General features: G+C 61.8%; 412 protein-coding genes, 9 pseudogenes and 2 riboswitches (1 of these 423 cut by a window edge). Of the genes and pseudogenes, 223 read left to right on the top strand and 198 right to left on the bottom strand.

Annotation, left to right across the window (positions count from 1 at the left end; all coding sequences use genetic code 11):
• On the top strand, positions 1-261 hold the 3' portion of the coding sequence (locus NL154_RS27530) for a helix-turn-helix transcriptional regulator (protein WP_210632417.1). 594 nt of this gene lie to the left of the window's left edge; 261 of the gene's 855 nt are visible here — the last part of the coding sequence; its start codon lies off the left edge, out of view; it ends in the stop codon at positions 259-261.
• A 70-nt stretch (positions 262-331) separates the two neighbouring features.
• Here the strand turns inward: NL154_RS27530 and NL154_RS27525 are convergent, their stop codons facing one another.
• Both NL154_RS27525 and NL154_RS27520 read right to left on the bottom strand, forming a co-directional pair.
• Positions 332-1,363 (bottom strand): aldo/keto reductase, encoded by a 1,032-nt coding sequence (locus tag NL154_RS27525; protein WP_210632416.1) that lies wholly within the window; start codon positions 1,361-1,363, stop codon positions 332-334.
• A gap of 218 nt (positions 1,364-1,581) precedes the next feature.
• On the bottom strand, positions 1,582-2,850 hold the full coding sequence (locus NL154_RS27520) for a flavin monoamine oxidase family protein (RefSeq protein ID WP_210632415.1): 1,269 nt from the start codon (positions 2,848-2,850) through the stop codon (positions 1,582-1,584).
• 117 nt (positions 2,851-2,967) lie between these two features.
• Here NL154_RS27520 and NL154_RS27515 point away from each other — a divergent pair, with 117 nt between their 5' ends.
• The 5 genes from NL154_RS27515 (at position 2,968) to NL154_RS27495 (ending at position 7,268) form a co-directional block, all read left to right on the top strand.
• Complete coding sequence (locus tag NL154_RS27515; RefSeq protein WP_210632414.1) at positions 2,968-3,948, top strand: 3'-5' exonuclease; 981 nt, start codon at positions 2,968-2,970, stop codon at positions 3,946-3,948.
• 163 nt (positions 3,949-4,111) lie between these two features.
• On the top strand, positions 4,112-4,258 hold the full coding sequence (locus NL154_RS27510; RefSeq protein ID WP_064695679.1) for a DUF1127 domain-containing protein: 147 nt from the start codon (positions 4,112-4,114) through the stop codon (positions 4,256-4,258).
• Positions 4,259-4,799: 541 nt separating this feature from the next.
• Positions 4,800-5,636 carry a 5-dehydro-4-deoxy-D-glucuronate isomerase gene (gene kduI, locus NL154_RS27505; RefSeq protein ID WP_210632413.1) on the top strand — a complete coding sequence of 279 codons (837 nt, stop codon included), beginning with the start codon at positions 4,800-4,802 and terminating at the stop codon, positions 5,634-5,636.
• Positions 5,633-6,397 carry a 2-dehydro-3-deoxy-D-gluconate 5-dehydrogenase KduD gene (kduD, locus tag NL154_RS27500; RefSeq protein WP_282615087.1) on the top strand — a complete coding sequence of 255 codons (765 nt, stop codon included), beginning with the start codon at positions 5,633-5,635 and terminating at the stop codon, positions 6,395-6,397. Before kduI ends, kduD begins: the two co-directional genes overlap by 4 nt.
• Before the next feature lie 124 nt (positions 6,398-6,521).
• Entirely contained in the window at positions 6,522-7,268 is a 747-nt protein-coding gene (locus NL154_RS27495; protein WP_210632411.1) for a FadR/GntR family transcriptional regulator, read from the top strand.
• Positions 7,269-7,329: 61 nt separating this feature from the next.
• Here the strand turns inward: NL154_RS27495 and NL154_RS27490 are convergent, their stop codons facing one another.
• The 3 genes from NL154_RS27490 to NL154_RS27480 all read right to left on the bottom strand — a co-directional run bounded on the left by NL154_RS27490 (position 7,330) and on the right by NL154_RS27480 (position 12,209).
• Positions 7,330-8,103 carry a hypothetical protein gene (locus NL154_RS27490; RefSeq protein ID WP_221145180.1) on the bottom strand — a complete coding sequence of 258 codons (774 nt, stop codon included), beginning with the start codon at positions 8,101-8,103 and terminating at the stop codon, positions 7,330-7,332.
• 135 nt (positions 8,104-8,238) lie between these two features.
• Entirely contained in the window at positions 8,239-11,541 is a 3,303-nt protein-coding gene (locus NL154_RS27485) for a GH36-type glycosyl hydrolase domain-containing protein (protein WP_434734435.1), read from the bottom strand.
• Between the two features lie 179 nt (positions 11,542-11,720).
• The gene (locus NL154_RS27480) at positions 11,721-12,209 is read right to left on the bottom strand and encodes a cupin (protein ID WP_434734434.1); all 489 of its coding nucleotides are present in this window, start codon (positions 12,207-12,209) and stop codon (positions 11,721-11,723) included.
• Between the two features lie 243 nt (positions 12,210-12,452).
• Between NL154_RS27480 and NL154_RS27475 the strand changes: the two genes are divergently transcribed.
• Positions 12,453-12,863: a hypothetical protein gene (locus NL154_RS27475; RefSeq protein WP_210632408.1), complete on the top strand. Its 411-nt coding sequence runs from the start codon at positions 12,453-12,455 to the stop codon at positions 12,861-12,863.
• Positions 12,864-12,906: 43 nt separating this feature from the next.
• On the opposite strand, the gene NL154_RS27470 is transcribed toward NL154_RS27475, so the two are convergent.
• Positions 12,907-14,448 (bottom strand): DHA2 family efflux MFS transporter permease subunit, encoded by a 1,542-nt coding sequence (locus NL154_RS27470; protein ID WP_434734433.1) that lies wholly within the window; start codon positions 14,446-14,448, stop codon positions 12,907-12,909.
• Between the two features lie 409 nt (positions 14,449-14,857).
• Between NL154_RS27470 and NL154_RS27465 the strand changes: the two genes are divergently transcribed.
• Positions 14,858-16,879: a beta-N-acetylhexosaminidase gene (locus NL154_RS27465; RefSeq protein WP_434734432.1), complete on the top strand. Its 2,022-nt coding sequence runs from the start codon at positions 14,858-14,860 to the stop codon at positions 16,877-16,879.
• A 17-nt stretch (positions 16,880-16,896) separates the two neighbouring features.
• Here NL154_RS27465 and NL154_RS27460 read toward each other — a convergent pair whose 3' ends face one another.
• Positions 16,897-17,637 carry a helix-turn-helix domain-containing protein gene (locus NL154_RS27460; protein ID WP_434734534.1) on the bottom strand — a complete coding sequence of 247 codons (741 nt, stop codon included), beginning with the start codon at positions 17,635-17,637 and terminating at the stop codon, positions 16,897-16,899.
• Between the two features lie 275 nt (positions 17,638-17,912).
• On the opposite strand from NL154_RS27460, the gene NL154_RS27455 reads away from it, so the two are divergent.
• On the top strand, positions 17,913-18,827 hold the full coding sequence (locus NL154_RS27455) for a DMT family transporter (protein WP_434734431.1): 915 nt from the start codon (positions 17,913-17,915) through the stop codon (positions 18,825-18,827).
• A gap of 5 nt (positions 18,828-18,832) precedes the next feature.
• Here NL154_RS27455 and NL154_RS27450 read toward each other — a convergent pair whose 3' ends face one another.
• The 5 genes from NL154_RS27450 to NL154_RS27430 form a co-directional block, all read right to left on the bottom strand.
• On the bottom strand, positions 18,833-20,035 hold the full coding sequence (locus tag NL154_RS27450; RefSeq protein ID WP_210632403.1) for an ROK family transcriptional regulator: 1,203 nt from the start codon (positions 20,033-20,035) through the stop codon (positions 18,833-18,835).
• A gap of 75 nt (positions 20,036-20,110) precedes the next feature.
• Entirely contained in the window at positions 20,111-21,334 is a 1,224-nt protein-coding gene (locus tag NL154_RS27445) for an MFS transporter (protein WP_221145170.1), read from the bottom strand.
• Positions 21,335-21,343: 9 nt separating this feature from the next.
• Complete coding sequence (locus tag NL154_RS27440; RefSeq protein ID WP_434734430.1) at positions 21,344-22,120, bottom strand: SDR family oxidoreductase; 777 nt, start codon at positions 22,118-22,120, stop codon at positions 21,344-21,346.
• 25 nt (positions 22,121-22,145) lie between these two features.
• Positions 22,146-23,009: a MurR/RpiR family transcriptional regulator gene (locus NL154_RS27435; RefSeq protein ID WP_221145168.1), complete on the bottom strand. Its 864-nt coding sequence runs from the start codon at positions 23,007-23,009 to the stop codon at positions 22,146-22,148.
• A 22-nt stretch (positions 23,010-23,031) separates the two neighbouring features.
• Positions 23,032-23,421 carry a RidA family protein gene (locus NL154_RS27430; protein WP_071091593.1) on the bottom strand — a complete coding sequence of 130 codons (390 nt, stop codon included), beginning with the start codon at positions 23,419-23,421 and terminating at the stop codon, positions 23,032-23,034.
• Positions 23,422-23,531: 110 nt separating this feature from the next.
• On the opposite strand from NL154_RS27430, the gene NL154_RS27425 reads away from it, so the two are divergent.
• Genes NL154_RS27425 through NL154_RS27415 form a run of 3 tightly spaced genes read left to right on the top strand, consistent with a single transcriptional unit; the run spans position 23,532 to position 26,621 of the window.
• Positions 23,532-24,014 (top strand): hypothetical protein, encoded by a 483-nt coding sequence (locus tag NL154_RS27425; protein ID WP_210632399.1) that lies wholly within the window; start codon positions 23,532-23,534, stop codon positions 24,012-24,014.
• A 30-nt stretch (positions 24,015-24,044) separates the two neighbouring features.
• Positions 24,045-25,520: a M81 family metallopeptidase gene (locus NL154_RS27420; protein ID WP_434734429.1), complete on the top strand. Its 1,476-nt coding sequence runs from the start codon at positions 24,045-24,047 to the stop codon at positions 25,518-25,520.
• Positions 25,521-26,621 carry a D-TA family PLP-dependent enzyme gene (locus NL154_RS27415; RefSeq protein ID WP_434734428.1) on the top strand — a complete coding sequence of 367 codons (1,101 nt, stop codon included), beginning with the start codon at positions 25,521-25,523 and terminating at the stop codon, positions 26,619-26,621.
• A gap of 56 nt (positions 26,622-26,677) precedes the next feature.
• Here the strand turns inward: NL154_RS27415 and NL154_RS27410 are convergent.
• The 5 genes and pseudogenes from NL154_RS27410 to NL154_RS27390 all read right to left on the bottom strand — a co-directional run.
• A pseudogene (locus NL154_RS27410) lies at positions 26,678-27,254 on the bottom strand (TOBE domain-containing protein); the annotation flags it as partial.
• Positions 27,255-27,267: 13 nt separating this feature from the next.
• Positions 27,268-27,777 (bottom strand): hypothetical protein, encoded by a 510-nt coding sequence (locus tag NL154_RS27405; RefSeq protein ID WP_210632396.1) that lies wholly within the window; start codon positions 27,775-27,777, stop codon positions 27,268-27,270.
• On the bottom strand, positions 27,774-28,262 hold the full coding sequence (locus NL154_RS27400; RefSeq protein WP_434734427.1) for a TspO/MBR family protein: 489 nt from the start codon (positions 28,260-28,262) through the stop codon (positions 27,774-27,776). Before NL154_RS27400 ends, NL154_RS27405 begins: the two co-directional genes overlap by 4 nt.
• 60 nt (positions 28,263-28,322) lie before the next feature.
• Positions 28,323-28,547 carry a DUF378 domain-containing protein gene (locus NL154_RS27395; protein ID WP_210632394.1) on the bottom strand — a complete coding sequence of 75 codons (225 nt, stop codon included), beginning with the start codon at positions 28,545-28,547 and terminating at the stop codon, positions 28,323-28,325.
• A 28-nt stretch (positions 28,548-28,575) separates the two neighbouring features.
• A complete protein-coding gene (locus tag NL154_RS27390) occupies positions 28,576-29,061 on the bottom strand; it encodes a fasciclin domain-containing protein (protein WP_434734426.1) in 486 nt (161 codons plus the stop codon).
• Positions 29,062-29,221: 160 nt separating this feature from the next.
• On the opposite strand from NL154_RS27390, the gene NL154_RS27385 reads away from it, so the two are divergent.
• Entirely contained in the window at positions 29,222-29,806 is a 585-nt protein-coding gene (locus tag NL154_RS27385; protein WP_221153387.1) for a helix-turn-helix domain-containing protein, read from the top strand.
• 9 nt (positions 29,807-29,815) lie between these two features.
• Here NL154_RS27385 and NL154_RS27380 read toward each other — a convergent pair.
• From NL154_RS27380 to NL154_RS27355, 6 genes and pseudogenes are all read right to left on the bottom strand, one after another.
• A pseudogene (locus NL154_RS27380) lies at positions 29,816-29,999 on the bottom strand (aminoglycoside phosphotransferase); the annotation flags it as partial.
• Positions 29,998-31,131: an ABC transporter ATP-binding protein gene (locus tag NL154_RS27375; protein WP_210632391.1), complete on the bottom strand. Its 1,134-nt coding sequence runs from the start codon at positions 31,129-31,131 to the stop codon at positions 29,998-30,000. The pseudogene NL154_RS27380 and the gene NL154_RS27375, both read right to left, overlap by 2 nt.
• 153 nt (positions 31,132-31,284) lie before the next feature.
• Positions 31,285-32,490, bottom strand: coding sequence for an ABC transporter substrate-binding protein (locus NL154_RS27370; RefSeq protein WP_221145228.1), 1,206 nt, complete (start codon positions 32,488-32,490; stop codon positions 31,285-31,287).
• Between the two features lie 73 nt (positions 32,491-32,563).
• On the bottom strand, positions 32,564-33,421 hold the full coding sequence (locus NL154_RS27365; RefSeq protein WP_434734425.1) for a carbohydrate ABC transporter permease: 858 nt from the start codon (positions 33,419-33,421) through the stop codon (positions 32,564-32,566).
• A complete protein-coding gene (locus NL154_RS27360) occupies positions 33,418-34,302 on the bottom strand; it encodes a carbohydrate ABC transporter permease (RefSeq protein ID WP_097601388.1) in 885 nt (294 codons plus the stop codon). Before NL154_RS27360 ends, NL154_RS27365 begins: the two co-directional genes overlap by 4 nt.
• A 13-nt stretch (positions 34,303-34,315) precedes the next feature.
• The gene (locus tag NL154_RS27355) at positions 34,316-35,473 is read right to left on the bottom strand and encodes a Gfo/Idh/MocA family protein (protein WP_434734424.1); all 1,158 of its coding nucleotides are present in this window, start codon (positions 35,471-35,473) and stop codon (positions 34,316-34,318) included.
• A gap of 286 nt (positions 35,474-35,759) precedes the next feature.
• Between NL154_RS27355 and yghX the strand changes: the two genes are divergently transcribed.
• Entirely contained in the window at positions 35,760-36,647 is an 888-nt protein-coding gene (gene yghX, locus NL154_RS27350) for a YghX family hydrolase (RefSeq protein ID WP_210632389.1), read from the top strand.
• Positions 36,648-36,699: 52 nt separating this feature from the next.
• Here the strand turns inward: yghX and NL154_RS27345 are convergent, their stop codons facing one another.
• Both NL154_RS27345 and NL154_RS27340 read right to left on the bottom strand, forming a co-directional pair.
• Positions 36,700-37,140 (bottom strand): DMT family transporter, encoded by a 441-nt coding sequence (locus NL154_RS27345; RefSeq protein ID WP_210632388.1) that lies wholly within the window; start codon positions 37,138-37,140, stop codon positions 36,700-36,702.
• Positions 37,137-37,622, bottom strand: coding sequence for a DMT family transporter (locus tag NL154_RS27340; RefSeq protein ID WP_210632387.1), 486 nt, complete (start codon positions 37,620-37,622; stop codon positions 37,137-37,139). The genes NL154_RS27345 and NL154_RS27340 overlap by 4 nt, the downstream gene beginning before the upstream one ends.
• 116 nt (positions 37,623-37,738) lie before the next feature.
• Between NL154_RS27340 and NL154_RS27335 the strand changes: the two genes are divergently transcribed.
• Both NL154_RS27335 and NL154_RS27330 read left to right on the top strand, forming a co-directional pair.
• Positions 37,739-38,575: a pirin family protein gene (locus NL154_RS27335; RefSeq protein WP_434734423.1), complete on the top strand. Its 837-nt coding sequence runs from the start codon at positions 37,739-37,741 to the stop codon at positions 38,573-38,575.
• Between the two features lie 173 nt (positions 38,576-38,748).
• A complete protein-coding gene (locus NL154_RS27330; protein ID WP_064695708.1) occupies positions 38,749-38,973 on the top strand; it encodes a hypothetical protein in 225 nt (74 codons plus the stop codon).
• Between the two features lie 36 nt (positions 38,974-39,009).
• Here the strand turns inward: NL154_RS27330 and NL154_RS27325 are convergent, their stop codons facing one another.
• The 3 genes from NL154_RS27325 to NL154_RS27315 all read right to left on the bottom strand — a co-directional run bounded on the left by NL154_RS27325 (position 39,010) and on the right by NL154_RS27315 (position 42,818).
• A complete protein-coding gene (locus NL154_RS27325) occupies positions 39,010-41,004 on the bottom strand; it encodes a glycosyltransferase (protein WP_434734422.1) in 1,995 nt (664 codons plus the stop codon).
• Positions 40,986-42,218, bottom strand: a complete 1,233-nt coding sequence (locus NL154_RS27320; RefSeq protein ID WP_434734421.1) for an HlyD family secretion protein — start codon at positions 42,216-42,218, stop codon at positions 40,986-40,988. The genes NL154_RS27325 and NL154_RS27320 overlap by 19 nt, the downstream gene beginning before the upstream one ends.
• A gap of 399 nt (positions 42,219-42,617) precedes the next feature.
• Entirely contained in the window at positions 42,618-42,818 is a 201-nt protein-coding gene (locus NL154_RS27315; RefSeq protein ID WP_184458619.1) for a hypothetical protein, read from the bottom strand.
• 636 nt (positions 42,819-43,454) lie between these two features.
• Between NL154_RS27315 and NL154_RS27310 the strand changes: the two genes are divergently transcribed.
• Together NL154_RS27310 and NL154_RS27305 are read left to right on the top strand one after the other, a co-directional pair.
• On the top strand, positions 43,455-44,591 hold the full coding sequence (locus tag NL154_RS27310; protein WP_210632383.1) for a helix-turn-helix transcriptional regulator: 1,137 nt from the start codon (positions 43,455-43,457) through the stop codon (positions 44,589-44,591).
• Positions 44,592-44,759: 168 nt separating this feature from the next.
• Positions 44,760-44,908: pseudogene (locus NL154_RS27305) on the top strand (helix-turn-helix domain-containing protein); the annotation flags it as partial.
• Positions 44,909-45,310: 402 nt separating this feature from the next.
• Here the strand turns inward: NL154_RS27305 and NL154_RS27300 are convergent.
• Together NL154_RS27300 and NL154_RS27295 are read right to left on the bottom strand one after the other, a co-directional pair.
• Entirely contained in the window at positions 45,311-45,643 is a 333-nt protein-coding gene (locus NL154_RS27300; protein ID WP_210632382.1) for a GYD domain-containing protein, read from the bottom strand.
• Positions 45,644-45,819: 176 nt separating this feature from the next.
• A complete protein-coding gene (locus NL154_RS27295; RefSeq protein WP_221145143.1) occupies positions 45,820-46,845 on the bottom strand; it encodes a LacI family DNA-binding transcriptional regulator in 1,026 nt (341 codons plus the stop codon).
• A gap of 171 nt (positions 46,846-47,016) precedes the next feature.
• Between NL154_RS27295 and NL154_RS27290 the strand changes: the two genes are divergently transcribed.
• The 6 genes from NL154_RS27290 to NL154_RS27265 all read left to right on the top strand — a co-directional run bounded on the left by NL154_RS27290 (position 47,017) and on the right by NL154_RS27265 (position 54,391).
• On the top strand, positions 47,017-48,276 hold the full coding sequence (locus NL154_RS27290) for an ABC transporter substrate-binding protein (protein WP_434734420.1): 1,260 nt from the start codon (positions 47,017-47,019) through the stop codon (positions 48,274-48,276).
• Positions 48,277-48,336: 60 nt separating this feature from the next.
• Positions 48,337-49,218, top strand: a complete 882-nt coding sequence (locus tag NL154_RS27285; protein ID WP_210632379.1) for a carbohydrate ABC transporter permease — start codon at positions 48,337-48,339, stop codon at positions 49,216-49,218.
• Positions 49,211-50,047 carry a carbohydrate ABC transporter permease gene (locus NL154_RS27280; protein WP_210632378.1) on the top strand — a complete coding sequence of 279 codons (837 nt, stop codon included), beginning with the start codon at positions 49,211-49,213 and terminating at the stop codon, positions 50,045-50,047. The genes NL154_RS27285 and NL154_RS27280 overlap by 8 nt, the downstream gene beginning before the upstream one ends.
• A gap of 13 nt (positions 50,048-50,060) precedes the next feature.
• Positions 50,061-51,203, top strand: coding sequence for an ABC transporter ATP-binding protein (locus tag NL154_RS27275; RefSeq protein ID WP_434734419.1), 1,143 nt, complete (start codon positions 50,061-50,063; stop codon positions 51,201-51,203).
• A gap of 54 nt (positions 51,204-51,257) precedes the next feature.
• Positions 51,258-52,619, top strand: coding sequence for a NosD domain-containing protein (locus NL154_RS27270; RefSeq protein ID WP_210632376.1), 1,362 nt, complete (start codon positions 51,258-51,260; stop codon positions 52,617-52,619).
• A 110-nt stretch (positions 52,620-52,729) separates the two neighbouring features.
• Positions 52,730-54,391, top strand: coding sequence for a GH32 C-terminal domain-containing protein (locus NL154_RS27265; protein WP_434734418.1), 1,662 nt, complete (start codon positions 52,730-52,732; stop codon positions 54,389-54,391).
• Positions 54,392-54,469: 78 nt separating this feature from the next.
• On the opposite strand, the gene NL154_RS27260 is transcribed toward NL154_RS27265, so the two are convergent.
• Positions 54,470-54,877 carry a carboxymuconolactone decarboxylase family protein gene (locus tag NL154_RS27260; RefSeq protein WP_210632374.1) on the bottom strand — a complete coding sequence of 136 codons (408 nt, stop codon included), beginning with the start codon at positions 54,875-54,877 and terminating at the stop codon, positions 54,470-54,472.
• Between NL154_RS27260 and NL154_RS27255 the strand changes: the two genes are divergently transcribed.
• Positions 54,871-55,119, top strand: a complete 249-nt coding sequence (locus NL154_RS27255) for a hypothetical protein (protein ID WP_221145137.1) — start codon at positions 54,871-54,873, stop codon at positions 55,117-55,119. The genes NL154_RS27260 and NL154_RS27255 overlap by 7 nt on opposite strands.
• 57 nt (positions 55,120-55,176) lie before the next feature.
• Positions 55,177-56,106, top strand: coding sequence for a TauD/TfdA dioxygenase family protein (locus NL154_RS27250; RefSeq protein ID WP_434734417.1), 930 nt, complete (start codon positions 55,177-55,179; stop codon positions 56,104-56,106).
• A 125-nt stretch (positions 56,107-56,231) separates the two neighbouring features.
• Here NL154_RS27250 and aspA read toward each other — a convergent pair whose 3' ends face one another.
• The 12 genes from aspA to NL154_RS27190 all read right to left on the bottom strand — a co-directional run bounded on the left by aspA (position 56,232) and on the right by NL154_RS27190 (position 70,268).
• Positions 56,232-57,659 (bottom strand): aspartate ammonia-lyase, encoded by a 1,428-nt coding sequence (aspA, locus tag NL154_RS27245; protein WP_434734416.1) that lies wholly within the window; start codon positions 57,657-57,659, stop codon positions 56,232-56,234.
• A 101-nt stretch (positions 57,660-57,760) separates the two neighbouring features.
• Positions 57,761-58,855 (bottom strand): asparaginase, encoded by a 1,095-nt coding sequence (locus NL154_RS27240; protein ID WP_434734415.1) that lies wholly within the window; start codon positions 58,853-58,855, stop codon positions 57,761-57,763.
• A 61-nt stretch (positions 58,856-58,916) separates the two neighbouring features.
• A complete protein-coding gene (locus tag NL154_RS27235) occupies positions 58,917-60,389 on the bottom strand; it encodes an amino acid permease (RefSeq protein ID WP_434734414.1) in 1,473 nt (490 codons plus the stop codon).
• Between the two features lie 226 nt (positions 60,390-60,615).
• A complete protein-coding gene (locus NL154_RS27230; protein ID WP_210632368.1) occupies positions 60,616-61,323 on the bottom strand; it encodes a FadR/GntR family transcriptional regulator in 708 nt (235 codons plus the stop codon).
• A 48-nt stretch (positions 61,324-61,371) separates the two neighbouring features.
• Positions 61,372-62,091 (bottom strand): FadR/GntR family transcriptional regulator, encoded by a 720-nt coding sequence (locus tag NL154_RS27225; RefSeq protein WP_434734413.1) that lies wholly within the window; start codon positions 62,089-62,091, stop codon positions 61,372-61,374.
• Between the two features lie 93 nt (positions 62,092-62,184).
• A complete protein-coding gene (locus tag NL154_RS27220) occupies positions 62,185-63,006 on the bottom strand; it encodes a bifunctional allantoicase/(S)-ureidoglycine aminohydrolase (protein WP_221163745.1) in 822 nt (273 codons plus the stop codon).
• Between the two features lie 64 nt (positions 63,007-63,070).
• Complete coding sequence (locus tag NL154_RS27215) at positions 63,071-64,918, bottom strand: ABC transporter ATP-binding protein (RefSeq protein ID WP_210632365.1); 1,848 nt, start codon at positions 64,916-64,918, stop codon at positions 63,071-63,073.
• A gap of 34 nt (positions 64,919-64,952) precedes the next feature.
• The gene (locus NL154_RS27210) at positions 64,953-66,149 is read right to left on the bottom strand and encodes an aminotransferase class V-fold PLP-dependent enzyme (RefSeq protein WP_221145126.1); all 1,197 of its coding nucleotides are present in this window, start codon (positions 66,147-66,149) and stop codon (positions 64,953-64,955) included.
• Between the two features lie 137 nt (positions 66,150-66,286).
• Positions 66,287-66,799, bottom strand: coding sequence for a RidA family protein (locus NL154_RS27205; protein ID WP_210632363.1), 513 nt, complete (start codon positions 66,797-66,799; stop codon positions 66,287-66,289).
• Between the two features lie 48 nt (positions 66,800-66,847).
• A complete protein-coding gene (locus NL154_RS27200; RefSeq protein ID WP_221145124.1) occupies positions 66,848-67,717 on the bottom strand; it encodes an ABC transporter permease in 870 nt (289 codons plus the stop codon).
• Positions 67,717-68,658, bottom strand: coding sequence for an ABC transporter permease (locus NL154_RS27195; protein ID WP_210632361.1), 942 nt, complete (start codon positions 68,656-68,658; stop codon positions 67,717-67,719). Before NL154_RS27195 ends, NL154_RS27200 begins: the two co-directional genes overlap by 1 nt.
• Before the next feature lie 83 nt (positions 68,659-68,741).
• Complete coding sequence (locus NL154_RS27190) at positions 68,742-70,268, bottom strand: ABC transporter substrate-binding protein (protein WP_210632360.1); 1,527 nt, start codon at positions 70,266-70,268, stop codon at positions 68,742-68,744.
• A gap of 228 nt (positions 70,269-70,496) precedes the next feature.
• On the opposite strand from NL154_RS27190, the gene NL154_RS27185 reads away from it, so the two are divergent.
• The 12 genes from NL154_RS27185 to NL154_RS27130 all read left to right on the top strand — a co-directional run bounded on the left by NL154_RS27185 (position 70,497) and on the right by NL154_RS27130 (position 81,379).
• Positions 70,497-71,081 carry a DUF1349 domain-containing protein gene (locus NL154_RS27185; protein ID WP_210632359.1) on the top strand — a complete coding sequence of 195 codons (585 nt, stop codon included), beginning with the start codon at positions 70,497-70,499 and terminating at the stop codon, positions 71,079-71,081.
• Between the two features lie 128 nt (positions 71,082-71,209).
• Positions 71,210-71,306: riboswitch (TPP riboswitch) on the top strand.
• A 50-nt stretch (positions 71,307-71,356) separates the two neighbouring features.
• On the top strand, positions 71,357-72,160 hold the full coding sequence (gene thiM, locus NL154_RS27180) for a hydroxyethylthiazole kinase (RefSeq protein ID WP_210632358.1): 804 nt from the start codon (positions 71,357-71,359) through the stop codon (positions 72,158-72,160).
• The gene (gene thiE, locus NL154_RS27175; protein ID WP_434734412.1) at positions 72,157-72,792 is read left to right on the top strand and encodes a thiamine phosphate synthase; all 636 of its coding nucleotides are present in this window, start codon (positions 72,157-72,159) and stop codon (positions 72,790-72,792) included. Before thiM ends, thiE begins: the two co-directional genes overlap by 4 nt.
• On the top strand, positions 72,789-73,598 hold the full coding sequence (gene thiD, locus NL154_RS27170; RefSeq protein WP_434734411.1) for a bifunctional hydroxymethylpyrimidine kinase/phosphomethylpyrimidine kinase: 810 nt from the start codon (positions 72,789-72,791) through the stop codon (positions 73,596-73,598). The genes thiE and thiD overlap by 4 nt, the downstream gene beginning before the upstream one ends.
• Positions 73,599-73,805: 207 nt before the next feature.
• Positions 73,806-74,285 (top strand): GNAT family N-acetyltransferase, encoded by a 480-nt coding sequence (locus NL154_RS27165; RefSeq protein WP_434734410.1) that lies wholly within the window; start codon positions 73,806-73,808, stop codon positions 74,283-74,285.
• A gap of 24 nt (positions 74,286-74,309) precedes the next feature.
• On the top strand, positions 74,310-75,332 hold the full coding sequence (locus tag NL154_RS27160) for a glycoside hydrolase family 3 N-terminal domain-containing protein (protein WP_434734409.1): 1,023 nt from the start codon (positions 74,310-74,312) through the stop codon (positions 75,330-75,332).
• A 43-nt stretch (positions 75,333-75,375) separates the two neighbouring features.
• On the top strand, positions 75,376-77,022 hold the full coding sequence (locus NL154_RS27155) for an ABC transporter substrate-binding protein (protein WP_434734408.1): 1,647 nt from the start codon (positions 75,376-75,378) through the stop codon (positions 77,020-77,022).
• Positions 77,023-77,077: 55 nt separating this feature from the next.
• Positions 77,078-78,055 carry an ABC transporter permease gene (locus NL154_RS27150; protein ID WP_434734407.1) on the top strand — a complete coding sequence of 326 codons (978 nt, stop codon included), beginning with the start codon at positions 77,078-77,080 and terminating at the stop codon, positions 78,053-78,055.
• 1 nt (position 78,056) lies between these two features.
• The gene (locus tag NL154_RS27145) at positions 78,057-78,935 is read left to right on the top strand and encodes an ABC transporter permease (RefSeq protein WP_210632351.1); all 879 of its coding nucleotides are present in this window, start codon (positions 78,057-78,059) and stop codon (positions 78,933-78,935) included.
• Positions 78,932-79,735 carry an ABC transporter ATP-binding protein gene (locus tag NL154_RS27140; protein WP_434734406.1) on the top strand — a complete coding sequence of 268 codons (804 nt, stop codon included), beginning with the start codon at positions 78,932-78,934 and terminating at the stop codon, positions 79,733-79,735. Before NL154_RS27145 ends, NL154_RS27140 begins: the two co-directional genes overlap by 4 nt.
• Positions 79,732-80,631, top strand: a complete 900-nt coding sequence (locus tag NL154_RS27135; RefSeq protein ID WP_434734405.1) for an ABC transporter ATP-binding protein — start codon at positions 79,732-79,734, stop codon at positions 80,629-80,631. The genes NL154_RS27140 and NL154_RS27135 overlap by 4 nt, the downstream gene beginning before the upstream one ends.
• Before the next feature lie 70 nt (positions 80,632-80,701).
• A complete protein-coding gene (locus NL154_RS27130) occupies positions 80,702-81,379 on the top strand; it encodes a spermidine synthase (protein WP_210632348.1) in 678 nt (225 codons plus the stop codon).
• A 7-nt stretch (positions 81,380-81,386) separates the two neighbouring features.
• Here NL154_RS27130 and NL154_RS27125 read toward each other — a convergent pair whose 3' ends face one another.
• The 3 genes from NL154_RS27125 to NL154_RS27115 all read right to left on the bottom strand — a co-directional run bounded on the left by NL154_RS27125 (position 81,387) and on the right by NL154_RS27115 (position 83,438).
• A complete protein-coding gene (locus NL154_RS27125) occupies positions 81,387-82,181 on the bottom strand; it encodes an HpcH/HpaI aldolase family protein (protein ID WP_434734404.1) in 795 nt (264 codons plus the stop codon).
• 62 nt (positions 82,182-82,243) lie between these two features.
• Positions 82,244-82,441, bottom strand: a complete 198-nt coding sequence (locus NL154_RS27120) for a hypothetical protein (protein WP_434734403.1) — start codon at positions 82,439-82,441, stop codon at positions 82,244-82,246.
• Between the two features lie 88 nt (positions 82,442-82,529).
• Positions 82,530-83,438: a choline sulfate utilization transcriptional regulator gene (locus tag NL154_RS27115; protein WP_434734402.1), complete on the bottom strand. Its 909-nt coding sequence runs from the start codon at positions 83,436-83,438 to the stop codon at positions 82,530-82,532.
• 95 nt (positions 83,439-83,533) lie between these two features.
• Here NL154_RS27115 and betC point away from each other — a divergent pair, with 95 nt between their 5' ends.
• The gene (betC, locus tag NL154_RS27110; RefSeq protein WP_434734401.1) at positions 83,534-85,048 is read left to right on the top strand and encodes a choline-sulfatase; all 1,515 of its coding nucleotides are present in this window, start codon (positions 83,534-83,536) and stop codon (positions 85,046-85,048) included.
• Positions 85,049-85,053: 5 nt separating this feature from the next.
• Here betC and NL154_RS27105 read toward each other — a convergent pair whose 3' ends face one another.
• Both NL154_RS27105 and NL154_RS27100 read right to left on the bottom strand, forming a co-directional pair.
• Positions 85,054-85,914 carry a sugar phosphate isomerase/epimerase family protein gene (locus NL154_RS27105; RefSeq protein WP_434734400.1) on the bottom strand — a complete coding sequence of 287 codons (861 nt, stop codon included), beginning with the start codon at positions 85,912-85,914 and terminating at the stop codon, positions 85,054-85,056.
• A gap of 66 nt (positions 85,915-85,980) precedes the next feature.
• Positions 85,981-87,351, bottom strand: a complete 1,371-nt coding sequence (locus NL154_RS27100; protein ID WP_221145072.1) for an amidase — start codon at positions 87,349-87,351, stop codon at positions 85,981-85,983.
• A gap of 270 nt (positions 87,352-87,621) precedes the next feature.
• Here NL154_RS27100 and NL154_RS27095 point away from each other — a divergent pair, with 270 nt between their 5' ends.
• From NL154_RS27095 to NL154_RS27085, 3 genes are all read left to right on the top strand, one after another.
• Positions 87,622-87,897 (top strand): hypothetical protein, encoded by a 276-nt coding sequence (locus tag NL154_RS27095; protein WP_434734533.1) that lies wholly within the window; start codon positions 87,622-87,624, stop codon positions 87,895-87,897.
• A 111-nt stretch (positions 87,898-88,008) separates the two neighbouring features.
• Entirely contained in the window at positions 88,009-88,446 is a 438-nt protein-coding gene (locus NL154_RS27090; RefSeq protein ID WP_210632341.1) for a DUF1810 domain-containing protein, read from the top strand.
• A gap of 307 nt (positions 88,447-88,753) precedes the next feature.
• A complete protein-coding gene (locus tag NL154_RS27085) occupies positions 88,754-89,275 on the top strand; it encodes a tetratricopeptide repeat protein (RefSeq protein WP_434734399.1) in 522 nt (173 codons plus the stop codon).
• Positions 89,276-89,393: 118 nt separating this feature from the next.
• Here NL154_RS27085 and NL154_RS27080 read toward each other — a convergent pair whose 3' ends face one another.
• The 14 genes from NL154_RS27080 to NL154_RS27015 all read right to left on the bottom strand — a co-directional run bounded on the left by NL154_RS27080 (position 89,394) and on the right by NL154_RS27015 (position 102,298).
• Positions 89,394-89,969 (bottom strand): hypothetical protein, encoded by a 576-nt coding sequence (locus NL154_RS27080; RefSeq protein ID WP_210632340.1) that lies wholly within the window; start codon positions 89,967-89,969, stop codon positions 89,394-89,396.
• A 74-nt stretch (positions 89,970-90,043) separates the two neighbouring features.
• On the bottom strand, positions 90,044-91,348 hold the full coding sequence (locus tag NL154_RS27075; protein ID WP_221145066.1) for an AAA family ATPase: 1,305 nt from the start codon (positions 91,346-91,348) through the stop codon (positions 90,044-90,046).
• Between the two features lie 15 nt (positions 91,349-91,363).
• Entirely contained in the window at positions 91,364-92,308 is a 945-nt protein-coding gene (locus NL154_RS27070) for a type II secretion system F family protein (protein WP_210632338.1), read from the bottom strand.
• Between the two features lie 7 nt (positions 92,309-92,315).
• Positions 92,316-93,272, bottom strand: a complete 957-nt coding sequence (locus NL154_RS27065) for a type II secretion system F family protein (protein WP_434734398.1) — start codon at positions 93,270-93,272, stop codon at positions 92,316-92,318.
• Entirely contained in the window at positions 93,269-94,717 is a 1,449-nt protein-coding gene (locus NL154_RS27060) for a CpaF family protein (protein ID WP_210632336.1), read from the bottom strand. The genes NL154_RS27065 and NL154_RS27060 overlap by 4 nt, the downstream gene beginning before the upstream one ends.
• Before the next feature lie 16 nt (positions 94,718-94,733).
• Positions 94,734-95,297: a L,D-transpeptidase gene (locus NL154_RS27055; protein WP_210632335.1), complete on the bottom strand. Its 564-nt coding sequence runs from the start codon at positions 95,295-95,297 to the stop codon at positions 94,734-94,736.
• Positions 95,294-96,436 carry a pilus assembly protein gene (locus tag NL154_RS27050; RefSeq protein ID WP_221145064.1) on the bottom strand — a complete coding sequence of 381 codons (1,143 nt, stop codon included), beginning with the start codon at positions 96,434-96,436 and terminating at the stop codon, positions 95,294-95,296. Before NL154_RS27050 ends, NL154_RS27055 begins: the two co-directional genes overlap by 4 nt.
• A 27-nt stretch (positions 96,437-96,463) precedes the next feature.
• Entirely contained in the window at positions 96,464-97,090 is a 627-nt protein-coding gene (locus NL154_RS27045) for a TadE/TadG family type IV pilus assembly protein (protein WP_210632333.1), read from the bottom strand.
• Positions 97,084-97,563, bottom strand: coding sequence for a TadE/TadG family type IV pilus assembly protein (locus tag NL154_RS27040; RefSeq protein WP_434734397.1), 480 nt, complete (start codon positions 97,561-97,563; stop codon positions 97,084-97,086). The genes NL154_RS27045 and NL154_RS27040 overlap by 7 nt, the downstream gene beginning before the upstream one ends.
• Positions 97,560-99,164, bottom strand: a complete 1,605-nt coding sequence (locus NL154_RS27035) for a TadE/TadG family type IV pilus assembly protein (RefSeq protein WP_434734396.1) — start codon at positions 99,162-99,164, stop codon at positions 97,560-97,562. The genes NL154_RS27040 and NL154_RS27035 overlap by 4 nt, the downstream gene beginning before the upstream one ends.
• Positions 99,165-99,257: 93 nt before the next feature.
• Positions 99,258-99,563 (bottom strand): hypothetical protein, encoded by a 306-nt coding sequence (locus NL154_RS27030; protein ID WP_210632330.1) that lies wholly within the window; start codon positions 99,561-99,563, stop codon positions 99,258-99,260.
• A complete protein-coding gene (locus NL154_RS27025) occupies positions 99,547-101,034 on the bottom strand; it encodes a type II and III secretion system protein family protein (RefSeq protein ID WP_210632329.1) in 1,488 nt (495 codons plus the stop codon). The genes NL154_RS27030 and NL154_RS27025 overlap by 17 nt, the downstream gene beginning before the upstream one ends.
• A gap of 55 nt (positions 101,035-101,089) precedes the next feature.
• The gene (gene cpaB / locus NL154_RS27020; RefSeq protein ID WP_210632328.1) at positions 101,090-102,004 is read right to left on the bottom strand and encodes a Flp pilus assembly protein CpaB; all 915 of its coding nucleotides are present in this window, start codon (positions 102,002-102,004) and stop codon (positions 101,090-101,092) included.
• Positions 102,005-102,103: 99 nt separating this feature from the next.
• Positions 102,104-102,298, bottom strand: coding sequence for a Flp family type IVb pilin (locus NL154_RS27015; protein ID WP_210632327.1), 195 nt, complete (start codon positions 102,296-102,298; stop codon positions 102,104-102,106).
• A gap of 255 nt (positions 102,299-102,553) precedes the next feature.
• Here NL154_RS27015 and NL154_RS27010 point away from each other — a divergent pair, with 255 nt between their 5' ends.
• Positions 102,554-103,090 carry an A24 family peptidase gene (locus NL154_RS27010; RefSeq protein WP_210632326.1) on the top strand — a complete coding sequence of 179 codons (537 nt, stop codon included), beginning with the start codon at positions 102,554-102,556 and terminating at the stop codon, positions 103,088-103,090.
• 1 nt (position 103,091) lies between these two features.
• Here the strand turns inward: NL154_RS27010 and NL154_RS27005 are convergent, their stop codons facing one another.
• The gene (locus tag NL154_RS27005) at positions 103,092-103,292 is read right to left on the bottom strand and encodes a hypothetical protein (protein ID WP_210632325.1); all 201 of its coding nucleotides are present in this window, start codon (positions 103,290-103,292) and stop codon (positions 103,092-103,094) included.
• 63 nt (positions 103,293-103,355) lie between these two features.
• On the bottom strand, positions 103,356-103,979 hold the full coding sequence (locus tag NL154_RS27000; protein WP_221124036.1) for a TetR/AcrR family transcriptional regulator: 624 nt from the start codon (positions 103,977-103,979) through the stop codon (positions 103,356-103,358).
• 126 nt (positions 103,980-104,105) lie between these two features.
• On the opposite strand from NL154_RS27000, the gene NL154_RS26995 reads away from it, so the two are divergent.
• Positions 104,106-104,321 (top strand): hypothetical protein, encoded by a 216-nt coding sequence (locus NL154_RS26995; protein ID WP_210632323.1) that lies wholly within the window; start codon positions 104,106-104,108, stop codon positions 104,319-104,321.
• 51 nt (positions 104,322-104,372) lie between these two features.
• Here NL154_RS26995 and NL154_RS26990 read toward each other — a convergent pair whose 3' ends face one another.
• Entirely contained in the window at positions 104,373-104,900 is a 528-nt protein-coding gene (locus tag NL154_RS26990) for a winged helix DNA-binding protein (RefSeq protein ID WP_210632322.1), read from the bottom strand.
• Positions 104,901-104,985: 85 nt separating this feature from the next.
• Here NL154_RS26990 and NL154_RS26985 point away from each other — a divergent pair, with 85 nt between their 5' ends.
• A complete protein-coding gene (locus NL154_RS26985; RefSeq protein WP_434734395.1) occupies positions 104,986-108,597 on the top strand; it encodes a hydantoinase B/oxoprolinase family protein in 3,612 nt (1,203 codons plus the stop codon).
• On the opposite strand, the gene NL154_RS26980 is transcribed toward NL154_RS26985, so the two are convergent.
• The gene (locus tag NL154_RS26980; protein ID WP_210632320.1) at positions 108,594-109,451 is read right to left on the bottom strand and encodes an SDR family oxidoreductase; all 858 of its coding nucleotides are present in this window, start codon (positions 109,449-109,451) and stop codon (positions 108,594-108,596) included. The two genes, NL154_RS26985 and NL154_RS26980, sit on opposite strands and share 4 nt — an antisense overlap.
• A 73-nt stretch (positions 109,452-109,524) precedes the next feature.
• Between NL154_RS26980 and NL154_RS26975 the strand changes: the two are divergent.
• Together NL154_RS26975 and NL154_RS26970 are read left to right on the top strand one after the other, a co-directional pair.
• Positions 109,525-109,641: pseudogene (locus tag NL154_RS26975) on the top strand (PIN domain-containing protein); the annotation flags it as partial.
• A gap of 167 nt (positions 109,642-109,808) precedes the next feature.
• On the top strand, positions 109,809-110,648 hold the full coding sequence (locus tag NL154_RS26970; RefSeq protein ID WP_434734394.1) for an IclR family transcriptional regulator: 840 nt from the start codon (positions 109,809-109,811) through the stop codon (positions 110,646-110,648).
• Positions 110,649-110,668: 20 nt separating this feature from the next.
• Here the strand turns inward: NL154_RS26970 and NL154_RS26965 are convergent, their stop codons facing one another.
• Positions 110,669-111,883 (bottom strand): amidohydrolase/deacetylase family metallohydrolase, encoded by a 1,215-nt coding sequence (locus NL154_RS26965; protein WP_221124033.1) that lies wholly within the window; start codon positions 111,881-111,883, stop codon positions 110,669-110,671.
• A gap of 164 nt (positions 111,884-112,047) precedes the next feature.
• Complete coding sequence (locus tag NL154_RS26960) at positions 112,048-112,917, bottom strand: sigma-70 family RNA polymerase sigma factor (protein WP_434734393.1); 870 nt, start codon at positions 112,915-112,917, stop codon at positions 112,048-112,050.
• Positions 112,918-113,025: 108 nt separating this feature from the next.
• On the opposite strand from NL154_RS26960, the gene NL154_RS26955 reads away from it, so the two are divergent.
• Positions 113,026-113,484 (top strand): carboxymuconolactone decarboxylase family protein, encoded by a 459-nt coding sequence (locus tag NL154_RS26955; protein WP_434734392.1) that lies wholly within the window; start codon positions 113,026-113,028, stop codon positions 113,482-113,484.
• A gap of 66 nt (positions 113,485-113,550) precedes the next feature.
• On the opposite strand, the gene rhaI is transcribed toward NL154_RS26955, so the two are convergent.
• Together rhaI and NL154_RS26945 are read right to left on the bottom strand one after the other, a co-directional pair.
• Complete coding sequence (rhaI, locus tag NL154_RS26950; RefSeq protein WP_210632315.1) at positions 113,551-114,843, bottom strand: L-rhamnose catabolism isomerase; 1,293 nt, start codon at positions 114,841-114,843, stop codon at positions 113,551-113,553.
• Between the two features lie 212 nt (positions 114,844-115,055).
• Complete coding sequence (locus tag NL154_RS26945) at positions 115,056-117,152, bottom strand: bifunctional rhamnulose-1-phosphate aldolase/short-chain dehydrogenase (protein ID WP_210632314.1); 2,097 nt, start codon at positions 117,150-117,152, stop codon at positions 115,056-115,058.
• A gap of 196 nt (positions 117,153-117,348) precedes the next feature.
• Here NL154_RS26945 and NL154_RS26940 point away from each other — a divergent pair, with 196 nt between their 5' ends.
• From NL154_RS26940 to NL154_RS26900, 9 genes are all read left to right on the top strand, one after another.
• Positions 117,349-118,161 carry a DeoR/GlpR family DNA-binding transcription regulator gene (locus NL154_RS26940; protein WP_210632313.1) on the top strand — a complete coding sequence of 271 codons (813 nt, stop codon included), beginning with the start codon at positions 117,349-117,351 and terminating at the stop codon, positions 118,159-118,161.
• Between the two features lie 48 nt (positions 118,162-118,209).
• Positions 118,210-119,205, top strand: a complete 996-nt coding sequence (gene rhaS / locus NL154_RS26935) for a rhamnose ABC transporter substrate-binding protein (RefSeq protein WP_064808509.1) — start codon at positions 118,210-118,212, stop codon at positions 119,203-119,205.
• Positions 119,206-119,279: 74 nt separating this feature from the next.
• Entirely contained in the window at positions 119,280-120,815 is a 1,536-nt protein-coding gene (locus NL154_RS26930; RefSeq protein WP_434734391.1) for a sugar ABC transporter ATP-binding protein, read from the top strand.
• Positions 120,816-120,825: 10 nt separating this feature from the next.
• Positions 120,826-121,815 (top strand): ABC transporter permease, encoded by a 990-nt coding sequence (locus NL154_RS26925; RefSeq protein ID WP_434734390.1) that lies wholly within the window; start codon positions 120,826-120,828, stop codon positions 121,813-121,815.
• Positions 121,812-122,822, top strand: coding sequence for an ABC transporter permease (locus tag NL154_RS26920; RefSeq protein ID WP_434734389.1), 1,011 nt, complete (start codon positions 121,812-121,814; stop codon positions 122,820-122,822). The genes NL154_RS26925 and NL154_RS26920 overlap by 4 nt, the downstream gene beginning before the upstream one ends.
• Positions 122,819-123,139 (top strand): L-rhamnose mutarotase, encoded by a 321-nt coding sequence (gene rhaM / locus NL154_RS26915; protein ID WP_210632309.1) that lies wholly within the window; start codon positions 122,819-122,821, stop codon positions 123,137-123,139. The genes NL154_RS26920 and rhaM overlap by 4 nt, the downstream gene beginning before the upstream one ends.
• Positions 123,136-124,509, top strand: a complete 1,374-nt coding sequence (locus tag NL154_RS26910; RefSeq protein WP_434734388.1) for an FGGY-family carbohydrate kinase — start codon at positions 123,136-123,138, stop codon at positions 124,507-124,509. The genes rhaM and NL154_RS26910 overlap by 4 nt, the downstream gene beginning before the upstream one ends.
• An 84-nt stretch (positions 124,510-124,593) precedes the next feature.
• Entirely contained in the window at positions 124,594-125,352 is a 759-nt protein-coding gene (locus NL154_RS26905) for a fumarylacetoacetate hydrolase family protein (RefSeq protein ID WP_210632307.1), read from the top strand.
• A gap of 159 nt (positions 125,353-125,511) precedes the next feature.
• On the top strand, positions 125,512-126,291 hold the full coding sequence (locus tag NL154_RS26900; protein ID WP_221153362.1) for an ABC transporter ATP-binding protein: 780 nt from the start codon (positions 125,512-125,514) through the stop codon (positions 126,289-126,291).
• Between the two features lie 8 nt (positions 126,292-126,299).
• Here NL154_RS26900 and mmsB read toward each other — a convergent pair whose 3' ends face one another.
• The 8 genes from mmsB to NL154_RS26860 form a co-directional block, all read right to left on the bottom strand.
• On the bottom strand, positions 126,300-127,181 hold the full coding sequence (mmsB, locus tag NL154_RS26895; RefSeq protein ID WP_221124027.1) for a 3-hydroxyisobutyrate dehydrogenase: 882 nt from the start codon (positions 127,179-127,181) through the stop codon (positions 126,300-126,302).
• Between the two features lie 9 nt (positions 127,182-127,190).
• A complete protein-coding gene (locus tag NL154_RS26890; protein ID WP_221124026.1) occupies positions 127,191-128,786 on the bottom strand; it encodes a GMC family oxidoreductase in 1,596 nt (531 codons plus the stop codon).
• 76 nt (positions 128,787-128,862) lie between these two features.
• Positions 128,863-129,852: a branched-chain amino acid ABC transporter permease gene (locus NL154_RS26885; RefSeq protein ID WP_210632303.1), complete on the bottom strand. Its 990-nt coding sequence runs from the start codon at positions 129,850-129,852 to the stop codon at positions 128,863-128,865.
• 1 nt (position 129,853) lies between these two features.
• Positions 129,854-130,741, bottom strand: coding sequence for a branched-chain amino acid ABC transporter permease (locus tag NL154_RS26880; protein WP_085739908.1), 888 nt, complete (start codon positions 130,739-130,741; stop codon positions 129,854-129,856).
• A 4-nt stretch (positions 130,742-130,745) separates the two neighbouring features.
• Positions 130,746-131,447: an ABC transporter ATP-binding protein gene (locus tag NL154_RS26875; protein ID WP_221124025.1), complete on the bottom strand. Its 702-nt coding sequence runs from the start codon at positions 131,445-131,447 to the stop codon at positions 130,746-130,748.
• The gene (locus NL154_RS26870) at positions 131,447-132,229 is read right to left on the bottom strand and encodes an ABC transporter ATP-binding protein (protein ID WP_430961509.1); all 783 of its coding nucleotides are present in this window, start codon (positions 132,227-132,229) and stop codon (positions 131,447-131,449) included. The genes NL154_RS26875 and NL154_RS26870 overlap by 1 nt, the downstream gene beginning before the upstream one ends.
• Positions 132,230-132,234: 5 nt before the next feature.
• Positions 132,235-133,440 (bottom strand): ABC transporter substrate-binding protein, encoded by a 1,206-nt coding sequence (locus NL154_RS26865; RefSeq protein WP_221145042.1) that lies wholly within the window; start codon positions 133,438-133,440, stop codon positions 132,235-132,237.
• 334 nt (positions 133,441-133,774) lie between these two features.
• Positions 133,775-134,014 (bottom strand): hypothetical protein, encoded by a 240-nt coding sequence (locus NL154_RS26860; RefSeq protein WP_434734387.1) that lies wholly within the window; start codon positions 134,012-134,014, stop codon positions 133,775-133,777.
• A gap of 248 nt (positions 134,015-134,262) precedes the next feature.
• Between NL154_RS26860 and NL154_RS26855 the strand changes: the two genes are divergently transcribed.
• On the top strand, positions 134,263-135,216 hold the full coding sequence (locus NL154_RS26855; RefSeq protein ID WP_210632298.1) for a LysR family transcriptional regulator: 954 nt from the start codon (positions 134,263-134,265) through the stop codon (positions 135,214-135,216).
• Here the strand turns inward: NL154_RS26855 and NL154_RS26850 are convergent, their stop codons facing one another.
• The gene (locus tag NL154_RS26850; protein WP_210632297.1) at positions 135,217-135,555 is read right to left on the bottom strand and encodes a cupin domain-containing protein; all 339 of its coding nucleotides are present in this window, start codon (positions 135,553-135,555) and stop codon (positions 135,217-135,219) included.
• 168 nt (positions 135,556-135,723) lie between these two features.
• Between NL154_RS26850 and NL154_RS26845 the strand changes: the two genes are divergently transcribed.
• The 4 genes from NL154_RS26845 to NL154_RS26830 all read left to right on the top strand — a co-directional run bounded on the left by NL154_RS26845 (position 135,724) and on the right by NL154_RS26830 (position 139,433).
• Positions 135,724-136,911, top strand: coding sequence for an acyl-CoA dehydrogenase (locus NL154_RS26845; RefSeq protein ID WP_210632296.1), 1,188 nt, complete (start codon positions 135,724-135,726; stop codon positions 136,909-136,911).
• A 97-nt stretch (positions 136,912-137,008) separates the two neighbouring features.
• On the top strand, positions 137,009-137,470 hold the full coding sequence (locus tag NL154_RS26840) for a DUF4126 family protein (protein WP_434734386.1): 462 nt from the start codon (positions 137,009-137,011) through the stop codon (positions 137,468-137,470).
• On the top strand, positions 137,467-138,828 hold the full coding sequence (locus tag NL154_RS26835; RefSeq protein ID WP_210632294.1) for an FAD-containing oxidoreductase: 1,362 nt from the start codon (positions 137,467-137,469) through the stop codon (positions 138,826-138,828). The genes NL154_RS26840 and NL154_RS26835 overlap by 4 nt, the downstream gene beginning before the upstream one ends.
• A 35-nt stretch (positions 138,829-138,863) precedes the next feature.
• On the top strand, positions 138,864-139,433 hold the full coding sequence (locus tag NL154_RS26830) for a DedA family protein (protein WP_221102528.1): 570 nt from the start codon (positions 138,864-138,866) through the stop codon (positions 139,431-139,433).
• A gap of 14 nt (positions 139,434-139,447) precedes the next feature.
• On the opposite strand, the gene NL154_RS26825 is transcribed toward NL154_RS26830, so the two are convergent.
• Positions 139,448-140,491: an NAD(P)-dependent alcohol dehydrogenase gene (locus NL154_RS26825; protein ID WP_210632293.1), complete on the bottom strand. Its 1,044-nt coding sequence runs from the start codon at positions 140,489-140,491 to the stop codon at positions 139,448-139,450.
• A 498-nt stretch (positions 140,492-140,989) separates the two neighbouring features.
• Here NL154_RS26825 and NL154_RS26820 point away from each other — a divergent pair, with 498 nt between their 5' ends.
• From NL154_RS26820 to NL154_RS26785, 8 genes are all read left to right on the top strand, one after another.
• A complete protein-coding gene (locus NL154_RS26820) occupies positions 140,990-141,352 on the top strand; it encodes a copper resistance CopC family protein (protein ID WP_210632292.1) in 363 nt (120 codons plus the stop codon).
• Positions 141,353-141,676: 324 nt separating this feature from the next.
• Positions 141,677-141,766, top strand: a complete 90-nt coding sequence (locus NL154_RS26815) for a K(+)-transporting ATPase subunit F (RefSeq protein ID WP_003594574.1) — start codon at positions 141,677-141,679, stop codon at positions 141,764-141,766.
• A gap of 68 nt (positions 141,767-141,834) precedes the next feature.
• Entirely contained in the window at positions 141,835-143,538 is a 1,704-nt protein-coding gene (gene kdpA / locus NL154_RS26810; protein ID WP_434734385.1) for a potassium-transporting ATPase subunit KdpA, read from the top strand.
• A gap of 64 nt (positions 143,539-143,602) precedes the next feature.
• Positions 143,603-145,663 (top strand): potassium-transporting ATPase subunit KdpB, encoded by a 2,061-nt coding sequence (gene kdpB, locus NL154_RS26805; protein ID WP_221145032.1) that lies wholly within the window; start codon positions 143,603-143,605, stop codon positions 145,661-145,663.
• Between the two features lie 61 nt (positions 145,664-145,724).
• A complete protein-coding gene (kdpC, locus tag NL154_RS26800; protein ID WP_221145030.1) occupies positions 145,725-146,294 on the top strand; it encodes a potassium-transporting ATPase subunit KdpC in 570 nt (189 codons plus the stop codon).
• 294 nt (positions 146,295-146,588) lie between these two features.
• Complete coding sequence (locus NL154_RS26795) at positions 146,589-149,297, top strand: DUF4118 domain-containing protein (RefSeq protein ID WP_434734384.1); 2,709 nt, start codon at positions 146,589-146,591, stop codon at positions 149,295-149,297.
• Complete coding sequence (locus NL154_RS26790) at positions 149,294-149,986, top strand: response regulator transcription factor (protein ID WP_210632287.1); 693 nt, start codon at positions 149,294-149,296, stop codon at positions 149,984-149,986. The genes NL154_RS26795 and NL154_RS26790 overlap by 4 nt, the downstream gene beginning before the upstream one ends.
• A gap of 41 nt (positions 149,987-150,027) precedes the next feature.
• On the top strand, positions 150,028-150,483 hold the full coding sequence (locus tag NL154_RS26785; protein WP_434734383.1) for a PTS sugar transporter subunit IIA: 456 nt from the start codon (positions 150,028-150,030) through the stop codon (positions 150,481-150,483).
• 48 nt (positions 150,484-150,531) lie between these two features.
• Here NL154_RS26785 and NL154_RS26780 read toward each other — a convergent pair whose 3' ends face one another.
• Positions 150,532-151,548, bottom strand: coding sequence for a porin (locus tag NL154_RS26780; RefSeq protein WP_210632285.1), 1,017 nt, complete (start codon positions 151,546-151,548; stop codon positions 150,532-150,534).
• A gap of 355 nt (positions 151,549-151,903) precedes the next feature.
• Between NL154_RS26780 and NL154_RS26775 the strand changes: the two genes are divergently transcribed.
• From NL154_RS26775 to NL154_RS26755, 5 genes are all read left to right on the top strand, one after another.
• Complete coding sequence (locus NL154_RS26775) at positions 151,904-152,929, top strand: sulfate ABC transporter substrate-binding protein (RefSeq protein WP_210632284.1); 1,026 nt, start codon at positions 151,904-151,906, stop codon at positions 152,927-152,929.
• 8 nt (positions 152,930-152,937) lie between these two features.
• On the top strand, positions 152,938-153,795 hold the full coding sequence (gene cysT / locus NL154_RS26770) for a sulfate ABC transporter permease subunit CysT (protein WP_210632283.1): 858 nt from the start codon (positions 152,938-152,940) through the stop codon (positions 153,793-153,795).
• Positions 153,785-154,657: a sulfate ABC transporter permease subunit CysW gene (cysW, locus tag NL154_RS26765; RefSeq protein ID WP_434734382.1), complete on the top strand. Its 873-nt coding sequence runs from the start codon at positions 153,785-153,787 to the stop codon at positions 154,655-154,657. The genes cysT and cysW overlap by 11 nt, the downstream gene beginning before the upstream one ends.
• Before the next feature lie 10 nt (positions 154,658-154,667).
• Positions 154,668-155,708, top strand: a complete 1,041-nt coding sequence (locus tag NL154_RS26760; RefSeq protein ID WP_221153355.1) for a sulfate/molybdate ABC transporter ATP-binding protein — start codon at positions 154,668-154,670, stop codon at positions 155,706-155,708.
• A gap of 231 nt (positions 155,709-155,939) precedes the next feature.
• Positions 155,940-156,761, top strand: a complete 822-nt coding sequence (locus tag NL154_RS26755; RefSeq protein ID WP_221145024.1) for a cell wall hydrolase — start codon at positions 155,940-155,942, stop codon at positions 156,759-156,761.
• Positions 156,762-156,791: 30 nt separating this feature from the next.
• On the opposite strand, the gene pepT is transcribed toward NL154_RS26755, so the two are convergent.
• Complete coding sequence (gene pepT / locus NL154_RS26750; RefSeq protein WP_434734381.1) at positions 156,792-158,024, bottom strand: peptidase T; 1,233 nt, start codon at positions 158,022-158,024, stop codon at positions 156,792-156,794.
• 227 nt (positions 158,025-158,251) lie between these two features.
• On the opposite strand from pepT, the gene NL154_RS26745 reads away from it, so the two are divergent.
• Together NL154_RS26745 and ligD (NL154_RS26740) are read left to right on the top strand one after the other, a co-directional pair.
• Complete coding sequence (locus NL154_RS26745) at positions 158,252-158,566, top strand: DUF982 domain-containing protein (protein WP_210632278.1); 315 nt, start codon at positions 158,252-158,254, stop codon at positions 158,564-158,566.
• 329 nt (positions 158,567-158,895) lie between these two features.
• Positions 158,896-161,541, top strand: a complete 2,646-nt coding sequence (ligD, locus tag NL154_RS26740; RefSeq protein ID WP_434734380.1) for a DNA ligase D — start codon at positions 158,896-158,898, stop codon at positions 161,539-161,541.
• 23 nt (positions 161,542-161,564) lie between these two features.
• On the opposite strand, the gene ligD (NL154_RS26735) is transcribed toward ligD (NL154_RS26740), so the two are convergent.
• The 9 genes from ligD (NL154_RS26735) to NL154_RS26695 form a co-directional block, all read right to left on the bottom strand.
• Positions 161,565-162,626 carry a non-homologous end-joining DNA ligase gene (ligD, locus tag NL154_RS26735; protein WP_210632276.1) on the bottom strand — a complete coding sequence of 354 codons (1,062 nt, stop codon included), beginning with the start codon at positions 162,624-162,626 and terminating at the stop codon, positions 161,565-161,567.
• A 3-nt stretch (positions 162,627-162,629) separates the two neighbouring features.
• A complete protein-coding gene (locus NL154_RS26730) occupies positions 162,630-163,448 on the bottom strand; it encodes a Ku protein (RefSeq protein ID WP_434734379.1) in 819 nt (272 codons plus the stop codon).
• Positions 163,449-163,459: 11 nt separating this feature from the next.
• Positions 163,460-164,359, bottom strand: a complete 900-nt coding sequence (locus tag NL154_RS26725) for a Ku protein (protein ID WP_210632274.1) — start codon at positions 164,357-164,359, stop codon at positions 163,460-163,462.
• A 217-nt stretch (positions 164,360-164,576) separates the two neighbouring features.
• Complete coding sequence (locus NL154_RS26720) at positions 164,577-165,635, bottom strand: ABC transporter ATP-binding protein (protein ID WP_210632273.1); 1,059 nt, start codon at positions 165,633-165,635, stop codon at positions 164,577-164,579.
• 5 nt (positions 165,636-165,640) lie between these two features.
• Positions 165,641-166,471, bottom strand: a complete 831-nt coding sequence (locus NL154_RS26715) for a carbohydrate ABC transporter permease (protein ID WP_221145018.1) — start codon at positions 166,469-166,471, stop codon at positions 165,641-165,643.
• A gap of 4 nt (positions 166,472-166,475) precedes the next feature.
• The gene (locus tag NL154_RS26710; RefSeq protein ID WP_085781048.1) at positions 166,476-167,411 is read right to left on the bottom strand and encodes a carbohydrate ABC transporter permease; all 936 of its coding nucleotides are present in this window, start codon (positions 167,409-167,411) and stop codon (positions 166,476-166,478) included.
• A gap of 248 nt (positions 167,412-167,659) precedes the next feature.
• Positions 167,660-168,919 carry an ABC transporter substrate-binding protein gene (locus NL154_RS26705; RefSeq protein WP_434734378.1) on the bottom strand — a complete coding sequence of 420 codons (1,260 nt, stop codon included), beginning with the start codon at positions 168,917-168,919 and terminating at the stop codon, positions 167,660-167,662.
• A gap of 35 nt (positions 168,920-168,954) precedes the next feature.
• Positions 168,955-170,127, bottom strand: a complete 1,173-nt coding sequence (locus NL154_RS26700) for a PLP-dependent transferase (RefSeq protein WP_434734377.1) — start codon at positions 170,125-170,127, stop codon at positions 168,955-168,957.
• Positions 170,124-170,846, bottom strand: coding sequence for a FadR/GntR family transcriptional regulator (locus NL154_RS26695; protein WP_434734376.1), 723 nt, complete (start codon positions 170,844-170,846; stop codon positions 170,124-170,126). Before NL154_RS26695 ends, NL154_RS26700 begins: the two co-directional genes overlap by 4 nt.
• A 759-nt stretch (positions 170,847-171,605) precedes the next feature.
• Here NL154_RS26695 and NL154_RS26690 point away from each other — a divergent pair.
• Complete coding sequence (locus tag NL154_RS26690) at positions 171,606-174,134, top strand: methyl-accepting chemotaxis protein (RefSeq protein WP_434734375.1); 2,529 nt, start codon at positions 171,606-171,608, stop codon at positions 174,132-174,134.
• Between the two features lie 519 nt (positions 174,135-174,653).
• Here NL154_RS26690 and NL154_RS26685 read toward each other — a convergent pair.
• Positions 174,654-175,469 carry an endonuclease/exonuclease/phosphatase family protein gene (locus NL154_RS26685; protein WP_210632266.1) on the bottom strand — a complete coding sequence of 272 codons (816 nt, stop codon included), beginning with the start codon at positions 175,467-175,469 and terminating at the stop codon, positions 174,654-174,656.
• Between the two features lie 95 nt (positions 175,470-175,564).
• A complete protein-coding gene (locus NL154_RS26680; RefSeq protein WP_210632661.1) occupies positions 175,565-177,028 on the bottom strand; it encodes a phospholipase D-like domain-containing protein in 1,464 nt (487 codons plus the stop codon).
• A gap of 161 nt (positions 177,029-177,189) precedes the next feature.
• On the opposite strand from NL154_RS26680, the gene NL154_RS26675 reads away from it, so the two are divergent.
• The 4 genes from NL154_RS26675 (at position 177,190) to NL154_RS26660 (ending at position 180,039) form a co-directional block, all read left to right on the top strand.
• On the top strand, positions 177,190-177,831 hold the full coding sequence (locus NL154_RS26675; RefSeq protein ID WP_221153403.1) for a UdgX family uracil-DNA binding protein: 642 nt from the start codon (positions 177,190-177,192) through the stop codon (positions 177,829-177,831).
• 142 nt (positions 177,832-177,973) lie between these two features.
• The gene (locus tag NL154_RS26670) at positions 177,974-178,240 is read left to right on the top strand and encodes a DUF2934 domain-containing protein (protein ID WP_210632265.1); all 267 of its coding nucleotides are present in this window, start codon (positions 177,974-177,976) and stop codon (positions 178,238-178,240) included.
• Between the two features lie 308 nt (positions 178,241-178,548).
• Positions 178,549-178,728 carry a hypothetical protein gene (locus NL154_RS26665; RefSeq protein WP_210632263.1) on the top strand — a complete coding sequence of 60 codons (180 nt, stop codon included), beginning with the start codon at positions 178,549-178,551 and terminating at the stop codon, positions 178,726-178,728.
• A 105-nt stretch (positions 178,729-178,833) separates the two neighbouring features.
• Positions 178,834-180,039, top strand: a complete 1,206-nt coding sequence (locus tag NL154_RS26660) for an MFS transporter (protein ID WP_434734374.1) — start codon at positions 178,834-178,836, stop codon at positions 180,037-180,039.
• A 109-nt stretch (positions 180,040-180,148) separates the two neighbouring features.
• Here the strand turns inward: NL154_RS26660 and NL154_RS26655 are convergent, their stop codons facing one another.
• The 6 genes from NL154_RS26655 to NL154_RS26630 are packed head-to-tail and all read right to left on the bottom strand — an operon-like array spanning position 180,149 to position 185,668.
• On the bottom strand, positions 180,149-180,841 hold the full coding sequence (locus NL154_RS26655; protein ID WP_210632658.1) for an amino acid ABC transporter permease: 693 nt from the start codon (positions 180,839-180,841) through the stop codon (positions 180,149-180,151).
• 18 nt (positions 180,842-180,859) lie between these two features.
• The gene (locus NL154_RS26650; RefSeq protein WP_210632262.1) at positions 180,860-181,567 is read right to left on the bottom strand and encodes an amino acid ABC transporter permease; all 708 of its coding nucleotides are present in this window, start codon (positions 181,565-181,567) and stop codon (positions 180,860-180,862) included.
• Between the two features lie 56 nt (positions 181,568-181,623).
• Positions 181,624-182,442, bottom strand: coding sequence for an amino acid ABC transporter substrate-binding protein (locus NL154_RS26645; protein ID WP_434734373.1), 819 nt, complete (start codon positions 182,440-182,442; stop codon positions 181,624-181,626).
• 15 nt (positions 182,443-182,457) lie between these two features.
• Positions 182,458-183,198, bottom strand: a complete 741-nt coding sequence (locus NL154_RS26640) for an amino acid ABC transporter ATP-binding protein (protein WP_221145007.1) — start codon at positions 183,196-183,198, stop codon at positions 182,458-182,460.
• 8 nt (positions 183,199-183,206) lie between these two features.
• Positions 183,207-184,682: an NAD(P)-binding domain-containing protein gene (locus tag NL154_RS26635; protein WP_434734372.1), complete on the bottom strand. Its 1,476-nt coding sequence runs from the start codon at positions 184,680-184,682 to the stop codon at positions 183,207-183,209.
• The gene (locus NL154_RS26630) at positions 184,679-185,668 is read right to left on the bottom strand and encodes a LysR family transcriptional regulator (protein WP_434734532.1); all 990 of its coding nucleotides are present in this window, start codon (positions 185,666-185,668) and stop codon (positions 184,679-184,681) included. Before NL154_RS26630 ends, NL154_RS26635 begins: the two co-directional genes overlap by 4 nt.
• A gap of 163 nt (positions 185,669-185,831) precedes the next feature.
• Between NL154_RS26630 and NL154_RS26625 the strand changes: the two genes are divergently transcribed.
• On the top strand, positions 185,832-186,314 hold the full coding sequence (locus tag NL154_RS26625; RefSeq protein ID WP_434734371.1) for a CMD domain-containing protein: 483 nt from the start codon (positions 185,832-185,834) through the stop codon (positions 186,312-186,314).
• On the top strand, positions 186,311-186,886 hold the full coding sequence (locus tag NL154_RS26620) for a peroxidase-related enzyme (protein ID WP_210632256.1): 576 nt from the start codon (positions 186,311-186,313) through the stop codon (positions 186,884-186,886). Before NL154_RS26625 ends, NL154_RS26620 begins: the two co-directional genes overlap by 4 nt.
• Positions 186,887-187,158: 272 nt before the next feature.
• On the opposite strand, the gene NL154_RS26615 is transcribed toward NL154_RS26620, so the two are convergent.
• Positions 187,159-187,641, bottom strand: coding sequence for an Lrp/AsnC family transcriptional regulator (locus NL154_RS26615; protein ID WP_434734531.1), 483 nt, complete (start codon positions 187,639-187,641; stop codon positions 187,159-187,161).
• Between the two features lie 96 nt (positions 187,642-187,737).
• On the opposite strand from NL154_RS26615, the gene NL154_RS26610 reads away from it, so the two are divergent.
• The 9 genes from NL154_RS26610 (at position 187,738) to NL154_RS26570 (ending at position 197,528) form a co-directional block, all read left to right on the top strand.
• Positions 187,738-189,237: an aminotransferase class V-fold PLP-dependent enzyme gene (locus NL154_RS26610; RefSeq protein ID WP_221145000.1), complete on the top strand. Its 1,500-nt coding sequence runs from the start codon at positions 187,738-187,740 to the stop codon at positions 189,235-189,237.
• Entirely contained in the window at positions 189,230-190,108 is an 879-nt protein-coding gene (locus NL154_RS26605) for an MBL fold metallo-hydrolase (protein ID WP_221144998.1), read from the top strand. Before NL154_RS26610 ends, NL154_RS26605 begins: the two co-directional genes overlap by 8 nt.
• Positions 190,109-190,186: 78 nt before the next feature.
• Positions 190,187-190,966, top strand: a complete 780-nt coding sequence (locus NL154_RS26600) for a sulfite exporter TauE/SafE family protein (RefSeq protein WP_210632252.1) — start codon at positions 190,187-190,189, stop codon at positions 190,964-190,966.
• Between the two features lie 172 nt (positions 190,967-191,138).
• A complete protein-coding gene (locus NL154_RS26595) occupies positions 191,139-192,512 on the top strand; it encodes a cation diffusion facilitator family transporter (protein WP_210632657.1) in 1,374 nt (457 codons plus the stop codon).
• A gap of 63 nt (positions 192,513-192,575) precedes the next feature.
• A complete protein-coding gene (locus NL154_RS26590; RefSeq protein ID WP_405047652.1) occupies positions 192,576-192,863 on the top strand; it encodes a metal-sensing transcriptional repressor in 288 nt (95 codons plus the stop codon).
• 4 nt (positions 192,864-192,867) lie between these two features.
• Positions 192,868-193,305, top strand: coding sequence for a YqaA family protein (locus NL154_RS26585; RefSeq protein ID WP_210632251.1), 438 nt, complete (start codon positions 192,868-192,870; stop codon positions 193,303-193,305).
• Entirely contained in the window at positions 193,305-194,036 is a 732-nt protein-coding gene (locus NL154_RS26580) for an ABC transporter permease (RefSeq protein ID WP_221144995.1), read from the top strand. Before NL154_RS26585 ends, NL154_RS26580 begins: the two co-directional genes overlap by 1 nt.
• 11 nt (positions 194,037-194,047) lie before the next feature.
• Entirely contained in the window at positions 194,048-194,596 is a 549-nt protein-coding gene (locus NL154_RS26575) for a hypothetical protein (protein WP_221144993.1), read from the top strand.
• 196 nt (positions 194,597-194,792) lie between these two features.
• Positions 194,793-197,528, top strand: a complete 2,736-nt coding sequence (locus tag NL154_RS26570; protein WP_434734370.1) for a response regulator — start codon at positions 194,793-194,795, stop codon at positions 197,526-197,528.
• Here NL154_RS26570 and NL154_RS26565 read toward each other — a convergent pair.
• Entirely contained in the window at positions 197,525-197,914 is a 390-nt protein-coding gene (locus NL154_RS26565; RefSeq protein WP_221144989.1) for a hypothetical protein, read from the bottom strand. The genes NL154_RS26570 and NL154_RS26565 overlap by 4 nt on opposite strands.
• A 178-nt stretch (positions 197,915-198,092) precedes the next feature.
• On the opposite strand from NL154_RS26565, the gene NL154_RS26560 reads away from it, so the two are divergent.
• From NL154_RS26560 to NL154_RS26550, 3 genes are all read left to right on the top strand, one after another.
• The gene (locus NL154_RS26560) at positions 198,093-198,407 is read left to right on the top strand and encodes a plasmid stabilization protein (protein ID WP_210632246.1); all 315 of its coding nucleotides are present in this window, start codon (positions 198,093-198,095) and stop codon (positions 198,405-198,407) included.
• 117 nt (positions 198,408-198,524) lie between these two features.
• Positions 198,525-198,815 carry a DUF3175 domain-containing protein gene (locus tag NL154_RS26555; RefSeq protein WP_221144987.1) on the top strand — a complete coding sequence of 97 codons (291 nt, stop codon included), beginning with the start codon at positions 198,525-198,527 and terminating at the stop codon, positions 198,813-198,815.
• Between the two features lie 2 nt (positions 198,816-198,817).
• On the top strand, positions 198,818-199,543 hold the full coding sequence (locus tag NL154_RS26550; RefSeq protein ID WP_221144985.1) for a glutathione S-transferase: 726 nt from the start codon (positions 198,818-198,820) through the stop codon (positions 199,541-199,543).
• On the opposite strand, the gene NL154_RS26545 is transcribed toward NL154_RS26550, so the two are convergent.
• From NL154_RS26545 to NL154_RS26525, 5 genes are all read right to left on the bottom strand, one after another.
• Positions 199,526-200,554, bottom strand: a complete 1,029-nt coding sequence (locus tag NL154_RS26545; protein WP_210632243.1) for a DNA topoisomerase IB — start codon at positions 200,552-200,554, stop codon at positions 199,526-199,528. The two genes, NL154_RS26550 and NL154_RS26545, sit on opposite strands and share 18 nt — an antisense overlap.
• Before the next feature lie 15 nt (positions 200,555-200,569).
• The gene (glgX, locus tag NL154_RS26540; RefSeq protein ID WP_221144983.1) at positions 200,570-202,726 is read right to left on the bottom strand and encodes a glycogen debranching protein GlgX; all 2,157 of its coding nucleotides are present in this window, start codon (positions 202,724-202,726) and stop codon (positions 200,570-200,572) included.
• 103 nt (positions 202,727-202,829) lie between these two features.
• Positions 202,830-203,624, bottom strand: a complete 795-nt coding sequence (locus NL154_RS26535) for an SDR family NAD(P)-dependent oxidoreductase (protein WP_210632241.1) — start codon at positions 203,622-203,624, stop codon at positions 202,830-202,832.
• A gap of 329 nt (positions 203,625-203,953) precedes the next feature.
• Entirely contained in the window at positions 203,954-205,168 is a 1,215-nt protein-coding gene (locus NL154_RS26530) for an MFS transporter (RefSeq protein ID WP_221163716.1), read from the bottom strand.
• 133 nt (positions 205,169-205,301) lie between these two features.
• Positions 205,302-205,784: a GNAT family N-acetyltransferase gene (locus NL154_RS26525; protein WP_210632239.1), complete on the bottom strand. Its 483-nt coding sequence runs from the start codon at positions 205,782-205,784 to the stop codon at positions 205,302-205,304.
• 229 nt (positions 205,785-206,013) lie between these two features.
• Here NL154_RS26525 and NL154_RS26520 point away from each other — a divergent pair, with 229 nt between their 5' ends.
• On the top strand, positions 206,014-206,952 hold the full coding sequence (locus NL154_RS26520) for a transglutaminase domain-containing protein (RefSeq protein WP_434734528.1): 939 nt from the start codon (positions 206,014-206,016) through the stop codon (positions 206,950-206,952).
• 185 nt (positions 206,953-207,137) lie between these two features.
• On the opposite strand, the gene pcaF is transcribed toward NL154_RS26520, so the two are convergent.
• Genes pcaF through NL154_RS26505 form a run of 3 tightly spaced genes read right to left on the bottom strand, consistent with a single transcriptional unit; the run spans position 207,138 to position 209,747 of the window.
• Positions 207,138-208,343, bottom strand: coding sequence for a 3-oxoadipyl-CoA thiolase (gene pcaF / locus NL154_RS26515; RefSeq protein WP_210632237.1), 1,206 nt, complete (start codon positions 208,341-208,343; stop codon positions 207,138-207,140).
• Between the two features lie 10 nt (positions 208,344-208,353).
• Complete coding sequence (locus NL154_RS26510; protein WP_430961522.1) at positions 208,354-209,043, bottom strand: CoA transferase subunit B; 690 nt, start codon at positions 209,041-209,043, stop codon at positions 208,354-208,356.
• Positions 209,040-209,747, bottom strand: coding sequence for a 3-oxoacid CoA-transferase subunit A (locus NL154_RS26505; RefSeq protein WP_434734527.1), 708 nt, complete (start codon positions 209,745-209,747; stop codon positions 209,040-209,042). Before NL154_RS26505 ends, NL154_RS26510 begins: the two co-directional genes overlap by 4 nt.
• Positions 209,748-209,879: 132 nt before the next feature.
• Here NL154_RS26505 and NL154_RS26500 point away from each other — a divergent pair, with 132 nt between their 5' ends.
• Entirely contained in the window at positions 209,880-210,638 is a 759-nt protein-coding gene (locus tag NL154_RS26500) for an IclR family transcriptional regulator (RefSeq protein ID WP_210632234.1), read from the top strand.
• A gap of 55 nt (positions 210,639-210,693) precedes the next feature.
• Here NL154_RS26500 and acpA read toward each other — a convergent pair.
• Positions 210,694-211,399, bottom strand: a pseudogene (gene acpA / locus NL154_RS26495) (acid phosphatase); the annotation flags it as partial.
• A 6-nt stretch (positions 211,400-211,405) separates the two neighbouring features.
• On the opposite strand from acpA, the pseudogene NL154_RS26490 reads away from it, so the two are divergent.
• The 12 genes and pseudogenes from NL154_RS26490 to NL154_RS26435 form a co-directional block, all read left to right on the top strand.
• Positions 211,406-211,750 (top strand): annotated as a pseudogene (locus tag NL154_RS26490) (cytochrome c peroxidase); the annotation flags it as partial.
• A 239-nt stretch (positions 211,751-211,989) separates the two neighbouring features.
• Positions 211,990-212,190, top strand: coding sequence for a type II toxin-antitoxin system VapB family antitoxin (locus NL154_RS26485; RefSeq protein ID WP_210632655.1), 201 nt, complete (start codon positions 211,990-211,992; stop codon positions 212,188-212,190).
• Entirely contained in the window at positions 212,187-212,570 is a 384-nt protein-coding gene (locus NL154_RS26480; protein ID WP_221123299.1) for a type II toxin-antitoxin system VapC family toxin, read from the top strand. The genes NL154_RS26485 and NL154_RS26480 overlap by 4 nt, the downstream gene beginning before the upstream one ends.
• Positions 212,571-213,130: 560 nt before the next feature.
• Positions 213,131-213,378, top strand: a pseudogene (locus tag NL154_RS26475) (FitA-like ribbon-helix-helix domain-containing protein).
• Positions 213,375-213,797, top strand: coding sequence for a type II toxin-antitoxin system VapC family toxin (locus tag NL154_RS26470; protein WP_434734526.1), 423 nt, complete (start codon positions 213,375-213,377; stop codon positions 213,795-213,797). Before NL154_RS26475 ends, NL154_RS26470 begins: the two are co-directional and overlap by 4 nt.
• Positions 213,798-213,902: 105 nt before the next feature.
• Positions 213,903-214,829 (top strand): ArsR/SmtB family transcription factor, encoded by a 927-nt coding sequence (locus NL154_RS26465; protein WP_210632230.1) that lies wholly within the window; start codon positions 213,903-213,905, stop codon positions 214,827-214,829.
• A gap of 211 nt (positions 214,830-215,040) precedes the next feature.
• Positions 215,041-216,549: an alpha-N-arabinofuranosidase gene (locus NL154_RS26460; protein WP_434734525.1), complete on the top strand. Its 1,509-nt coding sequence runs from the start codon at positions 215,041-215,043 to the stop codon at positions 216,547-216,549.
• A gap of 180 nt (positions 216,550-216,729) precedes the next feature.
• Positions 216,730-218,634 (top strand): ABC transporter substrate-binding protein, encoded by a 1,905-nt coding sequence (locus tag NL154_RS26455; RefSeq protein ID WP_434734524.1) that lies wholly within the window; start codon positions 216,730-216,732, stop codon positions 218,632-218,634.
• A 117-nt stretch (positions 218,635-218,751) separates the two neighbouring features.
• The gene (locus NL154_RS26450) at positions 218,752-219,756 is read left to right on the top strand and encodes an ABC transporter permease (RefSeq protein ID WP_221097308.1); all 1,005 of its coding nucleotides are present in this window, start codon (positions 218,752-218,754) and stop codon (positions 219,754-219,756) included.
• A gap of 3 nt (positions 219,757-219,759) precedes the next feature.
• Positions 219,760-220,617, top strand: a complete 858-nt coding sequence (locus NL154_RS26445) for an ABC transporter permease (RefSeq protein WP_207245678.1) — start codon at positions 219,760-219,762, stop codon at positions 220,615-220,617.
• Between the two features lies 1 nt (position 220,618).
• On the top strand, positions 220,619-221,608 hold the full coding sequence (locus NL154_RS26440) for an ABC transporter ATP-binding protein (protein ID WP_434734523.1): 990 nt from the start codon (positions 220,619-220,621) through the stop codon (positions 221,606-221,608).
• Between the two features lie 47 nt (positions 221,609-221,655).
• On the top strand, positions 221,656-222,414 hold the full coding sequence (locus tag NL154_RS26435) for an ABC transporter ATP-binding protein (RefSeq protein ID WP_434734530.1): 759 nt from the start codon (positions 221,656-221,658) through the stop codon (positions 222,412-222,414).
• A 154-nt stretch (positions 222,415-222,568) separates the two neighbouring features.
• On the opposite strand, the gene NL154_RS26430 is transcribed toward NL154_RS26435, so the two are convergent.
• The 12 genes and pseudogenes from NL154_RS26430 to NL154_RS26375 form a co-directional block, all read right to left on the bottom strand.
• Positions 222,569-226,207, bottom strand: a complete 3,639-nt coding sequence (locus NL154_RS26430; RefSeq protein WP_434734522.1) for an ATP-binding protein — start codon at positions 226,205-226,207, stop codon at positions 222,569-222,571.
• A gap of 136 nt (positions 226,208-226,343) precedes the next feature.
• Positions 226,344-226,466: pseudogene (locus tag NL154_RS26425) on the bottom strand (helix-turn-helix domain-containing protein); the annotation flags it as partial.
• Positions 226,467-226,606: 140 nt separating this feature from the next.
• Positions 226,607-226,897, bottom strand: a pseudogene (locus tag NL154_RS26420) (GGDEF domain-containing protein); the annotation flags it as partial.
• Between the two features lie 99 nt (positions 226,898-226,996).
• The gene (locus tag NL154_RS26415; RefSeq protein WP_434734529.1) at positions 226,997-228,406 is read right to left on the bottom strand and encodes an NAD(P)/FAD-dependent oxidoreductase; all 1,410 of its coding nucleotides are present in this window, start codon (positions 228,404-228,406) and stop codon (positions 226,997-226,999) included.
• 1 nt (position 228,407) lies between these two features.
• A complete protein-coding gene (locus NL154_RS26410; RefSeq protein ID WP_434734521.1) occupies positions 228,408-229,262 on the bottom strand; it encodes a PfkB family carbohydrate kinase in 855 nt (284 codons plus the stop codon).
• The gene (locus tag NL154_RS26405) at positions 229,262-229,420 is read right to left on the bottom strand and encodes a hypothetical protein (protein ID WP_434734520.1); all 159 of its coding nucleotides are present in this window, start codon (positions 229,418-229,420) and stop codon (positions 229,262-229,264) included. The genes NL154_RS26410 and NL154_RS26405 overlap by 1 nt, the downstream gene beginning before the upstream one ends.
• Positions 229,421-229,439: 19 nt before the next feature.
• Positions 229,440-230,300, bottom strand: a complete 861-nt coding sequence (locus NL154_RS26400; RefSeq protein ID WP_434734519.1) for a carbohydrate ABC transporter permease — start codon at positions 230,298-230,300, stop codon at positions 229,440-229,442.
• Positions 230,297-231,268, bottom strand: coding sequence for a carbohydrate ABC transporter permease (locus NL154_RS26395; RefSeq protein WP_434734518.1), 972 nt, complete (start codon positions 231,266-231,268; stop codon positions 230,297-230,299). Before NL154_RS26395 ends, NL154_RS26400 begins: the two co-directional genes overlap by 4 nt.
• A complete protein-coding gene (locus NL154_RS26390; RefSeq protein WP_434734517.1) occupies positions 231,265-232,605 on the bottom strand; it encodes an ABC transporter substrate-binding protein in 1,341 nt (446 codons plus the stop codon). The genes NL154_RS26395 and NL154_RS26390 overlap by 4 nt, the downstream gene beginning before the upstream one ends.
• A gap of 99 nt (positions 232,606-232,704) precedes the next feature.
• Positions 232,705-233,718, bottom strand: coding sequence for an SIS domain-containing protein (locus tag NL154_RS26385; RefSeq protein WP_434734516.1), 1,014 nt, complete (start codon positions 233,716-233,718; stop codon positions 232,705-232,707).
• Positions 233,719-233,994: 276 nt separating this feature from the next.
• Positions 233,995-235,026 carry a LacI family DNA-binding transcriptional regulator gene (locus tag NL154_RS26380; RefSeq protein WP_210632211.1) on the bottom strand — a complete coding sequence of 344 codons (1,032 nt, stop codon included), beginning with the start codon at positions 235,024-235,026 and terminating at the stop codon, positions 233,995-233,997.
• A gap of 137 nt (positions 235,027-235,163) precedes the next feature.
• A complete protein-coding gene (locus tag NL154_RS26375; protein ID WP_221157961.1) occupies positions 235,164-236,066 on the bottom strand; it encodes a hypothetical protein in 903 nt (300 codons plus the stop codon).
• Between the two features lie 75 nt (positions 236,067-236,141).
• Between NL154_RS26375 and NL154_RS26370 the strand changes: the two genes are divergently transcribed.
• Complete coding sequence (locus NL154_RS26370; protein WP_221157960.1) at positions 236,142-236,903, top strand: endonuclease/exonuclease/phosphatase family protein; 762 nt, start codon at positions 236,142-236,144, stop codon at positions 236,901-236,903.
• Positions 236,904-236,994: 91 nt separating this feature from the next.
• On the opposite strand, the gene NL154_RS26365 is transcribed toward NL154_RS26370, so the two are convergent.
• From NL154_RS26365 to NL154_RS26355, 3 genes are all read right to left on the bottom strand, one after another.
• Entirely contained in the window at positions 236,995-237,888 is an 894-nt protein-coding gene (locus NL154_RS26365; RefSeq protein WP_221153327.1) for a hypothetical protein, read from the bottom strand.
• 164 nt (positions 237,889-238,052) lie between these two features.
• A complete protein-coding gene (locus NL154_RS26360; protein WP_434734515.1) occupies positions 238,053-238,949 on the bottom strand; it encodes a diguanylate cyclase in 897 nt (298 codons plus the stop codon).
• Positions 238,950-239,217: 268 nt separating this feature from the next.
• Positions 239,218-240,054: a helix-turn-helix transcriptional regulator gene (locus NL154_RS26355; protein WP_221097299.1), complete on the bottom strand. Its 837-nt coding sequence runs from the start codon at positions 240,052-240,054 to the stop codon at positions 239,218-239,220.
• 95 nt (positions 240,055-240,149) lie between these two features.
• Here NL154_RS26355 and NL154_RS26350 point away from each other — a divergent pair, with 95 nt between their 5' ends.
• A complete protein-coding gene (locus NL154_RS26350) occupies positions 240,150-240,449 on the top strand; it encodes a DUF1127 domain-containing protein (protein WP_221124015.1) in 300 nt (99 codons plus the stop codon).
• Positions 240,442-241,176 carry a class I SAM-dependent DNA methyltransferase gene (locus tag NL154_RS26345; RefSeq protein WP_434734514.1) on the top strand — a complete coding sequence of 245 codons (735 nt, stop codon included), beginning with the start codon at positions 240,442-240,444 and terminating at the stop codon, positions 241,174-241,176. Before NL154_RS26350 ends, NL154_RS26345 begins: the two co-directional genes overlap by 8 nt.
• Positions 241,177-241,241: 65 nt before the next feature.
• Here NL154_RS26345 and NL154_RS26340 read toward each other — a convergent pair whose 3' ends face one another.
• Positions 241,242-242,396 (bottom strand): CpaF family protein, encoded by a 1,155-nt coding sequence (locus NL154_RS26340; protein ID WP_246717755.1) that lies wholly within the window; start codon positions 242,394-242,396, stop codon positions 241,242-241,244.
• A complete protein-coding gene (locus NL154_RS26335; protein ID WP_257784635.1) occupies positions 242,396-242,527 on the bottom strand; it encodes a hypothetical protein in 132 nt (43 codons plus the stop codon). The genes NL154_RS26340 and NL154_RS26335 overlap by 1 nt, the downstream gene beginning before the upstream one ends.
• Before the next feature lie 509 nt (positions 242,528-243,036).
• Here NL154_RS26335 and NL154_RS26330 point away from each other — a divergent pair.
• The 14 genes from NL154_RS26330 to NL154_RS26265 all read left to right on the top strand — a co-directional run bounded on the left by NL154_RS26330 (position 243,037) and on the right by NL154_RS26265 (position 256,672).
• A complete protein-coding gene (locus tag NL154_RS26330) occupies positions 243,037-243,240 on the top strand; it encodes a hypothetical protein (protein ID WP_064808298.1) in 204 nt (67 codons plus the stop codon).
• A 14-nt stretch (positions 243,241-243,254) separates the two neighbouring features.
• Complete coding sequence (locus tag NL154_RS26325; protein ID WP_210632639.1) at positions 243,255-243,818, top strand: prepilin peptidase; 564 nt, start codon at positions 243,255-243,257, stop codon at positions 243,816-243,818.
• Positions 243,819-243,823: 5 nt separating this feature from the next.
• Positions 243,824-244,621, top strand: a complete 798-nt coding sequence (locus NL154_RS26320; protein WP_210632638.1) for a TadE/TadG family type IV pilus assembly protein — start codon at positions 243,824-243,826, stop codon at positions 244,619-244,621.
• Positions 244,618-246,258, top strand: a complete 1,641-nt coding sequence (locus NL154_RS26315) for a Tad domain-containing protein (RefSeq protein ID WP_434734513.1) — start codon at positions 244,618-244,620, stop codon at positions 246,256-246,258. Before NL154_RS26320 ends, NL154_RS26315 begins: the two co-directional genes overlap by 4 nt.
• Positions 246,230-246,910, top strand: coding sequence for a TadE/TadG family type IV pilus assembly protein (locus tag NL154_RS26310; RefSeq protein WP_434734512.1), 681 nt, complete (start codon positions 246,230-246,232; stop codon positions 246,908-246,910). The genes NL154_RS26315 and NL154_RS26310 overlap by 29 nt, the downstream gene beginning before the upstream one ends.
• A gap of 1 nt (position 246,911) precedes the next feature.
• Positions 246,912-247,823 (top strand): hypothetical protein, encoded by a 912-nt coding sequence (locus NL154_RS26305; protein WP_434734511.1) that lies wholly within the window; start codon positions 246,912-246,914, stop codon positions 247,821-247,823.
• On the top strand, positions 247,820-248,740 hold the full coding sequence (gene cpaB / locus NL154_RS26300) for a Flp pilus assembly protein CpaB (protein WP_210632634.1): 921 nt from the start codon (positions 247,820-247,822) through the stop codon (positions 248,738-248,740). Before NL154_RS26305 ends, cpaB (NL154_RS26300) begins: the two co-directional genes overlap by 4 nt.
• Before the next feature lie 19 nt (positions 248,741-248,759).
• Positions 248,760-250,658 carry an ATPase, T2SS/T4P/T4SS family gene (locus tag NL154_RS26295; protein ID WP_210632633.1) on the top strand — a complete coding sequence of 633 codons (1,899 nt, stop codon included), beginning with the start codon at positions 248,760-248,762 and terminating at the stop codon, positions 250,656-250,658.
• Between the two features lie 10 nt (positions 250,659-250,668).
• The gene (locus NL154_RS26290; RefSeq protein ID WP_210632632.1) at positions 250,669-251,532 is read left to right on the top strand and encodes a type II secretion system F family protein; all 864 of its coding nucleotides are present in this window, start codon (positions 250,669-250,671) and stop codon (positions 251,530-251,532) included.
• Positions 251,529-252,434: a type II secretion system F family protein gene (locus tag NL154_RS26285; protein WP_221123129.1), complete on the top strand. Its 906-nt coding sequence runs from the start codon at positions 251,529-251,531 to the stop codon at positions 252,432-252,434. Before NL154_RS26290 ends, NL154_RS26285 begins: the two co-directional genes overlap by 4 nt.
• Before the next feature lie 2 nt (positions 252,435-252,436).
• Entirely contained in the window at positions 252,437-253,315 is an 879-nt protein-coding gene (locus NL154_RS26280) for an FHA domain-containing protein (protein ID WP_097598914.1), read from the top strand.
• A 255-nt stretch (positions 253,316-253,570) separates the two neighbouring features.
• Positions 253,571-253,771 carry a hypothetical protein gene (locus tag NL154_RS26275; RefSeq protein ID WP_097598913.1) on the top strand — a complete coding sequence of 67 codons (201 nt, stop codon included), beginning with the start codon at positions 253,571-253,573 and terminating at the stop codon, positions 253,769-253,771.
• A gap of 127 nt (positions 253,772-253,898) precedes the next feature.
• Positions 253,899-255,656 carry an adenylate/guanylate cyclase domain-containing protein gene (locus NL154_RS26270; RefSeq protein WP_097598912.1) on the top strand — a complete coding sequence of 586 codons (1,758 nt, stop codon included), beginning with the start codon at positions 253,899-253,901 and terminating at the stop codon, positions 255,654-255,656.
• Positions 255,657-255,901: 245 nt separating this feature from the next.
• A complete protein-coding gene (locus NL154_RS26265) occupies positions 255,902-256,672 on the top strand; it encodes an SDR family NAD(P)-dependent oxidoreductase (protein ID WP_097598957.1) in 771 nt (256 codons plus the stop codon).
• Positions 256,673-256,774: 102 nt separating this feature from the next.
• Here NL154_RS26265 and NL154_RS26260 read toward each other — a convergent pair whose 3' ends face one another.
• Positions 256,775-257,674, bottom strand: coding sequence for a LysR family transcriptional regulator (locus NL154_RS26260; RefSeq protein WP_097598956.1), 900 nt, complete (start codon positions 257,672-257,674; stop codon positions 256,775-256,777).
• Positions 257,675-257,792: 118 nt separating this feature from the next.
• Between NL154_RS26260 and NL154_RS26255 the strand changes: the two genes are divergently transcribed.
• On the top strand, positions 257,793-258,656 hold the full coding sequence (locus NL154_RS26255; protein WP_210632626.1) for an NmrA family NAD(P)-binding protein: 864 nt from the start codon (positions 257,793-257,795) through the stop codon (positions 258,654-258,656).
• Between the two features lie 91 nt (positions 258,657-258,747).
• On the opposite strand, the gene NL154_RS26250 is transcribed toward NL154_RS26255, so the two are convergent.
• From NL154_RS26250 to NL154_RS26215, 8 genes are all read right to left on the bottom strand, one after another.
• Complete coding sequence (locus tag NL154_RS26250) at positions 258,748-259,608, bottom strand: NmrA family NAD(P)-binding protein (protein ID WP_210632625.1); 861 nt, start codon at positions 259,606-259,608, stop codon at positions 258,748-258,750.
• A 98-nt stretch (positions 259,609-259,706) separates the two neighbouring features.
• On the bottom strand, positions 259,707-260,072 hold the full coding sequence (locus tag NL154_RS26245) for a VOC family protein (RefSeq protein ID WP_097598955.1): 366 nt from the start codon (positions 260,070-260,072) through the stop codon (positions 259,707-259,709).
• Between the two features lie 102 nt (positions 260,073-260,174).
• Positions 260,175-260,678 (bottom strand): SRPBCC family protein, encoded by a 504-nt coding sequence (locus NL154_RS26240; protein WP_097598909.1) that lies wholly within the window; start codon positions 260,676-260,678, stop codon positions 260,175-260,177.
• A complete protein-coding gene (locus NL154_RS26235) occupies positions 260,671-261,018 on the bottom strand; it encodes an ArsR/SmtB family transcription factor (protein WP_221123148.1) in 348 nt (115 codons plus the stop codon). The genes NL154_RS26240 and NL154_RS26235 overlap by 8 nt, the downstream gene beginning before the upstream one ends.
• A gap of 239 nt (positions 261,019-261,257) precedes the next feature.
• The gene (locus NL154_RS26230; protein ID WP_434734510.1) at positions 261,258-261,767 is read right to left on the bottom strand and encodes a nucleoside kinase; all 510 of its coding nucleotides are present in this window, start codon (positions 261,765-261,767) and stop codon (positions 261,258-261,260) included.
• A 94-nt stretch (positions 261,768-261,861) separates the two neighbouring features.
• Positions 261,862-262,695: a LysR substrate-binding domain-containing protein gene (locus tag NL154_RS26225; RefSeq protein ID WP_434734509.1), complete on the bottom strand. Its 834-nt coding sequence runs from the start codon at positions 262,693-262,695 to the stop codon at positions 261,862-261,864.
• Positions 262,696-262,825: 130 nt separating this feature from the next.
• Complete coding sequence (locus NL154_RS26220) at positions 262,826-263,542, bottom strand: PP2C family protein-serine/threonine phosphatase (protein WP_434734508.1); 717 nt, start codon at positions 263,540-263,542, stop codon at positions 262,826-262,828.
• Entirely contained in the window at positions 263,539-264,855 is a 1,317-nt protein-coding gene (locus NL154_RS26215; protein ID WP_434734507.1) for a serine/threonine protein kinase, read from the bottom strand. Before NL154_RS26215 ends, NL154_RS26220 begins: the two co-directional genes overlap by 4 nt.
• Before the next feature lie 223 nt (positions 264,856-265,078).
• Here NL154_RS26215 and NL154_RS26210 point away from each other — a divergent pair, with 223 nt between their 5' ends.
• A complete protein-coding gene (locus tag NL154_RS26210; RefSeq protein ID WP_434734506.1) occupies positions 265,079-269,434 on the top strand; it encodes a hypothetical protein in 4,356 nt (1,451 codons plus the stop codon).
• A gap of 237 nt (positions 269,435-269,671) precedes the next feature.
• Here NL154_RS26210 and NL154_RS26205 read toward each other — a convergent pair whose 3' ends face one another.
• The 9 genes from NL154_RS26205 to NL154_RS26165 form a co-directional block, all read right to left on the bottom strand.
• Entirely contained in the window at positions 269,672-269,983 is a 312-nt protein-coding gene (locus NL154_RS26205) for a DUF982 domain-containing protein (protein WP_434734505.1), read from the bottom strand.
• Between the two features lie 291 nt (positions 269,984-270,274).
• Entirely contained in the window at positions 270,275-271,027 is a 753-nt protein-coding gene (locus NL154_RS26200) for an NYN domain-containing protein (RefSeq protein ID WP_434734504.1), read from the bottom strand.
• 335 nt (positions 271,028-271,362) lie between these two features.
• Positions 271,363-273,768, bottom strand: a complete 2,406-nt coding sequence (locus NL154_RS26195) for a protein kinase domain-containing protein (RefSeq protein ID WP_434734503.1) — start codon at positions 273,766-273,768, stop codon at positions 271,363-271,365.
• 41 nt (positions 273,769-273,809) lie between these two features.
• On the bottom strand, positions 273,810-274,991 hold the full coding sequence (locus tag NL154_RS26190; protein WP_210632614.1) for a serpin family protein: 1,182 nt from the start codon (positions 274,989-274,991) through the stop codon (positions 273,810-273,812).
• 14 nt (positions 274,992-275,005) lie between these two features.
• On the bottom strand, positions 275,006-277,552 hold the full coding sequence (locus NL154_RS26185) for a trypsin-like serine protease (RefSeq protein ID WP_434734502.1): 2,547 nt from the start codon (positions 277,550-277,552) through the stop codon (positions 275,006-275,008).
• Positions 277,549-279,165 carry a caspase family protein gene (locus tag NL154_RS26180; RefSeq protein WP_210632612.1) on the bottom strand — a complete coding sequence of 539 codons (1,617 nt, stop codon included), beginning with the start codon at positions 279,163-279,165 and terminating at the stop codon, positions 277,549-277,551. Before NL154_RS26180 ends, NL154_RS26185 begins: the two co-directional genes overlap by 4 nt.
• Positions 279,166-279,186: 21 nt before the next feature.
• A complete protein-coding gene (locus NL154_RS26175) occupies positions 279,187-281,136 on the bottom strand; it encodes a DUF4384 domain-containing protein (RefSeq protein WP_434734501.1) in 1,950 nt (649 codons plus the stop codon).
• A 212-nt stretch (positions 281,137-281,348) separates the two neighbouring features.
• A complete protein-coding gene (locus tag NL154_RS26170) occupies positions 281,349-281,726 on the bottom strand; it encodes a hypothetical protein (RefSeq protein WP_210632610.1) in 378 nt (125 codons plus the stop codon).
• 150 nt (positions 281,727-281,876) lie between these two features.
• Positions 281,877-282,467 (bottom strand): hypothetical protein, encoded by a 591-nt coding sequence (locus NL154_RS26165; RefSeq protein WP_210632609.1) that lies wholly within the window; start codon positions 282,465-282,467, stop codon positions 281,877-281,879.
• Positions 282,468-282,715: 248 nt separating this feature from the next.
• Between NL154_RS26165 and NL154_RS26160 the strand changes: the two genes are divergently transcribed.
• Positions 282,716-284,320, top strand: a complete 1,605-nt coding sequence (locus tag NL154_RS26160; RefSeq protein WP_434734500.1) for a hypothetical protein — start codon at positions 282,716-282,718, stop codon at positions 284,318-284,320.
• A gap of 244 nt (positions 284,321-284,564) precedes the next feature.
• Here the strand turns inward: NL154_RS26160 and NL154_RS26155 are convergent, their stop codons facing one another.
• The 3 genes from NL154_RS26155 to NL154_RS26145 are packed head-to-tail and all read right to left on the bottom strand — an operon-like array spanning position 284,565 to position 289,105.
• On the bottom strand, positions 284,565-285,827 hold the full coding sequence (locus NL154_RS26155; RefSeq protein WP_221124009.1) for a methyltransferase family protein: 1,263 nt from the start codon (positions 285,825-285,827) through the stop codon (positions 284,565-284,567).
• A gap of 17 nt (positions 285,828-285,844) precedes the next feature.
• The gene (locus NL154_RS26150; protein WP_221123111.1) at positions 285,845-286,495 is read right to left on the bottom strand and encodes a tail fiber domain-containing protein; all 651 of its coding nucleotides are present in this window, start codon (positions 286,493-286,495) and stop codon (positions 285,845-285,847) included.
• 24 nt (positions 286,496-286,519) lie between these two features.
• Complete coding sequence (locus tag NL154_RS26145) at positions 286,520-289,105, bottom strand: caspase family protein (protein WP_434734499.1); 2,586 nt, start codon at positions 289,103-289,105, stop codon at positions 286,520-286,522.
• A gap of 324 nt (positions 289,106-289,429) precedes the next feature.
• A riboswitch (guanidine-I (ykkC/yxkD leader) is annotated at positions 289,430-289,541 on the top strand.
• A 74-nt stretch (positions 289,542-289,615) separates the two neighbouring features.
• Between NL154_RS26145 and NL154_RS26140 the strand changes: the two genes are divergently transcribed.
• The 7 genes from NL154_RS26140 to atzF are packed head-to-tail and all read left to right on the top strand — an operon-like array spanning position 289,616 to position 299,222.
• Positions 289,616-290,689, top strand: a complete 1,074-nt coding sequence (locus NL154_RS26140; protein WP_434734498.1) for a putative urea ABC transporter substrate-binding protein — start codon at positions 289,616-289,618, stop codon at positions 290,687-290,689.
• A 57-nt stretch (positions 290,690-290,746) separates the two neighbouring features.
• Complete coding sequence (locus NL154_RS26135; protein ID WP_221153305.1) at positions 290,747-291,565, top strand: ABC transporter permease; 819 nt, start codon at positions 290,747-290,749, stop codon at positions 291,563-291,565.
• Positions 291,562-292,386 carry an ABC transporter ATP-binding protein gene (locus NL154_RS26130; RefSeq protein WP_434734497.1) on the top strand — a complete coding sequence of 275 codons (825 nt, stop codon included), beginning with the start codon at positions 291,562-291,564 and terminating at the stop codon, positions 292,384-292,386. Before NL154_RS26135 ends, NL154_RS26130 begins: the two co-directional genes overlap by 4 nt.
• Positions 292,383-293,204, top strand: coding sequence for an urea amidolyase associated protein UAAP1 (locus NL154_RS26125; protein ID WP_221153303.1), 822 nt, complete (start codon positions 292,383-292,385; stop codon positions 293,202-293,204). The genes NL154_RS26130 and NL154_RS26125 overlap by 4 nt, the downstream gene beginning before the upstream one ends.
• 10 nt (positions 293,205-293,214) lie before the next feature.
• Positions 293,215-293,865, top strand: a complete 651-nt coding sequence (locus NL154_RS26120) for an urea amidolyase associated protein UAAP2 (protein ID WP_210632601.1) — start codon at positions 293,215-293,217, stop codon at positions 293,863-293,865.
• Between the two features lie 2 nt (positions 293,866-293,867).
• A complete protein-coding gene (gene uca / locus NL154_RS26115; protein WP_434734496.1) occupies positions 293,868-297,407 on the top strand; it encodes an urea carboxylase in 3,540 nt (1,179 codons plus the stop codon).
• Between the two features lie 3 nt (positions 297,408-297,410).
• A complete protein-coding gene (gene atzF, locus NL154_RS26110) occupies positions 297,411-299,222 on the top strand; it encodes an allophanate hydrolase (protein ID WP_434734495.1) in 1,812 nt (603 codons plus the stop codon).
• A gap of 247 nt (positions 299,223-299,469) precedes the next feature.
• Here the strand turns inward: atzF and NL154_RS26105 are convergent, their stop codons facing one another.
• On the bottom strand, positions 299,470-300,162 hold the full coding sequence (locus NL154_RS26105; protein WP_210632598.1) for a GntR family transcriptional regulator: 693 nt from the start codon (positions 300,160-300,162) through the stop codon (positions 299,470-299,472).
• 340 nt (positions 300,163-300,502) lie between these two features.
• Here NL154_RS26105 and NL154_RS26100 point away from each other — a divergent pair, with 340 nt between their 5' ends.
• The 7 genes from NL154_RS26100 (at position 300,503) to NL154_RS26070 (ending at position 307,030) form a co-directional block, all read left to right on the top strand.
• Entirely contained in the window at positions 300,503-301,630 is a 1,128-nt protein-coding gene (locus NL154_RS26100; protein ID WP_210632597.1) for a BMP family ABC transporter substrate-binding protein, read from the top strand.
• 21 nt (positions 301,631-301,651) lie between these two features.
• Positions 301,652-302,782 carry an ABC transporter permease gene (locus tag NL154_RS26095; protein WP_210632596.1) on the top strand — a complete coding sequence of 377 codons (1,131 nt, stop codon included), beginning with the start codon at positions 301,652-301,654 and terminating at the stop codon, positions 302,780-302,782.
• Positions 302,782-303,708 (top strand): ABC transporter permease, encoded by a 927-nt coding sequence (locus NL154_RS26090; RefSeq protein WP_210632595.1) that lies wholly within the window; start codon positions 302,782-302,784, stop codon positions 303,706-303,708. Before NL154_RS26095 ends, NL154_RS26090 begins: the two co-directional genes overlap by 1 nt.
• A 71-nt stretch (positions 303,709-303,779) precedes the next feature.
• Positions 303,780-304,481: a biuret amidohydrolase gene (gene biuH, locus NL154_RS26085; protein WP_210632594.1), complete on the top strand. Its 702-nt coding sequence runs from the start codon at positions 303,780-303,782 to the stop codon at positions 304,479-304,481.
• A complete protein-coding gene (locus NL154_RS26080) occupies positions 304,478-306,028 on the top strand; it encodes an ABC transporter ATP-binding protein (RefSeq protein ID WP_221123108.1) in 1,551 nt (516 codons plus the stop codon). Before biuH ends, NL154_RS26080 begins: the two co-directional genes overlap by 4 nt.
• On the top strand, positions 306,028-306,696 hold the full coding sequence (locus NL154_RS26075; RefSeq protein WP_210632592.1) for a cysteine hydrolase family protein: 669 nt from the start codon (positions 306,028-306,030) through the stop codon (positions 306,694-306,696). Before NL154_RS26080 ends, NL154_RS26075 begins: the two co-directional genes overlap by 1 nt.
• Entirely contained in the window at positions 306,689-307,030 is a 342-nt protein-coding gene (locus NL154_RS26070) for a cupin domain-containing protein (RefSeq protein ID WP_210632591.1), read from the top strand. The genes NL154_RS26075 and NL154_RS26070 overlap by 8 nt, the downstream gene beginning before the upstream one ends.
• A 131-nt stretch (positions 307,031-307,161) precedes the next feature.
• On the opposite strand, the gene NL154_RS26065 is transcribed toward NL154_RS26070, so the two are convergent.
• A complete protein-coding gene (locus NL154_RS26065; protein WP_221153298.1) occupies positions 307,162-309,279 on the bottom strand; it encodes a carboxy terminal-processing peptidase in 2,118 nt (705 codons plus the stop codon).
• Between the two features lie 786 nt (positions 309,280-310,065).
• Here NL154_RS26065 and NL154_RS26060 point away from each other — a divergent pair.
• The 7 genes from NL154_RS26060 (at position 310,066) to NL154_RS26030 (ending at position 316,556) form a co-directional block, all read left to right on the top strand.
• A complete protein-coding gene (locus NL154_RS26060) occupies positions 310,066-310,677 on the top strand; it encodes a glutathione S-transferase family protein (RefSeq protein WP_434734494.1) in 612 nt (203 codons plus the stop codon).
• 60 nt (positions 310,678-310,737) lie between these two features.
• Positions 310,738-312,804: a 2Fe-2S iron-sulfur cluster-binding protein gene (locus tag NL154_RS26055; protein ID WP_434734493.1), complete on the top strand. Its 2,067-nt coding sequence runs from the start codon at positions 310,738-310,740 to the stop codon at positions 312,802-312,804.
• A 141-nt stretch (positions 312,805-312,945) separates the two neighbouring features.
• Positions 312,946-313,410 carry a DUF1348 family protein gene (locus tag NL154_RS26050; RefSeq protein WP_221157944.1) on the top strand — a complete coding sequence of 155 codons (465 nt, stop codon included), beginning with the start codon at positions 312,946-312,948 and terminating at the stop codon, positions 313,408-313,410.
• Positions 313,411-313,440: 30 nt separating this feature from the next.
• The gene (locus tag NL154_RS26045) at positions 313,441-313,758 is read left to right on the top strand and encodes a hypothetical protein (protein WP_434734492.1); all 318 of its coding nucleotides are present in this window, start codon (positions 313,441-313,443) and stop codon (positions 313,756-313,758) included.
• A gap of 139 nt (positions 313,759-313,897) precedes the next feature.
• Entirely contained in the window at positions 313,898-314,788 is an 891-nt protein-coding gene (locus NL154_RS26040; RefSeq protein WP_210632650.1) for a LysR family transcriptional regulator, read from the top strand.
• A 221-nt stretch (positions 314,789-315,009) separates the two neighbouring features.
• Positions 315,010-315,987, top strand: coding sequence for an alpha/beta fold hydrolase (locus NL154_RS26035; RefSeq protein ID WP_434734491.1), 978 nt, complete (start codon positions 315,010-315,012; stop codon positions 315,985-315,987).
• A 269-nt stretch (positions 315,988-316,256) separates the two neighbouring features.
• Positions 316,257-316,556 (top strand): hypothetical protein, encoded by a 300-nt coding sequence (locus NL154_RS26030; protein WP_210632584.1) that lies wholly within the window; start codon positions 316,257-316,259, stop codon positions 316,554-316,556.
• Between the two features lie 60 nt (positions 316,557-316,616).
• On the opposite strand, the gene NL154_RS26025 is transcribed toward NL154_RS26030, so the two are convergent.
• The 4 genes from NL154_RS26025 to NL154_RS26010 all read right to left on the bottom strand — a co-directional run bounded on the left by NL154_RS26025 (position 316,617) and on the right by NL154_RS26010 (position 321,168).
• Positions 316,617-317,816: a mandelate racemase/muconate lactonizing enzyme family protein gene (locus NL154_RS26025; RefSeq protein ID WP_210632583.1), complete on the bottom strand. Its 1,200-nt coding sequence runs from the start codon at positions 317,814-317,816 to the stop codon at positions 316,617-316,619.
• Positions 317,817-317,828: 12 nt separating this feature from the next.
• A complete protein-coding gene (locus tag NL154_RS26020; protein ID WP_434734490.1) occupies positions 317,829-319,190 on the bottom strand; it encodes a mandelate racemase/muconate lactonizing enzyme family protein in 1,362 nt (453 codons plus the stop codon).
• Positions 319,191-319,251: 61 nt separating this feature from the next.
• Positions 319,252-320,418, bottom strand: a complete 1,167-nt coding sequence (locus tag NL154_RS26015) for a mandelate racemase/muconate lactonizing enzyme family protein (RefSeq protein WP_210632581.1) — start codon at positions 320,416-320,418, stop codon at positions 319,252-319,254.
• Between the two features lie 39 nt (positions 320,419-320,457).
• Positions 320,458-321,168: a GntR family transcriptional regulator gene (locus NL154_RS26010; protein WP_210632580.1), complete on the bottom strand. Its 711-nt coding sequence runs from the start codon at positions 321,166-321,168 to the stop codon at positions 320,458-320,460.
• 209 nt (positions 321,169-321,377) lie between these two features.
• Between NL154_RS26010 and NL154_RS26005 the strand changes: the two genes are divergently transcribed.
• The 8 genes from NL154_RS26005 to NL154_RS25970 all read left to right on the top strand — a co-directional run bounded on the left by NL154_RS26005 (position 321,378) and on the right by NL154_RS25970 (position 329,653).
• On the top strand, positions 321,378-322,856 hold the full coding sequence (locus NL154_RS26005; RefSeq protein WP_210632579.1) for an ABC transporter substrate-binding protein: 1,479 nt from the start codon (positions 321,378-321,380) through the stop codon (positions 322,854-322,856).
• A gap of 72 nt (positions 322,857-322,928) precedes the next feature.
• Complete coding sequence (locus NL154_RS26000; protein ID WP_210632578.1) at positions 322,929-323,888, top strand: carbohydrate ABC transporter permease; 960 nt, start codon at positions 322,929-322,931, stop codon at positions 323,886-323,888.
• The gene (locus tag NL154_RS25995) at positions 323,885-324,775 is read left to right on the top strand and encodes a carbohydrate ABC transporter permease (RefSeq protein WP_210632577.1); all 891 of its coding nucleotides are present in this window, start codon (positions 323,885-323,887) and stop codon (positions 324,773-324,775) included. The genes NL154_RS26000 and NL154_RS25995 overlap by 4 nt, the downstream gene beginning before the upstream one ends.
• Before the next feature lie 10 nt (positions 324,776-324,785).
• The gene (locus NL154_RS25990; protein ID WP_210632576.1) at positions 324,786-325,883 is read left to right on the top strand and encodes an ABC transporter ATP-binding protein; all 1,098 of its coding nucleotides are present in this window, start codon (positions 324,786-324,788) and stop codon (positions 325,881-325,883) included.
• A 33-nt stretch (positions 325,884-325,916) separates the two neighbouring features.
• Positions 325,917-327,077 (top strand): mandelate racemase/muconate lactonizing enzyme family protein, encoded by a 1,161-nt coding sequence (locus tag NL154_RS25985; protein ID WP_434734489.1) that lies wholly within the window; start codon positions 325,917-325,919, stop codon positions 327,075-327,077.
• A gap of 21 nt (positions 327,078-327,098) precedes the next feature.
• Positions 327,099-327,845 carry a ribonuclease activity regulator RraA gene (locus NL154_RS25980; RefSeq protein WP_210632574.1) on the top strand — a complete coding sequence of 249 codons (747 nt, stop codon included), beginning with the start codon at positions 327,099-327,101 and terminating at the stop codon, positions 327,843-327,845.
• Positions 327,846-328,123: 278 nt separating this feature from the next.
• Positions 328,124-329,137, top strand: a complete 1,014-nt coding sequence (locus tag NL154_RS25975; RefSeq protein WP_210632573.1) for a methyltransferase — start codon at positions 328,124-328,126, stop codon at positions 329,135-329,137.
• 159 nt (positions 329,138-329,296) lie between these two features.
• Complete coding sequence (locus tag NL154_RS25970) at positions 329,297-329,653, top strand: RT0821/Lpp0805 family surface protein (RefSeq protein WP_434734488.1); 357 nt, start codon at positions 329,297-329,299, stop codon at positions 329,651-329,653.
• Between the two features lie 271 nt (positions 329,654-329,924).
• Here the strand turns inward: NL154_RS25970 and NL154_RS25965 are convergent, their stop codons facing one another.
• From NL154_RS25965 to NL154_RS25935, 7 genes are all read right to left on the bottom strand, one after another.
• The gene (locus tag NL154_RS25965) at positions 329,925-331,157 is read right to left on the bottom strand and encodes a serine hydrolase domain-containing protein (RefSeq protein ID WP_434734487.1); all 1,233 of its coding nucleotides are present in this window, start codon (positions 331,155-331,157) and stop codon (positions 329,925-329,927) included.
• Positions 331,158-332,545: 1,388 nt separating this feature from the next.
• Positions 332,546-333,916: an alpha-glucosidase/alpha-galactosidase gene (locus NL154_RS25960; protein ID WP_221153293.1), complete on the bottom strand. Its 1,371-nt coding sequence runs from the start codon at positions 333,914-333,916 to the stop codon at positions 332,546-332,548.
• Between the two features lie 22 nt (positions 333,917-333,938).
• Entirely contained in the window at positions 333,939-335,606 is a 1,668-nt protein-coding gene (locus NL154_RS25955) for an ABC transporter ATP-binding protein (RefSeq protein WP_221144901.1), read from the bottom strand.
• A 10-nt stretch (positions 335,607-335,616) separates the two neighbouring features.
• The gene (locus NL154_RS25950; protein ID WP_221124005.1) at positions 335,617-336,753 is read right to left on the bottom strand and encodes an ABC transporter permease; all 1,137 of its coding nucleotides are present in this window, start codon (positions 336,751-336,753) and stop codon (positions 335,617-335,619) included.
• A gap of 1 nt (position 336,754) precedes the next feature.
• Positions 336,755-337,762, bottom strand: a complete 1,008-nt coding sequence (locus NL154_RS25945) for an ABC transporter permease (protein ID WP_168296502.1) — start codon at positions 337,760-337,762, stop codon at positions 336,755-336,757.
• 177 nt (positions 337,763-337,939) lie between these two features.
• Positions 337,940-340,027, bottom strand: coding sequence for an ABC transporter substrate-binding protein (locus tag NL154_RS25940; RefSeq protein WP_210632566.1), 2,088 nt, complete (start codon positions 340,025-340,027; stop codon positions 337,940-337,942).
• Between the two features lie 124 nt (positions 340,028-340,151).
• A complete protein-coding gene (locus NL154_RS25935) occupies positions 340,152-341,618 on the bottom strand; it encodes an alpha-glucosidase/alpha-galactosidase (protein WP_210632565.1) in 1,467 nt (488 codons plus the stop codon).
• A 244-nt stretch (positions 341,619-341,862) separates the two neighbouring features.
• Here NL154_RS25935 and NL154_RS25930 point away from each other — a divergent pair, with 244 nt between their 5' ends.
• From NL154_RS25930 to NL154_RS25905, 6 genes are all read left to right on the top strand, one after another.
• Positions 341,863-342,705, top strand: coding sequence for an AraC family transcriptional regulator (locus tag NL154_RS25930; RefSeq protein WP_210632648.1), 843 nt, complete (start codon positions 341,863-341,865; stop codon positions 342,703-342,705).
• A gap of 232 nt (positions 342,706-342,937) precedes the next feature.
• Entirely contained in the window at positions 342,938-344,458 is a 1,521-nt protein-coding gene (locus tag NL154_RS25925) for a mechanosensitive ion channel family protein (RefSeq protein WP_434734486.1), read from the top strand.
• A gap of 187 nt (positions 344,459-344,645) precedes the next feature.
• Positions 344,646-344,966 carry an XRE family transcriptional regulator gene (locus NL154_RS25920; protein ID WP_434734536.1) on the top strand — a complete coding sequence of 107 codons (321 nt, stop codon included), beginning with the start codon at positions 344,646-344,648 and terminating at the stop codon, positions 344,964-344,966.
• Positions 344,967-345,227: a hypothetical protein gene (locus tag NL154_RS25915; RefSeq protein ID WP_210632563.1), complete on the top strand. Its 261-nt coding sequence runs from the start codon at positions 344,967-344,969 to the stop codon at positions 345,225-345,227.
• An 11-nt stretch (positions 345,228-345,238) separates the two neighbouring features.
• On the top strand, positions 345,239-345,478 hold the full coding sequence (locus tag NL154_RS25910; RefSeq protein ID WP_210632561.1) for a hypothetical protein: 240 nt from the start codon (positions 345,239-345,241) through the stop codon (positions 345,476-345,478).
• 268 nt (positions 345,479-345,746) lie between these two features.
• Positions 345,747-348,308 carry a GcvT family protein gene (locus NL154_RS25905; protein WP_434734485.1) on the top strand — a complete coding sequence of 854 codons (2,562 nt, stop codon included), beginning with the start codon at positions 345,747-345,749 and terminating at the stop codon, positions 348,306-348,308.
• A gap of 99 nt (positions 348,309-348,407) precedes the next feature.
• Here the strand turns inward: NL154_RS25905 and NL154_RS25900 are convergent, their stop codons facing one another.
• Complete coding sequence (locus NL154_RS25900; RefSeq protein ID WP_210632558.1) at positions 348,408-349,145, bottom strand: phosphatase PAP2 family protein; 738 nt, start codon at positions 349,143-349,145, stop codon at positions 348,408-348,410.
• Between the two features lie 180 nt (positions 349,146-349,325).
• Between NL154_RS25900 and NL154_RS25895 the strand changes: the two genes are divergently transcribed.
• Positions 349,326-349,868, top strand: coding sequence for a hypothetical protein (locus NL154_RS25895; protein ID WP_221144893.1), 543 nt, complete (start codon positions 349,326-349,328; stop codon positions 349,866-349,868).
• A gap of 13 nt (positions 349,869-349,881) precedes the next feature.
• On the opposite strand, the gene NL154_RS25890 is transcribed toward NL154_RS25895, so the two are convergent.
• The 5 genes from NL154_RS25890 to NL154_RS25870 form a co-directional block, all read right to left on the bottom strand.
• Positions 349,882-351,375: an HAL/PAL/TAL family ammonia-lyase gene (locus NL154_RS25890; protein WP_221124001.1), complete on the bottom strand. Its 1,494-nt coding sequence runs from the start codon at positions 351,373-351,375 to the stop codon at positions 349,882-349,884.
• A complete protein-coding gene (locus NL154_RS25885; protein WP_040111353.1) occupies positions 351,372-352,148 on the bottom strand; it encodes an ABC transporter ATP-binding protein in 777 nt (258 codons plus the stop codon). The genes NL154_RS25890 and NL154_RS25885 overlap by 4 nt, the downstream gene beginning before the upstream one ends.
• 27 nt (positions 352,149-352,175) lie before the next feature.
• On the bottom strand, positions 352,176-352,880 hold the full coding sequence (locus tag NL154_RS25880) for an ABC transporter permease (protein ID WP_168296488.1): 705 nt from the start codon (positions 352,878-352,880) through the stop codon (positions 352,176-352,178).
• A 10-nt stretch (positions 352,881-352,890) separates the two neighbouring features.
• Positions 352,891-353,616: an ABC transporter permease gene (locus NL154_RS25875; RefSeq protein ID WP_168296487.1), complete on the bottom strand. Its 726-nt coding sequence runs from the start codon at positions 353,614-353,616 to the stop codon at positions 352,891-352,893.
• A gap of 105 nt (positions 353,617-353,721) precedes the next feature.
• Complete coding sequence (locus NL154_RS25870) at positions 353,722-354,564, bottom strand: transporter substrate-binding domain-containing protein (protein WP_221144891.1); 843 nt, start codon at positions 354,562-354,564, stop codon at positions 353,722-353,724.
• A 194-nt stretch (positions 354,565-354,758) separates the two neighbouring features.
• Here NL154_RS25870 and hutC (NL154_RS25865) point away from each other — a divergent pair, with 194 nt between their 5' ends.
• A complete protein-coding gene (hutC, locus tag NL154_RS25865; protein WP_168296485.1) occupies positions 354,759-355,514 on the top strand; it encodes a histidine utilization repressor in 756 nt (251 codons plus the stop codon).
• 32 nt (positions 355,515-355,546) lie between these two features.
• Here hutC (NL154_RS25865) and hutC (NL154_RS25860) read toward each other — a convergent pair whose 3' ends face one another.
• Together hutC (NL154_RS25860) and NL154_RS25855 are read right to left on the bottom strand one after the other, a co-directional pair.
• The gene (gene hutC, locus NL154_RS25860) at positions 355,547-356,269 is read right to left on the bottom strand and encodes a histidine utilization repressor (RefSeq protein ID WP_221144889.1); all 723 of its coding nucleotides are present in this window, start codon (positions 356,267-356,269) and stop codon (positions 355,547-355,549) included.
• A 61-nt stretch (positions 356,270-356,330) separates the two neighbouring features.
• On the bottom strand, positions 356,331-357,677 hold the full coding sequence (locus NL154_RS25855) for a formimidoylglutamate deiminase (protein WP_434734484.1): 1,347 nt from the start codon (positions 357,675-357,677) through the stop codon (positions 356,331-356,333).
• Between the two features lie 122 nt (positions 357,678-357,799).
• Between NL154_RS25855 and hutI the strand changes: the two genes are divergently transcribed.
• From hutI to NL154_RS25825, 6 genes are all read left to right on the top strand, one after another.
• Positions 357,800-359,062, top strand: coding sequence for an imidazolonepropionase (gene hutI / locus NL154_RS25850; RefSeq protein WP_210632551.1), 1,263 nt, complete (start codon positions 357,800-357,802; stop codon positions 359,060-359,062).
• Positions 359,059-360,594, top strand: a complete 1,536-nt coding sequence (gene hutH, locus NL154_RS25845) for a histidine ammonia-lyase (protein ID WP_221153287.1) — start codon at positions 359,059-359,061, stop codon at positions 360,592-360,594. Before hutI ends, hutH begins: the two co-directional genes overlap by 4 nt.
• A gap of 49 nt (positions 360,595-360,643) precedes the next feature.
• Positions 360,644-361,447, top strand: coding sequence for an N-formylglutamate deformylase (gene hutG, locus NL154_RS25840; RefSeq protein ID WP_210632548.1), 804 nt, complete (start codon positions 360,644-360,646; stop codon positions 361,445-361,447).
• A 24-nt stretch (positions 361,448-361,471) separates the two neighbouring features.
• Complete coding sequence (gene hutU, locus NL154_RS25835) at positions 361,472-363,145, top strand: urocanate hydratase (RefSeq protein ID WP_434734483.1); 1,674 nt, start codon at positions 361,472-361,474, stop codon at positions 363,143-363,145.
• 5 nt (positions 363,146-363,150) lie between these two features.
• The gene (locus NL154_RS25830) at positions 363,151-363,726 is read left to right on the top strand and encodes a HutD/Ves family protein (protein ID WP_434734482.1); all 576 of its coding nucleotides are present in this window, start codon (positions 363,151-363,153) and stop codon (positions 363,724-363,726) included.
• Between the two features lie 175 nt (positions 363,727-363,901).
• Entirely contained in the window at positions 363,902-364,531 is a 630-nt protein-coding gene (locus tag NL154_RS25825) for a J domain-containing protein (RefSeq protein WP_434734481.1), read from the top strand.
• 20 nt (positions 364,532-364,551) lie between these two features.
• On the opposite strand, the gene NL154_RS25820 is transcribed toward NL154_RS25825, so the two are convergent.
• From NL154_RS25820 to NL154_RS25805, 4 genes are all read right to left on the bottom strand, one after another.
• Positions 364,552-365,253, bottom strand: a complete 702-nt coding sequence (locus NL154_RS25820; protein ID WP_210632544.1) for a DUF899 family protein — start codon at positions 365,251-365,253, stop codon at positions 364,552-364,554.
• Between the two features lie 243 nt (positions 365,254-365,496).
• Complete coding sequence (locus NL154_RS25815; RefSeq protein WP_434734480.1) at positions 365,497-366,399, bottom strand: NADP-dependent oxidoreductase; 903 nt, start codon at positions 366,397-366,399, stop codon at positions 365,497-365,499.
• Between the two features lie 79 nt (positions 366,400-366,478).
• Positions 366,479-366,877 (bottom strand): DoxX family protein, encoded by a 399-nt coding sequence (locus NL154_RS25810; RefSeq protein ID WP_086083302.1) that lies wholly within the window; start codon positions 366,875-366,877, stop codon positions 366,479-366,481.
• A 115-nt stretch (positions 366,878-366,992) separates the two neighbouring features.
• Positions 366,993-367,841, bottom strand: a complete 849-nt coding sequence (locus NL154_RS25805; RefSeq protein ID WP_434734479.1) for a DODA-type extradiol aromatic ring-opening family dioxygenase — start codon at positions 367,839-367,841, stop codon at positions 366,993-366,995.
• Between the two features lie 128 nt (positions 367,842-367,969).
• Here NL154_RS25805 and NL154_RS25800 point away from each other — a divergent pair, with 128 nt between their 5' ends.
• Positions 367,970-368,869: a LysR family transcriptional regulator gene (locus NL154_RS25800; RefSeq protein WP_210632540.1), complete on the top strand. Its 900-nt coding sequence runs from the start codon at positions 367,970-367,972 to the stop codon at positions 368,867-368,869.
• Between the two features lie 405 nt (positions 368,870-369,274).
• Here NL154_RS25800 and NL154_RS25795 read toward each other — a convergent pair whose 3' ends face one another.
• Positions 369,275-369,457, bottom strand: coding sequence for a hypothetical protein (locus NL154_RS25795; RefSeq protein WP_085780917.1), 183 nt, complete (start codon positions 369,455-369,457; stop codon positions 369,275-369,277).
• A 70-nt stretch (positions 369,458-369,527) separates the two neighbouring features.
• Here NL154_RS25795 and NL154_RS25790 point away from each other — a divergent pair, with 70 nt between their 5' ends.
• Positions 369,528-370,169, top strand: coding sequence for an alpha/beta hydrolase family protein (locus NL154_RS25790; protein ID WP_210632539.1), 642 nt, complete (start codon positions 369,528-369,530; stop codon positions 370,167-370,169).
• Positions 370,170-370,172: 3 nt separating this feature from the next.
• Here the strand turns inward: NL154_RS25790 and NL154_RS25785 are convergent, their stop codons facing one another.
• From NL154_RS25785 to pcaQ, 3 genes are all read right to left on the bottom strand, one after another.
• On the bottom strand, positions 370,173-370,868 hold the full coding sequence (locus NL154_RS25785) for an RES family NAD+ phosphorylase (RefSeq protein WP_434734478.1): 696 nt from the start codon (positions 370,866-370,868) through the stop codon (positions 370,173-370,175).
• Positions 370,865-371,377, bottom strand: a complete 513-nt coding sequence (locus NL154_RS25780) for an MbcA/ParS/Xre antitoxin family protein (protein ID WP_434734477.1) — start codon at positions 371,375-371,377, stop codon at positions 370,865-370,867. Before NL154_RS25780 ends, NL154_RS25785 begins: the two co-directional genes overlap by 4 nt.
• A 66-nt stretch (positions 371,378-371,443) precedes the next feature.
• On the bottom strand, positions 371,444-372,361 hold the full coding sequence (gene pcaQ, locus NL154_RS25775; protein WP_434734476.1) for a pca operon transcription factor PcaQ: 918 nt from the start codon (positions 372,359-372,361) through the stop codon (positions 371,444-371,446).
• 191 nt (positions 372,362-372,552) lie between these two features.
• Here pcaQ and pcaD point away from each other — a divergent pair, with 191 nt between their 5' ends.
• The 8 genes from pcaD to NL154_RS25735 all read left to right on the top strand — a co-directional run bounded on the left by pcaD (position 372,553) and on the right by NL154_RS25735 (position 378,850).
• The gene (pcaD, locus tag NL154_RS25770; protein ID WP_434734475.1) at positions 372,553-373,374 is read left to right on the top strand and encodes a 3-oxoadipate enol-lactonase; all 822 of its coding nucleotides are present in this window, start codon (positions 372,553-372,555) and stop codon (positions 373,372-373,374) included.
• Positions 373,371-373,772 carry a 4-carboxymuconolactone decarboxylase gene (gene pcaC / locus NL154_RS25765; protein WP_434734474.1) on the top strand — a complete coding sequence of 134 codons (402 nt, stop codon included), beginning with the start codon at positions 373,371-373,373 and terminating at the stop codon, positions 373,770-373,772. The genes pcaD and pcaC overlap by 4 nt, the downstream gene beginning before the upstream one ends.
• Positions 373,773-373,781: 9 nt before the next feature.
• Positions 373,782-374,531 (top strand): protocatechuate 3,4-dioxygenase subunit beta, encoded by a 750-nt coding sequence (pcaH, locus tag NL154_RS25760; protein WP_210632526.1) that lies wholly within the window; start codon positions 373,782-373,784, stop codon positions 374,529-374,531.
• A gap of 2 nt (positions 374,532-374,533) precedes the next feature.
• The gene (gene pcaG, locus NL154_RS25755; RefSeq protein WP_434734473.1) at positions 374,534-375,145 is read left to right on the top strand and encodes a protocatechuate 3,4-dioxygenase subunit alpha; all 612 of its coding nucleotides are present in this window, start codon (positions 374,534-374,536) and stop codon (positions 375,143-375,145) included.
• A 136-nt stretch (positions 375,146-375,281) separates the two neighbouring features.
• Complete coding sequence (locus tag NL154_RS25750) at positions 375,282-376,328, top strand: 3-carboxy-cis,cis-muconate cycloisomerase (protein ID WP_434734472.1); 1,047 nt, start codon at positions 375,282-375,284, stop codon at positions 376,326-376,328.
• A 326-nt stretch (positions 376,329-376,654) separates the two neighbouring features.
• Entirely contained in the window at positions 376,655-377,485 is an 831-nt protein-coding gene (locus NL154_RS25745) for an MBL fold metallo-hydrolase (protein ID WP_210632521.1), read from the top strand.
• Positions 377,486-377,603: 118 nt separating this feature from the next.
• On the top strand, positions 377,604-377,978 hold the full coding sequence (locus NL154_RS25740; RefSeq protein WP_210632520.1) for a GFA family protein: 375 nt from the start codon (positions 377,604-377,606) through the stop codon (positions 377,976-377,978).
• Positions 377,975-378,850: an alpha/beta fold hydrolase gene (locus NL154_RS25735; RefSeq protein WP_210632519.1), complete on the top strand. Its 876-nt coding sequence runs from the start codon at positions 377,975-377,977 to the stop codon at positions 378,848-378,850. The genes NL154_RS25740 and NL154_RS25735 overlap by 4 nt, the downstream gene beginning before the upstream one ends.
• On the opposite strand, the gene NL154_RS25730 is transcribed toward NL154_RS25735, so the two are convergent.
• Both NL154_RS25730 and NL154_RS25725 read right to left on the bottom strand, forming a co-directional pair.
• Positions 378,838-379,614, bottom strand: a complete 777-nt coding sequence (locus NL154_RS25730; RefSeq protein WP_210632518.1) for a polysaccharide deacetylase family protein — start codon at positions 379,612-379,614, stop codon at positions 378,838-378,840. The genes NL154_RS25735 and NL154_RS25730 overlap by 13 nt on opposite strands.
• A gap of 4 nt (positions 379,615-379,618) precedes the next feature.
• On the bottom strand, positions 379,619-380,701 hold the full coding sequence (locus tag NL154_RS25725) for a glycosyltransferase family 4 protein (RefSeq protein WP_434734471.1): 1,083 nt from the start codon (positions 380,699-380,701) through the stop codon (positions 379,619-379,621).
• A 271-nt stretch (positions 380,702-380,972) separates the two neighbouring features.
• Between NL154_RS25725 and NL154_RS25720 the strand changes: the two genes are divergently transcribed.
• The 3 genes from NL154_RS25720 to NL154_RS25710 all read left to right on the top strand — a co-directional run bounded on the left by NL154_RS25720 (position 380,973) and on the right by NL154_RS25710 (position 385,646).
• Positions 380,973-382,688 carry an adenylate/guanylate cyclase domain-containing protein gene (locus NL154_RS25720; protein ID WP_210632516.1) on the top strand — a complete coding sequence of 572 codons (1,716 nt, stop codon included), beginning with the start codon at positions 380,973-380,975 and terminating at the stop codon, positions 382,686-382,688.
• Entirely contained in the window at positions 382,688-383,566 is an 879-nt protein-coding gene (locus tag NL154_RS25715; RefSeq protein ID WP_210632515.1) for an FkbM family methyltransferase, read from the top strand. The genes NL154_RS25720 and NL154_RS25715 overlap by 1 nt, the downstream gene beginning before the upstream one ends.
• Positions 383,567-383,735: 169 nt before the next feature.
• Complete coding sequence (locus NL154_RS25710; protein ID WP_221123100.1) at positions 383,736-385,646, top strand: adenylate/guanylate cyclase domain-containing protein; 1,911 nt, start codon at positions 383,736-383,738, stop codon at positions 385,644-385,646.
• A 129-nt stretch (positions 385,647-385,775) separates the two neighbouring features.
• Here the strand turns inward: NL154_RS25710 and NL154_RS25705 are convergent, their stop codons facing one another.
• Entirely contained in the window at positions 385,776-386,681 is a 906-nt protein-coding gene (locus NL154_RS25705; RefSeq protein WP_221123099.1) for an NAD(P)/FAD-dependent oxidoreductase, read from the bottom strand.
• 130 nt (positions 386,682-386,811) lie between these two features.
• Here NL154_RS25705 and NL154_RS25700 point away from each other — a divergent pair, with 130 nt between their 5' ends.
• Complete coding sequence (locus NL154_RS25700; protein ID WP_210632512.1) at positions 386,812-387,267, top strand: Rrf2 family transcriptional regulator; 456 nt, start codon at positions 386,812-386,814, stop codon at positions 387,265-387,267.
• A gap of 17 nt (positions 387,268-387,284) precedes the next feature.
• Here NL154_RS25700 and NL154_RS25695 read toward each other — a convergent pair whose 3' ends face one another.
• Together NL154_RS25695 and NL154_RS25690 are read right to left on the bottom strand one after the other, a co-directional pair.
• Positions 387,285-387,785 carry a GFA family protein gene (locus NL154_RS25695; RefSeq protein WP_221153280.1) on the bottom strand — a complete coding sequence of 167 codons (501 nt, stop codon included), beginning with the start codon at positions 387,783-387,785 and terminating at the stop codon, positions 387,285-387,287.
• 47 nt (positions 387,786-387,832) lie between these two features.
• Positions 387,833-388,312, bottom strand: a complete 480-nt coding sequence (locus tag NL154_RS25690) for a class I SAM-dependent methyltransferase (RefSeq protein WP_221153279.1) — start codon at positions 388,310-388,312, stop codon at positions 387,833-387,835.
• A gap of 124 nt (positions 388,313-388,436) precedes the next feature.
• Between NL154_RS25690 and NL154_RS25685 the strand changes: the two genes are divergently transcribed.
• Positions 388,437-389,612, top strand: coding sequence for a DUF3095 domain-containing protein (locus NL154_RS25685; RefSeq protein ID WP_247241785.1), 1,176 nt, complete (start codon positions 388,437-388,439; stop codon positions 389,610-389,612).
• On the opposite strand, the gene NL154_RS25680 is transcribed toward NL154_RS25685, so the two are convergent.
• Positions 389,602-390,939: a nucleotide sugar dehydrogenase gene (locus NL154_RS25680; RefSeq protein WP_434734470.1), complete on the bottom strand. Its 1,338-nt coding sequence runs from the start codon at positions 390,937-390,939 to the stop codon at positions 389,602-389,604. The two genes, NL154_RS25685 and NL154_RS25680, sit on opposite strands and share 11 nt — an antisense overlap.
• Positions 390,940-391,441: 502 nt before the next feature.
• Between NL154_RS25680 and NL154_RS25675 the strand changes: the two genes are divergently transcribed.
• From NL154_RS25675 to NL154_RS25630, 10 genes are all read left to right on the top strand, one after another.
• Entirely contained in the window at positions 391,442-392,785 is a 1,344-nt protein-coding gene (locus tag NL154_RS25675; protein WP_272784213.1) for an adenylate/guanylate cyclase domain-containing protein, read from the top strand.
• Between the two features lie 154 nt (positions 392,786-392,939).
• Positions 392,940-394,829, top strand: a complete 1,890-nt coding sequence (locus NL154_RS25670; protein ID WP_183608879.1) for an ABC transporter ATP-binding protein — start codon at positions 392,940-392,942, stop codon at positions 394,827-394,829.
• On the top strand, positions 394,829-396,736 hold the full coding sequence (locus NL154_RS25665; RefSeq protein WP_434734469.1) for an ABC transporter substrate-binding protein: 1,908 nt from the start codon (positions 394,829-394,831) through the stop codon (positions 396,734-396,736). Before NL154_RS25670 ends, NL154_RS25665 begins: the two co-directional genes overlap by 1 nt.
• Before the next feature lie 3 nt (positions 396,737-396,739).
• The gene (locus NL154_RS25660; protein WP_210632504.1) at positions 396,740-397,738 is read left to right on the top strand and encodes an ABC transporter permease; all 999 of its coding nucleotides are present in this window, start codon (positions 396,740-396,742) and stop codon (positions 397,736-397,738) included.
• Positions 397,738-398,910, top strand: a complete 1,173-nt coding sequence (locus tag NL154_RS25655; protein WP_210632503.1) for an ABC transporter permease — start codon at positions 397,738-397,740, stop codon at positions 398,908-398,910. Before NL154_RS25660 ends, NL154_RS25655 begins: the two co-directional genes overlap by 1 nt.
• Positions 398,911-399,006: 96 nt before the next feature.
• Positions 399,007-400,215 (top strand): glycosyltransferase family protein, encoded by a 1,209-nt coding sequence (locus NL154_RS25650; protein WP_210632502.1) that lies wholly within the window; start codon positions 399,007-399,009, stop codon positions 400,213-400,215.
• 9 nt (positions 400,216-400,224) lie between these two features.
• Entirely contained in the window at positions 400,225-401,472 is a 1,248-nt protein-coding gene (locus NL154_RS25645) for a glycosyltransferase (RefSeq protein WP_434734468.1), read from the top strand.
• Entirely contained in the window at positions 401,469-402,614 is a 1,146-nt protein-coding gene (locus NL154_RS25640) for a glycosyltransferase family protein (RefSeq protein ID WP_434734467.1), read from the top strand. Before NL154_RS25645 ends, NL154_RS25640 begins: the two co-directional genes overlap by 4 nt.
• 182 nt (positions 402,615-402,796) lie before the next feature.
• A complete protein-coding gene (locus NL154_RS25635; protein WP_221123089.1) occupies positions 402,797-405,511 on the top strand; it encodes an ABC transporter ATP-binding protein in 2,715 nt (904 codons plus the stop codon).
• A 97-nt stretch (positions 405,512-405,608) separates the two neighbouring features.
• Positions 405,609-406,076, top strand: a complete 468-nt coding sequence (locus tag NL154_RS25630; RefSeq protein WP_004679746.1) for a cyclic nucleotide-binding domain-containing protein — start codon at positions 405,609-405,611, stop codon at positions 406,074-406,076.
• 6 nt (positions 406,077-406,082) lie between these two features.
• Here NL154_RS25630 and NL154_RS25625 read toward each other — a convergent pair whose 3' ends face one another.
• The 4 genes from NL154_RS25625 to NL154_RS25610 form a co-directional block, all read right to left on the bottom strand.
• Entirely contained in the window at positions 406,083-406,373 is a 291-nt protein-coding gene (locus NL154_RS25625; RefSeq protein WP_221144848.1) for a type II toxin-antitoxin system RelE/ParE family toxin, read from the bottom strand.
• Positions 406,370-406,828 (bottom strand): hypothetical protein, encoded by a 459-nt coding sequence (locus NL154_RS25620; protein WP_210632497.1) that lies wholly within the window; start codon positions 406,826-406,828, stop codon positions 406,370-406,372. Before NL154_RS25620 ends, NL154_RS25625 begins: the two co-directional genes overlap by 4 nt.
• 364 nt (positions 406,829-407,192) lie before the next feature.
• Positions 407,193-407,723: an alpha/beta hydrolase gene (locus NL154_RS25615; RefSeq protein WP_434734466.1), complete on the bottom strand. Its 531-nt coding sequence runs from the start codon at positions 407,721-407,723 to the stop codon at positions 407,193-407,195.
• A 69-nt stretch (positions 407,724-407,792) separates the two neighbouring features.
• The gene (locus NL154_RS25610) at positions 407,793-409,124 is read right to left on the bottom strand and encodes an MFS transporter (protein ID WP_210632495.1); all 1,332 of its coding nucleotides are present in this window, start codon (positions 409,122-409,124) and stop codon (positions 407,793-407,795) included.
• Positions 409,125-409,499: 375 nt separating this feature from the next.
• On the opposite strand from NL154_RS25610, the gene cyoA reads away from it, so the two are divergent.
• The 6 genes from cyoA to NL154_RS25580 all read left to right on the top strand — a co-directional run bounded on the left by cyoA (position 409,500) and on the right by NL154_RS25580 (position 415,883).
• A complete protein-coding gene (gene cyoA / locus NL154_RS25605) occupies positions 409,500-410,684 on the top strand; it encodes a ubiquinol oxidase subunit II (RefSeq protein ID WP_221123086.1) in 1,185 nt (394 codons plus the stop codon).
• Between the two features lie 42 nt (positions 410,685-410,726).
• Positions 410,727-412,730 carry a cytochrome o ubiquinol oxidase subunit I gene (gene cyoB, locus NL154_RS25600; protein ID WP_210632493.1) on the top strand — a complete coding sequence of 668 codons (2,004 nt, stop codon included), beginning with the start codon at positions 410,727-410,729 and terminating at the stop codon, positions 412,728-412,730.
• Between the two features lie 5 nt (positions 412,731-412,735).
• Positions 412,736-413,356 (top strand): cytochrome o ubiquinol oxidase subunit III, encoded by a 621-nt coding sequence (gene cyoC, locus NL154_RS25595; protein ID WP_430961561.1) that lies wholly within the window; start codon positions 412,736-412,738, stop codon positions 413,354-413,356.
• Positions 413,353-413,754: a cytochrome o ubiquinol oxidase subunit IV gene (gene cyoD / locus NL154_RS25590; protein WP_210632492.1), complete on the top strand. Its 402-nt coding sequence runs from the start codon at positions 413,353-413,355 to the stop codon at positions 413,752-413,754. Before cyoC ends, cyoD begins: the two co-directional genes overlap by 4 nt.
• A gap of 37 nt (positions 413,755-413,791) precedes the next feature.
• On the top strand, positions 413,792-414,547 hold the full coding sequence (locus tag NL154_RS25585) for an SURF1 family protein (protein WP_210632491.1): 756 nt from the start codon (positions 413,792-413,794) through the stop codon (positions 414,545-414,547).
• Between the two features lie 142 nt (positions 414,548-414,689).
• On the top strand, positions 414,690-415,883 hold the full coding sequence (locus NL154_RS25580) for an acyltransferase family protein (RefSeq protein ID WP_210632490.1): 1,194 nt from the start codon (positions 414,690-414,692) through the stop codon (positions 415,881-415,883).
• A gap of 5 nt (positions 415,884-415,888) precedes the next feature.
• Here NL154_RS25580 and NL154_RS25575 read toward each other — a convergent pair whose 3' ends face one another.
• The 3 genes from NL154_RS25575 to NL154_RS25565 all read right to left on the bottom strand — a co-directional run bounded on the left by NL154_RS25575 (position 415,889) and on the right by NL154_RS25565 (position 420,540).
• Entirely contained in the window at positions 415,889-417,817 is a 1,929-nt protein-coding gene (locus NL154_RS25575) for a hybrid sensor histidine kinase/response regulator (protein ID WP_210632489.1), read from the bottom strand.
• A 68-nt stretch (positions 417,818-417,885) separates the two neighbouring features.
• Positions 417,886-419,292, bottom strand: a complete 1,407-nt coding sequence (locus tag NL154_RS25570; protein ID WP_221153273.1) for an FAD/NAD(P)-binding protein — start codon at positions 419,290-419,292, stop codon at positions 417,886-417,888.
• A gap of 351 nt (positions 419,293-419,643) precedes the next feature.
• Complete coding sequence (locus tag NL154_RS25565) at positions 419,644-420,540, bottom strand: LysR family transcriptional regulator (protein ID WP_064707350.1); 897 nt, start codon at positions 420,538-420,540, stop codon at positions 419,644-419,646.
• A 114-nt stretch (positions 420,541-420,654) separates the two neighbouring features.
• On the opposite strand from NL154_RS25565, the gene NL154_RS25560 reads away from it, so the two are divergent.
• Genes NL154_RS25560 through NL154_RS25545 form a run of 4 tightly spaced genes read left to right on the top strand, consistent with a single transcriptional unit; the run spans position 420,655 to position 424,387 of the window.
• A complete protein-coding gene (locus NL154_RS25560) occupies positions 420,655-421,737 on the top strand; it encodes a 4-oxalomesaconate tautomerase (RefSeq protein ID WP_210632487.1) in 1,083 nt (360 codons plus the stop codon).
• A gap of 48 nt (positions 421,738-421,785) precedes the next feature.
• Positions 421,786-422,787 carry an ABC transporter substrate-binding protein gene (locus tag NL154_RS25555; RefSeq protein ID WP_210632486.1) on the top strand — a complete coding sequence of 334 codons (1,002 nt, stop codon included), beginning with the start codon at positions 421,786-421,788 and terminating at the stop codon, positions 422,785-422,787.
• A gap of 12 nt (positions 422,788-422,799) precedes the next feature.
• On the top strand, positions 422,800-423,630 hold the full coding sequence (locus NL154_RS25550) for an ABC transporter ATP-binding protein (protein WP_210632485.1): 831 nt from the start codon (positions 422,800-422,802) through the stop codon (positions 423,628-423,630).
• Entirely contained in the window at positions 423,614-424,387 is a 774-nt protein-coding gene (locus NL154_RS25545; RefSeq protein WP_210632645.1) for an ABC transporter permease, read from the top strand. The genes NL154_RS25550 and NL154_RS25545 overlap by 17 nt, the downstream gene beginning before the upstream one ends.
• Positions 424,388-424,743: 356 nt before the next feature.
• On the opposite strand, the gene NL154_RS25540 is transcribed toward NL154_RS25545, so the two are convergent.
• A complete protein-coding gene (locus NL154_RS25540; protein ID WP_210632484.1) occupies positions 424,744-425,361 on the bottom strand; it encodes a flavodoxin family protein in 618 nt (205 codons plus the stop codon).
• Between the two features lie 274 nt (positions 425,362-425,635).
• Here NL154_RS25540 and NL154_RS25535 point away from each other — a divergent pair, with 274 nt between their 5' ends.
• The 5 genes from NL154_RS25535 (at position 425,636) to NL154_RS25515 (ending at position 432,493) form a co-directional block, all read left to right on the top strand.
• Complete coding sequence (locus tag NL154_RS25535) at positions 425,636-427,444, top strand: ABC transporter ATP-binding protein (RefSeq protein ID WP_210632644.1); 1,809 nt, start codon at positions 425,636-425,638, stop codon at positions 427,442-427,444.
• A 230-nt stretch (positions 427,445-427,674) separates the two neighbouring features.
• Positions 427,675-429,573 carry an ABC transporter ATP-binding protein gene (locus NL154_RS25530; protein ID WP_210632483.1) on the top strand — a complete coding sequence of 633 codons (1,899 nt, stop codon included), beginning with the start codon at positions 427,675-427,677 and terminating at the stop codon, positions 429,571-429,573.
• 103 nt (positions 429,574-429,676) lie between these two features.
• Positions 429,677-429,976: a hypothetical protein gene (locus NL154_RS25525; protein ID WP_210632482.1), complete on the top strand. Its 300-nt coding sequence runs from the start codon at positions 429,677-429,679 to the stop codon at positions 429,974-429,976.
• 319 nt (positions 429,977-430,295) lie between these two features.
• Positions 430,296-431,336 (top strand): LacI family DNA-binding transcriptional regulator, encoded by a 1,041-nt coding sequence (locus tag NL154_RS25520; RefSeq protein ID WP_221144812.1) that lies wholly within the window; start codon positions 430,296-430,298, stop codon positions 431,334-431,336.
• Positions 431,337-431,455: 119 nt separating this feature from the next.
• Positions 431,456-432,493 carry a LacI family DNA-binding transcriptional regulator gene (locus tag NL154_RS25515; RefSeq protein WP_210632480.1) on the top strand — a complete coding sequence of 346 codons (1,038 nt, stop codon included), beginning with the start codon at positions 431,456-431,458 and terminating at the stop codon, positions 432,491-432,493.
• A gap of 131 nt (positions 432,494-432,624) precedes the next feature.
• Here the strand turns inward: NL154_RS25515 and NL154_RS25510 are convergent, their stop codons facing one another.
• Entirely contained in the window at positions 432,625-433,827 is a 1,203-nt protein-coding gene (locus NL154_RS25510; protein ID WP_210632479.1) for a multidrug effflux MFS transporter, read from the bottom strand.
• 256 nt (positions 433,828-434,083) lie between these two features.
• On the opposite strand from NL154_RS25510, the gene NL154_RS25505 reads away from it, so the two are divergent.
• Positions 434,084-434,788, top strand: a complete 705-nt coding sequence (locus tag NL154_RS25505; RefSeq protein ID WP_210632478.1) for a TetR/AcrR family transcriptional regulator — start codon at positions 434,084-434,086, stop codon at positions 434,786-434,788.
• 13 nt (positions 434,789-434,801) lie between these two features.
• Here the strand turns inward: NL154_RS25505 and NL154_RS25500 are convergent, their stop codons facing one another.
• The gene (locus NL154_RS25500; protein ID WP_221153271.1) at positions 434,802-435,242 is read right to left on the bottom strand and encodes a response regulator; all 441 of its coding nucleotides are present in this window, start codon (positions 435,240-435,242) and stop codon (positions 434,802-434,804) included.
• Positions 435,243-435,523: 281 nt separating this feature from the next.
• On the opposite strand from NL154_RS25500, the gene NL154_RS25495 reads away from it, so the two are divergent.
• On the top strand, positions 435,524-436,063 hold the full coding sequence (locus NL154_RS25495; RefSeq protein WP_434734535.1) for a L,D-transpeptidase family protein: 540 nt from the start codon (positions 435,524-435,526) through the stop codon (positions 436,061-436,063).
• A 50-nt stretch (positions 436,064-436,113) separates the two neighbouring features.
• Here the strand turns inward: NL154_RS25495 and msrA are convergent, their stop codons facing one another.
• Entirely contained in the window at positions 436,114-436,818 is a 705-nt protein-coding gene (gene msrA / locus NL154_RS25490) for a peptide-methionine (S)-S-oxide reductase MsrA (RefSeq protein ID WP_434734465.1), read from the bottom strand.
• A 199-nt stretch (positions 436,819-437,017) separates the two neighbouring features.
• Here msrA and NL154_RS25485 point away from each other — a divergent pair, with 199 nt between their 5' ends.
• From NL154_RS25485 to NL154_RS25450, 8 genes are all read left to right on the top strand, one after another.
• On the top strand, positions 437,018-442,486 hold the full coding sequence (locus tag NL154_RS25485) for an MG2 domain-containing protein (RefSeq protein WP_434734464.1): 5,469 nt from the start codon (positions 437,018-437,020) through the stop codon (positions 442,484-442,486).
• Positions 442,486-444,567 (top strand): penicillin-binding protein 1C, encoded by a 2,082-nt coding sequence (gene pbpC / locus NL154_RS25480; protein WP_434734463.1) that lies wholly within the window; start codon positions 442,486-442,488, stop codon positions 444,565-444,567. The genes NL154_RS25485 and pbpC overlap by 1 nt, the downstream gene beginning before the upstream one ends.
• A 60-nt stretch (positions 444,568-444,627) precedes the next feature.
• Positions 444,628-447,237 (top strand): malto-oligosyltrehalose synthase, encoded by a 2,610-nt coding sequence (treY, locus tag NL154_RS25475; protein ID WP_434734462.1) that lies wholly within the window; start codon positions 444,628-444,630, stop codon positions 447,235-447,237.
• A gap of 157 nt (positions 447,238-447,394) precedes the next feature.
• On the top strand, positions 447,395-449,923 hold the full coding sequence (locus NL154_RS25470; protein WP_434734461.1) for a heavy metal translocating P-type ATPase: 2,529 nt from the start codon (positions 447,395-447,397) through the stop codon (positions 449,921-449,923).
• A 9-nt stretch (positions 449,924-449,932) separates the two neighbouring features.
• Positions 449,933-450,322 (top strand): Cu(I)-responsive transcriptional regulator, encoded by a 390-nt coding sequence (gene cueR, locus NL154_RS25465; RefSeq protein WP_221144792.1) that lies wholly within the window; start codon positions 449,933-449,935, stop codon positions 450,320-450,322.
• Between the two features lie 357 nt (positions 450,323-450,679).
• Positions 450,680-451,219 carry a sigma-70 family RNA polymerase sigma factor gene (locus NL154_RS25460; RefSeq protein ID WP_210632469.1) on the top strand — a complete coding sequence of 180 codons (540 nt, stop codon included), beginning with the start codon at positions 450,680-450,682 and terminating at the stop codon, positions 451,217-451,219.
• A complete protein-coding gene (locus NL154_RS25455; RefSeq protein WP_434734460.1) occupies positions 451,206-451,973 on the top strand; it encodes an anti-sigma factor family protein in 768 nt (255 codons plus the stop codon). Before NL154_RS25460 ends, NL154_RS25455 begins: the two co-directional genes overlap by 14 nt.
• A 20-nt stretch (positions 451,974-451,993) precedes the next feature.
• Complete coding sequence (locus NL154_RS25450; RefSeq protein WP_184473408.1) at positions 451,994-452,704, top strand: Bax inhibitor-1/YccA family protein; 711 nt, start codon at positions 451,994-451,996, stop codon at positions 452,702-452,704.
• 124 nt (positions 452,705-452,828) lie between these two features.
• On the opposite strand, the gene NL154_RS25445 is transcribed toward NL154_RS25450, so the two are convergent.
• From NL154_RS25445 to repA, 4 genes are all read right to left on the bottom strand, one after another.
• A complete protein-coding gene (locus tag NL154_RS25445) occupies positions 452,829-453,962 on the bottom strand; it encodes an RHE_PE00001 family protein (RefSeq protein ID WP_434734459.1) in 1,134 nt (377 codons plus the stop codon).
• Between the two features lie 176 nt (positions 453,963-454,138).
• Complete coding sequence (repC, locus tag NL154_RS25440; protein ID WP_221144786.1) at positions 454,139-455,353, bottom strand: plasmid replication protein RepC; 1,215 nt, start codon at positions 455,351-455,353, stop codon at positions 454,139-454,141.
• Positions 455,354-455,507: 154 nt separating this feature from the next.
• Positions 455,508-456,503: a plasmid partitioning protein RepB gene (gene repB, locus NL154_RS25435; RefSeq protein WP_434734458.1), complete on the bottom strand. Its 996-nt coding sequence runs from the start codon at positions 456,501-456,503 to the stop codon at positions 455,508-455,510.
• Positions 456,500-457,696, bottom strand: a complete 1,197-nt coding sequence (gene repA / locus NL154_RS25430) for a plasmid partitioning protein RepA (protein WP_210632464.1) — start codon at positions 457,694-457,696, stop codon at positions 456,500-456,502. Before repA ends, repB begins: the two co-directional genes overlap by 4 nt.

The following is a 457,696-nucleotide window of genomic DNA, read 5'->3' as shown; positions in this document are numbered from 1 at the left end:
GCGCTGCAGCCGGCCGACACTGTCTGGCGTGACCTCAAGTTGACGAGCCGCGAAACCGCGATCGTCGATCTGGTATTGCAAGGACATTCCTCGGAATCGATCGGCCTCAGGCTCAACATCTCGACGGGCACGGTGAAGGTCCATCGCCGCAACGTCTATCGCAAGCTGGGCATCTCCTCGCAGACGCAGCTTTTGTCAATCTACCTGAAGACATTCGGCAGCGCCGGCGACCGACCAGCAGCCCAAAGAACGAGTCAATAGGCCTCGGACCGGACAGCCTGTCCGCTTCGGCATGAAGCAGACAGGCTTCGTTCAGTTGCGGCCGGAGGGCTCAGCGGCCGCCTTCGATCTTGCGGTGGCGCTGGTTGATGCCGCCCTTGCCGTAGGGATAGTCCATCGGTTGAGGAGCGCTGACCTCGTTGAGCTTCGTCATTTCCTCCTTGGATAGCTCGACCTTCATGGCGCCGAGATTGTCGGCGAGCTGCTCGGGCGTGCGGGCGCCGAGGATGACCGAGGTTACAGCCGGCTGCGCCGCCGTCCAGGCGAGCGCCACCTGCGCCATGCTGACGCCGCGGGCCTTGGCGATCTCTTCGACCGCACCGATGATCGCCCAGGTGCGTTCCTGCGCGTTGCGCGGCGCATAGGATTCGCTGCCGCGATTGGGGTTCTCGCCGAGGCGGGTGGCGCCGGTCGGCATCTGGTCGCGCTTGTACTTGCCGGTCAGCCAGCCGCCGCCGAGCGGCGACCACGGCAACAGGCCCATGCCGGCATCCTGGCAGGCGGCGACGATTTCGAGCTCGATGTCGCGCGCCAGCAGGCTGTATTGCGGCTGCAGCGTCACCGGACGCGTATAACCACGCGCCTTGGCGATCTCCGAAGCCTTGGCGATGTGCCAGCCGACATAGTTGGAAAAGCCGTAATAGCCGATCTTGCCTGATGAAACCGCGTCGTCGAGGAAACGCAGCGTCTCTTCGATCGGCGTCAGCGCGTCCCAGGCATGCATCTGGTAGAGGTCAATCTGCTCGAGGCCGAGCCGGCGCAGCGAATCGTCGAGTGCCTGACCGAGATGGCGGCGCGACAGGCCAATATCGTTGGGCCCGTTGCCCATCGGAAACCTGCCCTTGGTCGCGACGATCGCCTGGCGGGCCTCGGTCGGGCGCGCCTTCAGCCAGCGACCGATGATCTCTTCCGACTTGCCGGCGCTGTAGACGTCGGCGGTATCGATGAAATTGCCGCCCCAGGCGAAATAATCGTCGAGCAGCTTGTGCGAGGCCGCTTCGTCGGCCTCCGCCCCGAAGGTCATGGTGCCCAGGCAATAGGCGGTAACGACGGTCCCGCTGGGACCGAGCTTGCGATAATCCATTTCTTCCTCCTCATGCGGGCGCCCGCAGCCGACGCGCAAAATCGCCGGGGTAGAAGCCGGGGCTTCCGCAATCCAATGACAATATCGAGCTTGAGGCGGCCGCTTGCCGCCGGATGACGTATGGCGCCCTGGGCTCATCCAGCGCAGGGGCGAGGGCAGCATAACCAATCCCGCCCGTGCCACAAGTGGGAAAACATATTCCCGCGGGCGGGCGCCGGTTACGGATTTTTCGAAAACGAGGCGGCGAGCAGCTCGGCTGCGGCGACGCCGGTCTCGTAGGCGCCGTGCGCCGTCGAATAACGCGCATGCGAACAGGCTTCGCCGGCAAAGAAGATCCGTTCGTCATGCGGTGCGGCGAGGATCGCGCGCAAATCGGAGGCGCCGGGCTCGGCATAGGAATAGGAGCCGCCGATATGGGGTGTAGCGGCCCAGGCCGAGATCGCCGCCAGCGACAACTGCTTGCGGATGTCCGCGCCGAATTGCCCCGCCATCTCATCGGCGGCGAAGGCAAAGGCGGCTTCTTTCCCTGCCCGCTCCAGATCATGCGCGAGATCGCCGGCAAAATAGGCCTCGACGACGGCAGCGCCGAACGGCCGCAGCTGATAGGTGCCGGTCGCACCGCGACTGGTCGATCCGAGCATATGCGTATCTGCCGGCAACGCGTCCGGATCGGCGAGGCTGAGGAAAATCTTGTCGGCGAGCCCCAGCGGCAAACGAGCTGCCGCTTCAATCTTGTCGGGCAGGGGAGGATCGAACGCGATCCTGCCGGCGGCAAGCATATTCGTCGAAACGGTGACGAGCACCGTCCCGGCGGTGATCATCCCCTTGTTCGTGTCGATACTGATACGGCCGGCATGGCGGTGATCCACGCGCCTTGCTTCGACTCCAAGCCTTGTCCGGACCGGCGCGCCATAGAGCGAGATCAATGTTCCATAGCCTTCCCGCACCCGCCAGTCGGGACCGGCGCCGGGATCATATCTGTTGTAGTCGACGATCGACGAACGCTCCAGTTCGGCGCCGGTGATATAGGTGCCGATTGCCCGGATCTGGCCGTTCCAGCGACTACCGGGCTGTAGCTTTGCTGCCATGTCGCGATCGTTGCCTTCGTGGCTTTCTAGGCGTTCGAAGTAAGCGCCAATCGCCTGCTGCGCGGCTTGGCTCTCCGCATCGTCCCGCTGAAGCCGCCGCCCCCCGTTCCAGGGCGCCGGCGAGCGGTCGACCGTCAATCCGACCTCACCGGCAATCGCCGTCCAGGCATTGGTCCGCGCCCCGTGCAGCCAGCCGCAACCGAGATCGAAACCAAGATCGCCGGTTCCGGGCAGCCCGACCGTCCAGGCCCGGCCACCGAGACGGTCGCCGGCTTCGAGCAGGAGGACGGAAAGACCGGGACGGATTGCCAGCAGGCGGCGGGCAGCGGCAATACCGGCAGCACCGGCGCCGATGATGACGACGTCTTCGTCCGCGTCCTTGAAGTCGTCACGAGGCATGGTTTCTCCTTCCGCCGCTGACACTCAGCTAAACTTTCCTGTCCATGAAAGGCAAGGGCTGGGCATAGCGCGCCGCGGGCGATGGATTCGCCCGCGCCTCCGTGACATACAAGTTCGATGAGCGTGCACAGAGATTCGCAACTCGACATGTTTGCCAAGCCATCGCCCGCAATGGCCGAGGCACGCGGCCCGGCGCGCCGGCGGCCGTCACCGCCGGCGGCCCGCTGCGATGAAGACATGGCGCGCGCGCTCGAGGAGAGCGGCAATTATCGCATCCTGAGGAAACTTGCCGCCCGGCCGGTCGCGGCAGCGAGACAGCCGCAGTTTTCGCGGCTCGGCGTCATCCTCGATACCGAGACGACGGGCCTCAACTACCGCAGCGATGAAATCATCGAAATCGGCGCCGTCGCCTTCACCTTCAACGATGACGGCGCGGTCGGCGATGTGGTCGGCATCTATGGCGGTCTGCAGCAGCCGTCCAGGCCGATCCCGCCCGACATCACCCGGCTGACCGGCATTACCGATGCCATGGTCGAAGGACAGATGATCGACATGCCGTCGCTGAGTGCACTGATCGAACCGGCGGACCTCATCATTGCCCATAATGCCGGGTTCGACCGGCCGTTCTGCGAGGCCTTCTCACCCATCTTCACCGGCAAGGCCTGGGCGTGCTCGGTTTCGGAGATCGACTGGAGCGCCCGCGGCTTCGAGGGCACCAAGCTCGGTTACCTCGTCGGCCAGGCCGGCTATTTCCATGAAGGCCACCGCGCGGTGGACGACTGCCACGCACTCCTGGAGATCCTGGATCGACAGCAGGGCGACGGTGAAAGCCCCTTCGCCGAGCTGTACCGCGCCAGCCAACGCTGCCGCGTCCGCATCTTTGCCGAACACAGCCCGTTCGAGATGAAGGACCACCTGAAGGCAAGGGGCTACCGCTGGTCTGATGGAAGCGATGGCCGCCTGAAATCCTGGTGGATCGAAGTCGGCGAGGACGATCTCGGCGACGAGCTTTCCTATCTGCGTTCGGAAATCTATCGGTGGAAGGAGGCCGATCCGCCGCTCGTCCGGCTGACGGCCTTCGATCGCTTCAAAGCCTGAGATCGGCCGCGGCCCATCAGAACCCATGCAGTTATCGCATAGGTGCAGTGATGCATTGGCGCTGCAACAACCGGGGGTCCCGTATTATATAGAACTCATCGAAGCAACCGAAGCGCCAAGGACTGGCAGCTAGGCTTCGAAAGCCCACGGAAAGGGGATCATCATGAACGTAGCACGCTCTTTCAACAACTGGCGCAAGTACCGTCAGACGGTCGCTGAACTGGGCCGTATGTCGACGCGCGAACTGGACGACCTCGGCATCGGCCGCGGCGAAATCCGCACCATCGCCCGTGCGGCCATCGCCCGCTAACGGCCAGACAGACCACCACCTTCGACATTTGGCCAGCGCCTGCTTCCTCCCGAGCGGGCGCTTTGCTTTTTGGGCTTGCCCGTCAGATGGCGAGCCGCCCGCTTTTCGCATAACGCATAGCTGCCCTGCAAAGAAATGCCTATCATCTGAGCAGAAAATAAGTATGATTATTTCATCGAAGCGGTGCACCTCCTCCCGCATCCTTCGACCATGCAGGCGCCCCATCCTCCTCCCAGGGTCGCTTGCGGGAACGGCAGCACTCCTCCTCCCAGCTGTCGTTCGGTTTTTATCGAAAGCCTGCCGCACCTCCTCCCGCGGCAGGCTTTTTTCGTTTTGGCCGAGGAATGTGCGGCCGCGCCGAAAGCGGCCCCTTACGATCCCTTCACGTCTGCTCAGCCAAGTCCCGGACAAACGTGTTGACACCAAACTTGTCGTACAACTATGTAACCAGACGGATACCGCCGCAGCGGAGGACGCCTGATGGATCGGCTTGCGCAATAGCGACGATGCGTGACGACAACGAAGCTGAAGGAAAATTGACATGCAGATCGACGTGAGGCACGCCTCCCATCCCGAGGCCGTGCGCGAATACGACACCGAAGCGCTGCGGCGTCACTTTCTGGTCGAGACCGTTTTCGCAGGCGGCGAGATCCGGCTGACATATTCCCATTACGACCGGATGGTCATCGGCGGCGCCACGCCGCTCGGTGTCGCGCTGACGCTGACGGCGCCGACGGCGATCGGACAGGAAACCTTCCTCGCCGAGCGTGAACTCGGAACCTTGAACATCGGCGGCGCCGGCCGCATCATCGTCGACGGCACGAGCTACGACCTTGCCAAATATGATTGCCTCTATGCCGGCAAGGGCGCCAAGGACATCCGGTTCGAAAGCCTGGATGCCGCCAATCCGGCGAAATTCTATCTGGTCTCGACCCCGGCCCATCAAACGCACCCGACCGTGCTGCTCACCCGCGAAAAGGCTCGTCACCTGACGCCCGGCGAAGCCGCGACGGCCAACAAGCGCTCGATTTACCAGTTCATCCACCCGGAAGTCTGCCAGTCGTGCCAGCTCACCCTGGGCTTCACCATGATCGAGCCGGGCAGCGTCTGGAACACCATGCCGGCCCATACGCATGACCGGCGCATGGAAGCCTATCTCTATTTCGATCTCGAATCCGACCAGCGTGTCTTCCACTTCATGGGCGAGCCGCAACAGACCCGGCATATGCTGGTCGCCAACGAGCAGGCGGTCATCTCGCCGCCCTGGTCGATCCATTCGGGCGCCGGCACCAAGAATTACAGCTTCATCTGGGCGATGGCCGGCGACAACAAGAGCTTTACCGACATGGATCATATCGCCATCGCGGATCTGAGGTGAGCACCGTGGCAAATCCCTTCGACCTCTCCGGCCGGACCGCCGTCGTCACCGGCGCCAATACCGGGATCGGCCAGGCGATCGCTGCGGCGTTGGCCGAGGCCGGTGCGGCGATCGTCGCCGTTGGGCGCTCCTCGATGGAGGAAACCGAGGCGCTGGTGAAGCAGGCCGGAAGCCGCTTCCATGTCATCAAGGCCGATCTTGGCACCATCGAACCGGTCAAGGGGATCGTCGCCGAGACGATCCAGACCTTCGGCGGCCTCGACATCCTCGTCAACAATGCCGGCATCATCCGCCGTGCCGATGCGCTCGACTTCACCGAGGAAGATTGGGACGCGGTGATCGACGTCAATCTGAAGACGGCCTTCTTCCTGTCGCAGGCGGCTGGCCGCCATATGGTCGGGAAGGGCAGGGGCAAGATCATCAACATCGCGTCGCTGCTCTCCTTCCAGGGCGGCATTCGCATCCCGTCCTATACCGCCTCGAAAAGCGGGCTTGCCGGACTGACGAAGCTGCTCGCTTGCGAATGGGCCGGCAAGGGCGTCAACGTCAACGCCATCGCCCCCGGTTACTTCGTCACCAACAACACGACGGCGCTGCGTGAGGATCCCGATCGCAACGCCGCCATCGTGGCCCGTATTCCGGCGGGACGCTGGGGAACGCCGTCCGAACTTGGAGGTGCCGCCGTGTTCCTGGCATCGCCTGCATCCGATTACGTGCACGGGACGGTGCTGCCCGTCGACGGCGGCTGGCTGGCGCGGTAATCGCTTTCGTCGACCGGCGAAACACAGCGTCTCGGCCCGCGTCGTTTTGCCTTTCCGGCCGGCATGCGCTAGCAAAAGCTTACCGGCCGGCGCAGCCGCCCCGACAGGCAGGATATGACAAGGAATGACGGACAAGGACAACGCGCTCTTCACCACCATTCGCCAGCCGTCGAACCTGCGCAGCAACCTTGCCGATACGCTGACGGCGCAGATCGAGTCCGGTGACCTCAAGCCGGGCCAGCGCCTGCCGACCGAACAGGCGATCATGGCGGCGACCGGCGTCAGCCGCACGATCGTGCGCGAGGCGCTCGCGACCCTGCGCGCCAAAGGACTGATCACCACGCACCAGGGGCTCGGGGCTTTCGTCTCGGACGATCCGACACCGAGATCCTTCTCTATCATTCCCAATGACCTGCAGTCGATCGATGAGGTTCTGCGGGTGCTGGAGCTGCGCATGGGGGTCGAATATGAGGCGGCCGGTCTTGCCGCGCTGCGGCGCACGCCGGAAGACATAGACCGTATGCAGGACCGGCTCGATGCGCTCGACAGGGCGCTCGAAGAGGGTGGATATGGCGCAGAGGAAGATTACGCCTTCCACCGGTCGATCCTGGTGGCGACGCAGAATTCCTACTACGGCCGCCTCTTCGATACGTTCGGCAACATCATGGTGCCGCGGCAATGGGCACGCTTGGACAAGATGACCGCGGCGGAGCGCAAGCGCCATGCCGCTCGTATGCGTAGGGAACACCACGCCATATTCACGGCGATCCGCGACGGCAACGAAGCGGCCGCGCGCCGTGCCATCCGCAGCCATCTGTCGAAGAGTGCTGCCCGGTTCGAGGAACTGCGCGACGCGACCGGCCTGTCCTGAACGTTCGCATCTTGAGGGCGTTGCGTGATTTCCCGCTGAACAACGCAAATTAAGAAAAGCGTTACATGCCGCCTTCATCAGAGAGCCAAATGCGCAATTGGCCGACCGGCTTGAAACCCAGTTTTGTCATTTCGTCCAGTGCTGCACCACGCTCGTATCCGACAAGCGGCAGATCGGGTGAAAAGGCGACAGTGGCCAAGGAGACGGCATCCCGGAAGACCTGCGGCGTGCCAGCCAAGCTAAAGATGTTGGAGATCCCGACAGCCTCGGGTGATCGATTTACGATGCAGCCCGCGTCAAAGCCGTCGTCGGCCCATCGGCCATAGATGTGTATGTCCGGATCGGAAAGCAGACCCAGTGTGAAGACGTCGGCATCTGTGGGGCTACCCGACTCTTTCCACGAATGTTCCCAGCGTTGCAGGGCCGCCGCATCGCGAATGCGTACCCACTCCTGGGGCGCACGCGCTGAAATTTTGTGAGGTTCGGCCCAAATCCACGATGCGGAAAACAACAACTGGAACCCTTTGTCGACGAGATTGAACCGGGAAAACCCGTCTTTGAAACCGGGGCGCCGTCCCAGCCGATCTGTCAGCCAACCGATTTCAACCAGCTGTTCCTCCGTTGCATCCGGGTCAAGTGTTGTCATGTTGGAATAGTATGGCGGTGCAATCGCGTCGCTTGACCAAAATGCGTTGGTTCGTTGATCAGGCAGTCCATGGGCACGGAAAACCGCCTGATACAGATCTGCATTGTTAGCGGCACAAATACGCGCCTTTTCGGCATCGGACCGTGCCCTGTGTTTCAGGATTTTGCTTTGTGAGGAGTTGCCTGTCATAAGAAACCCTGTCGCTCGGATCTGCTGATAGCGGCCCCGGGGGCGGGCTGCGCAAGCTAAGGCGCGGAAACCCTCGTCCTGCCGAGGAACACGGGCCGCATAGGATGCTCTCCAGCCGTTCTCTCTTGCCGTTGTTTAGGGTTCTCTCAACGCCATTTTCATCTTCGGCTTCCTCAACCGCCGCCAGGCGCTATGATCCGTTTGCAGAGCGACGGCGGCGTGCGCCGCCGGCAGAAGCGGTTTGCGGCGGCGCCGGCCGAAGCGTCGTTTGAAACCCAGGATATTTTCGACGAAGCTCCTGGTGTAGAGGCCGGGTCCGCTTGAATAGATGCGCCACCCGCCGTCGACGGCGATCTTGCCCGCCTTGACGCGCGCCCAGTCATCCGCCGCCTGATAGCGGTCGTGGAAAGCCGCGTCGCTGCTGCTGAAATAGGTATTGCGCTGGCGCAGTGAAGCGTGCGGCAAGACCGTCGTGACGGCGATCGGATTGACGATGGCGACCGCCTTCCACAGCTCCTCTGCCGAAGCCTCCAGCGCGAGCGTTTCGCAATAGCGCAGATGCGCGTGCACATACATCAGTCCGATCTCGCGGCCGAAGAAGGACGAGGATTCGGCCCGGCGAAACAGCGTTTCGGGCCCGCCGGCGTAGCTCGCCGGCTTTTCCATCAGCCGCACGCCATCGGGGAAGAGCAGATGCTCCTCGATCAGCCGCATATGATGCCGCCTCTGCGCCGGCGTGAACAGCTTGCCGAGCATGGCCTGCGTCATCGAGATCAGCGAAAAGGAAAGGCCTGTGCGTTTGTCGCTCGGATGCAGCAGCAATTCGACGCCGTCATGGGCGGGATCGAAGATGCCGTAGCCGGCAACGACGCCGTCGCGCACGAGATGACGGTTGAAATCCCGGCGCATCGCGGTTGCAATCTGCCGCAGAGCCTTTGCCTTGCCGCTCTGGCCGCGCCGGCGCAGGATGGCGGAATAACGGACGAACTGCTCATAGAGCAGAGCAACGGTCCAACTGCTGACCATCCAGTCGCGCAGATGCGGATCGGCCGGCTGCAGGGAATCGTTCCAGTCTCCCTCGCCATAGCGGATCAGATGCGTTCCCGGGATGAACTGTGTGCGGACGGTATCGAGCAGCTTCTCGACGTGAGAGGCGATGGCGTCGGCCTCGGGCGCGTTCTGCATGGTCTTTTCATCGCGCCAGGAAACCTTCTCGTCGAGAATGGCGAGATCGCCGGTCGCTTCGATATAGTCGCAGAGCGCTTTCAACGGCCAGACGATGACGTCGCCGTGACTGTCGCCCGCCCGGATGTTGGCATAGGGCTCCAGCATGAACCATTGCGGCCAGTCGCCTCCTTCCAGATATTGTTCGCTGAAGACGGTCTTCACCACCTCCCTGGCTTCGCGGTCGTGCTCGTAAGCGAGCAGGAATTCGATCGGCCCCTGGCAGGCATCGCGCGTCCCCCAGGCCGCACCCGTATATTGTTCCAGGCCGTGTGGTACGCTGAGATGCACGATGGCGTCATGCGCAAGCCAGGGCAGAAGGGTCGTCTGGGCAGCGAGATCGGGCGAAGGATTGTCGATCCTCATGCCGCGCACGACGTTGCGCCAGAATGCCGATGCCGGCGCAAGCATGGCCTCATCGGTGACGCCGGCCTCATAACGGCGCGCCAGCCGTTCGGCTTCTTCGGCATCGGTCATCGAACCGACGACGGCAAAGGAGAGCGCCAGCGTCGGCCGGGACTTGAGCGCGATGAAGGCGCCGTTGCGTGCAGCGCCATCGGCATAGAGCAGCTCATCGCCGCCGATCTCCTCGATGGCGTCGGGCGTCGAACTCACCAGCCAGTAAACGGCATCGGGATAACGCTCGCCCCAGAGCCAGGCCGGGTCCGGCCGGAAAGAGATGCGTTTGCGGCCGGGATCGAATTCGATCTGCCCGCCGGCGTCATATTCGCGCTCCCCGAGCACGACATGGCCAAACACCAGGAAACGGCACGGCTTGCCCCCCACCGACACGCTCCACTGCATCGCCGCATCCTCGCCGGAAGCGATCGCCGTGACGATGATCCTGCGATCCCGGCACTGATAGATCCAGCGGCAATCGCTCAGTCCCATCTCGAAGGCCGATGGCACCGCCAGAAGCCGCCAGCCTGCGTCGAGATCGGCCATGATGCGCAATCCGCTGGCGTGCATCAGGTTGTAGGGATCACGGGAGACGGAAAAAAGCTTGTGGAAAGATGTATTGCCGATCGTCAGCTGCGCGGCGAAAATCCCTTGCATCCAGCAGGTGGCGGCAAGGGTTGAATCGTCGAGCAGCATGTTTTGACCGCTTCGCACGATGGCGCCATGGCGCCGCGCGACGATGAATTCCTTGTCGCGCAGGACGACGTGGCGGTTGAGAACGCCGTCCGGCACGAAAAATGAAAGAAGCCTTCCGTGCGCGCGCTCCTCCAAGGTCCGCTCCGGATAGAGCCTTCGGATCGCCTTCAGGTCCAGCGCCTCGGCCTCCAGCAGGGGCGCATCCTGGAGCAGGCTGCGAACGGCCGCGGCCGCCTCCGGATCGGCGGCTGCACTCTCCGGCGCCGCGAACCCGTCGAGCCGCGAGAGGTCGGCATCGCTCGAGGCCTCGGGGTGATCGGCGGCGAACAGAGCAAAGAAACTCGCAGTCGCACCGCTTGCCGGTACGGAGAAGGATTTCGACTGAATGGCCGGACAGGCCGTCTCCTGCTGCCGCCGTTCGCTCGGAAGGTTGGTGCCGAAGGAACCAACCAGAAGGTCGCCCTGCCGATGCTTCGCCTGCACCAGCTGGATCGCATCCGTGGCATAGGCGGCCGCGCCATCGAAGCACCCCTGGATGAGCCAGGGATTGCGGGCGCCCGACTGCTTGAGATTTTGCCGGTTCATGACGACGGGGCCATATGTCTCGTGATCGGCGATATGGTGATCGACATATTGCGAAGCATAGGCTTCGCTGTTCATCAGAAAACCGCGATCGCCGAGACCGACGTCCTGGACGAGCACCAGATCCACCGGCAGCGCTCCCTTCTTCGAATGCTTGAACGTGACGCGCCAGAACCAGGCCGTCTCGGAGGGATGCAGCTCGAGGCGGACGGTGTAGCTGATATCGCCGGCCTTGCCGCTCCAGGAAAAGCCAGTCGCATCGTGCCCGAAGCGGCCATCGGCGCGAGGGCCGACGATCTCGACGACATCAGGCTTGGCGCCTCCGATGCGCAGATAAAGGCGGCCGATGCCGCCGTAGAGCGGCGAGCCCTGGATCTGATTGATCTGCACCGCCCCTTTGTCGTCGGCATATTCGATGGCAAACAACGTGCCGTTCGGCAAAGCCGATATCGACAGGCCGGAACCGTTGCTGATCGCAACGAGACCCAGCTCTTCGCGTCGTGGCATTTGCAAACTGCGCTTGAGGTTCGGGGCCATAAAGATCTCGTCGATTGATGTCAGAGGGGAATCAAAGGATGGCGCAAAAAGATTGAGAGAAATCTTACCGATGATGGGAAGGTCGACAAGGTGCCGCAGCTGATGAACGCACATGAGGACGCTGCAAAAACCAGCTCAAAGCGGAACAGAAAGCGAAAGATATCAGGGTGCGCAAGTGGCTATCGCCACTTCTCGATGAGAAATCCCGATGGTCCCTGAACGGGATCGGTATCGGGCAGGGGCACTGACGAGATTTTCGCCAGCATTTCACTTGAAGCAGCCGAAGTCTGAATGTCGGCATGCTGCCCCTTGGGATAAGCCCCGATGACCTCGAACTCCGAAGTGCAGCCGAGGTTTTGGTGCCCGGTTCCGCCTGGAAGCACCAGACAGTCTCCCGCCGTGACTTCGAGCGCTCGACCGCCGGGACCGCCGATCAGCAGCGTGGCGCTGCCACGTGCAATGCCCAGCACTTCATGAGCACCGGAATGGTAGTGCTGATAATCGAAGACACCGTTCGTCCAGATGCCGGTCCAACCGTTTGCCGCGAAGCGATCTTTGAAATCGCGAGGTCCACCGTCGGCAAAGACATCCCGGTAAAGCAATACAGGAAGGCGCCGGTTGTTCGGAACCCAGTCGCTCTCATCGAAAATAATCGTCTCGGTGTTCATGCTGAATTCCCACGGTAGGCGATGATGGCCTCAACAGGATAATCTGCGAGCCATCGGTGCTGGTGAGCGAGTTCGGTGCGTCTGCCATTGAACTCATCTCCGCCAATGGCTTCAAAAGGCTAAACTTTGGCGGCCGCCGGCGGTTCCCTCACACGCTGGAGCCTCGCTATGCCAAAAAGACACTTTTTGGCTGGCGAATTGGCTTAACGCTCAGTAAGACCGCTCTTTTTGAAAGAAGGCAACATGCGGAAATTATTATCGATTCTATTCAGCACAGTCATCGTGGCGGGAACAGCGCACGCTCAAGCGAGAGTTCAGGCCACCCACAGCAATCGCCTGATCGAAAGCTATCGCGCGTATATCGGCGACGCTGATCTTTACAATTCAAATGGGGCTAGACTTACCCAGCCGTGGCAGATCATCCGACAAGACAGGGCGAATTTCCATCAGTACCATGTGCGCGATCATGACGATCAATCGGACTCATTCTTTGCCGATCCGGCAAATCGCCAAGCTCTGGAGCAGATGCTTCGGAACGGAACGATGACGCGAGGGGCCGCCAATATGATCCTGCGTGGCAATGTATGGATTGACGTTGATATCTACGGTGACCAAGGAACCGGTCGATGGATCGACGTTTCTGTGTCCGATTGATATTTGCCGCAGAAGATAGTCGAGTCGGATCGTTGCCCGGGTCTCATGCCGGCGCCGGCCGCCTGGCGAAAGGGACCGAGAACAGGGCGCAGCCGGTCAGGACGGCGACGACCATCCAGGCTTCGTTGATCGCCTGAACGCTGGCCGCGGTCTGGACCAGCGGATCGAGCGTCGCCATGGTATCCGCATCGAAGCTGCCGCTATGTCCCGATATGATCTCGGCAGGCGCGCCGACAAACGTGGCCGCCTCGATGTCGCCGGCCTCAAGATGTGCCCAGAGGTCTTGTCCCAGCGGCTCCGAGCGTGTGTAGATGATGGTGTCGATCAGCGCGATGCCGATGGCGCCGCCGAGATTGCGCATCAAATTGAAAAGCCCGCTCGCATCGGGAACGCGATCAGCCGGAAGCGTGCCGAGCGCCAGCCGGGTCGGCGGCAGCAGGCAGAACATGATGGCGACGCCGCGCACCACCTGGGGCCAGAACATCGCGTCGTAATCCGAGCGCGGATCCTGAAACGCGCTCATGCCGACGCCGATCGCAAACAGCGCGAAACCTGCGGCCGACAGCAGCCGCGCATCCATGCGTTTCTCCAGCGCGACAGCGACCGGCGCAGTGACCAGCTGTGCGATGCCCGTGACCAGCATGGTCACGCCGATCTCAAGGGCGTCGTGTCCCCTGATGAAAGCGAGAAAGACCGGCATGAGATAGACCGAGCCGAAAAGGCCGATGCCGAGGATGAAGCTCAGAACCGAGCCGACGAGAAAATTCCGATCGCCGAAATTGCCAAGATCGACGATCGGCCGGCGTCGGCGCAGCGTTCGCGTTATGAACGCGCCGCCCGAGAGAAGGCAGACGGCCAGCAGGCTGAGGACGTAGGCCGAGGTCCAGCCGCTGGTCGGCGCCTCTTTGAGGCTGAGTTCCAGCGCCGTCAGCGCTGCCGCCATCAAGAGGAGCGACAGGCCGTCGAGATGCCTGAGTTCGGACCGATCGGCCTCCTGCCTGGGAAGAAAGCGGGCCGCAAGGATTGCCGAGGCAAGCCCCGGAAGGATGTTGATCAGGAACAGCCAGTGCCAGGAATAGGTTTCGGTCAGCCATCCGCCGACGATCGGGCCGACGGTGGGCGCAAGCACCGCAAGCACGCCGGCAATCGTCGTCGCAAGCGCTTGCCGCTCGTTCAGAAACAGAATGAACACGGCTGAAAACACCGAAGGGATCAGCGTTCCGCCGGAAAAGCCCTGAAGCACCCGCCAGGCGACCAGCGCGCCGAAGCTGCCGCTCGCCGCACAGCCGGCCGACGCCGTCACGAACAGGCTGATGGCGACGACGAACAGCCAACGCATCGTCAAAAGCCGCGTCAGCAGACCGGTCAGCGGGATGGCGACCACTTCGGCGATCAGATAGGCCGTCTGTATCCAGCTCATCTGATCCGGATCGATGCCCAACGCCGACTGGATGGTCGGCAGCGATGTCGCCACCACCTGAACGTCGAGGATTGCCATGAACATGCCGACGCACATGGCCAGGAAGCCGAACCAGACCATGGCGGGCCTTCCATCAGGACGAGCAGCTTCAAGTCGTTCCGACATGCGAGTATCCCGCCAGCGCGGCATCGTCCGATCGGTGAGAAATCTAGGGCTTTCATGTTTGCGATCGAAACGATCGGCATGTCAACCGCCACGCTGCGGCGAAGAATTGATCCAGCGCGCGCAGACCGAGGAGATCGCCACCAGCCGGGCGTTGGTCGCTCACGGTACCTTAATATTAACGCAAATGGGCAAGCCGATATTATTTCCCACATTGCGACACCCCGGCGATGTCATCGGGGGGATTTGCTTAAGTGCCGGGCGGCAGAAATTCCGGGTGGCCGATTGACGGCCCGGCGGGAAACTGGCTATCACTATTAAATCAATTTGATTGACTTCAATCGCCGCTCCGATCCCGGTGGCCGTGCCGGAACGTCCAAAAGCCCCGTTTTCCTCAAAGGAAGAGTGACCAATGTCGACACCGCGACCGAACGCCCTGCGGCTTGAAACCATTTGGAATCCGCCTGCCGAGGGCAAGGAATTCTCCTATGTCCTGCGCCTCAAGAACCTAGGCGGCGAGCCGCTTTCGAGTTTTTCCCTCTGCGTCAGCGGTCCGGGCCGCGTCGACCCCGCCGGACGCGTGGAAGGCGCAACGGTGTCGCAACGGCTTTCTAATTTCACCGAATTCCAGCCGCCGGCCAACTTCGTTCTCGGCGCAGGCGAAACCTGGACGATCTCCGTCTATGCGCTCAGCTGGCAGTTCCGCCACTGGACGGACGGCGCGACGAGTGCCTATCTCGCATTGTCCGATGGCAGCACCATCGTGCTCGGCGTCGGGCCGACACGCTCTTCCGTCAGCAATGCGCCGCTGAAGCGCGGTGCCGAGATCTATCCCGTTCCCGTCAACGCGCCCGTTCCGGTGTCGATCATCCCCTGGCCGAACCGCGTCGCCGTCGCATCGCGCCGCCCGCTGCCGGCGGGTTTTGCGCCGCAGGCGCAGAGCCCTGAAGGGGAGGCGGCGGCAAAAAGCTTCGCGGCGCTGGCGGAGCATCTCTTCGCGGTCGAAGGCATCGTGCGAACCGAGGCCGAAGGCGCGGTTCGTGTCGGCCTGAAGGAGGCTGCCGGCTTCGGGCCGGAGGCCTATCGGCTGAGCTTCGAAGAAGAGGCGATCACGATCGAGGCAAGCAGCCGCACCGGCTTCCTCTACGGCCTCGTCACGCTCGGCCAGATCTGGCGCGGCGCCAGGCTGCACCCCCAAGTTTTCCAGTTTCCCGCATCCGGCGAGATCGTCGACGAGCCGTCGATGGGCTGGCGCGGTCTGCATCTCGATGTCGCACGCCAGTTCTATGGCGCGGCCGAGGTCAAGAAGCTGTTGGCGGTGCTGGCCTGGAACAAGCTCAACCGCTTCCACTGGCACCTATCCGACGACGAGGCCTGGCGCGTGGAGATCGATGCCTACCCGGCCCTGACAGAGATCGGCGCATGGCGCGGCCACGGTCTCGCCGTGCCGCCGCTTCTGGGTTCAAGCCCGGCGCGGACGGGCGGCTACTACACCAAGCCTGTCATCCGCGAGATCGTCGCCCTCGCAAAGAACTTCGGCATCGAAATCGTGCCGGAGATCGATATGCCCGGACATTGTTACGCCATGCAACAGGCGATACCGGAGCTGCGCGACCCGGCCGAAAAAGCCAGCTATTACTCGGTTCAGGGTTTTCCCGACAACTGCATCAATCCGGCGCGCGAACAGACCTACCAGATCGTCGAGACCATTCTCTCCGAACTCATCGAGCTCTTTCCGTTCAAGACGATCCATCTCGGCGCCGACGAGGTTCCCCTCGGCGCATGGTCCGGCTCGCCGGAAGCGCTGGCGCGCCTCAGCGCCATCGCCGGCGACGAGGTTGCCGATGCGCATGCCAAACGGTTGAACGTCGTCACCAACACCCATGGCGCCGATGACATTCACGGCTCGGGCGCCGCCATCCTGCAGGCGGAATTCCTTGAGCGTGTCCAGCGCTTCCTCGCGAGCAAGGGCTGCATCACCGGCGGCTGGGAGGAAGCCGCGCACGGCGACGTCATCGACAAGTCGAAGAGCTATCTCTGCAGCTGGCGCAATGTTGAGGTTTCGGCCGAACTCGCCGAACGCGGCTATCAGATGGTCGTCTGCCCGGGCCAGGTCTATTATCTCGACATGGCGCTGAGGGCGGACTGGGATGAGCCCGGCGCCAGCTGGGCGGGAAATTCCGACGCGGAAAAGCTCTACAATTTCGATCCCGTCGGCGGCTGGACAGCGAGCCAGAAACAGCAACTGCTCGGCATCCAGGCCTGCATCTGGTCCGAGCCGATGACGGATCGCGCCGTCTTCGACCGTCTCGTCTTCCCGCGCCTTTCGGCACTTGCCGAAACCGGCTGGACGAAACCCTCGTCCAAGTCATGGGAACGTTTCAAGGCGCTCGCGGGGCTGATGCCGCTGCTCTATGGATTGCAGGAGTCGTAGCGCTCGGAGAAGCCGCGTCACTGCCGCTGCCGGTAGGCAGAGGGTGTGACGCCTGTGGCCGACTTGAAAGCCCGCGTCATGTGGCTCTGGCTGCTGAAGCCGCAGGCCGAAGCGATCTGTGCGATCGGGTCCGGGCCGCGCAGCATCGATTTGGCGCGCTCGACACGCCGGTGAGCCACCCAGCCATGCGGGGACACACCATAGCTTGCCCGGAACATCCGCTGGAAATGAAAGGCGCTGAGCTGGCCGATCGTCGCCAGATCCTGCAAGCGGATGGTCTCGCCGAGATGGGCCTCGATATAGTCCAGGCTGCGGCGGCGCACATGGGGCGCGAGCCCGCCGCTGATCGCGCAAGGGCGCGTCCCTCCATAACGCGGATCAACCAAAAAATCACTGATCGTCTGCGTCATCGCTTCTTCAGCCAGCAGATGATCCCCCGCCAACATCGCTTCCGTCAACTGCCGAAGCGTATGCGCCAAGACGGGTGCATCGGCGAAGGTCGCTTCGGCAACAGCCATAAACCGCGCATCGCGGTCAAACGTCTCGGCAAACATCCGGCGCATCTGATCGTCGGGAACATAGAGATGGACGAAGTCGAAGGGATCGGTGATTTCCCATTCGGACGAGTGCCCCTGTGGCATGACACACAAGGCCCCGGGCCGTCCTCGCGCGGCGGGGCTGCCGTCCAGACGGCGCGTTCCGGCGCCTCCGTTGAGATAAAGGCTGAACGTATGTCCGTCCGGCCGCTCATAGCTCATCCTGTCGCTGCCATTGCTCCAGAGGGCCGCAGATCGCCCGAGCCCCAGATCGATCGACTGCGACATCCGCGCCGAGGGCGATGCGGACAAAAACCTGAAAACAGAGAGGCGGCTGTCTTTCACCAATTCTTCCCACACCCGTGACGTCTTGCGAACAATAGCGGTGGACGGCCGACGTGGCGAGCGGGAACTCCGGGGCTAAGAATTTCACAGCAAGAATCTGCAAGAGACCGGCTCACGGTTCGCCTATTCATGGAGAAAACGAGGATCACTCCATGGCAAATGCCGCTCTCTTCATCGCGACCGTCCTCATATGGGGCACGACCTGGATCGCCATTGCGATCCAGGTCGGTCCCGTGCCGGTCCTGGTCTCGGTCTTTTACAGATTTGCGCTCGCAGCCGTGATCCTCGTTGCCATCCTGGCTTTCATGCGGCGGCTGAAGTTGCCGGCCTTGCGTGACCAACCTTTCATCCTGGCGCAAGCGCTCTGCCTGTTCAGCCTCAATTTCATCTGTTTCTACAACGCCGCCGGCTTCATCCCGTCCGGGCTGATCTCCGTCATCTTCTCGCTCGCAACGATCTACAATGCCGTCAATGCGCGCCTGTTCTTCGGCGACCGCATTACAGGCCGCACGCTGCTCGCGGCAGCGCTCGGCGCCACCGGCCTGCTGCTGCTGTTCGCAGAGGAGGTTGTCGTCGATTTCAATATGGGCACGTTGAAAGGGATCGGGCTCGCGGCGCTCGGCACGCTGTTCTTCTCGCTCGGCAATATGGCCTCGCGTCGAAACAGCGCGGCGGGAATTTCACCGCTGACCGCCAATGGCTGGGGCATGACCTATGGCGCGGTCGTTCTCCTGTTGCTGATTGCCCTAACGCAAACGCCGATCGTGACGCCGCCTGACATCACCTATCTCGCCGCCTTGCTCTATCTCGCGGCAATCGGATCGGTGATCGGTTTCACCGCCTATCTCATGCTGGTCTCCCGCATCGGCTCCTCACGCGCCGCCTATGCCACCGTCCTGTTCCCGATCGTCGCCCTGTCATTGTCGACGATCTTCGAGGGCTACCACTGGACCAGCCTCGGCCTGATCGGCCTGGCGCTGACGCTTCTCGGCAACGTGGTCATCTTTGCACGACCTCTGGCCCGTCGCGCGCTCCAAGCAGATGCGAGGCTGCCGGCAGGCGGGTAAGGGCGTCAGCCGACCGGCTTTTGCAGGACGTCGAAGCGCGGATTGGTTTCGGAAAAGATCGGCAGGGCGGCTGCGCCGAGGATCGCCGTATCCTTGCCGGTCATGCCGATCATGATGCGGAGCAGCGTCCGCTTCCGGCCGGGATCGAGCGGATCATGCAGCGGCTCCAGCCGTTCGGCCAGCCGGCGCATCAGTGACGTCGGGATGCTGCCGCCAAGCACGATGGTCTGCGGATCGAAGGCGAGCTCCAGAAAATCGACGGTCTGGCGCAGCGGCTCGACGGCCTGATCGAGCCACGCATCCAGGCCTTCACGTCCCTCGGCGATCAGCGCATCGAGATCGTCGGGGGAAAGCTCCCCGGCATTGGCGATGCCCATGAATTCGTAGGCGACCGAGGGCGAGAGATAGCGATCCAGGCAGCCGCGCTTGCCGCAGCTGCAGAGCCTGCCATGCGGCTCGACGATGATATGACCGATCTCGCCGGCATTGTTGCGGCTGCCCTTGTAGAGGTGGCCGTCGAGAAACATTCCGGCGCCGATGCCGCCGCCGCCGGCCAGAAACAGATAGACGAAACTGCCGAGGCCGCGGGCGACACCGTGAAGACGCTCGCCGATTGCGGCCGCCGTCGCGTCGTTCTCGACGAGGACCGGCACTCCGACCCGTTGTTCCAGTGCATGCCCGACCGGGAAATCCTGCCAGCCCGGCAGGCTGTGCGGGCTGAGAGACGTGGTGCCGCCATCGGCGTAGCGGCCGGGCAGGGCGATGCCGACGCCGAGCAGCCTGTTTCGATCGAAGACGAAAGCCTCTTGAAGATCCTCGACGATTGTTTGCAGCGCCGGCATGGCCTGTTGCGGATCGGCCTGTTCGACCTGGTGCTCGATGCGGGCGCAGACGGCGCCCGAGAGGTCCGTCAGCACACCGCTGGCGCGTCGACGGCCAAGCTCCAGGCCGATCGAATAGGCACCATGCGGATTGATGCTGTAGGGAATGATCGGCTGGCCTCGCGCCAGCTTCTGAGCCTCGGCCGCAACGAGAAGCTGCGAGCTCTCCAGCTCCTCGACGATATTGGAGACGGTCTGCGGCGTCAGCGCCGTCATCCGGGCAATCGCCGCCCGCGACAGCGGACCGTGGGTGCGCACAGCCTCGATCACCACGCGCCGGTTGTGAGACTTGGCCTGCTCGAGATTCGTGCCGGAGATCGCCTTCATGTCGCCTTCGAAGCAAGTGAAGCATCACCCTTGTCACAAGACGGATGGCGATGAAAGCGGGATTCTTCGCCTGATTTATCGAAGCTCGGCGTCGACAGGCGCAACGGCATTTCGTCGCTGCAGCAGGCCGAGGATCGTAATCCCCGACAATCCGGTGACGGCGCTCAGCATGGCGGTCCCGGAGTATCCGGTCACATAGGTGCCGGCGGCAAAGACCAGCGCCCCGATGCCCGCACTCGCAAAGACGTTGACGGAGATTAGTGCACTGCCGAGCCCCGGCCGGTCGGCGATGAGATCCTGCAGATAGGTGATCGGGATGCTGATGATCGCCGCCGCGCCGATACCGGCGAGCAAGGTGAGCGCGTAGAGATGCCACGGCGCGGAGGCAAAGCCGAGAAGGCCGAGGAAGACGGCATAGACGATCGTGCCGGCGGCAAGCGCGGTCATCTGACCGGCCTGCCGCGCTATCCGCGACCAGACGATGATGAAGACGATCTCGAGCAAGGCGACGATCCCGACCAGAATGCCGACATCGCTGAGTGCACCATGCGCCGCGCCGGTAGCGATCAACGGCAGCAGCGCATCGTTGAGATGCAGCGTGCTGGTGATCAGCGCCACCCCGATGATGTGCGCCGAAATCCCCGGCGAAATCACCTGCCGCAGGGCGCCGAGATGGGAAAGATGGTCGATGGTGTCGATCTCCGTTGCCGCGCGCTTCGGCAGGGCGAAGAGGATGATGCCCTGGCATAAGAGACAGGAGAGGGCGGCAAAGAGATAGGCCGGCAGCATGCTCGATGCGCCCGAAAGCAGAAGGCCAGTCATGCCGGGGATCAGCACCCAGGATAGCGAGATCATGGCGCGCACGCCCGAGTTCGCCGTCACCATGTCCTCCCGGTTCATGCCCTGCATCGCCGCCCGCGCATTGGCGAAAAGCAGTGAATTCAGCGCGCCGTAGATCGGAAGTGGCAGCAGCGCGCTGCCGACGAAGACGGCCGCGCTCGGAAAGGCATAGACCACGCCGTAGCCGACGATGCCGAAAATGCAGGCGCCGATCATCGCCGAACGGTACTCGCCCAGCCGGTCGGCGAGATTGCCGAGCAGAACGCTGACGACCACGTTCACCGCCGCCGAAGCAAAGGCCAGGATGGAATAGAGACCGTCGCTCAGCCCCAACTCGCGGATGCCGACGATCGAGCGATAGGGCGCGGTCATCGCCCCCGCCATTCCGAAAGTGAATATGGCGATCATGCTGGCGCGGATTGCCGGATTGCGGAAGACGTCGGGAAAGAGGCGGCGCATCTATCTCGGTCAGTAATGTTCTGATTGCGAGAAGGTTCGCGCCAGCTCGGCCTGGCCGGCCGTCAGGCCGCAATCGACGGGCAGGCAGACGCCCGTAATGGCCGCGGCCAATGGGCTGGCAAGGAAGGCCACGGCATTGGCGACGTCCTTGGGATCGACGACGCGCTGCAGAGGGTACCAGCGGCGCGCCTCCTCGAACACGTTCGGGTTGGCGGCGGCGCGCGCTTCCCAGGCCTGCGTCTTCACCGTGCCGGGCGCCACCGCATTGGAGCGGATGCCGAACTTGCCATATTCGACGGCGACCAGCCGGGTGAAATGCAAGAGGCCTGCCTTGGCGGCGCTATAGGCCGGATGGCCGAAGACATGCAGGCCGTTGACCGAGGCGATGTTGACGACCGAACCCTTGGAGGTCTTCAGCATCGGTTCGAAGGCGCGGAAACATAAGAATGCCGCTTCGAGATTGAGCGCATTGTCGGCCCGCCAGATCTCGGGCGTCGTCTCGTGCAGGCTGGTGGCGCGGGCGGCCCCGGCATTGTTGACGAGGGTTCTGACGACGCCGCTGCCGGCAGCGCGTTCTGCCATTTCCGCAATGCTCGCCTCGCTGGTCACATCGCAGCAGACGGCGACGAAACGCTCCGCCGGCCCGAGTTTCGAAGCCGCGGCGGCGGCAGCAGCCGCATCGATATCGGCAAGCAGAACGACATCATGGTCCTCGGCGAGACGCGCGGCAATCGCCGCGCCGATGTCGCCTGCAGCGCCCGTCACGATGGCGATCGATTGAGTCATTGATTGTCGCTCCCGTTCATATGCTTCAGTCTCCAAGCAATTGCCGGTCGTCGCCGTCCCGGTGAAGGACGAGCTGCTGTTTGATGCGCCGCAGGGTCACCGTCGCTTTCGGCTGAACGGCGTAGGCAACCAGGCTCGCCAGAATATCGACCATGGCGATGTAGGCGATGCGCGTCGAAGTCGGGCGATAGATATTGTTGCCCTCGGGAAGATCGATCGGCACGACGATTTCGGCGGCCTTGGCAACCGGGCTCTCCGTCTGGGTCAAAGCGATCGTCTTCACCTTGGTGTCGCGGGCAAGCTCGAAGGCCCGCACCAGCTCCATATTGCGCCCGGAGAAGGACGAGCCGATCAGCACGTCGCCCGGTTTGGCCGCGGCCGCCATCATCAGCTGCATGCTGTGGTCGGAACTGGCGGTGATGCGAAGCCCGAGACGGAAGAGGCGGTTCTGCAGCTCGTCGGCGATCATCGACGAATTGCCGCCCGAGCCGAAGGCATAGATCATATCGGCCTTGGCGATGAACGAAACGGCCGCTTCGATTGCCGCGAGATCGAGCGAGCGGTGCAGGAGGAAGAGCGCGTTCTGCGCCTTGGTGATGATATCCTGGGCGACATCGGCCGGATCGGTGCTTTTCGATTCCGGCTTCAGATAGCGCACGCCGATATGGGCGGTGCGGGCGAGCTGCACCTTGAAATCGGAAAAGCTCTCGCAGCCGAGCCGCCGGCAGAAGCGGGTGACAGTCGGCGGCGAGACCTCCGCGCGTTCGGCGAGCTCGATGATCGAGGCATTCACCGCAAACTCGAAATCGTTGACGATGATCTCCGCGATGCGGTTTTCCGAAGGAGAAAGCCGGCTCTTATCTTCCTGCAATGTCGAAAAGATATCCAAACCGCCTCCCTCCGATTGTTCGCTACGCGCCCTTCTTCTTATAGGCCACGCAATCGATCTCAACCTTGCAATCGACCATCATCGACGATTGCACACAGGCGCGCGCCGGCGGATGCTCGCCGAAATATTCCTGGTAGATCTTGTTGAAGGTCCAGAAGTCGCGGGGATCATCGAGCCAGACGCCGACGCGCACGACATCCTCGACGCCGTAACCGGCTTCCTCGAGGATATCCAGAACATTGGCGATCGTCTTGTGGGTCTGGGCGATGATGTTGCCGTCGATGATCTCGCCATCTTCCATCGCAACCTGCCCGGAAACATAGAGCCATCCGTCAGCTTCGACGGCGCGCGCGAAAGGCAGCGCCTTGCCGCCGGCGCCGGTTTGAACAGTGCCATAGCGCTTGATTGGCATTCAAAGTCCTTGCAAATTATTTTCTTGATAAGTTGACAAGTGACCATAGAAAGCAGAATTTGACCAGTGAAAAACGCGTTTTATGAAAAGAATTTCAATCCGGGGCAGCCATGCGCGATCCATTCCAGAATCCTTTCCCATCCGATAGCGCCCGCCACGCGATCTGGGAGATGCTCGTTCCCCGCGATATCGATGCCTTTCTGGCCGCTGATTGGTCGATGGTGGAGCATGACTTCGTGGAAGATGGCTTCATCGGCATCGATGGCCGCAAGGAGACAAACCCCGACAAATGGCGGCTCGCTTTCCCGACGCTCAAAGCCTATCGCGACGAGTGGCTGAGGCAGGCGGAGGATTTCGCCAAACAGAGCTTCGCTGAAGATGCGCGCACAGCGATCTTCACCACGACGACGCTCGAAGATATCGAGATCGAAGGCGACACGGCGCTGGTTCGCAAGAAATTCGACGGCGGCATTACCAAGGCCGACGGCACCCGCGATGTCCTGCAATGGCAGACACTCTATTATTGCAGGCTGCACGAGGGACGCTGGAAGATCTCAGGTTTCACCGGCTACCTGCCGAACCCGATGGGTTGAAGCGGAGCCGATAAGAAGAAGGCCACTTTCTTGCGCATTTTCACGGCAGCACTGGCGACCGAGACCAACACCTTCTCCCCGATCTGCGTGGATCGCCGCGCCTTCGAAGCCTCACTCTATGCCCCGCCCGGCCAGCATCCCGAAACGCCGACGCTCTGCACCGCGCCGATCACCGTCGGCAGGCGCGTCGCCAAAGAGAAGGGATGGGAGCTGATCGAGGGAACCGCCACCTGGGCCGACCCCGCCGGCCTCGTCAACCGGGCCACCTATGAGGAACTGCGCGACGAAATCCTTGGCCAACTCCGGGCGGCAATGCCTGTCGATGCCGTCGTCATGGGCCTGCATGGCGCCATGGTGGCGGCGGGATATGAGGATTCCGAAGGCGATCTTCTCCAGCGCATGCGCGAGATCGTCGGACCTGACGTGCTCATCTCAGCCGAACTCGATCCACACAGCCATCTCACGGCAAAACGCGTCGCCGCACTCGATTTCGCCGTCTATTTCAAGGAATTTCCGCATACCGACTTCGTCGACCGCGCCGAGGACCTCTGGCGCATCACCGTCGACACATTGGAAGGCCGGGTGAAGCCGGTCATGTCGGTGTTCGACTGCCGGATGATCGATGTCTTCCCGACCTCGCGCGAACCCATGCGCTCCTTCGTCGACAAGATCATGCAGATCGAAAAGGACGACCCCGAGATCCTGTCGATTTCGGTGGTCCACGGCTTCATGGTCGGCGACGTTCCCGAAATGGGAACGAAGCTGCTTGTCGTGACCGACAACAGACCGGAAAAGGGCGCGGCGCTGGCGCGCGAACTCGGCCTCGAACTGTTTTCCAAGCGCGGCACCTTCATGGTGCCGCAAATCGACGAGAGGCAAGCCGTCGCGCGCGCAATCGCCGCAACCGCATGGCCCGTCGTCATCGCCGATGTCTGGGACAATCCGGGTGGCGGCACGGCAGGGGATGCGACTGTTATTCTCGCAGAACTGATGGCCCGCGGCGTCACGAGTGCGGCGGTCGGCACCATCTGGGATCCGATGGCCGTCCAGATTTGCTTTGCGGCAGGCGAGGGCGCGGAAATTCCGCTGCGCTTCGGCGCCAAGTCGGCGCCCGGCACCGGCAACCCGATCGACGGCACCGTCAAGATCGTCAAGCTGGTCAGGAATGCCGAGATGCGGTTCGGCGAGAGCCTGGTGCCCTTCGGCGATGCCGCCCATATCGTGCTTAACGGCATCGACATCATCCTGAATTCGACGCGCGCCCAGAGCTTCGATCCGAGCCTGTTTTCGGTGATGGGCATCGATCCGACGAAGCAGAAGATCCTGGTGATCAAATCCACCAACCACTTCTTCGCGTCCTTCTCGAGGATCGCCGCGGAAATCCTTTACTGCTCCGCCGGAACGCCTTATCCCAATAATCCTGCGACGACGCCGTACCGGCGAGCGCCGAAGACCATCTGGCCGATCGTGGCCGATCCACACGGGCTACAACGCGGAGCCGCCTAGATGCATGACAACAGCTTCGCCGTCGTCGCCAAGGCAGGGGAGAGGATCGCCGATCTCTCGACGCCGCGCCCTATTATCGACGAAGACCGGCTGGCTGCAAACATCGCCCGCGTTCAATCCTATATGGACGAGCACGGCCTGAACTTCCGCCCGCATATCAAGACGCACAAGATTCCGGCGCTCGCCGTCGCGCAGGTTGCCGCCGGCGCCAAGGGCATCAATTGCCAGAAGGTGACGGAAGCCGAGGTCTTTGCCGAAGCCGGCTTCGGCGACATCCTCATCACCTTCAACATCCTCGGCCAGCAGAAGCTCGAGCGCCTGGCCAGGCTGAACGAGCGCATTCCAGCCCTGAAAGTCGTCGCCGACAGCGAAGTGACGGTCGACGGGCTCGCCGCACATTTTTCCGGACATAAGCCGCTGACGGTGCTTGTAGAGTGCGACACCGGCGCCGGCCGCTGCGGCGTGCAGACGCCGGAGGAAGCAGCCTCGCTCGCCAAGCGCATAGCCGCAGCCGAGGGCCTCACCTTCGGCGGCATCGTCACCTATCCGAAGCCGCAATCGGCCGCCGCCGTGGAAGCCTTCATCGCCGAAACAGTGAGCCGCCTGCAATCCGAAGGCATAACCTGCCCGATCGTCAGCAATGGCGGAACGCCAAGCCTGTTCGAGGCGCATCTCGTCGCATCGGCCACCGAACACCGCGCCGGCACCTATATCTACAACGACCGCCAGATGGTGCGCATGGGCCATTGCACCGAGGACGATTGCGCCATGCATGTGCTGGCAACGGTCGTGTCACGCCCGAACGCCGACCGCGCCGTCATCGATGCCGGCTCAAAGGCGCTGACATCGGATCTTCAGGGCTTCAGCGATTACGGCCTGATCGTCGGTTATCCCCAGGCACGCATCACCAGCCTCTCGGAAGAACACGGCGTAATCGATCTGTCGAACTGCACCGGCCCCCGGCCGCAGATCGGCGAAAAGCTCTTCATCATCCCGAACCACACCTGCGTGGTGTCCAACCTGTTCGATACGATGGTGTTTCATCGGGCTGGCGTGGTGACCCGCGTCGAAGAGGTCGCGGCTCGCGGTCTTGTCTGGTAGGGGCGTTTCCGGTTGAGGGCGAATTGAGGAAGGCGATGACGAAAAATTCCTGCGGTTACACGCCGCTCGAAGGCAATGCCGGCCTCGTCGAAGAGATGGCAGTCAGCGGCATTGTGCCGGTCGAAACAGGTGCGTCGGGGCGGATGCCGACGCTGTCAGGCAGCATGGCGCAGAAATTCTCTCCCTCGCCATTGAGCGAGGCGTAAGCGGCCCTATTGGCGCCAAGGCGCTCGATGACCCTCGGGGTCACGGTGAACACGATATCGCCGCCGTTGAGCTGGATATGCTCCGGGCGGATGCCGATCGTCAGGGTCTTGCCGGCCATGCCGTCGCGCAGCGTCACCGGCAGAACGGCCGTCTGCCCCTTGTAATCCACTTCGACGCCGGCGGCGCTGACGCCATGCAGGTCGCGGGGAGGAAATTCATCTTCGGGTTGCCGATGAAGCCGGCGAGGAACTGGTTCGCCGGCTTGTGATAGAGCTCGAGCGGAGCGCCGGTCTGCGAGATATTGCCGGCGTCGAGCACGACGATGCGGTCAGCCATTGTCATGGCTTCGACCTGGTCGTGCGTCAGGTAGATCATCATCACCTTCAAAGCCCTGTGCAGCTTGGCAAGCTCGATGCGCACATCGGCGCAGCAGCGGCCGTTAGATCGATCGGCTGTCATATGCCCAATGCAGCAGAGCCTGGCGCTGGCGCGGCCGGCACCAACAATCTCCAGGCTCGCAGGCTCGGCGAAGCTGAGCGACATGGCGGCGAATGGCTTTCCAGCGGGCGATCTGTCGCTCGTCCTCGCCGGGCATGCGGCGACCTTGATAATAGCGGCAGTACCACTGGAACCAGCCACGCGGATCGTCGGGATATATCCATCCCTTGGCTCGCCAGACGCTAAGGGGTTGGCTGGCGTCGACACCGAAGCAATTCAGTGACGGATCCTTTCGCAGCGGCGATAGACGGGCCTCTGCAAACCAGCTTGCCGGGAATTCGTTACGACAATCGGTCATGTATTTGCCGCCGAACACGCCGAGCGCAAGCATCTCGGCGGGGGTCAGCTCTGGCCGGAAGTCGGGATGAAAGTTGCGGCCACTTGGTGCAGCGAGAGCGTATCGGTAGCCTTGCTGCATCCCATCATTCACGACGATCCACTGGGGTTTCATCGGGCGCCCTCCGACAGCGGTTTCGGGCGGTTAAGCCGCCAGATGGACACGTTGAGTGCCGCCGCGAAACTCACCCACGTGAGGTAAGGAACAAGGAGCAGGGCAGCAGCCGAATTCGCGGGATAGAACAGGATGATCGTCGCCAGGATCGCATTCCAAAGGAGCATGATCTCCACCGCGGCCAGCCCGGGTCGGTGAAGGGCAAAAAAGATCGGCGACCACGCAGCATTGAGCAGAAGCTGGACTGCATAGACACTGAGCGGGAATGCTGCACCGGCAATGCCTGCCTCCAGCCACAGGAGCCAGCCCGACAGTCCGATCGAGGCATAGAGTACCGTCCAGACCGGGGCGAACAGCCAATCGGGCGGGCGCCATCCTGGCTTGTCGAGCTGCTTGTACCAGTCGCCTGGCCGAAAAATCACGCCGGTGGCCGCCGCAGCAAAGCTCACGGCCTGAAAGGCGACCATCACAAGAAGGGAATGCATGTCCATCCGACAAAAGGTGGAGGGAGCCGCCGACGCGGCAAGCGGGTCCCTCCAAAGGCCCTATTGGTTTTGGCGAGCAGCGAACTCGCCGGAACCCATTGCAGAAAACAGCGGGATGACCTGCCAGGCGGCTGACAGCCCCACCAGGACGTAAACGATCCGGGCGATAACCGAGCCGGCCCCGAAAATGGCGGCCACGAGGTCAAAGCCGAATAGCCCGACCAGCCCCCAGTTCAGGCCGCCTACGATGACGAGGATGAGCGTTAGTATGTTGATGAACTTCATGGTTCTTCTCCAGTTGAGGGGACGAGGGTCAGCCTTCCGGCGGCACGATCACCTTGTCGATGACATGGATGACACCATTGGAGGCAGCAATGTCGGCGGCGGTGACGGCGGCGTCGTTGACCTTGACGGTGGAGCCCTCGACGTTGACGTCGATCATTTTGCCATTGACCGACTTCGCCTCATCGATACCCGCCACGTCCTTAGCCATCATCTTGCCCGCGACCACATGGTAGGTGAGGATCGCGGTGAGCTTTTGCTTGTTTTCTGGCTTCAGAAGGTTTTCGACGGTACCGGCCGGCAAATTGGCGAAGGCTTCATCGGTCGGAGCAAAGACCGTGAACGGACCCGTTCCCTTGAGAGTGGCGACCAGGCCTGCCGCTTCGAGCGCGGTCGCCAGCGTCTTGAATTTACCCGCCTCCGCGGCAGTTTCGACGACATCCTTCTCCGCGGCGACCCCGCTGAAACTGCTGCCGAGCGTGATTGCTGCAGCGACTAAAAGGCTTCTCAACTTCATGTCATTCTCCTCTCGATGACAGGTGCGCGTTGCACCTCGCATCTTTCATTTGGAGAACACAGATTTTATTGCCACTCAAATTTTCGTGAGCGGAAACAGAATTATATTGTAATGAAAATTACCGTTATGATAGTTTCCCGTAACGAAAAGGAGTTTACGAGTGCTCTCCGACACGCTGTCCAATGAGCTTCAGCGCTACGCGATCGGCCCGCGTATCAAGACACTGCGACTGAGAAAGAAGCTGGGGCTGGTGCAGCTGGCGGGGCATACAGGGCTCTCGCCTGCGATGCTTTCGAAGATCGAGCGCGGGCAGATGTTTCCGACGCTGCCCACGCTGCTTCGGATCGCGATGGTTTTCGGGGTCGGCCTCGATCACTTTTTCAAATCCGACAAGGAGGAGCCGCTCATCGCGGTCGTCCGAAAGCACGAGCGTCTCAAACTTCCAAGCCCGCCGGGCGAAAAGAACCCAGCCTTCCTCTTCGAAAGCCTCGATTATCCCGCTTCCGACCGCCGTATGGAGGCGTATTACGCCGAGTTCCCGCTCGATTCGCCGCCCTCGGAGCCGCATCAACATGGCAGCGCCGAGTTCATTTACGTGCTCAGCGGTCGGCTTTTCGTCATTGTGGACGGCAAGGAGACAGCGCTGGATGCGGGCGACGCTATGTATTTTGACTCAAGCGTTCCGCACAGTTACCGCCGGGAAGGCGAGGCAATCTCGACGGCTCTTGTTGTGATTTCTCCCTAGGCGGCCGCTGCCCTGTGTCAACCGATGCAGCTCGCGGAGCGTGCAGGCCATGCGACGCCAGTCGGACCCTGTCTCGGGCGGTCCGCCCTCCATGTATTTCATCACCCCAGACCGCTCGCGAACAGCTGGCCGTCGGTCGTCGGGATTGGCGCTGGAACGTGCATGCTTCACTGTCGAGGTATTGGATCAGCTCAAGCCGCCGTCGGATTAATCACGTTCATATCGATTTCCGTCAATTCCACCCGCCGCTCAAACGCAATCCCCGCCTCGTCGAAGAGATGGCAATCGGCGGCGTTGATGCCGGTCGAAACAGGTGCGTCGGGACGAATGCCGACGCTGCCGGGCAGCATGGCGCAGAAATTTTCCGCCTCGCCGTTGAGCGAGGCGTAAGCGACAGTATTGGCGCCGAGGCGTTCGATGACCGTCGGCGTCACGGTAAAGACGATGTCACCGCCGTTGAGCTGGATGTGCTCCGGCCGGATCCCGAGCGTCAGGGTCTTGCCGACCATGCCGTCGCGCGGCGTCACCGGCAGAACGGCCGTCTGCCCCTTGTAATCCACTTCGACGCCGTTGGCGCTGACACCCTTGCAGGACACCGGCAGGAAATTCATCTTCGGATTGCCGATGAAGCCGGCGACGAACTGGTTGGCGGGCTTGTGATAGAGCTCCAGCGGCGCGCCGGTCTGGGAGATGTTGCCGGCGTCGAGCACGACGATGCGGTCGGCCATGGTCATGGCCTCGACCTGGTCGTGCGTCACATAGATCATCGTCGCCTTCAACGCCCGGTGCAGCTTGGCAAGTTCGATGCGCATGTCGGCGCGCAGCGCCGCGTCGAGGTTGGACAGCGGCTCGTCGAACAGGAAGATCTTCGGTTCGCGCACGATGGCGCGGCCGATCGCCACGCGCTGGCGCTGGCCGCCGGACAGCATGCCGGGCTTTTGCTGCAGCCGCTGGTCGAGGTGCAGGATGCGGGCGGCGTTTTCGACCTTGGCCTTGAGTTTTGCCTCATCCATCTTCTCGACGCGCAGCGGGAAGGCGATGTTCTCGAAGACAGTCATATGCGGATAGAGCGCGTAGGACTGGAACACCATGGCGATGCCGCGCTTGACGGGCGGCAGGTCGTTGACCCTGACGCCGTCGATGATGATGTCGCCTGCCGTCGTCGCGTCGAGACCGGCGATCATCCGCAGCAGCGTGGACTTGCCGCAGCCGGAGGGGCCGACGAAGACGACGAACTCGCCATTCCTCACCTCGAGCTGCACGCCCTTCAGCACTTCATAATCGCCGTAGAACTTCTGAACTTTGTTGAGAAGAAGCTGTCCCAAAAATCTGTCTCCGCGGGCGGTCTTTGTCGCACGTTCGATCATCATTACTGCACAGGCAAGGTGCTGCAGCGTTACGCATCCGATAAGACGCGTGACGCTGCAGGGGAGGGATCGCGGATTGTTGCCTCCACGATCCCAAGGCGCGAAGCAAGCTTACTTGAAGGCTTCGATTTCGCCAGCCGCCTTCTTCAGCGCGGCCTCCGGTTCGGCCTTGCCTGTGACGACCGACTGGATCATCTCGATCATCGAGTTCTGGAAGCCCTTGTAGTCGGTGAAGAGCGGTTCCGGACCACCATAGTCGATGCCTTCGATCAAGGGCTTCCAATAGGGATCCTTGGCGACGAACTCGTCAACCTTCTTCGAGGGCCGCAGCGGGGTGAGGCCGGCGCCGCCCTGCAGCTCGTACTCCGATTGCACATCCGGCGAGGTGATGAACTTGGCGAATTCCGTCGCCTTGTCTTCGACGCCGGAGCCCTTGAAGATCGCCAGGCTGTCGGTGATCAGCAGCGTGCCGGGGCCCTTGGCGTCGGGACCGAGCGGCAGCGTCGTGATGCCCCAGTTGATCTTCGTTTCCTTCAGGCGGGAGGCAGCGCCGGATCCTGCCTGGATCATCGCAACCTTGCCGTCGAGGAAGATGGCGCGGACTTCGTTCTGCTCATAGGCCGTCGGGCCTTCCTCGGAGTAGGGGACGATATCCTTGTAGGCCTTCAGCGCGGCGAGAATCTGCGGGCTGTCGAGCGTGATCTTGCCTTCGGCATCCGTCACCGCGCCGTTGTTGGTGTAAACCCAATGCATGAACTGGTGCATGGTGTTGTCGAAGGTCTTGGCGGAGAGACCGAAGCCCGGAATGCCGGTCTTTTCCTTGATGGTCTTGGCCATCTCGATTTCTTCGGCCCAAGTCTTCGGCGGCTTCTCGGGATCGAGGCCGGCCTGCTTGAAGAGATCCTTGTTCCAGTAGAGCGCCTTGGTGGAGAAGGCGATCGGAACGCCCCACTGGTTGCCTTCGAAGGTCACCGTGTCGACGATGTGCGGATAATAAGCCTTCTTTTCGTCGTCGGTCATCGGCACCGGAACGATGAGGTCGTTCTGGGCGAATTCCTTCAGCGTACGCGAGCCGACATAGGCCATGGCAACAGGCGTGCCGGCGGCGGCGAGCGTCGTTGCCTTGTCCTGGCACTGCGCCCAGCCGACGACTTCAGGCGTGACCTTCCAGCCCGCGTTCTTTTCTTCCCACTGCTTGATGTATTTGGTGTGGACCGGATCGATCGTGTCGCCGCAATAGATCCAGCTGATTTCCTTATCGGCCGCATGGGCAGTGACCGCGGTCAATGCCGTCGAACCGAGCAGGGCGAGCGCCATAAGGCCTGTCTTGATTGCTATGCTCACGTTGTGACTCCCAATGTGGTTGTTAGCTGTTCACTGATTATTGCTCTTATTGTTTCACCGCACCGACGGTCAGACCGCCGACGAGGTAACGCTGAAGGAAGAAGATGACGACCATCGCCGGCGCGATGCCGACGAAGGAAGCCGCCATCAGTTCGTTCCAGATGACCTCCTGCTTGCCGAAGTAAGCAAAGAGCCCCACCGGCAAGGGCATGTATTCGCTCTTCGAGTTGAACGTCAGCGCGAAGATGAATTGCTGGGCGTAGGCGCCGATGAAGGTGGTGATGGCGACGACGATGATCCCCGGCATCGCGATGGGCAGGATGACGCGGCGCAGCGTGTAGAAGTGGGTGGCGCCATCCATGAAGGCAGCTTCGTTGAGTTCCTGGGGAATGCGGATCATATAGGTGCGTAGCAGCCAGATCGCCGAGGGGATCAGGAAGGCGACGCCAGGCACGATCATGGCGAGATAGGTGTTGAGCACGCCCATGCTGCGCATCAGCCGGAAGAGTGGGATGAGCAGCACGGCGCCGGAGAACATGTTCACCGTCAGGAAGGCGCCGAGCAGGATGCCCATGCCCTTGAATTCGAACTTGGCGAAGGCATAGGCCGCCGGAATGACGAGGCAGAGCACGATCAGCGTGACGATGATCGAAATGAAGAAGGAGTTGAAGATATAGCGCCCGAAACCCGGCACGCTGATCCACATCGTCCGGTAGGCTTCGAACGAGCCGTTCTCCGGCCAGAAGCGATAGGGCGAGGAGAAAAGCTGGGCAAGCGGCTTCAGCGATACGAGGAAGCCCTCGACGAAGGGCGCCAGCACGAAGAACAGGAACACCGCGATGCCGCAATAGATCAGGATGATTTCCCACCAGCGGTAACGGTCGATCATGGCGGCACTGCTCATGCGCGCTTCTCCGGGTTGAGTCGGCGGGTGACACGGAAATAGGCAAAGCAGAAGAGCGACAGGAAGATGCAGATCAGGACGGCGCGCGCCGCCCCTTCGCCGTATTTCTTCGAGCCGATCGCGGTCTGATAGGTGTCGATGATCATCGTCGTCGTCTCGCCGCTCGGACCGCCCTGCGTCAGGATCCAGATGATGTCGAACGAGTTGAAGGTGGCGATCAGCGACAGCATCGACATGGTGATAATCGCCGGCACCATCAGCGGCAGGGTGATGCGGCGAAAGCGGTACCAGCGGCCGGCGCCATCGGTCCAGGCGGCTTCATAGAGATCCTTCGGAATGGACTGGATCGCCGCCAGGAAATAGATCGTCACCAGCGGCACGCCGATCCACACGTCGGTGACGATCGTCGCCCAGAAGGCGGTGCTGCCATAGGCGAGGAAGGCGACCGGGCCGTCGACGAGGCCGAAGCGCTGCAACAGGCCCGAGATCATCCCGAACTGGCCATTATACATCCAGCCCCACATGAAGATGCCGATCGCCATCGGCACGATCCATGGCGGCATGGTCAAAAGCCGGAACAGCGAGCGGCCCGGCACGGCGGCATTCAGCATGCAGGCGCCGAATGTGCCAATCACCATTTTCAGCGCGACGGAGAAGAAGGTCCAGACGAAGGTTCGGAGAATGACCTCCGCAAATGTGGCGTTGAAGATCTTCTCGTAGTTGACCCAGCCGACCCAATTGGTGGTCTTCTTCAGCGACGCATCGGTGAAGGAGAGAATGAAGGTATCGACGAGGGGATAGGCGACGATGGCGAGGACATAAAGAACGGCCGGAAGAAGAAGGATCCAGGCGAAGATGAAGGCGCTTCTTTGAACACTCATCTTGCCGCCTTCCTCAAGCCGCTCTGGCGTGAAGGGCCTCGTCGAAGCGGTCCCACACGGGACGCAGGTCGACGACCGATTTCTTCATCCTCGCTTCGTCCATGGCAAGGGCCAGGATGCCGGCCTCGAGCGCGTTCAGCGTCGAAACCGGAAGCTCGAGGCCGGTGCGCACGCTTTCCAGGAGGTCGCTCGCCATCTGTTCGTCGGCGCCGTAATGCTGGGACAGTTCGGTTGCAGCATAAGTGTTTGCGACCACCTTGTTGCCGGTCAGCTGTTCGTGCACGTTGAGATAGCCGCGAACGAAATCGCCTTCGGCCATGCCGCGCGAGCCCATGATGGCGAAGCGGCGGAACTGGTCGGGTACGTTCAGATTGGTATGGAAGTTCATGCCGACGCCATTGGCATATTCGACGATCGCCACCTGATAGTCGATGATATCGGCATCGCTGTCGAACACCTTGTCCGACCCCATCCAGCCACTCGGCTTGCGATGGAAAAGCTCGAGGTCGTTGATGCCCTCGCGCGTCGGATCGTTGGCCGGAATGAAGCTCTTGCGGCCGCCGAAACTGGCGACGCGCTCCGGCCGCGCACCGACGACACCATTGTAAAGGTCGAGGTCGTGGCAGCATTTCTCCAGCATGAAGCTGCCGGAATAGCGCTCATAGCGGCGCCAGTCGCGCATGAAGAAGGCGCCGTGATAGGGCTCGATATGTTCGGAAGCCTCGATCGACACGATCTGGCCGAGCTTGCCCTCGGCCTGGATGGCGCGCAGATCCTTATAAAGAGGCGAATAACGCAGCACGAGACCGACCATCAGCCGCTCGTGGCCGAACTTCGCCAGGAGATGGGCAAGCTCGATGCTCTCGGCGATGGTCGTGACGATCGGCTTTTCGCAGAACACCTTGAGGCCGGACTGGAGCCCGAGCCGGATGTGGTCGAGATGCAGGTGATTGGGGGAACCGATCATCAGCAGATCGAGCTTTTCCGAGGCGAGCAGCTCTTCCGGCGTACCATAGGCCTTGCCGGCGGAAATACCCTTTTCCGTCAAGCCGGGAAGGCCGGCGGGATGCGGATCCACGTAGCCGACGATGTCGAAGCTGCTATCGATCGCCTTGAAGACGTAGCCGAGGTAGCCGAGCCGGAATCCGAGCCCGATGATGCCCACTTTCATGCCGATCAAGTTCCCAACTAAGTAATTTATTTTCTTTAAGTTGAGACAAAAATTGGAGGGCGTCAATAGAAAACGGGCCTCACGCCACGGCCATGAAATTAATTTTCATAAACCGGCAGGCGGCTTTCGATTTTCATGCGGTCGACGACCGGATGCGGAAGCGCCGAATGGTTGCAACTGACGCCAATTTCGCCGGCAAGCTCACGCAGAACTCGCGAAATGTTGAAAAGTCGAGCACGCTGGCCTGTGTAGGATGGATGGGAACCGGAGGCCAGGAGGAGCCATCATGACCCGCATGACAGCCAAGGATTTCCCACAGGAACTGCTCGAACTCTATGATTACTACGCGCATGGGAGGATCACCAAGCGCGAGTTTCTCGACCGCGCCGGCAAATTCGCCGTCGGCGGCGTGACTGCGGCCGCCATCCTGGCGTCGCTGAGCCCGAATTATGCGTTGGCGACCCAGGTCGAGGCCACCGATCCGGATATCGCCGCCGAATACATCACCTACCCCTCGCCGAAAGGAAATGGCGATGTGCGCGGCTATCTCGTCCGCCCCAAAAACGCCACCGGCAAGGTCGCCGCCGTGGTGGTCGTGCACGAGAACCGGGGCCTCAACCCCTATATCGAGGATGTGGCGCGGCGCGTGGCGAAGGCCGGCTTCATCGCGCTGGCGCCCGACGGCCTCACTTCGGTCGGCGGTTATCCCGGCAATGACGAAAAGGGGCGGGAGCTCCAGCAGAAAGTCGATCCGGAAAAGTTGATGAACGACTTCTTCGCGGCCGTCGAGTTCCTGATGAAGGGTGACCTCACCACCGGCAAGGTCGGCATAACAGGCTTCTGCTACGGCGGCGGCGTGGCCAATGCCGCGGCGGTCGCCTATCCCGAACTGGCCGCAGCCGTGCCGTTCTACGGCCGGCAGCCGCGCGCCGAAGACGTGCCGAAGATCAAGGCGCCGCTGCTGCTCCACTATGCCGGGCTGGACACGGGCGTCAACGAAGGCTGGCCGGCCTATGAAGCGGCGCTGAAAGCCGCGGGAAAAACCTATGAGGCCTATATCTACCCCGACGTCAATCACGGCTTCCACAATGATACCACGCCGCGCTACGACGAGGCGGCGGCCAAGCTGGCCTGGCAGCGGACGGTCGACTGGTTTACCAAATACCTCGCTTGAGAATGCAGCGGCTTGGTGATCCGGCGGCGGGGAGGCGTTCCCGCCGCCGGGGTTATTTCGGAGCGCCGGCCCTGCGCCGTCCCCGACTGACCATCATTCCGCCTATGATGAGAACAATCCCGCCGGCATTCGCCCAGAAGGAGGCCGGCACGGCGCTGAGATAATCAAACGCCACCCCCGTGACCATCTGCCCGCCGATGATCAGCAGAGCCGAGTTGACTGCGCCGATCCGCGCAATCGCCCAACTGCCGGCCGCCACGAAGACAACGCCGAGCGGACCGCCGAGATAGGCATACCAGGGCGCCTCGGCAGCCCCCGCAGGAAGCAGGCCGCCGACGACGACACCGAGGCAGGTGAGGACGGCAAAGCCTATCGCGTGATTCCAGAAGGATGCGATCAGCGGCGTCGTCGAGATGCTCAGCCGCCCATTAAGCTGACGGCTGAGGCCGACGAGCACGCCGCCGAGGCAAGCGAGGAGAATGAAGAGCGTCATGCCGCGCCTCGCCCGAACAGGATGATCAGCGCCGCTCCCGCAACGACCAGGCCGAGCGCAACGATGTCGCGGGTATCGGGATGCCGCTTTTGCAGGCCGAACAGCCCCCAGCTGTCGGCCGCGACGCTGAAGACGACCTGGCCTGCCAGGCCGAGAGCCAAGGTGCCGGAGAGCCCGAGCGGTGAGTTGACCGCGGTCGAGGTCAGCATGACCGTTGCCGCGCCGGAAATGCCGCCGAAATAGGCCCATAAGGGCGCCTTCAAGATCTTTTCCTGCCTTGGCATTCGCCGCCGGTGAACCAGCAGGAGAAGAATGACGGCGGCGATGATGCCGGTGCCGTGAGCGGTCCAGGAAGAAAAAAGCGGATTTCCGTACCGTGCCAGCTCGCCATTGAGATGCACCATGAACGTCAGGAGCCCACCCGTGGCAAAAGCGCCGGCAAAGTAGATCGGATGCGGATTTCGTGCGGCGTCGATGGTCATTGGAGATCCCGTATGCGAATCGATTGCGGCGGATGTTTTTCAAATTGCCACTAAGGCCATTCATCGGCATCCTCAGCAAGACGTGTCGTCATAGCCTGACAGGCATGGAGGACGCGATGCTGCTCAAAGGCGAACGGACATTCCTGGTGCGGGATGCTGGCGGTTTTGTCGCGCACATCAATATGCCGGGATGGTTGAAGCCGAAGCCGACGGACCACGGCCATGGCCCTCTCGCCATGGTCGTCGAATCCATTCTCGACCCTGGCCGGCTGATCGCGATGCACGAGCACAGAAACGACGAGATCGTCTCCTGGGTGCCTGATGGCGTGATGCGTCACCAGAACCGAGCCACAGGCTGGCTGCTGATCGACCGCCATCATCTGATGGTGATGAATGCCGGGAAAGGCTTCTGGCACTCCGAGGAGACGCTGGTGACCGATCCGCCGCTGCGAATGGTGCAGATCCTCATTCGTCCGCGTGCGGTCGATCTGCAGCCCAAAATTCAATACGGCCCGATCCCCACGGTCGCGGCGAATGTCTGGCGACACCTGGTCGGCCCGGAAGGGGAGGGCGCGCCGTTTTATGTCCGCAGCGCTGTCGACATCTTCGACATCCGGCTGGAAGCGGGTGCGCGGTCGGAATTCCCGCGCAAGCAGGGCAGGGATCTCTACTTCTATGTCTTCCATGGCTCGATCACCGTTGACGGTCAGACCTTCGTGGACGGCGAGCAGGGACTGCATCTGTCGGATGCCCGCCTCGACCTCGAGGCCAAGGATCCAGCCACGCTGATCGCGTTTCTCCTCTACGCAAACGCACCGGTCGCCAAGCAGGGGACCGTCGGCGACCACGAGAAGATACCGTCGGCCCTCGTCATCAGAGCGCTTCTGAAATGGAGGAAATTTCGGCAGATGTGGCGACGGTCCTCGTTAGGCGCGCTTCTGCGGCAACGGTGATTACCGCAAGTCGCTTCCGCTTTCGGCAATTGTGCGGTAGCCTGTCCGTTCGTTCACATCCAGCGGAGATTTTCGCTGGGAGCCCAGAGATGCCGAGGCTAAATGCGATTGTGAACGGAACAAGCATGCCTGCAATTGGGTTTCGAACCTTAGCGTTTAAAAGGAGGAGCATCATGCCTACGGTTGCCGCGACGCCCATCACTCCGCCCGATCAGCACGTTGTCACCGCACGCGAAGCCATCGAGCCGCTTTATGAGAAGCTCGAACTTCAAACGGAATCGCTGGTTCTTTCTGCAGCGCTCGAAGCAGGATGGTCTCCGGACGAGGCAACGGAAGCGCTGGCGGCGCTCAGACTGCAGGACGCGCTGTCCATCCTCGACGAACGATCCGGGCAATAAGTTGAAGAAGCGCGACAACCTCTCTCACGAGCCGGGCTACAACGTGCGCGTACGCCCGAATGACCGCAACAGCAGATTAAGAGAGACGGCAATCTTGTCGATGTCGCGAACGTCCCGCGAATATCGACCGGTGTAGAGTTTTACAATCATGCTGTCGCGAGCAGAGCCGCTGAGTTCAAAATACAAGTGCAGGTAATAGGCTTGCTTGTCGCCGCCGCGACTTACGCTCCTTCGTCGTTGGGTGATCTGTCCGAGCTCCGCTTTGATCGGGGCGAAGCCAGAGAGTTTCAGCATCGCCGATTTGGATTGAAATCGGACCATGTCCGGGACTGCAACGACCGCCTTGTCGAGTGCGAGACTGACGACTTGGCCGGGGACATCGTTGACGATGGCGGGTTCATCGAGCTTGAACGCATGAAACAGGCGCCGGGGTTTCTCAAAGCAGATGAGTGACGCAATCAGCAGGACGACAATATTGATCCCTGACCACCATGCCGCGACCGGCGAAAACTGGCCTTGTACATGCGACGTTTCCGGTACGATGTTGACCAGCAGACCAACCACGGTGATCGTGATCATGCTTGCGATCCAGGCGAAGCTGTAGCGGTCGAACTGGTTCGCCTCGTTGCCACTGCCCTTTGGCGTCACCCTGAAAGGCTTGCCAAATGGTCTCACCAGGCTGGAGACCACGGTCGGCAACATGCGGAATGTCGCAAAGGTACCGACGGCGCTGGAAACCACAGGCAGATAGCGCGTCGGCGTGATCCACAGCATGAGCAGAAAATACGCCGCCAGCAGCGGCACCTGATGAGATACATAATCGGCCATATCCGTGAAATAGAGCGGAAGCAGGCCGAACCAGAGATAGACGATGGGGACAAGCAATATAGTGAAGCGGACCAGATACTGCACCAGCCATGATGCCGGCAGGAACATGATCCGTTGAAAGAGCGTCAATCCCGGGCCGCGCAGCGGGCCATTATACAAGTACAGGGTTTGAATACCCCCCTGGCACCATCGTTCGCGCTGCACGAAATAACCGGTCAGGTTTTCGGCGGCCAGTCCCATCGATAGCCGCTCGTTCAGGTAGCGCGTCTTGTAGCCTTTGTTGAGCATCGAAAGAGTTGTCAGCAGGTCTTCTGTGATCGACTCCGTCGGAAAACCGCCGATTGCATCGACGGCCTGGCGGCGGGCAATCGAGCATGACCCGCAGCAGAAACTGACGTTCCAGGCATCTCGGCTGGGCGCGATCTCGTCAAAGAACAAACGCTGCTCGTCCGGCCAGATATTCTCCAGGCCCAGGTTTGATTGCACCGGATCGACATTGAAGAAATGTTGAGGTGTCTGGACGATACCGATGCTTTCGTCGGAAAAGAAGGGCAGGGTCCGGCGAAGGAAGTGTCGATAGGGAACAAAATCGGCATCGAAAATCGCAATAAACTCGCCCGAGCTGACCTTCAGCCCATTGTTCATATTGCCGGCTTTGGCATGGCTGTTGTCGCCGCGCGTGACGTGGATGACGTTCTTTTCTTCGCAATAGGCCTTCAGCCAATCCCGGCGTTGATCGTCAAGCACATACACATTCAATTTGTCCGCAGGATAATCCAGCGAGCGGGCGCCGATGATGGTTCGCTCGAGAACATCGAGCGGCTCGTTATAGGTGGGAATGAAAACATCGACTGTCGGCAGCTCACGCTTGTCGCGCGCAAAGAAAACACGACCCAACCTGTCGGTTTCCGCGCTCCGGTCGACATAGCGGCTCATCAATACCAGAAAAAGGATGACTTCGACGCAGGCGAGAACCTCGACGACAAAGAGGATCCAGACCCAGTAGAAACTCGCACCGTCGTTCGGATAGGGAAGCACCGTCTCGGTCAAGCGCCAGTACATGTATCGCAAGGCGAATGCTGCGACGAACGCGCAGGTTACCGCCCGTGTCCAGGTGTGATGCCGCGACCAATTGAACGGCCCCAGAAAGAAGAAGGCCATAACGAGAAAGGTCGGAACCAGCGCTAGAAGATACTGAACCACAGGCTTTTGACCCAGTTGGATACGTCGATGCCGTGCTTGGAAAACCGTACCTGCACTGTGCGCCCCACCTGGCAGGAGTTCGCAAAATCGTCGTTCATGAAAGATGGATCGAGGCGAACGCGAATGCGGGCATTACGCTCGGTCGACGGCGGTAAACTGGCGGCAAAGGAATCGGCCTCGACCGAAGCCGAACTGCCTCTGGCAGAAATGACGGTGCCTTGGAAGACATCGCTGCGGCCGAACAAGCGCACCTGCGCAACAAGCCCCGGATAGATCTCGTCATAATTGACCTCGGGAACAAGGATATCCACAAACAGCTCTCGACAGTCGAGGAGGCGCATCAACTCGTCGTTCAGCACCACGTTGGAACCGTCGACGATGCTCCTGGTCCAAACAACGCCGTCGAACGGCGCTATTGCGGTCGCGGATTCAAGGCTGCTGACGCGATCTGCCTCTTTGACCAGCTGCTTTTGAACTTCGGTGGCTCGTGTCTCATTTTCCGCGATGCGTGAGTTCAAGTCGTTGATGCGAACGACAACCTCGTCTTCACGCTGTCGCGAATAAGGCACGTCATTCTGTCCGTCGCCGAAGACAAAGATACCCTGGCGGACCGCATTGAGCCTTTGTTCCAATTGATCGACAGTCAAATTGCTGATTTCGACCTCGCCGCCAGTCGCAGCTCCGGCGGCCCGCGCGACCTCAACCAGCTTCTGCGTCAGAATGCCTTTTGACTCGAGCTCCATCCGGCGATTCAGGTCGACCTGCGCGACCAGATCCTGAGCTTGCGACACTTCGACTTTTTTCCGCAGGATTTCGACTTCGCGCTCGAGATTGGCAATGGTGGTCTGCCTGTAGATTTCCAATCTGGCAGACAATTCCTCGCGAAGTGCGGAGAGCTCCTCCCGCTCCTTTTTAAGTGCCGCGACGCGGTCGAGTGCCGTGTTGCGATCTGCCTCGAGCGAAGCGAGGATTGCACGATTGACGCGTGTATTTCGGATTTCTGCGAGGGGTTGCCCCGCCTTGACCGGGCTGCCGACCTTGAGGGGTTCTTCCGCAATCGTGCCGTCGATTGGGGCATTAACGACAGCAAACCGGGCATTGACTGTGCCATCAAGGCTCGTAAAGCCGGTAATCGTCGGCAATGACAGGACGGTCACGAGTGCCAGCAGCAACAGGCCGACGACGATGCGTGTGATGCGATGGTTCCAGATCATATTGTCATCCGAAGGTATCGCTCTGCAGCCATCCGTCGCTAGGGGACCCGGCACAAACGGATGCAACTCATTATTGCATAAATTAGCGCATTGAGAATTAGTAGACAAGTGATGGTCGTAACCTGCGACAGAAACAATTCGGCTTTGGAGCAAATGCCGCCGACGGAGGCGTGGGCATATCGATGCGGTGGTCAACCATCCCGGCGCAGCGAACTGACGTGGTGGGGTATGGGGTGATGAAAATCGCCGCGCCGCGCCTGTAATGCCGACATCTCATTAAGACAGAAACGGCCTAATTCCACGCGATCAAAGAGCGGTTCAGCTTTTCACGGAAGCACAGAACCGCTCTACTCTTTTGTGTTTACGCAATTCCGGACCCTGTCATTTCCTGGAACTGCTTTAATTCGGTCGAAGCTTTTTGGTCGCGATCAGCATGACAAGATCTTCCGAGGCGTCTGCGAGCGTCAATGCCAACTCCGCAGCCGACCATCCACGTTTCTGCAAACTGACGAGCATTTCCACCATTGCGACTTCGACTTCTCGTCTGCAGCTCGAAATCGGCTTCAATTGGATTACGTTCTCATCGCATGCGGTAGTCATCTTAGCCTCCTCTGCCACATGAAGGGCAGCGTCAAAGAAATTCGACAATGGGTGGATATGATAGGGGTTGCGTGCAAGCCTCGAGCCTTTACGCATCGACACAGATGGCCTCGGTTGCGCGCAACCCCTCGCGCGCCATTATTTGCCGATGTCCGGCCTCAGGAGCGTCTCGCATGAATCGGCACGATGGGCGGTAGAATCTCTCCTGGCGCACCCTCAGGATGATTGCTGTTGCAAGCCAAGGCTTGCGCAAATCGCACACGACTATTTCCCCGATAGTTCACGACCTATCCTCCCATGTTCGCATCTTTTGTTTTGAATAAGTGTCTTTTTACGTTGACGGCGCTTCGACACTACATTGCACCGGCAGTTGAGTATTTTGGAAATTTCCGAACGTCCCTCGGAATTAACCATTGCTTATTTAGATATATGAACGGGACGCAATTGTCGTTATCGCCGCATCCAGAAAATTATCGGTCCGTCCATTTCTGCTCGCGGATGAATATGATAAGTAGCTTATGCACGTAGAGCTTTAGTCAATTCGGTTCTGTCGGATGGCTGCGCGGTTCAGCCGCGAAAACGATTGTTTGCTTCAGTTTGAACAGCCCGGATTGGCTCTTGCGCTGGAGGAATTGGATGGTTACGGAATCTGGAGATGACCCGGCTGCGGGACAGGAATGGCCGGCGCACCTGGAGCGGCGGCGCTGGCCGCGCGAACCGTCTTCCCAGAAAGAACATCGGGTGGACGTTCCACCGGCGCTGGCGCCCCTGCGATTTTCAACGCACGAACTGCCACCGAAAGAACAGTTCCAGGCTTGGCGATCACATGTGGCGCCCCTTATGAATGTTCATCTGCCGGACGAAAAATCGGAGGGCGACGGTTTCCTTGCGGAACAGACCGGCTGGCATCTCGGCGACATCCTCATCGTTCAGCAGCGCGCGCAGGCGTGCAGCTATATTCGCGATCAGGCGATGCTGCGATCGAGCCCAATCGATCACTGGAACCTCGGCGTGCTGCGCAGCGGCCGGGCCTGGACCGAGGCCGATCGGCATGTAACCGAGACCGGCCCGGGTGAGATATTTTTCAGGTCTCTTGGTTATCCGTACCGCGGGCGGATGACCGATTCAGTCGCTGTGCTCGTCTTCCTGCCCTATGAACTGTTGACCCGTGATGCCAGCCTTCTGCAGAACGCCAACAACACCGCCTTCTCCGGTAGCCTGGCTGAATTGCTGGTCAGCTATATCAACGGCCTGGAAGCCAATCTGAGCAGCTTGACGGTGGAGGAGGTGCCGCGGATCGTACGGACGATCGGCGATATGGTCGTTGCATGCGCCGCATCCTCCACCAGTTCGGACCGCGGTCACGAACAGACCAACATGGGGCTGATGGAGCGGGCGCATCGCTATATTCACCTCAATCTTCATTCAGATAGCTTGACGCCTGAGGTCATGTGCCGTGCGCTGGGGATCTCGCGGACGCGGCTCTACCAATTGTTCGAAACGAGCGGGGGCGTCTTCAACTACATTCGCAAACGTCGGTTGCTGCAGGCCTATGCGGAGCTTACCAACCCGACCGACACCAGGCCAATCTCGGAGATTGCCGAGACCGCCGGCTTCGACGTTGCAGCCAATTTCACCCGCGCGTTCAGCCATGAATTCGGGCTCAGCCCGCGTGAAGTCCGAAAGACCATAGCAACCGAGCACCCGGCCGTTCCAACAACACGCTCCATGCGACGTGTCGGGACAACGATCGGCGACTGGCTGACGCTCTGATGTGGGAAGGCACAAGAAGTAATTTTCTGGGTATTTCAACGAATTATGTGGCAGCGGTTGCCACACGTCTTCAAGTTCCATAACACAGATTACGCCGGATTCACCTGTAGCCGGGGTGGACTCAAGGATGAAGTGCGACTTGCGAGACGCACCTACTCCCAAATCGACATGGATGAACGTCGCAGGATCGTTCGCTGGCGAGCGGCCGGCGTGAGCGCCACCGTCATTGCCGAGAAGCTCGGCCGGCATCGCTCGACGATCTTCCGCGAGCTCAAGCGGAATACTTTTGAAGACCGCAGATGCCAGATCTGAGCGGCAACTAAAAGCTCGATGCGGCAGCGTGAGGCGTCGATCGCATAGTCTCAAAGCTAAAGCCAATGGTGCCACAACCCCGCCCCGATTCTGACCTTGCAACCCGGACCAGCCGCTCAGATCGGGGCTGGTCGTCGTGCCGCGTGGCAGCCGCGAGTGACATTTCTGCTTTGCGGCTCAGCGGACATTTCAACCTGAGCGCCACAGATTCTCCACCACCACCCCCACCATTCAGTGAGTGTCGCCAGATACTTTTGGACTTCGGTCACGCACTCTTGGACACCCACAATTTTGGATTTACCCACTCTCCTGCCCGAATGGCTGACCTCTCCGCCTGTGGCGATGCCGGAACGAACCGGCAGCGGATCGAACATCCGCTGCCGAAGATCGTTCGACGAGTGGTTTCCTTATTTTGCCGGGGCCTTGTAGGCAGATGCGATTTTGCCCGCCTTTTCTTGGGCGGCCTTGAATTCCGCACCCGTGTATGCTCGCACGGTTTTGATATTCGATACTGCTCCCGATGCGCCGACGACAAGAAGCGCGGGGATCAGGTCAACACCGTCGGGGAATTCTGCGATTACCATCCAGTCGGTTTCGCCGGTCGTGACGTAGAAAGAATGCTGTTTCCCGCCTGCTGCTTCCATGATGGTACGGGCCGCCGCTTCCCGGTCCGATGGATCGGCGATCATTCCCTTCGCTGCCGCGGCTGAATAGCACCCTGTGATTATGAACAGTGGCATAGGACATCCTCCTCAACAATCGGGCAGATCGGGCGATCTGCCGCATATTCAGTATCTCACATCCAGGCGTTCACCGCGATTAGGTAAACCGGAGTAAGCCCCGGCGTAGGGCGCCCGGTCGTGCAAGAAGCTCAATGCCGCCTCTCATTCAAGGTAGGCAGCAGAGATTCTCCCGCCTAATGAGGGTTAAAGGCGACAGAGCTACGCTCAACCAGCTTGCAAGAGACAACCCGACTGCCCGGATAAATCTTCTCGCCCGCTATCAAATCGTTCAGCCACTTCGCACCCTCTCTGCCGAGATCGTAGTATGGTAACGCTGCTGTGGTCAGCTCTGGCTTCAGCGCCGTCGTGACTGTTCGAAAATCGTCAAAGCCGACGATGCTGACGTCTTGTGGAATCCGCAATCCCAGCGCCATGGCGGCAATGTAGATCTGAATTGCCATTTCGTCGTTGCCGCTCATGATCGCGGTCGGACGGTCGTCTTGTTTGAGCATTTCGGTCGCTGCCGCAAAGACGTAGTTGTTTTCTGCCCCGACAGGCCCATCCATGCCGAGGCTGATAGAAAGGTCGTTCTCTGTGAGACCGAATTCGCTTGTCGTTCGGCGAAATGCCTCCAGGCGCAGTTCGGCTCCCAATAGGATCGGATTGAGCCGGATGTAACCGATTCTGCGATGACCCCGTTCAAGGAGATACCGGGTAAGATCTCGCGCCCCCTGATAATCATCGGGCTCGATAGACGGCAGGAGCTCCCTTGTTTGCGGCCGACAATTGATCATCACCGTCGGAATGCTGACATCGCCGGTCTCCGGATCCACAATGCGGCGGTACATGGTTACATACAGGACTCCATCAATGCGATGGGACTGGAACATTTTCCAGATTTCCACCTCTCTCTCGGAAGAACCACCGGTGTTGGCTATCAGGATGGTTTTCCCGTTCGCATTGGCCCAATCTTGAATTCCGCGGACAATATCGACCGAATAAGGCGTCGTGGAAACATAATCGGTGATAATCCCAAAGGTGTTGGAACGGCTGGATCGTATGAGGCGCGCCGCCATATTCGGGATGTAGCCGAGGTCGCGAATAGCCTTTTCCACCCTCTCCCGGGTTTCCTCAGTCACGTAGGGCTCGCCATTGATGACGCGAGAGACTGTTTTATTCGAAACCCCGGCCGCTTTCGCGACGCTGACGATGCTAACCATGTCCGCCAATTCTCCTGATGCGGGTCTGTTGTAAACTACACGCATGACAACGTCGACATATTTTTCTGACAACGTCGACAATTCCAATTGACAACGTCGTCATAGCGCGCCTATGGTCCAACAATGGAACAGCCTGAGGCAAGTGCTTCCGGCGGAACAAGGGAGGAATTCATGAAAAAACTGCTTGGCGCCAGCGCGCTCGCGCTCGTTTGCATAGCGGCCTCCGCCAAGGCCGAAACCATCAATATCCTCGTGGAAGGCGGCGGCGAAATGCTGCAGAAGGCAGCCGCAGAGAAGTTTACCGCCGAGACCGGTATCAAGGTGGACTTCACCGTCGTTCCCTATCAGGGCGTCTTCGACAAGTTTTCGGCCGAAATCGCCTCCGGCTCATCGGCGTTCGATGTGGTAACGATCGACGTCGTGTGGAACGCGAAATTTGCAAGCCATGTCGAAGACCTCGCGCCGCTCTTCACCGACGCGGTTCGCAAGGACCTGCCGCCTGCCTTGCTTGCCGACGCGAAGATCGGCGACAAACTGATCGGCATGCCTGCTTGGGCCAATGCCGAAATTGTTTTTTTTCGCAAGGACCTTTTCGACAAGCCGGAAGAACAGAAAGCGTTCCAGGCAAAATATGGTTATCCCCTCGCCCCGCCGAAGACTTGGCAGCAATGGCGCGACATCGCAACATTCTTCACCCGAGACACCGATGGTGACGGCAAGACTGACTTTTGGGGCACCGACACCATCGGCAGCTTCTCCGAAGAGTGGATGGCGCATGTGCTTCAGGCGGGCTCGCCAGGTGTGATCCTCGACAAGGATGGGAAGGTGATCATCGACAACGAAGCGCATAGGAAGGCGCTCGAATTCTACATCGCGCCTCACTGCATCGATCATTCCGTGCCCGAAAACGTCAACGAGACTGGCTGGGGCGAAGCTCAGAACCTGTTCTATCAAGGCAAGACGGCGATGATGAAATTCTGGGCGCACGCCTACAAGATGACGCCCGCCGATTCCAAGGTCAGCGGAAAGGTCGGCGTCGCCCCAATGCTGGCCGGCGATGCAGGAATCGCGGCAATTCCGGGTCCTTGGTACAATGTCGTTCCGTCGACCTCCCAGCACAAGGACGCGGCCAAGAAGTTCATAGCCTTCGCCATCGCCAACAATGCGCTCGGTATCGAAGCGCCGCTTGGATTGGCTGCGACGAATTCGGCCTATAACGGCTATGCCAGCAAGCCCGGTTATGAGCATTTCACGCCGCTGCTTGAGACGTTGGGCGCTCCTGCGACGCAAGGCCGTCCGATGAATGAAAAATATCAGGAATTTGTCGACGAAGCGGTTCTGCCAGCCGTGCAGCAGGCCCTGACATGCAAAGCGGACGTCGGCAAGGTCCTGACGGACGCCAAGGAAACGATCGAAGACATCCTCGACTAGTCCCTCGGCGGCGAGGAGGACGGGTGGTCCTCCTCGCATCATCAGCTTTCGGAGAGCGCCATGTCGGGTGAAGACCGATTCGTGCTGTGCATGCTTGCGCCAGCCCTCGCCATCCTTGGCTTGCTGGTCGCATACCCGGTAGGGCTTTTGGTGTTCGATTCCTTTTTTAAGGTCGACACCATTACTCCCCACATACGAGAATGGATCGGGCTCAAGAACTATATCGACGCGCTAACCTCGAAGCGTGTCGCGGAAAGCGCATTCAGAACAATCCAGTATTCGATCTTTGCGCTGTTCTTCGAATTTACCTTCGGTTTCTGCGCCGCGCTGCTGTTCACGGCGCTCCCCGGTAAATCGCGCTGGCACCGCACGATCTTCACGCTGCCATTGATGGTGCCGCCAATCGTCGCCGGCCTCTTGTGGCGCTTTCTCCTGGTCGGGAACATCGGCATCTTGAACTACGGGCTCGTCCATCTGGGCGTCATCAGCGATCCCGATGCGATTGCCTGGTTGTCCGACGAAGATATCGTCATCTATTCCGTCTCTTTCGCCGATATCTGGCTGACGACATCCTTTGTCGCCCTCGTCTCCTATGCCGGATTGACAAACATTCCCAAAGACCTGCTCGAGGCGGCGCGGATCGACGGCGCGAACGCGTTCCAGCGCTTCTGGCATGTCACGCTGCCACTGATGCGCCCGGTGATCGCCGTCGTCGTCATCGTGCGTGGGGTGGATGCGGCCAAGACCTTCGACCTCATCTGGATTCAGACGCAGGGTGGCCCCAACCACGCTTCTGAAGTGTTTTCGATGAACATCTATCAGCGCATGATGCGCTTCGGCGATCTCGGCGAGGCCTCGGCCTCCGGCACGCTGTTTCTAATCGTCATGATGGTTCTGGCTGCTGCTGCCTATTGGAAGATATGGAGGCCGGTCCATGCGTAGTGCGCGCCGCTTCAATCTCAACGGCATGGTGATCAATGCCGCCGCGCTCGTCCTCGTCCTGTCCTATGCGCTGCCTTACGTATATCTGCTCATGACGTCGATCAAGCCGGCAGCGGATGTCCAGCAGATTCCGCCGAGCTTCTTTCCCGTGGTGATCTCTTTCGAGAATTTTCGCGATGTCCTGCAATCGTCGATCCTGCCGCGGGCCTTCGCAAGCTCGCTGATGGTGGCGGTGCTGACGACCATCCTTTCCCTCGCTGTGGCGGTTCCGGCCGCTTATGTCGCGACCCACTACCGGCGCCGGATCACCACCCTGTTCCTGCTTTTCGCGCTGGTCACGCGCATGGTGCCATCGGTGTCGCTCGGCGTGCCACTGTTCCAGCTTCTTAAGTCGCTCGGTCTGCTGGATACCGTTCCCGGTCTGGTGCTCGCCCACACATCAGCCGCGGTACCTCTTGCGCTTCTTCTCATGGCAGCCTTCTTCGAAGGCGTTCCGAAGGATCTGGAAGAAGCGGCGCGCATGGACGGCTGCACCCGTTTCCAGGCCTTTCTGAAGGTCATTCTTCCGATCATGACGGGCGGAATCGCCGTCACCGCGCTGTTTACCTTCATCACGAGTTGGAATGAGTTCCTCTACGCACTGCTGCTGACGTCAGAGGCGACCAAAACGGCACCGATCGTCATTGCTGAATACAACTCCGTCTATGGCCTTGCCTGGGGAGCGATGACGGCGGCGGCCGTGCTCTATTCACTGCCCGTCATCATCGTAACGCTCGCACTTCAAAAGCAGATCGTCGGCGGCCTGACTTTCGGCGCTGTAAAAGGATGAGGGAGGCTAAGACATGGCCGATATAGAACTGCGCAACGTCAACAAGATCTACGGCAACAGCTTTCATGCGCTACACGACTTGAGTTTCAACATCAGGGATGGTGAGTTCATGGTGTTTGTCGGTCCCTCGGGTTGTGGGAAATCGACGGCGCTTCGGATGATCGCCGGCCTTGAGAGCATTTCGAGCGGCGAACTCAGGATCGGGGACAGGGTCATCAACGATGTCGATCCCAAAGATCGCGACATCGCCATGGTCTTTCAATCTTACGCGCTGTACCCGCACAAGACCGTGCGCGAAAACATCGCCTTTCCCTTGCTAATGGCGGGGTTGCCGAAATCCGACATTGCCAGCCGCGTGGATGAGGCCGCGCGCATCCTCGAGCTGACGGCTCTGCTCGACCGCAAACCGGCGCTGCTCTCGGGCGGCCAGCGGCAGCGCGTCGCCATGGGTCGGGCGATCGTCCGCCAGCCGTCCGCCTTCCTGATGGATGAACCGTTGTCCAATCTCGATGCAAAACTGCGTGTGCAGATGCGCGCCGAGATTGCCAGCCTCCAGAGAAAACTCAACGTCACCACGATCTACGTCACTCACGATCAGGTCGAGGCAATGACGATGGGGGACCGTGTCGCTGTCATGAAGGGCGGCGTGCTGCAGCAAGTCGACACTCCGCAGAACCTGTACAGTCGCCCCGACAACGTCTTTGTTGCGGCCTTTATCGGATCGCCCTCGATGAACTTGTACGAGGCCGTTCTGAATGGAAGGACGGTGATCCTGGGCAGCAACAGTTTCGAAATTCCTGACCGGGTTTTCGAATGCCGTCCCTCGCTCAACGGTGCGTCTCACCGTCAAATCCTCCTCGGCATCCGGCCGGAGCACATGAATGACGCTTCAATCCGGCCTTCTTCGGCCGAGATCTCGGCCCCGGTCACTCTTGTTGAGGCGCTGGGTTCTGAATCCATGGTGCATCTGAATATCGATGCACCATGGGTGGACGCTGGCGACCCGGACGCCATCGTCGACATCGGCGACGAAAAAGCTGCGGTAGCCCGCTTTTCTCCAAAGAGCACAGTGCGAGCAGGTGACATCGCGCGCATCGCTGTCGATGCCGAAGAACTTCACTTCTTTGACCCGGGCACCCGCACCAGCATCTGGTGAAGGCACAGCCAAAAGAAAACAAGATTAACCCTCGCTGTCCGAGGAGACATGACAATGGTTAGCGAAAACTGTTACGACGTCACGAAGTATCCAACAGGCAATCCTCGGGAGGATATTGGCGCCGTCATCAATAACATCATTGCAGATATCAAGAACAGGCAAGCGGTTGTCGATGTAAATGACGGCGGAAAACCTGGATCGGTTATCTACATACCACCAGGCGATTATCGTCTCGTCACTCAAGTCGTTATAGACGTGAGCTATCTGAAAATCGTTGGCTCTGGTCATGGTTTTACGTCGTCAAGCATCCGCTTCAACACACCCGCAGGCGAGTTGGCCCACTGGCACGAGGTGTGGCCGGGCGGAAGTCGAATCCTTGTGGACATTTCTCCAGAGGCCGCAGACGGTGAGGCTGCTGGTGCCGCGTTTTATGTCAAGCGCAACGGAAATCCTCGTATAAGCTCTGTGGAGTTTGCCGACTTTTGCATCGATGGCTTGCACTTCATCGATGATGGTTTGGGGCAAGACGACGCAGAAAACACATACAGAAATGGCAAAACGGGAATCTATGTGGGCAGCGCCAATGACTCATTCCGAATAACCGGGATGGGCCTTATCTACCTGGAACATGGAGTTACTGTTCATGATGCAGATGCGCTCGCGATAGACAACAATTTCATCGCAGAGTGCGGCAACTGTATCGAACTGAAAGGTATGGGGCAGGCCTCGAGAATAGCAAATAATTTCGTCGGCGCGGGATATAGGGGACACTCGATTTACGCCGAGAATTACGCCGGCATTCTGGTGTCCTCAAACAACGTATTTCCTCGAGGAGCAAGCAGTGTCCATTTCTCCGGAGTGGTGCGTTCCTCGGTCACGGGAAACAGGTTCCATTCCTTTTATCCCGGAATGTTGGTTCTTGCTGCTAACTGCTGCGAGAATTTGGTCTCGTCAAATCATTTTCTGCGAGATCGCGAGCCATGGGCGCCGATGCAGAAGTACGACAATGGCTTGGATGATCTGTTTGGACTTCTGCAGATTGACGGCAGCAACAATTCGCTGATCGCGAACCATATTTCGCACACCGTTGACACTCAATATATCAAGCCTCCCGCAGCAAAACCTGTCATAATCAATGTAGTTTCCGGCAGTGGAAACTACATAGCCAACAACCACATTGTGGCCACCACCGAAATAGCTCAAAAAGACGGGAGCGACACGCCAAACAGCGCCTGTTTTTCAACACAAGTGAGCGCATTGCTTTCAATCGGGAATTCGACTTTGCTCGACGTAACGACTGTGCTGGTGCAAAAGGCCTCCGTGGGGAATACGGTCCTGGACTCCGGAAATGTCGAACAAGTGGTGATGGACCGAGCGGTCAATGCATTCAGGGGCACTCCGGTTCCTGGGCAATAGACCGCAGCCGCCAGGCCTCTCCCGCCGGTCGTGGGACCACAAGTCCTCTTCCCGAGAAAACTTGGGCCAGTCTTCGGACCGGCCGTTCTTCACTCAGATTGCGTCTCCAAATGGCTAAAGCGACTGTCTCTTTTGCTTCGGGCGAGCGTTTGGAATTCTGGGCAGTTGGTCCCGGGGCCGTCACCATTTCACAATATGGTGAGACCCTCTGGCGTGTGCCCGCTTTCGAAGCTCATCCATCATACTATTCCTATCACCACCGCGAGGCCGGCAGCGTTGTCGTTGAATGGGATCGGCCGGAAGCATTCCTTTGGGCCTACTCCTACGATCCGGCAACCGTTGCGGAGGCCGGCATAAAGCTATGGGAATTCAGCACGGATGAGATTCTAATTCGCGCAGGAAAGGAAATTGGCACATGGCTGCGAAGCGATCCTCAGCGGCCTCGAATTCATTTTTCTCCTTGTCGCAACTGGATGAACGATCCCGTGGGTCTCTGCAGGATGGGCGACTGCTGGCACCTGTTTTATCAATTTCATCCATGCGGCGGCGACTGGGGGCCAATGCACTGGGGACATGCTACCAGCCCTGACCTGTTCAACTGGACACACATGCCGGTTTTCCTCCATCCGGAGCAGAACCTCTGGCGTCTCGGTGCAACCGGAGGCGCATTCTCCGGCAATGCATTTGAGGATAGGGATGGCAGGCTGATGTTCTTCTATACGGAGCGCCTGCCCGCCTATGACCTTTTCAAAGGTTATCGAGAAATACAGAAGATCGCCCGGCCGGACCGGCGGATGATCAAGGCGGCGAGCATCTCGACCGTGCTCGAGCAGCGCCCCGAAGGAGTCGAGCACGACTTCCGCGATCCAAAGGTGTGGTGGGATGAAGCCGCCGGCGCTTATCGCATGGTGCTCGGCGCTTCTATTCATGGCGACCCGGCAGTCTTGCTTTACGGTTCGGAGGATCTGCGTGAGTGGAAATACCTGGGACCGCTGTTCCGTGCACCGCCCTTCTTCCGTGAGCAGGGCGCCAGAGCAGTTGAATGCCCCGACTTTTTCCCCATCGACGGCAAATGGGTGCTGATCATGGGACTTGTCGGACACTGTGATCCAGGCAGCGGCCGACACAACCTGCTTTATGGGCTCGTCGGAGATTTCGTCGATGACCGCTTCATTCCGGACTCCGATGCGCTGCAACTCCTCGACTTCGGTAGCGACTATTATGCGATGCAGAGCTTCGCGACGGATGGCAGGCAGATTGCCTTTGCGTGGTTGTTCAATTGGGAGTTCCGCAAGCCTGCCGGGTCGCCGTATTCCGGCGAGTTGTCCTTACCTCGCCAGCTGTCGCTGGATGCGCGCAACAGGATATGCATGAGACCCGCTGACGAAGTGGAGGAGGCCCTCACTCATGCGCCTCTGTCTTCCGCAGAGCCCGGCAGATACGTTCTGGACGACGCGTCGATCGATATCCGATTGAACGGGACGCTCGACGGAACAAGGATCACCGCAACCGAAGCCGGACAATTGTCATTTTCCATCGTCGTGGAAGATCAAAGTATCTCCGTGCAGTTGCCACAAGACGACGGATCGATCCGTTACGCCGCGGCGATTGCCGGTGCGACGGATCTGAGAGTCATCCACGACAAGGGCATCGTAGAGATTTTTGCTGACGGAGGAGCCGTCTGCGGCACGCGGCGCAACTATCTCAACGTCAGACCGGACGATCTTGTTATCCTGTCAAAGGCACATGTGAGCGTTTTCAGCGGGGGGTAATCGCATCGTGCTGAAGGCGCTCCAAGCGGCCGATTCTGTACGTCGATGCCGCAGCCGCGAAGTTATTCGGGTCGTTTCCTACCGCACCTCGAATTCCGGATCTGTGGGAACCTGCATGGCGAGAGCGAGATGATTTGTCTGCGCGGCAAGCCCGATGATCGTCAGGAGTTCGCCATGTTGGGCATCGGTCATGCCGCGCGCCCGGGCGGCCGCGGTGTGGGATTGAATGCAGTATTGGCAGGCATTGGCCGTCGACACGGCGATATAGATCATCTCCCGCGTCAACGGATCGATCGCGCCTTCGACCGTCATGACCGACTTAAGCGTCTCCCACACCCGGTTGAGATTTGCGGGATCATTTGCGAGAGCACGCCAGAAATTGTTGATGAAATCGGTCTTGCGTGTCGCCCTGATGTCATCGAACACGGCTTGCACGGTCGGAATGGCTGCGGCCTCTTCATCCGACAGGAGTTTGACTGTTGCCATCGCAAGTTCCTTTCCGGGCGCGGATCCAGGGCCTCAAGCATGATTTGCTCGGCGATCCCACGCTGACCGGCGGAACATACGAAGAAATGGCAACGGCCGCCAGCCTCCCCGCCGGTGAGGAAATCGAACATCGCATTTCAGGAAAACAGGCAAAATTAGAAATTATTGTCTATATATTTTATAGATTATGCCGTTCCATAGCCCTGTCGACATCCAGCGATGAGATTTCGAACGCCCGATGAATCCTTCATCGGGCGCAGTGACCTGCCGACTTCTTCCAATTTCAACAGGAGATTTCCATGAGCAATCCGGTTCTCGTCAATCAGATCATCCCCGAGTCCGATGTCGTCCCGCTGACCGGCCACGTCGGTGCCGAAATCAAGGGTATCCGCCTCGGCGGTGATCTTTCGGATGCAAAGGTGGCGGCCATCAACCAGCTTCTCTTGAAACACAAGGTCATCTTCTTCCGCGATCAAGGACATCTTGACGATTCCGAACAGGAAGCCTTCGCACGCCGCCTCGGCGACCTTGTGCCGCATCCAACCCAGGGACCGGTCGCCGGCACGGCTTCCATCCTCAATCTCGATTCCAGCCGCGGCGGCGGCAGGGCGGACCAGTGGCACACCGACGTCACCTTCGTCGATGCCTATCCCAAATTCTCCGTTCTTCGCGGCGTCGTCATTCCGGCGGCCGGCGGCGACACGATCTGGGCCAATACCCATGCCGCATATGAAAGCCTGCCGGCGCCGCTCAAATTGCTGGCGGATCACCTGTGGGCCATTCACAGCAATGCCTATGACTATGCTGCCGTTCGCCCTCGCGCCACCGCTGAAGAGAAGAAGCATTTCGAGGAGGTCTTCACCTCGACCATCTATGAGACCGAGCATCCGGTCGTGCGTGTCCATCCGGAAACCGGCGAAAGATCGCTACTGCTCGGCAACTTCGTTCAGCGCCTTGTCGGCCTGTCGAAGAGCGACTCCGTAAAACTCTACGAGGTGTTCCAGTCCTACGTCACCGCCCCGGAAAATACCGTGCGCTGGCGCTGGAGAGCGGGGGATGTGGCGATCTGGGACAATCGCGCCACCCAGCACTATGCCGTCAACGATTATGGCGACCAGCACCGCGTCGTGCGCCGCGCCACGGTTGACGGCGATATTCCCGTCGGCATCGACGGCCGCCGCAGCATAACCCATGTCAAGGCCGCCAAGCCGCAAGCAAAGGCGGCGTGATCACGCACAGATGAGTGTTGCCGGGCACATGAAGCGACCAGAGCTTCATGTGCCGCTGACATCCTTTTGGAGAGATTGCGGAAGCGGCCGGGCGCCCTTCGCAACAGCAAAAAGAGCCACATGCCTTACGAGAAGGATAGCTTCTCGCTCGGCCGGGTTAGGGTTTCCGGGCGCAGCACCGCATCGAGATGCTCCTTCTGCATCAGGCCGCGTTCGAGAAGGATTTCGTAAACCCCCCGTCCCGAATGATGTGCTTCCAGCGCAACCTCCGTGGCGTTGCGATAGCCGATATAGGGGTTCAGCGCCGTCACGATGCCGATCGACTGCTCGACCGTCTGCCGCAGCCGGTCACGATTGGCGGTAATGCCTCGAATGCAGTTCGCTTCGAGCGTCAGGCAGGCATTGGTCAAGTGGCTCAGGCTGCGGTAGAGGCTGTAGAAGATCACCGGCTCAAAAGCATTCAACTGAAGCTGGCCCGCCTCGGCGGCCATGGTGATCGTCACGTCATTGCCGATCACTTCGAAAGCGACCTGGTTGACGACCTCGGGGATGACCGGGTTGACCTTGCCCGGCATGATCGAGGAGCCGGCCTGCCGCGCCGGCAGGTTGATCTCGTTCAGTCCCGCGCGCGGTCCCGAGGACAGCAGTCGCAAGTCGTTGCAGGTTTTGGACAGCTTGACCGCCACGCGCTTGAGGACGCCCGAAAGCTGCACGAAGGATCCGCAATCCTGCGTCGCCTCGACCAGATCCGGCGACGTCACCAGATCGACGCCGACGATCTCGCACAGGCGCTCGCGCACCAGCGCTGCATAGTGGGGATGGGCGGTGATGCCGGTACCGATGGCGGTGGCGCCGAGATTGATCTCGCGGATCAGCGAGACGGCTTCGGCAAGGCGCGCCTCATCCTCCGCGAGCATCAGTGCATAGGTTCCGAATTCCTGTCCCAGCGTCATCGGGACGGCGTCCTGCAACTGGGTGCGACCCATCTTGAGGACGTCGGCAAATTCGACCGCCTTGGCCTCGAACGACCGGCGCAGGATTGCCATGGCGTCGACGAGACGGTGAACGCCGATCCAGGCGGCGAGCTTCAGCGCCGTCGGATAGACATCGTTGGTGGATTGCGAGAGATTGACGTGCTCGTTCGGATGCAGGTGCTGGTACTCGCCCCGCGAATATCCCAAGATTTCAAGCGCCCGGTTCGCAATCACCTCATTGGCATTCATGTTGGTCGAGGTGCCGGCGCCGCCCTGAATGAGATCGACGACGAAGTGGTCGTGCAGCGCGCCGTCGCGGATCTCGACACAGGCTGCGATGATGGCGTCGGCGCGCGCCCGATCGAGAAGGCCGAGGCTTGCATTGGCCTGAGCCGCCGCCTGCTTGATCGCGGCGAGCGAGGCAATCAGATCCGCCGATTCACGCAGGGTCTGACCGGTGATCGGAAAATTCTCGACCGCGCGCAGCGTATGCACGCCGTAATAGGCCGAGGCCGGAACGTCGCGGTCGCCGATCAGGTCATGCTCGACGCGGATTTTCGCAATATCGGAGATAGTCATGGCTGAACTTTCGAGAGGCGGCGCTGCGGCTGCGGCGGCAGGCCGGAAGAATGATGAATGGGAACGCGGCAGAAATTGCCGGATCCGGAAGTGTCATCCGGTCAAGCCGCGGGACGGGAATTCTCTCCGTCCGGCTTGGATCCGCGCAGCTTGAATGGAAAGGACACGCCGCCGGTCGTGATACCCATCGTGTTCACGCGCCTGGGGCGATGAAACTCCGCAAGCTGCCTGCGACGTTCCGACGAGCCGACGCCAAGCTGCTCGAGGATTTCCGTCACGACGGCGTAGAGGATTTCGATGTTGCCGTCCTCGATCTTGACCGAGATGCCGAGCGCCCCATCCGCTCCCAGTCGCCTGGTATCGTCCGAGGCGCGAACACCGATTGCATAGCTGGCATCGGCGCCGAGCTTGCCGATCATTGCGCCGTCGAATGCGCGCATCAAAACCGTGCAGTAACGCCCTTCGCCCGCGACCAGTTCAGGGTAGCACGCCATCGCCCGGAAAATGCGAGCCAGCGCTGCGTCTCGCGTCGACGAGCCCTCCCGCCCCTCGCCCCGGTCCGCGGCCGAAGCAAGCTTGGCATAGAGGCGCGCCAGGCGATCCAGGGGAAAAGCGGGCGTCGGCAGATTGCATCCGTCGATCCCCCATTCGACGTCCTGCGGGTCCAGGTCGCAGAGTTCGGCGACCGTCCGCTTCACGACCAGCTGCATCGGATGATCCGGCAGGTGATAGTCGTCGGCGCCCGCTCCGATGGCCCGGGCGCCGGCAATCATTCCGACGTGTTTTCCCGAACAATTGCTGCAGACAGCCGTCGGTGTATAGTCCTGCTTGATCCAGGCCCGGTTCACGTTTTCGGACAAGGAAGGATGGCCGCCGCAGCGAAGATCCGCCTCCTCGGCCTGGATCTTTGATAGCATGGTCCGCGTCCGCACGATATGGCGCTCTTCGCTGCTGTGGGAAGCGCACATCAGCGCGAGATCGGCATCATCGAAGCCGTAGCGCTCGAACCCATCCGTCTCGAGGATGGCAAGCGCCTGAGCCGGCTTGGCGGCAGACCGGGCAAGCGTCAGGCGCGTCGGGTTTCCCAGCGCGTAAAGCAGCCTCCCCGTTGCATCGACGACCGCCGCATGGACGCGGTGACGGTTCTCGACGATGCCGCCACGATCGGTGACGACGAAATCCTCACTCGGGATCATTTCTCTCTCCATTGATGCGGTGCCCGACGGCCTTCGGCGCGCCGGGGATAGCTATCGCGGGTCAGGCCAGATCGAAACCGCCGCGATCGTCGCCGTGTTCGGCTGCAATCAGGTGGATGCGCTCCCGCATCAGAAGCCAGCCGACCACCAGCGCCGGAATGATCAGCAGCAGAGACGCGACCGTGTAGGTGCCGACTGGATAATCGAGGGCCATCAGGATCACGACGATCGCCAGGAAGCCCAGCGTCAGCACGCCAGTGTAAGGCGCGCCGAACATCCGGAATTCCGGCCGCGCCAGCTTGCCCTGACGTGACAGGTACCACAGCTTGAGCTGGCAGAGGACGATGACGCCCCAGGCCGCGATGATGCCGAGGGCCGCGACATTCAAGCCGATCTCGAAAGCTGCTGCCGGAACGACGGCGTTCAGCACGACGCCGAAGGCGGTCACGACCGCGGTCACCGCAATCCCGCCATAGGGTACGCCGGATCTGTTCATTTTCGCCAGGGCGGCCGGCGCCGAGCCTGAGATCGCCATGGAATGCAAGATGCGGCCGGTCGAATAGAGGCCTGCATTGAGGGACGACAGGACCGCGGTCAGCACGACGAGGTTCATGACGACGTCGGCGCCCTGGACGCCGATCTTGCCGAAGAAGGTGACAAAGGGGCTCTCGCCGCCCTTATAGGCGGTATAGGGCAGCAGCAGCGACAGCAGCAGAACCGAGCCGACATAGAAGACCACCAGGCGCAGCACGACCGTCCGGATCGCCCGGGGCATGACCTTGCGCGCATTTTCGGTTTCGCCTGCGGCGGTGCCGATCAGCTCGATCGAGGCATAGGCAAAAACCACCCCCTGTATCACGACCAGCGCCGGCAGGATCCCGCTCGGAAACATGCCGCCGAAATCGGTGATCGTATTCGGCCCCGGAACGTGGCCGTCGATCGGCGTGCCGGAGATGACGAAGTAAACCCCGACGATCAGGAAGACAACCAGAGCGAGAACCTTGACGAGGCTAAACCAGAATTCCAGTTCGCCGAAGACCTTCACCGACAGAAGGTTCATGGCGAGAACAAGGACCAGTGCCGTCAGCGCAAATACCCACTGATCGATCATGGCGATCCATGGGACATAGGCCTTGAAGAAATTCATGTAGAGCGCCACCGCGGTGACATCGGCGACCGCCGTCATCGCCCAGGTCAGCCAGTACAGCCAACCGACCGCGAAGGCGAGCTTTTCGCCGTAAAATTCACGGGCATAGGAGACGAACGAGCCCGAGGTCGGGCGATGGACGATCAGTTCGCCGAGAGCCCTGAGAACGAGGAATGCGAAAAAGCCGCACAAGGCATAGACGAGTACGAGCGCCGGACCGGCAGCGGCAAGCCGCCCGCCCGCGCCGAGAAACAGGCCGGTGCCGATGGCGCCGCCGATGGCGATCATCTGGATCTGACGCGGCTTCAGCGCCTTTTTGTAACCGAGATCCTCCTCGGCGAAGATCTGGCCATCGGCCTCGGTTCTGGTGGATTCCATGACTGTCATTACTCCTCCCTATCCTGGATTCGGCAGCCTCCCCGGCCGCCCTTCCGCGCAGTCGCCCCATAGATGTTAATCTGCTATGCGGTCTGACAGGTTTGTGGAATAGCTGAGGATCCGCGCCACGGTCAAGGTCTTTCGTTCGAGAGGGTGCATATATGAACGCCGGTTCGCCCATCTGGCAGCTGCCGATGCCCGAGCGCACGGTGTTGGAGGAAGCGTTCGCGGCTGCTTAACGCAGTGCGGCGCCGAGGATGCGATTGACCGCCGTCTCGACCTTTTGGAGATGAACCTCCATCGCGGCCCGGGCTTCGATCTCCGAGCCTGCACGGATCGCGTCGACAATCGCGCGATGCTCGTCGTTCGACTCCTGGCGCCGCGGCCCTAAGACCGTCAGCAGCCCGGATTGCTGCGCCATCGCCTCCCGGACCTCGTCGACGATGTCGCGGAAGACGGCGTTCTTCGATGCAGCCGCGATCAGCCCATGAAATTCCGAATCCAACCGCACCCAGGCCTCGGTATTTTTCTCTTGCTCCATCTCGTCGCAAAGTCCGAGCAAGCGGGACAGCTCGTCATCGCTCCGACGCAGCGCCGCCCAGCCGGCGGCCGATACTTCGACGTGAGGCCGCGCCTCCATCAGATCACGCGCCGAATAATCGCCGTAACTGATATTTCCGTCGCCGGCAGCCGCGAGCACATAGGTGCCGCTGCCCGTTCGCGTCTCCGTCAGCCCCAAAATCTGCAGCGAGCGCAGCGCTTCCCGGACGATCGGGCGGCTGACGCCGTATTTTCCCGCCAGCTTAGCTTCCGACGGCAGCTTCGAACCGGCAGCAAAACGGCCGGAAAGGATGAGGCTGCGCAATTCATCGAACACAAGTTCCGAGGCGCTTTTGCGACTGAGGGTCGCGGGATCGGACAGCCAGTTTTCTAGATCGTTCATCGCTTGCATTCGATTGGCCGGGCGGAATGTCCGGGCGCAAAATTGAAATCAGGCCTTCCAGGCAGTTCGTCTGTTATCGGCAATCCCGATGATGGACCGCTCGACCTCCAGCAGGTGCTCCGCCATTGCCGCGCGCGCATCCTGCTCGCTGCCCGCGGCAACTGCCTCCAGAATTCGGCGATGTTCGGCGTTGGACGCTTTGCGCCGGCCGCGAACATGCTCGACGAGTTCGGATTGCGTCGAAAGCGCGCCGCGAACATCGGCGACGACTTTCCGGAAGATCGCATTGCTGGAAGCCTCCGCGATTTCTCCGTGAAAGACCGCATCCATCCGCACCCATTCCCGGACATCCTCTTCCTCGTCCATCCGGTCGCACAAGGATGCGAGCCGGGTCAGCTGCTCGTCCGAGCGCCGCAATGCCGCCCAACCGGCAGCCGGAATCTCGATGCAGGGGCGCGCCTCCATCAGATCCCGGGCGGAATAGGCGCCGCCGCCGAGTTGGCGCGCGGGGCTTTCCGAAACGACGAAGGTGCCCCGGCCGGTCCTGGTCTGCGTGAACCCCAGTGTCTGCAGCGAACGCAGCGCTTCACGCACGATCGCCCGGCTGATGCCGTAACGTTCGGCAAGTTGCACCTCCGAGGGCAGACGGATCCCGAGCGCCAGTTTCCGATCGACAATGGCCGTGCGGATATCTTCGAAGACCGCCTCGGCAGCGTTTCTTCGGCCTATTTCTTTCTTCTCCGAGAGCCATGAATCCATATTCCGCATCGAAGAACGATGCGGGCAATCCACAGAGCTGTCAAGCAACCGAACAGGCTGATCGGGAGCGTGCGGGCGTGCGGCACGCGTCGCGGAAAGCGACTACCAGAGCTTCATATGGCGGTTGACGTCCTTGTAGAGCAGGTAGCGGAACCGGCCGGGGCCGCCGGCGTAGCAGGCCTGCGGGCAGAAGGCGCGCAGCCACATGAAATCGCCAGCCTCGACCTCGACCCAATCCTGGTTCAGGCGATAGACCGCCTTGCCCTCCAGCACATAGAGACCATGCTCCATGACATGCGTTTCCATGAACGGGATCACCGCACCCGGCTCCAGCGTCACGATGTTGACGTGCATGTCGTAGCGCACATCGGCCGGATCGATGAAGCGGGTCGTGCCCCAGCGCCCGTCGGTGTCGGGCATGGCCCGGATCGGATGGTCGTCCTCATGGGTGACGATCCCCGGCGGCGGTTCCAGCCCCTCGACCTCCTGAAAGGCCTTTCTGACCCAGTGGAAGATTGCTGCGGCTGAGCCGTCATTCTTCAGACGCCAGGCCGAACCCGCTGGAATGTAAACAAAGGAACCGGCGCGCAGCGCATGGCTGACGCCCTCGAGCTCAACCGTCATGTCGCCTTCGACGACGAACAGCACCGCTTCAGCCCGCTTGTCGGGCTCCGGGCGGTCGCTACCGCCGCCCGGCTGAACTTCCATCACATATTGCGAGAAGGTCTCGGAGAAGCCCGACAGCGGCCGAGAGAGAACCCATGCGCGCGTCCCCGTCCAATGCGGGAGCAGGCTCGTGACAATATCGCTCATGACGCCGCGGGGGATGACCGCGTAAGCCGTGGTAAAAACGGCCCGGCCCGAGAGCAGCTGGCTCTGCGGCGGCAATCCGCCGAGCGTCGAAAAATAATCCGTCTTGTTCATCGGTGCGGCTTTCCAAGCATTTGTCTCTGCACCTGCTTTATGCGCCGCCGATCCGTTAGGCAACTCACAAGCCGGACGAGCGATCCGCCATCACCAGGTGGCCGGGCCCGACCTCGCGATAGAAAGCTTTCGGGGGGGCATAGTCGACCGGTCGCATCGGGCTTTTGATCTCGTCATTCGCCACCAGGCGCTTTTCGTGGCGACGGTCGGGATCGGGCACCGGCACGGCGGCGATGAGCTTCTTCGTATAGGGGTGCTGCGGATTTTCGAATATGGCGGCGCGCGGGCCGACCTCGACGATCTCGCCGAGATACATCACCGCCACGCGGTGGCTGACGCGCTCGACCACCGCCATATCATGCGATATGAACAGAAAGGCGAGGTTGAGGCTCTGCTGCAGGTCGAGCATCAGGTTGATGACCTGCGCCTTGATCGAGACGTCGAGCGCCGAAACGCTTTCGTCGGCAATGATGACCTTCGGCTGCAGGGCAAGCGCCCGGGCAATGCAGATTCGCTGGCGCTGTCCGCCGGAAAATTCATGCGGATAACGCCCGGCCATCTCCGCGGAAAGGCCGACCTTGACCAGCAGATCGGCAACGACGTCCTTGGACTGTTTCGCCGTGCCCATGCCGTGCTCGAGATAGGGCTCGGCGATCGCAGCACCCACCGTCATGCGCGGATTGAGGCTGGCGAAGGGATCCTGGAAGATCATCTGCACGGATTTGCGCATTTCGCGCAGTGCCCTCCTGTCGAGGCCGAGCACCTCCCTCCCCTCGACGAGCACCGAACCGGCCTGCGGCTCGATCAGGCGCATGATGGCCCGCCCTGTCGTCGATTTGCCGCAGCCGGATTCGCCGACGAGCGACAGCGTTTCGCCGGCATGGAGATCGAAAGAGACGTTTTCGACCGCGTGCACGCGGCTCGTCAGCCGGCCGAAGAGGCCGGAGTGGATATCGAAGCGCTTGGTGAGGTTCTTCACCTGCAGGACGGGCGTCACTGCCACCGTATCGGCTGCCTCGGCGGGAACGTCGGATTCGCCCGTTGCGGTATTGACCACGGGAAAACGCAGCGGCCTCTGCCGACCCTGCATCGAGCCGAGCACCGGCACGGCGGACAGCAGCGCCTTCGTATAAGGATGTCTGCCGCGGTGGAAGATATCGGCGGTGACGCCGCTTTCGACCTGCTCGCCGCGATACATCACCACCGTTCTGTCGGCGATCTCGGCGACAACGCCCATGTCATGCGTGATGAAGAGAACGGAGGTCCCCTCCTCCGCCTGCAGCATCTTGATGAGATCGAGGATCTGCCCCTGGATCGTCACGTCGAGCGCTGTCGTCGGCTCGTCGGCGATCAGCAGTTTCGGCCGGCTGGCGAGCGCCATGGCGATCATCACCCGCTGGCGCATGCCGCCGGAAAAACGGTGCGGATATTCGTCGAAGCGCGAGGCGGCCGAGGGGATGCGGACCTTCTCCAAGAGCCTGATCGTTTCGGCCCTGGCATCGGCCCGGCTCAAATCGGAATGGCAAAGCAGCGCTTCGGAGATCTGATCGCCGATGGTGAAAAGCGGATTGAGCGAGGTCATCGGCTCCTGGAAGATCATCGCCACCTCATTGCCGCGCACCTGCCGCATCGCGTGTTCCGGCAGCGCCAGCAGGTCGCGGCCGCCGAGCACGACGCAGCCTTCGGTGCGGCTCGTTTCCGGCTGCAACAGCCGCATGATCGACAGCGACGTCACGCTCTTGCCCGAGCCGGATTCACCGACGATCGCCACGGTTTCACCGGGCGCGACGGTGAAGGAGACATCGCGCACGACCGGTTTCCAGGCGCCGTCCACGAGGAAGGAGGTGGTCAGCCTGTCGACGGAAAGAACGGGGCTCAATGTCTCGATCGGCTGGGCTTGGGCGTTGGCCATTTTGGCTCCTCTTGCGGCGGATGAGAACGGCGGGTCAATCCGGCCAGCGCAGCAATCCGTCGAAGCGGTGCCGGCTGCGGTTTTCGATCGGGGTTGCGATGATCTCGTTGGAGGCGCGCGCCTTGTCGAGCTCCTCAGCAAGACGGTTTGCGACGATCACCTCCTGGCCCGGATGCAGGTTGCAGGGGTCGAGATAGAAATAGCGGTGCTCCACCTCGTGGTCGCGCACGATGATCGGCGGGTTGCCTCTCGCCAGCGCATCGGCCAGATCCCAGGCGGTGATATGGGCCTGTTCGGGATCGACGATGAGACGCAGACGGTCGAGCGGATTGTTGGTGGGGTCGGGCTCGATCAGCGCGGTGACGCCGGGACGACCCTGGAGGGTCTTCTTCCAGAGATTGAGATAGCCGGTCTCGCGTTCGCGGATGCCGGCATGGTCGCGCCTTTCCCAGGCTTCCAGCGCCGCCATGACGCCGAAAATGCTCTCCTTGCCTACCTTCATGCCGCGGCCGATGCCCATATTCTGCAGGAAGGCATGGCGCACCAAATCCTTCCTGCCGGCAACGATGCCGGAGGTCGGGCCGCCGAGAAACTTGTGGCCGGAATAAAGCGCGATATCAGCCCCCTGCTCCAGGAAAATCTTGAGGTCATATTCCGATGCCGCATCGACGATAACGGGCACCCCCTTGGCATGGGCGATCTCGACGAATTCCTTGAGGTTCAAGAGGCCGTAATCGACGACGTGGTGGGAAACGACATAGACGGCGGCTGCGGTTTTGTCGGTGATGGCGTTTTCCATATGGAAGCGATGGGTCGAAGTCGCCTGTCCCACAAGCACGACCTTGCCGCCGGCAAGCCGGATTGCCTGGTCGACGGGCGCACCGTAGCTGACCACATGGCCCATCTGCACCAGCACTTCGTTCTTCTCAGACACGGCATCCGGCAGCCTCTCGATAGCCAGCAGATTGTTGCCGGTGATCGCACCGGCGACGGTAAGCGAAATACCGGCCGAGCAGGAGGCGGTGACGAAGCCCGCCTCGCCGCCGGTCAGCCGGGCGATGACGCCGCTTGCCTTGCGCTGCAGGTCGTTGATCTCGGCGAAGTGCGGCAGGATGGACGCCATCGCCGCGATCGCCTCGGGAACGACGATCGAAGCGCCAAGGCTGGTCATCGTGCCGGACACATTGATGACGGGACGAAGGCCGAGCGAAGGTCTGATATCATCGGGCATGAAGATCTCCGGAAGTCTGGGGCGAAGGGCGAAACATGGGGCGGTCGTCCGGCAGTGTCGAACAGCCGGAGAACGGACGCGGGTTAAGATAGGAAAAGGTCATCCGAAGACCACTCCAAACATGAAAACACACCTCGTCATCCATGCAAAGCGACGATCGCCTCGATCTCGACGGTGATATTGCCGGGCAGCGAGCCGAAGCCGACGGCCGAGCGGGCATGTTCGCCTGCCGCTCCGAAGACCGCGATCAACAGGTCGGAACAGCCGTTGATGACGCTCGGATGGTCCTCGAACTCGGGTACGGCGTTGACCATGCCGAGCAGCTTGACCACCCGCCTGACGCGCGAGAGATCGCCGAGCGCCTCATGCATGACGGCAAGCAGGTTGATGCCGGTCAGCCGCGCATGCCGGTACGCCTCGTCGACACCGACGCCGCCGCCGACCTTGCCGGCATGCAGGAAGCCATCGGCTTCGCGCGGCCCCTGGCCGGATAGATAGAGCATGCTGCCTTCCACCACATGCGTCACGAAATTGGCAATCGGCGGTGGCGGCGGCGGCAGCGTTATGCCAAGAGCGGCTAACCGTTGGTAAGGCGAATTCTCGACCTTGCCGGCTGCGGCGGGGAACTGATTCACGCGAACTCCTGTCATGCGAATTTCGATTGGCGAATTTGGATTGGCCGACCGCTGGTCGACGGATCAAAGGTCCTTGCGAAGTCTCGGGTCGAGCATGTCCCTCAGGCCGTCGCCGACCATCTGCAGCGACAGCACCGAGAGAACGATCGCGACGCCGGGGAAAAGCGTCATCCAGTCGGCCTGGCCGATATATTGCCGGCCGGCGGCGATCATCGTTCCCCAGGTTGGGATCTCGGGGCTGACGCCGAGGCCGAGAAAGGACAGGCCGGCCTCGGCAAGCATGGCGCTGGCGAAGAGGAATGTGCCCTGCACCAGGATCGGCGACAGCAGATTGCGCAGCACATGCCGCGTCATGATGTGGAAGGTCGAAATCCCGAGCGCCCTCGCCGCCTCGACATAGGGCAGCTCGCGAATAACGAGCGTCGAGGCTCGCACGATGCGGGCAAGGCGCGGCGCATAGACGATCGACAACGCGATGATGACGGTCGTCAATGACGGGCCGAGGGCGGCGACCAGCGCGATCGCCAGCAGAATATCGGGGAAAGCCATCATCGCGTCGATCAGCCGGGCTATCGGCGTATCGAGCTTCTGGAAGAAGCCGGCGAGCAGGCCGAGCGTGACGCCAATTGCGGCCGAAAGCGCGACGACCGCAGCCCCGACGAACAGCGACAGGCGGCCCGCGAAGATCGTGCGCGAGAAGACGTCGCGACCGAACTCGTCAGTGCCGAAGAAGAAGGTGCCGCTCGGCGGCTTCAGTCGGTTGACGATGGAAAGCTTCGACGGCGAATAGGGCGCGACTACAGGCGCGAAGGCCGCCAGCAGCACGAAGATCGCCAGGATCAGCAGGCCGAAGGCCACCGTCCTGCGCTTCATCAGGCGGCGGACGAATTTGCCGCCTTCGCTTTCGGCTGGTTTGATTGCGATATCGGCCATCAGTAGCGCACCCTCGGATCGACCAGCAGGTAGAGCATGTCGATCGCAAAATTGATCAGCACATAGAGCGCGGCGATGACGAGCAGCGCCCCTTGGATGACGGGATAATCGCGGCGCAACACCGCCGAAACGACGAGATTGCCGACACCCGGCAGGCCGAAGACTGTTTCGGTGACAACAGCGCCCGAAATCAGCACCGCCGCCGTCAGGCCGAGCACCGTCAGGATCGGGATCAGCGCATTCCTCAACGCGTGCTTGAGGATGACCTTGCGCTCGATCAAGCCCTTGGCGCGGGCCGTGCGGATATAATCGTCGCCGAGCACATCGAGCATCGAGGCGCGGGTGAAGCGCAGGATCAACGCCGAGGAGACGATGCCAAGCGCAAAGGCCGGCAGGGTCAGGTGATACATCCGGTCGATGAAGGTCGAGCCCGGGCCGCCATATCCCGAGACCGGGAAGAGATTGAACCGCACGGCGAAGAACTGCATGAGAATGAGCCCGAGCCAGAAGCTCGGAATGCTGGCGGCGAACATGGCGAGCGTCGTTGCCGCCTGGTCAATGAAGGAACCGCGCCGATAGGCGGCATAGATGCCGATCGGCAGGGCGATGGCGCTGGCAATGGCAAGCGAAAACAGCGTCAGGAAGAAGGTCGGCTCGGCCCGGTCGATGAGGGCCGATGTGACGGGCATGTTCAGGAAGATCGACTGGCCGAGATCACCCTTCAGCAACTGGCCGATATAATAGACATATTGCAACCCGAGCGATTGATCGAGGCCGAGCCGGGTTCGGAGATCGGCAATATCCTGCGGCGTCGCATCCGGCCCGAGCATAACGGCGGCCGGATCTCCCGGCGTCACACGCACGATGACGAAGACGATCGTGACGACGAGAAACATCACGACGATCATGCCGAACAGGCGCTGGAGGATGTAGCGGATCATGAATGCCGGCCTTCAAGCCCTTGCAGATGCGGCAGAAAAGATGACCGGTACCGGTCCCGAAGGACCGGTGCCGGCGGTGATGCTCACTTCTTGATCGAAGCGTTCCAGAAATACGGCCAGGGAGCCGGATCGACTCCTTCGAGCTTGACCGACTTCGCCGAGACGGCGTTGAAATCGCCGATCTTCATGAAGGGCGCGTCGGTATAAACCGCCTTCTGAACATCCGCCCAGAGCGCCACGCGCTTCGTCGGGTCGACCTCGGAGGTGAAGGCATCGACGGCGGCCTTGCGGGCTGGCGTGTCCCACCAGCCCGGCGAACTGGTCGAGAGCGAGCCGATGAGGGCCGGCTCCGGCAGGAAGGGGCTGTGGGTGATATAGATATCCCAGAGCTTCGGATCGGTGCGGCGCTGCGTCAGCGTCGCCCAGTCCACCACCTGCATATCGACGGTGAAGCCGGCAAGCTTCAGATATTCGGCGGCGACCTGCGCCATCTTGTAATGGAACTCGTATTGACGGCTGGTCAGGATGCGGATCGGCTCGCCGTTGTAACCCGCTTTCTTGGCGGCAGCCGCCGCCCCTTCCGGATCGGCGACATTATAGGCGCCCTCGACGCCGGCATCCGTCGACCAGGCAAAGGTCTTGGGGTAGATGGCGCCGTCGAGCGCATAAAAATCCTTGCTGCCGAAGGCTGCCGCCAGCATGTCTTCCATGCTGAGCGCTTGGCGGATCGCCTTGCGGACCTCGACGTTGGCAGCCACACCTTCCTTCGTATTGAAGACGAAGACCGGATAACCGAAGGGCTTCAGCATGACCGGCTGCGAGGCAGTCGACGCCTTCAGCTTGTCGTAGGATTCGACCGCGATCGAGTCGACATAATCATATTGGCCCGAAATGGCGGCCTCGACGCGGGTGTTCGGATCCGGCACCGGCACGAAGCGGATTTCATCGAGATATTGATGGCGGGCGCCGCCGTAACCATTGCCGTCGCCCTCGCGTGACTTATAGCCGTCGAAGCGGACGAGCTGGATATATTGGTCGGCCTTGCGCTCCTTCAGCATATAGGGGCCGGTGCCAATGAATTCCTTCATCGGTTCGTCCTGCTTTTCGGAAGGGATGATGATCGCCGCCGAATTGTTGAAGGCGAGCAACGAGGTCAGCGGCGCATAGGGCTGCTTCAGGGTGATGGTGACGGTCGAAGGATCGGTCGCGGCGATCTTGCCGATGAAGCCCGCCACCTGCTTGCCGCGCGAGGCGATCTTCGTCCAGCGGCCAAGCGAGGCGACAACATCCTCGGACGTCATGTCTGTATTGTCGTGGAACTTGATGCCGGTCCTCAGCTTGATCGTATAGGTTTTGCCGTCGGCGCTGATCTCCGGCAGGCTTTCGGCCAGCAGCGGCGTGACGTTCCAACTCTTGTCGAAGGTGTAGAGCGTTTCGAAAATATGCTGGGTGACGATGCCGACAAGATCAGCCGTCGACGACATCGGATCGAGCGTCGGCGGCTCGCCGATCGTCGCGACATTGATGACGCCGCCCTTTTCCTGGGCAAGCAGGGCGGACGGCAGGGCGACGAGCGCGGTACCGAGCAGGAATGCGACCAGTGTTTTCATGTGATGGCTCCCGTTTAGTTCCATTATTATGCAATTCATCTTTTTGTAACAGAATAAGAACTGGATCGATCCTGTCAAGCGCGGGCGACGGATTATGCAGCCGCGGATAGCGCGACGCCGAAAAAGCACCATCTTCATCTGCGGCTGTCTGCGCTGCATGAAAGCGGCATGATATGCCAAAGTCAGGTGGTCGCCTGCGGTCAGGCTTCAACAGAACGGGAGAACGGGATGAGCATCGATTTCAACAAAGGAAAGTGGCTGAACGAGCCGGCCAGCTGGCGCGCAGACGAAACCAGCCTCACCCTGACGACCGACGAGAAAACCGATTTTTGGTGCGAAACCTATTACGGCTTCACCCGCGACAACGGCCATTTCCTCGCTTTTCCCACCGGTGACAGCTTCACCGCCGAGATCCGCATCCAGGGCGAATTCCGCACCCTCTACGATCAGGCCGGCCTGATGGTGCGCCTCGACGAAACACGCTGGGTGAAGTCAGGCGTCGAATTCACCGACGGCGAAGCCTTCCTCAGCGCCGTCGTCACCGACGGCAGATCCGACTGGTCGGTGTCCCAGCCCTTCAAGGAACTCGAAGATTTCCACATCCGCGTCACCGTTGCAGGCGGCGCCATGCGCATCCAGGCCTCCCGCGACGGCAGCCGCTGGCCGCTGCTGCGGCTAGCGCCCTTCCCGGCTGCCGACCGCTATGAAGTCGGGCCGGCGGCCTGCACGCCGGAGCGCAGCGGGTTGAGGGTGCGGTTTTCGGAGTTTTCGATCGGGCCGGCGATTACGACGGATCTTCACGATTTGAGTTAGCCGGATAGGATGCGATCGGGATTGCATTCCTGAGCAGCAACGTTCACGCCTAAAGCGCAGCCGCAAGGAGAGTACCGAACCCTCATTTTCGAGATGACATCCGCCCCGTTCTCTGCGAAAAAGAGCGCGATGAGAGACAGGGGCGCCCGTCGACAGACGGGCTGAGAAGCACCCTTCGAACCTGAACCGGATAATGCCGGCGGAGGGAGTCGCTCGGGGTCGCGGTTTCGCCCGCACGAATTGCCCCGTGCCCGCCCCCGCCTGAAAGGGGCGCCATGCAAAACAAGATCACGTCGGGAGCCATGCTGAAGGCGATGCGCGAAAAGCCGCCGCTCGTCCAGTGCATCACCAATTATGTCGCCATGAACATCGCGGCCAATGTTCTGCTTGCGTCGGGCGCCTCGCCCGCCATGGTGCACGCCGCTGAAGAAGCCGGCGAATTCGCCGGCATCGCGAATGCATTGACCATCAACATCGGCACGCTTTCGACGCAATGGATCGAAGGCATGCAGACGGCGGCGAGGGCCGCCAACGCAGCCGGCAAACCATGGGTCCTCGATCCGGTCGCGCATTACGCGACGGCCTTCCGCCGCGGAGCGGTCGCCGATCTCCTGGCGCTGAAGCCGACGATCATCCGCGGCAATGCTTCCGAGATCATCGCCCTTGCCGGCGGAGAGAGCCGCGGCCAGGGCGTCGACAGCCGCGACCCGGTCGAGCAGGCGGAAGGCTCGGCGCGGCGGCTCGCCGAGCGGCAGCGGGCGGTGGTCGCCGTCACCGGTGCGGCCGATTTCGTCACCGATGGTGAAAGAGCCGTGCGCATCAAAGGCGGATCGGTCCTGATGCCGCAGGTCACCGCACTCGGCTGCTCGCTCACCTGCCTGATCGGCGCCTTTGCCGCGACCGCCCCTGAGGATACGTTCGGGGCGACAGTTGCGGCCCTTGCGACCTTCTCCGTCGCGGGCGAGGATGCCGCCCTCGGGGCGGCCGGCCCCGGCTCCTTCGCTTGGCGTTTCCTCGATGCGCTGTCAGCCCTGGACGCCGAAACGCTCGATGCCCGGGCAAGGATTTCGGCCGTATGAAGGTTTTCGACCTTTCGCTCTATCTCGTCCTCGACCCCGAACTCTGCGCCGGGATCGGCATGGTCGAGACCGCGCGCCTTGCCGTTGCCGGCGGCGCCACGATGGTGCAACTGCGCGACAAACATGCGGGCACGACCAGAATGATCGAGACCGGCCGAGCCTTGAAACAAGCGCTTGCGGGAACCGGCGCCCTGCTCATCGTCAACGACGATGTCGAGGCGGCGATCGCCATAAGTGCCGACGGCCTGCATATCGGCCAGGAGGACATGGACGCGCGCACGGCACGGACGATGATCGGTCCCGGGATGATCCTCGGCCTCTCGGTCGAGACAGCGCCGCTTGCTAGCGCCGTCGATCCCGGTATCGTCGATTATGCCGGCGTCGGACCGGTCTTTGCGACACCGACCAAGGCCGACCACAAGCAGCCGATCGGCTTTGACGGTCTGGCAAGGCTGGTGAAGGCTTCGCCGGTGCCGTCAGTCGCCATCGGCGGCCTCAAGGCGAACCACGTGGCCGAGGTATTTGCCGCAGGCGCCAATGGGCTTGCCGTCGTCTCAGCCATCGCCGGCACGCCGGACCCCGAGGCGGCCACGCGCCGCATCGCCGCAGAAATCCGAAAGGTCCGCCCATGATCCGCAACGTTCTCTCCATCGCCGGCTCCGATCCCTCGGGCGGCGCCGGCATCCAGGCCGATCTCAAGGCCTTTTCCGCCCGCGGCGTCTACGGCATGGCGGTGCTGACCGCGCTGACGGCGCAGAACACGCAAGGGGTGAGCGGCGTGCATCTGGTGCCGCCGCAATTCGTCGCCGACCAGATCAATGCCGTCTTTGCCGATGTGCGCGTCGACGCCGTCAAGATCGGCATGATCGCCAATGCCGGCATCGCCGAGGCCGTTGCCGCAGCCCTCGCGCACCGGCGTGGCATCCCCGTCGTTCTCGACCCGGTGATGATCGCCAAGGGGGGCGCCGCCCTGCTCGCACCTGAAGCGGTCGACGTGCTGACCAGGCGGCTGCTGCCACTTGCCACGCTTCTCACCCCGAACCTGCCGGAAGCCGCCGCACTTCTGCACCAGCCGGTCGCGACAAACCGGGCCGAGATGGCCGCCCAGGCCGAGCGGCTGCGCGCCCTTGGTCCGGCCGCCGTGCTGGTCAAGGGCGGACACCTCGACGGTGACGAAAGCCCCGACGTGCTTGCCACTGCCGACGGCCTGCACTGGTTCGAGGCGCGACGCGTGCCGACCAAGAATACCCACGGCACCGGCTGCACGCTGTCCAGCGCGCTGGCCGCCGAACTCGCCAAAGGCGACTCGACGCCAGGGGCTGTTGCCATTGCCAAGGACTATCTCGCCGGCGCGGTCGCAGCCGCCGGAAAGCTCAGCGTCGGCTCCGGCCACGGTCCGGTGCAGCATTTCCACGCGCTCTGGCAAGAGGGCGAATAGGCGCTGGCATCGGCAAACAGATGCAAATGTAAAACGGCCCGGCTTGTTCCGGGCCGTTTTGCATTGGACCCATACCGCACGTCGAGGCCGCAACGAGAACAGTCGCGTCCAAGAAAATCCCTGTTGACAAGCCTTCTGAGATGGCCAAGTCTATGACATTAAAAGGGGATATATTCCGCAATAACGGAACATCCAGAGGAGAGACGGGTGCCGGACCTGCTTGTGAGCTTATATTCCACTAGGCTCGCCGAACTGAAAGAGCGGGCTGACGTCGTCGGCGCCTCCATCCGTCCGGCTCTTCCTGCGGAACTGCACCTCGTGGTCAACTGGGTTCGCGAACAATTCAGCGAGAATTGGGCGAGCGAGGTTTCGGTCGCTTTTTCCCGCCAGCCCGTCGCCTGCCTGATATCAGTCGAAGGCGGCAAGTTGCTTGGCTTTGCCTGCTACGACACCACGGCGCGTGGCTTCTTCGGCCCGACCGGCGTCGATTCCGGAGCACGCGGCAGGGGCATCGGCCTCGCGCTGTTTTCCGCCTGCCTTGAGACAATGAAGACGCTCGGCCATGCCTACGCCTTCATCGGCGATGCCGGCCCCGTCGACTTCTACGCCAGCACCGCGGGTGCAGTCGCCATCCCTGCCCCCGACAAGGGCATTTACGAAGGCATGCTGCGAAGCGCGCCGAAATGATCAGCTGATACCGGAGCACCAGAATTGTCCTCGACCCCGCTTGCCCTTTTTGTCGGGCTTCCGAATCCCATCATTTCGGATGATGAATTCGCGCTCTTTCGCGACACCAACCCGCTCGGCCTTTTCGTCGGGCGGCGCAATCAGCGCGAGCCGGAGCAGACGAGGCGGCTGATCGAGCGCTTTCGCGAAGCCGTCGGCCGCGACGATGCGCCTGTCTTCACCGACCAGGAAGGCGGCCGCGTCCAGCATCTCGACGCCGGCCCCTGGCCACTCTTCCGCAGCTTCGGTCAGTTCGCCGAACTGGCGCGCCGCGATTTCGATCTCGGAAAAAAAGCACTGCGCCTTTCCTCCCAGGCCATGGGTGCGATGATGACGGAACTCGGCCTTTCCAGCGGCTGCTCGCCCGTTCTCGACCTCGTCTTCGAGACGACGAGTGCGGTCATCGGCGCCCGCTCCTTCGGCCCCGATCCCGATTTCATCGCCGCCCTGGGTCGCGAGGTGGTCGACGGCCTGCTTGAGACCGGCAATATGCCCGTCATGAAGCACATTCCCGGCCATGGCCGGGCCACGCTCGACTCCCACAAAGAACGTCCGGTGGTCGATGCCAGCCGCGAAACGCTCATCGCCACCGATTTCAAACCCTTCGTCGCGCTGAAGGATACGCCCTGGGCCATGGTCGCCCATGTCGTCTATTCGGCCTACGACGCCGAGCTGCCAGCTTCGATCTCGCCTGTTATGCACGACCTGATCCGCAAGGAGATGGGCTATGAGGGCGTGCTGATATCCGATTGCATCTTCATGCAGTCGCTCTCCGGCACCCTGCCGGAACGCGTCGCCCAAGTGCTCGACGCGGGCTTCGATATCGCCCTCCACAGCCACGGTGACGTCAGGGAAAGCGAAGCCGCAGCCAAGGCCGCCCGCCCGCTGACCGACGCCGCTCTCAAGCGCATCGCCGCCGGCAAGGCCCGCCTCGGCAATCTCAAGATCGATTATCGCGCCGCTCACCGGCAAGTCGAAGACATGTTTGCCAGCGTGCCGGCCGCCTGACCGGCACATCATTTTTCACGTATAAGAAGAAGGGGAATGGAACATGAAAAAATATCTTCTTGGGGCCGCAGCACTCACGCTGATTTCGGGATCCGCCATGGCGCAGACGGTCCTGACGGCGAATATCGAGCCGGCGACCACCTGGGTTCGCAACTTCAACCCGTTCAACCAGACCTCGGCGCGCCAGTCGACGCTCGACTTCATCTACGAGCCGCTCGTTATTTTCAATCGCTTCGACAGCAACAAGCCGGTCTACCGCCTGGCCGAAAGCTTCAAGCTCTCCGACGACCTGAAGAGCATAGAGTTCAAGCTGCGCCCCGACCTGAAATGGTCGGATGGCGAGCCGCTGACCGCAGCCGACGTCAAGTTCACCTATGACTATCTGAAGAAATTCCCGGCGCTCGATTTCGTCAGCATCTGGACGTTCGTCACCGAGGTTCAGGCCGTCGACGGCCAGACGGTGCGCTTCACGCTCGCCAATCCGAGCTCGCTCGCCGCCGAGCAGATCTCGCAGCTGCCGATCGTTCCCGAACATGTCTGGAAGGATGTCGCAGATCCCGTCACCTTCGCCAACGAAAACCCGGTCGGCAGCGGTCCGCTGACCGAGGTGCCGCGCTTCACCGGCCAGACCTACGACCAGTGCCGCAACCCGAATTACTGGGACAACGCGCACCTGAAGGTCGATTGCATTCGCTTCCCGCAGCTTGCCGATAATAACCAGATCCTGACGGCAACCGCCGACGGCACGCTCGACTGGGGCGTCTCCTTCATTCCCGATATCGATAATGTCTATGTCTCCAAAGACCCGGAGCATTTTCACTACTGGTATTCACCGAGCAGCATGGTCGCCTTCCTGTTCAATTTGGAAACGGCGAACGAGAACAACAAGAAGGCCTTCAACGATGTGAAATTCCGCCGCGCCGTCGGCATGGCACTCGACCGCAAAACGATGATCGACGTCGCCGGCTACGGCTACCCGACGCTGAACGAAGACCCCGGCCTGATGGGTGAACTCTACAAGAGCTGGGCAGACCCTTCCATCAAGGCCGACTTCGGCAAATACGCGACCTATGACGCCGACGCGGCCAAGGCGCTGCTCGACGAGGCCGGCTACAAGGACAAGGATGGCGACGGCTTCCGCGACAATTCCGACGGCAGCAAGATCGCCTTCTCGATCATCGTCCCGAACTCCTGGACGGACTGGGTCGACACCGTCAACATCGCCGTCGAAGGCATGCAGGCGGTCGGCATCGATGCCAAGATCGAAACGCCTGAAGAAGCCGTCTGGACCGGCAACCTCATCAACGGCACCTTCGATGCGGCGATCAACAGCCTGCCGGCTTCGGCTTCGCCCTACTATCCCTACAAGCGCGCCTTCAGCGCTTCGGACAAAGGCAAGACCCGCTTCACCGCGCAGCGCTGGTTCAACCCGGATGTGGAGAAGCTCGTCACCGAGTTCACCCAGACCGCCGACCTCGCCAAACAGAAGGAAGCGATGAACAAGGCGCAGCGCATCGTCGCCGAAAACATGCCTGTCATTCCGGTCTTCAACAATCCGAACTGGTACCAGTACAACACCAAGCGTTTCACCGGCTGGTCGACCAAGGAAAATCCCTTCGTCAATCCGTCGATCTCGCGCACCAATCCGGCGCGCCTCTTGAACCTGCTCGCCTTGGAGCCGGTCAAGTAAGGCATTGATCTCGGGAGCGGCGCGTCAACGCCGCTCCGCTCACGACGGAGTCCCCATGGCTTTCCTGCTTCGCCGCCTCGTCTTCTACATGGCAGCCTTCATCGCGGCAGCGACGATCAATTTCTTCCTGCCCCGTCTGATGCCGGGCGATCCCGTGCAGATCATGTTTTCGAGCGCCGGCGCCGAATTGCCGCCGGAAAGCCTGCAGGCGCTGAAGCTGACCTTCGGCTTCGTCGACGGTCCGCTCTGGCAGCAATATCTCACCTATCTCGGCAGCATCTTCACCGGCGATCTCGGCCGCTCGATCAAGTATTTCCCGTTGCCGGTCACCTCGGTTCTCGGCCATGCCCTCGTCTGGACCGTCGGCCTGATGGGAACGGCGACGATCGTCAGCTTCGCGCTCGGCACCTTCCTCGGCATCCTCGCCGCCTGGCGGCGCGGCAGCAGGTTCGACGTCATCGTCTCCGTCGGCGCGATCTTCGCGACCTCGGTACCAGCCGTCGTCACCTCGCTGATCGTGCTCTTCATCTTCGGCTTCACGCTCGGCTGGTTCCCGAACGGCTATGCCGCCGACCCCTCGCTCGATCCGGCTTTCAGCCTGCAATATATCGGCAGCGTCGCCTATCACGGCATCCTGCCAATGGCGACCCTCTGCACCGTGCTGATCGGCGGCTTCACAGTCACCATGCGTAACAACATGATCAACCTGCTCGGCGAGGATTATATCGTCATGGCCCGCGCCAAGGGCCTTTCCGATCGGCATGTAATGCTCTGGTATGCGGCGCGCAACGCCCTGCTGCCGACCGTCTCCAGCCTTGCCATCGCGATCGGCACCATCCTCGGCGGCTCGCTGGTGACGGAGGTCGTCTACAACTATCCCGGCCTCGGCAACATTCTCTACCAGGCAATCCTCGCCCGCGATTATCCCGTCATCCAGGGCCAGCTCCTGATCATGACAGCAACCATGCTGATCGCCAATTTCATCGTCGACGTCAGCTATATCTCGCTCGACCCGCGGCTGAAGGGAGCGTGAGATGAAGAGCCTGCTGCGAAACCGCAAGGCGCTGATCGGCCTCGTCATCATCGCTCTCATCATCGCCGTCGCGATCGCGGCACCGCTGCTGACGCACTACGATCCGGCCGCCCGCACCGGCAGGCCGCACCAGCCGCCATCGCTCGACCATCTGCTCGGCACGACTCGCATCGGCCAGGACGTCTTCGCCCGCCTGCTCTACGGCGCCCGCACCTCGCTTGCCGTTGGCTTCGGCGCCGGGCTGCTGATCACGCTCGTTGGCACAGCGCTCGGCATCATCTCCGGTTATCGCGGCGGCAAGACGGACGAAATCATCAGCTTCTTCACCAACATGGTGCTCGTCGTTCCCAATCTGCCGCTGCTACTGGTGCTCGCAGCCTTCATCGGCCAAGCAAGCCCGCTCGTCATCGCCCTCATCCTCGGCGCCACTTCCTGGGCCTGGGGCGCACGCGTCACCCGCGCCGAAACGCTCTCGGTCAAACACAAGGATTTCGTCAAATCGGCCGAGATGATGGGCGAGCCGCAGTGGCGCATCATGACATTCGAGATCTTCCCCAACGTCATATCCATCGTCGGCATCAATTTCATCGGCAGCGTCATCTTCGCTATTATCACCGAAGCGACATTGGAATTCCTGGGGCTCGGCGATCCCAAAGCGATCTCCTGGGGCACGATGCTCTATAATGCGCAGAAGGCCTCCGCACTTTCGGTCGGCGCCTGGTGGGATATCCTCACCCCCTGCTTCGCGCTCGCCTTCCTCGGCATCGGCATGTCGCTCCTCAACTTCGCCGTCGACGAGATCGCCAATCCGCGTCTGCGCACTGGCAATCACCTGAAGCGCTGGTCGCTGCTCGTCCACTCCGGGGAGGGCCGCCTGTGACGCAGCCGCTGCTCTCGGTGAGGAACCTCACCATCGATTATATCGGCGAGGAGAAGGATTTCCGCGCCGTCGACGACGTCAGCTTCGACGTCACGCCGGGCCAAGTTTTCGGCCTCGCCGGCGAATCCGGCTGCGGCAAGAGCACCATCGCCTTCGCCATCAGCCGCCTGCACAGGCCGCCGGCGCTGATCCGCAAGGAGAGCCGCATCCTGCTCGACGGCTGCGACGTGCTCGGCCTCGACCGGCAGGCGCTTGCCGCCTTCCGCTGGCGCGAAGTCGCCATGGTCTTCCAGAGCGCCATGAATTCGCTGAACCCGGTGCTGCGCGTCGAGACGCAATTCTATGACGTGCTGCGCACGCATAAGAACATGAGCCGCGCGCAGGCCCGCGAGCGCACCGCCGAGATGCTGAAACTGGTCGACATCGCGCCGGACCGCATGCGTGACTACCCGCACCAGTTTTCCGGCGGCATGCGCCAGCGCATCGTCATCGCCATCTGCATGGCGCTCGATCCGAAACTGGTCGTCATGGACGAGCCGACGACGGCGCTCGACGTCGTCGTCCAGCGCGAGATCCTGCAGCGCATCAACGAGCTGCGCCGCAGCTTCGGCTTCTCGGTGCTTTTCATCACCCATGATCTCGGGTTGATGGTGCAGTTCTGCGACCGCATCGGCATCATGCTCGGCGGCAGGCTCGTCGAGCAGAACGATGCCGGCGCGATCTACAAGACACCGCAGCACGCCTATACGAAAAAGCTCTGGGCGTCCTTCCCCTCGCTTCATGGAGGCGTGCTGCTATGAGCGAAACCATCCTCGTCCTGGACCAAGTGAGCAAAACCTTCGGCCACGGCGCATCCGCCGTCCATGCCGCCCGCTCGATCTCCTTTTCGCTGCATGCTGGCCGGGCACTGGCGCTCGTCGGCGAATCCGGCAGCGGCAAGACCACTTGCGCCCGCATGGCGATGCGCGAATATCAGCCGACAGCAGGACAGATCCTCTATAAGGGCCGCCCGGTCGAAGGCGCCGGGGCGGACGAGATCGCGCGCTACCGCAGATCCGTGCAGATGATTTTCCAGGACCCGTTCGCCTCGCTGAACCCGGCGCATACGATCGCCCACCATCTACAGCGGCCGCTGAAGCTGCACAGGCCGGATATCCGCCGCAGCGAGATCGATGCGACGGTGCGGGAACTCTTGCAGCGCGTCAGGCTCGACCCGGATCTTGTCGCGCCGAAATATCCGCATGAACTCTCCGGCGGTCAACGCCAGCGCGTCAACATTGCACGCGCCCTCGCCGTCAAGCCGGAGGTGATCGTGGCGGACGAGCCGACTTCGATGCTCGACGTCTCGGTGCGCCTGGGCGTGTTGAACCTTCTGAACGAGATGAAGCAGGAGATGAATCTCGGTCTGCTCTACATCACCCATGACATCGCCACTGCCCGTTACGTCGCCGAGGACATCGCGGTGATGTATGCCGGCCAGATCGTCGAATGGGGCAGCACCGCTCGGGTGATCGACAATCCGCTGCATCCCTATACAAGGCTGCTGCTTTCGGCAGTGCCCGATCCCGATGTCCGCTTCGACGATCCGAAGGCGCGCTTGATGCCCGAGGAGGTGGAACATATCCGCCGTCGTTCGGCCGCACCGCAGGACGAGACCGTCGAAGCGGAGCAGAACCATTTCATGCGGATGATCTGAGGCCGGCTTGCTGGCCTCGCTCTTCGCCCTGTGCTAGGGGACGGTTCCTTTCATGTGAGGCGAAACCGTCATGCTGCCCTGGATTCAGCTCGATTCCGCGACCATTCCCGGCGAAGACGGCGAACTCAGGCTGAAGCAGCGCGGCAGCGAATTCTCGATCATGCTCGGTGCCAACGAGTTGATGAACAGCCGCCTCAGCGGCTCGGAGGAAGCGCTGGCAACGCTGTCCTGGGAACGGATCACGGCGCATCCGAAGCCCCGAATCTTGATCGGCGGGCTCGGCATGGGCTTTACCCTGCGTGCCGCCCTCGCCGTCCTTCCCGAAGATGCCAGCGTCACCGTCGCCGAACTCGTGCCCGCCGTCGTCGCCTGGGCGCGCGGGCCGATGGCCGAGGTCTTCAAGGGCTGTCTCGACGATCCCCGCGTCGGCATCCATCAAGGCGACGTCGGCGAGGCGATCCGTGCCGGCAAGGCAGGCTATGACGCGATTCTGCTCGATGTCGACAACGGCCCGGACGGGCTGACCCGCAAATCCAATGACCGGCTCTACGATTTTAACGGCCTTCGCGCCACCCGCGACGCACTTCGCCCCGGCGGCGTGCTCGCCGTCTGGTCGTCCGGCCCCGATCCGGATTTCACACGGCGTCTCAAGGACAGCGGCTTTTCTGTCGACGTCGTCAACACCCGCGCCAACCGCAAGCGCGGCGCCCGCCACGTCATCTGGCTGGCGGTCAAACCGGTCCGCTGAGACGAGCTCAGCCGCCGGAAGCGATCCTGCGCGCTGCGTTGATCGCACGGCGGGCGCCGGCGCGCAGTTGCACGGTCTCCGCACCGGCAATGACCAGGTCGAAGCCGAACTTCAGCAGTTCGCCAGCCCGCTCGCCATCGCCGGCATAGGCGCAGGCGAATTTGCCGTGGGCGCGGCAGCGAGCAACGGCATGCTGCATGGCGCTGTCGATTTCGGCGGCGTTCGGCGCCACCTGGTCGCCGTTCGACAGCGCAATCGAAAGATCGGCAGGACCGACGAAAATGCCGTCGATGCCGGTGACGCCGAGAATGCCGTCGATCGCGTCGAGAGCGGCGCGGGTTTCGATCATGGCGATGGCGACAGTGAGTTCGTTGGCGCTCTTGAGATACACTTCAGCCGACAGACCGGTATGGTTCAGCGCCAATGACGGCCCCCAGCTGCGCTCGCCGAGTGGCGGATATTTCGTGGTCCTGACCAGGGCTCGCGCGTCCTCGGCCGAATTGATCATCGGCGCGATGATACCGGAGGCGCCGGCATCGAGCAGCCGCGAAGCGGAGGCAAAATCGCCGACGGGAATGCGCGCGATGGCCGGCTTGCCGGCAAGACGCGTCTGAGCGACGGCGTTTGCCGCCGACTGCATGTCCCACATGCCATGCTGCATATCCAGCACGACGGCATCGAAAGCTTCGTGCGCCAGGTGGTTGACGAGCATGGCGTCGGGGATGCCGACCCAGGCGGAGATCATGCCGCCCTGGTGCTTCCTGATCCGGTCCGCAAAGCCATCGATTTCAGCTGCGCTCATGCCATTCTCCTCATTTCGACAGGCCGTCTCCGGCCGGATTGCCGCCAAGCGGCGGCAGCAGTTTATCCTCTGCGCCACCGCGAGATGATGACCATCACGACGATGCCCGCCGCCGCCAGAATTGCTCCCCAGAGCATCCAGATCTTTTGGGCGATCATGAAACTGGAGGCCGGATAAGGAAAATAGCCGCTTCCCTGCCCAATCCAGATCAGGCCGAGCAGGACCATAAGCAGTCCGATGACATATCCGATCGTTCGCATGCTTCAGCCACCTTCTTCATGAATTCGATCCCACAATGTCGATCGGCATCGCCGATGACAAGGCTTCTCCCGTGGAGAAATGCAACCGCTACTCAGCATTTCTCTCTACCTCATCCGACAGCCAGGTGCAGAGCTTCTCGCTGAGGACATTTGGAGATCGCGGCGGCACCAGCCAATAACCGCGGTCGGCCGCCTCCAACTGCGGGCCGGCTTGCAGCAGCATGTGCGCCGAAAGAAGCGTATCGACGAGGCCGATCCAGCCGAGCGCCACGCCCTGCTCGCTTAGTGCGGCCTGGATAACGAGCGAATAGGTATTGAAACTGATGTCGCCGCGGCCGGCATTGATGTCACGCTGGACGGAAAGTTCGGCAAAATAACCGCGCCAGTCGAACCAGGGCGATGGCAGCGGCGCGTCGAGATGGATCAGCCTCGCCTTGGCAACCTGCCTCGGATCGTCGAAAGGACCATTGCGATCGAGAAACCCGCGTGTGCAGACAGGCACGACCCTTTCCGGCAGCAGAAGCGTACCGACGGCGCCGAATTCCGCCCGCGTACCGAAAACCACCGCAACATCCGCCTCGTCGCGAAATCCGGCCGCAAGCCGCTGCGTCGCGACGATCTGCATATCCGTTTCCGGGTGCAGAAGGCGAAAGCCATCCATGCGCGGGATCAGCCAAAGTGCCGAGAAAGCATAATCGGTTCTCAGCCTGACCACCGGTCTTTGCGCCTCGACCCGGAAACTGCGGGCGAGCGCGTCGATGTCGCCGACCGCCTTGGCAGCCACCTCGAGAAGCCGCTCGCCTTCCGCGGTGAGTTCGACGCCACGATGCTGGCGGCGCAGCAGGCTGACGCCGAACTGCTCTTCCAGCCGGCGGATCTGATAGCTCACGGCCGGCTGGCTCAAACCGAGAAGCGCTGCCGCCGCGGAAAAGCTCCCGAGCCGCGCCACCTCGACGAAGAGGCGCATCCATCCGAGCTCAGGCGTCCGTTCTGACATAAAAATCCTTTTGGGCAGATATCGAAAAAAGCCGCCTTTACAGGCGCGATATTAGACGCTTCAATAAAATCTTCAAATAGCAAAAGGCAATTCAAATGGCGCGCCCGAATATCCTCATCCTGATGGTGGATCAGCTGAATGGAACCTTCTTTCCCGATGGCCCCGCCGATTTTCTTCACGCGCCGCATCTGAAATCGCTGGCAGAGCGCTCGATACGCTTCGCCAATACCTATACGGCAAGCCCGCTCTGCGCGCCGGCGCGCGCCTCCTTCATGTCCGGGCAATTGCCGAGCCGGACGCGCGTCTATGACAACGCGGCCGAATTTGCTTCCGACATCCCGACCTATGCCCACCATCTGCGCGCGGCCGGATACCAGACGGCGCTATCAGGCAAGATGCATTTCGTCGGCCCCGACCAGTTGCATGGCTTCGAAGAGCGCCTGACGACGGATATCTATCCGGCCGATTTCGGCTGGACGCCCGACTACACCAAGCCCGGCGAACGCATCGACTGGTGGTACCATAATCTCGGCTCGGTCACCGGCGCCGGCGTGGCCGAAATCACCAACCAGATGGAGTATGACGACGAGGTCGCCTATCACGCCACCCGCAAGCTCTTCGATCTCTCGCGCGGCCAGGATGAACGCCCCTGGTGCCTGACCGTCAGCTTTACCCATCCGCACGATCCCTATGTCGCACGCCGCAAATTCTGGGATCTCTATGAGGATTGCCCGGCCCTCGACCCGGCGGTCGCGCCGATCGCATATGGACAGCAGGACCCACATTCGCAGCGCCTGATGAGAGCCTGCGACCACGATGCTTTCGACATCAGTCAGGAGCAGATCAGGCGGGCAAGACGCGGCTATTTCGCCAACATTTCCTATGTCGACGAGAAGATCGGCGAGATTCTCGACGTGCTGGAACGCAGCCGCATGGCCGACAACACGATCATCCTCTTCGTGTCAGACCATGGCGACATGCTCGGCGATCGCGGTCTCTGGTTCAAGATGAACTTCTTCGAAGGTTCGGCTCGCGTTCCGCTGATGATTGCGGCACCGGGCTGGAAGCCGAAGCGCATCGACCAGCCCGTCTCCACCCTCGACGTGACGCCGACACTCGCCGGCCTCGTCGGGATCGATATCGCCTCACTGAGACCGTGGACCGAGGGTTGGGATCTCGCAGCGCTTGCCCAGGGCGGCGGCAGCCGAGGCCCCGTGCCGATGGAATATGCCGCGGAAGGTTCCGAAGCGCCGCTCGTCTGCCTTAGGGACGGGCGATACAAGCTCTCGCTCTGCGAAAAGGACCCGCCGATGCTGTTCGACCTTGAGGCCGACCCCCACGAGCTCGAGAACCTGGCGGAAAATCCGGCGCATGCCGACGCCTTGGCAAGCCTTGTCGAACAGGCCGGCCGGCGCTGGAACCTTTCCGATTTCGACGCAGCCGTGCGCGAAAGCCAGGCGCGCCGCTGGGTGGTCTACGCCGCGCTGCGCAATGGTGCCTATTATCCCTGGGATTATCAGCCGTTGCAGAAAGCCTCGGAGCGCTACATGCGCAACCACATGGACCTGAACGTGCTGGAGGAGAGCCAGAGGTTCCCGCGCCAGGAGTAAGCTTATTAAGCCGACCTGCGCGCCGGCGCCTCATGCAGGAAATCCTCGATGAACGCCTTTTGCAGCAGAATGCCGTCCCATTCGTTGGGGAAGAACGGCGAGTCGTAAATCACAGTGAAAGGACCGGCGTAACCGGCCGTCTCGCACATCTCCAGGCACTTGCGGTAATCCTCGGCATCGAGACCCGCAGCGTTATAGTCCGCCTTGGCGTGGCAGATTTCCGCCCGGCGCATGATATCGGCGAGGCCCTGATATTTGGCCGGCGCCGTCCAGTTGCCCAGATCGCCGTTGAGCCCGACCGTGCCGTCCAGCCGGTCAAGCAGCCAGTTCATCTCGACCGGTGACGGCAGCAGGTCGAACCAGTTCTCGACGACGACACGCACGCCGCTGCCTTCCGCCTGCTCTGCCAGCCAATCAAGATTGCGGGCGGCGCGGGCAAGGTTTTCCGGCGTCGGCTTCTGCTTGCCGGCGATGACGCGCATCCTTTGCGCCCCGAGCGCAGCCGCGATATCGATCCACTCTGCCATCCATCTGACATCGCGTTCGGCCGTTTCGGGATGGCTTGGATCGCCGTCCTCGACCAGTAGCGTCTGGAACAGCACGTTCGACGACGCCACCGCGTCGCTGAGTTCAGTTAGATAGGCGGCATCAAGGCTCGGCAGATGGAAGGAACAGACCTCCAGCCGGTGGATATCGCGCGCCGCGAGCGCCGCCGGCATGTCGATCAGCGCCGCGCCGCCGGGGCCGTAGGGCTCTTTCGGCGCCGCACTCTTATCAGGATCGGGGCTATAGGCATAAACAGCGCCAAGCAGCCGATGCAGCGACCAGGTCGAAACCGCGAAGCGTCCGTTCTGCAAAACTTGCACGTGCCTTCCTCCAGAATCTCCTCACCCATCAATGGCAATAAACACCGGGCGGTTCAATTGCCAATTTCAGACGAAATCGCCCCGGACCACCGCCTCGGCCACAAGTGCCGCCCCCAGCAGCGCCTCGTCGCGATTTGCGGTCGCCGAAAGCAGCAGACCGACCGGCATGACTGCTACGCCCGTGCCGCAGGGGATGGAAACGCCGCACCAGTCGAGGAAATTGCCGAGCGCGGTATTGCGCAGCGTCTTGTTATTCGTGGCGAAGAACAGTTCGTCATCCTTTTCCAGCGGCGCGATCGGCGGTGCGACATGGGCGACCGTGGGAAAAGCGATCAGGCGATTGCCAATGAGGCGGTTCGTATCGGCGATCAGGCGGCTGCGCGCCTGCAGCATCGCGATGTAATCGGACGCCGTTGTCCTGCTTCCCAAGCGGGTACGCATGACGACGCGATGGTCCATACGGTCTGCATCCGGCCCCGCCAAACGTTCCTGGTGAAGGGCGAAAGCCTCCGCCGTCACCAGTGGACCATATCTCGTCATCAGATCGAAGATTTCGCTGAAGGCGGGAATGACGGTGCGGGAAACAGAGGCACCGGCGCTTTGAAGACGTTCCAAAGCCATCTCGAAAGCAGCGACAACGCCCGGTTCCGCCGCATCGAAAACGATATTTTCGGGCACGACCAATTCCAGCCCCCGCAACGGACGCTCGACGACATCCGGCGCGGTCAGGCCGCGCATCGCCGCATCGATCCACACGCCATCCCTGACGCTGCGGCAGAGCGGCCCCAGCGAATCGAGGCTCTTTGCCAGCGGATAGACGCCGTCCATCGCATGACGGCCTGATGTTGCCTTATAGCCGACGATCCCGTTGAAGGCGGCGGGAATGCGCACCGACCCGCCGGTATCCGTGCCCATCGCGACCGGCACCAGCCCGGCTGCGACGGCAACACCGGCGCCGGAGGAGGAGCCGCCGGGGATGCGCGGGAGATCGGTGCCGCGCGGATTGACCGGCGTGCCGTAATGCGGATTGATGCCAAGGCCGGAAAAGGCGAACTCGCTCATATTGGTGCGGCCGATGGCAATCATGCCCGCCTGCCTGAGGAGACCGACGACCGCCGCATCGCGAGTGGCGGGCGGATCGGCGGCCAGGACGACGGACCCTGCCGTCGTTGGCAGGCCCTCAATGTCGAAAAGATCCTTCCAGGCGATCGGAACGCCGTCCAGCAAACCGAGCGAGCGGCCTTCCCGCAAACGTTTGGAGGAGGCGCGCGCCTCCTCCATCGCCCGGCCTTCGAGCAATGTGGTGAAGACCGCCTTGTCGGCAAAACCCGAGATGGATTCGAATACCGTCTCGGCCACATCGACCGGATCGGCGACACCGCCCTGGATGAGAACGGAAAGCTGGGCGACAGACATCGCACCGAAGGATTTGCTCATGGGACGGTCCTGATGAGAGATGCCGCCTAGGACTAAACCGGATCATTCGAGCGGGCCAGAGCCTCACGATCTTTTGCATTTATTGGTACGAATTTTTGAACACTGAGTTTGAATATCGCCCCTTCAATTGCCACGATTGAAGACACACATGCATGCACGCATGGCGAGCCGGTTCGGCACGAGGGTGAGAGTTTACTCTTCGACCGGCTCGCATGTGTTCCAGGAGTAATAAAAATGACAGATTGTGAAAATTTAAGCCGTCGCCAGGACATGGTGACCCTCCACGTGAAAGAGGACGAAACTGCCGGTCCAGGCGAGCGCGACTATGTGGAACATGTCAGCGCCCAGAAACTTTCCGGTTTCGAGCGCATCGTCGTGGTCGCAGCGCTGGTTGTCTTGAGCTTTGTCGGTTTTGCCGCATATTCTTCCAGCGAGACGGATCCGGTGACGACATCGGCCATTGCCGGCACCCCTGACGATACGCCGCACCATCAGCCTTACGGCCATTGCCGTGACAGTAGCCCTTATGCTGAAAGGGTCTGCTGATAGCAAAGTCGACTACCCCCGGGCGACATTGTTCGCCGGGGAGGCGTTCCTTCGCCGGGCATGGAGACCTCTGGCTCAAGGCTGCGTTGACAGCAAAAAGGGGAAAGAACCATGGCCGGCAAGATCGATTACAATCTCGAACGTTTCGTCGATGCCCAAAACGGCATCTACGAGCAGGCGCTTTCCGAGCTGAGGGCCGGACGGAAAACCTCCCATTGGATGTGGTTCATCTTCCCGCAGATAACTGGTCTCGGCACCTCGGCAATGGCGGAAAAATACGCCATACGCTCGGCCGGGGAAGCCGCTGCCTATCTCGCCGATCCCACGCTCTCAAGCCGGCTGCTGCGCTGCGTCGAGGCGATTTTATCGATCGACGGCCGATCGGCTCATGACATCCTCGGCTCGCCTGATGATATCAAGCTGCGCTCTTCGATGACCTTGTTTGCTGCGATCAGCGATCACGACTCACCCTTCCACCGGGTGATCGATCGTTTTTATCAAGGAAAATTCGACGAGCGGACGATCGAGATCCTCAGCGCCAGGGACTAAGGCCAGTGCTGGCCCCAGTCGCATCAGCGAAAAAATGGCGATCCGCATGCGGCGTTCCATCCTTTGACCTGGCAAGCAGGGGTAGGCGACGTTGATTGATTTTCTACTCTGAGAATCACTGGGCACATGATACCTACCCTGGATAGCTGGGGTTTATCACCCATGGCGCAATCCCGGCGAAGGCCGCCTCCGTCGCTTTTTTGTGAGTAATTGCTTAAATTCTTGAGTTGTTAGCTTTTTTTCATGATGATGCCGGTGAACGCATCCGAGTCTTGGGTAAGAATGTCTGGTGGGGATCAAATTTCCAATGTTGCAGATCAGAGCTGGGACGAAATGCATTGCCTTTTTGATAGCGACCGGAGCGATTTTGGCTGGTTGCCAGTCATCCGGCGTTGATGGTCTGGCTGCTTACGGCGACAGTGCCAAAACCCTCCAGGACGACTCGGCGGTCGCCTTCTACAAGAACGACGAGCTGATAACCAACGGCAAACTGCAGTTTCAGGAAAAAAACTACGGAAAATCCTACGCCATCTACAAGCGCGCCGTCGACGTTTTTCCGGAAGACCCGGCCGCCTGGCTAGGCCTGGCAGCCTCCGCCGACATGGTTGCCCGCTTTGACACGTCCGACCGCGCCTACCAGCAACTCTCGCGGATGATCGGCAACACCCCGATCTACTACAACAATATCGGATATTCTCACCTGTTACGTGGCGACCTGCGGACTGCCAGACGCTATTTCCTGAAAGCCTATGAGCTCGATCCCGGAAACGAAGTCACTGCCCGTAATCTCGAACTGATGAAGAACAGTGTGAAGTATGCTCAGAGGTAATCGATCCTTCAGCGATCGGCAATCTGCGTCGAGATGAGAACGCCCTAGATATGAGCAGCGGCACGGCGCCCCTGGCGGCGTCCACCGATTGCTTTGGGGATTTCGGCGAAGTCGGTATTTACCGTGCCTTCCGAAGGATGAGCTTGCCTTCCGGCGAGAGCGTGCGTTCGTAACGCGGCAGGTTATTGATTGGAATGCCGCCGGCTTCGATGGACGCAAGAGTGCTATCCGGCGTTAGAGTTTCCGCCGACAGGGCGCGGACCGAAGGTGCGAAAAATTGTGCTGGTTCCTTGCCGGGCGCGCTGAGGACCAAGGCTGAACCCATGCGTGCACCGCTTATGTCGTTGCGCATCCCTTCGTTCATCGACAAAATGGACTTTTGCAAGCTATCAATCTCCTGGCGGATCAGTGCGACTTCGTCGGCCTTGGCAGTATCCGCGATGTTGCCCGACTGCTTTTCCATTTGTCCTCTCAGGCCATCAATGGACCTTTTGAGCGCGGCGATGGTTTCGCGGCTCTCGCGAACATCGGCTGAGTTCTTGGCCGTATAAATGAGAACGCCGGCATTCACCGGCAGGAGCATGAGGATCAAACCGACGAGCAGCGGGTTTCTTGAGCCTCTCGGCTCTGGTGTTCGCATGTGGCTTGGTTTTGCGCGGTCGGCTTCGATGTCGATATTCGGGATGCCGGTCATTTTGTGTTACTCCCCCGTAAGTCATAAAGTTGGACACATTGTCCGGGAACAGGCGATCAGCACCAGGCCCGCAATCATTCCGACGTAAATACACCTTCCCACGCCCGTTCGAGCATATCGAGCGACGCGATTCCAGTTATGCCATTGAATTCGCAGTAAGAACCGACGAAATCGATAAGATATTTCGGATGATAACACGACGCTAGCACATCGCCATTGTACTTGCGATCGTAGAACAGGTTCAGGTCTGGATCGCAGACAACCACTCCGGCGCCGCTGGCATAGGATTTGAAAATTCTGATATATTCGTCTCGCGACGGCGTGTTGACATAGATCTTGTATTTGAGGCGCCGCAAGCCCGCCTCGTCGGAGAGGTCCTTCGGTGCGATATTGGTCGAAAACACGACCAACTCGTCAAAGGGAACCTTGAATTTCTTGCCGGTGTGCAGCGTCAGGAAGTCATATCCGCGCTCGAGCGGCACAATCCAGCGATTGATGAGCGCCTGCGGCGCCACTTGCTGACGCCCGAAGTCGTCGATGATGAAGACGCCGCCGGAGGCCTTCAAGTGTATGGGCGCTTCATAGACATTTGGCCCGGCGTTGAAGGTGAGATCGAGCTGATCGAGGGTCAATTCCCCGCCCGTCTTGATCACCGGGCGGCGGCATTCGATCCATCGGCGATCCGCTTTCGGATGAGAATCCGTATCAGCCTCGGATACAGGGTGGTGCACGGCTTCGTCATAGAAACTGATGACATGGCCGCCGACCTCGATGGCATAGGGCACCCAGATCGTTTGGCGAAACAGCTGCGACGTCCGCTCGGCGATGCTGGTCTTTCCGTTGCCGGGCGGTCCGTAAAGCAGAATAGAGCGGCCGGAGTTAATGGCCGGGCCGAGCTTTTCGACCAGGGTGTGCGAGAGCACCAGCCCCTCAAGGCTGTCGGTCAGCCGCTCGGGGGTCACGCGCTCGTCATGGATGGACTGCAAACCGAGTTGCCGGCAGAACGCGTCGAGCGATACCGGCGCCGGTCCGACATATTGGCATTGACGCGACGCCGTGTGGGCATATTCGAACCCCTTCATTGACAGCGCATATCGGACATCGGATTTGACATCCTCACCCGCCAAGCCACGGGCCTCGAGATAGGCGAGTTTTACCAGTTCCTTGATCAGGATGTTGACGATCACTTTCGGCAATTTCATGCGCTCAGCGAGATGAGATGCCGTGGTCGTATCCTGTTCGGCCGCACATTTTGCGGCCAGCCGGAGCAGGAACGACTGATCCAATCCCGCTTGTTCTAGGCTTGCCGGTGCCATTGGCATCCGCGGGTCGAGGGAAATGATCGCATCATTACGATTTTGTTCGAGCGAATACTGCATACGACCTCGCTTGGCTCAACCGCCGGGTTTCATGCTGACGAGAAGCATGACGACACGGATAACAATGGGGACGAGAACGATGATGAGGCTCACCGGAAAAAGGAAGGCGCCGAGCGGCAGCAGCATCTTGACCGGCAGGGCGTTGGCCTTTTCCTCCGCGCGGACAATACGCAGGTCGCGCATTTCCTTGCTGTAGACCCGCAGCGTCTGCGTAACGCTGGTCCCGAGTTCCTCCGATTGGCGGAACAGAACGGAAAGGGCCCGGGCCTCATCGATCCTCAGGCGGGTGGCAAGGTTGGCGAGCGCCTCGCGCAATCGCCGGCCGCCACGCACTTCCAGCATCATGATCGAGAGATGAAGGCCGAAGTCCTGCTTCTTGTCGACGAATTCACGAGCAACCCGGTTTGCCGCCGCCTCGATGCTCATGCCCGCATCGAGGCAGACGATCAGCATATCCATGAAATCGGGAAAGAGTCGGCGGTACTCCCTCTCCTTGGCGGCGCCGCGCCGGTCGATATAGATGTTGACCAGGATGAAGGTTACGCCCGCAGCAAACATCGCAATGATCAGGGCCGCCATCTGCGACATATTGGGTGCGATCCGGTTTACGGCCCAGACCGCCGCAACGAGAACGCTGATACAGACCACCGCGCGAACCACCTGGAAGGTGGTCACGGCGCCGGCAGCGAAATACCCCGCACGAATCAGCCGGTTCTGGGTGGAGTTCACATTCGTGTCGCGTCGCGTAATCTCGAAATAGCGACGGATCAGGCGGTTTTCAGCCTCGCCGAGATCGGCGATCGTCGTATCGCCGAGGTGGAACTCCTCGCGGGCTGCCGCCGAGCTCTTCGACACCCGAACCGCGACCTCGCGCTGTCGAAAAAACAGTTCCGAGGCTGCTGCTGTAAAGATCAGGACTGCAAAGAAGACGATGAGGTAAATTCCATACTCACTCGACATGACCGCCTCAGTACTCGAAGTTGACCATCTTGTAGAGAATGACATTCCCGATCGCCATGACGGTGAGCAGCACGCTCACAATGGCGGTTCCGTAGCCGCTATCCCAGACGGGATCGAAGTAGGTCGGCGACAATGCCTTGATCATCGCGTAGAGCAGAAAGGGATAAACCGACATGAAGATCGCCGTGATACGCCCTTCCGAGGAAATCGCTCTGACCTTCGCCTTCAGCATCGTCCGGTCTCGCAGCGTCTTCGAAAGGTTTTGCAAGATCTCCACGAGATTTCCGCCGGTTCCCGCCTGTACGCTCAACGATATCGCGAGCAGATTCAGATCCTCGACGCCGACCCGGCCCGCCAAGTTGAGAAGGGCATCATCCAGTGTAACGCCGTAGGTGAGTTCATCCGAGAGGAGGCCGAACTCGGTGCCGATCGGATCAGGCATCTCGCGGGCCACCAGAGCGATCGCCGCCGGCAGCGGGTGGCCAGCCGCGAGGCTGCGATTGGCGACATCCAGCGCTTCAGGAAGTTTCAGTTCGAATTTCTTCATGCGGCTGGCCCGGGCGCGCCAGACGACGAGTGCCGGGACGAGGAGGCAGATCAGGAGAAAGACGGGTATTCTGAACAGAGTGCTCGGCACGAGGAACTGGACGACCAGCCATGTCACAAGTGCGCCGGCGATCGCGAAGAGAGCAAAACGCCTGATATCGAACTTGATTCCCGACTGGGCGTAGAACCGCAGCAGTCGCTGCATTATGGGGGTTTGCCGCCAACTGTCGCCGGCACCGCGCTCCTTGAGCATATCGCCATAGGTTTTACGATGATCATCGCTGACCTCGAGCAAGCGCAACCGATGGTTCACCGCGCGGTGGCGTTCGGATGTCTTGAAATAGCCGCGCATGATCGCTTCGACAGCGACTAGGGCCGCGGTGAAAACGGCGGCGTAAAGCAGCGTGAGGGTCGTCATTGAACAGGTCCCGTTTGCAGCGGTTTACCGGGATCGAAAATCGCCACAGGGATCTCGATCCCGAGTTCGGCAAATTCCTCGACGAACCGCGGCCGGATGCCGGTGGCGCGGAATTCTCCATGGATCCGCCCACCTTCATCGGTGTTGATTTTCTTGAATTTCATAATCTCCTGCATCTGCACGACTTCGCCCTCCATGCCGGTGATCTCGGAGATCGAGACAACTTTGCGGCTGCCGTCGCTCAGGCGCTGTACCTGCACGATGACGGTGATGGCGGACGAGATCTGCGAGCGAATACTCAACTGCGACATCGGCATCCCGGCCATGCCGACCATCTGCTCAAGCCGGCCGACGGCGTCGCGGGGCGTGTTGGCGTGAATCGTCGTCATCGACCCCTCGTGACCGGTATTCATCGCCTGCAGCATGTCGAATGCCTCGTCGCCGCGGACTTCGCCGACGATGATGCGGTCGGGGCGCATGCGCAGGGCGTTTTTCAGAAGTTCGCGTTGGCGGATCTCGTTGCGTCCGTCGAGCGTCGGCGGTCGGGTTTCCAAGCGCCCGACATGGGGCTGCTGCAGTTGCAGTTCGGCCGCATCCTCGATGGTGATCAGGCGCTCCTTTGGAGAAATCTGGGACGAGAGAGCGTTGAGCAAGGTGGTCTTGCCGGAACCGGTGCCGCCTGAAATCACCATCGACACCTTGCCCTTGACCGCAGCGCTGAGAAGGATGCGCATCGCATCGGCCATGGCGCCATATTGCACCAGGCGCTCCAATGTCAGCGGCTTGCGGGTGAATTTGCGAATGGAAACGAGCGGTCCATCGACCGAGATCGGCCTGATGGCAACGTTGACACGCGAGCCATCCTTGAGGCGGGCGTCGACCATCGGCGTCGACTCGTCGACGCGGCGACCGACGGCCGAGACGATCTTGTTGATCACCCGAAGCAGATGGTCCTCGTCCTTGAACCGCACGGCGGTGCTCTCGAGCTTGCCGCTCCGCTCGACATAGACGCTGTTGTAGCCGTTGATGAGAATATCCGCGATCGTGTCGTCGGCCAGCAGCGGCTCGATCGGCCCCAGCCCGAGCATCTCGTCGGTGATATCGCGAATCAGATCATTGATTTCCTTGGCATTCAGCGGAAAGTTGTTATTGCGGATGTAATCCTTGACCAGCGGTCGGATCTCGGTGGCGATCTCCTCGTTGTCGAGCGTGTCGAGAATCCCGAGGTTGATGCGATCGAGCAGGTAGCGGTGCAGATTGACCCGCTCGGAAACCAGGTCCGGCCCAAGCGAAGCTTCTTCGCCACTCACCGTGCTGCTGACAGAGACCGGTTGGGCAGGCATGTTCTGCGCTGCGACGAGTGACAGTTCGGCCGCCTCCGGATGTTCGCGGATTTCAGGCTCCTGCTGATGCTTGTAGAAACGCCCCATGATGCCGTTCGCCATGTTTCCCACCCCTGAACTATTTTACAATGACCGTGGAACCGACTTTCACCCTCTCATAGAGATCGATGACGTCGGCATTGCTCATGCGAAAACAGCCCGATGACGCGAAATCGCCGACCGTCGACTGCTCGTTCGTTCCATGAATGCGGTAGAGCGTGTCGGTCCCGCCCTTGAAGAGATAGATCCCGCGAGCGCCCAAGGGATTGAGCGGCCCGGCGGGCACCAGGTCCGGAAGCCCGGCTGCGCGCGCCTTCATCTCGGCAGGCGGGCGCCAGTCGGGCCACTCCGCCTTGCGTCCAACCTTGACAGTCCCGCTCCAGCGAAATCCATCTCGTCCGACGCCGATCTTGTAACGGATCGCCCGTCCATCGGAGATGACGAGATCCAGCGTTCGGTTCGCGCTGACGATGACGATCGTTCCAGCCGCGTAGCCTTTTTCGATCGTCACCACCGTGCTTGTCGTCGGCCCAAGGCTTCGCGGCACTAGCCCGGCTGCCGCCGCATCCCCGGCGACGGCCAGAACGGCCAGAAACACAAGGCCGACGCAGGACCTTATGCACCCACTGTCAATCGCCTTCATCGCACCAATGCTCCAAGTTTACCGACCGCGCCGCAGAAGCGCGCACGGGAATTCACCTGAACCGGCAGCACTCCGCGGTTGACCGCCTCGCTCAAAGTCTCCCAGTCATCCGCAATGACGTGCGTCGGGATGTCCTTGAATATCTTCTCCGTTTGTTGTCGGCGCAGGCCGAGGCCAAAAAACTTGGCGCGGTATTTGTTGATGACGATGAATATCTGATCCGCACTTCCTCGCAGCCGCACCAGGTTTGAAAACAAATCCTTCGCATGAGAAAGCGCGGGGACCGTCATTTCTGTGACGATATAGATGCTGTTGACCGAAGTGAGCACCTCGTATTTCCACGGCGTGTCATAATAGGGGATGTCGACGATCGTGTGGTCGCTCTCAAAGGCGGCCACGTCGAGCATACGCAGCACGAGTTCACCGCCCTTCGGCGCCAGAAGGACTGACGGCTGCTTGAAGGACAGCAGTGAAAAGCCGCCCGGATGCCGCTTTCGGACAAGATCGATGAATTCGAGATCGACCCGGGAAGGATTGGCGATGACCGGTTTCAAGTCGTAGTCGTTGACAAGATTGAGATAATAGCCGAGCGCCCCAGAACAAAAATCCGTGTCGAACAAGTCGATCCTCGGCGTGGAATTCTTGGTCGGCTGGGCCAGCACATGCGCGAGCGACGAAGCGATCATGCTGGCGCCCGCGCCACCGACGGCTGAGACCACGGCATGCACCCGGCTGTCGCTGGCGCCCGTGCCTGGCGCATGGGTCGAAATCATGTCGATCAGGGCGCGGCGCTCGAGCGGCTTCTTCAGCCAGTCATTGCCGTTCAGGCGGAAGAGCAGCCGCAGCATGTCGTCCGGCAAGTCTTCGGAGACGACGACGAGCGGAACGTCCCGATAGCGGGTGCGAAACGCGAAGAGCTCCGGTTGCTGCAGCAATTCCCCGTTGTCGACGTCGAGAACGATCAGTCCGAACTGCGTCGGATCGAGTCGGCCCTTTTCTCCGAGCGCCTTCAGCGAGAGATGGCGGACATCGTAACGCGAAAGCGACCCGAATGTATCGAGCATGAAGCTCGCTGCGGCCGCGTCGTCGGAGAGAACCAGGATCTTGGTGGATGCGGCAATGTTCATGTGCGCTGTCATTTTCGCTTTCCTACGCGTAACAAGAAGTCAGCAGGTTGAGCAGGTCTTCAGGTCTTCCGTCGTGATCGTCACCGGATGGGCCGGGATGGTGACGTCGTTCAGTCCCAGCAACCCGCCGAGGATCGGCAGATCGAAGGTGATGTCGCGCACCTCCAGCCGCATCGTCAGCACCGGCCCGTCCGGGCGGCCCCAATAGCCGAGTCCCGATCGCTGATAGGTGACCATCAGCTTATCCGGCGTGATGCGCCAGTTTAGGTCGCAAATGCCCGGGTGGGGATCGGTTCCCGCGTTGCAAACGCCGTCGCTTCCGAGGACAATCCGGTTCAATGCCGCCGTGCTGCAGTTCGCAAGAGCCGGTCCGCAGGTCGAGGATATCGTGGCATCGTTCGGCGTCGCTTTGCCGTTGTTGAGCGGATCGGCAGCTTCGACCGGGAAAACGGCAGCGAAATTGGTTGTCAGCGGATCTGATACGGCCGCCAGTCGGGCACCATATTGCAGTGCCTTGACCGTCTGATTCCACTGCGACATGGCATAGCCGAACTCGATGAAGGCGGCGAAGACCAGCATGACGATCGGAAAGGTCAGCAATGCTTCGACAAGGCTGGCGCCACTGCTATCCTGCCAGAATGCCTTGATTGCCCTGGAGGTCACCATCCGATGTATCTCTCTTCATGGAAGGAACTGATCGTGATGGCGTCGAGTCCGAGAAAGGCGAATACCGGTGAACTCTGATAGAGATGCGCAGTGGAAATGGTGATGTTGCCGTCCGCATCGGGTGCACTGATTGTGATGTCGGAAGGGTCGTTCCAGCCGGGGACACGGGGCTCAGCATCTGCCGCGGGTGTTTGCGTTCCGTAAAAAGCAATGGTCTTGGCCGTCGCCTGATTGCATGTCGGCACATAGGTTCCCGAGGCCGGTCGGCAGCGCGAAAGGTAACGCCCCGCATCGCGCAAGCCTGCGTCGATCTGCATGCGCTGCCAGAAGATGCTGCCAAACTCCAGTATTCCAGCCGCAAAGAGCGTCACAAAGGGGATTGCGAGCAGCGCTTCGGCGAGCACTGCGCCTTCCTCCCGCCGCCAGAAACCGAGGCAAAGCCGATGCAGAATAAAATTGCGGAACGCCATCATCTGACCAGCTCCGATTCTTCCCGCAGGAATTCGTCCAGCGTACCGCGACCACCCTTGCCGGTGATGTCGATCATCTCCAGGGAAAGGTATCGTTCGCCGGCATCCTTTATCGCCGGCTTGGTCAGGAACATGCGCGCGAAGGCAACGGCGCGCGTGGCCTTGTGACCGTTCAGATGGCCGACCGAAGCCTCATAGCCACAATTGACAATGGCCGAGAAAATCTCGCGGCGGTCGCCATATTCGGCTGCCGTATAGTTCGAAAGGTCCGGGCCGGCATAGCACTGACCACCCGTTGCCGGCGTTCCGGTCTCACCATTCGCCGAGGCATGATTGATGAGAGCCGCGTTTGCAAGCTCGTAGCGATAGACGTCATAAGCGGAGGGCTGTGCTGGCGTTCCGGTCGCCTGCGGGGGATAACTGGAGTAGTTGCTGAGGACCGTGCTCACCGAGGGCGCTGCCGTGCCCTGCGCGACATTCCAATAGGTCGTGTAGTTCCAATTGTTGCCACTGCTGATCTTGCCGCCGGCAAGCGAGGTCATGCCCGCTCCATAGCCGAGCGGCAAGGCCTTGGTCGCATCGCCGACAACGGCTCCGACCATGACTGGATCATAGGTATCGCAGCCCTTCTTGCCCTTGCCGCTGATTGACTGCGCGGAGCGCACGTTCTGGGCAGGCCGGTAACGATAATCTCCGTTCGCCTTGTTGAACGACGAGGAGTAGAAGCCAAAGCGCGTATTGACCCCGTCCTCGACGGGCCCCGCCTTTGCGCCGGTCTCTGTATCGAGGTTGTCCTGTGTGTAGCATGTACCGGGATTGCCGGTGGCAAGAGCCTCCGCCAGCACGGACGCACCATTGCCCAAGGGGGTCCGCAGGAAGCCGAAATTGCCGGGACCGGGATTGGATGCCGCGGTGCTGTGAAGCTCGATCTGTCGTCCGTAGAGATTGCCGGCCGCAAAGTTGGTGTGCAGGGCCGTAGCTGCAGTTTCGCTGGCGCTTTCACTCGTGTTCCCCACCGGCTCGAACGGATTGCAGATGTAGATCGGCGTCACGTCGCAGGCACTGGCGTGATATACCGCCACGGCGTCGGCGGCGATGTTGATTGTATCGCGGTTGAAGCCGACGGGGATCGGAAAGATCGTCTGCATCGCTTGCGGCTTGGCGATGACCCAGGCATAGGACGCTTCGCTGGCCACTGTCGTTTCCATCGAAGCCGGGATTGATGTATCGTCGTTGGCCGGGATATCCTTCAGAAAAAGCACGGTAACAGTGCTTCCGGCATCGTTGCCGGCGTCATAGGTCACGCTTATATTCGAGCCAAGCGACATGCCGGTTCCGCCGCCGGAAAAGGCCGCGCTGTTGGCGATTTTCTCGATCGCCGTCTGCGCCCTCGTAATGGCATCATCGCGGCCATCGAGTTCGCGGGCCCCGGCCAGCGCCATCGCATCGACGGCGTTCTGGAGATCGGTATGCAGGTTGCTGCTGCGACCGACATCGATGATCAGCAGCGAAAAGCCGAGAAGCATTGGCATGGCGATGAGCGTCAAGGCGATGACATAGCCGCGATGATCGTTCCAGAACTGTCTGACAACCCTGCTGAGCATTGGCGTCCCCCCATCACGGCGCTATCGCCGTGATGACCCCGTTTCGTGCATTTTCCCTCCGGCGCACTGCCGCAGTTCATGCCTTTCGCCAGCCTATTGGCTGGCGGTCGCCCCGTTGGAGGCCCCATTCGCCCCCATGGCCGGCGACGGCTGAACAACGCCCAACCCGCCGTTCTGATATTGAGTGACCACCCTGCGGATCACCTTGCCGTCGCTTGCGATTTGCGTTCGCTGGGCTTCCGGCGGGAACGGGTCCTGAATGTGGATGGCCTTGTTTGCTTCCACGGCATTGCCGAGCCCGAAGGTGATCGTGTCGCGATGGTTCATGTAGTCGGCGCAGCCGGAAGCGAGGCCGGCGGCTGCAAGGACGAAAAGGACGCGCTTAGCGTTTTGTAGCAACGGCTTGGACTCCCTGGTTCAGGTCGAGACGATGGCCATAGGGCCCAGTCACACCTTCGCCATTGCGAAAGCGTCGGAGCATGTCCTTGTCGACTTCCATGACACCGAGCGCAAAAAGCTCGAGGTCGTTGGACGAACGCGTCTGGTCGAGCGGACTGTAGAGATCCTCGCCAGGGCGGGCCGGTCGAACGATGTGCGGCGTGACGACGATGACGAGGTCGGATTCCTTCTTCTGGAAACTCGTCGAACGGAATAGTGCGCCGAGCACTGGTATCTTTCCGAGGCCGGGCAATTGCTGGATGTCCTTGGCATTGATCGACTGCAGCAGGCCGGCCAAGGCAAAGCTCTGGCCGTCGCGAAGCGCGACCGTGGTGCTGGCCGCGCGCGAGATGAAGCCCGGATTGCCGTTGACGTTGATCGACGGATCGAGTTCGGAAACTTCAGGCTCGATCTCCAGATTGATCAGCCCATCATCAAGAACCACCGGCTTGAAGGTCAGCCGCACACCGAAGGGGCGATAGTCCGTCTCGGTGGCGACCGTCGTGCCGTTGTTCGTCGTCTTCAGGATCGGCACCTCACCGCCGGCATGGAAGCTGGCGGTCGAGCCGCTCATGGCGATGAGGTTCGGCTGCGCCAGGCGACGCACCAGTCCCTTCTGCTCGAGGGCGTTGATCACCACGTCGATGTGGCCGCCCGAGATTTCCAGCACCTTGGCGATCAACTGGCCGAAGGGCAGCGCCCCCGTTGCCGCACCCTTGGGATCGAGGAGGCTACGGACCAGGTTGCCGTCATCGTCCACGGTGATACCCTGGCTGGTCGTTGCCTTGCCGATTCCGTTGTTGCCGTGCCCGGACCAACCGATCCCGAGGTCACGACCCGTCTGGCGCGAGGCTTCGATGACCCGGACCTCCAGCATCACCTGCTGGCTGTCACTGACGCGCAACTGGTTCAGCACCGGTTGGTCGGAATAGGACTGGGCGATTTCCATCACCCGCTGCAGTTCGATGCCGTCGCGGACGAAGCCTGTCAGGCGAATGCGATCGTTGGAGTTGATGACCCTGACCCGAGCCGAGGGCGCGGCAGAGCGAATGGCGGAGGCGACTTCGCTGAAATCGCTGGCAACGCGGATGTCGATGACGCCGAGAAGCGACTTGTCTTCGCCATAGACCGAGATATTGGTGGCGCCGATCTTTTTGCCGCGAATGAACAGCGAGCGGTCGGAAAGCGGCACCACGTCGATCATATCGGCGCTGCCGATGACGAGATCCCCGAAGGGCTGCCCGGTATTGAGCGTCAGCGTCTCGTTCGGAGGCAGCGTCACGTGCTGGACCGATTCGCCTAAAGTGACGGACTTTTCCTGTGCGTTGGCGCAGCCGGCAAATCCAGGGGCCAAACACACACAGGCCGAAAACACTGCCGCTAATGCCGCAAGGCTTTTCGTCCCTGCGATTCTTCTCTTGCCGCTCGCCATGCCTGCTTTAGCCCCCTCATTCGGCTAGCCGCACCTGCGGCATGCCGTATAAACATCACTGGACCAGGCCGACTCGGTGCTCCTCGCGCTTCGTCGTGTTCCAGACCCCCACTGTCACCCACTTCGGCTCAACCGGCAACACCGGTTCGACCCTTTGCTCCACAATCTGCACTTGTTTCTCGGGTTCTGGCAACTTCTTTTCCAAATCCTTGCCCAGTTCTGTCGCCATCGCCCCGCCACCGAGGTCGGCGACGGTGATCGGCCGGGTCTGCTCGATAGAGGAAGAGGCAACATTGCGGAGCGCCAGTGAGAGCGTGCCGATACTGGAGCCGAGGGTAAGGCGCTGCGCCTCGTCGGTCGTGACCTCAAAGGTCACGGTCTTGACGACGGATGGCTCGTCCTTGCGCTCGTCGGCCGTCTGGTCCACCGCCAGCACCTTGACGCCTTGCAGCAGCACGTCGACGAAGGTCTGATCGTTGCCGGCCGGTCCGCGCACGACCCGCGTCAGAAGCACGTCGACGCGATCGGAAGGCCTTACGAACCCGGCAACGCCGAGCACGTCGTTGACCCGGATGGAGACCGCCTTCATGCCCTGGTCGAGCGCCGCCGACAGCGTGGCGCGTTCGCCGGTACCGGTGATTTTCGAGGATAGAACCGGCTCGCCCGGATCGATCGCCGCCATGGCATAACGCGGCTGGGCATCGTTGCCGACGACCAGATCGATGCTGACGAACGAGCCTGCGGGTGTTTCATTGGAGGGCCAGGGAATGGCCCTGAGGTTTTCGGATCGAATCCGGTCGCCGAAGCGCATTGGCGTGGCGGCGACCACAAGTGTCCTTTCCTCGGCCTTCACGCCGTTCATCGCCAGCAGTCGGGCCTTCTGATCGGAGAGATACGCGCGCATCCCGAAAACTGCGGCGGCGGCGAGTACAAATGCAATAACGAGACTTAAAATCGTTGAAGAACGCATCGCGGTTACTCGCTACACTGGACGGAGTGCATCCATTCATTATTTCTAATTTAGAAGAGAGGGGTTAACAAAAACCCCTCCCTTCGTCGAACGCCAATATCAGGCCGGGACAGCCAGCGCGGTCGTGAACCACCCTGCCCATGCCGTCCAGACCGCACTCAGATTGGTGCCGGCCAGTGTCACCGCCGTGATCACCCCGCCAACCAGCAAGGCAAGCAGAATGAGGTATTCGGTAAGTGCGACGCCATCTTCTTCCCGCGCGAAAGCGCGTACGCTATTTACAAATGCTTTCATCGAGAATTACCTCCCAGGTAAGTGGTGCGCCGTATTTCCCCGGCACTTTGTCGTCGAGACCGCCCCTTCGACTGGAAATATTAATAATCTGTTAATTCTAATTTAGTCAAATCTTTTGTAGGCGAACGGGCGATATCTATACTTTATGGTTAAAACTGGGATGAAAGAACCGGCCGTAAAAATCGACAATTTTGCCGTAATCGAGTGAACCTAGCCTACACAATAAGCTTAAAATAGCCGAAAAGGTCGAAGCCTATGCTGCAAATGGTCAATGTTACTAGTTCTCTTGCAGTATTTCTTTTTCTCTACGCGGCCTGGACCGATTTCCGTACATGGAAAATCCCCAATGCCGTCGTGCTGGCGCTCGTAACACTTTGTGCACTGCGGGCAGTGGCCTTGATACTTGGCTCGGATGATGTCGGCGCGGCGCTGTTTGCCTCGAGCGGAATCGGCGGCGACATCGCGGCCGGTCTGCTGATGTTCATGCTTGGGGTGGCTCTCTGGGCGTTCCGCCTGTTTGGCGCAGGAGACGCCAAGCTTTTCCTGCCGATCGGCCTTTTTATCGGCTGGCACGGAATGATGCCGTTCGCGGTGCTGCTGCTTGTCCTCGGCATCGTGACGCTGCTGGTCCTGCGGCTGCCGGTGCCGCTGGCAGTCGCGCATCTCGCCTTTTTCATACGTATCGAGGAAATTCGGGCGAGCCGGAAGATACCCTATGGCGTCATCATGGTTTTCGCGACGCTCCTGACCATGGCTTTGCCCATGATCCGACAGCAGTTGCAGCTTCGGTGACCTACCCCGAAAAGGCTCTGTCCGACCTGTTCTCCAGCGCGGCGATCTCCTCGGAGACCTCGCTCAATCGCTGACGCAGGTCGCTGTCGGTGCCGTCATCGACCTCTTCCTCGCCAAAACAATAGCGCGCCTCGTGAAGCTCGAGCTTGGCTTCGAGCTCGGCGCGTCTGGCATATAGCCGCTTGAGATAGACGTGGTTCATCTCCCGGTCTCCACATCGTCCGGTGATGGGAAAACGATGTGGAGGCGGTAAGGTTCCGGTCTATCAGGTGAAAGAAGCGATCGCTGCTCTGCAGGCCTTGGCGAAATGGCCGCAACAGCCGGCGGCGCCCATCGTTTGGCGACTGACGCGCGCGCCTTCGAGCAGCAGCGTCAGCGTATCGGCAAGAAGTTGAGGTTCGCGCGCACCGGCTGCCGAACAGAGCGCGGCGAGGCGATCGCGTTGTTCGGCCTTGTGCCGTTCGATCACTTCATGGGCGGGATGACCCTCCCCCTTGAGCTCGATGGCGGCGTTGGCGAGATCGCAGCCAGCGGGCTCGCCGTTCAGACACTGCGCCCGCATCTCCACCCAGGCGCCGAGCTGGGCGCGGGGATCGCCGGGATGGGCGGCCTCCAGATCGCGCCAGATGGCATTGGCCTTTTCGGAGGCGCGCCGCAACGTCTCGCAGACGAGTTCGTCCTTCGAGCCGAAATGCCGGTAGAGCGTCATCTTGTTGGTCAGGGCGGCGTCGGCGATGGCATCGACGCCAATGCCGCGGATGCCGCGCTCGCGGAAAAGCTCCACGGCCGTCGAGACGATGCGCTCCCGCGGCGGGATGCGATCTTCTGAAACGGTTGCGGAGATTTCATTCGAAGTTTCTGATTTTTTTGCGGACGAAGTCCTTGACATCAATGTGACCGATCGGTAACAACAGCATTGTTACTTACCGGTAACACCACAGGCCGCGAAAGTCAACGCAGAGGGTTGGCGGCGGATGTGGAACACGGGCGACCGCCCACGAAAGGAGGACAAGCCATGAGAAAGACCAGAGACGACCTGACGATATCCGAAGCCCTTCGCGACCCCCTGATCGCCATGGTGTTGCGCGCCGACGGCGTGAAGCTTGAGGACTTCAAGCAACTCCTGGAGACGGCCGCCGACAAAGGTCAACCGCGCCCGACGCCGGTGGGCAAGATGATCGGAGCGCTTGCGAGCCGCGCCAATCTGCCGGCCATCCCCTGCTTCGGCTGAAAAGCCGCTTGAACCCGGGGGATCTCTCCCTGCCCCCGACAAGGGCTGTCGTCATAAAGAGGCGGCGGCCCTTGCTGCTTGATCGTAGTGGCCGGAAAGTGCCCTCAGCATCGCTGCCACTGCCGATGTCGAGCCGGCATCGAGCCCGAGCCCCTTCATTGATTCCACCAGCAACGCTTCGCGCACCGCACGGTATCTCAGGCAGGTTTCAACGCCCTTGTCGGTAGCGATGATCAACTTCTCCTTGCCTGCCCGCGCGCTTTTCACGAGGCCGCGCTTTTCCAGCTTCTTGAGCGCATAAATCACCAGATGCGTATCCTCGACGCCGAGCACGCTGCAGAGATCGCCGAGCCGCTTCGGCCGCCGCCGGTGCGCCACCGAATGCAGCACCAGCACGTCGATCGCAGCGCAGCCGGGTTCGCCCGCCGCCGTCATGCAGCGCACCATCCAGCGGTCGAAGGCATTGCCGGCGAGGATGAGCCCAAATTCCAGTTCCGACAGAACGGGAAGCGCGCCGTCGGCGAGATGCGAGGAGGAGACGATCGGCCCGATTTCCGGTTGCCCGCATTCATCTGCCATTCCATCCCTCCACGATCAACAGCTCAACGTTGACATTTTATCGATAAATCGTCAATGATTTTTCAATTCAACGGGAGGCCGGACGATGAGCGGGCAGTGGGATTTCTGGATCGATCGCGGCGGCACCTTCACCGATATCGTCGCCCGCCGCCCCGACGGCTCGCTCGTCGCGAACAAGCTGCTTTCGGAAAATCCGGAAGCCTATCGCGACCCGGCGGTTCATGGCATCCGCGAATTGCTCGGCCTCAAGCCCGGCCAGACGATCCCTTCCGAGCTCATCGGCGCCGTGAAGATGGGAACGACGGTCGCCACCAATGCACTTCTCGAACGCAAGGGTGATCCGACCCTGTTGGTGACGACGAAGGGCTTTCGCGATGCGCTGGAGATCGGCTATCAGGCGCGCGCCGACATCTTCGCCAAGAAAATCGTCAAACCGGAACTGCTCTACGCCGATGTGATCGAGGCCGACGAGCGCGTACTGGCGGACGGCACGGTGGAACGCCCGCTCTTAGAAGATGATCTGCGGCACGCGCTTGAAGCCGCCTATGCGCGGGGACTGCGCGCCGTCGCAATCGTTTTCATGCATGCCTACCGCTATCCCGAGCACGAACAGCAGGCCGCCGCCATCGCGCGCGCCATCGGCTTCACGCAGATCTCGCCCTCGCATGTGGTTTCACCGCTGATCAAGCTTGTCGGCCGCGGCGACACGGCCGTCGTCGATGCCTATCTATCCCCGGTTCTCCGGCGCTATGTCGATCAGGTCGCCGTCGAGCTCGGCGCGGTCGAAGGAAAGGGCCCGAAGCTGATGTTCATGCAGTCCTCGGGCGGACTGACCGACGCGCATCTCTTCCAGGGAAAGGATGCAATCCTCTCCGGACCCGCGGGCGGGGTGGTCGGCGCGGTCGAGGTCTCGCGCATCGCCGGTTTCGACAGGATGATCGGCTTCGACATGGGCGGCACCTCGACGGACGTTTCGCACTATGACGGCGAGCTGGAACGCGCTTTCGAGACCGAGGTCGCCGGTGTGCGCATGCGCGCGCCGATGATGAAGATCCATACCGTCGCAGCCGGCGGCGGCTCGATCCTGAGCTATGACGGTTCACGCTTCCGCGTCGGCCCGGAGTCGGCGGGTGCCACGCCCGGCCCGAAATCCTATCGCCGCGGCGGGCCGCTTGCTGTTACTGATGCAAATATCATGACGGGCAAGCTGCTGCCGGAGTTCTTCCCCACAATCTTCGGGCCGGAGCAAGACCAGCCGCTCGACGCCGAGGCGGTGCGCGCCGCCTTTGCCGAGATGGCGCAGGATATCGGCGGCGGCCGGACGGCGGAAGAGGTGGCCGACGGCTTCCTCGCTATCGCTGTCGAGAATATGGCCAACGCCATCAAGAAGATCTCCGTCCAGCGCGGTTACGACGTTTCCGACTATGCGCTCACCTGTTTCGGCGGCGCCGGCGGCCAGCATGCCTGCCTGGTCGCCGACAGCCTCGGCATGAAAACGGTGCTGATCCACCCCTTCTCCGGCATTCTTTCGGCCTATGGCATGGGGCTCGCCGATATCCGCGCCACACGCCAGCGCGCGGTGCTGGCCGAACTAGCCGCCGCCCTGCCGGCGATCGGCGGTATCCGGGCCGAACTGGAGAAAGAGGTGCGCAGGGAACTGATGCTGCAGGGCGTCGAAGCCGGCGACATGGAGGTCGTCATCCGGCTGCACCTGCAATATAAGGGCACCGACACCGCCCTGCCCGTCGCCTTCGGGCCGCAGGAGGAGATGACGCAAGCCTTTGCCGCCGCCCACAAGAAGCAGTTCGGCTTCATCTTCGAAGACCGGCCTGTCGTCGTCGACTCCATCGAAGTCGAAGGCATCGGCGGCGGCGCCGATGTCGAGGAGATGAACGTGCAGGCGGGGAGCTTCGCACCGCAAGCGCTGCGCACGACCCGCTTCTATTCCGGCGGAAGCTGGCATGAGGCCGGCATTTTCAGGCGTGATGCGCTGAAGCCGGGTGCAGTCGTCAAGGGGCCGGCCCTCATCATCGAAGCGCATCAGACGATCGTCGTCGAGACCGGCTGGCAGGCGCGCCTGACCGGCCACGACCATATCGTTCTCACCCGCGAGATCGCGCTTTCCCGCAATTCGGCGATCGGCACCAGCGCCGACCCCGTCATGCTCGAAGTCTTCAACAATCTGTTCATGGCGATCGCCGAGCAGATGGGCGTGACGCTGCAGAACACTGCTCACTCGGTCAATATCAAGGAGCGGCTCGATTTCTCCTGCGCCGTCTTCGACCGCACCGGCGCACTCGTCGCCAATGCGCCGCATATGCCCGTGCATCTGGGATCGATGGATCGCTCGGTCGAAACGATCATCCGGCTCAACGAAGGCCGCATTCGACCGGGCGATGTCTTCGCGCTCAATGCGCCTTACAACGGCGGCACGCATCTGCCCGACATCACCGTCGTCACGCCGGTGTTCGACGACGCCGGCGAGACCATCCTGTTTTACGTCGCCTCGCGCGGCCATCATGCCGACATCGGCGGCAAGGCACCTGGTTCGATGACGCCGCGGGCGACCAAGGTCGATGAGGAAGGCGTGCTGATCGACAATTTCCTGCTGGTCGACAAAGGCCGTTTCCGTGAGAGCGAATTTGCGGCAATGCTGCGGGACCATCCCTACCCCGCCCGCAACCCGGCCCAGAATCTCGCCGACGTGAAGGCGCAGATCGCGGCCAACGAAAAGGGCGTTCAGGAACTGCGCAAGATGGTCGCCCATTTCGGGCTCGACGTCGTCGAAGCCTATATGGGCCATGTCCAGGACAATGCCGAGGAGAGCGTTCGCCGGGTGATCGCCCGCCTCAGCGACAGCGAATTCTCCTATCCCACCGATCAGGGCGCCGTCATCAAGGTGAAGATCACCGTCGACCGGAAGGCGCGCGAGGCAACGGTCGATTTCACCGGCACGAGCGCCCAGCAACCGACCAATTTCAATGCGCCGGAACCGGTGACGCGCGCCGCGGTGCTCTATGTCTTCCGCGTCATGGTCGAGCAGCCGATCCCGATGAATGCCGGCTGCCTGCGGCCGATCCGGATCGTCGTGCCGGACGGATCGATGCTGCGCCCGGCCTATCCGGCCGCCGTCGTCGCCGGCAATGTCGAGACCAGCCAGCATGTGACGAATGCGCTCTTCGGGGCGCTCGGAACGCTGGCAGCCGCCCAAGGGTCGATGAACAACCTGACCTTCGGCAACGTCACCTACCAATATTACGAGACAATCTGCTCCGGCGGCCCCGCCGGCCTGCTCAATGACGGCACCGGCTTCAGCGGCGCCGACGGCGTGCACACCCATATGACCAACTCACGGCTGACCGACCCCGAGGTGCTGGAATTCCGCTTTCCCGTCGTGCTGGAAGATTTTCACATCCGCCGCGGCTCCGGGGGCAAGGGCCAATATAGTTCCGGCGGCGGGACCGAGCGCACCATCCGCTTCCTGCAAGCGATGGATTGCAGCATTCTCTCCTCGCACCGAACGATCCGGCCTTTCGGCCTCTTCGGCGGGGAAGACGGGCAATTGGGAAAAACGGAGGTTCGTCGCAGCGACGGCACGGTCGAAAGGCTGGAAGGCTGCGACCAGGCAATGCTCGCCGCCGGCGACGCCGTGATCGTCACGACGCCGACCGGCGGCGGCTACGGCAAACCGGTTTAGAGGATCGGTTTGCCACCGGTGACCGCGATTGTCGTGCCCGAGACATAGCTCGACAAGGGATCGGCCAGCATGACATAGGCCGTGGCCAGTTCGGCCGGCTGGCCCGGCCGCTTCATCGGCACCTGCTTGCCGAAATTGCTGACGCTATCTTCGGGCAGCGTCGACGGGATGAGCGGCGTCCAGATCGGCCCGGGCGCCACGGCATTGGCGCGAATACCCTTCTCGGCCAGAAGCTGGGCCAGGCCGGCGGTGAAATTCTGGATCGCACCCTTCGTGGTGGCATAGGCAAGCAGCGTCGGGTTCGGATTGTCCGCATTGATCGAGGCCGTATTGATGATGGCGCTGCCGGGCTTCATATGGGCGACGGCCGCCTTTGTCAGGTAGAACATCGCGTGGATGTTGACCTTGAAGGTCAGCTCCCACTCCTCGTCGCTAATCTCGTCGATGCTCTTGAAGCTTGCCTGGTGCGCGGCATTGTTGACGAGAATGTCGATACCACCGAGCTCCTTGACCGCCGTCTCGACAATTTGCCGGCAATGGGCCGGATCCTGGATGTCGCCACTGACGAGCACGGCCTTGCGCCCCGCCTGTTCAACGAGCCGCTTCGTCTCGTCGGCATCCTCATCCTCGTCGAGATAGGAGATCACCAGATCTGCGCCTTCCCGGGCATAGGCGATCGCCACTGCCCGGCCGATGCCGCTGTCGCCACCGGTAATGATCGCCCGCTTGCCCTTGAGCCGTTCGGATCCGCGATAGGTTTTTTCACCATGGTCGGGAACCGGGTCCATCTGTGCCGTGAAACCCGGCATCGGCTGTTTCTGGGATGGGAAAGGGGGTGTTGGATATTGTGTCATTATAGCCTCCTGAGTTGAGGGACAAACTCAGGCTGCGGCTGGTTGTTCCAACGGCGTTGCGGCCAGATCGCTTTTCAATCTCGGTCTTCGTGCCGGTGACGCACTGCATCTCGCCGTCGCAATCGGTAGCGACGCCACGCTCGTCACGCTCGACAAGGGGCTGGCAAAAGCCTGGAGCATCATCGGAGCGCGTCTGCCTGTTATGAGGTCGGCGGTCGGCGGATGCGGATATCACGCAGTCTCCCGGTTCCACCGCCACCACATCCGCACAGACGATCAACCTACAAGATGTTGCGATTTGCCACAGCGACCATTGTGCCATAGTAATGTAATATGGCTGCAGTGTTCATGAGGTGCATGGAATTGGACGGAAAGACATCGCCCGCAGTTTACTCCGAAGATGAGAGCCTTGCCGGCGAAGCCGGCGGCAAGGGCACGCGCCGCGCCCGCGTCAGCGGCATCGACCGCGCTCTTCAGGTGATCGATCATCTCTATGAGACAGGATCGCCGGCCGGCGTCTATGCCATCGCCAAGGCGGTGAAGGCGCCGCTATCGACGGTCTACGTCATCGTCGACGACCTCGTCGAGAAGAACATGCTGACGCGCCAGGCGGACGGCTCGATCTGGCTCGGCGCCCGGCTTTATCACTATGGTCTCGCCTATGCGCGATCTCTGGATTTCATGAGCATTGCCACTCATGAAATGCACGATCTCTGTCGCCAGACCGGCGAAACCGTGCAGGTCTGCGGCCGTGACGGCGATTACATGCTGGTGCTTGCCATGGCCGACGGTCCGAGCCATTTCCAGGTGGCGTCGCGCGTCGGCACCCGGGTGCCGCTCAACTGGACGGCATCAGGCCGCCTGCTCGTCGGCCACCTCCCCGAAGAGGAACGCATCGAGCTTTTCAAACGCTGCGCCCGCTCATCACCGACCGGCCGCGCCGAGATCGATCCGAGCACCCTGTCGGAAGCGGCCGGCAAGGCCTTCGAGGCGCGCCTGTCGATCCAGGCCGGAGAATCCGACTATGCGGTCGCCTGCATCGCCTCGCCGATCTGCGATCGCGACGGCCAGTGCGTCGCCACCATTTCGATCGTGCTGCCGGAGCAGAAGGCCTTTTCCGATGAGAACCATTATACGGCGCATGTGCGCAATTCGGCGGAACGGATCGAAAAACTGATGGGTTGGCGCAACCGCTGACACCTGCCGCGCCACCGGATTTATCTGTAGGAATAGCCGTGGCTGTGACGCACGAGCCTGCGCGCCCGCGGCACGTACCGGCTGGCTGTGAACGCTTCGGCGCCCATCACCGCAAAGCGCGGCTCGAACAGCTTGCTGAGGACCGAGACATCGCCATTGGAATCCGTTGCTTCGAGCTCGGAATCGACGAGGTCGAAAATCGTGAATTCGGCTGGCGCGCCGACGGAAAGTCGGTTCTCCATCGGCAGCTTGATGACGGAGGCCGGCGCATGGGTGACGGCTTCCACGACCTTGTCGAAGGGCATGCCGACGCTGAGCAGCTTCGACATCGTCGTTGCCAGATCCCAGACCGGAAAGTTCATCGAATGGCCGTGCAGATCGGTCGAGATCGAGAACGGCAGAAGCCCGCGCGCGATCGCCGCTTCGGCGACCTTGAAGGAGAAGGAGGCGCCGCCATGGCCGATGTCGAGGCGGATGCCTTCGGAGGCGCAGCGCTCGGCGAGATTGAAAAGATCCTCGTCCTCCATGATGCTCGAACCGGCCTTGCCGTTGAAGCAGTGGGTGACGACGTCGCCGGGGCCGAGAATTTCGAGCACTTCGTCGTAAAGTGCCGGCGGTTCGCCGACATGGACCATCATCGGCACTTTCAGGATCTTGGCGATCTTCTTGCCGAGCTTGACAGGAGTGACGCCCCAGGAGCCGGTGATGACGTGGCTGGCGCGCACCTTGATGCCGACGATGTGCTCGCTGTTTTCGGCGTAGACTTCGAGAATCCGGTCGAGATCGATATCCCTGATATCCCTGAGCTCGGCGACGCGGTTGCAGGCGACGAGGCCGATCGAGCCGAGGTTCAGGAAGGCCTTGATGCGTTCGCGTGAGGGCTCGATGATATACTCGCGGAAGCCATGGAAATTTGCCTCGCCGGCCGAACCGGCGTCGACCAGGGTGGTGACGCCGCGCTCGAGACCGCATTCGGAGGGGCGGATGGAGATATCGGTGCCGCCATGCCAGATGTGTACGTGTAGATCGATCCAGCCCGGCGAAATGAAGGCACCCTTGCCGTCGACGCGTGTCACATCCTCAGAGGCCGGAAGCGACGGACCAATCCCGGCGATGCGGCCGTCAGCATTGACGAGAATGTCGATCACCCCCTCGGATGCGCCCGCACCGAACGCCATCGGTCTGACATTGGTGAGGAGAAGTGGCTTCTTCGTCCGGTCGCCCGATATGATCATATTTCCAAATTCCATAGTTATGCTATATAAATCCTTATAATAGAATAAAGCCGAAGAGACTGCTGTCAAGAGAAATGAAGCGTCGCTAGCCGCACGGCAGTGGCGGCAGCGCGCTCGTTCTCAACCGCGCTCCCGCCAAGGAGCGGCAAATTTTTCCAGCGATTTCAATCTTGCAGGATTGAGTGGTCAAGCCGTTCGAGGTGGTCGGGATCGGCGATGGCTTCGATGGCCGCAATCCTGTCTCCGGCGATGGTAAACGCTACTACGACGCGAATCTGACCCGCGATGCGCACGACGAAGCCAAGCTCGCCGTCGACGATGGCGATCTCTGCCGCCTGCGCCCGGCCCTTGAACAACTCTGCCACTTCGGATGCGCCGCGCGTTTCGCCGAAGGCCCCGAAACGCGCCGCCGTCGCGTCCAGCCGAAACACGACATCTGGGGCGAGCACGGCAATCAGCGCCTGCAGATCACCGCTGCGCGAAGCCGTTAGAAAGGCCTCCGCAATCGTTCGCTTGCGGCCGAGATCGACATCCGGCGTCTCGTCCACGCCCTGCACCCTGCGGCGGGCACGGCTCGCGAGCTGACGGGCGGCGGCGGATGATCGGCCGATAATCGGCGCGATTTCGTCGAAGGGAAGATCGAACATGTCGTGCAGCACGAAGGCAACCCGTTCGGCAGGCGCCAGCGTCTGCAACACGACGAGCAGCGCCACGCCCACCGAATCGGCGAATGCGGCGTCGCGCTCCGGATCCTTGGCAGGATCGGCGATCGCTGCATGGACTGGCATCTCCAGCGGCTCCTCGCGCCGGGTCTTGCGGGCACGCAGCATATCGAGGCAGATACGAGCCACCACCGTCGTCAGCCAGCCGCCGAGATTGCCGACGTCAGTCCTATCCGCACGGGTGAGCCGCAGCCAAGCCTCCTGAACGGCGTCTTCGGCCTCGCTGCGCGAGCCGAGCATGCGATAGGCGGCCGCTTTCAGATGCGCCCGGTTCGCCTCGAATTGATCGGCCAGCCAATTATTCTCGTTCATCCGTCACATTCCTTCGCTGCGTTCCGTCACATCAATGACGAATGAAACCGGGCCGGTGTGACAGCGCCGGCGGATCGTCGCACCCTGAACGCATCAAGGAGACATATCATGCAGGAGAGAATGGGAAATCCCGCCCTCGTGCTTCCACAAGCCATGCAGGCGCTCAATGCACTCGGCAAGGTGCCGACCGAAACGGGCCTTTCGCCAAAGCTGCTCGAACTCGTCAATCTGCGCGCCAGCCAGATCAACGGCTGCAGCGTCTGCATCGATGGTCATTGGCGCATTGCCCGCAAACACGGTGAGACGGATGAGCGGCTCTTTGCCGTCGCCGGCTGGCGCGACGCCCCCTATTATAGCGATGCCGAGCGAGCAGCCCTTGCGCTGACCGAGGCTGTGACCCGCACCAGCGACCGCGCCGACCCGGTGCCGGACGAGATCTGGGACGAGGCGGCCCGGCATTATGACGGCCGCAGCCTTGCGGCTCTCGTCATCGCCATCGCCAACATCAATGTCTGGAACCGGTTGAACATTGCAACCCGTCAGATCGCCGGCGCCTGGAAACCGTGATCGGCGATTGCCGGCAGCGTTTCACCCCGCGCTGCCGGCGACCACACTTCTATTCAGCCCGGCAGCTCAGATGATGCCGCCGCCGCCGGCAACCGATGCCGGACGCTCGGCCGCCACCTTTTTGCGGTAGCCACTGGCGCGGTAGGCGGCGATCGGGTCGATCGCCCCGCCGGCGCGACGGCGCGCCTCGGCAAGGATCGGTTCGACATCGGCGCGATAGGCGCGCTTCAGCGTTTCCGACGCCATCAGCGCGTCATTGTCCTGCTGATAGCCCTCGAGCGCCTTGCGATCGACGAGGAGCGCCTGCGCATAGGCGCGGCGGATTTCGTTGGCGCTGTTGATCAGGCTCTCGATCGGATCGGTGACATTGTGGGACTGGTCGATCATATGCGCCGGATTGAAATCGTTGACGCCGCGCTGCTCGGCATCGACCAGCTCGTTGAACACCAGGAACAGCCGATAGGGATCGATTACGCCGGCATCGAGATCGTCGTCGCCATATTTCGAATCGTTGAAGTGGAAGCCGCCGAGCTTCCCGAACTGGATCAGGCGGGCAACGATCATCTCGATATTGGTGTTCGGCGCATGGTGGCCGAGATCGACAAGGCAATGGGCCTTGGGGCCGAGCGTCTGGGCGATCAGATAGTTGGTGCCCCAGTCCTGTACGATCGTCGAATAGAAGGCCGGCTCATACATCTTGTGCTCGGAGAACAGCTTCCAGTCGTCGGGCAGCGCCTTGTAAATGTCGGCCATCGAGGCGAGGTAACGCTCGAATGCCTTGGTGAAATTGCTCTGGCCGGGGAAGTTCGATCCGTCGCCGATCCAGACCGTCAGCGCTTTGGAGCCGATCGCCTTGCCGATCTCGATGCATTCGAGATTGTGCTCCACCGCCTGCGCGCGCGTCGCCGCGTCGGTGTGGCTGAGAGAGCCGTATTTGTAGGAATGGGCCTGTCCCGGCGCGTCGGAGAAGGTGTTCGAATTCATCGCGTCGAAGCCGAGGCCGAGCGCATCGCCCTTGGCCTTCAATTCCTTGGCGTCCGCCTTGTCCCAGGGAATATGCAGCGAGACGGTCGGTGTCGCCTGCGTCAGCTGATTGATGACGGCGCAATCGTCGAGCTTGTCGAAGATGCCGCGTGGCTCGCCGGCGCCCGGGAAGCGGGCAAAGCGCGTGCCGCCGGTGCCGACACCCCAAGAAGGAACGGCGACGAAGAATTCCGCGACCCTGCGGGTGATGGCTTCGATATCGACGCCGCGGCGCGCAAGTATGGCGCCCAGCGCCTCATAATCGGCTTTCAGTGCGGCTGCCCGCTTGTCGTTCTCGCTCGCGACGAGATCCTGCGCGATCCTGAACTCGGCCATTTTGTCCTCCCGGTTCTGCAATTTCTACATTGGAACTGCCGTGGGGCCGCCCCTCATCCGCCTGCCGGCACCTTCTCCCCGTTGTGAGGGGCAGAAGGGAATATGCCGCGCCGTCTCTGTTCTACTCCAACATTTCGTTGGGCAAGTCCCCTCTCCCCGTCATGACGGGGAGAGGGTTAGGGTGAGGGGCAGACGCATCCGCCCGTCAAAAATCACCGCGTAAAGCTCTGCACGTTGCCGGCGTCGACATTGATGATATTGCCGGTTGATTTTGCCGAAAGGTCCGATGCGAGGAAGTAGATCGCCTCGGCGATATCCTCCGGAAACACGTTGAGCTTCAGCATCGAACGCTTGCGGTAATGTTCCTCGAGATCATCGACCTCGATCTTCGAGGAGGCGGCGCGCTGCTCGCGCCATTCGCCGCTCCAGATCTTCGAACCGCGCAGCACCGCATCCGGGTTGACAGTGTTGACGCGGATGCCGGCATCCGCGCCTTCCAGCGCCAGGCAGCGGGCGAGATGGATTTCGGCGGCCTTTGCCGTGCAATAGGCAGACGCGTTCGGCGAAGCGGCAAGGCCGTTCTTCGAGGCAACGAAGACAATGTTGCCGCCGAGCGCCTGGCGGCGGAACAGACGGAACGCCTCCCGCGAGACAAGGAAATAGCCAGTCGCCAGAATGTCGATATTGCGGTTCCAGGTCGAAAGCTCGGTGGCTTCGATCGGCGCGGAGGAGGCAATGCCGGCATTCGAGACGAGGATATCGACGCCGCCGAATTCGACCGAAGCTTCCGCGAAGGAGGCGATCACCGCATCTTCCTTGGTAACGTCGAGCCGGACGCTGCGCACGGCATCAGCACCGTATTTCTTGACGAAGTCGGCCTCTGTGCTTTCGAGTGCTGCCTGATCGATATCGGCAAGCACCACGCAGGCGCCCTCGCCGACAAGGCGGGCGGCCGTCGCCCGGCCGATGCCGCCGGCGCCGCCGGTGACGAACGCCACCCGGCCGGCAAGGCTCTTCGGCTTCGGCATGCGCTGGAGCTTCGCCTCTTCCAGCAGCCAGTATTCGATATCGAAGGCTTCCTGCTCCGGCAGGCCCCGATATTCCGAAACCGTCGAGGCACCGCGCATGACGTTGATGGCGTTGACGTAGAATTCGCTGGCGATGCGCGCCGTTGCCTTGTCGCGGGCAAAGGACAGCATGCCGACGCCGGGAACGAGGAAGATGACGGGATTGGCGTCGCGCATCGCGGGCGAATTGTCATGCTTGCAGTCGTTGTAATAGCGGGCGTAATCGGCGCGGTAATCCTCCAGCGCCTGGTCGAGGCCGGCGACGATCGCGTCGACATCCGGCTTGGCCGGGTCGAAATCGACGATCAGCGGGCGGATCTTGGTGCGCAGGAAATGGTCGGGGCAGCTGGTGCCGAGCGCGCCGAGCGGCCGCAGATCTCGGGAATTGACGAATTCGAGCACGGCGTCCTGATCATCGAAATGACCGAGCTTGCGCTCCTGCTTGCCGATCCGGCCGCGGATCTCCGGCATCAGCCGGGCGGCGATAGCGCGGCGCTCGGCGACGGGCAGGCTCTGGGTCAGTGCACCGCCGAAAATCGTCTTGCCTTCGGTCTTTTCGGCAAACCAGACGATCGCCTTGTTGATGATGTCGAGTGTCAGCTCGTAGCAGGCCTTGGCGTCATTCGCCCAGGTGAAGAGGCCGTGGCTTTCGAGCACGACGCCCTTGGCGTTCGGGTTCGCCTTGACGAAGGCTTCGAGATCGAGGCCGAGCTGGAAGCCCGGACGGCGCCAGGGCAGCCAGCCGATCTCGTCACCGAAGATCTGCTTGGTCAATTCCCTGGAGTTCTTCGAGGCGGCAATGGCGATGATCGCGTCGGGATGCATGTGGTCGACATGGGTGAACGGCACAAAGCCGTGCAGCGGCGTGTCGATCGAGGCGGCACGGCCATTCAGGTTGAAGGTGCAGTGCGGCAGGAAGCCGACCATGCGGTCTTCGTCCTCGACGCCCTTGTAGATTGATTTCAGCGATTCCAGCTTGTCCTGGTAGAGGGTCGCAAAACCATCGAGCTTGATAGTGCCGACGTCGCCGCCCGAGCCCTTGACCCAAAGGACCATGACCTTGCCGCCGGTTAGGGGATCGGTTTCCATCACCTTCGCCGAGGTATTGCCGCCGCCGTAATTGGTGATGCGCTTGTCGGCGCCGAGCAGATTGGAGCGATAGAGCAGCTTGCCGGGCTCATCGAGGCCCGCCGCATAACCATCATCCCACCGGTTTTCCAGAAGCCGGACGTTCGCCGCCATATCATCCTCCCATATAGGCTTGTCAGGCACCGCGATCAGCGAGCCCTTTCGCTCAAGGTATCGCGCATCATAAATGCGCTTGTCAATCGAAAACGATCAAAATCGCTTATGCTGCATCGCAATATGGAAATTTATGATCGTTTGTGATTGACAGGCTTTAACAGATACGAAATATATATGACAAGAGGAGGAGCCAATGCACGAACGCGAACGTCATCGCATCATCTTAAGCGCCGTTCAGGAAAAGTCCGTCGTGACGATCCAGGACATTTCCGAATTGACGGAAGCTTCTGAAGCGACAATCAGGCGTGACATTGCGGCTCTTCACGTGCAGGGCAAGATCCGCCGTGTCCGCGGCGGCGCGGAGGCGGTGCATCCGCCGCAGCTCGGCAATCTCGCCGGCCGGCCCTTCCGGGTTTCAGAATCAGTCAACATCGATAAAAAACGCGCAATTGCGCGCGCCGCCGTCGAACTTTGCGAGGCCGGCGACGCCATCATCATCAATGGCGGCACGACCACTTTCCAGATGGTGCATTACATGGCCGGCCACCGCCTGCAGGTGATGACCAACTCTTTTGCCATCGCCGAACATCTGGTCAAGCATTCCAAAAACACCGTGACGGTGCCGGGCGGCGCGATCTATCGCGAGCAGAGCCTGATCCTGTCGCCCTTCGACAACGACGCGATCCGCAATTTTTATGCGCGGCGCATGTTCATCGGCGCGCAGGGTGTCGGCCCGCTCGGCATCATGGAGGCCGACGCCCTCATCATCCAGAGCGAGCAGAAGCTGATGCACCAGGCCGACGAACTCGTCGTGATGGTCGATTCCAGCAAGTTCAATCGGCGGTCGAGCCTCATTCTCTGCGCGCTCGACCGTGTTTCTGCGATCATCACCGATGACGGGATTTCAGAAGAGGCAGCTCGCATGGTCGAGAATGCCGGCGTCCGGCTTATTGTCGCGACCCCGGTGGCACAGCTTGCGAAGGAGGATTCCTCGTCGGTCGCATGAGGCGCCGCCGAGGTGTGGAAGTCTAAATCTTAATGGGAGGAAAGTGACATGAAATTCGCAAAGACACTGGCGCTCGGCGCAGCGCTCGCCATCGCCATGATGGCCGGCACTGCCAGCGCCAAGGACATCAAGATCGGCCTCGTCGTGAAGTCGCTCGGCAACGGTTTCTTCGACGCCGCCAACAAGGGTGCCCAGGAAGCCGCCAAGGAGCTCGGCGGCGTGGAAGTGATCTACACCGGTCCGACATCGACGACGGCCGAAGGCCAGATCGAAGTGATCAACTCGCTGATCGCTCAAGGCGTCGATGCCATCGCCGTTTCGGCCAACGATCCCGACGCGCTCGTTCCGGCGCTGAAGAAGGCAACCCAGCGCGGCATCAAGGTGATCTCCTGGGATTCCGGCGTTGCACCCGAAGGCCGCATCCTGCAGCTCAACCCGTCGTCGAACGAGCTGATCGGCAAAATGTGCCTGACGCTCGCCAAGGATCATCTGGAAGGCGGCAAGGGGGACTTCGCCATCCTGTCGGCCACGACCACCTCGACCAACCAGAACATCTGGATCGACCAGATGAAGAAGCAGCTCAAAGATTTCCCGGGCCTCAACCTCGTCACCACGGTTTATGGCGACGACCTCTCGGACAAGTCCTATCGTGAAGCCGAAGGCCTGCTGAAGTCGAACCCGAACGTCAAGGTCATCGTCGCTCCCACGACGGTCGGCGTTCTCGCCGCTTCCAAGGTTGTCGAAGACAAGGGCCTTGTCGGTAAGGTCTACGTCACCGGCCTCGGCCTGCCTTCCGAAATGGCCGGCGCGATCAAGTCTGGCGCGACAAAGGAATTCGCCATCTGGAACCCGATCGACCTCGGCTACTCCGCCACCCAGATCGCCTACCGCCTCGTCAAGGGCGAGACCGACGGCAAGCCGGGCAGCGAAATCAATGCTGGCCGCATGGGCAAGATCAAGGTCGGCGACAACGGCGAAGCCGCCATGGCCGATCCCTTCGTCTACAATGCCTCGAACATCGACCAGTTCTCCAAGGTCTTCTGATCCGAAGCAGCTCTATAAAAGCCCGGCGGCCTGTTAGCCGCCGGGATTTCTCATTCGACACTGGTAGAAAGCCGATGAACGCCGCCTTTCAACAATCCGTCACGGACAGCAAAACCGGCGATGCCCCCGCCATTCTGGAAATGCGCGGCATCTCCCAGATCTTTCCCGGCGTGAAAGCGCTCGACAATGTCAGCATCGCGCTTCACCCCGGCACGGTCACCGCGCTGATCGGCGAAAACGGCGCCGGCAAGTCGACGCTCGTCAAGATCCTGACCGGCATCTACAGGCCGAACGAAGGCGAGATCCTGGTTGACGGCCGGACAGTGACCTTCGCCAGCGCCCAGGCGGCGATCGATGCCGGCGTCACCGCCATCCACCAGGAAACCGTGCTGTTCGACGAGCTGACGGTTGCCGAAAACATCTTCCTCGGTCATGCGCCGCGCACGCGCTTCCGCACCATCGACTGGCAGATGATGAACAGCCGCTCGAAGACGCTGCTGACGGCGCTTGAAAGCAATATCGATCCGACGATCCGGCTGAAGGACCTCTCGATCGCGCAACGTCACCTGGTGGCGATTGCCCGCGCTCTATCGATCGAGGCCCGCATCGTCATCATGGACGAGCCGACGGCCGCCCTTTCCCGCAAGGAGATCGACGATCTCTTCCGCATCATCAAGGGCCTGAAGGAACAGGGCAAGGCGATCCTCTTCATCAGCCACAAGTTCGACGAGCTTTACGAGATCGCCGACGATTTCGTCGTCTTCCGCGACGGCCGCGCTGTCGGCCGGGGTAAGCTCAAGGAAACACCGCAGGACGAAATCGTCCGCATGATGGTCGGCCGCGACGTCGAAAACGTCTTTCCGAAGATCGAGGTCGCGATCGGCGGCCCGGTGCTCGACGTGGAAAAATACAGCCACCGCACCGAATTCCGCGATATTTCGCTGACCCTGCGCAAGGGTGAGATTCTCGGCATTTACGGCCTGATCGGCGCCGGACGATCGGAACTCGCGCAATCGCTGTTCGGCATCACCAGGCCGCTCTCCGGCAGGTTGACGCTGGAAGGCCGGGAAATTTCGATCAGCTCGCCGCATGACGCCATCAAGGCCGGCATCGTCTATGTGCCGGAAGAGCGCGGCCGCCACGGCCTGGCGCTGCCGATGCCGATCTACCAGAACATGACGCTGCCGTCGCTGACGCGCACCTCGCGCAAGGGCTTCCTGCAGGCGGCGGAAGAATTCGCGCTCGCCCGAAAATATGCCGAGCGGCTGGATCTGCGCGCCGCCGCCCTCTCCGTGCCGGTCGGCACGCTGTCGGGCGGCAACCAGCAGAAGGTCGTCATCGGCAAGTGGCTCGCCACCATGCCCAAGGTCATCATCCTCGATGAGCCCACAAAGGGCATCGACATCGGCTCGAAAGCCGCCGTCCACGGCTTCATCAGCGAGCTTGCCGCAGAGGGCCTCTCGATCATCATGATCTCTTCCGAGCTGCCCGAGATCATCGGCATGTCGGACCGCGTTCTGGTGATGAAGGAAGGCCTGTCGGCCGGGCTCTTCGAGCGCGATCAGCTTTCGCCGGAGGCGCTGGTGCGCGCGGCGACCGGAAACGCATGAGGTGACGGGCATGGCCAAACTGATCAGAAAACGCGAAACCCTGCTCTTTGCCATCATCGTGCTGATGATTGGCATCTTCTCGACGCGGGCGGCCGATTTCGCCACACCGGATAATCTCGCCGGCATCTTCAACGACACGGCAATCCTCATCATTCTGGCGCTTGCCCAGATGACGGTTATCCTGACCAAATCGATCGATCTTTCGGTGGCCGCCAATCTCGCCTTTACCGGCATGGCAATCGCGATGATGAACGCCGCCTTTCCCGGCCTGCCGCTGATCGTGCTGATCCTTGCCGCGGTCGTGATCGGCGCGGCCCTCGGCACCATCAACGGCTTCCTCGTCTGGCGGCTGGAAATCCCGCCGATCGTCGTGACCCTCGGCACGCTCACCATCTATCGCGGCATGGCCTTCGTGCTCTCCGGCGGCGCCTGGGTGAACGCCCACCAGATGACGCCGACCTTCCTCGCCGTTCCCCGCACGCCGATCCTCGGCCTACCGGTGCTGAGCTGGGTTGCGATCATCATCGTCGCGCTGATGCACATGCTGCTGCGCTACAGCCCGTTCGGCCGCTCGGCCTATGCGACCGGCGGCAATCCGACAGCTGCCGTCTATGCCGGCATCGATACCGGCCGCACGAAATTCCTCGCCTTCGTGCTCTCGGGCGCGCTCGCCGGCCTTTCCAGCTATTTATGGGTTTCGCGTTATGCGGTCGCCTATGTCGATATCGCCAACGGCTTCGAGCTCGACAGCGTTGCGGCCTGCGTCATCGGCGGCATCTCGATTGCCGGCGGCGTCGGCTCGGTCGCCGGCACCGTGCTCGGCGCGCTGTTCCTCGGCGTCATCAAGAACGCCCTGCCGGTCATCGGCATTTCGCCCTTCACGCAGATGGCGATCTCCGGCACCGTTATCATTCTCGCCGTCGTCTTCAACGCAAGGCGCGAGCGCAATCGAGGCCGCATCATCCTGCGTGACCGCGCAGCAGCGGAGGTCGCAGCATGAGCACCGTTTCTCCAACGCCCGAAAAACGGATCATTCCCGATCGGCTCGGCACGCCGTTCAAACGCATCATGTCGAGTTGGGAAGTGCTGCTCTTCGGCGTCGCCATCCTGATCTTCATCTTCAATTCCGTGGCCTCACCCTATTTCCTCGATGCCTGGAACCTCTCGGACGCCACCTTCAACTTCACCGAAAAGGCGATGATCGCCTTCGCCATGGCGCTGCTCGTCATCTCGGGCGAAATCGACCTCTCGGTCGCCGCGATCATCGCCCTCGCCTCGACGGCGATGGGGGCGGCGGTCCAGCTCGGCGTCGGCACGCCGGGCCTTGTCGCGATCGGCATCGGCACCGGCCTTGCCTGCGGCATCTTCAACGGCGTGCTCGTTTCGGTGCTGAAACTGCCGTCGATTGTTGTCACCATCGGCACGATGAGCCTGTTCCGCGGCATTTCCTATATCGTGCTCGGCGACCAGGCCTACGGCAAGTACCCTTCCGATTTCGCCTATTTCGGCCAGGGCTACGTGTTCTGGGTGTTCTCCTTCGAATTCGTGCTGTTCTTCGTGCTGGCGATCCTCTTTGCCATCCTGCTGCATGCGACGAATTTCGGCCGGCAGGTCTATGCGATCGGCAACAATGATTTCGCCGCCCGCTTCTCCGGCATCCCGGTCGAGCGCGTCAAATTCATTCTCTTCCTGCTGACCGGCGTCATGAGCGGTGTTGCCGCCGTCTGCCTGACCTCGCGGCTCGGCTCGACCCGGCCGTCGATCGCCCAAGGCTGGGAGCTCGAGGTCGTCACCATGGTCGTGCTCGGCGGTATCTCAATCCTCGGCGGCTCGGGCACGATCGGCGGCGTCGTGATCGCCGCCTTCGTCATGGGCCTCGTCACCTTCGGCCTCGGCCTGTTGAACGTGCCCGGCATCGTCATGTCGATCTTCATCGGCCTTCTCCTCATCATCACCATCGCCATTCCGATTATCGCCCGCCGCATCAAGCTCATGAGCGCCCGATGACCCTGGAAAAACACGCCTTCAAGATGCAGCTCAATCCCGGCATGGAAACCGAATACCGCAAGCGGCATGACGAGATCTGGCCGGAGCTGGTCGATCTGCTGCACCAGTCGGGCGCCAGCGACTATTCGATCCATCTCGACCGCGAGACCAACACGCTGTTCGGCGTGCTGACGCGGTCGAAGGACCACACGATGACGAGCCTGCCGGACCATCCGGTCATGAAAAAATGGTGGGCTCATATGGCCGATATCATGGCGACCAATCCGGATAATTCGCCTGTTCAAAGCGACCTCGTCACCCTCTTCCACATGCCATGACCACCAGTTCCTATCGCCGCATCGCCGTCCTCGATATCGGCAAGACCAATGCCAAGGTCGTCGTGCTCGACAGTGGGACAGGCGCCGAGATCGCCGTCCTGAAACGGCCGAACATCATGATCAAGACCGGCCTCTACCCGCATTATGATATCGAGGCGCTCTGGTCCTTCGCCCTGGACGCACTGAAAGGCCTGGCGCGGGACCCCGGCTTCGATGCCATTTCGATCACCACCCATGGCGCCGCAGCCGCGCTGCTCGACCGGGACGGTGCTCTCGCCATGCCCGTGATCGACTACGAGCATGAATATCCGGAGGACATCCGGGATGCCTATACGCGGCTGCGTCCTTCCTTCGAGGAAACCTTCTCGCCGCGCCTAGCAATGGGCCTCAATGTCGGCGCGCAGCTGCACTACCAGAAGACCGCCTTTCCCGAGGAATTCGCCCAGGTCGCGACCATCGTAACCTACGCGCAATATTGGGCGGCGCGGCTGACCGGCGTCGCCACCAATGAGCTGACTTCGCTCGGCTGTCACACCGACCTCTGGAACCCGAAAACATCAAGCTATTCCTCGCTCGTCGACAGGCTCGGCATCCGCGGTCTAATGGCGCCGATCCGCTCCGCCTTCGATGCGCTCGGCCCTGTCCTGCCTGATATTGCCGATGATATCGGCATCTCCGTGCCCGTCTATTGCGGCATCCACGATTCCAACGCCTCGCTGCTGCCGCACCTCGTCCATCGGCAAGCCCCTTTCGCCGTCGTCTCGACAGGCACCTGGGTCATCAGTTTCGGCGTCGGCGGCGATCTCGACCACCTCGATCCGAAACGCGATGCGCTTGCCAATGTCGACGCCTATGGCCGCGCCGTTCCCTCCTCGCGTTTCATGGGCGGGCGGGAATTCGATATCCTTTCGGCCGAAATCGGCCCTGTCGACGAAAAGGCCGCGCAGGCAGCGATCGGCGCCGTCATCGACAAGGGCATCATGCTGCTGGCCAATATCGCCTCCGGTTCGGGACCGTTTCCGGGCAAGGCAAGCCGCTGGATCGGCGCCGAAGACGCGAGCCGCGAGGAGCGTTTTGCCGCCAGCTGCCTCTATCTCGCGCTGATGACCGATGCATGTCTCGGACTGATCAGCGCCAAGGGCCCTGTCATCGTCGAAGGGCCTTTTGCCCTGAACGGAACCTATCTCAAGCTGCTCGCCGCCCTCACCGGCCGCGATGTCATCGCCCTTCCCGGCTCGACCGGCACCAGCCAGGGGGCCGCCCTTCTGACCGGCATCCGGCCGGTCTCCGGGGCGCAGACACATGTTCCGCCGACCGATATCCCCAGGCTCAAGGCCTATCGCGATCGCTGGTTCGCGGCGATGAAATAGCAGCTTTTCCCAGGCGCGCCCCTTGTTCCTCGCCGGCTTGCGGTTAGTAGTGTGGCACCTCCAAAATCAGGTCGAGGAGACAGCATGACAGAAGCATTCGATTCGCGCGCCCTCGCAGCCAGGCTTTACAGTCTGCGCCAAGCCGGCATACAGGAGGCGACCAGCGCCTTTCTGCCGCCAGCTGACCTCCATCAGGCGATGGAAGCCCAGCATTTCCTCGCCGCGGCCGATGGCATTTCCAGCAATGCATGGAAGGTGACGGTCTCGCCGCAAGGCCAGGCCGTCAGCGGTCCGCTGCATCCCTATGCCGAATCGGTCTTCGGTGCTGATATCCCCTGGTATCCCGGCTTGAAATTCGAAACCGAAATTGCTGTTCGCCTCGGCAATGACCTGCCGATCCGCACGGGTAAGCCGTACAGCCGCGCCGAAGTGGTCAAGGCGATCTCCACTGTCCATCTCGGCGCCGAACTGCTGCTCAGCGCGGTCAGGGAAAGCGGCAGCGTTTCCTTCCTGCTCTTTGCCGCCGACCGCCTCGGCAACAGCGGCTATGTGCTCGGTCCGAAGCTCGACAACAGCCTTGTCGATACCGCCGGCGGCACGCCGCTCAAGGTCACCCATGCCGGCCGCACCATCTATGACGGTCCGGCCCAGCATCCGAAGGGCGACGTTCTCACCTGGCTGGTCGACTACGCCAATGACGACTTGCGTCCGGAAACATCGCTGAAGGCAGGCGCGCTGATCACGACGGGCACGTTGAGCGGCGCCATCGAACTGTCTGAACCCGGCGAGATCGACATCCTCTTCGGCGACGCCAGGCTGAGTTTTTCGGTGTCGAAGACCTGATTGACGTCATTTCTGCCTGCGGCCTCGACAATGCCCGCGCTCCCGCTTTCTTGCTCAGCGGAAAAAGGTAAGTTGACAATCATAGTTTAGTTTTGCAGGAACCGGGTGTGAAGGGAGGGCTTGCCTCCCGAACCTGCAGTGCCGAACCTGGAGCAGACCATGCCTTCGTCCTTCCTTGCCCTGTCCGGAATTACCTATGCCATCGGGCCGAAGTCGATCCTCTCGGGCGTCGACCTGACCCTCGAAAAGGGCCGCATCTACGGTCTGGTGGGGCCGAACGGGTCCGGCAAGAGCACGCTTTTGAAGATCCTCGCCCGCCAGATCGCGCCGCAATCCGGCGCCATCGCCTTCGACGACAAGCCGGCGGCTGACTGGGGTGCCCGCGAGTTTGCCCGGCACGTCGCCTATATGCCGCAATTCACCCCGGCGGCCGACGGGATGACCGTGCGCGAACTGGTGGCGCTCGGCCGTTTTCCCTGGCACGGTACGCTCGGGCGCTTCACCGCAACGGACCGCAGCAAGGTCGAGGAGGCGATCGCCCGCACCGGTCTTGAGGATTTTGCCGATCGCCTCGTTGCCAACATGTCCGGCGGCGAGCGCCAGCGCGCCTGGATCGCCATGATGCTCGTCCAGGATGCCAGCTGCCTGCTACTCGACGAACCGACATCGGCGCTTGACCTCGCCCATCAGGCGAGCGTTCTCTCCCTGGTACAGGATCTCAGCCACGAACGCGGGCTGACCGTCGTCATCGTGCTGCACGATATCAACCTCGCCGCCCGCTACTGCGACGCGATCGTCGCGCTCAGCCGCGGCCGGATCACGGCCGAAGGCACGCCCGCCGAGATCATGCAGGCCGACACGCTGCACTCGATTTTCGGCGTCGGCATGGGCGTCTTCCCGCACCCGGTTCGAAGGGAACCGGTCAGCTATCTCTTGTAGGCCGTCGCCTACACCTTCTCGCGGAACATCTCGATGATGGCGGAAAAATCCCTGCCGCCATTGCCCTGCTTTTCGAAGAGCGCATAAAGTTGCGCGGCCTCCGCGCCCATCGGCGTTGAAGCGCCGCTCGCGAGCGCCGCCTCCTGCGAGAGCTTGAGATCCTTCAGCATCAAGGCTGCGGCAAAACCTGGCTTGTAACCATTGTTGGCAGGCGAGGTCGGCACCGGCCCGGGAACCGGGCAATAGGTGTTGATCGACCAGCATTGGCCTGATGAGGTCGAGGCGACGTCGAACAGCGCCTGATGCGAGAGGCCGAGTTTCTCGGCCAGCACGAAGGCTTCGCAGACGCCGACCATCGAGATGCCGAGGATCATGTTGTTGCAGATCTTCGCCGCCTGACCAGCGCCCGCCTCGCCGCAATGGACGATCTTCTTGCCCATGGCTTCGAGGATCGGCTTCGCCCGGGCGAAGGCTTCCGGGGAGCCGCCGGCCATGAAGGTCAGCGTTCCCGCGCTCGCGCCGCCCGTGCCACCCGAGACGGGTGCATCAAGCGACAGGCAGCCTGCTGCGTTGGCCATCTCATGCGCCTTGCGGCTGCTCTCGACATCGATGGTCGAGCAATCGATGACAAGTGTTCCCTGCGCGGTAGTCTGCAGGATATCGGTCCACGCCGTCAGCACATGCCGGCCCTGCGGCAGCATCGTGATGACGATCTCCGCGTCCTTGACTGCCTGGCTGGCATGGCTCGCCGGTTTGACGCCGCTCGCCTCGGCCGCCTTCAGCACGGAGGCGGCGAGATCGAAGCCGAGAACCTCGTGACCCGATTTGACGAGATTGGCCGCCATCGGCCCGCCCATGTTGCCGAGCCCGATGAATGCGATCCTTGCCATGGTCTTCTCCTATCGATTGTCTTCGAGGATCATCGCCGCCGCCTTTTCGGCGATCATGATCGTCGGCGAATTGGTGTTGCCCGAGGTGATCGACGGCATCACCGAGGCGTCGGCGATCCTGAGCTTGCCGAGCGCCCTGAGTTTCAGCCTGGGATCGACGACGCTCTCCCTGTCGGCGCCCATACGGCAGGTGCCGACGGGATGAAAGATCGTCGTGCCGATATCGCCGGCCGCCCGCTCCAGATCGGCCTCGGTCTGATAGCTCGGCCCCGGCTTGAACTCTTCCGGCCGGAACCTCGCGAAGGATGGCTGCGCGACGATCCTGCGTGTCAACCGTATCGAACGGACAGCTATGTCACGATCGCGCTGCGTCGAGAGGTATTTCGGGCTGATCGTCGGCTGTGCGGCAAAATCCGGGCTCGACAGGTGCACCGAACCGCGGCTTTCCGGCCTCAGATTGCAGACGCTCGCGGTGATCGCCGGGAAAGGATGGACGGGGTCGCCGAATTTTTCGAGCGAGACCGGCTGCACGTGATATTGCAGGTCGGGCGTCTCCCGGTCCGGCCCCGAGCGGGTGAAGATGCCGAGCTGGCTCGGCGCCATCGCCATCGGCCCGGAGCGGCGGACGAGATATTCGAGCCCGATCGCCGCCTTGCCGATCAGCTTCGTCGCCTTTTCGTTCAGCGTCGGAACGCCGGTCACCTTATAGGCCAGACGCAGCTGCAGATGATCCTGCAGGTTCTCGCCGACACTCTTGATCTCGGTGACGACATCGATGCCCACCCGCTGCAGCACCTCGCCCCTGCCGATGCCGGAGAGTTCCAGAATATGCGGCGAGCCGATCGAACCGGCCGAAAGGATGGTTTCCTTGCCCGCATAGGCGCGCTTCGCCACGCCCTGGTGCTGGAATTCGACCCCGGCGACGGCCCCCTCCTCCACCAGCAGGCGCCGCACCTGCGCCTTGGTAAGCACCGTCAGGTTGGAGCGCTTGCGCGCCGGGCGCAGGAAGGCTTTCGACGTGTTCCAGCGTATGCCCGAGCGCTGGTTGACGTCGAAATAGCCGGAACCTTCATTGCTGCCGCGGTTGAAATCTTCCGTCTCGGGGATGCCGGCTTCTCTCGCCGCCTGCTGGAAGGCGTCAAGCACGGCCCAGCGCACCCGCGCCTTCTCGATGCGCCATTCGCCGCCGACCCCATGCATCTCGTCTTCGCCGCGATAAAAATCCTCGGACTTGCGGAAGAAGGGCAGAACATCGTCCCAGCCCCAGCCGCTGCAGCCCATCTGCCGCCAGAGGTCGTAATCGCGCGCCTGACCGCGCATATAGATCATGCCGTTGATCGAGGAGCAGCCGCCGAGTACCTTGCCGCGGGGATAGCTCAGCGCCCGGCCGTTCAGCCCCGCTTCCGGCGCCGTGGTGAAGCACCAGTCGGTACGCGGATTGTTGATGCAATAGAGATAGCCGACTGGGATATGGATCCAGTGGTAGTTGTCGCTGCCGCCGGCTTCCAATAGCAGCACGCGGCTCCTGCCGTCGGCGGATAGACGATTGGCGAGTACGCAGCCGGCACTGCCTGCCCCGATGATTATGTAGTCGTAACGATCCATGTGCGCCCTGCACGAAAATCCAGATGCTTGGCCGCCCGCCTCTGCCCACGCTGCGAAAGAGGGAGACGGCCGCCCGTTAGCGGCGATAGACGAAGCCCAGCTTCCGCCCGAGCCGCGAGGCATAGAATTCGCCGATGATGCCGCGGCGGAAGATCAGCACGCAGACCATGAAGACGACGCCGGTGATGATCGTCACCGGAAATTCCGAGGTCGCGAGGTAGTTTTCCAGCGCCACCACCAACCCCGCGCCGAAAAGCGGGCCGATCAGCGTGCCGATGCCGCCGAGCAGCGTCATCAGGATCACCTCGCCCGACATCTGCCAGGCGACGTCGGTGAGCGTCGCGAACTGGAAGACGATCGATTTGACCGCGCCGGCCAGCCCCGCAAGCGCTGCCGACATGACGAAGGCGCCGAGCTTGTAGCGCGTCACGGAATAACCGAGCGAGATCGCCCTTTGCTCGTTTTCGCGGATCGATTTCAGGATCATGCCGAAAGGCGAATTGATGAAACGCCAGATGATCAGGATGCCGACGAGGAAGACGGCCAGCACGAAATAATACATGTTGGTCGAGTTGTTCAGATCGATGAAGCCGAAGAGGTGGCCACGCGGCACCGACTGGATGCCATCCTCGCCTTCGGTAAACTTGGCCTGCAGGCAGAAGAAGAAGAACATCTGCGACAGCGCCAGCGTGATCATCGCGAAATAGATGCCCTGGCGGCGGATCGCGAAGAAACCCATGACCAAGCCGAGAAAGGCCGCCCCCGCCACGCCGATCAGGATGCCGAGTTCCGGCGGCAGGCCCCATGCCTTCACCGTATAGGCGGTGAAATAGGCGGCACCGCCGAAGAAGGTGGCATGGCCGAAGGAAAGCAGACCGGTATAGCCGAGCAGCAGGTTGAAGGCACAGGCAAACAGCGCGAAGCAGAGCAGCTTCATCAGGAAGATCGGATAGAAGAAGAACGGCGCGAGCAGCAGAAGCAGCAGTCCGACAAGCAGGAAGCCCGCCTGCACCGATAGAGCGGTTCGACTTTTTTCCGTTCGGATGGTTTCGGTGATGTCAGTCATGTCAGGCATCCCGGCCGAAGAGGCCCGCGGGCCTGATGAGAAGCACGATCGCCATGATGACGAAGATCACGATGTTGGAAGCCTCGGGATAGAAGACCTTGGTCAGGCCCTCGGCGATGCCGAGCACATAACCGGTGATGATCGCACCCATGATCGATCCCATGCCGCCGACGACGACCACGGCGAAGACGACGATGATCATGTTCGAGCCCATCAGCGGCGAGACCTGGTAGATCGGCGCCGCCAACACACCGGCAAAGGCGGCAAGGCCGGCGCCGAGCGCGTAGGTCAGCGTCAGCAGTACCGGCACGTTGACGCCGAAGACCTGGACCAGCACGGCGTTTTCGGTCGCAGCCCTGAGATAGGCCCCGAGCTTGGTCTTCTCGATCAGCAGCCATGTGCCGAGGCAGACGACGAGCGAGACGACGACCACCCAGCCGCGATAGATCGGCAGGAACATGAAGCCGAGATTGGCCCCGCCGGCAAGCGCTGCCGGCGTCGCATAGGGCTGGCCGGAAGAACCGTAGAGATAGCGGAAGGTGCCTTCGACGGCGAGCGCCAGGCCGAAGGTAAAGAGCAGGCCGTAGAGTGGATCGAGATCGTAGAGCCGGCGCAGGAACAGCCGCTCGATGACGGCACCGGCAAGCCCGACGATAACAGGCGCCAGGATCAGCGACGGCCAGTAGCCGATGCCGGCATAGGTGAGCAGCAGATAGGCGACAAAAGCGCCGAGCATATATTGGGCGCCATGGGCGAAGTTGATCACCCGGAGCAGGCCGAAAATGATGGCGAGGCCGAGGCTGAGCAGCGCATAGAACGAACCGTTGATCAGGCCGATCAAGAGCTGGCCGAGCAGCGCCTGCAGGGGAATGCCGAAGATCATCGTCATCTGGTCACACTCCCAGAACCTTGTGCAGCGTATCCATGCGCTGCGGCAGTTCGCCGACCGGGAATTCCGACACCATCTGCCCATGATCCATCAGATAGAAGCGATCGGCAATACGGCTGGCGAAGCGGAAATTCTGTTCGACGAGCAGGATCGTCATGCCGCGCTCCTTGAGCTTCTTCAGTACCTCGCCGATGCGCTGGACGATGACCGGAGCAAGCCCTTCCGTCGGTTCGTCGAGAATGAGCAGCCGCACACCGGTGCGCAGAACCCGGGCGATCGCCAGCATCTGCTGCTCGCCGCCTGAAAGTTTGGTACCCGGGCTGCCGCGGCGCTCGTAGAGATTGGGAAAGAGTTCGTAGATCTCGTCGAGCGTCATGCCGCCCGCCGCCACGACAGGCGGCAGCAGCAGGTTTTCCGAGACGGTGAGCGTCGAAAAGATGCCGCGCTCCTCCGGCACGAATCCGATGCCCCGGTGCGCCGTCTTGTGCAGCGGCACATGCATCATGTCGCTGCCGGCAAAGCTGATCCTGCCCTTGCGAGCGCGCACGATGCCGGTGATGGTGCGCAGCGTCGTCGTCTTGCCGACGCCGTTGCGGCCGAGAATGGTGATCGTCTCGCCCTCGCCGACATGCATGTCGACGCCGTGCAATATGTGGCTTTCGCCGTACCAGGCGTTGAGGCCCTGGACCTCGAGGAGAGCGGTCATCAGTGCTCCTCCGTGCCCATGTAGGCCTCGCGGACGCGCTCATCCTGGCTGACGGTGGCATAGTCGCCCTCGGCAAGGATCTCGCCGCGCTGCAGCACGGTGACGTGCTGGCAGATATTGGCGACGACGGAGAGGTTGTGCTCGACCATCAGCACCGCCCGGTCGCGGGCGACGTCACGGATGATCGCGGAGACGACGCCGACATCCTCATGCCCCATACCGGCCATCGGCTCGTCGAGCAGCAACACTTTCGGGTCGAGCGCCAGCGTCGTGGCGATCTCCAGCACGCGCTTGCGGCCATAGGAAAGATCGGCGGCGAAATGGTCGCGCTCCTTGGAAAGGCCGACGCTCGCAAGCAGTTGCTCGGCGCGTTCGTTCAGCCGGTCGAGCGCCGAGAGCGGCCGCCAGAATTGCGTCGACAGATGGTTCGGCCGCTGCAGCGCCACGCGCACATTGTCGAGCACGCTTAAGTGCGGAAAGACCGCCGAGATCTGGAAGGAGCGCACCAGCCCCATGCGCGCCACCCTGTCGGGCGGGGTCCCGGTGATGTCGGTGCCCATCAGCGTGATCGTGCCAGCCGTCGGCTGCAGGAACTTCGTCAGCAGGTTGAAGACCGTCGTCTTGCCGGCCCCGTTGGGGCCGATCAACGCATGCACGCTGGCGTCATGCACGTCGAGATCGACATTCTTGACGGCCGTGAAGCCGCCGAAATCGCGGCGCAGGCCGCGGGCGGACAATACCACCCGCGGCTTTACCTGAGTTTCACTCGCGGAAACCGCCATCGTGCCTACTTCACCAGATCGCAGCCGCTCTTGGCGGGATCGATATAGGCGTCCTTGCCCGGAATGGTGGCGAGAACGTTGAAGTAATCCCACGGCTCCTTGCTTTCGGAAGGTTTCTTGACCTGCAGCAGATACATGTCGTGGATCATGCGGCCGTTGGGGCCGACCGTGCCGCCGCGGCCGAAGACGTCGTCGACAGGCATTTCATGCAACTGCTTGGCGACGGCTTCCGTCTCGTCGGTGCCGGCTTTCTGCACCGCCTTCAGATATTGCGTCACCGCCGAATAGGTGCCGGTATGGATCATGTTCGGCATCTTGCCGGTGCGGTCGAAGAACTTCTTGGCGAAGGCGCGGCTTTCGTCGTCGCGGTTCCAATAGTAGCCCTCCGTCAGCGTCAGGCCCTGCGCTGCCTCGAGACCGAGACCATGGACTTCGGCGAGCGTGAAGAGCAGCGCCGCCAGATGCTGGCCGCCCTGGGTGATGCCGAATTCGGCCGCCTGCTTGATGGCGTTCGAGGTATCGAGGCCGGCGTTGGCGAGGCCGATCACCTTGGCGCCGGACGATTGCGCCTGTAGCAGGAAGGAGGAGAAGTCCTGGGTTGATAGCGGATGGCGGACGGCGCCGACGACGGTGCCGCCGCTTGCCTTGACATATTCGCTGGTCTGCTGCTCCAGCGAATAACCGAAAGCATAGTCGGCCGTCAGGAAGAACCAGCTGTCGCCGCCCTGCTTGACGAGGGCGCCGCCGGTGCCGACAGCGAGCGCGTGGGTGTCGTAGGCCCAATGGAAGCCGTAGGGCGAGCAGGCCTTGCCGGTGAGATCCGTCGTCGCCGCACCGGTGACGATGTCGATCTTCTTCTTTTCCTTGCCGATCGCCTGCACGGCAAGCGCCACCGAGGAGGTCGTCAGTTCCATGATCGCATCCACCTGCTCGGTGTCGTACCATTGCCGGGCAATGTTTGAGGCGATATCCGGCTTGTTCTGGTGATCGGCATCGACGATCTCGACCGGCACATCCAGCACCTTGCCGCCGAAATCCTCGACGGCCATCTTGGCGGCCTCGACGGAAGACTTGCCGCCGAAGTCGGCATAAACGCCCGACTGGTCGTTCAGGATGCCGATCTTGACCTTGCCGTCGGTCGCGCTCTGCGCGAGCACGGCAGTGCTGCTCGCAAGCAGAAATGCAACTGATGCAATGAGATTCTTACGCATATTCTCTCCTCCCAGAGATGAGCCAGATTGCGGGTCTGTTCAGATTTGGCCGGTCGCACTCCTCAGAACGACCGCCCCTCGTCCTACGATCATGGAAATTCTCGCCTGAAGCAACGGGTGGTTTACAACTAATTCCAAACAGTATCTGTTCATTTTTGCACAGACAGAAAGCTGCACAATTTCCATCCCAACCTCAGGGAGCGCCAGGAATCAGCGCTCAGCGCTAGAACTAGGGCAGTTTCTGCAGTTGTGCAGGCATGTGCCATCAGCCGAATGAACAATCCTACTTTGTCCCTTCATCCCACAGGCGCATTTCGGCACGTTCAGGCTGCTGTTACTTCCACTGCGTCCCGTTGTCGGCACCGCAGCCATAGGGAGGCAAGACGCCGCTAAAGGTTTCTTTCAGCTTGGCACAGCCCCAGGCATTGATCGGGCTTGGCATAGCCGAGTTGAGCGTCATGCCGACTTCGTCATAGGGACTTTCAGTGTTGGAGACGTAGCGATACCAACGAAAACCGATAACAACAACGAATGCGAGAGCGACCGTCAGCAGCAGGCGAGCCAATTTCTTCATCAATATTCCCTCAAAATTTCAAACGCGGCCGTGTAGCATTACTCAGAGAGACTGAAAGCGCCGCCGCCGAAGCATCAACGGATTTATCGCCGGCGCCTCCCCGGCCTCATCGAGCTCCAGGGCTTTCGCCGAACACGCAGCCTCCGATTGCCGATAGATTGGAAACAAAACTCAAACAAAACAATGAATTGTATCAATCTTTAAAGATCATGCTATTCGTTGCTGGTTGTTGAACGGAGGGAATGGCGATGACGAACTCACCGCAGTTTACCTGGGACGATCTGCAGTTTTTTCTAGCCGTCGCCCGTACCGGACAGCTCTCGACGGCGGCCCGGCAGTTGCGCTCCAGCCACGCCACCGTTTCTCGGCGTATCGACCGGCTGGAATTTGCCCTCAAGGTCAAGCTCTTCGAACGCAATCCGCGTGGCTACGTGTTGACCGCCATGGGCACGCGTTTCATCGAGACGGCCGAGCGGATGGAGCAGGAGACCGAGCGGCTGCGCACCGACCTTGCCGATGGCTCGATGGCGCAGCGCGGCCTCGTGCGCCTCAGCGCGCCTGAGGGTTTTGCCAATTTCTTCTTCGCCACCGTGTTGCCGCGCTTTGCAGCCCAGCATCCGCATCTTTCGCTCGAGCTGGTGACCATCCAGCAGATCATGTCGCTGTCGCGCAAGGAGGCCGATCTTTCAGTTGTGCTCGACGAGCCGAAAGGCGGGCCTTATTACGCTGAAAAGCTGACCGATTATCACTTGCAGATCTACGGCTCGCGCGACTATCTGGCAAAGGCGCCTGCCATCACCTGCCGCGAAGATCTGCTTCAGCATCCTTTCGTCAGCTATATCGAGGAAATGATTTTCGCGCCGGGGCTGGATTATCTCAGCGATGTGCATCCGCGCATCAAACCGCAGTTCCAGAGCTCCAGCATTTTCGCGCAGCTCACCGCCACCCGAAACGGCCTCGGCCTCTGCATCCTGCCCTATTTCTTCGCCAGCCGTTATCCCGAGCTCGTGCGCGTGCTGCCCGAGGAGATCGACCTCAAGCGCCATTACTGGATTACCTGCCATCGCGATCTGAAACAGGCGCCGCGTGTGCGGGCGGTCATCGACTTTCTGCGCGAGGCCGTGCGCGGCGAAGATGCGCGCTTCGTGCCGCCCTATATCGCCGCCGCCAGTTCCGCGCGCCGGTCGGAATCCGAAAGCTGATTACTTGAGAAACTCGGCCCGGTGCGGCGTGAAGGTATCGATCAGCCGGCCCTTTTCCAGTGCCTTGACGCCATGGACGAGATTGGGCGGCACGATGAAGCTGCCGCCCTGCCGCAGCACTTCGGTGCGGCCATCGATCGTCACCTCGAAGCTGCCTTCGGCGACATAGCTTGCCTGGATGTGCGGATGCGAATGGGCAGCACCCACGGCGCCGCTTTCGAACGCCACTTCTACCATCATCATCTCGGGCAGATAGGTCATGACGCGCCTGGTGACGCCAGGCTCCGGATTGATCCAATCGGCCCCCTCGCCCGATACGAACAGATCGCTTGACGACATTTCCGCCTCCTCATTCCAGAATCGACCGCGGGCAAAGTGGATCATGGCGTCGCGTTTGAAAAGATGGCCGCCCCTGTCTTTTCGATAGGGACGCCTTGTTGTTGACGCGCTCGGCTGGCGGGTCTATGCGACCTTGAGCGAGGCAAGGCTGAATGAGGAGACGCTGCCATGCAGCATACGCGCGAAGTTTTCGACTGGTCCGACCCATTCCGCCTGGTGGAGCAGCTGACCAACGAGGAGCGCATGGTGCAGGATTCCGCCCATGCCTATGCGCAGCAAAAGCTCGCTCCCCGTGTTCTCGACGCCTTTCGCAATGAAAAGACCGATCCCGCCATCTTCCGAGAAATGGGCGAACTCGGCCTGCTCGGCCCGACGATATCCCCCGACTATGGCGGCGCCGGCCTCGGTTACGTCTCCTACGGCCTGATTGCCCGCGAGGTCGAACGGGTCGACAGCGGCTATCGCTCGATGATGAGCGTGCAGTCCTCGCTTGTCATGGTGCCGATCGAAACCTTCGGGTCCGAGGCGCAGAAGCTGAAATACCTGCCCAAACTTGCGACCGGCGAATGGATTGGCTGCTTCGGCCTGACCGAGCCCGACCATGGCTCCGACCCAGGCTCGATGGCGACACGCGCCAGGAAGGTCGACGGCGGCTATAGCCTGACCGGCTCGAAGACCTGGATCTCGAATGCACCGATCGCCGATGTCTTCGTCGTCTGGGCAAAGACCGAGGATGGCCTCATCCGCGGCTTCATACTCGAAAAGGGTTGGAAGGGGCTTTCGGCCCCCGCCATCCACGGCAAAGTGGGCTTGCGCGCCTCGATCACTGGCGAAGTGGTGATGGACGGGGTCTTCGTGCCGGAAGAAAATCTTCTGCCCGGCGTCACCGGTCTCAAGGGACCGTTCACCTGCCTCAACTCGGCCCGCTTCGGCATTGCCTGGGGCGCACTTGGTGCCGCCGAGGATTGTTATGCCAGGGCACGGCAATATACGCTGGAGCGCAAGCAGTTCGGCCGGCCGCTCGCCGCCAACCAGCTGATCCAGAAGAAGCTCGCCGACATGGCGGCGGAGATCGCGCTCGGCCTTCAGGGCTGCCTGCGGCTCGGCCGAATGAAGGAGGAAGGCCATCCGCCGGTGGAGCTGACCTCGATCCTCAAGCGCAACAGTTGCGGCAAGGCGCTTGATATGGCGCGCGCGGCCCGCGACATGCTCGGCGGCAACGGCATCTCCGACGAATTCGGCATCGCCCGCCATCTCGTCAACCTCGAAGTGGTCAACACCTATGAGGGCACGCACGACATCCATGCGTTGATCATCGGCCGGGCGATCACCGGCATCGCCGCCTTTGCAAATTGAGTTGCAGAGCCCGGCCAGACCTGGCGAATTGCCACGCGCCTGACAATGTGAGACCTTCCCTGGCTGCGGCATAAGGCCGGCAATGAGGGGATCACGCATGTTTCTGCTTCTTGCATTGCTGATCGGTGTTATCTCGGGCCTTCGCGCCATGACTGCGCCCGCTGCCGTCGCCTGGGGTGCGGCGCTCGGCTGGTTCGACGTATCGCAGACGCCGCTTGCCTTCATGGGCTACCGGTGGACGCCGTGGATTTTCAGCGTTCTCGCCGTCGTTGAACTCGTCACCGACCAGCTGCCATCGACGCCGTCGCGCAAGGTGCCGATGCAGTTCGGCGCCCGCATCGTCACTGGAGCACTTGCCGGCGCCACGATCGGCGCAGCCAGTAGCCTGCTTTTCGGCGGGCTGATCGCCGGCGTGATCGGCGCCGTCATCGGCACCTATGGCGGCGCCGCGCTGCGCGCCAGGCTTGCCGCCGCCTTCGGCAAGGATCCGCCGGCCGCCCTCATCGAGGATGCCGTTGCCGTTGTCGCTGCCGTGTTGATCGTGGGAGCCGTGTCATGAAAAGCTTCGACGCCATCGTTATCGGCGCTGGCCAGGCCGGCCCGTTCCTCGCCGCCCGCATAGTCGAAAAGGGCATGAAGGTAGCGCTCGTCGAGCGCAAGTTCCTCGGCGGCACCTGCGTCAATGCCGGCTGCATGCCAACGAAGACTCTCGTCGCCAGCGCCCGCGCCGCCCATGTCGCAAGAAGCGGCGCCGCCTACGGCGTCAATATCCCCGGGGAAATCGCTATCGACATGAAAGTGGTGAGAGCCCGGGCGGAAACGGTGACGATGAACGCCCGCAACGGCCTGATCGGCTGGTTTGACAGCATGGATGGCATGAGCGTGATCTACGGTCATGCCCGCTTCGAGGATGCGAAGACCGTCCGCGTCAACGGCGAGACCCTGACGGCGCCGCGCATCTTCCTCAATGTCGGCGCGCGACCTGTCATCCCCGAGCTGCCCGGCATCGATGACATCGACTACCTCACCAGCACCTCGATCATTCATCTCGACACGCTGCCGCGGCATCTGGCGGTGATCGGCGGCAGCTATATCGGGCTGGAATTCGCCCAGATGTATCGCCGCTTCGGCGCCGAAGTCAGTGTCATCGAGCACGGCCCGAAGCTCGCTTCGCGCGAGGACGAAGATATATCGGACGCGATCGCCGATATACTGCGCTCCGAAGGCATCACAGTCCACACCGACGCCGGCAACATCGCTTTCGCGCGAAATGGCAGCGGAATTGGCGTTGCCGTCGGCGCGGCGAAGATCGATGCGAGCCATGTGCTGATCGCCACCGGCCGCAAACCGAATACCGACGACCTCGGCCTCGAGGCCGCCGGCGTGGCGACGGACAAGCGCGGCTATATCACCGTCGACGACAAGCTTGCCACCAATGTCGAGGGCATCTTTGCGCTCGGCGACTGCAATGGCCGCGGCGCCTTCACCCATACTTCCTACAATGATTTCGAAATCGCCGCCGCCAACCTGCTCGACGGCGACGACCGCAGGGTCTCGAGCCGCATCCCGGCCTATGCGCTCTACATCGACCCGCCGCTCGGTCGCGTCGGCATGACGGAGAAGCAGGCGCGTGCCTCCGGCCGCAGGATCATGGTCTCGACCCGGCCGATGAGCCGCGTCGGCCGGGCCAATGAACGCGGCGAGACCAAGGGCTTCATGAAGGTGATTGCCGATGCCGACACCAAAGAGATCCTCGGCGCGGCGATCCTCGGCATCGAAGGCGACGAGGTGATCCATGGCCTGATCGATGCAATGAATGCGGGAACCACCTATCCCGCGCTGAAATGGTCGGTGCCGATCCACCCGACGGTGTCGGAGCTGATTCCGACGCTGCTTGGGGATTTGAAGCCGGTTTAGCCGTGACCTGACCTCGGGAAGAGCTGGAGGCGCGCATGCCTATCGAAGCGCTGATCGAAAACTACGGCCTGCTGGCGATTTTCCTGGGTGCAGCCTTCGAAGGCGAGACGGCCGCCTTCCTCGGCGGCGTGATTGCCCATCGCGAACTGCTCACCTATTGGTCGGCGTCGCTGGCGGCCACCGCGGGCTCTTTCGCCGGTGACCAACTCTGGTTCTTCGCCGGCCGTTATGCCGCGCAATGGAGCGTCGTGCGCCGGCTGATGGAAAGACCCGCGCTCGCTCGCGCAACCGGGCTTCTGGAGAAATATCAGACCGGCTTCATCCTGGCGTTCCGTTTTCTCGTCGGATTGCGCACCATCAGCCCGATCGTCATCGGCACGACCCGGATCTCGACCGGCAAATTCATCGTCCTGAATGCGGTAGCCGCGTTAGTGTGGGGGCAGCTTTTCACAGCGCTCGGCTATCTGTTCGGCCACGGCATCCAGCAGACACTCGGCCGCCTGCCCCTTCACCGGCACCTGCTGATCGCCATCGCAGCCGCCGCTGTCGTGGCAGTGGCGGCTCTACTCTTTCGCAGGATGAAATCAAGCGGCAGCCATCCGTAAGAGCGCTGCGGCGCCTATTCCATAACGATCTGCAGCTTCACGTCGCTCGGCCGCGCTTCGACCGCGCGATCGAAGGCCTTGATCGAATCTTCGAACTTGAACGTCTCCGATATCAGTGGCTTCAGATCGACGCGGCCTGATGCCAAGAGTGCGATCGAACGCTCATACTGGTGGGCATAGCGGAACACCGTTTCGATGCGGATCTCCTTGGTGGTGGCCGTCGAGACGTCGAAGCCGACCGGATTGACCGGCAGGCCGACGGCGACGACGACACCGCCCGGGCGCGGCAGCGCCATGATCGTCTCCCAGGCCTTGGGTGACCCGGAGCATTCGAAGACAACATCCGCACCCCAGCCTTCGGTCAGCCGGCCGACCTCTTCGATCAGGTTCTTCTCGCGGATATTGACCGGGACGACGCCCTGATATTGCGCGGCGATGTCGAGCTTCGGCTGGGCGAGATCGGCGACGATCGCGCGGGCGCAGCCGCCGGCAAGGGCGGCGATCGCGACCATCGTGCCGATCGGCCCGGCGCCGAGAACGATAGCGGTATCGCCGGGCGCGATCGTCGCCTTGGCTGCCGCCTGCATGCCAACCGCGAAGGGCTCGACCATGGCGCCTTCGGCGAAGCTGACATTGTCGGGCAGTTTGAAAGTATAATTGGCCGGATGCACCACTTCGGGCGTCAGCACGCCATGGATCGGCGGCGTCGCCCAGAAGCTGACGGCAGGATCGATATTGTACATGCCGAGCCGGCTCGCCTTGGAGTTCGGATCGGGGATGCCCGGCTCCATGCAGACACGGTCGCCGACTTGCAGATGTGTGACACCGGCCCCCACCTCGACCACCGTGCCGGCCGCCTCATGGCCGAGCACCATCGGCGCGTTGACGACGAAGGGGCCGATCTTGCCGTGGGTGTAATAATGAACGTCTGAACCGCAGACGCCGACGGTATGAATCTTGATCTTCACCTGCCCCGGCCCTGTCTCCAGCGGCAGATCGATGTCGCGCAACGCAAGCTCATGCTGGCGCTCCAGCACCAGCGCACGGACTTTGGTCATTCTCGGTTTCCTTCCCTATGGCCCGGCGATTCAGAGGGTGCCGTTGAGCCGACTATAAGACCTCAAGGCGCTTCAATTCAACCGCCAACGTAAGCTTTTGCTCATCACGTGACGAAATGCTCATATGCGTAGCCCGAAAGATAACCGCTGATAAACCTCCGTATGATTCCGGAAGAGAGCACCGGAGAGTACAGTTACTTCATCATCAGCCATGACACAGTGGGAGGCGGCAAAAGAGATGAAGCATGATAACGACAATGTCGGCGGAAACTGGCTTTCCTCGAGGATCTTCAGACGGCTCCGAAAATTCTGGCGCAGATTGGTGGCCGATTGGAACGCCGCCCTTCAGAGGGACAACCCAGGGCTGCCAATGCGCGTCATTCTACGGACGCGGGATCGAAATCGCCCCCGACAGCGTTACTAGCATGCAGCCCGCATGGCGCGGCGGAAGCATGACGGCTCCCGGCGCCATTGGAACGGCAATATAGGAAGGCCATCATGAAGTCGGTCGTGTCATTCTGCCTGTTCGCATCGCTGCTCTTCGCCGCCAACCAGGCGGCCGCGGCGCTGGAACAAGCGTCTCTGCCCTCGCAGCAGCAGGAAGAAGAGCTCGTGCCGGCCAATGTCGAGCTTACCTTCAGCGGTCCCGTCGATCTGGCCCGCTCGACCGCCACCTTGCTCGATGCCCAAGGCAGGACGCTTCCCCTGGGCAAGCCGTTCCTCTCCGGTCCCGAAGGATCCATTTTCAAGATCCCGCTTGATCCCTCCATGGCGCCCGGCCTCTATACCCTCGACTGGCGCGTCCTCTCGATGGACGGCCGCAGCGCCGAAGGCCATTACCAGTTCCGGGTCGATCCTTGAATTTCAAGATCGCGCCCTGCTCTCGTTTCCGCTGCAGCCGCCTGAAAGCATTTATAAGATTTTTATATTGATGCCGTTTCGGCCGTCTCGAACCTTTATGCGCTCCGGATCCATATTGGTGCCCGAGAGATTCAAGGATCATCTCCACGCCAGAAAGTATGAAAGGCAGTCTCCAACGGCCGCCCTTTGTCTTGTCTGACTCCAACAAGAACAGCAGGAGTCACGATTATGATGGATATCATTCTGCTCGGCACCGCGATCTTATTTTTCGCGCTGTGCTTTGCCTATGTCGGAGCCTGCGACAGCCTCTAAGGAGAAACGACGATGACCCTCGATTATATCCTGAGCGGCGCCGTAACCGTGTTTCTCACCGTTTACCTCACCTACGCTCTCTTACGCCCAGAACGCTTCTGAAAAACCGACGCTTCCGGGGCCGCGCCTGCGCGACCGGGAACCAGCCGGGTATTGAAAGTTTTAGCCCCATGACCCTCAACGGATGGCTTCAGATCCTGCTCTATTGCGGGATCGTCCTCGCGCTCGTCAAACCGCTCGGCGGTTACATGACCCGAGTCTACAACGGCGAGCGCACATTCCTGTCACCCGTCCTCGTTCCGATCGAACGGGGGCTTTACCGCGTTGCCGGCACCAGCGAACGCGAGGAGCAGCATTGGACCTCCTATGCCTTTGCAATGCTGCTGTTCAACTTGCTCGGCGTCCTCTTGCTCTACGCGCTGATGCGCCTGCAAGGCGTTCTGCCCTACAATCCGGCTGGCATGGCTGCCGTCCCGCCGGAACTTTCCTTCAACACCGCCGTCAGCTTTACCACAAATACGAACTGGCAGAATTACGGCGGTGAAAGTACCATGTCGTATCTGGCCCAGATGGCCGGCTTCACGGTGCAGAACTATCTGTCCGCTGCGACCGGCATGGCGATCGCGGTCGCTTTCATCCGGGCCTTCGCACGGGCGTCCGGCAAGGCGATCGGCAATTTCTGGGTCGATATGATCCGCGGCACGCTTTATATCCTGCTGCCCACCTGCATCGTGCTGACGCTCGTCTATGTCTATCTCGGCGTGCCCCAGACACTCGGACCCTATGTCAATGCGACGACGCTCGAAGGCGCGCAGCAGACGATTGCGGTCGGCCCCGTCGCCTCGCAGCTCGCGATCAAGATGCTCGGCACCAATGGCGGCGGCTTCTTCAATGCCAATTCCGCCCATCCGTTCGAAAATCCCGATGCGATCTCCAACCTGATCCAGATGGTTTCGATCTTCGCGATCGGTGCGGGTCTCACCAACGTCTTCGGCCGCATGGTCGGCAACCAGCGCCAGGGCTGGGCGATTCTGGCCGCGATGGGCGTGCTGTTCATCGCCGGCGTCGGCGTCACCTATTGGGCGGAAGCGGCCGGCAATCCGCTGATGCATGCCTTTGGCCTCGTCGGCGGCAATATGGAGGGCAAGGAAGTCCGGTTCGGCGTCGCCTTGTCCTCGCTCTTCGCCGTCATCACCACCGCCGCCTCCTGCGGCGCGGTCAACGCGATGCATGGCAGCTTCACCGCACTCGGCGGCCTCATTCCGCTGATCAACATGCAGCTCGGCGAAATCATCGTCGGCGGTGTCGGCGCCGGTTTCTACGGCATCCTGCTCTTCATCATCGTCGCCGTCTTCGTCGCCGGCCTGATGGTCGGCCGCACGCCGGAATACCTCGGCAAGAAGATCGAGGCGAAGGAAATGAAGATGGCCGTTCTCGCCATCCTCTGCCTGCCGCTCGCCATGCTGGTCTTCACCGCAATCGCCTCGGTTCTGCCGATCGCCGTCGCCTCCGTCGGCACGGCCGGCCCGCACGGTTTCTCCGAGATCCTCTATGCCTATACCTCGGCTGCGGCCAATAACGGCTCGGCCTTCGGCGGCCTGACGGGCAATACGCCCTGGTACAACGTGACGCTCGGCATCGGCATGCTGGCCGGCCGCTTCCTGGTCATCATCCCGGCGCTCGCCATTGCCGGCTCGCTGATCGCCAAGAAGACGGTTCCAGCCTCGGCAGGCACCTTCCCGACCGACGGTCCGCTCTTTGTCGGCCTGCTGATCGGCACGATCCTGATCGTCGGCGGCCTGACCTTCTTCCCGGCTTTGGCCCTCGGCCCAGTCGTCGAGCACTTGGTCGCGATCGCCGGGCAAACCTTCTGAGGCGATGCCATAACCCGCATCCCAGGGTTCCTTCGCCGTCCTCGTTTCAAAGCTGGAGTCTTTTATGAGCCAGGCAAAATCCGCGAGCATCATCGATTCTCGCATCCTCGTTCCCGCCGCCGGCGCCGCCTTCACGAAGCTCGACCCGCGCGCCCTTGCCAGAAATCCGGTCATGTTTGTCGTGGCCACGGTTTCGGTGCTGACCACCGTCCTCTTCCTGCGCGACCTCGTGGCGGGCAACGGCAATCTCGGCTTCTCGTTCCAGATCAATCTCTGGCTCTGGTTCACCGTGCTCTTTGCCAATTTCGCCGAGGCCGTCGCCGAAGGCCGCGGCAAGGCGCAGGCGGATTCGCTGCGCAAGGCGCGCACCGAAACCCAGGCCAAGCTGCTGACCGCCAACAACGGCAGCGACTACTGCATGGTGCCGGGCACCAGCCTCAAGGTCGGCGATATCGTGCTGGTCGAAGCCGGCGACATCATCCCTTCGGACGGCGAAGTCATCGAAGGGATCGCCTCCGTCAACGAGGCGGCGATCACAGGTGAATCCGCCCCGGTCATCCGTGAATCCGGTGGCGATCGTTCGGCGGTGACCGGCGGCACGCAGGTGTTGTCCGACTGGATCCGCGTGCGCATCACCGCGGCGGCGGGCTCCACCTTCCTCGACCGGATGATCTCGCTGGTTGAAGGCGCCGAACGCCAGAAGACGCCGAACGAGATCGCGCTCAACATCCTGCTTGCCGGGATGACCCTGATCTTCGTGCTCGCCACCGCGACGATCCCGAGCTTTGCCATCTATGCCGGCGGCTCGATCCCGATCATCGTGCTCGTCGCCCTTTTCGTCACCCTGATCCCGACGACGATCGGCGCGCTCTTGTCGGCGATCGGCATTGCCGGCATGGACCGGCTCGTCCGCTTCAACGTGCTCGCCATGTCCGGCCGCGCCGTCGAAGCGGCCGGCGACGTCGACACGCTGCTGCTCGACAAAACCGGCACGATCACCCTCGGCAACCGCCAGGCGACGGCCTTCCACCCCGTCCGCGGCGTTTCCGAGCAGGAGCTCGCCGATGCCGCCCAGCTCGCCTCGCTTGCCGACGAAACGCCGGAAGGCCGTTCGATCGTCGTGCTCGCCAAGGAGAAATATGCGATCCGCGGCCGCGACATGGCGAGCCTCAAGGCCAGCTTCGTGCCTTTCACCGCCCAGACCCGCATGAGCGGCGTCGATCTCGAAGGCGCCTCGATCCGCAAAGGTGCGGTCGATACCGTGCTCGCCCATGTCAACGGCGAGGCCCCCTCGAAGAACGGCAACGAGGTCGTCCGCGAGCTGCAGTCGATATCAGACGAGGTCGCCAAATCAGGCGGCACGCCGCTGGCCGTCGCCCGCAATGGCAGATTGCTCGGCATCATCCAGCTGAAGGACATCGTCAAGGGCGGCATCCGCGAGCGTTTCACGGAACTCCGCCGCATGGGCATCCGCACGGTGATGATCACAGGCGACAACCCGCTGACGGCAGCGGCCATCGCCGCCGAGGCCGGCGTCGACGATTTCCTCGCCCAGGCGACGCCCGAGATGAAGCTGGCGCTGATGCGCGAGGAACAGGCCAAGGGCAAGCTCGTCGCCATGTGCGGCGACGGCACCAACGATGCCCCGGCGCTGGCCCAGGCCGATGTCGGCGTTGCCATGAACACCGGCACCGTCGCCGCCCGAGAGGCCGGCAACATGGTCGATCTCGACTCGGACCCGACAAAGCTGATCGAGATCGTCGAGATCGGCAAGCAGCTGCTGATGACACGCGGCGCGCTGACGACCTTCTCGATCGCCAACGACATCGCCAAGTATTTCGCCATTATCCCGGCGATGTTCCTGACCTTCTATCCGCAGCTCGGTGTGCTCAACATCATGGGACTGTCGACGCCGCAAAGCGCCATCCTCTCGGCGATCATCTTCAACGCCCTGATCATCATCGCGCTGATCCCGCTGTCGCTGAAGGGTGTGCGCTACCGGCCGATCGGCGCCGGAGCGCTTCTGTCACGCAACCTGCTGATCTACGGCCTCGGCGGCATCCTCGTGCCCTTCGTCGGCATCAAGGCGATCGACTTGGCCGTCGCCGCCCTCGGCCTCGCCTAGCGGAAGATCCGGTTCCTCACCGGAATCGGTCTCCGCGTGAACTCGTCAAGGAGTACGAACAATGTTGAAAGAACTTCGCCCGGCCCTCGTTATGATCGTTGCCACCACGGCCATCACGGGCCTGCTTTATCCGATCGCCATGACGGGTGCGGCCCAGGCGCTCTTCCCAACCCAGGCGAATGGCAGCCTGATCGAGAAGAACGGTCATGTGATCGGCTCGAGGCTGATCGGCCAGGCCTTCACCAGCGACAAGTATTTCCACGGCCGCCCCTCGGCCGCCGGCGATGGCTACAACGCCGCCGCCTCCAGCGGCTCGAACCTCGGGCCGACCAGCGAGAAACTGATCGACCGCGTGAAGGGCGACTACGAAACAGCCAAGGCGGCAAACCCGAACGCCGAGGTGCCGGCCGACCTCGTCACCGCGTCTGGCAGCGGCCTTGATCCCGATATCTCGCCCGAGGCCGCCTATTTCCAAGTGCCGCGCGTCGCCCAGGCACGCAACATCGACGAGGCGAAGATCAAGGCGCTGGTCGACGGCGCCGTCCAGGACCGCGAACTCGGCATTTTGGGAGAACCTACCGTCAATGTTCTGGCGTTGAACCAGAGCCTTGATGCTTCTATGACTGAGTGAGTTTGGCAGGTTAGATGCTGTGGTTTGGCGACAAGGCCAACCCCACTCTCCGTCATCCTCGGGCTTGACCCGAGGATCCATGTCGCGGCCAACTGGTGGGCGCCGTGTGGATGCTCGGCTCAAGCCCGAGCATGACGGAGGGTGGGGCGAGCATAGGGACTATTCGCGGCATAGAGCCCGGCTCCGGAATGCCTTTCGCCAACTCAAGCGATGCCGGCCGTCGGCTGAACTGACTTAAAGAGAGATCCCGAGGAGAACCCGTCCTCCGTCGCAGGCATTGGAAAGACCACACGCATGCCAGACGACAACCGCGACCAGGTCGGCAGGCCCTCGCCCGATGCGCTTCTTGAAAAAGCCCGGGCGGAGATGCGCGGCCGTCTGAAGATCTTTCTGGGCGCCGCCCCCGGCGTCGGCAAGACCTATGAGATGCTGATCTCCGGCCGCGCCAAGCTCGCCGATGGCCTCGATGTCGTCATTGGCGTCGTCGAGACCCACGGCCGCAAGGAAACCGAGGCGCTGCTCGCCGGCTTCGAGATCATTCCCCGCGTCGAAATCGACTATAAGGGCCGGGCGCTCGAGGAGATGGACCTTGACGGCATCCTCGCCCGCAGGCCGGATCTCGTGCTGGTCGACGAACTCGCACATACCAACGCCGAGGGTAGCCGCCATCCGAAGCGTTACCTCGACGTCAAGGAATTGCTCGATCGCGGCATCGACGTCTATACGACGCTGAACATCCAGCATGTCGAGAGCCTGAACGACGTCGTCTCGCAGATCACCCGCATCCGCGTGCGCGAGACGGTGCCGGACTCGATCATCGATCTCGCCGACGATGTCGAGATCATCGATCTGACCCCGGACGATCTGATCAAGCGCCTGCATGACGGCAAGGTCTACATGCCGCGCACCGCCGAGCGGGCACTGACCAATTACTTCACACCGGGCAATCTGACGGCGTTGCGGGAGCTGGCGCTGCGCAAGACCGCCCAGCGCGTCGACGACCAGCTGCTGACCCATATGCAGGCCCACGCCATCTCCGGCCCCTGGGCGGCGGGCGAACGCGTCCTCGTCTCGGTCGATCATCACCCGCGCTCGGCCTCGCTGGTGCGCTACGCCGCCCGCATGGCCTCGCGCCTGCGCGCACCCTGGGCCGCCGTCTATGTAGAGACCAACCGTTCGGTCAACCTCAGCGAAGCCGAGCGCGATACGATCGCCTCGACGCTGCGACTTGCCGAACAGCTCGGCGGCGAGGCGATCACCATTCCCGGCCGCGAGGTGGCGGAGGAACTCGTCCGCCATGCCACTGCCAACAACGTCACCCACATCGTCATCGGCGCTCCCAAGGCGGCGACATGGCGCGACTGGTGGAGCCGTTCGATCACCGACGAACTGATCCGCAAGACCGGCGAGATCAGCGTCCATGTCATTTCAGGCAATGAGAAGGACGGCACCACCGCACGCGGCGTCCGAGCGGCGGCCACGCCCCCCCAATTCGATTTCAGAGCCTATCTGCTGGCCACCGTCTATGTCGCCATCGCGCTCGCGGTCAGCATCGTGCTCGACCAGGTGCTCGACGTGCGCAACCTCGCCCTCGTCTTCCTGATGGCGGTGCTGACCTCCGCCGTCCTGCATGGATTACGGCCGGCACTCTACAGCTGCATTCTCGGCGCGCTGTCCTTCAACTTCTTTTTCCTGCCGCCGCGCTACACGCTGACGATCAGCGATCCGGAAAGCGTGCTTGCGCTGTTCTTCTTCCTCGGCGTCGCCATCATCGCCAGCAACCTCACCGCAACCGTGCAGCGCCAGGCCGCCGCAGCCCGGCAGCGGGCACGCACGACCGAGGATCTCTATCTCTTCTCGAAGAAACTCGCCGGCACCGGCACGCTCGACGACGTGCTCTGGGCGACCGCCTTTCAGCTTGCCTCGATGCTGAAGGTCCGCGTCGTGCTGCTGTTGCCCGAAGAAGGCAGCATCGCCGTCAAGGCCGGTTATCCCCCTGACGACACGCTCGACGAGGCCGATATCGCCGCCGCCCGCTGGGCCTGGGAGCACAATCACGCCGCCGGCCGCGGCGCCGATACCCTGCCCGGCGCCAAACGCCTATACGTGCCGCTGAGAACCGGTCGCACCGCCGTCGGCGTCATCGGCCTCGACAGCGACCGCCGCGACGGGCCGTTGCTGACGCCGGAACAGCAGCGCCTGCTCGATGCGCTGGCTGATCAGGCAGCCCTTGCGATCGAACGCGTTCAGCTCGTCGCCGATGTCGACCGGGCAAGGCTCGCGGCCGAAGCCGACAGGCTGCGTTCGGCCCTGCTCACCTCGATTTCGCATGATCTGAAAACGCCGCTTGCGGCTATCCTCGGCGCTGCCGGCACGCTGCGCGACTATTTCGCCTCCATGCCGGAGGAGGACCGCAACGACCTGCTCTCGACCGTCGTCGACGAATCCGAGCGCCTCAACCGTTTCATCGCCAACCTGCTCGACATGACCAAGATCGAATCCGGTGCGATGGAGCCGAATTCTGCGCCGCACTATGCCGGCGACATCGTCGGCACGGCGCTGGCCCGCGCCGCGAAGATCCTCGAACACCACAAGACCGAGATGAACATTCCCGCCGACCTGCCGATGGTGCGGGTCGATCCGGTGCTGTTCGAGCAGGTGATCTTCAACCTGCTCGACAATGCCGCCAAATATGCGCCCGAGGGATCGGTCATCCAAATCGAAGGCTGGGCCGATGCCGACAACGTCATCCTGCAGGTCTCGGACGAAGGTCCGGGCATTCCACCCGCCGACCTTACCCGCGTCTTCGACACCTTCTATCGCGTGCGCAAGGGCGATCAGGTGCGCGCCGGCACCGGCCTCGGCCTTTCCATCTGCCGCGGTTTCGTCGAGGCGATGGGCGGCACGATCACCGCCGCCAACCGAAAGGGCCGCCCGGGCGCCGTCTTCACCATCCGCCTGCCGAAACCCAACGACATACCGAAACTGGATGAACTCAGATGACCGGTTCAGCCGTCAAGATCCTCGTCGTCGACGACGAGCCTCCAATCCGCAAGCTGCTTCGCGTCGGCCTGACCGCGCAGGGCTACGAGGTGCAGGAGGCGCCGAATGCGGCAATCGCCCGCCAATCGGTTGCCGACGGCAGGCCCGATCTCATCCTGCTCGATCTCGGTCTGCCCGACACGGCTGGCCATGACCTCTTGCAGGAGTGGCGCGACGAAGGCCTGTCCATACCCGTCGTCATCCTCTCCAGCCGCACCGACGAGGCCGGCATCGTCAAGGCGCTGGAAAGCGGCGCCGACGATTACGTCACCAAGCCCTTCGGCATCAACGAACTTGGCGCCCGCATCCGCGTGGCGCTGCGTCACCGGCTGCAGCAGCAGGGCGAAAAGGCGATCTTCCAGACCGGCGGGCTGTCGATCGACCTTGTCAAGCGCATCGTCAAGGTCGATGGCGAGGAACTCAAACTGTCGCCGAAAGAATACGACATCCTGCGCGTGCTCGCCCAGCATGCGGGCAAGGTGCTGACACACCAGTTTCTTTTGAAGCAGGTATGGGGGCCGGCAGCCGACGTGCAATATCTGCGCGTCTATATCAGGCAGCTCAGACAGAAGATCGAGCAGAGCCCCGACCAGCCGCACTATATCACCACCGAGACCGGAGTCGGCTATCGGCTCAGGGAACCGGACTGACCTGCTCTCTCACCCGCCGCCTGAACAGTATCGAGAATGACATGTATCTTCCCAATATCATCCGGCCGGAACATACCTTCATCGGCGTGTCGGCACCGACAAAATGGCGCGCGCTGCATATCATAGCGGACAAGGCAGCCAAGGCCTTTTCCGTTGACAGCCGGGCCATTTTGAAGGCGCTCGAAGCGCGTGAGAAGCTCGGCTCCACCGGGATCGGCAATGGCATTGCCATTCCGCATGCCGCGATCGACGGCATGAGCAGCCCGCGCGGTCTGCTCCTCCGCTTTTCCCGGTCGCTGGATTTCGAGGCAATCGACGATATCCCCGCCGACATCGCCGTGGTGCTGCTTTTCGGGGAGAACAACCGCGGCGAATATCTGAATGTTCTGTCGGCCATCGCCCGGCGGCTGCAATCGAATGGCGTGCTTGCCGCCATGCGCAAGGCAAGGACAGCGGACGAATTCTATTCCGATTTCATCGCTGATTCCCGGGCATAAAAAAGCGCGGCCCGAAGGCCGCGCCCGCTTGTCTGCAATCAGACCAACTTAGAAGTCGCGCTGGAAGCGCAGGAAGCCGAACACTTCGTCGTCGCCTTCGTCCTCATCGTGATACTGCACGCTGAGCTTCGAACGCAGGTCGTCGACGATTCGGTAGTCGATCGTGACGCCTGTGGTGTAGGCGCTGCCGCCGGTGAAACCGTTGCCGTCAGCCTCGAGGGCGATGTTTTCGAAATATTGGAAGCCCGGGGTGACCGACCACTTGTCGTTGATCTTCAAGGCGTATTCTGCTGCGATCGTCCACTCGGACTCTTCGTAGTAGTAGTTGGCGCCGCTTGCCCAGACGCCGGCGATGCCGAGCGTGCCCGGGCCGATATCGGCGTAGACGATACCACGAACCGCGACTTCGCTGGTGTCGGTGTCATAACCGGCAAGCAGGTAGCCGCTGATGGCGCCGGCCTTGTAGGAGACCTGACCTGCGACACCGAAGTTGTTCGGGCCTTCGCCCGGCTTGGTGGCATAGTCGTCTTCCAACTCGTCGACCGAGAGACCGGCGGCGAAAGCGCCATTCTCGTACTGATAACGGATCGAGTTGTGGGTCGTCTCGTTGCTGGCGAGCGTATCGGTCTCGCCGCTCATGTCGTCGTCCCACCAGCTATAGAGCTTGCCGACGCGGAAACCGGCGATATCGATGTAGCCCTCGTCCAGCAGCGCTTCCTGATCGGAGGCGTTGTCGGCATTGTAACGCAGCGTCAGGACGCCGGTGAGCGTGCCGTACTCGGTGTCGTTCTTGGCCTGGAAGGTGACCTGACCGCGAGTCCAGAAGTTGACGTCGGAATCGCCGGCAATGTTGTCACCGAAGCGCACTTCGGTACGGATATAGCCGCCGATCGAAAGGCATGTTTCCGTTCCCGGAATATAAAAATAGCCGGTACCGTAGGCGTCGCAAACGCGAACATATTCCACGGGCTCGGGTTCCGCTGCCACGATGGCGTCGGCTGCGCGTGCTCCGGAGGCCGCGGCAAGGGCGGCAACGGAAGCAAAAAGGATCGTTCTGATATTCATTTCGAATGGCCCTAACAGGTTGGAATGTGAGGCGCATTTCAAGGGATGCCCCCACGTAGCGGCCGGCAAATACGACCGCACCGCCGCCATATAGGAATCCGCAAACGCCACCGCGGCAAAATGCGGGCAGAAATCAGCATCGCTCAGGTCCGATGTGGAGGAACTGTGGCCAAAAAAACACGGTTTTGCGGCATGGCGGCGGCCACGCGATTGGCCGCGGCCAACTCCGGGACGTCCATTTCAAAATAGCTCCTCAAATGGAATGACATTCTATCCGACCTGCCGGAACCGGAAGATGTTTCGTTTCATTATACGACTGACTTGATAGAGTTAAGCCAGAAACAGGAGGGTTCCCATGCAGACACAACGACTCACCCGGCTCCTCGCGGCCGCGGTCATGGCGGGCAGCTTCGCGATCGGCAGCATTGCGCCGGCCTTCGCGGATCAGACGCTTCTTAACGTTTCCTACGATCCGACCCGCGAATTGTACAAGGATTTCAACGCCGCCTTCGCCGCCAAGTGGCAGAAGGATACGGGTGAAAGCGTGACGATCCAGGCCTCGCATGGCGGCTCCGGCGCTCAAGCCCGCTCGGTCATCGACGGTCTCGAGGCCGATGTTGTCACGCTGGCCCTTGAAGGCGATATCGACGCCATCGCCAAGAAGACCGGCAAGATCCCGGCCGACTGGAAGAGCAAGTTCCCCAACAATTCGACGCCTTACACCTCGACGATCGTCTTCCTGGTCCGCAAGGGCAACCCGAAGGGCATCAAGGACTGGGGCGATCTGATCAAGGATGACGTGCAGGTCATCACGCCGAACCCCAAGACTTCGGGGGGCGCACGTTGGAACTTCCTGGCCGCCTGGGCATGGGCCAAGCAGGCAAATGGCGGTGACGACGCCAAGGCGCAGGAATACGTGACGAAACTGCTGCAGCACGTTCCTGTTCTCGACACCGGCGCCCGCGGCGCCACGACCACCTTCGTCCAGCGCGGCCTCGGCGACGTGCTGCTCGCCTGGGAAAACGAAGCCTATCTTTCGCTCGAAGAGCTTGGTCCTGACCAGTTCGAAATCGTGACGCCGAGCTTCTCCATCCGCGCAGACCCGCCGGTCGCCGTGGTCGACGGCAATGTTGACAAGAAGGGCACGCGCAAGGTCGCCGAAGCCTATCTCAACTACCTCTATTCGGATGAAGGTCAGAAGATCGCCGCCAAGCACTTCTACCGTCCGACGAAGCCGGAAGCTGCCGATCCGGCCGACATCGCCCGCTTCCCGAAGCTGACACTCGCCACCATCGATGACTTCGGCGGCTGGAAGACGGCACAGCCGAAATTCTTCGGCGACGGCGGCGTATTTGACCAAATCTACAAGCCGGCCCAATAATAGACTTCATGACAGCACACAGCCCCACGCGGTGGCGGTTCAAACGGCCGAGCGTCATTCCGGGTTTCGGAATGGCGCTCGGCCTTACCTTGACCTGGCTCACCCTTCTGATCCTCATCCCGCTCTCCGGCCTTGCCGTCCGGTCGAGCGCGCTTGGCTGGGAGAAATTCTGGTCGATCGCGCTCGATCCGCGCATCCTGAACGCGCTGCGCATCAGCTTCGGCAGCGCGTTCATCGCCGCAATCGTCAACGCCGTCTTCGGCATCATCCTTGCCTGGGTCCTGGTGCGCTACCGATTCCCCGGCAAGCGCGTCATCGACGCCATGGTTGATCTGCCCTTCGCACTGCCGACTGCCGTTGCCGGTATCGCGTTGGCGGCGCTCTACGCGCCGAACGGCTGGGTCGGCCAGTTCCTGGCGCCGCTCGGCATCAAGATTGCCTTCACCCCGGCCGGCATCGTCGTGGCCCTGATCTTCGTCGGTCTGCCCTTCGTGGTGCGCACCGTGCAGCCTGTGATGGAGGAAATCGACAAGGAGGTCGAAGAGGCTGCGGCAACGCTTGGCGCCAACCGCCTGCAGACGATTTTCCGCGTGCTGCTGCCCGGGCTGGCGCCGGCCGTGCTGACCGGATTCGCGCTCGCCTTTGCCCGCGGCGTCGGCGAATACGGCTCGGTCATCTTCATCGCCGGCAACCTGCCGTTCAAATCGGAAATCGCACCGCTGCTGATCATCATTAAACTCGAAGAATACAATTACGCGGCGGCCACCGGCATCGCAGCTATCATGCTGGTGATCTCGTTCGCCTTGTTGCTCGTCATCAACCTCATCCAGAGCTGGAGCAGGCGGAGGTACGGTTATGGCGCTTGATGCAACCCTTCAACCCGTGAAACTGCGTCCGGTGACCACCGAACACAGAATGGCGCGCTACACGCTGATCGCCGTTTCGCTGCTCTTCCTGCTGCTGATGCTGCTGCTGCCTCTCGCAGCCGTCTTCGTCGAGGCTTTCCGCAAAGGTGGCGGCCCGTTTCTTGAAGCCCTCGGCGATGCCGAAACCTTCTCGGCGATCCGCCTGACGCTGACCGTCGCCGGCATCAGCGTACCGCTGAACCTCGCCTTCGGGGTCGCCGCCGCCTGGGCCATCGCCAAGTTCGAATTCAAGGGCAAGGCGGTCCTGACCACGCTGATCGACCTGCCCTTTTCGGTCTCGCCTGTTATTTCGGGCCTGGTCTTCGTGCTTCTGTTCGGCGCCAACACCTGGCTTGGCCACTGGCTCAGCGCCAATGACATCAAGATCCTGTTCGCCGTGCCTGGACTGGTGCTTGCCACCATGTTCGTCACCTTCCCCTTTGTCGCCCGCGAACTGATCCCGCTGATGCAGGAACAGGGCACGGCCGACGAAGAGGCGGCCCTCTCGCTCGGCGCCAGCGGTTGGCAGACCTTCTGGCACGTGACGCTGCCGAACATCAAATGGGGTCTGCTTTATGGCGTGCTGCTCTGCAACGCCCGCGCCATGGGTGAATTCGGCGCCGTGTCGGTCGTCTCCGGCCATATCCGCGGCCAGACGAACACCATGCCGCTACAGGTGGAGATTCTCTACAACGAGTATAATTTCACCGGCGCTTTTGCCGTCGCCACGCTTTTGGCCTTGCTCGCGCTCGTGACTCTTGTTTTGAAGACGCTGCTGGAAATGCGCTATAGCGCTGAAATCTCCGCCAGCCGGCGGCACTGAAGGATCTGGAATGGAAGTACGCGTTCAAAACATCCGCAAGGAATTCGATCGTTTTCCGGCGCTCCACGATGTCTCGCTCGACATCCGCTCCGGCGAGCTGATCGCACTGCTCGGCCCTTCGGGCTCCGGCAAGACGACATTGCTGCGTCTGATCGCCGGTCTGGAAAGCCCGACCGAGGGACAGATCTTCTTCGGTGAAGAGGATGCCTCGAAGAAATCGGTGCAGCAGCGCAATATCGGCTTCGTGTTCCAGCATTATGCCCTTTTCCGCTACATGACGGTGCTCGACAATGTCTCCTTTGGCCTGAGGGTCAGAAAAGGTTCGCGGCGGCCGGCGAAGGCCGATATCCGCCGGCGGGCGCTGGAACTGCTCGAACTCGTCCAGCTTTCCGGTCTAGAAAAGCGCTATCCCGCCCAGCTTTCCGGCGGCCAGCGTCAGCGCGTGGCGCTCGCCCGCGCCATGGCCGTCGAGCCGAACGTGCTGCTGCTCGACGAACCCTTCGGAGCGCTCGACGCCCAGGTGCGCAAGGACCTGCGCAAATGGCTGCGCCAGATCCACGACCGTACCGGCCACACCACCGTCTTCGTCACCCACGACCAGGACGAGGCGCTGGAGCTTGCCGACCGCGTCGTTGTCATGAGCCAGGGCGCGATCGAGCAGGTCGGAACGCCCGACGAAGTCTACGATTATCCGAATTCGCCGTTCGTCTTCGGCTTCATCGGCCAATCCAACTGCCTGCAGGTCGAGATATCGGACGGCGACATCCGCTTCGAAGGCCGCTCGCTCGGCCTCAATGCCGAAGGCGAGCCGGATGGACCGGCGCAGCTCTACTTCCGCCCGCATGATGTCAGGCTGTGCGAAACAGCCGAAAACTGCATCGCCGGCCAGCCCGTCTCCAGCCGCCGTGTCGCCGGCACGCGCCATATCGAACTCGATATCGGCAATGACCGGCCAAATATCGAAATTGAGCTGCCGCCGAGCGAGGCCGACAGGCTCGACCGCAACCGCGTCGCGTTCAAGCCGACTCGCTGGAAGCTGTTTCGCAGCTGATCTCGATTGCGCGCGTCTTTCCTGGCGCGCGCACGGCGCTTGCTTAATAATTCGTTAACCCTCCGGATTTATGCACCAGTCGGTCGCAGGGATCAGCCGGAATCGCCCATGGCGAGAGTCCACCCGGCCTTTTGTGATCTCAGGTTGTTTGTAATTCAGTCATATGACGAGTAGAAGATTGTGCGCGTTAATCATAAAGGGCTGGACTAATCCCATAGGAGGCACCTGGCGTTGAGGGCGGAGATTTGCTTTGGAAAATCCCTGATCGGGATTTTACTCGCAGGACTGGCGGCTGCAGGCTGCACCACAACACCGAAGCCGGCGACGACGCCGGCAAAGACCAAACAGGCTCAAGCGGCGAAAGTCACTTTCAATTATACCGCCAAGGATCGCGACTGCCTGAAGCGTGCGATGTATTTCGAATCGCAGCATTCCGACGAGGATGGCTATCTGGCCGTCGGCACCGTCGTCATGAACAGGCTGACGTCAGGCGCCTACCCCCCATCGATCTGCGGTGTCGTCGCCCAGGCGAGGCAGTTTGCGCCCGGGGTCATGACTCGCGAGGTCAAGCCGCAGGCCGAACCGGAACTTGCCACCGCGGCCGATGCGATCCTGCTGAAGGGTGCGCGCCATCCCCAGGTGAAGGACGCGATGTTCTTTCACACCGACGGGCTGAAATTCCCCTACGACAACATGCACTATGTGACGGTCGCCGGCGGCAACGCCTTCTACGAGAAGCGCGATTCCAACGGCATGCTCGAAACGCCGCCGCCGCTGCCGTCTTATGAGGTAGCGATGAATTATGTGCCTGGCGAAAGCATACTGCCGCCGCAATTCGAGGCGCTGATACCTTCCGCCGTTCCCGTTCCTCTGCCGGCGCCCGATCCGATGGCGACGGCGAGCACGGCGCCGATGCAGATAATAACGGCTCCGGTGACCCAACCGGAAACCTCAACCGCGCCCGAGCCGGCAATGCGGATCGCGATCCCCACGCCCCGTCCCGCCTATGACAGCGTGATGCTGCGCGGCGAGATCCCGGTAAATGGCGGCTAAAACTAGATTTCGCACAGCAGGAAGAGCGCCTTAAGCGCGCTCTTCCCAGATCTTCGCAAGCTCCACGATCGTTGCGACCGCCTTTTCCATATCCTGACGGCTCACCCATTCGAGTGGTGAGTGGAAGGCATGGCCGCCGGCAAAAATGTTCGGGCACGGCAGCCCCATGAAGGAGAGGCGCGAGCCGTCCGTGCCGCCGCGAATGCTGCCGCGCACCGGCGCCATGCCGGCACGGCGCACGGCCTCAAGCGCGTTAGCGACAATCTCCGGATGGCGGTCGAGCACCGTCTTCATGTTGCGATATTGTTCCGTCACGTGGAAATGGTAGGTCGAGCCCGGATAGGCTGAGATCACCTGCTTGACGATGGTTTCGAGCATCGCCTCCTTTTGCAGGAGCCCTTCGTCAGTGAAGTCGCGAATGATAAAGCTCAGCGAAGCCTTCTCCATCGAGCCGGTCACACCGACCGGATGGATGAAGCCCTGCTTGCCTTCCGTCGTCTCCGGCGCCAGGTCCTTCGGCAGCCGGTCGATGATGGCGCCGGCGATCTTGATGGCGTTCTCCATACGGTCCTTGGCAAAACCGGGATGGATCGCCACGCCTGTTATGCTGATGTCGACGCCGTCGGCCGAAAAGGTTTCGTCCTCGACGTGGCCCACCGTCTCGCCATCCATCGTATAAGCGAAGTCGGCTCCGAGCTTTTCCAGGTCGACCTTGTTGACGCCGCGACCGACTTCCTCGTCGGGCGTGAACAGGATCTTGATCGTTCCGTGCCGCATATCGGGATTGTCGACCAGAATCTGGGCCGCGGTCATGATTTCTGCCAGTCCCGCCTTGTCATCGGCACCGAGCAATGTCCTGCCATCGGTCGTGACGATGTCGTTGCCGATCTGGTTGTTCAGCTCCGGATGCTCGGCGACACGAATCACCCGGCTCGAATCGCCAGCAAGCTGGATATCCCCGCCGGCATAATTCCTGACGATCTGCGGCTTGACATCCGTGCCGCTGAAATCGGGCGCCGTATCCATATGCGAGCAGAAACAGATGACCGGCACAGCCTTGTCGCTATTGGCCGGAATGGTGGCATAGACATAGCCGTGTTCATCGAGATGCGCGTCGGAAAGCCCGATCTCGAGCAGTTCGTCGACCAGAACCCGCCCGAGATCCTTCTGCTTCTCGGTGGTCGGCTGAGTCGTTGAGGACGGATCGGATTGGGTGTCGATTACGACATAACGGAGGAAACGGTCGAGAACGGTGTCGGTCATATCAATCCAGTCCAGTGAGATCATCCAAGGATATAGCCCGACCGGGTAATGCGGCAAAAGATTTTTCAACTCGGCGAATGGTGCTGTTACGACGGCAGCTTCATCAATGGAGCACGGTTGGTCCGGCTCGCCGTGTGAAGCGACCATTGATCGCTGCGGTCTTGAACACCCGACAGCTACTTCCAATATTTTTGCCGGAGCAAGCTGGCATCGAAAGGAGGAAGAAAATGCCGTTGAACGATGTGCTCTGGACGCGTCCAGTGACGGTCCGGCTGCAGTGCGGTCTGGAACGAACATTTACCGGCGTCTATGATGCCTTGGATTTCCTGGAAAACGAATGGCCACTGGCCCATGGTGAACGCTATCAGCGTGCGGTCAAGACCTGTCGCGGTGCCCTCAACCGAGTTATTGCGCCATTGATTGCACGGGAGGCCTTCATGGCCGCGTGCTTCGAAGCCGGCATGCCGGCAGTTGCCGCTCCCTGGCAGGTGCAAGCCACCAGCCGCCCGGCCCGACCTACGCGTGTCGCTGCCCTCCGCTAAAGGCGGCGTAACCGGGAGGTCACATCGGACCTCGCGATGCCTGCCGCGCGGCCCCATGCGAGCCGCGCTGGCACAGAAGCCAGGTTTAGCGAACGGATTTGAAATTCTTCCGCAAACAGCTGGGGCTGTTATAGTGGTCATGGGATAACCTCCTTCGCTTGGCGTTCTGCGACGCGAGCGGAGGGGTAGGTGGTCGAGGTGAAGAATGCCGCCGGCATCGATTGAATTTTTGGCCGTGCCCCTTCCCTTTCAGGAATCTGGCCGGTCGCGCGGCGTTGGAACAACGATGTGCGCAATTTCGTTTGTGGACCGAATGTCCGGGAACAGCCATGGCCAGCGACAGCCTATCGAACTACCGATCCAAACGCGATTTCCAGAAGACCGCGGAGCCCAGCGGCGAGCAACGCGTGAAAAAGAGCAATCGCCGCCGGTTTGTCATTCAGAAGCACGATGCGACACGGCTGCACTACGACCTGCGGCTCGAGCTCGACGGCGTGTTCAAGAGCTGGGCTGTCACCAAAGGTCCATCGCTCGATCCGCACGACAAGCGCCTTGCGGTCGAGGTCGAAGATCATCCGCTCGATTATGGCGACTTCGAAGGCACGATTCCGAAAGGCCAGTATGGCGGCGGTACCGTCATGCTGTGGGATCGCGGCTATTGGGAGCCGGAGGGGAGGAAGACTCCCGAGCAGGCGCTTTCCAAGGGCGATTTCAAGTTCACACTCGAAGGCGAGCGCCTGCACGGGAGCTTCGTGCTGGTGCGCATGCGCAACGATCGCGAGCGCAGCACGCGTACCAACTGGCTGTTGATCAAGCATCATGACGAGTTCTCCGTCGAGGAGAACGGTGCTTTCGTCCTGGAAGAGAACGTCACCTCGGTGGCCTCGGGCCGCAGCATGGAAATGATCGCAGCCGGCAAGGGGCGCAAACCGACACCCTTCATGGTGGAAGGCGCCAAGGTCGAGGCTGACGCCGTCTGGGACAGTAATCACGGACTGGCCGCCGAGGGGCGGCAGGAGGCGAGAGGCGGAAAGCGCGCCGGCACCGCAACGGCGGTTGATCTTCCGAATTTCATCGCGCCGCAGCTTTGCGAGAAGCTGGAGCGGCCACCCGGCGGGAACGGCTGGATCCACGAGATCAAGTTCGATGGATACCGCATTCAGATGCGCGTGCTCGACGGCGAAGCGACGCTGAAAACCAGGAAAGGTCTCGACTGGACGGCCAAGTACCCCGAAATCGCTGGAGCGGCGTCAGCGCTTCCAGACTGCATAATCGATGGCGAAATCTGCGCTCTCGATGAGCACGGTGTACCTGACTTCGCCGCGCTGCAGGCGGCGCTGTCGGAAGGCAAGACCGGCAGCCTCGTCTACTTCGCCTTCGACCTGCTCTATGACGGCGGCGAGGATCTCCGCTCCAAGCCCCTCATGGAGCGCAAGACGCGGTTACAGGAGCTGCTCACGCAGGCTGGCAACGATCCTCGCATCCGCTACGTCGAGCATTTTACAGGCGGCGGCGACGCCGTGCTCAGGTCGGCGTGCAAGCTATCGCTGGAAGGTATTGTGTCGAAAAAGGCTGATGCCCCCTATCAGTCCGGTCGAACGGAGAGCTGGGCGAAGTCGAAATGCCGGGCGGGGCACGAGGTAGTCATCGGCGCCTATGCCAAGACCAACGGCAAGTTTCGTTCCCTTCTCGTCGGCGTTTTCAGCGACGATCATTTTGTCTATGTCGGCCGTGTCGGGACCGGCTACGGCGCCAAGAAAGTCGAAACGCTGCTTGCGAAACTGAAGGCGCTGGAGACGGCGAAGTCGCCGTTCACAGGTGTCGGCGCTCCGAAGAAGCAGGCTGAAGTCGTATGGGTGAAGCCCGAGCTTGTCGCCGAGATTGAATTCGAGGGCTGGACCGCCGACGGTCTCGTCCGGCAGGCCGCCTTCAAGGGCTTGCGTGAAGACAAGCCGGCCAGGGAAGTCGAGGCGGAGCGACCGTTAAGATCCTCCAAGGCCGAGATTGCGGAGACGGCTCCGCGGGCCGCACCAAAATCGACGCGCCGCGGGGGTCAGAAGGCCAATGTCATGGGTGTGCTGATTTCAAGCCCGGACAAACCATTGTGGCCGGATGCCAATGATGGTGAGCCGGTGACAAAGGAGGAATTGGCCCGCTATTACGAGGCGGTCGGCGACTGGATGATCGGCCACCTCAAGGGCAGGCCCTGCTCCATCATCCGCGCCCCGGACGGGATTGGCGGCGAGCAGTTCTTCCAGCGTCATGCGATGCCGGGGCAATCCAACCTGCTCGAATTGGTGAAGGTATTCGGCGACAAGAAGCCTTACCTGCAGATCGATCGCATCGAAGGGCTTGCGGCGGTCGCCCAGATCGCGGCGCTCGAGCTCCATCCGTGGAACTGCGAACCCGGCCAACCGGAAGTGCCTGGTCGCCTGGTATTCGATCTCGATCCCGGGCCCGACGTTCCCTTTTCCACGGTTGTTGCCGCTGCCCGCGAAATGCGCGATCGGCTGGAAGACCTCGGATTGATCAGCTTCTGCAAGACGACCGGCGGCAAGGGCTTGCATGTCGTGACCCCGCTTGCAGTCAACAAACGAAAACCGTTGTCATGGCCGGAGGCAAAGGGCTTCGCGCACGACGTCTGCCAGCAGATGGCCCGGAACAACCCCGATCTCTACCTGATCAAGATGACCAAGAGCCTGCGGGGCGGTCGCATTTTCCTCGATTACCTGCGCAATGATCGCATGGCGACGGCCGTGGCACCGCTCTCCCCTCGGGCCCGCCCAGGGGCGACGGTGTCAATGCCTCTGACGTGGGCACAGGTGAAATCACACCTCGACCCCAAAAGGTTCACGATCCGAACCGTGCCTGCTTTGCTGTCGAAGTCGTCCGCCTGGAAGGATTATTGCGAGGGGCAGCGTCCCTTGGAGCAAGCGATCAAGAGGCTCGGCCGCACCGGCAAGCATGCCGCCTGACACCGGCTGATGGCCCGCGGCACTCATCTGATTGAAGTGGCATCAGTCAAATCGAAGACGGCGGCGTTATCCTGGATCTCGCGAAGGCCCTTGTATGAGGGGTGCCGTAGGCTGCCCTCACGCGTCCAGCCGCGAAACTCGATCTCGGCAATTAAGGTCGGTTGGGAAAAGACGAGGCGCTTTCCTTTCAGCGGCACGACGGGTTTTTTCGTCTGGAGTCGGTTCAACGTCTTGCGCAAATATTCCGCCTCGGTTCGGTTGAACCCCGTGCCGACGGATCCGACGTAAATCCAGTCGTTGCCCTTTCGGCCTGCAAGCAAAAGACTGCCGAGCCCGCCGCGCGTGCTGGCGGATTCCTCGTAACCGACGATCATGAAACTGTCGCTCTGAACGCACTTGATCTTCTGCCAGTCACCCAGCCGGCCACTCCGGTAAGGGCTGTCACTGCGCTTGGCAATGATGCCTTCGAGGCCCAGATGACATGCGTGTTCGAGCAGTTCCTCGCCACCCAGATCCAGTTCGTGCGAGAACCGAATGGCGCCGTCGTCGGTCTCAGGGACCAGATCCTCCAGAAGATGACGGCGCACCGACAGTTCCGTCCGCGTCAGGTCGTGACCGTCGAGATACAACAGATCGAAGGCGTAGAAGATGGATTCGGTCGAGATCCGCTTGCCGCCCCTGCCGCCGAGCGAGCGCTGCAAGGCTCCGAAGTCCGAGCGACCTTCTTCATCGAGGACGACGGCTTCTCCGTCGAGAATGCAGCTCGACACACCGAGCTCTTTTGCTGCTGCGGCGATGCTTGGAAAACGGTGGGTCCAGTCATGGCCGCCGCGGGTGAGAATACGAATAGCCTTTGGCTGGATGTGGACCGCCAATCGGTAGCCGTCCCACTTCACCTCGTAAAGCCAATCCGGCCCTTGCGGCACCGTCTGCTTCAGCAAGGCCAGGCACGGCTCCACTCTCAACGGCATTGCATCGAACGGCAGGTTTGGCTGGTCGGGATCACGCCGACGGACAGGTCGCGAGTGTATCGCGGAATTGGAATCGCGAAGCAGGGGGGCGGAGGGGCGCCGTGGTCTGGTCATCACTCAATGCCTGCCGGATCGGTTCTCGGCATCGACGGATTTGCGCAGCGCCTCCATGATGTTGATGACGTTGCTGGGAGCCGGTTCTGGCTTCTCCCTGCCCTTGGACTTGGCCTTGACAGGCTTTTTCATCTGTTTCTTCTTGGCTTCGATAAGCTCGAGCAATCTGTCCTGCACCGGGTCGGAGGCCATCTTCGGGTTCCAGTGCTGCGTCTGCTTCTTGATGAGCTGCTGGACCAGCGGCATCATCTGGCTGTCCGCCGGCTGATCGTCCACCCTATCGAAATAGTTTTCAGCGTCGCGCACCTCGTCGCCGTAACGGAGGGTCCAAAGGACGATGCCCTTGCCGCGAGGCTCCAGCATCACGGCCCGCTCGCGGCGCGCAATCACCAGCCGCGAGATGCCGACCATGTCCTCGGCGGCCATCGCGTCGCGGATCACCGAGAATGCCTCCTGGCCGACCGGATCGTCGGGTGAAAGAAAGTAGGGCGTGTCGAGCCAGATCCATTCGACGGTGTTGCGCGGCGTAAAGACTTCAATATCGATCGTCTTGGTGCTTTCAAGCGCAACGTTCTCCAACTCATCGTCCTCAAGCAAGACATATTCGTTCTCACCGCGCTGATAGGCTTTTACTTCGTCTTCATCTTTCACGTCCTTGCCGGTGACGGCGTCGACATAGTGGCTGACGACGCGGTTCTGGGTGGCGCGATTGAGCGTGTGAAAACGCACCTTCTCATTTTCAGAAGTGGCCGGCATCATCTGCACCGGGCAGGTGACGAGCGACAGTTTGAGATAACCTTTCCAGTAAGGCCGGATCGCCATGGATCCTCCGATCACCCGGCGCGGCGCTGGTGAGCGCCGGCCGGGCTGCGTGGTTTCGTCGTCGACGCGCGCGCGGCCTTCTGCCTGCTCTTTCCGGCATTGGCATTTGCAGCGGTGCGCTTCGCCTTGGCCGGCGTCGCCATGCCGGCGCTTTCGCGTAGCGCCTGTAGCAGGTCGCTCGGTTTGGGAGCCGGCGGCGCCTTTTTCTTCGGAAGGGTGCGGCCTTCGATCTTGGCCTTCACCAGCTCGCCGACGGCCGCTTCATATCGGTCGTCGAACTGCTTCGGGTCGAACTCGCCCTTCTTGGTGTTGATGATGTGCTTGGCAAGCTCCAGCATCTCGCCTTCGATCTTGAGATCCGGCATCTCCTCGAATGCCTTCTCCGAGGAGCGAACCTCATAATCGAAGTTCAAGGTTGAGCCGACCAGCCCTTTGCCATGGGGGCGGATGAGGAGAGTTCGCAGGCGGCGGAACAGCACCGTTCGGGCAATGGCCGCGACCTTGGCTTTTTCCATACCATCCCTCAGGAGTTTGAAAGCGTCGCTGCCCATCTTGTCGGGAGCCAGATAGTAAGGCTTGTCGAAATAGACGTCGTCGACCTCGTCAAAAGGAATGAACGCCTCCACCTTCAGCGTCTTGTCGCTTTCAGGAATGGCGGCCGAGACTTCCTCGGGCTCGAGCACGACGTAGCGGCCGTCCTCAATCTCAAAACCCTTGACCTGGTCCTCGCGCTCGACCGGGTCGCCGGTCTCGCCGTCCACGAATTCTCGGCGCACCCGGTTGCCGGTCTTCCTGTTCAGTGTGTGAAACGCGATCCGCTCGGATGTGGAGGCGGCGGTGTAAAGGGCCACGGGGAAGGCCACCTCCCCGAACTTGATGAAGCCTTTCCAATTCGCTCTCGGGGCAACCATTTCGCACGCGCTCCTGCCGCAACCAGTGCGAGTCAACCGAATCACTTTACGATTGGTTCCGAATCAAAACGAATCAAATTTCAATAGCTTAGCAAGAATCATCCACGCGTTTTCCGAGTCTCGCTCATCCCGTTGAATCTGATCGATCTTTTTCTCTCGGGGTGCTTTTTACAATGACGGCAACCAGCAGATAGGGACGCCTGAGGAGCTCGGCCGCTCAATCGATGCGTTGTCCCTCGCCGTCGAACACATGCAGATATTGGGGCGGGAAGGCGACATTGACCTTCGGCCCCGCCTTCAACGCTTCGCGGTCCAGAGTGAAGATCTTGAAGGGCAGGCCATGGAGGGTGAGGTGCAGGATAATGCCGAAGCCGGTGGGTTCGACGAGCTCCACATCGGTGCCAAGCCCCGTCCCGTCACTCGTCATCAGCACATGCTCGGGCCGGATGCCGAGCATCACCTTCGCGCCGTCTGCAAGCGGCAGCGGCCTTGCCAGCGGCACGATCGTCCCATCCTTCAGCTTGACGCCGCCTGCTTCATAGGTGGCGTCGAGGAAATTCATCCCCGGCGAACCGATGAAACCGGCGACGAAGAGGTTGGCGGGGCGATCGTAGAGTTCGAGCGGACTGCCGACCTGCTGCACCACGCCGCCGTGCATGGCGACGATCCGGTCGGCGAGCGTCATCGCCTCGATCTGGTCATGGGTGACATAAATCGAGGTTGCCTTCAACTCGCCATGCAGCTTCTTGATTTCGGCGCGCATCTGTTCGCGCAACCGCGCATCCAGATTGGACAGCGGTTCGTCGAACAGGAAGGCCTTCGGCTGGCGCACGATGGCGCGGCCCATCGCGACACGCTGGCGCTGACCGCCGGAGAGCGCCTTCGGCCGCCGTTCGAGCAGCGGATCGAGACCGAGCTTGGCGGCGGCCGCCGCCACCGCGCTGGTGATCTTCTCCTTGGCGGTCTTCCGCAGCCTGAGGCTGTAGCTCATATTGCCGGCGACGTTCATGTGCGGATAGAGCGCATAGGACTGGAACACCATGGCGATGTCGCGGTCCTTGGGATGCAGTTCGTTCACACGGGCGCCCGCAATACGGATCTCACCCGATGTGACGTCCTCCAGCCCGGCGATCATCCGCAACAGCGTGGACTTGCCGCAGCCGGAGGGACCGACGAGCACGACGAATTCGCCATCTCTGATCTCGAGGTCGACGCCGTGCAGCACCTGCACGTGGCCATAGGCTTTGCGGATATTCTGGATATCGATCGATGCCATTCTGTTTAACCCTTGACCGCGCCGGCCGTCAGGCCCTGGACGAGATATCGTTGGATGAGCAGGAAGAAGAGGCCGGCCGGAATGAGCGCCATGACGCCCGCCGCCATCATCTGCCCGAAATCCACCGAGAATTTCGAAACGAAGGTTAGAAGTCCCACAGGGAAGGTCGCCGCATCATTGCCGTTGATCAGCATCAGCGCAAACAGCAGTTCGCTCCAGGCGGCGGTGAAGACGAAGCCGAGCGTCGCGGCGATGCCTGGCAGCGTCAGGGGCAGGATGATCTGGCGGAAGGCCGTGAACTGCGTCGCCCCGTCGATCATCGCCGCCTCTTCGAGATCCTTGGGGATGCCGTCGAAGAAGGACTGCATCAGGAAGGTGGCGAAGGGCACGTTGAAGGCGGTGTAGACAATGACGAGCCCAGTCAGGCTGTTGGTCAGATGCAGGGGCGACAGGATCTTGAAGATCGGCGCGACCAGCATGACGAGCGGAAACATCTGGGTCAGCAGCATCAGCGCGACGATCCAGTATTTTGCGCGGAAATTGAAGCGCGACAGCGCGTAGCCCGAGAGCGAGGCGCAGATCGTCACCGTCACCGCCGTCGAGGCCGAGACGATCAGGCTGTTCTTGAAGAAGGTGGGAAAGGCACTGTGCTGCAGCACGAAGGCATAATGATCCCAGCTCGTGCGCGACGGCCACATGCGCACGCCTTCCGTATAGAGCAGATCGTTCGGCGTCACCGAGACCTTGAGCAGCCAGAACAGCGGGAAGAGCGCGAAGGCGATGTAGCAGAGGATCGCTAAGCGATGCGCGATGGTGGGAAGGATTGATCGTTTCATGGTCTCAATCCTTGTTCAACAGCGTCTGCCGCAGCAGGATGATCAGCATCGAATAGGCGAGCAGCAGCGCCAGCAGCACCAGTGCAATCGCCGAGGCATAACCGAAATCGAGCCGCTTGAAGGCCGTGGTGAAGATATAACTCGCGACGATCTGCGTCCGGTCGGCCGGGCCGCCATTGGTCATGACGACGATGAGATCGGCGAAGTTGGAAATCCAGACGGTGCGGAGCAGCACGGTGATGGCGATCGTCGGCGCCAGAAACGGCAGGGTGATCGAGCGGAACCGCTGAAACCAGCCGGCACCATCGATCGAGGCGGCCTCGTAGAGATCGCGCGGAATCGCCTGCAGCGCCGCAAGCAGGGTGATGGCAAAGAAGGGAATGCCCCACCAGACATTGGCGACGATCGGCCCCCACATCGCATGATCGGGATCGGAGAGAATGTTGCCCGGCTCATGCATCAGCCCGAGTGCGAAGAGCCAGTGCGGGATCGGCCCGATGACCGGATTGAACAGCCAGGCCCAGTTGAGACCGGCGAGAAAGGACGGCACCGCCCAGGGCAGGAAAACCAGCGCCTGTGCGATCGCCCGGCCCGGGAACGGCTTGTCGAGCAGCAACGCCAGAATGAGGCCGAAGATGAATTGCAAGACGACGGAGGCGCCGGTCCACCAGAGCGTATTCCTCAGCGCGCCGTAAAAGGCCGCGTCGCTCGACAACTCGCGGAAATGCTCGAGCCCGATGAAGCCGCCGGAAAAAGGATTGAGCAGCTGGATATCGCGGAAGGCATAGGACAGCCCGAGCGTCAGCGGCACCAGCATCACCGCGATGATCAGGATCAGCGACGGCGCGCTGTAGAGATAGGGCTCCGAAGCATCGGCAAGACGACGCAGCCACGGCCTGCGGTCGCGACGCATGTCGAGCATATCGGCGGAAATGGTCATCGGATTGCGGTTTCCATTGTCTTACCCGGTTGGGAATTTGTGACGCTTCTGAACGAAGAGACCGGAGCCCCCTCATCCGACCCTTCGGGCCACCTTCTCCCCGCTGGGGAGAAGGGGAATGAGGCGCCGCCACGAGTCTCTTCTCCCCAGCGGGGGTCCGAAGGACGGGTCGAGACCAGTGGCTCGACCCAGCCATAGGTGCCGGCAGGCGGATGAGGGGGCCCACAGCTCGAAGCCCCCTTTTTTCACTACTTCTTGCTCAAGAACTTCTGCTGCGCCTTGGTCAGATAATCCGCCCACTGATCCGCCAGATCCTTCGCCGAGATGTCGCCGAGCAAGGCCTGCTGCGAGGTCTTGATCGCCAGCGAATCCTTGAAGAAGGCGAACTCTTCCAGATAGGTCGGCATGACGGTCGGCACGGTGTTCGGATCCGCCAGTTCCTCGAACCAGCCCTTGAACTGGTCACCGGCATAGAAGGGATCCTTTTCGGCCGCGGTATAGGCCGGCAGGGCGCCGATGCGCTTGTTCCACTCGATATTGCCTTCCGGCCCTTCGAGTGTGGCGATCAGCTTCCAGGAGAGATCCTTGTTGGCGCTCGTCGAAAACATCGACCAACCGCCATAGCCAATGGTCGGGAAGGACTTGCCGTCAGGCCCCTTCGGCAGCGGCGCAACGCCGAAATTCTCCTTCTTCATGCGTTCGGCGATGGCGATCAGCGCGTCCGGATCCTGGTCGAGGAAGGCGCAGGTGCCGGAATAGAAACCGGCGACGACTTCGTTGAAGCCCCAGTTGACGCTGTCCTTCGGCGCATAGCCCTTCTTGTAGAGATCGACCATCCACTCGATGCCCTTTGCCCAGCCGGGGCTGTTCATCGTCGAAGTACCATCTTCCTTGAAGTACTTGTTGTCGCCGGCCATGGTGGCGGCGAAGATCATCCAGCCGTTCAGGCCGCCCGGTCCGCCGCGCATGCAGTAGCCGTATTTGCCGGGCAGCTTGGAGACCTTTTCGGCGGCGGCGGTAAACTCGTCCAGCGTCTTCGGCGGCGCGGCGACACCAGCCTCCGAAAGCAGCTTCTTGTTGTAGAACATTGCCCTCAAATAGAAGCCATAGGGCAGCATGTAGGCGGTGTCCTTGACGTCGCGGCCGAGCTCGAGCGCGCGCGGCGTCAGCTCCTTGGTGTGTTCCCACTTTGCGAGATAGGGCTCGAGACTTTCGAGCATACCGTTATTGGCATAGAGCGACAGCCAGGTGTCGGGCATCTCCATCACGTCGGGCACGTCGCCGGCCGAGACCATGGTCGCGAATTTCTGGAAGGCTTCGTTCCAGGGCAACGAAATGATATCGACTTTGGTGCCGGGATTGGCGGCCTCGAACTTGCCGACGATCGATTTCAGCGTTTCGGTGCGCTCCGGGCTGGTGATGACTTCGACAAGCTTGAGCGTCGTGTCGGCAAAGGCCGTGCCCGCCATCATCGAAGCAAAGAGCGTCGAGATTATTAGCTTTTTCATTGCTCAGTTCCCCCTTGTTAGGTTTCTCTCAGGTTTCAGCATTGCGAGGCGGCGGCGAGCGCCTCCTCGATGTCCCTCCACAGGGCCTCGGTTCCTTCGAGGCCGACATGGAGGCGTACGGATCGCGCATGAATTCCAAAAGTTTGCGCGGAATTCGGCTGTGCCTTCTGCTGAAGCACCACCTCGCCCGGTACGATCAGGCTTTCATGCCCACCCCAGCTCACTCCCAGTTTGAAGAGCTTGAGGCGATCGGCGAAGGCGCGGATATCGACGCCTTCTCGGAAAATGAACGAAAACAGGCCCGACGTGCCGTGGAGCCCGGCGGGCAGACGGTTGGCAAGCCCGGGGTGGCAGACCGTCTCCACCACATCGAGCTTCTGCAGCCGTCTGGCGATCTCCAGGGCGGAGGCTTCATGAGCCTTCATCCGCAGCGGCAGCGTGCGCAGGCCGCGGATCAACAGCCAGGCGTCGAAGGGCGAAAGCTTGCCGCCGAGATAAGGATAGGCCTCGGCCTTGACGCGCGCAATCATCGCCTTCGAGCCGGCGATGACGCCCGCCACCACGTCGCTGTGGCCGCCAAGATATTTGGAGGCGGAATGGATGACGAGATCGACGCCGAGCGTCAGAGGCCGCTGGAAGAACGGGCTCGCCCAGCTGTTGTCGATCATCGAGACGACGCCGTGTCGCTTGGCAAGGGCTGCGAGCGCCCCGACGTCATGCACCTCCATGACCCAGCTCGTCGGGCTTTCCAGGTAGAGGAGCTTGGCACCGGGCAGCGCCTTCGCCACCGCCTCCTCGTCGCGGCCGTCGACATAGGTCACCTCGATCTTCATCCGCGTCAGGATGGTGCCGAACAGGCGGAAGGCATCGGGATAGACATGCCGGACGGCGACGATGCGGTCGCCCGGCTCGACAAAGCTCAGCACCGCCGACGAGATCGCCGCCATGCCGCTCGCAAAACCCAGCGCATCCTCCGCACCTTCGAGCTTGGCCAGCATTTCCTCGAAGGCGCGCACCGTCGGGTTCAGCCCGCGCGTATAGGTCGGCCGCACCTTCTCGCCGCGATAGACGGTGATCATTTCGTCATAATCGGAAAAGGTGAAAAGCGAGGTCTGGAAGATCGGCGGCACGACGGCGTCGGCGAAGTTGCCGTCGTCGTGGGCGGTGATAAGGGAAGCAAGATCGAACGGGTCTGCGCCGTTGCTCATTTGGACATTTCCTTGATGTCTTCCTCGACGATATCGAGAATTTTCAATGTCTCCGCCCGCGCCGCCTCGGCATCCCGAGCGGCGATCGCGTTAAAAAGCGTGCGGTGAAAGGGAAAGGACCGGCGAGCGAAATCCTGCCGGTCGAACGGATGCTCCCAGAAGCGCTCGAATGTCTCGCGCATCTGCTCGAGAAGCTGGCGAAACAGCGGATTGTGGGTGGCGTCGTAGACGGCGAGATGGAAGGCCAGATCCTCCGGCCCGGATGTGCCCTTCTCCAGGTGCACCCGCTCCATTTCATTAAGCTTCTCCTCGATGACGACGAGGTCTCTTGCCGTGCGCCGCCGGGCCGCGACCATGCCCGCCTCGCATTCGATGCCGCGGCGAACCTCCAGCGTCTGCAAAAGGGCGTCGCGCAGATGCACAGCGTCGAAGGACAGCGGCATATGGATCGTCGCCCGGGAAACCGGCTTCAAGAGATAGGTGCCGCTGCCCTTGCGCGTCTCGATAACGCCGAGCGCCTGAAAATGCCGGATCGCCTCGCGAATGGTCGAACGGCCAACGGCAAGGGCCGCCATCAGCTCCCGCTCGGCCGGCAGCCGATCACCCGCCTGCAACCGCGCTTCCTCCACATAATCCGCCAGCGCATCGGTCACCTGACGCGCCCGGTCCATGACGGGAAGCGGCCGGATCACCGGCCTGTCGCTACGATTTGCCTTCATGGTTCCCCATTTTTTCTATCAGGCAGCCAGATCTGAATTGGTCTGACATCTTAGCATTTCGCAAACGGGGCAAGACGTCAAGCCGAGTTGTCTTTATAATAAGGCCGACCTTGCTGCGTCGCTCCCTGGGCAGAAGCGGTTCTACGGTTCGCCATTTTGCGTCGGTAGGTCACCACGTACCAGGGCAGCCTCCTGAAAGGCACCTTGAATTAAAACTCAGCTGAATTGGCCAAGCACATTATAACAGGACCTAGGCAAGGATTGCCCCGTCACCGGGAGCGCCTAAAGCGTCGGCGCCTGCGACCTGCCCGAACCGCGATTTTCACAATCTCGCGCTCCTGTTTCACGAAGTCGCAACGAACGCTGCGAAGTACGGAGCACTCTCCGTCGGCGACGGGCACGGACGGATGAATGCAGATCCGACCCAGCCCTCTTCGGCTTTGAAAGCATCCTGGAGCAAAGGATAGCGCAAAACCTTGACATCCATATCGAGCGATCATGGACGCCTGATGAATTGTCAATTCGGCTTTCGCTTTTCCGTCTCGTGATCACGTAAGCCTTCCGGCTCGCCTGGGGCTTACAAGGGAGATGCATGGCATGGCCATCGCCATACCGAATGACACCCGCAATTCGGCAGCCTCCGTTTCGCGATTTTGTCCGGTGTTGTTCTCCGCGGCGGCAACAGAGGCGACGCCTAGTCCCTTCATCGGTCCTTAAGAAAAGGATGGCAGCTTTACCTCAAATTTGGGGGGTGCATATATGGTACATGGGTTGATGTGGCGGGCTCGCATTCAGACGAAGGTGCTCGCGCTTTTGGCGCCATTCGTCATTAGCCTATGCGCAGTAGGGTTGACGGGGTACTACGCGTCGAGCCTTCTCGAAGGTCGGATGGAGATCTCCAACCATATTTTGCAGTCTCTGAACGGGTTCAAGCTTGTTTCTTCAAGCATGACCGGCTTTCTGATGAAGCCGTCGCAGGAAGCTCGTGACACCGCGCTTGCGGACGCCCGAGAGCAATTGGCAAACCTGAAGCAGACGATCGAGACTCTAAGGCCGACGACCGATGTGGGGCTTCTCGACCGCGCGCTCGATCAGTCGCAAATCATCCCGCAAAAGATCGAAGCGATCTGGCAAATCGAAACGGGACAGCAGAAAATTCTCAGCGACGTGGACGCTGCTTCCGCGGCGCTTCTTGACCTGCAAGGGCAGGTTGGCAAGCGCTCGTTCATGCTGATGGCGAGTGCGAAAAAGATGGAAAATGCCAACAAGAGCGGCCTCAGCAACGCCGTCTCCATCACCGCGGCCGCCAGTGTTGCGACAAAACTTAGCAATGATTATACGAACGCTACAACGTCGGCTGACAAGCTTAGCCTTCTAGCCAAATATGCGCCCGATTTGCAGAAGACAAGGGAGCAGCTTTCGCCTGCGATAGGGACCGACAGAGAAGCCCTCGCAACGCAGTATGCCGCTGCGGTAGATGCCATCCTTAACGCTTCGAAGGCGTCGCCAGACACTTTGGATGTCCCGATAATGGATACCGCCATCGCTAATCTTGCTGCTATTGGGGACAGTCTCAAGACAATTGGCGACGACCTGATGCGGACCTCAGTACTCGCGCTTGCCGCGTCGGACAGGGATATCTCTCAGGCGACGAATGTCGGCAACCAACTGCGTGCTATCGTTAACAGCAATAACGAGATCCGCGTCGGCTTCGCCGAACTTGCAGGCAAGCCAGACGACGCGCGAGTGAAGAAAGTCCAGCAATCAATCTACATGTATCAGACCGAGCTCGGCCGTCTCGCCGGCGTGGTGACCGACGATCCGGTTTTTGCCGAGATTCCGAAGAAGGCTCAACCCGTTCTCGATCTGCTTGCGGCGAACGCGGCAGCGCTCTCCGACGGTGCGCTCCGCAAGCTTGCTGAGTTCGACCGCGCCGCGGAGCAGATCGACAACACCTGGAACCTGCTTGCGCAGTTCGCCGAGACGCAGAAGGAAAATGCTGGGCAGGATCGTCAACAGGCCAATAGGATATCCGGCGGCGCGATTGTCATCGGCATCCTAATTGCCATGGCCGCAGGTGCCGCGCTGGTCTTCACACTGAAGGGACCTATCGCCCAGATTACCGCAGCGATGCGCAAGATCGCCGAGGGAAGGCTCGACACCACAATAACGGGCGAGACACGGGCCGACGAAATCGGGGAAATGGCCCGTGCGCTTTCGGTCTTCAAACAAAATGCGCTGTCGAAAGTCGAAATGGAACATCAGGCCGAGATCGCGCGTCGTGAGGCAGAATCTGAGCGCGCCCGCAACGAACTCGAGCGACGTAACGCACAGGTTCAGGTTGATGCCGCAATCGAGGCGCTGGCGGAAGGGCTCACGCGGCTGTCGCGCGGGCAGTTGAATTTTGCGATCGATACGCCCTTTGCCCCTGAGCTCGATCGGATCCGCACCGATTTCAACATGTCGGTGGCGGGTCTCAGAGAGACCCTCTGCGAGATCCGTGAGACGTCTTCCCTCATTAGCAATAATGGCCGCCAGATGGCGGAAGCCGTCGAAGACTTGGCCAGTCGGACTGAAAAGCAGGCGGCTGCTCTTGAAGAAACCGCAGCGGCTGTGGAGGAGATTTCTTCCGCCGTCAACACCTCTTCAGGACGGGCAGCAGCAGCGCTGGCGCTTGTCCAACGCGCCAAACAAGGCGCCGACGCCTCGGCTTCGGTGGTCCAAAACGCAGTATCGGCTATGGGACGGATCGAGGACGCGTCGGGCAAGATCGTACAGATTGTCAGCGCCATCGATTCCATCGCTTTCCAGACCAATCTCTTGGCCCTGAATGCGGGAGTCGAAGCGGCGAGAGCGGGCGAGGCCGGCAAGGGCTTTGCAGTCGTGGCGCAGGAAGTGCGGGAGCTGGCGCAGCGATCGGCTCGCGCAGCCAAGGAAATCGGCGAGCTCATCAACAATTCTGTCCGAGAGGTTGCGTCGGGCTCCGAGTTCGTCGGCCGCACTGGCGATGCGCTGATGGAGATTTCCACCGAGATCGTCCACATCGTCGGCCATATTGAACTGATCGCCGCGTCAAGCCGCGATCAAGCGACGACACTCAATTCGATCAATGCGTCGGTGAACGATATTGATCGTATGACGCAGCAAAATGCGGCGATGGTGGAAGAGACCAATGCCGCCACGCAACAGCTATCGTCAGAGGCGCTCGCACTTACCGAGATGATCGCACGCTTTCAGCTTGAAGGCCCTGAGAGCCCGGCTTCTAGAGGCTACGAGGCCGCCGCATGACGGCAGCGTGTATTCGCAGACCCTTTGACTTGCTTTCAAATGTGAATCATGAGCGCCTGCTGCACGTCGTCATCAGCGTGAGCTCGGTATCCACAAAGTCCGGCGATCACGATTTGTGGCCAACGGCTGTTGGTCAAAACTGAGCCGGTTAGGCGCATGAGGAGCATTGAGGGTTCTGAACGGCGTCGGCATCGCTGCGGACGTGATTGTAACAGACCCGTGGCCCAGTGACGCAGAAGAAGGCGAATTGGCGGCCTTATAGGTGTCGGCATCGCTCCTCGACCAAGGGCGCCGCAACACAATCTTTTTGCCTTGTCCACTAGTGGCGAGAGGCAGGAAGTGGCGCAGACGCGACATCAAATCCGACATGTCGTTTCCGCGAGGCAAAGGCTTTCCTGCTTCACGCCCAGAACGCATTGATGGAGTGGGCGACCTCTTAAGCGCAGTCGAGGCAGTTATCAAAGGAGTGTCAGACGCATCATACTCGTCGGGAGCTTTCGAAACATCAGCTTAGAGATGCTACCCACCCACCGGCGTCAGGTCAACGAGCGCCTTGATCGGCAGGTGATCCGAGGCGATGCGGGCGAGCGGTGTATCATGCGCCTCCACCTCGGAGATGATGCCCTTGCGGTTGGCGATGATGCGGTCGAGCGCCAGCAGCGGCAGGCCGGCGGGAAAACTCGGCACGGCTGGCGGCAGCTCGCCGAAGGCGGATTGGAAGGTGTTGAGCGACGAGCGGTCGCCGAGCCGCCATTCGTTGAGGTCGCCGAGCAGGATGGTCGGCATCTCGTGCCTGTCGTTGATCAGTTCGACGAGGGTCCGGGCCTGCTGGGCTCTGCTGTGGCGCAGCAGGCCGAAATGCGCGGCGATGATGCGCAGCACCCCGCCCTCCTCCAGCTCGATTTCGGCGACCAGCGCACCGCGCGGCTCCAGCCCCGGCAGCCTGACTTGGTGCACGTCATGCACCAGCCCCTTCTTGAACAGCACGACATTGCCGTGCCAGCCATGCGCCTTCGCCATTCCGGCGACCGGCACAGGGATTAGCCCCGTCTCCCGCTCCAGCCGGCCGAGGTCGAGAATGCCCGTGCGCTCGCCGAAGCGTGTGTCGGCTTCCTGCAGCGCGATCACGTCGGCACCGATTTCATGGATCACCCGGCTGGTGCGCTCCGGATCGAAGCGGCGATCAGTACCGACACACTTGTGGACATTGTAGGAGGCGATCAACGTTCCGGCGCTGCGCGGCCTTGCCTCCATATGCGCCGCGTCAAGCCGCTTTTTCCTGCTCCTGATCGAGGCGAGAATGCTGGCGGGAAGACTGTCTTTCCTGGCGTGCATCGGGAGGCGCACTTGTTCCGTTGATCAAAGAGGCTACTCACTCGGCAGTATAGGCGGCCGCGCGGAACTTGCCATGTCGGAATGCAAAAAATCCGTCAGAGATAGGGCGAACCCAGCCACAGGACCTTCTCGATCAGCCGCACCGGGAAGGGCCGCGCGCGTAAGCCTTCCAGCGTCACCAGCGTTGCCGATTTCAGGATTTCCTCGATATGCTCGTCGATCTCGGCGGCAAAGCCCTCATTCAGCACTTCGAGATCGACCTCGAAATTCAGCCTGAGCGAACGTGGATCGAGGTTGGAAGAGCCGACATAGGCCCAGGTGCCGTCGATCGTCAGAAGCTTCGAATGGCTGAAGCTGCCGGTCGAGCGCCAGATGCGGCAATAATTTTTGAGGATCTGATCGAATTGCGCCGTCATCGCCCGGTCGACCAGCATGAGATTGTTGAGAGCCGGCACGACGATATCGACTTCAACGCCGCGCCGCGCCGCCGTCACCAGGGCGCTGATCAGTTCGCGGTCCGGCAGGAAATAGGGCGACATGATGCGGATCGATTGACGCGCAACCGAAAAGGCGCCCATCAGCATCTTATGGTTGGTCTCGAGGCTGCGGTCCGGCCCTGAGGCGACGATGCGCATCAGGATGGGGTCGCCGGGGCTGCGCGGCGGCGGCTCGATGCGCCAGGCCTCGTCGTTCAACAGTTCGTCGGTGGTGAACCGCCAGTCTTCGGCGGCAAGATCGAAGAGATCGGTGACGACGGGGCCGGTGACGCTGAAATGCGTATCACGGGCAAAGGTCTCGCCCGTCGCCTCCTCGCTGAAACCCGCCCTGATATTCATGCCGCCGGTCAGCGCAATGCGTCCGTCGACGATCAGGATCTTGCGGTGGGTGCGCAGATTGGCATAGGGCAGCCGCAAGCCCATGATGACATTGCCGTTGAAGACGGCGACGGTGACGCCGCCCTCCTTGAGATGGCCGAGAATGCTCGGCACCGAATAACGCGCGCCGACGGCGTCGATCAGCACCCGGACCGTCACACCCCGCTTCACCGCGGCAATCAGCGCATCGGCGATCCGCAGACCAATGACATCACGGTCGAAGATGTAGGTTTCGAGCAGGATGCTGCGCCTCGCTTCATCGATGGCGGATTTCATCGCGGCATAGGCCTCGTCGCCGGTCTCCAGCATGTCGATCGTATTGCCCGAGGTCAGCGGGTTGCGGGTCACCCGGTCGCCCAGCGTCTGCAGCGCCGCAAAGCGGCGGCCGAACTGGCTGATCACGGTCTCGGCGTCGGCGTCGAACGTCTCCAGCTCGTCGGTCCCCGGCGCGAGCAGCAGGGCGTCGCGGCGAATGCTCAGCGATTTGCGGCGGATGCGATTGATGCCGGCGATCGCGTAAAGCAGCGCACCGACGATTGGCGAGAGGATGATGACGCCGACCCAGCCGATTGCCGCGCGCACCTCCTCCTTGGTCATGGCGGCATGAATCGCCGCCGCGGCTCCCATGGCGATCGAAACGACAAAGAGGATATGCGGCCAGTAGGTCGACAGGAGATAGAACATCGCTGGCCAATATAGCCGCGAAACGGCGGCGTTCAATTATGCAGCCGCTCCCCCATGGCGCGAAATTTTTCTTCGGGATTGTTTTGCCGGGAGTCCCCGTTCGATCGCGGGAACAATCCCGGTTGAGATCGATTCCTCCTCAGGAGATGAGGATTGCCATCGTGAACATCGCCGCAAACATTGGTCCTGCCCTGGCGCTCGAAGTCGCGGATGCAGAAAGCATTGCCGAACTCCGGCATCAGGCCGAGGACTGTACCCGCTGTGACCTTTATCGCAATGCGACGCAGATCGTCTTTGGTGAAGGCCCGGGAAAGGCCGAGATCGTCCTTGTCGGTGAGCAGCCGGGTGACCGCGAAGATATCACCGGCAGGCCCTTTGTCGGCCCGGCAGGCCATCTGCTCGACCTCTGTCTCGACGAGTCCGGTCTGGACCGTCAACGCTGCTACGTCACCAATGCCGTCAAGCACTTCAAGTTCACGCCCCGCGGCAAACGGCGCCTGCATGCGAAACCCAATGCCGGCGAGATAAGGCGTTGCGCCTGGTGGCTTGGCGCGGAGCTCAACATCCTGCAGCCGAAACTCGTGGTGGCGCTGGGCGCGAGCGCCCTCTATGCGCTGCTCGGGCCGAAGGCGAAATTGACGCCCGAGCGCGGTCATGTCCTGCAGCCTGCAAACCATCCCCCGGTTCTGGTGACAATCCACCCCTCTTATCTCCTGAGAATTCGCGATGAGGCCGAGCAGCAAAAGCAGCGCCAGGCATTCGTGTCAGATCTGCACAAGGCGGCGGAATTTCAACTTCGATGAATGCCGATTCTCAACCTTGATATGCTGCAATGCGAAATATTTGCGGTTGCGGTTCGATTTCGCTTGAAACCGGGCTCCTCCTCTGGAACCATCCTGCCAGTATCGCGTTCGAACGACGGCAAAATGTGACTGGAGATCAGCGATGGCAGAAACTCGGGAAGAGTGGATCAAGAAACGTGCATACGCCCTCTGGGAAGAAGAGGGCTATCCGACAGGGCGGGATTCCATCCATTGGGAACAGGCACGCCATGAGCGCGACGCGCTCGAAGGCTCCTCTTCCAACGGCAAAGAGGCCAAACCCAGGGTCAAGCGCGCCGCAACGACCACGAAGGCCGCCCCAGGCGCCAAGACGAACGGCGTCGTCACGCCGGCGCCCAAGCGGACTGCAAGCCGCAAGACGGCGACCTGAATATTGAAAACCGCTGACATCGTTGAAAGGGCGTCACCGTGGCGCCCTTCGGCCTCTCTTTGTCATATGTCTGAATCATCTGTGTTTTATGGAAGCTTGCAGGCGGGTTTTCCGCGCGGGGGGTGAACAAGGGCCGGATGACGCTGCAAGCTTTGAGGCCTCCGAAAAAATTGAGCCTTCGCCCGCAAGCCGGGGATCATACAAAAACTGTTTATGGCGAAACGAGGGAGGCAGCCATGAACGATCGTGTCGAAATGCTCGTCGTCGCGCCTCTTGCCGCCCGCAGCCACGCTTCCAACGTGTGAGCCATGGAAATATCGCTCCTGCTCATCGCCGCTCTGCTTTATCTCGGTCTGGCGCTCGGCTTCATCCTGGTCGTCGATAAGCTCGTCGGTCTGGTTTTCCGCGAGTCCCGTACGCCGCTGCAACTGCCCTCCTTCGACATCGGCCGCGCCTTCGCAGCGTCGCAGAAATTCCACCGGAAATAACGGTTCTCAGCTGGCGCCCGCGCGCGGTTAAAAAGTAGGGTGGATCTGGCGCATCGGCCCGAAAATCGGAATTGATTTTCGGAAAGCAGGATGAGATCGAGGACAATGGGACAGGCCCGAAGCGTTCAGCCGACGACATGGCTTTTTGCAGCGCGCTCCTTGCGCGACTTCGGCGACGGTTTCGTGGCCATCCTGTTGCCGGTCTATCTCCTTGCTCTTGGATTTTCGCCCCTGCAGGTCGGCGTCATTGCGACGACATCCCTCTTCGGATCCGCACTTTTGACGATCATCATCGGCTTTCTCGGCGCGCATCATGATCTCCGCCGCCTGCTTTTGGCCGCCGCCGGCCTGATGGTCGCCACCGGTCTCGCTATGCCGATGATCAGCGACTATGCGCTGCTGCTCGCCGTCGCCTTTGCCGGTACGATCAATCCGTCGGCAGGCAGCGTGAGCATCTTCGTGCCGCTTGAACATGCGGTCCTGGCCCGGGAGGTGACCAACGCCGATCGAACGAGAATGTTTGCGCGTTATAGCTTGGTCGGGGCGCTCGCAAGCGCCGGCGGCGCGCTTGCTGCGGCGCTGCCAGATGTCATGATGCGGCTCGGGATGACGCAACTGAGTTCGATCAGGCTGATGTTCGTTGTCTATGCGCTCGTCGGCATTCTCGGCGGCCTTCTTTATGCCCGCATACCGCCTCGCCCGGTGACGCACGAAGACCACAAGCCGGCGGCACTCGGGCCTTCGCGGGCCATTGTCATGAAGCTCGCAGCCCTCTTCAGTCTCGATGCCTTTGCCGGAGGTTTCGTGGTCCAGTCCTTGCTCGCGCTGTGGCTGTTCGAACGATTCGATCTTTCGCTACCCGAGGCTGGAGTGTTTTTCTTCTGGACGGGCGTGCTGTCGGCGTTTTCGTTTCCTGTCGCCGCCCGGCTATCGAAGCGGATTGGACTCGTGAACACCATGGTGTTCACCCACATCCCGTCCAGCCTTGCCCTCGGCCTTGCCGCATTCGCCCCCACCTTGCCACTGGTGCTTGCCTTGCTGCTGGTCCGGGCCGCGCTTTCGCAGATGGATGTGCCAACCCGTTCTTCCTACGTGATGGCTGTTGTCACTGAGGCGGAGCGAGCCGCTGCCGCAAGCTTCACATCGGTGCCGCGCAGCCTCGCATCGGCGGCCAGCCCTGCGCTGGCAGGTGCTCTTTTTGCCGCGTCTTATCGGGCCTGGCCGTTTGTCATCTGCGCCGGCCTGAAGATCATATACGACCTCTTGCTGTTGCTGCAGTTCCGCCATCTCAAGCCGCCCGAGGAATCCTGAAGTGCACTGCCTGCCTCGGGCGGAAGTTCATCGGCTACCGCCCGTAAAACGCAGCGCTGACGCTGCGCCGCGGGCGCGAGCAGCGTCAGCTGCAACGCGCCTATGCCCCTCAGGTTCGTATTCTGAGCGCTCGTTCCGTTCTGTCGGCGATTTGGGTCACGGCATAGGCGATCACCATGTAGATCACCACGGCAACCAGGAAGGCTTCGAGATAGTAGAAGTTCAGCGCCGCGGTCAACTGCGACTGTGCGAAGATGTCGACCACCTCGATGGCGAATCCTAGCGACAGCGCCTTCATGATCACCATGAAGGAGTTGGCGAGATCCGGGATGGCCGCGACGATAACCTGCGGCAGCATGACCCGGCGGAAGAGCTGGCTCTTCTTGTAGCCGAGCGAATAGGCGGCGTCCGCCTGCCCCGTGTCGAACGAGTTCAGCGCGCCCTTGACCACCTCCGCCTGGAAAGCCGCGACGCAGGCCGTCAGGGCGACGATGAGCGTCACCCAGTTCGGCGTCGAGTGACCATTGTACTCCACGCCGACGAGCGAGGTGAGGAACCGCAGCGTCGACGGAAGTCCATAATAGGCAAGGAAGATCACCACCACCATCGGGACGCCCTTGAACGCCACCTTGTAGGCGATCACGAGCTGGCGGAGCACCGGGATCCTCTGATACTCGACCATGGCGAACAAGCTGCCGACGACCGTCGACAGGACGAAGATGGCGAGCGCCATGACAAGCGTCAGCGGCACAGCGCCCAGGATCTCATAAAGGTCGGGGAGAAGAACTTCGCTGTCGAAAATCATGACTTCCTTCCTCGATCAGACGCTGGCCATCAATGGGGCACGGACTGTCTTTTCGCCTGGTACGTACCTGCCGGAGCGGCGCTCGAAGAGCCGAACGGTCGCCCAGGCGATGAGGCAAAGGACCGAGTACAGCACCGCCAGTACGAGGTAGGTCTCGAACTGATACTGGTTGTAGTCCCGCTCCATGACGAGGTGGGCGGTGGCCATGACGTCGGCCGCGCCGATGTACATGACAAGCGCCACGTTGTGGATCAGGTAGATGATCGAGTTTCCATACCCCGGCAGCGCAATATGGACGGCCTGCGGAGCGATGACGCGCAGCAGCTTATGGCGGAAGGTGTAGCCCAAGCTGTCCGCCGCATCGTGCTGGCCTCGCTCGACTGCGAGATAGGCCGGACGCATGACCTCCGAGAGATAGCCGCCATGGTAGAGGCTGAGGCCCAGCATGGCGGCGATCGTCGGCGAGACGAAGTCGCCGATACCGAATAGGCCGACGAGCACGGGGAGCCCGTAGAAGGCGACGAACAACTGAAGGACGACGGGAACGCTGCGCGCATAGGATACGTAGAGGTCGGCCAACTGGCTAATCACAAGGATCCTGCGCACCCGGAACGTCGTCGCGATCAATGCCAGCACGAAGCCGGCGGCCATGGCCGTGAATGTGATCGCAAGCGTCAGCGGCAATGCCGAAAGCAACTCGGGGATCATTATGGAAAGGTCCACTTGGGAACGCTCCTTCTTTCAGTCTTGGGCCTGGTCGCCGGCTTCGACGCCCGGCGTTACTTCATGTACGTGGTGATGTCCTCGCCGAACCATTTCTGCGAGAGCTTGGCGAGCGTGCCGTCGGCCTTGAGCTCCTTCAAAGCCTTGTCGATGCCGTCGGCGAGCGCCTTGTTCTCTTCCGAGCGGTGGATGAGCACGAAGGTATTATTGATCGCGACCGGCTCACTTGCCTGGACATTCAGCTTCTGCTGGTCGATCACGGTCTGCTCGCCGAGATTCGACGGCAGGACGAGCGCGTCATACTTGCCGTTCTCGACCTCCTTCAGGCGATCCGGATAGGGAATGCCGGCGCTCGAAGCCGTGATCTCGATCTTGTGGTCGGGGTTCTGCTCTTGCCATGCGGTCGCGAACTTGTAGATGCCGCCGCCCGCCGTCACCGGCACGATCTTCTTGCCGACGAGATCCTTCATCTCCTTGATGCCGCTGTCCTTGCGGCTGTAGATCTTGATCAGGCTGGCGCCGATCGGCGCTTCCGGAATGAGGAACTGCTTTTCGCGGGCGGGAGCACGGTAGTAGCCGCCGGTTGCGACATCGTACTTGCCGGTCGCGAGGCCCGTCTCCTGCGCGATGTCGGCAGCACCCTCCATCACGAACTGGTACTGCGGCAGCTTGGCGTTGATCGCCTTCAAGACGTCGGGCTCGTAGCCCTGCGGTTCGACGCCGATCGCGCCCCAGGAGAGCGGCTTCGATTCCGCCGCGGTGGCGATCTTGATCGTCCGAACGTCCTCGGCGAAGGACGCGGTTGCGAACGCGATCGCGACGCCTGCTACGGCGAGACCGAGACCACGGCGGGAGATTGAACTCATGGAAGTCATTTCAGGCATCCTTTCTTACTGGATCGCGCGTTCGGAATTGAGAAACTGAGCGAGGCGCGGGTTGGACGGCGTGTCGAAGATTTCGGACGGACTGCCGTCGGCTGCGACGACACCCCGGTCCATGAAGACGATGCGGTTCGAGATGTTTTTGGCGAACTGCATCTCGTGCGTGACGAGAAGCGAGGTGATGCCCGAGGACGTGACATCCTTGATCACCTTGAGAACCTCGTTCACGAGTTCGGGATCGAGCGACGAGGTCGGCTCGTCGAAGAGCATCACGTCCGGTTTGACCGCGAGCGCTCTGGCGATGCCCGTTCTCTGGAGCTGCCCGCCGGAAAGCTGCGACGGGTAGTTGTCGAGCTTGTCGGAAAGCCCCACCCGCTCAAGCTCCTGCAGCGCGATGGCGCGGGCTTCGTCCTTGGCCTTGCCCTGTACGACCATCAGCGGATCCATGACGTTCTGAATAACCGTCATGTTCTTGAAGACGTTGAACTGCTGGAACACCATCGCGGTGCGCAGACGGATCGCCCGAACGGCGGTCTTGTCCGGCCGCGCGAAGTCCATCCTGATATCGTCGAAGGCAATCGTTCCGGATGCCGGCTTCGCTAGATGGTTGATGCACTTCAACAGCGTCGTCTTGCCGGTTCCGCTGGGACCGATGATCGAAACCACGTCACCTCGTTTCACCGAGAGATCGACGCCATTCAGGATCTGCGTGCGACCGTAGGACAGCTTCAGGTTCTTGATCTCAAGCATTTCGGATCTCAGGTCCTTTCGGAAGATAGTTCGGAAAGCGCTTCGGTCTCGGCATCGAACCACTCGTCGCCGAGAAGTTCCGGCGTGTCGAAGGCCCGGAGGTTTGCAAAGTGCTTCTCGCGGTCTTCGACGAAGAGCGATCGGACGACGCCGCGCGCCAGGCGGTCGGCGCCCTCGCTGATTGCAGGGATGTCGCCGGTGAGCTTGCCGTGGCTGAGGGTCGCCGGGAAGTTGAAGCAATGAATCTTCGAGAGAACCGGGCAGGAACCCGGTTCCCTCTCAAGGAACTCGAAAGCCTCGCCAAGATCGGGCGATCCTTCAAGCTCCGCATTCGCCATCCCGGCCGGCGTCGGAAAGCGGTCGCGCCAAAGTCGGATGTGGGGTTCGAAGACGGCCAGTTCCGGCCGATTGGTCAGATCGATCTTGAAGCCGGTCCCGAAAATCAAGAAGTCGAGGGGGTAGCTGGCCTTCGACGTCGTCACGAGGAGCTGGTCGCCGTCCTGCTGCAGGCCGGTGATCGGGCTTTGGAGATGAAGGTGGGCCTGCTCGAAGGAGCTGACGCGCAGCACGCTCGGACGCGGCGGTGGTGTCTGCTGGCTCATGGCGTAGTCGAGGAAGCGCCACTTCCATTCGTCCGGCAGTCCGGCGAAGCCATGGACGACGCCCTGGCTGCCGATGCCGGTGAACTTGTTGATCCGCGGCAGTTCCTTGCGGCGGACGAACATGTCGAGGCGGGCGACACCGGCTTCGAGCGCCGTCGCGGCATTGTCCATCGCCGACGCACCCGCACCGATCACCCCTACTCGCTTGCCGCGCAGCGCTGCGAAGTCGATCGCATCGGCGGTGTGCGCCCAGAACCTGCGATCGATATTTTCGGCGATGTCGGGCACGAAGGGGCCGCCGAGACCGTCGCGGCCGGTTGCGAGAACCACATGGCGGGCGATGATCGTTTCCGTGCGGCCATTCTCGCTGCAGGCGAGGTCGAGCATGCCGTCGTCGCGCGGCAGGATCGCATCGACCGAGACGCCGTTGCGCACCGGCAGCTCGAGCACCTTCCGATACCAGATCAGGTAGTCCATCCACGTCTCGCGCGGCGCCCGGTCGAGTGCCACCCACGCCGCGCTTCCAAAGCGCGCTTCATAATAGGCCCGGAAGGTGAGCGCCGGCAGTCCCATCGCGGGGCCGGTGAGTTGTTTGGGAGATCGAAGGGTACGCATCCGGGCGAAAGTGACCCACGGCCCTTCCTCCCCGGCAGGTGCCTTGTCGAGGGTGACATGGTTGGCGACGCCAAGGCGCTTCAGCATTCCGGAAGCGACGAGGCCTGCCATGCCGCCGCCGATGATGACGACGTCGATGACAGGCTTGCCATCAACTTCACGCGCCGGAACCCAGGCCTTGGCAGGCAGTTCCAGCCAGGCGAGGTCCTGACGCAGACGCGCTTCGAGGGCGTGAAGATTGTCCGGATGTGTGGAGAGGTCGCTCATGCGGGCGCTCCTTCGGGAATTGCCGCCTGCCCGTAAACCGTGTCCGCCAAGGTTTCGATGCCATTCGCCTCCAGCAGGCGGCAGCCGGGCATCTTCAATGCTTCGAGTCGCGCGGCATCGATTACGGCGGCGACGGTCGGTGCGAGCGGCAACGCCGCCGCCGTAATCGCACCGAACAGGAACGGAATGGCCTGGTCGAGCACGCGCCTGACGATGCCATCGAGGGGCACGCCGCAGACGGTCGCGGGCTCGACGATGGCAATGCCAAGTCCTGCGCGCACCAGCGAGAGCGCAGTCAGCGAGGCGTTGACGTCGATGATGCGATCCGGCGCCACCCCTGCCCGTTCCAGCGCCTCGTCGACGCGATGACGAAGCCGATAGGGGTTCGCGAGCGTGATGATGCGACGCTCCGCCAGATCGGCCAGGCGAACGACATCGTTCGCAGCGAGAGGATCGTCGGCGCCGATGGCAATCACGCACGGTGCTTCCGCGATCCAGTGGATGTCAAGACCGGGATGTTCGAGCGGCAGGCTCGATATGCCGAGATCGGCCGACCGGGCGAGAACCGCCTGCACGACGTTTTCGGCGGCGAGCGCCTGGACGTGGAGATGACGCGGGATCAGGTCGGGCGAGACGGCCGCCAAAGCCTCCGGCAAGATTCCTGCAGCCAGGGATGGCGTTGCCGCGATGGTCAAGGTCGCGGGCTCGTCAAGACCGATTGCCTCGGCCCGTTCGCGGATGTGGGTCAGGCTGGCGAGATGACGTTCGACCTCGGCATGGAAGCGCCGTCCGCGCGACGTCGGCTGGATGCGCGGACCGCTTCGGTGGAGGAGCGCATAGCCCAGATCGGCTTCCAGATCCTGGATCTGCCGCGTCACGGCTGGCTGCGAACGGCCGAGCAGCCGGGCTGCGCCGGTGACGCTGCCAGCCGACATCACTGCCGCGAAGGCTTCGAGTTGCCGAATGTCGAACGGGTTTCTATTCATATTCAACATGAACTCCCGCCAGCCATGCTTTTGGAAGCATGGGCTTCCCATAATTTGAGCGGATAGTAGATAATTATTTCGCATGGATTGCAAGCCTTCATGCTATTTTGACATAATGAACAGACCGATCTAATGCTCTCCCGCGAGATGAAAGGAGCCTGCCTTGACGCTCATCCAAACTCTTGCCGCCGTCAGACCCGGTTCGGCCCTTGCCGAAGCCTTGGGAAAGCGGGCGGAGATCCTGCGCCTCAGCGAAGCCGCCCACGACGCAGTCCTTCTTCCGCGTGATCCCGGTGGCCTGTCGTATGGTCTCAGGGCGGCGCTTGCCGCCCGTATGGCCCGTCATAACCACAACGAAAAACTGGCGAAGCACTACGACGAACTGGTGAAACGTGCCGCCGAGGCATCGACAGCGCCGCTCGCTAAGCCGGGTACTAGCGCAACCGATGAACGCATCGCAGAGATCGTCCGCCATGCGGACCGACTGACGGTCGCGCCGCAGGAAGCGACCCGCGACCACATAGAAGGATTGCGCCGTGCGGGAACGACCGACGCCGACATCGTCCGGCTGTCGGAGCTTGCGGCCTTCGTAAATTATCAGGTTCGAGTCATCGCAGGGCTGGCGCTGATCGGAGGAAGACAATGAGCGAAGTCGTCCACACCTTCACCACCCAGGTTCCGCGCTGGCAGCCTTACGTCATTCCAGTCGATCTTGAAACTGCGACCGCCGAGCAGCGGGAGGCAATGCAGGTCACGCCCTCCAACAAGGGCATCTCCCCCTACGTCCTGACGCTTGCGCACGACCCGGAATCCCTCGCTGTCCGCTCACCCCTGTTCAACCTGATCATGTACGGGAAGGACGGGCTTTCACCGGGAGAACGCGAACTAGGCGCCACTGCTGCTTCCGTCGTCAATCGCTGCGTCTACTGCGCCGCCGTCCATGCCTCCCGGTTCATCAGCCATACCAAGCGGACTGACGTGATCGACGCCATTTTCGCCGATGGGCTCGACGCCGAACTCGATGAGCACCTTCAAACCATCTTCGATTTCTCCGCCCATCTGTCGATGACGCCGCCGAAAGCAACGCAAGCTGACGCGCAGGCGCTGACGGACGTCGGTCTTTCCGAGCTTGAGGCCCTGGACCTCGTGCTGTCGTCCGCCATATTCGGCTGGGCGAACCGCCTGATGCATACGCTCGGCGAACCAGTCAAGGACTAGGTGCTTTGGCAGGCAGAAGTTCCACATCGCGTCCCGGTCTGGAGTTGATCCGTCGCGCCCGGAGCTGATTCGCATAAGTTAGAAAACTGAGCTGTCTGACGGTTGAAGCTTCTTGAACCGCTGCCTATCGAATTGAGGTCGTCGCAGCCCACGACGACTTCGCGCCGGCGCGACGGAGCAGTGTGGCCGCCGGCATTCATACCTGGCCCCGGAATTAGGCGGAGGTTTGAATGCCACGCCGCTGGGGGTGCACCGCGGATTCGGCGTAGGCGTCACCGCATGCGCATCAGGTCCACAGCGCGATTGCTGATGATTGCTTCCATCGAAAAATAGCCGGTCACTGTCGCAAGATCGAAGTTTGTTATCAGCTTCTGGTAGAAAGCATCATAGCCCGACATTCCTTTGGTGATGACCTTGATCAGGTAGTCCCAGTCGCCGCCTATTCGGTAGAAATCGACGACTTCCGGCATCCGGTCGACGTGCTTGCGAAAATCTTCCGACCATTCCTTTGAGTGATGGCGAGTTCGGATCATGACGATCACCGTGAGATCAAAACCGAGCGCTTCGAAATCGATGGAGGCGCGCGATCCTTTGATGATGCCTGTCGCATAAAGGCGCTGAAGCCGGCGCCAGCAAGCATTCTGCGACAGTCCGACCTGCTCGGCCAAGTCACGTTGAGAAAGCGAAGAATCCCGCTGCGCGCACGTCAGAATCCTCAGATCAATTTCGTCGATTTTCAAATTACTATCGATCATACGACCCAATCTTATCCCATTCATCCAAAAAATTGGTGAAGTTTTCAACGGTGATGCAGATTAGAATCGTTGTCAAACCCTTCGCGGAGGATGACGATGCACGAGCTGGCGGCGCACTATCCATCAAAAGAACTCTCCACTGTTCTCGGCAAGTTCAAGAGTGATCTCAACCGAGATGACCCCATCGGCAGGTTCAGGGCGGGGCTGATAGGCTCAAAGGCGAAGGTCGACGGCCCGTTCGGCCCCAGGGATCTCGTCTATGCCGACTATGTGGCTTCGGGACGCGCCCTCAGACAGATCGAAGAATTCATCCTCGAAGACGTCCTTCCCTACTACGCGAACAGCCATACCGAGGCGTCCTATTGCGGAGGGATGATGACCCGGCTTCGACGGGAAGCCCGCTCAATCATTGGAGAGCTCTGCGGTGCCGATCGACAGCATGCCGTCATTTTTGCGGGATCCGGCGCGACGGCGGGCCTCAATCGCCTGGTGAACCTGCTGGGCGTCACCGATGCGATCGCGGCCGGCAAAAGCGTGCGCGTCATCCTCGGCCCATATGAACACCACTCGAACATCCTGCCTTGGCGCGAGAGCGGAGCGGAGGTCATCGAAATTGTCGAGGGCAACGACGGTGGCCCCGATCCGGTCATGTTGCAGAAGGGCCTTGAGAACACCCCAGCAGATTTGACCATTTGCTCGTTCTCTGCCGCATCGAACGTCACTGGCATCCTGACCGACGTCACGGCGCTCACGAAGATTGCAAAGGCTGCAGGCGCCAAAGTGGTCTGGGACTACGCGGGGGCCGGACCATACGTACCGATTGCGATGACTCCCGACCATGGTGCCGAAATCGACGCCATCGTCGTGTCACCCCACAAGTTCCTGGGCGGCCCAGGGGCTTCCGGCGTATTGGTCGTGCGGCACGACGCGGTGGTGGCGAGCAGGCCATCCTGGTCCGGTGGCGGCACGGTCAAATTCGTTTCACCCACGGGTCACGATTACAGCGACAGCCTGGAGTCTCGGGAGGAAGCGGGAACGCCCAACGTCATCGGCGACATCCGTGCGGCGCTCGCCTTCCTGGTCAAGGATGCGATCGGACTCGATGCAATCAAGCGGCTGAATGACGAATACACGCGGCGCGCCTTCACCGCGTGGAAGGACGTTTCGGAGATCGAACTGCTTGGCTCCACCTCTATTGCACGCTTGCCGATCTTTTCGTTTCGCGTGCGCGATGGCAAGGGCAGCTACATCCACCAGCAATTGGTCACCCGCATGCTCAGCGACCGGTTTGGCATTCAGGCCCGTGGCGGCTGCGCCTGCGCTGGTCCTTACGTGCATCGGCTGCTTTCGATAGACGCCCGGACGTCGCAGCGCATGCGGCAGGCGATCTTGGCTGGCAACGAAATCGAGAAGCCCGGATTCACGCGGCTCAACTTGAGCGTCCTGGCATCGGACGAAACGGTTGCCTTCATCCTGGATTCGGTCGCGCAACTCGCGCGGGATGCATCGGCCTATGTCGGGCAATACACCTTCGATCCGGCGCGCGCGATTTTCTCACCGGTCGCGTCCGGTCGACAGGAGGCGGCCTGTGCGTAGACCTGATGTCGCCGCCTTCTTCGACCCGCGTACCTTCTCGATTCAATACGTGGTCAGCGATCCGCAAACCAGGGCCTGTGCGATCATCGACCCGGTTCTCGACTTCGATGAGAAGTCAGGATCGACGACGACCCACAACGCCGAGATGCTGTTGGGTCACATTCGGGACCAGGACCTGCGCCTGCACTGGATCCTCGACACGCATCCGCATGCCGATCACCTTTCGGCCGCCGCCTATCTGAAGGAGGTGACCGGCGCGCCAACGGCGATCGGGAGCCGCATCACGGATGTTCAGAAAATCTGGTCGAAGATCTACAACCGGCCTGATCTTCCCGTCGACGGCAGCCAGTGGGATCGGCTCTTCTTCGATGGAGACACCTTCTCTGTTGGGAACATCGAGGTCGGCGTCATGTATTCGCCCGGCCACACCCTTGCCTCGATCACCTACACAGCGGGCGACGCCGTGTTCGTTCATGACACTGTCTTCATGCCGGACAGCGGCACTGCCCGCGCGGATTTTCCAGGCGGTAGCGCCAGGTCACTCTGGTTGAGCATTCAGAACATCCTGACATTACCCGGCGATACGCGCCTCTTTGTGGGACATGACTATCAGCCCGGCGGCCGGCAACCACTCTGGGAAAGCACAGTAGAACGTCAGAGGGCGGAAAACATCCATGTTGCGCGATGTGCTTGCGCCGATGCGTTCGTCAACCTTCGGGAGGCGCGTGATCGGACGCTGCCAATGCCGAAGCTCATACTTCACGCGCTGCAAGTCAACATCAACGGCGGCCGGCTACCGGAACCCGAAGGAAACGGCCTTCGCTACCTCAAGCTCCCGATGGGTGCCTTTCAAGGTTCCGTCTGGTCCTGAGCAACCCGATCGCTGTTCTCGGCGATACGGCACCTCGTCCGCTTACTGAACATTCTATGCTCGAGCAGGATCCTGAAAATGGCGCTAGATCTTTTTCAATATGGCATGGGGACCCTCAGCGGCGCCTTGGTTGGCTTCACCCTCGCCCTTTTGGGCGGCGGAGGCTCCATCCTTGCAGTTCCGCTTCTTGTGCATGCCGTAGGGCTGACCGACGCCCATACCGCCATTGCCACCAGCGCCGTTGCCGTTGCTTCGAATGCGTTGATCAGCCTGGTCATGCACGCGCGCCGAGGAACGGTGATATGGCGGTATGCGGGACTTTACTGCGCGACTGGGACCGTCGGGGCGCTGCTCGGAGCATCGATCGGAAAGATGCTCGATGGGAAGCATCTACTTTTGTATTTCTCGGGGCTGATGATCGCCATCGCCATCTTGATGCTGCGTCGAATAAGCGTCGCCAGCGAAGATACCTGTATCTTCGAACCTCGGAACACCACCAAGGTTCTTGCGATCGGTGGTGGAAGCGGCGTCGTCTCCGGTTTTTTCGGAATCGGCGGCGGCTTCCTGATCGTCCCCGGCCTGGTGTTTTCCACCGGAATGCCGACGATCAATGCGGTGTCGACCTCTTTGGTCGCGATCGTGGCGTTCGGTTCGACTACGGCTGCCACCTATTCCATCTCAGGTCTCGTCGACTGGCCGCTCGCCGCGGTCTTCATCGCGGGAGGCGCGTTTGGCGCCGTCCTCGGCTGCAAGCTTGTGCACCGCCTTAGGCCCTATCAATCTGCGCTCAACAGTGTTTTTGCGGGCGCCATTCTCACGTTCGGCATCGCCATGGCGTGGAGCACCCTCCTCGGATAGGTCGCCGTTAGCCCCGGTCAATGTGCTTGTGCTTCCACATTCCCTTCAGATTGCCGAGCAGCGGCTTGCCGGCACCTGCATGTAACGGTTTAACGAGTCGGCTCCCGGCGTTCGAGCTTGCCCTATCCTCTCCAGGGGGATAGGAATGGCGGTTTCGAACCTGGAGCAGGCAATGCTTTCGACTATCAAGGAATTGTTCGATTTCGGCCAGGCGGGCCAGGCGCATTCGCACGTCCACGGCGCGCATGGGCACTCGCACGGTGAGGGCGGACACGGCCACACGCACGGCGTCGTCGACCCGAGCATCGCCTCCTCCGAGCGCGGCATCTGGGCCATCAAATGGTCCTTCGTCATTCTGGCGATCACCGCAGCGCTGCAGCTGGTCGTCGTCTTCTATTCGGGCAGCGTTGCGCTCCTTGCGGACACCATCCACAATGTCGGCGACGCCGCGACGGCCATTCCGCTGTGGATCGCCTTTTCGCTCGTCCGTCGGGCGCCGACGAAGACTTTCAACTACGGTCTCGGCCGCGTCGAGGAGTACGCCGGCCTCGTTATCGTTCTCATCATTCTCTTCAGCGCGCTCGTCGCCGGCTACGAAGCGATCGACCGCCTCTTGAATCCGCAGCCGATTACACAGCTCGCCGCGGTCGCAATCGCGGGCGTCGTCGGCTTCGTCGGTAATGAGGCAGTCGCGGTGTTCCGCATCCGGGTGGGCCGCGAGATGAACAGCGCAGCGCTGATTGCCGACGGTTACCATGCGCGCACCGACGGCCTGACAAGTCTTGCGGTCGTGCTCGGCGCGATCGGCGTCTGGCTTGGCTTCCCGCTCGCCGACCCCATTGTCGGCCTCATGATTACGCTGGCGATCTTCGGCATCGTCTGGCAGTCCGCGAGGGCCATCGTCACCCGTAGCCTGGATGGCGTCGAACCGGGGATCACGGACGATATCCGCCATGCAGCCGAACGCATCAGAGGTATCGACGAGATCATCGACGTAAAGGCCCGCTGGCTTGGCCATAAGCTCTTCACCGACGTGGTCATCGCCGTCGATCGGTCGAAGACCGTTTCGGAGGCGAACGCCATCGCGACCGCCCTGCGCCGCGAGTTGCAGGGACATCTGCCCTCGCTTGGAAACGCCACAATCCAGTTCGACGACGGCGGCGCGACCCCGGCTTCGGCTTCCGCGGCGCACGAGCATCAGCCGGCACATGCCGCACCTGACCATCATCACGCGCCCGCTCCGTTCACGGTGAGTTCCCGATTGGCGACCGGACTGCTGGAGATCGTCGACACGCCGGACGGCGAGCGCCTACGCCTTTCGATCTCGAAGCACGTCAAGGGACTCGAGGCCGTGGTGGAGATCGCCCGCGATGGCAGTGTCGAACGGCTGCCGCTTCTTCCTTCGCCGACCGATCATCATGCTTTGGTAAGCGCCGTCGCCCCGGCCGAACCGCACGAGTTCGACGCCATGCTGAAGCTGATGGCGGGCGTCGAGATCGACGACCTTCCCTTCCGGATGGAAGAGCCGGAAGGCCATCATCACTGACTTGTCCCGGGGGCGGTCGCCGGCGTAAGGTCGAGCCGCCTTCCCCTCGGAAGGATCGAGAACATGGACACGATGAGCGAACCGCACACCCACGCCACCCATCCGGAGATCGTCAAACGCCTGAAGCGGGCCGAAGGCCACCTCCGAAGCGTCATCGCGATGATCGAGGGCGGCAAGCCGTGCCTCGACATCGCGCAACAGCTTTCCGCCGTCGAGAAGGCCATCGTCAACGCCAAGCGCACGCTGATCCAGGACCATCTCGACCATTGCCTCGAAGACACCGTCGGCGCCCTCCCCCGCGATAAGCGGCAGTCGATCGACGAGTTCAAGACGATCACGAAATATCTTTGACTGCATGGCCGACCTGCTGGCCTATCTGGGATTGTTCGCGACCGCCTTCGGGGCTGCGACGATCATGCCGATGCAGTCGGAAGCCGTTCTGGTCGGCCTCCTCCTGTCCGAGAAGTTCCCTGTCTTCTGGTTGCTCGTCGTTGCCAGTCTCGGCAATGTTCTCGGTGCACTGGCGAACTGGCTGCTCGGCCGCGGCATCGAACGCTTTCGGGAGAAACGGTGGTTTCCAGTGGGACCGACGGCCCTCGACCGGGCGCAGCTATGGTATCGTCGCTTCGGCAAATGGTCGCTGCTCGCAAGCTGGCTGCCAATCGTCGGCGACCCGATTACGGTCGTGGCCGGTCTCTTGCGGGAGCCCCTGCCGACCTTCCTGCTGTTGGTGACCGTCGCCAAAGTGGGGCGATATCTGGTGCTTGCAGCAGTGACAACGGGGCTGGCCTGATGTTTCAGCAGATCATCGACATCCAGCGGGAAATCTACCTGACCTTTGCCGGCCATATAAAGGACTTCGCCGCGGGCAGTGGCTGGGCATCGTTTCTGGCCTTCCTGCCGATGGGCGTCGTCTTCGGGGCCGTTCATGCGATGACCCCCGGCCACAGCAAATCGGTGCTCGCCACCTATCTGGCGGGCTCGTCCGCAAAAGCGCATCGGGCGCTCTTCGTGTCGCTCGCGCTGTCTTTCACCCATGTCACGATGGCCGTGGTGATCGCGCTGCTCGCCCTTCCCCTGATATCGCCCTCATTCGTCGACGCCGGGTCGTCGCCGGCACTCGAGGTCGTCAGTCGCGGGCTGCTGGGCGTCATCGGTCTCTGGATGGTGCTGACCGCGCTCCTCCGGCATAGCCACTCGCACGCTCAGGGTGAAGGCCTGCTGATGGGATTTGCCGCCGGCCTCGTGCCATGCCCGCTTACCTTGTTCGTGATGACTTTCGCGATGATCCACCAGGTCGTCGTCACCGGCCTGCTGTTCGCCGCCACGATGATGATGGGCGTCGCTCTGACCTTGTCCGCGGTCGCCCTGCTCGCAGTGGTCTTCCGGAACAGGATCTCCTATCTGATGAGAAGGCATCCGCAATTGCTTGCCTCCGTCTCGCGCGCGACGTCCGGTGTGGCTGGCCTCGTGCTCGTCGCCGTCGCCGCGGTCGAGATAGCGAACTGGCTGAACGCGCGATGAGGATCAGAGCGATGCGAAGACTTCAGACTATACTCGTCTCGGCGGCGATTGCATTCGGGCCTCTCGCCGACGCCCTGGCCGACGATGCTCTGTCTTCGTTCGACCGCTTTGCCGACCGCTGCCTGGACCGCGGGCCGCAGTATGATCGCGCGGCCGCTCTCGCGCACCGAAACAAGTGGCCGGCGCTTGCTGCCGACATGGTGTTGAGCATTCTGCCTCTTTCGGAGCCCGTGGCATTCGACGGCTGGATCACCGGGGCGGGCAGCGCCGCGCCCTTCGAGGCCCTGGTCGTTGGAAGGGCTACGGTCGGCGAGAAGGCTGTCGAGAGCTGCACGATGGCCTTCGCCGGTACCGATGCCGAGGGCTTCGAGCGCAGTCTGGTTTCGACGAGAGCGGCAAAACCGTCCGGCGAGCAGAACGGTGAAGGACGTATTCGGAAGTTCTTCACGATCGAGCGCGACGGGTTGAAAGAGGCGGTGACGCTCGATCTTCCCATCTACCCGAACGGTAGCGACGAGGTGCTCGCGAGCGTCGTCGCCGAGCAGCAAACCGAGCACTGAACCTGTCCCGATGACAAAGCACTGAACACCGATATTTCAACCGGACCCTTTCCCTGCCATTGCAAGCCTCTATGTTGACGGTTGGACGAGCTGAACCCCTACGGTGCGCACCTTTTCAGGCGCGCAAGAGATGCTGTAGAACGTTGAATTTCTGCCGTTCACACCGGCGCGGCGGGCGACAGGGAAGCGGTTTTGAATGGGAAGCGTCGGCAACGGCTGGCCGAGAGGCGGCGGCAAAATCGGCGAATTGTTGCGGCATCCGGCCTTTGACGCCGTCGGTCTCGGACCGGTCGAAAGCTGGCCTGCTTCTCTCAAGCATATCGCCGAAATGGTGTTGAATTCGCGCCAGCCGAAATTCGTCGCCTGGGGTCCGGATCTCGCCTTTCTTTACAATGATGCCTATGTGCCTGTTTTCCCCGACCGGCATCCTGCCGCACTCGGAAGACCCTTTCGCGAGGTTTGGGCGGATATCTGGGAACAGTTCTCGCCGATCGTCGCCAGCACGCTCGAAGGCAGGCCGCAGCTCTTCAAAGAGCTGCTCATCCCGATGCGCCGGGACGGCCGCACCGAGGATACCTGGTTCACCTTCTCCTATACGCCGCTGCGCGACGATGACGGCACCATCGCCGGCATCCTCTGCGCGACCCTCGACGTCACCGACCAGGTAGCCGCCAAGCGCGGCGAGAAGCTGGCGTTGGAAGAACTGCGCGCCAAATCGGAGGCGCTTGCAGTCGTCAACCAGGCAGGCGCCGCTATCACCATCGAGCCCGATGTCGAACGTCTCACCCAGATTGTTGTCGATGCCGGCGTGACGCTGACGGGCGCCGAATTCGGCGCCTTCTTCTACAATGTCGATGACGGCGAGGGCGGCAGCTACATGCTTTACGCGCTCTCCGGCGTCGACCGGAAGAACTTCGAGAAATTCCCGATGCCACGCAATACAAAAGTCTTCGAGCCGACCTTCAGCGGCGAAGGCATCATGCGCTCCGACGACATCCAGCTCGACCGGCGCTACGGCCAGAATCCGCCGCATTCCGGCATGCCGACGGGGCATCTGCCGGTCAGGAGCTATCTCGCCGTGCCGGTGAAATCGCGCGACGGCAGCGTCATCGGCGGCTTGTTCTTCGGCCACGGCGAACCCGGCCGCTTCTCTCAAGCGGCCGAGGCGAGCCTCGTCAGCCTCGCCGGCCAATCGGCCGTCGCGATCGACAATATCCGGCTGTTCCGCGCCGCCAAAATCGAAATCGACCAGCGTCGCCACATGGAAGATCAGCTGCGCAAACTCAACGAACTGCTCGAGGTCCGGGTCGCGGCCGAGATCGCCGATCGCCAACAGGCCGAAGCAGCGCTCCAGCAGTCGCAGAAGATGGAATCGATCGGCAAGCTCACCGGCGGCGTTGCCCATGACTTCAACAATCTGCTGCAGGTGATCTCGGGCAATCTGCAGCTTCTCGGCAAGGACGTGGCGGAGAACGGCCGGGCCAGGGAGCGCATCGCGAATGCGCTCGCTGCCGTCGAACGCGGGTCGCGGCTGGCAAGCCAGCTGCTCGCTTTCGGCCGCCGCCAGCCGCTGGAGCCGAAGGTCGTCAATATCGGCCGCCTGGTCACCGGCATGGACGACATGCTGCGTCGCGCGCTCGGCGAGGAAATCGAAGTCGAGACCATCGTTTCCGGCGGTCTCTGGAGCACCTTCGCCGATCCGGCCCAGATCGAAAACGCCCTGCTCAACCTCGCGATAAACTCGCGCGACGCGATGGATGGCGTCGGCAAGCTGACGATCGAGGTCGGCAACGCCTTCCTTGACGATTCCTACAGTCGCAGCCATCCTGAGGTGAAGGCCGGCCAGTATGTCGTGCTCGCCATCACCGATACCGGCTCCGGCATGACGCAAGAGGTGATGGAGCAGGCCTTCGAGCCGTTCTTCTCGACGAAACCGGAAGGCAAAGGCACCGGTCTCGGCCTGTCGATGGTCTACGGCTTCGTCAAACAATCCGGCGGCCATGTGAAGATCTACAGCGAGATCGGCGAAGGCACGACCGTCAAACTCTACCTCGCCCGCTCGTTCCGCAGCGAGGATCGCGCCCTGGCGGCCGACACCATGCCGGCGACCGGCGGAACCGAAACCATTCTTGTCGCCGAGGACGAGGAGGGCGTTCGCGCCACGGTCGTCGAGATGCTCTCGGACCTCGGCTATTACGTGCTGAAGGCGAAGGATGCGCACAGCGCCCTCACCGTCATCGAGAGCGGCGCCCATATCGACCTGCTCTTTACCGACGTCGTCATGCCCGGCCCCTTGCGGAGCCCGGAGCTTGCGCGCATGGCGCGACAGCGCCTGCCCGACATCGCCGTGCTCTACACCTCGGGCTATACCGAAAACTCGATCGTCCATGGCGGCAGGCTCGATCCGGGCCTGGAGCTGCTCTCCAAGCCCTATACGCGCGAGGAGCTCGCCCGCAAGATCCGCCAGGTGCTCGCCAACCGGCCGCAACGCCACCAGGTGGAGGCCAATGCGCCGGTGTCCAATGCAAAGCAACCTGATCCAAAGGTTTCCGGCACGGCCGGCAAGCTGAGGCTGCTGCTCGTGGAAGACGACGCATTCATTCGGATGGATACCGCAGCAATCCTGCAGGACCTCGGCTACGACGTCATCGAGGCCGACAGCGGCGAACAGGGCGTTGATATCCTCGGCCACACGCTCCTCGACGTCATCGTCGTCGACGTCGGCCTGCCCGGCATGTCGGGCTCGGCCTTCGCCGCCAAGGCGCGGGAGGCCTTTCCGTCCATCGGCCTGGTCTTCGCCACAGGCGACAGCGACCCGCCGGACGCCGATCGCTTCTTCGGCTCGGTGCTGCTGACGAAACCCTACACCAGCGCCGCACTCGATCGGGCGGTCAAGAGCGCCGCCCAGCTTTCCCAAGCTGAACCGCTCTAACCCGCACCGTCGAATTCGGGATATTTGCGCATCAGGTCGACCTCGCTGGTGCAGCTGTCGTCGCGGGCCGTCAATACGATCGAGATCGTGTCGCCAGGATCGAGGCGGCCGCCGTCATGATGATCGTCATCGTGATGGCTGCCGCCATCGTGATGATTGGCACCATCGTGATAGACGGGAATCCGGGCGCCGCTCTGGCTGACAAGCACGGCATCCCTGTTGAAACCCCTCTGCAGCAGCCAGTCGCGCGGCGCCATCAGGCGGATATCGACCTCGTAGGAATGCCCCTTCCCTTCCTTGACGCTGACGGTGTAGGTGACCGGCGATACCTGGCCGTTCACGTCGATCGCGCCGTTTCCATCGGCTTTGACGATGTGTTTTTCCATGTTCTCGGTTCCTTGCCGCATGCAGGCTTTAAGCAGGCTCACACATCGGAAACCTGAGAAAACCGGCTTTTGTTCCGAAATCTGGGACAATGACCCTAGAGGGAACTTTTACCCTCGGCACCGGTTGGTTTCTCTTACAAACCGCGTTCGAGCGCTTTGCAAACCACAGGAGGCGAAGATGCCGCGAGGAGACAAATCCGACTATACCGACAAGCAGAAACGCAAGGCCGAACACATCGAGGAGAGCTACGAGGAGCGCGGCGTCTCCGAAAAGGAGGCCGAACGGCGCGCCTGGGCGACCGTCAACAAGGAAAGCGGCGGCGGCAACAAATCGGGTTCCGGCCGCGGCAAGAAGGATACGCATGAATCCTCTGAAAAAGGCGGCCGGGCTGGCGGCGCTGCATCCGCGGCACGCTCGAAGGAGGAACGGTCCGCTTCCGCCAAGAAGGCGGCCGCGACACGCAAGCGCAACGAGCACCATAGCCACCACTAAGCATGTGCCGAAGGGTGTGAGCGGTTTCGGGCGCCGTCATGCTCCAACTCTGTAATCGATAAGGGAAACGGCAAGCGTCAGTCTATCGCCAGCCCGTCCGGCAAAGGGGTTTTCGTCATGGCCAAATCGAAGAAGAAATGGTCCCAGAACGTTACCGAGCACAGCAACGCTATGGACCTCAAGGAAGGCGCGTTCAAATCGGACGATCCGAAGAAGATTGCCCGGTCGATCAAGCATTCCGCCGAGGAGAGCGATCGCCGCAAGTCCAGCCCGTTTCGCGCTGCCATGTCGATGCTGACCTTCTACATCAACCGCGCCGGCGAGCAGCTGTCGAAAAAGCGGCGCGACACCCTTGAAAAGGCCAAGGACGAACTGCGAAAAGACTTCGGTCGTCAACCGAGGCATTGAGCATGGCATATGAGCTTTATTATTGGGACGGCATTCAAGGCCGCGGCGAATTCGTGCGGTTGGCACTGGAAGCAGCCGGCGCCGACTATGTCGACGTCACGCGTCAGCCCGGCCGGGGAACAGGCGCCATGCTTGAGATCATGAAGAGCGAAGGCGAGCCGCACATCCCCTTCGCTCCGCCCTTCCTGAAGGACGGCGACCTCCTCATCCCGCATGTCGCCAACATCCTGTTTTACCTCGGGCCGAAGCTCGGCCTTGCGCCGGAGGACGAAAGCCTTCGCTATGTCGCCAACGGCCTGCAGCTCACCATCACCGATTTCGTCGCCGAAGCGCACGATACGCACCACCCGATCGACCTGTCTCTTTATTACGAAGACCAGAAGCAGGAAGCCAAAACCCGTTCGGCCGCCTTCACCCGCGATCGCATTCCAAAATTCCTCGGTTATTTCGAGCGTGTCCTGAAGCGCAATCCAGAAGGCGCCGATCATATGATCGGCAACGCTCTCACCTATGTCGACCTCTCGGTCTTTCAGGTGATCGAGGGTCTCACCTATGCCTTTCCCAAAGCCATGGCGAAGCGCAATGCGGAGTACCCTGCTCTCCTTGCCCTGCACGATGCGGTGGCGAAGCGGCCGAACATCGCCCGTTATCTCGCCTCCCCTCGCCGCCTCGCCTTCAATGAGGATGGAATTTTCAGGCACTATCCCGAGCTAGACGCCGAAAGCTGAAGAGTTCAGTTCAGTCTCGCGTATGAGGAAATCAAGCAGCCTGTTTTCCTCGGCGCGCAAGCCCCGCAGCGGTTCGTTGCCGCCTTCGATCAAAGCATGGCCATTGCCGGCGAGGCCGATGATGGCCGGATGGATGTAGCTCGAGCGTGAGATCGCCGGTGTATTGTGCAACGCCTCGGCCGCAGCCTCCGACATTTCCTTCACCGTCGGCCGCCCGCCGCCGACGATCCTTTCGCGGGCGACCCCGAAGGCCGCCAGCGATCCGGCCCAGGTGCGGAACGTCTTGGCGGAGATCGGAATCCCCGATATTTCGGCCAGGTAGGCATTCAGCCGGCCAGAATCGACCGGTTTCAGCGCGCCGCTTTCATCCTTCCAGACGAAGAGCTGGCGGCCGGGAAGGTCGGAAATTTCTTCCAGGATTTTCTGTAGCCTCGGATGCTTGAGGCTGCGCTGCACGCGCTTGCCCCCCTTGGCCCGGAACTTGAGCTCGATCCGCCCGTCGACGATTTTCAGATGGCGCTTCAATAGGGTCGTCGCGCCATAAGTGCCGTTCTCCCTGACATAGGCCTGGTTGCCGACCCGCAGATGCGCCTCGTCGAGCAGTGTCGTCAGAGCCGCCAGTACGCCGTTGACATCCTCGGCACCGGTGTCGAGATGCCGCAGCACGGTGCGGCGGATCTTCGGCAATGCCTGACCGAATTCAATCAGCTGGTAGAACTTCCCGGCGCTGCGGAACGATTGCCAGTCCTTGTGATAGCGGTATTGTTTGCGCCCGCGCGCATCGATGCCGGTCGCCTGCAGATGACCGTTCTCGTAGAGACAGATCCAGACGTTCTCGTAGGCGGGCGGCAGGCCGAGCGCACCGATGCGCGCCCGCTGCGATTCATCGGAAAGCGTCGTACCGTCAGGCATCACATAGCTGAAGCCCTTGCCTTTCCTTCGCCTGCGGATGCCCGGTTCGGTATCGCTGACATAGATCAGGCCAAGTTCGGTAATGGTTTCGGCATTCATGCTGATGGCGACCCGCTATTTGTCACGGCGGCCGAACTGAAACCACCGGCGGCGCTGGGCCTTGGTCGCCCCTTCCGGCGGTTGCGTCTGGCCTGTCGGCGCAAAGACGGCCAAGCTCTGGGTGTAGACCATGACAGGATTGGCCTCGTCGTGTACCTCGAAGGCGCCGGTCTCCGCCCCGGTGTCGAGAACCCGTGACCACTGCGTCAGTCCGTTCACCTCAGGCAGATGAACTTCGCAATCACCGCCGGCATTGAAGACGAGGAAGAGGTCGTCCATCTTCTCGGTATCGAGTGCATGCGCGCTCTTCGAGAAGTAGACGCCGAGTACCTGCAGTCCGTCGTCGTTCCAGGCTCCGTCGTCCATGAAACTGCCGTCGGGTTTGTACCAGGCGATCTCGATACGCCCGTCTTCACTGGTCTCCCCCGTCAGGAACCGCTCCTGGCGCAGGACGGGATGAGCCTTGCGGAAGGCAACGGCCTGCCGACAAAAATCGAGGAAGGGGTCGTCCAGCCCGTCCCAGCTCGTCCAGCCGATCTCGTTGTCCTGGCAATAGGCGTTGTTGTTGCCGCCCTGGCTGTTGCCGAGCTCGTCGCCGGCCAAAATCATCGGCACGCCCTGTGACAGCATCAGCGTCGCCATCATGTTGCGCCGTCGGCGTGCGCGTGCCGCGTTTATCTCGAGATCATCGGTCGCACCCTCGACCCCCATATTGTCGGAATGATTGTCGGAATGCCCGTCGCGGTTATCCTCGCCGTTTGCCTCGTTGTGCTTGCCGTCGAAGGACACCGTATCCATCAGCGTGAAGCCATCATGGGCAGACAAAAGATTGATCGAGGAGGTCGCGCCCCGATCGGAATGATTGAATTGCGGCGCCGAACCGGTGATGCGCGCCGCCAGCTCCGACACCATGCCGCCGTCGCCCTTCCAGAAACGGCGCACGTCATCGCGGAACTTGTCGTTCCACTCGCGGAAGGGATGTGGGAAACCGCCGACCTGATAACCGCCCGCGCCAATATCCCAGGGTTCGGCGATCAGCTTGACGCCGGCAAGGATCGGATCCTGACGGATGGCGCCGAAGAACAGGCCCTGACGGTCGAATTCCAGATCCTGTCGGCCGAGCGTGCTGGCAAGATCGAAACGGAAGCCGTCGATATGCATGACGCCGACCCAATAGCGCAGGCTGTCGAGCACCATGCGCATCACCATCGGATTGGCGACATTCAGCGTGTTGCCGGTCCCCGTCGTATCGAAAGTGTGGCGGGGATCGTCGGGAGAGAGGATGTAATAGCTCGCATTGTCGAGCCCACGGAAGGAGAGCGTCGGCCCTTTCTCGCTGCCTTCGGCCGTATGGTTGTAGACCACGTCCATGATGACCTCGATGCCGGCCGCATGGAACCTCTTCACCATGGTCTTGATTTCGGTGATCTTGTCACTTGAGAGATAGCGCGCCTGCGGCGCGAAGAAGCCGAGCGTCTGATAACCCCAATAATTCCTCAGATTCTTTTCGAGGAGATAGCGGTCGTCGAGGAAATACTGGATCGGCAGCAGCTCGATCGCCGAGACGCCAAGTCCGACGAGATGATCGATGATCGGATCGCTGCACATGCCGAGAAAGGTGCCGCGCAGCCGGTCCGGCACTTTCGGATGCGTCATCGTCAGGCCGCGCACATGCGCCTCGTAGATGATCGTATCCGGCCACGGCCGCCGGATCGCCTCTTCGCCTGCCCAGTCGAAGTCGGGATCCTGGACGACGCCCTTGACCATGAAGGGCGCGCTGTCGCGGTCGTCGAAGGAAAGATCGTCCTCGCCGATCCGATAGCCGAAGAGTGCATCGTGCCATTGCAATTCGCCCGTCACCTGCTTGGCATAGGGGTCGAGCAGCAGCTTGTTCGGATTAAAGCGATGGCCGGCACCCGGATCATAGGGGCCATGGGCGCGATAGCCATAGACGGTGCCCGGTCCGATACCGGCTATATAGCCCGACCAGATGTCGCCCTCGCGTTTGGGCAAGGGCAGCCGGGCGATCTCATCTTTTCCGTCAGGGGAAAACAGGCAGAGCTCGATCTGTTGCGCATGCGCCGAGAAGACGGCGAAATGAGTACCGGAACCCGTATACTCCGCCCCCAGCTCCGGCTTGAGGAAGTCGAGTTCCGAAAAGGAAAAGCTCATGGCGCCCCGCTTGATGAAAAGACCAAGCGGGAAACGTGAAGGTGGTTCGAAAGTTCCGTAGCCCTAGGCAAAAGCGGACGCTGTCGTTTGCCGATCGAAGCGTTTACGGCATCAGTTGGCCGCCGTTGACCTCGATGACCTGGCCGGTGATGTAGCCCGAAAGTGTTGGCGAAGCGAGGAAGAGATAGGCCCCGACGCAATCCTCCGATGTGCCGACGAAGCCCATCGGAATCGATTTGCGTTGCAACTCCATCTGCTCGTCATTGGTATAGCGCTCGTGGAAGGGCGTGGCGATCACGCCCGGCGCCACCGCGTTGACGCGGATCCTGTCGGCGACGAACTCCTTGGCATGGCCGCGGGTGATGGTCGAGACGAAGCCCTTGGAGGCGGCGTAGAGGACCGCGCCATTGCCGCCGCCGTTGCGGGCTGCGATCGAGGTGGTGTTGATGATGAAGCCGCCCTGCTTTTTCAGCCAGGGATGGGCCGCGCGCGTCGCCGCCAGCACCGAGCGGGCGTTGAGGTCCATCACCGCGGCATAATGGGCGTCGGTATATTCGGAGGTTGGCTTGCGCCCCAGCATGCCGCCGGCATTGTTGATCAGCCCGTCGAGATGGCCGAAGGTCTTCGCCGTCTCCTCGACGACACGCTCGGTCTCGCCTTCCCTCGACACGTCGCCCTGGATCAGATGCACCGTACCGCCGGCGGCTCGGATTTCCTCGGCGAGCTTCTCGGCCGGTTCACGGCTGGCGTTGTAATGCACCCCGACCTTGCAGCCTTGAGCCGCAAAGGCGCGGGCGAGCGCCGCGCCGATCCCGGTCGAGGCGCCGGTGATCAGCACGGCCTTGCCGGCGAGATCCGGCAGATTGATGGATGCGAGCAATTGAGCAAGTTCTGTCATGGCCAAGAAGCCTCCCGAAAACCAAGGACATAGGTGATGAAACAGATGGGGGAAGTCTATCAGCCGAGATCGGGGAAGGGCAATGCACGAAAGCCGGAGATTTGCGTCCTGGAAGATGTCATGGCTGGCCGGTTCTGGCCAAAGACCCCTCCCCACAAGGGAAGGGACCAAAGTGCCGCAACCGCGTACCATTTCACCGTTTCATCTGCAGAAAAGTTTCGCTGTTTGGCCCCATACAGCGAGAGCTTAGCCCCTCCCCCTTATCGGGAGGGATTGGGGAGGGTTCTTTCTTGAGACTGGTCTTGCAGACTTCCTTGATTGGAGACTCCTCAAGACGACACACCGAAAACCGCCTCCTGCTCCCGCCGGACAAGCGGCGGAAATGCCAGCGCGATTGCCGCAGCCCCGAGCCCAACCATCGCAGAACCAATGAACAGCCAGGAATAATTAGCGAACGTATCGAAGATCCAGCCGCCGATCAGAGGGCCGAAGGCCATGCCGAGGCTGGAGAGCATGGTCGCCGCGCCCAGCACGGTGCCGATGATGCGCTGGCCGAAATATTCCCGCGCCAGCACCGCATAGAGCGGCATTACGCCGCCATAGGCACTGCCGAAGACGATGGCGAGCGCATAGAACTCCGTCAGCTCGCTGACCAGGAGATAGGTCGCGAGCGCGGCCGCCTGCACGAGGAGGCCGGCGACCAGGACCGGCTTCACTCCGAGCCTGTCGGCGAGGCTGCCATAGAGCAGCCGGCCGCCGAGGCCCGCCAGGCCTTCGACACTGTAGATGCTGACGGCCGCCATCGGCGCGACGCCGCAGATCGTCGCATAGTTGACCATGTGGAAGATCGGCCCGGAGTGGGCCGCACAGCAGGCAAAGAAGGTGAGGCCGAGCACGATGAATTGCGGCGACCGGAAGACTTTCGACAGCTGCGGCCGAGCGCCCGCCGCGGCAAACTCCGTGCCGGCATCGACGCTCTCGGCAGGCGGGCGCCTGACCAGCAGCGCGGCCGGCACCAGCAGCACCCAGGTGGCAATGCCGATGATCAACATGGCGGGGCGCCATTCATAGGCCGAGATCAGCCAGCGGGCGAAGGGCGAGATGGTCATCGGCGCCACCCCCATGCCGGCTGATACGAGTGACACGGCAAGACCGCGGTTGACGTCGAACCAGGCGGTGGTCGCAGCGATCATCGGCGCGAAAAAGGCGCTGGCGGCCAGTCCGACCAGGATGCCATAGGTCAGCTGGAATTCGATGAGCGTTGCGGTGCGGCTGGCGAGCACCAGCGCCAGGCCGAGCAACACCGAGCCGACCAGCACGACGAGGCGCGGCCCGAAACGGTCGCTTGCCGCCCCCCAGAGGAAACCGCCGAGACCCATGACGAGGAAATTCAGCGTCATGGCGCTGGCAATCCCGACATGCGACCAGCCGGTCGCGGTGGCGATCGGCTCCTGGAAAATCGCCAGCGAGAACATTGCGCCGATGGCGACGCACGACATCAGGGCGCCGACTGCGACGATGACCCAACGATAGGAAACACTCATGGCTTCATACCTCCATGCCGACAGAGTGATCGCGGCGCGTGCAGCCGGTCCGCCGGTTCCGCGCCTTGCGATTAAAGACGTTTGAACCGCTGCGATTTCGACAGCGCGCTTACATCTTTTTTCCACGTGCCGTTTAGAGAGTGCGGAACATCACCAAGGCGTCGACATAGCCCTCGGTCGGATGAAGGAAGACGCCGGGCAGCCGGCCGACGATGTCGAAGCCGAGCGATTGCCACAGCGCGACGGCGCGGCGATTGCTGCTGACGACGAAGTTGAACTGCATGGCCCGAAAACCCCGCAAGCGGGCATGCTGCAGCGAATGTTCATGCATGCGGCGGGCGACGCCGCGGCCTCTTGCGGCGGGATCGGTCATGTAGCCGCAATTGCAGACGTGGCGCCCGCCGCCCGCCTGATTGGCCTTGATGTAATAGGTGCCGAGGATAATGCCATCCTCTTCCGCGACGAAGGTCTCGCGGTCCGCTCCCATCCAGTAGGCGAGCGCATCGACTTCGGAAAGATCGCGATCGAGCGCATAGGTCTCGCCGGCGCGGATCGTCGGGCCGATGATCCGCCAGATCGCGCTTCGGTCGTCGTCGTTTGCGAGTCGGATCAGCATGCCGGGTTTTTATCGAAGGAGATCGCGGCACGCAACGTTCCGCGCGTTTCATAGCGCGGCCGGTTATATCGTGCCGGTTACGATGCGCCCTGCCGGGAGCGAACAGCGCGCTGTCTTCACAAAGCTCCAGGGGCGAATAAGGCGCAAACGTCAGCAACCAGGATCAAACACCCCTTCAGAGCCCATGGCAGAACAGGCGTACCGGCAGTCCATCCGCAGGAGGTTTATCATGAACGCCAAGGCCCTTTCCGCCCCTTGCGCGGGCAATGATGGCGCGCAGCATTGCAAGCATGAACATTATACAAGACATTCTGCCTTTAGCGCGCCCGGCCGCCATTCTGCGCTCCTCGACATACTGCCGTCCGATCCGGCCGGCGTTGCCCACACGGCGCAGGCTTTGCTGATCTACGAGCACGCCGCAGAACCATTCTACGGTTACAAGGTTCCCGAAGCGCGCCGCGGCGAAAGCCACGTCCGGCCGTTGGAGAAGATGCTCGATGCGTTGCTGGTGCTCGACGACCGTCCGCTCTCCGTCGCCCGGCCGCCCCAGAAGCGTCTGGTCGGAATCTGCCGCCATTACATGTTGCTGTCCGTCGCAATCCTTCGGCAGCACGGAATTCCCGCCCGTGGCCGCGGAGGCTTCGCCACTTACTTCAATCCGGGCAAGTTCGAGGATCATTGGGTATGTGAGTATTGGAAAGCGGCTGATGGGCGCTGGGCCCTGCTGGACAGCCAGCTCGACGGGGGTTTCATCCGCAATCTCGGAATTCGTTTCGACATCCATGACGTTCCGCGCGCCCAATTCCTGACCGCTTCCGAGGCCTGGCGCAGATGCCGCAGCGGAGAACTCGATCCAAATCTGTTCGGCATCGAGTTTGAGCAGCTTCGTGGTCTGTGGTTCATCGCCGGTAACCTGATCCGAGATCTCGCCACTCTCGACGGTCGCGAAATCCTGCCTTGGGACGTTTGGGGAGCGCAACCCGCGTTAAATGCGACGCTTTCGCATTCCGAACTGGATTTCTTTGACGAGGTCGCTTTGATTACGGCCGATCCAGATGCAGATTTCGATGCGTTGAGCCGGCGTTTTTCCGAGGATCCTAAACTACGGCTCCCGCACACGGTCTTCAACTCATTGCGACGGCGTCAGGAAAGCGTGCTCGAGGGCTGAAGCGCTGCAAGATTGCCCACGCTTTCAGACTGAAAGGACCTGCTTTCCCACTGCCCATGACCCATGCGCGCAACCGGAATCCATCTCCCGTGATAGGATTTCGCGTCTGAAATGATGTGCCGCGGCAACGGAGCACCTTCAGCTGGAGATGCGGCGCCTCTCGATATCAAGCGTCGGTTTTGCGCTCAAACCCTCTCGAGCGCGATCGCAATCCCCTGCCCGACACCGATGCACATGGTCGACAGTGAATACCGTCCGCCGGTTTCGGCAAGCTCCAGCGCCGCCGTGCCGGTGATCCGGGCGCCCGACATGCCGAGCGGATGGCCGAGCGCGATCGCGCCGCCATTGCGGTTCACCCGTTGATCGTCATCGACAATGCCGAGTTCGCGTAGCACCGCCAACCCCTGGCTAGCAAAGGCCTCGTTGAGTTCGATGACGTCGAACTGCTCCTGGATCAGGCCGAGCCGCGCCATCAGCTTGCGCGAGGCCGGGATCGGCCCTACGCCCATCACCCGTGGCGGAACGGCGGCAGATGCGCCGCCGAGGACGCGGGCAATCGGCGTCAGGCCGTATTTTCGCGCCGCCGCTCCCGAGGCGACGATCAGCGCCGCCGCTCCGTCATTGACACCGGAGGCATTGCCCGCCGTCACCGTGCCGCCTTCCTTCTTGAATGGCGTGCCAAGTTTCGCCAGAGCCTCGATCGTCGTCGCGCGCGGATGCTCGTCCTTGTCGACGATGACGGGCTCGCCCTTGCGCTGCGGGATGGTGACCGGGATGATCTCCTTCGCCAGCCGTCCGCTCGCCTGTGCTGCCGCCGCCTTCGTCTGGCTGCGTAGCGCGAAGGCATCCTGGTCCTCACGGCTGACATGGTAGTCCTCGGCGACATTCTCACCGGTCTCTGGCATGGAATCGACGCCGTACTGCTTCTTCATCATCGGGTTGACGAAACGCCAGCCGATCGTGGTGTCGTGGATTTCGGCGGCCCGGGAAAAGGCCGTCTCGGCCTTCGGCATAACGAAGGGCGCGCGCGACATGCTTTCGACGCCGCCCGCGATCATCAGCTCCGCCTCGCCAGCGCGGATGGCGCGCGCCGCAGTGATCACCGCATCCATGCCGGAGCCGCAAAGCCGGTTGATCGTCGTGCCCGGCACCGCGACCGGCAGGCCGGCGAGCAGCGCCGACATGCGCGCGACATTGCGGTTGTCCTCGCCCGCCTGGTTGGCGCAGCCGAAGATCACGTCGTCGACGGCTTCCCAGTCGACGCTGCCGTTGCGCGCCATCAGCGCTTTCAGCGGGATGGCGCCGAGATCGTCGGCCCGCACCCCAGAAAGCGCGCCGGCGAAGCGGCCGATCGGCGTCCTGATATAGTCGCAGATGAAGGCTTCGGTCATGGCGTTTCCTTTAGAGTTTCGGGACGACGAGATCGGCCACCGGCCCCTCGAGATGGAGGGCCGCGCCGGTCATCGCCTGCAATTCCTCCAGCGACATGGCGGCAAGCTTCTCGCGCAGGACGAAACGGCCGTCGACGATGTCGATGACGGCATGGCTGGTATAGACGCGGGTGATGCAGGCCACACCCGTCAGCGGAAAGCTGCATTTCTCCACCAGCTTCGGCTCGCCTGTCTTGGTGACGTGCTCGGTGATGACGCAGACCTGCTTGGCGCCATGCACCAGGTCCATGGCGCCGCCGACCGCCGGCACGCCCTTGCTGCCGACCCGCCAGTTGGCGAGATCGCCGTTCTCCGCCACCTGGTAGGCGCCGAGGATCGCGACATCGAGATGACCGCCGCGCACCATGGCGAAGCTGTCGGCATGGTGGAAGAAGGCGGCTCCCGGCTTCAGCGTCACCGCCTTCTTGCCGGCATTGATCAGATCCCAGTCCTCTTCGCCTTCGGCTGGCGGCTCGCCAAAATTGAGGATGCCGTTTTCGGTGTGGAAGATCGCCTGGCGGCCGGGCGGCTGGTAGCGGGCGACCATTTCGGGAAAGCCGATGCCGAGGTTGACATAGGCGCCGTCGGCAATGTCCTGGGCGGCGCGCCAGGCGATCTGCGCATTGGAAAGTTTGATGTCGTCCCTGATATCGACGGTCATGCGTAGGCCACTCCGGCTCGGATGAGCTCTTCTTCCTGCTGCGGATGGGGGACGGCGACGAGACGGTCGACGAAGATTCCGGGGGTCACCACATGCTCGGGATCGATGCCGCCGGCCGGCACGATCGAGGAGACCTGGGCAATCGTCCTGGCCGCCGCCATGCACATCAGCGGATTAAAATTGCGGCCGGCCTTGTTGTAGGTGAGGTTGCCGTGGACGTCGCCGACCTGAGCCTTGACGATCGCAAAATCGGCCTTCAGCCAGCGCTCCTGCACATAGTGGCGGCCGTCGAATTCGGCGATGACCTTGCCCTCGGCCAGTTCGGTGCCGTAGCCGGTCGGGGTGTAGAAGGCCGGAATGCCGGCGCCGCCGGCGCGGATGCGCTCGGCCAGCGTTCCCTGGGGCACCAGTTCGAGCTCAATCTCGCCGGCCAGATATTTGTCGGTGAAGGCGCGCGGATCCGAGGAGCGCGGGAAGGAGCAGATCATTTTCCGGACCAGGCCGGCATCGATCATTGCGGCGATGCCGATGCGGCCGTTGCCGGCATTGTTGTTGATCACAGTCAAGTTTTTCGGGCCCTTGTCGATCAGGGCATGGATCAGCTCGATCGGTGCGCCGGAGCCGCCGAAACCGCCGATCATGACGGTGGCGCCGTCGTCGATTTCGGAGACGGCCTGCGCCGTGCTCGCGATTGTCTTGTCCATGGGGAACTCTCCTCAGCCCTTCCTTGTCATTAGAATAGAAGGCAGCAGGAGCAGCGGCAAGATATTTTGTGCGTTATTTGACTTTTGTTCGTATATCGCACACAATAAGAAATAGAGTGGAGAAGCGAATTCATGCGCGAAACCGATTTCGTCAGCGGCTTTGCCCGCGGCCTGAAAGTCATCGAAGCCTTCGGCGAGACGCGCCCGCGGCTGTCGATCGCCGAAGCCGCTAAGCTGACCGGGCTCGACCGCGCCACCGTGCGCCGCTCGCTGCTGACGCTCGCCGAGCTCGGTTATGCCGATTACGATGGCAAGTTCTTCACGCTGACGCCGAAGATATTGCGGCTCGGCCATGCCTATCTGGCGGCGACACCGCTGCCGGCGCTGTTGCAGCCGCATCTCGATCATCTCTCGGAACAGGCCGGCCAGAGCGCCTCGGCCTCGGTGCTCGACGGCACCGAGATCGTCTATATCGCCCGGGCCGCGCAGCGCCGGGTCATGTCGATCAATCTCACCCCCGGCAGCCGCCTGCCCGCCTATTGCGCCTCGATGGGCCGGGTGCTGCTGGCAGCCCTTTCCGAAAACGAGGCGCGCGCCATCCTCGCCCGCAGCGAGCTCAAACAAAACACGCCAAAGACCAGGACCGACCCGGAAGAACTGATCGAAGAATTCCGCCGGGTGCGCGCCGAGGGCTACGCCATCATCGACCAGGAGCTGGAAATCGGCCTCTGCTCGATCGCCGTCCCAATCGAAAACGACCGCGGCGAAACGATCGCGGCGATCAATATCGGCGCGCCGGCCGCCCTCGTCCCGGCCGCCGAGATGAAAGCGCGCTATCTCGAACTGCTGAAGGAAACGCAGGCCGCCTTGCGGCCGCTGCTGCGCCGGTGAAGAAGAGCCTGAAGGCGGCGCGGCCCCAGTTAAAACCGGGGCCACGTGCAATCGGTCAATGCGTCAGCTCGAGCGCGGCTGTGAGGTCGCCCAGCGGCGGCTGGCCGTTGGCGCGCAGCGCCGTGTCGCGGGCGGCAGATCGTAGCGCGCGGTGATCAGACGGATGATCGAAGTCGTATCGTGCTGGGTGTGATCGACCATGCCAGCCCTGGCGAAGGGCGAGATGACGAAGGCCATGCGGTTGCCCGGGCCCCCAGCGGTCGGCTTTCGGCGGCGCGACGTGATCCCAGAAACCGCCATTCTCGTCATAGGTGACGATGACCAGCATATGGCCCCATTGCGGGCTCTTCTCGAGATGCGAGACGATATCGGCAAGATGCTGGTCGCCGCTCGAAACATCGGCATGGCCGCCATGTTCGTTGAGGTTGCCCTGCGGCTTGTAGAAGGAGACGGCCGGCAGCTTGCCGTCGTCGATATCTTTCAGGAAGGCCTCGCCGGCCAGGCCGCCATCCTTCAGATGTTCGGCACGCGCCGGGGTGCCCGGGGGCGAAATTGGCGAAATAGTTGAAGGGCTGGTGGTGGAACTGAAAGTTCGGCACCGGCGTGACGTTCTTGCCGTCAAGGGCCGCCTGCCAGGCGCCGCTTTACCAGGCCCAGCTGACGCCCTTCAGCGACAGGAGATCGCCGATGGTGGTTTCATGTTGCGGCGGCAGGGTCGTTGCCGCATTGGGATCGGCATAGGCTGGATCGCCGTCCTTGGCGGCGCCGAGGCCTTCGCCCGGGCCGAGACGCTGACCGCACTCGGCCGCAAACTTTTCTCGGATCCATCGCTGTCGGCCTCCGGGCTGCAGGCCTGCGCCTCCTGCCATGACCCGGCGCATGCTTTCGGCCCGGCATCGGCCGCGCCGGTCGAATTGGGCGGCGAGCATATGGACCGGCCGGGCCTGCGCGCCGTTCCGACGCTGCGCTACCTGCAGGCCGTGCCCGCCTTCACCGAGCATTATTACGATTCCGAGGACGAGGGTGACGAAAGCGTCGACAACGGCCCGACCGGCGGCCTGACCTGGGACGGCCGGGTCGATCGCGGCGCCGATCAGGCGAAGATCCCGCTGTCCGCCCTTCGGCCGGAAACCCGGTGATGCGCCCGCACTGACCGATCCCGAGATCGACGACATCGTCGCCTTCCTCGGGACGCTGACGGATGCCGATCTGCAGCCCGAGGCGAACGGGCACTGACGCAATCGCTGAATAGGCTGAAGGTTCTAACAATTTCCGACGTATCGGGGTCGAGCCAAGCATGGATTTCAGCACCAAATGGTGCTATTTAAGCGTCAGAATAAGGAACTGGACGATGCGATCGACTATTAACCTCGACGACGCTCTCATGCAAAAAGCCAAGGCCCTGACCGGCACAAAAGAAACTGCCGCTCTCGTCCGCCAAGCGTTGGAGACACTTGTCCGGGTGGAATCCGGAAAACGCCTCATCGCGCTCGGGGGAACCATGCCGGAGGCAGAGGCAGCCCCACGACGCCGGAGCGCCGTGGCCAAGTGATTCTGGCGGACACTTCGATTTGGATTGATCATTTCCGCCATGCCGATCCAGAGCTGCGCAAGATTATCGAGGATGATCGTCTCCTGTGCCATCCGGCTGTGATTGGCGAGTTGGCTCTTGGCAGCCTTCGCAATCGCGGCAGCGTTATCGCTTTCCTCGCGGCCCAACGCGAAGTCGCCGTCGCCACACACGACGAAGTCATGGTGATGATTGATCGCCACAACATTTTCAGCATGGGCATTGGCTATACGGATGCCCATGTGCTGGCCTCGGTCCTCCTTGATCGGCGAGCAGCCCTCTGGACCAGAGACAAGCGTCTGCAGGGAGCAGCCGGAAAGGCGGGCGTTTCACTATACACCCCGGTCGATAGGCGCAGCTAATTGCCGACACTTAGTTTCGTGCCCGCCTCTGCTTGCGTTTTGATTTTCACCGAGCGCAATCAAGGCAGCCTGCGCCTGCTGGCCAGGGATCGCGCGCGCCTAGCGCCCAAATGACTTTGACCGCGAGAGCTCGAGCTTCGTCAAATTCCAGATAAGCTGGAACCCACAAGCAAGCTTGAGACAACGCTTCTATAGCTTCCGGCGCTTTCAATTCAGCCAAAGCGGATACGACATCCTCATGTTTAAAATGAGTATCCTTGCGCAGCAATTGTTTAAGAAGATCCAGACTCTCCTTGGTAAAACCAAATTGAAGCCAACAATCAAAGCGCATTCCGTGTGAAGGATGCCGGACAGGCCCGCATTCTGGCGATTCTCCAGGGCGAGTTTGCTACAGCACAAACCAGACTGCCCTTGGAGCGGCTCTATTGTCTCGAAGACACGATAGCCCAACTGGCTGCGAGTCGTGGACTGATAGACTGAGAATTGAAACGCGTTTCGTGACCGTTGCTTGAGAACATGCATCAATGATTTATATGCTATCATTGATGAATGGAGGCAAAATGGCCAGCATGACGATCCGCAATCTGGATAAGGGATTGAAGCAGCGGCTGCGCGTTCGCGCCGCGACGCATGGCCGTTCCATGGAAGATGAAGCACGCGATATTCTGCGTACGGCACTTGCGACCCCGAGCCGGCAGCGCGCAACCTGGCCGAGATCATTCGCGCCCGCCTGCAGCCGGTCGGGGGAGTTGAACTCGAAATTCCACCCCGAGAGCCGATCCGCGACGCGCCGGACTTCGACGCGTGATCATTCTCGATACCAACGTCGTTTCCGAACTGCTCACGCCGGCGCCGACTGCGGCTGTCATCGACTGGCTGGGCGCACAACATCCCTCATCGGTATTTACGACAGCGGTCACCGAAGCGGAAATTCTATATAGCTTGCGCCTCCTCCCTCCCGGTCGGCGCCGAAGTGATCTCGAGGCGGCGGTCCTGCCGATATTCAATGAGGATTTCAGTAGCCGTGTCCTGCCATTCGATCGTGACGCGGCAGATGTCTACGCCATCATTGCCACCGACCGTCGCAAGGCCGGCAGGCCGATCAGCCAGTTTGACGCACAGGTCGCGGCGATCACCATCTCGCGCGGCGCTTCACTCGCTACCCGCAATGTGTCCGATTTCGAGGGAATTGGCTTGCAGATCATCAATCCGTGGAAGTATCGCTGAGCCAGCATCGAATGCAACTCGTATAATCCAGTCCTGGTCGGCCCAACTATCCCTTGATGCATCATAATTTCCGATATACATCATTACTTCGGAAATTATGGGGACATGATGGAACGTTCGTTTTTAACGATCGCCGCCGGCGAGAATAGTGAGGCCATTCGGGCGCTTTCGGCGCCGGCGCGGATCGAGATCTTGAAGCTGCTCTGCGCCAAGGGACCGCTCAACATCAACGATATCGCCCAGACGCTTTCCCTGCCGCAATCCACCGTCGCCACCGGCATCCAGATCCTCGAGGATGCCGGGCTGGTCGATTCCAGGCTCGCCAAGGCGCGCAAGGGCAACCAGAAGATCTGCTCGGCGGTCTATAGCGAGATCCTGATCAGCTTCGAGGAAAGTGCGGCGCAGCGGGCCAACAATATCATCGAGGTCGAGATGCCGGTCGGGCTCTATACGAGCTGCGACGTGCATGCGCCCTGCGGCCTCTGCTCGACCGAAAGCGTCATCGGCCCGCTCGATGTGCCCGACTATTTCCTCGATCCGCAGCGCATGCAGGCCGGGCTCGTCTGGTTCGGCAGGGGTTATGTCGAATATAAATTTCCAAACAATGCCAAGGTGTTGAACAAGGAAATCCGGGCGATCGAATTTTCGCTGGAGCTGTCGTCCGAGGTGCCGGGCACCAATCCGGACTGGCCGTCCGACATCACGCTCTGGGTCAACGGCATGGCGATCGGCACCTGGACCTCGCCCGGCGATTACGGCGACAAGCGCGGCGCCTTCACGCCGGCCTGGTGGAAGCTCGAGGGATCGCAATACGGGACGATGAAAACCTGGCGGATCTCGACGCGCGGCACCTTTATCGACGGTATCGCCGCATCCAATATCACGCTCAGCGATCTGGCGCTTGGCCAGCATTCCTCGATCCGGCTGCGCGTCGGCATCGCCGAGAACGCCGGCCATACCGGCGGCGTCAATATCTTCGGCCGCGGCTTCGGCAATCACGGCCGCGATATCATCATGCGGCTGCATGTGTGAATTTATAATATCGGATATCCTGATTTAAAAATTGCATTTATTTCCTATTTCAGTAGCCGCTAAATTTAGGCAAGTTATTGTATCTTAACATCTTTCATCCGGATAAGCATTAGTATGATTAAATCAGCCTCTCGGTTGACATCACCACATTCCTGATATCAAGTTAGAGGCACGAAAACAAAAATCCTGATACATAAACGGGGAGGATCCGTTGAAGACCAATGTCGTTGCCCACCGCGATTTTCGCATCGCGACCATTGACGCCAGGCTCTACAGCTCGTTTCTCGAGCATCTCGGCAGAGCGATCTACGGCGGCATCTACGAGCCCGGACATCCGACCGCGGACGAAGACGGCTTCCGCCGCGACGTGCTCGATCTGGTGCGTGAGCTCGACACGCCCTACTGCCGTTATCCCGGCGGCAATTTCGTCTCGGCCTATAATTGGGAAGACGGCGTCGGCCCGCGCTCGGAGCGGCCGGTGCGCCTCGACCTTGCCTGGCGCACCCGCGAAGCCAACCAGGTCGGCGTCAACGAATTCGTCGACTGGTGCAAGAAGGCCAATACCAAGCCGATGCTCGCCGTCAACCTCGGCTCCCGCGGCCTCGACGCCGCCCGCAATTTCCTAGAATATTGCAATCATCCCGGCGGCACCTACTGGTCGGACCTGCGCCGCAAGCACGGCTGGTCCAATCCGCATGATGTCAAACTCTGGTGCCTCGGCAACGAGATGGACGGCCCCTGGCAGGTCGGCCACAAATCGGCCTATGAATATGGCCGGCTGGCGGACGAGACGGCGAAAGCCATGCGCGGCTTCGACAAGTCGCTCGAGCTCGTCGTCTGCGGCTCGTCGAATTCCGACATGAAGACCTATCCGCAATGGGAGGCCGAGGTTCTCGACCAGTGCTATGACAGCGCCGACTACATCTCGCTGCACATGTATTTCGCCAACCGCGAGAAGAACACGCTGAACTATCTTGCCCGGGCGACCAAGCTCGACCGCTACATCACCACGATCGGCGGCGTCATCGACTATATCAAGGCGAAGAAGCGCTCGAAGAAGACGATCGGCATTTCCTTCGACGAATGGAACGTCTGGTATCATTCCAACCAGCAGGACAAGGAGATCCTGGCGCGCGACGAATGGCCGAATGCGCCGCATCTGCTGGAGGACGTCTATAATTTTGAGGACGTGCTGCAGGTCGGCGGCATCCTCAACACCTTCATCCGCCGCTCCGACCGGGTGCGCATCGCCTGCATCGCCCAGCTCGTCAACGTGATCGCCCCGATCATGACCGAGGATGGCGGTGCGGCCTGGCGCCAGACGATCTATTATCCGTTCTACTACGCCTCGCGCTATGGCCGCGGCACGGCGCTGCAGCTCGTCGTCGACGGCCCGACCTACGACAGCGACGAGGAGAACGAGGTTCCCTATCTCGACGTCTCGGCGGTGCATTCCGAGGATGGCCGGTCGCTGACCTTCTTTGCCGTCAACCGCCATCCCGATAGCGCGCTCGATCTCGACGTGCGGCTGGAAGGTTTCGGCGGCGCCCGGCTGATCGAGCAGGTGGAGATGACCCATGGCGATCTCGAAGCCGTCAACACGGCGCGGCGGCCGGAGACGGTCGTGCCCACGCAGGTCGAGAGCGCAAAGATAGAAGACGGACGGGTGCGGGCGGCGCTGAAGCCGCTGTCCTACAACGTCATCCGGCTGTCGGTGTGACAGCCGCCGCCGGTGCCGATCGGCCCGGCTGAGAAATCGGCCCCCTGCGAGGAGGCAGGCGGCCGGAGGATGGTTCGCCGAAGCGTCAGGCTCACAAGCCCGCTTCTGCGAACCGACAACCGCGACATGCCCCTGCGTGCCTCGAAGGCCGCCGCATCGTCGCTTACAAGGGAGGAGTTCATGCAAAAGTGGAAGAGGTTTGCATTCGGCTTCGTGCTGGCCACGCTCGGTCTGACCGGTCTGGCCATCGCCGAAGACTACACCTCCTTGCCGCGCAAGGAGACGCTCATCGTTGAAAATCCGGAAGGGACGATCAAGAATCCCGGCTGGTTCAACATCTGGGTCAATGGCGGCGGCGGGGTTTCCACCGGCCTGCAGCAGCTGACCATGGATACGCTCTGGTATATCGACCCCGAACAGGGGCTTGGCGGCGCGGCCTGGGACAATTCGCTCGCCGCCGACAAGCCGCAATATAATGCCGACTTCACCGAAATGACCGTGAAACTGCGCAAGGGGCTCTACTGGAGCGACGGCGTGGAATTCACCGCCGACGACGTCGTCTATACCGTCAAGACGCAGATGGACCATCCCGGCATGGTCTGGAGTGCGGCCTTCTCGGTGCAGGTGGCAAGCGTCGAGGCGACCGATCCGCAGACCGTGGTGTTCAAGCTGAAGAAGCCGAATTCGCGCTTCCATGCGATCTTCACCGTGCGCTGGAACGGCGCCTGGATCATGCCGAAGCATGTGTTCGAGAAGGTCGAAGATCCGCTGCGTTATGATTTCGCCAATCCCGTTTCGCTCGGCGCCTACAAGCTGAAGGCCTACGACCCGCAGGGCAAATGGTATACCTGGGAGAAGCGCGACGACTGGCAGCGCACCTCGCTTGCCCGCTTCGGCGAGCCGGCCCCGAAATACGTGACCTATACCGATCCCGGCCCGCCGGATAAGCGCACCATCGCCCAGCTCGAGCACAATCTCGATATCATCCACGACAATACGCCGGAGGGCATGTTCACCCTCAAGGAGAAGTCGAAGACGATCGACACCTGGTTCCCGGGCTTCCCCTTCGCCCATCCGGATCCGACGCTGCCGGCCGTGATCTTCAACACCCAGGAAGCGCCCTTCGACAAGGCCGATGTGCGCTGGGCACTGGCCCTCCTGATCGACATCAAGGCGGTCGACATGGCGAGCTACCGCGGCGCGGCGACGCTTTCCGCACTCGGCGTGCCGCCGACGGCGGCGACGATGAAAGACTATCAGGCGCCGATGCAGGACTGGCTGAAGGATTTCGAAATCGATACCGGCAAGAGCAAGATCAAGCCCTATGACCCGACGGTCGGGCAACAGATCGCCGATATCCTGCGCAAGCAGCCGAAGTTCAAGGACCAGATTCCGACCGATCCGGAAGCGATCAGCGGTGCCTTCGGTTACGGCTGGTGGAAACCGAACCCGAAAGCGGCCGGCGAACTGCTGGAGAAGGCCGGCTTCAAAAAGTCAGGCGGCAAATGGCTGACCCCTGACGGACAGCCCTTCAAGATCCGCATGACGGTCGAAGGCGACACACGCTCGGTCTTCACCCGCGCCGGCACGCTGATTGCGCAGCAATGGGCAGCCTTCGGCATCGACGCCAAAGCCGTGCCGGCCGCGAAACTGTGGCAGACGGCGCTGCAGCCCGGCGATTTCCAGGTGGCGATCGCCTGGAGCGTCGAAACCTGGGGCGGCGATCCCGACCTCTCCTTCTTCCTCGACAGCTGGCACTCCCAGTTCGTGGCCAAGAAGGGCGAGGTTCAGCCGCCGCGCAACTGGCAGCGCTGGTCCAATCCGGAGCTCGACAAGATCATCGAGAGCATCCGCGGCATCAGCGCCGATGATCCGAAGGGCATGGAGCTCGGGAAGGATTATCTGAAGCTGGTCGCCCGCGAAATGCCGACGATCCCGCTGATGTCCTATAACGTCTTCACTTCGATGGATACGACCTATTGGACCGGCTATCCCACCATCAAGGACCCCTATACGGATCCGGTGCCGAACTGGGCGAACTCCAGGCTGATGATGGTCAAGCTGAAACCGGCTCAGCCGAAATAACCCTCCCAACGCCGGCGCGCGAGCCATCGCGCCGGCCCCCTTATCGGCGGGCATGTGCCTCGGTTGCCATGCTCGTCGATCCTTTCAAGAAGGGAAGCAGAGAGGAACCACTGCCTTATGACGCCCTATCTGATCTTTGTGCTGAAGCGGTTTGGTCAGTTTCTGCTCGTCGTCTTTCTCGGCGTGACGATCACCTTCTTCGTCACCCACCTGACCCCGATCGACCCGGTCGAAGAAAGCATAGGCGCCATCACCCAGATGGGCCAGTCCGATCCCAATGCGATCGAGCTGATGCGCCAGTCGCTGCGCGAGCTCTACGGCATGCAGGGCTCGATCTGGGAGCAATATCTGCATTTCTGGCTGCGGCTTGCCACAGGCGATCTCGGCCCCTCGCTCTCGGCCTTTCCGACCCCCGTCTCCACCATCATCCTGCGCTCGCTCCCCTGGACGATCGGCCTGATGACGGTCTCGACGCTGATCACCTTCGTGCTCGGCAATGCGATCGGCGCGCTCGCCGGCTATTACCGCAAGGACATGGTGCTGAAGGCCGTCAGCCTCGTCTTCATCGCCATGCTGCCCATCCCCTATTACATCCTCGCCTTCGTGCTGCTCATCGTCTTCGGCTTCATCTGGCCGGTGCTGCCGATCAATGGCGGCTATGAGATGAACGCCAATCTGGACCTCTCCTTTGCCCTGGTCGTCGACATCCTCAAACACTCGATCCTGCCGGCCTTGTCGCTGATCCTGGTCGGCGCCGGCAGCTGGCTGATCGGCATGCGGGCGCTGGTTTCCAACATCATCACCGACGACTATGTCGTCTTTGCCGAACTCGGCGGCGTCCCGAAGGGCAAGATCCTGCGCTCCTACATCGCCCGCAACGCCATGGTGCCGCAATTCACCGGGCTTGCCATGTCGCTCGGCGCGATTTTCAACGGCACTGTCATCACAGAAATCGTCTTCGGCTATCCCGGCATCGGCAATCTCTTGATCGAAGCGGTGCATGCCGGCGACTACAGCCTGGTGCTCGGCCTCAGCGCGCTGTCGATCGTCGGCGTTGCCGCCGCCGTTTTCATCATCGACGTGCTGAGCCCGCTGATCGATCCGCGCATCAAGGTGGAATAGGCCATGTTTACCATCATCCGCGACCTCGCCCGCCAGAACATGGAATTCCTCTGCGGCCTGCTGCTCTTTGCCGTCATCGTCGGGCTGGTAATCCTGTCCTATTTCTCGCCCTATGGCGCGACCGACATCTATCTCCTGCCGCCCGATATGCCTCCGGACGGCGAATATTGGCTCGGCACGACATCGCGCGGCCAGGACGTTTTCTGGCAGCTGACGATCGGCCTTCGCAATACGCTCTATTTCGGTATCGGCGTCGCCTTTCTCTCGCGTATCATCTCGCTGGTTGTCGGCCTGGTCGCCGGTTATGCCGGCGGCGCGGTCGACCGGGTGCTGATGGCGATCAACGACAGCGTCATGGTCATCCCGCAATTTCCGCTGCTGATCCTTTTCTATTTCGTGCTGAAGGACAACATGACCTGGGTGGCGCTGATCGTCATCATGGCCTCGCTCGGCTGGTCCTACGATGCGCGGCTGATCCGCTCGGTGGCGCTCGGCCTGAAGAGCCGGCCCTTCACCACCCAGAGCGTCTATTCAGGCATGACGATGCGCAAGATCCTGGTCGAGGAGCACCTGCCCTATGTGCTGCCGATCGTCTTTGCCACGACGATGAACAACATGATCTGGTCGATCGGCATGGAGATCACCCTTTCGGTGCTCGGTTTCACCGATATCGAGACGCCGACCATGGGCATGATGATCTACTGGGCCAATGCGCATTCGGCGCTGATTTCGGGCATCTGGTGGTGGGTGGCCGCCCCCGTCGCCGTCATCGTCATTCTCTTCCTGGCGCTGTTCCTGCTCTCCATGTCGATGAACGAATACAATGATCCGCGCAGCCGGCTGAACCGGATGGGAAATTAGCATGGAGAATCTGGTCGAAATCGACAACCTGAAAGCCTATTACCGCGCCTTCCTCTATGGCGTCGATCGCGAGGTGCGCGCCGTCGACGACATCAGCCTGGCGATCCGCCGCGGTGAGGTTTATGGCGTCGCCGGTGAATCGAGCAGCGGCAAGACGACGCTGATCAAGACCATCGCCGGCGCCATCCGCCCGCCGCTCCGGGTCGTTTCCGGCAGCGTCAAATTCCATTTCGGCGGCGGCACCCAGGATCTCTATGCGATGACGCCGGAGCAGCGCGTGGCGCTGCGCTGGAAGCATCTCTCCTACATCATGCAGGGATCGATGAATGTGCTCAATCCGGTTCGCCGGATCCGCCATTCCTTCACCGATTTCGCCTTCCGCCACATGAAGGTGAGCAAATCAATCTTCTTCGAGAAGGTTGCCAACCACCTGCAGCGGCTGAAACTCGATCCGCAGTTGCTCGACGCCTATCCGCACGAACTCTCTGGCGGCATGCGCCAGCGCATGACCATTGCGCTTGCCACCATCCTGACGCCGGAGTTCATCATCGCCGACGAGCCGACGACGGCGCTCGACGTCATCGTGCAGCGCGACGTCTTGTCGATGATCCGCGACATCCAGCGCGAGATGGGCTCGTCCTTCCTGTTCGTCACCCATGATATGGGGGTGCATGCGACGGTCTCCGACCGCATCGGCATCGTCTATGCCGGACGGCTGGTCGAGGAAGCGCCGACGGCCAAGCTCTTCAGCACGCCGCTCCACCCCTATACGCAGCATCTCGTCGGCAGCCTGCCGAAAATCGGCGACCCCACCACCCGGCCCTCGCTGGAGGGGCGGCCGCCGAATCTCGCCATGCCGCCGGAGGGCTGCCGCTTTCACCCGCGCTGCCCGAAGCGCATGGAGATCTGCTCACAGAAGGTTCCGCCCTTGGTCACCGTCGCGCCGGAGCGGCGGGTGGCGTGTTTTGCGGTTACGGGGGATCAGGTTTGACTCTGCTTAGCCTCTCGCATGTGACGAAAATCTACCGCCAGGGCGGCATGCTCGGCCGGCGGCTGATCACCGCCGTCAAGGATGTCAGCTTCGAAATCGGCGACGAGCCGGAGATCCTCTCGATCGTCGGCGAATCCGGCTCGGGCAAATCGACCGTGGCGGCGATGATCCTCGGCCAGGCCGAACCGACGGAGGGCGAGCTGCAATTTGCCGGCAAGACGGTCGCGATCCACAGCCGGGCCGAACGCAAGGCCTTCATGAAGGAGGTGCAGCCGGTGCTGCAGAACCCCTTCGAAGCCTTCAACCCGCTGAAGCGCGTCGACCGCTATCTCTTCGAGACCGCCCGCAATTTCTCCGCCTCCGGCAAGCGACCGGACCGCCGGGAGGTGGAGAAGATGGCCGATACCGCCCTCCATCATGTCGGCCTGACGCTGGAAGAGGTGAAGGGCCGCTTCCCCCACGAACTCTCAGGCGGCCAGCTGCAACGCGTCGCCATCGCCCGCGCGCTGATCCCTGAGCCGCGCCTGCTGGTGGCCGACGAACCGGTCTCGATGGTCGACGCGTCGCTGCGCATGGCGATCGTCAACCTGTTCGGACGGCTGAAAAACGAACTCGGTCTTTCGATCATCTACATCACCCACGATCTTGCGACGGCTTATTACGTCAGCGACAATATTATCATCATGCGCAAGGGTGAGATCGTCGAGCGCGGCCGGGCGCGGGCGGTGTTGGATGATCCGCAGCATGCCTATTCGCGGGCGCTGAAGGATGCGGTGCTGGCGGCGGATTTTGGTGAGACGGTGTGAGTGGTGCGGTTAATGCGAGCGCGGCGACGAAAAGGGTGCTCGTTTGTCAAGTGATCCATCGACAGCACGAGAAATCGGAGCGCTTGCAAGCGGCGTCGGGTGACGATGACACGGCACGCGCCCGCTTTCAGCTCAAGCCGCATTAGTCACGGAGCTATTTCCTAAAATTGAAGATGCGAATTTCCTCCGTGAAGTAGGTGAACTTCGAAGAGGAAATGATTGAGCGCGACTCCAACCAGCGCACGAACTCCTCATTTTCTGGAGTCCTCGGTATTGTCGGCTGCCGCCATCCTGGCTCAATTTCAGAATATGGTTTTGGCAACTCCCGAATTGCCGCTTTTACCTGCTCGTCTGACATCAGTCTCTGGCATTTATTGAACAATGAGATTTGGACGACGCTTGGTGCCGCGTTTATGACCACTGCGTACGCAGCTTCCGGTGTCAGGTGGCTCACATCCGCATTGGAGCGATAGAATATCCGGCCGACGATCGAGGCACGGTGGGAAGATTTCGCCAGTGACGTCAGGTCCATCTTATCTATGATTTTGAGCTTCCGATCGTCGCCAAAGTTCGACGCTAGAAGCCTTTCACGAAAGTCGTCGTCCACCGAGAATTTGTCTTCGTTGGCGAGATAGTGGTCAATGTTCTTCGCTACAAACAGAACCTGCAGTTCATCGTTACCTGCTAAAAACGAGAATGCCTTTTCAGAAAAAGTGATCGCCTGCTCCTCAATAAGAATACACAATTTGTCTGCGCCCACATTCTCAGAAAACTGACCGATTTGCTTCGGCAAGGCTCCAAGATAAGCCCGATAGGTATCGGCATCGAAATCACTATTACCGATCAGGAACTGACGGAGGGGAAGGGTTTCCTTCTGATCGTCGATGATGACCGGCGAAAGTGCCGACCGAACTTCGGGATGTTGAAGATAGTTAGTGAGTGTTTGCGCATCAAAGTCGTCACTCGACATGTATGTAAGACAATTTTCCCACGATGCTTCAATCTTGCGTGTCCTAAACACTGGCGATCGAAGTCGACCTGGAACTTCCGCGAGCCTGAGTAGCTTCGTTCTTTGTTGGCCAAGGAACTGTTCCAGATATTCCGCTCCAATTTCATCGTGGTTGATGACGTCGATGATCGCAGAAACGTCCTCCTCGGTGTTGCTAGCTTGTAGCAGCACGTTTTTGAGGTAGCGATCAAAGTCGTTATGAACCTTCTCGACCAATGGGACGTAACCCGATCGCAACACGGTTGAGTAGTGCTTAGTTTGCAGATCCCCTGTGGCGCTCGAGCCCAACACCTCGCGAAATATGAAATCGAGGTTCTCGACGGTGATCTTGTACAGGCCGTGATCGCTAAGCAGTCGGGCTACAGCCGGGTAAGGTGCAATGCCTTTCAGGTCTCCCGTCTCGAACTGAAATTTAGTCAATCGACGAGGATCGAAATCGATCCGAAGAGCCAAAATCTGCTCAAGGTTCGCCGCCAAAAAATCAGGTAATCCTGTGGCCTTGCGAGATACCGATTCAAGCACCTTCTCGGGTAGATGCGTTATCATCCGCGCGACGTGAAGAACGCCGTCCGGAGCCGCGATTGCAGTTGCAACAAAGCCCGGCCACCGATGAACGAGACTTGTCAGGAGCTCCGTATTACATTTTCCGATTTGGTAATAGGTTGAAAAGAAGGCCGCGCATTCGGCAAAGTTCGACGAGATAAAATCAACAAGTTTTGCGATCTGGGTTCGATAATCGCCTTGATGGCTGAACATACAATCGACCAACGTTTTATTGAGGACGAATTGCTGGCGGAAATCATCTTCACGCATAGCAGCAATGACTTCCGTCGGGTTATCGATCTGGAAATCTGGTTCTGGATTGTTGAAGCTTCGGATCTGAATGAGAAATTTATTATCGGAGGGCGAAAGCCGGCCCCGGTGAAAGAGCGAAGTATACTGGTAGTATGTATCGTCCAGGAACCCTTCGATCACCAGAAACCTTACAAGGTTGCTGTTTTCTCCGAATGCAGCAAATAACTCTTCGATGTTTCCTGCATTCGTACGAATTAACTCGTTGAATTTTGCAGTACGAAGCGTGGATATTTTCGTCCTTAAGTCTCGAATAGTTTTCACCGCTGAATCCCTGTATTCAGCTGACTTAAACTCAACTTGAGCCTTTCGATCTTGGTACGTTGTTCGCTCGTTTACGGTTTTTTGGAACCCGCGGATATTGACATTTTGCCTGTTGTTGTAGGCTGGATGCCTTACTGTGATTTGATCCTGCTGAATGATTTGTTCGAAGTCTGGATGCGTGGTGAGCCCGGAAAGCGGGATGCTTTCATTGCCGTTTACCATGATGTAGGTGAAATCCTGCGGAAGTTTCGCGATCAGGGCCATAGCGTAAATTTTGCGAAGCTCTTCCAGGTCGGCTGGCACAAGCTTTTCAGCGTCGCTGATTTGCCGCTCCAATTCCGATATCTGTGCCTTGTACCCCGCTTCGGCGCTGACGACAAATGAATCATGCCGGCTGAGGATCTCTGCAAGTTTCCCCTTCTCGCGATGCAGGTCCTCGAAATCGCTCGGGAGCACGTTTTTATAGATCAGAATCGCGAGGAGCTTATTTGCATTGAGAATGTTCTCGCCGTCAGTTTCCAAGTTTGCGACGTATACGGTGTACTCATTGAAGATGTTATGGATCAGCCTCAAGTCGTCTAGATAACGTGACACCTCACGCAGGAACTGCCTGTCCAGCCTTTCGTCCAATGAAAGGCGCTGACCCTGTTCGATAACTTTGTCGATCGAATTCGAGCTGTTGATGATCGGTATAACGGGGATAATGAATTCGAAGAATTTAGTTCTATCTGTATTTACGAACATATTGTCGCGAAGGGCATATAGGAAACGTATCTGTCTCTTAACGCCAGCATTGGCGTTTACCAGGCTGTTGATTTCGCGAAGCGTTACAAAAATCTCAGGGTTATTGAAGCGATCTAGGTCTTCAATAATAACAAGGTCATACTTCGTGGCCTGAAAGAAATATATTATCTCGTCCAAATGCCTATTGAGGATCGATTCTTCCTTTGCCACTTCCGGCGTTATCTCGATATCTTTTAGAGATATACTTTTAAGCGACAGTCCGAGACTTTTGATATATATCTGGTGGAAGGCGAGCCAGACGAAAAAAAATCCGACCGTAATGGTGGCGAAATTAAACCAATTGGTGATGTCAAAAGGTTTGAAGAACTTACCGCTTAATAGGTCATCTCGCTTCCTGAATATGTGCCAGCAAGAAAATAGCCCGGCCATGATGAAAAGTGAGGTGAATTTAGACCACCATTTGGGCGTCTGAATCCGTTTGAAGCGCGAAAGCGGCAGGCTGTTAGCATCTGCGCCGTAAAGCATCTGCTGCAGGATGCTCCGCTCAATTTCCTGTTTGCTGACGTTACCCTTTTGGGGAGTTCGTCCATTGGTCTCGTTGGTCGTTACGGAGCCGTCGGCTTCAGGTAAAAAGGCTGCAAGCGATATTTGGAGGACCGGCTTCCTGTACTTCCGCCGGAAAGCCTTGATAATACTGCTTTTTCCTGATCCGTAGGGTCCCGTCAGCGCGATATTCGAGACATTGGCGCTGGTGGCGGCTTCCATCAGGGCGTCAGAGTAAATACCGTGTTCATCGGCTTGATCGGTTGGAGCGAGATCCACGTACTTCGAAGGTTTTTCGCTGACCGTGCGAGCAATCGCGAGTGACCAAGCGTGGAATACCGATATTATTGTCAAGTCACGTACCTGCAACAAGAAATACAATGTTCGAGTTTCGTACCAGCTCCCGTGTGCACAGCAAAGCTGAAGTTTTAAGTTGTACACAAAACCCGGTCTTGCGAAACTTACCCGAAGAGCAATCACCCCGTGTGATGATGTGTCCTCGTGCGAGCGCTCGACATTATCCCCACGCCCGAAACATCCCCCCTCTACGTCATCTCCCGGAGGCCCAGCTCCAAAACTCGCCGCGCTGCCTGCGCCTGACGTCGAGCCTCTCCGCCATCATGCCGGCGGAAACCAGCGGCCATCATTAGTATGTCGCCTGCAACGTTCGGAGAGGATGTCCGGTCCGGTTGCCTCCACAAGCCGGACTGGCGGATACGGCTGTCAATGCGGCACCTCGTCCATAGCCGACCCGCTTCCACCGAACATTTACGACCATCACTTGTCCTGCCGGACAGTGCGGCCATGCGCCCGCAGACCGGTGATGTCGCTGGCGATGCAGGGCATCCAGCCGTTCTTCTGCACCGCCTCGGTCAACCACAGTCAGCGACCGTCGGAAAGATCCGTCTCCAAGGCGCGGTAGCCGATCTTGCCGCTGCGCGACTGGGTCGAGCGCAGCCATTCCTCGAAATTCTCCGTGCGGATGACGGTGCCGCGGCCGAGCTCGAAATTGCGCCGCATCAGATCCGGCCAGAGCGGCGTTTCCTCCGGCTCGACGGAAAAGACCGACACTCATCTTGAAGGTCGCGCTGCGAGCTCAAGCCACGCCGGCGACGCGTCTTCCCGTGCTCGTTTTCCGCGGCGGCCTCATGGCAGTCGCAACACCACGCGTCAGCGGCCGGGCTTCAATTCGGAGATGTAGCGGACAATCGGATTGACCTTCCGGTTCTCGATTTCGGCATCGTTGCGAAGGCGGATCGCCTTGCGGACGAGCCTGGCGCCGAGATAGCGGATCGGCTCCGGCGGCAGCCTCTTGCGCTTGCCAAGTCCGACAAGACCGCTGCGGCTCCATTGATCATCCCGGCCGAGCACCAGACTCGCGAGGATGCGGCCGGCCACAGGCGTCTGGGCGATGCCGGTGCCGTTGAAGCCGATGCCGAAGAAGATATTGGGCTGGTCGGTGAGATGGCCGAAGATCGGCAGGTGATCTGCGGTGCAGTCGATCGGGCCCGACCAGTCGTGCTCGATCTTCACTGTTCCCAGTTCGGGATAGACCCGGTCCAGCTCGCGCCTGTTGTCAGCGCCCTTTTCCGTACCGCGATTGAAGGAGGGACCGATCCGATCGCCGTAGGCGATCTTGCCGCTGCCGCGGCCGAAGATGACCCGCCCCTCCGGCGTCCGCTGGTAATAGAGCACATGCGCCTGCGCGTCGCAGATCGATTCGCCGCCCGTCCACCCCAGGCGCTGAAGCAGATCCGGCACTGGTTGCGTGGCGACGATCTGGCTTTCGACCACATAGATGTAGCGCAGGAGCTCGGGAATGGATGCCAGCCAGGCATTCGCCGCCAGCACGACGCGGCCGGCGCGAAGGCGTCCCTGCGGCGTGTGCAGGGTGGCGACGGCCCCGGGCTCGATTGCGGTGACTGGCGTCTTTTCGTGGATGATCACATGGCGCGCGAGAGCGAGCCGGCGCAGGCCCGCGGCGAGCTTTGCCGGCTGCACCGTTCCTGCCCGCATCTCGGCAATGCCCATGTAGGAGGCGCGAGAGCCGGTGCGGCGGGCAATCTCGCCGGCATCGAGCCGGCTGAAGCGCGCTTCGCCCTGGGCCTCCACCATCTCAAGCGCCTTCTGCCATGCGCCTTCCTGTGCCCTGGCGCTTGCCGTCCACAGCCATCCGTCCAGCCTGAGATTCATGTCGATCGCGCCGCTTGCCTGCAGGGCCTCCAGCTCGGCGATCGCATCGGCGGTCGCCCGGCAGAGCGAAAGCGCCTCCGTCTCTCCCACCACCTCGGCGAGAAGATCAATTTCGGCAAACCAGGAGTGGACCTGGCCGCCATTGCGGCCGGATGCCCCTGCTCCGCAGCAATCCGCCTCGAGCAGGACGATCTTCAGCCCGGGATCCTGCTCCTTCAGGCGCAGCGCCGTCCACAGGCCGGTATAGCCGCCGCCGACGATCGCGACATCAGCGGCCTGATCGCCCTCGAGCGGCATGGTGACGGGGGCGGCACCGGCGTCCTGGAGCCAGAAGGAGCGGTCCGGGCCACGCGCCAGGACCGGCGGTCTCAAGGTGTAGCGCATGATGTCAGCCCTCCGCTGCAGAGATTTCGTCTGCATATTTCCGCAGGAGCCATGGCGGAATGGCAGCGAGCCTCTGCGGGAAGCCGCCTTCGTGCAGACAGGTCCGGGCGGCCGCATCGGTTGCGAGGCGCATGGCCGCCTCGGCATGCATGCCTTTCAGAAGATGCGCGACAACAAAGCTGGCGATGAAACTGTCGCCGGCGCCGCAGGTATCGATTACATCGACTGCTTGCGCCGGCACATGGACAAGCTCCGCACCGTCGTCAAAGAAGGCGCCGCGCCGGCCGCAGGTCAGGACGATCCTCGCGGCGCCACGATCCTTCAACGTTCCTATGACGGGCTCGACCGGCACATGCGGCTCATCCGGCCCGGATGCGAAGACCAGCGGCACGCCCTTGAGATCCAGTGACTGGTGCGCCGTCGAGACGTCTATGCTGAAGCGAATGCGATCCTCGATCAGCCGCTCGATGAGCTCGGCGCTGGAATTGGTGCCGAGGTGAACCCAATCGGCCCGCCTGAGTGCCGCATAGCGCTCCGGAGACGGAACGTAATTGCGCCCGACCCCGAGATCCTCAAGCAGGAACCTGCGGTCTCCATCCTGCTCCAGCAGCAGAGTGACGGCGGTGGCGCCGTCCCGCCGCTCGAGGTCCGCCCGAGGCAGACCGACGGCTTCGATCGCCCTGGCGATCACGTCGCCCTCGGCATCCTTGCCGACAACGCCGAAATAGCGGGCATCGCAGCCTTGCCGATGCCATTGCGCCGCCACATTCAGCGCATTGCCGCCGACAGCCATGCTGTTCTTGTTGAGGTAAACGTCCAGGCAGTTATCGCCAACCGCAATCAGCCGCATCGCCGCCATCACGCCACCTCCCCTGCCGGCTGGAGATAGGGCGCGATCCCCCAGGGTTCGATTTGGGCGACGCCGAAGCCGCGGATGATTTCCGCGACCTTTTCGAAGGGATAGTGCTGAAAGCTGAGATTGGCGCCGATCAGCTGCCTGGCCGAGAGTTTTGGCACTTCCGGTTTCCTCATGAAATCACTTGCCGATGCCTTCGGTGAGGCCGCGGATGAAATAACGCTGGGTGAAGAAGAAGATGACGACGATCGGCAGCGCCGAGATGGTCATGGCGGCGAAGACCTCGGCGAAATTGGTGCCATGCTTGGCCATCAGCGAGGTCAGGCCGACGGGCAGGGTCTGCACGTCGATCTGGTTGGTGAAGATCATCGCGAAGATATATTCGTTCCAGGCAAACAGGATGTGCAGGATGATGCAGGAGACGATGATCGACCGGCAGAGCGGCAGCATGATCTTGCGGAAGATCTGCCCTTCGCTGGCGCCATCGATCATGGCCGCCTCGTCGAGATCGCGCGGCAGGTCGAGCATATAGGCGCGGATCAGGAAGGTTGTGAAGGGCACGCGGAAGGCCGTGTAAAGAATGATCAGCGCCCAATGCGTATTGTAGAGGCCAAGGCTCTGCATCATCTGCACGAGCGGCACCAGCGCGACCGTCGGGCTGAGCATCATGCCGCCGAGCACGAAGCCGACGATCACAGGCTTGCCGAACATCTGCGTCCGGGTCAGGCCATAGGCGGTCCAGGCACTGATGAACACCGTGGTGATTGTGGAAACGACGGTCACCAGCAGGCTTGAGAACAGGAAATTGCGCACACCCTGGTTCCAGGCCGCGACGTAGTTGTCGAAGGACCAGCGGTCGGGAAGCGCGAAGGGATCGCTGAAGATCTGGCTGTTCGACTTGAAGCCGCCGAGCGCCATCCAGATCAGCGGGTAGACGACGAGAATGCCCGCCGCCACCAGCAGCGCCATCAGCACGCCCTTGCCGATGACCAGCCAGGGATTGCGCAGCGGCGCGCCCGCAGGAATGACCACCGCGCTCATGCCTCCACCCTCCGCCGCTTGGTGTACCAGAGCTGGAGCAGGCCTGTCGTCAGCGTGGCGAGGAAGATGACGACGCCGATTGCGGCCGCATAGCCCATGTCGTTTTGGTTGAAGCCCTGCTCGTAGAGCCATGTCCCGAGCACCTGGCTCGAATTGTTCGGCCCGCCGCCGGTCATCACCATGACTTCGTTGAAAACCTGGAAGGCGCCGGCAATGGTGACGATGATCATCATGCCGGTCATTTCGCGGGTGAGCGGAAAGGTGATGCAGAAGAGCTGGCGGAGCGGTCCGGCCCCATCGACCGTGGCGGCATCGTAGAGTTCGCGCGGGATCTTCTGGATGGCGATGGTGAAGAGCAGTGTGGAATAGCCGAAGCCCTGCCACTGGCTCATCGCGATGATCGCGTAGATCGCCGTGCGCTCGTCACCCAGCCAGGTGTAAGACAGGTTCTGCAGCCCGAGCAGATGCAGCAGGGCGTCGAGAAGGCCGATATCGGGCTGGTAGATGAAATAGAACAGCAGGCCGGTGACCGTGGTGGAGATTGCCGAGGGAATGAAATAGACGGCCCGCCAGAAATTCCGCCAGGCGCGGCTCCTCAGCCCCTCGATGATGGCGGCAAGCACGAAGGCGGCGAAGACCTGGAAGACGACGGAGAGCACGGCATAGAGGCCGTTGTTGGTCAGCGCCCGCCAGACGACCGGATCGTCCAGCAGCCGGCGATAATTGTCGAGCCCGACATAATCGACCTCGCCGGTGAAGATATCCTGGGTGGTCGTGCTGACAAAGAGGTTGTCGACGATCGGATAATAGACGAACCAGCCGACGATGATCAGCGCCACGATGCCCCAGCGCAACGCCGCCAGCTGCTGCAGCAGGCCGGGCCGCAGCCGTCTCCTGCGCTTGGAGACGGCGCCGCTGAGGGCGGCACCGTTCCTTGTCGGGGTTGCCGTCACGCTCGCCATCGTCATTGCCCGGCGGCAGCCGCGGCGGCTTTGCGAACGGAGGCGAGAAGATCTTCCGCCGACATTGAGCCGCCGGCGAAGGCTTGCAGGCCGGAAAGCCAGGCAGCGGCGACACGCGGATGGTTGACCGTATCGAGCCACGGCATGAGGTAACTTGCCTTGGCGATCTCCTCCATGCCTTCGGCGACATTGGGATTGATCCTGGTCTTATCCGCGCCGCCGATCACGGCGCTCGGCTGGCCATAGGGCGGCGCCGACAGCGTCCTGCCGTTTTCCTGGCTGGTGAGGAATTTCAGGAAGTCGATCGCCAGGGGAACGTTCTTCGCCTTGGCATTGACCATGTAACCCTCGGGCGCGCCTTCGAGCGCGGTGGCCGAGCCCTTGCCATCACTCGGAGCCGGCAGCTTGAAAAAGCCGAACTCCTCCGGCTTCAGGGCCGTTTCCTTGGTCGCCGCCTGATCGAACTCGATGATCTCCTGGTAGTACATGGCCGCCTTCCTGTCGCTCATCGACTGGAGTGCGGTCTGGTAGGAGAGGCCGTTGACCTGGGCGCCGCCGGCGCAGCGCTCCTGAAGCGAGCGGTACTGCCCGAGTGCTGCGATATAGCCGGGATCGTCGAAGGTCGCCGTCTTCGGGTTGAAATCGCGCTCCAGCGTCTCGGTCGGCACGTTATAGGCCAGCAACTGCCCGAGATAATGGACGAGCGGCCAGGATTCCTTGTTGCCGATCGCGATCGGAACGACGCCCGAACCCTTCAGCGCATCGCACGCCTTCAACAGCGCGTCGAAATCCTTCGGCGGCTCGATGCCAAGATCGGCGAACATCTTCTTGTTGTAGCCCATGAATTTCGCATCGAGATAAAGCGGCACACCGAAATACTTGCCGTTATACGAAAAGGCTTTCACGGCGGCCGGGCTCAGCGTCTTGCCCCATTCGGTCTCCGGCCCGATGACCTTGGACAGATCGACGGCGCGATTGCCGCGAATGAAGTTCTCGCCCCAGGTTCCCGTCCAGGAGAAATAAATGTCCGGCAGCGAGTTCGAGGCGACCAGCGTCTTGGTCTTGCCCTTGATGCTGTCGTCATTCTCCTGGATGAGCTCGATCTTCACGCCGGGATGCTGCGCCTCATAGGCCTTGGCGACATTGACGAAATAGGGGGAAAGCAGCTGCAGGCCGAACTTGGTCAGGATCGTCAGCTTGCCGCTGTAGTCGACCTTGGCGGCCGGATCGGCAACCGGCGCATCGCCGGCCGCAGAGGCCGTTGCCGGGAAGGCTCCCCAGGAAATCGAGATGACCGATACTGCCGCGATCATCGCAGCAGTGGAGTGGATGGACCGTTGCATGTTTCATTCCCCTTTTGCTTGTTGATCGTGCGGCAGATCGCGGCGTCCTTCCGACCGCCATCCGCCGGTGCGAAGCGGCGAAGAGGCTCGCCGCAAGGCTCAGTACTCGACCCGCTTGTAATAGCGGCGGGTGGTCAGCGGGTGCTGGCGCAGCACCTCGAGATGGGCGCTCAGCCGCTCCAGCAGGGTGGCGAGGACGACCGGCGAGATCAGGCCGCGGACCTGCGGCGAAATGCCGGGAAGCGCGACGGATGCGGAATCGAGGATCCAGACCTTGTCCGTATAGCGATGGACGAAGCGCTCGACCCGCTCGCCGAGCGGCCGCAGCGCATCCTCGCCCTTGAACAGGAAGACGCTGACGCCCGGCTCGACCAGTTCCAGCGTGCCGTGGAAGAAATCGGCGGCATGAACGGGGCGCGTGCGGATCCACTGCATTTCTTCCAGGATGCACATGCCGTAATAATGCGCCTCCGGCCAGACCGAGCCGGCGCCGGTGAAGATATGGTATGGCTCGTCCTTGATGGACTGGGCGAGCTTCGCCGCCTCGTCTTCATAGGCGGCCTTGGCCTCCGCCAGCAGCCCCGGCAGCCTCTTCAGCTCGGAAACGATCGCGTCGAAATTCGCGATCCTGCCTGTTTCGGCGAGCAGCGCCAGGACGATGATCATGGTCTGCAGGTAGAAGGACTCCGACGACGTGTCGTCTTCGGCGAAGTTGGTATAGGTGTGATCGGCCTGCTGAGCGAGCGGCGTGTCGGCATGGCCGGTGAGCGTCAACAGGCGCACGCCGCGTTCCTTGAGGAAGGGCAGAAGCGCGACGCTCTCCTTGGTCGTGCCCGACAATGACGGCATCACCACCAGCGCCTTTTCGTCGAGGCCGGCCGGCGGATCGAGGATCACCTGGGCCGGGAAGCAGGCCGATACCGGAAAGGTCGTATGGCGGGCGGCGAGCTCGATCGCGGGAAAGGTCAGGAGCTGCACGCCGCCGGTGCCCATGAAGTAAAGCCGCTCGATCCCGGCATCGAGCAGTTCGCGCATCAGCGGGCGGATCCAGTCTGCAATCGCAACGGCGCCCGTCTGGATCTTCAGGAAGCGGGCTTGGTCAAAGTTCAACATTCGAGTCCCTTGTCTGTCAGTAGTAAGCACGCACACGTCCCCCACTTCAGGCGGCAGACTGCGGCGCGCCGGCATGCAGTCGCCAGTTCGAAAATGTGATATCGATCTCACACGAAGATCAAAAGAAAGACCGGCCGCCCCTCGGGAGTGATGAGAGACCGATCTCACACGCGGATTAATGCATGGTCCGGCCGGCATGGCAAGCCTCTTCTTGCAGAAATTTCACCTGATGTTGGGAGAGCCTGTCCCGGACAGACCAGGAGAGGCGCGAGCGGATCAGCGCCCCGGCGTACGGGACGGCCGGGAGACGGAGCCGCGCACGACCAGGCGCGTCGGGAACTGCTCCCTGTGCGGCGGCTCGCGACTGCCGTTGATCCGCTGCATCAGCAGCTTCACCGCGAGCGGGCCGATCTGCGCGATCGGCTGCGCCACGACGGTGATCTGCGGGTCGGTGAAAGTGGCGAGGTTGAAGTCGTCGAAGCCGACCAGGGAAACGGCATGCGGCACGGCAAGGCCCATCGAGCGCAGCCCGAGAAGCGCTCCCTGGGTCATGAGGCTGTCGACGGTGAAGACCGCTGTCGGGCGCGACGGCCGGCTGAACAGCCGGATGGTGGCATCGATCGCATATTCCACCGTCGATCGCGATACGATGATCAGCGATTCGTCCACCTCGATGCCATGGCTCTGCAGCGCCTGGATATAGCCGGCGAGACGGCCGCGGGCGGTCGTGATGCGGGAATCGTCCTGGATGAGACCGATGCGGCGATGGCCGTTGGCGATCAGATAGCTCACGGCCTCGCGGGCTCCGCCTTCATTGTCGACGGTGACGCTGTCACAGGCAACCTGCGGCAAGGCGCGGTCGATGAGGACGAGGGGCGTTCCGTCCCGGACCAGCCCGACCAGGTGCTCCTTGTTGTCGGCCGAGGTCGGCGCGACGATGAAGCCGCGCACATTGAGGGACCTCAGGCTTTCGAGCAGTTCCACCTCCTGCTCCGGATCCTCTTCGCTGCTGGCGATCAGCAGGTTGTGGCGAAAGGCGCGCAGATCGACATCGACATCATGAGCGATCCGGGCAAAAAACGGGTTCTGGATGTCGCCCGGCATGAAACCGATGAGCGGCAACTGCCCTCGCCGCAAGGCTTGCGCCACGCGATTGCTGCGATAGCCGAGCCGATCAGCCGCTGCCAGCACCCGCTCTGCCGCGTCTCCGCCGACATAGCCGTAACCGTTCAATGCGCGGGCGGCGGTCGCGCGCGACACGTTCGCGGCGCGCGCAACGTCTATCAGCGTCACTGCCTTTGGCGCCACTTCGCTGGTCCCCGCTGGATCCTGTCCGGCCTTCAAAGCCAGGATGACGCCTAGCAGAGGTCGCCCGACCAATTCAAGAGCGGCATCTGGAAAGCGCAACTATCAGAGCCGCGGGGACAACCCCGCCCTGTGCCCCCTCAATGGGCAATCAGCGCATAATCCTCATCCGCAAGCTCGAACCTCGGCAGCGTCTTCGGCAGATCATTGATCCCATATATTTCCGTTATGATCGGGCTTTCGCCGATGATGACGGAGCCGCAGGGTGGGCCGTCGGGCTGGAAGATGGTGATCACGTCGGTCAGTTGCCAGCGCAGCACCAGGCAGGCCTGATCGGTATAGGGATTGGTCAGCTCGTCGGCGAAATAGGCGGTGTTCTGCTCGCTCACGGTCACCTGCTGGAAAGAGCGCGAGGTCATGCTCAGGCTCGACGACACGCTTGCCGAGAACGGGCCGAAACCGACGTTCGCGTTCATGCCGAGGCTCGCTGCCAAGGTGCTTTCGTGGGTGGAAGTCTCCTGCCGGCCTGTCGTCACCGTGGTGGTGATCGTCTTTTTCTCGCCGGGCGCCAGGGTGCAGGAATCCCCCTGCCGATCCCAGAATTGTTCGCGCAGGACGGTCTTGCCGTCTGCAAGCGTGGAGCATCCCACCAGCACACGCGGGGAATCGGGCGGCACGAGCATGCTTGCTGTGGGCTGCGGCACCGGGCCAATGTCATTAGGCGAAGTCAGCAGCATGTAGTTGGCGGGGACGATCTCGCCGTCAGTTTGCATTATGATCGAGCACATATAGGAGCCCGTCTGCGCTGCCTGCAGGATGCAGACGTCATCCTGAATGAAGGCCAGCTGCCCGGGATCCCCCGGAGCGACGTAGCTCTTGCTTGCGGGCGAGAGCATGGAGCTGAGATAGATGGGTATGTCGAAGCCGTTGAGGATCGTGAACACTCCGACCGGCGGCGGCGGGGCGTCCGAGGTTGCGTCCGAATGCAGGTTGGCCGGCAAGGGCCAGCTGCTGTACAGCGTTTTCCGATAAAGCGAGCGCATGCATCACCTCCGTTGCCTTTTCAGATAAACAACCATATATTGCATTTTATTGCAACACTACCTGAGTTGGCAACGATGAGGATCGTCGGCATCAATATGCAGGGCTCGAACGTGGGGACGGGCCAGAGCAAGTTCGTGGGGGTGATTTCGCAATTCTTCCTCGACCGCAGGGTGGCAGCCGACATCGTCTGCATTCAGGAAGCCGGGCCGTCTCCGCCGACCGGCGGCTCCTTTACCGCATACAATCCCGCCAACTATCCGCCCTGGCTCGGAGGGGTGGCGCCGCCGCCTGCGGCGCTGATGTTCATCGGCAGCTGGGCAGTCGGGAGGCCGCCTCTGATCGTCAAAGTCTTCTGGCTGCAGACCGATCCGGGCGGCAATCGCTGCAATCTCTGCATCTGCATCCGCGACAGCATCGAAACTCCGCATCTGATCTACATCCCCGCGGCCGGCGCCGCGGCATCACGCGGCGCGATCGGATTTGAAGTCAGGCTGACGGGCGGCGCAATTCGCCGCATCTATACGCTGCATGCTTTGAGCGGCGGCGGGGCCGACGCCCCCGCTCTTATGGCCGGCATATCAGTCGCCCCCTTGGTCCCGGGGGCTGCGGCGGCACCGCCCTGGATTGCCGTCGGCGACTACAACCGCGCTCCGTCGGCGGCAGCATGGCCCGTGCCGCCGCCGGGCACTATTTGCCCGCCCAACGCAGCGACCTTGCCTTCTCATGATTCGAAGCTGGATTATGCCATCTGCTCGCCGGGGCTGGGCCCCGCCACGGTCATCGTCCAGCCCGCCGGAAGCGTCTCCGATCATCAATATATCGTCTGCGATGTTTAGGGGCGGCTGGTCCGGCTTCGTGAGGCATGCTCTATCTCAATGCTTTCAGGCAATTCCGGACGCAACCACGGCATACTTTGCCGGAATTGCTCTAGCCGCAGTCCTTGTGTCTCAAAACGGTCTGGCAGACGAAAAGTGCAAAGCCGGTCATCGCAGCGCCAATGCCCATAGCGGGAACACTGAGCTGTCCGAGCTCCTTCGCAATGTCTTTCGCGCCCTGTACAGCTCCCCGGCGAAAGAGCTGACGAACGCTATTGGCTATACCCTCGGCCATGATCGTGATTCCGCGTCTCTGCTGGCCGCCATCGCCAAACTTCCAAACTGAGAAAACGAGAAGCGCGGCCGTGCCTGAGGACAACAGAGTGAGATAGACGGCCAGAATGCAGTTCCAGCACGCCTCCTGATCCTGAACATCGCGTTTGCGGGTCAGCCCCTGGAAGTAAGAATTTACGTCCGAATATGCCTGCGCGACAACGCTCTTGTTCACATAAATTGGCGCTATGACCGTGTGCAGCAATTCGTTGAAGTCTTTGCCGATCCGCTCGATCTCGTAAGGATCGCTGGCCCGCTTTCGGCTCGCGTCGGAAAAGTAGGATTCGACCAGATTTTCGATCGACGCCACCTGAACTTCGGTCAAGATCGGAAAGCTCCATGCACACGGACAATCCTGCTCTTCAACAAAATCGACAACGTAATCCAACACCGTGGCGTCCAGCCCGACAGCATTTTTGGAAACCAGTCCGAAGAGCGCATAGGGTTCAGGTTGGTCGGGCAAAGCAGCCGGAGGCACCCTCGTTATGTAATCTCCTGGTTGAAGATATCTGCTTTGGTATTCAAAGCTGGGCGTACCGAATTCGCCGCTTTCCAGAACGGTGGTGGCGACATACACGATCGTGAGGACCCCGGCCGCGGGCCCGTCGTTCGGGACATATTCGAATTCATGAAACCCATCGTCCAGATCGCGTCCAATCAGCTTCGCTTCCATGTCGACTCCGCATTAACTTTAGATTGCGCGTTGATAATATTCACTTTTAAATAGCAGATCGCTGCATCGTGGGAAAGTGACATTCGCAAGAGGTCGTGAATGTCTCTAGTGCGTCGTCGACGTGCGCGGCTGAGTTCGGAGCCCGTGAGAACTGAGCCAGCGTCCTACGCCGCCCGCACCCTATCCCGGCCGCTCATCTTTGCGTCATACAGCGCCTGATCGGCACGCCGGTAAAGCTCAGACGCACTGTCCGTCGGCACACAGGCGGCGATGCCGGCGGAGCAGGTGTAGCTGAAGTCGGGCGAGTCCGGCAGCGGCCGGGAGAAGCGGATCACCGTCAGCATGCGCTCGACCATGGCAAGGGCGTCTTCCGGGCCGGTGGCCGGCATGACGAGGAGGAATTCTTCGCCGCCCACCCGGCCGAAACAATCGTTGCGGCGGACATTCTGGTGGATGCGATGGGCGAAATCTCGCAGCACCAGATCGCCGGCGTGGTGGCCGAGCCGGTCGTTGATGTGCTTGAAATTGTCGATGTCGAAGACGGCGAGGCAGCCGCTGCCGCCATGCCGGGCGGCGGCCAACATGTCTTCGACGCGCGCCATGACGAAGCGGCGGTTGGCGACGCCGGTGAGTTCGTCGGTGTAGGAGGCCTTGATCGCCTGGTCGCGATCCTGCCGGACGGTGCGGCCATGGACCTTGAGACGGGTGATGTCGCTGGCGATGCAGAGCATCCAGCCGTTGTTCTGCACCGCCTCGGTCATCCACAGCCAGCGGCCGTCGGCAAGATCCGTCTCGAAGGCGCGATAGCCAATCTTGCCGCGGCGCGACTGGGTGGAGCGCAGCCATTCCTCGAAATTCTCCGTGCGGATGACAGTGCCGCGGCCGAGCTCGAAATTGCGCCGCATCAGATCCGGCCAGAGCGGCGTTTCCTCCGGCTCGATGAAATAGGCCGAGCGGAAGGCGCTGTTGGCATAGCGCAGCCGGTCATCGCCATCATAGACCGCCACCAGCGTTTCCGTCTGTGCGGTAAGATGGAGAAGCTGTTCGATTGTCTCGTCCATACAGCACCCCGTCTGGTTGCCCTGGCAAGAGATGGCGCAGAAATCCTATGAGAAAAGAGCCGCCCGGCAAAGCAAAGGCGCTTGCCGTGATTACGGAAGCGTCAACATTCCCGCTGGTGATCGGACATCGACTGCCGCGGGATCGGGCGAACGGTATCCGTGCCTGATGTGTGCAGGCTCGCGCGGGCGCAACCCTTCGCCCTCTCCCTCGCGCTGCTGGCGCTGGGGGTCACGGCGCGCTTTTTCCTGTCGCCCGCCGGAGGACGCGTCATTGCGCCGGCCGCGCCGGGGATGCGGCGCCATGGCCCGGAAAACCTCCCTGGAAATATTGTCCGGGAGAGACACCGAAGGCCGTCCGGAACACCGCAATGAAGGCGCTGGGGCCTGAGTAGCCGAGCGAGAAGGCGATATCGCCGACGCTTCGGCCGGCGGCGAGCCACTCCACTGCTTTGAGGAGTTTCGCCTGCTGCCGCCAGGCGCGGAAACTCATGCCTGTCTCGGTTTGGAAATGGCGCTGAAAGCTGCGGGGGGACATGGCCGCACGTGACGCAAGTTCATCGAGTGGCCAATCGGCACCCGGTTCGTTGCGGATGTCCGAAGCGATGCTGCGGAGGCGTTCGGATGCCGGCGAGGGAAGCGACAGCGGCGCGACCGTACTCGTCTGAAGCTGGTCGAGAATGACGGCGACGAGCCGTTCGGCAGGGGCACTGCCGGCGTCGGCGCGCGGTATCTCCAGGAACGCCAGGATCAGTTCGCGCAGGAGCGGCGTCGTACCGATCACTGAGACCTCGGAGGGCAGGTTCACGACCGCGTCGGGCCGGAAGAAGAGGTAGCTGCGCTCCGTTTCCTGCAGGTATGTCACCTCGTGGAGGACGCCTGATGGCACGAATACGGCACGTTCAGGCGGAACGATGAAGTAGCCCCGCTCGGTCTCGAGCCGCAGCGAACCGCGCACGATCTGGAAGAGCTGAGCGCGGTGGTGCACGTGGAAAGAATAGGTTCGCCCGGCGGGCTCTGCGCCACCCTGGGCGACGGCGGTGTGCGGATAATCTCCAAATGCGTCTTCCGGCAGATGAACGTTGGTCAGGTTGTCGCGCGCAATCATGGCGTCTCACAGACATAATTTGACAGACTGCCGATAACACGTCGGCCGGCATTTCACTAGATTGATATCACCGCAACACAACTTGGACGTAGGTTATGACATTCGAACTCCGGCACATTGAACTTTCGGATCGTTTTGCTCCCAGCCTTCTGACGAAGATGGCAGCTTTGCGGTTTGCAGCGCCCGCCCTCCTCCTCTGGTGGCAAAGGCGCGAAACGGAACAGGCACTGCAGTGGCTGTCGGACCGCGATCTGGAAGACATCGGCGTCGCCCGCCACGAGATTGGCGAGTTGGCGCGATCGCTAGGACCAATTGACGCGTTGCCCGCGAAGCGGCGGGCAAGGTCATCGCCACCACCGGTCCTCCGCTATCAGAGAGGTAAGCAAGATGCATGACGACGGTTTTTTTGACGATGAGGTCGCGGCTACCTACGATGACGCTGACGGGATCTCGGCCCCGGAGGTCGTCGATCCGGCGGTCGATCTCCTGGCCGAATACGCAGGCGGCGGGCGCGTGCTGGAATTCGCGATCGGGACCGGGCGCCTGGCGCTGCCGCTCGCGCGGAAAGGGGTAGAGGTGGAAGGCATCGAGCTGTCGCGCGCGATGGTGTCTCGCCTTCGCGCCAAAGAGGGCGGCGCGGACATTCCGGTGGTAATCGGCGACATGGCGACAACCCGTGTCGAGAGGCGCTTTTCCCTCGTTTATCTGGCTTTCAACACGATCAACAACCTGACGTCACAGGAAGCCCAGGTCGCCTGCTTTCTGAACGCCGCCGCGCACCTTGAAACTGGCGGGCACTTCCTGATCGAGGTTGGCGTCCCGCCGCTTCAGCGGCTTCCGCTCGGCGAGACGATCCTGGCGTTCGACCGCAGCGAGACGCATTGGGGCGTCGACGAGTACGACGTGGTAAGCCAGAACTTCACGTCCCACCACATCCGGATCCGGGACGGGAACTGCAGGCAGTTCTCGGTCCCGTTTCGTTATGCCTGGCCAGCGGAATTCGACCTTATGGCGCGGCTGGCCGGCCTGAAGCTCAAAGCCCGATGGGGCGGCTGGAAAAAGGAGCCGTTCACAAAGGTCAGCGATCGGCATGTCTCGGTCTGGCAGAAGATCGCAGCTTAGGCCATGAGGTGAACGGCGAGGTCGCTGGCGATCGTGTCAAGATCGGCCAGACCGATCCCCGCCTTTTACTCCGGCCGGTGAGGGGTCGCCGCGGGCTTCATCCAGCTCGGCAGCTCCGTCAGGCCGGTTCCCAACTCCTCGAAGGCTTCCGTGGCGAAACTCGGCACGGCGCCTGTCCAGCGCAACTCGCCATCCGAATTGGAATGGCCGCCGCCGTCGAGCTTGTAGATGCTCTCGACGACATACTGGCCGTCATCATTCAGCCCCTTGATCTCGGAAATTTCGATGACCCGTCGCCGCCCGGTGCGCTTGAACCGGGCAATCTGGACGACGACGTCGACGGCCGAAGCGATCTGCGAGCGCAGCGGTCGCAGCGGCATGTCGATATCCGACATCAGCGCCAGGGTTTCCAGCCGGTGCAGCGCGTCATAGGGCGTATTGGCATGCACGGTCGAAAGGCTGCCGCTGTGGCCCGATGTCATCGCCTGGATCATATCGAGCGCTTCGCCGCCGCGGCACTCGCCGACGATGATGCGGTCCGGCCGCATTCGCAGCGAAGAGCGGAACAGCTCGCGAATGCTGGCGCCGCCGCGACCGAACCTGTCGGGCTTGGTGACTTCGAGATAGACGACATGCTCCTTGCGGATCTGCAGTTCCGAGGTGTCCTCGATGACGATGACCCGCTCATGATCGGCGAAGGCTTCCGACAGCGCGTTCAGCATCGTCGTCTTGCCGGTGCCGGTGCCGCCGGAGATGATGACATTCTTCTGCAGCCCGACCGCCGCCTGCAGCAAGGACAGCGACTCCTCCGTCAGGCTTCCCTGGGTGACGAGGTCGCGAATGCTGCGATGTTCTCTCAGAAAGCGGCGGATGGAGATGCAGAGCCCGGTGCGGGCGGCCGGCGGCTGGATCATCTGCACGCGGGAGCCGTCCGGCAGACGGGCTTCGACGCTCGGTTCCTCCGGCGTCAGGCGCTTGCCTGAGAATTGCGCGATGCTGCGCGCCGCCGATTCCAGATCCTCGCGGCTGGCGAAGCGCGTATCGGCGCGTTCGAGCTTGCCTCGCCGTTCGACGAAGATGTCGGAGGTTCCGTTGATCAGGATTTCGGAAACGCTCGGGTCCTCGAGCAGGAAGCGGATCGGCGCCAGGAGCTTGTCGAGCGCCCGGGTCAGAACCTGGAAGGTCGCCTGTTCGGCAGCGTCGTCGGAAACGGCTTTCATCAGAGCGGCATCCCGACAAGAACGGAGCTCATGCCGAACAGCGTCACCATCATCTGGACCGCAGTCGGAAAGAACAACATCAGTGGAATGAGGACCAATGCAAGTATCAAGACGCTGCTCATCGTTTCCATGATTTTGCCTCCGGAACGACTGACGGGCCACAGCCAATATTGAAGACGAGCTTAATCCAGATCGGCAAGCAACGCCATGGGGACGCCCTCGCCCGCCCGCCACTATGCGTGCGTGGCTTCCGCCTGTTCTATCGCTTTGAAACAATTGACCAATAATGGAGCAGCTGACGCTGTTCGCGAAAACCGCTTCACAACATGCCTCACCGGAGAAAATTACAGCGTAATCAGCCAGTTAGCGTGAAAACACCACCGTCAACCGCATGTCTGCAGCCGACGCCTCCAAGACAATTGGAACCCTGCCTTCCGTTTGCTTGACGGAGGGCTGGCCTTGGGCGCACTCTTGGGTCTTAATGATGTTGCTCAACAAGCGTTGGCGACCGGGGAAGAAAAGCAGAAGCAGAAAACATCATTGGAATGAGCAACGTGCTGGTTCTGATCGATAGCGTATGCTTGCTTCTTTTCACCAAGGTCTTCGATCCGAAACAAACTTGGGAACGAGGAATACGCAGATGTTTGCAAAACTCAAGACTCTCGCAATTGCACTTCACAAGGACGAACGCGGCGACATGGCCCAGATCGTCCTCGCAGTCGCCCTGATCGTCATTCCGCTGATGCTGCTGCTGCTCGCATTCGGCAAACAGATCGGCGAATGGTTCAACGAAAAGAACACGGCTCTCTCCGACGCCGAGAGAATTCCTGAGCCGGGTCAATAAGCGGGATCGGTGTCATGGACATGACCTACGATCTGACCCTGATGCCAGCGGCGGCGGCTCTTGCCGTCGCCTGCGCCACGACCGCGGCGGTGTTCGATCACCGCCATGGTCAGATCCCGAACGCCATCACCTACCCCTGCCTGCTTGCCGGCTTCATGCTGGCAGCGATCAGCGGCGGCCTTGCGGGGATCGGCCTGGCTTTCGCCGGCCTCCTTGCCTCAGGCCTGATCTTCATCATCGCCTTCGCAGCCGGAGGCTGCGGCGGCGGTGATGTCAAGCTGATGGCGGCGCTCGGCGCCGTTCTCGGCCTCTGGCCCGCCATCGACGTGACGCTCGCATCGCTGATGATCGGCGGCACGATTGCCGTCTTCTCGATGGCGCGGCGGGTTCAATGGGGCGCGCTGGCGCGAAGCCTCGGACTGTTCGCCCTGCTGCTGCCCGCCGGTTTCCGCGATGCCGCTTCCGTGCTGAAGCCGCGCGAAACCCATCATACCGTCCGCTTCGGCGTCGCCGCCGCTCTCGGACTTCTCTGGTGCCTGTTCATGCCTGATTTCACCCCTCTTTCATTCGTGAGGTAACGGCAATGCGCGCGGAACTCGAACACCCCACTTTCGACGGTGCGTTCTGGAGTTCGATCCTGCACTCGCGGACCTTCTGGATCCCTCAGGATCACGGCGCGCTTCTCGGCACCTTCGCGATCGCCATGCTGTTGTTAACCTCGATGCTGTTGCTGCCGCGGCTGTCCGCCCGCCGGCGCCGGATGTCGGAGCTTCACGGCGATATCTCAGGCAGCACGACGATGATGGATTTCGTGCTGGTCACGCCGATCTTCGTCTTCTTCATGTTCGTGGTCTTTCAGTTCACGATCCTGGCGAAGAACCACCTGTTCACCCACTATGCCGCTTATGCGGCGGCCCGCAGCGCCCGCGTCTATTTCTGCCCGGCCCTGCCGATCACCATCCACAGCTTCATCGGCCCCAAGACCTGCGATAACGACGCCGCAGAGGGCAAGGCCGATCTTGCCGCCCGCCTGGCGCTGATCCCGGCGGCGCCCTACGACCAGCTGAAATGCGTCGGCGCCTGCCAGCCGCCGGAAGAGGCGCTGAAGAGCCTGGCCGACGCCTCGGGCCTCTCGAAGAACTGGCGCGCGATGCGCAACCAGGCCCGCTACATGTTCGACCCGCAGAACGTCACGGTCACCGTCGACCGCGCCCCGATGGCGCTCTTTGCCGCCATCAACCGCTCGCCGCATGTGCCCGTCACCGCCAGGGTCGAAGCGCGTTTCCTGCTGCTCGAATATGCCGGCTGGGTCTTTGCCCGCGGCCAGCGGAAGGACGGGCGCTACTACACGATTTCGACGGCGGAGGTGAACCTGCTATGACACCGTCCTTCATCCATCGCCTGCACCGCGACCAGCGCGGCTTCCTGTCTCCGATCATCCTCTACATGACGATCGCGCTGGCGCTGATGATCGTCTGGATCCTGAACACCGGGCAGATGATCTACGACAAGCAGCGCACCCAGGACACCGCCGATGCCGCCGCCCTCGTCCATGCCGACTGGGAGGCGCGCTATCTCAACATCATGGCGATGAACAATGTCGCCTCCTCGCAGGCCACCGTGGTCATGGCGACGTCGGTCGCCTACCAGCTGACCACCGCGGAACTGGCCCTGCGCTCGGCCGCCATTCTGGCGAAACTCGCCGAATATTCCTTCACCGAGGGCTTCGGGCCGGCGTCGCTCCTGCCGCCGCTGCCGCCGATGCCCTATTGCCCCGGCTGGCAGAAGGTCCCGATCGTCGGCGGCATCATCTACGGCGCTTGCCTGGCGTTCCAGGGGTTCCGGGCAACCGAAGCCACCAAGGCGATCGCCTATACGGTGGCGGCGCAGATCAAATATGATCCCCTGGGTCTGATCAACAAATCGAGCGACATCATCGACGCGATGAATGACCTGAACGATTACCTCGTCGAAAGCTTTCCCGAGCGGGTCGGCAACGACGCCTTGCATCTGGTTCGTTTAAACAAGTCGGATCATGTCGTCTTCCATCCGCCCTGCGAATCCTGCGGCCAGGCCGGGGAAGGCGCCGGAGGCAACCTGCCGGTCGACCGTGACGGCATCAATCCAGCCGCTGCCTATACCGAAATGTGCCTTGCCATGTCCTATGGCACCCAGGGACAGGATCCATTCCTGATGCGCGGCGAGTTCGCCAATCGCGGCTTCCCCAACGGCAAGGGTCCGTTGACGGCCGGCGGCGTCGACGGCAGCCATATCCGCGACTGGGTCAACCATGAGAGCGGCATCGACGATCAGCTGGTCGAGTTCTACATCTTCTATGAGGCGTTCGGCCCGAAATACCTGAGCAAGATCCCGTTCAAGGCGATTATCGAGCAATATGCCGATCTCAGCTGGTGGCAGGAACTGCTGCTCGATGGCAGCTTCTTTGTGGCGGAGGAATTCTTCGGCATCAAATTCGGGGTTGTGAACCCCTTCCAGCTGCCGATCGACGTGCCGCCACGTTATTCCGAGAAACAGACGAAGGACGAGAACGACTTCACCCGCAAGTTCGACATGATCTGGAACCAGGTCTGTGGTCCGGCGGGCGGCGCGATCTCGGTGACCGGCGTCAGCCTGCCGCTCCTCTCCTTCCCGAAGCCCTACTGGCTGAAGGGACGCATCCCCTTCAACTTCACGCCCTTCGGCGGCGACCAGCTCTCCGACTACCAGACGCTGGCGATTGTTTCCCGGGCGCCCCGCGCCAGGCTCCAGGTCCGGCTGTTCAAGGACAGGACGCCGTCCGCTTATGCCCTGGCGCAAAGCTGGGTCCACAACTACACCGCCTTCGACCTCTACACGCAGGACTGGCTTGCCTCGCTGGCGCCGGCGACGCTCGCCGACGATATCGGCGCGGTTTCCGGCACGATCAAACAAAGCCCGGCTGCCGACAGTTTCACCGGCCTGACACGCGTCTTCGACAATGGAGGAGCCAATGCCTGGGCTGCCGTCAACACACACTGAGCAAGCGGTCGGCGCTCCGACCGGCGGCTTCATGATGCGGCTGCATCGCGACCGGCGCGGTCTGGCCTCGATCGAATTCGTGCTCGCCGCGCCGGTCATCCTGCTGATCGTGATCTTCGTCATTCATGCGAACAGGATTTCCACCAAGAAGGTCGCGACCATGCTTGCCATGCGCAACGCCGCCTTCGCCGAGGCGTCCGGCCTCAACTGCACCTCGGATTTCTCGAAGGTTTTCCCGATTCCGGCCTTGCCGGCCCTGCCCGGAGGCGACGCGATCAACTGTTCGCGCACGCCCTCGCATGAAGGCGGCGGCGATCCGCAGCGGACCTTTATCTGGGACGACGTGCAGAACACTCTCAAGGGCAATGGTCGCGACTTCGGCGACATGGTCGGCGAACTCGCCGACGAGAAGCCGCAACTCGTGACCGCGACCGCCGACCGCGTCTACAAGTTCAGGGATTCCGACGATCTCGACACCATCCGCAGCATCCGCTGGAAGGATGCGTTCACGGTCGACGACTCGACGCTGTTTATCTCGCACAACAACGACACCACGCGCCGCGGCTACGATCCGACGCTGCGCCGGGAAATCCGCGATGTTGCAAGCGATTCCGGCGATCTCTTCGACGGCGTCTTTCCGGGGGCGAAGTGACATGGCACAGCGATCACGCATCTCACTTCATCTCCTCTCTACGGCCCTGGTCGTCGGGCTCGCCGTGATCGCCAGTCCGGGCCGCGCCGAGATCTACAAGGATATTCGGGTGACGCTGAATTCGATGCTGGCCGGCATCCTCGGGGCGCCGGAACGCGCGCCGCGCGATCTCGTCATCAACGGCCAGCCGCTCGAGTTCACCCCCTACCAGAGCGATCGCAGCATTTCCGACATCACCGACGAGTGGCTGCGGGTGCTGGCCGCCAATACCCGGCCCGCCATGCCGAAAAGCAGCGACCGGGAGGAACTGACCGCCGTCATCGCCGCCAACATGATGATCGTCCCGAAGGTCAGTCGCATCCGCGACGATCTCGCCGTTGTCGTGCGCTTCTTCGACGGCGACGGCGAGGCTGCGCTCGCCTACATGAGACGGCAGGATCCGAACAAGCCGTCGGCGAGAGCGCCGATCCCGGGTGTCTCGATCATGATCCGCCGGCCTGCAAATGCGCCGATGACCGAAGTGCTGATGAGCCGCTTCGACGATGTCGCCGCGACGCTCCCGGCTTTCGCCGCCCCTGCCGATGTCGCCAAGCTGCCGATGTCGCTGCGTCCGCCGGCCGGCGTCGAGGTGCTGAGCGATATCGGCGACCATGACAAGGGCCATATGTCGCGCACCGTGGTGTCGAAGGGCACGCTTGCCGCCGCGCGCTGGTCCGATCAGCGCGCCGACCTGCTTATCCGCGACGGCTTCACCATCGAAACGCCGCCGGCCGAGCGCGGCGGCGTCACCGCCCTTTACGGCCGGCGCGGCAGTGTCGAAGCCAATGTTCTCTACACCAGAAGCAAAACCGACGGCAGGACCGTTGAGGTCATTCAAATCAGGCAACCCTTCTTAGAGGGAATAACACCATGAACTGGAAGCTCATTGCCGCCGTCATCGTCGGTCTGATCACCGGCGTCCTCCTCTACTTCTGGACCGAGAGCGTCAAGAACGAGCAGGTGGCCTATGCCTTCATGCGGCTTCAGCCCGACAAGAAGGTGACGAGAGGACAGGCGATCACCCCGGACATGCTCGCCGAACCGGTGATGCTGCCGGAAAGCTTCGGGGCGCTTGCCAAGCTCGCGGTTCCGGCCGCCAGCGCCTATCAGGAATGGCTGAAGGACCGGACGGCCGCCGCCGACATTCCGGCCGGCTCGGTGCTGCTCTTCCAGTATTTCGACGATACCGACGGCGGCCGCCTGACGACGATGATCGCGCCCGGCAAGCGGGCGCTCACCCTGCCGGTCAACGCCGCCGAGGCGGTCGGCCATTTCGTCGAGCCGGGCAGCTATGTCGACATTCTCGGCACCGTCGACGAACCGGTCGAGCCGGTGGCGCCGCCCGCCGCGACGCAGCCGGGAACGCCCGGGCAGACGCCGGCCGCACCCGGCCAGACGCCCGCCGCGCCGGTCCAGCCGCCCTCGCCGGTCGAGCAGATGCTGAAGAACTATCTCACCCAATATCCCGGCGCCGACGAGAACGACATCAACGCCTACCGGAAGCAGGCGCAGGACTACAAGCTCGGCATCAGCTCGCGCACCCGCGTCGTCACCCGCACCTTCCTCCAGAACGTCAAGGTGCTCGCCGTCGGCGCGGCGACCACGCCGGAAGGTGCGGTCACCAAGGCCAATAGCAGCTATAATCACGTGACGGTCGAAGTGACGCCGTCGGAAGCCGAGATGCTGATCTTCGCCATGGGCCAGGCGAACGGCAGCCTCAACCTCGTGCTGCGCAATCCGACCGACAATAGCGTCGAAGACCTGCCGAGCATCAACTGGACGCGCATGTGATCATTTCGGGGATTGAGCCATGCTGTTGAAGATTTCCTATGAGGACGGCAGCGGGCGGGAGGTGATCCCGCTCTCGGCGAACGAGACCTATTTCGTCGGCGAAAGCAGCACGCTTTCGCTGCCCGCCGGCGCCGGCGTCGTGCGGCTGCGCGGCAGCCACGTGTCGTCGCCGCAATTCGTGCTGCGCAAATCAGGCCAGGGCTGGTCGGTGCAGCATCATGGCCGCAACCCGACGCGGGTCGACGACCAGCCGCTGAGGGCCGGCACGCCGGTGGCGGTTTCGGCCGGCATGTCGATCTGGGTGCCGAATGTCACCATCGAACTGGTCGAGCCGGCGGCGGCGCCGGAAGCGGTGACGCAGTTTCCGGACCAGGAGCGGGTGCTGGCGCTGCAGATGGAAATCCATGAGCGATTGCTAAAAGACACGCAATATGACCGGCTGGTGAAATCCTCCGATTTCGGCCGCGAGGAGACGCGCGGCCGCATCCGCGAGCGCCTCGACCTGTTCATCAAGGAGGCGCTTGATGCAGCGCCGCAGGATCTCGTCATCCTCGTCATCAAGAACGCCGTCTACCGGTGGCTGGCAAAACGCATCGCCCGCACCGGACGGCGCGACGGCACGTCGAATGCGGCAAGCCTCGCGCGCGAAGAGCAGGACAACCGCCGGCTCTTCGATGTCGGCAAGGCGCTGATCTCGGCGCTGCAACTGAAGCTGAACTTCGAATCCACCCGTTCCGACTTCGCCCAGCTCGACACCAAGTTCGGCGCCGCCTTCCAGGCCCGGCAGGCGCTGTTCAACGCCGGCGACCGCTACGAGATCGCCCATATGCACCTGCGCTCGAATATCGAGGAGCTGATGTATCGCTGGGGCACGATCTCGGAACTGATGGATCTCGACGTCATCTCGGAAATCATGGTGACGCGGTATGACGAGATCTATGTCGAAAAATTCGGCCTGCTCGAGCGCTATCCCTTCGCCTTCGCCAATGAGCGGCAGCTGATGAAGGTGATCGAGCGCATCGCCGTCGATTCCAACCGCTCGATCAACGAGAGCGAGGCGATGGCCGACTTCCGCATGCCGGACGGTTCGCGCGTCAACGCCGTCATCCCGCCGCTCGCCGTCAAGGGCGCCTGCCTCACCATCCGCAAGTTCGGCGGCAAGTCGCGGCTCGACATCAGCAAACTGGTCGCCGCTGGCGCGCTCAGCGAGCCGATGCGCGCCTTCCTCGAGGCGGCGGTGCGGGCCCGCAAGAACATCGTCGTCTCCGGCGGCACCGGCTCCGGCAAGACGACGCTGCTGAACAGCCTGTCGCAATTCATTCCGGTCGGCGAGCGCGTCGTTGCCGTCGAGGACACGTCCGAACTGCAGCTCGACGGCATTCACGTCGTCTACCTGCAATCGCGGCCGAAGACGGCGGAGAGCGAGACCAGCGTCACCATCCGCGACCTGGTGCGCAACGCGCTGCGCATGCGTCCCGACCGCATCATCGTCGGCGAGTGCCGCGGCGCGGAGGCGATCGACATGCTGCAGGCGATGAACACCGGCCATGCCGGCTCGATGACGACGGCGCATGCCAACACGCCGCAGGACATGATGACCCGGCTTGAGGTGATGGTGCTGCAGGGCCAGAGCTCGCTGCCGGTGACGGCGATCCGCCAGCAGATCGTCGCCGCCGTCGAGCTCGTCGTGCAGCTCAACCGCCTGGAAAGCGGCCGGCGCGCCGTCACCGAGATATCGGAGGTCATCGGCATCGATCCGGACACCGGCCTGATCATCGTCGAGCCGATCTTCAATCTCGTCGGCCGCGCCGGCGGCCAGGCGGTGCATGCCTTCACCGGCTATCTGCCGAGCTTCGTCGCCGAGCTCGTCGCCTTCGGCGAAGACGGCGAGATCAAGAACCTGGATATGTTCGTTTGAGGGTGGAACCATGGACATCAGCATTCTGCAGATCCTGACGATCGCCCTCGGCGCGGTGACGGCGGGACTGCTCGTCTGGGGCGCACCGGTGCAATGGCCGGCGCCGCTGCTGCGCGCCACCGAACGGGATATCGCGCTCGCCAGCGAAGCGGCCCAGGTCTTCGGCCGCGATGCCGTGCCGCCCTATACGATGATCCTCGCCTATGCCATCACCGCCATCGTCGTCTTTGCCCTGATCTCGCTGATCTTCGGGCCGATCGTCGGCATCGTCGTCGCCGTTCCCGTCGCCTTCTTCCTGCCCAAGGCGACGATCCGCTATTTCCTGCAGCGCCGCTGGCTGCAGATCGAATCGCAGCTTCCCTATGCCGTCGACCAGATCGTCTCGGCGGTGCGCACCGGCAAGCCGCTCGCCGTCGCCGTCAATGCGGTCGCCGACACCGGCCAGATGCCGTCCTCGCGCGAGTTCGAGCGCATCGCCCGCGAGCAGAAGCTCGGCATCGGCCTGGTCGAGGCGCTCGACCGCCACGGCCGCACCGTGCCGAGCCTGCATTTCAAGATGGTCGACGCCGCCCTCGGCCTGTTTGCCCGCCAGGGCGGCGACATATCCGAGCCGCTGACGGAAATGTCGAAATCCTTCAAGGAGATCTGGAAGCTCGACCAGAAGATCAGCACCTCGTCGTCGCAGGCGCGGATGAACTTCCGCGTCGTCAATGGCGGCGCGCTGTTCATGATCCTGATGATCTTCTTCGGCCAGCCGGAGCTGATCGACAAGGTGTTCGGCAACGCCATCGGCATCGTTATCGCGATCGTCGGCGCCATTCTCTACGCCACCGGCTTCTTCTGGATGCGCTCGATGATGAAGGTGTCGGTATGATGTCGCAAATCCCGCTCGCCCCGATCATCATCGTCCTTGCCGGCATCACCGCGGCGCTCATCGTCTGGTGGCTCGGCGACCTGCTCGGCAGCATCCAGGTGGTGCGGCGAAAGGCCGGCGGCGACGGGCCGCCGCCGAATATCGTCGACAGCATCGGCATGCGCACGCCCGTCGAATTCGTGCTGAGACACTTCGAGCCGCTCCTCGCCGATTTCGGCGCGCAGCTCGAAAAGAAGCTGATCTATGGCGGCCGGCCCTTCGGCGGCGTCACGGGGCGTGAATATATCGCCCTTCTCATCGTCTTGAGCCTGTTCGGCTTCATCCTGCTCGGCGTGCTGTTCGGCATCGCAAGCGGCAGCATCATCGGCGGGCTGGTCGCCGGCCTGATCCTCGGCTTCATCCCCGCCATCTATTTCTGGGTCGTCGCCGACGACAAGATGCAGGACCGCAAGGAACGCATCTCGCGCGAATTTCCCTATTTCCTCGATCTGGTCGTCATGACGCAGCAGGCGCAGGCGACCCTGCCGGAAAGCCTGCGGCTCTATGCCGAGGCCGCGCCCGGCACCGTGATGAGCGAGGAGATCGAGCAGACGCTGAAGGACGTGGCGCTCGGCACCGGCATGATCGAGGCGCTGCAGCGCCTGGAAGCACGCATGACGGCCGAGGAGGTGGTGCGCGTCATCCGCGCCGTCATCCAGGGCGAGGTCGAGGGCAGCAACCGCGTCGAGCTGCTGCGCGAGCATGCGCGCGACCTGCGCTTCCGCCGCTGGGAGAAGGCCGACAGGGCCAGTGAAAAGCTGAAAGCCAAGATCGTCATGCCGGCGATGATGATCGTCGTTTCGATCCTGCTTCTGGTGCTGGCGCCGGCTATCGTCGAGATGATGTCGAGTGGGATGTTCTGATCATGGTGTTTTCCTTCTTTCGCGGCAACAAACCCAGCCTTCTGCAGACCGGCCCCGGCGGCCAGAGCCGCAGCCATGTGCTCGACCGGGCGGAAATGTCGATCGGCCGGGCAGCCAATGCCGATATCGTCGTCGACGATCCCTTCCTGGCGCCGATCCATGCGCGCATCGAAAAGCAGAGCGACGGCGGCTTCATCATCCGCCGCATGGGGCTGAACCCGATCATGCTGCGCGGCGAGGCGCTGCTGCAGACGGCCTCACTGAAAACAGGCGACAGCTTCCGCCTCGGCAAGGATGTCGAATTCCAGTTCGTGGAGAAGGCGCCGACCAAGGAGGCGCCGAAAAAGGAGGCTGCTGCCAAGGCAGACGACGGCAAGCCGAAAAAGCCGCTCTTCAAGCAGCCGGCCTTCCTCGCCGGCATGGGCCTCGTCTACCTCGCGGTCGTCGGCATCATCGGCTATGTGATCCTTTCCGGCGGCGGCAGCACGGAGGCCGGTCCGACGGCCGAGCGCATCAATGCCGAAGCCGCCCGCATTCCGACCTGCATCAAGAACGCCCGGCGGATGCGCCAGGTTTCCGAGCAGAGTTTCAACGGCGCCGTCGGCGGCCGCGTCGGTAGGGACGGCGATGTCACCTATGCCGCACTGGCGCTTAGCACCGAACCCGCCGACGAAGCGGCGCTGGCAAAGGCGGCAGCGCCGATCGTCGAGGCCTACAAGCGCACGGCGCTCGCCGCCCTCGCCTCTGAAAACCGCGGCAACAACACGCTGGCCCAGAGCCTCTATCAGCAGACCTACGATCTCGTTCCCGACGTCAACTGCTCGGCCGCGCGTTTTGCGCTGCAGCGCCGCGCCGCCACCAAGCCGCCGGCGCGGCGGTGATTGGCGGTTCGGGGCGCCTCAGGATGAGGCTCTCTTGAAACCCGGCGCTACATTCTCCCACCGCGTGATTTGTAATGCATCTCCAAGAGCCTGTTATCGGAGCGCGGCATCCTCCAACGTCCCTCACGCCGAGGTGCAAAGCCCGAAACGGCGAAGCCCCGAAGCGCGCCGCAACGCTGCGGCATTATGAGCAAGTGCCACAAGTTTCCGATGAAGGCCGATGTTATCTCCTAAGGGTGCCTCGGAGCGTCGCGTATGGTCGAAGTCGTAGACGAATTGAAAGCGAACCTGGGTGAGATCGATGCCCGGATCGAGGATCTGCTCAGCACGCCACGCCAGTGGGTTCCAAATTCCGAAACGGACCTTCGAATTAAGCCGTTCTTCCATGGGGCGGCAACAGACCTTTGCGTTGACCGCTTCGCGGCCCCTGTTCCGTTGCAGGCGGCACCCTTGTGAATCGTCGCCATATGACCGTCTCAGTGGTATCATGAACCGGCACGGTCGCGGTGTCGGGCAGCCGGATGGTGCATGTCGCGTCAATCGCCTGGGTTTCAATCGGCGCATCTCCTGAGGGGAGACAGCCATGGCAACCGCAAGAGCAGAGCGGCGGCTGGCCGCGATCCTGGCCGCTGACGTCGTCGGCTATTCCCGCCTCGTCGAACATGACGAGACTGGGACGTTGTCGGCCCTCAAGGTTCTGCGTCGGGAGGTGATCGATCCGCTGCTGGCCGAGCATCAGGGCCGTATCGTCAAGCTGATGGGCGACGGTGCGCTCGTGGAGTTCGGCTCGGTCGTCGATGCCGTCGCGTGCGCGGTCGCCATCCAGAAGGGGGTTGCCGAGAACCAGGCCGATATCCCGACGGAGCGACGCATCGTCTTCCGGATCGGCGTCAATCTGGGTGATGTGGTCCACGAACTCGATGGGGATCTCTACGGCGATGGCGTGAACATCGCGGCCCGCCTCCAGACCTTGGCGGATCCGGGCGGCATTTGCATTTCCGGCACGGCCTACGATCACCTCCCGGGCAAGCTTGACTGCGACTACGAATACCTCGGCGAGCGCGCGCTGAAGAATATGGAAAGGCCGGTGCGACTGTACCGCCCCCTTCAGGAAAGGACGGCCGCAGGAACGGCATCGTTGAGGTCTGCACTTCCGGAGCGGCCATCCATTGCCGTGCTGCCGTTCAACGCCCTGAGCGCCGAACCGGAGCAGGACTTCTTCAGCGATGGGCTGACCGAGGACATCACCACCGCGCTATCCAAGCTCAAGGGCTTCTTCGTGATCGCCCGCAACACGATGTTCACCTACAAGGGAAAGCCCGTGGATGTGCGCGCAATCGGGCACGAACTCGGGGTCCGCTATGTTCTCGAGGGGAGTGTCCGCAAGTCCGGCAACCGGATGAGGGTGACCGCGCAGCTCATCGATGCGGCCTCCGACGTCCATCTCTGGGCCGAGAGGTACGACGGCGACCTCGGCGACATCTTCGCCATTCAGGACGAAATTACCGCAAGCGTCGTCGGCCGCATCGGGCCGGAACTCCTGGCGGCGGAGCATGCTCGCGAAAGCCCCAAGCCGCATCATGGCCTTGATGCCTGGGAATGTGTCGTGCGGGCGGTGTTCCTGTGTTCCCAACTATCTGAGGAGAGCAGCAGGAAGATGCTCCCGCTGCTCGATCGGGCAATCGAACTGGCCCCCGGCTATGCCCAGGCGCTCGCCATGAAAGGTTGGATTACCATGTGGCGCGCGTTCCAGGGGTGGGAGGACATGGGATATGCCTTGGGCCTTGCCAGGGATGTCGTTCAACAAGCCATGGCCGCGGACGATAAGGAACCGTGGACTTACCTTGCGCAGGCGATGATAGCCTTTGGGACGCGCGACAATGTCCTGGCGGTGGCAGCGATCAGCCAGGCTGTCGCGATCAACCCCAACTCCGCGTTTGCACACGGCCAGTTGGGACTTGCGCATGCCAACGGGGGCCGCGCGGCGGACGCCATTCGTTGCATCGACTACGCCCTCAGACTGAGCCCGCGCGAGGCCTTTCTCGGCGACTTTCAGTTTTACTACGCCATGGCTCATTTCCAGGGCGCGAATTACGAACTTGGATTGAGTTACGCACGGGAGGCGCATCGATTGCGGTCCGGCCATGCGGTTCCGCTGATCATTGGCACGGCCTGTGCCGGACTTCTCGACAACCGGGAGGCTGCCATGGACTTGCTCGGACGGCTTAAATCGCTGGTTCCTGATATCTCACGGGACGCGGTCGGAGCAACATCTTCTTTCGTCCGCGCCGAGGATCGGGCGCGTCTGATCGAAGGACTTACCCGTGCCGGCCTGAATTGACGGGTCGGATTGTCCTCGAGAACCGATGGTGGCGTTTGCTACCGAATGCCGCAACGCTGCTTCTTGCAGGTAACAATGGCTGAGCACCCGCCTCGTCCTTCGAGGCCCCCTGCGGGGCAACTCATGATGAGGCTCTCTTGAACCCCGGCGCTGCGGTTCGGCGGGGAGGCCGCTGCACATGCGCAGAGTATCTGGCAGCCGCGCCGACTCTGGCATAAATTGATTTCATCAAGGGAGGCACCATGATGCAGAGGAACGCGCCGGACTTCAGCCTTGAGGGCAAAGTGACTTTGGTAACAGGCGCGAGCCGTGGCATCGGGCGAGCTTGCGCGCTTGCCTGTGCCGCGGCAGGCTCCGATATTGTCTTGGGGGTCCGTGACGTCGCAGCCTCGGCGGACCTGGTCGCCGAGCTCGAGGGCACGGGACGAAAAGTCCTCGCTGTTGAACTGGAAATTCCCAACAAAGCCCATATCGCACAAGCCGTCGACGCGGCGTTGACGACGTTTGATCGAATCGACGTCCTCGTCAACAATGTCGGCGTGGCTCCCGGCAATCTCGCCGAGCTCGTCGAGGAGAAGGACCTCGACGAGATCCTCGATGTCAACGTCAAGGGCACCTTCCTGATGACCCAGGCGGTCGGGCGCCAGATGATCAAGCAGAATGGCGGCCGGATCATCAGCATCAGCTCACAGGCCGGCACCGTGGCCCTGCGCGGCGAGGCCATCTATTGCATGAGCAAGGCGGCCATCAATCACCTCTCGCGCTGCCTTGCGGCCGAGTGGGCACGCTACAATATCACCGTCAACACCGTATCGCCGACCTTCATCCATACGGATGGCACGGCACCCTTTCTATCCGACGCCGCCAATCGCCAAGCGACGCTCGATCACATTCCCCTCGGCCGGATCGGTGAAACCGATGATGTCGTGGGCGCCGTCGTCTTCCTGGCATCGCCGGCTGCGAGCCTGATCACCGGCGCGAACCTGCTGGTGGACGGTGGCTGGTCCGTCGCCTGAGGCAAGGCCACATCGCCGGCAATTGTAATGCGACTTATGGCGCTTTTGGAAGCCGCTGAAGATGCCCGGTAAAAGCCTCCGAGCCGATCCTCGCAGCGGCATCTAGCTGACGATTTCGAAGCAAAAATCAATAAAGGCGCGAACCTTGGCCGGCACATGATGGCGGGAGGTGTAGAAGCAGTGCAACGGAAAGGTCTCATCGGGCCAATCCGGATAGAGAGCGACCAACTGGCCACTGTCAAGATAGGGCTTCATTCCGAGCGAGAAGACCTGGGCAATCCCGATCCCGGCGAGACAGGTGGCAAGGGCCGTACCGGCATCATTGACGAGGATGCGCCCATGCGTTTGGATCGGCACCACCTTCTTTCCGCGCCGCAACTCCCATTCGAAAGGCCTGCCCGTCAAGGGGTCCTCATACTGGATGCAGGTATGATCGGTCAGGTCGGCAGGCAGCGTCGGCGTGCCATGCCGTGCGAGATAGGACGGCGCGGCAACCGTGATCACCCTCGTGCGAAAGAGTTGCCGGGCAATCAGCGAGCTCTTGGCCGGGATTTCGCCGAAGCGCACCGCCACATCCATGCCGTCGGCGACAAGATCGCCGATCTCGTTCCTTGTAACCACCTCGAGCTGAAGATCGGGATAGCGGTCGAGAAAGGTGCCGAGCTTCGGCGCGAGGATCAGCCGCGAAAAATAGGGATCTACATTGATCCGCAGCCTCCCGCGCACCGTCTGCGTCGTCCCGGCCGCATAGGCAGCGGCTTCTTCGATGCCACCGAGTAACGGCACGACCTGCTCGTAGAAACGCGTGCCGTCATCGGTGAGCCTCAGGGAACGGGTCGTCCGCTCGAGCAGCCGCACGCCGATGCGGCTCTCAAGTCGCGCCACCGCCCGGCTGACCCCGGAAGCTGTCAACCCCAGCGCCTCGCCCGCCCGCGCAAAACTGCCGCTCTCAACGACGGCGGCCAGCACGCTGACCCCATTCAGCAATCGTCCGTCGAACATCATCCAATTCCTGATATTTTGTCATGAACTATCTGACAAAAGGGCAATTCAGTCAAAGGCGACTTTGGCGCATCATTCACTCGGCGCGGCGAAAGCCGCTGACAAAAGGAGTCCGATAATGTTTGCTGTCACTGGAATAACAGGTCAGGTCGGCGCCGTGGTCGGCGCGAAACTGATAGATCAGGGTCTTGCTGTCCGTGCAGTCCTGCGCAACGCGGAAAAAGCAGGCGCCTGGCGGGATCGAGGTGCGGAAGTCGCCATTGCCGACATGACGGACGCGGCGGGTCTCGCCCAAGCCTTCGAAGGCGCCGAGGGCGTCTTCCTGCTTCTGCCGCCAAGCTTCGATCCTGCGCCGGGTTTCCCGGAGGTGAAAGCAATCATAGAAGTGCTCAAGACGGCGCTCACAAAGGCGTCACCGAAGAAGGTGGTGTGCCTGTCGACGATCGGCGCGCAGGCAAAGCAGGAGAATCTGCTGAGCCAGCTCGGCCTCGTCGAGCGGGCAATGTCGACACTCCCGATGCCGGTAGCGTTCTTGCGCGCCTGCTGGTTCATGGAGAATTCAGCCTGGGACATCGCGCCGGCAAGGGAGAGCGGCATCATGCCAAGCTTTCTGCAGCCGGTCACCAAACCGGTGCCAATGGTTTCCGTGCGCGATGTCGGCGCAACTGCGGCTGAAATGCTGCAGGAGGACTGGACCGGTAAACGCATCGTCGAGCTTGAGGGTCCGCTCCGCATCACGCCGCTGCAGATGGCGGAGGCCTTCTCTGCCGTGCTCGGCAAGAGGGTCCGTGCCGAGCCGGTGGCAAGGGAGACATGGGAAGCGCTGTTTTTGAACCAGGGCATGCAGAACCCCCGACCCCGTATGCGCATGCTTGACGGCTTCAACGAAGGCTGGATCGAGTTCGAAGATGGCGAGGCCCGATCGCGCAAGGGCACAACGACCTTTGAGACCGCTATCCGCAAACTGGTCGAACGCGGTTGATGAAAACGCCGTGGCGGCTTCAGCGATCCCATGGAGGTCGCCACCTGAAGACGAGGCGCCTGCCCCGGCACAAGTCCCATACGAAGGCGCGTCAGGACGAGTCCCGAACGAGCCCATCTATGTATGTCTGGAGCGAGATCGATCCGCGAATTGAGTCCTCGGGATATTCGGGGCCATCGGCGGTGAGAGCCGTCATCCTGGCATATGAGTGCGCCGCCGCGTCGGAGAAGCCCAAATTGCGGTATGCGTCTTCCCAGGTTTCGCGCGGGATCACCTCGACGCGAACGGCCCGGCCGAGGGCGGCGGCGAAGGCTGCGGCAACGTCATTGGGAGAGTATCGTTCCGGCCCTTCGACTGGGTATATGCCGATCCGGTCGATCGGCTCCCGCAGGAGCTGTGCAGCCACACTTCCCAGATCCTCGGGCGCGACCATCGGCAGCGTGAGGTCGGCCGGGAGCATGGTTGATAGCACCCCGTCCTTCGCGACAGGTCCCACCATCGTGTCCCAGTTGCTGTAGTAATAGGCTGCGCGGATGACACTGGCGGGAATCGGCTGGCCTCTCAGGCCCGTCTCCAGTTCGTAAAGGACATTGAGATCGCCGCATTGCTCGCCCGGCTGCGCGCCCATGGTTGATTGCGCCACCACCTTCTCCAGCCCGGACCCTTCGATCGCCTCGAGCAGGCAGCGCACGGTCTCGCGCTCCTCCCGGTCCGTATCGCTCGCGATGTCAGCGTTCGGGTTCAGCAGGAAGGCCCGCTTCCCGCGGCGGAACACGGTCCGCAGCGAGGTGACGTCGTGGACGTCGGCGATCGCAACCTCTGCGCCCCGCTGTCGCCATGCGCCCGCCTTCTCAGGGTTTCGGGTGACGATGGTGACGGCTTCGCCCCCGTCGAGCAGCGTCTTCGCCACTGCTGAGCCAACGCGCCCCGTCCCGCCAACAATGATGTACATCGGTCATGCCTCCCGCAATCATGCCGAGCACAACACTTCGGCGCTGCCGAAGGTTCCATTGCCGTTAGGCGCGCAAACCAGAGCGTCAAGCAGCGGCGCTATCTTCGCTGCGTATCGAATGGACGGGAGGGCGGCTCCGCAAGGGTGATGCGATTGCCGTCCGGGTCCGCGATCTGGGCAATCCTTCCGTAGTCACCCTCGGATTCACCTGTGAGCGTCACCCCAATCTCTTCGAGCGCTCTGCGGGCTTCATCCATTTTCGGCACCACAATGGTCAGCCTGCCGAAACCAGCATTCTCCTTGTCGAGGAAGATTTGAATGTTCGCTCCGGCGACGTTGCGCCATTGGATCAACGCCTCCATCGGACGATCATCGGGCTCCCGGTCAAACAGCTGCGTGTAAAACTTCTCCGCTTTATCCATGTCTGCCGTTGCGAGCGCGGCGTAGATTCCCTGGATCAGCATTGCCATAACTCCCCTTGCTTACCGCCTCCACGGTAATGAAACAGGACGAGTTGCGTTCCAGATGTGCGTGGATGGCGGCAAAGGCGGCCTGAAGGCCGTGCGCTACTCGGTCAGGCTGGAAAGCAATTCGTCGAGCTGTTCCAACTGCTCCGGCAATGCGACAGCCGAGCCCTGCAGTGCTTCCTCAAGCGCCTCCCTGGTCGGATAGACTTCGTGGAAAACCACAAGTGTCTTCCCGCCCTGGTCTTCGAAGGTCACGGTGGTGATTGCGCCCTCTTCGCCCTCATCATTGGTCCAGACGATGCGCTCGTTCGGCGCCACCTCGAGATACTTGCCATAGAAGGCCATGGTATCCGAACCGCCGGCGCCGAATTCCAGCCGATATTTGCCGCCGGTGCGGACGTCCATTTCGCATGATACCAGCGAAATGCCGGGCACCGATTTCGGCACCCACCAGCGCTGGAACAACTCGGGCCGGCTCCACGCCCTGTAAACCGTGCTCGGCGGCGCATCGAATATCCTGGTTACCACGAGTTCGCGATCCCCTCTGCGCTCGACCGACGTGCGGTTCTGCGCGCCACCTGCCCTCTCAACTTGCTCAGTCATCGCTTTCCTCCCGTTTCATTTCGCTGATGATTTCGTCCAATGCTTCGAAGCGGGCCTCGAACAGCCTGCGATGCGCCTCGATCCACTCGGCCTCTGCCTTGAGGCCGCGTTTCCCGAGCTTGCAGGTTCTCACCCGTCCGACCTTCTGCGTGACGACGAGCCCCGCCCGCTCGAGAACCTGGACATGCTTCTTCATGCCGGTCAGCGTCATCTGGAACTTGTCCGCGAGACTGGTGATCGACGCGTCCCCTCGCCCAAGCTGATCGATGATCCCGCGACGGGTCGCATCCGACAGCGCCGCGAATGAGAGATCGAGAGGAGGACTTTCATACTGAACCATATGGTTCAGTGTATAACCTGCTCGCGCAGGTAGCGCAAGCGTCCCTGCTGTAAACCGGTCATTCGGGGTCATGCACCGCGGCGGCGGCAAAAAGATCGTCTGGCGCAGCCGACAGTTGCCGAAGGAGCTCGGCAGCTTCGCGCCCTCAGTACAGCCACGACGACACGCCGTATGTCGCTCCGAAAGCCCGCGGTGGCAACGAAGGGAGATGCCGCCGATCAGCGTTCAGGCGGAGGACCTCAGGTGAGTTGAGCGAGGATATCGTCAACGACACCCGTAACGCTACCCGCGGTGTCGATATTGATGCCGACGGGAAGATACTCCCGGGTCTTATGGTAACGGAGCACCAGAGCCCGCTCGGCCGGCTCGAAGCCAGGCTCATCGGGCCGCCCATCCAATCGCCGGTTCAAAGTCTCAACGTCGATGTCGAGCACGAAAACCTTATCGAACAGGTGCAAGAACTTGTGGAAATTGCGCGAGCCGCCACAGAAGAAAGTGACAGGGTGGGTGGTGTCGGCAGCAATGGCCCGGACCTTTTCGGCAGGCCAGATCCAATGCGCGTATCCCCAGACAAGGCGATCGGCGCCTTCAGGTGGTCCCGCGAGTGCCTGGCCTGTCTCGGGGTCGCCCACATATGCCAGGACGCGGTCGCCATGGACAACATGGTAGCCCCGCCGCTCCAGTTCGGAAGCGACAGAGGTTTTTCCAGTGCCCGAACTGCCTTCGATCAAATAGTTCTTGATGCCCATGAGCGCTCTTATCACGGGCTTTGATCCGGTGAGAAGAGTCTCACCGGACGGAGGATGAGCCGGCACGCCCGTCACTATGTCGACATCGATCGGCTTAGCCGAATCGTTCCACCAGGAAATCGATCACCGTCCGCAGCATCGCTGTCGGACGCCGGTTTGGGGCATAGATGAGGTACATCGGCACAGGCCTGTAGGACCATTCCGGCAGCACCTGCTCAAACCGCCCTTCGGCGATATCGGCGGCGAGCAGCAGTTCCGGCTGAAGCACGATTCCCGCGCCGCTGAGCGCGGCCATGCGCAGTGCTGCGCCCTGATTGGTGGAAAATTTTCCGGAGACCGGCACATCGCGCATTTCGCCGCCCGGCCCGACCAGGTGCCAGCGGTCACGCATGCGCCAATAGGAATGGCCGAGGCAGAGATGGGTCGTCAGATCCTCCGGCAAGGCCGGCCGGCCATGGCGGGCAAGATAACCCGGCGAGGCGGCGAGAATGCGCCGATAGGGCGTGAGTGCGCGGGCGACGAGGCTGCTGTCCGATAGCGGGCCGATGTGGATGCCGAGCTCGAACCCCTCGCCGACGAGATCATGGACATTGTTGTCGAGCGACAGCTCGATGCTGACGTCGGGATAGGCATTCTGGTACTCGATCAGCGCCGGCACCAGGACTTGTGTGCCGAAGCTGACGGGCGCCACCAGCCGAAGCCGGCCGCGCGGCGCCGATTGCAGCTCGCTTGCCGAAGCCTCGGCCAGCGCCACTTCGGCAAGCGCGCGCTTGCAGCGCTCGTAATAGAGCTGGCCGACCTCCGTTAGCTGATGGCGCCGCGTGGTGCGATGGATCAGTTCCAACGCGCGCCTGCCTATGGAAAGCCGACCTTTCTTCGAAGCTGCGGGCGCGGCGTTGATCGACGGGTCTGCAACGAGCCTGAGCATCAGCAGCGATTTGCAGGATGAAAGTTGCAGCGTCGGGGCTCAGTGCTACGGTAGCGGCGGTCGAGCGGAAAAAGATAACCAACCATAGCTCAGGCTTTGTCTTTCACCAGTGAGGAAGAACCTAACGATTTCAGTCGATGTATAAAGCTACTATTGAGAAGTTGTCTGTGGGGCCTCGTTCCTCGACTTCTCTGTGAACGTTCTCGACCAAGACGGCGGGAGTTGGCGATATTAGGGCCAGCTTTTGCAACTCACGTAGAAGGACGATGTTATGAACACCATCTGAGGTTAGAAAAATTCGATCATTTTGACGGATATTGAACTTAAATGAATCGATACGCGGATTGCCCTTATCGCCCAAGGCACTTTCCAAGATATGCTTCCGTTGGTATGTCGCTAGTTCATCCTTGGTAAGTTTCCCGGCGTCAAATAGCCTCTGCCCCTCAGAATGATCTGTTGTCAATCTCTTGATGCCGTTAGCTCTGGCAAGAGCTGCTCGCGTGTCGCCGCAGTGGATGCCAATAAGTCCTGAGTTGGAGATGGCAACAGCGGTCAGCGTCGTGGCCATTCTGTTTCGTTTGTCAGTCGAATTTTGTTGATTGCGAATTTCGTGGTGGGCCGCCAAGGCGGCGGCCGTCATCGTCGACTCATTGATCTCAGTTTTTTCAAGATATGCTCGGAAGGTTGTGACCGCGAGCTTGGAAGCTATATCGCCTCCACCCATTCCACCTAGGCCATCCGCAATGCACGCAACAGTGGTATCGGCATTTGCGCGCCAGCAATCCACCGAATCTTCATTCACCGCCCTTGGGCCGGAGGCCGTGAAAATCGAGTAGGTCACTCTCATAAGCATAGATCCGCTAGCGCGCTGACCAGTCTCGGGTGAAGGTTAATCCTCTGGAAATCAATCGACCCCTCAAGATGAGATATCTTGCGGCACACAGCGGATTTGCCTTCAATGTGGAATTTCACCACCAGGCGTTTTGCCAAGTTCTCATCCATATCGGGCCCGCACAGGCTCACGAACTTGCGCTCAACGTACCAACGATTGTGGCTGGTTCCCAATTCCAGCAGCGCCATCAAACATTCAACTTTGGTTTCAAAGTCACAGTTTTGGAAGAACACATCAACGCGGTTTGCTATTGCGTCCGATAGGTCGAAATTAAACGCTGTTCCAGAGACCCATTCTGCGAACACAAGGCCGATCCGTTTTGCAGAGTCCGGCGCGTCCCGGCAAACTGCTTGAATTCTATCCGCTGTCAACCGACCGCAAATGGCTGCTATGTCGGCCCTGGTTGCCTTCTCGTCTAAGTAGGAAGCTAGACGGTCCCACGTCTCCCTATCTGGTGCCTCTGCGGCACTGAGAATCGCGAGAAAGTCTTCCGAGTCATCGCTTAGCGTTCCGGCAGGCTCATACTCTACAGTGAGGATGGCGTCCAAAACTGCCTTCGCTGACGCGAAGCGTTTGCTAGGATCATCTTTCGTGCACGCTGCAAGAATGGGGCCAAAATCACCATCTTCCCTTATTTCACGGAAAGGAACCCTGGGCTCCTTCCCAACCATATCATGAAGGATGCAACCCAACGAATACACGTCCGAACGCGCCGATGCCTTTCTCAAGTCGTTGGCTATTTCGGGAGCAGTGTAGAAATCCGATCCTTTTCCCATCCCCGATTTGGTCAACTCCGAAAGATTGGATTCTTTCATGGAGATGAGGCCAAAATCGCTTATGGAATAGGTAGTTTTACCGCCCGTAGTATATCTAAGTACGTTTTGGGGCTTCAGGTCGCGATGATAAATCTCCATGGAGTGTATTTCTTCAAGAGCAGAGACTATGTCACTGATTGCGGAAACAAAATTTCCACCGAGAGTCCGATCTTTTTCTAAATCATCATCAAGACTGCTCTCAGCTAAAGGCATTAAATAGTATGGTGGCTCAGCTCCAAGGTCGCTGCCTATTATTGGAACAATGTTAGGGTGAGAAATAGCAGATTGTACTTTAACTTCTTTTGCGAATCTCTTAATTACATTTGTAAGCAACGCTGCACTTAGTGGTTGATTCTGCGAGAATTCTTTGCGAGCGCAACGTTCTCCATTGGCTAAGACAACTAGATCTACATTCCCAAAGCCGCCTTGGCCTATTCTTTTTTCAATTTTCATTCTATGCCCCACGGAGAATCGAACCACATTCATTTAAATAAATCGCGACCAAAAACAGCCGTGCGCTAGGCAAGCCGTAGCGCTGCCAAAAGTCAATCCATTCCACGGGCTGAAATGGTGTGCCGAATCAACAATGTAAAGTCGAGTGCTAGCAACCGTGGCCATTTCCAACCGGTGACCGCTATTCTAGGTTTGAGTGAAGCGGTAGGTTTAGGGGCATACTTTGGTTGAGTACGAATACGTCAAGCTTGATCGACGCCTTGCTGAGATCAGCACTGTCCATATGAGTGAGCTTAGCAGCGCCATGACTACGGCGAACCTAAGATCACGCGATGAAGGGTATTCATGGGCCGAGCTTTCTGCGCTGGATTGTGCAATCGTGCTCGGGTCAGCAGGCGCAGGAAAGACGCGGGAGCTTTTAGAACTCGCAAAGCAACTTCGCGCGTCCGGGACACCGGCTTTCGTACTTCGAATCGAGGCGCTTCTTCGACTTCCTGTCGAACACTCCTTTTCACCTTTCGACCAAGCCGCCACTTCGGTTTATGCGAAGTGGAAGGCACGGGGAGGGCCGGCGGTCGCATTACTCGATGCGCTAGACGAGGCTCGTCTACCAGACGCGCGCAACACCAGCGCACTTGCTGACGCATTAACTAAGCTCTCTGCTTCAGTAGGCAAAGCCGGTAGGGAACTAAATGTGATCATCACCTCAAGAGCCAGCGAATGGCAGGGGGATAGTGATCTCCAAGCTATCAGAACGGTGATCAGAGGACTTAGACCACCTGCTGCTAACGAAATTTCGCCTTCGGTCAAGACCTTCCGCCTGCTTCCGCTTCGAGCCGATGATGTCAGGGCCATCGCCGCCAGCAGGAACATTGATGCTTCAGAGTTTGTCGGGGCAATCGATAAAGCGAAGGCGGCCAATCTGGTCTCCCAACCGCTTGACGCGCAGCTCCTGATCGACCTTTGGCAGGAAGCCATCGAGCATGGCCGTGAGCCGACGAGCATTTTCCGTTCAAGACTGCGGGTCTATGACGACATCGTGGGATTTCGTCTGCGCACAGAGAGCGGCCAAGAGCGCCGATCAAACATTGATCCCCTTCTCGGGCGACGCGCATGTGAAAAGCTGGCTGCGGTCTCACTTCTGACTGATATCCAGGACTTCACCACAGATCCGTCCACACAGCACGCGATTAATGCACTATTCGCTCTGTCCACGGATACCGAACGCTGGTCCGTTGTCGAAGTGCGCCAACTCCTCTCCTATGGCATCTTTCAGCCTTCTGTTTCTGGTCGAGTGCGCTTTGCACATAATGAGTTACGCGACTATCTTGCAGCATGTCACCTCCGCGGAGCGATTGCTCGAAATGCAGGTTCACTCGATATTGTGAATCCGCTTTTGGCCCGAGGCTTTGGGCATGTTGAGATCCCTCAATCCAGCGAACACGCCTTTGGATGGCTTGCCGCGCTTGATCGGATCGCTCGAAAACTGGTGACGGAGCTTCGCCCTGCCCTTTTGATCGAAACGGGTGATCCCACGGCGTTGACAGTGGAGGAGAAGTCGCAGGCCATTCGGTCACATGTCGCCGCATATCAAGATCGAACTTACCGAGGAGAGTGGTTCTCAAACCAGGATGTTCGTGATTTCGTCACGTCGGACCTCGCCACAGCCATTCGAGAGCAGCTTGCGATCGCGGTTTCCCCCGAAGTTCGCGAGTTGCTAATTGAGATGATCCGGTTCGGCAGGATGTCGACTTTGGTTCCCGAGTTGGCGACGATCGCTTGCGATCAGGGCGAGAAGTTTCGGGTAAGAGCGGAAGCATGCTTTGCCCTAGCTGACCTCGACGACACGACTTTCGCGCAGGCCGTGATGGATGCAGCTCTCTTGGCTGATCCACCCGAGCATGAGGATACGCAAAGCGCCCCTTCATGGAATCTGTTTGTCGCAAGTGCCCTGTCTTATACAGTGCCGGCGGGCATATCCATCTTGGACGGGATCGCGCTGACCAATCGCGTGCGCCGTGAAGGCAGAAATTACTCTTCTGCGACGTCGCACTACCTGCAAGAGTTTGTCGCGCGGCTAACTGTTCCTGAGATTGGCAACTGGCTCCAAATTCTTCTCCGGTTCGCGAAAGGCCAGCGCGATTCCAACCGAGATATGATGCCGGCACGGATCTCTCGCTTTAAAGCTCTGGGACAAGCGATATGTCATTGCATCAATACGCTCCTCATGGAGGACCCCGCTGGCATCCAGCGAGCCTTGCTTCTGGAAGCGTTGGAATTTGCCTTTTCGATCGCCAGAGACCCAGACTACTCCCTGCGGGAAAGTGGTTTTCGCGCTCTAGCGCGCACTTTGAGAACCCTGCCGGATCTCAAACATGATCTGATTTCGATGCGGCTAGCGCTTTTCTCGCAAAATGACATGAATGTGTACTGGATTGCCTATCAGACAATAGATCCGCTCAAATTGGACAGAGGCGATCATGGCTGCGAAATCTTCACTGCCGAAGACGTTGAAAGGCTTGCCGATCTCATGACGGAACGCCCACTTGGTAGGGAGAGGGAGCTGGCATTTAGATGCGCGGTCCAACTGGCGGATCAAATTCAGTCGCGACCCGAGCGCGACAAGGCAATATTAATCCTGAGGCGATATGCTCGCCGTTACGGGGGGCGAGACCTCAAAAGAGCGTATGGGAGATTGGCTCCGCTTTGGCGGTTCGCAAGTCGATTCCGCCACGATCACCAATATAAGATACGTCGGTGGGCACGTTCATACCTCGAGACAACCTCCAGCGCCTTTTGGAGGGTCTTCAACACGTTCATTTTCCTACGGCGATGGCGACTGCTGTCGAGTGGTCAGGAGAAGGGTCTGCTTATATGGGCTGTACGTAGAAGCCCCAACGATCTCGGGACAGGTGTTATAGATGACGCGAGTGCCCGCCACGGAGAGTGGATCGGCAAATTGTTCGCTGCGGGATTCAAGGCGTACTGGAGAAACAACGATATATCCTATGCCGATCGCGATACCTATGGGGCACTTGTCGGACTAACAGGTCTCGCCCTCGAAACCCCAGAAGCGTTGGCGCAACTTCCTGATCATCTTATCGAGCGAGCCTTCCGGTATAGCTTTGCTAATTTGAACGGCTTTCCAGACTGGTTATTTCCACTTGCCCTTCTGAAGCGCGAGCTTTTCACGGGTATCTCGATCGGCATTCTTGAAGAGGACATAGCGAGCGGTGGCGATAAGGAGTTCACGTCGGACGGCTTCAGCAGGATTGCTTATTCAAGCAGTGATATCCGTGAGCTGATTGCCCCGCCCCTGTTACAGCTATTGGTAACATCTGGCATACCTAACAACCGACGCGATCTAGAGATTGCCGTAAACCTTGTCGCCCGCTCTTCTGCGGTCAACCCAACTGTCCTAACACCCTTCCTGCGGCAAAACTTCATCGCGGCCGTGTCGAGCTTCAGCATGTCGGACGCATGGATATGGCTCGATGCGCTCTTCTGCGTGGAGCCCTCCACAGCTTGGGCTGCGTGGACGACGGCATTCGGTCATCACTGGAGCCCGTCAAGCAAAGCGCTTTTCATGAGATATATGGGGCGAGAATCGTCTTCGTATTCCAGAGCGGAAGAACAGGATACAGAGCGTAATAACCTAGCCACAGATGCCGGTGTACTGAGAATTCTGGTGAAAGCTGCTCACCTCGTTTGGCCACCCGCCAACGACCCCGTGCATGAAGACGTTTATTCTCCAGGAATCGCGGAGAAAGCGACATCGAGACGTTCCTATTACCTCAATGCCTTGGTGACGCTCGGAACTAAAGAGGCCTTGGTGTGCCTAGATGCACTCGCGGCGGATCCTGATTTAAGGAGCTATCGGGACTCATTCCTTTTTCAGCGGGACAAGATGGTCAGAGTATCGGTTAAACGTGAATTTCTGCCGGTTAGCGAAGCTATCACGTTCCTAAACTCATTCTGCAAGCCGCCGACTTCAATCGAAGAGTTCCGAGCGTTGGTCAAACGTCATCTCATGGCGCTTTTGGAAAAGCTGCATCATTTCGACGACGATGAAGGCTTTGTCTTCAGAAGCGGTCGCGGCACGGAGGACGACATCCGCAACTGGTTATCGGGCAGAATGCGGGAAATCGGCGCAGAACATTACGAAGTGATCCGCGAACAGGAGGTCGCTATCGAGAACAGGCCGGACCTCAGGATTCATGCGCGCAACGCGGACCTTGGCTTGATCTCAGTAGAGATCAAGATGGCTGACGAGGATCATTGGACCGGAGACGTATTGATTGACAAAATTCAGTCCCAGCTCGCAGAACAATACATGTTTGAAAATGGCTCACACACCGGATTCTATCTGCTAGCAAACGGAGCCAAACCCCGGGAGAGGGTTATTCACCCCAAAACTCGGGTCACCCTCCGGAAAGCTTTCGCAAAGAAAGTCGCCGGCAAGACAGTCAATTTTCAGGGGCTGATTGAGAAGGCTAACTTGAAGGCAGCCGCAGTTACCTCGACACTAACGGGCAACAAGGTCGTCGAGGTAATACCGGTTGATTTATCGGAAAGATAACGGTGTTATCGGCACCTCGTGCCACCAGTGTTTGGGTCCCTGAGCAGCCTGAACGGGCGCATGAGTGCCGGAGCTCGGATTCACGAATGAACAAGTGGTAATCAGGGGCGATCGGTGGGGGAGACTCGATAGCGCCGTCTCGGACGCGGCTCCAAATCGGTGGTCGTATCATACCGAGCCCGACGAACGATCGTGGTGCGAAGCCAATGTCGGAATGCGGCTAGCACCTTGACAACCCTATGTTCGCATCATCGGCGGCAGGCCCGGCCGCGGCCCTCCCATTCCCAGCGGAACCAGCGATAGCGTACGGATACCCGCCTCGTCGGCCGCACGCAAAAGCACTTCGCGGAATTGTTCCGGGGCAATTTTGCCGGTGATGGCGTCGACGCAGGCTTTGACGGCAGCCATATATTCCTCGCCGTCGTCGCAAGGCCAGTCGTTCATCAGGAGGCGCGCCCCGTCGCCCAGTGTCCACACGATCTTGCGAGATTTCGGACCTCGCAAAGCAAACCCGACAGGCGTGAATGCTGATGATGTATTCCAGCACATTTTCCCCGACCCTCAACGCACGGATACTACAGTCCCCATGTTCAATGTACGCGCGTATTTAAAAATTTGGAATTGAAATTTGTCGTGAGACACGGCTTGAACGCGAATTTGTGAATGAAAGTTCGCCGTAATTCGGCGCTTACGCTGACGAGGCTGCCGCCGGAGCAGAGGGAGCGCCAATCCAAGTTGTATCGAAACGCAAAACGCCTCGCCCACATTCTGATGTTTCGGCTGAAACCTGCGAGCGCTTTTGGGGATCTAAGATCCAATCTCGCACTATCCGCCGATGCGTCAGGTTGTCGGCTTCACGCTGTTTTTTGTTGGAGCAGCTTTCAGGCGGATGCGAAACGGACGGCCTTCGGCATGATCGACCTCGAAGGCGTTCGTCTTCTTGACCAGATCGCCCAACTTCTTGAATCCGAACGTCCGTGGGTCGAAGTCAGAGGCCAGATTGGCAAGTTGCTTTCCAACTACGTTAAGCAGGATCCATCCATCGTCGGTCTCCATCTGCGCGATTGCTCTTTTGATGATCGGTGTTGCGGCGCTAGGCGGCCGTAATGGTGACGCAACCTGTACGGTGCCCGCTCCGTTCGACGCGACCGAAGGCGCGAGATTTTCCGTGTAGATGAACCGACGGCATGCCTGGCGGAAGCTCTCCGGCGTCTTCTGCTCCCCGAAGCCGAAGACATCGATCCCTTGTTCCCGAATGCGTGAGGCGAGACGCGTGAAATCGCTATCTGATGACACCAGGCAGAAACCGTCGAAGCGGCCACTATGCAGCAAGTCCATCGCATCGATGACCAGCGTGATGTCTGATGCGTTCTTGCCCGTGGTGTAGGCAAACTGTTGTTGAGGGATGATCGCGTGTCTTGCGAGGACGTCGATCCATGCCTTGGAGCGAGCATTGGCGAAGTCGCCATAGATGCGCCGCACGCTCGCTTCGCCGATCTTGGCTATTTCCTCGAATAGACCGTCAACGATCTTTGCGGAGGCGTTGTCAGCGTCGATTAGAACAGCAAGACGTGGCGAGCGTGGTTCAGGCATGTCAAAGCTCCGTGGTGATTAATAGGCCCCAAATTCAAGCTGGCTAACTCTGTAGTTCCTTCAACCATGCGGTTGCATCACGTTTCGCCTATCGCGAATGAGAGCAGCTAAAGGGACTATGAATGGCGTGCCGTGTGGCCCCCTCATCCGCCCTAGGGCCACCGACCGGGGTTGAGCCACGGGTCTCAACCCGTCCTTCGGACCCCCGAGGGGAGAAGAGGGAGCGAGGGGCGCCGATACTGTCAAAACGAACGAGCCTTTCCCTCCATAGAATTCCCGAGTGGGGAGAAGATGGGGCACACAGCTCACCCGCTCAGTCCCACCCTTCTGCCTGCTCACTTCAATTCGGCGCTCACCCGAAAAATCCCGCCGGCCGAAACATCCGAGCAGACGACGAAAGTGGAGCCCTCCTGGGCCATGAAGGCGACGTTGCCGCCGGCTTCGCAGGGGGTGGCGCTCCATTGCAGGATGATGTCGCCGTTGTCGGGCAGTTTTTCCGTCGTCAGCTTGACGGCGCTCGCCATCCATTCGGTCGCCGACGGCAGGTGGACGGGGGCGTTCAGCTGTTTCGACAGCCAGGCGGTATAGTTCTGTGCCTCGGCGAGCGGCACGTCGTCGGCCGGCTGCTCGGGATTGCCGGCATAGGCCTGGGCGGAGGCCGGGTCTGAGTTGGCGGTGTAATACTCGGCCATCTCGGCGCGGGTAACCGCCTTGGCCTGCATGCAGAAGGATTTTTCGACCTTCACGGCGCCATTGGCGACGCCGAGCATGCCGCCGAGCTCCTTCAGCGACGAGGTCATCAGCCGGACGTTGTCGAGCGGATAGCTGCCGGCAGGGATGGTCTCGAAGGCGACATTGGGTGCAACCGGGCAGAAGCCGCGCGCCGAGAGCGCTTGGAGATCGGTCAGGATCGGCTGATAGGCTGCGATGGCGAGCTTGTAGGCCTCGGCGGTGTAGCGGCCATCGGCCTCGGTGAGCTTCGGCGCCAGCGCGGCAAGTGTCGGATCAGTGGGGCCGGCGCGCGTCGTCAGCGAGGCGTGGAGATCGGTGACTTTCTGCCTCAGCGCCGTCGCCTCGTCCTTGGCCGCCATCACATCCGATATCAGTGCGGCGAAGAGCTTGGCGGCGTCGCCGTAGCCGGAGGTCGCGGCCGGCAGCTGCCATTGCTCGGCCTTGGCCTTGGCCTCGGTCATCAGGCCGCTCGCCTTGGCGACGTCGGGGCTGTCGCCGGCGCCGATGCGGGTGACGGTTTCGCGTTTTGCCGTGGCGTCCTTTTCGGCTGCCGACAGCGCGGTCAGCCCCTTGGCGAGATCGTCGTAAGCCGTTTTCGCTGCTTCATAGTTGTCGACCGCGCCATGCATCTGCTGGGCGGCGGCGCTGTCGGCGGCGGCCTTCATCTTGCTGTCGGCCTCGGCAAAACTCGGGGCCTTGTCGCCGCCGGCGGCGGCAGCGGCCGATTTGGCCTTTTCAGCGTTTTCTTTCGAGATTGAGATCAGCGATTTGCCAAGGCTGATGGCGGCCTTCTGGTAGCCCGGAAGCGCCTTCTTGTAGTCCTCATCCTTGAGGGCGGCATTAGCCTCGGTCAGTGCGGCGGCGCCGGCATCATAGGAGAGCTTCGCCTCGTCGCCGGAGGGGCGTTCCGGCGCCTTGGCGGCGACGGCTTTGTCCCTGCGGCTTTCGGCCTCCTTCTTCCAGGTGCCGACATCGGCGACGAGCTTGGGATCGGGGCGCAGCAGCTTCGGGATCGTGACGACGCCGACACCGATGCAGATCAGGAGCAGCGCACCGATCATCGAGAAATGCGCCAGCGTCCATTTCTTCCGCTTCGGCGCTTCCGGCTGTTGCGGCATGCCGCCGCGCGGGTCCCAGGCCATCGGCTGGATGCCCGTGGTGACGCGGCTGAATTCGCCGAGCGCATCGGCGCCCATGCGCGGTCGCTGGGCCGGATCGCGGCTCAGCATTCTCTCGATCAGGCTGGCCAGGCCCTCGGGAAATCCGGGGATCAGCACGTCGAGGCGCGGGAAGATGTTGGAGGGGTCGAGATGGATGTTCTTCCAGCTCTGCTCGCGCTGGTGCTCGTCCTCCCAGACCATGACGCTGTCGAAGACGCTGGCATAGGTCTGCCGCGGCAGGAAGAGCTTGTAGGCGATCATGCCCATCGCATAGATGTCGAGTGCGGCGGAGGCCGAGAATGTGCCGCTGGCATAGATCTCCGGCGCGCCGAATTCCGGCGCATAGGGCGGGATGATGTGCTCGCCGATCCTGGAGATCAGGTGCAGGTTGCCGATCCGGACCGAGAGGCCGGAATAATCCTCCGACACGTAGATGCACTGGTCGGTCAGGGCATTGTGGGCGTAACCGGCCCCGTGCAGCGTCGCCAGCCCTTCGAGGATATGGCGGCCGATCTCGATGGCGCGGTCATAGGCGACCATCTCGGTTTCCTCGAGATACTGGTGCAGCGTCTTCGACGGCCGCTTCTCGACGATATAGAAGTTGTCGTCTTCCGGCGATGGCGGGATCAGATCCTCGATCTCGACGAAGCGCCGCGCCGTCAGCGATTTGGCCTCGTTGACCGAGGTCCAGACCCGCTCGAAGCGGGCCTTGTCCAGTTTCAGCGCCACATCGGGCGCGACGATGAAGACCGAACGATCCATCCGCTTGTCCTGAGCCGGATAGACGATGAACTCGTTTTCATAGACCGGCTCGCCGATCGTGTAGCGGGCGATCAGATCACTTCTCATGCACGTGTCCCCCTGCCATTTTGTCTTCATCAAAGCGCATGTCATTCACCCGCCAGAAGCGGATCGCCGATCAGGCCGGCGGCGAGAAACAGGCCGGTCTTCGTATCGCGAAGCGCGAAGGCGAAACGGGCGTCGGCGCTCACCCGCACCAGTTTCGGATCGATGCTGCGCTCGGTGACCACGGCCGTTGCCGCCGCCGCTTCCGTGCCATTCTCATCGACCTTGATCATCGTCTTCTGCAGAACGCGCGACAAGCTGATGTTTTCCGTGGTGAACCTGGGAAAAGCCGCATCGCTCGCCTTATCAGGCGAAAGGCCCATGGCATGGAGTGTCGGCATCAAATCACGCCCGTCATTGAGGGAAAAGCGGGGCAGGAAGATTTCCCCCTTGGCGGCTTCGAATTTCTCGCCCTGGAGCCAGGAGGCAAGGGTTTTGAGATCGGAACCGCCGACACCCTTTTCCGAGCGCGCCGCGATCACCACCATGCGGTAGGTTTCACCAGAATAGGCGAGGTCGACGGCTGCGAAACGATCGTCGACGCGGAATTTCTGGCCGTCGCCGGCAAGATGCATCATCGGCACCGAGACCGTCGAGCCGTCCGGCCGCCGAAACGGGGCGGCCGGGCTCTGAGCCTCGAAGGCGGTTTTCCAGCGCGCCTTGAAGGAGAGCGCGCCGAGGCTGATGAAGCCGCCGCCGGGCGGCGTTTCCAGGATCGCCGGAATGGCGTCGCGCGTCGCCTGCCTGACCCAGCCGTTGATGTGCTCGACGGATTGGGGCTGATCGAGATCCTCGATCGACGGCTTGATACGGTGACCGGCCAGCATGGGGAGGGCATCGGGGAGGAGCGCCAGCTTGTCGTCGAAGACGATCGCAACACCTGAGGCCAGCGGCGCATCCGCCGCCGGCGGCGTCTTCGGGTTCATCTCGTCGAGCACCTTCTCCGGCCCCTTGACCGCATCGCCGAAACCCAGCCCCCGTGCGATGGCCGCCTTGCCCGCATCCGAGGCGCCGAGGCTCGCGAGACCCAGCGCGGCGGCAAGGCTTGCCGGCGACACCATGATGTTGGCCGCCCCCTCTTTCGCCAGCGTGCGGTCGATCAGGTCGACGGCAAGCCCGGCCTGGGCGGCAAGGACCGCCCTGGTGTCGGTGGCATCGCCCGCATGGGCGGGCGCCAGCGCCATCAGGGAAGCGGAAAGGCCCGCCAGCAGAATGGATCTCGACATCATTCGCCTCCCTTTCAGCGGATGCGATAGAATTTGGAATCGAACGACCATTTGCCCTGGACGCCGGTCTCGTCGTCGCCGACGATCCTGAGGCTGCGGGCGAGGTCGTAGACATAGTTGAAGGCGGCGCGCTGGCCGACGAGCGGTGTCGGCACGTCAGGCAGGTCGAGCACTTCGATCGGCTTGTCGCTGAGAATGGCGACGACCATGCCGACGCCGGCCGGCCCCTCCACCACATATTCGAAACCGATATAGGGATTGCGGGCATCCGGCACGACCACCGGCCGGGCCGGATCGAGCCGGTTGTCGCCGCCCTTCGCCGTCGGCTTCAGGCCCATCGAGCGCTTGTTGGGATAGAGCTGCGTCAGCTTGCCGGCGGCGTCGATATCGACGAGGATCAGGTAGCCTGATTTCTTGGTGGAGACGCGCATCGCCACCTTGTCGCCGATGCTGACCGAGGTGCCGGGCAGCACGTCGACGGCCACGCCCGCCTCATTGTCGGTCTTCAGCGTGTTTTCGACGGCGGCGACCGGGGTCTTCGCCTCCTCTCCGGTGACGACGTCGCGGCCAAGCGCATCCGGGAGGCCGTAGAATTGCGGCACCGGCGTGAAGCGGCAGTCCTCGGAATGGGCCCGGCAATATTCGTCCGATTTGCGCCTGACATAATCAAGCAGGGCGGCGTTGCTGACGTCAGGCTTGTCGGCAGCGCGCGCCACCCCTTCCTGCACGCCTTCGATGAAGCGGCGGGTGAAGACGCCGAGCGGCGGTTTGGCCTCGGTATCGACCAGCGCCCATTGCCCGGCATTGACCGCCGACCAGACCATCGCCGTTTCGCCGCCGAAGGAGAATTTCGCTTCCTTGCCAGAGCGGTTCGGCGGCTGCAGCGACGCCAGAGCCGGGCCGAGGCAGCGCACCGTGCCGCCGGCGGGCGCGGCCACCGCGCTGCGGCTGCCGGGGCCGACATGGCAGGCATCGATCAGCAGCGTGACGCGGCGGTCCCTGAGGCTGTTCAGCCGTGCGGCGATTTCGGTCTCGCGGATCTGATTGGTGACGGTCACCTTGGCCCCCTCGCGCACCAGCTTGGCATCGGCGGCGACCAGCGTCGGGCTCGTCGTCGCCTCGGCGCCCATTTCCTCGGAGCCCTGGCCGCTGAAATAGAGGAAGACGCGGCTGCCGGCCTCAGACTGACGCACCAGCCAGTCGTCGATTTCGGCAAGGATCGCAGCGCGGGTGGCCTTGCGATTGGTGAGCGTGTGGATCTGTTCCGGACGGTAGCCGACCGTCTTGACGAGGAAGAGCTGCATCGCCTTCACATCGTCGACCGAGCCGGTCAGCTTCGCCTCGCGCATCTCATAATCGTCGATGCCGATCAGAAGCGCGCGGTCGCCGGGAGAACGCACAGCCATGGGCAGCTCGGCGGCCGGCGCCTGAACCTCGGGCTGGCTGCCTTCGGGCGAAGGCGATGCTGGAGTCTCCGTCGTTTCCGCAGGCGCGGTCGTGCTGCCGGGCGGCGTCGTAATTGCAAGGTTGGCCTCGAGCTGTGCAGCCGGCGTCTGCTTCTGCTTGGTGCCGGCCGTCGTCTCGCTTGCAGCGGGCCGGCGCTTGGTGTCGATTGCCGCCACCTGGTCCTCGGCGGCAGCAGCCGAAGTGTCGGGCGCGTTCGGCACGTCGCCATCGGTCCTGGCGGCGATCCAGTCGCGGAAGGCGGCGACGCGGGTATAGACGCCGTAATGTTCGGCCTCGGCGCAGCCGGCGCCCCAGCTGACGATGCCGAGCTGGATCCAGCGCTTGTCGGGGCGCTGCGCGACCAGCGGCCCGCCGCTGTCGCCCTGGCAGGCATCCTTGCCGCCCTCGGCGTAACCGGCGCAGACATTGCGCTCGTCGATCGGGTTCATGCGCATCGAGCTCTCGCGATAGGCGGCGCGGCAATCCTCGCGCGAGACGAGCGGCAGCTCGACCTCCTGCAGTTCGGTCGGCAGGTATTTGTCATCCCAGCCGTGATCGGCCTTGGTGTAACCCCAGCCGGTGACGACGGCGGTGTGGCCGGGGCTTTCCACGGCCTCGTCGGCGGCGGAGGCGAGGATTGCCGGCTTCGAGACGGCAGGTTCGGCAAGCTTGATGAGGGCAATGTCGTTGGCGAAGACCTTGCGGTCGAAATCCTCGTGAATGATCACGTCCTCGACGGACAGCCCCGGCTTATCAGGGCCGTCAACCGAGATCACCTTGTCGATCTTCTGCTTTCCCTCGACGATCAGGAGGTCGCGGGCGAAGAGATCCTGCTTGCCGGAACGGCCGCTGGTGACGCAATGGGCGGCGGTCAGGATCCAGCGCGGCGAAATCAGCGAGCCGCCGCAATGGCCGCCGAAGCGGCCGCGCTGCTCGGGATCGGGCGCCAGGATCTTCACCTGCCAGGGCCATTCGCCCTTCTTCGCCGCCTGGCCGCCGATCACCCGCCCGCCATCCTCACCGGCAAAATCGGTATCCTGCTGCGCAAACGTCGGCGCGGCCAGCAGCAGAAGGACGGCCGCAATGTTGAAGACCTTGCTGATCGACGTGCTCATAGCCTGGCTCCGGCGGAGGTATAGAGGACCGTAAATCCGACGCGCGCGCCCTCGGGCAGAAGCTCGCCGAGCTGTCTGGCGATGTTGCCGGCGGTGCGGCGCCGGTCGTTCTGTTTCAGGAATTCTACCAGACCAGGCATCGCCTGATCGGAGGTGACCGCGACGAGCAGGTCCGTGCCGAAGGGAGCGACGACGGAAAGATCGAGATCGAAGGTCGCAGACATCTCGGCATCGGCTTCCCTGTCGCCGGGATAGAGAAACTGCACCGTGCCATCGCCGGTGACGTCGAACAGCACGAGCTTGCGCCCGGCAAGCTCGGACACCGTGACGCCGACGCGCTCGCCGTCGCGATGAACCTTGTCGGATGGTGTCACCCGCACGGTTTGCGGGTTGATCTCCGACAGCCGCTTCAGCGTGTCGAGCGCGGCCATCCGGTCGACGACGAAGGGCATGTCGCCGGCGCCGACTTCGGAGGCGACGACATCGCCGCCGGCGATCGCCTCGCGCTTTTGCGGATCGAAGACGAGTTCGGCATTGGCATCGTCCGTCAGCTTGAACGGCGTGACGGCGGGAGCGACAGCCTCCAGCACCGGCTCCGAACCGAGGGCGGCAAGGGTGATCGGGGCGGGTTCGGGCGGCGGGGGCGGCACATTCGATTTCTGCCCTTCCGCCGGGCCGGCTTTGTCATAGGCATAGACAACGGCGCGGTCGAGATCCGCCCCGGGCGGGCTTTGCGTGAAGATGTTCTGCCGCTGGTCGGTGAACTGATAGACCGACTGGCGCACATATTCGAACAGCTCGCGGCGGGTCACAGTGCCGTCGCCGTTGCGGTCCGCAGCCCCTTCGAACGCGCGGGCGGTGGCATAACTCAGCGCCCCGCGCTTCTGAGCTATGCCGGGAATCGATATTTCCGGCGATTTGGTATGGTCGTCGACGGCGGCAAGAAAGGTCAACCGCTTGTAATCGAAGCCGGTGGAGAGGGCATCGGCCGTGGTCGAAATCGGCGCCAGGTCATCCTCCTCGATCGTATAGGACGGCGCCTGGCGCCAGGTGATCTCGGCGCCGCGCGGGTCGACATCGCGAGTGAGGCCGCCGGCATGGCAGGTGTCGGCGATAAACAGCACCTCGGCGCCTTTTTCCTCCAGCTTGTGGATCAGCACCTTGAATTCGTCGCCGAAGATGCGCTCGCGCGATCCCGGCAGCCTCGTATCGAAGCCGGCCAGCACATAGACCTCGTCGCGGCCGCTGGGTTTCGAGCCCTTGACGCGCTCCGGCTCGCTCGATCCGTGGCCGGCGATGCCGAGCACGACGAGATCGCCCTCGCCTGCCCTTTGCGTGACGGCGCCGATCGCATCGAAGATGCCCTGGCGGTCGGCCGCGCCGTTCTTCAAGAGCGTCATGTCCTCGACCCCGAGCGAGCGCAGCGACAGGGAAAGATCCTCGGCATCGGCGACGGCGCCGTGCAGCGGCGGGACATTGCGATAGAGATCGATGCCGATCAGAACGGCTCTGACCGTGCCGCGCTCGGGAGCTTCGATCGTCCTGGCGAGGCTGTTCGTGCCCGCCAGAACAAGAAGGGCGAGTGCGGCGGCCATGGGAGCGAATGTGGACATGGCCGGTTCCCCCTCGCCCCTCTATTCGCGGCGCCATTCGACGCGGCGGTTGAGCGCGTCGATATCGTCTTCGGTGAGGTTGGCGGTGGCGGTCACGTCAACCGGTTCGGAGGCGCCGCGGCCTTCCGCGTCGATCGTGGCGTCGATGCCGTTTTTCTTCAGGAAATCGGCAACGGCCTGGGCGCGGCGCTCGGAGAGCTTCTTATTGTAATCGTCGCCGCCTTTGCGATCGGTATGGCCGATCAGGATGACGCGGCCGGGCTTCTGCTCCTTCAGCGCTTGCAGCAATTCCTGGGCAGCCTCGGTGCCAATCGAGGTGAAGGTCGACTTGTCGAAATCGAAGGTGATCGGCACCGGGATGGAGACCGGCACGATGCCGCGCACATTTTCTGAATAGATGCCGCCGAGCACGCCGCTGCGGTGATCCTTCTCGGCCGGCACGAAACTGCCCTGCGGGTTGTCGCTGGTGGGATTGGCGGCCAGAATGCGGGCCTGGGCGGCGCGCTGGATGAGATCGGAGATGGTCTCGGCCGGCGGCGCCTTCGGCGTGCGGGTCTCGTTCTTGATGATCTCGATCGCCTGTTGGTAATCGGCGGCGGCATCGGCGAAGCGGCGGGCGGAGAAATAGATCTCGCCGAGCGTGGCGGAGGCCTGCCAGAGCACCTGCGGGCTGTCGGCGGCGACGAGCAGCGGTTCATACTCGGCGACCGGCTTGTCGGCGGCCATCATTTCCTGGGCGGCGGCGAGCCTCAGGGCTGCGACGCGGCGTTGGGCGTTGATCTGGAACTGTCCGCATTCGGCGCTGACGGCAATGGCATCAGCCTCGGAGGCGGCAGCCGTGATATCCTTGGCGGCAACGGCGGTGTTCAGCTTGTCGAGCAGGGCGTTGCAGGCCGGGCTATCGGCATTGGCGACCTCGATTTCCTCGCCGGACTGGCCGGGTTCGGCCGACCGGCCGAAGCTCATCGGCGGCATCTTGATGCTGAAACCGCCGGGAAGCTTGAATTGCGGCATCTTGATCTGCGGCATCGGCAGTTTCGGCATCTTGGTCTGGGCAGACTGGGACGGCTGCTGATATTGGCTCGGTTGTTTATATTGGCTGGGCCGGGTGGAGGCGGTGGTGTCGGCGGGGCCGATCAGCTGCAGCTCATCGGCGGCAAGCTGCTGGCCGGGCGCCAGGTTGGTGACGATCTTGTATTTCTTCGGCGGCTGCGTCACGGCCTGTTCGACCGGTTTGGGCGCGGGCTTCGGCTTTTCGGTCGCCTCGGGCTTCTTGGCGACTTCAGGTTTGACGACCGGTTTCGGCTTCGGGGCGGCCGGCGGTTTCGGCGCAACCGGCGGCTTTGCCGCCTGCTCGACCGGCGCGGGTTTTGCGGCGGGAACGGCGGCGACGGGCGGAACGACGGAAGGCGGCAGGGCGGCCGTGCTGTCGACAGTGGTCAGCGTCAGCGTCTTGCTGCTGATCTTGGTGCCGAGGCTGCGGGCTTCTTCGAGGCTGCGGGAGACGGCCTCCATGCCGCCGTCGATGGAGCGGAACATGCCGCTGCCGCTGCCGCCGAGATCGGCGAAGATGGTCAGCGGCTTGGAGGAATAGAAGACCTTGATCTGCTCCTGCCCGACCGGGCCCGAAACCTGCAGCCTGGCGCCGCTCGCCGGATCCGGCACCTGCACGCGCTTGCCGGCGGCAACGAGGGCATCGGTCTGGTATTTGTTCGGGAAGAGCTTGGTGACGGAGCCGTTCGGCGAAACGTTCAGCACCGTGACATAGGCGTTCTCGCTCGACTGGATGAAGAGGCCGACGACTTCGCCGACGGCATATCTCGCCTCGGCGCGATCGAAGGTGATGCTGACAGGCCCGCTCTGAGCCGGCGCTTCCGTCAGCGTGCGTTCGTTCTGCGCCCCGACCTCGGGGATCGGCGACAAAAGCGAAAGACATGTGGCTGCGGCCAGGATGGCTTTGCGGCTGAGCATCGGAACCTCCCCCTTCGAAACAATCTCACACTGTGCTGAAGATGAGAATAGCACCGACCGGTGAAATTGGGATGGCTTTGGCTGTCTTGCTTGAGGGAGGGTTACAAATTATTTGGAGCCGGAAAGATTGCGCGAAGGCAGAGGCGCGGCAAGACCCACGGCCGGCAATATCCGCCGTCCGTTTATAGTCGGACTGGATTGGAGAAAGACGGTTAGTTCTTCGGCTTCTGGCCGGCGGATTTCAGAATCGAGATCAGGTCGCTCATTCCCTCCGGCGAGGAATTGTAGAGCCAGAGAATATCCGGATTGTCCGATGTGAATTCCTTGCCGGAGCCCGAGCCCATGTCGCGGCCGGGCGAGGTCGTCTCCGGCAGCTTGCCCTGGCCCGGCGTCAGCCCCTCGGCGCGTTCATGGTCGGCGATAACAGCAACGGCGGCGGCAAAAGCCTTTTCATCGTGCCGGCGCAGCGCCGCAAGCGCGGGGTTTCGCGCCGCCAGCGCATCCTCGACCGATCCGGCATAGCCGATGCCGGCCATCCCAAGCGAAAGCAGCAGGCCGATCGACACGCTTATGAGCCGGGATTTCTTCATCGTCGTCACATCCGTCCAAGGGGCGCCATAACGCAACCGCTGCACACTTTTGCTGGAATTGCTCCAGAACGACAATAGGGAGAGCCCGAATGGAACGCAACGGCGCTCGGCGCCAATCGATTGGGAGGGGTGAAATCGGCTGGAGAGAGGTCAGAGGATCTTCAGCTGCTGCAGGGCGAGGCGGAGATTGCGCAGCATTTCGCCGAAGATTTCCTCGATCCTGCCGGTCGACCAGACGACCATGGTGCCATAGGGCGAGCGCCTGCGCTGCATGAAGCCGGCTGTCTCGAAATCGATCAGCGTTTTGCGGCAGGTCTCGCTCGACATGACGGCGACCAGGAAACGGGCGAGATTGGACTGATCGATGGCGCCTGATTTTTCAGCCCAGTTCTGGATCAGCCGCGGCTTGGTGTCGGCGGTGAACATCGAAGCGAGCGCCCGCTCCTGCGAAAGCCCGAGGCGTTGCAGCTTCGCCGGATCGCGGGTGAGCGACACCACGTAATCATTGTGCAGATCGGCGAAGCGCTCGACATCTTCAGCCGTGTTGATGCCGAAGACCTTCATCGAATAAAGAAACTCGGCCATCAGATAGGTCGGCTCGGAGCGCAACTGCGCCAGATGTTTTTCGTCCTTGCTGGCCGAGGCGGCGCAGACCCGATCGGAAAAGCCGATCCTTGCCGCGCGCACCTGCTCCAGCAGGCTGACGTCGAGCGCCACTTCGTCACCGTTCCAGTCCAGCATCGGCTTCCCTGCCAGTAAAACTCCAAGACGATGAAGTTGTACTATTGTCGACGCCGATCTCCAAATCGTTTGGAAAGCAACGCCTTGCTGACGAGCCGCTTCTATCCTAACATTTTAAGGACTTGGGGCATGATGCCGAAAGTTGTGAACGGTTTTCGGGCGACATCATTCTCTCACTCTTTAATTGTGAACAGGCTTCAGACCGAGGCCCCCAGGGCCAAGATGATCCTGTTCCGGGGTTCACGGCAATGCGCAGTTTCAGCTCGCATATTCTGATGGCCGCGGCGATCGCAATCGCCTGGCCTGTGCTCGCAAAAGATACGGTGATGATCGAGCTTCCGAGCGGCGACGGCGCCCGTTCGGTCGGCATCATCTCCGCCAATGAGGAGGTCGAGGCATCCGGACCGGCGGCGATCACCGTCGGCGACGACGGCACCGTCTACATCCTCGACCAGAACAATGGCCGCGTGCTCGCCGTTGACGGCGAACGCTCGCAGGCCGATCCGGAGATCCTGCCGCTGCCCGAAAATGCGGCGCCGGAGGATCTCGCCGTCGTCCATAACGAACTCTACCTGTGGTCGGACGGTATCGTGCCGCTCGAGCGCGCCACCGGCGCCGATGGCCGCTCGCAGACCCTGCGCGCCATCGACGGCGGCGATGCCGACGACTACACCCGCTCGGTCTTCGCCTCGATGGGCTCGGTGCCGCCCGGTCCGCTGAACAGCATCATCGACGAGATCGGCCGCAGCACCAGCCGGCCGCAAGCCCGCCCGCCGGTTGTTCAATACGTGCCGAGCCGCGGCCTCGGCGATATCGTCGCAGAAGTTTCGGCGGCAAACGACAAGGCGGAAATCCTGCTGCGGCGCGCGAGCTCGGAGGAGAATTTCCTCTCGCTTCAGCTCACCGGGGAAAACCGCATCGGCACCGTCGAACTGCTCGACATCGACACGACGGGCAGACCCTATGCGCTGGTCGAGCTCGTGCCTGCCGAGCGGCCGGAACGGACGGGCATGCTGGTGGTGCGCTTCACGCCGAACGGCGTGCTGGAGCGCATCTACGACCTGCCGATCGAACCCGGCACGGTTTTTTCCAGGCGGTTCGTGGCGATCGGCCCGCGCGGCGACGTGCTGTTTCTGCGCTCTGGGGAAAGCCGGGCGCAGGTGCTGAAACTCGAGGGGCGCGAGCCGGGCCGCAAGCTTGCCGTCGCCAGGCCGGCCAAGCCATCGATGGCGGCCAAGCCCGGAAAGGGGCCGAAGGTCGCCATCCTGCCGAAATCGCGCGGCGACGTCATCGAGCGGGCGATCGGCTTCGAGACGCTGAACTGGCTGGTGACGCCGGCGGCCTACGGCAAGGATCCGGGGCCGGCTTGCGACAACATGAACCGGCTGCGCCGGCCGTTCTACCTGTTCGGCAAACGCGGCCAGACGGTGAAGGGCGTGCCCTATTGCTGGGGCTGCAAGACGCCGCTCGAGGACTTCACCGAGGGTGTCGTCGACGGCCAGACGGCCGGCAATGTCTGCACCAAGAGCGCGCCGCAAACCAATATTCTCGGCGTCGACTGCTCCGGCTTCGTCAGCGAAGCCTGGGGGCTGAAGATGCATGTCTCGACCCGGGCGATCCCGAGCATTACCAGGCGGCTTGCCGACCCCTGGTCGCTGCAGCCGGGCGACGCGCTGAACCGCCCGGGTTCGCATGTGATGCTGTTCATGCGCTTCACCGACGACCGCAAGGTGGAGGTGATGGAGGCAACGCCCAATGCCTGCAAGGGCCGCGTCTGCCGCAACACCTATTCACTCGGAATCCTGCTGCTGCGCGGCTATCAGCCGGTGCGCTTCAAGGGGCTGGATGGCTGAACGCGGGAGCGTCACTGGCCGCACGTTATTGTTTGATGGGGCGGACTTCCTTCCTGACGCGGGTGTCCGCGCCGTGATTTGCCTCTTCCGTCACTCCGTTCTCCGTCATCCCAGACCTTGAGCCGAGCATCCATACCGGACCCACCGGCAGCCGTGGCATGGGTCCTCGGCTCAAGGCCCGGGATGACGGAGATTAGGGATGCGTTCCGGTCGAATTCGCCTGGTCAAAGTCTTTGCGCGACTTTCAAACACGCGGCGCGGTCGGCGCCAGACGCCGCTTCGCCATCGCCAGAAGACCGTGCGCTGCGACGCGCTCGGCATAGTCCCGATAGGCTGGATCCAGGCTCAGCATGCGTTCTTCGGCGCGGGCGCGCATGATGTAGATGAGAGTGACGATCGCCAGCATGCCGGCCCGGGCAAGTCCTTCCGCAAACCCGCTTGCGATAAAGCTCGGGGCCGCAAACAGCCACCAGGCGATGTTCTTTGAGACATAGGCCGGATGTTTGATGAAGCGGTAGGGGCCTGAGGTGATGATGCCGCGATGGGTGAGGTTGGAGAAACGCGGCCCGAAGGCGATGGTCGCCCAGACATAGATCAGGGCGCAGAACAGCATCGCGGCACTCCAGAGGATGAAGACTGTCGACCCCTCCCGGATGACGCTCTCCCAGCCCGGCCCGTCGCCATAAGGCACGAAGGCCTGCGAGATCGCAGGAAAGAACGGCTCGTAACAGATGAGGCAGACGAGCCAGCCGAGTGCCGTCGTCTCCGTCGCCCTGACATGCCAGCCGAAAAGCTTAAGGGTGGCGATGTAGCCGCCGGCTGCAAGGATGACATCAAGGAGAAAGACAAGCCGCGTCCAGCCTTCGAACCAGGCCGCTGACAGTGGAGGAAAGGCCCAGGCCGGCTTGTCGGCCAGATCGGAAAGAGCGGCCATGCCGCTTGAAAACATCAGCACGAGAAAGAAGCATTTGATCGCGAGCAGGCGCAATGCGAAGAGCACGTCCTCTTCGCGAAAATCCTGCATCAGCACCGCCCGTCCGGCCTGATGGAGATAATCATCGGGCTGCTTGGCGATCAGATCGGTGACCGCGACGTAGAGAATTGTGGCAATCGCCAGCACGATGGAAAGGGGAATGGTCGTATGGCTGGCTTCGACAACCCATTGGACCGCCGACGACTGCGTGAAAAACGGAAAGACCGCACAGGCAATGACGACCGCGCCGAGGAGCGCGGCGAGGCCGACGAGCTTGGTTCCGATGCGCCGCCAGAAGATGGCAGGAGCCTCGTTGCGTCTTTCCCGTGATGCCCAGGCTTGACGCGCGGCCGGTATGCCTTCGACAAGCATCCACGCCAGGAGAAGGCAGATGACGGCAAGCGCCATCGCCATGCCGGGCTCAAGCTGCAGATAGTCCGACAGCGCGATGCCGACGAGAACGCCGGCAAGGGTCGCAGCCTGACTGACGAGAGGGCTGCCGGCCACGATATCCCTGTCCTGCGATATCGGCACGCGCTCAGCTTTCTCGATCAGATTGCCGGCTGGACGGAGACCGGAGAGCCTATCCGTGCCGCCCGCGCCGCAAGCGCCATTGCTGCTGCAGCCGTCAGGGACGGCATATCCTCCGGCAGCGAGATCATCGCAATATCGAGCTTGTCGTAGTCGACCATGTAGTAGCCCGACCTTGTCGCGATGACAGCTTCAGGCCGGATCGCCAATAGATCCTGCGCCATCGTGCCGACGAAGAGCGGGCCGCCCCAGATGTAGCGGAAGGCATAGATCGGGATGCCCTCAGCCGAGGTGCCGAGCCGACGGATATCGGTCTTCAGGCGGCGGTCGGACCAGGAAGGGCTACCGGAAGAGCTCGATGAACTGCTCGAGCTGGACGAACTGGAAGAGCTGCTGGAACTGGAGCCGCCGCCCATGCCGCCACCGCCAGAGCTGGAATTGCCGCCGGAACTATTCTCAGAGCGGGCGAAAGCCGATTGACTGGTATTTGCGACCACTCTTTTCTTAGCGGCGGGCGTGGTTTGCTTCGCAGGGGTGACGGCTCTCGCCGGCTCTTCACTGGCAAACAGCGTCTTGGCGCCAGGATCGAAGATACAGCTCTGCAGGATTGCGCCTGAACCGGCGAGGAAAGTCGAGCAAAGCAGAACACGAATGATGAGCTTTCTGGTCATGTGGGGCGCCCCCGGATCGCCGTTTTAGAAGAGATCGTACCTCGGATTTCGCTTGACCCATGTCGCCTTGGCGAGCTGAACGAGCCTGTCATCGAGCGACTTGGTTTTCGGAAGCGCCTTTTTCTCCTGAGCGGTCAGCTCGGCGGCAAGGGTCTCTTCCGCTTTCTTCTTTGCATCATTGGGCAAGGTCTTGAGTGCCGCCTTTGCCTGGTTCTTCGGATCGCCGCTGCCCGGCATGTTGATGGCTGTGGCCAGCGCGAAATAACGCGCCGCAGTTTCAAGGCTGTCGTCGGTACCGTCTTCCCTGGCCAGTATCGCGCGGTCGAGCGCGCCCCAATAGTCGCCGCGTTCGGCGCCCATCTCCAGCCACTTCACCGCTTCGGTCTTGTCCGCGGCAACGCCGACGCCGTCCCGGTACATGCGCCCGAGATTGGTCGGAGCATAGGGCTGGCCGCCCTCCGACGCCCGGGTGAAAAGCTCGAGCGCTTTCGGCAGATCTTCCGGGGCGCCTTTTCCGAAACGGTAGACCAGCGCAAGATTGTTCAGCGAATAGATGTCGTTGCGCTGGACACCGGCCTCGTAGAAGCGGATGCCGCGCTCCGGATCGGCCGGAACGTTGACGCCGTTCAGGAAGATATAGCCGAGTTCATTCATTGCATAGGTATGGCCGAGATCGGCGGCCTGCAGCATCAGGCGCAAGCCAAGCTGCTGATCGGCCTTGGTGCCGCGGCCGTAGTAGAGCGCCTTGCCGTAGCTGTGCAGGGCAAAGGGATCGCCCTTGGCCGCTCCGTCCTTGGCGATCTGGCTTGCCTTGGCGGCGTCGCGCGGAACGGAGGCACCGAACTCGTAAAGGCTCGACAGTTCGTAGATCGCCCGGATATGCCCGGCATCCATCGCCTTTTTGATCGTCCCGAAGGCCGTCTTGGTGTCGCGGTTGGCAAGCTGGGCGCGGCCGAGCTGGTAGACGAAGCGCGCCACCTGAGGATAGGTCTTTATTGCGTCCGTGCAGGCTGGCACCGCGATGGCTGGATCGATTTCATTCGGCAGCTTGCCGGCGGTGACGCCCTGCAGGTCGAGCGGTGCTGCGGCGGCGGTATCGCAGGCGTCAAGCGTCGGCTTGAAGGTGACGGTGGCGGGCGGCAGGTCGTCGTTGGCGGCTTGCAGCGTCAGGGCGAAAGGCTGGTTTTCGGTGCCGATCTGCGGCTCGTAGGAAAGCGCCGGAATATCGGCTGCCTCAAGCACGTGGCCGGGCCCGATCACCCGGTCGCCGGCCCGCAGCGTGCCCTTGTCGGGGAGGGCGGCGACCTTGAAGGTCATGTCCGCGGCCGATACCGGTACTTCAGGCAGACGGGCTTCGACGGGACCGACGCCGATCGTCGCATCGACGTCGCGCGGCAGCGCCTTCAGATAGGCGCCGGCATCGGCAAGCCGCGCTTGCTTATCCTGTTCGAGCTGGGCGAGCTTGGCGCCGGCATCGGCCGAGACGGTGATGGCGACGACGCCCTGCGTCGCCTGGCCATAGGGATCGCTGACCGTATAGCCGATCAGGCCGATCGTTCCGGCGGCAACGCCCGATGAATCATAGCTCAGCGCCGTCAGCGCCGCGGCCGGCAGCTTGGCGCCCTGCTCCACCGGCTTGCCGTCGAAACTGAGCTTGCCGGTCTGGGGCAGCTGGTTGAGCGTGACGAGCAGCGCCGCGCCGGTTTCGTCATGCGGCGGAGCGATCGGCAGCTGGGTCGCGGAGGCGCCTTCCGGTACGCTCACCTGCTGCATCGGCTCGACGCTCGGCGGCGGTGGGGCGGGGATGAAATAGAAGCTGTCCATCAGCGAGGAGTTTTCCCATGGGACCTGCTTGCCATTGGTCATGGCGATCACATCGCGGCGCACATCGGTCAGGACCTGACGGATTTCCTTGTTCGGCTCGCTGGCGCGCTTGATGAAGGATTCGGAATAGGGGCTGAGCGCCCCCTCGCCATCGAGCGCCACCTGGCCCGGCTCGGTCGAGAAGGCGATCAGGCTGCCGAGATCGCTGTCGATGCGCGCCAGCCCGCGCGTCGCGCCGACCGGCTCCAGCTTTTCCGCCATCCAGAATTTCTGCGCATTGAACGGGTTGTTGCGGCAGGCATCGAGGAAGATCAGCTGCACGCGCGAATTCTGCTTGAGATGGTTCAGGATCAGGTCGAGCGGCATGGTCTGCGTCTCGACGTCATAGGGCGTTTCCAGCGTCGCATCGACCGGCACGAGGAAATTCTGTCCGCCGACCTGGATGCCGTGGCCGGAATAATAGATGAGACCGGCCTCGGCATTGTTGGCCGAGCGCAGGAAGCTGCGCACCGTATTCTCAAGTCCGATGCGGTCGACATTGATGCCGATCGTCACGTCGAAGCCGGCCCTGCGCAGCGTGTTTGCGACTTCCTGGACGTCGTTTGCAGGATTGGGCAATGAGGGCAGCGTCTTATAAACGGAGTTGCCGACGATCAAGGCAACCCGCCGGCCATCCTGTTCAGCGGATGCGGCGGCAGCGGGCTGGTCAAGCCCGAGAAAGACCAATGCCGTCAGGAAGATCAGCAATATAGCCGCAAGGCGGTTCTTTCCGTGAAACTCGGGCATAGCTCCACCGCAGACAGTACTGGTTGGACGATTTATTGACCGACCAAATAAAAGTATTCCTGCGACTGTAAAAAAGCAAGTTTGGTTACTTCCAAGGCAATTGGAGGGCTTCCAAAAAATGTGTCGTCAAGGATCCATAGGTACGGTGCCGGCGCACCGGATGTGCCGGTCGATCGAAAGGACGAGGTCGATCGGAGGCTGCGCCGATCGCTGCTCAAAAATTTAGCAAATGCCGCAAAGTGTACACAGTAACAGGCAACCAAGGAACGGGCGCTAGAAAAATCAAAGATTTATAAGCTGGCACACCTCTTGCAAAGAATGTGCTGAGTTGGTGGCTAGGGTTCCGGCACTTTTCTGAAGCGCGACTGGTCCGAGAGCCACCACCGGCGGAGGAGAAATCCCGCCGGGTGCACGGCGGGACAAAAGCCCGGGAGACCTCGTAAGCCAAGGGATTGGTGGCACGATGGTCTTTGCCGATCCCTTTTGAAGAAAAGCAGAAGGGGAATTTCAATGCAGACTTTTTCGAAAATTGTTTCGACCACAGCGCTGGCGCTATCGCTGATGCTTGGCCTTGCTTCCGTCGCAGAGGCGGAACAGAAGACGGAATTCAAGGTGGCCTGGTCCATCTATGTCGGCTGGATGCCCTGGGGCTACGCGGCCGACCACGGCATCGTCAAGAAATGGGCCGACAAATACGGCATCAAGATCGAGGTCACCCAGTTCAACGACTATGTGGAATCGATGAACCAGTACACGGCCGGCGCCTTCGATGCCGTGACGCTGACCAACATGGATGGGCTGTCGATCCCGGCCGCCGGCGGCGTCGATACGACCGCCGTGATCGTCGGCGACTTTTCCAACGGCAATGACGCCGTGATCCTGAAGGACAAGGCGAGCCTTGCCGATATCAAGGGCCAGAACGTCAATCTCGTCGAATTCTCCGTATCGCACTATCTGCTCGCCCGCGCGCTCGAAAGCATCAAGCTGACGGAACGCGACGTGAAGGTCGTCAACACCTCCGACGCCGACATGGTCGCGGCCTATAAGACGCCTGACGTCACCGCCGTCGTCACCTGGAACCCGCTGGTCTCCACCATCCTCGAAGATCCCTCGGCCAAGAAGGTTTTCGACAGCTCGCAAGTGCCGGGCGAAATCATCGACCTGATGGTCGCCAATAGCGGCGTGCTGAAGGACAATCCGAACTTCGGCAAGGCGCTTGCCGGCATCTGGTACGAGACGGCCGCACTGCTGCGCGCCGACACCGCCGAGGGCAAGGCCGCCCGCGAGGCCATGGGCTCGGCTTCGGGCACCGATCTTTCCGGCTTCGAAGCCCAGCTTGCCGCCACCAAGCTCTTCGACAAGCCGGCTGATGCCGTTGCCTTCACCGCTTCGCCCAGCCTGCCGAAGACCATGGATCTGGTGCGCAACTTCCTCTTCGAGAAGGGTCTGCTCGGCAACGGCGCGCCGTCCGCCGACGTCATCGGCATCGAAATGCCTGACGGCAAGGTGCTGGGCGACGCCGGCAATGTGAAGCTGCGCTTCACCGATGCCTATATGAAGGCCGCCGCCGACAGTTCGCTCTGATCGCAATGGGGCGCGGTCTGCCCGCGCTCCCTCCCCTTCATCAGCGGAGCATTTCCCATGCGTTGGATCAACACGAGGCCGAGCCGGGGCGCCCAGTTCGCCTTGACGATGCTGCCCTTCGTGCTGCTCGCCCTTGCCTATGCCTTCGGCTCGGCCGCGCGACTGGCTGATAACGCCAACGACAAGCTTCTGCCGAGCCTTGCCGGCTTTGCCGATGCGATCAACCGTCTGGCCTTCGTCGCCGACCCGCGCACCGGCGAGTTTCTGCTCTGGTCGGACACGGGCGCGAGCCTCATCCGCCTGCTCTCAGGCCTCGGCATCTCGACGGCGACAGCGCTCATCATCGGCATGCTGATCGGCATGCTGCCCTATCTCAGAGCGCTGCTTTCCCCCTTCGTCGCCGTCATCTCCATGGTGCCACCACTGGCGCTGCTGCCGATCCTGTTCATCGTCATGGGTCTCGGAGAGACGTCAAAAATCGCCCTTATCGTCATCGGCGTCGCGCCGACGATGATCCGCGATCTGGCGCTGAAGGCGCTGGAATTGCCGCGCGAACAGATCGTCAAGGCCGAGACGCTCGGCGGCTCCTCCTGGCAGATCGGACTGCGCGTCGTGCTGCCGCAAATCCTGCCGCGGCTGATCACCTGCCTCCGACTGCAGCTCGGCCCGGCCTGGCTGTTCCTGATCGCGGCCGAGGCGATCTCGTCGGATTCAGGTCTCGGCTACCGCATCTTCCTCGTCCGCCGCTATCTCTCGATGGATGTCATATTTCCCTATGTCGTCTGGATCACCCTGCTTGCGGTGGTCATGAACGCCCTGCTCGATCGCCTGCGCATCGCCGTCTTCCCCTGGTCGGAGCTGGAGAAGCAGGCATGAGCGAGTTGAAGATCGAAAGGGTCTGGAAGGAATATGGCGACCAGATCGTCCTCGAGGATGTGTCACTGACAGTCGCCTCGCGTGCCTTCGTCGCCCTTGTCGGCCCATCAGGCTGCGGCAAGACCACCTTCCTGCGGATGCTGCTCGGCCAGGAGCAACCGACGAAGGGCAAGATCCTGCTCGACGGCGAAGCTCTGCCGGCGGAGCCGGGACCGGATCGCGGCGTCGTCTTCCAGCGTTATTCCGTCTTTCCACACCTGACGGTGCTCGGCAATGTGCTGCTCGGCAGGGAATTTTCCGCTGCGCGCCACAAGGCCAGGCTCTTCGGCGCGGCACGCCGCAGCGCCATCGAGGAAGCACGCCAGTTGATTGCCGAAGTCGGGCTCGCCGGTTCGGAGAACAAATATCCGGCCCAGCTTTCCGGCGGCATGCAGCAGCGCCTGGCGCTCGCCCAGGCGCTTATCATGAAGCCGAAGGTGCTGCTGCTCGATGAACCGTTCGGCGCGCTCGATCCCGGCATCCGCGCCGAGATCCACACGCTGATGAAGCGGCTCTGGCATGAAACGCAGATGACCGTCGTCATGGTCACGCATGACATGCGCGAGGCTTTCACGCTGGCCAACCGCGTCGTCGCCTTCGAACGCCGCCGCGACCGGCCTGAGGAAAAGGAGCGCTACGGCGCCACCATCACCAAGGATATTGCCATCTGGCCGCCGCGCCTTGCCGGCCAGCCATCGATCTTCAGCCCTGACCGGGACGGCCCGGTCGCTTCCCTGGGGCATGGCCGGGACGACCTGGCATCATCAGGAGAGACGCTATGATGCATGTGAGACGCGCCCCCGAAGAAATCGCCTCAAATCGCGCGCGTTACGAGGAGCACCAGAAGAAGGGGCTGGAATTCGCGCCCAAGGTCCTGCCCGGCCCCAGCCCGCTGCCGGCGCCGGCCATCGATGCCGCCGCCGTCATCCACCAGGAGACCATTCCCGGCGGCTGGTACTGGTCGACGAAACTCTTGCGCGGCGAGGCGATCCGCATCGATCAGGCAGAGGGAAATTCCACGGTGGCGCTCATCGCCTGGAATGCCGGCGATACGAGCGAGCGGATCAATCTCGTCGATACCGCCAAGGTCCAGTGGACGACGGCACTCGGCAAGGGGCGGGTGATCTTCTCCGATATGGGTCGCGTCATGTTCTCGATGATCGAGGATAGTTCCGGCGCCCATGACTGCCTGATGGGCGGCTCGACGGCCGCCTCGAATGCCGCGAAATATCCGAGTGAGAAGACGCGCAATACCCGTGACAATCTGATCCTCGTCGCCGTCAAGCTCGGCCTCGACAGGCGCGATATTCCCGGCATCCTCAATCTTTTCGCGCCCGTCCGCCTGGCCGAGAGTGGTGGGTTCGGCTGGCAAGGCAAACGCTCCAACAGCGGCGACTATGTCGAACTGCGTGCCGAGATGGACATGCTGGTCGGCTTTTCCACCTGCCCTCATCCGCTCGATCCCGATCCCACCTATCAGCCGAAGCCTGTCGTCATCACGCGCTACAAGGCGGCAATCCCTGCTGCCGACGATCTCTGCCGCACGGCGACGGCCGAAGCCGCGCGCGGTTTCGAAAACAACACCCTGATGCAGGCCTGAGGAGATGACGATGTCCGATTTCATTCAGACCTCCCCTGCCCGCACCCTGCAGAATGTCGCGCAGGATCATTTCATTCCGGCCGAAGCTCCGTGGTCCGGCCTTGTGCGCAAGGGCCAGACGATCCGCATCGAAGACAGTCTTGGCCAGCAGGCGATCGACACGCTCTTCTACCGTGCCGATGATTTCTCCGAGCGCTATTCCAATCAGGATACGATGCGCATGCAGGGTGCTGCCTATATCGGCATCGGCACCAAGATCATGTCGAACGAAGGCAATGTCATGCTGACGATGACGGCCGACAGCTGCGGCCGCCATGACACCTCCGCCGGCGCCTGCTCCTGCGAGAGCAATACGGTGCGCTTCGGTCATGGCACGAAATACCTGCATGCCTGCCGCGACAACTTTGTGCTCGAAGTTTCGAAACACGGCATGGGCAAACGCGACATCGTGCCGAACATCAATTTCTTCATGAACGTGCCGATCAAGCCGAATGGCGAGATGACGATCGTCGACGGCATTTCCGCACCCGGCGACTATGTCGAACTGGTCGCGGAGATGGACGTGCTCTGCGTCATCTCCAACTGCCCGCAGATCAACAATCCCTGCAATGGCTTCGATCCGACGCCGATCCGGGTGCTGATCTGGGACGGCGAGGACTGAGCATGTTCAAGAAAGTCCTGATCGCCAACCGGGGCGAAATCGCCATCCGGGTCATCAAGACGCTGCGACGGATGGGTATTGCCTCTGTCGCCGTCTATTCCGATGCCGACCGCTTCGCCAAGCCTGCGTTGATGGCGGATGAAGCGGTGCGCCTCGGGCCGGCGCCCGCCGGCGAAAGCTACCTCAATGTCGATGCCGTCATTGCCGCCTGCAAGGCGACGGGGGCCGAGGCCGTTCATCCCGGCTACGGCTTCCTGTCGGAAAATATCGGTTTTGCCGAGCGCCTCGCCGCCGAAGGCATCGCCTTCATCGGGCCACGGCCCGAGCACCTCTCTGCCTTCGGGCTGAAGCATACGGCGCGGGAACTCGCGAGGACGAGCGGCGTGCCGCTGCTGCCCGGCACCGGCCTGCTGTCGAGCGCCGATGAAGCGCTCGCTGCGGCAGAAACGATCGGCTATCCCGTCATGCTGAAAAGCACGGCCGGCGGCGGCGGCATCGGCATGCAGCTCTGCGCCGATGCCGAAAGCCTGAAGGCATCCTTCGAAAGCGTGCAGCGCACCGCACGGGCAAGCTTCGGCGATGCGCGCGTCTATATCGAGCGTTTCGTGGCAGAGGCACGGCACGTCGAAGTGCAGATCTTCGGCAACGGCCAAGGCAAGGTCATCGCGCTCGGCGAGCGCGACTGCTCGCTGCAGCGGCGAAACCAGAAGGTGGTCGAGGAGACCCCGGCCCCCGGACTTTCTGCCGCGACCCGCGCCCGCCTGCACAAGGCGGCCATCGACCTTGGTGCTGCCGTCTCCTATGAGTCCGCCGGCACCGTGGAATTCATCTACGATCCCCTGCGCGAGGAATTCTACTTCCTTGAGGTCAATACCCGCCTGCAGGTCGAACATCCCGTCACCGAAGCCGTCTTCGGGATCGATCTGGTCGAATGGATGATCCGTCAGGCGGCGGGCGAGGACGTGCTCTCGAGCGCCGAGGCCCTGCAGCCGAAGGGAGCGGCGATTGAAGTGCGCATCTATGCAGAAATGCCGCATGCCGATTTCCGCCCGAGCGCCGGCCTCCTGACGGAAGTGGCGTTCCCCAGGGACGCGCGCATCGACGGCTGGATCGAGACCGGCACGGAGGTCACACCCTTCTACGATCCGATGCTCGCCAAGGTGATTGTGTCAGCCGAGGATCGCCCGGCTGCGATCGAAAAGCTGAAGGCGGCACTTGCGGAAACATCGATATCGGGCATCGAAACCAATCTCGACTATCTCAGGGCCATCGCCGGCTCCGAACTTCTGGCGAGCGGCAAGGTGGCGACGACGGCGCTGCGCGATTTTTCCTTCGTAGCCGATGTCATCGAGGTGATCGCGCCGGGCGCGCAATCGAGCATCCAGGAACTGCCGGGCCGGCTTGGTCTTTGGCATGTCGGCGTGCCGCCGAGCGGGCCGATGGACGAACGTTCCTTCCGCCATGCCAACCGCCTCGTCGGCAATGGCGACATGGTTGCTGCGCTGGAGCTGACGGTCTCCGGTCCGATGCTGAAATTCCATACCGATACGACAGTTGCCCTTGCCGGCGCCGGGATGGCGATGAGCGTCGACGGCGTGAAATTGCCGCATGGCGAGGCCGTCACCATCCGCGCCGGCCAGATCCTCGTCGTCGGCAGCATCGATGGACCGGGGCAGCGGGCTTACCTCGCCGTGGCGGGCGGTTTTGCCGCTCCGGTCGTGCTCGGCTCACGCGCCACCTTCGGGCTCGGGCAGTTCGGCGGCAACGCCACCGGGACGTTGAAGACCGGCCATGTGCTGCATCTTGCCCGTCAGGCGACCGCCGATGCCGCAAAGCCGGCAACCGAGCCTGCGGAACTGACGCGCGAGTGGGATGTCGGCGTTGTCTATGGTCCACATGGCGCGCCTGATTTCTTCCAGCACGGCGATATCGAGACGCTGTTCTCGACAAATTACGAGGTGCATTTCAACAGCGCCCGCACCGGCGTTCGTCTCATCGGCCCGGCACCGAAATGGGCGCGCAGCGATGGCGGCGAGGCTGGTCTCCATCCCTCGAACCTGCATGACAATGCCTATGCAATCGGCGCGATCGATTTCACCGGCGACATGCCGATCATTCTCGGGCCTGACGGCCCGAGCCTCGGCGGCTTCGTCTGCCCGGCGGTCATTGCGCGCGACGAACAGTGGAAAATGGGCCAGTTCAAGCCGGGCGATCGCATCCGCTTTCATCCCGTCACGCGATCGGATGATCCGATTGCCGGCCCGGTCGTGCATCGGGCGAAGGAAGAAATGGGCTCACCTGTGATCGGCAAGAGTGACGACGGGCCTGTCTCCGTCGTCTATCGCCGCCAGGGCGATGACAATCTGCTGGTTGAGTACGGACCGATGACGCTCGATATCGCTCTGCGGCTGAGAGTGCACCTGCTGATGCAGACCGTTTCGCAGGCCCGTCTGCCCGGCATCGTCGATCTCACACCCGGCATCCGTTCGCTACAGATCCATTATGACGGCACGACGCTGACCCGCAAACGCCTGCTTGGCCTGCTGGCCGAAATCGAAGCGAATCTGCCGGCGGCCCAGGACGTCACCGTGCCGAGCCGCATCGTGCATCTGCCGCTTTCCTGGAACGATCCGGATGCGGAACTTGCCATGCGCAAATATCAGGAACTCGTGCGGCCGAATGCGCCCTGGTGCCCTGACAACATCGAGTTCATCCGCCGCATCAACGGGCTGGCCGACGAACAGGCCGTGCGCGACATCGTCTTCGACGCCAGCTATCTTGTGCTCGGTCTCGGCGACGTCTATCTCGGCGCGCCGGTGGCGACCCCCGTCGATCCGCGCCACCGGCTGGTGACGACGAAGTACAATCCGGCCCGCACATGGACGCCGGAAAATGCCGTCGGCATCGGCGGGGCCTATATGTGCATCTACGGCATGGAAGGTCCTGGCGGCTATCAGCTGTTCGGTCGCACAATCCAGGTGTGGAACACCTGGCGGCAGACGCCGGTCTTTGCCAGGGGCAAGCCGTGGCTGCTCGATTTCTTCGATCAGATTCGCTTCTTTCCGGCCAGTCATCAGGAATTGGCGGAGGCCCGCAGCGCCTTTCCGCATGGCGGTTATCCCGTCAAGATCGAGGAGACGGAATTTTCCTACGCCGCCTATGAGCAGGAATTGCAGGCGAATGCCGCCTCGATTGCGACCTTCAAGATGCGCCAGCAGGCCGCCTTCGACGCCGAACGCCAGCGCTGGAAGGCGGCGGGTCTCGACAGCTTCGTTACCGACGAAGGCGCCGGCGAAAGCCCGGATGGGGACATTCCCCAAGGCTGCTTCGGTGTCGCCAGCGCCGTGCCCGGCAATATCTGGAAACTGCTGGTCGAGCCGGGCGCACCGGTCGCGGCCGGCGACACGCTTGCCATCATCGAATCCATGAAAATGGAAATCAACGTCACCGCACATGCGCCAGGCCGTGTCCGCGACCTGCGCGCCGGGCCCGGACGAAACGTCAAAGCGGGCGATATCATTGTTGTTCTGGAGGAGTGCTGACCCATGCTGCCGACCATTCTTGATCTGACCAGCCTTCGCGCAGCCTATGAGGCAGGCAAAAGCCCGCTCGATATTATCGAGATCGTGATTGCCCGTCGCAATGACGCGACGGATCCCGCTATCTTCATCACCCCGACGCCTGACGAAGCGCTGCGCGCCGAAGCACGCGCTCTGATGGAACGGGCGCCTGAGCCGAACAGCCTGCCGCTCTGGGGCATTCCCTTCGCGGTAAAGGACAATATCGACGTGACGGGCCTGCCGACGACAGCTGCCTGCCCTGCCTTTTCCTACCGGCCGGAGACGGACGCTACCGTCGTTGCGCGGCTGCGGGCCGCAGGCGCAATCGTCATCGGCAAGACCAATCTCGACCAGTTTGCCACCGGCCTCAACGGCACGCGTTCGCCCTATGGAGCGCCGCGCTCGGTCTTCGACGAGATCTATGTGTCGGGCGGCTCGAGCTCCGGCTCGGCGGTTGCCGTCGCCTCGGGCCTGGCGAGCTTCGCGCTCGGCACGGACACGGCCGGCTCCGGGCGTGTGCCGGCGGCCTTCAACAATCTGGTCGGCATCAAACCGACGCCGGGACTGGTGCCGAATGTCGGCGTCGTGCCTGCCTGCCGCAGCGTCGATGTCGTCACCGTCTTTGCTGCAACGGTCGGCGACGGCGTCGCGATCCGCAAGGTGATGGAGGGCTACGATGCCGCCGATCCGTTCTCGCGCAAGGCCGTTCCAGCCAGCCTGCCCACCTCCGGGTTGCGGATCGGTGTGCTCGACGGAGCCGAGCGGGAATTCTTCGGCAACAGCCAGGTCGAGGCTCTCTATGACGCCGCAATCGAACGAGCACGCGCGCTCGGCGCCACCATCGTTGCCTTCGACTACGCGCCGTTCCGGCAGGCAGCCGAACTGCTCTATAACGGCCCCTGGGTCGCCGAACGGCTGGCGGCGGTGAAGGATTTTCTTGCCACCAATGCCGCCGACTTCGAGCCGACGGTTCGCACCATCATCGAGGGCGCGAAAGCCTATGACGCGGTCGCCGCCTTCGAAGGCCGGTACAAGCTCGAAGCGCTGCGACAGAAGACCGGGAAGGAATGGGAAAAGGCTGATATCCTGATGCTGCCGACTTCGCCGACGACCTACACGGTCGAAGAAATGATGGCGGATCCGATTGTGAAAAACGGCCATTTCGGCCGTTACACCAATTTCGTCAATCTGCTCGATTGCGCGGCGATTGCCGTTCCAGCCGGCTTCGACGCCGACGGTCATCTCCCCGCCGGCGTGACTCTGATCGGCCCCGCCTTCACCGATGACGCCCTGGCCTCCTTCGCCGACGCCATGCACCGGGCGGCGAACGCGGGAATGGGCAAGGACCGTCTATCGGCGATTCCCGAGGCGAGCCGCGTGGCGCCGGCCGATGACGGCTTGGTGCCGATCGTCGTCGTCGGGGCACATTTGACCGGCATGCCTCTCAACCATGAACTGACGCGACCGGGCGGCAGGCGCATCAAATCCTGCCGTACTGCACCGGATTATCGCCTCTTCGTTCTGCCCGGTACCGTCCCGCCGAAGCCAGGCCTGGTCCGCGAACCGGGTTTCGACGGCAAGGGCCTCGAAGTCGAGGTTTGGAAGGTCACTCCGGAAACTTTCGGGCGCTTTGTGCAGAACATCCCGGCCCCGCTCGGAATCGGCAAGGTAGCGCTCGATGACGGTTCCCAAATTTCCGGTTTTCTCTGCGAGGCTCACGCCATCGAAGGCGCGCGCGAAATCACCGAATTGGGAGGCTGGCGCGCCTATGTCGCAGATCAAATGACAAGAGCATGAAGCATTGTCTCAAAAAAATCCTGCTGGCGATACTTGCTGGCCTTGAGGCACGAAGCGCCTCAAGGCGGCTCGGCCACCACAGGATTACCGGACAAGGTGAGACCGAGACGATATAGGACCTGGCATATTTGCGTCGACGCCTGAGGACGATCGTAAACAAGAAGTTCGCTGCGTTGCGGACAAAGGGCGGCTGCCGCAGTTGCGGCCGCCATGGCTTGAGCCTAGTCGCAGATGCCCCTGCGAGACTTCAGGTGCCGCGCGCGCTCGGCTCCTCGGTTGTTGCAAACACCGCGCTCGCATCGCTGACCATCTCCACATGGGAATAGGCTGCCTGTGCGGCGGCGATGCCGTCCGCTCGCATGACTGCCATCACGATCCGACCGTGTTCCTCGTAGGACTTTGCCAAGCGACCGGGCAGCCGAAACTGCGCCCGTCGAAATGGGGCGAGCCGTGCGCGTGTCTGCGTCACCATTTCAAAGATATGATCATTATGCGCCCCGCGGTAAAGGCGGGTGTGGAATTCCGTGTTATGCGCCGAATATTCCTCTTGCGCGCCGGCATGCACGAGCCTCATTGAGGCCTTATGCTCCAACTCCAGCGTGCGCCGCTCGTCGACTGTCATACGTTCGGCCGAGAGCCTGGCGCAGATCGCTTCGAGTTCCGCCATCGCCTCGAACATGGAATGAAGATAGGTTTCGGTCACCGTGGTGACGACGGCGCTGCGGTTCGGCTCGCGGTCGACTAGCCCCATCGCCCCGAGTTCACGGAGCGCCTCGCGCACCGGAGTGCGCGACACTTCAAAACGAGCAGCAAGCGAGACTTCATCAAGCTTCTCGCCCGGCAGCATCTGCCCGGTCACGATCATGTCGGCAATCGCCCGCACCATCTGTTCGACGGTCGTCCCAGCCCTGATGATTTCTCTGCGCCTGACTTGCTTCAAGGACCGATTCTGCATTGTTGAGGTTGCATACACATGCCCGCTCAAGCCGGCAAAGTCAAACAGCAGAATATATTATTGATGTAACTGGAAAAAATGTATTTTGCCCTGCCGGCTTAGTCAGCTCTTGAAGTCCAACGGCACGAACATCGGACGATTTTATAGGCTCTGCATATTTTTCATCCAATTTCAAGATGAAATTGCATGCACTTCTCCGACGTTAGTCGGGGAACGAAAAATTTCGATCATAAAATCAACGCGATAAAATCTGGCATGCCCATTGCATACACTTTTCTGTAACCAATTTTGAAAACGGCAGAACCGCCGTCAGGGGAGCATTCCGATGACCAGACTCCTTTCCATGAAACGCCGCCACTTCCTTCAGGCTTCCGCTGCCGCCACCCTCGTCGGCGCGGCGCCCGGCCTCCTCTCGTCGCGCGCATTTGCGCAGACGGCTCTCACCGTCGGCTTCGTCTATGTCGGTCCCAAGGATGACTATGGCTACAATCAGGCGCATGCCGAGGGTGCTGCGGCCGTCAAGGCGTTGCCTGGGATGACCGTCGTCGAAGAAGAGAACGTGCCCGAGACGGTCGACGTTCAGAAGACGATGGAATCGATGATCAATCTCGATGGCGCCACCCTGCTCTTCCCGACCTCCTTCGGCTATTTCGATCCGCATATGCTGGCGATGGCCGCCAAATATCCCGATATCCAGTTCCGCCATTGCGGCGGGTTATGGCAGGAGGGCAAGCACCCGGCCAATACCGGCTCCTATTTCGGTTATATTTTCCAGGGGCAGTATCTGAATGGCATCGCTGCCGGCCATGCGACGAAGAGCAAGAAGATCGGCTTCGTCGCGGCCAAGCCGATCCCACAGGTGCTGCAGAACATCAACGCCTTCCTGCTCGGCGCACGCGCAGTCGATCCGACCATCACCTGCCAGGTGATCTTCACCGGCGAATGGTCGCTTGCGGTCAAGGAGGCGGAAGCCACCAACGCTCTGGTCGATCAGGGCGCGGACGTCATCACCTGCCATGTCGACAGTCCGAAGGTGGTCGTCGAAACCGCCGCCGGCCGCGGCGCCTTCGTCTGCGGCTACCACGCCAATCAGAGCCCGCTTGCGCCCGAGAAATACCTCACGGGCGCTGAATGGGCCTGGGGCAATGTCTATAGCGATTTCGTCAAGAAGGCGCAGGCCGGCGAAAAGCTCGGCAACTTCGTGCGTGGCGGCCTGAAGGATGGTTTCGTCAAGATGAGCGCGCTCGGCCCCGGCGTTTCCGAGGCGGGCCGCAAGGCATTCGAGGCAACGCATGCCGACATGATGAAGGGCGGCTTCTCGGTCTTCAAGGGGCCGCTGAAGGATAACAAGGGCAACACCGTCGTGACGGCCGACAAGAGCTACGCGGAAGACGCGATCGAGCTCGAAAGCATGAACTATCTGGTCGAGGGTGTCGTCGGGTCCACCGCGTAGACCGCGTGAGGGAGAAGCGCCATGACCGTTCAGGCCAATGATCCCGCAATATCAGTCGCGTCCGGTGAACCAGCCGCGCTGCGTCCCCTGCTCGAATGGACCGCGCGCAGGGCCGAACCTGTGGTCATCGGCCTTGCGGCCATCCTGATCGGGCTCGGGCTCTTCTCCCTCTTCATCCTGGCGATCGGCAAATCGCCGGCCATGCTCTTCCAGCTCATGTATACCGGCGGCTTCGGCAGCTGGTTTTCGGTGCAGAACAGCTTAAGCCGTGCCGCACCCCTTCTCCTGACGGCACTCTGCGTCGCCCTGCCCGCCCGCCTCGGCCTCGTCATCATCGGCGGGGAAGGAGCGGTCGTGCTGGGCGGCGTTGCCGCCGCAGCCATGGCCATGCCGCTTGTCGGCGCGGCCCCCGTGTTTCCCGCTCTTGTTCTGATGGCGATTGCCGCCATGGTCGTCGGCGGCATCTGGATCGGCCTTGCCGGCTTCCTGCGCCATTACCGCGGCGTCAACGAGACCATTTCCTCCTTGCTGCTTTCCTATATCGCCATCGCCCTGATGAATCAGTTCGTCGAGGGGCCGCTCCGCGATCCGGCCAGTCTCAACAAGCCCTCGACCAAGCCGCTGCCGCCCGAATACATGCTCGGCAACATTCCTGGCATGGATGTGCATTGGGGCCTTGTGATCGGCGTCCTCGCCTGCATCCTCTCCTGGATCCTGATCGAGGTGACGAGCTTCGGTTTCGCCGCCCGCATCGCCGGCGGCAATGTGCGCGCCGCCCAGATCCAAGGTTTGCCGGTCGGAAGGCTGATCGCCGGCTTCACCGCGATCGCCGGCAGCTTCGCAGGTCTTGCCGGCATGATCGAGGTCGTGGCCGTCCAGGGTAGCGCCAATGCCTCGCTCGCCGCGGGCTATGGCTTTACCGGCATCCTCGTCGCCTTCCTCGCCCGCCACAATCCGCTGGCGATCATCCCTGTTGCGATCCTGCTCGGGGGCATCGATGCTTCCGGCGGCCTCATCCAGCGCCGCATGGGCCTGCCCGATGCCACGGTGCTGGTGCTGCAGGGCACACTCTTCATCGTCATCCTCTTCTGCGAGACCTTCTACGGGCGCTTCAAGATCTTCAATCCCGACCTCTGGAAAAGGAGCCCATGATGGAAGAGACAGGCATCGGCATCTGGGGCGTGCCGCTCGCGATCCTGGCGGGCGCCATCCGCGTATCAACCCCCTTCATCTTCGTCAGCCTCGGCGAGACGATTACCGAGCGCTCCGGCCGCATCAATCTCGGCCTGGAAGGTACGCTCGTCTTCGGTGCGATGACAGCCTACGCCGTCGCCGTCATGACCAATTCGCCCTGGCTCGGCGTGCTCGCGGCCATGGCGACCGGCGCCATCTTCGGTCTCGTTCACGGCTGGATCTGCAAGTGGCCGAAGGTGAACGACATCGCAATCGGCATCGCTATGATGCAGTTCGGCTTGGGCCTCGCCTTCTTCCTCGGCAAGTCCTTCATTCAGCCTGCAGCGCCGCATCTGCCGTCGATTCCCTTCGGTTTCTGGTCGAGCCTGCCGCAGATTCAGGCAGCGCTGAACATCAACGTGCTCTTCATCCTCGGCGCCTTGCTGGCCTTCACCCTCTGGTGGGCCTTCGGCAATACGCGGCTGGGCCTCATCCTGCGCGTCGTCGGCGACAGCACCGATGCGGCGCGCGCCATGGGCATCAATCCGGATCGGGTGCGCCTGCTGGCCACCGCCGTCGGCGGGTCGCTGGCGGCCATCGGCGGCGCCTATCTCTCGCTTTACTATCCGGGATCGTGGAACGAGGGCATTTCTTCAGGCCAAGGCCTGATGGCCGTCGCACTCGTCATCTTCGCCCGCTGGAACCCGATCGGGTGCTTCCTCGCCGCCCTGCTCTTCGGCGGCGCCGGCGCACTTGGGCCGGCGTTGCAATCGATCGGCGTGACCCAGGGCTACTACCTCTTCTACGCCGCGCCCTACGTGCTCACCCTCGTCATCATGATCGCGACCTCCTCACCGACACGCTCGCTTGCCGGTGCGCCGGGCGCGCTCTCGCTGACGAAGTGAGGAGGGAGCATCTGATGTCCAACCGCGGCATCAAAACATTCAAACTTGCGGGTGAATAGGAGAAGAAGACGATGGACGCCATGGTCGAGACCAAAGGACATTATATCGACGCTGATCCCTATCCCTGGCCCTATAACGGCGCCCTGCGCCCGGACAATACGGCCCTCATCATCATCGACATGCAGACCGATTTCTGCGGCAAGGGCGGCTATGTCGACCACATGGGTTACGACCTGTCGCTGGTTCAGGCGCCCATCGAGCCGATCAGACGGGTTTTGGCCGCCATGCGCGCCAAGGGCTATCACATCATCCACACCCGCGAGGGCCATCGCCCTGATCTCGCCGATCTGCCGGCCAACAAGCGCTGGCGCTCACAACGCATCGGCGCAGGCATCGGCGATCCAGGCCCGTGCGGGCGCATCCTCACACGCGGCGAACCCGGCTGGGACATCATCCCGGAACTCTACCCGATCGAAGGCGAGACGATCATCGACAAGCCCGGCAAGGGCTCGTTTTGCGCCACCGACCTGGAGCTGATCCTCAACCAGAAGCGCGTCGAGAACATCATCCTGACCGGGATCACGACCGACGTCTGCGTTTCCACGACGATGCGCGAGGCGAACGACCGCGGCTTCGAATGCCTGCTGCTGGAAGACTGCTGCGGGGCGACCGATTACGGCAATCATCTCGCCGCCATCAAGATGGTGAAGATGCAGGGCGGCGTCTTCGGCTCCGTCTCCAATTCCGAAACGTTCGTGAGCCAGCAGCCATGAGCACAATCCGCGACACGCCCCTTCCGCAGGCCGGCAAGGCCGTCGGCATCGACACCATGGATATGACGATGCGCTTCGGCAGCTTCACCGCGCTTGACCATGTCTCGATCAAGGTCCCCGCCGGCAGCTTCCATGCCCTGCTCGGCGAGAACGGCGCCGGCAAGTCGACGCTCGTCAAATGCATCATGGGTTTCTATCATGCAACATCGGGTTCGCTCTCCGTTGATGGTCGCGAAGTGGCGATTGCCTCGCCCAGGGATGCGGCGACCTATGGGCTCGGCATGGTCTATCAGCACTTCACGCTGGTCCCCTCGCTGACGGGTGCCGAAAACCTCGTCATCAGCCGCGCTGAAGTCCCTGCCATCCTCAACTGGGCGAAGGAGCGGAAGGATCTCGCCGCCTTCATGGAGCGCATGCCCTTCCAGATCCCGCTCGACCGGCCGGTGAGCGAACTGGCCGCCGGCGAGAAGCAGAAGCTCGAAATCGTCAAGCAGCTCTATCTCGGCCGCTCCTTTCTCGTCCTCGACGAGCCGACCTCGGTGCTGACGCCCGCGGAAGCCGACGAGATGCTCGGCCTCGTGCGCGGGATGACGGAGCGAGGCGAACTGACCGTGCTGATGATCTCCCACAAGTTCCACGAGGTGACGAAATTTGCCGATGCCGTCTCGATCCTGCGGCGCGGCAAGCTGGTCGGCACAGGCATGGTCGGCGAACTCTCCACGGCCGAGATGGCGACGATGATGATCGGCGACGTCAAGCTCGCCGAGCTCGACAGCCGCGTTCCCACCCCGCAGGGCGCCAAGCCGGTCCTCAAGCTCGAGCAGGTCAAGGCGGCCGACCGCTCGGGGCACAAGACCATCGAAATCGACGAACTCATGGTCCGCTCCGGCGAGATCGTCGGAATCGCCGGAATATCAGGCAATGGCCAAAAGGAATTGACCGAAATCCTCGCCGGCCAGCGCCCGACGGAGACCGGCCGCGTTATCGTCAACGGCGACGCCTACCGCGCGTCACGGCCGGAGACGCGCAAGAACAATGTCCGTTTTATTCCCGAGGAGCCGCTGCAGAACGCCTGCGCGCCGCGCATGACGGTCAGCGAAAATCTCGCCTTTCGGACCTTCGATCTCACGACCGACGACAAGGACGCGGTCTGGCTGAACAAGGGCAAGATGAGGAAGCGCGCCGCGGCGCTGATTTCCGACTTTAAGGTGAAGACAGCCTCGTCTGCCTCGCCGATCGCGGCACTTTCCGGCGGCAATGTGCAGCGCGCCGTGCTTGCCCGCGAACTCACAGGCAAGGTGGATCTGCTGATCGTCTCGAACCCGTGTTTCGGCCTCGATTTCTCCGCCGTCGCCGAAATCCGCGCCCGCATCATGAAGGCGCGAAATTCGGGCGCGGCCGTGTTGCTGCTCTCCGAGGACCTCGACGAGCTGCTCGAGATGTCCGATCGCATCATGGTGATTTCGGAAGGCAAGCTGGTCTACGAAACGCCGGCCCGCTCAGCCGATATCGGCATGATCGGCGCCCACATGGCGGGGCATCACTGATGGCTGAGATCAAGGCAGAACCCTTCGCCTTTCCGGTGAAGCACGACCAGCTCGCGCTTATTGTCATCGACATGCAGCGAGACTTCGCCGAGCCCGGCGGCTTCGGCGCAAGCCTCGGCAACGACGTCAGTCGCATCACCAGGATCGTGCCCGATGTCAAACGACTCATCCAGGGCTTTCGTTATGCCGGACTGCCGGTCATTCACACGATGGAATGCCATAGGCCGGATCTTTCGGATCTGCCGCCGGCCAAACGCGACCGCGGCAATCCCACACTCAGGATCGGCGACGAAGGCCCCATGGGCCGCATTTTGATCTCCGGCGAGCCCGGCACAGCAATTCTGCCGGAGCTTGCTCCGATCAAAGGCGAGGTCGTCATCGAAAAACCGGGCAAGGGCGCCTTCTATGCGACCGAGCTCGACGAAGTGCTGCAGCAGAAGGGTATCAAACAGCTGGTTTTCGCAGGCGTGACGACCGAAGTCTGCGTGCAGACCACCATGCGCGAGGCGAACGACCGCGGCTATGAATGCCTGCTCGCCGAGCAGGCTACGGAAAGCTATTTTCCGGAGTTCAAGGCCGCAGCCATCGCCATGATCCGCGCCCAGGGTGCAATCGTCGGCTGGACGGCCCATGTCGACGCCATTTTGGAAAGCATCGCCCATGCCTGAAACCACCCGCGAATTGCTGACCTCGGGCGGTTGGAGGGATCTGGAGTTCGGACCCTTCCGCGATCAGGTGACGATCCACTGGATCCGACCATTTGAGGACGATCAGCCAGGAGTAGCGCTCCTGAAATATGAAGCCGGCGCCGGCGTTCCCCGCCATCGGCATGAGGGGCTGGAAACCATTCTCGTGCTCGACGGAGTGCAATCGGATGAAGCGGGCGACTACGGCCGCGGCAGCTACATCGTCAACGCCCCCGGCACCGAGCATTCGGTCTGGAGCGAAACCGGCTGCGTCGTCCTCATCCAGTGGGACCGGCCCGTCAGAATACTGGAATAGAAAACAGTATGAGGCAACCGATACCGCCGCGACGTTGAGTCGATCGAACTGTCGTTAAACGGACATCTCGCATCATCAAAGCGTTAGAGCATTCCAAGCGACATAATACGGTTTATCGGCGCCGGTTACGCCTATTTCTGCTCCGCCTTTCCCGACGGCTTCGTGGCGGCCTCTACAGCGCCGCCCTGCAAATCCGCCTCGTCCCCGACAATGGCGGCGGCTTCGTCGAGCAGGACGTCCTTCGCCTTCTTGCGGGCGTTTTCCATGGCGATATCGGCGCTCAGGCTGCGCTCGTCCGCCTGCAGGCCGTCGTCGCCGGCAAGATCTTCGCCATCACCGGCTTCGGCCCGCGCCTTGAACCGCGCCTCCCGGGCCGCCGCTTCCTTGCGGCGCTCGGCTTCGTTCAGGGAAACGACGCCCTTCTCGCGCTGCGCCTTCAGATCGGCGATGTCCTGCAGCAGACGCTGGAAATCCTGATCGCCCTTGACCCGCGCATCGTGGCGGCTCTGCAAGGCCGGCAGCAATGCCGTAACATCGCCTTCCGGCGCATATTTCGCCGGCTTGATCTCCGCCCACGGCAGGGCATTGTCATAACTGGTCTCGCCGAAGCTCGCGGGATCGGACAATGCGGGCAGGCTTATATCGGGGGTGACACCGCGCAGCTGCGTCGTGCCGCCGTTGATCCGGAAAAACTGGGCGATCGTCACCTTCAGCTCTCCGAATTCGGGTTTGCTGTTGTGAACCACCTGGTCGAGATCGACGACCGTCTGCACCGTGCCCTTGCCGAAACTGGGCTCGCCGATGATCACGCCGCGGCCGTAATCCTGGATCGCCGCGGCAAAGATCTCCGAAGCCGAGGCCGAGCCGCGGTTGATCAGAACCCCCAAGGGACCTGTCCAGGCCGGCGTTGTCAGGTCGGCGCTCTTGACCTCGATCTTGCCGTTGCCGGCGCGCTGCTGAACGACCGGCCCCTTGCCGATGAAGAGGCCGGTGAGATCGATCGCCTCGTCAAGCGAACCGCCGCCATTGTTGCGCAGATCGATGAGAACGCCGTCGACCTTTTCCTGGTTCAGTTCCTCAAGAAGCTTGGCGACATCGCGACTGGCGCTCTTGTAGTCCTTGTCGCCCTTGTTCTTGGCTTCGAAATCCTCATAGAAGACCGGCAGGGTGATGATGCCGATCTTGCGCGTGGTCTCGCCCGCCTTCACCGACAGCACGGCTTTCCTGGCCGCCTGCTTGTCGAGGCTAATCTTGTCGCGCACCAGGTTGACGACACGATGCACGCCATCGGCGCCGGCATCGGCCGGCAGGATGTCGAGCCGCACCACCGAACCTTTCTTGCCGCGGATCATCTGCACGACTTCATCGAGGCGTGTGCCCACCACTTCCTTGATCGGCCCGTCCTTGCCCTGGCCGACGCCGGTGATGCGGTCGCCGACGGCGAGCTTGCCGGAGAGTTGCGCCGGCCCGCCGGGCACGAGTTCGCGGATCGTCGTGTAATCGTCGCGCTCCTGCAGCACCGCGCCGATGCCGAACAGCGAAAGCTTCATCGAGACATTGAAGTCGGCGGAAGCCGCCGCGCCGAAATAATCCGTATGCGGGTCGATCGAGTTCGAATAGGCATCCATGAACGACTGGAAGACGTCGTCGCTCTTGAACTTGTAAGCGCGCTCGAGCGTGTTTTCATAGCGTTTGTCGAGGGTTTCGCGAATCGCCGCGTCGTCCTTGCCGCCGAGCTTCAGCCGCAGCCAGTCGTTCTTGACGCGCTTGCGCCAGAGATCGTTGCTCTCGGCTTCCGACTGCGGCCAGGGTGCCTTGTCGCGCAGCACCGCATAATCTTCCTTGCCGCTGAAATCGAAGCCCTGCTTGAGCAAGCTGCGCGCATAGGTCATGCGGTCGACGACGCGCTGTTGATAGGCGTTGAAGATCGCAAACGGGATCTTCAGGTCCTGTCGTTCGATGGCGTCGTCGATCTCGCTGCGGTCGGACATGAACTTGTCGACGTCGGCCTGCAGGAAGAGCATGCGGTCGGGATCAAGCGATTTGACGAACTGATCCATCACCCTGCCCGATAAGGCATCGTCGAGCGGAACCGGCTTGTAGCTGTATCGCGAGAGAAATTGCGCGCTGAGCTCAGCCGCCTGCGCCTGCCGCGTCAACGGTTTCAAAACCGGCGGCGCTGCGACCTCGGCATAGGCGGACGGGGCGAGTGCAAGAAATGCACCGAGAAAAACATAGGCTATGCGCATTCAGTCTTGATCCAATTCTTAATGCCGAGGGTGGATGTGTGAACTAAGTGAGGCAATTGTGGTTTTTTGGCAAGCAGGTGGGAAAATTGGGAAGAGATGAAAAAGTATCGGGCGTGATCGACCCGGGACTTCGCGGCAGCAGACTGCTGCTGCGGCGGCGCCAGCGATCATCGATCTCGCGTATATTGTCAGTCACGGAGCTACGGCTGGCGCTTTAGTGCGCTAGCAGTTGCTCATACGTGTTTCGTAGGCGTTCAAAATAATCGTTGTCGGTCAGAAAACGCTCGCTAGGGCTACGGCTCGGACCCTGGGGATGCTCTGCCAGATTATTTCCGTCCGGGAGCGTGGCCTGCGCCGTGAGCGTAGCTTCAATCCATTCGGCTATCATGATGTCGTCGTACATTTTTTCACCCGTGAAATCCCGTTCCAGGCGGCAGAATCCGACAAAGCGTCCTGATGGTGAAGACGTTATCCAGGCAAGACATCATTTCGTTGCGTGATCGAAATGCAATGGCCGCGCCGCTGAACAAAGTTCTTAACGCACGCAGCACGCCTGGATCACACAACGCAAAGGGCTCCGAAGCTCGGGGGTCATAATCAATAGGAAGTCGTGGCCCTGCAGTTTACGTCAGGTCGCGTCGATCCCGCCGGCAGCTTTTCGGAATTATTGCGTCATCTGTAATTATGAACTGCGCAACGCGGCCGTTTTCATTGACGGCCGCCTATCGCACCTTCGGCATGCGGATCGGGAATGGACCCGGCCGGAAGAGTTCGCAGGAGCGCATCATGAAACTTTATCATCACCCTCTTTCGGGTCACTCGCATCGGGCACGTCTGTTCGTCTCGCTGCTTGGCCTGCCTCACGAGCTGGTCGAAGTCGACCTGAAGTCCGGCGCACACAAGAAGCCCGAATTTCTCAAGCTCAACCCGTTCGGCCAGGTGCCGGTGCTCGAGGATGGTGACACCGTGATCGCCGACTCCAACGCCATCCTGGTCTACCTCGCAAAGAAAGCGACCCGCACGGACTGGCTTCCCGAAGACGCCAAAGGCTCCGCCGCCGTCCAGCGCTGGCTGTCGGTTGCCGCCGGTGAAGTGGCTTATGGTCCGGCAGCGGCACGGCTGATCACCGTCTTCGGCGCCAAGTATAATCCCGAAGAGGTTATCGCTCGCGCCCATGCCCTGCTCCGCAACCTCGAAAGCCAGCTTACCGATCACAATTGGCTGGCCGGCCACACGCCGACGATCGCGGATGTTGCGATCTACAGCTATGTGGCCCGTGCACCGGAAGGCAACGTCGATCTCTCCACCTACCCCGCCGTCAACGCGTTCCTTCGTCGTATCGAAGCGCTGCCGGGCTTCGTCCCGTTCGTTCAAACACCCGTTGGCCTAGCCGCCTGACGCCAGCACACGGGCGTGCGGCTGCATGCGCCCGATCTTCATTTTCGAGGAGAGACGGACATGAATGAGACCTTGAAGACGCTGCCGGTCTGGCATGAAGGCGAGACCTATATTCAGCAGAAGGTGGGCGTCGCCGAACGCATGGCGGCCGTCGGCCAACGTGTCATTCGCGATTACATGCCGGACCAGCACCGCGACTTCTACGCTCAGCTGCCGTTCATCGTGCTCGGCAGCGTCGATAGCCGCGGCGACGCCTGGGCGACCTTCCTTGAAGGGCGTCCGGGCTTCATGTCCTCTCCATCGCCGACGACCCTGGATATTGCGGCCAGGAGAGATGCCAGAGACCCGGCAAGCGAGGGTTTGGCGGAGGGCCTGCCCATTGGCCTGCTTGGCATCGAGATGCACACAAGGCGGCGCAACCGCATGAACGGCTTCGTCTCCAATTTGCCCGATGGCTTCCGTGTCGATGTCGACCAAAGTTTTGGAAACTGCCCGCGCTACATTCAACTCCGGGATTTCGAATTCGTTCGAAATCCCGGCGAAGATTTTGCCGGCACCGTTGAAGACCTGCCTGACCTCGATGATGCTGCGCGCGCCATGATCGCGGCAGCGGATGCATTCTTCGTCGCCTCTTATGCCGATCGCGAAGATCGCCGTCAGGTCGACGTGTCGCATCGCGGCGGCAAGGCCGGCTTCGTTCGCGTTGCCGACGACGGGTCACTGACGATCCCGGACTTCGACGGGAACCTCTTTTTTGCAACGCTCGGCAACATCCTGTTGAACGGCAAGGCCGGGCTTGTCTTCGTTGATTATACCAGCGGCGACATGCTGCAGATGACCGGCGACGCCGAGCTTATCCTCGATTCACCGGAGATAGCTGCCTTCCAGGGCGCCGAGCGACTGTGGACGTTCAAGGCACGCCGCATCGTCCGCCGGAGGAACGCGTTGGCCCTGCGCTGGTCCTTCCGCGACGAGGGCTGGTCCGCCAATTCGCTGATGACCGGCGATTGGGCGCAGGCGGCCGACCGGCTGCGCGCTGCCGAACTCGCCACCCGCTGGCGCCCGCTCACCGTGACCAGGATCGTGGAGGAAAGCGCTTCCATCCGTTCGTTTCACCTTCAGCCGAGCGATGGGGCAGGTTTGCTGCCCCATGTCGCCGGCCAGCATCTGCCGATCCGCATCAGCCTTCCCGGCGCGGACAAGCCTGTCATCAGAACCTACACCCTGTCGGTGGCACCCTCGGACGGCCTTTATCGTATCAGTGTCAAGCGCGATGGCGCAGTATCGGGCTATCTCCACGATCATATCAGCGTCGGCGACACGATCGAGGCGCGCGCGCCGGCCGGCGGCTTTACCGTTGACGTCCGCGTGACCCGTCCGGCGGTGCTGCTTGCCGGCGGCGTGGGGATCACGCCCCTGCTCGCCATGCTGCGCCACGTTGTCTACGAGGGGCTGCGCAAGCAGCGCATTCGCCCGATCATTCTCTTTCACGCGGCGCGTTCCAGACAGGAGCGTCCCTTCGACCGGGAAATCGCCGAGCTTGTCGACGCCGCGCGAGGCGCCGTGAGGCTGATCCGGGTCTTGAGCGATGTCACAGGCGCCGAAGAAGGCGCCGACTACGACGCCACCGGGCGGATCGATATGTCACTCCTCACCCGCCATCTGCCATTCAACGATTATGACTTCTATCTCTGCGGCCCGCCGCAATTCACGCAGTCACTCTACGATGGCCTGCGCAACTACAATATTGCCGATGGGCGCATTCACGCGGAGGCTTTCGGCCCGTCATCCCTGAAGCGGACGCTGGACGTCGGGGTGGCCGCGCCAGCCCGTCGACCGCCATCCACAAAGCCCGTACCGGTCGCCTTCATGGGATCGTTGAAGGAAGCCCGCTGGACACCCGAGGCTGGCACATTGCTGGAGCTGGCGGAAGCGCGCGGCCTCAGCCCGGAATTCAGTTGTCGGGAAGGCAATTGCGGCACATGCCGGACCAAGCTCATCAAGGGTGCGGTGACCTACATCAAGGAGCCGACGGCAGCGATTGGCGAAGGCGAAGTGCTGCTGTGCTGCTCGGTTCCTGCCGAACAGGAGAGTGATGAGGAAAACCAGATCCAGCTCGAACTCTGACGGTTCCCATTGATGCATCCGACGCAACAGCATCTTGCTCTTTTTCAACCTTCATCGTCTTTGCAACATGAATAACGGACGGTGGTCGCCGCGTGGCGACCACCGCCGCACTCTCCATTCCAGCCCATAAAGGAACCGACCATGTCTCGTCCGCCACTTCCCCCTTTCAATGAACAGAGCGCCATCGAAAAGGTCCGCCTTGCCGAAGATGGCTGGAACAGCCGCGATGCCGCCAAGGTGGCGCTCGCCTATACACTCGATACGCGCTGGCGCAACCGCGTCGAATTCGCGACCAATCGCGCCGAGGCCGAAGCTTTCCTCAGGCGCAAATGGAACCGCGAGCTCGATTACCGGTTGATCAAGGAACTGTGGGCTTTCCAGGGCAACCGCATCGCCGTTCGCTATGCCTATGAGTATCACGATGACAGCGGTCAGTGGTTTCGTGCCTATGGCAACGAGAACTGGGAATTCGCCGAGGACGGGCTGATGCGGACGCGCCATGCCAGCATCAACGAGCACCCGATCTCCGAGGCCGAGCGCAAGTTCCGATGGCCACTCGGCCGCCGGCCGGACGATCACCCCGGCTTGAGTGACTTCGGCTTCTAACGCCAGGTCCAGATCAAGGAGGTCGCCACCATGGCAGGGTTCAAGCTCGATGCGCGCGCACGGCTGTCGATCGAGCTCGCGCTTACCGCCGGACGTGGCGATCCCGATATCGCTCATCAGCAGGAAAAGGACGCTAAGGCACTCGGCATGTCCGGGGCTGAAATCGATATGGCCCGCAAGGGCTCGAGCTTCGACTTCCAACTGTCCAAGGCGATAGTCGTGGCGCTCGCACCCGACGCCGAACACCGCGAGCGCGCCATGAAAGCCGGCATAGATGGGCAAACCTGTGCCGACATCGAAAAACTGGCGGCGTCCTATATCGACCCATCTCTGTTGCGATCGGCATAGCCACCGCCATCCTTTCGTGACGCTTCCAGTCATGTCATTGGTATCAGTCTCGAAATGGCCTTGCTCGATCTCTTTCTCGATTGATACATATCTGGCCGATGGTCACGTGAGAGCAACACAAGCAATCTTTGAGGGGCGAATGGATCGATGGCAGGCAATGCGGATTTTTGCCAGGGTTGCAGAAACCGGAAGTTTTGCAGATGCCGCGCGCCACATGCATATGAGTGCACCGGCTGTCACCCGCGCCGTCGCGGCGCTTGAAGATCTGATTGGCGCCCGCCTCTTCGTTCGCACGACACGCTCCGTCAAGATGACGGAGGCAGGCACACGATATTTCGAGGATTGCCGCCGCATATTGGCGGATATCGCCGAAGCAGAGGCTGCGGCGGGTGGCTCCTACGCCACTCCGACGGGGACGCTGGCGATCACGGCTTCAGCATTGTTCGGGCAGATGTATGTGCTGCCCATCGTGACCGAGTTCCTGAACACCTTCCCGACCATGCACGCACGGACCCTCTTCATCGATCGCCCGGTCAATATTGTCGAAGAAGGGGTCGACGTCGCCGTTCGTATCGGCCACCTGCGGGATTCAGGCTTCTCGGCGATAAAGGTCGGAACTGTTCGGCATGTGATCTGCGGCTCTCCAAGCTACCTCGAGACGCACGGCGTTCCCATCACGCCGGCCGACCTCAAGAACCATCGCATCGCGGCCTCCACAAGCGCCTGGGCATCGCCGGAATGGCGTTTTGCAAACGATCAGCGGGTGACGATCGACCCGCTTCTACAATGCAACACCAACGACGCCGTCATCACAGCCGCCCGCGCAGGTTGGGGACTGACCCGAGTCCTGCACTACCAGATCGGCCCGGCGCTGCTGGCGGGGGAGCTGCAGATCGTCCTCAGCGACTTTGAAGAGCCGCCAATGCCCATCCACATCCTTCATCCGGAAGGGCGGCACGCGCCTGCCAAGGTACGGGCCTTCGTGGATATGGCAACGGCCCGCCTGCGCGAAAACCGGTTGTTGAACTAGCGCCACCGCCGCAATCGCCAGCCGCCTTGAGCGCCAGATCTCAGCATTGCGGGCCGGAATGTTGGGACACAGCTCCTGAATCAAGCAGGGGCCGTACCTCCGATTATTACACACACCGTAATTATCAGTTCCGCATTGAGCGGATTATCGTTTTTTCGTGGAAGGCTATGTTGATCTCCAAGGCAGCCGCAGCTGGCGCCTCAAACCCGAAGGAGACCGCCATGAAACGCCTGATCATGACCCTGATGCTGGCAACCGTCAGCTTTGCCCCGATGTCTTTTGCGGCATCGCCCACGCCCGCCCAAGCCGCCATTGTCCAGCAGGCTGCCATCACGGTCAACTATCGGACCGCAACGGTCGCTGGTGTGAACATCTTCTACCGCGAAGCAGGCCCAAAGGACGGCCCGGTCGTCGTTCTGCTGCATGGCTTCCCGACGTCTTCGCATATGTTCCGCAATCTGATGCCGCTTCTCGCCGATCGCTATCGGGTCATCGCACCGGACTATCCTGGCTTCGGGCAGAGTGACGCTCCGGACCACACCAAATTCGCCTACACCTTTGGTCATTATGCCGACCTTGTTGACGGTTTGCTCGATCAGCTTGGTGCAAGAAAATATGCGATGTACGTCATGGATTATGGTGCGCCGGTGGGTTATCGCCTCGCCTTGAAGCATCCGGATCGCGTGACGGCTCTCATCGTACAGAACGGCAACGCCTATGATGAGGGCCTTCGCGAATTCTGGGACCCAATCAAAAAATATTGGGCTGACGGCTCGAAGGAAAGCCGCGACGGGCTCTCTGGCCTGGTCACCCTCGAGACCACGAAATTCCAGTACACGGACGGCATGAGCGATCTGAGCCGCATCAGCCCCGACAACTGGGTTCATGACCAGGCGCTGCTCGATCGACCCGGCAACAAGGACATTCAGCTGGATCTCTTCTATGACTATCGCACCAATGTGCCGCTCTACCCGCAGTTCCAGGCCTTCTTCCGGGATCACAAGCCGCCGACGCTGATCGTGTGGGGCAAGAACGACAAAATCTTCCCGGCCGAAGGCGCGCATCCCTATCTCCGTGATCTCCCGGATGCCGAACTGCATCTTCTCGATACCGGCCATTTCGCGCTGGAGGACAAGTTGGACGTAATGGCGCCGCTCATTCACGACTTTCTTGACCGAAAACTCGGCGAGAAGAACTGAGGACAGTGCCGCGCAGCTCCACGGGGCTGCGCGGCACATCGTATTCCTACGCTTCGGATGCATTCCCTCTGGCTTCGATAAAGAAGCGTCAACGCCGCTCAGGCGACGGGGATGCCCATCTCTTCGGCCGCCTCCAACGCTTGGGCTTCGGTCATCTCCGTCACGCAGCCGCGGTTGTCGATCAACGGGCGATGGTTTTCCCAAAGTTTGAGTTGACCGTTTTCGTTGGCGAAGCAACACTTGCACTGCAGCAAGGCAGGAGGAACATGATGGACGAGCAAGACCGCTGGCGCCAGATGGCAAGCGCACCGAGAGACGGCAGCCGCATCCTGGTGACGATCCGTGCGTCCGAACAGGGGCCGGCGGAAGTCGATCTCGCCTACTGGTCGCATGGCGATCAGTTCGGTGGAGAAGGCTGGCGCGCCTCGGATTCCTCGCCCGGGCACATCATCGAATATGCCGAGCCGGAGTTGAAGTGCTGGATGCCGATGCCCTCGGCCAATCGCACCTCGATGCCCTCGCCCTGGGAAGGCGAGGACGACGAGGAACTGGACGGGTCGGGCATTTAAGGACTGGCGCAAGCCCTGTTTCCTGGCGCCCGACAGGAGGCACGGCAGGTGGAGCAAGGTTCAGTCGAAAAAGCCCGCATCCTCTTCCCGGAGAAATCTCCTTGCCGCTTCAGCGTCGATATCGAGGCCCAGCCCCGGCGCTTCCAGTAGATCCACCATACTGTCCTTGACGATCTCAGGTGGCAAGCCGATGACCAGATCCTCCCACCAGGGGTCCGAAGCAGTCGGATATTCGAAGGCGACATAATTTGCCGGCAACGTGGCGCAGACATTGATCAGCGCGCCGAGACCGAGCAGCCCGTTGGCAGTGCCGTGCGGTGCCATCAGGATCGAGTGCATGTAGGCATGCTCGGCGACCCATTTGAGCTCGGCGATGCCGCCAATATCGGCTGGATCGGGGCCGATAACGCGGACTGCCTGCGTCTCGATCAGTTCCTTGAAATTGTGCCGGAGGTAGATCTGCTCACCAGTGTGGATCGGTGTCGAAGTGGAGGTTGTCAGTTCCCGGTAGGCCTGCGGATTGACCCACGGCACGTAGTCGCCGGTCAGCATGTCCTCGAGCCACATCAAATTGTACTTCTCGACCGCGCGAGCGAACCTGATCGCATCTGGCAGCATCCAGCCCGGGCCGCAGTCGAGCGCCAGGCTGACCTTATCGCCCAGCACTTCCTTCATCGCGATCACGCAGTCGAGCATGTGATTGAAACCCCGCTCACTGATTGCGCCCTGATCCATGGCACCGTGATAGCCGGCCTTCCTCTGCGTCACCCCGTAGTGGAAGCCCTCGATGGTGTCCTTCATGTTGGAGTGGAAGGAGATTCCTTGCTTGATCATGAAGAAGTTCTGCGGCTGCTCCATCATCCATTTGACGTCAGCGGCGTAATCCTCCGGCCGGTCGCCGGAGCGTTTCCGGCGGACCGAGCCGTTGTAGACCCGCACCTTGTCCCGCACCTTGCCGCCGAGCAGCTTATAGGCCGGCACGCCCGCGGCCTTGCCGGCAATATCCCACAGCGCATGCTCGATCGCGCTCACCGCCGCGCCGTATGGCTTGAAGGAGCCGCGCTGGCGGATCTTCAGCATCACTCTCTCGACGTCGGTCGGGTCCTCGCCGATCAGCGCCTCGCGGAAATGCAGCACCCAGGGCTTGAGATAGGCCTTGGTGAATTCGACTTCGCCCAAGCCATAGAGGCCCTCGTCCGTGACGATGCGGACGATCGGGTGTTTGCCGATAACGGCACAGCGCAGGTCGGTGATCTTCATAGGTCCGTCCGTTCAGCTCCAGGTGCGATCCCAGGAATACTCATCATCCCAATGATCCGTAGGCTGCCAGATGCCGGTGACCCCCGGCTGCAGATGCTGCGAGATCACCTCGTCGACGACGTCGTCGATCCCCAGGCCCGGCTTGTCCGGAACAGTGATAAAGCCGTCCTTCACCAGCGGCTTGGGAAGCCCGGTAACGATATCGTCCCACCAGTCGACATCGGCGGAGTGGTATTCGAGCGCCATGAAGTTTTCGGTTGCCGTCGCGACGTGCGCGGCGGCCATTGCGGCGATCGGACTTTCCGCCATGTGTATGGCCATGGGAACACCATGCTCCTGCGCCATATCGCCGATCTTCTTGGTCTCGAGGATGCCTCCAGTGGTGAGCAGATCCGGGTGAATCACGGAGACGCCGCCGCTCTTGAGCAGGGGCTCGAAGCCCTCCTTGAGGTATATGTCCTCGCCGGTGCAGATCGGCACCGTGGTGGAGTCCTGCAGCTGTCGATACTGCTCGGTATACTGCCACGGGATCACATCCTCGAGCCAGGCTGGCACGTATTTCTCAATTCGCCTGGCAAGGCGAATGCCGTTCTGCATCGAGATATGGCCGATATGGTCGATCGCAAGCGGAACCTGCATACCGATGACCTCACGCACCTCGGCGATGTACTGCTCGAGCAGGTCGAGGCCCTTGTCGGAAAAGTGGAGTCCGGTAAACGGATGCTGGACGTTATGCAAATCGTAGGCTGCATTGCGGACAAGCCGCTCTTCAATGGTCTTCAGCGGCCCGCGGCTGGGACGGTCGCGGTATCCTTCCAGTGAGCCGGCGGGAAAGACGACGGCACCGGGCACATCGGCGATCTGCATCAGCCCCAGGTCCATCTTCAGGAAGGTGAAGCCGAGCTCCATGCGCTGCTTGAGGCGCTTGCCGGTTGCGGTGCCGCTCGCCACAGCGGCGTCGGTATCGCAGTAGACGCGCACTTTCTCCCGAAATCGTCCGCCGAGCATCTGGTAGATGGGGACGCCATAGGCTTTTCCGGCAAGATCCCACAAGGCGATTTCAACCGCCGATACGCCGCCGCCTTGCCGTCCATGCCCGCCGAACTGCTTGACCCGGCGAAACAGTCGATCGATGTTGCAAGGGTTCTCACCCAGCAGCCGGCTCTTCAGCATCAGCGCGTAGGTGGCGCTGGCGCCGTCGCGGACCTCGCCAAGCCCGACAATGCCCTGGTTGGTATAAATCTTCAGCAGCACCGAGGTGAACGGCGCGTCGACAATTTCGGCTACCCGCATGTCGGTTATGCGAAGCTCGGAAGGCTTGGAATGCGTGTTGACCCGATTGAGCGCCTCGTCGGCTGCATATGCCTCTGGCATGATTTATCCTCGTTTCGGTCGGCGGGATCGTTGCCGCACACGGCGGCGGCGTAGAGCGTTGCTAGGCCAGATCTATCTCGTGGCTTTCAAGGTAGTCGCGGTTCATTTCAACGCCGAGACCGGGCCTCGGTGTAAGCTTTAGGCTGCCGTTCGAAACATCGAGCGGTGTGTCGATGAGGTGGTCGTATTTGCCGAGGTTCCACTCCGACGTTTCAAGCTTGTAGAAGTTGGGAACGGTCATCATCACCTGCGCTCCGGCAACTACGTTGATCGGTCCTGCGGCGTCATGCGGCGATACCGGGATGTAGTAGGCTTCGCATAGGGCTGATATTTTCTTGAGCTCGGTAATGCCGCCGGTCCAGGTGACATCAGGCATGATGTAGTCGGCGAGCTTGTTTTCGAGCACCGGCACGAAATCCCACTTCGTGTGGCCGCGTTCGCCCCACGAGATAGGGGCGCTGACCTTGTCGCGGACCTGTCTGAGAGCATTGAGGCTCTCCGGCGGACAGGGCTCCTCGAACCAGTCGATCTGGCCAGCTTCCTCGAGGCTCCGACAAAGGCGAATGGCGGTGGGAACGTCGAACCGGCCATGCGCATCGATGAGGATGTCGACATCAGAGCCCGCCGTTTCGCGGATCAGGGCGGTGAGCTCGGCGGCCTCACGCTCATCCTTGCGCGTCATGCTGCCATCGAGGTAGCCGTCCCGCTGTTCGCGAGCCTGTCCATCGGCGGTGCTGCCCTGGTAGGGGAAAGGATCGAACTTGAGCGCTGTGTGACCGGACTCGACGATGTCTCGAATTTCCCTGACCACCGCCTCTTTGCTGGTAAACTTGGCCTGGTTGGGATGGGTGTAGAGCGCGATTTCATCGCGCACCGGCCCGCCCAACAGCTCGTAAATCGGCTTGCCAAGGACTTTGCCCCGGATGTCCCAGAGGGCTATGTCGATGGCGCTCACGCATTCGACGGCGGCGCCGCGACTGCCCATGTAGGTGAAGCTGCGGAATATCTTGTGCCAAAGATACTCGATGCGCGCCGGGTCCTCGCCCATCAAAGCGGCGCCGATCTGCCGCAAGATCGTGCAGAGGGCGCGATTGGCGAGCCTTGTCGTGGTGGTGATCTCTCCCCAGCCGCTCACCCCCTCGTCGGTCGTCACTTCGACAAACAGAAACTCTCCCCAATAGGAAGAATCGGACTTGATTAGCCACGGCCGAACGCTGGTGATCTTCATCTCAATTGCCTTTACCTGAAGTGTTCCGGGTAACGATATTCATCCGGCGCGAGCGGCGTTACGCGCACGCATGTGTTCGAGGATGTGTCGGCCTGAGCCTTCGACGTGGCGTGCAATAAGTTCGGCTGCCTCGTTCGCCCTTCCGGCTTTGACATGCGCGATGAGCTCGCGATGCTCGCTCAGGATCGCCGCACGCCGGGCAAGCGTAAAATCGAAGCGGCGGCTCACGGCTCGAAGCACTTCGCGATGCTTCCACCAAAGCTCGGCGGCATGGCGGTTGTAGTGCTTCCGGTACATGACGGTATGAAAGGCGGTGTCCAGTTCGCTATGCCTTACCGTGTCGGCAAAGTTGTTCTCTTCAATGAGGCTTTGGATGCGTTCGAGTTCAGCAATGTCCTCCACCGTCGCCATATTCACGAACCAGCGCGTCAGTGACGGCTCGATCAAAACGCCGATCTCGTAGATATCCCGAACAAAGTCCTGATCGATGGGCCGGACGCGCGCTCCGCGGTTGGGAAAGAAAGTGACAAAGCCCTCCCCGCGCAACAGCTGCAAAGCCTCTCGCACGGGGTTGGTCGAGGTGCCGTGGCGCCGGGCGAGATCGGTGATGACGAGCCGCTCGTTGGCCGCGAGCCGCCCTTCGATGATGTCGTCCCTGATCAGTTGGTAAACAGACGCGCCCTCGCTCGAGGCCCCTGTAGCATCGATCCCCTCAGGGGGCTGTGCTTTAAATTCGCTTGTTTCAGTCAAGACTGTCCCCAATCCATACATACATTTTCGGGATATCATGCAAAAACTCCCAAAACAATGTACGATTTCTTCAGTTGACAGACAATCCTCGACATGAAAACGTATGATAAGGTCGAAGGGATACATTAAGTGGGAGAATCCCACGGCCTGGGAGCAAGACCGCTCGCCTCGATGCAGAGCGGCTTGGGAGAAAACCTGGGAGAATACCTATGACGAGTCTTTCGCTCGGCGGTGTCGTCGTACGCGGCACTGTATCCACTGCTTTGATGGTATCGTTGATGTCCGTGTCTGCGCTCAGTGCGCCGGTCGACTTGAGCCAGTGGTCACCGCAATATGTGCGCTCCATCGCCGGCACGCAGGAGTTCGACACGGCGGCCGATTGCGGCAAGGTTACCCCGCTCGACTATAAGGGCCGCCTGACATTCTGGTATCAGGGCGTATTCGAGGGCGACCCCGACCTCCTGCGCCAGTATTACAAGGACTTCTTCGAGACCTTCCGCAAGACCTACCCAAACATCCAGCTTGAGGAACAAGCCCTCACCTATAACGACCTGCTGGACAAGTTCCGGACCGCGCTTTTAGGCAATGCCGCGCCCATGGCGGTCCGCCTGCAAATCCTCGGCGGCACCGAGTTCGCCTCGAAGGGCTATTTGCAGCCGCTCAAGCCCGAGGATGTAGGCTATTCGACCGAGGATTTCTGGCCGGGCGCCATGAAGGCTGTGACCTGGGAGGGGGAAACCTACGGCATTCCAACCAACAACGAGACGATGGCGTTCATCTGGAACGCCGACATCTTCAAGCGTGCAGGCCTCGATCCGGACAAGGCTCCGGCAACCTGGGACGACGTCGTCAAATATTCCAAGCAGATCCACGACAAGCTCGGCATTGCCGGCTACGGCCTCGTGGCTCGCAAGAATGCCGGCAATACGCCGTACCGGTTCATGCCGCAGCTGTGGGCCTATGGCGGCGGCGTCTTCGACGAAGCGACCGCCAACCCGACCTATAAGGAGGTCCAGCTCAATAGCCCGCAGAGCAAGGCCGCATTGCAAGCCTCCTACGACATGTACGTTCGCGACAAGTCGGTTCCGGTCTCGGCGCTCACCAACCAGCAGGCCGACAACCAACCGCTCTTCCTCGCTGGCCAGCTCGGCATGATGATCTCGCACCCGTCCGACTACAACGTCATGCTCGACCTGCAAAAGAAGACGACGGGCAGCGATAAGGACAAAGCCCAGACCGTCATCGACAACATGCGCTACGGCCTCATTCCGACTGGCCCCGACGGCAAGCGTGCCGTCGTGTTCGGCGGCTCCAACATCCACATCCTGAAGCCGGAATATGTCGAGGGCGGCAAGGTAGACGAGCCGGCCGCAAAGGCCATCATCTGCATGTGGACGAGCCCCGAATGGTCGCTGAAGATGGCCTATGCCGGCTCGAACCCGGGCAACCTGAACGGCTTCAAGACCAAGTGGATGAAGGAACGTCTTGATAACATCAAGTTCCTTGATGTCACGACTTCGATGCTGCCCTACGGCATCCCGTTCCCGGCGCTGCCGCAGTCGCCTGAGATCATGAATATCATCGTCCCGGACATGCTGCAGAACGCCCTCACCGGGGCGATGACAGTCGACCAAGCAGCGGACGACGCAGCCAAGAAGGTAAAAGACCTGATGGACGGCGGACTCTAGTCAATCCTGACGATCTGACCGGCTGCACCTCGATTGCAGCCGGTTTGTTCCGAAGAATAAGGGCACCGCACCGTGACGATCTTGACTGGCAAGGCCGAGGCTCACCGAAGACTGCAACCGGATCGGTCCGGCGTGCTGCGAAACATCTTGGAGCATCGCGCTGACTATGCGTACGTCCTTCCCGCGATCGCCGTGATGCTCATCGTCATTGCCTACCCGATCTACTACACGATCGAACTGTCGTTTTTCAATACACCGCCTGGCCTGCAGCTCCGGGACAAGATCTTCGTCGGCTTCGACAACTACACCGCCATCCTCACAAGTCCGGTGTTCTGGAAGGTCACCTCGAACACTCTTATCTGGACACTGGGATCCACTCTCATTTCATTTGTCCTGGGATTTGCCTGCGCACTGGCGCTCCATCGCGACTTTCTCGGCCGCGGAATTCTGCGAGCCATCCTGATCATTCCCTGGGTCATCAGCGCGGTCGCCGCCTCCTACATCTGGAAGTGGATCTACCATTCCGACTTCGGGATCATCGGCGCGGTGCTGGTCGGCCTCGGATGGGCCGATCGGCCGCCGAATTTCATCGACAGCGTCAGCACAGTGCTGCCCTCGTTGATCGTCGTCAATATCTGGCGAGAGTTTCCCTTTGCCATGATCATGATGATGGCTGGCCTGCAGACCGTTCCCGACCAGTTGCTGCGCGCCGCAAAAGTCGACGGAGCCAACGCATGGCAGCGTTTCTGGCACGTCACCTTTCCACACTTGAGAAACGTCTCGACGGTAACGATCCTTCTGCTGGCAGTCGCCAACTTCAATTCTTTCATCATCCCCTGGATCATGACCGGCGGCGGGCCCTCGAACGCATCGCACATCTGGATCACCCACATTTATGAACTCGCCTTCGGCCGCCAGCGCTGGGGGGTGGCATCGGCCTATTCGGTGCTGCTGTTCTTGATCCTGATGTCGCTCGGCTACTTCTACGTCCGCGCGCTGAGCGGGAATGAGCAGAAGGATGGGAGCGCATGAGCGCGATCGCCGAGACTGCTCATCGAAGCCAGGCCCGTCGCCGTATCCGCATCGACGGATGGCGGTGGGGTGGACGCATCTTCCTTGTGTTCATGCTGCTTTACACTGCATTACCGATGATCTGGATGTTGATCACCTCTATCAAATCCGGCTTCGCGGCCATGCAGTTTCCGCCGCAATGGTGGCCGGACCAACCCACCCTCGCCAGCTACCAGAAATTGCTCGATCCGCAAAACAGCGTCGGCCAGGACTTCCTGCGCTTCTTCTGGAACAGCCTTTTCGTCTCCACCGCCACGACCATCCTTTCGGTGATCGTGGCCGTTCCTGCGGCCTACGCGTTTTCGCGCTTCACCTTCCCGGGCCGGAACTTTCTGTTCTTTGCCGTTTTGCTTCGCAACATGTTCCCGGCAGTGATCTTCCTCGTGCCGCTCTTCATCCTGATGCGCGCGATCGGGCTGGTGAACACGCACGGGTCGCTTGTCCTGACCTACCTCACATTCGGCCTGCCGCTGGCAATCTGGCTCCTCAAGGGCTTCTACGACAACATCCCGGTGCAACTCGAACAAGCGGCGCGCATCGACGGGGCAACACGGTTCCAGGCCTTTCTCCTGATCGTCATGCCGCTCTCGGCGCCGGGAATCATCGCCACCGCGATCTATTCCTTCATCGGCGCATGGAATGAGTACATCTACGCCTACACCTTCCTCTCCAAGAACGAGCAGCTGACCCTGCCGGTCGGCATCCAGCGATTCTTCTCGGAAAACACGACGGACTTTCCGGGTCTTATGGCGGCCAGCTTCATGATGAGCGTGCCGGTCGTCGTCCTGTTCCTTGTCCTTCAACGATACTTCGTACGCGCCCTAACCGAAGGCGCAGTCAAGCACTAGGGAGTTGCCGGTGGCCCACGTGGTCCTCAAAGATCTGGTCAAGACCTATGGCAGCTTCAAAGCTGTCAACGATGTTTCGCTGACGGTCAATGACGGCGAATTCGTTGCGCTCGTCGGTCCTTCAGGCTGCGGCAAGACAACCACGCTCAATCTTGTGGCGGGGCTCATCCCTATCACATCCGGCGACATCGTCATCGGCGAGCGGGTGGTCAACGACCTCGACCCCAAGGACCGGGACATCGCAATGGTGTTCCAGAACTACGCGCTCTACCCGCAGAAATCCGTGTACAAAAACCTGGCTTTCCCGCTGCAGATGCGCAAACTGCCACGCGACGAGATCGACAAGAAGGTCAGGGAAGCAGCGCGGGTGCTCGACATGACGCAGCTCCTCGAGCGCAAGCCGCGCGAACTTTCGGGCGGCCAACAGCAGCGCGTGGCGCTCGGCCGTGCGCTCGTTCGCGATCCGGCCGTATTCCTGATGGATGAACCGCTTTCCAACCTCGACGCAAAGCTGCGGGTGCAGATGCGGTCGGAGATCAAGCGTTTCCACCAGGATCTCAAGGCGACGATCATCTATGTGACCCACGATCAGCTCGAAGCGGTCACCATGGCCGACAGGATGGCGGTGATGAACGGCGGCTATCTGCAGCAATACGATACTCCGGCGCAGGTCTTTGCCAATCCGGTGAACATGTTCGTCGCCAGCTTCGTCGGCAGCCCGGCCATGAGCCTAGTCCCATTGGAGGCATCAACGGCAAGCGGCGACAATGTGTTGATCAGCGCGGAGGGATGGCGCCTCGAGCTTTCGCCAAAAAATGCCCAGAAAGTTGCAAGGTCATCCACCAAGAAAGTCGTGCTCGGCGCGCGCCACTCGACGATCAAGCTGCACAAGAGTGCGACGCCTGGGAGCGTCCCTGCCAAAGCCTACACGGTGGAGCCGACCGGTGATGTCACCTTCGTGCAGGCGTTCCTATCAGGCGCCATCGTCAATGTCAGCGTGCCGCCGACCATTGCGGTCACGCCCGACGAACAGATTTGGCTCGAGTTCGATCAGGAGCGAATGCATCTGTTTGACGGCGAAACGGAAATGGCCCTCAAGGCCAACTGAGAGCAGGCGGATGCGGGTGAAACGAGGGCGTGGATGACGAAGCTTAAAATCACGGCGATCAAGCCCTACCCAGTATGGGTAGGAACGCGCAACCAGATGCTGGTCAAGGTCGAGACCGACAGCGGCATCTTCGGCTGGGGCGAGAGCGGCTTGAGCGGTCGCGAAAAGGCCGTCGCCGGTGCGATCGAACACTATCGCGAATTTCTCATGGGCCGTGACGCGATGCAGACTGGTCGGATTTGGCAGGAAATTTATCGCAGCCAATATTTCGAAGGCGGGCGCGTTCTGCAGGCGGCGATTTCCGCGATCGACATCGCCCTTCACGACATCAAGGGCAAGGCGCTGGGGGTTCCAGCCTACGAACTGCTGGGCGGCAAGCAGCGCGACCGCATTCCGACCTTCGCCTCGACCGGCGACGAGGCCGAGGGCGAGGTTGCCATCGAACGAGCCCGCGAACTCCGCGCACAAGGGTGGCAGGCGATCCGCTTCTTCCCCATCGGGCAAAACAGCAAGGACATCTTTGAGCCGCGGGAGTCGATCGGCGTTACCGCAGCGATGCTGAACAGGGCGCGCGAGGCGCTGGGCGACGACGTCGTCCTCGGCATCGATTATCATCATCGGCTGTCGGTGGCCGAGGCGGCGAGCTTCTGTAACAAGCTCGACCGTGGCGTGCTTGATTTCCTCGAGGAGCCAATACGAGACGAGACACCAGAGGCCTACGAATCCCTGCGCACCATGACCGACATCCCCTTCGCCATCGGCGAGGAATTTGCCAGCAAGTGGCAATTCCTGCCCTATATCGAGCGTGGCATCCATCAGTTCAACCGGCTCGACATCTGCATTGTGGGCGGGCTCACCGAAGCGATGAAGGTCGCGGGCTGGAGCGAGGCGCACTATGTGGACCTGATGCCGCACAATCCCCTCGGCCCAGTCTGCACGGCCGCGACCATCCATCTCGCCGCCGCGGTGCCGAATTTCGCATGGCTCGAGACCAGGGCGCCCGAAGCGAAGCTCGGCTTCGACAATTCCGATTTCTTTCCCGTGCAACCACGGCTCGACGGCCCGGACTATCCGGTCAGCGATCTGCCGGGGCTCGGGGTCGAGGTCAACGAAGAAGCGATCAAGGCGGAGAGCTTTCGTTTCTGGGAAGCGCCTCACCTCAAGCGCCGCGACGGTTCTGTTACAAACTGGTAGTTTCATCCACCGGAGCCTAAGATGACGCATACGCCCGATATTCCGCGACCGCCCAGAGACATGATCGACGCACTGAAGGAGATCGGCGCCGCGACCATTGCCGGTACGCTCGGCCATATGGGCTTCCGCAATCCGCATATGGTCGGCCCGGTATCGCAGAGCCGCGGGAAGTCCATCGTCGGCCCGGCGCTGACGCTTCAATTCCTGCCGCAGCGGCCCGACCTTTTCACCGAGGGAGAATATGCAGATCCGGAGACGCAGTTGCACCGCCATGTGCTTTATCACGTGCAGGAGGGCGATGTGGTCGTGGTCGACGCGCGCGGTGACATGAGCTCGGGCGTCTTTGGCGATATGATGTCGACCTATTTCAAAGGCAGAGGCGGCGCCGGCATCGTGATCGATGGGTGCATGCGCGATCGGCCCAATGTCGAGAAGCTCGATCTCCCTTTGTGGCTGCGCGGCTGGACGCCCAACTATCATGTGCAGACTGGCATCTATCCCAACGCCGTCAACGTTCCGATTGCCTGCGGCGGTGTCACCGTGATCCCCGGAGACATCATCGTCGCCGACGATGACGGGGTGGTGGTGCTTCCAGTCGCAATGGCCCCGAAGGTAATCGAAGAATCGCAAATGCATCACGATTGGGAGGAGTTCTCGCGAGCGAAACTTATGGAGGGCGGCTCGTTGCAGCGCTACTATCCGCTGCATGACGATGCCCGGACAGAATACGAAGAATGGCGCAAAACACACCGCCTGGGAACAATCTAGACAATGCATTGCTCCAGAGGGCGGCGAACTTTGTGAGGCGTTGCCGGCGATCTGCGAGCCTACTTCGCAGTGAACGTCAGGTGTCGGAATCACCGCTCAGCCGCGGGCTCTTGGCTAGTGATTCTTGATTAATTGTGCCCCAACTTAAAACGCTCTATTTTTCTTGCGGGGTGCCTCGACGAGACGGAACGTTCTGCTTCACAGCGCCGTCGGACCACTTCGGTTACCGCACCAATCCCGGGTGCCGTTCGACGACACGATCTACGAGGAGACGAGCGATGGGCGCAACCACGCCAGACAACATCATGCGGCTTGGCATGGGGTTCTGGGCCTCCAAAGCCATGCTCAGCGCGGTCGAGCTCGGCGTCTTCACCGAGCTCGCGGCCGGCTCGGCCGACCTGCCCGAGCTGCAGGCCAGGCTGAAACTGCATCCCCGCTCAGCCCGCGACTTCCTCGACACCCTGGTGGCCCTGAAGCTGCTCGAACGCGAGGACGGCCGCTATCGCAATGCCACTGATACGGATCTCTTCCTCGACAAGGCCAAGCCATCCTATATCGGCGGCATCCTCGAAATGGCCAATGCACGGCTATACGGTTTCTGGGGTTCGCTTACCGAAGCCCTGCACACGGGAGAACCGCAGAACGAAGCCAAGCACAGCGAGGACTTCTTCGCGGCGATATATGCGGAGCCGGCACGACTGCGCGGGTTCCTCGAGGCGATGAGCGGGATCAGCGCCGGTGCGGCGCAGGCGATCGCCGCCAAGTTCGACTGGTCGAAATACACGACCTTCGCCGATGTGGGCGCGGCGCAAGGCATGGTGCCGGTGGTGATCGCCCGAGCTCATCCGCATCTCCAGGGTCTCGGCTTCGACCTGCCCGCCGTGCAGCCGATATTTGACGAGTTCGTCGCCCGGCACGGCCTTGCCGACCGCATCCGCTTCCAACAGGGCAATTTCTTCGACAGCCCGATGCCGAATGCGGATGTGATCGTAATGGGGCATATCCTCCACGACTGGGATCTTGCCGAGAAGAGGATGCTGCTGGAAAAAGCCTTCGCCGCGCTGCCGAACGGCGGGGCCCTGATCGTCTACGACGCCGTCATCGACGATGAGCGCCGAAGCAACGCCTTCGGCCTGCTGATGAGCTTGAACATGCTGATCGAGACCCGCGGAGGGTTCGACTACACCGGCGCCGACTGCCAAGCCTGGATGCGCGACGCCGGTTTCGTGTCCACGCGCGTCGAGCCGTTGCTGGGGCCGGACTCGATGGTGATCGGATTCAAGCCCGGCTGAGCGGAAGCGGCGACCTCGGCCGTTGTTCAGCAAGATCGATCAATGGCACGATGTCGATCGCCTTTGCCCTGACCCGGACCAGGGAAGGCGGCGCTGCCCTCCCCCAAAGTTGATGCGCGGTGGGTTGAAATAGTCTTCTTCATATCCATCATTCTCTGCATGAAACGAATTGTCGTCATCGCGTGCACGTGCATGGCCTTTCTCGCCGCCTGCTCACGCACCGAACCTCTCGAAGTGTCTGCCGCGCCCTCCGTTTCACCCGGCGCCGCCCCAGTCAGCGATCAAGCTGTAATTGCAGAGGTGGTCGGCCGCGGAACTGTCGGAACGAAAGCTCTCGCGTGGGCAAATCCGTCGACCGGGAGCGCAGAAGTTATCGAACAGATCGACACCCACGACAGGGTTGATGGATGCCGTGGTTTCGTAACAAGTCGCCAGTCCCTAGAGGGTACTGCGCGCTTCGATGGCGTCGTTTGTCCTTCTGGGAATTCTTGGAAGTTAGCAGCAACGACCCACTAGCGTAACCACTGGCAACGTTTTTGCCAAAGACTGTCCTTTTCCCGGGGGCGGCGTTCACACCACGCAGGTGGCATCGCGAAACGGCGCCCAGATAGAAATCTCCACCGACTTCCGACCCAAATCTCGCGAGCATCTCAGGGGATCTGAACAACCCGCTTTGTAGTGGGGCGGTCAGGACGGAGCGCTTTTTTGACATCAAGCAACGCCCGAAAACGCTTCCTTTCCGGGCTTGGCCGTGATGGTGGCAATGATGGTGAGTGGCGCGCCGGCTTCAGGCCCCTGTCAACGCCCCATGGACGAGTGCGCGCAGTTCTTTGCGCACGGGAATGGCGCTCGAGGGCAACAGTTGCGTGAAGAGAATCACAACCATGTCGTCGACCGGGCTCACCCAGAAGAAGGTGCCTGCCGCCCCGCCCCAGCCATAGTCTCCCACCTGCGCCGAAATTTGTGCCTTGGCCGGATCGAGGACGACGGAGCCCAACAGACCAAACCCGACGCCATCAAATTGGGTCTCGGCCCAAACCTCGGCTGCCAACGAGGCAAGATCGCCTGGCAGGTGATTGCACGCCGCCAATTTCAAAGTGCGGGGACTAAGGATGCGTTCGCCGTCGAACTCACCTCCAGCACGTAGCATTTCGGCGAACCGCCAATAGTCGTCGATGGTTCCGACTAGCCCGCCTCCGCCGCAAAAAGTATCAACCTTACCTTGCCCCCAGGCCGAAACCTCCGGCGCTTCGTGCAACGCCATGCCGCCAGCCGTAGCCTCATAGAGCGGGGGGAAGCGGCCGATCCCGGACTCCGGCACATAGAAACCGGTGTCTTCCATGCCGAGGGGCTCGAATATCCGCGTCGCGAAGTACTTGTCGAGCGTCATACCGGAAACGACTTCAACGATGCGGCCGATGACATCTAACCCGGTGCTGTATTGCCATTTCGTACCCGGCTCCCATTCCAATGGCAGCTCGGCGATCCTGCGCACCATCTTGTCGAGCCCACCGTAGGCAAGGGCGAGGCCGAGTTTTTCTTTGGCATAAGCTTCGCCGAGTATTCCGGGGTTCGTAAAAAGACTTAGGCCAGATGTGTGCGTCAGCAGATGGTGGATCGTCATCTTCGTTTTGACGGGCACGGTTTGGTCGAGCGACGTTGCGGCCGGTATCAGAAGCTGCATGTCTTTGAATTCCGGCAGGTAAGCTTCGACCGGATCGTCGAGATGAATTCGCGCCTCCTCGTACAATATCAACAGCGCGACGGCGGTGACAGGCTTAGTCATCGAGTAGATGCGGGCGATGAGGTCGCGCTGCCAAGGCCGCTTGGCTTCGACGTCGACGTGCCCGGCGCAGTCGAAAAAGGCGAGCTTTCCATGGCGCGCGATGAGCACGGCACCGCCAGGCCAGCGCCCGGTGTCGGCATAGCGCTGCATCCACTGCTTCAGTCGCGCCAGCCGCGCCTTGTCGAAGCCGAGGTCCTTAGAATCAAGAACTGGTTCGCTACTAAATTGTCTCATTGGGCAAATGCGCTCCCGCGCAGTATCGCCAATAAGTTCCTATATTACGCCGCCGCTAATATAAATGAAATGGACGAGTAGATGGGCTATTCCTCCTAAATTGCCTCAAGGAAGCATGACGCAGCATCTCCCTCGCCTTCAGGAACTTCGCCCGCCCCACCAATCCCGGCTTCAGCCATTCGGCCTTTTCCTTCGCCAGTCCCTTCGGCGGAGGGGCGCCTGATTTGGCCTGAGCGCTTGTCCCCTAGCGTTCGCCGTTTGTCTGCTTTGAAATGACGACGGCGCCGTCCATCTAAGGCTGAAATGAGAACGGTCTGCAGCGGTTAAAGATTGCCCCCTATTTCTTCGAAAGATCGGCGAGAAGCCGATCCAGAGCAGTCCTCCACTTGACGCTCTCATCGTCGCTCGTAAAATCGCGGTCCATCGCATGGAATCCGAGTGCCCGATAAGCTTCGAACTGCTCTTCTGAAAGCACAAGGGTTTCGCAGGAATCGTTGGTTGCGGAGGCAGGATTCGATCCGCCGGCCTCCAGATGGTGGGCCTGCGGAAAAAGCGTGATAGCTTGCCGTAATGGGAGCATCTTCGATTCGATTTGTGCACATCACGTTTGCGGCTCTTGCCGTTGCGCTCGCGATGATAGTGGACGCTCATTCTGAGGACCGGACCTATTCACTGAGGTACGCGCTAGTCCTTGAGGGCAAAGATCCTATTGCTGGCGACGCTAAGTGCGTCGCTAGTATCCCTTGCGAGTTTTTTACCGGCTCCAATAGCGACATTAAGTTTAAGTTCACACGTTCCAACGGCGAACTCCAGGTTGATTGCTCCGAATGCTCGCTTAGCGGCGGAAGAAACAAAATATGGTGCGACAGTTGTGGCGTGAACTATCTCTACAAAGGACGTGAATACGGCGGCATTGAAACAATGTTGGTCATCCGCAACAGACCGTTGTTGGGGACGCTTCCGTTGACTTACTAAGACCCCGGTTGCGGGGCTTTCCACAGGGACACGATGGAAAGAATGGCGGGAATCAAACGTGGCGATCTTCATGGAATGCGAACCACAAAGCGAACTGTGGGAAGATGAAGACGACGCATACGGCTGATCGGCGAGGCGCGTCGGTGGTTGCGGGGCAGGATTTGAACCTGCGGCCTTCAGGTTATGGCCACAGACAAATACCGATCCCCAGGTTCATAAACGTGGTGCGACTTTCACAGTAGCCTCATACCTCTCCTCCCACGCATGCCCGCAGCCAAATTCGTCACACTGCGCCGGTCCGTGGGATGCAAAGAGTTCGAGTTCCCCCTGATCGCAAAGCCTCATCTAACGCAAAAACCCCGCGGTTGTTGCACTACCGCGGGGCTCTTTGACGCCTGACCAGGGAGAGGAGGTCAGGCAGCCTTAACTTTACCCGATGTGCGGGCCCATTCGGGCAGCCAGTCGCCGTGGGCGGCGAGCAGGTCGTCGACCAGCGACCAGATCTGGTCGAGGTCGAGTTCGGCCGCCGTATGCGGGTCCATCATCGCGGCGTGGTAGATGTGCTCGCGATTTTCGGTCATCAGCGCCTGCACCGTCAGTTCCTGCACGTTGATATTGGTGCGCATCAGCGCCGTCAGTTGCGGCGGCAGCTCGCCGATGAAGGTCGGCTGGATGCCGGAGGCGTCGACGAGGCAGGGCACTTCGGCGGCGCAATTTTCCGGCAGCGAGGTGATGCAGCCATTGTTGCGCAGATTGCCGTAAATGACCGAGGGTTCGCCGGTCCAGACCGAATTGATGATCGAGGAGGCATATTCCTTCGACGGCGTCACCTCGATCTTGTCGGCCGAGCGATAGGCCTCGGCCTGGCCCTTCCAGCGCTCGATCTGCTCGATGCAGCGCTTCGGATATTCATCGAGCGGAATGCCGAATTTCTCGATCAGGTCCTCACGGCCTTCCTTGATGAAATAGGGCGTGTATTCGGCGAAATGCTCCGAGCTTTCGGTGACGAAATAGCCGAGCCTGGTCAGCATCTCGTAGCGCACCTTGTTGGGGCAGCGCGGATTCCAGCCGGGCTTCGGCGCCCTGCCCTCGCGGTAGCCGCGCAAGAGATCGGGATAGAGGTTGCGGTAGGAGCCGTCGGGCTGGCGATGCTCGAATTTGAGATAGAAGGCCATGTGGTTGATGCCGGCGGCGCGGTAGCGGATTTCCTCGTAGGGAATGTCGAGATCGTGCGCCAGCTCCATCGCCGTGCCCTGCACCGAATGGCAGAGGCCGACCTGGCGGATGGTCGGATATTTCTCCGAGATCGCCCAGGTGTTGATCGCCATCGGGTTGACATATTGCAGCATGATCGCCTCGGGGCAGACGGCGAGCATGTCCTCGCAGACCTTCCAGAGATGCGGCACGGTGCGCAAGCCCCGCATGATGCCGCCGACGCCGAGCGTGTCGGCGATCGTCTGGCGCAGCCCGTATTTCTTCGGCACCTCGAAATCGGTGACGGTGCAGGGCTCATAGCCGCCGATCTGGAAGGCGACGACGACGAAATCGGCGCCTGAAAGCGCCTTGCGCTGGTCGGAGTAGGTCTCGGCCTTGGCCTTGACGCCGAGCGTCGAGATCAGCTTGTTGACGACGATGGCGCTTTCCTCAAGCCGCTGCGGGTTGAGATCCATCAGCGCGATCGTCGCACCCGAGAGTGCGGGACGCTGCAAAACGTCGCCGATGATGTTCTTCATGAAGACGGTGGAGCCTGCTCCGATGAAGGTGATTTTGGGATTTCCTGCCATTATAGCCTCCGGCATTCGATAATCATGCTACCTCGAAAGCGGCCTTGACGAGCCGTTCGGTGTAGGCGGTCTTGGGATTGGTGAGCACTTCGTCGACGGGCCCCTCTTCCATGATCTTGCCATGCTGCATGACGATGACGCGATGGCAGAGCGCCCGGACGACCTTGAGATCGTGGGAGATGAAGAGGTAACTCAAGCCGCGCTCGTCCTGCAGCTTGCGCAGCAGTTCGATGATCTGCGCCTGGACGGACAGGTCGAGTGCGGATGTCGGCTCGTCGAGCAGGATGAATTCCGGCTCCAGCGCGATGGCGCGTGCGATGGCGATGCGCTGGCGCTGGCCGCCGGAAAATTCATGCGGGAAACGCGACAGGATATTGCCGGGCATGCCGGCGGCAACAAGCGCCTCGCGCACCCGGTCCTGCCGTTCGGCCCTCGTAGCGCCCAGCCGGTTGACGACGAGCCCTTCCTCGATGATCTGGCCAATCGTCATGCGCGGATTGAGCGAGGAGAACGGGTCCTGGAACACCACCTGCATGCGGGCCCGCAGCGGCCGCATCTCGGCCCTGGAAAGGCCGTGGATCGGCTGACGGTCGAAATGGATCTCGCCGGCCTGCGGCGTATTCAGCCGCAGGATCGCCTGGCCGAAGGTGGTCTTGCCGGAGCCTGATTCGCCGACGAGGCCGAGCGTCTCGTGACGACGGAGCGTCAGGCTGAGGCTATCGACGGCGACGAGCTCACGCATCTCGGGTTTCAGGAAGGTGCCGTGGCGCAGCATGAAGCCGACACGCACGCCCTTGGCGTCGAGGATGATGTCGGAGCCCTCCGGCAGCGGATTGGCTTGTCCACGCGGCTCGGAGGCGAGCAGATGTCGGGTGTAAGGGTGCTGCGGATTGGCAAAGAGCGCCTCGGTGACGTTGTGTTCGCGGACCTCGCCATGCTGCATCACATAGACGTAATCGGAGAACTGCCGCACCACCGTCAGATCATGGGTGATGAGGATGACCGCCATTCCCAGCTCTTTCTGCAGGTTGCGGATCAGATTGAGGATCTGCGCCTGGACGGTGACGTCGAGCGCCGTCGTCGGCTCGTCGGCGATCAACACGTCGGGATCGTTGGCGAGCGCCATGGCGATCATCACGCGCTGGCGCTGGCCGCCGGAAAGCTGATGCGGATATTGCCTGAGGCGGGCGGCCGGGTCGGGAATTTGCACATGTTCGAGCAGCTCGAGGGCGCGCTTTTCCGCATCCCGCTTGCTGATCCGGCGATGGACGCGGATCGCCTCGACGATCTGGCTGCCGATCGTATAGATCGGGTTCAGCGAACTCATCGGCTCCTGGAAGATCATCGAGATGCGGTCGCCGCGCAGCTTGCGGCGCGCCCGCTCTGAGAATTTCAGGATGTTACTGCCGTCATAGGAGACCGTCGATTTGGCGGAGACGACGGCGCGCTTCGACAGGAGACCCATCACCGTGCGCGCCGTCACCGACTTGCCGGAGCCGGATTCGCCGACGATCGCGATGGTCTCGCCGCGATAGAGCTGGAAGGAGACGTCCTTGACAGCCTCGACCATGCCGTCCTCGACCTTGAAATTCACCGCCACGTTGCGGGCGTCGATGATCGGCGTGTCCGAGCGGCCGTCATGATCGTGGCGGACGGGCGGGGCGAAGGAATTGACCAGTGCAAGAGCCATATCAATCACCTCAATATGGATCGACCGCGTCGCGCAGTCCGTCGCCGAGCGCATTGAAGGCGAAGACGGTGACGAGCACGAAGCCGACGGGAGAAAGAATCCAGGGATAGGAGCCGATGACCGAATAGGTCGCCGTATCCTGCAGCATCAGCCCCCAGGAAATCAGCGGCGGCTTGACGGCAAAGCCGAGGAAACCGAGGAAGGATTCCAAGAGCACGACACTCGGTATGTGCAGCGTCACCGCGACGATGACGTGGCTCAGCACGTTCGGCAGGATATGCTGGATGATGATGCGCCGATCGGTGGCGCCGACCGCCATCGCCGCCCGGACATAATCGATGCGGGCAAGTGCCAGGGTCTTGCCGCGCACCTCGCGCGACATCTGCGCCCAGCCGAGCGCCGACATCACGACGATGACGAAGGCGAGGAAGACATTGGTCGGCGCCGTCACCGGGATCAGCGAGGTCAATGCGAGATAGAGCGGCAGCTGCGGGAAGGCGAGCACCAGCTCGACGAAGCGCTGCAGCCAGACATCGAAGGTGCCGCCGAAATAGCCGGAAACCATGCCGACCGTCGTGCCGATCAGCGTGACGATGAAGACCACTGTCAGCGCGATCATCAGCGAGATGCGCGAGCCGATGATGGCGCGCGACAGCACGTCGCGGCCAAACTTGTCGGTGCCGAGGAAATGAACCGGCTGGCCGTCAACCGAGCCGAAGAAGTGCCGGTCGGCCGGGATCAGGCCGAGCAACGTATATTCCGCACCCTTAACGAAGAAGCCGAGCAGCCGCGGATTGTCGTAGTCCATACCGACGATCGGCTGAAAGGTAACGGGATCGAGTTCCTCGGAATCTGACAGCGCATAGACACGCGGCTGGAAGACAAAATTTCCGTCCTTGTCGTGGAAGCTCATCACCTGCGGCGGCGCGAAGCCGACGTCGGTCGCCTTCGGGTCCATCGGTGCGAAGAAATCGGCAAAGACCGCCATCAGAATCAAGAGCCCGACGAGCACCAGCCCGGCAACGCCGGTCCAGGAGCGCCGCAACCGGCGCCAGACGAGTGCCAGATAGCTTTCACTGCCATGCGAAGGCTTTTTGACTGCTGGTTCGGTTGTCGGAGGCGTGTCGGACGAATCGAAAGCAAGCATTTCAGGCTCCTCCGAACTGGCGTACGCGCGGATCGAGCAAGGCGAGCAGCATGTCGGCGATGATATTGCCGACGATCAGCGTCGCCGACAGCACCATCATGAAGGTGGCGGTGACATAGACGTCGCCGATCGCCATCGAGCCGACGATCGCCGGGCCGACGGTCGGCAGCGCGAAGATGATCGCGGTTTCGATCTCGCCGGTCAGCATGTAGGGCAGCACGACACCCTGATACATCACCAGCGGATGCAGCGCGTTCGGCACCGCATGGCGCATCACCACCGCGCCACCGGACAGGCCCTTCGCCTTTGCCGTCTCGACATACTGCGCATTCAGCGTATCGAGCAGATTACCGCGCATGACGCGCATGTTATAGGCGAGCCCGCCGAAGGTGGCGATCGCCACGACAGGCCAGACATGGCTGACGAGGTCGACGAATTTCGCCCAGGACCAGGGCGCTCCGCCATATTGCGGCGAGAAGAAGCTGCCGATCTCCGTTACGTTGAACTGGAAGACCAGGAGATAGACGATGATCAGCGCCATCAGGAAGCGCGGCACCGTCATGCCGAGGAAGGAGACTGCCGAAAGCGTGCTGTCGATCCAGCTATATTGCCGCGTTGCCGCCCAGATGCCGAAGCCGATGCCGAGCACCGAAGCGAAGATGTGGCAGACGAGCGCCAACAGCAAGGTCCGCGGCAGGCGCTCGCCGACGACGTCGGCAACCGGCTTGTTGTAGAACATGCTGTAGCCGAAATCGCCGCGCGTTACGATGCCGCCGATCCAGTTGACGTATTGGACGACCATCGGCTTGTCGAGGCCGTGCTCGATGCGGTAGGCCTGCGCCTGCGCTTCGGCCTGGGCATAGGATGCGCCGCCCTGGTTGATCAGCTGGGATCTTATATAATCGGCGTAATCGCCGGGCGGTGCCTGGATGATCGCGAAAGTCACCACGCTCAGGATCAAGAGAACGGGGATCGCGGAGGCTATGCGCACGAGCAGGAATCGTAACATCTAACGGTTCGCTTCTCTCTGCCGCCAGTCGCTCCTTGTCAGCGCGGCCGGCTCGTTGGTCATATCAGGCCGCGCGCGGCACGCGCGGCCCGGAACTCACTTCAGCTGGGAGGGAACCCTCTAGCGCATCGCGTCAGGTGCGACGCGCTTCAGCTCTTCATCTCCGGGCCATGGGCCTCAGTTGATCGGGCCCTTGTCGCCGGGCTTGCCGGGCAGCTGCTCGGGGAACAGCTCATATTTGCCCTGCTTGTCGGCAGCCACCCACAGGCGTTCGCGGATCACCGAATCTTCGGCCCAGTTGAACATCATAATCGGCGTTCCCTGGGGCACGTTGGAGAAGCGCTTGTTGACGATCAGCGCGCCCGGATATTCCGTCAGGCCGACCGTATTGACGTGCTCCGTCGAGATCTTCTGATACTGCTTCATCAGATCGACGCGCTCGTCATTGTCCTGGCTCGTCCTGAACTTGTTGACGACGTCGACAAGCTGCGTTTCGAACGGCATCAGATCGAGCTGGTCATCCTTGCCGGCGCGGTGATGCCAGCTGGTGCGCGGACCGACAGGAGCAAGCTGCTCGGTATTCTGCACCACCGACGACAGCTCCGTCGTGTTGCGCTGGATCAGCCAGTCGAAGCGGCCGGCATAATGGGCATCGTCACGCTTGGCGCCGTCGAGCGCATTGATGACGATCTTCAGGCCGAGCTTCTCCATCTGGCCGACGACACCTTCGGCAAGACTCTTGTCGGTCGTGTACTGATTGTTGATCAGCATGACGATCTCGACATCCTTGCCGCCCGCCGTGCCGGCCGGGAAGTTCACGATGCCGTTGCCGTCAGTGTCCTTGAGGCCGGCTTTGGCGAGTTCCGCCTTGGCGCCCTTGAGATCGAAGGGATAATAGACGGTGGAGTTGCGATCGTAGAAGCTGGTGCCGGAGGAAAGTCCGCCCGGATAGATCGCCGTGAACGGCCCCTTGACCAGCGAGTCACCGATCGCCTTGCGATCCAGCGCCATGGTAACGGCCTTGCGGAAGTCCTCGTTGCGGTTGAGCTCGCGGATCGCCTGGCCGCGCTCGTCCGGGTTGCCCCAGCCATTGGCGGAGAAGTTCATCCGCAGGTTATAGCCGATCAGGCGCGGGCCAAAGGCAAGGCGGGCGGGCGCGGTCTTTTCCGCAGCGCGCTTCAGCGAGGCGACGAAGTTTTCCGGCTGCTCGAGGTTGGAGAAATCCGCGGATCCGGCCACCGCCTGAACGTCACGGTCGGCCCATGTCGAGAGCTTGTAGTGCAGCTCATTGAGATAGGGCAGCTGGTTGCCCTTTTCGTCGACCTTCCAGTAATAGGGATTGCGGCGCAGGACGATGATATCGTCAGGGCGATATTCCACCGGCACCCAGGCGCCCATCACAGGCATGTTCATGAACTCCGGCGGAAAGGCGTTCTTGAACTGGTCGTAGGTGTTCTTCGAATATTTCGGATGCTGCGGTTTGAGGATGTGCGACGGACCCGGGCAGAAGTTCGGGTAAGCCATCGTGTAGAGGTACTGCTTCGGGAAGGCTTCCTTGAAGGTCCATTCGACCGTGTAATCGTCGATCTTCTTCAGCGTCGTGCCGACACCGAAGGCCTCAGGCGAAGCGCCGCCGCCGAGCGGCGAGACGTTCGGGTCGATGACCTCGTCTTCCCAGTAGAACATGATGTCGTCGGCATTGAACGGCGCGCCGTCGGACCACTTGGCGCCTTCGATCAGGTGCATGGTCAGCTTATGGCCGTCCTCCGACCAGTCCCAGCTCTTGGCAAGGTTCGGCAGCGGCTCGGTATCCTGGGCCTTCACCTGGAAGAGCGGCGCGGTGCGCGTCAGGCATTCGGACAGGCCGATATCGATGCCGCCCCAGCCCTGCGTCTGGCCGGCGCCGTAATTCCAGCCTTCCGGCCGGCCACCGATGACATGGCGCATCGTATCGCCGTAGACGCCGATGCCGTCGGGCATATTGCCCGTCTTGAAGACCAGCGGCTCCTTCGGCAGCCGGTCCTTGACCGCCGGCAGCTTGCCGCTGGAGACGAAATTCTTGGTGACCCAGTCGGGCTCGTGATATTCGGGCAGCGCCTTGAACTCCAGGATGGAGTCGCGCGCGACATAGTTGATCTTGCCTTCGGCCGGGAACTCCGGCGGCACCGGCGGGACGGTCGCCTCGGAGGCATAGGCATTCAGCGCCATGACTGAGACGCCGAGCGCCAGTCCGGCCAGAATGCTTGTTTTGCGGAAATTCATCATCGTTTCTCCCTCTGTTTCGGAGCGCGGTCACGCGGGCTCCTTTTCCTCGCACGATGTGAAAGCGGGTTTGATGTCATGGATTTCCCTCCCGGAAACCCATGACGACCCATCTTCCACGAAAAAGTCAGACGGCCTGTTTCAGCGCCGCCTTTTCCGCACGCAGCTCCTCGATCGAGCGGACGTTGCGGCGCGCAGCCCCCGCCCAGTCACGGGTCTGCACCTTGGATTTCGACAGCCGCTCCTTGGCGGTCGGCACGGCATCGGCATATTGCGGCAGCCAGCGCGCCTGGGCAACGACCATCTCGTCGACCATCTGCCAGACTTCCTCCGGCGTCGAGACGGCGCCAACCAGCGGATCGTGCAGCACGGCAAGCTTCAGGAGGTCGATATCGCCGGAGATGGCCGCGTGCACCGACATGCGCTGGACGTTGATCGAGGCGATGCAGGTGGCAGCACAGGCTTCCGGCAAGGTGACGCCGGAGACCATGTTGATGCCGAAGCGATCGACGAAGCCGGGCGATTCGATGATCGCATCGGATGGCAGGTTGGTGATGACGCCATTGTTCTTGACGTTGAAATGGCCGCGATAGACCCGGTTCGTTTCCAGTCCCTCCAGGATGTGGCTGGCATGTTCGTTCGAGCGCCTGGCCGGATCGATCGGCCTGGAGGCGGATTCGAGGAACTGCGGGAATTCCGTCTCGAACCAGTTGCGGGTTTCCGTCGAGTGCCGGAGGTAGCCGCCGGTCTCGCCATGGATCCAGTCGGACATGTCGATCCAGCGGGTGATTTCCTCCGGCCGCTTGCGGTACCAGGGCAGATATTCCGACAGGTGGCCGTTGCTTTCGGTGGAATAAACGCCGAACCGCTTCAGCACGTCGATGCGCAATTTCTCCTGCTGCGAATAGACGGGATGCGCCTCGAAGGCGGCGACCAGCTCGTCCTTGCCGATCCTGCGGCCGTTGAGGCGCAGGTCGATGAACCAGGTCTGATGGTTGATGCCGGAGCAGATGTAATCGAGCTCGCGCACCGACGTGGCGCCGAGCACCTCGGCGATCTGTTCGGCGCCGTGCTGCACGCCGTGGCAGAGGCCGACAGTGTCGACCTTGCCATATTCGATCGCCGCCCAGGTGTTCATCGCCATCGGATTGGCGTAGTTGAGGAACTTGGCGCCCGGCTCAGCGACTTCTCTTATATCCTTGCAGAAGTCGAGGATGACGGGAATGTTGCGCTGGCCATAAAGGATGCCGCCGGCGCAGATCGTATCGCCGACGCACTGGTCGATGCCGTATTTCAGCGGGATCCTGATATCGTCGGCATAGGCTTCGAGACCGCCGACCCGCACGCAGCTGATGATGTAACGCGCGCCTTCCAGCGCCTTGCGGCGGTCGGTCGTCGCCGTCACCTTGGTCGGCAGCTTGTTCGCCTCGACGACCCGGTCGAGGATCGCCTTGATCATCTCGAGGTTATGTTCGCTGATATCGGTGAGCGCGAATTCGATGTCGCGAAACTCCGGAACGCACAATATGTCGGTGAACAGCTTCTTGGTGAAACCGACGCTGCCCGCACCGATGATAGCGATTTTGAAACTCATGATCTTCACCTCGACCCAATCGAATGCTAGAGAAAAGATTGATATGGAGGAACAGACCGCATGCCGGCACATGTGGTTGAAAAAGCCGTAAAACTGCCTGTTTTCCTCCCGACCGATCGATCGGCCGTGCTCTCTTCCTTGTTGTCGAGCGGGATTATGCCCGAATTCGGCAGGCCGACCAGAGAAGGATTATGCTTTCAGGGGTAATTTTGTGCTGCAGGATTTAATCGCCAACGGACAGTCGATGAGGACGGTCTCGCTACCCCGCGGCCGTCAGCGGTTGCACGCGATGCCGACCAGCGCCGGTTACGAGGTGCGCGAGAACGAAACCTATGATTGGGACGGCCGCAGACGCGGCCAGACGCCGTTCACCGTGCTGCAGCACACGATCAGCGGCAGCGGCCGGCTGCGCTACCAGAACCGCAACTATCGCCTTCAGGGCGGCGACACGCTCCTCGTGCTCGTGCCGCACAATCACCGCTACTGGCTGGAGAAGGGCGACCGTTGGGAGTATTTCTGGATTTCGATGAACGGCGAGGAAACGCTGCGCATCCACAAGCTGGTACTTTCCACTGCCGGTCCGGTCTTGAAACTGCAGCCCTCGACCATCGATCATCTCGCCGATTGCAGCCTCCGTCTCGTCAAGGGCGCGACCTCGGCGGGAGCGGCCTCGGCGATCGCCTATGAAGCCGCGATGGCGCTCTATGACGACGTCTTCGGCTCGCCGGCCTTTGCCGCCGAGCTCAGCCTGATGCAGCCTGTCATCGATCATATCAACGCCAATCTCGACAAACCGCTGCCGGTCAGCGAACTCGCCGGCATCGTCGGCCTCAGCCGCGCGCATTTCTCCCGCAGCTTCGCCGAGAGCGAAGGCATGCCGCCGGCGGAATACGTGCTGCAGCAGCGGCTGCAGCGCGCCGTCAAGCTTCTGACCAAGGCAGACTTCCTGCCGGTCAAGGAAGTTGCCATCATGTGCGGCTTCGAGGACGCAAACTATTTCTCGAAGGTCTTCCGCCGCGTCTACGGCACCAATCCGACCGAATTCCGCACGACCGGCATGTATGCCAGCATCGGCAAGCTTCGCTGAGCGCCTGATCACCCGAAAGGCGCAACGCGAAATCCATGGCTAGGTGGCGGTTTGACATCGCTTGAACGAACGGCAATGTTGCTTTTCCGGACCTCCGGTCGCCTGCCCGGCGGACGTCGCGAGCAATGGAATTTTCTCAAGGACTATTCGATGACAGCGACGAAGGTTCTTCGACCGGTCATTGCCATAGCGGTTCTGGCCGCACTCAGCCTTCTCTCGCGAGTCGATTTCAATGCTTGACAATCCCACTTGGCCCGACGTGCTTTCCGATCCCATCGTCCAGGTCGGAATGCTGGCCGTGGTCGGCGCGATGGTTACCCGAATTGCCCTTCGCCGCTTCCCGAGCTGGAAGCTGGCCGGTCAGGTGTTCTTCTTCGCGGCGCTGACCATCCTGCTTCTCTATCACGATATCGTGCCCTATGAGGTCAGCCCGACATCGTCGTCCACCTTCGAACGTGTCTTCATCGGCCTTGCCAAGGTGGTCTGGTGGATCAATGCCGCCTGGGCCTTGATCGGCTTCGTTCGTGTCTTCTTGATCTTCGAACGTCAACCGCGGGAGGGGCGCCTCGTTCAGGATCTGGTTATCGGCCTGATCTATCTCGGCGCGATCCTTTCGGTGGTAGCCTATGTCTTCAGCTTTCCCGTCGGGACGCTGATCGCCACCTCGGGCGTCTTCGCCATCATCCTCGGCCTGGCGCTGCAGAGCACGCTGAACGACGTCTTTTCAGGCATCGCCCTCAATCTCGGCCGGCCTTACACAATCGGCGATTGGATCGTCCTCACCGACGGCGTCGAAGGGCGTGTCGTCGAAACCAACTGGCGTTCCACGCATCTCCTGAACGGCACGAACGACCTCGTCATCCTGCCCAACAGCTTCCTTGCCAAGGTGGGGCTGACCAACCTCAGCAGCCCCGACCGCAGCCACGGTGTCATGCTGACGGTCCGCGTCGTACCGACGGCGGGGCCATCGACGATCGTCGAGGTCATGCGCACCGTGCTTTTGAGCAGCGGCTCTATCCTGACGGAACCAATGCCCGGCGTACAGGTCAAATCGCTCAATGCCGATGCGGTGGAGGTTGAGCTTTCTTTTCGCGTCAGGGATATTGGCCACGCTGGGCCGGCGAAGAATGAGATATTCGATCTCGTCTATCGCCACATCAAGGCTGCCGGCCTCACCCTGGCGCGGCCGATCGATGTCGCGGGCCCGCCGCCCGACCGGATGCAGCCGGAAGAAATGGCAGGGCCGCATCGTCCGACGCCGCTGAAGCTCCTCGATGCCATCCCCCTGTTTTCCTCGTTGACGGAGGACGAGAAGGAAACGCTGGCCGCCTCGATGACGCGGCGGACCTTCAAGAAGGATGCGATTCTGATTGAACAGGGGGATACGGTGGCTTCGCTGATGATCGTGCGCAGCGGCGCCGTCATCGCGACGCGGAAGGAGGGCCAAAAGGAAATCGAAGTCGGACGATTGGCACCGGGCGACTATTTCGGCGAGAGCGGACTGCTGATCGGCGCCGGCGAAGCGGCAAGGCTGCGCGCCCTTACCTTCGTGGTCATTTACGAAATTGCGCAGACCAGTCTGACACCGCTGCTGCACGACCGGCCCGGCATCGCCGAGGAGCTCGCCGCCACGCTGTCCCGCCGCATAGAGACCGGCCAGCATTCATTCGTGACCGAAGGCACAACGTTGAACGGCAGCTCGATGACCTCGTTGCTTATGCGAATCCGCCACCTGTTCCAGGTGCCGCAATAGCGGTCAATGCCAGCCGAGACGATTGTCGGTGCGGAAGCTTCGGCGACTTTCGGCTCGTCCATCATAATGACGCGCAACCGCAACCGGCATAGACTGACAGTGAGCCTCGCTTGCTTTCTTCTGCTGCGGTTACATCTTTGTATTGCTGACCCAGAGCAAGAATCGAATTTCGATGCAAGGTAGTGATTTGTATCTATCTCCAGCCCAGTGCCGCGCCGCGCGGGCACTCATCGCCTGGTCTGAGGACGACCTGTCTTCAGCTTCGAAGATCGACAAGGCGACGATTGCCGGTTTCGAGGCGGGAGCGCATCTCCCTGATGAGAAAACTCTCCAGGCCATGAGGCGCAGCCTGGAAGATGCAGGCGTGCTGTTTATCCCGGAAGATGGCAGCGGCGCCGGCGTTCGCTTGGCAAGATCGCCATCGGCTTCTATAGACACGGACGAGACCGAGACGGTCCAATATGAAGAGCATCTCAAAAACGACGCCCCTCCCGGCGCTGGCGGTTGAATGGCAAAGAAACAGAAGCTTGAGCACTCCGAATTGGCGGGGGAATTTACCGATGACGGGGTTACGGTTCTCGTCGATATCTTTCGAACCGCCGGCAGCAACGGAGACTGGACGATGGAAGTCGTCACCCAGGCGGAGGATCTGATCCAGTGGGACGAGCCGTTCGCGACCGACCGTGAAGCCTTCGACGAATTCCTGGCGGTCGTGGCGCGGGACGGCATTCGATCCTTCCTCGACGATGAAGAGCCTTCCGTGCATTGAGGGACAGTCCCGTGAAAAGCATCAATGATCTCGTCGCCTCGGCGAAAACCGTCTGCGAGCGATATCGGGCCGGACGGATGGAGCGCGAGACCGTGCGCGAGTGGGTTCTCCGGCTGGGCGCCTATCCCTCGCCGCACGGGGATCGCGTGCGCGAAGCGGCCGAATGGTTCCGACTGCACAATCGCGAACCTGTTTCCGAAGATATCGTGCTGGGGGACATCGACCGGCTCGAGGCGATTTCAGCGTCGTGATCCGGGCGTGCGAGCTCTATCGGGAATAATTTCAGCCTCGATCCGGGCTGACGCAATTACGCCGTTACTCGACGGCGTAGGACCAATGACGATTGTGAGCCTTATGCATAATGGCTTATCCAGCTTCGAGAGGGAGAGGTCTGGGGTTTTGCAGCTTCGGCAAATGTGACACGCTCACGAGGCTGACATGACTCCTGCATCTCACGCGAAGCGTAAGCCAAGCGCGGCTAGGTGGTTTTAATTCGTGCGGAAATAGAAGGAACAGCACGTGGCAGCATTTCCGGAAAAGGCAAAGGTCGTCATCATCGGGCTCGGCGGCATCGTCGGCGCCTCCATCGCTCATCATCTCGTCGAGCGCGGATGGGACGACATCGTCGGCATCGACAAGTCGGGCATACCGACCGACATCGGCTCGACAGCCCATGCCTCGGACTTCTGTTACACCACCAGCCACGACTATCTGTCGGTCTGGACCACGCAATATTCGATCGATTTCTATGAGAAAATGGGCCATTACGCCCGCATCGGCGGCCTCGAAGTGGCGCGTACCGGCGACCATGCCTGGATGGAGGAAATCAAGCGCAAGCTTTCCTCGGCCCGCGCCTTCGGCACACGCGCCCATTATGTCAGCCCTGCCGAGATCAAGAAGAAGTTCCCGCTGATCGAGGAAGATCAGGTGATGGGCGGCCTCTTCGATCCGGATGCCGGCCTCGTCATTCCGCGCTCGCAGACCGTTGCCGGCAAACTGGTCGACGCCGCCGAAAAGGCCGGCAAGCTGCAGGTCTTCGGCAATACCCCGGCGAAGTCGCTGATCGTCGAAGGCGGCCGCATCAAGGGCGTCGTCACCCATCGCGGCACCATCATGGCCGACCACGTCATCGTCTGCGCCGGCCTCTGGGGACGCCTGATCGCCGAGATGGTCGGCGAAGACCTGCCGGTCATGCCGGTCGATCACCCGCTGACCTTCTTCGGTCCCTATAACGAGTTCGCAGGCACCGGCAAGGAGATCGGCTTCCCGCTGCTGCGCGACCAGGGCAACTCCGCCTATATGCGCGATACCGGCGACCCGGCGACGACCGAAGGCGGCCAGATTGAGTGGGGCTATTACGAAGCCAACAATCCGCGCATGTGCCATCCGCGCGAGCTTCTCGAAAAACACGAAGCCCGCCTTTCGCCGTCGCAGCGCGATCTCGAGATGGAACAGATCATCGAGCCGCTCGAGCGCGCCATGGAACTGACGCCGATCCTCGGCGAACTCGGTTATAACGAAGGCCATTCCTTCAACGGTCTGCTGCAGGTTTCCGCCGCCGGCGGTCCATCCTGCGGCGAGAGCCAGAAGGTGCGCGGCCTCTGGTATTGCGTCGCCATCTGGGTCAAGGATGGCCCCGGCTATGGCAAGCTGATCGCCGACTGGATGACCGACGGTCGGACCGAAATCGACCACAACAGCATTGATTACGCCCGCTTCTATCCGCATCAGCTGACGGAAGAGTTCATTGAAGGCCGCTGCTTCGAAGCCGCCCAGAAGATCTATTTCCCGGCTGTCCACACCCGCGAACCCTATGCCTCCGGCCGCAACGTCAAGCGCTCGCCCTTCTACGAGCGCGAAAAGGAGCTGGGCGGCTACTTCATGGAGCTCGGCGGCTGGGAGCGTGCGCACGGCTACGCCGCCAACGAGCACCTTCTGGAAAAATACGGTGACCGCGTGCCGGTTCGCGAGAACGAATGGGACAGCCGCCATTTCTGGCGCGTCTCGAATGCCGAGCATCTGGCGATGAGCGAGGATTGCGGCATCGTCAATCTCAGCCACTTCCACATGGTCGATATCGAAGGACCCGACCATGTCGAACTGATGGAATGGCTGTGCGCTGCCAAGATCGGCGGCGATGCCAACATCGGCAAGGGCGTCTACACCCATTTCCTCGACGACGAAGGCATGGTGCGCGCCGACTTCACCGTCTTCCGCATGGCCGACCGCTGCCGTCTCGTCAACGGCGCCGATGCCGGCCCGCGCGACCTGCACTATATGAAGCGCGTCGCTCAAGACCGCGGCCTTGACGTGACCGTCACCGACGTCTCGGAAAAATTCGTGACGATCGGCATCTGGGGTCCGAACGCGCGCGAGACGCTGAAGAAGGTCGTGGCCGATCCGGCCGGGCTCGATCAGGAAAACTTCGCCTTTGCGGCGATCAAGCCGATCGAAATATCAGGCAAGACCGTCACCGCCTTCCGCATCTCCTATGTCGGCGAGCAGGGCTGGGAACTGCACATGAAGTACGAGGACGGCCTCGCCGTCTGGGATGCGCTGCGCTCGACCGGCGTGATGGCCTTCGGCGTCGAGACCTATGCGAATTCGCGCCGCATGGAGAAGAGCCTGCGCCTGCAGAACGCCGACCTGCTGACCCAGTACAATCTGATCGAAGCCGATCTCGCCCGACCTAAGGTCAAGGAAGCCGATTTCCGCGGCAAGGCAAAACATCTGGAATACAAGGCGCGCGAGCACCAGCCGGCCATGCTGTGCACGCTCGTGATGACCGAGAATACCGACAAGACAGGCGTGAAGCGTTATCCTCTCGGCAACCTGCCGGTTGTCGATCCCGCCACTGGAGAGGTTCTGGTCGACGAACTCGGCCGCCGGTCCTACACGACCTCGATCGCCTACGGACCGACGGTCGGCAAGAACATTGCTTTGGCCTATCTGCCGTGGTCGCATTGCCAGGTCGGACGCAAGCTGAATATCGAGTATTTTGCCGAGAGCTACCCGGTGGAGGTTGTCGGCGTCGGATACAAGCCGATCTACGACCCGGAAAATCTGAAGCCGCGCACCTAAAGCGGTTCAGCTTTCAACGAAAGCGGCAGAACCTAAGCCCTCAAGCACCTGTGGCGCCGCCAGCACGGCGCCACATTCATGCGGTTGAGCCGCATTGAGCTATGTGTTGTCTCCATTTGCAGTCTCGACGCCATCGTCAGGCGCACGGCTCGGGACGAACCTCTTCGAGATCAGCCAGCAGCCGAGCGCCCACAGTGCCCCGGCGCACCATCCAGCAAAAACATCCGTGGGGTAATGGACGCCGAGATAGATCCGGCTGAACCCGATGATGACGGCGAGGAAGACGCCGACGCCCATGACGAAGATCCGCGTCGAGCGGTACCGCTGGGTGCGCGCCACCAGCGCCCCGAGCGTCAGATAGGTCACCGCCGAGACCATGGCGTGCCCGGAGGGAAAGCTGAGATCGCTGACCTCGATCAGATGCGGCACGACATCCGGACGCGGCCGCGCGACGAGGATCTTCAACAGCGTGCTCGCCAGCCAGCCCGATAGCACAGACGAAAAGACGAAGATCGCGATCGGCCAGCGCCGATCGAGCAAGAGATAGACGGTGATGAGAACCGTCAGCAGCGCCAGGACGGTGATGCCGCCGAGGCTGGTGATGTCGTCGACAGCGTGGGTCAGCCAGGCCGGACCGATCGGCACGGCAAGATCATCCGCCCGCCGCAGCGCCAGCAGAATCGCCTGGTCGAAACCAAAGGTCTCGCCCTCGAGTACCTCGCTCGTCAGCCGCTGCAGCACGAACAGCCCGCCGGCGACCGATGCCAGCATGATCAGGGTCAGTGGCTCATAGGCGTTGAGCCTCGCCAGGAAACCGCTTCGTCGAACCTCCGTCATGCCTGCCGTCGAGCTCCCTTCGCATCATGTCCTCACCTGCCAAATCGGCAAGGCGAGGCGAAAATTCAAGACCTTGCGGCCGTCGAGGAGCCGCTCGCCGCCTGGTTTCCAAACCGTCGGTAGCAAAAGCTCAACCTTCTTTTGCTATGGCTGAAGCCGATTGGCCTGGAGGTTTCGGCGATGAAAATTCTGACCGCGATGGTTCTGCTGGCATCCGCCCTGCAGCCGGCTTCCGCCTCCGGCGAGACCGAATGGATGGGCGGCGCAAGACAATGGTCGGTGGGCTATGCCAACGAACAGCCTGCCTACTGCCGCCTGCGCTGGGACAGCGAGATCGGCAAGACCATGGAATTCCGCCAGAGCGCGAGCGAGACCTTCTGGCTCGTTGCCAAGACTACATGGGACATTCCAGCCGATACCAAAACCGAGGTGACGCTCACCGATCGCCAAGTGACGAAGGTGGTCGCGGCCGAGTTTTTCGACAAGAATACGCTTCGCCTCTGGCCAGTGGGCAGCAAGGGAAGCGCTGGACTGAAGAAGATCATCAAGAATTCGTTTGCCGGAACCCCTGATGTGCAGCTGACCTTTGCCGGCGACGAGGGCGACTGGACGCTGCCACTCTCGCGGGTAGACCAGCTCTACCCCACCTTCGCCCAATGCCTCAAACGCCTCGAGGCTGGCGGAAAGCTGAAGCAGGATTCCGACACCAGCAAGCCGTTCTGACGGTCAGCCCGATTCAATTCATCGGTGGCGGCGCAGTCTCGCGGACCAGGCTGCGCACCGCCTCGATATCGCCGTTGAGCGGCCGCTCGTCGCCATAATGGGAGATATGCTCCCGCGCGGCCTGATAGACCAGATCCGTCCCGGCCGCCCGGGGCGCTGTCGCCGCCAGAAAATCATGCGCCTGGGCGGCGGTCATCAGCTCGATCGCCAGGATATATTCGGCATTGTCGATGACCGCGAGCAGCTTGCCGGCGGCGGCTGTGGGATGGGCGAGGAAATCCTCCTGCAGGCCGGAGGTCAGGCCGCCGTCCATCGCCGCGGGCGCGGCAAGGCGGCGGTTTTCATTGCTCAGCGCGGCGGCGGTATATTGCGCGATCATGAAGCCGGAATGGCTGCCGGCGTCGCTCGCGAGAAACGGCGGCAGGCCGCTCACCAGCGGATTGACCAGCCGGTCCATGCGCCTTTCGCTGATCGCGCCGATCTGCGCCAGTGCAATGGCGAGACTGTCAGCCGCCTGCCCGAGCGCCGGGGCGACGGCATGGGCCTCGGAGGAGACGATCGGCTGCTCCGGCGTGCCCGAGACGGCCGGATTGTCCGTCACTGAAGCAAGCTCCTGGTTGACGATGCGAGCCGAATTGTCGAAGACGTCGCGGGCGGCGCCATGCGCATGCGGCACCGAACGGAGGCTGAGCGCATCCTGGGTGCGCCGGCCGAAGGCGGCGGCGACAAGGCCGCTGCCGCGAAGGCGGGCACGAAGGGACGCTCCCACCTTTTCAATTCCCGCCGATGGGCGCAGCGCCAGCACCGCCTCGTCGAAGGCGGCGATCTGGCAACCCGCCGCTTCCAGCGTCAGCGCGGCGATGGCATCGGCCCAGTCGAGCAGCCGTTCGGCGCGCATAAGTGCCGTGGCGGCCAGGCCGGTGGCGCAGGCCGTGCCGTTGACGAGGCTCAACCCCTCCTTGGCGCCGAGCACCAGCGGTTCGAGGCCGATCGCCGCAAGTGCCTGGCGGCCGCTCATGCGTTCTCCGCCCAGCATGGCGCTGCCTTCGCCGATCAGGACGAGCGCCGCATGGGCATTGTGGGTGAGGTAACCCGCCGAGCCTTTCGACGGCACGTCGGGAATGCAATCATGCGCCAGCAGGGCGGTGAGATGCTCGACGATCTCGCGCCGCACGCCGGAATGGCCATGGGCGAAATTGGCAATCTGAGCGGCAATGATGGCGCGCACGGCGCGGGCATCAAGCAACGGCCCGACACCGCAGGCGTGGCTGAGCACGATGCTGCGCGACAGCAGGCTCTGCGAGGCGCGATCGACCACGGTATCGGCCAGCGCCCCGACGCCGGTGTTGACGCCATAGGCGCGTACGCCGGTTTCGACGATGCTGGCGACGATGCGGCTTGCCTGCTCGACGCGCGCCCAGGCGGCCGGCGACAGCGCAAGAGCTTCCCCTGCCCCGACGCGCGCGACATCGCGCCAGGTCAGCACTCTATCGATGATGATCGTCATTGACCTGTCCCGAAATGGCCGATGAACTGGCGGAAGGCGGGGGTCGCGCCTGTTGTGAACATCTCGTCCGGCTTGCCGCTGCTTTCGATCAGCCCCTCGCGCATGAAGACGACGCGGTTCGAGACGTTGCGGGCAAAGCTCATCTCATGGGTGACGACGAGCATGGTCATGCCTTCCTCGGCAAGTGCCCGCATGACGCGCAGGACCTCACCGACGAGTTCCGGATCGAGCGCCGAGGTCGGCTCGTCGAACAGCATGACCTTCGGCTTCATCGCCAGCGCGCGGGCGATTGCGGCGCGCTGCTGCTGGCCGCCGGAGAGATGGGCGGGATAGGCATGGCGCTTGTCTGCGATGCCGACCTTTTCGAGCAGCGCTTCGGCCTCGGCGATGCAGTCGGCGCGCGGCCGCTTCAACACATGGATCGGCCCTTCGATGACGTTCTGCAGGATCGTCATATGGGACCAGAGATTGAAGGACTGGAACACCATGCCGAGTTCGGAGCGGATGTGGTCGACCTGCTTCTGGCTGGCCGGCCTTGTCTTGCCGTTCTTGTGAACCATCTCGATGTGCTCGCCATCGACCCAGATCTCACCGTCGCTGGCGGTTTCGAGCAGGTTGATGCAGCGCAGAAAGGTCGATTTGCCGGAGCCGGAGGCGCCGAGCAGCGAGATCACATCGCCGTCCTCAGCATCGAGGGAAATGCCGCGCAGCACCTCGTGCGTGCCGAAGCTCTTGCGGATATTGCGGACCGAAAGTCGGGTTACGCCTGGCATGGTTGCTCCAATCGATTCAGGTTCCGCCTAGGCCTTCAGCGCCTGCGGGATCGCACGGCGGTGTCGGGACAGCGAATATTCGAGCAGAGCCATGCCCTGCAGGATGATGAAGTTCAAAACGAGATAGATGATCGCCGCGCAGAGGAAGACTTCCATCGTGCGGTAGGTCTGCGAGATCAGCCGCTGGGCCACACCGGTGACCTCCCAGACGGTGACGAGGCTGGCGAGCGCCGTCGATTTCATCATCAGCACGATCTCGGTCGAATAGGCCGGCAGCGCATGGCGGAAGGCGATCGGCGCCAGGATGCGGCGCACCATCAGGAAACCGGACATGCCGATCGAACGGGCCGCCTCGATCTCCTTCGGCGAAACCGCGCGGATGCCGCCGCGGAAAATCTCCGCCGTGTAACCGGCGGTGCAGAGCGCCAGCGACAGCACGGCGCAGACCATCGGCTCGCGCAGGAACGGCCAGAGGAAGGAATAGCGGATGACGCCGAACTGGCCGAGGCCGTAGAACACCAGGAACATCTGGATCAACAGCGGCGAGCCGCGAAAGACGAAGATATAGCCCTTGGCGAAACCCGACAAATAGCGGTTGCCGCTGACCCGCATCGTGACGATGACGAGCGCCAGCAGGCCACCGAAGAAGATCGACAGCGAAAACAGGATCAGCGTCGTCGGCACAGCCTTGAGCAGCGTCACCATGGTCGAGGCGAGAAAGGTGAAATCCATCGTCGTCCCCTTACGCCTGGCCCATGGCGGAGGCCGGCATGCTGCGATTGGCGCGGCGTTCCGCCCCGTTGAAGATGCGGTCGGAAAGGCTGGTCAGGATCAGGTAGAGGCAGCCGCCGGCGATGAAGAACAGGAAATATTGCCGGGTCGAACCCGCCGCCACCTGGCTGGTGCGCATCAGCTCGGCAAGGCCGGTGACCGAGATCAGCGCCGAATCCTTGAGGCTGAGCTGCCAGACATTGCCGAGGCCGGGAATGGCGAAGCGAAGCACCTGCGGGATGATGATGCGGCGGAAGCGCATGCCGCGATTCATGCCGATCGCCGAAGCGGCTTCGAGCTCACCCTTGGCGATCGCCAGATAGGCGCCGCGGAACACCTCCGCCTGATAGGAGCCGGAGATGATGCCGACGGCAAGCGCGCCGGCGGCGAAGGAAGGCAGGCCGAGGAAACCCTCGTAGCCCATCGCCTTGCCGATCGAAGTGACGGCGGAGGAACCGCCGAAATAGATGAGATAGATGATCAGCAGTTCCGGCACGCCGCGAAAGACGGTCGTATAGACATTGCCGAAGGCGACGAGGAGAGGATTGCCGGAGAGCTTCGCACCCGCGACGATGGCGCCGAGCACCGCGCCGATCGCAAGCGCCGTCGCGGTGACGGCCAGCGTCATCAAGGCGGCGAGAATGAGCAGCGCGCCCCATCCCGTCGAGCCGAAGCCAAGCAGTTCCAAGGTTGCCATAGCGTCCGTTCCCCGTCCGTGGCAGTGTTTTGTCGATCGAGAATAACACGCGGTCTCCGGCGATAAAGCCGGAGACCGGCGCCTGCGGCCAAACGGCCGAAGCGATTACTGCTGCGGGCTGACGTCGACCTTGAACCACTTCATCGAAAGGTTCTTGACCGTGCCATCGGCCAGGGCCGACTTGATCGCCACGTTGAACTTGTCGCGCAGATCGGTGTCGGCCTTGCGGACGCCGAGGCCTTCGCCCTCGCCCCAGATCGAGCCGACGATCTCGGGACCGGTGAAGTCGAGCGCGCCGTTGGCGGCCTGGAAGGCATTGGCGAAATAGACGGCGTCATCGAAGCCGAGGTCGATGCGGCCGTTCTGCAGGTCGAGATCGCGGTCGGCGCCGGTCTTGTATTCGCGGATCTCGGCAATGTCGCCGAAATTGTCATAGACGAACTTGGCATAGACGGTCGCCGCCTGGATACCGATCGTCTTGCCCTTGAAGGCCTCCTTCAGCGCGTCGATCTCCTTCACGCCGGTCTGGCCGGGCGTCATCTTGATCGTGGCGCCGGTGCCGGCGGCTTTCGCCAGCGGGCTGTCCTTGGCGGTGGCGAAGGCGGCGGGTGTCGCGGCATAGGGAACGGTGAAGTCGATGACCTGCTTGCGCTCCTCGGTGATCGACAGCGCGTCCATGATGACGTCGAACTTGCCGGCGTTGAGCGCCGGGATCATGCCGTCCCAGTCGGAAGCGACGAGCGTGCATTCGATCTTGGCGCGTTCGCAGAGCACCTTGGCAAGCTCCGGCTCGAAGCCGCCGAGCGTGCCGTCGGCATTGGTGAGGTTCCACGGCGCATAGGCGCCTTCAAGCGTAATGGTCGCCTTCGTCCAGTCCTTGGCAAAGGCCGGGGCAGCAAAGGCGGAAAGAGCGGCGACGCCGCAAAACAGGATTGTGCTGAATTTCATTGATGAATTCTCCTCTGGAGTTGAAAACAGACCTTGCGGCGCCATGCCGATCTTCGCCGGCTTGCCCTTTCCGTCCTATTTTTGTGTCCAAGACCGATTGGGAGGTTGTATATGGTACCATATGAGATATTTTGTGATATGCAAGAGGAAAGTCGATTATGTGGCAAATTGCATCCGTGCAAAAGGAATAGGCAATGAAGCGGTCCGGCGAAATGAAGCGCGATCTGGCGGGAAATGACAGCACGCCGCTCTACGCCGGCGTCAAGCAGGTGATCCTCGACCGCATCCACAGCGGAGAATGGCCGCCGAAATACCGCGTGCCGTCGGAAAACGAGTTGGTCGTCGAACTCGGCGTCAGCAAGATGACCGCCAACCGGGCACTGCGCGAACTTGCCAACGAAGGCGAACTCGTCCGCATCCAGGGCGTCGGCTCATTCGTCGCCGAGCGCAAGGGATATTCGGCGCTGTTCGAGGTGCGCAACATCGCCGAGGAGATCGCCGAACGCGGCCATATCCACGAGGCCACTGTCGTCGTTCTGGCCCGGGAAACCGCCTCTCCCGAGATTGCCGACGCCTTGGAGTTGGCAATCGGCGCGGCCGTTTTCCACTCGCTGATCGTGCACAGCGAAAACGGCGTTCCGGTGCAGATCGAGGACCGGTTCGTCCATCCGGAGGCCGCTCCCGAATATCTCGAGCAGGATTTCACGACGCTGACGCCGAACGCCTATCTGACGGCCGCCGCCCCGCTCAGCGGCTCCGAGCACGTCGTCGAGGCGGCGATGCCGCAGGCCTGGGAATGCAAGCTCCTGACCATCCTGAAGAGCGAGCCCTGCCTGACGATCCGCCGGCGCACATGGTCGGCAAAACAGGTCGTCTCGACCGCCCGCCTTGTCTATCCCGGCTATCGCTACCGGCTCGAGGCGCGCAGCGGCAAGATGTTCGAAGACTAAAACACTCGTTACCTTGTATATGGAACTTACGATTATTGCGACGCCGGCGTGAATCGCGCCATCAGCGCGTGACGATCGCCGGGATAGGTGAAGCGCACGTGGGTCACCGGGCCGGCGCCACTCCAGGTGCGGCGCTCGACCACCAGGCACGCAGTGTTGCGGGCGATGCCGAGGGCTGCCGCCACTTCGGCGCTGGCGGAGACGGCGTGAATCCGGTGTTCGGCGGTGCTCCACGGCACCTGGTTGAGCAGCCACGGCCCCGGCGCCACCGTCAGGAAATCGGCATCGGCCGCCTCCGGCACGGTCGCAAGGCTGATCAGCCGCTCCTCCAAACAGAAGGGCCGTGCGCCGGCATTGTGGATGCAGACGACTTCGACGACCGAGGACCCCAGAGGCAGCTCCAGCCGGCGGCTGTCCTCCGCCTTGGCCTTGCGGCTCGCCTTCTTCGACACCGCATAGGAATAGGGCAGGTTCAGCGACTGCACCTCGGCCTTGATGTCGTGGATTTCGAGAACCGCCGATTGCGCCTGCGGCTGGGTGACGAAGCTGCCGGATTTCTTGCGGCGCTCGATCAGGCCGGCCTTGGCGAGCTGGGTCAGCACCTTGTTCACCGTCATCCGCGAGACGTCATACTGCGTGGCGAGATCGACCTCGAAGGGAATGCGATGCCCCGGCGGCCATTCGCCCGACACGATACGGCCCTCGATGTCGCCCAGGATGCGCTGATGCAAGGTAGGATCCCTGCTTTGATTCATCGCCACGTTCCGATTTGGTTCCCCGATCTAGATCGAATGCGCCACCGTGAAAAGCGCTTTTTCAGGCAGCCAGCAACTCACCCATCGCAGCAAGGAAGCGACGATCGATGGCGTCACGCCTGAGATGGCGACCGCCCTCCACCTGTTTGCGGCCGCGCGCCCAGACGCAATCGACGGAAATGCCGCCGGCAAACAGCCAGTGATCGAGGATCTGGTCACCCGAGAGATAGGAAACGGCCGACGTATCGAGCGAAACGAAATCGGCATGACGGCCCTCGGCGATACCCGCCGGGGCCTTCAGCGCCGCACCGCCGCCGCAAAGCGCCTGGTTGAACAGGCAAAGCGCCGTCGAACCGCCGGGCGCGGCCACGACATTGCGGGCGCGCAGCGCCAGGCGCTGCGAATATTCGAGCTGGCGCAGTTCCTCCGGCAGGGAGATCCGCACGTTGGAATCCGAGCCGATGCCGTAACGCCCGCCCTCCTCAAGGAAGAGTGGCGCGGCAAAGGCGCCGTCGCCGAGATTGGCCTCGGTGATCGGGCAGAGGCCGGCAATCGCGCCGCTTTTCGCCATCCGCCGCGTCTCGTCCTCGGTCATGTGCGTCGCATGGATCAGGCACCAGCGCGCATCCACAGGCATGTGATCGAGCAGCCATTCGACCGGCCGCGCGCCCGACCAGGCGACGCAGTCCTCGACCTCCTTCACCTGCTCGGCAACATGGATATGGATAGGGCCCTCGCCCGCCAACGGCACGACCCTGGCCAGTTCCTCCGGGGTTGCCGCCCGCAAACTGTGGGGCGCCATTCCGAGCTCGGCGCCATCGAGCCGGCCGATCACCGCCCGGCATCCTTCCATCAGCCTCTCGAAGCTTTCGAGCGAATTGATGAAGCGCCGCTGGCCGTCGATCGGCGCCGTACCACCGAAACCGGAATGGGCATAGAAGACCGGCAGCAGGGTCAGACCGATGCCCGTCTCCAGGCTCGCCGCACCGATACGTTCGGCGAGCTCGGCAATATTGGCATAGGCCGCTCCGTCCTTATCATGATGGAGATAGTGGAACTCGCCAACCCGGGAAAAGCCTGCCTCCAGCATCTCCGCATAGAGCTTGGCTGCGACCGCCTCGACATGCTCCGGCGTCATCGCCAAAGCGAACTTGTACATGACCGTGCGCCAGCTCCAGAAGCTGTCGTTTGCAGGACCGCGCACCTCGGCAAGACCGGCCATTGCCCGCTGGAAGGCGTGGCTGTGCAGATTGCCCATGGCCGGGACGATCAGAGCATGGCGCTCATCGCCGGGCGCAGCGGCAACCCCCACCTCGACCCGGGCGATGCGCCCGGCCTCGAGCGTCAGCCGCACGTCCTTCTGCCAGCCTTGCGGCGTCAGCGCCGTGCCTGCGTGAAGTGTAGTCATGGACTTTTCTCCCCTTCTGCCGCGCCGCCGATCTTTCTTTTCCAGAAGAGCGCGCAAAATTTCGCTTGTCACCTGCTTATTATGTATATACATGTTTCAGCATAAGGAAAGGCGCAAAGCTGATGACCGGGAACAATTTTTCTGAAGAGGCCGCATCCGCCGACGTCAGGCCGGCGCTGTGGCGCAATGCGCGCCTAGCGACCCTCGCACCTGACAAAGCCGGGCTCGGCATCATCGAAAAGGGCGCCGTTCTGATCGAATACGGCCGCATCGCCTTTGCCGGCGCCGAAAGCGAGCTGCCGGCATCGGCGATCGAACGCTCGGACATCATCGATCTCGAAGGCCGCTGGGTGACACCGGGTCTCGTCGACTGCCACACCCATATCGTTCACGGCGGCAATCGCGCCCGCGAATTCGAGATGCGGCTCGAAGGCGCGACCTATGAGGAGATTGCGCGGGCCGGCGGCGGCATCGTCTCCTCCGTTCAGGCAACCAATGCCCTGTCGGTCGAGGAGCTTGTCGCCACGGCGCTGCCGCGGCTCGATACGCTGCTGGCCGAAGGCGTGACGACGATCGAGATCAAATCCGGCTATGGTCTCAACCGAACCGGCGAAGTGAAGATGCTGCAGAGCGCCCGCCTGCTCGGCCATGTCAGGCCGGTCCGCGTCGCCACCAGCTATCTCGGCGCGCATGCGACGCCTGTCGACTATAAGGGCCGCAACGGCGACTATCTCGACGATGTCGTGCTGCCCGGTCTCGACGACATGTATAATCTCGGCCTTGCCGATGCCGTCGACGGCTTCTGCGAAGGCATTGCCTTTTCGACGGCCGAGATCGCCCGCGTCTTCGACAAGGCGAAGGCGCTCGGCCTGCCGGTCAAGCTGCATGCCGAGCAGCTCTCCAATCTCGGCGGCGCCAAGCTGGCGGCCGCCTATGGCGCGCTCTCCTGCGATCACCTCGAATATCTCGACGAGGAAGGCGTTGCGGCAATGGCCGCCGCCGGCACCGTCGCCGTGCTGCTGCCCGGCGCCTTCTACGCCATTCATGAAAAGCAGAAGCCGCCGGTGGAGGCGCTGCGCCGGGCGGGCGTGCCGATCGCGATCGCCACCGATTGCAATCCGGGCACCTCGCCGCTCACCTCGATGCTGCTCACGATGAACATGTCGGCGACGCTGTTCGGCCTCACCGTCGAGGAATGCATCGCCGGCGCCACCCGCGAAGGAGCCCGCGCGCTCGGCCTCATCGGCGAGACCGGAACGCTCGAAGCCGGCAAATCCGCCGATCTCGCCGTCTGGAATATCGAGAGCCTTGCCGAGCTCGTCTACCGCATCGGCTTCAACCCGCTTCATACACGCGTCTTCAAAGGCGAAAGGAACGGTCGATGACCATTACGCTCCACCCGGGCTCCGTCTCGCTCAAGGATCTGGAAAGCATCTATTGGACCGGCGAGCCGGCAAGGCTCGATCCCGCCTTCGATGCCGGTATCGCCAAGGCCGCCGCCCGCATCGCCGAGATCGCCGCCGGCAATGCGCCGGTTTACGGCATCAATACCGGCTTCGGCAAACTCGCCTCGATCAAGATCGACAGCGCCGACGTCGCCACGCTGCAGCGCAATCTCATCCTGTCGCATTGCTGCGGCATCGGCGCGCCGCTGCCGGAAAATGTCGTCCGGCTGATCATGGCGCTGAAGCTGGTCTCACTCGGCCGCGGCGCCTCCGGTGTGCGGCTGGAACTGGTGCGGCTGATCGAAGGCATGCTTGATAGGGGCGTCATCCCGCTGATCCCGGAAAAGGGCTCGGTCGGCGCCTCTGGCGATCTTGCGCCGCTCGCCCATATGGCCGCCGTGATGATGGGCGAGGCCGAAGCCTTCTTCGCCGGCGATCGCCTTTCCGGCGCTGAAGCTCTGGAAAGAGCCGGGCTGAAGCCGGTCGTGCTCGCCGCCAAGGAGGGTCTGGCGCTGATCAACGGCACCCAGGCCTCGACCGCACTGGCGCTCGCCGGCCTCTTCCGCGCCCATCGCGCCGCCCAGGCGGCCCTGATCACCGGCGCCATGTCCACCGATGCTGCCATGGGCTCTTCGGCGCCCTTCCATCCGGATATTCACACGCTGCGCGGCCATAAGGGCCAGATCGACACGGCTGCAGCCCTTCGCGCCCTGCTCGAACAATCGGTCATCCGCCAGAGCCACATCGAGGGCGACGAGCGCGTGCAGGATCCCTATTGCATCCGTTGCCAGCCGCAGGTCGACGGCGCCTGCCTCGACCTCTTGCGCTCGGTCGCCCGCACGCTGGAGATCGAGGCCAATGCGGTCACCGACAATCCGCTGGTGCTGTCGGACAATTCGGTTGTATCGGGCGGCAACTTCCACGCCGAACCGGTCGCCTTCGCCGCCGACCAGATCGCCCTCGCCGTCTGCGAGATCGGCGCGATCTCGCAGCGCCGCATCGCGCTGCTGGTCGACCCGGTGCTCTCCTACGGCCTGCCGGCCTTCCTCGCCAAGAAGCCGGGCCTGAACTCCGGCCTGATGATTGCCGAGGTCACCTCGGCGGCGCTGATGTCTGAGAACAAGCAGATGTCGCACCCCGCCTCGGTCGATTCGACGCCGACCTCGGCCAACCAGGAAGACCACGTCTCGATGGCCTGCCACGGCGCCCGCCGCCTCCTGCAGATGACTGAAAACCTGTTCGGCATTATCGGCATCGAGGCGCTGACCGCCGCCCAGGGCGTCGAACTGCGCGCGCCGCTCGCAACGAGCCCGGAGCTTTTGAAGGCGATCGCGGCAATCCGCAGGCAGGTGCCGAGCCTGGACGTCGACCGCTACATGGCAGACGACCTCGCCGCCGCCACCGAACTGGTGGCGACGGGCGCGCTGAACGCCTCGGTTTCGTCAGGCATCTTGCCGGTTTTGGAGGGCTGATCGCGATGTATCTGCACTCGGTACCCCGAGACGCCGGAGCTCTTTTCCTATGACCGAACCATATGAAATCCATCGAGGCACCTCCCCCGTCATCCTCGCCTTCCCCCATACCGGCACCGACGTGCCGCCGGCGATTTACGATCGCCTCAACGACAATGGCCGGATCCTCGCCGATACCGACTGGCACATCCATGAGCTCTATGATGGCCTGCTGTCCGACGCCACGACCGTGCGCGCCACCTTCCACCGCTATGTGATCGACGCCAACCGCGATCCCCAGGGCATCAGCCTTTATCCTGGCCAGAACACCACAGGCCTCGTCCCGGAAACCGACTTCGACGGCAAGGCGATTTGGAAGGATGGGCAGGCGCCTGACGAGGCCGATATCGCGGCGCGGCTGACGGACTTTCATGCGCCCTATCATGCCGCCCTTGCCGCCGAAATCGAGCGCGTCAGAACGATGCATGGCGTGGCGATCCTCTATGATTGCCACTCGATCCGTTCGCACATTCCCTTCCTCTTCGAAGGCAAGCTGCCGGATTTCAATATCGGCACCGATATGGGCAGGACATGCGACGGCGCCATCGAGCAGGCGACGCTGACCGGCGTCGAAGCCGCAGAAGGCTATGACAGCGTGCTTAACGGCCGCTTCAAGGGCGGCTGGACGACCCGCCATTATGGCCGGCCCGAGACCGGCGTGCATGCGATCCAGATGGAGCTCGCGCAATCGACCCATCTGCAGAGCGAGGCGCCGCCATTTGCCTACGACACTACGAAAGCGGACAGGCTTCGCGTCCATCTCAAAGACATTCTGGTGCGCATCGAGCAGATCGCGCCAGGCCTGAAACGATAACGATCACTCGACAGGGGAACCGCCATGAGCAATCCACGCCACAATATCCGCGAAATCCGTGCGCCCCGCGGCAACGAGCTCAATGCCAAGAGCTGGATGACCGAAGCGCCGCTGCGCATGCTGATGAACAATCTCGATCCCGACGTCGCCGAAAATCCGAACGAGCTCGTCGTCTATGGCGGCATCGGCCGGGCCGCCCGTACCTGGGAGGACTTCGACTGCATCGTCGCGACGCTGAAGACGCTGACGGAAGAAGAGACGCTGCTCGTCCAATCCGGCAAGCCGGTCGGCGTCTTCCGCACCCACAAGGATGCGCCGCGGGTGCTGATCGCCAATTCCAACCTCGTGCCGCACTGGGCGACCTGGGATCATTTCAACGAGCTCGATAAGAAGGGCCTTGCCATGTACGGCCAGATGACAGCCGGCTCGTGGATCTATATCGGCACGCAGGGCATCGTCCAGGGCACCTACGAGACCTTCGTCGAGGCCGGCCGCCAGCACTACGACGGCAATCTCAAGGGCAAATGGATCCTGACCGGCGGCCTCGGCGGCATGGGTGGCGCCCAGCCGCTCGCCGCCGTCATGGCCGGCGCCTGCTGCCTCGCCGTCGAATGTAACCCCGACTCGATCGATTTCCGCCTGCGCACCCGCTATCTCGACGCCAAGGCCGAGACGCTCGACGAAGCGCTCGAGATGATCAACCGCTGGACCAAGGCCGGCGAAGCCAAATCCGTCGGCCTGCTTGGCAATGCCGCCGAAATCCTGCCGGAAATGGTCCGCCGCGGTATCCGCCCCGACATCGTCACCGACCAGACCTCGGCCCACGACCCGATCAACGGCTATCTGCCGAAGGGCTGGACGATGGCTGAGTGGAAGGCCAAGCGCGAAAGCGATCCGAAGGCGGTGGAAAAGGCCGCGCGCGCTTCGATGCGCGAACATGTCGAGGCGATGATCGCTTTCTGGAACGCCGGCATCCCGACCCTCGACTACGGCAACAACATCCGCCAGGTCGCCAAGGAAGAAGGCCTGGAAAACGCCTTCGCCTTCCCCGGTTTCGTGCCGGCCTATATAAGACCGCTGTTCTGCCGCGGTATCGGCCCCTTCCGCTGGGCCGCCTTGTCCGGCGATCCGGAGGATATCTACAAGACCGATGCCAAGGTGCGGGAGCTGACCCCCGGCAACACCCACCTGCACAACTGGCTCGACATGGCCAAGGAGCGCATCGCCTTCCAGGGCCTGCCAGCGCGCATCTGCTGGGTCGGTCTCGGCGACCGCCACCGCCTGGCGCTGGCCTTCAACGAAATGGTCAAAAACGGCGAACTTTCCGCGCCGATCGTCATCGGCCGCGACCACCTCGATTCGGGTTCGGTCGCCTCGCCGAACCGCGAAACCGAGGCGATGAAGGACGGCTCCGACGCCGTCTCCGACTGGCCGCTGCTGAACGCGCTGCTCAACACCGCCTCGGGCGCCACCTGGGTGTCGCTGCACCATGGCGGCGGCGTCGGCATGGGCTTCTCCCAGCATTCCGGCGTCGTCATCTGCGCCGATGGCACCGACGATGCGGCAAAGCGTCTCGAGCGTGTGCTCTGGAACGACCCGGCGACCGGCGTCATGCGCCACGCCGATGCCGGCTACGATATCGCCCTCGACTGCGCCCGCGACAAGGGTCTGCGCCTGCCCGGCATTCTCGGGAACTGAGCCTCGTGAAGATCCTGCGCGCCGGCGATTACAAACGCATGCCGTGGAAGAACGGCAAAGGAGAGACGGTGGAGATCGCCGCCTCTCCGGCTGCTGCCTCGATCGACGATTTCGATTGGCGCGTCAGCATGGCAGCGGTCGCAGAGGACGGGCCATTTTCGATTTTCCCGGGCATCGACCGGACGCTGGCGGTCCTCGACGGCAACGGCATGCTGCTCGAGATCGACGGCCGCACGCCGGCGCTGCTAACGACGGAAAGCGCCCCCCTTGCCTTCCCGGCCGATATCCCCGTCATCGCAAGGCTCGAAGACGGCGCGATCACCGACCTCAACGTCATGACGCGCCGGGGCGGTCTCACCCATAGCCTCACGCGAATCGACATCGACGGCGCCACACCCGTGCCATTGCCATCGCCGACATGCCTGTTCCTCTGCCATCGCGGCACGGTGTCATTCCGCCGGTCCGGCGAGACCGGGACGCTTGCAGCCGGCGACGCGCTGCTGATCGAGGATATGACGGCAATCGCGCTTGATATCGACGGCGAGGCCGGATGTTATCTTATCTCGATCGCCACCCACTGATTTTACGTTAATGGTTTGAGAACTCAATCGATTTCGGAACAAATCGGGGCGCTCGCAGCGCCGGTCGCGATATCAGGCCATGGACGCCATTCCTGCTTTCGGTCTAAACTTTGCCCTTCTGATGCAGAAGAAGACCTAGACTGCCCGTGACATCCAGGGCGGCAAGGGAGCAGGTGTGACGGATCCATACGATATTCTCGGCGTTGAACGCGATGCGGACGGGGCGAAGCTGAAGGCTGCCTATCGGCGCCTTGCCAAAGTCGCCCATCCTGATTCGGGCGGCGATACGGAAGCCTTCGACAATCTGCAGAAGGCCTATGCGCTGCTGCTCGATCCGGTCCGCCGTAAGGTCTATGACGACACCGGCTATGACGTCGAGTTCGCCGATGCGGCCGAGTTGCAGGCGCTTGTGATGATCGAGAAGCTCGTGACCGACGCCGTGCTCGACGAGCGGGCGCCGGGAAGTTTCGATCCGGTCGCCGTCATGCAGGAAAGCCTCTCCGAGGAACTACGCAAGGCGCGGTTCAGCAAGAGCGAGCTGGAACGCCACGCCTCACGCGTGGGCCTGCATCTGGAGCGGTTGGAAAAGCAGTCCGGCCGCGATGTGCTCGCCCATATGTTCCGCGCCCGCATCGAAGCGATCTCCAAGGCGGTCGCGGAAACCGAGGCGAAGATCAAGGCGGCCGAACGGGCCGCCGACATGCTGAGCGGCTATGTCTACGATCTCGATCCATCGCTGCTGCCGGAGGCTTCGGTCACCAATCTCGAATGGATCGAGACCTCCAGAAACCGCTCCACCGGCTGACGCAGCACGCGCTAAAACCGTCAGTAGGACAGCTTCGGATACCAGTCCGGCGCCCGGCCTTCCGGCGTCGTGTCGATCAGTGTCCAGAGCGGCATCAGGTCGGGTGCGCCGCGCGGGTCCTCGCCGGGATCGGAGGTGACGTCGCCCATTTCCTGGCTCCAGAAGTGGCGGATGGTGCCGTCGCGCCGCGTGAAGACGTTGTAGGCAGGGTCATCACCGCCGCCTTTGCCGATGGCGTGGTAGTCGCGGCTGTAATCGCCGGTCGTGTCGGAATAGAGCGGCAGGTGATGCCAGCCGCGTTCCTTCTTGAAGGCAAGCAGCTTTCCGATCGGCGAGCGTGCAACGACCGCAAGGGCGGCGCGCTGCTGGATGTCGGGCACCTCGCCATCCCAGGCCGACAGCAGCGAGGTGCACATCGGGCATGGACGCTCGCGTTCAGGGCCGAACATGTAGCTGTAGACGATCAGCGTGTCCTTGCCGGCGAAGAGTTCGCTGAAGGATATCGGCCCGCCGGCGCCTTCGAAGCGATAATCCTTCTTCACCTCGCCGCCCGGCGGCAGCGCCCGGCGCTGTCTCGCCACGCGCTCGATATGGCGGCGCAATTCGATCTCCTCGGCCAGCAGCGCGTCGCGGGCGATACGATATTGCTCGCTTTCATTCGGGAAACGAACGCCATTCTTGGCCGCGAGTACGGCGGCGGGTACCAGCTGCTGATCATCCATCACATATCCTCCTTCTGTCGTCGCGCGTCTCGGGCGCTCAAAGGATGTGCCGCGATCGCAACGGATTTCCAGCACATCGTTAGGAAGACGATCCTCAGATGCGAAAATCGACAGGACCGGCGGGAAAAATCCGCCTTTGAGGAGGAATGGAACAGAAAACCACCTAAGCGACCGAAACGACCGGCATGAAGATCGTCATGCCGGTGCTACCGTTCGCGTGATGCGGTGCCGCTTGTCTGCTTTTCAGTGTTTGAGAACGACCTTCCCGGGAGCACCTGCCGCAACCGCGTTCTGGGCAAGGCCGATCTGCTCCAGGGTGAAGGTATGGGAAATCGGGATCACCAAGTCACCGCTGGCGGCGGACGCCAGAACAGCGTCAAGCATGGCCGCGTCGGTGCGATGGTAGAGTTCACGGATGATAACGCGGTTTCCGGCGTTGGCGCCTTCCGGCACCGGAACGATGCTCGCAACTGTGCCACCGTCGCGGACATGACCGATGAGGTTGCCGACCACCGGGCCGGCGGTGCTGATCGCATAGTCGAAACTCGGGCTTGCGGCGGGAACCGTGATGTCGAGCGCTTCGCCCGCCAGCTCCTGGCCTTCGTTCAGCCGCTCGGGCCGGACGCCCGCAACCGGCTGGGCGCCGATCTGCCTGAGGTATTGGATGGCGGACCGTCCGACCGTGCCGAGGCCGCCGGAAACGAGAACCCGGTCGCCGCCCTTGACGCCGAGCGCTTCGACGGTCTGCCGGCCGGTAAGACCTGCCTTGACCAGCGAGGCGCCCTGCTCGAAGCCGAGTGCGGCCGGCAGCCTTGCGATGGATGTCGAGGGAACGACACCATATTCCGCATGCGCGCCTCTGCCGTTTGCGGCAAAATCGGCGACCACCCGGTCGCCGACCGCAAAACCGGTCACACCTTCGCCGAGTGCCGAGATGGTGCCGGCGGCGTCACCTCCGAGCACGGCCGGCAGTGGAAGCGGGATGTACTGCGCCATGAAGCCCTGGCGGAGAATGAGATCGAAGGGGTTGACGGCGGATGCCTCGATCTTGATCAGGACTTCGCCCGGTCCGGGCTTCGGCGCCGGAAGATCCGCGATTTCGAACTGATCGACATCACCATAGGATTTCAGAAGTGCCGCTTTCATTGCGCCTCCAGAATTTCTAGCGTTTCGTTTGCGCCTATGCCCGGCTGCCGGGCACAGGCGGTTCCCGGATGATGCCGTCTCAGGCCGTGGCGGGGGGACGCGCGTTGTCGAGCGTCCAGGCTCCGCCGCCGGCAAAGGCGATGTAGAGGAAGATGAAGCAGAACAGAATGGCACCTTCGCCCATGTTCAGCGCCGGCCAGAAGCCATACGGCGTGTGGCCCATGAAGTAGGCGGCAGCCATTTCGCCCGACGCGATGAATGCGGCGATGCGCGTTTGAAATCCGACGAGCATCAGAGCAGAGGTGATCACCTCGATTGCGCCTGCAACCAGCAGGAGGGCGGGCAGCGGATAGGGTACGCCTTGAATCGGACCCGGAAACTGCAGAAACTTCATTGTGGCATGTTCGAGGAAGAGTAAGGCCGCCATGATGCGCAGAAGTGCGAGAATGTATGGCGTCCATTTGCCGGTATTGATCATCGAGTTTCTCCAATGAGGTTGATGGGAGGTCAGGCGGCGGAGGCCGCCTTCTGAGTTCCTGGTTTCTTTCCAGAGCCTTATCGACATGGCGAAGACGGCTTGAAGATTTCGCCGGTCATTGCGCATCTCCATGTGATCGGGGGGTTGAGTGGGCGCGGCCGAAACGGAAGCTCGATGCGGTGAGCCCGCCGGCAAAATCCTTCTGGTGATAGGTGGTGGCGCCGGCTTCGTTCTCGGCGGCGCCGACGACCACCATCAGCGGGATGAGGTGGTCTTCGCGCGGATGCGCCGCCCGGGCGGCCGGCGCCTGCTGCCATTCGATCAGCCGCTCGGTGCGCTTGTCGCAGGCTGCGTGAACCAGTGTTTCCTGAAGCCAGGCGTCGAAGCGGCGGGACGGCTCATATCCGCCGGTGCCGCGCATGGCCGAAAGATTGTGATAGCTGAGACCGCTGCCGATGATCAGGACGCCCTCGTCACGCAAGGGCGCCAGCGCCCGGCCGACGCTGATGTGCAGCGCCGGATCATAACCCGCATCCAGCGAAAGCTGCACGACAGGGATGTTCTCTTCCGGATAGAGCGGCTTCATGATGCTGAACGTGCCGTGATCGTAACCACGCGTCGGATCAAGCGCCGCTTCGATGCCGCTCGCCCGCAGCAGATGCTGCACGCGGTCTGCGAGATCAGGCGAACCGGGGGCATTGTAGGTGATGTGATAGAGGTGTTCGGGAAAGCCGTGATAGTCGTAGACCATGCCCGGCTTGACGCCCGACGATATGACAAAACCTTCCTCTTCCCAGTGCCCCGAGACCACGAGGATCGCCTTCGGCGCATCGCCGAGTTCAGCGCGCATGTCGACCAGCGACCGTTCGAGCACGTCGAAGTTGCGACGGAATTCTCCTGTCATGTAGGGCCAGGGACCACCGCCATGGCTGACGAAATAAGTCGGGAGTCTGGAATTTGTCACCGGAATTGTCCTTGGGCATCATTGTCGCGAGCATTGGGCAGCGCTTCGATAGGAAGATTTTGATTTTTTCTCCATTATTGATCAACGTGGCAGATATTGAAGAACCATTTCCTGGGTGTTGATGATCAGTGGATACGTTGACGAGCCTGCGGGTGTTTTGCACCGTCGCCGAACTGAAAAGCTTCACCGCTGCTGCCGATCGCCTGGGCGTTTCACCGGCAATGGCGAGCAAGCATGTGATGCAGCTCGAGAACCGGCTGGGCACGCGGCTGCTCAACCGAACCAGCCGGCACGTCAGCCTGACGGAGACAGGGCGGCTTTACTTCAACCAGACCAGGGAGATGCTCGAACGGCTGGACGAGGTGGAAGACGCCATCGGGAATGTGACGGTCGCTCCCCGCGGCATGCTGAAACTGAGTGCGCCGGTTTGGGCGGCAACCAACTATTTTACCGACATGCTGACAGCGTATAACCGGCGCTACCCCGATGTCTGCCTGGACTTGGATCTCAGCGGCCGGCTGGTCAACCTAGTTGACGAAGGTTTCGATCTGGCGCTGCGGGCAACGTCGCAGGACCGGCTCGATCCGGGCCTCGTCGCCCGCCCGCTGACGAACGTGCAGTTCCGTCTCATGGCCTCGCCGGATTACCTCGAGCGAACCGGGCGGCCCCGAAACGTCGGCGAGCTCAACGGCCACGCACTGCTTCGCTACTCCGGTGTCAATTTTGGGGAAAGCATGTCGCTGGAAGGTCCGGACGGACCACACAAGATCACCTTCCGCACGGTGATGCAGAGCGACAACGAGACAATTATGCACCTGGCGGCCCTGCGCGGCATGGGCCTGGCCTTCCTGCCGACATGGATGGCTGAGCAGGATATCGAGGCAGGTCGCCTGGAGATCGTGCTGCCGGCCATTATGCTCGGTTTCAACAGCACGCTTTACGCCGTCTATCCGAGCCGCAAATATCTCTCGGCCAAGGTCCGTACCTTCATCGATTTTCTGACGGCGAGCACGCGGGAGATGGGATAATCCTCGCTCAGCGAGAACACCGGCGCGAAAAAAATCACACTTCGGAATCCCGAAATCCGCCCGCTTCGGGATTCCGAAATTCGACGCCTTTTCAGCCATGTGCCCGTGGAATAAAATTGAACGATTTCAACGACGCAGCCAATTTCGGGATTCCGAAGTGCTCTATAGATTATGGTGGGAGTTGCTCGCTATCGCCACCAATGCAAACCCAAGCCGTGATTCCACGCGACGTCGGAAAAGCAAAAAGGGCGCTCGACCCTTGCGGGGAGCGCCCTTATCCTGTCGGACAGCGAACAGCTCGACGACGTCGATACCGGGCGCATCCATTTTTCAGGCAGAGCCGCTATATGGACGCTTGCATTCGCCGTTTCAAGGGGTTTTTGCATCATCTTTAGCGAGCGGCCGCTAAAGGGCGGCGCCGGTCACCGGATTGACCACCGGCCGCTCGCTTTTATCGCCCTCCCCAGCCGGTTGCACGGCCGGCGGGGCCATCGATTCGGCGTCGGCGGGTTCCGGCTTGCCGGGTACGGCATTGACGTCCTTGGGACGGCGCTGCTCGGGCTTTACGTTTTCATCATTCGTCGACATTGTCTGTCTCCTTTCCAGGGAAGAAGCCCGGGCTGCCGACATGGTTCCGGCGGCGGATGGAGGATTGCCGATGCTTGAAAGGTTTTTGCTGCAGGGGCCGCAGGATGCGCGCTTCACCATCCTTCTTGCCCATGGCGCCGGCGCGCCGATGGATTCGGCTTCGATGACAGCGGCGGCCGACGCGCTTGCCGGCGTCGGCTTTCGCGTCGCCAGGTTCGAATTCGCCTATATGGCCGCCCGCCGCACTGCGGAAGGGCGCAAGCCGCCGCCGCGCGCCGAAACCCTTAACCCCGAATATGAGGCGGCGATTGCCGCGCTCGACGCTGGCGGTCCTCTCATCATCGCCGGCAGATCGATGGGCGGACGGGTTGCGAGCATGGTCGCCGACGGTCTCTATGACAGGGGAAGGATCGCCGGCCTGCTCTGCCTCGGCTATCCCTTCCATCCACCCGGCCAGCCGGACAAGCTGCGCACCAGCCATCTCTTGGGCCTGAAGACGCCCACACTGATCTGCCAGGGAACACGCGACGAGTTCGGCACGAAGGACGAAGTGCCGGGCTACGACCTCTCCGACAGGATCGAGGTCCTCTGGCTCGAGGACGGGGATCACGACCTGAAGCCGCGCAAGAAAATTTCCGGTTTCTCCGCTGCCGATCACCTCGCGACGATGGCAAAGACGGCAAAGGCATGGGCCGAGCGCCTGCCGGTTTAACGTCTACCTTGCGGCAGTCGGTCGCCGCCGGACTGCCAGCTTCCTGACATCGATGCGCCGCTCGGCGGCGAAAACGGTGATTTCGAAATGATCTGCCTGCAGCACATCGCGGATATTCCTCGGCCGGTGCGCCGCGACGTTCACCCCGCCTCTCAGCCGCACACTGTCATAGAGGATGCCGGCACCGCCGCTCGAGCGCACGTCTTCGCCGAGCACCTGCGACGCCGCATAGCTCGTGCCGTCATAGACATCCGGTCGCAGCGCCTGTTCGCCGCGAATGTCGAGATAGTCGCCGATCAGGGTGGCGGCGTAGCTGCGATAGGTGCGCGCCATCGTCGCCGCCCCGCGCGCCACAGCCTCGCGCCGGAGATGATGGCCGACTTCAGCCGCGGCTGTCTTCAGATTGTCGGCGGCATACCAGGCGCCGAGATCGGGCCCGTTGAAGCGCATGCCGCCGGGTGCGACATGGAGGAACGCCGCCATCACGATACTGGCGTTCGGACTGCCGTAGACCCACTCGTTTTCGGGAAGCCGCCGAAGGCGGTCGGCCACGAGCCGATCATTGGTCCATCCCACAAGTTCCATCACGGCTTCGAGATCCGCCGCCCTCGTCACCGTATCGAACAGACCGATCGGCGGAAATTGCGACGGGATCAGCCGATGGGACGGATGCGGCGCCTCGGCAAAACGATCGCTCACCGGAAGACGATGTCCGCGTCTTCGTAAGGCGTGAAGGCCTCGTCGAGCCTATTGGGCGGCATGTAGAGTCCGCCGCGCGCGCCGTCCAGAAACCGGCGCACGGTCATCAGCCCGTCCTGAGTTCCGCTTGTGACGATATCGAGCGGCGGATGGCCGCCGAAAACCGGCGCCTGATGCGGCGTGCGCAGCCAGGCGATACCGGCGCGTTCGTCGGCAAACAGCACGCCAAGCGCCTGGTGGATGCCGAACACGGCGGAGATCCTGGTCAGCGCATCGACGTCGAGGGTAAAAGCGCCGTGCTCACGCGCCTGCTTTGCCCAGCTGTGATAGGTCGAGCGGGAGGGATAGCCGAGCACGAGCAAACGCTGCTCTTCGGTGAGCCCCCAGAGATCGGCGATCGCCAAAAAGGTTCGCAACGCCGGCGGGCTCAGCCGCCTTCGATTGGCAGGTGCAAACCGCTCCGTGTCCAGCCGCTCCGGCTCTTGCTCTCTGCGTCCTGCCTGCTGCATAGGAATCTCCCGTCTTGAACTAGATTTAATCCAGATCTGGGCAAATAGCAAGCGTTGGAGGGGGCTTCAGGAAAGCTCCCGCGCCGCCTCGCGGATTGTCTGCATCAGGATCGATTGCGGCGCCGACGGCACGGCATCGGCGCGCGTCGTCAGCCCGACCGGCCCCTTGGTTTCGCCGGTGTCGATCGGCAGCAGCGCCAGCCGTCCATCGGCGACATCGCCTGCTACCACACCGTTCGAAATGATCCAGATCGCGTCGCTTGACCTGAGGAAGGCGCGGCCGAAGGAATCCGACACCGTCTCGATCTGGTCCGGCAGGCTGGAGACGCCATTGGCGATCAGGAAATTTTCGACAACCGGCCGGATGATCGAACCGCGTGTCGGCATCAGCACCGTATAGTCGGCGAAACCTGCAAACAGCGATTGCCGGCCGTTCAGCAGCGGATGGCCGCGGCGCACGGCAAACACCACCTGTTCTGAATAAAGATGCTCGAAGGAGAAGCCCGCCATCTTTTCAGCGCCGGCGAGGCGCCCGACGACCAGGTCGAGGTCGCCGACACGAAGCTCTTCCAGCAGCGCGGCGTTCTCGCCGGTGACGATCTTCACCCGGCTCCAGGTTTTCTCCTTGAGGAAGAGTTCCATCGCCCGCGGCATGATGCGCGATGAGACCGTCGGCAGGGCGCCGATGCGGATCGGTGGCGCGTCAGCGAACTGCTCCTGCGAGACGGAATCGAGACCCTGGCGCAGCGCCGTCAGCGCCGCGCCGGCGTGCCGCAGGAAAACCTCGCCATAACGAGTGATCTTGATGCCGCGGCCGTCGCGCTCGAAGACGTCGACGCCGAGCACCTGTTCCAACTCGCGGATCGTCTTCGTCACCGCCGGTTGGCTGACATGCAGCAACTCCGCCGCCTTCATGACGCTCTTCTGCCGCGCCACCTCGACAAAGGTCTGCAGATGGCGGAACTTGACGCGGCTGTCGACCATCGATCACTTAACTCCAAGGTTATCGAAATGCCTTAAAATATCATTTTACTTAACCGGATCAACCATTCAGTCTTGACGCCAAGAGGTGTGGCGAGTTTGACGGGAAAGCCAAGCCCACACTCCGTCATCCTCGGCCTTGAGCCGAGGATGACGGAGGTGGGGTGCTCGGACTTGAACAAGGAGGACGTAACGTGCAATTCGCCCGCATAAACGACGTGACGATCCACTATCAGCTTATCGGCGCGCCCGCCGACCGACCGGTGATCGTCTTCATCAATTCGCTCGGGACGGATTTCCGCATCTGGCGCGACGTCGTCGTACGACTGGCCGGCGATCACGCCATCGTGCTTTACGATAAACGCGGCCACGGCCTTTCCGACGTCGGCCAGCTCCCCTCGTCGATCGAGGACCATGCGACCGATCTTGCCGGCCTGCTCGACCTGCTGTCAGTGAAAAATGCGGTCATCTGCGGCCTGTCGGTCGGCGGCCTCATCGCCCAGTCGCTGACGCAGCGCCGGTCGGATCTCGTCGGCGCCCTTATTCTTTGCGACACCGCCCACAAGATCGGCACGGCTGAGAGCTGGAACGCCCGCATTGCCGCCGTCAAGAAAGATGGCATCGGCAGCATCGTCGACGCCGTCATGGAGCGCTGGTTCACGCCCTCCTTCCGCCGGCCCGAGAACACCGCCTATTCCGGCTATTGCAACATGCTGACACGCCAGCCGGTCGAGGGTTACCTCGCCGCCTGCGAAGCGATCCGCGACGCAGATTTCACCGAAGCGGCCAAGTCGATTGCTGTGCCGACAATCTGCATCGTCGGCGACCAGGACGGCTCGACCCCGCCCGATCTGGTGCTCTCCACGGCGCGGCTTATCCCCGGCGCCCGCTACGAGGTGATCGCCGACTGCGCCCATATTCCCTGCGTCGAGCAGCCGGAAGCGCTGACGGCGATCATCCGCGCCTTCCTCACATCCATCCCCCCTGGCATCCCACCTGGAGACACCAACCGATGAACGAGACCGCCTCCTCCGAGCGTTACCGACAGGGCATGGCGACCCGTCGCGCCGTGCTCGGCGACGCCCATGTCGAGCGCGCCGCAGCGGCAACGACCGAGTTCGACCGTCCCTTCCAGGAGCTGATCACCGAAGCCGCCTGGGGCCATGTCTGGTCGCGCCCGGCGCTGACCAAGCGCGAGCGCTCGATCATCACCATCGCACTGCTCGCCGCACTCGGCCAGGATGACGAGGTCGCCATGCATGTGCGCGCTACTGACAATACGGGAGCAAGCCGCGAGGATATCTGCGAGGCGCTCTTGCATGTGGCGATCTATGCCGGCGTCCCCGCCGCCAACCACGCGATCAAGATTGCCAAGCAGGCCTTTGCAGAGATGGACGCCGAGAAGGCGGCCTGAGGGAGAGAGATGTCCGAACGACCCAACCAAAAGCCGGAGACCGGCGCCTTCTTCGCCCGCGACCGCGCCTGGCATGCGCCGGCCCTGACCCCCGGCTACAAAACCTCGGTGCTGCGCGCGCCCCAACGGGCACTGCTGTCGCTCGACGGCACGATCTCCGAGACGACCGGGCCGGTCTTCGGCCATTCGCTGATCGGCGAACTCGACAACGACCTGATCCTGAACTATGCGCGGCCCGGCGAAAGCGCCATCGGCGAGCGCATCATCGTCCACGGCCGCGTGCTCGACGAACGCGCCAAGCCAGTGGCCGGCGCGCTGGTCGAATTCTGGCAGGCCAATGCCGGCGGCCGCTACCGCCACAAGAAGGAAACCTATCTGGCGGCAATCGACCCGAATTTTGGCGGCTGCGGCCGTGCCATCACCGACGAGGAAGGCCGCTACCATTTCCGCACAGTGCGGCCGGGCGCCTATCCCTGGCCGAACGGCGTCAACGACTGGCGCCCCGCCCATATCCACTTCTCGATCTTCGGCCACGGCTTCGCACAGCGCCTGATCACACAGATGTATTTCGAGGGCGATCCGATGATCTGGAAATGTCCGATCGTCGGCACGATCCCGGACAAGGCGGCGATCGAGCAGCTGATCGCGCCGCTCGACTGGGGCAATACGATTCCGATGGATTCACGCGCCTATAAATTCGACATCGTGCTGCGGGGCCGCCGCTCGACGATGTTCGAAAACAGGCTGGAGGGCAACTGACCATGCAGCAGCTCGGCTATCTCAAGGAAACCCCGTCGCAGACCGCCGGCCCCTATGTCCATATCGGCCTCACGCCGAATTTTTGCGACATCACAGGCGTCTACGACAGCGATCTCGGCGCCGCGATGCTCAATGACGAAACGCTCGGCGAACGCATCACCGTCACCGGGCGCATCTTCGACGGGGCGGGCGCGCTGGTGCGCGATGCCGTCGTCGAGATCTGGCAGGCCGACAGCGCCGGCCTCTACAACAGCCCCTCGGAAATGCGCGGCGCCGCCGACCCGAACTTCGCCGGCTGGGGCCGCTGCCCGACCAGCGCCGACGATGGCGTCTACAGCTTCGAGACGATCAAGCCCGGCCGCGCTCCCTTCAAGGACGGCCGCAGACAGGCGCCGCACATCACCTTCTGGATCGTCGCCCGCGGCATCAATATCGGCCTGCATACGCGGATGTATTTTCCGGAGGAGACGGAGGCCAACGCCAGCGACCCGCTGCTTGCCCGTATCGAACATCGCGAACGCGTCGCCACCATGGTCGCCGGCCGCGACGGCGCGATCTGCCGTTTTGACATCCACCTGCAGGGGCCGAAGGAGACCGTGTTTCTGGATATTTGAAGATCGACGGCTATTTGTACGGAGAGCTCTTAGCAAGCAGCCCCCTCACCCTGCCCTCTCTCCGGGGGGTTCGAAGGATGGGTCGGGTCGGCGCCCACCCCTGCACTTTGTCTGAAATGCTCGAATAGAGACGCCCATGACCGCATCGCCCTTCGACCATCCCTTCCTCTCCGGCCTTCTCGGCGATATCGAAATCGCGCCCTATTTTTCCGCCGAAGCCGATATCCGCGCCATGCTCTCCTTCGAAGCCGCGCTCGCCGGGGCGGAAGCCGCGCACGGTGTCATTCCCGGCGAAGCCGCAAGGAAGATCGCCGAAGCCTGCGCCGGTTTTTCTCCGGACCTCACCAGCCTTCGCGCGGCAACGGCGAAGGACGGCGTCGTCGTCCCCGACCTCGTCAAGCAGCTGCGCGCCAAGGTCGGCGAGGAAGCCGGCAAAAACCTGCATCTCGGCGCCACCAGCCAGGACGTCATCGACACCAGCCTGATGATCCGACTGAAGGCGGTGGTCTTCCTGTTTGCCGGCCGGCTTTCCTCGATCCTCGCAGCGCTCGACGGGCTCGACCGGCGGTTCGGCCGCAACCGCCTGATGGGGCATACCCGCATGCAGGCGGCGATCGCCATCAGCGTCTGCGACCGTCTCAATGCCTGGCGCGCGCCGCTCGCGACCTATCGCGACCGCCTGACCGAGCAGAGTTTTCCCGTCCAGTTCGGCGGTGCTGCCGGCACGCTCGACAAGCTCGGGCCACAGGCCACCGCAATCCGCGCTTCGCTCGCCCAGGAGCTCGGCCTCACCGATATCAGGCAATGGCAAAGCGCGCGCCTGCCGATCGCCGATATCGCCGGCCTGTTCGCTTCGATTTCGGGCAGCCTCGGCAAGATGGGGCAGGATATCGCGCTGCTTGCCGAGATGGGCGGTGAGATCGAAATCTCAGGCGGCGGCGCCTCGTCGGCCATGGCGCACAAGCAGAATCCGGTTGCCGCCGAAGTCCTGGTCTCGCTCGCCCGCTTCAACGCCACGGCGCTCTCCGGCATCCACCAGTCGCTTGTCCATGAACAGGAACGCTCCGGAGCGGCCTGGACGCTGGAATGGCTGCTGCTGCCGCAGATGACCATGGCAACCGCCGCCAGCCTGCGGCTTGCCGGAGAGCTGATCGGAAATATCAAGCGGCTTGGGACGGCCTGAGATCGCAGCCGCGGCCAGCGCTGTGGCAAGCCCGTTCGTCAGGGGCTCCAGCGCGAGCGCTGCGATTTGCATTTTCGATCGCGCGCAACCATCTAATAGGCATGACTTGCGGAAAACGCCCCGCCCGAGCAGCCCATTTACCGAAAACCAACCATACCGGGTTGCTTTCCGAAGCGAAAGCCGATTGCTTAGGAGAATATACTTCTTCTTCCGCTAGCGGTTAGGAGAACGAAAGGGGGCGCAGGCAAACTCGTGGAATTCTGCTGCTTCGCATCGGGATAAACTATGATTACGATGGCGATGCGGGAAGGCCGGTTTGAAAAACGATGACGACAGAACTGTTTCAGATAAAATTTTGGGGCGTCCGCGGCAGTATTCCCGTATCGGGCCCCGAGTTCGATCGCTACGGCGGTAACACTTCCTGCATCGAGATTCGCTGCGGAAAACATCGGTTGCTTTTCGACGCAGGTTCGGGCCTGCGCGAGGCGGGACTGTCGCTGCTCGCCGACGGCGTCAGCGACGTGGATCTGTTCTTCAGCCACTGCCATTACGACCACATCATCGGCCTGCCCTTCTTCAAGGCGATCTATTATCCCTCGATCAACGTCAACATCTGGTCCGGCCATCTCGACGGCAAGATGAGCACGCGGGAAATGGTCGAGCAGTTCATCAGCCCGCCCTGGTTTCCGGTCAAGACAGATATCTGTCAGGCGACGATGAACTTCCGCGATTTCCATCCCGGCCAGGTTCTGACCCCGCATGAGGGCATCGAGATCAGGACTTTCACGCTGAACCATCCAGGCGGCGCCATCGGCTACCGCATCGAATGGCAAGGCCGTTCGATCGCTCTCATCTACGATATCGAGCATATTCCAGGCAGCTATGATCCGGTCTCGCTGGAGATGATGCAGGGCGCCGATCTCGTCGTCTACGATTGCACCTACAATGAAGATGAGATGCAGCGCTTCAAGGGCTTCGGTCATTCGACCTGGCAGCACGGCACCGAGCTCGCCAAAATGGCCGGCGCCAAGCGCTTCGCCCTGTTCCACCATGCGCCCTCCCGCACGGACGAACAGCTGGCCGAGATGGAAGCGCAGGCTGAGGCCGCCTTCCCCGGCGCCTTCGCCGCGCGCGACAACCAGACCGTGGTGATCTAGGACACCGAGTCTCCTGCGGGCGCGCAAGACGACGTCCGTTCGCGCCTTGCTGACGGAACAGATGTCGGGTCCGACCGTTTCCCCGGCAGCGCAAGATCGATGAAACGGGGTATCAGCCATGACCGTGCTCTCCGGACAATGCCTTTGCGGGCAGGTGCAGCTTTCTGTGCGAGGCGAACCGCTGCGTGTCGGCATCTGTCATTGCACCGACTGCCGAAAGGAAAGCGGTTCGGCCTTTACTTTTTATGGAATCTGGCCCGCCGGGCGGTTCGAACATTCCGGAGAAACGGGCGAATTTCACGGCCGGCGCTTCTGCACCGGCTGCGGTTCGCGGCTGTTTTCCGCCGATGACCAGGAGGCGGAGATCAAGCTCGGCATCCTCTCGCAGGCGCCGACACCGCTGGTGCCGCGCTATGAACTGTGGATCAAACGCCGCGAAACGTGGCTGCGACCCGTGGAGGGCGCCGAGCAGTATGAGGAGGACCGAACGTGAGCCTCGCCACGCTCGTCCGGCATAGGTTCGTTACGATCTCAGGCATCGAGACCTTTTACCGCGAGGCCGGCCCGCCGGACGCACCGGTCCTGTTTCTGCCACACGGCTATCCCTGCTCTTCTTACGAATTTCGCAATCTCATGCCGCGCCTTGCCGACCGCTGGCGCCTGATAGCCCCGGATTTCCCCGGCGCGGGCTATAGCGACACGCCCGACGATTTCGACTACAGCTTCGACGGCTATGCCGCCTGGCTGGAGGCTTTCATCGACGCGCTCAGTGTCGACCGCTTCGCCCTCTATCTCCACGATTTCGGCTCGCCGATCGGAGCGCGGCTGGCAATCAGAAACCCTGGCCGCATCGTGGCGCTGATGATCCAGAATGGCGATATTCCCTATGAGGATGCGCTTGGCCCGAAATATGCAGATATCGAGGCGACCTGGGCGCTACCGCGCGCGGAGATGAGGAAGGCGCTGGCGGAAGCAATCAGCGAGGAGACCTTCCGGGAGGAATTCCTCAACGACCTGCCGCCGCCTCTGGCCGAAACGATCCCGCCGGATCTCTGGAGGCTGCACTGGTCGCTGGTCACGCCGCGGCGCACGGAAATCGCCATCGACCTGATCGCCGGATTGAAGGAGAACCGCGCCTGGTTTCCCGAGCACCGGAAATATCTCCGGCAAAACAGGCCGCCGACCCTGATCGTCTGGGGACCGAACGACCACTATATGCCGGAAGAGTCGGCACGCGCCTACCTCCGCGATCTGCCGGATGCCGAACTGCATCTGCTCGATGGCGGGCATTGGCTGCTCGAGACGCATCTCGAAGAGGTCGCTGAACTCATGCGGGACTTCCTCGGGCGCGTTCACGCCGGCTGATCGCTCCTTCGCGCTAAGCTGAGAAGTGCGCCCGGCGACGACCAGGAGACGGCAGGATGATCGGCCGTCAGCGCAAACAAGGCCGACAGGAAATCCCAGGCGGCCGCATCATGGACGAGATGGTGGGTGAGCACGCCGATCGGCTCGTCGCTGCCGGCAAACCGGTCGCGGAGTTCGGCGACGAGTTCGGCCACCAGCTCCTCCTCGTCGCGGCCGCCGCGCGTGCCGTGCCAGTCGATAATGTCGACATGGGTGTTGAGAAGCGGGATCGGCCCGCCCTCTCTTGCCCGCCCGTAAACCGAAAGCGCCGCAAAGGCGAGGTCGGGCAATGCCGGGATGAGCGCGGCGTCGATCCGGTTCCACGGCGGCACCAGCACCGGCAGGAAGCGAGCCGGATGGAGCCGCTTCAGGCGCTGTAGTCCCTCACGCAACTCGCCGAGCACCACCTCGGGCGGGCGTTCGCCGCCGAGTTCCTGCTTCTTGCGCTCAGGTCCGGCGTGGTTCGTATGCCACCAGCCATGCACAGCGACAGCGACGCTCGCCTCTGCCGCCAGCCGCGCCGCCAATGCTTCGCCGGTCCGGCCGGGAATGACGGCAAGCGTCAGCGGAATTCCGTTCGCGCCGGTCAGTGACAGCAGCCGCTCCAGATCCGGCGTCGGCTCGACGGCATCGTCGTCGCGCAGCCAGAACCGCGCCACGCGGCCGGCGGCGCGCCAGCGGTCGAGCTCCCGGCGCAGCGGTTCCCAGCTCATCCCTCGGCTCATCATCTCACTCCTGTTCCTGCGCCTTGCGCAAAATCCCGTCCAGGGCGCCGGCAGCCATCGCGAGCGAGCGCTCCCCGAGCACGAAGCGCCGCGCTGCCTGCCCCATCGCGTCGCGTTTCCGCCCGTCGCCGAGCAGGGCCGCGACAGCCGCGGCATAGGCGGCGACATCGCCCTCCGGCGTCAGCAGGCCGGTGACGCCGGCCTCGACCACGGCGGGCACGCCCGCCGTCTGCTGCGCCACGACAGGCAGGCCGGCGGCCTGGGCTTCGAGATAGGCAAGGCCATAGGCCTCGCCGCAGCCGGGCCAGACATAGATGCCGCCACGCGCGAGCAGGCCGGCGATCTCAGCCTCACCTTGCCCGCCCAGCCATTCGATGCGGCCGGAAAGGCCGGCGAACAGCGCCTCCACCTCCTGGCGCATCGGCCCATCGCCGATGACCGAAAGCGTCCATGGCCGGTCTCCGATCAGCCGCAATGCTTTCGCGAGCATCGCGAAGCTTTCCATCTTGTCGCCGGCCCGCATCATCGCGACCGTCATCAGCCGGCTGCGATCGGGCGCCGGGCGCACCGCCTCGAACAGCGCCGGATCGATGAACGGCTTGAGAGCCGCAAGCCGCGCCTGCGGAAAGGCGGAGCGGAGCCCGGCCCGGTCGCGCTCGGTGAAGCCGATATTGACCGCCGCCTGCATGACCGCCTCGCCCACGCGCTTCTGCCGGGCCGCCCAATCGGTCTTATCGCGTTTTGCCGCATAAGAAGCTTCGGCGGTGACATAGGGAATGGCGAATTCGGCCGAAATCGCCGGCCCGAAGGGATCGGGGGATTTGTAGTAGGGGTGGTAGCAGAACCAGAGATCCGGCCGAGGCTCTTCTTGCCATTTCGCCCGCAGCCGCGCCAATTCGGCTGAGATCGCGGGTTCGAGCGCTGCCGCCGCCTCGGGCGTCGCAGCATGGGTACGGAATTCGGAGACGACCTCGACCTGATGCCCGGCAAGCTGCAATGCCCGGATCAGCAGCCGCGCCATCAGCCGGTCGCCCGAGGGCACCGGGTGGTTCGGTGATTTTATCGGCGCATAGAAGGCGACCCGCATGCGATCCCTCACATAGACACACTGTTTCCAATCGGTATTCACAGGCATCATAGATCATTCGAATTCATAACCAGATCAGGCACATGCAGCATGCGGTCGCCTTGAACCTTCCCATGGTGCGCGGCATCGTGCCCGGAGGCGAAAAAATCCCTTATTGCTGCCTTCCCGAAAACTTGCGCATAAGCATATGCAATGTGATCGCAATGGAAGCAATTCCGCCTCCTTCCCCATCTCTATGGGCCTGCGATTGCATCGACAAGAACGGGAATGAATGACGACGGCCTCGGTCACAGGGATTTTTTCGGAACGCTCGATCAGAAGGGCAAGGCTCGGTTCCGGGCTGGTTATCTTTGTCTTCGTTCTCTTGCATTTGTCGAACCATGCGCTCGGACTCGTCTCGATCGCCGCAGCCGATAAGGCCCGCCATCTTTTCCTGGCTGTCTGGCGCAATCCCGTCGGCACCGTTCTGTTCTATGGATCCGTCTTCGTCCATATGGCCCTGGTGCTGCGCGCCATCTACATCAGGCGCAGCCTGGTCATGCCCAAGGGAGAAGCAGCTCAGATGGTGCTCGGCTTGCTGATCCCGCTGCTTCTCATCGATCACGTCATCGGCACCCGCATCGCGCATGAACTCTACGGCTATATCGACAATTACGAGACGATCGTCGGCATGTTGTGGCTGCGGACGCCGGCGACGGGGGTGCGCCAGGCATTCGGCCTTCTCGCGGTGTGGATCCATGGCTGCATCGGCATCCATTACTGGCTGCGTTACCGCCCTTGGTACGGCGATTTCGCACCGCTGCTGCTGGCGCTGGCGATCCTTGTGCCGGTGCTGTCGCTGCTCGGTTTTGTCGAAATGGGCCGCACCCTCGCCGACCCCGCCTACCAACTGACCGCGATCGAGCCTTACGCGACGACCGTGAACTCTCACTATGTCTCCGATCCTGAGATTCGCAGTCAGATCGCCATGGTTCGCGCCGGGCTCTATGGCGCCTTCTCGACCTCGCTGATCATCGTCGTTGCCGCCCGCACCCAGCGCAGGCTGAAGGAGCGTCTCGATCAGGTCGCGGTGCATTATCCGGGTGGCGAAGTGATCCGCGTGCCGCGGGGCTTCACCGTGCTGGAGGCGAGCCGCCTCGGCGGCCTGCCGCATTATTCGGTGTGCGGCGGCAAGGGCCAGTGCTCAACCTGCCGGGTGCAGATCCTCGGCGATTACCAGAAGCTGCCGCCGCCCGACAAGCTGGAGCAGACGACACTGAAACGCATCAATGCCGGCCCTGACGTGCGGCTGGCCTGCCAGCTTCGACCGAATGCCGAGATCGCGGTCGCGCCTCTCCTGGTTCCGGCGGAGGAGGCGGCTCTGCCTGCCAACAGCCAGGAGACGAGCCCCGGCCGTGAGCGTGAGATCGTCGTGCTCTTCGTCGATATCCGTCATTTCACCACGCTGACGGAAACGCGCCTGCCCTTCGACGTCGTCTTCCTGCTGAACCGCTATTTCGCCATCATCGGCAAGGCGGTGGAACAGGCCGGCGGCCGGCTCGACAAGTTCATCGGCGACGGTGCCATGGCGCTCTTCGGCCTCAACGCCGCGCCGGAAGAAGCATGCCGCCAGGCGCTCGACGCCGCCGCGGCGATCGTCGCGGGGATCGAGAAACTCGCCGCCGAACTGGCCGAAGAGCTGACGCTGCCGCTGCGGATCGCCATCGGCATCCACGCCGGGCCGGCCGTCGTCGGCACGATGGGCTATGGCCGGGTGCGCAGCATGACGGCGATCGGCGATACGGTGAATGTCGCGAGCCGGCTGGAAAGCGCGGCCAAGGAATTCGACGCGGCGATCGTCTTCTCCGAGCCGGTGGCGCGGCTTGCCGGCGCCGACCTTGCCGACGTCGAAAGCCGTGAAATCAGCGTGCGCGGCCGCGCCCTGCCCTTGAAAGTTTATGTCATTCCGAGAGAGAAAGCGGCAGAACCGCTCGAAGGAAATGTCTGATGCCCGGCAAGCCCTGGCTCACCGCCAAATATTGGAGCCGCCGGCTGCGCAAGGCGCGCAATAGAACCGCCTCGCGGTTCTTCGACACTCGCCTCGGCCGTCGCTTGCTGATCGAGAATATCGGCCCGCGCGTCGTCTCGATGACGGTCGATGCCGGTGATCATCTGATGACCTTCTCGCCCGCCGACTATATCGGCCGCAAGGTCTTCCGCAAGGGCCATTTCGAGCGCGACGCCGTCGACCGGCTGATCGTCATCCTGCGCGAGCGCGGCCTGCTCAGAAAGGATGCGACGCTGCTCGAGATCGGCGGCAATATCGGCACCCAGACCGTCTATTTCGCCTTGAGCGGCACCTACGCCAACATCGTCAGTGTCGAGCCCGATCCGCGCAATTTCCCGCTGCTTGAACTCAACATTCGCCAGAACCGGCTGGAGGAGAAGGTTCGGCTCGTCAACTGCGCCGCCGGCGAGCACGCAGGCGAGATCGACTTTTTTCTCAACCTCAACAATCACGGCAAGAGCAGCGCCATCCGCCAGAGCCCGATCGACCGGAAGATCAGCGTGCCGGTGAAGCCGGTCTCCGAAATCCTCGCCGGCCTCTCGATCGATCCGGCCGCAATCGGCCTTGTGTGGATGGATATCGAAGGCTACGAGCCGGTCGCCTGCCGCTCGATGCAGCCGCTGCTTTCCCGCCGCGTGCCGCTTCATATGGAATTCACGCCGCTGTTCTACGGGCGCGAGGGAACGAAGGCCTTCATAGCGATGCTGTCAGGGTTCTACGAGGATTGTCTCGTGCTCTTCGAGGACCGCGAGGAAGAGATGAAGGTGCGGGACCTGCCTGAAGAGTTCGATCAGTACAACGTGCTGTTTTTGCCTTAGGCTTACTTCTCAAAAACATACTGACGCCCGGAGCCGGGCGCGCGGGACCGGCTTGTGCAAGCCCGAAAAAAGCAGTTAGCTACCGTCGTTGGGGACGCTCTTCATGCACAGTTAGACGACCCGTGGGCGATAGGTGTGCTGAGACGTTTCCGCATTCGAGGGAAGTCTCGTGCGCTGGTCCAAACCGCTCAGAGTACATCTCGGGGTCCTGATCGTTGCATCGCTGCTTTGCACGTCGATGCCGATTATCTGGATGGCGTTCAGGCAGGGAAGCAATGCTGCCGTGAGTGCCGGCGCGCAGCAGATGCGCGAGATGAGCCTGCGGCTGATCGAGGGATACCGCAACACGCTGGAAGGAGGCTACGAGGCGGTCGCGCTGGCAGCGACCCTGCCGCAGCTCGCTTCGCCGCCGCCTCAGGATATCGAGGCAAAACAGGAACTCTTTCTCGAAGTTCTGCGAAACGTCCCCGAGGCAACGAGCATCTATACCGGTTATCCCGACGGCTCGTACCTGCAGGTCATCAAAGCTGCAAGGAGGGATGTCCGCCAGACCCTCTCGGCGCCTGACAATGCGGCTTTCGCGATCAGAACGATCGCCGAGCGACAAAGCGCGAGCGTCATATCGACGCTTCGCTTTCTCGACAGCAAGGCGAGACCCATCGGCGAGCGGAAGATCGAAAATGCATCTTTCGATCCGCGGCAACGCCCCTGGTATCAAGCGGTGGTCCAGGATGGAGTTCCGGTCTCGGTCGGACCCTATGTGACCGGAACGCTCCAGGTTCCGACCCTGACGATCGCGGCACCGACGAGGGACGATGGGCGGGTGGTCGTCGGCATCAACGTTCACCTGCAGACCATCGGTCGCCTGTTGGATGCGCAGGGAATTTCGCCGCATGCCCGAGCCTATGTCATCGACGGGAGCGACAATCTCATTGCTCACTCCGACCCTGACATCATGAGCAGGATCATCTCGATCTGGTCGAGGACCTCAGGCTCTTTCGCCATGACGGCGAACGCTTTCGATACCAGTCTGGAAACGGTTGCGAGGCTGCGGCGAGATCCCGCCTTCGCAGGCGGCGGATTGGCGCGGTTCGATCTTGATGGTGAAGGCTATCTCGTGCAGATCGCTCCCGTCAGCATATCCGGTCTGTTCCAGGGAAGCAGCGCTGCGATCGTCGTGCCGTTGGAAGACCTCGTGGCCGATGCCCACCGGCTGCTCGTGCGCAATCTGCTGATTGCCGGCGCCTTAGTGCTCGCGGGTGTCGCGGCATCGGTCATTCTCTCGCGGATGGTCAGCCGCTCTCTCTACCGACTCGCCGACGAGGCGCGCAGGATCGGTGATCTCGATGTCGGTGAGAAAGCCTCGTCGCACTCCTGGATAACCGAAATCAACACATTGGCGAGCGCGCTCTCGGCAAGCCGTCACGCCATCGGCCAGTTTGCCCTCTATGTACCGCGCGAAGTGGTTCGCCGTATCGTCAGCCCTGACGGGCGAACGGTGGTCAAGGCGAAGCGGCAGGACGTGACCGTGCTTTTCACCGATATCAGGGACTTCACGACCATATCGGAGCAGAATTCACCCGAGGACGTGGTCGATACGCTGTCGGCCTATTTCGAGCTGCTGAACACCATCGCCGAGCGTCATGAGGGCACGGTCGTGCAATATCTCGGCGACTCCATTTTCGTCATGTGGAATGCCCCTGTTCAAGATGGCGGGCATGTCGAACACGGCTGTCGCTGCGCGCTTTCGATGAAAGCCGCGATCGACGACCTCAATCGGGAAAACAGAGTTCATGGCCGCCCCGAACTCTTCACGCGGTTCGGGCTCCACACAGGTCCCGCCGTCGTCGGCAGTTTCGGAGCAATCTCGCGCCAGCAATACACGGCCATGGGCGATACGATCAACGTCGCCTCACGGCTGGAAGGATTGAACAAGGATTACGGCACCTCGATCCTGGTGAGCGCCGCAGTCCACAATGCCGTCGGCGACCGCTTCCAGTTTCGGCCGTTGGGGCTGGTGCAGGTGAAGGGGCGGGCTGAGAAGGTTGATCTATGGGAACTGGTTGGGGAGCGTGGCTGACGGGCAGCTTTGGCTGGCGTTACCCGCGGAGGCGCAAGGCGGGCGGTCCATTTTTCTGCTGACACGCTCGCGCTTTGTTGGAACGACGACAGATCCTCAACGCCCTTGCCGCGGGCACCGCCGCCAACACTAGCTGGCAGGCGGCATCACCAGCGACTGATGGCAATGCACGCCGGCGAGAACACCCGAGGCGGAGGCGAGCGTGCCGCTGTGCATGGAGCTCGCCGCATCGCCGGCGGCGAAGACGCCCTTGACGCTGGTCTCCTTGTTTTCGCCGGTGCGGATCACCGGCCCGAAAGCGCCGTCGTCGAAGGCGCAGCCCAGCTGTTCGGCGATCGGGCTCGCCATCGCGGTCTTCGGCGCGACGAAGACGGCGTCGAGCGGCACGATGCGGTCATCGGCGAGACGTACCGCCTGGAGTTTCGGACTGTCGCCGAGCAATTCCACGATCGGGCTGCGTTCGATGCGTACACCGCGGTTCGTCAGCCGCGCCAGCTGCTCTTCATCGGGCTCGAACAGTGCCTGGGTGAAGAAGGTGGTCGCGCCCCAGTCCGGGATCATCATGGCGGAATGGGCCGAATGCGGGTGGTTTGCAAGGACGCCGAGTTCGCCGCCGCTCACCTCGTAGCCGTGGCAATAGGGGCAGTGCAGCACGGAGCGGCCCCAGCGCTCCCCAAGGCCGGGGATGTCGGGCAGCGTATCGCTGACGCCGGTCGCGAGAATGAGGCGGGCAGCGCGTTCTTCACCGCCGCCTTCGATGGTGATGACGAATTCCTCACCCTCCTTCCGGGCGCGGGTAACCTTGCCGTCGCGAAATGTTATGTTCGGATAAAGCGAAAGCTGCCTCTTCCCCTCACCCATGATCGCCGCCGGCGCCTGGCCGTCCTGGCCGAGAAAACCGTGCGAAGCTTGCGAAAACCGGTTTCGCGGCGCGCCGGCATCGACGAGCAGAACCCGCCGCCGCGCCCGGGTGAGCTGCATGGCTGCCGACAGGCCGGCAAAATTGCCGCCGATGACGATGACTTCGTAGGACATGCGCTGACTCCTTCGATATTGGTTCATGAATCATCATAAGTTACATGAAACCAGGCGGTCAAGACTCATGTCGCTTGTCTTGTTACAAATTGGCTGCGATAATGGCGCGCTCGCTCGACAGGACAGAACCATGCGCAACGACAGCCGCCTTTCCCGCATGCTGCACGTGCTGATCCACATGGATCGGCATCAGCATGCGGCGACCTCCGAAATGATTGCAAAGATGCTGAACACCAATCCCGTCGTCGTTCGCCGCACGATGGCCGGGCTTCGCCAGCAGGGCTATGTGCGTTCGGAAAAGGGCCATGGCGGCGGCTGGACGCTGGTGCGACCCTTGTCCGAGATCACCCTGCTCGACGTCTATAACGCGCTTGGCGAACCGCACGTCTTTGCCATCGGCCCCGCCGACGATCAGCCCAAATGTCTGGTCGAGCAGGCGGTGAATAACGCGCTGGCCGATGCGATGAAGGAGGCGGAGGCGCTGCTTTTGAGGCGGCTGGGCAGCGTGACGCTGGAGGAAATCGCGGCTGAATTCGAGGCAAAACTGACGGCGCGCTCGGCAGCGGCTTATTCCTGTGCCTCGTGAGCGGAAGCTCCTAGAATTCAGCCGTCACGCCCCCTCACCGTCCAGGAGGTTGTATCGCGATCGGGGTGCTGATTGCTGCTCTCCTTGATCGCCGCCGCCCAGTCGGCGCCGTTATTTTCGGTTGCACCGGTATTTTCTATGTCGGTGATCGTGTCGAACCATGTCACCATGTTCTCGGTGCAGGTATTGGCATGCGGCGAGAAAGGGTGCGGATTGTCGAGCGAACCGATCATCAGGTTGGTGCGACCGTTTTCCAGGTGGTGGAAGAACAATGGGGTGCCGCAATTGGCGCAGAAGCCGCGCTCGACAAGCTCCGAACTCTTCCAGACGCTCGGCTTGCCGCGTGTCCAGCTGAGCGCATCATCGGGAGCGGCGACCAGCGCGGCAAAGATGTTGCCCGAGGCCTTCTGGCACATGCGGCAATGACAGAGATGCGAATTGTCGAACATGGCGGTGGCGTGGTAGCGCACGGCACCGCACTGGCAGCCGCCGCTCACTTCCATCTCGATGCGTTTCATTTTCTCCTCCTTCAACAGGCGGGTGGGGCCGGGGCCTACTCTCCCCCTCACACCCGCCGATACAGAAAGTAACGCCCTTCCTTGATTCCCTCCGGCAGCGGCATCGCCGCAAGCTCCGAATGCTCCAGCGGCAAGCCGCTGACCGCAATGCCGTTCGGGGCGAGCACGCCGGCCATCAGCTGCGGCAGCCAGGTCAGCGTCACCGCGTCGATCTCGTCATGGCCGGTGCCGATATCGGCGTGGGCAAGGGCCGCGCCGATCCCGAGGAAGGCCTGACCGGAATCGCGGATGTTGCCGGTCACCATATCTTGCGGCTCCGGGGTCGAGGCCGAATAGGAACGGACCTCCCAGTCGAAGGCGATGATGCGGCGGTCGGGGAATTTTTCGCGCAGGTGGTCATAGGTGCGGCCGTTGCCGAGGCCGAACTCCAGCACCGGGCCTTCGATGTCCTCGACCAGATCGGTGATTGCGTTCAGAATGTCGCGCTGGGCCGTCAAGCGGCGAATGAAGCTGTCGAGGCGGCTCATCGAAATCCGTATCCGTGATGAAAATCGTGAGCGCGTGCTAACACATGAAACCTTGCCAAGTCGATTGCCGTAAATGGGAATTGGCGTTGCAGCAGCGATATGGGTCTGTGCTAAGGTCGATGCCATGACAATCGTGAATGACGAAGAATTCTTTGCGAACGTGCCGCGCTTCAGCGCCTTCGAGGGCGTGACCGATGCCGGCAATTACCGGCCGCTGCCGGAGGGATGGGTGCTGGCGCTTGCCGATATCGTCGGTTCGACGCAGGCGATCGCCGGCGGCCGCTACAAGGACGTCAACATGGCCGGCGCCAGCGTCATTTCGGCGGTGCTGAATGCGGTCGGCAAGGGCGACTATCCCTTCGTCTTCGGTGGTGACGGCGCCCTGATTGCGCTTCCGGGTTCGCTGGAGAAGGCGGCGCGGGATGCGCTGGCCGCCGTGCAGGTCTGGGTCGAGGAGGATCTCGGCCTGATGTTGCGCATCGCCATCGTACCGGTCGCCGATACCCGCGCAGAGGGCCTCGACGTCCGTGTCGCCCGCTATTCCGCAAGCCCGCATGTCACTTACGCAATGTTCTGGGGCGGCGGCACGAGCTGGGCGGAACGACAGATGAAGCTTGGCCACTATGGCGTCGGCCGCGCCGCCCCCGGAACGCGGCCGGATCTCACCGGCCTTTCCTGCCGATGGAGCCCGATCGAGGCCGAGAATGGCGAGATCGTCTCGATCATCGCCGTGCCCGGCGAAGGCCGGCCGGGCGAAGAGTTCCGCGATCTCGTCAACGGCATCGTCGCCATCACCGCCGAGCAGAGCCGCGGCAGCCATCCGGTGCCGGCCGACGGCCCGAAATTCGCCTTCTCGCTGAAAGGTATCAATCGCGAGGCCAAGGCCACCGCGCCGGCCGGCAAACGTCTGCGGCAGAAGCTGATCATCTTCCTGCAGCTCGCGATCACCGTTCTCTGCTACAAACTCGGCATTCCGCTCGGCCGCTTCGATGCCCGCCGCTACAAGGGCGACGTCGCCGGCAATTCCGATTTCCGCAAGTTCGACGACGGGCTGAAGATGACAGTCGATGTCGACGCCGCGCGCTTGAAACGGATCGAGACGCTGCTGGAAGACGCGCGGGCGAGAGGCATCGCCCGCTACGGCCTGCATCGCCAGTCCTCGGCGCTGATGACCTGCTTTGTGCCGACGCCGATCTCGCGCGACCACATGCATTTCATCGATGGCGCCGCCGGCGGTTATGCGGTGGCCGCCAGCCGGATGACCGGCAAGTCGCTTTCGGCCGTTTCCGTTACGCCTTGACGACGTGATCGGCGGAAAGGCCGAGCCGGCCGAAGACGTTGCGCGTGTCGATGATCAACGCCGCACTTTCGGCGAGCGCCGCATAATCCACCCCGTCATGATCGGTCGCGACCAGCACGACATCATAGCCGGCAACGGCCTCCGGCGTCAGCGCCACCGACTTGCGACCCTTCAGCGCTTGGTATTCGCGCGTCGGCGGGATCTCGGCGACGAAGGGGTCGTGGTAATCGGCCCGTCCACCACGCTCCTCGATGAGCTCGATCAGCCGCAGCGACGGGCTCTCTCTTATATCGGCGACGTTCTTTTTGTAAGCGAGCCCGAGCACCAGCACGCGGCTGCGGCTCAGCGCCTTGCCGGCGCGGATGTCGAGCGCCTCGGCAAGCTTGCCGACGACATAACGCGGCATCGCCGAATTGATCTCGCCGGCCAGCTCGATGAAGCGGGTCGGCAGCTCATATTCGCGCGATTTCCAGGTGAGGTAGAAAGGATCGATCGGGATGCAGTGGCCGCCGAGCCCCGGGCCGGGATAGAAGGGCATGTAGCCGAAGGGCTTGGTCTTGGCCGCATCTATGACTTCCCAGACGTCGATGCCCATAGCCGCATAGACGGTCTTCAGCTCGTTGACCAAGGCGATATTGACCGACCGGAAGATGTTTTCGGTGAGCTTCACCGCCTCGGCCGTCGCATTCGAGGAGACCGGCACGACGGTCGACACTGCGGCACCGTAAAAACTTTTCATCAGCGCCAGCGCCTCGGCGCCGTCGCCGGCGACGACCTTGGGAATGGTGGCTGTGTGATAATGCTGGTTGCCGGGATCCTCGCGCTCCGGCGAGAAGCCGACGAAGAAATCCGCGCCGGATTTCAACCCGGTGCCTTCGAGGATGACCTTGACGATATCATCGGTCGTGCCGGGATAGGTGGTCGATTCCAGCACGACGAGTTGACCGGGGCGCAAATGCGCGGCGATCGAGCGCGACGTCGCCTCGACGAAGGAAAGATCGGGATCGCGATGTTTGGTGAGCGGCGTCGGCACGCAGATGATGATGACGTCGCAGGCGGCAAGACCGGCGAAATCGGTCGTCGAATGGAAGCGACCCGCATCGATCTCGGCGGCCAGCGCCGCATCGCTGACGGCATCGATATAGGAGCGGCGGGCATCGAGCGCCACCATCTTCCCGGGATCGATATCGAAGCCGGTAACCGCAAAACCGCTGCGCGCCACCGCAATCGCCAGCGGCAGGCCGACATAGCCAAGCCCGATGACGCCGGCACGCGCCGCGCGGGTTTCGATCTTCTGCAAAAGCGTGTCGAAGGTGGAGGTGGCCAAGGCGGGATCTTTCAAACGGAACAGGGGAAGCTGATCTAATGCATGATCGCGTGGAATTAAACCCGAGGCCCTCTTCTCCCTGGTGGCAATATCGCCCGTTGGCGGCGAAGACCCTCCCCACAAGTGGGAGGGGCTAGCGGCAGGCGGATAAGGGGCTGATCTCGCCGATCTCCTGGCCGGATAAAACCCCTTACCCGGGGTGTGGCGGAAATGACTCAGGCCGTGCCCTTCGCTGCAACTTGAGCGCACAAAAAATTCCACATCCCATTGTTTCGCATTTGCAGCATCCCTATTTTGACTTTTGATAATGAACCGCGAAAGGACTTCCCGTCCGATCCCCCAGCCGGGGAGATGAGGGGCGCCGCTGCCGGGCTCTCGGCAAATCGTTGACAAATAATACCGCTCGTACATCCTGATTTCCTTTCGACCTGCGCATGACGATGTGCCGGCCGAGGGACTTTTTCTCTTGGGGATGGCGTGCTTTATGAGGATCATACCGAGAATGAGCACGATCGAATCCAGCGTGTCCTCCATCCTGTTGGACCGGGTCGCTGAATGGCTGACGAACTCTTCGCTGGCCGGAGACGAGCTTGAAAACATCGTGCGCGGTTTCTGCGAAAGGCTCACCGCCGCCGGCCTGCCGCTGGCCCGCGTGCATCTTTCCTTCTCGATGCTGCATCCGCTCTACGATGCGCTGAGCTTCACCTGGCGGCGCGCCAGCGGCGTCACCATCGAGGGCTTCCGCATGCCGGCCGGGCAGAAGCCGGATCGCTTCCTGCAGAGCCCCTATTATTACCTGCTCGACAACAATCTGCAGCACATCCGCCGCCGGCTGATGCAGGAAGGGCCGAACGAATTTCCGATTTTCGAGGACCTGCGCAAAGACAGCATCACCGATTACCTGGCCTTCGTGCAGCCCTTCGGCGACGGCTCGGTGCAGGGCATGATGGGCTCCTGGTCGACCGACCATAACACCGGCTTTTCCGACGACATGATCGATGCGCTGCTCAGGATGCAGAACCATCTGGCGGTTGCCGCCAAGATGGCGGTGCTCGGCAAGCTCGCCAACAACATGCTGACCACCTATCTCGGCGGCGATGCCGGCAAGCGGGTGTTGAACGGCCAGATCCGCCGCGGCGACGGTGAGACGATCCGCGCAGCACTCGTCATGGGCGACATGCGTGAATCCACCATGTATGCCGAAAAGGAAGGCCGGCAGGCCTATATCGACACGCTGAACCAGTTCTTCGACGCGATCGCCGCCCCTTTCAACCGTAACGGCGGCGAGATCCTGAGTTTCCTCGGCGACGGCTTCCTCGCCGTCTATCCTTGCGGACGTCACAAGGACCCATCGAAAATTGCCTGCGAGGCGGCTCTTTCGGCCGTCCATCAGGCGCAGGCGCGGGTGGCCGAACTCAACAGGGACCGCGAGCAGAAGGGCCTGACCAGGATCGGCTACGGCATCGGCCTGCATGTCGGCAACGTCATGTTCGGCAATGTCGGCCTCAAGGACCGCCTGACTTTCTCCGCCTTCGGCTCGGCGGTCAACGAGGTTCAGCGTTTGCAGATCCTGACCAAGAAATACGGCCGCGAGGTCGTCGCCAGCCAGGCCTTCGCCGGCTATTGCGGCGGCGAATGGACGACGCTCGGCGAAGAGAAGCTGCGTGGCATCCGCCAGAAGGTGACCGTGCTGCAGCCGCGCGCGCCCGCGCCGGCGATCAACGTCGACGAGAGCTTCCGCGAGGCCGTGCAGAACGGACTTTCCGAAGCCGAGCAGGTCATTCTCCTGCATCGCGACGCCAAGAATCAGGTCAAGCGCACCAGCATGGAGAAATTCATCCAGTAAGAGCTTACAACCGCTGTCATAATCTGCGCGTCTCACCCGGGGAACTTCGGCGGGACGTGGGGGTTTTTCTATGATTGTCATCAACTGGACACCCCGTTTGCGGTACGATAGTGTGCCTTAACGGGAACATAGAAGACTGGGGAATTTCATTGGTATGGCGTCTGCAGCGGATCTGTTGCGTATTGAAAATCTCGACGTCTCCTTTTCGGTTTTCGGTGACCGGCTACGCGTCGTAAAGGAAGCCAATCTTCGCATTCTTCCGGGCAAGGTCACCGCTCTCGTCGGTGAATCCGGCTCGGGAAAATCGGTGATCAGCCAGTCGATCATGGGCATTCTGCCCAATCCGGCCAAGGCCTCGGGCAGCATCCTTTTCACCGATCCGCTCGACGGCAGCACGACCGATATCCTGTCCTTTCCGCGCGACAGCGAGGAAATGCGCGATCTGCGCGGCAAGCGCATGGCGACGATCTTCCAGGAGCCGATGACCTCGCTGTCGCCGCTGCATACGGTCGGCAACCAGATCAGCGAAGCCTTGCGGATCCATACCGAAGCCGACAAGCAGGAAGCCCGCGAAAAGACCGAGGAGATGCTCGGCCTCGTCGGCTTTACCAATCCACACCGCACTTACGACATGTATCCGTTCGAACTGTCCGGCGGCATGCGCCAGCGCGCGATGATCGCCATGGCGCTGATCTGCAAGCCGGCGCTGTTGATCGCCGACGAGCCGACGACGGCGCTCGATGTGACGATCCAGGCACAGATCCTGGAATTGCTGCGCGATCTGCAGGCCAAGCTCGGCATGGCGATGCTGCTCATCACCCACGATCTCGGCATCGTCGCCAACATGGCCGACGAGGTGGTCGTCATCTATCATGGCGAGATCATGGAAGCTGGGCCGGTCGAGGATATCTTCCGCAATCCGCAGCATCCCTATCTCAAGGCCCTGATGGCCGCCGTTCCGCATTTCGACATGAAACCCGGCGAGCGGCTGAAGGCGCTGCGTGACGTGCCGGTCAATCTCGAGACCCTCGTCGGCAAGAAGAAACCCCTCCAGGCGGAAGCGCCGGGCATCCTGCTTTCGGTCGCCAATCTCTCGAAGACCTACAAGACGCGCAAGCGCAGTTTCCTCGGCAAGCATGAAGCCGCCGTCTTGCGCGCCGTCGACGACGTCAGCTTCGACATCCGGCGCGGCGAATGTCTCGGCCTGGTCGGGGAGTCCGGCTGCGGCAAGACCACGCTCAGCAAGATCCTGATGCGCGCCATCACGCCGGACAGCGGCGCGGTGGTGTTCAACGACGGCAAGGAGGTCGTCGACGTTCTCTCCGTCAAAGGCTCCGAACTGCAGGACATGCGGACGAAGATCCAGATGGTGTTCCAGGACCCGGTCTCCTCGCTCTCGCCGCGCATGACGGTCCGCAACATCCTGAGTGAACCTCTAGAGATCCATGACCGCGGCGACAGCGACGAGCGCAAGCGCAAGGTCGAAGGGCTGATGGCGGCAATCGGCCTCGACAAGCGTTATCTCAGCCGTTATCCGCACAGTTTTTCGGGCGGCCAGCGCCAGCGCATCGGTATTGCGCGCGCCCTCGCGCTCGGTCCGAAGCTCGTCATCCTCGACGAGCCGGTCTCGGCTCTCGACGTCTCCGTCCAGGCGCAGATCCTCAACCTGTTGAAGGACCTGCAGAAGGAGCTGGGGCTGACCTACCTCTTCATCTCGCACAATCTCGCCGTCGTCGATTACATGGCCGACCGCATCGCGGTCATGTGCAAGGGCCGCATCGTCGAGATCGCGCCGCGCGAGATCATCCTGCGTGATCCGGTGCATCCCTATACGAAATCGCTGCTCGCCGCCGTCCCCTTCCCCGATCTCGACCGGCCGCTGGATTTCAAGGCGCTCAGGGAAAACGGCGCCGCCGACAAGCAGAACTGGGGCAAGACTTTCACCGCCGAACATGACGACGCTTCCGAGCTTGCCTATGCCGACCTCGGCGACGGCCATCTGGTGCGCGCCCGCAAGGGCGCCGATGCCAAGGAGTTGCGCTGATGGTGACGCGTCGCACTTTCCTCGGCGGCCTCGTCGGCGCGGCGATCGCGCCGGCGGTGCTTCGGGCCGAACCGGCCGCCGAGCCCGAATTCCTGAAGGAGCGGCTGACCTCAGGCAGCCTGCCGCCGATGGCCGAGCGCATTCCGCTGCGCCCGCGCATCGTCAATCTGAAGGAGATGGGGCTCGAACCCGGCAGCTATGGCGGCACGGTGCGCACCATCATCGGCAGCCAGCGCGACATCCGTTTCATGACGATCTACGGCTATGCCCGCCTGGTCGGCTACGACAAGCATCTGCAGTTCCAGCCGGACATCCTGGCCGGGTTCCAGTCCGAGGACGACACGGTCTTCACCTTCACGCTGCGCGAGGGCCACAAATGGTCCGACGGTGAGCCGTTCACGGCCGACGATTTCCGCTACTGGTGGGAAGACGTCATCCTGAACGACAAGCTGACGCCGGGCGGCGGCGCACTCGAGCTTCGCCCACACGGCAGCCTGCCGCGCTTCGAGATGCTCGATCCGCTGACCGTTCGCTATACTTGGGATAAACCCAACCCGATGTTCCTGCCGAGCTTGGCCGGCCCGCAGCCGCTCGTCATCTTCGGGCCGGCGCATTACCTGAAGCAGTTCCACAAGAAGTTCCAGCCGGACCAGGCGAAGATGGAACAGATGATGCAGACCTTCCGCGTCAAGAAATGGCAGGACCTGCACATCAAGATGGCGCGCTCCTATCGTCCGGAAAATCCCAACCTGCCGACGCTCGATCCCTGGCGCAACACGACGGCGCTGCCGGCCGAGCAGTTCGTCTTCGAGCGCAACCCGTTCTTCCATCGCGTCGACGAAAACGGCAGGCAGCTTCCCTATCTCGATCGTTTTATCCTCAACGTCTCTTCCTCGTCGATCATCGCCGCCAAGGCCGGCGCGGGCGAGGCCGACCTGCAGGCAACCGGCATCGACTTCAACGACTACACCTTCCTGAAGGAGGCGGAGAAGCGCTTTCCGGTGAAGGTCAATCTCTGGAAGGTCGCGCGCGGCTCGCGCATCACGCTCTTGCCGAATCTCAACTGCGCCGACGAGGTGTGGCGCGGCCTTTTCCGCGACGTGCGCCTGCGCCGGGCGCTGTCGCTGGCGATCAACCGGCACGAGATCAATATGGTCGCCTTCTATGGATTGGGCACGCCGAGCGCCGATACCGTGCTGCCCGACAGTCCGCTCTTCAAGCAGGAATATGCCGACGCCTTCGTCAAGTTCGATCCCGACGAGGCCAACCGCCTGCTCGACGAGCTCGGCCTGACCCGCCGCGGCGACGACGGCATCCGGCTGCTGCCGGACGGGCGACGCGCCGAGATCACCGTCGAGACCGCCGGCGAAAGCAATCTCGACACCGACGTGCTGGAACTGGTGCATGATCACTGGGCCGATATCGGCCTTGCGCTTTATACCCGCACCTCGCAGCGGGACGTCTTCCGCAACCGCGCCATGAGCGGCACGATCATGATGTCGATCTGGTACGGCCTCGACAATGGCGTGCCGACGGCCGACATGTCGCCGTCCGGTCTTGCGCCGACGCTCGATGATCAGCTGCAATGGCCGCTCTGGGGCATGCATTATCTCTCCGCCGGCCAGGAAGGTGTCGCTCCCGACCTGCCGGAGGCGGCAGAGCTGGTGGACCTGCTCGGCCAATGGGGCTCGACGGCAAAATTCGAGGAGCGCCAGGCGATCTGGCACAGAATGCTGTCGCTCTATACGCAGCAGGTCTTCTCAATCGGCCTCATCAACAGCACGCTGCAGCCGATCCTGCGCGCCGCCAAGCTGCAGAACCTGCCGGAGAAAGCGCTCTACGGCTTCGATCCCACCTCCTATCTCGGCGTCTACATGCCGGATGTTTTCTGGTACAAGGAGGCCTGAGGCGTGCTCAGATACATTCTCTGGCGCATCGCCGCCATGGTGCCGACGCTCTTCGTCATTTCGGCGCTTGTTTTCACCATCATCGAGCTGCCGCCCGGCGACTTCTTCGAGAGCCAGATCGCCGAGCTGCGCGCCTCCGGCGAGGCCGCCAACCTCCAGGAAATCGAGGAGATGCGCCAGCAATACGGCTTCGACAAGCCGGAGATCGTGCGCTATTTCTACTGGGTCGGCGGCATGCTGCACGGCGATTTCGGCTATTCCTTCGAATACCAGCTGCCGGTCTCGGACGTGGTCGGCGAACGGTTGTGGCTGACGATCCTCGTCTCCTTCACGACGATCCTGCTCACCTGGCTGATCGCCTTTCCGATCGGCATCTATTCGGCGACGCATCAGTATAGCTGGGGCGATTACGGGCTGACCTTTCTCGGCCTGCTCGGCATCGCCATTCCGAACTTCATGCTGGCGCTGATCCTGATGTATTTCGCCAATGTCTGGTTCGGGCTGTCGATCGGCCATCTGATGGACCAGCAATATCTCAACGCACCGATGAGCTGGGAAAAGGCGAAGTCGATCCTCGCCCATCTCTGGATCCCCGTCATCATCGTTGGCACGGCCGGCACGGCCGGCATGATCCGGCGGCTGCGCGCCAATCTTCTCGACGAGATGCAGAAGCAATATGTGACGACGGCCCGCGCCAAGGGCCTGCATCCGATGCGGGCGCTGGTCAAATATCCGCTGCGCATGGCGCTCAATTTCTTCATCGCCGATATCGGCTCGATCCTGCCGTCGATCATCTCGGGCGCCGAGATCGTCGCCATCGTGCTGTCGCTGGAGACGACCGGGCCGATGCTGATCAAGGCGCTGCAGAGCCAGGACATGTATCTCGCCGGCTCCTTCCTGATGTTCCTCGCCTTCCTCAACGTCATCGGCGTGCTGATCTCCGATATCGCCCTCGGTTTCCTCGATCCCCGCATCCGTCTGCAAGGCAGGAGCACCAAATAATGTCGCCCCTTCCCGCACCCGGCGCGCCGCTGCCGCACTACGTCTCCACCGCTCCCTTCGATCCGCATGCGACCGAGAGCATGACGGCGGCGCAATCGCGCATCCATCTCGCCTCGCAGAAGCAACTGATGTGGTGGAAGTTCAAGCAGCACAGGCTCGCTTTGATCTCCGGCATCTTTCTCGCCGCCGTCTACCTGATGATCCTTATCGTCGAGTTCCTGGCGCCTTACGGCCTGCACACGCGCAACGTCGACTTCATCCATGCACCACCTCAGCGCGTCCATTTCTTCGACAAGGGCGAGTTCGTCGGTCCCTTCGTCTACGGCCGCAGCATGACGCTCGATCTCGACACGCTGCACCGCGTCTATACCGACAGGCCGAACGACGTGCAGCCGATCCGCTTCTTCTGCCGCGGCGATTCCTATAGATTCTGGGGTCTCGTCGCCTCGAACTACCATCTCATCTGCCCGGCGATCGGTGGCCAGATGTTCCTGCTCGGCACCGACCGGCTCGGCCGCGACGTGCTGTCGCGCATCCTCTACGGCGCGCGTATATCGCTGACGATCGGCCTGATCGGCATTTCGATCAGCTTCGTGCTCGGCATCGTCATCGGCGGCCTTGCCGGATACTGGGGCGGCGTCTTCGACCTCATCGTCCAGCGCCTGATCGAGGTGCTGCAATCGCTGCCAAGCCTGCCGCTGTGGATGGCGCTCGCCGCCATCATGCCGGTGACCTGGAGCCCGATCGTCATATATTTCGGCATCACCGTCATCCTCGGAATCATCGACTGGACCGGGCTGGCGCGGGCCGTGCGCTCCAAGCTCCTGGCATTGCGCGAGGAGGATTACGTCCAGGCCGCGCAGCTGATGGGGGCCAGCACGCCGCGCATCATTGGCCGCCATCTGGTGCCGGGCTTCATGTCGCATCTCATCGCTTCGGCGACGATTTCGATCCCCGGCATGATCCTCGGCGAGACCGCGCTCTCCTTCCTCGGCCTCGGCCTTCGACCGCCGATCACCAGCTGGGGCATTCTGCTGACCGAGGCAAAAAGCGTCAGCGTCATCGCCTTCTATCCTTGGCTGCTCTTTCCGATCATTCCTGTTGTTCTTGTCATTTTGGCGTTCAACTTTCTGGGAGACGGCTTGCGCGATGCGGCAGATCCCTACAAATAGCGGCAAGCTCGGCGGCGCCGTCCGGCATCGCGCCCGCCTCTTGGCCTCCGGATGGTGGGGGTGCTAACTATGATGTTCACCCCGGAGGGAACACCCATGGCCAGACGTCTCGAAGATGCTCGCATCCTCATGTACAGCCACGACACGTTCGGCCTCGGCCATCTCAGGCGCTGTCGCGCCATCGCCCATGCGCTGGTCGAAGACTATCGCGGCCTCAACATCCTGATCATTTCAGGGGCGACGATCGCCGGCGCCTTCGATTACCGCGCCCGCGTCGACTTCGTGAAGATCCCGAGCGTGATCAAGCTGCGCAACGGCGAATATACGTCGCTTGCCAGCCACATCGATCTGCACGAAACGCTGAAGATGCGCGAATCGAGCATCCGCCACACGGCCGAGACCTTCCAGCCCGACATTTTCATCGTCGACAAGGAGCCGATGGGATTGAAGGGCGAGGTCGAGGATACGCTCGCTTATCTCAAGGCCCGTGGCACCGTGCTGGTGCTAGGGCTGCGGGAGATCATGGACGCGCCGCATCTGCTCGAGGCCGAGTGGAAGAAGAACAGCGTCATGCAGAAGATCGACCAATATTACGACAGCGTCTGGGTCTACGGCCCCCCGGATTTCTACGATCCGCTTGTTGGTCTCGACGTGCCGGCCAGCCTGCGCCGGAAGATGGATTTTGTCGGCTTCCTGCAGCGCAGCGTCTCCAAAGGCAAGAGCTCGATCAACGCCCGCAAGGACAATTATCTGCTCGTCACCACAGGCGGCGGCGGCGACGGCTCCGATCTCGTCCATGACGTCATGAACGCCTATGAGGCCGATCCGACGCTGACGCAGAAGGCGCTGGTCGTGCTCGGGCCCTATATGCCGGCCGCCGAGCGCGCCAAGCTGGTGCAGAAGGGCGAAGCCATTCCCTATATCGAGGTGATCGAATTCGACAATCACATGGAAGAGCTGATCGCCGGCGCCACCGGCGTCGTCGCCATGGGCGGATATAACACCTATTGCGAGATCCTCTCCTTCGATAAGCCGGCCCTCATCGTGCCCCGCGTCAAGCCGCGCGAGGAGCAGCTGCTGCGCGCGAAGCGGGCCAGCGAACTCGGCCTCGTCGAGATGCTGCTGCCGGAGCAATCGGTTGATCCCGCCATCATGGCCGCGGCGCTGAAGCGCTTGCCCTCTCGCCTGCCGCCGTCGAAAAGCGGCAGCAATATGCATCTCGAAGGGCTGGACCATATCTCGCAGACCGTCGGCCGATGGCTCGACGGCCGGGCCACCCACCTAGCCGTTGTCGGCGCAGAATAGGGCACAGCCTTGCCGCCACGCCGCAAGATACTCGTCGTGCTGAAAGGCTATCCCCGCCTTTCGGAAACCTTCATCGCCCAGGAATTGCTCGGCCTCGAAAGGGCCGGCTTCGACCTGACGCTGATTTCCATGCGCCGACCGACCGACAAGAAGCGCCATCCGGTGCATGACGAGATCAAGGCGAGTGTCGTCTATCTGCCGGAATATCTGCACGAGGAACCGATTCGCGTGCTGAAAGGCCTCGTCGCCGGCTTCGGTAAAACCGGCTTCAAGGCGCTGATCAAACGCTTCCTCGCCGACCTCAAGCGCGACCTCTCCCGCAACCGCTTCCGCCGTCTCGGCCAGGCGCTGGTGCTGGCGCGCGAATGGCCTGATGGAGGCGAGTGGCTGCATGCTCATTTCATCCATACGCCGGCCTCGGTGACGGAATATACCAGCATCCTGACGGGCACGCCCTGGACCTGTTCGGCCCATGCCAAGGACATATGGACCTCGCCCGACTGGGAACTGAAGGAGAAGCTGAAGCGCGCCCGCTGGACCGTCACCTGCACTCGGTCTGGCTACGAACACATGCGCGTGCTGACATCGCGCAAGGAGGCGGTACATTTGAGCTATCACGGCCTCGATCTCGCCCGCTTCGGCCATTTTTCCGGCGCGCATTCGCAGAGGACCGGCAACAACCCGGCTGATCCGGCCTTCATCCTCAGCGTCGGCCGCGCCGTCGAGAAGAAGGGCTACGACGTCTTGCTTCGGGCGCTGGCGCTGCTGCCGGCGGACCTCCATTGGCGCATGGAGCATATCGGCGGCGGTGACGAGCTTGCCAGGCTGAAGGCGCTCGCCGCCGAGCTCGGCCTCTCCGGCCGCATCATCTGGAAGGGCGCCATGGCGCAGGAAGACGTGCTCGACCACTACCGCCGCGCCGACGTCTTTGCGCTCGCCTGCCGCATCGCCGCCAACGGCGACCGCGACGGCCTGCCGAACGTGTTGGTCGAGGCCGCGAGCCAGCGTCTCGTCTGCGTCTCCACGACAGTATCCGGCGTGCCGGAACTGCTGACGGATGGCGAGAACGGCCTCGTCGTGCCGCCGGAGGATTCGGCGCTGCTTGCCCGGGCGCTGGAGGTGGCGATCCGCGATCCGGCGCTGCGCCAGCGCCTCGGCGACGCCGCCGAAAGGCGGGTGCGCGAGGACTTCGACTATCACTCCAGCATCAGACAGCTCGCCGGCCTGTTCGAGGCCGAATGGCAGAAGGCGTCATGACGGCACCGCGTATCTTCTTCTATGTCCAGCATCTGCTCGGCATCGGCCACATCGCCCGCGCCAGCCGCATCGCCAATGCGCTGGTCAGGGACGGTTTCGACGTCACCGTCGTCACCGGCGGCCTGCCGGTACCGGGCTTTCCCGGCGAGGGTGTGAAGACCGTTGCCCTGCCGTCGGTCGTCGCCAGCAATGCCGGTTTCTCCGGCCTCGCCGATGCCGATGGCCAGCCGGCCGGCGAAGAATTCCTGGCCGCCCGCCGGCAATTGCTGCTCGATGCCTTCCATGCCACAAGGCCCGATGTCGTCATCATCGAGGCCTTCCCCTTCGGCCGGCGGCAGATGCGCTTCGAACTCCTGCCCTTGCTCGCTGCGATCGAGAAGACCGAACCGCGGCCGAAACTCCTAAGCTCGGTGCGCGACATCCTGCAGGAAAACCGCAAGGCCGGCCGCGACGCGGAGACCGCCGCCCTGGTCAACCATCACTTCGACGCTGTGCTCGTCCATGGCGATCCCGGCTTCGTCAGGCTCGAAGATACTTTCCCGCTGACGCCAGAAATCGCCGACAGTCTGCGTTATACCGGCCTCGTTACGCCGCCGCCGGCGCCCGAACCGACGGAAACCTTCGACATTATCGCATCGGCCGGCGGCGGCGCGGTCGGCGCCGAGCTGATCGGCGCGGCGAAGGAGGCGGCGGCGCTGCTGCCGGGCGATCTTCGCTGGCTGCTGATCTCAGGTCCCAACCTGCCGGAGGCCGATTTCGCCAGACTGTCGCGGGACGCAGCCCCGAATGTGACTCTGGTTCGCTTTCGCAAGGATTTTCCCTCGCTCTTGCGCGGCGCCAGGGTATCGATCTCGCAGGCCGGCTACAACACGGTCGGCGACCTCTTGCGCACCGAGTGCCGGCCGATCCTCATCCCCTTCGTCGCCGGCGGCGAGACCGAACAGACAGTGCGCGCCGAACGGCTGCAGGCGCTGGGTCTTGCCGACATCCTGCCGGAACGGGGGCTGACCTCCACACATGTGAAAGAGGCTGTCGAAAAGGCGCTGACAGCGCCCCGGCAGGAGCCGGTTTCGCTCGATCTCGACGGGGCGGAGAAGACGGCCGCCATCATTCGCTCGATGATTGCCGAATCGCTCGCCTAATTTAAAAATCCTGTGATATAAGCAGAGTTCCGGCGAGAATCGGCCTTTCTGCAGCCGGTCCCTTCGCCTTGTTTTCATTGCGATATCGGCGGTCCGGCTGCATGGTCCTGTTCTCGACATTTCCTCCCGTCCCGCGCCAGGATCGCGCCTTCGAAATTTCCCAGCACGCTGACGGTTAGCCAATGGAAAAGAGCCTCGCCCGCTATATCTGGAAGAACACGCGGCTGCAGCAGCTGTGGATCCTGGCTGTCGTCGCGGCCTCGATGATCCCTTATTTCCTGTCCTTCGACCTGCCGAAGCAGATCGTCAACGGACCGATCCAGGGCGACGGCTTTGAAGGCCCCGGCGCAACCCAGACCTTCATGCACATCGCCTATGACATTCCGCTGATCGGCCATGTCGAATTCTTCAAGGGCGTGCAGCTCGACCGCTTCCAGATGCTGATGGCCCTGAGCCTCGTGTTCCTGGCGCTGGTGGTGCTAAACGGGCTCTTCAAGTTCTACATCAACACCTATAAGGGCCGGCTCGGCGAACGCATGCTGCGCCGCATCCGCTTCGAACTGATCGACCGGGTGCTGCGGTTTCCGCCGGCTCATTTCAAGCGGGTGAAATCGGCCGAGATCGCCACCATGATCAAGGACGAAGTGGAGCCGATGGGCGGTTTCACCGGCGACGCCTTCGTCTCGCCCGCCCTGCTCGGCGGCCAGGCGATCACCGCGCTCGCCTTCATCATCGTGCAGAATTTCTGGCTCGGCATGATCGCCGCCGCCATCGTCGGCGTCCAGGCCGTCGTCATTCCCCGCATGCGCAAGCGCCTGCTGGATCTCGGCCGCCAGCGGCAGCTGACGGCGCGCGAACTTTCCGGCCGCGTCGGCGAAATCGTCGACGGCATCGGCACGATCCACGGCAACGACACGTCCAACCTCGAACGCGCCGACATCGCCTGGCGGCTCGGCCGCATCTTCTCGATCCGCTACGACCTTTACCAGTGGAAGTTCCTGGTGAAGTTCATCAACAACTTCCTCGCCCAGGTCACGCCCTTCCTGTTCTACGCGATCGGCGGTTATCTGGCGCTGCAGGGCCGGCTCGACATCGGCCAGCTCGTCGCAGTCATCTCGGCGTACAAGGACCTGCCCGGGCCGCTGAAGGAACTGATCGACTGGGACCAGATGCGTCAGGACGTGCAGGTGAAATACCAGCAGGTCTACGAGCAGTTCAACGTCGAGCCCTTGATCGAGAGCCACATCCAGGAATTGGCGACCGCACCCGTGGGCGCACTGACCAGCGCGCTGGTCGTCACCAACCTCACGCTCTCCGATGACAGCGGCGCCCGCCTCGTCGACCACGTCTCGGTCGAAATCAAGCCGAACGAGACGGTTGCGATCGTCGGTCCGAACGGCAGTGGCGCCGAAGCCTTCGCCGAAGCGCTCGGCCGGATGGTCTGGCCCGACTCCGGCCGCATCACCATCGACGGACGCGACCTGCTCGAGCTGCCGGAATCGATCACCGGTCGCCGCATCTCCTATGCCTCGGCCGACACCTTCTTCTTCCATGGCACGCTCGCCAGCAATCTGCTCTACGGCCTCAAGCACGCGCCGATGATCGACGCCGTCTACGACGAGAAAGAAGCGCAGGAGTATAAATGGCATTCCATCGAGGCGGTGAAGGCCGGCAACCCGACGCTCGACCTCAACAGCGATTGGGTGGATTACCAGGCGGCCGGCGCCAATGGACCGGATGATCTCCTCAAAGCGATCCGGCCGGTGCTCGACGCCGTGCTGATCTCGCAGGACATCCTCGACCTGGCGCTGCGCTCGAACGTCAATACCAACGTGCATGTGGCGGTCAGCGACCATGTCGTGGCGCTGCGCGCGTCGCTGCGCGACCGGCTGCGCGACGAAGGTCTCGACGGCATCGTCGTGCCTTTTGATTTCGACGCCTACAACGCCCAGGCGACGGTCGGTGAGAACCTGCTCTTCGGCACCATGAAGCGGCCGCTGATGACCAACCGCCGGCTCGCCGCCCATCCCTATTTCCAGCAGCTCTTCCGCGAGACGGGCCTCAGCACCGATCTCTACGCCATGGGCCTCGAGATTGCCGAAAACGCCGTCGAACTCTTCCACGACCTGCCGCCGGATCATCCTTTCTTCCAGCAGCTGACCTTCATGACGGCGGACGACATTCCGACCTATCAGGCGCTCCTGCAGAAGCTGCAAAGCCGCCGCTTCGAGGACGCCACGCCTGAGGAGCGCTCCGCCATCATCCGGCTGAGCTTCGCCTATATCGAGCCGCGCCACCGCTTCGGCCTTTTGACCAACGAGCTGATGGACAAGATCGTCAGCGCCCGCAAGCAGTTCCACGCGCATATTCCGGCCGATCTCGCCGAGCTGATCGAGCGCTACGACGCCGAGCGTTTCACGCCGTCGGCCAGCCTGATGGACAATGTGCTCTTCGGCCGCATCGCCTATCAGCAGGCCGACGCCTCCGACCGCATCCGCGCCATCATGGGCGAGCTCTTCGACGCACTCGATCTTTATGACGATGTCCTGTCGATCGGCCTCGAATTCGACGTCGGCTCCGGCGGCAAGCGGTTGACCATGGTGCAGCGCCAGAAGCTGAACCTGGCCCGCGCGCTTCTGAAGCGCTCGGATTATTTCGTCTTCAATCGGCCGTTGTCGGCACTCGATCAACGCGTTCAGGATCAGATCACCCGCAACATCATCGAAGACCTGCATAAGGAAGGTGAGCGCCCGGCGATCATCTGGGTGCTTTCGAATGCGCGGATGGCCGAAATGTTCGACCGAATCCTGCTCTTCGACCGCGGCGGGCTGGCGGAGGCCGGAAACTATCCGGAACTTTCCGAGAAAAACGGTATGTTCAAGGAACTGTTATCGTAATATTCTATTGGGGCGGCGATGGTAGGCGTTCCCGGGGGAACGCCCCGAATTGAGGCGCCTGGTTCCAAGAACCCTGCGTCAGGGGATTGAAACGCTCATGTTATTGAGAGACGAAGTCGAAATGCTGCGCCGGGTGCCGATCTTTTCGAGGATTGCGCCAGCGAAACTCAAGCTTTTGGCCTTCACCTCCGACCGCATGACCTACAAGGCCGGTCAGGATCTCTTCCATCAGGGCGATGTCGGCGACGCCGCCTATGTCATCCTCTCCGGCAGCGCCGATATCATCGTCTCCTCGCCGGCCGGCGAGATCAAGGTCGCCGACGTCGAGCTCAATTCCATCGTCGGCGAAATCGCCATTCTCTGCGATGTCTCGCGCACGGCAACGGTGCGCGCCACCTCGCCGCTCGAAGTATTGCGCATCAGCAAGGAGCACTTTTTAAAGCTGCTCAGCGACTTCCCGGAGATGGCCGTGGAAATCATGCGCGTGCTCGCCGACCGCCTGAACCACACGACCGCCGAACTGACGGCAGCGCGGGCTGCCAAGCAGCCGCAGATGGCGCAGTAAGAATATTCAGCGTTTCGGTGGCCATTGTTGAGCGCCGTGCAGAAGGCGCAAAATCTCCACCCGTCTGATTTTCTGACGAACACGATAGATCACAATAAAGGACGTGCGCGAAATGACGAGTTCGCGCGTTCCGTCAATTCGTCCGGGCCGGCCGATCTCGGGCTGATCGATGAGCAAATCCGTTTGGCGCTCGATCTCGTCAAGGTGGCTTATCGCGGCGCTGAGATTCTGATCGGCGATAAACTGTATTGCTCGCTTGCGATCTGACGCAGCTTTCGCACGCCAGATGAGCTTCACTTGGCTTTACCCTTAAGGCGCGCCACCAACTCTGCTCGTTCGCGCGCCATCTCTTTCTTGACCGTCTCGTGCGGAATCCCGACCGTGTCAGGATCATCGGCCTCCCGGATCGCCTCCTCGACCTGTTCGCGAAACCACTTGTCGTATTCTGCTGCCTCATGGGTGCGGCGCAGGGCTGCCGCACGATCCGGCCGAGAGACAGTCTCGGGAGCGTAATCGGCCGCATCGACATCGAACTGGGAGATGCCGACATCCTTGAGATAGGAAACCAGGGTATCCATGCGCTTGAACAGGCGCACCTTGCGGCTGCGCTGGGCGGCAAGCGGGCGTTCGGCCTTGCCGTAGCGGATGACGACGGACCAGCCGCCGGTTTTGCCGACGACGTGAGCAGCATCGACCGCCCCTGCCTCGACAAGACGGGAAAGCGTCGAATGATCGATGGTTTCTGCGGTCATGTCAAATCCTCGCTGATCCCGAAGATTGGCGCATTTAATTATAGATTGCAATGCATTCAATAATTGACATTGTATTTGCAATGGTCCAGCAGATGTCAGGCGCAAGGCCACGGCTGCTGCAGCCTTTGTGCCGCGTGGCTGCCCCTCACCCTAACCCTCTCCCGGTAAACGGGGCGAGGGGACGTGACCTGCGAGAGGCTGGCGGGGAACGGAGGGAATATGCACATGAACAGACTCTTTCGCGGGCGTTCGCGACCACCCTGGATGCGGTGTCTGCCATGATATCTTCCACGATCGTCGTTACAGGGTGCAACGCCGGCAAGGGAAAGTCAGGCCGAAGCGGCCAAGCGACACAGAATACACCCTATTCAAACGGGACTCTGCCTTCGACAAAGGCGGCAATATCCGACCTCAACGGAGATTGAGCGGTATGCGCATCGAGCCGATAAAAATCATGCTGCTTGCCGGCGTAGATTTTCCAGCACTGGGGAACAGCGTTATTCCAGCTTTCAACTGGCCGGTATGGATCGAGTTCTCCCCAGAAGACCATGGTGGGTATAGCGAGGGGAGACGTTTCGAAGCGCAATCTGGTTGATGACACGCAGATCAGCGCCTGGAGTTCCAGACCCTCTTTGACCGCATTCCACAGGACCGTTCCACCGGCGCTAAAACCGATCCCCAAGCACCCGCGTCCGTCGATCTCACGAAGTGCCCGGACCGCATGCCGCATGCCGTCACGGTTGAAAAGATGGTCGTGAAGCGCGTCTCCACGCAGATCGGGACGCCCGCTCAGATCGGCCAGTTGCAAATCTTGTCGCTGAAAGCTGCCAGCATCCAGCAGCTCGACAAAGGTTTCGGGAAAGCCGTGGATATCGCCAACGACCAGATGTTGCATTTCGACGATGCCGCTCTTCGCTTCGATAGATGATAACGGCCGCCGGTTTCCCGGCGGACTGTCTCGATCTTATTCCCGCTGCTCCAGCGCCTTGCTGAAGGCGAGTGCTGCGAGCGTACAGATGGCGCCGGAGAGCAGGTAGTAACCGACGAAGGTCAGGCCGAAGCGGCTGGAGAGGCTGAGGGCCACCAGCGGCGCAAAGCCGGCGCCGATCAGCCAGGCAAGGTCGGAGGTGAAGGCGGCGCCGGTATACCGATAGCCGCGACCGAAGCGCGACGAGATCGAACCGGTCGCCTGGCCGAAGGACAGCCCGAGCACGCCGAAGCCGATGATGACGAAGGCGTCGTGGCCGTTATTGCCCGAGGCGATCAGGATCGGTCCGATAAAGCTGAAGATGGCGATGATGACGGCGCAGATGGCGAGCTGGGCACGCCGGCCGATGCGATCGGCGATCAGCCCCGAGGCGACGATGGCGACGACGCCGACCAGGGCGCCGATCACCTGCACCACCATGAAGGCGCCGATCGGCTGATTGCCGTAAAGGCTCATCCAGCCGAGCGGGAAGATGGTGACCAGGTGGAACATGGCGAAACTGGCGAGCGGCACGAAGGCGCCGATCAGGATGTCGCGGCCGTGAACGCGCAGCACCTGGAGGATCGGTGCGGCCTCCAGTTCATGCTGCTCCAGGAGCGTACCGAATTCCTTGGTCATGACCAGCCGCAGACGCGCAAACAGCGCCACGACGTTGATCGCGAAGGCGACGAAGAAGGGATAGCGCCAGCCCCAGGAGAGGAAATCCTCGCTGGACAGGTTGGCGACGAAATAACCGAAGAGCGTGCTTGCCAGCGCAAAGCCGATCGGCGCGCCGAGCTGCGGGATCATCGCGTACCAGCCGCGGTGATTGGGCGGCGCGTTGAGCGCGAGCAGCGAGGCAAGACCGTCCCAGGCGCCGCCGAGCGCAAAACCCTGGCCGAGACGGAAAAGCGCCAGCAGGGCGATCGACCAGACGCCGATCTCCGCGTAACCCGGAAGGAAGGCGATCGAGGCCGTGGAGCCGCCGAGCAGGAAGAGCGCGATGGTGAGCTTTGTGCCGCGCCCGTACATCCGGTCGATCGTCATGAAGACGACGGAGCCGACCGGACGGGCGAGGAAAGCGAGCGAGAAGATGGCGAAGGAATAGAGCGTCGCTGTCAGCCGGTCCGGTGCGAAGGGAAAGACGAGCTGCGGAAAGACCAGGACCGAGGCGAGGCCATAGACGAAGAAATCGAAGAATTCCGACATGCGGCCGATCACCACGCCGATGGCGATGCTGCCCGGCGAAACCGGCTTGTCGTCGTGAATGCGCCGCGCGTCGCGTTCCAGCGACGACGATGACGGTCCGTAATGCGATGCTGTGGCCATGAAACGCCTCCCTCGTTGAGGCGCTTTCGGCACGGCGCCTCAACCTGATCTTGATCAAACCCGCAGGCTTATCAAGTCCGTAAGATGCAAATAGTTCATCATCGCGGCTTAAATTGAGCCGGGCCGGGAAAAATGCGTGATCCCGGCGGTGATTTTTCCCCTGCTAAAGCTGGCCGGCCCGGCTCTTGCGGATATATTGAGTGGACATGCGCGCGCAAAAAATCCTTCTTAATTTCATCAGGATTTCAAGGCGGTAGCGCAACACGATTCTGCCGCACTGCGGCATCTTTGCTGCACTGCGACTTTCCGCCTCATGTCGCTATCGGGTTCAGTGCTTTAGTCGCGGTCAAAACGAAACAACAAGAGCTTAGAGACGTGCAAAAACTCATGAAGTTTTCCCGCCTTCTATCCGTCTTGCCGCTGCTTTTCCTGGCAGGATGCAACATGGTGGTCATGGCGCCCTCGGGCGACATCGCCGTGCAACAGCGCGATCTGATCGTCATCTCGACGGTGCTGATGCTTTTGATCATCGTCCCGGTGATCTTCCTGACGCTGCTCTTCGCCTGGCGCTACCGCCGCTCCAACACGGCCGCCGCTTACGCGCCGGAATGGCATCATTCGACCCGCCTCGAAATCGTCATCTGGGCGGCACCCCTGGCGATCATCATTGCGCTCGGCGCCGTCACCTGGATTTCCACGCACAAGCTCGATCCCTACCGCCCGCTCGACCGGCTCGATGCCGAGCGCGCCATCCCGGCCGATACAAAGCCGCTGACCGTCGAGGTCGTGGCGCTCGACTGGAAATGGCTGTTCTTCTATCCCGAACTCGGCATTGCCACCGTCAACGAGCTCGCCGCCCCCGTCGACATGCCGGTCAATTTCAAGATCACCGCATCCTCAGTGATGAACTCCTTCTACATCCCCGCCCTTGCCGGCCAGATCTACGCCATGCCCGGCATGGAGACGAAGCTGCACGCCGTCATCAACCGGGAGGGCGAATATGAAGGCTTCTCCGCCAATTACAGCGGCGCCGGTTTCTCGCACATGCGCTTCAAGTTCCATGGCCTCACCCGCGAAGGCTTCGACGCCTGGGTGGCCAAGGTCAAGCAGCAGGGCACGATGCTCAATCGCGACGCCTATCTCAAGCTCGAGAAGCCGAGCGAGAAGGAGCCGGTGCGCTATTATGCCGGCGCCGACGCCGATCTCTACGACGCCATCCTCAACATGTGCGCCACCCCGGGCAAGATGTGCATGAACGAAATGATGCATATCGACATGACGGGCGGCGGCGGCAAGGAAAGCGCCGAAAACCGCGAGAAGCTGCAATACGACAACCGCCATGCCGCCGAAGACGTCGTCGAGCCTGGAGCTACTGTGCCGGCAACGGGCGTTCCGGCACAGGTCGAGCCGCCCAAGAGCAGCGATGGCAACGGCATGCAGCACGACATGCCCGGCATGCACAGCACGCCCGGAATGGACATGCAGCATGACGGCCATTCCATGCCCGACACGGGCAACGGCGCCGATCCGGCGCCGGCGCAGCTCAACAACAACAATTAACCTGGCGCTTTGCGTCGCAAGACATAATGAACGGGTTGTTCCATGTTTTCCAATCCTGACCTCCTGAAGTTGATCTTCGGCCGGTTGACCCTCGACGCCATTCCCTACCACGAGCCAATTCTGGTCGTGACCTTCATCGGCGTCGTCATCGGCGGTCTCGCCGTGTTTGGCGCCATCACCTATTTCAAGTTCTGGGGTCCGCTCTGGCACGACTGGATCTGCAGCGTCGATCACAAGAAGATCGGCATCATGTATGTGATCCTGGCCGTCATCATGCTGCTGCGCGGCTTTTCCGACGCGATCCTGATGCGCGTCCAGCAGGCGATCGCCTTCAACGGCTCGGAGGGCTACCTGCCGCCGCACCATTACGACCAGATCTTCACCGCCCACGGTGTCATCATGATCTTCTTCGTGGCGATGCCCTTCGTCACCGGTCTGATGAACTTCGTGGTGCCGCTGCAGATCGGGGCGCGCGACGTGTCCTTCCCCTTCCTCAACAACTTTTCCTTCTGGATGACCACAGCCGGCGCGATCATCATCATGCTGTCGCTGTTCATCGGTGAATTCGCCCAGACCGGCTGGCTCGCTTATCCGCCGCTGTCGGGCGCCGCCTACAGTCCGGGCGTCGGCGTCGACTATTATATCTGGGGCCTGCAGGTGGCCGGTGTGGGAACGACGCTGTCCGGCATCAACCTGATCGCCACCATCGTCAAGATGCGCGCGCCCGGCATGACCTTCATGAAGATGCCGGTCTTCACCTGGACGGCGCTCTGCACCAACGTGCTGATCGTCGCCTCCTTTCCGATCCTGACGGCAACGCTCGCGCTGCTATCTCTCGACCGCTATGCCGGCACGAATTTCTTCACCAACGACCTCGGCGGCAATCCGATGATGTATATCAACCTCATCTGGATCTGGGGCCATCCGGAGGTCTACATCCTGGTGCTGCCGGCCTTCGGCATCTTCTCGGAAGTCGTCGCCACGTTCTCGGGAAAACGCCTGTTCGGCTACGCCTCGATGGTCTACGCCACCTGCGTGATCATGATCCTGTCCTACATCGTCTGGCTGCACCACTTCTTCACGATGGGCTCGGGCGCTTCCGTCAATTCCTTCTTCGGCATCACCACGATGATCATCTCGATCCCGACGGGAGCGAAGATCTTCAACTGGCTCTTCACCATGTATCGCGGCCGCATCCGCTACGAGGTGCCGATGCTGTGGACGGTCGGCTTCATGGTGACCTTCGTCATCGGCGGCATGACCGGCGTCATGCTGGCGGTGCCGCCGGCCGACTTCGTGCTGCACAATTCGCTGTTCCTCATCGCCCATTTCCACAACGTCATCATCGGCGGCGTTCTCTTCGGCATGTTCGCCGGCGTGAACTACTGGTTCCCGAAGGCCTTCGGCTTCAAGCTGGATCCCTTCTGGGGCAAGATGAGCTTCTGGTTCTGGCAGATCGGCTTCTGGTTCGCCTTCATGCCGCTCTACGTGCTCGGCCTGATGGGCGTCACCCGGCGCATGAGCCAGTTCGAGGACCCGTCGCTGCGGATCTGGTTCATCATCGCTGCCTTCGGCGTCGGCCTGATCGCGCTCGGCATCGCCGCCTTCCTGATCCAGATCGTCGTCAGCTTCATGAAACGCGAGGAATTGCGCGACGACAGCGGCGATCCCTGGGATGCCCGGACGCTGGAATGGTCGACCTCCTCGCCGCCGCCGGACTACAACTTCGCCTTCACGCCCGTGGTCCACGACCATGACAGCTGGTACGACATGAAAAGGCGCGGCTACGAGCGCCCGCTCGGCGGCTTCAAGCCGATCCACATGCCGAAGAATACCGGCACCGGCGCCATCCTGTCGGCCATCAGCGTCGCGCTTGCCTTCGGCCTGATCTGGTACATGTGGTGGCTGGTGATCCTTTCAGCCGTCGCGCTGCTGGTGGTGGCGATCGGCCATACCTTCAACTACAAGCGCGACTTCTACATTCCCGCCGGCAAGGTGACCGAAACGGAAGGCAAGCGCACGGCGCTGCTTGCCGAGCAGGTGTAATGACCATGAGCGATCAAACCATTGACACGGCCGAAAAGCCTGAATTCTATCTGACCGAAGACCATCATCCGGAAGGGAGCACCAATCTCGGCTTCTGGCTCTACCTGATGAGCGACTGCCTGATCTTCGCGGTGCTGTTTGCCACGCACGGCGTGCTCGGCCGCAACTATGCCGCCGGGCCGTCGCCAGCCGATCTCTTCGATCTGCCGATCGTCGCTCTCAACACCTCGATGCTGCTCTTCTCCTCGATTACCTACGGCTTCGCCATGCTGCAGATGGAGCGGAACGCCAAGGCGGAAACACTGTTCTGGCTTGCCGTCACCGGCCTGTTCGGCGCAGCCTTCATCGGGCTCGAACTCTACGAGTTCATCCACCTGATCCACGAGGGCGCCGGACCGACCCGCAGCGCCTTCCTTTCCTCCTTCTTCACGCTCGTCGGCACACACGGGCTGCACGTCACCTTCGGCATCATCTGGCTGATCACGCTGATGGTGCAGGTGTCGATGCACGGGCTGCTCGAGGCCAACCGCCGCCGCCTGATGTGCCTTTCGATGTTCTGGCACTTCCTCGACGTCGTCTGGATCGGCGTCTTTTCCTTCGTCTATCTGCTCGGAGTTCTCGGATGAGTTCGCAAGCACCCACCCATGAGGATGCCCACGAGGCGCATCACGGCCACAGCCATGGTCACCAGGCCGGCCACGGTACGTTCAAAAGCTACATGACGGGCTTCGCACTTTCCGTCATCCTGACCGCCATTCCCTTCTGGGCGGTCATGTCCGGCGTCGTCGCCAGCCCGGCACTGACAGCGGTGCTGGTGATGGGCCTCGGCGCCATCCAGATCGTCGTCCATATGGTCTTCTTCCTGCACATGAACCCCAGGAGCGAAGGCGGCTGGACGATGATGGCGCTGATCTTCACCCTCATCATCGTCGCCATCGCGCTCTCCGGTTCGCTCTGGGTCATGCATCATCTCAATTCCAATATGATGCCGATGAGCCCCGAGATGATGAAGAACATGCCGTGACAGCAATGAGGGGCGGCGGCAGCGCCGCCCTAAGTCGATGAGCGAAGCCCCCACGCAAAAATCGGAAAGACAGCATTTCCGGGCAAAACGTGCGCTTTTCGCCGTCTGCCTGACGCTGCTTGCCGCCATCCTCTTTGGCCTCGGCACCTGGCAGGTTCAACGCCTGGGCTGGAAGCGCGACCTCATCGCCCGCGTGGACCAGCGCGTGCACGACGCCGCCGTGCCGGCCCCGGCGCGCGCCGACTGGGGGAAGGTCAATGCCGGCAGCGACGAATATCGCCGGGTGACCGTCGAGGGAATGCTGGCAAACGGCAAGGAGACGCTGGTCTACGCCTCGACCGTGCTCGGCCCGGGTTATTGGGTGATGACGCCGCTGATGCTCGCCGACGGCACCGCCATCCTCGTCAATCGCGGCTTCGTGCCGACGGACAGGCGCGACCCCGCGTCGCGCCGCGACGGTCAGATATCGGGCCTGATCGAGATCACCGGACTGATGCGGATGACCGAGCCGAAGGGATCGCTGCTCCAATCCAACGACGTCGCCGCCGACCGTTGGTATTCACGCGATGTCGCAGCGATCGCCCAAAAACGCGGCCTCGGCGCGGTCGCGCCCTATTTCATCGATGCCGACGCCGCTGCAAATCCCGGGGGCCTGCCCGTCGGCGGCCTCACCGTCATCCGTTTTCCCAACAACCATCTCGTCTATGCGATCACCTGGTACGGACTGGCGGTGATGGTGCTGGCATTGCTGGTGTTTGTTGTTCGCGGCGAGATCGGAAGAGGCCGAGCGTAGGCCGGCCTCGCTGTCGCTTTGCAAGGGCGCGAGCGCTCCGGCAAGCAACAGTTGCACGCCGGCAGTTTGCGCGCGCCGGCTTAATCTCTTGTAAAGCGGTGTGCGATACTGCTTGCCTCAACAGAACATTTCAAAGTTGCACATGAGCCGGCCGGATTACATCCCCAGTCTCGATGGTCTGCGCGGTGTCGCCGCGCTTCTGGTCGTGCAGGCGCATATCGGGCTCATCTTTCCGAATACAGCCTTGCGTAACATGACGATGGGCAGCGAAGCCGTTGGCCTGTTCTTCGCCCTCAGCGGCTTTCTGATGGCCCATCTCTATGGCGCGCGGCCGGTGACCAGAGAAAATGTCCTGGATTTTCTGGTGAGCCGCTTTGCCCGTATCTATCCGGTCTATCTGGTTGCCGTCCTGCTCGTGGCAATGCTGTCGAGCACGCAAGATCTCAATTTCGTTCAGCCGATCACCGGCGGCACGGAATTTCTCCGCCACGTCTTTCTTCTAGGCTCAAGCGGCGTTTTCTGGTCAATTCCACCCGAAATTCAATTCTATCTGTTCTTCCCGATCCTTTGGCTCTGCTTGACCTGCCCGCAGCGCTATAGCGGTGGGATCGCAGGTTTGGCGGTGCTGGTCGTGGTGGATGGTCTGCTTGAGCTGCCGGGACCAGGCATACTGCTTCTTTCCAAGCTCCCCTATTTTCTGTTCGGCGCCCTTGCCGGGGCGATGCATCCCCACTGGGATAGGTGGACGCCATCCCCCCTCACGGGCGCTTTCACCCTGTTCCTTCTGGCGGTGTTCTTCACCTACAGGCATGTCTTGCCTGATTTCTCCCCTGAATTCTGGAGCCTGCAAAGCGCGGCCGCCGCAGCCATAATCGTGGCGCTGGTCGCTCGACAGCCTCCCATCGCAGCCCATGTCCTGGCAGCGCCACCCGTGCGGTTCTTCGGCGCGATCAGCTTTTCGCTCTATCTTTTCCACGTCCCCATCATGTTCCTTGTAGGCCGGGCTTTCGAGGCTCTGATGCCGGAACCGGCGCTCATCCTGGTGGCGCTTTTTGTTGCGGCGGCAGGAGCATGGTTCATTCATGAGACGATAGAAGTTCCGAGCCGACGCCTGCTCGTCGGCTTGTGGCAGCATCATCGGTGGCGCGCAGCCGCGCGGGAAACTCCGGCTGAGACGATCGAACAGGCGATCGTCGATCTGCAAGAGACCGAAAAGCGCCTGCTGGACGGCGCAACTCCGGGCGCGACGGGTAAACAGCAAGTTCCGACGACCTCTGAACTCGGAGCCGGCCGCACTGCCCTTCAGGATAATGGTGACGAGAAGCTTCGCGCCTAGAGCGGTCAACAAGCGATCCGGCTGATCGCTTCGGCAAGCTGCGCCTGCGAGAAGGGCTTGCCCAGGCGGGGCAGATTGGCGGCGCCGTCGCCGTCGGGCAGATCGGCGTAACCGGTGGCGAGAATGATCGGCATCTCAGGCCACTCGCTGCGGATCGCCTCGGCGAGTTGCGCTCCCGTCATCCGCGGCATGGCATGATCGCAGATGACCAGATCGACCTGCTCTTTGCGCAGAATGTCGAGCGCCTCTGGACCGGCCATGGCCTCGAAAACGGTGTGGCCGAGATCCTCCAGCATCAGCGTCGTATTCATCAGGACCAGCCCGTCATCATCGACGGCGACGATGCGCAGCCCCTGCGGCGGGTTATCCGGTTTTTGCGGCGTGTCGGCCGGTGCTTCGGCAGTCTGCTCGGCAATGACGACAGGAAACCATAGCTCGGCCGTCGTGCCTTCGCCCAGCGTGCTCTTGAGGAGGAGCCGGCCGCCGGACTGGCTTGCGAGACCCTGCACCATGGAAAGGCCGAGGCCGGTGCCCTTACCGACACCCTTGGTGGTGAAGAACGGTGTGACCGCCTGCTCCAGCGTCTTCGCATCCATGCCCTCGCCTTCATCGATCACTGCTATTCTTATATAGCGGCCGGCCGACAGTGGCCCCTTGCCTGCGGTTATCGTTTCCTCGGACGCGCGAAGCATGATGCGGCCGCCGGAAGGCATGGCGTCGCGCGCGTTGACAACGAGATTGAGGATCGCCATCTCCAGCTGGTTGGGGTCGGTGAGGATTGTCGGCAGCCTGATCGGGAAGGAAGTCTCGATCGTGGTGAGGGGGCCGAGCGACCGGCTCAGAATGTCCATCATGCCGCGCACCAGGCCCGAGACGTCGATCGGCTCTATGTGCAGCTCCTGCCGGCGGGAAAAGGCAAGCATGCGCTGCGTCAAGGCAGCACCCCGCTGGGCGCCCTGCATGGCATTGTCGACCAGCGAAGTCAGCGAGCGGTCCTGTGGCATGCGCTTCTTCAGGAGTTCGAGACTGCCGAGCACGGCCATCAGCAGATTGTTGAAATCATGGGCGATGCCGCCGGTCAATTGGCCGATCGCCTCCATCTTCTGCGATTGGAAAAGCTCTTCGCGCGCCTGCTCCAACGCCCGCTGCGTTTCCATCTTTTCGGTGATGTCGCGGGTGATCTTGGCGAAACCGAGCACTTCGCCATCTTCGTCGCGGATAGCGTCGACGACGACGCTGCCCCAGAAACGGCTGCCATCCTTGCGGACACGCCAGCCTTCCCTTTCGAACCGGCCTTCGGCGCGCGCGACGCGGAGCGCCTTCTCCGGCAGGCCGGCCGCGCGATCCTCGGGCGTATAGAAGGTCGAGAAATGCCGGCCGATGATTTCATCAGGCCGATAACCCTTGATGCGCTCGGCGCCGAAATTCCAGCTGCTGACATTGCCGTCGGGATCGAGCATGTAGATCGCATAGTCCGAAACGCCCTGAACCAGACGGCGAAACTGCTCCTCGCTCTGGCGGATCGCGTGTTCGGCGGCCCTGCGTTCGGTCAGATCGCGGGTGATCTTGGCAAAGCCGACCAGTTCGCCGGAGGGGTGGCGGATCGGATCGATGACCACATGCGCCCAGAAGCGGCTGCCGTCCTTGCGCCGGCGCCAGCCCTCCCCCTCATACCGGCCCTCTTCCATCGCCGTGGCGAGCGCGCGCTCGGGGATACCCGCGGCGCGATCCTCATCCACATAGAAACGGGAAAAATGCTCGCCGAGAATCTCCGAAGGTTTGTAGCCTTTGAAACGTTGAGCGCCGGTATTCCAGCTGGTGACGATGCCTTCCGGGCTCAGCATGTAGATGGCGTAGTCGGTGATGGCATCGACCAGAAGACGAAAGCGCCCCTCTTCGTCAAGAGACGTATCATGTCGATCCAGCACTTCCATCTGCCCCTCTCGGTTACCAGCGCTCATAACGCGGCATCAGGCAGAAGGTTCCAAAATATCACACTTTTTCACACCGCCCTGACCTGCGGATGGAACCGCTCACCGATACGCTCGGCGGCTGCATAAGCCTGCGAGACGATCTCCGGCACGAGATCGATATCGGGCAGGCTGCCGAGGCCGAGCGGGCCGACGGCAAAAAGTCCGGCGACCGTCGAGCCGTCCTCCAGGAAAGGCTCGCCGCGCGCATTGACTGCCAGTCCGAGCGAAAGTTCGTCCGGCATGGCGAGGCCGGCGGAAAACAGGCTCTGCATCAGCGGCGCGGAAAGATCCGGCGCCCGGCAGCGGCAGTCGATGATGCGCTCGGCATGGATGACCTCCTCGACAGAGGAGCCGGCCGGCGTGAAGAACAGACCGCTCAGGCCCCGGCGGCCGGCCCGGCCGCGGCGCAGCACCGTGCGGCCTTCGGCAAGCTCGCGTTTCAGGCGCAGGTGCATGGCCTCCGGCAGGCGATTGCGGTGACTGTCGTAGATTGCCCGCAAATGGCGGTTGAACTGATGTTTGTCGCGGGCCGGCAGCGATCTCCACAGGGAGCGGGCATGTTTCCTCAGCCCGTTCATCACCGATTGCCAGCTTCGCCCCTCCTCTTCCGCCTCGCGACAGGCCTGGCGGATGAAGCGCACGATGTCGGGCAGGCTCTCCGGCAGCGCTTCGGCCGGAAACACCGGATCGGCGGAATTCGGCGTATGGCTCTGGGGCAGGAAGCCGCGCCGCGAAATGATCGTCACCTGGCCGGCAAAACCGGAATCGCGCAGCTGCAGCAACTGATCGACGACGCGAATGCCGCTGCCGAGCAACACGGCATGCGGCCGCGCGACAAGGCGCTGAGCCCTGACCGGCGAAGGATCCGGCTCGCCGGCGTCCGGTTCACCCAGGCCGTAGCCGGTGGCGAGAATCACGGTATCGAACAGCGGATTGGCCGGATTGGCGCTTTCGAGCAGGAAGCGGTTGCCATGGCTCCGGCGGATCGCCACCACAGGATCGTTGCAGACCTGGACGGTGATGTCCCGGCGTGCGGCGAGCGCTTCCGAAAAGCGCTGATAGACGTAATCGCTGAAGATCTCCTTCGGCACGAAGATCTGCCGGAAACCGGGAATGGCGGCCGGTACGGCAGCGCGGAAAGCGGCGTTGCTACAGAGCCAGTCGTTGAAATCGTCGCTGTCGCCGACCGAAACCGAGAGATCACGCACGCGGGTGTTGAGGATCGTCGAGGCGCGGGCGGCGGCCAGCGCCTGGCCGCCACTGACCGACGAATTCGGATCGAACAACTGCAGATGGAAAGGTGCGCGCAGCGTCTTCATCAGCGCAATGGCCGTCATCATTCCGGAGAAGCCGCGCCCGACGATCGCAATGCGCGGCACGGCTGAGATCTGCGCCGCCGCCTTGGCCCTTCCGGAAAAAAGTCCCTGAACCGTCATCGCAACTCCTTTGCGCTTCATTCGCAGCCTGGGCTCGATCGAGGTTTCAACGCATAAACAGCGGCTTACGCGTTGATGAGGGTTACGCGGCCATTCGCGCCGCAGCTCGGGCCTCACCGAGGCCCCCCAAGAAAACGAGGGCATGATCCCTCGCCATAGTCTATTAAACTAGTCGTGTATGAAAGCGCCAAAAACCGGAAGTGGCAAGAGGTTTGTTAGACACGCGATTAAGTCATTGATACCGCAGAAGATTTTTGACTTCTCCCGAAGTGGCCATGCCGCTGCCTTCGCCGCGGTCGTGCTTGCCAAGTCTGATCGGCCTGCTCGGACGGTCCTGAAGGCACCGTTCAATCAGGCTCCCCATACGCCTATCAACATCTTGAGAAACCGCTCCGCCGCAGGCGACAACGTGCCGCCGCGGCGGCGAACCACACCGATCGTTCGAGATATCTCGGGGTTGCGAATAGGGCGGGTGATCAGGAACGGATGATCTTCTCGCGGGGTTGCCATTCGAGGCAGCACCGAAATCCCAAGGCCCGCCTCCACCAGCCCAAGGGAGGTAGACAGATGAGTTACCTCATAGAACCAGCGCAGCTTAATGTTCGATTTTGCCAGTGCCGCGTCGAGCAGCGTTCTGTTGCCGCTCGACCGATGAACGGTGATCACGTGATAAGGCTCTAACTCCGCCCACTCGACCCATTGTTTTGCTGCAAGAGGATGATCCTTGCGCGCTGCAAGTACGAATGGGTCTTCCGCAAGCCGCTCGAAGGTAAGGTCCGGGTCGGAGGTGCCCATGATATTGATTCCGAATTCCACTTCCCCGCTTGCCACGGCTTGAAGCCCGTCGGTGGCAGGCAGATCGAGGATACGAAAGCGGATGTTCGGATATTCTTCATTGAACTGGCGAATGACCGTAGGCAGGAAGTAGAATGCCGCGGTTGGAAGACATGCGATAGTCACCAACCCCCCTCGATTGGGTCCAACGTCACGCACAGCAAAGAGGGAGCCATCGAACTCCTCCAGCATGCGTCGGACGAGGGGCACCAGTTCCGTCCCGAGGGCCGTCGCTGACACATGCCTGGTTGTGCGTTCCAGAAGCGGTGCCCCGATGGCCTGCTCCAGTTTTTGAATGCGGCGGCTCAACGCAGGCTGCGACATATGCAGGGCATCGGCCGCGCGATTGAAGCTCTCCAGTTCTACGACGCTCAGGAAGGCTCTTAGGTCGAGGATCTCACAATTAATGCTCATTTCGCATCAATCCTTCAAATCTTAGCATTTTACAAATAAAAAATTCTTCCAATAATCGGATCAAACAACGCCGATTGATACGGTGATGGCATAATTCCGGCGAAAGCACAACCGATGAACGATCTGATGGCTATTCCCTGCGTTCTGATGAGAGGAGGCACCTCGAAAGGCCCTTTCTTCCTCGCCAGGGATCTTCCCGCGGACACCGACCAGCGTGACAAGATTCTGCTGTCGATCATGGGCTCGGGTCATCCGTTGCAAATCGACGGAATTGGCGGCGGCAACCCGGTTACCAGCAAGGTCGCCATCATCGGACCTGCCAGCGTTCCCAGCGCAGACGTGGATTATCTCTTTGCCCAGGTGCGAGTCGACCAACAGATCGTCGATACCTCGCCGAACTGCGGCAACATGCTCGCCGCAGTTGGCCCGTTTGCCATCGAGGCTGGACTGGTTCCGGTGCGTGGAGAGACGACGCTCGTTCGGATCCATAACGTCAACACCAGCAAGCTGATCGAGGCCGAAGTTCCCACTCCGAATGGCAGCGTCTCCTATCTCGGTGAGGCTGCAATCGACGGAGTGCCCGGGCGCGCCGCGCCAATTGCGCTTACTTTCATGGACGCAGCCGGAGCTCGTACCGGACGGCTCTTTCCCACCGGCAAAGCCATCGACCTGATCGGCGGCGTGGCTGTCACCTGCATCGACTGCGCCATGCCGATGATCCTGATCGAGGCAGTTTCGATCGGCGCAACCGGCCTGGAATCGGCAGCCGAACTCAATGCTGACAGGGAATTGCTGGAACGGCTGGAAGAGCTGCGGATTGCGGCTGGCGAACGAATGGGCCTTGGAAACGTGCGCAACCAGGTAACGCCAAAGCCGGTGCTCATATCGCGGCCAAAGGCCGGAGGCGACCTCAGCGTACGTTATTTCATGCCGCATCAATGTCATCCGTCGCTGGCAACCACGGGCGCCGTCGGAATTGCCACAGCCTGCATCACCAAGGATACGGTCGCTTCGCTTCTGATCGGCCGGAGGGCCCCTCCGCTTGTTCTTTCCATCGAGCACCCCAGCGGCCACCTGGACGTCAAGCTGTATGAACGGGACGGCAAGACCGTCGCCGGAATCCTTCGCACCGCCCGCCGGCTGTTCGAGGGACATGTGCTAGCAAAACCTGTCACGCAACTGGGTTGCGCGGCATAATAGCTCTGGCCGCCAGGAGGGCGCCAACAACAGGAGGAGAATATCATCATGCGCAAGCTTATGCTCGCCCTCGCGGCAACCGTCGCGCTCGCCGGCTCCGCACTTGCGGATCCGGTCCGTATCAGCGTCGGCTCTTACAACCTCAATAATCTTCCGTTTCCCGTCGCCCAGGGGCTTGGCCTTTATGAAAAGGAAGGGCTGGAGGTGACCGTAGAAAATTTTGCGTCGGGCGGTTCTAAGACGCTTCAGGCGCTTGTTGCCGGCTCAACCGACATCGCCGTCGGCTTCTACGATCATACGATCCAGATGCAATCGCAGAAGAAGGCCGTCGTCGCCTTCGTACAGCTCGCCCGCAATTCAGGGCTCGTATTGGCTGGCGGCAAGGGCAGCAAATTCGATCCGGCAAAGCCGGAAACGATCAAAGGCGCAAAAATCGGTATCACCTCGCCGGGTTCGTCCTCCGATTTCTTTGTTCGCTATTACCTGCAGCGCAACGGCTTGTCCGCAAGCGACGTGTCGCTGATCGGTGTTGGCTCCGGCTCTTCCGCCGTCGCAGCGCTCGAACAGCAGAAGGTCGACCTGCTCGTCAACTACGATCCGGCTGCGACGTTCATCGAAGCCAAGGGCGTCGGCAAGATCCTGATCGATGGGCGCAGCGACGACGGTGCCAGAGCGATCTATGGCGGGATTTACCCGACCTCCGTCCTCTATGCCACGCAAAGTTATATCGAGGAAAATCCCGAGACGATCCAGAAGGTCACCAATGCGACGGTCAAAGCGCTCGAATGGATGAACAGCCACTCCGCGGAAGAAATCGTGGAGAAGCTCCCGAAGGAGTTCATTTCCGGCGATCGTGACACCTACGTCAAGGCGGTCGAGAACGCCAAGGCGATCTTCTCGAAGGACGGGCGCATTAACGAGGAGGACATCAAGATCCCGCTCGCCGTCCTGAAGAGCTTTAACGACAAAGTCGCCGCGGGTGAAATCGACCTAGCGAAAACCTACACGAACGAGTTCGTCGGCAAGGTCCCGAACGCCGCTGCCAACTGATAGGAGGAGGTCATGGAATTGGCCGTCGTGAAAACTGCACCCCCGACCAACCGTCCGGATCATTCGAAGCCGATGGTTTCCATCGACGCAATCACCATGTCCTTCGGTGCTTATGTGGCGGTGCAGGAGGTTAATCTAAGCGTCTCCGATGGCGAATTCCTGGCCATCGTCGGACCGACTGGATGCGGCAAAAGCACCATACTTAACGCAATTGCCGGTCTTCTGAAGCCTGCCAGCGGCACTGTTTCCATCGACGGTCAGCCGGTCCGCGGGGTCCAGACCGATATAGGTTACCTGTTCCAACAGGACGCACTGCTTCCGTGGAAGACCGCAATCGAGAACGTGGAACTCGGTCCCATGTTCAAGGGTGTCGGAGCTGCCGAACGTCGGGAGCACTCGATGAGATGGCTGGCGAAGGTCGGATTGAAGGGGTTCGAGCATCGATATCCGCATCAACTTTCCGGCGGCCAGCGCAAGCGTGTGCAGATGGCACAGGCATTGATCACCGGCCCCAAGGTGATCCTGATGGACGAGCCTTTCTCCGCGCTCGATATCCATACCCGCCACCTGATGCAGAACGAGCTGCTGCGGCTTTGGCAGGAGGAACGGCGCGCAGTGGTGATGATAACGCACGACCTCGAGGAGGCGATCGCCCTTGGCGATCGGGTCGTCGTGCTTGCCGCCGGACCGCGCTCGCGCGTCATCGACAGCTTCCCCGTCAACCTCGAACGCCCGCGTGATGTCGCCGAAATCAAGCTCGATCCGCGCTTCCTGGATCTCTATCGCAACATCTGGTCATCGCTGCGCGGTGAAGTGGAGAAAAGCTATGAACGTCATGACTGAACGCCTCATTCAAATCGTGCTGCTCGTGGCAATTGTCGGCGGCTGGCAGCTCGGTGTCGCGGCAGGCGTCATAGACGTCTTCTTTTTCCCGGCTCCTCTCGACATCTTCGACCAGGTCTTATCCTGGGTGGCCGACGTCGACTTCTACAGCCACGTCGCCATCACGCTGACAGAAACCGTGCTCGGCTACCTCGTCGGAACGGCACTCGGCGTCGCCGCAGGCGTGTGGCTTGGTCTCAGCCGTTCGGCTGCGCGCATTCTCGACCCCTTCATCAAGGGGCTGAACGCAATACCGCGCGTCGTGCTCGCGCCGATCTTCGTGCTCTGGCTCGGCCTTGGGCTGTGGTCCAAGGTGGCGCTCGCCGTGACGTTGGTATTCTTCGTGACGTTCTTCAACGCGATGCAAGGCGTGCGCGAAGTCAACCCGGTGGTGCTGTCGAACGCCCGCATTTTGGGCGGCAATCGGAGGGACCTGCTTCGCCATGTCTATTTCCCGGCAGCGGCGAGCTGGATTCTGTCGTCGTTGCGTACTTCGGTGGGCTTCGCCGTTGTGGGGGCCATCATCGGCGAGTATCTCGGCTCTTCCGCCGGGCTCGGTTATCTGATCGCTCAGGCCGAAGGCAATTTTGATGCGGTCGGCGTCTTCGCGGGCATCCTGATCCTCGCGATCTTTGTCTTGATCATCGACAGCATTCTGGACATCGCCGAGAAGCATCTCATCAAGTGGCGAACAAGTGCTTCTGAACGGCCGGCGTGACGATCGTCGCGGCAACCGAAAGAACTACCGGCACGCGTTCTCCCTTACACAAGAAAGGGAGAACGCAAGCGTTCTGAGCGAGAGGACTTCGAACGAAACGTAATATTCGCCGTTGCCTTGTCGACGAGATAGATCATCCGATCGGTCGGACACACAAAAAGTCCCTGAACCGTCATCGCAACTCCTTTGCGGCTTCATCCGCACCTGGGGTTGATCGAAGTTTCAACGCATAAACGGCCGGTCACGCGTCGATGAAGGTAGGTCATGCGGCAATTCTCCCTGGCAAGAGCTTTATTGCCGAATCGATCTAACGCGTTAAACTGAATGCATATTTGAAGCGCTGCCCGCGATTGGCCTCAGCCGCCCTCGCCCGGATATGGCTTCGCCTTCAACAGACCTGCCAAATGCGCCGTGTTGCGGGCCAACATGTTGACGGCCTTGGTCACGACCTTCGGCACCTTGTCGAGATCGACGAAATTGGTTGAACCCATCGCTACTCCGACCCAGTAGGCGACGGCATTGGCCGGAATGGTGAAACCGACATCATTGAGCGCCTGGTAGAGTTCGGCCGAGATATGATGGGCGCCGTCCTCGTTGCCGACGACGGCAACGGCTGCCACCCTGCCGTAAGACACCATACGGCCCTGATCGTCTGTCTCGTCGAGGAAGGCGTCCATGCGCTCGAGCGCCCGCTTGCAGACGCTGGACGGCTGGCCGAGCCAGATCGGCGTCGCCATCAGCAGGATATCGGCGTCGAGCAGCTTTGCGCGAATATCCGGCCAGTCGTCGCCGGCGCCCTCGTCCGAGCTCACGCCCGGCTTGACGTTGAAATCGGCAAGGCGGAGCACTTCGGTCACGACGCCGTATTCGGACATCGCCTTGTCGATGAGAGCGATCATCCGGTCGGTCGATGACGGATCCTTGGCGTCGCTGGTCTTCAGCGTCGCGTTGAGAGCAAGGGCTTTCAGCGGCATGGGTCTCTCCGTAACGGGCGCCTCTCGGGCCTTGCTGCTGCAACCCACCCGCGCGCCGATAGTTCCCGAGAGGGATGCGTGAGGGCCTCACGCAAAAATAACCAGTTGGTGAATTCTTTACTTGAACGCCCAGTTGGAATCGGCAAAAATGACGGTGCTATCAATCCCTTCATGGATTTGCCGTCTTTTCGGGCCAGCGTCCGAGCACCACATCTATTGGAAAAATACCGTGAGCAGCGATGCGTCAACACGCGCGACGAAGCCTTCGGCTTCGATGGCGCTTGCAACTGCGGCAGGCTGGGGCCGAGGCCTCTATACACTGGTGCGCATCACCGTGATGGCCTTCCGCCATCCCTGGCAGGCCGGCTTGGCGATTGGCGCCACCCTCATCGCCTCCACCTTCCAGCTGATGATCCCCCGCCTTCTTGGCCGGGCGGTCGACCACACGCAGATGGCGATGGGCGGCGGTGCGGCCGGCCAGGCGGCGCAAGACGCGCTTCTGACCACGGCGTTGCTATTGCTCGGCGCCAGCGTGCTGCGCGGTCTCTTCACCATGGTGCAGAACTATTTCAGCGAATCCGTCGGTCACCACATGGGCTACGAGCTGCGCCTGGCCTGCTACGAGAAAATCCAGCGCCTCTCCTTCAGCTTTCACGATACGGTCCATTCCGGCGACCTGATCACCGTCGGCCTGCTCGATCTCGAGGGCGTGCGCATGTATTTTTCCACCGCGCTGGTCCGCATGGTCCTGCTGTCGATCCTGATCGGCATCGGCGCCTATATGCTGCTGTCGACAGATGTCGTGCTCGGGCTGCTGGCGCTCTCCTTCGTGCCCTTCGTCGGTTGGCGCTCCTCGGTGACGCAGCTCAGGCTGCGGGCCACCTGGCTCGACCTCCAGGAGCGGCTGTCGGTGCTGACCCGGATCATGGAGGAGAATCTCGGCGGCATTCGCGTCGTGCGGGCCTTTGCCGCCCAGGAACACGAACTGTCGAAGTTCGAGGCCGCCTCGAAGAACGCGCTGGCGCTTGCGCATCAGCGGGTCGGCATCCGCGTCGTCAACACCAGCGCCATGACCTTCTCCTTCTTCGCCGCCATGGGCCTCGTGCTCTGGGTCGGCGGCGGCAAGGTCATGTCGGGCGAGATCACCGTCGGCACGCTCGCCTCGTTCCTGACCTTCATGACCATCCTGCAGATGCCGGTGCGCCAGCTCGGCCTGATGGTCAATGCCTTTGCCCGCGCCTCCACCTGCGGCTCGCGGCTCTTTGCTCTGCTCGACCTCGACATCGCGATCAAGGATGCGCCGGACGCGACGGATTTGGCGGTGACGGAGGGCGTGCTGCGCTTCGAGAATGTCAGCTTCGCCTATCCCGGCTCGGAAAAGCGCACCGTGCTCCATGATGTCTCCCTTGAAGCCAGGCGCGGCCAGACGATCGGCATCGTCGGCCCTCCCGGCAGCGGCAAGTCGACCATCGCCCATCTGATCCCGCGCTTCTACGATGTCAGCGGCGGCAGGATTACCATCGACGGCCAGGACATCCGCAAGGCGACACTGCAGTCGCTGCGCCGGGCTGTCGCCGTCGTGCAGCAGGATTCCTTCCTGTTCACGACGACGATCGAGAACAACATCGCCTATGGCGACCCCTGGGCCAAGGAAAGCCGCATCGAACGCGCCAGCGAAAGCGCTCAACTGCACAATTACGTGCTCGGCCTTCCCACCGGTTACGGCACCGTCGTCGGCGAGCGCGGCGTGTCGCTCTCCGGCGGACAGCGCCAACGTCTTTCGATCGCCCGCGCCCTGATGCTGAAGCCGGCGGTGATGGTGTTCGACGATTCGACGGCGGCAATCGACGCGGCCACCGAGCAGCGCATCCGCAGCGCCATGCGCCGCTACGCCGCCGACCGGGTGACCATCATCGTTGCCCATCGCCTGAGCTCGCTTATGCATGCCGACCTGATCCTGTTCGTCGAAGACGGACGGATCGTCGAGCGCGGCACGCATCAGGCGCTGCTTTCGCTCGGCGGGCGCTACAAGGCGCTCTACGATCTGCAGGTGCGGCCGGGCGACGAGGTGTTGAGCGCGTGATGAGATGCCTCTCTTCTCCCCACTGGGGAGAAGTGCCGAGCAAAGCGAGGCGAAGAGGGCGAGGAGCGACAGCGACGAGTGCCCTGAGCGGAAGCGAAGGGCAAAGAGGGCGTGCCGTGCGGCCCCCCCATCCGCCCTTCGGGCACCGTCCTTCGGACCCCCCGCTGGGGAGAAGGGGACACGCAATGAACGTGCTGGCCACCTGACATGATGGCCGCAGGAGGAAAGACATGGCCGAGGAACTGGAAACAGAGCGTCCCGACGTTCGCGAGGATGGGCGCCGTCCGCCGCGGGCGGTGGTCGGTTCGCATCGCGTCGAGGAGGAAATGTTCGGCAAGGCCTTCGACGGCAACATCATCAAGCGCATCTGGGCTTTCGTTCGCCCCTACCGCACCCAGGTCCTCTGGGCTGTTGTCGCCGTGCTGACCTTCACGACGATGCAATTGCTGATCCCGCTGATCATCCGTTACGCCATCGATCACGGCATGTCGCCGGGCGGCAATCATGCGGCGCTGATCTGGGCTGTTGCCGCCTTCACCATCGCCATCCTTATCAATTATGCGGCAAGCTACGCGCAGGAGACGCTGGTCGGCAATGTCGCGGAAGAGGTGCTCTTCGACATCCGCAAGGCGATGTTTTCGCATCTCCAGCGCGTCTCGCTCTCCTTCATGGACAAGACCGAAGTGGGGCGGCTGATGTCGCGCCTGCAGGGCGACGTCAACTCGATGCAGGAATTCCTCGAAACCTCGGTGCTGTCCGTCGGCGACATCGTGCTGCTCTTCGGCATCGTCTTCGTGATGCTCTATCTCGATTTCAAGCTGGGGCTGCTGACGCTTTCGGTGCTGCCGGTGCTGTTCGTCGTCCGGCTGTTCTGGCTGCCGCTCGCCCGCAAGTCCTTCATGGCCGCGCACGAGACCAATTCGGTCGCCAACGGCGCGCTTGCCGAAGCGATCCACGGCGTGCGCGCCGTCCAGAGCATGGACCGGCAGGGCGTCAACTTCACGCTCTACGACGACAAGGCGCATGCCAATCTCAAAACGCATCTGACGGCCGCGCGTTATGCCCAGGTGATGGTGCCGATCGTCGACAGCCTGACCGGCGTGGCGATGGCGCTCGTCATCGTCGTCGGCGGCGCCCGCGTTCTCAACCAGGCGCTCGATGTCGGCGTGCTCGTCGCCTTCCTCTTCTATATCCAGCGCTTCTTCGACCCGATCCGCTCGCTGACCCTGCAATATTCGGTGATGCAGCGCGCCATGGCTTCGGGCCAGCGGCTGACCGAAGTGCTCGACGTCCCCGTCGACATCAAGGACGCGCCTGACGCCAAGACCCTGTCGCGCGACATGGACGGCTCGGTGGAATTCAAGGATGTCGTCTTCGGCTACAATCCGAAGCATCCGGTGCTGAAACATGTGAGCTTCAAGGTCAATCCCGGTGAGACGGTGGCGCTGGTCGGGCCGACGGGCTCCGGCAAATCGAGCTGCATGTCGCTAATCCATCGCTTCTACGACGTGCAGCAAGGCCAGGTGCTGGTCGGCGGCCACGACGTGCGTGACCTGACCCAGGATTCGCTCGGAGCGCAGATCGCCATGGTGCTGCAGGAACCCTTCCTCTTCACCGGCACCGTCTTCGAAAACATCCGCTACCATAAGCTGGAAGCGACGCGCGAACAGGTGATCGAGGCGGCCAGGGCCGTCGGCGCGCATGATTTCGTCATGCGCCTGCCCGATGGCTATGACAGCATTCTCGGCGAGCGCGGCGGCAATCTCTCGCTCGGCCAGCGCCAGCTTTTGAGCTTTGCCCGCGCCCTTGTGGCGGATGCGAAGATCCTCGTGCTCGACGAGGCAACCGCCAATATCGACAGCTATACCGAGATGCTGATCCAGAAGGCGCTGGTGAAGCTGCTCGAAAACCGCACCGGCCTCGTCATCGCCCATCGCCTGGCGACGATCCGCGAAGCCGACCGCATCATCGTGCTGCAGAACGGCGAAATCATCGAAAGCGGCGACCACCGCCAGCTGATGAAGAACGGCAAGCTCTATTCCAGACTCTACAATCTCAACTACGCCTCGTTCGACGATATTCCCGAGGACGTGCTGGAAGAGACGACGGCGGCGGGGCCGGCAACTTGATGGGGATGACTTGCGTTAACGCGTGTCGTAAAGATTGAACGAACAAACGCGTTCCTGCCGCATTTCCCTCTTATCCGGGGCAAGTGCCACTGAGGAGAATGTCATGAAGAGAATTATTAGCAGCCTGTTGATCGCGACGGCCCTTGTTGGATCGGCTATTCAGCCTGCTGCGGCGCGTGACCACCATCATCACGACAATACCGGCCGGATCATCGCCGGCGGCGTCGCGGCAGGTGTCGTCGGCGGCCTGATCGGCGGCGCACTCGCCAATGGCGGCCCTCGCTACGTCGATGAAGGCCCTCGTTATGTCGAGCCGGCGCCGAGGTGCTGGTATGAGGACCGCGACGTCCGCAACCGCTATGACGGCTATTACCATACCGAAACCGTGCGGGTCTGCGAATAGCCCCTGAATTCTTGCAGCGGCATTGGTTTTAATCGCCGCCGGTTTGCCTCCAGCCGAGGCTGCGTCCCGCAGCCTCGGTTTTTTGTGCGACATCCCGGCCGCTCGTCCGGGCCGAAGACCCCCTCCATGCCGCACCGTTTCACGTAAAAGTCCAACAAGATCTCTTCTTTGATCGCCGCCGAGACCGTGGCTTAGCCCCTCCCCCTTGTGGGGAGCGGTCTTAGCGTGAGCCGGCACGCCAACGAACAGCACGCAAAAGATCCCGCCCATCCCGCCGCCTGTCATCCGGCTGTCAGAGACGCGCAATAGTTGAGAGCCGATGGATGATGGTCCCGTGAACGGCGGCAAGGTGCTGAGAAAAGAGCGCATGCGTTTCGTCAGCGCCGAACAGGTGGCGCAAATGGCGGGCGTTTCGCGCTCGGCTGTCTCGCGCACCTTTACGCCAGGCGCGAGCGTTGCGCCTGCAACGCGCGAGAAAGTGCTGCGGGCCGCCGAAGAGCTCGGCTATCACGTCAATGATCTGGCGCGCGGCGTGCTTGCCAATCAAAGCCGCCTCGTCGGCATGGTCGCCACACGGCCGGAGGTGGGTTTTCGCGCGCATCTGGCCGCCGCCCTTGCCAAAGCCCTGATCCGGCGCGGCAGCATTCCGATTCTGATCAACACCGGCCAGACGGAAGACGAACTGCTCGCCGCCCAGAAGATGCTGATCGGCCACCGCGCCGAGGCGATCATCATCCTGTCCGGCTCGCCGCCGGCGAGTTTCCTCGAACTCGCCCAGCGCAACGGGCAGCCGCTCGTCGTCATCGGCCGCTCGGAGCCCGACGCCGACCATGTGCGCGCCGGCAATTCCGAAGCCTCGCGCAAGGCGGCGACGGCCTTTTATGAAAGCGGCAGGCGTCAGCTGGCAGTGATCGGCTCCAACTCGGGAACGCCTGCTATCATGGAGCGCGAAAGCGCCTTCGTTTCGGCAGCCAAGTCGCTCGGTGCATCGGTCGTCGTCGCACGCGGCGACGATTCGGATTATCAGGGCGGCGTCACCGCCGGCCGCGCCCTCTTATCCAAAAGAATGAAGCCGGACGCCATCTTCTGCGCCAACGACCTGATCGCCTTCGGATTGATGGATGTCGCGCGCCTGGAAGCGCGGCTGCGCATTCCGGAGGATATCGCCGTCATCGGTTTCGACGACGTGCCGGAATCCTCCTGGCTGAGCTATCAGCTGACCACCTTCCGCCAGGACCCGGTGGTCATGGCGCAGCGCGCCGTCGATCTGATGGAGCGGCGGCTCGAAAACCCGGACTCGCCCCCGGCTTACGAACGCGTCATTCCGGAACTCATCATCCGCCAGAGCTTCAAGCCCTGACGTCTCTCCCTGGCTTTTCGCGGGCGCAATCCTGTGGCAAGAAGGACCGGACACTGGGATCGAGGCGTTACGTTCTTTGCGCATTTGGGCGGCGTCGTCAGGGAGGAAGATCGCTGCAGATGAAAGGAATTCGCCAGCTCGCCGAGCACCTCGACATTTCGATCGGGACGGTGTCCCGGGCGTTGAACGGCAAGCCGGATGTCAATGAAGACACGCGCCGGCGCGTGCTGGCCGCCGCCGAAGAACTCGGTTATGTCGCCAACCAGTCGGGCCGCAGCCTGCGCCAGGGCATGACCAACGTCATCGGGCTGATGCTCGAGGTCAGCCGCGAGACGGTCGAGAACAGCGACGACTTCTTCCTCGGCGTCACCGACGGGCTGCAGAGCGTCTTTTCCCGCCACAAGCTCGATCTGGTCATGCTGCCCTGCCCCGATGACGAGGACCCGCATGAATATCTGAAGCGCATGGTGGCGCGCCGGCTCGTCGATGCGCTGATCATCTCGGCGACGCGGCGCACCGACCGGCGCATCGAGTTTCTGGAAAAGGCCCGCATCCCATTCGTGGCGCTCGGCCGCAGTGCGTCCGGCGGCAGCTATACCTGGATGGATCTCGATTTCGAGGGCGTGGCGGCGCGCGGCGTCGACCGACTCGTCGCCAAAGGCCACCGGCGGATTGCGGTGGCGGCCCCCTCCTCCGACATCAATCTCGGCTACATCTTCCTCGACAGTTACCGTCAGGCGCTGAAACGGCACGGCATTCCCTTCGACCCCGCCCTCGTCATCCGTGTGAAGTCGAGTGAACAGGGCGGCTATCAGGCCGGCCACGAATTGCTGATGATCGAAGAGAGGCCGACCGCAATCATCCTGATCCACGAACTGATGGCGATCGGACTGTACCGGCGGCTTGCGGAAGCCGGCATCGTGCCCGGGCGCGACCTTGCCGTCGTCGGTTTCCGCGAAGAATCGCGCACACATTTCCTGCAGCCGACGCTGACCTCCTTCCGCATGTCGCTGCGCGATCTCGGCGCCCAACTCGGCGAAACCCTGCTCGCCACCATGCCGGCCTATGCCGACCATTATCCGCAGGGCGCGCGCAACAGGATCTGGCCGATGGAACTCGTTCCAGGCGAAAGCGACGCCTTCACACTGGCGGGCTGAACCCCGTCTATAGGCAAAGATTCAGCAGGGCCGGCTTGAGGCTGCCTGATGCTCTCGATCGGCTCGCCGACAATGGGCATTGTAGAAAGATGGCATGGCCGCACTCGTTGCCGGGTGCGGCCTGTTTCCGGCTATTCGGCGGCGGCGGCGGCGGCGACGCGGCGACCGATCGTCGCCTGGGTCAGCACGAAGGCCGAGAAGGCACAAAGCGCGATGCCCGCGGCCATTGGAACGGCGGTGCCATCGAAGAACAGGCTCGATACAACCATGGCGACGGCGGCAATCACGAAATGCAGCGTGCCCATCAGCGACGAGGCGGTGCCGGCGATCGCGCCGTGATCTTCAAGGGCAAGCACCGCGCTCGTTGGAATGACGAGGCCGAGGAAGCCGTAGCCGATGAACAGGAAGGTCGCCATAACAGGCAGCTGGTTGAAGCCTGAAGCCATCACCACCGCCATGACGATCATGGCCAGCGCAAAGGCGCTGACGGCAATCCGCATGACGCGCACCAGACCGAACCGCTCCCCGAGCCAGCCCGTCGCCTGCGATACCGCGAAGAAGGATACGGCATTGATCGAGAAGGCGAAGCTGTATTCGGTCGGCGTGAGCCCGTAATGCTGGATCAGCACGAAAGGAGAGTTGGCGAGATAGACGAGGAAGCTCGAAATGCCGAGGCCGCCGATGAAAGTCAGCGTCAGGAAATTGCGGTCGGCGAGCAGCAGACGATAGGCCTTCATGGCGCTGCCGAGGCCGCTGCCGTTGCGCTCCTCGGCCGGGCGGGTTTCCTCGAGCTGGGTGGAAAGCAGGACAAGGCCGATCACCGCGGCGCCGGTCACGGCCCAGAATACGCCGCGCCAGCCGGAGAGCTCGATGACGGCGCTGCCCGTCAGCGGCGCCAGGATCGGCGAGATCGAGAAGACCAGCATCAGCAGCGACATCAGCCGCGCGGCCTGGACGCCGGTATGCATGTCGCGGACGATGGCCCGGGGAATGACCATGCCGGCGGCACCGCCGATGCCCTGGACGAAACGGAAGGCGATCAGCGTTTCGATATCGGTCGCAAATGCGCAACCGATCGACGCGACGGCGAAGAGGCCGATACCGAGATAGAGCGGCAGCTTGCGGCCCCACATGTCCGACAGCGGCCCGTAGACGAGCTGCGCAAGCGCAAAGGAGATAAAGAAAGCGAGCAGGGTCAGTTGCGTGACGCTGTTGTCGGCATGCAGGTCCTGGCCGATGGAGGGCAGCGCAGGCAGATACATGTCGATGGCAAAGGGACCGATGGCCGACAACAGGCCGAGAATGAGGGCAATGCGAAAGAAGGAAGCCGTCATAATGGTGATCTTTCGTAAAAGCGCAGCGGAGGCGCCGGATCGTCGCTCCGCACTCTTTGGAATCGACGCATCGTGCTCTCCGAAAATCAGTCCGATTTTCGCGCCGATGCGCTGGGTTCAATGATGATCGTTCGCGCGAAGACGAAGTTGGGAGCTCATATCTCCAGCGGCGGAACCAAGAGTGTCAATAAATTTGGACACGCCTGTAAAATTAGACGCCATTGTCTAAACCGTCAAGACATCTTATCTTCGCTCCATGAAAGACAGCATGACACCGGCAGACCGGATGGCGGGGCACACGCAGCGTGGACAATGCGCCAAGCGTATGTCGATCCTCGACGCCGCCGCCGATGTCTTCTGCCGCCAGGGTTTTTCAGCCGCCAGCATCGACGAGATCGCCGCCGTCGCCTGTGTCTCCCGCCAGACGATCTACAATCATTATCGTGAAAAGGAGACACTGTTCGTCGCCGTCGTCGAGGACGTCATGAACCGCGCCAATGCCATGCTCTTCTCCGTGCTGTCGACCTTTCCTGACAGCGCCGACAATCTGGAGGACGGTCTGACGGCATTTGCCGTGCGCCTCAATAAAAACTGCATCTGCAATCATGATGGAAAATTCCTGCGCAAACTGGTGCAGACGGAGGGCGAGCGATATCCGCACCTCTTCGAAAGCTGGCGCCAGCAGGGGCCGGGCAAACTGACCACCGCGCTTTCCGCGCTTCTCGCCCGCCTTGCCCACAGTCAAGCGCTTGCTATCGATGATTACGACGTCGCCGCCCGGCAGTTCGTGGCGCTCGCCAATGCCGACCTGCAGATGATGACGCTGTTCGGCGGCACACCCACCAATGAAGACCTGGAAAAGGCGGCGCGCAATGCCGTGCGCACCTTTCTGAAGGCCTATGGCTGCCCGAAGGCCGAAAAGGCCGGCGGAGAGCCGCAGCTTGCGGCCATGTCCGGCTGATCACCCCTTGCGATCATGTAAAAACAGTCATCTGCGCCGGCACGACCGCAAACATGCCCACGCGGCGCGCGGCAAGATATGTCACCAGCTGTTCGACAAGCGAAGGCATGACCGGCTTCTGGACGACGCCGACCGCTCCCTTGACGCCGCCGGCGACGATCTCGGGATTGCCGGTCATGAAGACGACGGCGATCCCATGCTCTTCCGCCAGCCGCCTGCCGAGCTCAGGCCCGGTCGGGCCATCGGCGAGATTGACGTCGACGAAGGCGATATCGGCGGACGGCGCCAGCCGCAGCGCCTGTTCGCGGTCATTCGCAAGGCCCGCGACCTGCATGCCAATGCCTTCCACGGTCGCGCCGAGATCAAGCGCGATGAGGAATTCATCTTCGACGATCAATACTCTCTGCTTCATGAGATCATCTCGTTGGCAGCGCCGCACGACGTTGGTGGCCATGATTCGTCCTCTTGTTACGCACATACTTCGAAAGAAGGAGCCGCTCGGCAGTCTTCCCTGCCCGAAACTCATTGTCGTAACGGGAAACCTGACGATATGTTCCGGGGTGAAACGCGATTTTTGCCGCTTAACGCATTGTTAACGTTGACAAATCCTTAACACGATGCCGGCAAGGCAAAAACCTGCCGCTCAATCACCTTGAATCAACCGCCTACTTCTGGATGAGAGCGGGCAATGATACGATCGGGTTATTCCATCGGGCTCGGCGATTGAGGATCACGTTGCGAACTAAATTTGTTGTCCTGGTCATCGTGGCCGTCAGCCTGTTTGCCTATACCAAAGTGATGGCCAGGATCGGCTCGGGCCTGCCGCCCGCGGATGCACCGCCGGAGCAACGCGCCGACCTCATTCGCGTTTACAAGTCCGAACGCCGCATGGTCCTTTTCAGAGGCGACGCTGCGATCTCGACCTATCAGATTTCACTTGGAAGTGCTGCCGATGCAGGCCCCAAGCAGCGCGAAGGCGACGAGAAAACACCGGAAGGGCGTTATGAAATAGACTGGCGCAATCCAAAATCCGTGGCCTATCTCAGCCTGCACATTTCCTATCCGAATCCGAAAGAGCAACATGAGGCTGAAGTGAACGGCTATCGGCCCGGCGGCAGCATCATGATCCACGGGCTGCCGAATGGCTGGGGCCTGCTCGGAGGGATGCATCGCCTGTGGGATTGGACGGATGGCTGTATAGCGGTCACCGATAGGGAGATGCGGGAAATTTGGGCCCGCGTTCCCGATCATACGCCCATCGACATCATGCCTTGAGCGACTGCGATCCGTACCGGGATCAACCGCCGAAACTGAGCAGGCTCAATTCAGCCCTTGGTCTTCCCGACGAGCACCGGCTGGCTGCGGTAGTCGGCGGGAAACAGCGTCTTCAAATTCTCGATCTTCGGCAGGTCGTTGTAGACGATATAGGGGTAGGTCGGATTGCGCGTCAGGAAATCCTGGTGATAGGCCTCGGCGGGATAGAAGCCGGCGGCATCGGACACCTTGGTGACGATCGGCTTCGGGAAGACATGGGCCTTGTCGAGCTGATCGATGTAGCGCTCGGCCACCTCTCGCTGCTCGGTGGCGGTGACGAACAGCACCGAGCGGTACTGGGTGCCGCGGTCCGGTCCCTGAAAATTCAGCTGCGTCGGGTTGTGCGCCACGGAGAAGAAGATCTGCAGCAACCTGCCGTAGGTCACCTTTTTCGGGTCGAACCTGACCTCGACGGCTTCGGCGTGGCCGGTCGAGCCGGAGCTGACCGTTTCGTATTGCGCCGTTTCAGCCTCGCCGCCGGCATAACCGGAGACGGCGCTCTCGATCCCATTCACATGCTGGAAGACACCCTGAACGCCCCAGAAACAGCCGCCGGCAAAAATGGCGGTCTCGGTGCTCGACCTGACGGCTTCGTCCATGGCCGGCGGCGGAATGACGACCGCTTTCTCGGCGGCGCCTGCTATGCCCGTGTCGAGCAAGACAGCAGTGGCGGCAAGGAGCACGGCAAGGCTCCAGCGGTTGGAAGACATGGACATGTGCGCTACCTCCTGGCGGTCGCTCAAATCCTTGCTCATCCTTGCCAAAGCGGCAAATCACAAGCCGTTCACTCACGCCGATGTGACAACTAAATGAAAGCGTGTGTTTGAAGGCGAAACAGCGCCGAAGTTGAGTTGACAATCTCATGAGGAGTGAGGAGAGTGCCGCCGGTCTGAGCCAGCATTCCGGGGGGAACCTATGTCCGTGCGCTCGTTCTTTGCTTTCGCCACCATCGCATTTTTTTCCGCGATCGCCATCGGCCTTCCAGCCGCCGCTGCGGAGACCAAGCGTGACATCCAGACGATCAAGGATGCCGATTTCTTCGGCTTCGATCTTCGCACCGAGCAGAACGTCTCGCTCGACCAGTGCAAGACCTCCTGCATCGGCGATAAGAGCTGCAAGGCCTTCACCTACAATCCCAAGGTGAAATGGTGCTTCCTGAAATCCGATTTCAAGACGATGAACGCCTTCCCCGGCGCCATCGCCGGCAAGATCGTCGAGACGGCAGCCCAGAAGGAACCGGATATCGGCGCCGCGCCGCGCCCGACCTTCCTAAGCAACGACCTTATTCAGCAGGCCCACGACTTCAAGGACAATCTTGCCCTGACAGACGGCCAGCAGGGCCAGGGCGCCGACAGCCTGACGGCCAATGCCCGTCTCGACATGACGGCCAACAACCTGACGGACGCGCTGATCGCGTTCCACGGCGCGCTGTCGCTCACGCCCGATGATGCCGATCTCTGGCTCGAATCTGCCCGCGCCGCAATTTCCTTCGGCAGCACGGAAAGCAGCGTCACCGGTCAGGCCGTGGTCGACGCGCTGAACGGCTACGAGCTGACCCGCACCAAGGCCAAGCGCGCCGAGGCGCTCGCCGTGCTGGCCACCGCTCTCGAACGAAACGCCAATTACCGCCCGGCGCTCGACGCCTACAAGGCGAGCTTGGCGCTGGTTGCCTCCGACGAGGTGCAGACCGCCTACCTGCAGCTCAAATCGACGCAGGGCTTCCGCATCACCGAACACACGGTCGACGCCGACAGCGCCACGCCGCGGGCCTGTGCCACCTTCTCGGAGGCGCTGATCAAGACCACCGACTATACGCCCTTCGTGACGCTGAACGGCGAGGCGCCAAAGGCGGTCGAGACCAAGGATAAGCAGATCTGCGTCGAGGGCCTGACGCACGGCCAGACCTACAAGATCGCCTTCCGCACCGGCCTGCCGTCATCGGTCGACGAGACGCTCGACGCGCCTGTTTCCATCGACGTCTATATCAAGGACCGCGGCCAGATGGTGCGCTTCACCGGCGACAGCTTCGTGTTGCCCTCGACAGCGCGCCGCGGCATCCCGATCGTTTCGGTCAACCTGACCTCGGCCAACCTCAAACTCTACCGCATCGGCGACCGCGCCATCGCGCCGCTCTTGACCAACTCGCAGTTCCTGACCCAGCTCGACGGCTACAGCGCCCAGAACATCGAGGAACAGAGCGGCGAGCTGGTCTGGCAGGGGTCGATCGACATCGCCAACGAGCTCAACAAGGACATCATCACCAGCTTCCCCGTCGACGAGGCGCTGCCCGAACGCAAGCCCGGCATCTACGTGATGACGGCGACGGCGCCGAATGCGCCGGCGCAGGAGTGGGATTCGCAGGCGACGCAATGGTTCCTCGTCTCCGACATCGGCGTCAGCACCTATGCCGGCACCGACGGGCTCAACGTCTTCACCCGTTCGCTTGCCTCGGCAAAGCCGATATCAGGCGTCGAATTGCAGCTGCTTGCCAAGAACAACGAGGTGCTCGGCACGGCGACGACCGACGAAAACGGCCGCGCCACCTTCACCGCCGGCCTGATCCGCGGAACGGCGGCGCTGACGCCCGCCGTCATCGCCGCCAGGAACGGCACGGCGGACTATGTGTTCCTCGACATGACGCGGGCCGGCTTCGATCTCTCCGACCGCGGTGTTACCGGCCGCGCCTCACCCGGCGCGATCGACGTGCTGACCTTTACCGAACGCGGCATCTACCGCGCCGGCGAAACCGTCCATGCTCAGGCGCTTGCCCGCGACACCGACGGCAATGCCATCGAGAATCTGCCGCTGACTTTCATCTTCAGCCGGCCGGATGGCGTCGAAGACCGCCGGATCGTCAGCCAGACCAGCAATCTCGGCGGTTATTCCGTCGATTTCGCCACCCAGGCAAACGCCATGCGTGGCACCTGGACGATGAACATCTTCACCGACCCGAAGGGCAGCGCGATCGCCAGCAAGAGTTTCCTCGTCGACGATTTCGTGCCCGATCGCACCGACATGGAGATCAAGACCGAGGCCACGGAGATCGGCCCGGATACGCCGGCGAACATCACCATCTCAGGCAAATATCTCTATGGCGCCCCGGCCGTCGGCCTGACGCTCGAGGGCGATGTTGTCGTCAAGCCGACGCGTGAGAGCGCCGCCTATAAGGGCTTCCTCTTCGGGCTTGCCGACGAGGAGGCGAACGAGGATTCGCGTCTGCCGATCGAGGGGCTGCCCGAACTCGACGAAAACGGCGAAGCTTCGACGGACCTCACCGTCGGCGACCTGCCGGCAACGACGCAGCTGCTCAACGCCACCATTTATATGCGCATGCAGGAAGCGGGCGGTCGCGCCATCGAGCGCTCGCTTGTCCTTCCCGTGAAGAACGATCGCGCTTCGATCGGCATCAAGGCGGAATTTTCCGACGAGCTGCCCGAGAATTCCATCGCCAACTTCACGGTGATCGGCGTCAATGCCGAGGGGCAGAAGCAGGAGGCGAAGGGCCTGCGCTGGAAATTCTACAGCCTCAACCGCGAGTACCAATGGTATCGCGAGGGGACCGCCTGGAAATACGAGCCGGTCTATACCGCCGAGCAGATTTCCAACGGCAGCGTCGACGCGACGATGGATGGCGGCAAGATTTCCGTGCCGGTGACCTGGGGCCGCTACCGCCTCGAAGTGGAAAGCCCTGATGCCGACGGCCCGACCTCCAGCGTCGAATTCGACGCCGGCTGGTTCGTCGCCTCGACGTCGACCGAAACGCCGGACGGCCTGGAAATCGCCCTCGACAAGGACAGCTACAAGATCGGCGAAACCGCCAAGCTGAAAATCACGTCGCGCTACGGCGGCGAACTGATGGTGACGGCCGGAACCGAAAAGCTCGTCGGCGTGGAGAACGCCACGATCGGCGAGACCGGCGGCGAGATCGACATCCCGGTCACCGCGGACCTGGGCGCCGGCGCCTATGTCACGGCAACGCTCTTCCGCCCCGGCGCCGCGCAGGACAGCCACATGCCGATGCGATCGATCGGCATCAAGTGGCTGAAGGTCGATCCCGAGCAGCGCGCGCTGCAGGTCAAGCTCGACACACCAGAAAAGATGCTGCCGCGCGGACCGCTTGAGATCGGCCTGCAGGTGACCGGCGCCGGCGCCAACGAGGATGCCTACGTGACGGTTGCCGCCGTCGATGTCGGTATTCTCAACCTGACGCGCTATGAACCGCCGAATCCGGAAGACTGGTATTTCGGCCAGCGTCAGCTCGGTCTCGAGATCCGCGACCTCTACGGCCGGCTGATCGACGGCTCCCTGGGCGCGACCGGTAAGCTCAGGACCGGCGGCGACGGCGGCGCCATTGCGCTGCAGGCAAGCCCGCCGACGCAGAAGCTCGTCGCTTTCTTCTCCGGTCCGGTCAAGCTCGATGCCGAGGGCAAGGCGAAGGTCTCCTTCGACATTCCGCAGTTCAACGGCACGGCGCGCGTCATGGCGGTCGCTTGGTCGAAGACGGGTGTCGGCCACGGCGTCAAGGACGTCATCATCCGCGATCCCGTCGTCGTGACGGCGAGCCTGCCGAAATTCCTCGCACCCGGCGACAAGGCCAATCTGCGCCTCGACATCGCCAATACCGATGCGCCGGCCGGTGACTACAAGCTGCAGCTGACCGGCAATGATGCGGTCGGCATCGAGCAGGCTTCAGCCTCGCAAACAATCCGCCTCGAAGCGGGCGCGAAATCCGAACTGACGCTTTCGCTCATCGGCAAACAGCCGGGCGCCGGCAGCGTCTCGATCAACCTGTCCGACGCCTCCGGCATCTCGCTCGACCAGGTCGTCGATGTGCCGGTCCGTCCGGCATCCTTGCCGATCACCCAACGCAGGGTGCTGGCGCTGAAGCCGGGGGCCAAGCTGACGGTGGACAAGAACCTGTTGGCCGACAGCGTGCTGCCCGGCGCCTCAATCAGCGTCAACGTCACCCGTTCGGCGGCCTTCGACATTCCGGCGCTGCTGATGACCCTCGACCGCTACCCCTTCGGATGCGCCGAGCAGACGACCAGCCGGGCGCTGCCGCTGCTCTATTTCGCCGAAGTGGCGAAGCAGGCCGGCATCGAAAACGACGAGGACGTGCACAAGCGCGTGCAGGACGCGATCTATCGCGTGCTTTCCTACCAGGCCTCGGCCGGCAGCTTCGGCCTCTGGGGACCGGATTCCGGTGATGTCTGGCTCGATTCCTACGTCACCGATTTCCTGACGCGGGCCCGCGAAATGAAATATGACGTGCCGGAAAAGGCCTTCGTGCAGGCGCTCGAAAATCTGCAGAACACGCTGTCCTATACCACCGACATCAACGGCCAGGGCGACCAGATCGCCTATGCCATCTATGTTCTTGCCCGCAACAAGAAGGCCGCGATCAGCGATCTGCGCTATTATGCCGATACGATGATCAACCAGTTCCCGACGCCGCTCGCCAAGGCGCATATCGCCGCCGCTCTGGCGCTCTATGGTGACGCCCAGCGTTCGAAGAACATTTTCATCGACGCGCTGCAGATGTCGCAGCAATCGATGGTGTCGCGCGTCAATCTCTCGCGCACCGACTACGGCACTATACTGCGCGATGGTGCGGCGATCCTGGCGCTCGCCGCCGAAAGCCGGCCGGTGCCGCCTGTCATCCCAGATCTCGCCAAGTCCGTCGCCAAGGAATGGGGCCGCAGCAAATACAAGAGCACTCAGGAAGAAGCCTGGATGCTGCTTGCCGCGCGCGCCCTCCAGGGCGGTGACGACGGTCTGAAGATCGATGTCAATGGCGCGGCGCATAGCGGCGCCTATATGGCGCGCATGACCGGCGATGCGCTCGCCGGTCACCCGCTGACGCTGACCAACCAGACGAACGACTCCGTCTCGGCTGTCGTCACCACCGTTGCCGCTCCCACCGTGCCGCTGCCAGCCGGTGGCGACGGCTTCCTCATCGAGCGCAGCTATTACACGCTCGACGGCGAGCAGGCCAATGTCAGCGAGGCGAAGCAGAACGAGCGCTATGTGGTCGTCATCCATGTGCGCGAGACCAATGACTGGTCGTCGCGCATCGTCATTACCGACCTTCTGCCGGCCGGCTTCGAGATCGACAATCCGAACCTCGTCGACAGCGCCCAGATGACGAATTTCGATTGGATCGGCGAAATATCAGCCGCCCATACGGAATTCCGTTACGACCGCTTTGTCGCCGCCTTCAACCGCGCGCCCGGCGAGGAGCGTGAATTCAACGTCGCCTATGTCGTACGCGCCGTCACCCCCGGCACGTACGACCATCCGGCCGCAAGCGTCGAGGACATGTACCGGCCGGAGCTTTCGGCCCGCACGGCGACCGGCAAGATGGAGGTCATAGCAGCACAATAATGAGGCTGTGGCACAAGTTCGCGATCGGCTCCGCCGCCGGCATCCTTCTTGCCGGCGCGGCTCTCGTCGCGCTCGACGCGGCCGACCGGGCCTTTCCGCCGCCGCTCGACAAGGCAGCGGTGGTTTCACCCGAGGTGCTGGATGCCGATGGGCAGCTGTTGCGCGCCTTTGCGACGCCGGAGGGCCGTTGGCGGCTGAAGACTTTGGTCGCCGACGTCGATCCGCAATTCCTGCGCATGCTTGTTGCCTACGAGGATCAGCGTTTCTACGATCACGCCGGCATCGACGTCTGGGCGCTCGGGCGCGCCAGCCTGCAGTTCGTCCGCAACGGCCGCATCGTCTCCGGCGCCTCGACGCTTTCGATGCAGGTGGCCCGGCTGATCGAGCCGCGCGCGGAACGCTCGTTTTCGGCAAAACTTCTGCAGCTTGCACGCGCCGTGCAGATCGAACGGCGGCTGTCGAAGGAAGAGATCCTCGACCTTTATCTCACACATGCCCCCTATGGCGGCAACCTGGAAGGTGTACGCGCCGCAAGCCTTGCCTATTTCGGCAAGGAGCCGCGCCGCCTGACGGTGGCCGAGGCGGCGCTGCTGGTCGCCCTGCCGCAATTGCCGGAACGGCGGCGGCCGGACCGCAATCTCCAGGCCGCACAGGAGGCGCGCAAGCGCGTGCTCGACCGCGTCGCAGTGGCCGAGGCCGTCGGCGACGGTGAGGCGGAACGGGCCGAAGCTGTCGCCATTCCACCGCGACGCCTGCAATTGCCTGCCTTTGCCGCCCATCTCGGCGAAGCCGCATTGCGCAAGGAGCCTCTGGTCCTCAAGCACCAGACGACGTTGAAGAAGCAGGTGCAGCAGGGGCTGGAATCCGTTGCTCGCGCCGCGGCGATGAAACTCGGGCCGAAGCTTTCGCTCGCCATGGTAATGGCGGACGCGCAGACCGGCGCGATCGTCGGCGAGGTCGGCTCGGCCGATTATTTCGACGCCAGCCGCTCCGGCTGGATCGACATGACCCGCGTCAACCGCTCGCCCGGTTCGACGCTGAAGCCTTTCATCTACGGGCTCGCCTTTGAGCTGGGCCTCGTTTCCCAGGAGACGATCATCGAAGACCGGCCGGCCGATTTCTTCGGCTACCGGCCGCGCAATTTCGACATGAGCTATCAGGGCGACGTCACCGTGCGCGAGGCCTTGCAGCTCTCCTTGAACGTGCCGGCCGTCAAGCTGCTCGACGCCGTCGGGCCGTCGCGGCTCATGGTGCGCTTCCGCCGCGCCGGGGTGCGCCCGGTCCTGCCGCCGAACGAGACGCCGGGACTGGCGATCGGTCTCGGCGGCGTCGGCCTCACGCTGAAGGATCTGGTGCAGCTTTATACGGCGCTCGCCAATCGCGGCCAACCGGCAAGGCTTGGCGACGGCATCACCGGCACGCCGGGCAAAATCGACGGCGAACCGTTGCTGGAGCCGGTCGCCGTCTGGAACGTTGCCAATATTCTCTCCGGTGTCATTCCACCGGCCGGCGCACCGCAGCGCGGCATCGCCTATAAGACCGGCACCAGCTACGGCTATCGCGACGCCTGGTCGGTCGGCTATGACGGCCGGTATGTGCTCGGCGTCTGGGCCGGCCGGCCTGATAACAGCGCCGTGCCCGGTCTGACCGGCTATGGCACCGCCGCGCCGATCCTGTTCGAGGCCTTCGCCAAATCCGGCATCGCCACGACGCCCCTGCCCCGCCCGCCGGCAGGCGCCGTGCGCATCGCCCAGTCCGAATTGCCGATCAGCCAGCGGCGTTTTGCACTGAATGCCAGCGGCCTGCTCGTCGCCTCCGGCCGCGAGCCCGCGCCGCAGATCGTCTATCCGCCCGAGGGCGCCCATATCGATCTCGGCGCTGGAGCTGGCGATCTATCGCCGCTGATGCTGAAGCTGCAGGGCGGCCGCGCGCCCTTCCGCTGGCTCGCCAACGGTAAGCCCTTACCCGATCTCTCGCGCCGGCGCACCCAGCAATGGCTACCCGACGGCGGCGGCTATTCGAAACTGACCGTCATCGATTCAGCCGGACGCGCCGCAAGTGTGGGCGTTTTCATCGACTGAGGGAACCAAAGACCGGGCACAACCGTTGGAAAAGGTCTCCCTCCAACGTCAGACGGCCTCATGACTCTTCCGACAGCGACCTACCGGATACAGTTCCGCAACGGCATGACTTTCGATCGTGCCTGCGACCTCGTTCCCTACCTCAAGACGCTCGGCATCAGCCACCTCTACGCCTCGCCGATTTTCACCGCCGTCAACGGCTCGACTCACGGCTATGACGTCACCGACGCCAATGAGATCGATCCGGCGCTTGGGGGTCGCGCCGGGTTCGACCGGCTGACGGAAAGCCTCGCCTCGGCGGGCATGGGACTGGTTCTCGACATCGTTCCGAACCATATGGCCGCTTCGCCTGACAACGCCTGGTGGCGGGACGTGCTGGCCTTCGGCCCGCAGAGCGCCTATGCCAGCCATTTCGACATCGACTGGAGCGAACCGCTGACCCTGCCGCAGCTCGGCCAGGATTTCGAAGAGGCGCTGGCATCAGGCGAACTGCGCCTCGTGCTCGACGAGACGCACGGCAATTTCGCCTTGGCCTATTTTCAGACGCTGTTGCCGGTGAACCCGAGCAGCTACGGCGCGATCGCCAACCGGCTTGACGATCCGGTCGCAATGCGAATGGCCGAGGCCGCGGCCGCGACCTCAGGCGAGGACTTCGCCCGCGCGCTGCGCGACATCCTCTTCGAGGGAGGCGATCGGGCGGTCCTTCAGGAAAAACTCGAGGACGTCTCGTCCGATCGCGAATTCCTGAGGAGCCTGCATGACGAGCAGTATTGGCGGCTGATCCATTGGAAGGAAGCGGCGCGGCATCTGAGTTACCGCCGCTTTTTCGAGGTGACCGGACTGGTCGGCACCCGCGTCGAGGATCCCCATGTGTTCGACGACATGCACCGGCTGGTGCTCGAACTCGTGCGCCATGGCAAGGTGCAGGGCCTGCGCATCGACCATGTCGACGGGCTCGCCGAACCCAAGGCCTATCTCGACAGGCTGAGGGCAGCAGTCGGGACAGACACCTATATCGTCGTCGAAAAGATCCTCGGGGCGGGCGAGGTCCTGCCGGTGAGCTGGCCGGTCGCCGGCACCACCGGATATGAATTCATCGCCGCCCTCGGCGAGCTCTTCATCGACGCCGGCGGCCTGCGGATATTGGACGATGCCTATCGCAGCCTCGCCGGCGAAGCGGGCGATCTCGATGAGGGCCGCCGGCAGGCCAAGCGACAGATGGTCGAGCGCAATTTCGCCGGTGAGACCGGCAGGCTGGTAGCGATGGCGGCCGGCATCTTTCCCGAGATAAGCCGGGAAGAGATTGCCACCGCCATACGCGAGCTGCTGATCGCATTCCCCGTCTACCGCACCTATGGCGACGGTGGTCAGCTGAGCTGGCAGGATTCGGCCGTTCTTGCCGCAACCGCATCGCAAGTGATGGCGCGGCTCGACGACCGGCGCGCGCTCGACTACGTGCTGAAGCTTCTCGAAGGCAAGATCGAAGGCGATGCGGCACACGAATTCCGAATCCGCTTTCAACAGCTGAGCGGGCCGGTCATGGCGAAGGCGATGGAGGATACGCTGTTCTACCGCTATAACAGGCTGCTTGCCGCAAACGAGGTCGGCGGCGAACCGGGCAAGGCGCCCGAGGGCCCGGATGGCTTCCATCGTCGCATGGCCGAGCGGGCGCGGCTGCAGCCGCATGGGCTTTCGGCAAGCTCCACGCACGATACCAAACGTGGCGAGGATGCGCGCGCGCGGCTCTATGTCCTGAGCGAGGGTGCGGATGTGTTTGCCCAGGCGGTAGCGCGTTGGCGTGATATGAACCGGCCCTGGCTGAAGGATCTGCCAGATGGGGCGGCGCCGGAGCCCAATACCGAATGGATGCTGTATCAGGCGCTCGCCGGCGTCTGGCCGGAGGAATTCGACAGAGCACAGATGGAAAACCTTCGCGCCCGCTTTACCGATTACGCGGTCAAGGCGGTGCGCGAGGCGAAATTGCGCAGCGCCTGGACCGACCAGGAGGGCGCCTACGAGGAGGCGATCACAGTCTATGCGGCGGCGCTGGTGTCGCCGGACAATGACGCCTTCCTGGAAGATTTCGAAAGGGTGCTGCAGCCCTTTATTGCGGCCGGCTACGTCAACAGCCTGTCGCAGACATTGCTCAAGCTGACGGCGCCTGGCATTCCCGACATTTACCAGGGCGCGGAAGGTTTCGACTTCAGTCTTGTCGATCCGGACAATCGCCGGCCTGTCGATCACGCCAGCCTGACGGCCTGGCTGGATGAAGCCGGACCCATCGCCAAGCTCCAGGCGGCGGCCTTGAAGCAGCGCATCATCGCAATCGGCCTGCAGCTGCGCCAGCGGCACCCGGTTCTCTTTGCCGGGGGTGACTATCTGCCGTTGAAGACGACGGGCAGCCGCCGTGATCATGTGCTGGCTTTCGCCCGCGTGCACAACAGCGAATTCGCAATCACCGTCGCCCCGCGGCTGATGTTCGGCTGGCTCGATCCCGGCGTGCTTTTTGCCGGCCCGGAGTTCTGGGAGGACACGGGGATCGCGGTGCCCTCCCCTCTCCATGGCTTGAAGGCGGATCTCGTGACGGGAAAAACGATCGAGCCGGGAGGCAGCATTTCGGTCGCCGCACTGCTCGGGAGCCAGCCGCTCGGGCTGATCAGTCCGATCTGAGCCTCGGGCGCGATTTGAGGATCGGGCGACGACGCCGTCGCGCCCGCAACGCGGCGGTTTCGAAAAAATCGATGTCGTCAAGATTAGCGCTTGACCTTCCAGTTGCTGGAAGGTGGATAAGCCTCTCCAACTGCCCTTTGGGGCACAGGAGATAGCCATGGATACCAAGCACGAACACGACGACCATCATCATGACAGCCACGGCGACGGTCACTGCCATTGCGGCCATGATCATCAGGAGAAGGCTGCCGAAGCGGTGATCCGTGATCCCGTCTGCGGCATGACGGTCGATCCGCGAGCCGGCAAACCTTCGTTCGACCACATGGGCCGCCTCTATCATTTCTGCTCCGAGAGCTGCCGCACGAAGTTTGCGGCGCAGCCGCAGGATTATCTGACGGCGAAGGATCCGGTCTGCGGCATGGCCGTTGATCGTTCGACGGCAAAATACTTCGCCAAATTCGAAGGCGAGAAATTCTACTTCTGCTCGGCCGCCTGCCAAACCAAATTCGAGGTTGACCCCTCGGCCTATCGCAACGGCGCCCGTCCGGCGGCAAAGCCGGCGGCGAAGGGTACGCTCTATACCTGCCCGATGCATCCGGAAGTCGTCAGCGACGGGCCCGGCGACTGCCCGAAATGCGGCATGGCGCTGGAGCCGATGGGCATTCCTCCGGCCGACGAAGGACCGAATCCGGAACTTGTCGATTTCGTCAGACGGCTTTGGGTCAGCGCCATCCTTGCCCTGCCGCTGCTGGCGCTCGGGATGGGACCGATGCTCGGCCTGCCGCTCCGGGAAGCGATCGGCGAACCGCTGGCGACCTATATTGAGCTAGCGCTGGCAACACCGGTCGTGCTGTGGGCCGCCCTGCCGTTCTTCCGCCGCGCCTGGGCCTCTCTCGTCAACCGCAGCCCGAACATGTGGACGCTGATCGGCATCGGTGTCGGCACCGCTTATGTCTACAGCGTCGTCGCCACGCTTGCGCCCGGTCTTTTCCCGATGAGCTTTCGCGGCCATGGCGCCTCGGTGCCTGTTTATTTCGAGGCGGCCGCCGTCATCGTCGCCCTGGTCTTCGTCGGCCAGGTGCTGGAATTGAAGGCACGCGAGCGGACCGGCTCGGCAATCCGCGCTCTGCTCGACCTCGCGCCGAAGATGGCGCGGCGTATCGATGCCGATGGCAACGAGAGGGACGTGCCGGTGGAGGAGATCCAGACCGGCGACCGGCTGCGCGTGCGCCCGGGCGAGCGCGTACCGGTGGATGGCTCCGTGCTGGAGGGCCAGTCGACCGTTGACGAATCGATGATATCGGGCGAGCCCCTGCCCGTCGAGAAGACGACGGGCGACGGGCTGACCGGCGGCACGATCAACAAGAACGGCTCCCTCGTCATGTCGGCCGAGAAGGTCGGCGCAGACACGGTGCTGTCGCGCATCGTCGACATGGTCGCCAAGGCGCAGCGTTCGCGGGCGCCTATTCAGGGCGCCGTCGATCGGGTGTCGGCCTTCTTCGTGCCCGCCGTCGTCGCCGTCGCCATCCTTGCCTTCGTCATCTGGGCGGCCATCGGACCGGAGCCGAGCCTGGCAAACGCGCTGCTTGCCGCGGTCGCCGTTCTGATCATCGCCTGCCCCTGTGCGCTCGGTCTTGCAACGCCGATGTCGATCATGATCGCGACCGGGCGCGGCGCTGGCGAAGGTGTGCTGATCAAGGACGCCGAAGCGCTGGAGCGCTTTTCCAAGGTCGACACGCTGATCGTCGACAAAACCGGCACGCTGACCGAAGGCAAGCCTGTGCTCACCGACATCGTCGCCGTCGGCGGCGTCGAGGAGAACGGGCTGCTGTCGCTGGCCGCGAGCCTCGAGCGCGGCTCCGAGCATCCGCTGGCCGAAGCGATCGTTGCCGGCGCCGAAGAGCGCGGTGCCGCCTTCGTGGAGGTGACCGGTTTCGAGGCGAAAACCGGCAAGGGGGTCCAGGGCATAGCCGACGGTGCAAAGGTGGCGCTCGGCAATGCGGCGCTGCTCGCCGATCTCGGCGTCGATCCGTCGGCGCTGTCGGAGAAGACCGAAGTCCTGCGTGGCGATGGCAAGACGGTGATGTTCGTGACGCTCGACGGCAAGCTTGCCGGTCTCGTCGCCGTCGCCGACCGGGTCAAGCCGACGACATCAGCCGCCATCAAGGCGCTGCACGACAGCGGGCTGAAGATCATCATGGCGACCGGCGACAACGAGCGCACGGCGCGGGCGGTGGCGAAAAGCCTCGGCATCGACGAGGTCCGTGCCGACGTGCTGCCGGAAGGCAAGAAGGCGCTGATTGAGGAACTGCGCGCCAAAGGTGCGGTGATCGCCATGGCCGGCGACGGGGTCAACGACGCCCCGGCTCTTGCGACCGCCGATGTCGGCATCGCCATGGGCACCGGCGCCGATGTTGCGATGGAAAGCGCCGGCATTACATTGGTTAAAGGCGATCTCAACGGGATCGTCAGGGCGCGGCGGCTGGCGGAGGCGACGATGCACAATATTCGCCAGAATCTCGGCTTCGCCTTCGGCTACAACGCGCTCGGCGTGCCGGTCGCCGCCGGCATCCTCTATCCGGTTTTCGGCTTGCTGCTCTCGCCGATGATCGCGGCGGCGGCGATGAGCCTCTCGTCCGTATCGGTGATATCAAATGCGCTGAGACTGCGCTTTGCAAAATTATAGGAGACGGCCATGAATATCGGCGAAGCATCCGAGCGGTCCGGCCTGCCTTCGAAGACCATCCGCTACTACGAGGATATCGGCCTGATCCGCCCCGAAAGGGGCGGAAACGGCTATCGCGACTATGCTGCGGCCGATGTTCACAAGCTGCGCTTCCTGCAGCGTTCACGCGGCCTCGGCTTTTCCGTCGAGGAATGCCGGCAATTGCTGGCGCTTTATGAGGACAAAGCCCGGGCGAGTGCCGATGTCAGGGACATTGCCGAGATGAAACTCGGGGAGATCGACCGCAAGATCCGCGAACTGACGGAACTTCGCCACACTCTCGAGCATCTCGTGCATGCCTGCCATGGCAACGACCGGCCGGACTGTCCAATCCTCGAGGAGCTCTCGGACGGTCCCTGACCATTCTGGGAAAGCCGGGAGGGTCTAGCTGACCGTCTGGAACGGCGCCGGCTCGGCGGGCTCGTCCTCGTCTCCGTCCTCAAACACGCCCTCATCGAGGCGATGCTTGATCGCAAGCGCGTAAATCACGTCGAGAATATTGCGGTCCTTGAGATGAGGATCGGTCAGAGCGAGAAGCGAAGCCCTGACGAAAATCAGCGGCGTGATGATCCGTCATGTAATTGTCATAAACAATCGCCGATTTAAGGCACATATGCGTTTGCGGAATTTCCCCGGTTCGGCGGCGGCGATTTCGGGCTGGCATGATTTTTTTTTGCCGCCGGGAATAAAATCAGCCGCGCTTACGTATACTCAAGCATGGAACGCAAAGACCGCCCCTTCGATGTCATCGGACAGCTTGCAGCGCTAAGGCGCTATGCTCGCGCGCTGGTGCGCAACTCGGATGAGGCGGAGGATCTGGTGCACGATGCTCTGGTGCGCGCCTTCGAGAAGCGAAAGAGCTTCCGAAGCGGTGGCAACCTGCGTACCTGGCTGCTTTCCATCCTGCACAATGCCCACATCGATCGTCTTCGCCAGAACCGGTCGCTGGCGCGTCGCCATGACGAAGCGGCTGTCGACGCCGAGCAGTCGCTGCCGGCCGGCCAGGAACATGCGGTGCGCCTGCAGCAGGTGCGCGACGCCTTCTTCGACCTGCCGGAGGAGCAGCGCGAAGCGCTGCATCTCGTTGCCATCGAAGACCTTTCCTATCAGGAAGCCGCCAATGCGCTCGGTATTCCGATCGGCACGCTGATGTCGCGCATTTCCCGCGCCCGGGCGCAGCTGCGCGAATTCGAGGAGAGGTCGCCGCGCGTTTCGCATCTCAAATTAATCGGAGGGAGCGGCAATGAAAGCAGTTGATCCGATCATCGATGCCGATCTCGACGCCTACGTGGATGGCGAGCTCGATGTCGCCCGCCGCATTCAGGTCGAGTCCTATCTCTCGGAGAATCCGGCGACTGCCGCCAAGGTCATGGCCGATCTGAGCATGAAGGGTGAGCTGCGCCTGGCGCTTGCCGGCGAAAATGCCTTCGGCCGTCCCGAGACCCGCGATGCCGCCCGCCGGCTGGAACGTGGCCTTTCCTATGGCCGTATCTTCCATTCCATGCAGCGCATCGCCGCCGTCGGCATTCTGGTCACCACCGGCTGGGTGGCGCATAATTCGTTCGGCGCCTTTTCGGCGACCGAGGTATCGGCGTCGGTGCCCGCACCCGCCTATGTCGAGGATGCCGTCCGCGCCTATCAGACCGCGGCACTGCGCCAATCAATGCCGCCGCAGACGCCGGCCACCTACAGCGCGGACGATATTCGCGCCGCCACCGCCATCGTCATGCCCGAACTGCCTGGGGATTGGAAAGTCGCCGACGTGCAGATCTTCCCGTCCGAATTCGGCCCCAGCGTCGAAATGGCGATCGAGCAGTCGGATGGAAAGCGGCTGTCGCTTTTCGCGGTCCGTCCCGGGGCCTTCGAGGTCAAGCCGGTCAGTCATCTCACGCTGGAAAAAGCAGAAGCCGCCTATTGGCAGATCGGCGAGGTCGCCTATGCGCTGATCGCCGACGACAGCGGTCTCAATCTCGACCAGGCGGCCGAACGGCTCGCCCGCTCGCTCTATTAATTCAAACCGAGGAGATCAGCATGAACCCGATCAATTCCCGCTACGGTGCCGCGGCAGGCACCCAGGCCCTGTTCGACGAGGGCCTGCGCCAGCATATGCTGCGCGTCTACAATTATATGGCTCTCGGCCTCGTCATCACAGGCATCGTCGCCTTCGTCGTCGGCTCGACGCCGGCCCTCTACGTCCCGATCTTCGGCTCGCCGCTGAAGTGGGTCGTGATGCTGGCGCCGCTCGCCTTCGTCTTCTTCTTCTCGTTCAAAATCCAGACGATGTCGGCCAGCACCGCCCAGGTCACCTTCTGGGCCTTCTGCGCCGTGATGGGCCTGTCGCTCGCCTCCGTCTTCCTGGTCTTCACCAAGACGAGCATCGCACAGACCTTCTTCATCACTGCCGCGATGTTCGGTTCCATCAGCCTCTACGGCTACACGACGAAGCGTGACCTGTCGAAGATGGGCTCGTTCCTGATGATGGGTCTGTTCGGCATCATCATCGCCGGCATCGTCAACATCTTCCTGGGTTCGAGCGCGCTGCAGTTCGCGATCTCGGTGATCGGCATCGTCGTCTTCGTCGGCCTCACCGCCTACGACACGCAGAACATCAAGGAACAGTATTCGGAAAACTACGATCAGGAATCGAACCAGAAGCTCGCCGTCTTCGGTGCGCTCTCGCTCTACCTGAACTTCGTCAACATCTTCCAGCTTCTGCTCAACTTCACGGGCGAGCGGGAATAGAACTGCGCTTCTGGGGGCAATGGAAGCGCAAGAGCGTCCGGTCTGCAATCTGTGACAGGATGGCAGACCGGGCGCTCACTCGCAAAGACCCGGCCGGACGTCGACCCGGCCGGTTTTTTCTGTTTCAGATGATGCCCCAGGCGCGGTAGCGGCCGCGGCCGGTGATTTCACGAATGCCGATCTCGTTGACGAGGTTCAGCGCGCCACGCGGCGTGATGCGCAGCTGACGGGCGATCATCGCTGCCGACACCATCGGCCGCGACAGGATGAAGTCGGCAAGTTCCGGCAGGCTGCTGTTCGAGCGGCGGCCGCGAAAGCGCAACTCCATTTGCGTGCGAGCCAGCGACAACCGGTCGATTTCCTTGAGGCCGGCCGCCGCAGCCAACTGCATCGCCTCAAGAAAGGCTTGCAGCCGCGTCGCCCGGTCACGGGCCCGACGCCGCTCGTGGCGCACCAATTTCAGCCCGCTGTAAAAGGAAAAGAGATGGGAAGCGACCTTGCCGCGGGCGCGCAGGTAGCTTTCGACGAGAAGTCCGCCGAGCCAATGCTGACGCCGCAACGGCTCGATCCTGTCCCAGGTTTCGAACAGGATGACGGCGCCGAGAACCGGCGGCAGGCTGTCGGCCAGGGGCAGCACGCCTCGCCACTCCGCAAGCCGCTGCTCCTCATCCCATTCCTCGTCGCCCAGCAGGCCGAGGGGGTCATCGTTGCGCTTGGCCGGAGATATTGCCGCCGCCTCGCCGGACGGCGCTTTGCCCGTATGGATGTCGATGAGCTTCTGCGAGCGGGCAAGAATGGCATCGATCTCGGCCATCTCGGCGGCGAGCGGCGCGTCTCCATCCTCGCCCTCATCGTCGGCCTCGACCGCAGCGGCCGGGCTCTTGGCCTCCTGAGTGAGGCCCTCCCCTTCCCCCGTGGTCGCCGTCAGCGTCGCCAGCCCCGAGGCGCCGAGCGCCCAGGACGGCTCGCCGGTCCAGATGCGCCGACGCGTCCGCAGCACCGAATGGGCGATCGTCAATTCATGGCTCGGAGCGCGGCTATCCATATGCGCGTCGTGCAGAACGAGATCCTCGACATGAACGAGTTCGCCGGCAACCCATAATGCGCCGGCGGCATCGAAGAAATGGCTGCGTTCAGCAAACCCCTCACCCACCGGCGAGCGCAACACCCGCTCGTCCAGTCGCGCCAACGCATCCTCCGCCGCAGCGAGCAATGGAAGTAGGGTCTGAAGCATCGTACCGTCGATATCATAGCGCATTGTTAAGCTTTGCGGTTTTTCACAAATGGAAGCAAAACAGCTATTTTCTTCCGCCATCTATGACATGGTTAACGGTTTGTTTCAACAAAAGCGCGGAGAAGCAAGCAAAGAAGATGGCGATTGCCGATCCACAATCCCTTTAAACCGCTGCGACTGGCGCGAAGCTTTTGAGCCCTTCATCCCGTTTTTCTCGCCATCGGACCATTGGCCCGCATCAATGCCATTAGCATCGGACCGAGCGAGAACTCGCCGCGCTCCGCCCGCCGCGTCAGATCACGCAAATAGCCGCCGGCCGAATTGATATGGCCGCCGCGTTCCAGAATGCAGGCGATCACGGTGGCAGCATTTTCCGGCCCCATGACGTCGCAGGCTTGCTGATAGGCACTGGGGCTGACGCCGAGGGTGGAACGAACGACGACCGCGGCGGCCATCAAATCCCGCCAGCTGCCGATCCCGCCGCCCGGCCCATAGGCAACAATCTCGGGGCAGGCCTGCAGCACCATGGCAAGGGGGAAGGATTTCGGCGGCTCCCGCCACGGCCGCGGCTCTTCCTCCGACTTTGCGCCCTGCTTCGTTTCGAAGCTTGGTTCAAGTTCAGATGTGGGGTGTGGGTTTGAATTATGTATGTGCCAACCGTTTCGGCTGTCATTGGCGTCCGTTTTTTCTGTTTTCGTCTTCGATTCCAGCGTCTTGACGATCAATTGGCGGAAAGCTTCGAGATCGGTCAGCAGGCTTTGAATCTCCGCTGCCGACGGACGGCGCGGCAGGCTTGCCGACAGGCGATTGAAATGCTGCTGCATCTCGATCCATTCGCCGGCGATTTCCTCTTCCAACGCGATCTCGATGAGCTTGGCGATGTCACGCCGGCAAAGGCTCAGCCGCTCTCTCAGGCGCTTCCATTCGAGCTTGTCGGCCTGCACCTGGGCGGCCTGTGCCTCGATCTCGCGAGCGCGCACGAGGAGTGGCGCCAGGCTGAAGCCGAAGGCCTCCCCAAGCCCGCCCTCACCGTTACGGCGGGCGAAACGTTTCCCGTTCGGACTGTCGCGCCGGATGATCAGGCCAGACTCCACCAGCATCGCCAGGTTTCGCCGCAGCGTGGTGCCGGCCATGCCATGCGTGCGCAGCGACAGCTGTTCGTTCGAAGGAAAGACGACGAAACCGTTGGCCTCGGCAATCTCGTTCTTCGGATAGAAGGTCAACAGCGCGTTGAGAACGGCAAGCGCACGATCGGATACGCCGACCATCTCCTTTGCTTCGCAGAGCGCGCGAAAGATCTTCCATTTGTCGACCGATGCATCCGGATCGACCTTGCTGGCATTTTCCTGATTTGCCAGCATGCCAAGCGTCATCGATCGCCGCCCAAAAGGCGTCGATACATATTGAGGCTCCATGTCCCTCACCTTTTTTCAAGGCAAAAGAAATCTACCACCCAAAAGGATGCCGAAGATGCTTGACACTGATTCGAGGAAGTGCGATTCTCAGATTGTCCAGATATGAGAAAGGCTTCCGCGGCGGCAACGTTCGGAGGCTTTTTTCTTTTGCGGTCTACTCTCCTGCTTGCAACTTGCCGGCCTGATAGGCTTCGTAAAGCTCATCGAGACGGCGTGAAATGTAAGCGCCGAAATCCGGCGCATCGCCTGTTTTCAACGCGATCGTGAAGGAATTGCCGGCGCTCCTGATTCGGCCGGCAATCTTGCCGCCGCTCTTCGGCATCCAGTCATATTCGGTTGGCTCGGGCTTGGCCTCTTTCCTGGCAAGCTCGGCGACCAGAAGCTCGAATCGGCGGTCGCTCTCCTGCGCCCTGAACCCTTCCGAGTCGATTAGCTTTGCAAGCCGCGCCGCCGTCGTCCCATTCCAGTCCTGGGCAAGCGCCATCCACTTGCGCCGTCCGATACCAGGCGCGTCCCCCACCAACCTGATGATTTCGGCCGGAATGGCCTTGGCGACCGACAACAGCTTCGATAGCTCCGTCTTGTCAGTGGACAGCGCCTTCATGATGACGGGACGCTCAAAGCCCTTGAGCTCGAGATTGAGAGCGAAGACGGCGCGTTCGATATAGGAAAGGTTCCGGCGCGCCGAATTCTCAATGCCCTGTGCAATGACGACATCGGTATCGTCGAGCTGACGGACGATCGCCTGCACTTTGCGGCCGAGCAGTTTGACGGCCTGCAGGCGGCGATGGCCGTAGGCAATTTGGTAACGCTCGCCGTCTTCAGGATGGCGCCGAACAAGGATCGGCACCTCCTGGCCATTATCGGCAATCGACTGCACCAGCTCGTCCTCGAAATCGAGCGGCTGGTCGGCAAGGCGGTCGCGGACGAAGGAAGAATCGATCAGATCGGGATCGAGTTCGACGATGCGCTCGCCGGAGAGCAAAGCCTCCTGCATCGCCCTGCTCTCTTCCTCCATGCGGCCAAGGGTCAACGCCATTGTCCGAACCGGACCGGCCGATCCGCGCGAAGAAGGCTCCTCGTAGTTGGCCGCGGCCAACTCCTGCGCCGTATCGTCGAAAAGACCTTTCAGGCGGTCGCGTCTGCTCATGTGCGGCCCCAGGCTTTGTGAATGCCGGCAAGAACCTCGCCATTGGCAGCATTGACCGATTCCAGCGCCCGGTCGTACGTTGAGCGGCGCACCTGCCCCTTCTCGATTTCGTAAAGCGTCTGCTTTGTCAGCCCGGCATCGGCGATTGCCGTCGATTTGAGGATGGTTGCCGTCAGCACGTCGTCGCCGAACAGGCTGCGCAGCAGGGCAACGATCTGCGACTGCGGCGCATCGAAGGGTTCGTGGCGGGTGACGACATATTTGATGAAGTCGTGCTGCAGGTCGCCGCCGGCCCTGCGAACCACAGAGAGAAGATCCGAGGTCATCAACAGGAACTGCGACATGGAGGCGACATCGACCATCTGCGGGTGGATGGTGATGAGCAGCGACGTGGCGGCGCAAACGGCGCCGAGGGTGAGGTAGCCGAGCTGCGGCGGGCAGTCGATCACCACCACGTCATAATCGGCCTCGACCTCGGCAATAGCGACGCCAACGCGACGGAAAAACAGCTCGGCCGGCTTCTGGCGATCATTGAGCGCCCGCGGCGTCTCATGCTCGAACTCCATCAGCTCGAGATTGCCGGGCACCAGATCGAGTCCGTCGAAATAGGTCTTGCGGACGATCTCCTTCAGCGGCTTGCGAGCCGCATCGTAGCGGATGGCGCCGTAAAGCGTATCGCCGTCGGAAAGATCGAATTCCGGCTGAACGCCCAGCATGGAGGAGAGCGAGGCTTGCGGGTCGAGATCGATTGCCAGCACCCGGTAACCCTCCAGCGCCAGATATTGCGCCAGATAAAGCGTCGTCGTCGTCTTGGCCGAACCGCCCTTGAAATTGGTGACTGCGACCGTCTGCAACTTTTCGCCGGGGCGACGCCACGGGAGGTAGCTCAGCGCGTCCTTCGGCTTGAGGTTCGCCATATAATGGCGCAATTCATTGATCTGACCGAGCGTATAGGAGCGTCGACCATTCGACGAAAGTTCCGGCTGCGGCCCCTTGCCGTCCAGCGAAAGCTGACGAAGATAACCGTCGGAAACACCGATCATCTGCGCGGCTTCGCCGGAAGAGAACGTGCGCAGCGTCTTCTGCGCAAGCGGCGGAAACAGCTTGTCGCGGAGGAGCTTCAGTTGCCGCGAAAGCTGGCTCGCATGCCGCTCGATCCGCACGTCTGTCGTCGATACGCTAATGTTGTCCAA

The organism is Rhizobium sp. YTUHZ044, from assembly GCF_051123975.1.
Lineage (GTDB): Bacteria > Pseudomonadota > Alphaproteobacteria > Rhizobiales > Rhizobiaceae > Rhizobium.
The sequence above is the reverse complement of the archived record's forward strand: the minus strand, read 5'-3'. Positions and strand labels throughout refer to the sequence as shown.

Excerpts from the sequence above, each read along its gene's own strand:
- NL154_RS27525 (WP_210632416.1), bottom strand. The coding sequence starts at position 1,363 with ATGGATTATCGCAAGCTCGGTCCCAGCGGGACCGTCGTTACCGCCTAT.
- NL154_RS27520 (WP_210632415.1), bottom strand. The coding sequence starts at position 2,850 with ATGCCTCGTGACGACTTCAAGGACGCGGACGAAGACGTCGTCATCATC.
- NL154_RS27515 (WP_210632414.1), top strand. The coding sequence starts at position 2,968 with ATGAGCGTGCACAGAGATTCGCAACTCGACATGTTTGCCAAGCCATCG.
- NL154_RS27510 (WP_064695679.1), top strand. The coding sequence starts at position 4,112 with ATGAACGTAGCACGCTCTTTCAACAACTGGCGCAAGTACCGTCAGACG.
- kduI (WP_210632413.1), top strand. The coding sequence starts at position 4,800 with ATGCAGATCGACGTGAGGCACGCCTCCCATCCCGAGGCCGTGCGCGAA.
- NL154_RS27495 (WP_210632411.1), top strand. The coding sequence starts at position 6,522 with ATGACGGACAAGGACAACGCGCTCTTCACCACCATTCGCCAGCCGTCG.
- NL154_RS27490 (WP_221145180.1), bottom strand. The coding sequence starts at position 8,103 with ATGACAGGCAACTCCTCACAAAGCAAAATCCTGAAACACAGGGCACGG.
- NL154_RS27485 (WP_434734435.1), bottom strand. The coding sequence starts at position 11,541 with ATGGCCCCGAACCTCAAGCGCAGTTTGCAAATGCCACGACGCGAAGAG.
- NL154_RS27480 (WP_434734434.1), bottom strand. The coding sequence starts at position 12,209 with ATGAACACCGAGACGATTATTTTCGATGAGAGCGACTGGGTTCCGAAC.
- NL154_RS27475 (WP_210632408.1), top strand. The coding sequence starts at position 12,453 with ATGCGGAAATTATTATCGATTCTATTCAGCACAGTCATCGTGGCGGGA.
- NL154_RS27470 (WP_434734433.1), bottom strand. The coding sequence starts at position 14,448 with ATGTCGGAACGACTTGAAGCTGCTCGTCCTGATGGAAGGCCCGCCATG.
- NL154_RS27465 (WP_434734432.1), top strand. The coding sequence starts at position 14,858 with ATGTCGACACCGCGACCGAACGCCCTGCGGCTTGAAACCATTTGGAAT.
- NL154_RS27460 (WP_434734534.1), bottom strand. The coding sequence starts at position 17,637 with ATGAGCTATGAGCGGCCGGACGGACATACGTTCAGCCTTTATCTCAAC.
- NL154_RS27455 (WP_434734431.1), top strand. The coding sequence starts at position 17,913 with ATGGCAAATGCCGCTCTCTTCATCGCGACCGTCCTCATATGGGGCACG.
- NL154_RS27450 (WP_210632403.1), bottom strand. The coding sequence starts at position 20,035 with ATGAAGGCGATCTCCGGCACGAATCTCGAGCAGGCCAAGTCTCACAAC.
- NL154_RS27445 (WP_221145170.1), bottom strand. The coding sequence starts at position 21,334 with ATGCGCCGCCTCTTTCCCGACGTCTTCCGCAATCCGGCAATCCGCGCC.
- NL154_RS27440 (WP_434734430.1), bottom strand. The coding sequence starts at position 22,120 with ATGACTCAATCGATCGCCATCGTGACGGGCGCTGCAGGCGACATCGGC.
- NL154_RS27430 (WP_071091593.1), bottom strand. The coding sequence starts at position 23,421 with ATGCCAATCAAGCGCTATGGCACTGTTCAAACCGGCGCCGGCGGCAAG.
- NL154_RS27425 (WP_210632399.1), top strand. The coding sequence starts at position 23,532 with ATGCGCGATCCATTCCAGAATCCTTTCCCATCCGATAGCGCCCGCCAC.
- NL154_RS27415 (WP_434734428.1), top strand. The coding sequence starts at position 25,521 with ATGCATGACAACAGCTTCGCCGTCGTCGCCAAGGCAGGGGAGAGGATC.
- NL154_RS27405 (WP_210632396.1), bottom strand. The coding sequence starts at position 27,777 with ATGAAACCCCAGTGGATCGTCGTGAATGATGGGATGCAGCAAGGCTAC.
- NL154_RS27400 (WP_434734427.1), bottom strand. The coding sequence starts at position 28,262 with ATGCATTCCCTTCTTGTGATGGTCGCCTTTCAGGCCGTGAGCTTTGCT.
- NL154_RS27395 (WP_210632394.1), bottom strand. The coding sequence starts at position 28,547 with ATGAAGTTCATCAACATACTAACGCTCATCCTCGTCATCGTAGGCGGC.
- NL154_RS27390 (WP_434734426.1), bottom strand. The coding sequence starts at position 29,061 with ATGAAGTTGAGAAGCCTTTTAGTCGCTGCAGCAATCACGCTCGGCAGC.
- NL154_RS27370 (WP_221145228.1), bottom strand. The coding sequence starts at position 32,490 with ATGGCGCTCGCCCTGCTCGGTTCGACGGCATTGACCGCGGTCACTGCC.
- NL154_RS27365 (WP_434734425.1), bottom strand. The coding sequence starts at position 33,421 with ATGAGCAGTGCCGCCATGATCGACCGTTACCGCTGGTGGGAAATCATC.
- NL154_RS27360 (WP_097601388.1), bottom strand. The coding sequence starts at position 34,302 with ATGAGTGTTCAAAGAAGCGCCTTCATCTTCGCCTGGATCCTTCTTCTT.
- NL154_RS27355 (WP_434734424.1), bottom strand. The coding sequence starts at position 35,473 with ATGAAAGTGGGCATCATCGGGCTCGGATTCCGGCTCGGCTACCTCGGC.
- yghX (WP_210632389.1), top strand. The coding sequence starts at position 35,760 with ATGACCCGCATGACAGCCAAGGATTTCCCACAGGAACTGCTCGAACTC.
- NL154_RS27345 (WP_210632388.1), bottom strand. The coding sequence starts at position 37,140 with ATGACGCTCTTCATTCTCCTCGCTTGCCTCGGCGGCGTGCTCGTCGGC.
- NL154_RS27340 (WP_210632387.1), bottom strand. The coding sequence starts at position 37,622 with ATGACCATCGACGCCGCACGAAATCCGCATCCGATCTACTTTGCCGGC.
- NL154_RS27335 (WP_434734423.1), top strand. The coding sequence starts at position 37,739 with ATGCTGCTCAAAGGCGAACGGACATTCCTGGTGCGGGATGCTGGCGGT.
- NL154_RS27330 (WP_064695708.1), top strand. The coding sequence starts at position 38,749 with ATGCCTACGGTTGCCGCGACGCCCATCACTCCGCCCGATCAGCACGTT.
- NL154_RS27320 (WP_434734421.1), bottom strand. The coding sequence starts at position 42,218 with ATGATCTGGAACCATCGCATCACACGCATCGTCGTCGGCCTGTTGCTG.
- NL154_RS27315 (WP_184458619.1), bottom strand. The coding sequence starts at position 42,818 with ATGACTACCGCATGCGATGAGAACGTAATCCAATTGAAGCCGATTTCG.
- NL154_RS27310 (WP_210632383.1), top strand. The coding sequence starts at position 43,455 with ATGGTTACGGAATCTGGAGATGACCCGGCTGCGGGACAGGAATGGCCG.
- NL154_RS27300 (WP_210632382.1), bottom strand. The coding sequence starts at position 45,643 with ATGCCACTGTTCATAATCACAGGGTGCTATTCAGCCGCGGCAGCGAAG.
- NL154_RS27295 (WP_221145143.1), bottom strand. The coding sequence starts at position 46,845 with ATGGTTAGCATCGTCAGCGTCGCGAAAGCGGCCGGGGTTTCGAATAAA.
- NL154_RS27290 (WP_434734420.1), top strand. The coding sequence starts at position 47,017 with ATGAAAAAACTGCTTGGCGCCAGCGCGCTCGCGCTCGTTTGCATAGCG.
- NL154_RS27285 (WP_210632379.1), top strand. The coding sequence starts at position 48,337 with ATGTCGGGTGAAGACCGATTCGTGCTGTGCATGCTTGCGCCAGCCCTC.
- NL154_RS27280 (WP_210632378.1), top strand. The coding sequence starts at position 49,211 with ATGCGTAGTGCGCGCCGCTTCAATCTCAACGGCATGGTGATCAATGCC.
- NL154_RS27275 (WP_434734419.1), top strand. The coding sequence starts at position 50,061 with ATGGCCGATATAGAACTGCGCAACGTCAACAAGATCTACGGCAACAGC.
- NL154_RS27270 (WP_210632376.1), top strand. The coding sequence starts at position 51,258 with ATGGTTAGCGAAAACTGTTACGACGTCACGAAGTATCCAACAGGCAAT.
- NL154_RS27265 (WP_434734418.1), top strand. The coding sequence starts at position 52,730 with ATGGCTAAAGCGACTGTCTCTTTTGCTTCGGGCGAGCGTTTGGAATTC.
- NL154_RS27260 (WP_210632374.1), bottom strand. The coding sequence starts at position 54,877 with ATGGCAACAGTCAAACTCCTGTCGGATGAAGAGGCCGCAGCCATTCCG.
- NL154_RS27250 (WP_434734417.1), top strand. The coding sequence starts at position 55,177 with ATGAGCAATCCGGTTCTCGTCAATCAGATCATCCCCGAGTCCGATGTC.
- aspA (WP_434734416.1), bottom strand. The coding sequence starts at position 57,659 with ATGACTATCTCCGATATTGCGAAAATCCGCGTCGAGCATGACCTGATC.
- NL154_RS27240 (WP_434734415.1), bottom strand. The coding sequence starts at position 58,855 with ATGATCCCGAGTGAGGATTTCGTCGTCACCGATCGTGGCGGCATCGTC.
- NL154_RS27235 (WP_434734414.1), bottom strand. The coding sequence starts at position 60,389 with ATGACAGTCATGGAATCCACCAGAACCGAGGCCGATGGCCAGATCTTC.
- NL154_RS27230 (WP_210632368.1), bottom strand. The coding sequence starts at position 61,323 with ATGAACGATCTAGAAAACTGGCTGTCCGATCCCGCGACCCTCAGTCGC.
- NL154_RS27225 (WP_434734413.1), bottom strand. The coding sequence starts at position 62,091 with ATGCGGAATATGGATTCATGGCTCTCGGAGAAGAAAGAAATAGGCCGA.
- NL154_RS27220 (WP_221163745.1), bottom strand. The coding sequence starts at position 63,006 with ATGAACAAGACGGATTATTTTTCGACGCTCGGCGGATTGCCGCCGCAG.
- NL154_RS27215 (WP_210632365.1), bottom strand. The coding sequence starts at position 64,918 with ATGGCCAACGCCCAAGCCCAGCCGATCGAGACATTGAGCCCCGTTCTT.
- NL154_RS27210 (WP_221145126.1), bottom strand. The coding sequence starts at position 66,149 with ATGCCCGATGATATCAGACCTTCGCTCGGCCTTCGTCCCGTCATCAAT.
- NL154_RS27205 (WP_210632363.1), bottom strand. The coding sequence starts at position 66,799 with ATGACAGGAGTTCGCGTGAATCAGTTCCCCGCCGCAGCCGGCAAGGTC.
- NL154_RS27200 (WP_221145124.1), bottom strand. The coding sequence starts at position 67,717 with ATGGCCGATATCGCAATCAAACCAGCCGAAAGCGAAGGCGGCAAATTC.
- NL154_RS27195 (WP_210632361.1), bottom strand. The coding sequence starts at position 68,658 with ATGATCCGCTACATCCTCCAGCGCCTGTTCGGCATGATCGTCGTGATG.
- NL154_RS27190 (WP_210632360.1), bottom strand. The coding sequence starts at position 70,268 with ATGAAAACACTGGTCGCATTCCTGCTCGGTACCGCGCTCGTCGCCCTG.
- NL154_RS27185 (WP_210632359.1), top strand. The coding sequence starts at position 70,497 with ATGAGCATCGATTTCAACAAAGGAAAGTGGCTGAACGAGCCGGCCAGC.
- thiM (WP_210632358.1), top strand. The coding sequence starts at position 71,357 with ATGCAAAACAAGATCACGTCGGGAGCCATGCTGAAGGCGATGCGCGAA.
- thiE (WP_434734412.1), top strand. The coding sequence starts at position 72,157 with ATGAAGGTTTTCGACCTTTCGCTCTATCTCGTCCTCGACCCCGAACTC.
- thiD (WP_434734411.1), top strand. The coding sequence starts at position 72,789 with ATGATCCGCAACGTTCTCTCCATCGCCGGCTCCGATCCCTCGGGCGGC.
- NL154_RS27155 (WP_434734408.1), top strand. The coding sequence starts at position 75,376 with ATGAAAAAATATCTTCTTGGGGCCGCAGCACTCACGCTGATTTCGGGA.
- NL154_RS27150 (WP_434734407.1), top strand. The coding sequence starts at position 77,078 with ATGGCTTTCCTGCTTCGCCGCCTCGTCTTCTACATGGCAGCCTTCATC.
- NL154_RS27145 (WP_210632351.1), top strand. The coding sequence starts at position 78,057 with ATGAAGAGCCTGCTGCGAAACCGCAAGGCGCTGATCGGCCTCGTCATC.
- NL154_RS27135 (WP_434734405.1), top strand. The coding sequence starts at position 79,732 with ATGAGCGAAACCATCCTCGTCCTGGACCAAGTGAGCAAAACCTTCGGC.
- NL154_RS27130 (WP_210632348.1), top strand. The coding sequence starts at position 80,702 with ATGCTGCCCTGGATTCAGCTCGATTCCGCGACCATTCCCGGCGAAGAC.
- NL154_RS27125 (WP_434734404.1), bottom strand. The coding sequence starts at position 82,181 with ATGAGCGCAGCTGAAATCGATGGCTTTGCGGACCGGATCAGGAAGCAC.
- NL154_RS27120 (WP_434734403.1), bottom strand. The coding sequence starts at position 82,441 with ATGCGAACGATCGGATATGTCATCGGACTGCTTATGGTCCTGCTCGGC.
- NL154_RS27115 (WP_434734402.1), bottom strand. The coding sequence starts at position 83,438 with ATGTCAGAACGGACGCCTGAGCTCGGATGGATGCGCCTCTTCGTCGAG.
- betC (WP_434734401.1), top strand. The coding sequence starts at position 83,534 with ATGGCGCGCCCGAATATCCTCATCCTGATGGTGGATCAGCTGAATGGA.
- NL154_RS27100 (WP_221145072.1), bottom strand. The coding sequence starts at position 87,351 with ATGAGCAAATCCTTCGGTGCGATGTCTGTCGCCCAGCTTTCCGTTCTC.
- NL154_RS27095 (WP_434734533.1), top strand. The coding sequence starts at position 87,622 with ATGGTGACCCTCCACGTGAAAGAGGACGAAACTGCCGGTCCAGGCGAG.
- NL154_RS27090 (WP_210632341.1), top strand. The coding sequence starts at position 88,009 with ATGGCCGGCAAGATCGATTACAATCTCGAACGTTTCGTCGATGCCCAA.
- NL154_RS27085 (WP_434734399.1), top strand. The coding sequence starts at position 88,754 with ATGTTGCAGATCAGAGCTGGGACGAAATGCATTGCCTTTTTGATAGCG.
- NL154_RS27080 (WP_210632340.1), bottom strand. The coding sequence starts at position 89,969 with ATGACCGGCATCCCGAATATCGACATCGAAGCCGACCGCGCAAAACCA.
- NL154_RS27075 (WP_221145066.1), bottom strand. The coding sequence starts at position 91,348 with ATGCAGTATTCGCTCGAACAAAATCGTAATGATGCGATCATTTCCCTC.
- NL154_RS27070 (WP_210632338.1), bottom strand. The coding sequence starts at position 92,308 with ATGTCGAGTGAGTATGGAATTTACCTCATCGTCTTCTTTGCAGTCCTG.
- NL154_RS27065 (WP_434734398.1), bottom strand. The coding sequence starts at position 93,272 with ATGACGACCCTCACGCTGCTTTACGCCGCCGTTTTCACCGCGGCCCTA.
- NL154_RS27060 (WP_210632336.1), bottom strand. The coding sequence starts at position 94,717 with ATGGCGAACGGCATCATGGGGCGTTTCTACAAGCATCAGCAGGAGCCT.
- NL154_RS27055 (WP_210632335.1), bottom strand. The coding sequence starts at position 95,297 with ATGAAGGCGATTGACAGTGGGTGCATAAGGTCCTGCGTCGGCCTTGTG.
- NL154_RS27050 (WP_221145064.1), bottom strand. The coding sequence starts at position 96,436 with ATGACAGCGCACATGAACATTGCCGCATCCACCAAGATCCTGGTTCTC.
- NL154_RS27045 (WP_210632333.1), bottom strand. The coding sequence starts at position 97,090 with ATGGTGACCTCCAGGGCAATCAAGGCATTCTGGCAGGATAGCAGTGGC.
- NL154_RS27040 (WP_434734397.1), bottom strand. The coding sequence starts at position 97,563 with ATGATGGCGTTCCGCAATTTTATTCTGCATCGGCTTTGCCTCGGTTTC.
- NL154_RS27035 (WP_434734396.1), bottom strand. The coding sequence starts at position 99,164 with ATGCTCAGCAGGGTTGTCAGACAGTTCTGGAACGATCATCGCGGCTAT.
- NL154_RS27025 (WP_210632329.1), bottom strand. The coding sequence starts at position 101,034 with ATGGCGAGCGGCAAGAGAAGAATCGCAGGGACGAAAAGCCTTGCGGCA.
- cpaB (WP_210632328.1), bottom strand. The coding sequence starts at position 102,004 with ATGCGTTCTTCAACGATTTTAAGTCTCGTTATTGCATTTGTACTCGCC.
- NL154_RS27015 (WP_210632327.1), bottom strand. The coding sequence starts at position 102,298 with ATGAAAGCATTTGTAAATAGCGTACGCGCTTTCGCGCGGGAAGAAGAT.
- NL154_RS27010 (WP_210632326.1), top strand. The coding sequence starts at position 102,554 with ATGCTGCAAATGGTCAATGTTACTAGTTCTCTTGCAGTATTTCTTTTT.
- NL154_RS27005 (WP_210632325.1), bottom strand. The coding sequence starts at position 103,292 with ATGAACCACGTCTATCTCAAGCGGCTATATGCCAGACGCGCCGAGCTC.
- NL154_RS27000 (WP_221124036.1), bottom strand. The coding sequence starts at position 103,979 with ATGTCAAGGACTTCGTCCGCAAAAAAATCAGAAACTTCGAATGAAATC.
- NL154_RS26995 (WP_210632323.1), top strand. The coding sequence starts at position 104,106 with ATGAGAAAGACCAGAGACGACCTGACGATATCCGAAGCCCTTCGCGAC.
- NL154_RS26990 (WP_210632322.1), bottom strand. The coding sequence starts at position 104,900 with ATGGCAGATGAATGCGGGCAACCGGAAATCGGGCCGATCGTCTCCTCC.
- NL154_RS26985 (WP_434734395.1), top strand. The coding sequence starts at position 104,986 with ATGAGCGGGCAGTGGGATTTCTGGATCGATCGCGGCGGCACCTTCACC.
- NL154_RS26980 (WP_210632320.1), bottom strand. The coding sequence starts at position 109,451 with ATGACACAATATCCAACACCCCCTTTCCCATCCCAGAAACAGCCGATG.
- NL154_RS26970 (WP_434734394.1), top strand. The coding sequence starts at position 109,809 with ATGGAATTGGACGGAAAGACATCGCCCGCAGTTTACTCCGAAGATGAG.
- NL154_RS26965 (WP_221124033.1), bottom strand. The coding sequence starts at position 111,883 with ATGATCATATCGGGCGACCGGACGAAGAAGCCACTTCTCCTCACCAAT.
- NL154_RS26960 (WP_434734393.1), bottom strand. The coding sequence starts at position 112,917 with ATGAACGAGAATAATTGGCTGGCCGATCAATTCGAGGCGAACCGGGCG.
- NL154_RS26955 (WP_434734392.1), top strand. The coding sequence starts at position 113,026 with ATGCAGGAGAGAATGGGAAATCCCGCCCTCGTGCTTCCACAAGCCATG.
- rhaI (WP_210632315.1), bottom strand. The coding sequence starts at position 114,843 with ATGGCCGAGTTCAGGATCGCGCAGGATCTCGTCGCGAGCGAGAACGAC.
- NL154_RS26945 (WP_210632314.1), bottom strand. The coding sequence starts at position 117,152 with ATGGCGGCGAACGTCCGGCTTCTGGAAAACCGGTGGGATGATGGTTAT.
- NL154_RS26940 (WP_210632313.1), top strand. The coding sequence starts at position 117,349 with ATGCACGAACGCGAACGTCATCGCATCATCTTAAGCGCCGTTCAGGAA.
- rhaS (WP_064808509.1), top strand. The coding sequence starts at position 118,210 with ATGAAATTCGCAAAGACACTGGCGCTCGGCGCAGCGCTCGCCATCGCC.
- NL154_RS26930 (WP_434734391.1), top strand. The coding sequence starts at position 119,280 with ATGAACGCCGCCTTTCAACAATCCGTCACGGACAGCAAAACCGGCGAT.
- NL154_RS26925 (WP_434734390.1), top strand. The coding sequence starts at position 120,826 with ATGGCCAAACTGATCAGAAAACGCGAAACCCTGCTCTTTGCCATCATC.
- NL154_RS26920 (WP_434734389.1), top strand. The coding sequence starts at position 121,812 with ATGAGCACCGTTTCTCCAACGCCCGAAAAACGGATCATTCCCGATCGG.
- rhaM (WP_210632309.1), top strand. The coding sequence starts at position 122,819 with ATGACCCTGGAAAAACACGCCTTCAAGATGCAGCTCAATCCCGGCATG.
- NL154_RS26910 (WP_434734388.1), top strand. The coding sequence starts at position 123,136 with ATGACCACCAGTTCCTATCGCCGCATCGCCGTCCTCGATATCGGCAAG.
- NL154_RS26905 (WP_210632307.1), top strand. The coding sequence starts at position 124,594 with ATGACAGAAGCATTCGATTCGCGCGCCCTCGCAGCCAGGCTTTACAGT.
- NL154_RS26900 (WP_221153362.1), top strand. The coding sequence starts at position 125,512 with ATGCCTTCGTCCTTCCTTGCCCTGTCCGGAATTACCTATGCCATCGGG.
- mmsB (WP_221124027.1), bottom strand. The coding sequence starts at position 127,181 with ATGGCAAGGATCGCATTCATCGGGCTCGGCAACATGGGCGGGCCGATG.
- NL154_RS26890 (WP_221124026.1), bottom strand. The coding sequence starts at position 128,786 with ATGGATCGTTACGACTACATAATCATCGGGGCAGGCAGTGCCGGCTGC.
- NL154_RS26885 (WP_210632303.1), bottom strand. The coding sequence starts at position 129,852 with ATGACTGACATCACCGAAACCATCCGAACGGAAAAAAGTCGAACCGCT.
- NL154_RS26880 (WP_085739908.1), bottom strand. The coding sequence starts at position 130,741 with ATGACGATGATCTTCGGCATTCCCCTGCAGGCGCTGCTCGGCCAGCTC.
- NL154_RS26875 (WP_221124025.1), bottom strand. The coding sequence starts at position 131,447 with ATGACCGCTCTCCTCGAGGTCCAGGGCCTCAACGCCTGGTACGGCGAA.
- NL154_RS26870 (WP_430961509.1), bottom strand. The coding sequence starts at position 132,229 with ATGGCGGTTTCCGCGAGTGAAACTCAGGTAAAGCCGCGGGTGGTATTG.
- NL154_RS26865 (WP_221145042.1), bottom strand. The coding sequence starts at position 133,440 with ATGCGTAAGAATCTCATTGCATCAGTTGCATTTCTGCTTGCGAGCAGC.
- NL154_RS26860 (WP_434734387.1), bottom strand. The coding sequence starts at position 134,014 with ATGAAGAAATTGGCTCGCCTGCTGCTGACGGTCGCTCTCGCATTCGTT.
- NL154_RS26855 (WP_210632298.1), top strand. The coding sequence starts at position 134,263 with ATGACGAACTCACCGCAGTTTACCTGGGACGATCTGCAGTTTTTTCTA.
- NL154_RS26850 (WP_210632297.1), bottom strand. The coding sequence starts at position 135,555 with ATGTCGTCAAGCGATCTGTTCGTATCGGGCGAGGGGGCCGATTGGATC.
- NL154_RS26845 (WP_210632296.1), top strand. The coding sequence starts at position 135,724 with ATGCAGCATACGCGCGAAGTTTTCGACTGGTCCGACCCATTCCGCCTG.
- NL154_RS26840 (WP_434734386.1), top strand. The coding sequence starts at position 137,009 with ATGTTTCTGCTTCTTGCATTGCTGATCGGTGTTATCTCGGGCCTTCGC.
- NL154_RS26835 (WP_210632294.1), top strand. The coding sequence starts at position 137,467 with ATGAAAAGCTTCGACGCCATCGTTATCGGCGCTGGCCAGGCCGGCCCG.
- NL154_RS26830 (WP_221102528.1), top strand. The coding sequence starts at position 138,864 with ATGCCTATCGAAGCGCTGATCGAAAACTACGGCCTGCTGGCGATTTTC.
- NL154_RS26825 (WP_210632293.1), bottom strand. The coding sequence starts at position 140,491 with ATGACCAAAGTCCGTGCGCTGGTGCTGGAGCGCCAGCATGAGCTTGCG.
- NL154_RS26820 (WP_210632292.1), top strand. The coding sequence starts at position 140,990 with ATGAAGTCGGTCGTGTCATTCTGCCTGTTCGCATCGCTGCTCTTCGCC.
- NL154_RS26815 (WP_003594574.1), top strand. The coding sequence starts at position 141,677 with ATGACCCTCGATTATATCCTGAGCGGCGCCGTAACCGTGTTTCTCACC.
- kdpA (WP_434734385.1), top strand. The coding sequence starts at position 141,835 with ATGACCCTCAACGGATGGCTTCAGATCCTGCTCTATTGCGGGATCGTC.
- kdpB (WP_221145032.1), top strand. The coding sequence starts at position 143,603 with ATGAGCCAGGCAAAATCCGCGAGCATCATCGATTCTCGCATCCTCGTT.
- kdpC (WP_221145030.1), top strand. The coding sequence starts at position 145,725 with ATGTTGAAAGAACTTCGCCCGGCCCTCGTTATGATCGTTGCCACCACG.
- NL154_RS26795 (WP_434734384.1), top strand. The coding sequence starts at position 146,589 with ATGCCAGACGACAACCGCGACCAGGTCGGCAGGCCCTCGCCCGATGCG.
- NL154_RS26790 (WP_210632287.1), top strand. The coding sequence starts at position 149,294 with ATGACCGGTTCAGCCGTCAAGATCCTCGTCGTCGACGACGAGCCTCCA.
- NL154_RS26785 (WP_434734383.1), top strand. The coding sequence starts at position 150,028 with ATGTATCTTCCCAATATCATCCGGCCGGAACATACCTTCATCGGCGTG.
- NL154_RS26780 (WP_210632285.1), bottom strand. The coding sequence starts at position 151,548 with ATGAATATCAGAACGATCCTTTTTGCTTCCGTTGCCGCCCTTGCCGCG.
- NL154_RS26775 (WP_210632284.1), top strand. The coding sequence starts at position 151,904 with ATGCAGACACAACGACTCACCCGGCTCCTCGCGGCCGCGGTCATGGCG.
- cysT (WP_210632283.1), top strand. The coding sequence starts at position 152,938 with ATGACAGCACACAGCCCCACGCGGTGGCGGTTCAAACGGCCGAGCGTC.
- cysW (WP_434734382.1), top strand. The coding sequence starts at position 153,785 with ATGGCGCTTGATGCAACCCTTCAACCCGTGAAACTGCGTCCGGTGACC.
- NL154_RS26760 (WP_221153355.1), top strand. The coding sequence starts at position 154,668 with ATGGAAGTACGCGTTCAAAACATCCGCAAGGAATTCGATCGTTTTCCG.
- pepT (WP_434734381.1), bottom strand. The coding sequence starts at position 158,024 with ATGACCGACACCGTTCTCGACCGTTTCCTCCGTTATGTCGTAATCGAC.
- NL154_RS26745 (WP_210632278.1), top strand. The coding sequence starts at position 158,252 with ATGCCGTTGAACGATGTGCTCTGGACGCGTCCAGTGACGGTCCGGCTG.
- ligD (WP_434734380.1), top strand. The coding sequence starts at position 158,896 with ATGGCCAGCGACAGCCTATCGAACTACCGATCCAAACGCGATTTCCAG.
- ligD (WP_210632276.1), bottom strand. The coding sequence starts at position 162,626 with ATGACCAGACCACGGCGCCCCTCCGCCCCCCTGCTTCGCGATTCCAAT.
- NL154_RS26730 (WP_434734379.1), bottom strand. The coding sequence starts at position 163,448 with ATGGCGATCCGGCCTTACTGGAAAGGTTATCTCAAACTGTCGCTCGTC.
- NL154_RS26725 (WP_210632274.1), bottom strand. The coding sequence starts at position 164,359 with ATGGTTGCCCCGAGAGCGAATTGGAAAGGCTTCATCAAGTTCGGGGAG.
- NL154_RS26720 (WP_210632273.1), bottom strand. The coding sequence starts at position 165,635 with ATGGCATCGATCGATATCCAGAATATCCGCAAAGCCTATGGCCACGTG.
- NL154_RS26715 (WP_221145018.1), bottom strand. The coding sequence starts at position 166,471 with ATGAAACGATCAATCCTTCCCACCATCGCGCATCGCTTAGCGATCCTC.
- NL154_RS26710 (WP_085781048.1), bottom strand. The coding sequence starts at position 167,411 with ATGACCATTTCCGCCGATATGCTCGACATGCGTCGCGACCGCAGGCCG.
- NL154_RS26705 (WP_434734378.1), bottom strand. The coding sequence starts at position 168,919 with ATGAAAAAGCTAATAATCTCGACGCTCTTTGCTTCGATGATGGCGGGC.
- NL154_RS26700 (WP_434734377.1), bottom strand. The coding sequence starts at position 170,127 with ATGAGCAACGGCGCAGACCCGTTCGATCTTGCTTCCCTTATCACCGCC.
- NL154_RS26695 (WP_434734376.1), bottom strand. The coding sequence starts at position 170,846 with ATGAAGGCAAATCGTAGCGACAGGCCGGTGATCCGGCCGCTTCCCGTC.
- NL154_RS26690 (WP_434734375.1), top strand. The coding sequence starts at position 171,606 with ATGGTACATGGGTTGATGTGGCGGGCTCGCATTCAGACGAAGGTGCTC.
- NL154_RS26685 (WP_210632266.1), bottom strand. The coding sequence starts at position 175,469 with ATGCACGCCAGGAAAGACAGTCTTCCCGCCAGCATTCTCGCCTCGATC.
- NL154_RS26680 (WP_210632661.1), bottom strand. The coding sequence starts at position 177,028 with ATGTTCTATCTCCTGTCGACCTACTGGCCGCATATCCTCTTTGTCGTT.
- NL154_RS26670 (WP_210632265.1), top strand. The coding sequence starts at position 177,974 with ATGGCAGAAACTCGGGAAGAGTGGATCAAGAAACGTGCATACGCCCTC.
- NL154_RS26665 (WP_210632263.1), top strand. The coding sequence starts at position 178,549 with ATGGAAATATCGCTCCTGCTCATCGCCGCTCTGCTTTATCTCGGTCTG.
- NL154_RS26660 (WP_434734374.1), top strand. The coding sequence starts at position 178,834 with ATGGGACAGGCCCGAAGCGTTCAGCCGACGACATGGCTTTTTGCAGCG.
- NL154_RS26645 (WP_434734373.1), bottom strand. The coding sequence starts at position 182,442 with ATGACTTCCATGAGTTCAATCTCCCGCCGTGGTCTCGGTCTCGCCGTA.
- NL154_RS26640 (WP_221145007.1), bottom strand. The coding sequence starts at position 183,198 with ATGCTTGAGATCAAGAACCTGAAGCTGTCCTACGGTCGCACGCAGATC.
- NL154_RS26635 (WP_434734372.1), bottom strand. The coding sequence starts at position 184,682 with ATGAGCGACCTCTCCACACATCCGGACAATCTTCACGCCCTCGAAGCG.
- NL154_RS26630 (WP_434734532.1), bottom strand. The coding sequence starts at position 185,668 with ATGAATAGAAACCCGTTCGACATTCGGCAACTCGAAGCCTTCGCGGCA.
- NL154_RS26620 (WP_210632256.1), top strand. The coding sequence starts at position 186,311 with ATGAGCGAAGTCGTCCACACCTTCACCACCCAGGTTCCGCGCTGGCAG.
- NL154_RS26615 (WP_434734531.1), bottom strand. The coding sequence starts at position 187,641 with ATGATCGATAGTAATTTGAAAATCGACGAAATTGATCTGAGGATTCTG.
- NL154_RS26610 (WP_221145000.1), top strand. The coding sequence starts at position 187,738 with ATGCACGAGCTGGCGGCGCACTATCCATCAAAAGAACTCTCCACTGTT.
- NL154_RS26600 (WP_210632252.1), top strand. The coding sequence starts at position 190,187 with ATGGCGCTAGATCTTTTTCAATATGGCATGGGGACCCTCAGCGGCGCC.
- NL154_RS26595 (WP_210632657.1), top strand. The coding sequence starts at position 191,139 with ATGCTTTCGACTATCAAGGAATTGTTCGATTTCGGCCAGGCGGGCCAG.
- NL154_RS26590 (WP_405047652.1), top strand. The coding sequence starts at position 192,576 with ATGGACACGATGAGCGAACCGCACACCCACGCCACCCATCCGGAGATC.
- NL154_RS26585 (WP_210632251.1), top strand. The coding sequence starts at position 192,868 with ATGGCCGACCTGCTGGCCTATCTGGGATTGTTCGCGACCGCCTTCGGG.
- NL154_RS26580 (WP_221144995.1), top strand. The coding sequence starts at position 193,305 with ATGTTTCAGCAGATCATCGACATCCAGCGGGAAATCTACCTGACCTTT.
- NL154_RS26575 (WP_221144993.1), top strand. The coding sequence starts at position 194,048 with ATGCGAAGACTTCAGACTATACTCGTCTCGGCGGCGATTGCATTCGGG.
- NL154_RS26570 (WP_434734370.1), top strand. The coding sequence starts at position 194,793 with ATGGGAAGCGTCGGCAACGGCTGGCCGAGAGGCGGCGGCAAAATCGGC.
- NL154_RS26565 (WP_221144989.1), bottom strand. The coding sequence starts at position 197,914 with ATGGAAAAACACATCGTCAAAGCCGATGGAAACGGCGCGATCGACGTG.
- NL154_RS26560 (WP_210632246.1), top strand. The coding sequence starts at position 198,093 with ATGCCGCGAGGAGACAAATCCGACTATACCGACAAGCAGAAACGCAAG.
- NL154_RS26555 (WP_221144987.1), top strand. The coding sequence starts at position 198,525 with ATGGCCAAATCGAAGAAGAAATGGTCCCAGAACGTTACCGAGCACAGC.
- NL154_RS26550 (WP_221144985.1), top strand. The coding sequence starts at position 198,818 with ATGGCATATGAGCTTTATTATTGGGACGGCATTCAAGGCCGCGGCGAA.
- NL154_RS26545 (WP_210632243.1), bottom strand. The coding sequence starts at position 200,554 with ATGAATGCCGAAACCATTACCGAACTTGGCCTGATCTATGTCAGCGAT.
- glgX (WP_221144983.1), bottom strand. The coding sequence starts at position 202,726 with ATGAGCTTTTCCTTTTCGGAACTCGACTTCCTCAAGCCGGAGCTGGGG.
- NL154_RS26535 (WP_210632241.1), bottom strand. The coding sequence starts at position 203,624 with ATGACAGAACTTGCTCAATTGCTCGCATCCATCAATCTGCCGGATCTC.
- NL154_RS26530 (WP_221163716.1), bottom strand. The coding sequence starts at position 205,168 with ATGAGTGTTTCCTATCGTTGGGTCATCGTCGCAGTCGGCGCCCTGATG.
- NL154_RS26525 (WP_210632239.1), bottom strand. The coding sequence starts at position 205,784 with ATGCTGATCCGACTCGCAAACGACGACGACCGAAGCGCGATCTGGCGG.
- NL154_RS26520 (WP_434734528.1), top strand. The coding sequence starts at position 206,014 with ATGAACGCCAAGGCCCTTTCCGCCCCTTGCGCGGGCAATGATGGCGCG.
- pcaF (WP_210632237.1), bottom strand. The coding sequence starts at position 208,343 with ATGACCGAAGCCTTCATCTGCGACTATATCAGGACGCCGATCGGCCGC.
- NL154_RS26510 (WP_430961522.1), bottom strand. The coding sequence starts at position 209,043 with ATGACCGTCGATATCAGGGACGACATCAAACTTTCCAATGCGCAGATC.
- NL154_RS26505 (WP_434734527.1), bottom strand. The coding sequence starts at position 209,747 with ATGGACAAGACAATCGCGAGCACGGCGCAGGCCGTCTCCGAAATCGAC.
- NL154_RS26500 (WP_210632234.1), top strand. The coding sequence starts at position 209,880 with ATGCGCGAAACCGATTTCGTCAGCGGCTTTGCCCGCGGCCTGAAAGTC.
- NL154_RS26485 (WP_210632655.1), top strand. The coding sequence starts at position 211,990 with ATGCGATCGACTATTAACCTCGACGACGCTCTCATGCAAAAAGCCAAG.
- NL154_RS26465 (WP_210632230.1), top strand. The coding sequence starts at position 213,903 with ATGATGGAACGTTCGTTTTTAACGATCGCCGCCGGCGAGAATAGTGAG.
- NL154_RS26455 (WP_434734524.1), top strand. The coding sequence starts at position 216,730 with ATGCAAAAGTGGAAGAGGTTTGCATTCGGCTTCGTGCTGGCCACGCTC.
- NL154_RS26450 (WP_221097308.1), top strand. The coding sequence starts at position 218,752 with ATGACGCCCTATCTGATCTTTGTGCTGAAGCGGTTTGGTCAGTTTCTG.
- NL154_RS26445 (WP_207245678.1), top strand. The coding sequence starts at position 219,760 with ATGTTTACCATCATCCGCGACCTCGCCCGCCAGAACATGGAATTCCTC.
- NL154_RS26440 (WP_434734523.1), top strand. The coding sequence starts at position 220,619 with ATGGAGAATCTGGTCGAAATCGACAACCTGAAAGCCTATTACCGCGCC.
- NL154_RS26435 (WP_434734530.1), top strand. The coding sequence starts at position 221,656 with ATGCTCGGCCGGCGGCTGATCACCGCCGTCAAGGATGTCAGCTTCGAA.
- NL154_RS26410 (WP_434734521.1), bottom strand. The coding sequence starts at position 229,262 with ATGGCGGCGATGCGGCTGATTGCGGTTGGCGATAACTGCCTGGACGTT.
- NL154_RS26400 (WP_434734519.1), bottom strand. The coding sequence starts at position 230,300 with ATGAGCGCGGTGGTCATTCCTGCGGGCGCGCCGCTGCGCAATCCCTGG.
- NL154_RS26395 (WP_434734518.1), bottom strand. The coding sequence starts at position 231,268 with ATGACGATGGCGAGCGTGACGGCAACCCCGACAAGGAACGGTGCCGCC.
- NL154_RS26390 (WP_434734517.1), bottom strand. The coding sequence starts at position 232,605 with ATGCAACGGTCCATCCACTCCACTGCTGCGATGATCGCGGCAGTATCG.
- NL154_RS26385 (WP_434734516.1), bottom strand. The coding sequence starts at position 233,718 with ATGTTGAACTTTGACCAAGCCCGCTTCCTGAAGATCCAGACGGGCGCC.
- NL154_RS26375 (WP_221157961.1), bottom strand. The coding sequence starts at position 236,066 with ATGCGCTCGCTTTATCGGAAAACGCTGTACAGCAGCTGGCCCTTGCCG.
- NL154_RS26370 (WP_221157960.1), top strand. The coding sequence starts at position 236,142 with ATGAGGATCGTCGGCATCAATATGCAGGGCTCGAACGTGGGGACGGGC.
- NL154_RS26365 (WP_221153327.1), bottom strand. The coding sequence starts at position 237,888 with ATGGAAGCGAAGCTGATTGGACGCGATCTGGACGATGGGTTTCATGAA.
- NL154_RS26360 (WP_434734515.1), bottom strand. The coding sequence starts at position 238,949 with ATGGACGAGACAATCGAACAGCTTCTCCATCTTACCGCACAGACGGAA.
- NL154_RS26355 (WP_221097299.1), bottom strand. The coding sequence starts at position 240,054 with ATGATTGCGCGCGACAACCTGACCAACGTTCATCTGCCGGAAGACGCA.
- NL154_RS26350 (WP_221124015.1), top strand. The coding sequence starts at position 240,150 with ATGACATTCGAACTCCGGCACATTGAACTTTCGGATCGTTTTGCTCCC.
- NL154_RS26345 (WP_434734514.1), top strand. The coding sequence starts at position 240,442 with ATGCATGACGACGGTTTTTTTGACGATGAGGTCGCGGCTACCTACGAT.
- NL154_RS26340 (WP_246717755.1), bottom strand. The coding sequence starts at position 242,396 with ATGAAAGCCGTTTCCGACGACGCTGCCGAACAGGCGACCTTCCAGGTT.
- NL154_RS26335 (WP_257784635.1), bottom strand. The coding sequence starts at position 242,527 with ATGGAAACGATGAGCAGCGTCTTGATACTTGCATTGGTCCTCATTCCA.
- NL154_RS26330 (WP_064808298.1), top strand. The coding sequence starts at position 243,037 with ATGTTTGCAAAACTCAAGACTCTCGCAATTGCACTTCACAAGGACGAA.
- NL154_RS26325 (WP_210632639.1), top strand. The coding sequence starts at position 243,255 with ATGGACATGACCTACGATCTGACCCTGATGCCAGCGGCGGCGGCTCTT.
- NL154_RS26320 (WP_210632638.1), top strand. The coding sequence starts at position 243,824 with ATGCGCGCGGAACTCGAACACCCCACTTTCGACGGTGCGTTCTGGAGT.
- NL154_RS26315 (WP_434734513.1), top strand. The coding sequence starts at position 244,618 with ATGACACCGTCCTTCATCCATCGCCTGCACCGCGACCAGCGCGGCTTC.
- NL154_RS26310 (WP_434734512.1), top strand. The coding sequence starts at position 246,230 with ATGCCTGGGCTGCCGTCAACACACACTGAGCAAGCGGTCGGCGCTCCG.
- NL154_RS26305 (WP_434734511.1), top strand. The coding sequence starts at position 246,912 with ATGGCACAGCGATCACGCATCTCACTTCATCTCCTCTCTACGGCCCTG.
- cpaB (WP_210632634.1), top strand. The coding sequence starts at position 247,820 with ATGAACTGGAAGCTCATTGCCGCCGTCATCGTCGGTCTGATCACCGGC.
- NL154_RS26295 (WP_210632633.1), top strand. The coding sequence starts at position 248,760 with ATGCTGTTGAAGATTTCCTATGAGGACGGCAGCGGGCGGGAGGTGATC.
- NL154_RS26290 (WP_210632632.1), top strand. The coding sequence starts at position 250,669 with ATGGACATCAGCATTCTGCAGATCCTGACGATCGCCCTCGGCGCGGTG.
- NL154_RS26285 (WP_221123129.1), top strand. The coding sequence starts at position 251,529 with ATGATGTCGCAAATCCCGCTCGCCCCGATCATCATCGTCCTTGCCGGC.
- NL154_RS26280 (WP_097598914.1), top strand. The coding sequence starts at position 252,437 with ATGGTGTTTTCCTTCTTTCGCGGCAACAAACCCAGCCTTCTGCAGACC.
- NL154_RS26275 (WP_097598913.1), top strand. The coding sequence starts at position 253,571 with ATGGTCGAAGTCGTAGACGAATTGAAAGCGAACCTGGGTGAGATCGAT.
- NL154_RS26270 (WP_097598912.1), top strand. The coding sequence starts at position 253,899 with ATGGCAACCGCAAGAGCAGAGCGGCGGCTGGCCGCGATCCTGGCCGCT.
- NL154_RS26265 (WP_097598957.1), top strand. The coding sequence starts at position 255,902 with ATGCAGAGGAACGCGCCGGACTTCAGCCTTGAGGGCAAAGTGACTTTG.
- NL154_RS26260 (WP_097598956.1), bottom strand. The coding sequence starts at position 257,674 with ATGTTCGACGGACGATTGCTGAATGGGGTCAGCGTGCTGGCCGCCGTC.
- NL154_RS26255 (WP_210632626.1), top strand. The coding sequence starts at position 257,793 with ATGTTTGCTGTCACTGGAATAACAGGTCAGGTCGGCGCCGTGGTCGGC.
- NL154_RS26250 (WP_210632625.1), bottom strand. The coding sequence starts at position 259,608 with ATGTACATCATTGTTGGCGGGACGGGGCGCGTTGGCTCAGCAGTGGCG.
- NL154_RS26245 (WP_097598955.1), bottom strand. The coding sequence starts at position 260,072 with ATGCTGATCCAGGGAATCTACGCCGCGCTCGCAACGGCAGACATGGAT.
- NL154_RS26240 (WP_097598909.1), bottom strand. The coding sequence starts at position 260,678 with ATGACTGAGCAAGTTGAGAGGGCAGGTGGCGCGCAGAACCGCACGTCG.
- NL154_RS26235 (WP_221123148.1), bottom strand. The coding sequence starts at position 261,018 with ATGGTTCAGTATGAAAGTCCTCCTCTCGATCTCTCATTCGCGGCGCTG.
- NL154_RS26230 (WP_434734510.1), bottom strand. The coding sequence starts at position 261,767 with ATGGGCATCAAGAACTATTTGATCGAAGGCAGTTCGGGCACTGGAAAA.
- NL154_RS26225 (WP_434734509.1), bottom strand. The coding sequence starts at position 262,695 with ATGCTCAGGCTCGTTGCAGACCCGTCGATCAACGCCGCGCCCGCAGCT.
- NL154_RS26220 (WP_434734508.1), bottom strand. The coding sequence starts at position 263,542 with ATGAGAGTGACCTACTCGATTTTCACGGCCTCCGGCCCAAGGGCGGTG.
- NL154_RS26215 (WP_434734507.1), bottom strand. The coding sequence starts at position 264,855 with ATGAAAATTGAAAAAAGAATAGGCCAAGGCGGCTTTGGGAATGTAGAT.
- NL154_RS26205 (WP_434734505.1), bottom strand. The coding sequence starts at position 269,983 with ATGTGCTGGAATACATCATCAGCATTCACGCCTGTCGGGTTTGCTTTG.
- NL154_RS26200 (WP_434734504.1), bottom strand. The coding sequence starts at position 271,027 with ATGCCTGAACCACGCTCGCCACGTCTTGCTGTTCTAATCGACGCTGAC.
- NL154_RS26195 (WP_434734503.1), bottom strand. The coding sequence starts at position 273,768 with ATGAGAAGTGATCTGATCGCCCGCTACACGATCGGCGAGCCGGTCTAT.
- NL154_RS26190 (WP_210632614.1), bottom strand. The coding sequence starts at position 274,991 with ATGTCGAGATCCATTCTGCTGGCGGGCCTTTCCGCTTCCCTGATGGCG.
- NL154_RS26185 (WP_434734502.1), bottom strand. The coding sequence starts at position 277,552 with ATGAGCACGTCGATCAGCAAGGTCTTCAACATTGCGGCCGTCCTTCTG.
- NL154_RS26180 (WP_210632612.1), bottom strand. The coding sequence starts at position 279,165 with ATGTCCACATTCGCTCCCATGGCCGCCGCACTCGCCCTTCTTGTTCTG.
- NL154_RS26175 (WP_434734501.1), bottom strand. The coding sequence starts at position 281,136 with ATGCTCAGCCGCAAAGCCATCCTGGCCGCAGCCACATGTCTTTCGCTT.
- NL154_RS26170 (WP_210632610.1), bottom strand. The coding sequence starts at position 281,726 with ATGAAGAAATCCCGGCTCATAAGCGTGTCGATCGGCCTGCTGCTTTCG.
- NL154_RS26165 (WP_210632609.1), bottom strand. The coding sequence starts at position 282,467 with ATGCTGGACTGGAACGGTGACGAAGTGGCGCTCGACGTCAGCCTGCTG.
- NL154_RS26160 (WP_434734500.1), top strand. The coding sequence starts at position 282,716 with ATGCGCAGTTTCAGCTCGCATATTCTGATGGCCGCGGCGATCGCAATC.
- NL154_RS26150 (WP_221123111.1), bottom strand. The coding sequence starts at position 286,495 with ATGACCAGAAAGCTCATCATTCGTGTTCTGCTTTGCTCGACTTTCCTC.
- NL154_RS26145 (WP_434734499.1), bottom strand. The coding sequence starts at position 289,105 with ATGCCCGAGTTTCACGGAAAGAACCGCCTTGCGGCTATATTGCTGATC.
- NL154_RS26140 (WP_434734498.1), top strand. The coding sequence starts at position 289,616 with ATGCAGACTTTTTCGAAAATTGTTTCGACCACAGCGCTGGCGCTATCG.
- NL154_RS26135 (WP_221153305.1), top strand. The coding sequence starts at position 290,747 with ATGCGTTGGATCAACACGAGGCCGAGCCGGGGCGCCCAGTTCGCCTTG.
- NL154_RS26130 (WP_434734497.1), top strand. The coding sequence starts at position 291,562 with ATGAGCGAGTTGAAGATCGAAAGGGTCTGGAAGGAATATGGCGACCAG.
- NL154_RS26125 (WP_221153303.1), top strand. The coding sequence starts at position 292,383 with ATGATGCATGTGAGACGCGCCCCCGAAGAAATCGCCTCAAATCGCGCG.
- NL154_RS26120 (WP_210632601.1), top strand. The coding sequence starts at position 293,215 with ATGTCCGATTTCATTCAGACCTCCCCTGCCCGCACCCTGCAGAATGTC.
- uca (WP_434734496.1), top strand. The coding sequence starts at position 293,868 with ATGTTCAAGAAAGTCCTGATCGCCAACCGGGGCGAAATCGCCATCCGG.
- atzF (WP_434734495.1), top strand. The coding sequence starts at position 297,411 with ATGCTGCCGACCATTCTTGATCTGACCAGCCTTCGCGCAGCCTATGAG.
- NL154_RS26100 (WP_210632597.1), top strand. The coding sequence starts at position 300,503 with ATGACCAGACTCCTTTCCATGAAACGCCGCCACTTCCTTCAGGCTTCC.
- NL154_RS26095 (WP_210632596.1), top strand. The coding sequence starts at position 301,652 with ATGACCGTTCAGGCCAATGATCCCGCAATATCAGTCGCGTCCGGTGAA.
- NL154_RS26090 (WP_210632595.1), top strand. The coding sequence starts at position 302,782 with ATGGAAGAGACAGGCATCGGCATCTGGGGCGTGCCGCTCGCGATCCTG.
- biuH (WP_210632594.1), top strand. The coding sequence starts at position 303,780 with ATGGACGCCATGGTCGAGACCAAAGGACATTATATCGACGCTGATCCC.
- NL154_RS26080 (WP_221123108.1), top strand. The coding sequence starts at position 304,478 with ATGAGCACAATCCGCGACACGCCCCTTCCGCAGGCCGGCAAGGCCGTC.
- NL154_RS26075 (WP_210632592.1), top strand. The coding sequence starts at position 306,028 with ATGGCTGAGATCAAGGCAGAACCCTTCGCCTTTCCGGTGAAGCACGAC.
- NL154_RS26070 (WP_210632591.1), top strand. The coding sequence starts at position 306,689 with ATGCCTGAAACCACCCGCGAATTGCTGACCTCGGGCGGTTGGAGGGAT.
- NL154_RS26065 (WP_221153298.1), bottom strand. The coding sequence starts at position 309,279 with ATGCGCATAGCCTATGTTTTTCTCGGTGCATTTCTTGCACTCGCCCCG.
- NL154_RS26060 (WP_434734494.1), top strand. The coding sequence starts at position 310,066 with ATGAAACTTTATCATCACCCTCTTTCGGGTCACTCGCATCGGGCACGT.
- NL154_RS26055 (WP_434734493.1), top strand. The coding sequence starts at position 310,738 with ATGAATGAGACCTTGAAGACGCTGCCGGTCTGGCATGAAGGCGAGACC.
- NL154_RS26050 (WP_221157944.1), top strand. The coding sequence starts at position 312,946 with ATGTCTCGTCCGCCACTTCCCCCTTTCAATGAACAGAGCGCCATCGAA.
- NL154_RS26045 (WP_434734492.1), top strand. The coding sequence starts at position 313,441 with ATGGCAGGGTTCAAGCTCGATGCGCGCGCACGGCTGTCGATCGAGCTC.
- NL154_RS26040 (WP_210632650.1), top strand. The coding sequence starts at position 313,898 with ATGGATCGATGGCAGGCAATGCGGATTTTTGCCAGGGTTGCAGAAACC.
- NL154_RS26035 (WP_434734491.1), top strand. The coding sequence starts at position 315,010 with ATGAAACGCCTGATCATGACCCTGATGCTGGCAACCGTCAGCTTTGCC.
- NL154_RS26030 (WP_210632584.1), top strand. The coding sequence starts at position 316,257 with ATGGACGAGCAAGACCGCTGGCGCCAGATGGCAAGCGCACCGAGAGAC.
- NL154_RS26025 (WP_210632583.1), bottom strand. The coding sequence starts at position 317,816 with ATGAAGATCACCGACCTGCGCTGTGCCGTTATCGGCAAACACCCGATC.
- NL154_RS26020 (WP_434734490.1), bottom strand. The coding sequence starts at position 319,190 with ATGCCAGAGGCATATGCAGCCGACGAGGCGCTCAATCGGGTCAACACG.
- NL154_RS26015 (WP_210632581.1), bottom strand. The coding sequence starts at position 320,418 with ATGAAGATCACCAGCGTTCGGCCGTGGCTAATCAAGTCCGATTCTTCC.
- NL154_RS26005 (WP_210632579.1), top strand. The coding sequence starts at position 321,378 with ATGACGAGTCTTTCGCTCGGCGGTGTCGTCGTACGCGGCACTGTATCC.
- NL154_RS25995 (WP_210632577.1), top strand. The coding sequence starts at position 323,885 with ATGAGCGCGATCGCCGAGACTGCTCATCGAAGCCAGGCCCGTCGCCGT.
- NL154_RS25985 (WP_434734489.1), top strand. The coding sequence starts at position 325,917 with ATGACGAAGCTTAAAATCACGGCGATCAAGCCCTACCCAGTATGGGTA.
- NL154_RS25980 (WP_210632574.1), top strand. The coding sequence starts at position 327,099 with ATGACGCATACGCCCGATATTCCGCGACCGCCCAGAGACATGATCGAC.
- NL154_RS25975 (WP_210632573.1), top strand. The coding sequence starts at position 328,124 with ATGGGCGCAACCACGCCAGACAACATCATGCGGCTTGGCATGGGGTTC.
- NL154_RS25970 (WP_434734488.1), top strand. The coding sequence starts at position 329,297 with ATGAAACGAATTGTCGTCATCGCGTGCACGTGCATGGCCTTTCTCGCC.
- NL154_RS25965 (WP_434734487.1), bottom strand. The coding sequence starts at position 331,157 with ATGAGACAATTTAGTAGCGAACCAGTTCTTGATTCTAAGGACCTCGGC.
- NL154_RS25960 (WP_221153293.1), bottom strand. The coding sequence starts at position 333,916 with ATGGCAGGAAATCCCAAAATCACCTTCATCGGAGCAGGCTCCACCGTC.
- NL154_RS25955 (WP_221144901.1), bottom strand. The coding sequence starts at position 335,606 with ATGGCTCTTGCACTGGTCAATTCCTTCGCCCCGCCCGTCCGCCACGAT.
- NL154_RS25950 (WP_221124005.1), bottom strand. The coding sequence starts at position 336,753 with ATGCTTGCTTTCGATTCGTCCGACACGCCTCCGACAACCGAACCAGCA.
- NL154_RS25945 (WP_168296502.1), bottom strand. The coding sequence starts at position 337,762 with ATGTTACGATTCCTGCTCGTGCGCATAGCCTCCGCGATCCCCGTTCTC.
- NL154_RS25940 (WP_210632566.1), bottom strand. The coding sequence starts at position 340,027 with ATGATGAATTTCCGCAAAACAAGCATTCTGGCCGGACTGGCGCTCGGC.
- NL154_RS25935 (WP_210632565.1), bottom strand. The coding sequence starts at position 341,618 with ATGAGTTTCAAAATCGCTATCATCGGTGCGGGCAGCGTCGGTTTCACC.
- NL154_RS25930 (WP_210632648.1), top strand. The coding sequence starts at position 341,863 with ATGAGGACGGTCTCGCTACCCCGCGGCCGTCAGCGGTTGCACGCGATG.
- NL154_RS25925 (WP_434734486.1), top strand. The coding sequence starts at position 342,938 with ATGCTTGACAATCCCACTTGGCCCGACGTGCTTTCCGATCCCATCGTC.
- NL154_RS25915 (WP_210632563.1), top strand. The coding sequence starts at position 344,967 with ATGGCAAAGAAACAGAAGCTTGAGCACTCCGAATTGGCGGGGGAATTT.
- NL154_RS25900 (WP_210632558.1), bottom strand. The coding sequence starts at position 349,145 with ATGACGGAGGTTCGACGAAGCGGTTTCCTGGCGAGGCTCAACGCCTAT.
- NL154_RS25895 (WP_221144893.1), top strand. The coding sequence starts at position 349,326 with ATGAAAATTCTGACCGCGATGGTTCTGCTGGCATCCGCCCTGCAGCCG.
- NL154_RS25890 (WP_221124001.1), bottom strand. The coding sequence starts at position 351,375 with ATGACGATCATCATCGATAGAGTGCTGACCTGGCGCGATGTCGCGCGC.
- NL154_RS25885 (WP_040111353.1), bottom strand. The coding sequence starts at position 352,148 with ATGCCAGGCGTAACCCGACTTTCGGTCCGCAATATCCGCAAGAGCTTC.
- NL154_RS25880 (WP_168296488.1), bottom strand. The coding sequence starts at position 352,880 with ATGGATTTCACCTTTCTCGCCTCGACCATGGTGACGCTGCTCAAGGCT.
- NL154_RS25875 (WP_168296487.1), bottom strand. The coding sequence starts at position 353,616 with ATGGCAACCTTGGAACTGCTTGGCTTCGGCTCGACGGGATGGGGCGCG.
- NL154_RS25870 (WP_221144891.1), bottom strand. The coding sequence starts at position 354,564 with ATGAAATTCAGCACAATCCTGTTTTGCGGCGTCGCCGCTCTTTCCGCC.
- hutC (WP_168296485.1), top strand. The coding sequence starts at position 354,759 with ATGAAGCGGTCCGGCGAAATGAAGCGCGATCTGGCGGGAAATGACAGC.
- hutC (WP_221144889.1), bottom strand. The coding sequence starts at position 356,269 with ATGAATCAAAGCAGGGATCCTACCTTGCATCAGCGCATCCTGGGCGAC.
- NL154_RS25855 (WP_434734484.1), bottom strand. The coding sequence starts at position 357,677 with ATGACTACACTTCACGCAGGCACGGCGCTGACGCCGCAAGGCTGGCAG.
- hutI (WP_210632551.1), top strand. The coding sequence starts at position 357,800 with ATGACCGGGAACAATTTTTCTGAAGAGGCCGCATCCGCCGACGTCAGG.
- hutH (WP_221153287.1), top strand. The coding sequence starts at position 359,059 with ATGACCATTACGCTCCACCCGGGCTCCGTCTCGCTCAAGGATCTGGAA.
- hutG (WP_210632548.1), top strand. The coding sequence starts at position 360,644 with ATGACCGAACCATATGAAATCCATCGAGGCACCTCCCCCGTCATCCTC.
- hutU (WP_434734483.1), top strand. The coding sequence starts at position 361,472 with ATGAGCAATCCACGCCACAATATCCGCGAAATCCGTGCGCCCCGCGGC.
- NL154_RS25820 (WP_210632544.1), bottom strand. The coding sequence starts at position 365,253 with ATGGATGATCAGCAGCTGGTACCCGCCGCCGTACTCGCGGCCAAGAAT.
- NL154_RS25815 (WP_434734480.1), bottom strand. The coding sequence starts at position 366,399 with ATGAAAGCGGCACTTCTGAAATCCTATGGTGATGTCGATCAGTTCGAA.
- NL154_RS25810 (WP_086083302.1), bottom strand. The coding sequence starts at position 366,877 with ATGATCAATACCGGCAAATGGACGCCATACATTCTCGCACTTCTGCGC.
- NL154_RS25795 (WP_085780917.1), bottom strand. The coding sequence starts at position 369,457 with ATGTCGACGAATGATGAAAACGTAAAGCCCGAGCAGCGCCGTCCCAAG.
- NL154_RS25790 (WP_210632539.1), top strand. The coding sequence starts at position 369,528 with ATGCTTGAAAGGTTTTTGCTGCAGGGGCCGCAGGATGCGCGCTTCACC.
- NL154_RS25780 (WP_434734477.1), bottom strand. The coding sequence starts at position 371,377 with ATGCAGCAGGCAGGACGCAGAGAGCAAGAGCCGGAGCGGCTGGACACG.
- pcaQ (WP_434734476.1), bottom strand. The coding sequence starts at position 372,361 with ATGGTCGACAGCCGCGTCAAGTTCCGCCATCTGCAGACCTTTGTCGAG.
- pcaC (WP_434734474.1), top strand. The coding sequence starts at position 373,371 with ATGAACGAGACCGCCTCCTCCGAGCGTTACCGACAGGGCATGGCGACC.
- pcaH (WP_210632526.1), top strand. The coding sequence starts at position 373,782 with ATGTCCGAACGACCCAACCAAAAGCCGGAGACCGGCGCCTTCTTCGCC.
- pcaG (WP_434734473.1), top strand. The coding sequence starts at position 374,534 with ATGCAGCAGCTCGGCTATCTCAAGGAAACCCCGTCGCAGACCGCCGGC.
- NL154_RS25750 (WP_434734472.1), top strand. The coding sequence starts at position 375,282 with ATGACCGCATCGCCCTTCGACCATCCCTTCCTCTCCGGCCTTCTCGGC.
- NL154_RS25745 (WP_210632521.1), top strand. The coding sequence starts at position 376,655 with ATGACGACAGAACTGTTTCAGATAAAATTTTGGGGCGTCCGCGGCAGT.
- NL154_RS25740 (WP_210632520.1), top strand. The coding sequence starts at position 377,604 with ATGACCGTGCTCTCCGGACAATGCCTTTGCGGGCAGGTGCAGCTTTCT.
- NL154_RS25730 (WP_210632518.1), bottom strand. The coding sequence starts at position 379,614 with ATGAGCCGAGGGATGAGCTGGGAACCGCTGCGCCGGGAGCTCGACCGC.
- NL154_RS25725 (WP_434734471.1), bottom strand. The coding sequence starts at position 380,701 with ATGCGGGTCGCCTTCTATGCGCCGATAAAATCACCGAACCACCCGGTG.
- NL154_RS25720 (WP_210632516.1), top strand. The coding sequence starts at position 380,973 with ATGACGACGGCCTCGGTCACAGGGATTTTTTCGGAACGCTCGATCAGA.
- NL154_RS25715 (WP_210632515.1), top strand. The coding sequence starts at position 382,688 with ATGCCCGGCAAGCCCTGGCTCACCGCCAAATATTGGAGCCGCCGGCTG.
- NL154_RS25705 (WP_221123099.1), bottom strand. The coding sequence starts at position 386,681 with ATGTCCTACGAAGTCATCGTCATCGGCGGCAATTTTGCCGGCCTGTCG.
- NL154_RS25700 (WP_210632512.1), top strand. The coding sequence starts at position 386,812 with ATGCGCAACGACAGCCGCCTTTCCCGCATGCTGCACGTGCTGATCCAC.
- NL154_RS25695 (WP_221153280.1), bottom strand. The coding sequence starts at position 387,785 with ATGAAACGCATCGAGATGGAAGTGAGCGGCGGCTGCCAGTGCGGTGCC.
- NL154_RS25690 (WP_221153279.1), bottom strand. The coding sequence starts at position 388,312 with ATGAGCCGCCTCGACAGCTTCATTCGCCGCTTGACGGCCCAGCGCGAC.
- NL154_RS25685 (WP_247241785.1), top strand. The coding sequence starts at position 388,437 with ATGACAATCGTGAATGACGAAGAATTCTTTGCGAACGTGCCGCGCTTC.
- NL154_RS25675 (WP_272784213.1), top strand. The coding sequence starts at position 391,442 with ATGAGCACGATCGAATCCAGCGTGTCCTCCATCCTGTTGGACCGGGTC.
- NL154_RS25670 (WP_183608879.1), top strand. The coding sequence starts at position 392,940 with ATGGCGTCTGCAGCGGATCTGTTGCGTATTGAAAATCTCGACGTCTCC.
- NL154_RS25665 (WP_434734469.1), top strand. The coding sequence starts at position 394,829 with ATGGTGACGCGTCGCACTTTCCTCGGCGGCCTCGTCGGCGCGGCGATC.
- NL154_RS25655 (WP_210632503.1), top strand. The coding sequence starts at position 397,738 with ATGTCGCCCCTTCCCGCACCCGGCGCGCCGCTGCCGCACTACGTCTCC.
- NL154_RS25650 (WP_210632502.1), top strand. The coding sequence starts at position 399,007 with ATGGCCAGACGTCTCGAAGATGCTCGCATCCTCATGTACAGCCACGAC.
- NL154_RS25640 (WP_434734467.1), top strand. The coding sequence starts at position 401,469 with ATGACGGCACCGCGTATCTTCTTCTATGTCCAGCATCTGCTCGGCATC.
- NL154_RS25635 (WP_221123089.1), top strand. The coding sequence starts at position 402,797 with ATGGAAAAGAGCCTCGCCCGCTATATCTGGAAGAACACGCGGCTGCAG.
- NL154_RS25630 (WP_004679746.1), top strand. The coding sequence starts at position 405,609 with ATGTTATTGAGAGACGAAGTCGAAATGCTGCGCCGGGTGCCGATCTTT.
- NL154_RS25620 (WP_210632497.1), bottom strand. The coding sequence starts at position 406,828 with ATGACCGCAGAAACCATCGATCATTCGACGCTTTCCCGTCTTGTCGAG.
- NL154_RS25615 (WP_434734466.1), bottom strand. The coding sequence starts at position 407,723 with ATGCAACATCTGGTCGTTGGCGATATCCACGGCTTTCCCGAAACCTTT.
- NL154_RS25610 (WP_210632495.1), bottom strand. The coding sequence starts at position 409,124 with ATGGCCACAGCATCGCATTACGGACCGTCATCGTCGTCGCTGGAACGC.
- cyoB (WP_210632493.1), top strand. The coding sequence starts at position 410,727 with ATGTTTTCCAATCCTGACCTCCTGAAGTTGATCTTCGGCCGGTTGACC.
- cyoC (WP_430961561.1), top strand. The coding sequence starts at position 412,736 with ATGAGCGATCAAACCATTGACACGGCCGAAAAGCCTGAATTCTATCTG.
- cyoD (WP_210632492.1), top strand. The coding sequence starts at position 413,353 with ATGAGTTCGCAAGCACCCACCCATGAGGATGCCCACGAGGCGCATCAC.
- NL154_RS25585 (WP_210632491.1), top strand. The coding sequence starts at position 413,792 with ATGAGCGAAGCCCCCACGCAAAAATCGGAAAGACAGCATTTCCGGGCA.
- NL154_RS25580 (WP_210632490.1), top strand. The coding sequence starts at position 414,690 with ATGAGCCGGCCGGATTACATCCCCAGTCTCGATGGTCTGCGCGGTGTC.
- NL154_RS25575 (WP_210632489.1), bottom strand. The coding sequence starts at position 417,817 with ATGGAAGTGCTGGATCGACATGATACGTCTCTTGACGAAGAGGGGCGC.
- NL154_RS25570 (WP_221153273.1), bottom strand. The coding sequence starts at position 419,292 with ATGACGGTTCAGGGACTTTTTTCCGGAAGGGCCAAGGCGGCGGCGCAG.
- NL154_RS25565 (WP_064707350.1), bottom strand. The coding sequence starts at position 420,540 with ATGAGCATTAATTGTGAGATCCTCGACCTAAGAGCCTTCCTGAGCGTC.
- NL154_RS25560 (WP_210632487.1), top strand. The coding sequence starts at position 420,655 with ATGAACGATCTGATGGCTATTCCCTGCGTTCTGATGAGAGGAGGCACC.
- NL154_RS25555 (WP_210632486.1), top strand. The coding sequence starts at position 421,786 with ATGCGCAAGCTTATGCTCGCCCTCGCGGCAACCGTCGCGCTCGCCGGC.
- NL154_RS25550 (WP_210632485.1), top strand. The coding sequence starts at position 422,800 with ATGGAATTGGCCGTCGTGAAAACTGCACCCCCGACCAACCGTCCGGAT.
- NL154_RS25545 (WP_210632645.1), top strand. The coding sequence starts at position 423,614 with ATGAACGTCATGACTGAACGCCTCATTCAAATCGTGCTGCTCGTGGCA.
- NL154_RS25540 (WP_210632484.1), bottom strand. The coding sequence starts at position 425,361 with ATGCCGCTGAAAGCCCTTGCTCTCAACGCGACGCTGAAGACCAGCGAC.
- NL154_RS25535 (WP_210632644.1), top strand. The coding sequence starts at position 425,636 with ATGGCGCTTGCAACTGCGGCAGGCTGGGGCCGAGGCCTCTATACACTG.
- NL154_RS25530 (WP_210632483.1), top strand. The coding sequence starts at position 427,675 with ATGGCCGAGGAACTGGAAACAGAGCGTCCCGACGTTCGCGAGGATGGG.
- NL154_RS25525 (WP_210632482.1), top strand. The coding sequence starts at position 429,677 with ATGAAGAGAATTATTAGCAGCCTGTTGATCGCGACGGCCCTTGTTGGA.
- NL154_RS25520 (WP_221144812.1), top strand. The coding sequence starts at position 430,296 with ATGGATGATGGTCCCGTGAACGGCGGCAAGGTGCTGAGAAAAGAGCGC.
- NL154_RS25515 (WP_210632480.1), top strand. The coding sequence starts at position 431,456 with ATGAAAGGAATTCGCCAGCTCGCCGAGCACCTCGACATTTCGATCGGG.
- NL154_RS25510 (WP_210632479.1), bottom strand. The coding sequence starts at position 433,827 with ATGACGGCTTCCTTCTTTCGCATTGCCCTCATTCTCGGCCTGTTGTCG.
- NL154_RS25505 (WP_210632478.1), top strand. The coding sequence starts at position 434,084 with ATGAAAGACAGCATGACACCGGCAGACCGGATGGCGGGGCACACGCAG.
- NL154_RS25500 (WP_221153271.1), bottom strand. The coding sequence starts at position 435,242 with ATGGCCACCAACGTCGTGCGGCGCTGCCAACGAGATGATCTCATGAAG.
- msrA (WP_434734465.1), bottom strand. The coding sequence starts at position 436,818 with ATGTCCATGTCTTCCAACCGCTGGAGCCTTGCCGTGCTCCTTGCCGCC.
- NL154_RS25485 (WP_434734464.1), top strand. The coding sequence starts at position 437,018 with ATGTCCGTGCGCTCGTTCTTTGCTTTCGCCACCATCGCATTTTTTTCC.
- pbpC (WP_434734463.1), top strand. The coding sequence starts at position 442,486 with ATGAGGCTGTGGCACAAGTTCGCGATCGGCTCCGCCGCCGGCATCCTT.
- treY (WP_434734462.1), top strand. The coding sequence starts at position 444,628 with ATGACTCTTCCGACAGCGACCTACCGGATACAGTTCCGCAACGGCATG.
- NL154_RS25470 (WP_434734461.1), top strand. The coding sequence starts at position 447,395 with ATGGATACCAAGCACGAACACGACGACCATCATCATGACAGCCACGGC.
- cueR (WP_221144792.1), top strand. The coding sequence starts at position 449,933 with ATGAATATCGGCGAAGCATCCGAGCGGTCCGGCCTGCCTTCGAAGACC.
- NL154_RS25460 (WP_210632469.1), top strand. The coding sequence starts at position 450,680 with ATGGAACGCAAAGACCGCCCCTTCGATGTCATCGGACAGCTTGCAGCG.
- NL154_RS25455 (WP_434734460.1), top strand. The coding sequence starts at position 451,206 with ATGAAAGCAGTTGATCCGATCATCGATGCCGATCTCGACGCCTACGTG.
- NL154_RS25450 (WP_184473408.1), top strand. The coding sequence starts at position 451,994 with ATGAACCCGATCAATTCCCGCTACGGTGCCGCGGCAGGCACCCAGGCC.
- NL154_RS25445 (WP_434734459.1), bottom strand. The coding sequence starts at position 453,962 with ATGCGCTATGATATCGACGGTACGATGCTTCAGACCCTACTTCCATTG.
- repC (WP_221144786.1), bottom strand. The coding sequence starts at position 455,353 with ATGGAGCCTCAATATGTATCGACGCCTTTTGGGCGGCGATCGATGACG.
- repB (WP_434734458.1), bottom strand. The coding sequence starts at position 456,503 with ATGAGCAGACGCGACCGCCTGAAAGGTCTTTTCGACGATACGGCGCAG.